The sequence below is a fragment of the Pedobacter sp. KBW06 genome, from assembly GCF_003852525.1.
In the GTDB taxonomy this organism is placed as follows: Bacteria; Bacteroidota; Bacteroidia; order Sphingobacteriales; family Sphingobacteriaceae; genus Pedobacter.
Window position 1 is genome coordinate 1740610 of the sequence record NZ_QAJL01000001.1, and the last position, 461373, is coordinate 2201982.

417 protein-coding genes, 2 tRNA genes, 1 pseudogene and 1 riboswitch (2 of these 421 cut by a window edge) are annotated in these 461373 nt (G+C 42.3%); of the genes and pseudogenes, 172 read left to right on the forward strand and 248 right to left on the reverse strand.

What is annotated here, in order from left to right:
- The 9 genes from DBR43_RS06950 to DBR43_RS06990 form a co-directional block, all read right to left on the reverse strand.
- Positions 1-1989 carry the beginning of a type I polyketide synthase gene (locus DBR43_RS06950; RefSeq protein WP_124579172.1) on the reverse strand. 2307 nt of this gene lie to the left of the window's left edge, so 1989 of the gene's 4296 nt are visible here — the first part of the coding sequence; the start codon lies at positions 1987-1989; its stop codon lies beyond the left edge, outside the window.
- Between the two features lie 2 nt (positions 1990-1991).
- A complete protein-coding gene (locus DBR43_RS06955) occupies positions 1992-9005 on the reverse strand; it encodes a type I polyketide synthase (protein WP_124579174.1) in 7014 nt (2337 codons plus the stop codon).
- A gap of 1011 nt (positions 9006-10016) precedes the next feature.
- Positions 10017-10919, reverse strand: coding sequence for a polysaccharide lyase (locus DBR43_RS06960; protein WP_124579176.1), 903 nt, complete (start codon positions 10917-10919; stop codon positions 10017-10019).
- A gap of 245 nt (positions 10920-11164) precedes the next feature.
- Complete coding sequence (locus DBR43_RS06965; protein WP_124579179.1) at positions 11165-12151, reverse strand: glycoside hydrolase family 43 protein; 987 nt, start codon at positions 12149-12151, stop codon at positions 11165-11167.
- 96 nt (positions 12152-12247) lie between these two features.
- On the reverse strand, positions 12248-14710 hold the full coding sequence (locus DBR43_RS06970) for an outer membrane beta-barrel protein (protein ID WP_158622453.1): 2463 nt from the start codon (positions 14708-14710) through the stop codon (positions 12248-12250).
- Between the two features lie 161 nt (positions 14711-14871).
- Positions 14872-15744: a formylglycine-generating enzyme family protein gene (locus DBR43_RS06975; RefSeq protein ID WP_199756969.1), complete on the reverse strand. Its 873-nt coding sequence runs from the start codon at positions 15742-15744 to the stop codon at positions 14872-14874.
- Positions 15731-16462, reverse strand: coding sequence for a hypothetical protein (locus tag DBR43_RS06980; protein ID WP_124579183.1), 732 nt, complete (start codon positions 16460-16462; stop codon positions 15731-15733). The genes DBR43_RS06975 and DBR43_RS06980 overlap by 14 nt, the downstream gene beginning before the upstream one ends.
- Before the next feature lie 72 nt (positions 16463-16534).
- Positions 16535-17071, reverse strand: a complete 537-nt coding sequence (locus DBR43_RS06985; RefSeq protein WP_124579184.1) for a class I SAM-dependent methyltransferase — start codon at positions 17069-17071, stop codon at positions 16535-16537.
- Positions 17072-17170: 99 nt separating this feature from the next.
- Positions 17171-18823 carry an alkaline phosphatase family protein gene (locus DBR43_RS06990; RefSeq protein ID WP_124579186.1) on the reverse strand — a complete coding sequence of 551 codons (1653 nt, stop codon included), beginning with the start codon at positions 18821-18823 and terminating at the stop codon, positions 17171-17173.
- Between the two features lie 314 nt (positions 18824-19137).
- Between DBR43_RS06990 and DBR43_RS06995 the strand changes: the two genes are divergently transcribed.
- The 5 genes from DBR43_RS06995 to DBR43_RS07015 all read left to right on the forward strand — a co-directional run bounded on the left by DBR43_RS06995 (position 19138) and on the right by DBR43_RS07015 (position 23522).
- The gene (locus DBR43_RS06995) at positions 19138-19626 is read left to right on the forward strand and encodes a DUF6985 domain-containing protein (RefSeq protein WP_124579188.1); all 489 of its coding nucleotides are present in this window, start codon (positions 19138-19140) and stop codon (positions 19624-19626) included.
- Positions 19627-19674: 48 nt separating this feature from the next.
- The gene (dapB, locus tag DBR43_RS07000) at positions 19675-20487 is read left to right on the forward strand and encodes a 4-hydroxy-tetrahydrodipicolinate reductase (protein WP_124579190.1); all 813 of its coding nucleotides are present in this window, start codon (positions 19675-19677) and stop codon (positions 20485-20487) included.
- Between the two features lie 113 nt (positions 20488-20600).
- Positions 20601-21488 carry an oxidoreductase gene (locus DBR43_RS07005; RefSeq protein WP_124579191.1) on the forward strand — a complete coding sequence of 296 codons (888 nt, stop codon included), beginning with the start codon at positions 20601-20603 and terminating at the stop codon, positions 21486-21488.
- A 76-nt stretch (positions 21489-21564) separates the two neighbouring features.
- Positions 21565-22383 carry a helix-turn-helix domain-containing protein gene (locus DBR43_RS07010; RefSeq protein WP_124579193.1) on the forward strand — a complete coding sequence of 273 codons (819 nt, stop codon included), beginning with the start codon at positions 21565-21567 and terminating at the stop codon, positions 22381-22383.
- A gap of 50 nt (positions 22384-22433) precedes the next feature.
- Entirely contained in the window at positions 22434-23522 is a 1089-nt protein-coding gene (locus tag DBR43_RS07015; RefSeq protein ID WP_124579195.1) for a metallophosphoesterase, read from the forward strand.
- A 10-nt stretch (positions 23523-23532) separates the two neighbouring features.
- Here the strand turns inward: DBR43_RS07015 and DBR43_RS07020 are convergent, their stop codons facing one another.
- Positions 23533-24141 carry an alpha-ketoglutarate-dependent dioxygenase AlkB family protein gene (locus DBR43_RS07020; protein WP_124579197.1) on the reverse strand — a complete coding sequence of 203 codons (609 nt, stop codon included), beginning with the start codon at positions 24139-24141 and terminating at the stop codon, positions 23533-23535.
- 161 nt (positions 24142-24302) lie between these two features.
- Between DBR43_RS07020 and DBR43_RS07025 the strand changes: the two genes are divergently transcribed.
- A complete protein-coding gene (locus DBR43_RS07025; protein WP_124579199.1) occupies positions 24303-24710 on the forward strand; it encodes a transcriptional regulator in 408 nt (135 codons plus the stop codon).
- Between the two features lie 38 nt (positions 24711-24748).
- Positions 24749-25315 carry a sugar O-acetyltransferase gene (locus tag DBR43_RS07030; protein WP_124579201.1) on the forward strand — a complete coding sequence of 189 codons (567 nt, stop codon included), beginning with the start codon at positions 24749-24751 and terminating at the stop codon, positions 25313-25315.
- Positions 25316-25370: 55 nt separating this feature from the next.
- Here DBR43_RS07030 and DBR43_RS07035 read toward each other — a convergent pair whose 3' ends face one another.
- The 12 genes from DBR43_RS07035 to DBR43_RS07080 all read right to left on the reverse strand — a co-directional run bounded on the left by DBR43_RS07035 (position 25371) and on the right by DBR43_RS07080 (position 43782).
- Complete coding sequence (locus DBR43_RS07035) at positions 25371-27203, reverse strand: arylsulfatase (RefSeq protein ID WP_124579203.1); 1833 nt, start codon at positions 27201-27203, stop codon at positions 25371-25373.
- Between the two features lie 11 nt (positions 27204-27214).
- A complete protein-coding gene (locus DBR43_RS07040; protein WP_124579205.1) occupies positions 27215-27958 on the reverse strand; it encodes a thioredoxin domain-containing protein in 744 nt (247 codons plus the stop codon).
- A gap of 26 nt (positions 27959-27984) precedes the next feature.
- A complete protein-coding gene (locus DBR43_RS07045; RefSeq protein WP_199756970.1) occupies positions 27985-29586 on the reverse strand; it encodes an arylsulfatase in 1602 nt (533 codons plus the stop codon).
- 21 nt (positions 29587-29607) lie between these two features.
- Positions 29608-31158: a RagB/SusD family nutrient uptake outer membrane protein gene (locus DBR43_RS07050; protein WP_124579207.1), complete on the reverse strand. Its 1551-nt coding sequence runs from the start codon at positions 31156-31158 to the stop codon at positions 29608-29610.
- A gap of 19 nt (positions 31159-31177) precedes the next feature.
- Positions 31178-34348 carry a SusC/RagA family TonB-linked outer membrane protein gene (locus DBR43_RS07055; protein ID WP_124579209.1) on the reverse strand — a complete coding sequence of 1057 codons (3171 nt, stop codon included), beginning with the start codon at positions 34346-34348 and terminating at the stop codon, positions 31178-31180.
- 99 nt (positions 34349-34447) lie between these two features.
- Positions 34448-35413 (reverse strand): sterol desaturase family protein, encoded by a 966-nt coding sequence (locus DBR43_RS07060; RefSeq protein ID WP_124579211.1) that lies wholly within the window; start codon positions 35411-35413, stop codon positions 34448-34450.
- 37 nt (positions 35414-35450) lie between these two features.
- Positions 35451-35615, reverse strand: a complete 165-nt coding sequence (locus DBR43_RS33165) for a hypothetical protein (RefSeq protein ID WP_199756971.1) — start codon at positions 35613-35615, stop codon at positions 35451-35453.
- A 53-nt stretch (positions 35616-35668) separates the two neighbouring features.
- Positions 35669-35827 (reverse strand): hypothetical protein, encoded by a 159-nt coding sequence (locus DBR43_RS33170; protein WP_199756972.1) that lies wholly within the window; start codon positions 35825-35827, stop codon positions 35669-35671.
- A 507-nt stretch (positions 35828-36334) separates the two neighbouring features.
- Complete coding sequence (locus DBR43_RS07065) at positions 36335-37075, reverse strand: SDR family oxidoreductase (RefSeq protein WP_124579213.1); 741 nt, start codon at positions 37073-37075, stop codon at positions 36335-36337.
- Positions 37076-37233: 158 nt separating this feature from the next.
- Positions 37234-38673 (reverse strand): SusD/RagB family nutrient-binding outer membrane lipoprotein, encoded by a 1440-nt coding sequence (locus DBR43_RS07070; RefSeq protein ID WP_124579215.1) that lies wholly within the window; start codon positions 38671-38673, stop codon positions 37234-37236.
- 5 nt (positions 38674-38678) lie between these two features.
- Positions 38679-41867, reverse strand: coding sequence for a SusC/RagA family TonB-linked outer membrane protein (locus tag DBR43_RS07075; RefSeq protein ID WP_124579217.1), 3189 nt, complete (start codon positions 41865-41867; stop codon positions 38679-38681).
- Positions 41868-42114: 247 nt separating this feature from the next.
- A riboswitch (SAM riboswitch) is annotated at positions 42115-42225 on the reverse strand.
- A gap of 537 nt (positions 42226-42762) precedes the next feature.
- On the reverse strand, positions 42763-43782 hold the full coding sequence (locus DBR43_RS07080; RefSeq protein ID WP_124579219.1) for a hypothetical protein: 1020 nt from the start codon (positions 43780-43782) through the stop codon (positions 42763-42765).
- Positions 43783-43915: 133 nt separating this feature from the next.
- Here DBR43_RS07080 and DBR43_RS07085 point away from each other — a divergent pair, with 133 nt between their 5' ends.
- Complete coding sequence (locus tag DBR43_RS07085) at positions 43916-44572, forward strand: HAD family hydrolase (RefSeq protein WP_124579221.1); 657 nt, start codon at positions 43916-43918, stop codon at positions 44570-44572.
- A 55-nt stretch (positions 44573-44627) separates the two neighbouring features.
- On the opposite strand, the gene DBR43_RS07090 is transcribed toward DBR43_RS07085, so the two are convergent.
- From DBR43_RS07090 to DBR43_RS07110, 4 genes and pseudogenes are all read right to left on the reverse strand, one after another.
- A complete protein-coding gene (locus DBR43_RS07090) occupies positions 44628-45074 on the reverse strand; it encodes a DUF4822 domain-containing protein (protein ID WP_124579223.1) in 447 nt (148 codons plus the stop codon).
- 75 nt (positions 45075-45149) lie between these two features.
- Positions 45150-45752: pseudogene (locus DBR43_RS33270) on the reverse strand (GrpB family protein).
- A 2-nt stretch (positions 45753-45754) separates the two neighbouring features.
- Positions 45755-46252, reverse strand: coding sequence for a hypothetical protein (locus DBR43_RS07105; protein WP_124579229.1), 498 nt, complete (start codon positions 46250-46252; stop codon positions 45755-45757).
- Complete coding sequence (locus DBR43_RS07110) at positions 46242-46715, reverse strand: RNA polymerase sigma factor (RefSeq protein ID WP_124579231.1); 474 nt, start codon at positions 46713-46715, stop codon at positions 46242-46244. The genes DBR43_RS07105 and DBR43_RS07110 overlap by 11 nt, the downstream gene beginning before the upstream one ends.
- A 323-nt stretch (positions 46716-47038) precedes the next feature.
- Between DBR43_RS07110 and DBR43_RS07115 the strand changes: the two genes are divergently transcribed.
- Positions 47039-47701: an NAD-dependent epimerase/dehydratase family protein gene (locus tag DBR43_RS07115; RefSeq protein WP_124579233.1), complete on the forward strand. Its 663-nt coding sequence runs from the start codon at positions 47039-47041 to the stop codon at positions 47699-47701.
- A 135-nt stretch (positions 47702-47836) separates the two neighbouring features.
- Here the strand turns inward: DBR43_RS07115 and DBR43_RS07120 are convergent, their stop codons facing one another.
- Both DBR43_RS07120 and DBR43_RS07125 read right to left on the reverse strand, forming a co-directional pair.
- On the reverse strand, positions 47837-48352 hold the full coding sequence (locus DBR43_RS07120; RefSeq protein ID WP_124579235.1) for an FKBP-type peptidyl-prolyl cis-trans isomerase: 516 nt from the start codon (positions 48350-48352) through the stop codon (positions 47837-47839).
- 34 nt (positions 48353-48386) lie between these two features.
- Positions 48387-49370: an NAD-dependent epimerase/dehydratase family protein gene (locus DBR43_RS07125; RefSeq protein WP_124579237.1), complete on the reverse strand. Its 984-nt coding sequence runs from the start codon at positions 49368-49370 to the stop codon at positions 48387-48389.
- A gap of 103 nt (positions 49371-49473) precedes the next feature.
- Between DBR43_RS07125 and DBR43_RS07130 the strand changes: the two genes are divergently transcribed.
- Positions 49474-51498, forward strand: a complete 2025-nt coding sequence (locus tag DBR43_RS07130) for a M3 family metallopeptidase (protein WP_124579239.1) — start codon at positions 49474-49476, stop codon at positions 51496-51498.
- Positions 51499-51626: 128 nt separating this feature from the next.
- Here the strand turns inward: DBR43_RS07130 and DBR43_RS07135 are convergent, their stop codons facing one another.
- From DBR43_RS07135 to DBR43_RS07150, 4 genes are all read right to left on the reverse strand, one after another.
- Entirely contained in the window at positions 51627-53996 is a 2370-nt protein-coding gene (locus tag DBR43_RS07135; protein ID WP_124579240.1) for a mechanosensitive ion channel family protein, read from the reverse strand.
- A 158-nt stretch (positions 53997-54154) separates the two neighbouring features.
- Positions 54155-54538: a VOC family protein gene (locus tag DBR43_RS07140; protein ID WP_124579242.1), complete on the reverse strand. Its 384-nt coding sequence runs from the start codon at positions 54536-54538 to the stop codon at positions 54155-54157.
- A 158-nt stretch (positions 54539-54696) separates the two neighbouring features.
- Positions 54697-55512 carry a helix-turn-helix domain-containing protein gene (locus DBR43_RS07145; RefSeq protein ID WP_124579244.1) on the reverse strand — a complete coding sequence of 272 codons (816 nt, stop codon included), beginning with the start codon at positions 55510-55512 and terminating at the stop codon, positions 54697-54699.
- A gap of 51 nt (positions 55513-55563) precedes the next feature.
- Positions 55564-56802, reverse strand: a complete 1239-nt coding sequence (locus DBR43_RS07150; RefSeq protein ID WP_124579246.1) for an MFS transporter — start codon at positions 56800-56802, stop codon at positions 55564-55566.
- A gap of 363 nt (positions 56803-57165) precedes the next feature.
- Between DBR43_RS07150 and DBR43_RS07155 the strand changes: the two genes are divergently transcribed.
- Both DBR43_RS07155 and DBR43_RS07160 read left to right on the forward strand, forming a co-directional pair.
- Positions 57166-57441 (forward strand): hypothetical protein, encoded by a 276-nt coding sequence (locus DBR43_RS07155; protein ID WP_124579247.1) that lies wholly within the window; start codon positions 57166-57168, stop codon positions 57439-57441.
- 117 nt (positions 57442-57558) lie between these two features.
- Entirely contained in the window at positions 57559-58467 is a 909-nt protein-coding gene (locus DBR43_RS07160; protein ID WP_124579249.1) for a metallophosphoesterase family protein, read from the forward strand.
- Here DBR43_RS07160 and DBR43_RS07165 read toward each other — a convergent pair.
- Positions 58464-59597 carry an MFS transporter gene (locus DBR43_RS07165; protein ID WP_124579251.1) on the reverse strand — a complete coding sequence of 378 codons (1134 nt, stop codon included), beginning with the start codon at positions 59595-59597 and terminating at the stop codon, positions 58464-58466. The genes DBR43_RS07160 and DBR43_RS07165 overlap by 4 nt on opposite strands.
- A gap of 269 nt (positions 59598-59866) precedes the next feature.
- Between DBR43_RS07165 and DBR43_RS07170 the strand changes: the two genes are divergently transcribed.
- On the forward strand, positions 59867-60349 hold the full coding sequence (locus DBR43_RS07170) for a hypothetical protein (protein WP_124579253.1): 483 nt from the start codon (positions 59867-59869) through the stop codon (positions 60347-60349).
- On the opposite strand, the gene DBR43_RS07175 is transcribed toward DBR43_RS07170, so the two are convergent.
- From DBR43_RS07175 to DBR43_RS07195, 5 genes are all read right to left on the reverse strand, one after another.
- Positions 60350-61582: an RNA polymerase sigma factor gene (locus DBR43_RS07175; RefSeq protein WP_124579255.1), complete on the reverse strand. Its 1233-nt coding sequence runs from the start codon at positions 61580-61582 to the stop codon at positions 60350-60352.
- Between the two features lie 7 nt (positions 61583-61589).
- Positions 61590-61943 carry a YciI family protein gene (locus DBR43_RS07180; RefSeq protein WP_124579257.1) on the reverse strand — a complete coding sequence of 118 codons (354 nt, stop codon included), beginning with the start codon at positions 61941-61943 and terminating at the stop codon, positions 61590-61592.
- A gap of 89 nt (positions 61944-62032) precedes the next feature.
- Positions 62033-63910 carry a sensor histidine kinase gene (locus DBR43_RS07185; protein WP_158622454.1) on the reverse strand — a complete coding sequence of 626 codons (1878 nt, stop codon included), beginning with the start codon at positions 63908-63910 and terminating at the stop codon, positions 62033-62035.
- Between the two features lie 107 nt (positions 63911-64017).
- Entirely contained in the window at positions 64018-64596 is a 579-nt protein-coding gene (locus DBR43_RS07190; RefSeq protein WP_124579261.1) for a YdeI/OmpD-associated family protein, read from the reverse strand.
- A 10-nt stretch (positions 64597-64606) separates the two neighbouring features.
- Entirely contained in the window at positions 64607-65026 is a 420-nt protein-coding gene (locus DBR43_RS07195) for a VOC family protein (RefSeq protein ID WP_124579263.1), read from the reverse strand.
- Between the two features lie 191 nt (positions 65027-65217).
- Between DBR43_RS07195 and DBR43_RS07200 the strand changes: the two genes are divergently transcribed.
- Positions 65218-66432, forward strand: a complete 1215-nt coding sequence (locus DBR43_RS07200; protein WP_124579265.1) for a PQQ-binding-like beta-propeller repeat protein — start codon at positions 65218-65220, stop codon at positions 66430-66432.
- A gap of 2 nt (positions 66433-66434) precedes the next feature.
- Here DBR43_RS07200 and DBR43_RS07205 read toward each other — a convergent pair whose 3' ends face one another.
- From DBR43_RS07205 to DBR43_RS07215, 3 genes are all read right to left on the reverse strand, one after another.
- Entirely contained in the window at positions 66435-66833 is a 399-nt protein-coding gene (locus DBR43_RS07205) for a tetratricopeptide repeat protein (RefSeq protein WP_124579267.1), read from the reverse strand.
- 35 nt (positions 66834-66868) lie between these two features.
- Positions 66869-68482, reverse strand: a complete 1614-nt coding sequence (locus tag DBR43_RS07210; protein ID WP_124579269.1) for a Na+/H+ antiporter — start codon at positions 68480-68482, stop codon at positions 66869-66871.
- 332 nt (positions 68483-68814) lie between these two features.
- Positions 68815-69255 carry an SRPBCC family protein gene (locus DBR43_RS07215; protein WP_124579271.1) on the reverse strand — a complete coding sequence of 147 codons (441 nt, stop codon included), beginning with the start codon at positions 69253-69255 and terminating at the stop codon, positions 68815-68817.
- 336 nt (positions 69256-69591) lie between these two features.
- Between DBR43_RS07215 and DBR43_RS07220 the strand changes: the two genes are divergently transcribed.
- From DBR43_RS07220 to DBR43_RS07230, 3 genes are read left to right on the forward strand one after another with little or no spacing between them, the layout of a single operon-like run.
- Positions 69592-70014 carry a hypothetical protein gene (locus DBR43_RS07220; protein ID WP_124579273.1) on the forward strand — a complete coding sequence of 141 codons (423 nt, stop codon included), beginning with the start codon at positions 69592-69594 and terminating at the stop codon, positions 70012-70014.
- A gap of 37 nt (positions 70015-70051) precedes the next feature.
- Positions 70052-70531 (forward strand): hypothetical protein, encoded by a 480-nt coding sequence (locus tag DBR43_RS07225; protein WP_124579275.1) that lies wholly within the window; start codon positions 70052-70054, stop codon positions 70529-70531.
- Between the two features lie 4 nt (positions 70532-70535).
- The gene (locus tag DBR43_RS07230; protein WP_124579277.1) at positions 70536-72170 is read left to right on the forward strand and encodes a tyrosinase family protein; all 1635 of its coding nucleotides are present in this window, start codon (positions 70536-70538) and stop codon (positions 72168-72170) included.
- A 378-nt stretch (positions 72171-72548) separates the two neighbouring features.
- On the opposite strand, the gene DBR43_RS07235 is transcribed toward DBR43_RS07230, so the two are convergent.
- Positions 72549-73649 (reverse strand): helix-turn-helix domain-containing protein, encoded by a 1101-nt coding sequence (locus DBR43_RS07235; protein ID WP_158622455.1) that lies wholly within the window; start codon positions 73647-73649, stop codon positions 72549-72551.
- Between the two features lie 227 nt (positions 73650-73876).
- On the opposite strand from DBR43_RS07235, the gene DBR43_RS07240 reads away from it, so the two are divergent.
- Complete coding sequence (locus DBR43_RS07240; protein WP_124579281.1) at positions 73877-74749, forward strand: LysR family transcriptional regulator; 873 nt, start codon at positions 73877-73879, stop codon at positions 74747-74749.
- Between the two features lie 13 nt (positions 74750-74762).
- On the opposite strand, the gene DBR43_RS07245 is transcribed toward DBR43_RS07240, so the two are convergent.
- On the reverse strand, positions 74763-76103 hold the full coding sequence (locus DBR43_RS07245) for a polymer-forming cytoskeletal protein (protein WP_124579282.1): 1341 nt from the start codon (positions 76101-76103) through the stop codon (positions 74763-74765).
- 153 nt (positions 76104-76256) lie between these two features.
- Between DBR43_RS07245 and DBR43_RS07250 the strand changes: the two genes are divergently transcribed.
- Entirely contained in the window at positions 76257-76718 is a 462-nt protein-coding gene (locus tag DBR43_RS07250; RefSeq protein WP_124579284.1) for an SRPBCC family protein, read from the forward strand.
- A gap of 99 nt (positions 76719-76817) precedes the next feature.
- On the opposite strand, the gene DBR43_RS07255 is transcribed toward DBR43_RS07250, so the two are convergent.
- Positions 76818-78146, reverse strand: a complete 1329-nt coding sequence (locus tag DBR43_RS07255) for an alpha-L-fucosidase (RefSeq protein ID WP_124579286.1) — start codon at positions 78144-78146, stop codon at positions 76818-76820.
- 176 nt (positions 78147-78322) lie between these two features.
- Between DBR43_RS07255 and DBR43_RS07260 the strand changes: the two genes are divergently transcribed.
- The 4 genes from DBR43_RS07260 (at position 78323) to DBR43_RS07275 (ending at position 82004) form a co-directional block, all read left to right on the forward strand.
- A complete protein-coding gene (locus DBR43_RS07260) occupies positions 78323-79018 on the forward strand; it encodes an SDR family NAD(P)-dependent oxidoreductase (protein WP_124579288.1) in 696 nt (231 codons plus the stop codon).
- A gap of 170 nt (positions 79019-79188) precedes the next feature.
- Entirely contained in the window at positions 79189-79983 is a 795-nt protein-coding gene (locus DBR43_RS07265) for a LytTR family DNA-binding domain-containing protein (protein ID WP_124579290.1), read from the forward strand.
- Positions 79984-80077: 94 nt separating this feature from the next.
- On the forward strand, positions 80078-80749 hold the full coding sequence (locus DBR43_RS07270) for an intradiol ring-cleavage dioxygenase (protein WP_124579292.1): 672 nt from the start codon (positions 80078-80080) through the stop codon (positions 80747-80749).
- Positions 80750-80816: 67 nt separating this feature from the next.
- Entirely contained in the window at positions 80817-82004 is a 1188-nt protein-coding gene (locus DBR43_RS07275) for a hypothetical protein (RefSeq protein WP_124579294.1), read from the forward strand.
- Between the two features lie 62 nt (positions 82005-82066).
- Here the strand turns inward: DBR43_RS07275 and DBR43_RS07280 are convergent, their stop codons facing one another.
- Both DBR43_RS07280 and DBR43_RS07285 read right to left on the reverse strand, forming a co-directional pair.
- Entirely contained in the window at positions 82067-84268 is a 2202-nt protein-coding gene (locus tag DBR43_RS07280) for a glycoside hydrolase family 97 protein (RefSeq protein WP_199756974.1), read from the reverse strand.
- 113 nt (positions 84269-84381) lie between these two features.
- Positions 84382-84561 carry a histone H1 gene (locus DBR43_RS07285; protein ID WP_073230680.1) on the reverse strand — a complete coding sequence of 60 codons (180 nt, stop codon included), beginning with the start codon at positions 84559-84561 and terminating at the stop codon, positions 84382-84384.
- Between the two features lie 194 nt (positions 84562-84755).
- Here DBR43_RS07285 and DBR43_RS07290 point away from each other — a divergent pair.
- Positions 84756-84826, forward strand: a tRNA-Met gene (locus DBR43_RS07290).
- A 212-nt stretch (positions 84827-85038) separates the two neighbouring features.
- Complete coding sequence (locus DBR43_RS07295) at positions 85039-86268, forward strand: glycoside hydrolase family 27 protein (protein ID WP_124579296.1); 1230 nt, start codon at positions 85039-85041, stop codon at positions 86266-86268.
- A 79-nt stretch (positions 86269-86347) separates the two neighbouring features.
- Here the strand turns inward: DBR43_RS07295 and DBR43_RS33175 are convergent, their stop codons facing one another.
- Complete coding sequence (locus tag DBR43_RS33175; RefSeq protein WP_199756975.1) at positions 86348-86647, reverse strand: hypothetical protein; 300 nt, start codon at positions 86645-86647, stop codon at positions 86348-86350.
- Positions 86648-87643: 996 nt separating this feature from the next.
- Here DBR43_RS33175 and DBR43_RS07305 point away from each other — a divergent pair.
- Positions 87644-87949, forward strand: coding sequence for a hypothetical protein (locus DBR43_RS07305; RefSeq protein ID WP_124579300.1), 306 nt, complete (start codon positions 87644-87646; stop codon positions 87947-87949).
- Positions 87950-87953: 4 nt separating this feature from the next.
- On the opposite strand, the gene DBR43_RS07310 is transcribed toward DBR43_RS07305, so the two are convergent.
- The 8 genes from DBR43_RS07310 to DBR43_RS07345 form a co-directional block, all read right to left on the reverse strand.
- Complete coding sequence (locus DBR43_RS07310; protein ID WP_124579302.1) at positions 87954-88856, reverse strand: GNAT family N-acetyltransferase; 903 nt, start codon at positions 88854-88856, stop codon at positions 87954-87956.
- Entirely contained in the window at positions 88843-89454 is a 612-nt protein-coding gene (locus DBR43_RS07315) for a GNAT family N-acetyltransferase (RefSeq protein WP_124579304.1), read from the reverse strand. Before DBR43_RS07315 ends, DBR43_RS07310 begins: the two co-directional genes overlap by 14 nt.
- A gap of 21 nt (positions 89455-89475) precedes the next feature.
- Positions 89476-91641, reverse strand: a complete 2166-nt coding sequence (locus tag DBR43_RS07320; RefSeq protein ID WP_233602898.1) for an alpha-N-acetylglucosaminidase — start codon at positions 91639-91641, stop codon at positions 89476-89478.
- A 75-nt stretch (positions 91642-91716) separates the two neighbouring features.
- Complete coding sequence (locus DBR43_RS07325) at positions 91717-93231, reverse strand: RagB/SusD family nutrient uptake outer membrane protein (RefSeq protein WP_233602899.1); 1515 nt, start codon at positions 93229-93231, stop codon at positions 91717-91719.
- Between the two features lie 9 nt (positions 93232-93240).
- Complete coding sequence (locus DBR43_RS07330) at positions 93241-96699, reverse strand: TonB-dependent receptor (protein WP_124579306.1); 3459 nt, start codon at positions 96697-96699, stop codon at positions 93241-93243.
- 245 nt (positions 96700-96944) lie between these two features.
- On the reverse strand, positions 96945-98120 hold the full coding sequence (locus DBR43_RS07335) for a FecR family protein (protein WP_124579308.1): 1176 nt from the start codon (positions 98118-98120) through the stop codon (positions 96945-96947).
- Positions 98121-98188: 68 nt separating this feature from the next.
- Complete coding sequence (locus tag DBR43_RS07340) at positions 98189-98809, reverse strand: RNA polymerase sigma factor (protein WP_124579310.1); 621 nt, start codon at positions 98807-98809, stop codon at positions 98189-98191.
- A gap of 58 nt (positions 98810-98867) precedes the next feature.
- A complete protein-coding gene (locus DBR43_RS07345) occupies positions 98868-100496 on the reverse strand; it encodes an ABC1 kinase family protein (RefSeq protein ID WP_124579312.1) in 1629 nt (542 codons plus the stop codon).
- Positions 100497-100774: 278 nt separating this feature from the next.
- Between DBR43_RS07345 and DBR43_RS07350 the strand changes: the two genes are divergently transcribed.
- Positions 100775-100960 carry a hypothetical protein gene (locus DBR43_RS07350; protein ID WP_124579314.1) on the forward strand — a complete coding sequence of 62 codons (186 nt, stop codon included), beginning with the start codon at positions 100775-100777 and terminating at the stop codon, positions 100958-100960.
- Between the two features lie 48 nt (positions 100961-101008).
- Here DBR43_RS07350 and DBR43_RS07355 read toward each other — a convergent pair whose 3' ends face one another.
- The 3 genes from DBR43_RS07355 to DBR43_RS07365 all read right to left on the reverse strand — a co-directional run bounded on the left by DBR43_RS07355 (position 101009) and on the right by DBR43_RS07365 (position 104109).
- Positions 101009-101827 (reverse strand): energy transducer TonB, encoded by an 819-nt coding sequence (locus DBR43_RS07355; RefSeq protein ID WP_124579316.1) that lies wholly within the window; start codon positions 101825-101827, stop codon positions 101009-101011.
- A 75-nt stretch (positions 101828-101902) separates the two neighbouring features.
- Positions 101903-102757 carry a hypothetical protein gene (locus DBR43_RS07360; RefSeq protein WP_124579318.1) on the reverse strand — a complete coding sequence of 285 codons (855 nt, stop codon included), beginning with the start codon at positions 102755-102757 and terminating at the stop codon, positions 101903-101905.
- Between the two features lie 62 nt (positions 102758-102819).
- On the reverse strand, positions 102820-104109 hold the full coding sequence (locus DBR43_RS07365) for a hypothetical protein (protein WP_124579321.1): 1290 nt from the start codon (positions 104107-104109) through the stop codon (positions 102820-102822).
- A 327-nt stretch (positions 104110-104436) separates the two neighbouring features.
- On the opposite strand from DBR43_RS07365, the gene DBR43_RS07370 reads away from it, so the two are divergent.
- Entirely contained in the window at positions 104437-104946 is a 510-nt protein-coding gene (locus tag DBR43_RS07370) for a GNAT family N-acetyltransferase (RefSeq protein ID WP_124579323.1), read from the forward strand.
- 13 nt (positions 104947-104959) lie between these two features.
- Here the strand turns inward: DBR43_RS07370 and DBR43_RS07375 are convergent, their stop codons facing one another.
- From DBR43_RS07375 to DBR43_RS07390, 4 genes are all read right to left on the reverse strand, one after another.
- Positions 104960-106126: an MFS transporter gene (locus tag DBR43_RS07375; protein WP_124579325.1), complete on the reverse strand. Its 1167-nt coding sequence runs from the start codon at positions 106124-106126 to the stop codon at positions 104960-104962.
- Positions 106127-106189: 63 nt separating this feature from the next.
- Positions 106190-106747 (reverse strand): TetR/AcrR family transcriptional regulator, encoded by a 558-nt coding sequence (locus tag DBR43_RS07380; RefSeq protein ID WP_124579327.1) that lies wholly within the window; start codon positions 106745-106747, stop codon positions 106190-106192.
- Between the two features lie 283 nt (positions 106748-107030).
- Positions 107031-107315 (reverse strand): hypothetical protein, encoded by a 285-nt coding sequence (locus DBR43_RS07385; protein WP_124579329.1) that lies wholly within the window; start codon positions 107313-107315, stop codon positions 107031-107033.
- 62 nt (positions 107316-107377) lie between these two features.
- Positions 107378-107656, reverse strand: a complete 279-nt coding sequence (locus tag DBR43_RS07390) for a hypothetical protein (RefSeq protein ID WP_124579331.1) — start codon at positions 107654-107656, stop codon at positions 107378-107380.
- A 226-nt stretch (positions 107657-107882) separates the two neighbouring features.
- Here DBR43_RS07390 and DBR43_RS07395 point away from each other — a divergent pair, with 226 nt between their 5' ends.
- Both DBR43_RS07395 and DBR43_RS33180 read left to right on the forward strand, forming a co-directional pair.
- Complete coding sequence (locus DBR43_RS07395) at positions 107883-108782, forward strand: helix-turn-helix domain-containing protein (protein ID WP_124579333.1); 900 nt, start codon at positions 107883-107885, stop codon at positions 108780-108782.
- Between the two features lie 45 nt (positions 108783-108827).
- Complete coding sequence (locus DBR43_RS33180) at positions 108828-109661, forward strand: hypothetical protein (RefSeq protein WP_199756976.1); 834 nt, start codon at positions 108828-108830, stop codon at positions 109659-109661.
- Between the two features lie 51 nt (positions 109662-109712).
- On the opposite strand, the gene DBR43_RS07405 is transcribed toward DBR43_RS33180, so the two are convergent.
- Positions 109713-110216, reverse strand: coding sequence for a hypothetical protein (locus DBR43_RS07405; RefSeq protein ID WP_124579335.1), 504 nt, complete (start codon positions 110214-110216; stop codon positions 109713-109715).
- A 142-nt stretch (positions 110217-110358) separates the two neighbouring features.
- On the opposite strand from DBR43_RS07405, the gene DBR43_RS07410 reads away from it, so the two are divergent.
- Entirely contained in the window at positions 110359-110844 is a 486-nt protein-coding gene (locus DBR43_RS07410; RefSeq protein WP_124579337.1) for a nuclear transport factor 2 family protein, read from the forward strand.
- 163 nt (positions 110845-111007) lie between these two features.
- On the forward strand, positions 111008-111475 hold the full coding sequence (locus DBR43_RS07415) for a hypothetical protein (RefSeq protein ID WP_124579339.1): 468 nt from the start codon (positions 111008-111010) through the stop codon (positions 111473-111475).
- Positions 111476-111571: 96 nt separating this feature from the next.
- Here DBR43_RS07415 and DBR43_RS07420 read toward each other — a convergent pair whose 3' ends face one another.
- Complete coding sequence (locus DBR43_RS07420) at positions 111572-111829, reverse strand: hypothetical protein (protein WP_124579340.1); 258 nt, start codon at positions 111827-111829, stop codon at positions 111572-111574.
- Between the two features lie 37 nt (positions 111830-111866).
- On the opposite strand from DBR43_RS07420, the gene DBR43_RS07425 reads away from it, so the two are divergent.
- Complete coding sequence (locus DBR43_RS07425) at positions 111867-112169, forward strand: hypothetical protein (RefSeq protein ID WP_124579342.1); 303 nt, start codon at positions 111867-111869, stop codon at positions 112167-112169.
- A gap of 62 nt (positions 112170-112231) precedes the next feature.
- Positions 112232-112999 (forward strand): DUF2625 domain-containing protein, encoded by a 768-nt coding sequence (locus tag DBR43_RS07430; RefSeq protein WP_199756977.1) that lies wholly within the window; start codon positions 112232-112234, stop codon positions 112997-112999.
- Positions 113000-113011: 12 nt separating this feature from the next.
- On the opposite strand, the gene DBR43_RS07435 is transcribed toward DBR43_RS07430, so the two are convergent.
- The 5 genes from DBR43_RS07435 to DBR43_RS07455 form a co-directional block, all read right to left on the reverse strand.
- Positions 113012-113770, reverse strand: coding sequence for a hypothetical protein (locus DBR43_RS07435; RefSeq protein ID WP_124579344.1), 759 nt, complete (start codon positions 113768-113770; stop codon positions 113012-113014).
- 68 nt (positions 113771-113838) lie between these two features.
- Positions 113839-116220: a TonB-dependent receptor domain-containing protein gene (locus DBR43_RS07440; RefSeq protein ID WP_199756978.1), complete on the reverse strand. Its 2382-nt coding sequence runs from the start codon at positions 116218-116220 to the stop codon at positions 113839-113841.
- Positions 116221-116239: 19 nt separating this feature from the next.
- Entirely contained in the window at positions 116240-117589 is a 1350-nt protein-coding gene (locus DBR43_RS07445) for an HTTM domain-containing protein (protein WP_124579348.1), read from the reverse strand.
- 13 nt (positions 117590-117602) lie between these two features.
- A complete protein-coding gene (locus DBR43_RS07450; RefSeq protein ID WP_124579349.1) occupies positions 117603-118748 on the reverse strand; it encodes an imelysin family protein in 1146 nt (381 codons plus the stop codon).
- 94 nt (positions 118749-118842) lie between these two features.
- Positions 118843-120069, reverse strand: a complete 1227-nt coding sequence (locus tag DBR43_RS07455) for a DUF4856 domain-containing protein (RefSeq protein WP_199756979.1) — start codon at positions 120067-120069, stop codon at positions 118843-118845.
- Positions 120070-120211: 142 nt separating this feature from the next.
- On the opposite strand from DBR43_RS07455, the gene DBR43_RS07460 reads away from it, so the two are divergent.
- From DBR43_RS07460 to DBR43_RS07475, 4 genes are all read left to right on the forward strand, one after another.
- Positions 120212-120886 (forward strand): response regulator transcription factor, encoded by a 675-nt coding sequence (locus DBR43_RS07460; protein WP_124579352.1) that lies wholly within the window; start codon positions 120212-120214, stop codon positions 120884-120886.
- The gene (locus DBR43_RS07465) at positions 120886-122124 is read left to right on the forward strand and encodes a sensor histidine kinase (protein ID WP_124579354.1); all 1239 of its coding nucleotides are present in this window, start codon (positions 120886-120888) and stop codon (positions 122122-122124) included. The genes DBR43_RS07460 and DBR43_RS07465 overlap by 1 nt, the downstream gene beginning before the upstream one ends.
- Before the next feature lie 54 nt (positions 122125-122178).
- Positions 122179-124506: a TonB-dependent receptor gene (locus DBR43_RS33410; RefSeq protein WP_124579356.1), complete on the forward strand. Its 2328-nt coding sequence runs from the start codon at positions 122179-122181 to the stop codon at positions 124504-124506.
- Positions 124507-124622: 116 nt separating this feature from the next.
- Entirely contained in the window at positions 124623-125198 is a 576-nt protein-coding gene (locus DBR43_RS07475) for a hypothetical protein (RefSeq protein ID WP_124579358.1), read from the forward strand.
- Here the strand turns inward: DBR43_RS07475 and DBR43_RS07480 are convergent.
- From DBR43_RS07480 to DBR43_RS07520, 9 genes are all read right to left on the reverse strand, one after another.
- Positions 125195-126091 (reverse strand): DMT family transporter, encoded by an 897-nt coding sequence (locus DBR43_RS07480; protein ID WP_124579360.1) that lies wholly within the window; start codon positions 126089-126091, stop codon positions 125195-125197. The genes DBR43_RS07475 and DBR43_RS07480 overlap by 4 nt on opposite strands.
- A 24-nt stretch (positions 126092-126115) precedes the next feature.
- Positions 126116-126409: a pyrimidine/purine nucleoside phosphorylase gene (locus DBR43_RS07485; RefSeq protein ID WP_199756980.1), complete on the reverse strand. Its 294-nt coding sequence runs from the start codon at positions 126407-126409 to the stop codon at positions 126116-126118.
- Positions 126410-126567: 158 nt separating this feature from the next.
- Positions 126568-127752 (reverse strand): acyltransferase family protein, encoded by a 1185-nt coding sequence (locus tag DBR43_RS07490; RefSeq protein ID WP_124579362.1) that lies wholly within the window; start codon positions 127750-127752, stop codon positions 126568-126570.
- A 106-nt stretch (positions 127753-127858) separates the two neighbouring features.
- Positions 127859-128725 carry a LytR/AlgR family response regulator transcription factor gene (locus DBR43_RS07495; RefSeq protein WP_124579364.1) on the reverse strand — a complete coding sequence of 289 codons (867 nt, stop codon included), beginning with the start codon at positions 128723-128725 and terminating at the stop codon, positions 127859-127861.
- A gap of 257 nt (positions 128726-128982) precedes the next feature.
- Positions 128983-129894 (reverse strand): ClpXP adapter SpxH family protein, encoded by a 912-nt coding sequence (locus DBR43_RS07500; RefSeq protein WP_124579366.1) that lies wholly within the window; start codon positions 129892-129894, stop codon positions 128983-128985.
- 105 nt (positions 129895-129999) lie between these two features.
- Positions 130000-130308 (reverse strand): winged helix-turn-helix transcriptional regulator, encoded by a 309-nt coding sequence (locus tag DBR43_RS07505; protein ID WP_124579368.1) that lies wholly within the window; start codon positions 130306-130308, stop codon positions 130000-130002.
- A gap of 16 nt (positions 130309-130324) precedes the next feature.
- Positions 130325-131020: a DUF1080 domain-containing protein gene (locus DBR43_RS07510; RefSeq protein ID WP_124579370.1), complete on the reverse strand. Its 696-nt coding sequence runs from the start codon at positions 131018-131020 to the stop codon at positions 130325-130327.
- 21 nt (positions 131021-131041) lie between these two features.
- On the reverse strand, positions 131042-132349 hold the full coding sequence (locus tag DBR43_RS07515) for a Gfo/Idh/MocA family protein (RefSeq protein WP_124579372.1): 1308 nt from the start codon (positions 132347-132349) through the stop codon (positions 131042-131044).
- A gap of 151 nt (positions 132350-132500) precedes the next feature.
- Positions 132501-133823, reverse strand: a complete 1323-nt coding sequence (locus DBR43_RS07520; protein ID WP_124579374.1) for an alpha-L-fucosidase — start codon at positions 133821-133823, stop codon at positions 132501-132503.
- A 200-nt stretch (positions 133824-134023) separates the two neighbouring features.
- Here DBR43_RS07520 and DBR43_RS07525 point away from each other — a divergent pair, with 200 nt between their 5' ends.
- The gene (locus DBR43_RS07525) at positions 134024-134920 is read left to right on the forward strand and encodes an AraC family transcriptional regulator (protein WP_124579376.1); all 897 of its coding nucleotides are present in this window, start codon (positions 134024-134026) and stop codon (positions 134918-134920) included.
- A gap of 1 nt (position 134921) precedes the next feature.
- Here DBR43_RS07525 and DBR43_RS07530 read toward each other — a convergent pair whose 3' ends face one another.
- Genes DBR43_RS07530 through DBR43_RS07545 form a run of 4 tightly spaced genes read right to left on the reverse strand, consistent with a single transcriptional unit; the run spans position 134922 to position 139023 of the window.
- Positions 134922-135695 carry an SDR family NAD(P)-dependent oxidoreductase gene (locus DBR43_RS07530; protein WP_124579378.1) on the reverse strand — a complete coding sequence of 258 codons (774 nt, stop codon included), beginning with the start codon at positions 135693-135695 and terminating at the stop codon, positions 134922-134924.
- Between the two features lie 29 nt (positions 135696-135724).
- A complete protein-coding gene (locus DBR43_RS07535; protein ID WP_199756981.1) occupies positions 135725-136141 on the reverse strand; it encodes an L-rhamnose mutarotase in 417 nt (138 codons plus the stop codon).
- 1 nt (position 136142) lies between these two features.
- Positions 136143-137786, reverse strand: coding sequence for a sodium:solute symporter (locus tag DBR43_RS07540; RefSeq protein WP_124579380.1), 1644 nt, complete (start codon positions 137784-137786; stop codon positions 136143-136145).
- Between the two features lie 13 nt (positions 137787-137799).
- On the reverse strand, positions 137800-139023 hold the full coding sequence (locus DBR43_RS07545) for an enolase C-terminal domain-like protein (protein WP_124579382.1): 1224 nt from the start codon (positions 139021-139023) through the stop codon (positions 137800-137802).
- A 120-nt stretch (positions 139024-139143) separates the two neighbouring features.
- On the opposite strand from DBR43_RS07545, the gene DBR43_RS07550 reads away from it, so the two are divergent.
- The 3 genes from DBR43_RS07550 (at position 139144) to DBR43_RS07560 (ending at position 141632) form a co-directional block, all read left to right on the forward strand.
- Positions 139144-139557: a DUF1801 domain-containing protein gene (locus DBR43_RS07550; protein WP_124579384.1), complete on the forward strand. Its 414-nt coding sequence runs from the start codon at positions 139144-139146 to the stop codon at positions 139555-139557.
- A 239-nt stretch (positions 139558-139796) separates the two neighbouring features.
- The gene (locus DBR43_RS07555) at positions 139797-140882 is read left to right on the forward strand and encodes an acyltransferase family protein (RefSeq protein WP_124579386.1); all 1086 of its coding nucleotides are present in this window, start codon (positions 139797-139799) and stop codon (positions 140880-140882) included.
- 78 nt (positions 140883-140960) lie between these two features.
- Positions 140961-141632, forward strand: a complete 672-nt coding sequence (locus DBR43_RS07560; protein ID WP_124579388.1) for a hypothetical protein — start codon at positions 140961-140963, stop codon at positions 141630-141632.
- A 64-nt stretch (positions 141633-141696) separates the two neighbouring features.
- Here the strand turns inward: DBR43_RS07560 and DBR43_RS07565 are convergent, their stop codons facing one another.
- Positions 141697-142644 (reverse strand): helix-turn-helix domain-containing protein, encoded by a 948-nt coding sequence (locus tag DBR43_RS07565; RefSeq protein ID WP_124579390.1) that lies wholly within the window; start codon positions 142642-142644, stop codon positions 141697-141699.
- A gap of 572 nt (positions 142645-143216) precedes the next feature.
- Here DBR43_RS07565 and DBR43_RS07570 point away from each other — a divergent pair.
- From DBR43_RS07570 to DBR43_RS07580, 3 genes are all read left to right on the forward strand, one after another.
- Complete coding sequence (locus DBR43_RS07570; protein WP_124579392.1) at positions 143217-146360, forward strand: SusC/RagA family TonB-linked outer membrane protein; 3144 nt, start codon at positions 143217-143219, stop codon at positions 146358-146360.
- Positions 146361-146394: 34 nt separating this feature from the next.
- On the forward strand, positions 146395-147879 hold the full coding sequence (locus DBR43_RS07575) for a SusD/RagB family nutrient-binding outer membrane lipoprotein (protein ID WP_124579394.1): 1485 nt from the start codon (positions 146395-146397) through the stop codon (positions 147877-147879).
- Between the two features lie 73 nt (positions 147880-147952).
- Complete coding sequence (locus tag DBR43_RS07580; protein ID WP_124579396.1) at positions 147953-150391, forward strand: phosphocholine-specific phospholipase C; 2439 nt, start codon at positions 147953-147955, stop codon at positions 150389-150391.
- Between the two features lie 77 nt (positions 150392-150468).
- Here DBR43_RS07580 and DBR43_RS07585 read toward each other — a convergent pair whose 3' ends face one another.
- The 5 genes from DBR43_RS07585 to DBR43_RS07605 form a co-directional block, all read right to left on the reverse strand.
- Positions 150469-151017 (reverse strand): DinB family protein, encoded by a 549-nt coding sequence (locus DBR43_RS07585; protein ID WP_124579398.1) that lies wholly within the window; start codon positions 151015-151017, stop codon positions 150469-150471.
- Between the two features lie 59 nt (positions 151018-151076).
- Entirely contained in the window at positions 151077-151616 is a 540-nt protein-coding gene (locus DBR43_RS07590) for a Crp/Fnr family transcriptional regulator (RefSeq protein WP_124579399.1), read from the reverse strand.
- Positions 151617-151628: 12 nt separating this feature from the next.
- Positions 151629-152066, reverse strand: coding sequence for an SMI1/KNR4 family protein (locus DBR43_RS07595; RefSeq protein ID WP_158622456.1), 438 nt, complete (start codon positions 152064-152066; stop codon positions 151629-151631).
- A gap of 165 nt (positions 152067-152231) precedes the next feature.
- Entirely contained in the window at positions 152232-152537 is a 306-nt protein-coding gene (locus DBR43_RS07600) for an NIPSNAP family protein (RefSeq protein ID WP_124579403.1), read from the reverse strand.
- A gap of 9 nt (positions 152538-152546) precedes the next feature.
- The gene (locus DBR43_RS07605; RefSeq protein WP_124579405.1) at positions 152547-152924 is read right to left on the reverse strand and encodes a DUF2255 family protein; all 378 of its coding nucleotides are present in this window, start codon (positions 152922-152924) and stop codon (positions 152547-152549) included.
- 614 nt (positions 152925-153538) lie between these two features.
- Between DBR43_RS07605 and DBR43_RS07610 the strand changes: the two genes are divergently transcribed.
- Together DBR43_RS07610 and DBR43_RS07615 are read left to right on the forward strand one after the other, a co-directional pair.
- Entirely contained in the window at positions 153539-154231 is a 693-nt protein-coding gene (locus tag DBR43_RS07610) for a hypothetical protein (RefSeq protein WP_124579407.1), read from the forward strand.
- Between the two features lie 24 nt (positions 154232-154255).
- Positions 154256-155788 carry a hypothetical protein gene (locus tag DBR43_RS07615; RefSeq protein WP_124579409.1) on the forward strand — a complete coding sequence of 511 codons (1533 nt, stop codon included), beginning with the start codon at positions 154256-154258 and terminating at the stop codon, positions 155786-155788.
- Positions 155789-155919: 131 nt separating this feature from the next.
- Here the strand turns inward: DBR43_RS07615 and msrA (DBR43_RS07620) are convergent, their stop codons facing one another.
- Together msrA (DBR43_RS07620) and DBR43_RS07625 are read right to left on the reverse strand one after the other, a co-directional pair.
- Positions 155920-156414 carry a peptide-methionine (S)-S-oxide reductase MsrA gene (gene msrA / locus DBR43_RS07620; protein WP_124579411.1) on the reverse strand — a complete coding sequence of 165 codons (495 nt, stop codon included), beginning with the start codon at positions 156412-156414 and terminating at the stop codon, positions 155920-155922.
- A gap of 812 nt (positions 156415-157226) precedes the next feature.
- Positions 157227-157868, reverse strand: coding sequence for a hypothetical protein (locus DBR43_RS07625; protein WP_124579413.1), 642 nt, complete (start codon positions 157866-157868; stop codon positions 157227-157229).
- Between the two features lie 123 nt (positions 157869-157991).
- Here DBR43_RS07625 and DBR43_RS07630 point away from each other — a divergent pair, with 123 nt between their 5' ends.
- Positions 157992-159296 carry a hypothetical protein gene (locus DBR43_RS07630; protein ID WP_124579415.1) on the forward strand — a complete coding sequence of 435 codons (1305 nt, stop codon included), beginning with the start codon at positions 157992-157994 and terminating at the stop codon, positions 159294-159296.
- Between the two features lie 8 nt (positions 159297-159304).
- On the opposite strand, the gene DBR43_RS07635 is transcribed toward DBR43_RS07630, so the two are convergent.
- The 10 genes from DBR43_RS07635 to DBR43_RS07680 all read right to left on the reverse strand — a co-directional run bounded on the left by DBR43_RS07635 (position 159305) and on the right by DBR43_RS07680 (position 171499).
- Entirely contained in the window at positions 159305-159886 is a 582-nt protein-coding gene (locus DBR43_RS07635; protein WP_124579417.1) for a YdeI/OmpD-associated family protein, read from the reverse strand.
- 10 nt (positions 159887-159896) lie between these two features.
- Positions 159897-160310 (reverse strand): DUF1761 domain-containing protein, encoded by a 414-nt coding sequence (locus DBR43_RS07640; RefSeq protein ID WP_124579419.1) that lies wholly within the window; start codon positions 160308-160310, stop codon positions 159897-159899.
- A gap of 75 nt (positions 160311-160385) precedes the next feature.
- Positions 160386-161078 (reverse strand): helix-turn-helix transcriptional regulator, encoded by a 693-nt coding sequence (locus DBR43_RS07645; protein WP_124579421.1) that lies wholly within the window; start codon positions 161076-161078, stop codon positions 160386-160388.
- 59 nt (positions 161079-161137) lie between these two features.
- Positions 161138-161521: a DUF4180 domain-containing protein gene (locus DBR43_RS07650; RefSeq protein WP_233602902.1), complete on the reverse strand. Its 384-nt coding sequence runs from the start codon at positions 161519-161521 to the stop codon at positions 161138-161140.
- A 148-nt stretch (positions 161522-161669) separates the two neighbouring features.
- Positions 161670-163256 (reverse strand): RagB/SusD family nutrient uptake outer membrane protein, encoded by a 1587-nt coding sequence (locus DBR43_RS07655; RefSeq protein ID WP_124579423.1) that lies wholly within the window; start codon positions 163254-163256, stop codon positions 161670-161672.
- Positions 163257-163278: 22 nt separating this feature from the next.
- Entirely contained in the window at positions 163279-166920 is a 3642-nt protein-coding gene (locus DBR43_RS07660) for a TonB-dependent receptor (protein WP_199756982.1), read from the reverse strand.
- A 233-nt stretch (positions 166921-167153) separates the two neighbouring features.
- Positions 167154-168296: a FecR family protein gene (locus tag DBR43_RS07665; protein WP_124579426.1), complete on the reverse strand. Its 1143-nt coding sequence runs from the start codon at positions 168294-168296 to the stop codon at positions 167154-167156.
- Positions 168297-168367: 71 nt separating this feature from the next.
- Positions 168368-168928 carry an RNA polymerase sigma factor gene (locus DBR43_RS07670; RefSeq protein ID WP_124579428.1) on the reverse strand — a complete coding sequence of 187 codons (561 nt, stop codon included), beginning with the start codon at positions 168926-168928 and terminating at the stop codon, positions 168368-168370.
- A 268-nt stretch (positions 168929-169196) separates the two neighbouring features.
- A complete protein-coding gene (locus tag DBR43_RS07675) occupies positions 169197-170603 on the reverse strand; it encodes an MFS transporter (RefSeq protein WP_124579430.1) in 1407 nt (468 codons plus the stop codon).
- Between the two features lie 101 nt (positions 170604-170704).
- A complete protein-coding gene (locus tag DBR43_RS07680) occupies positions 170705-171499 on the reverse strand; it encodes a hypothetical protein (protein ID WP_124579432.1) in 795 nt (264 codons plus the stop codon).
- Between the two features lie 212 nt (positions 171500-171711).
- Here DBR43_RS07680 and DBR43_RS07685 point away from each other — a divergent pair, with 212 nt between their 5' ends.
- A complete protein-coding gene (locus DBR43_RS07685) occupies positions 171712-172722 on the forward strand; it encodes a sensor histidine kinase (protein WP_124579434.1) in 1011 nt (336 codons plus the stop codon).
- Positions 172722-173456: a LytR/AlgR family response regulator transcription factor gene (locus DBR43_RS07690; protein ID WP_124579436.1), complete on the forward strand. Its 735-nt coding sequence runs from the start codon at positions 172722-172724 to the stop codon at positions 173454-173456. Before DBR43_RS07685 ends, DBR43_RS07690 begins: the two co-directional genes overlap by 1 nt.
- Positions 173457-173549: 93 nt before the next feature.
- Here DBR43_RS07690 and DBR43_RS07695 read toward each other — a convergent pair whose 3' ends face one another.
- A complete protein-coding gene (locus DBR43_RS07695) occupies positions 173550-175184 on the reverse strand; it encodes an ABC-F family ATP-binding cassette domain-containing protein (RefSeq protein WP_124579438.1) in 1635 nt (544 codons plus the stop codon).
- An 804-nt stretch (positions 175185-175988) separates the two neighbouring features.
- Here DBR43_RS07695 and DBR43_RS07700 point away from each other — a divergent pair.
- Together DBR43_RS07700 and DBR43_RS07705 are read left to right on the forward strand one after the other, a co-directional pair.
- Positions 175989-177506 (forward strand): S41 family peptidase, encoded by a 1518-nt coding sequence (locus tag DBR43_RS07700; RefSeq protein WP_124579440.1) that lies wholly within the window; start codon positions 175989-175991, stop codon positions 177504-177506.
- 400 nt (positions 177507-177906) lie between these two features.
- Positions 177907-178857: a hypothetical protein gene (locus DBR43_RS07705; protein ID WP_199756983.1), complete on the forward strand. Its 951-nt coding sequence runs from the start codon at positions 177907-177909 to the stop codon at positions 178855-178857.
- Between the two features lie 630 nt (positions 178858-179487).
- Here DBR43_RS07705 and DBR43_RS07710 read toward each other — a convergent pair.
- Positions 179488-180834 carry a hypothetical protein gene (locus DBR43_RS07710; protein WP_124579444.1) on the reverse strand — a complete coding sequence of 449 codons (1347 nt, stop codon included), beginning with the start codon at positions 180832-180834 and terminating at the stop codon, positions 179488-179490.
- Positions 180835-181491: 657 nt separating this feature from the next.
- Here DBR43_RS07710 and rhuM point away from each other — a divergent pair.
- On the forward strand, positions 181492-182475 hold the full coding sequence (rhuM, locus tag DBR43_RS07715) for a virulence protein RhuM/Fic/DOC family protein (RefSeq protein ID WP_124579446.1): 984 nt from the start codon (positions 181492-181494) through the stop codon (positions 182473-182475).
- A gap of 286 nt (positions 182476-182761) precedes the next feature.
- Here rhuM and DBR43_RS07720 read toward each other — a convergent pair whose 3' ends face one another.
- Positions 182762-183559, reverse strand: coding sequence for a class I SAM-dependent methyltransferase (locus DBR43_RS07720; protein WP_124579449.1), 798 nt, complete (start codon positions 183557-183559; stop codon positions 182762-182764).
- Positions 183560-184281: 722 nt separating this feature from the next.
- The gene (locus tag DBR43_RS07725; RefSeq protein WP_124579451.1) at positions 184282-185448 is read right to left on the reverse strand and encodes a hypothetical protein; all 1167 of its coding nucleotides are present in this window, start codon (positions 185446-185448) and stop codon (positions 184282-184284) included.
- A gap of 194 nt (positions 185449-185642) precedes the next feature.
- On the opposite strand from DBR43_RS07725, the gene DBR43_RS07730 reads away from it, so the two are divergent.
- The gene (locus DBR43_RS07730) at positions 185643-186497 is read left to right on the forward strand and encodes a hypothetical protein (protein ID WP_124579452.1); all 855 of its coding nucleotides are present in this window, start codon (positions 185643-185645) and stop codon (positions 186495-186497) included.
- A 70-nt stretch (positions 186498-186567) separates the two neighbouring features.
- A complete protein-coding gene (locus DBR43_RS07735) occupies positions 186568-187209 on the forward strand; it encodes a hypothetical protein (protein WP_124579453.1) in 642 nt (213 codons plus the stop codon).
- 54 nt (positions 187210-187263) lie between these two features.
- Here DBR43_RS07735 and DBR43_RS07740 read toward each other — a convergent pair whose 3' ends face one another.
- Positions 187264-187551, reverse strand: a complete 288-nt coding sequence (locus DBR43_RS07740; protein WP_124579454.1) for a hypothetical protein — start codon at positions 187549-187551, stop codon at positions 187264-187266.
- A gap of 592 nt (positions 187552-188143) precedes the next feature.
- Between DBR43_RS07740 and DBR43_RS07745 the strand changes: the two genes are divergently transcribed.
- Positions 188144-189250 (forward strand): recombinase family protein, encoded by a 1107-nt coding sequence (locus tag DBR43_RS07745; protein ID WP_124579455.1) that lies wholly within the window; start codon positions 188144-188146, stop codon positions 189248-189250.
- Positions 189251-189389: 139 nt separating this feature from the next.
- Here the strand turns inward: DBR43_RS07745 and DBR43_RS07750 are convergent, their stop codons facing one another.
- The 3 genes from DBR43_RS07750 to DBR43_RS07760 form a co-directional block, all read right to left on the reverse strand.
- The gene (locus DBR43_RS07750; protein WP_233602904.1) at positions 189390-191279 is read right to left on the reverse strand and encodes a PIN-like domain-containing protein; all 1890 of its coding nucleotides are present in this window, start codon (positions 191277-191279) and stop codon (positions 189390-189392) included.
- A 157-nt stretch (positions 191280-191436) separates the two neighbouring features.
- Complete coding sequence (locus DBR43_RS07755; protein ID WP_124579458.1) at positions 191437-192027, reverse strand: Swt1 family HEPN domain-containing protein; 591 nt, start codon at positions 192025-192027, stop codon at positions 191437-191439.
- Positions 192020-192664, reverse strand: coding sequence for a DUF5343 domain-containing protein (locus DBR43_RS07760; RefSeq protein WP_199756984.1), 645 nt, complete (start codon positions 192662-192664; stop codon positions 192020-192022). Before DBR43_RS07760 ends, DBR43_RS07755 begins: the two co-directional genes overlap by 8 nt.
- A 566-nt stretch (positions 192665-193230) precedes the next feature.
- Here DBR43_RS07760 and DBR43_RS33285 point away from each other — a divergent pair.
- Both DBR43_RS33285 and DBR43_RS33290 read left to right on the forward strand, forming a co-directional pair.
- Entirely contained in the window at positions 193231-193518 is a 288-nt protein-coding gene (locus DBR43_RS33285) for a recombinase family protein (RefSeq protein WP_233602933.1), read from the forward strand.
- A complete protein-coding gene (locus tag DBR43_RS33290; RefSeq protein ID WP_233602905.1) occupies positions 193515-193673 on the forward strand; it encodes a hypothetical protein in 159 nt (52 codons plus the stop codon). The genes DBR43_RS33285 and DBR43_RS33290 overlap by 4 nt, the downstream gene beginning before the upstream one ends.
- 826 nt (positions 193674-194499) lie before the next feature.
- Here the strand turns inward: DBR43_RS33290 and DBR43_RS07770 are convergent.
- The 14 genes from DBR43_RS07770 to DBR43_RS07835 all read right to left on the reverse strand — a co-directional run bounded on the left by DBR43_RS07770 (position 194500) and on the right by DBR43_RS07835 (position 208579).
- Positions 194500-194579 (reverse strand) — tRNA-Leu (locus DBR43_RS07770).
- Positions 194580-194640: 61 nt separating this feature from the next.
- Entirely contained in the window at positions 194641-194925 is a 285-nt protein-coding gene (locus DBR43_RS07775; protein ID WP_124579459.1) for a DUF3817 domain-containing protein, read from the reverse strand.
- Between the two features lie 80 nt (positions 194926-195005).
- Positions 195006-195542 (reverse strand): Fe-S protein assembly co-chaperone HscB, encoded by a 537-nt coding sequence (gene hscB / locus DBR43_RS07780; protein WP_124579461.1) that lies wholly within the window; start codon positions 195540-195542, stop codon positions 195006-195008.
- Positions 195543-195547: 5 nt separating this feature from the next.
- Positions 195548-196882, reverse strand: a complete 1335-nt coding sequence (gene rseP, locus DBR43_RS07785) for an RIP metalloprotease RseP (RefSeq protein ID WP_124579463.1) — start codon at positions 196880-196882, stop codon at positions 195548-195550.
- A gap of 38 nt (positions 196883-196920) precedes the next feature.
- On the reverse strand, positions 196921-198072 hold the full coding sequence (locus tag DBR43_RS07790) for a 1-deoxy-D-xylulose-5-phosphate reductoisomerase (RefSeq protein ID WP_124579465.1): 1152 nt from the start codon (positions 198070-198072) through the stop codon (positions 196921-196923).
- Positions 198069-199601 carry a GH3 auxin-responsive promoter family protein gene (locus DBR43_RS07795; protein ID WP_124579467.1) on the reverse strand — a complete coding sequence of 511 codons (1533 nt, stop codon included), beginning with the start codon at positions 199599-199601 and terminating at the stop codon, positions 198069-198071. The genes DBR43_RS07790 and DBR43_RS07795 overlap by 4 nt, the downstream gene beginning before the upstream one ends.
- A 9-nt stretch (positions 199602-199610) precedes the next feature.
- Positions 199611-200399 (reverse strand): hypothetical protein, encoded by a 789-nt coding sequence (locus DBR43_RS07800; protein WP_124579469.1) that lies wholly within the window; start codon positions 200397-200399, stop codon positions 199611-199613.
- A complete protein-coding gene (locus DBR43_RS07805; RefSeq protein WP_124579471.1) occupies positions 200396-201364 on the reverse strand; it encodes a glycosyltransferase in 969 nt (322 codons plus the stop codon). Before DBR43_RS07805 ends, DBR43_RS07800 begins: the two co-directional genes overlap by 4 nt.
- A 3-nt stretch (positions 201365-201367) precedes the next feature.
- Positions 201368-202321, reverse strand: a complete 954-nt coding sequence (locus DBR43_RS07810; protein ID WP_124579473.1) for a glycosyltransferase family 2 protein — start codon at positions 202319-202321, stop codon at positions 201368-201370.
- An 86-nt stretch (positions 202322-202407) separates the two neighbouring features.
- A complete protein-coding gene (locus DBR43_RS07815) occupies positions 202408-202995 on the reverse strand; it encodes a DUF4199 domain-containing protein (RefSeq protein ID WP_124579475.1) in 588 nt (195 codons plus the stop codon).
- A gap of 16 nt (positions 202996-203011) precedes the next feature.
- Positions 203012-203683 (reverse strand): hypothetical protein, encoded by a 672-nt coding sequence (locus DBR43_RS07820; RefSeq protein ID WP_074609579.1) that lies wholly within the window; start codon positions 203681-203683, stop codon positions 203012-203014.
- A complete protein-coding gene (locus DBR43_RS07825; RefSeq protein WP_124579477.1) occupies positions 203676-204938 on the reverse strand; it encodes a dihydroorotase in 1263 nt (420 codons plus the stop codon). Before DBR43_RS07825 ends, DBR43_RS07820 begins: the two co-directional genes overlap by 8 nt.
- Complete coding sequence (locus DBR43_RS07830; RefSeq protein WP_124579479.1) at positions 204935-206980, reverse strand: BatA domain-containing protein; 2046 nt, start codon at positions 206978-206980, stop codon at positions 204935-204937. Before DBR43_RS07830 ends, DBR43_RS07825 begins: the two co-directional genes overlap by 4 nt.
- 21 nt (positions 206981-207001) lie before the next feature.
- Positions 207002-208579, reverse strand: a complete 1578-nt coding sequence (locus DBR43_RS07835; RefSeq protein ID WP_233602908.1) for a L,D-transpeptidase family protein — start codon at positions 208577-208579, stop codon at positions 207002-207004.
- A 290-nt stretch (positions 208580-208869) separates the two neighbouring features.
- Between DBR43_RS07835 and hisG the strand changes: the two genes are divergently transcribed.
- From hisG to DBR43_RS07885, 10 genes are all read left to right on the forward strand, one after another.
- The gene (gene hisG / locus DBR43_RS07840) at positions 208870-209721 is read left to right on the forward strand and encodes an ATP phosphoribosyltransferase (protein ID WP_124579482.1); all 852 of its coding nucleotides are present in this window, start codon (positions 208870-208872) and stop codon (positions 209719-209721) included.
- A 90-nt stretch (positions 209722-209811) separates the two neighbouring features.
- A complete protein-coding gene (hisD, locus tag DBR43_RS07845) occupies positions 209812-211098 on the forward strand; it encodes a histidinol dehydrogenase (RefSeq protein WP_199756985.1) in 1287 nt (428 codons plus the stop codon).
- 1 nt (position 211099) lies between these two features.
- Positions 211100-212146, forward strand: coding sequence for a histidinol-phosphate transaminase (hisC, locus tag DBR43_RS07850; RefSeq protein ID WP_124579484.1), 1047 nt, complete (start codon positions 211100-211102; stop codon positions 212144-212146).
- A 3-nt stretch (positions 212147-212149) separates the two neighbouring features.
- Complete coding sequence (gene hisB / locus DBR43_RS07855) at positions 212150-213283, forward strand: bifunctional histidinol-phosphatase/imidazoleglycerol-phosphate dehydratase HisB (protein ID WP_124579486.1); 1134 nt, start codon at positions 212150-212152, stop codon at positions 213281-213283.
- Complete coding sequence (hisH, locus tag DBR43_RS07860) at positions 213283-213876, forward strand: imidazole glycerol phosphate synthase subunit HisH (RefSeq protein WP_124579488.1); 594 nt, start codon at positions 213283-213285, stop codon at positions 213874-213876. Before hisB ends, hisH begins: the two co-directional genes overlap by 1 nt.
- A 1-nt stretch (position 213877) precedes the next feature.
- Positions 213878-214627 (forward strand): 1-(5-phosphoribosyl)-5-[(5-phosphoribosylamino)methylideneamino]imidazole-4-carboxamide isomerase, encoded by a 750-nt coding sequence (gene hisA / locus DBR43_RS07865; RefSeq protein WP_124579490.1) that lies wholly within the window; start codon positions 213878-213880, stop codon positions 214625-214627.
- Positions 214628-214630: 3 nt separating this feature from the next.
- The gene (gene hisF / locus DBR43_RS07870; protein WP_124579491.1) at positions 214631-215386 is read left to right on the forward strand and encodes an imidazole glycerol phosphate synthase subunit HisF; all 756 of its coding nucleotides are present in this window, start codon (positions 214631-214633) and stop codon (positions 215384-215386) included.
- Positions 215383-215973 (forward strand): bifunctional phosphoribosyl-AMP cyclohydrolase/phosphoribosyl-ATP diphosphatase HisIE, encoded by a 591-nt coding sequence (hisIE, locus tag DBR43_RS07875; protein WP_124579493.1) that lies wholly within the window; start codon positions 215383-215385, stop codon positions 215971-215973. The genes hisF and hisIE overlap by 4 nt, the downstream gene beginning before the upstream one ends.
- A gap of 7 nt (positions 215974-215980) precedes the next feature.
- On the forward strand, positions 215981-216877 hold the full coding sequence (locus tag DBR43_RS07880) for a WD40 repeat domain-containing protein (protein WP_124579495.1): 897 nt from the start codon (positions 215981-215983) through the stop codon (positions 216875-216877).
- Between the two features lie 73 nt (positions 216878-216950).
- Entirely contained in the window at positions 216951-217427 is a 477-nt protein-coding gene (locus tag DBR43_RS07885; protein ID WP_124579497.1) for an OsmC family protein, read from the forward strand.
- A gap of 216 nt (positions 217428-217643) precedes the next feature.
- Here the strand turns inward: DBR43_RS07885 and DBR43_RS07890 are convergent, their stop codons facing one another.
- Entirely contained in the window at positions 217644-218432 is a 789-nt protein-coding gene (locus DBR43_RS07890) for a C40 family peptidase (RefSeq protein WP_124579499.1), read from the reverse strand.
- A 304-nt stretch (positions 218433-218736) separates the two neighbouring features.
- Between DBR43_RS07890 and DBR43_RS07895 the strand changes: the two genes are divergently transcribed.
- Positions 218737-219192 (forward strand): universal stress protein, encoded by a 456-nt coding sequence (locus DBR43_RS07895; RefSeq protein WP_074609550.1) that lies wholly within the window; start codon positions 218737-218739, stop codon positions 219190-219192.
- Between the two features lie 83 nt (positions 219193-219275).
- Here DBR43_RS07895 and DBR43_RS07900 read toward each other — a convergent pair whose 3' ends face one another.
- Positions 219276-219626, reverse strand: a complete 351-nt coding sequence (locus DBR43_RS07900; RefSeq protein WP_124579501.1) for a 4Fe-4S dicluster domain-containing protein — start codon at positions 219624-219626, stop codon at positions 219276-219278.
- Positions 219627-219701: 75 nt separating this feature from the next.
- Between DBR43_RS07900 and DBR43_RS07905 the strand changes: the two genes are divergently transcribed.
- Entirely contained in the window at positions 219702-220721 is a 1020-nt protein-coding gene (locus tag DBR43_RS07905) for an acyl-CoA reductase (RefSeq protein ID WP_124579503.1), read from the forward strand.
- Between the two features lie 195 nt (positions 220722-220916).
- On the opposite strand, the gene DBR43_RS07910 is transcribed toward DBR43_RS07905, so the two are convergent.
- The 5 genes from DBR43_RS07910 to DBR43_RS07930 are packed head-to-tail and all read right to left on the reverse strand — an operon-like array spanning position 220917 to position 227788.
- Positions 220917-221342, reverse strand: a complete 426-nt coding sequence (locus DBR43_RS07910) for a hypothetical protein (protein ID WP_124579505.1) — start codon at positions 221340-221342, stop codon at positions 220917-220919.
- A gap of 34 nt (positions 221343-221376) precedes the next feature.
- Positions 221377-222357, reverse strand: coding sequence for a DUF5007 domain-containing protein (locus tag DBR43_RS07915; protein WP_124579507.1), 981 nt, complete (start codon positions 222355-222357; stop codon positions 221377-221379).
- A gap of 26 nt (positions 222358-222383) precedes the next feature.
- Complete coding sequence (locus tag DBR43_RS07920) at positions 222384-223043, reverse strand: fasciclin domain-containing protein (RefSeq protein WP_124579509.1); 660 nt, start codon at positions 223041-223043, stop codon at positions 222384-222386.
- Between the two features lie 28 nt (positions 223044-223071).
- On the reverse strand, positions 223072-224592 hold the full coding sequence (locus DBR43_RS07925; RefSeq protein ID WP_124579510.1) for a RagB/SusD family nutrient uptake outer membrane protein: 1521 nt from the start codon (positions 224590-224592) through the stop codon (positions 223072-223074).
- Positions 224593-224626: 34 nt separating this feature from the next.
- The gene (locus DBR43_RS07930) at positions 224627-227788 is read right to left on the reverse strand and encodes a SusC/RagA family TonB-linked outer membrane protein (RefSeq protein ID WP_124579513.1); all 3162 of its coding nucleotides are present in this window, start codon (positions 227786-227788) and stop codon (positions 224627-224629) included.
- Positions 227789-228544: 756 nt separating this feature from the next.
- On the opposite strand from DBR43_RS07930, the gene DBR43_RS07935 reads away from it, so the two are divergent.
- From DBR43_RS07935 to DBR43_RS07965, 7 genes are all read left to right on the forward strand, one after another.
- Complete coding sequence (locus DBR43_RS07935; RefSeq protein WP_124579515.1) at positions 228545-228748, forward strand: fructose-6-phosphate aldolase; 204 nt, start codon at positions 228545-228547, stop codon at positions 228746-228748.
- Between the two features lie 2 nt (positions 228749-228750).
- The gene (locus tag DBR43_RS07940) at positions 228751-229434 is read left to right on the forward strand and encodes a cell division ATP-binding protein FtsE (RefSeq protein WP_074609536.1); all 684 of its coding nucleotides are present in this window, start codon (positions 228751-228753) and stop codon (positions 229432-229434) included.
- Between the two features lie 129 nt (positions 229435-229563).
- Positions 229564-230145 (forward strand): nucleotide exchange factor GrpE, encoded by a 582-nt coding sequence (locus DBR43_RS07945; protein WP_124579517.1) that lies wholly within the window; start codon positions 229564-229566, stop codon positions 230143-230145.
- Positions 230146-230151: 6 nt separating this feature from the next.
- A complete protein-coding gene (gene dnaJ, locus DBR43_RS07950; RefSeq protein ID WP_124579519.1) occupies positions 230152-231327 on the forward strand; it encodes a molecular chaperone DnaJ in 1176 nt (391 codons plus the stop codon).
- A gap of 124 nt (positions 231328-231451) precedes the next feature.
- Positions 231452-232366, forward strand: coding sequence for an ABC transporter ATP-binding protein (locus DBR43_RS07955; RefSeq protein ID WP_124579521.1), 915 nt, complete (start codon positions 231452-231454; stop codon positions 232364-232366).
- Complete coding sequence (locus tag DBR43_RS07960; RefSeq protein ID WP_124579523.1) at positions 232363-233697, forward strand: ABC transporter permease; 1335 nt, start codon at positions 232363-232365, stop codon at positions 233695-233697. Before DBR43_RS07955 ends, DBR43_RS07960 begins: the two co-directional genes overlap by 4 nt.
- A 5-nt stretch (positions 233698-233702) precedes the next feature.
- Complete coding sequence (locus DBR43_RS07965) at positions 233703-234608, forward strand: exopolyphosphatase (RefSeq protein ID WP_124579525.1); 906 nt, start codon at positions 233703-233705, stop codon at positions 234606-234608.
- Here DBR43_RS07965 and DBR43_RS07970 read toward each other — a convergent pair.
- The 12 genes from DBR43_RS07970 to ccsA form a co-directional block, all read right to left on the reverse strand.
- Positions 234605-235186, reverse strand: a complete 582-nt coding sequence (locus DBR43_RS07970; RefSeq protein WP_124579527.1) for a Maf family nucleotide pyrophosphatase — start codon at positions 235184-235186, stop codon at positions 234605-234607. The genes DBR43_RS07965 and DBR43_RS07970 overlap by 4 nt on opposite strands.
- Positions 235187-235254: 68 nt before the next feature.
- Positions 235255-235659 (reverse strand): hypothetical protein, encoded by a 405-nt coding sequence (locus DBR43_RS07975; RefSeq protein ID WP_124579529.1) that lies wholly within the window; start codon positions 235657-235659, stop codon positions 235255-235257.
- 110 nt (positions 235660-235769) lie between these two features.
- Positions 235770-236297, reverse strand: coding sequence for a KdsC family phosphatase (locus DBR43_RS07980; protein WP_124579531.1), 528 nt, complete (start codon positions 236295-236297; stop codon positions 235770-235772).
- Between the two features lie 5 nt (positions 236298-236302).
- A complete protein-coding gene (gene iscX / locus DBR43_RS07985) occupies positions 236303-236545 on the reverse strand; it encodes a Fe-S cluster assembly protein IscX (RefSeq protein ID WP_073230390.1) in 243 nt (80 codons plus the stop codon).
- 16 nt (positions 236546-236561) lie between these two features.
- Positions 236562-236894, reverse strand: coding sequence for a 2Fe-2S iron-sulfur cluster-binding protein (locus DBR43_RS07990; RefSeq protein WP_124579533.1), 333 nt, complete (start codon positions 236892-236894; stop codon positions 236562-236564).
- Positions 236895-236937: 43 nt separating this feature from the next.
- Positions 236938-237699 carry a Rossmann-like and DUF2520 domain-containing protein gene (locus DBR43_RS07995; protein WP_124579535.1) on the reverse strand — a complete coding sequence of 254 codons (762 nt, stop codon included), beginning with the start codon at positions 237697-237699 and terminating at the stop codon, positions 236938-236940.
- A gap of 18 nt (positions 237700-237717) precedes the next feature.
- Positions 237718-240186: a heme lyase CcmF/NrfE family subunit gene (locus tag DBR43_RS08000; protein ID WP_124579537.1), complete on the reverse strand. Its 2469-nt coding sequence runs from the start codon at positions 240184-240186 to the stop codon at positions 237718-237720.
- A 5-nt stretch (positions 240187-240191) separates the two neighbouring features.
- On the reverse strand, positions 240192-240602 hold the full coding sequence (locus DBR43_RS08005; protein ID WP_124579539.1) for a cytochrome c maturation protein CcmE: 411 nt from the start codon (positions 240600-240602) through the stop codon (positions 240192-240194).
- A 155-nt stretch (positions 240603-240757) separates the two neighbouring features.
- Complete coding sequence (msrA, locus tag DBR43_RS08010; RefSeq protein ID WP_124579541.1) at positions 240758-241429, reverse strand: peptide-methionine (S)-S-oxide reductase MsrA; 672 nt, start codon at positions 241427-241429, stop codon at positions 240758-240760.
- Positions 241430-241574: 145 nt separating this feature from the next.
- Positions 241575-242996, reverse strand: coding sequence for a Glu/Leu/Phe/Val family dehydrogenase (locus DBR43_RS08015; protein ID WP_124579542.1), 1422 nt, complete (start codon positions 242994-242996; stop codon positions 241575-241577).
- A 152-nt stretch (positions 242997-243148) separates the two neighbouring features.
- The gene (locus DBR43_RS08020) at positions 243149-243367 is read right to left on the reverse strand and encodes a CcmD family protein (protein WP_124579544.1); all 219 of its coding nucleotides are present in this window, start codon (positions 243365-243367) and stop codon (positions 243149-243151) included.
- 153 nt (positions 243368-243520) lie between these two features.
- Positions 243521-244177: a cytochrome c biogenesis protein CcsA gene (ccsA, locus tag DBR43_RS08025; RefSeq protein ID WP_124579546.1), complete on the reverse strand. Its 657-nt coding sequence runs from the start codon at positions 244175-244177 to the stop codon at positions 243521-243523.
- 837 nt (positions 244178-245014) lie between these two features.
- Here ccsA and DBR43_RS08030 point away from each other — a divergent pair.
- The 14 genes from DBR43_RS08030 (at position 245015) to DBR43_RS08095 (ending at position 250926) form a co-directional block, all read left to right on the forward strand.
- Positions 245015-245218 (forward strand): hypothetical protein, encoded by a 204-nt coding sequence (locus DBR43_RS08030; RefSeq protein ID WP_124579548.1) that lies wholly within the window; start codon positions 245015-245017, stop codon positions 245216-245218.
- A 123-nt stretch (positions 245219-245341) separates the two neighbouring features.
- Positions 245342-245554, forward strand: a complete 213-nt coding sequence (locus DBR43_RS08035) for a hypothetical protein (RefSeq protein ID WP_124579550.1) — start codon at positions 245342-245344, stop codon at positions 245552-245554.
- An 862-nt stretch (positions 245555-246416) separates the two neighbouring features.
- On the forward strand, positions 246417-246626 hold the full coding sequence (locus DBR43_RS08040; protein ID WP_124579552.1) for a hypothetical protein: 210 nt from the start codon (positions 246417-246419) through the stop codon (positions 246624-246626).
- Between the two features lie 879 nt (positions 246627-247505).
- Positions 247506-247718 (forward strand): bacteriocin-like protein, encoded by a 213-nt coding sequence (locus DBR43_RS08045; RefSeq protein WP_124579554.1) that lies wholly within the window; start codon positions 247506-247508, stop codon positions 247716-247718.
- 507 nt (positions 247719-248225) lie between these two features.
- Positions 248226-248438: a hypothetical protein gene (locus DBR43_RS08050; RefSeq protein WP_124579556.1), complete on the forward strand. Its 213-nt coding sequence runs from the start codon at positions 248226-248228 to the stop codon at positions 248436-248438.
- A 64-nt stretch (positions 248439-248502) separates the two neighbouring features.
- Positions 248503-248712, forward strand: coding sequence for a hypothetical protein (locus DBR43_RS08055; RefSeq protein ID WP_124579558.1), 210 nt, complete (start codon positions 248503-248505; stop codon positions 248710-248712).
- A gap of 28 nt (positions 248713-248740) precedes the next feature.
- The gene (locus tag DBR43_RS08060) at positions 248741-248941 is read left to right on the forward strand and encodes a hypothetical protein (protein WP_124579560.1); all 201 of its coding nucleotides are present in this window, start codon (positions 248741-248743) and stop codon (positions 248939-248941) included.
- 269 nt (positions 248942-249210) lie between these two features.
- Positions 249211-249390 (forward strand): hypothetical protein, encoded by a 180-nt coding sequence (locus tag DBR43_RS08065; protein ID WP_124579562.1) that lies wholly within the window; start codon positions 249211-249213, stop codon positions 249388-249390.
- A gap of 42 nt (positions 249391-249432) precedes the next feature.
- Positions 249433-249639, forward strand: a complete 207-nt coding sequence (locus DBR43_RS08070) for a hypothetical protein (protein ID WP_124579564.1) — start codon at positions 249433-249435, stop codon at positions 249637-249639.
- Between the two features lie 26 nt (positions 249640-249665).
- Positions 249666-249878, forward strand: a complete 213-nt coding sequence (locus DBR43_RS08075; RefSeq protein WP_124579566.1) for a hypothetical protein — start codon at positions 249666-249668, stop codon at positions 249876-249878.
- Positions 249879-249943: 65 nt separating this feature from the next.
- Complete coding sequence (locus tag DBR43_RS08080) at positions 249944-250156, forward strand: bacteriocin-like protein (RefSeq protein WP_124579568.1); 213 nt, start codon at positions 249944-249946, stop codon at positions 250154-250156.
- Positions 250157-250187: 31 nt separating this feature from the next.
- Positions 250188-250388: a hypothetical protein gene (locus DBR43_RS08085; protein ID WP_124579570.1), complete on the forward strand. Its 201-nt coding sequence runs from the start codon at positions 250188-250190 to the stop codon at positions 250386-250388.
- Between the two features lie 52 nt (positions 250389-250440).
- Positions 250441-250656 (forward strand): hypothetical protein, encoded by a 216-nt coding sequence (locus tag DBR43_RS08090; RefSeq protein WP_124579572.1) that lies wholly within the window; start codon positions 250441-250443, stop codon positions 250654-250656.
- Positions 250657-250710: 54 nt separating this feature from the next.
- Complete coding sequence (locus tag DBR43_RS08095) at positions 250711-250926, forward strand: bacteriocin-like protein (protein ID WP_124579574.1); 216 nt, start codon at positions 250711-250713, stop codon at positions 250924-250926.
- 60 nt (positions 250927-250986) lie between these two features.
- On the opposite strand, the gene DBR43_RS08100 is transcribed toward DBR43_RS08095, so the two are convergent.
- Positions 250987-251598, reverse strand: coding sequence for a hypothetical protein (locus DBR43_RS08100; protein ID WP_124579576.1), 612 nt, complete (start codon positions 251596-251598; stop codon positions 250987-250989).
- A gap of 56 nt (positions 251599-251654) precedes the next feature.
- Entirely contained in the window at positions 251655-252314 is a 660-nt protein-coding gene (locus DBR43_RS08105; RefSeq protein WP_074609487.1) for a heme exporter protein CcmB, read from the reverse strand.
- Positions 252315-252387: 73 nt separating this feature from the next.
- On the opposite strand from DBR43_RS08105, the gene DBR43_RS08110 reads away from it, so the two are divergent.
- Positions 252388-252879: a methylated-DNA--[protein]-cysteine S-methyltransferase gene (locus DBR43_RS08110; RefSeq protein WP_124579578.1), complete on the forward strand. Its 492-nt coding sequence runs from the start codon at positions 252388-252390 to the stop codon at positions 252877-252879.
- Between the two features lie 4 nt (positions 252880-252883).
- A complete protein-coding gene (locus DBR43_RS08115) occupies positions 252884-253399 on the forward strand; it encodes a DUF421 domain-containing protein (RefSeq protein ID WP_124579580.1) in 516 nt (171 codons plus the stop codon).
- Between the two features lie 129 nt (positions 253400-253528).
- Here DBR43_RS08115 and DBR43_RS08120 read toward each other — a convergent pair whose 3' ends face one another.
- The 5 genes from DBR43_RS08120 to DBR43_RS33415 are packed head-to-tail and all read right to left on the reverse strand — an operon-like array spanning position 253529 to position 256078.
- The gene (locus tag DBR43_RS08120; RefSeq protein ID WP_124579582.1) at positions 253529-253951 is read right to left on the reverse strand and encodes a hypothetical protein; all 423 of its coding nucleotides are present in this window, start codon (positions 253949-253951) and stop codon (positions 253529-253531) included.
- Positions 253952-253954: 3 nt separating this feature from the next.
- Positions 253955-254290 carry a gliding motility protein GldC gene (gene gldC, locus DBR43_RS08125; protein WP_124579584.1) on the reverse strand — a complete coding sequence of 112 codons (336 nt, stop codon included), beginning with the start codon at positions 254288-254290 and terminating at the stop codon, positions 253955-253957.
- Positions 254291-254569, reverse strand: a complete 279-nt coding sequence (locus tag DBR43_RS08130) for a hypothetical protein (protein WP_124579586.1) — start codon at positions 254567-254569, stop codon at positions 254291-254293.
- A 12-nt stretch (positions 254570-254581) separates the two neighbouring features.
- Positions 254582-255913, reverse strand: coding sequence for a DEAD/DEAH box helicase (locus DBR43_RS08135; protein WP_124579588.1), 1332 nt, complete (start codon positions 255911-255913; stop codon positions 254582-254584).
- 42 nt (positions 255914-255955) lie between these two features.
- Complete coding sequence (locus DBR43_RS33415; RefSeq protein WP_255420959.1) at positions 255956-256078, reverse strand: hypothetical protein; 123 nt, start codon at positions 256076-256078, stop codon at positions 255956-255958.
- 121 nt (positions 256079-256199) lie between these two features.
- Between DBR43_RS33415 and DBR43_RS08140 the strand changes: the two genes are divergently transcribed.
- Genes DBR43_RS08140 through DBR43_RS08160 form a run of 5 tightly spaced genes read left to right on the forward strand, consistent with a single transcriptional unit; the run spans position 256200 to position 263474 of the window.
- A complete protein-coding gene (locus tag DBR43_RS08140) occupies positions 256200-258122 on the forward strand; it encodes a M1 family metallopeptidase (protein WP_233602910.1) in 1923 nt (640 codons plus the stop codon).
- Positions 258123-258148: 26 nt separating this feature from the next.
- Complete coding sequence (locus tag DBR43_RS08145; protein WP_124579590.1) at positions 258149-259483, forward strand: dihydroorotase; 1335 nt, start codon at positions 258149-258151, stop codon at positions 259481-259483.
- The gene (locus DBR43_RS08150) at positions 259483-260583 is read left to right on the forward strand and encodes a DUF3810 domain-containing protein (protein WP_124579592.1); all 1101 of its coding nucleotides are present in this window, start codon (positions 259483-259485) and stop codon (positions 260581-260583) included. The genes DBR43_RS08145 and DBR43_RS08150 overlap by 1 nt, the downstream gene beginning before the upstream one ends.
- Positions 260584-260622: 39 nt before the next feature.
- Positions 260623-262482: a molecular chaperone DnaK gene (dnaK, locus tag DBR43_RS08155; RefSeq protein ID WP_124579595.1), complete on the forward strand. Its 1860-nt coding sequence runs from the start codon at positions 260623-260625 to the stop codon at positions 262480-262482.
- Between the two features lie 35 nt (positions 262483-262517).
- A complete protein-coding gene (locus tag DBR43_RS08160) occupies positions 262518-263474 on the forward strand; it encodes a zinc dependent phospholipase C family protein (protein WP_124579597.1) in 957 nt (318 codons plus the stop codon).
- Here the strand turns inward: DBR43_RS08160 and DBR43_RS08165 are convergent.
- From DBR43_RS08165 to DBR43_RS08210, 10 genes are all read right to left on the reverse strand, one after another.
- Positions 263471-264130, reverse strand: coding sequence for a VTT domain-containing protein (locus DBR43_RS08165; protein WP_124579599.1), 660 nt, complete (start codon positions 264128-264130; stop codon positions 263471-263473). The genes DBR43_RS08160 and DBR43_RS08165 overlap by 4 nt on opposite strands.
- A 73-nt stretch (positions 264131-264203) precedes the next feature.
- Positions 264204-264893, reverse strand: coding sequence for a DUF4397 domain-containing protein (locus DBR43_RS08170; protein ID WP_124579601.1), 690 nt, complete (start codon positions 264891-264893; stop codon positions 264204-264206).
- A gap of 86 nt (positions 264894-264979) precedes the next feature.
- The gene (gene dnaN, locus DBR43_RS08175; protein WP_074609461.1) at positions 264980-266104 is read right to left on the reverse strand and encodes a DNA polymerase III subunit beta; all 1125 of its coding nucleotides are present in this window, start codon (positions 266102-266104) and stop codon (positions 264980-264982) included.
- A 34-nt stretch (positions 266105-266138) separates the two neighbouring features.
- Positions 266139-267815, reverse strand: a complete 1677-nt coding sequence (gene gldG, locus DBR43_RS08180; protein WP_124579603.1) for a gliding motility-associated ABC transporter substrate-binding protein GldG — start codon at positions 267813-267815, stop codon at positions 266139-266141.
- Positions 267809-268537, reverse strand: a complete 729-nt coding sequence (gene gldF / locus DBR43_RS08185) for a gliding motility-associated ABC transporter permease subunit GldF (RefSeq protein WP_124579605.1) — start codon at positions 268535-268537, stop codon at positions 267809-267811. The genes gldG and gldF overlap by 7 nt, the downstream gene beginning before the upstream one ends.
- Before the next feature lie 220 nt (positions 268538-268757).
- On the reverse strand, positions 268758-270320 hold the full coding sequence (locus tag DBR43_RS08190; RefSeq protein ID WP_124579607.1) for a hypothetical protein: 1563 nt from the start codon (positions 270318-270320) through the stop codon (positions 268758-268760).
- A 150-nt stretch (positions 270321-270470) separates the two neighbouring features.
- Positions 270471-271001, reverse strand: a complete 531-nt coding sequence (locus tag DBR43_RS08195; RefSeq protein ID WP_124579610.1) for an outer membrane beta-barrel protein — start codon at positions 270999-271001, stop codon at positions 270471-270473.
- A gap of 228 nt (positions 271002-271229) precedes the next feature.
- On the reverse strand, positions 271230-271757 hold the full coding sequence (locus DBR43_RS08200; protein WP_124579612.1) for an outer membrane beta-barrel protein: 528 nt from the start codon (positions 271755-271757) through the stop codon (positions 271230-271232).
- Between the two features lie 92 nt (positions 271758-271849).
- The gene (locus DBR43_RS08205) at positions 271850-272557 is read right to left on the reverse strand and encodes an ATP-binding cassette domain-containing protein (RefSeq protein WP_124579613.1); all 708 of its coding nucleotides are present in this window, start codon (positions 272555-272557) and stop codon (positions 271850-271852) included.
- Position 272558: 1 nt separating this feature from the next.
- A complete protein-coding gene (locus DBR43_RS08210; protein WP_199756986.1) occupies positions 272559-273479 on the reverse strand; it encodes a glycerophosphodiester phosphodiesterase family protein in 921 nt (306 codons plus the stop codon).
- Between the two features lie 373 nt (positions 273480-273852).
- Here DBR43_RS08210 and DBR43_RS08215 point away from each other — a divergent pair, with 373 nt between their 5' ends.
- Positions 273853-275334 carry a glycine--tRNA ligase gene (locus DBR43_RS08215; protein WP_073230325.1) on the forward strand — a complete coding sequence of 494 codons (1482 nt, stop codon included), beginning with the start codon at positions 273853-273855 and terminating at the stop codon, positions 275332-275334.
- A 53-nt stretch (positions 275335-275387) separates the two neighbouring features.
- Here the strand turns inward: DBR43_RS08215 and DBR43_RS08220 are convergent, their stop codons facing one another.
- The 5 genes from DBR43_RS08220 to DBR43_RS08240 are packed head-to-tail and all read right to left on the reverse strand — an operon-like array spanning position 275388 to position 281298.
- Complete coding sequence (locus DBR43_RS08220; protein ID WP_124579616.1) at positions 275388-276131, reverse strand: succinate dehydrogenase/fumarate reductase iron-sulfur subunit; 744 nt, start codon at positions 276129-276131, stop codon at positions 275388-275390.
- A gap of 12 nt (positions 276132-276143) precedes the next feature.
- Positions 276144-278060 carry a fumarate reductase/succinate dehydrogenase flavoprotein subunit gene (locus DBR43_RS08225; RefSeq protein WP_124579618.1) on the reverse strand — a complete coding sequence of 639 codons (1917 nt, stop codon included), beginning with the start codon at positions 278058-278060 and terminating at the stop codon, positions 276144-276146.
- The gene (locus DBR43_RS08230) at positions 278051-278728 is read right to left on the reverse strand and encodes a succinate dehydrogenase cytochrome b subunit (RefSeq protein ID WP_124579620.1); all 678 of its coding nucleotides are present in this window, start codon (positions 278726-278728) and stop codon (positions 278051-278053) included. The genes DBR43_RS08225 and DBR43_RS08230 overlap by 10 nt, the downstream gene beginning before the upstream one ends.
- A gap of 10 nt (positions 278729-278738) precedes the next feature.
- Positions 278739-280169 carry an anion permease gene (locus tag DBR43_RS08235; RefSeq protein WP_124579622.1) on the reverse strand — a complete coding sequence of 477 codons (1431 nt, stop codon included), beginning with the start codon at positions 280167-280169 and terminating at the stop codon, positions 278739-278741.
- A gap of 19 nt (positions 280170-280188) precedes the next feature.
- Positions 280189-281298, reverse strand: a complete 1110-nt coding sequence (locus DBR43_RS08240) for a porin (protein ID WP_124579623.1) — start codon at positions 281296-281298, stop codon at positions 280189-280191.
- Between the two features lie 194 nt (positions 281299-281492).
- Here DBR43_RS08240 and DBR43_RS32900 point away from each other — a divergent pair, with 194 nt between their 5' ends.
- From DBR43_RS32900 to DBR43_RS08275, 8 genes are all read left to right on the forward strand, one after another.
- Entirely contained in the window at positions 281493-281657 is a 165-nt protein-coding gene (locus DBR43_RS32900; RefSeq protein ID WP_158622457.1) for a hypothetical protein, read from the forward strand.
- A gap of 298 nt (positions 281658-281955) precedes the next feature.
- The gene (locus tag DBR43_RS08245) at positions 281956-282645 is read left to right on the forward strand and encodes a CAP domain-containing protein (RefSeq protein ID WP_124579625.1); all 690 of its coding nucleotides are present in this window, start codon (positions 281956-281958) and stop codon (positions 282643-282645) included.
- Between the two features lie 327 nt (positions 282646-282972).
- Positions 282973-284496: an FMN-binding glutamate synthase family protein gene (locus DBR43_RS08250; RefSeq protein WP_124579627.1), complete on the forward strand. Its 1524-nt coding sequence runs from the start codon at positions 282973-282975 to the stop codon at positions 284494-284496.
- 146 nt (positions 284497-284642) lie between these two features.
- Positions 284643-286571 (forward strand): LTA synthase family protein, encoded by a 1929-nt coding sequence (locus DBR43_RS08255; protein ID WP_124579628.1) that lies wholly within the window; start codon positions 284643-284645, stop codon positions 286569-286571.
- 2 nt (positions 286572-286573) lie between these two features.
- Complete coding sequence (locus tag DBR43_RS08260) at positions 286574-287059, forward strand: GtrA family protein (RefSeq protein ID WP_124579630.1); 486 nt, start codon at positions 286574-286576, stop codon at positions 287057-287059.
- Positions 287060-287176: 117 nt separating this feature from the next.
- Positions 287177-288955, forward strand: coding sequence for an aromatic amino acid hydroxylase (locus DBR43_RS08265; RefSeq protein WP_124579632.1), 1779 nt, complete (start codon positions 287177-287179; stop codon positions 288953-288955).
- Positions 288956-289657, forward strand: coding sequence for an SDR family NAD(P)-dependent oxidoreductase (locus DBR43_RS08270; protein ID WP_124579634.1), 702 nt, complete (start codon positions 288956-288958; stop codon positions 289655-289657).
- A gap of 61 nt (positions 289658-289718) precedes the next feature.
- On the forward strand, positions 289719-290255 hold the full coding sequence (locus tag DBR43_RS08275; RefSeq protein WP_124579636.1) for a C40 family peptidase: 537 nt from the start codon (positions 289719-289721) through the stop codon (positions 290253-290255).
- Here DBR43_RS08275 and DBR43_RS08280 read toward each other — a convergent pair.
- Positions 290250-291137, reverse strand: coding sequence for a flavin reductase family protein (locus DBR43_RS08280; protein WP_124579638.1), 888 nt, complete (start codon positions 291135-291137; stop codon positions 290250-290252). The two genes, DBR43_RS08275 and DBR43_RS08280, sit on opposite strands and share 6 nt — an antisense overlap.
- A 108-nt stretch (positions 291138-291245) precedes the next feature.
- A complete protein-coding gene (locus tag DBR43_RS08285; protein WP_124579640.1) occupies positions 291246-292244 on the reverse strand; it encodes a fumarylacetoacetate hydrolase family protein in 999 nt (332 codons plus the stop codon).
- Positions 292245-292570: 326 nt separating this feature from the next.
- Here DBR43_RS08285 and DBR43_RS08290 point away from each other — a divergent pair, with 326 nt between their 5' ends.
- The 3 genes from DBR43_RS08290 (at position 292571) to DBR43_RS08300 (ending at position 295948) form a co-directional block, all read left to right on the forward strand.
- On the forward strand, positions 292571-293737 hold the full coding sequence (locus DBR43_RS08290) for a homogentisate 1,2-dioxygenase (protein ID WP_124579642.1): 1167 nt from the start codon (positions 292571-292573) through the stop codon (positions 293735-293737).
- 34 nt (positions 293738-293771) lie between these two features.
- Complete coding sequence (gene hppD, locus DBR43_RS08295) at positions 293772-294902, forward strand: 4-hydroxyphenylpyruvate dioxygenase (protein ID WP_124579644.1); 1131 nt, start codon at positions 293772-293774, stop codon at positions 294900-294902.
- A gap of 125 nt (positions 294903-295027) precedes the next feature.
- Positions 295028-295948, forward strand: a complete 921-nt coding sequence (locus DBR43_RS08300; protein WP_124579646.1) for a YihY/virulence factor BrkB family protein — start codon at positions 295028-295030, stop codon at positions 295946-295948.
- On the opposite strand, the gene DBR43_RS08305 is transcribed toward DBR43_RS08300, so the two are convergent.
- Positions 295945-296226 (reverse strand): hypothetical protein, encoded by a 282-nt coding sequence (locus tag DBR43_RS08305; RefSeq protein WP_124579648.1) that lies wholly within the window; start codon positions 296224-296226, stop codon positions 295945-295947. The genes DBR43_RS08300 and DBR43_RS08305 overlap by 4 nt on opposite strands.
- Before the next feature lie 110 nt (positions 296227-296336).
- Complete coding sequence (locus DBR43_RS08310) at positions 296337-296924, reverse strand: porin family protein (protein WP_124579650.1); 588 nt, start codon at positions 296922-296924, stop codon at positions 296337-296339.
- 157 nt (positions 296925-297081) lie between these two features.
- Between DBR43_RS08310 and DBR43_RS08315 the strand changes: the two genes are divergently transcribed.
- Positions 297082-298857 (forward strand): histidine kinase N-terminal 7TM domain-containing protein, encoded by a 1776-nt coding sequence (locus DBR43_RS08315; RefSeq protein WP_124579652.1) that lies wholly within the window; start codon positions 297082-297084, stop codon positions 298855-298857.
- A 52-nt stretch (positions 298858-298909) separates the two neighbouring features.
- On the opposite strand, the gene DBR43_RS08320 is transcribed toward DBR43_RS08315, so the two are convergent.
- On the reverse strand, positions 298910-299209 hold the full coding sequence (locus DBR43_RS08320; RefSeq protein ID WP_124579654.1) for a hypothetical protein: 300 nt from the start codon (positions 299207-299209) through the stop codon (positions 298910-298912).
- Positions 299210-299596: 387 nt separating this feature from the next.
- Between DBR43_RS08320 and DBR43_RS08325 the strand changes: the two genes are divergently transcribed.
- A complete protein-coding gene (locus tag DBR43_RS08325) occupies positions 299597-300736 on the forward strand; it encodes a tetratricopeptide repeat protein (protein WP_124579656.1) in 1140 nt (379 codons plus the stop codon).
- Here DBR43_RS08325 and DBR43_RS08330 read toward each other — a convergent pair whose 3' ends face one another.
- Genes DBR43_RS08330 through DBR43_RS08340 form a run of 3 tightly spaced genes read right to left on the reverse strand, consistent with a single transcriptional unit; the run spans position 300737 to position 303866 of the window.
- Positions 300737-301324: a riboflavin synthase gene (locus tag DBR43_RS08330; protein ID WP_124579657.1), complete on the reverse strand. Its 588-nt coding sequence runs from the start codon at positions 301322-301324 to the stop codon at positions 300737-300739.
- An 8-nt stretch (positions 301325-301332) separates the two neighbouring features.
- Positions 301333-302820, reverse strand: coding sequence for an acetyl-CoA carboxylase biotin carboxylase subunit (accC, locus tag DBR43_RS08335; RefSeq protein WP_124579659.1), 1488 nt, complete (start codon positions 302818-302820; stop codon positions 301333-301335).
- A gap of 8 nt (positions 302821-302828) precedes the next feature.
- The gene (locus tag DBR43_RS08340) at positions 302829-303866 is read right to left on the reverse strand and encodes a threonine aldolase family protein (protein ID WP_124579661.1); all 1038 of its coding nucleotides are present in this window, start codon (positions 303864-303866) and stop codon (positions 302829-302831) included.
- Between the two features lie 464 nt (positions 303867-304330).
- Between DBR43_RS08340 and DBR43_RS08345 the strand changes: the two genes are divergently transcribed.
- Positions 304331-305188, forward strand: coding sequence for an N-acetylglucosamine kinase (locus DBR43_RS08345; RefSeq protein ID WP_124579663.1), 858 nt, complete (start codon positions 304331-304333; stop codon positions 305186-305188).
- Between the two features lie 152 nt (positions 305189-305340).
- Here the strand turns inward: DBR43_RS08345 and DBR43_RS08350 are convergent, their stop codons facing one another.
- Positions 305341-306030, reverse strand: a complete 690-nt coding sequence (locus tag DBR43_RS08350; protein WP_124579665.1) for an NUDIX hydrolase — start codon at positions 306028-306030, stop codon at positions 305341-305343.
- Between the two features lie 823 nt (positions 306031-306853).
- Here DBR43_RS08350 and pfkA point away from each other — a divergent pair.
- From pfkA to DBR43_RS08370, 4 genes are all read left to right on the forward strand, one after another.
- Positions 306854-307840, forward strand: a complete 987-nt coding sequence (gene pfkA / locus DBR43_RS08355; RefSeq protein WP_124579667.1) for a 6-phosphofructokinase — start codon at positions 306854-306856, stop codon at positions 307838-307840.
- 2 nt (positions 307841-307842) lie between these two features.
- Complete coding sequence (locus tag DBR43_RS08360; protein WP_124579669.1) at positions 307843-308685, forward strand: hypothetical protein; 843 nt, start codon at positions 307843-307845, stop codon at positions 308683-308685.
- A 4-nt stretch (positions 308686-308689) separates the two neighbouring features.
- Complete coding sequence (gene gap, locus DBR43_RS08365; RefSeq protein WP_124579671.1) at positions 308690-309691, forward strand: type I glyceraldehyde-3-phosphate dehydrogenase; 1002 nt, start codon at positions 308690-308692, stop codon at positions 309689-309691.
- 159 nt (positions 309692-309850) lie between these two features.
- Positions 309851-310642, forward strand: a complete 792-nt coding sequence (locus tag DBR43_RS08370; protein ID WP_124579673.1) for a hypothetical protein — start codon at positions 309851-309853, stop codon at positions 310640-310642.
- Between the two features lie 2 nt (positions 310643-310644).
- On the opposite strand, the gene DBR43_RS08375 is transcribed toward DBR43_RS08370, so the two are convergent.
- Positions 310645-310881, reverse strand: a complete 237-nt coding sequence (locus DBR43_RS08375) for a hypothetical protein (protein ID WP_074609372.1) — start codon at positions 310879-310881, stop codon at positions 310645-310647.
- Between the two features lie 213 nt (positions 310882-311094).
- Between DBR43_RS08375 and DBR43_RS08380 the strand changes: the two genes are divergently transcribed.
- From DBR43_RS08380 to DBR43_RS08400, 5 genes are all read left to right on the forward strand, one after another.
- Entirely contained in the window at positions 311095-311478 is a 384-nt protein-coding gene (locus tag DBR43_RS08380; RefSeq protein ID WP_124579675.1) for a hypothetical protein, read from the forward strand.
- A gap of 171 nt (positions 311479-311649) precedes the next feature.
- Positions 311650-314016, forward strand: coding sequence for a TonB-dependent receptor (locus DBR43_RS08385; protein ID WP_124579677.1), 2367 nt, complete (start codon positions 311650-311652; stop codon positions 314014-314016).
- Positions 314013-315116 (forward strand): PepSY-associated TM helix domain-containing protein, encoded by a 1104-nt coding sequence (locus DBR43_RS08390; protein WP_124579680.1) that lies wholly within the window; start codon positions 314013-314015, stop codon positions 315114-315116. Before DBR43_RS08385 ends, DBR43_RS08390 begins: the two co-directional genes overlap by 4 nt.
- A 262-nt stretch (positions 315117-315378) precedes the next feature.
- Positions 315379-316581, forward strand: coding sequence for a DUF763 domain-containing protein (locus tag DBR43_RS08395; protein WP_124579682.1), 1203 nt, complete (start codon positions 315379-315381; stop codon positions 316579-316581).
- 144 nt (positions 316582-316725) lie between these two features.
- Positions 316726-317349: a phosphatase PAP2-related protein gene (locus DBR43_RS08400; protein WP_124579684.1), complete on the forward strand. Its 624-nt coding sequence runs from the start codon at positions 316726-316728 to the stop codon at positions 317347-317349.
- Positions 317350-317443: 94 nt separating this feature from the next.
- On the opposite strand, the gene DBR43_RS08405 is transcribed toward DBR43_RS08400, so the two are convergent.
- Positions 317444-318235 (reverse strand): glycosyl hydrolase family 18 protein, encoded by a 792-nt coding sequence (locus tag DBR43_RS08405; protein ID WP_124579686.1) that lies wholly within the window; start codon positions 318233-318235, stop codon positions 317444-317446.
- A 242-nt stretch (positions 318236-318477) separates the two neighbouring features.
- On the opposite strand from DBR43_RS08405, the gene DBR43_RS08410 reads away from it, so the two are divergent.
- From DBR43_RS08410 to DBR43_RS08425, 4 genes are all read left to right on the forward strand, one after another.
- Positions 318478-318849 carry a hypothetical protein gene (locus tag DBR43_RS08410; protein ID WP_124579688.1) on the forward strand — a complete coding sequence of 124 codons (372 nt, stop codon included), beginning with the start codon at positions 318478-318480 and terminating at the stop codon, positions 318847-318849.
- A 122-nt stretch (positions 318850-318971) separates the two neighbouring features.
- On the forward strand, positions 318972-319508 hold the full coding sequence (locus DBR43_RS08415; RefSeq protein WP_124579690.1) for a hypothetical protein: 537 nt from the start codon (positions 318972-318974) through the stop codon (positions 319506-319508).
- The gene (locus tag DBR43_RS08420; RefSeq protein ID WP_124579692.1) at positions 319487-320275 is read left to right on the forward strand and encodes a sensor histidine kinase; all 789 of its coding nucleotides are present in this window, start codon (positions 319487-319489) and stop codon (positions 320273-320275) included. The genes DBR43_RS08415 and DBR43_RS08420 overlap by 22 nt, the downstream gene beginning before the upstream one ends.
- Before the next feature lie 3 nt (positions 320276-320278).
- Positions 320279-320950 carry a response regulator transcription factor gene (locus tag DBR43_RS08425; protein ID WP_124579694.1) on the forward strand — a complete coding sequence of 224 codons (672 nt, stop codon included), beginning with the start codon at positions 320279-320281 and terminating at the stop codon, positions 320948-320950.
- Here DBR43_RS08425 and DBR43_RS08430 read toward each other — a convergent pair.
- The 3 genes from DBR43_RS08430 to DBR43_RS08440 form a co-directional block, all read right to left on the reverse strand.
- Positions 320931-321467, reverse strand: coding sequence for a DinB family protein (locus DBR43_RS08430; RefSeq protein WP_124579696.1), 537 nt, complete (start codon positions 321465-321467; stop codon positions 320931-320933). The genes DBR43_RS08425 and DBR43_RS08430 overlap by 20 nt on opposite strands.
- A gap of 3 nt (positions 321468-321470) precedes the next feature.
- Entirely contained in the window at positions 321471-321989 is a 519-nt protein-coding gene (locus tag DBR43_RS08435) for a DinB family protein (protein ID WP_124579698.1), read from the reverse strand.
- A gap of 116 nt (positions 321990-322105) precedes the next feature.
- Positions 322106-322774, reverse strand: a complete 669-nt coding sequence (locus DBR43_RS08440) for an HAD family hydrolase (RefSeq protein WP_124579700.1) — start codon at positions 322772-322774, stop codon at positions 322106-322108.
- Between the two features lie 147 nt (positions 322775-322921).
- Between DBR43_RS08440 and DBR43_RS08445 the strand changes: the two genes are divergently transcribed.
- Complete coding sequence (locus DBR43_RS08445) at positions 322922-323401, forward strand: Lrp/AsnC family transcriptional regulator (protein ID WP_124579701.1); 480 nt, start codon at positions 322922-322924, stop codon at positions 323399-323401.
- An 8-nt stretch (positions 323402-323409) separates the two neighbouring features.
- Entirely contained in the window at positions 323410-324384 is a 975-nt protein-coding gene (locus DBR43_RS08450) for an EamA family transporter (RefSeq protein WP_124579703.1), read from the forward strand.
- Positions 324385-324454: 70 nt separating this feature from the next.
- Here the strand turns inward: DBR43_RS08450 and DBR43_RS08455 are convergent, their stop codons facing one another.
- The 4 genes from DBR43_RS08455 to DBR43_RS08470 all read right to left on the reverse strand — a co-directional run bounded on the left by DBR43_RS08455 (position 324455) and on the right by DBR43_RS08470 (position 327711).
- Positions 324455-324856 (reverse strand): GreA/GreB family elongation factor, encoded by a 402-nt coding sequence (locus tag DBR43_RS08455; RefSeq protein ID WP_124579705.1) that lies wholly within the window; start codon positions 324854-324856, stop codon positions 324455-324457.
- Positions 324857-325424: 568 nt separating this feature from the next.
- Positions 325425-326507 carry a winged helix DNA-binding domain-containing protein gene (locus DBR43_RS08460; protein WP_124579707.1) on the reverse strand — a complete coding sequence of 361 codons (1083 nt, stop codon included), beginning with the start codon at positions 326505-326507 and terminating at the stop codon, positions 325425-325427.
- 3 nt (positions 326508-326510) lie between these two features.
- Positions 326511-326978, reverse strand: a complete 468-nt coding sequence (locus DBR43_RS08465; RefSeq protein WP_124579709.1) for a hypothetical protein — start codon at positions 326976-326978, stop codon at positions 326511-326513.
- An 82-nt stretch (positions 326979-327060) separates the two neighbouring features.
- The gene (locus DBR43_RS08470) at positions 327061-327711 is read right to left on the reverse strand and encodes a hypothetical protein (RefSeq protein ID WP_124579711.1); all 651 of its coding nucleotides are present in this window, start codon (positions 327709-327711) and stop codon (positions 327061-327063) included.
- Between the two features lie 136 nt (positions 327712-327847).
- On the opposite strand from DBR43_RS08470, the gene DBR43_RS08475 reads away from it, so the two are divergent.
- Entirely contained in the window at positions 327848-328162 is a 315-nt protein-coding gene (locus DBR43_RS08475; protein ID WP_124579713.1) for a helix-turn-helix domain-containing protein, read from the forward strand.
- Positions 328163-328237: 75 nt separating this feature from the next.
- On the opposite strand, the gene DBR43_RS08480 is transcribed toward DBR43_RS08475, so the two are convergent.
- Positions 328238-329314, reverse strand: a complete 1077-nt coding sequence (locus DBR43_RS08480) for an acyltransferase (RefSeq protein ID WP_158622458.1) — start codon at positions 329312-329314, stop codon at positions 328238-328240.
- A gap of 189 nt (positions 329315-329503) precedes the next feature.
- Here DBR43_RS08480 and DBR43_RS08485 point away from each other — a divergent pair, with 189 nt between their 5' ends.
- Positions 329504-331291: an alpha-L-fucosidase gene (locus DBR43_RS08485; protein ID WP_124579716.1), complete on the forward strand. Its 1788-nt coding sequence runs from the start codon at positions 329504-329506 to the stop codon at positions 331289-331291.
- A gap of 31 nt (positions 331292-331322) precedes the next feature.
- Here the strand turns inward: DBR43_RS08485 and DBR43_RS08490 are convergent, their stop codons facing one another.
- From DBR43_RS08490 to DBR43_RS08520, 7 genes are all read right to left on the reverse strand, one after another.
- Complete coding sequence (locus DBR43_RS08490; RefSeq protein WP_124579718.1) at positions 331323-332564, reverse strand: MFS transporter; 1242 nt, start codon at positions 332562-332564, stop codon at positions 331323-331325.
- Positions 332565-332760: 196 nt separating this feature from the next.
- Positions 332761-334173 (reverse strand): c-type cytochrome domain-containing protein, encoded by a 1413-nt coding sequence (locus DBR43_RS08495; protein WP_124579720.1) that lies wholly within the window; start codon positions 334171-334173, stop codon positions 332761-332763.
- A 12-nt stretch (positions 334174-334185) separates the two neighbouring features.
- On the reverse strand, positions 334186-335118 hold the full coding sequence (locus tag DBR43_RS08500) for a sugar phosphate isomerase/epimerase family protein (protein WP_124579722.1): 933 nt from the start codon (positions 335116-335118) through the stop codon (positions 334186-334188).
- A gap of 31 nt (positions 335119-335149) precedes the next feature.
- Positions 335150-336658: a DUF1501 domain-containing protein gene (locus DBR43_RS08505; RefSeq protein ID WP_124579724.1), complete on the reverse strand. Its 1509-nt coding sequence runs from the start codon at positions 336656-336658 to the stop codon at positions 335150-335152.
- 8 nt (positions 336659-336666) lie between these two features.
- Positions 336667-339405 carry a DUF1553 domain-containing protein gene (locus tag DBR43_RS08510; RefSeq protein ID WP_124579726.1) on the reverse strand — a complete coding sequence of 913 codons (2739 nt, stop codon included), beginning with the start codon at positions 339403-339405 and terminating at the stop codon, positions 336667-336669.
- A gap of 236 nt (positions 339406-339641) precedes the next feature.
- A complete protein-coding gene (locus DBR43_RS08515; protein WP_124579728.1) occupies positions 339642-340568 on the reverse strand; it encodes a TIGR01777 family oxidoreductase in 927 nt (308 codons plus the stop codon).
- A 4-nt stretch (positions 340569-340572) separates the two neighbouring features.
- The gene (locus tag DBR43_RS08520) at positions 340573-341070 is read right to left on the reverse strand and encodes a hypothetical protein (RefSeq protein WP_124579730.1); all 498 of its coding nucleotides are present in this window, start codon (positions 341068-341070) and stop codon (positions 340573-340575) included.
- 467 nt (positions 341071-341537) lie between these two features.
- Between DBR43_RS08520 and DBR43_RS08525 the strand changes: the two genes are divergently transcribed.
- The 3 genes from DBR43_RS08525 to DBR43_RS08535 all read left to right on the forward strand — a co-directional run bounded on the left by DBR43_RS08525 (position 341538) and on the right by DBR43_RS08535 (position 343966).
- Complete coding sequence (locus tag DBR43_RS08525) at positions 341538-342056, forward strand: tetratricopeptide repeat protein (RefSeq protein WP_124579732.1); 519 nt, start codon at positions 341538-341540, stop codon at positions 342054-342056.
- A gap of 402 nt (positions 342057-342458) precedes the next feature.
- The gene (locus DBR43_RS08530) at positions 342459-343301 is read left to right on the forward strand and encodes a DUF6266 family protein (protein WP_124579734.1); all 843 of its coding nucleotides are present in this window, start codon (positions 342459-342461) and stop codon (positions 343299-343301) included.
- 242 nt (positions 343302-343543) lie between these two features.
- On the forward strand, positions 343544-343966 hold the full coding sequence (locus DBR43_RS08535) for a hypothetical protein (protein WP_124579736.1): 423 nt from the start codon (positions 343544-343546) through the stop codon (positions 343964-343966).
- A 103-nt stretch (positions 343967-344069) separates the two neighbouring features.
- Here DBR43_RS08535 and DBR43_RS08540 read toward each other — a convergent pair whose 3' ends face one another.
- Complete coding sequence (locus DBR43_RS08540) at positions 344070-344801, reverse strand: tetratricopeptide repeat protein (RefSeq protein ID WP_124579739.1); 732 nt, start codon at positions 344799-344801, stop codon at positions 344070-344072.
- Positions 344801-345370 carry an RNA polymerase sigma factor gene (locus DBR43_RS08545; RefSeq protein ID WP_124579741.1) on the reverse strand — a complete coding sequence of 190 codons (570 nt, stop codon included), beginning with the start codon at positions 345368-345370 and terminating at the stop codon, positions 344801-344803. The genes DBR43_RS08540 and DBR43_RS08545 overlap by 1 nt, the downstream gene beginning before the upstream one ends.
- Positions 345371-345523: 153 nt before the next feature.
- Here DBR43_RS08545 and DBR43_RS08550 point away from each other — a divergent pair, with 153 nt between their 5' ends.
- From DBR43_RS08550 to DBR43_RS08560, 3 genes are all read left to right on the forward strand, one after another.
- Complete coding sequence (locus DBR43_RS08550) at positions 345524-346510, forward strand: hypothetical protein (protein WP_124579743.1); 987 nt, start codon at positions 345524-345526, stop codon at positions 346508-346510.
- 95 nt (positions 346511-346605) lie between these two features.
- Entirely contained in the window at positions 346606-348606 is a 2001-nt protein-coding gene (locus DBR43_RS08555; RefSeq protein ID WP_124579745.1) for a PKD domain-containing protein, read from the forward strand.
- On the forward strand, positions 348594-351323 hold the full coding sequence (locus DBR43_RS08560) for a CHAT domain-containing protein (protein ID WP_124579747.1): 2730 nt from the start codon (positions 348594-348596) through the stop codon (positions 351321-351323). The genes DBR43_RS08555 and DBR43_RS08560 overlap by 13 nt, the downstream gene beginning before the upstream one ends.
- Here DBR43_RS08560 and glgB read toward each other — a convergent pair whose 3' ends face one another.
- From glgB to DBR43_RS08575, 3 genes are all read right to left on the reverse strand, one after another.
- On the reverse strand, positions 351324-353315 hold the full coding sequence (gene glgB / locus DBR43_RS08565) for a 1,4-alpha-glucan branching protein GlgB (RefSeq protein WP_124579749.1): 1992 nt from the start codon (positions 353313-353315) through the stop codon (positions 351324-351326). It lies immediately after the preceding gene.
- A gap of 24 nt (positions 353316-353339) precedes the next feature.
- Positions 353340-355811 carry a glycoside hydrolase family 31 protein gene (locus tag DBR43_RS08570; RefSeq protein WP_124579751.1) on the reverse strand — a complete coding sequence of 824 codons (2472 nt, stop codon included), beginning with the start codon at positions 355809-355811 and terminating at the stop codon, positions 353340-353342.
- A 181-nt stretch (positions 355812-355992) separates the two neighbouring features.
- Positions 355993-358872, reverse strand: coding sequence for a TonB-dependent receptor (locus DBR43_RS08575; protein ID WP_124579753.1), 2880 nt, complete (start codon positions 358870-358872; stop codon positions 355993-355995).
- 195 nt (positions 358873-359067) lie between these two features.
- On the opposite strand from DBR43_RS08575, the gene DBR43_RS08580 reads away from it, so the two are divergent.
- Genes DBR43_RS08580 through DBR43_RS08590 form a run of 3 tightly spaced genes read left to right on the forward strand, consistent with a single transcriptional unit; the run spans position 359068 to position 362874 of the window.
- Positions 359068-361506: a penicillin acylase family protein gene (locus DBR43_RS08580; RefSeq protein WP_317125990.1), complete on the forward strand. Its 2439-nt coding sequence runs from the start codon at positions 359068-359070 to the stop codon at positions 361504-361506.
- A gap of 4 nt (positions 361507-361510) precedes the next feature.
- Positions 361511-361861: a hypothetical protein gene (locus tag DBR43_RS08585; protein WP_124579755.1), complete on the forward strand. Its 351-nt coding sequence runs from the start codon at positions 361511-361513 to the stop codon at positions 361859-361861.
- Between the two features lie 29 nt (positions 361862-361890).
- On the forward strand, positions 361891-362874 hold the full coding sequence (locus DBR43_RS08590) for an acyl transferase (protein ID WP_124579757.1): 984 nt from the start codon (positions 361891-361893) through the stop codon (positions 362872-362874).
- 73 nt (positions 362875-362947) lie between these two features.
- Here DBR43_RS08590 and tyrS read toward each other — a convergent pair whose 3' ends face one another.
- The gene (gene tyrS / locus DBR43_RS08595) at positions 362948-364234 is read right to left on the reverse strand and encodes a tyrosine--tRNA ligase (RefSeq protein WP_124579759.1); all 1287 of its coding nucleotides are present in this window, start codon (positions 364232-364234) and stop codon (positions 362948-362950) included.
- Between the two features lie 63 nt (positions 364235-364297).
- Here tyrS and DBR43_RS08600 point away from each other — a divergent pair, with 63 nt between their 5' ends.
- The 3 genes from DBR43_RS08600 to dapA are packed head-to-tail and all read left to right on the forward strand — an operon-like array spanning position 364298 to position 367904.
- Positions 364298-364981, forward strand: a complete 684-nt coding sequence (locus tag DBR43_RS08600) for a hypothetical protein (protein WP_124579761.1) — start codon at positions 364298-364300, stop codon at positions 364979-364981.
- A gap of 19 nt (positions 364982-365000) precedes the next feature.
- Complete coding sequence (gene ligA / locus DBR43_RS08605) at positions 365001-367013, forward strand: NAD-dependent DNA ligase LigA (protein WP_124579764.1); 2013 nt, start codon at positions 365001-365003, stop codon at positions 367011-367013.
- 9 nt (positions 367014-367022) lie between these two features.
- Positions 367023-367904: a 4-hydroxy-tetrahydrodipicolinate synthase gene (dapA, locus tag DBR43_RS08610; protein ID WP_124579766.1), complete on the forward strand. Its 882-nt coding sequence runs from the start codon at positions 367023-367025 to the stop codon at positions 367902-367904.
- A gap of 67 nt (positions 367905-367971) precedes the next feature.
- Here dapA and DBR43_RS08615 read toward each other — a convergent pair whose 3' ends face one another.
- The 24 genes from DBR43_RS08615 to DBR43_RS08730 all read right to left on the reverse strand — a co-directional run bounded on the left by DBR43_RS08615 (position 367972) and on the right by DBR43_RS08730 (position 395027).
- Entirely contained in the window at positions 367972-368151 is a 180-nt protein-coding gene (locus DBR43_RS08615; RefSeq protein WP_074609277.1) for a histone H1, read from the reverse strand.
- 237 nt (positions 368152-368388) lie between these two features.
- A complete protein-coding gene (locus tag DBR43_RS08620; RefSeq protein ID WP_124579768.1) occupies positions 368389-369630 on the reverse strand; it encodes an aminotransferase class I/II-fold pyridoxal phosphate-dependent enzyme in 1242 nt (413 codons plus the stop codon).
- 161 nt (positions 369631-369791) lie between these two features.
- Entirely contained in the window at positions 369792-371420 is a 1629-nt protein-coding gene (gene ftsZ / locus DBR43_RS08625; RefSeq protein WP_124579770.1) for a cell division protein FtsZ, read from the reverse strand.
- Positions 371421-371549: 129 nt separating this feature from the next.
- Positions 371550-372911, reverse strand: a complete 1362-nt coding sequence (gene ftsA, locus DBR43_RS08630) for a cell division protein FtsA (protein WP_069379165.1) — start codon at positions 372909-372911, stop codon at positions 371550-371552.
- Between the two features lie 27 nt (positions 372912-372938).
- Positions 372939-374144: a cell division protein FtsQ gene (locus DBR43_RS08635; RefSeq protein WP_233602913.1), complete on the reverse strand. Its 1206-nt coding sequence runs from the start codon at positions 374142-374144 to the stop codon at positions 372939-372941.
- Positions 374137-375492, reverse strand: a complete 1356-nt coding sequence (gene murC, locus DBR43_RS08640) for a UDP-N-acetylmuramate--L-alanine ligase (protein WP_124580524.1) — start codon at positions 375490-375492, stop codon at positions 374137-374139. The genes DBR43_RS08635 and murC overlap by 8 nt, the downstream gene beginning before the upstream one ends.
- Positions 375473-376606 (reverse strand): undecaprenyldiphospho-muramoylpentapeptide beta-N-acetylglucosaminyltransferase, encoded by a 1134-nt coding sequence (gene murG, locus DBR43_RS08645; RefSeq protein ID WP_124579772.1) that lies wholly within the window; start codon positions 376604-376606, stop codon positions 375473-375475. The genes murC and murG overlap by 20 nt, the downstream gene beginning before the upstream one ends.
- Before the next feature lie 7 nt (positions 376607-376613).
- Positions 376614-377780 carry an FtsW/RodA/SpoVE family cell cycle protein gene (locus DBR43_RS08650; RefSeq protein WP_199756987.1) on the reverse strand — a complete coding sequence of 389 codons (1167 nt, stop codon included), beginning with the start codon at positions 377778-377780 and terminating at the stop codon, positions 376614-376616.
- Positions 377781-377783: 3 nt separating this feature from the next.
- Complete coding sequence (gene murD / locus DBR43_RS08655) at positions 377784-379127, reverse strand: UDP-N-acetylmuramoyl-L-alanine--D-glutamate ligase (RefSeq protein WP_124579774.1); 1344 nt, start codon at positions 379125-379127, stop codon at positions 377784-377786.
- Entirely contained in the window at positions 379127-380374 is a 1248-nt protein-coding gene (gene mraY, locus DBR43_RS08660; RefSeq protein ID WP_124579775.1) for a phospho-N-acetylmuramoyl-pentapeptide-transferase, read from the reverse strand. Before mraY ends, murD begins: the two co-directional genes overlap by 1 nt.
- A complete protein-coding gene (locus DBR43_RS08665) occupies positions 380374-381831 on the reverse strand; it encodes a UDP-N-acetylmuramoyl-L-alanyl-D-glutamate--2,6-diaminopimelate ligase (RefSeq protein ID WP_124579777.1) in 1458 nt (485 codons plus the stop codon). Before DBR43_RS08665 ends, mraY begins: the two co-directional genes overlap by 1 nt.
- A gap of 1 nt (position 381832) precedes the next feature.
- Entirely contained in the window at positions 381833-383935 is a 2103-nt protein-coding gene (locus tag DBR43_RS08670; protein WP_124579779.1) for a penicillin-binding protein, read from the reverse strand.
- Positions 383925-384344 (reverse strand): FtsL-like putative cell division protein, encoded by a 420-nt coding sequence (locus tag DBR43_RS08675; protein ID WP_074609260.1) that lies wholly within the window; start codon positions 384342-384344, stop codon positions 383925-383927. Before DBR43_RS08675 ends, DBR43_RS08670 begins: the two co-directional genes overlap by 11 nt.
- Positions 384341-385246: a 16S rRNA (cytosine(1402)-N(4))-methyltransferase RsmH gene (rsmH, locus tag DBR43_RS08680; RefSeq protein WP_124580528.1), complete on the reverse strand. Its 906-nt coding sequence runs from the start codon at positions 385244-385246 to the stop codon at positions 384341-384343. Before rsmH ends, DBR43_RS08675 begins: the two co-directional genes overlap by 4 nt.
- Entirely contained in the window at positions 385236-385709 is a 474-nt protein-coding gene (gene mraZ, locus DBR43_RS08685) for a division/cell wall cluster transcriptional repressor MraZ (protein ID WP_124579781.1), read from the reverse strand. The genes rsmH and mraZ overlap by 11 nt, the downstream gene beginning before the upstream one ends.
- 201 nt (positions 385710-385910) lie before the next feature.
- The gene (locus tag DBR43_RS08690) at positions 385911-387104 is read right to left on the reverse strand and encodes a phosphoglycerate kinase (RefSeq protein ID WP_124579783.1); all 1194 of its coding nucleotides are present in this window, start codon (positions 387102-387104) and stop codon (positions 385911-385913) included.
- Between the two features lie 156 nt (positions 387105-387260).
- Positions 387261-387698: a GNAT family N-acetyltransferase gene (locus tag DBR43_RS08695; protein WP_124579785.1), complete on the reverse strand. Its 438-nt coding sequence runs from the start codon at positions 387696-387698 to the stop codon at positions 387261-387263.
- Positions 387691-388686 carry a type I glyceraldehyde-3-phosphate dehydrogenase gene (gene gap, locus DBR43_RS08700; RefSeq protein WP_124579787.1) on the reverse strand — a complete coding sequence of 332 codons (996 nt, stop codon included), beginning with the start codon at positions 388684-388686 and terminating at the stop codon, positions 387691-387693. Before gap (DBR43_RS08700) ends, DBR43_RS08695 begins: the two co-directional genes overlap by 8 nt.
- 132 nt (positions 388687-388818) lie before the next feature.
- A complete protein-coding gene (locus tag DBR43_RS08705) occupies positions 388819-389883 on the reverse strand; it encodes an MraY family glycosyltransferase (RefSeq protein ID WP_124579789.1) in 1065 nt (354 codons plus the stop codon).
- Positions 389884-389889: 6 nt separating this feature from the next.
- Positions 389890-390633, reverse strand: coding sequence for a glycosyltransferase family 2 protein (locus DBR43_RS08710; RefSeq protein WP_124579791.1), 744 nt, complete (start codon positions 390631-390633; stop codon positions 389890-389892).
- 201 nt (positions 390634-390834) lie between these two features.
- Complete coding sequence (locus DBR43_RS08715) at positions 390835-391698, reverse strand: glycine betaine ABC transporter substrate-binding protein (RefSeq protein ID WP_124579793.1); 864 nt, start codon at positions 391696-391698, stop codon at positions 390835-390837.
- A 67-nt stretch (positions 391699-391765) separates the two neighbouring features.
- Positions 391766-392593 carry an ABC transporter permease gene (locus DBR43_RS08720; protein WP_124579795.1) on the reverse strand — a complete coding sequence of 276 codons (828 nt, stop codon included), beginning with the start codon at positions 392591-392593 and terminating at the stop codon, positions 391766-391768.
- Position 392594: 1 nt separating this feature from the next.
- On the reverse strand, positions 392595-393833 hold the full coding sequence (locus DBR43_RS08725; protein ID WP_124579797.1) for a glycine betaine/L-proline ABC transporter ATP-binding protein: 1239 nt from the start codon (positions 393831-393833) through the stop codon (positions 392595-392597).
- 18 nt (positions 393834-393851) lie between these two features.
- Positions 393852-395027: a hypothetical protein gene (locus tag DBR43_RS08730; protein ID WP_124579799.1), complete on the reverse strand. Its 1176-nt coding sequence runs from the start codon at positions 395025-395027 to the stop codon at positions 393852-393854.
- Positions 395028-395326: 299 nt separating this feature from the next.
- Between DBR43_RS08730 and DBR43_RS08735 the strand changes: the two genes are divergently transcribed.
- A complete protein-coding gene (locus tag DBR43_RS08735) occupies positions 395327-395920 on the forward strand; it encodes an HD domain-containing protein (RefSeq protein ID WP_124579801.1) in 594 nt (197 codons plus the stop codon).
- A 111-nt stretch (positions 395921-396031) separates the two neighbouring features.
- Here DBR43_RS08735 and DBR43_RS33510 read toward each other — a convergent pair whose 3' ends face one another.
- On the reverse strand, positions 396032-396163 hold the full coding sequence (locus DBR43_RS33510; protein WP_124580530.1) for a CPCC family cysteine-rich protein: 132 nt from the start codon (positions 396161-396163) through the stop codon (positions 396032-396034).
- A 178-nt stretch (positions 396164-396341) separates the two neighbouring features.
- On the opposite strand from DBR43_RS33510, the gene DBR43_RS08745 reads away from it, so the two are divergent.
- Complete coding sequence (locus DBR43_RS08745) at positions 396342-396809, forward strand: nucleoside triphosphate pyrophosphohydrolase family protein (RefSeq protein ID WP_124579803.1); 468 nt, start codon at positions 396342-396344, stop codon at positions 396807-396809.
- A 199-nt stretch (positions 396810-397008) separates the two neighbouring features.
- Positions 397009-398274 (forward strand): hypothetical protein, encoded by a 1266-nt coding sequence (locus DBR43_RS08750; protein WP_124579805.1) that lies wholly within the window; start codon positions 397009-397011, stop codon positions 398272-398274.
- Between the two features lie 20 nt (positions 398275-398294).
- Here DBR43_RS08750 and DBR43_RS08755 read toward each other — a convergent pair whose 3' ends face one another.
- Positions 398295-399290, reverse strand: a complete 996-nt coding sequence (locus tag DBR43_RS08755; RefSeq protein ID WP_124579807.1) for a helix-turn-helix transcriptional regulator — start codon at positions 399288-399290, stop codon at positions 398295-398297.
- Positions 399291-399402: 112 nt separating this feature from the next.
- Between DBR43_RS08755 and DBR43_RS08760 the strand changes: the two genes are divergently transcribed.
- From DBR43_RS08760 to DBR43_RS08790, 7 genes are all read left to right on the forward strand, one after another.
- Entirely contained in the window at positions 399403-401748 is a 2346-nt protein-coding gene (locus DBR43_RS08760) for a TonB-dependent receptor (RefSeq protein WP_124579809.1), read from the forward strand.
- 32 nt (positions 401749-401780) lie between these two features.
- Complete coding sequence (locus DBR43_RS08765; RefSeq protein WP_124579811.1) at positions 401781-402668, forward strand: ABC transporter ATP-binding protein; 888 nt, start codon at positions 401781-401783, stop codon at positions 402666-402668.
- Positions 402669-402671: 3 nt separating this feature from the next.
- Entirely contained in the window at positions 402672-405926 is a 3255-nt protein-coding gene (locus tag DBR43_RS08770; RefSeq protein ID WP_124579813.1) for a hypothetical protein, read from the forward strand.
- A 106-nt stretch (positions 405927-406032) separates the two neighbouring features.
- Entirely contained in the window at positions 406033-407394 is a 1362-nt protein-coding gene (locus DBR43_RS08775) for an MATE family efflux transporter (protein ID WP_199756988.1), read from the forward strand.
- A gap of 118 nt (positions 407395-407512) precedes the next feature.
- Complete coding sequence (locus tag DBR43_RS08780; RefSeq protein WP_124579815.1) at positions 407513-409840, forward strand: TonB-dependent receptor; 2328 nt, start codon at positions 407513-407515, stop codon at positions 409838-409840.
- A gap of 5 nt (positions 409841-409845) precedes the next feature.
- Positions 409846-410658 (forward strand): DUF4249 domain-containing protein, encoded by an 813-nt coding sequence (locus tag DBR43_RS08785; protein WP_158622459.1) that lies wholly within the window; start codon positions 409846-409848, stop codon positions 410656-410658.
- A 57-nt stretch (positions 410659-410715) separates the two neighbouring features.
- Positions 410716-411177: a hypothetical protein gene (locus DBR43_RS08790; RefSeq protein ID WP_124579819.1), complete on the forward strand. Its 462-nt coding sequence runs from the start codon at positions 410716-410718 to the stop codon at positions 411175-411177.
- A 13-nt stretch (positions 411178-411190) separates the two neighbouring features.
- Here DBR43_RS08790 and DBR43_RS08795 read toward each other — a convergent pair whose 3' ends face one another.
- Positions 411191-412084: a hypothetical protein gene (locus DBR43_RS08795; RefSeq protein ID WP_124579822.1), complete on the reverse strand. Its 894-nt coding sequence runs from the start codon at positions 412082-412084 to the stop codon at positions 411191-411193.
- 288 nt (positions 412085-412372) lie between these two features.
- Between DBR43_RS08795 and DBR43_RS08800 the strand changes: the two genes are divergently transcribed.
- From DBR43_RS08800 to DBR43_RS08815, 4 genes are all read left to right on the forward strand, one after another.
- Complete coding sequence (locus tag DBR43_RS08800; protein ID WP_124579824.1) at positions 412373-412693, forward strand: ArsR/SmtB family transcription factor; 321 nt, start codon at positions 412373-412375, stop codon at positions 412691-412693.
- An 18-nt stretch (positions 412694-412711) separates the two neighbouring features.
- Complete coding sequence (locus tag DBR43_RS08805; RefSeq protein WP_124579826.1) at positions 412712-413140, forward strand: SRPBCC domain-containing protein; 429 nt, start codon at positions 412712-412714, stop codon at positions 413138-413140.
- Positions 413141-413239: 99 nt separating this feature from the next.
- Positions 413240-413809: a hypothetical protein gene (locus DBR43_RS08810; RefSeq protein ID WP_124579828.1), complete on the forward strand. Its 570-nt coding sequence runs from the start codon at positions 413240-413242 to the stop codon at positions 413807-413809.
- Between the two features lie 230 nt (positions 413810-414039).
- The gene (locus DBR43_RS08815) at positions 414040-415266 is read left to right on the forward strand and encodes a TCR/Tet family MFS transporter (protein ID WP_124579830.1); all 1227 of its coding nucleotides are present in this window, start codon (positions 414040-414042) and stop codon (positions 415264-415266) included.
- On the opposite strand, the gene DBR43_RS08820 is transcribed toward DBR43_RS08815, so the two are convergent.
- From DBR43_RS08820 to DBR43_RS08835, 4 genes are all read right to left on the reverse strand, one after another.
- Complete coding sequence (locus DBR43_RS08820) at positions 415253-415795, reverse strand: GNAT family N-acetyltransferase (RefSeq protein WP_124579832.1); 543 nt, start codon at positions 415793-415795, stop codon at positions 415253-415255. The genes DBR43_RS08815 and DBR43_RS08820 overlap by 14 nt on opposite strands.
- A 74-nt stretch (positions 415796-415869) precedes the next feature.
- Positions 415870-417306 carry a PLP-dependent aminotransferase family protein gene (locus DBR43_RS08825; RefSeq protein ID WP_199756989.1) on the reverse strand — a complete coding sequence of 479 codons (1437 nt, stop codon included), beginning with the start codon at positions 417304-417306 and terminating at the stop codon, positions 415870-415872.
- Positions 417307-417316: 10 nt separating this feature from the next.
- Positions 417317-418045, reverse strand: coding sequence for a LytR/AlgR family response regulator transcription factor (locus DBR43_RS08830; RefSeq protein WP_124579836.1), 729 nt, complete (start codon positions 418043-418045; stop codon positions 417317-417319).
- Positions 418042-419100 carry a sensor histidine kinase gene (locus tag DBR43_RS08835; RefSeq protein ID WP_124579838.1) on the reverse strand — a complete coding sequence of 353 codons (1059 nt, stop codon included), beginning with the start codon at positions 419098-419100 and terminating at the stop codon, positions 418042-418044. Before DBR43_RS08835 ends, DBR43_RS08830 begins: the two co-directional genes overlap by 4 nt.
- A gap of 155 nt (positions 419101-419255) precedes the next feature.
- On the opposite strand from DBR43_RS08835, the gene DBR43_RS08840 reads away from it, so the two are divergent.
- Entirely contained in the window at positions 419256-421679 is a 2424-nt protein-coding gene (locus DBR43_RS08840; protein WP_124579840.1) for a TonB-dependent receptor domain-containing protein, read from the forward strand.
- 88 nt (positions 421680-421767) lie between these two features.
- Here DBR43_RS08840 and DBR43_RS08845 read toward each other — a convergent pair whose 3' ends face one another.
- A complete protein-coding gene (locus tag DBR43_RS08845; RefSeq protein ID WP_124579842.1) occupies positions 421768-423345 on the reverse strand; it encodes a M1 family metallopeptidase in 1578 nt (525 codons plus the stop codon).
- A gap of 293 nt (positions 423346-423638) precedes the next feature.
- Between DBR43_RS08845 and DBR43_RS08850 the strand changes: the two genes are divergently transcribed.
- Positions 423639-424544, forward strand: a complete 906-nt coding sequence (locus DBR43_RS08850; RefSeq protein ID WP_124579844.1) for a class I SAM-dependent methyltransferase — start codon at positions 423639-423641, stop codon at positions 424542-424544.
- 67 nt (positions 424545-424611) lie between these two features.
- Entirely contained in the window at positions 424612-425091 is a 480-nt protein-coding gene (locus DBR43_RS08855; protein WP_124579846.1) for a GNAT family N-acetyltransferase, read from the forward strand.
- Positions 425092-425117: 26 nt separating this feature from the next.
- Here DBR43_RS08855 and obgE read toward each other — a convergent pair whose 3' ends face one another.
- The 3 genes from obgE to DBR43_RS08870 all read right to left on the reverse strand — a co-directional run bounded on the left by obgE (position 425118) and on the right by DBR43_RS08870 (position 427904).
- Positions 425118-426122 carry a GTPase ObgE gene (obgE, locus tag DBR43_RS08860; RefSeq protein ID WP_124579848.1) on the reverse strand — a complete coding sequence of 335 codons (1005 nt, stop codon included), beginning with the start codon at positions 426120-426122 and terminating at the stop codon, positions 425118-425120.
- 87 nt (positions 426123-426209) lie between these two features.
- Positions 426210-426779, reverse strand: a complete 570-nt coding sequence (locus DBR43_RS08865) for an adenylate kinase (protein ID WP_074609206.1) — start codon at positions 426777-426779, stop codon at positions 426210-426212.
- A gap of 627 nt (positions 426780-427406) precedes the next feature.
- Positions 427407-427904 carry a copper resistance protein NlpE gene (locus DBR43_RS08870; protein ID WP_124579850.1) on the reverse strand — a complete coding sequence of 166 codons (498 nt, stop codon included), beginning with the start codon at positions 427902-427904 and terminating at the stop codon, positions 427407-427409.
- Between the two features lie 222 nt (positions 427905-428126).
- Between DBR43_RS08870 and DBR43_RS08875 the strand changes: the two genes are divergently transcribed.
- From DBR43_RS08875 to DBR43_RS08905, 7 genes are all read left to right on the forward strand, one after another.
- Positions 428127-428819, forward strand: a complete 693-nt coding sequence (locus DBR43_RS08875) for an NUDIX hydrolase (RefSeq protein ID WP_124579852.1) — start codon at positions 428127-428129, stop codon at positions 428817-428819.
- A 32-nt stretch (positions 428820-428851) separates the two neighbouring features.
- Positions 428852-429403 (forward strand): NADAR family protein, encoded by a 552-nt coding sequence (locus DBR43_RS08880; RefSeq protein WP_124579854.1) that lies wholly within the window; start codon positions 428852-428854, stop codon positions 429401-429403.
- An 11-nt stretch (positions 429404-429414) separates the two neighbouring features.
- Positions 429415-429921: an O-acetyl-ADP-ribose deacetylase gene (locus tag DBR43_RS08885; RefSeq protein WP_124579855.1), complete on the forward strand. Its 507-nt coding sequence runs from the start codon at positions 429415-429417 to the stop codon at positions 429919-429921.
- Between the two features lie 14 nt (positions 429922-429935).
- On the forward strand, positions 429936-430490 hold the full coding sequence (locus DBR43_RS08890; RefSeq protein ID WP_124579857.1) for a prolyl hydroxylase family protein: 555 nt from the start codon (positions 429936-429938) through the stop codon (positions 430488-430490).
- A 168-nt stretch (positions 430491-430658) separates the two neighbouring features.
- Positions 430659-431075 (forward strand): DoxX family protein, encoded by a 417-nt coding sequence (locus DBR43_RS08895; RefSeq protein WP_124579858.1) that lies wholly within the window; start codon positions 430659-430661, stop codon positions 431073-431075.
- Between the two features lie 41 nt (positions 431076-431116).
- Positions 431117-431902, forward strand: a complete 786-nt coding sequence (locus tag DBR43_RS08900; protein WP_124579860.1) for a helix-turn-helix domain-containing protein — start codon at positions 431117-431119, stop codon at positions 431900-431902.
- Between the two features lie 60 nt (positions 431903-431962).
- A complete protein-coding gene (locus DBR43_RS08905; RefSeq protein WP_124579862.1) occupies positions 431963-432487 on the forward strand; it encodes a hypothetical protein in 525 nt (174 codons plus the stop codon).
- Here DBR43_RS08905 and DBR43_RS08910 read toward each other — a convergent pair.
- The gene (locus DBR43_RS08910; RefSeq protein WP_124579864.1) at positions 432484-433683 is read right to left on the reverse strand and encodes an MFS transporter; all 1200 of its coding nucleotides are present in this window, start codon (positions 433681-433683) and stop codon (positions 432484-432486) included. The genes DBR43_RS08905 and DBR43_RS08910 overlap by 4 nt on opposite strands.
- Positions 433684-433771: 88 nt before the next feature.
- Here DBR43_RS08910 and DBR43_RS08915 point away from each other — a divergent pair, with 88 nt between their 5' ends.
- The 3 genes from DBR43_RS08915 (at position 433772) to DBR43_RS08925 (ending at position 437101) form a co-directional block, all read left to right on the forward strand.
- Complete coding sequence (locus DBR43_RS08915) at positions 433772-434647, forward strand: AraC family transcriptional regulator (protein WP_124579866.1); 876 nt, start codon at positions 433772-433774, stop codon at positions 434645-434647.
- A gap of 18 nt (positions 434648-434665) precedes the next feature.
- Complete coding sequence (locus DBR43_RS08920; protein ID WP_124579868.1) at positions 434666-435994, forward strand: DUF6138 family protein; 1329 nt, start codon at positions 434666-434668, stop codon at positions 435992-435994.
- Positions 435995-436060: 66 nt separating this feature from the next.
- Complete coding sequence (locus DBR43_RS08925) at positions 436061-437101, forward strand: aldo/keto reductase (protein ID WP_124579870.1); 1041 nt, start codon at positions 436061-436063, stop codon at positions 437099-437101.
- Between the two features lie 109 nt (positions 437102-437210).
- On the opposite strand, the gene DBR43_RS08930 is transcribed toward DBR43_RS08925, so the two are convergent.
- From DBR43_RS08930 to DBR43_RS08950, 5 genes are all read right to left on the reverse strand, one after another.
- Positions 437211-437981, reverse strand: a complete 771-nt coding sequence (locus DBR43_RS08930; protein ID WP_158622460.1) for a LuxR C-terminal-related transcriptional regulator — start codon at positions 437979-437981, stop codon at positions 437211-437213.
- A 965-nt stretch (positions 437982-438946) separates the two neighbouring features.
- Complete coding sequence (gene rfbA / locus DBR43_RS08935) at positions 438947-439831, reverse strand: glucose-1-phosphate thymidylyltransferase RfbA (RefSeq protein WP_124579874.1); 885 nt, start codon at positions 439829-439831, stop codon at positions 438947-438949.
- A 1-nt stretch (position 439832) separates the two neighbouring features.
- Complete coding sequence (rfbD, locus tag DBR43_RS08940; RefSeq protein ID WP_124579876.1) at positions 439833-440705, reverse strand: dTDP-4-dehydrorhamnose reductase; 873 nt, start codon at positions 440703-440705, stop codon at positions 439833-439835.
- Entirely contained in the window at positions 440695-441753 is a 1059-nt protein-coding gene (gene rfbB, locus DBR43_RS08945) for a dTDP-glucose 4,6-dehydratase (RefSeq protein WP_124579878.1), read from the reverse strand. Before rfbB ends, rfbD begins: the two co-directional genes overlap by 11 nt.
- A gap of 22 nt (positions 441754-441775) precedes the next feature.
- The gene (locus tag DBR43_RS08950) at positions 441776-443167 is read right to left on the reverse strand and encodes an undecaprenyl-phosphate glucose phosphotransferase (RefSeq protein WP_124579880.1); all 1392 of its coding nucleotides are present in this window, start codon (positions 443165-443167) and stop codon (positions 441776-441778) included.
- Positions 443168-443404: 237 nt separating this feature from the next.
- Between DBR43_RS08950 and DBR43_RS08955 the strand changes: the two genes are divergently transcribed.
- From DBR43_RS08955 to DBR43_RS08965, 3 genes are read left to right on the forward strand one after another with little or no spacing between them, the layout of a single operon-like run.
- Complete coding sequence (locus tag DBR43_RS08955; protein WP_124579882.1) at positions 443405-444739, forward strand: UDP-glucose dehydrogenase family protein; 1335 nt, start codon at positions 443405-443407, stop codon at positions 444737-444739.
- A gap of 4 nt (positions 444740-444743) precedes the next feature.
- Complete coding sequence (locus tag DBR43_RS08960; RefSeq protein WP_124579884.1) at positions 444744-445823, forward strand: mannose-1-phosphate guanylyltransferase; 1080 nt, start codon at positions 444744-444746, stop codon at positions 445821-445823.
- Positions 445824-445844: 21 nt separating this feature from the next.
- Positions 445845-447374 carry a capsule assembly Wzi family protein gene (locus tag DBR43_RS08965; RefSeq protein ID WP_124579886.1) on the forward strand — a complete coding sequence of 510 codons (1530 nt, stop codon included), beginning with the start codon at positions 445845-445847 and terminating at the stop codon, positions 447372-447374.
- 36 nt (positions 447375-447410) lie between these two features.
- Here the strand turns inward: DBR43_RS08965 and DBR43_RS08970 are convergent, their stop codons facing one another.
- The 12 genes from DBR43_RS08970 to DBR43_RS09025 all read right to left on the reverse strand — a co-directional run.
- The gene (locus DBR43_RS08970) at positions 447411-448517 is read right to left on the reverse strand and encodes a DUF1972 domain-containing protein (protein WP_124579888.1); all 1107 of its coding nucleotides are present in this window, start codon (positions 448515-448517) and stop codon (positions 447411-447413) included.
- Between the two features lie 61 nt (positions 448518-448578).
- Positions 448579-449265: an SGNH/GDSL hydrolase family protein gene (locus DBR43_RS08975; RefSeq protein ID WP_124579890.1), complete on the reverse strand. Its 687-nt coding sequence runs from the start codon at positions 449263-449265 to the stop codon at positions 448579-448581.
- Positions 449258-449953 carry an acyltransferase gene (locus DBR43_RS08980; protein ID WP_124579892.1) on the reverse strand — a complete coding sequence of 232 codons (696 nt, stop codon included), beginning with the start codon at positions 449951-449953 and terminating at the stop codon, positions 449258-449260. The genes DBR43_RS08975 and DBR43_RS08980 overlap by 8 nt, the downstream gene beginning before the upstream one ends.
- A gap of 11 nt (positions 449954-449964) precedes the next feature.
- Positions 449965-451047, reverse strand: a complete 1083-nt coding sequence (locus DBR43_RS08985; protein WP_124579894.1) for a glycoside hydrolase family 99-like domain-containing protein — start codon at positions 451045-451047, stop codon at positions 449965-449967.
- Between the two features lie 38 nt (positions 451048-451085).
- On the reverse strand, positions 451086-452192 hold the full coding sequence (locus DBR43_RS08990; RefSeq protein WP_124579896.1) for a glycosyltransferase family 4 protein: 1107 nt from the start codon (positions 452190-452192) through the stop codon (positions 451086-451088).
- Between the two features lie 26 nt (positions 452193-452218).
- Positions 452219-453061, reverse strand: coding sequence for a glycosyltransferase (locus tag DBR43_RS08995; protein ID WP_124579897.1), 843 nt, complete (start codon positions 453059-453061; stop codon positions 452219-452221).
- Positions 453062-453072: 11 nt separating this feature from the next.
- The gene (locus DBR43_RS09000; protein ID WP_124579899.1) at positions 453073-454332 is read right to left on the reverse strand and encodes a glycosyltransferase; all 1260 of its coding nucleotides are present in this window, start codon (positions 454330-454332) and stop codon (positions 453073-453075) included.
- Complete coding sequence (locus DBR43_RS09005) at positions 454329-455666, reverse strand: O-antigen ligase family protein (protein WP_124579901.1); 1338 nt, start codon at positions 455664-455666, stop codon at positions 454329-454331. The genes DBR43_RS09000 and DBR43_RS09005 overlap by 4 nt, the downstream gene beginning before the upstream one ends.
- The gene (locus DBR43_RS09010; RefSeq protein ID WP_124579903.1) at positions 455659-456900 is read right to left on the reverse strand and encodes a polysaccharide pyruvyl transferase family protein; all 1242 of its coding nucleotides are present in this window, start codon (positions 456898-456900) and stop codon (positions 455659-455661) included. The genes DBR43_RS09005 and DBR43_RS09010 overlap by 8 nt, the downstream gene beginning before the upstream one ends.
- Before the next feature lie 27 nt (positions 456901-456927).
- The gene (locus tag DBR43_RS09015; protein ID WP_124579905.1) at positions 456928-457935 is read right to left on the reverse strand and encodes a nitroreductase family protein; all 1008 of its coding nucleotides are present in this window, start codon (positions 457933-457935) and stop codon (positions 456928-456930) included.
- Between the two features lie 12 nt (positions 457936-457947).
- On the reverse strand, positions 457948-459495 hold the full coding sequence (locus tag DBR43_RS09020) for an MATE family efflux transporter (protein WP_124579906.1): 1548 nt from the start codon (positions 459493-459495) through the stop codon (positions 457948-457950).
- 6 nt (positions 459496-459501) lie between these two features.
- Positions 459502-461373, reverse strand: the 3' portion of a protein-coding gene (locus DBR43_RS09025; RefSeq protein WP_124579908.1) for a GumC family protein. It continues 486 nt past the right edge of the window; only the last 1872 of its 2358 coding nucleotides appear in the window; the start codon falls outside the window, past its right edge — the gene reads right to left on this strand; the stop codon is at positions 459502-459504.

Here is a 461373-nt window from a genome sequence, read left to right on the forward strand (position 1 = left end):
TTCAATGCCACATCCTACTGCTATAAACCTGGAATCTTTCAGTTCAAAAGTTTCCGGATTGAGCAAGCCGAGCAATTGCAATACGGAGGATTCTTCTGCCAGTTCTGAAGACCTGGCGGCCAGCCATTCTCCAAGACTATGCCCTGCATTCATTTCCGGCAATACACCCAGTTGCTTAAGTGCCGTATCCAGTACACTGCTTTTATTTAAGATTTTAAGTGCCTCGTTGAGGAGTCCTTCGGCTTTTGTATGCTCGTCCTGAGGGATGTTAAAATATTCGGCTACGCTGTTTACCTCTCCCCCTGCAAGGCCATCGAGTCCGGGAAAGACAAAGGCAATCTTGCCGCCATGGCTTAACAAGGGTTCATTGCTGTACCAGATGTCTTGTTTATTGCGCCATGCTATATTTTTAGTGGCAATCTTAATGGCTTTCTTTAGCCGCTCCGGACCGGGATCAAATACAGCGATCCGATAATTGCCCCTCCCCGGGTTTCGCTCATTGTTCTCCAATGCGCTGATCAGTTCGGCATGACTTTCACGGGCCAGCAGCAACACCTGATCTATCGCTGCCTTTTTTATTTCAGGCATTTTAGTCAGCGCCCCTTGCGGAGGACAATAGCCTTCCAGGACAACATGGGCATTGATGCCTCCAAAACCAAAAGCATTTACTCCGGCCACCTTTGGCAAACCCGAAGCCTCCCAGTCCTGTGCTTCCTGAACTGCCTCAAAACGGCTGTCTTTCAGCAATGCAAGCGGTTCATCACAATGAAGTGTAGGAGGAATGATCCCATGGTACAGGGCGAGTGAAGTTTTGATCAAACCCGCAATTCCGGCGGCAGGCATTGCATGTCCGATATTGGATTTGACCGTCCCTATTCCTGCTTTTGGCAAAGATTGGTCCTTCCCGAAAAATTGAGAGAGTGTTTCTATTTCTGTCTTATCCCCCAATGGGGTTCCTGTTCCATGTGCTTCGATATAGCCGATCTTCCCAATCTCAAGTCCCGAGTTCCCCCAGGCCTGTGCAATCGCTTTCAGCTGTCCTTTTACAGAAGGGCTCATCACACTGGTCCCACTGCCATCACTGCTCAGCCCCACTCCTTTTAATACGGAGTAGATCTTATCCTCGTCGCGAATGGCATCATCAAGGCGTTTAAGCACCACAAAACCGCAGCCTTCCCCAATCAGCAATCCATCAGCATTCGCATCAAAAGGATTGATTTTACCTCGTTTAGATAAGGCACCCAGCTGACTAAAAATACTCCAGAAAGCAGCATTTTGTCCAACATGTACCCCCCCGGCAATGACCAGGTCACAGCGTCCGCTATTGAGTTCCTGCACCGCGTGGTCTATAGCAAGTAAGGAACTTGCACATGCCGCATCCAGGGTATAAGCTGCTCCGCCAAGGTTCAGCCTGTTGGCCACCAGTGAAGCAACGAGGTTAGGAATCAGGCCCATGGCGGTATCGGGACCAAAACGGCCTTTACGCAATTGGTATTCTTTTTTTACTTTTTCAATTTCTTCCCCGGATAAATGGGGCATCAGCTCTTTTAGCAGTTGTACAATCTGTTCCCCCGTCCGCACGATCTCGATGGCCCGGGTAGCACCGGGCCCGGAATAATTTCCTTTGCCAATGATAATTCCGGTCTTTTCAAGAATGGGATCTTTCTCCAAAACTCCCGCATCGCCCAGTGCTTTATGCACCAGGCTCAGCGTCAGTAAGTGATCGGGTTCCGTTCCCTCTACTGCAAGGGGAAGGATTCCAAAATTCGCAGGGTCAAAAACGAATTCCGGAATAAACCCTCCCCTATTGCAATAGAATCGATCTACCCCCGTAGCGTCAGAATCAAAATGCACAGGATCAATTCTATCAGCAGGTACGGTCTGCGTAGAATCTACCTTATTGATGATATTTTGCCAGAACGCCGCTACATCTTCCGCACCAGGGAAAATGCAGGACATTCCAATAATGGCGATGTCGGTCTTTTTCATGGCTACCAGTTGTTTCCGGCCATGATCAGCACCTGACTTTCATTTCCATATTTCATCTCGTTGAGGAAGGTTTCCATGCCTTCATCCAGAGGGATCATGGAAATTCCTCTTCGTTCATATTCTTTCTCTAAAGAAGGCGATACCATTCCGGCACCTTTCCAGGGGCCCCAGTTGATGGACACCACTTTTCCTTTGATCTTTTCTTTTAACGCCCAGGCATACCTGTCCATCACACTGTTCGCGGCAGCATAATCCGTTTGTCCGCGGTTCCCGTAAACAGAAGCGATGCTGGAAAACAGGATGACAAATTGTGTATCGGCCCTAAGCTGTTCTGCAAGCACCCGTAATGGGGTTACTTTGGTTTCAAAAACCCGTTTAAATGAGTCCAGGCTTTTCGCATGAAAGAGCTTATCTTCCAGCAAACCTGCACCATGCACCACTCCGTCAATCCTTCCATGCGCTTCATAAACGCTACCGATCAATGCACTTAAACCTTGTTCGTCACGAAGGTCCAGTGCTTCATAAGATACGGTAGAGCCTGTGATTTCCATGGAACTGATCGTTTGAAGGATTTGGTTGTTCTTATAGATTCTCGAAGTCTCCAGTTCAATTTCAGCCGTTTTTTTGAGGTTCCCAAGTAGAATCAGGTGCGCGCGGATCTCTTCTTTAGTTTTCAGGAAGGAGAATTGCTCCAATCCGTTTGTTCTGGGATCAGAGGAGCGGCCAACCAGGATATAGCGGCAAGGGTAATCCTTGGCAAAGCGCATCATCAGTTCCGAGGTAATCCCCTGAGCACCTCCCAGAACCAGAACCACAGCATCCCGGTCCAACTGGATATGAGAGTCCCCGGGCCCGGTGATCAATTCTGAAGGAATCAGCTCCAGCGTTTGCCGGCCTTCCCGGTTGTAAATCACTTCCGAAGGCTCATCAGGATTTAAGACCTCATTCAGCACGATGTCGGCAACATTCCTGGCCGTTTGTTTTGTGGCCAGACTGATTACCCTGAATTTAGTGTTTTCATATTCCTTATCCAGACTTTTAAATAATCCGGAATAACCTTGAAAACGTCTTAAAAGTGTGGCATCGGCCTTTTCCGACATGTGGCCTTTGGTATCAGAAATGACGTATACCCATTTGATCTCTTCCAGGTTCAGCTGTTTGATCAGGGCGATGTTATCGATAATTTCCGTTTGGTTCGGAGAGGCGAACATATTGAGGATCACCAAACCCTGGTATCCTTTAAGGTCGTCATTTACAGATACAATATCCACCAGGGCGCCTTGTTTTTCAAAAACACGTTTGATGGCTACAGACTGAGGCCCCTCATCGTCCGTTACCGCAAAACGCTGTCCTTTAAGGCCAATAAATTCCGTGTTCAGCAGTTCAGATGGGGTCAGTTCAAAACGAAGCCGTGACAAGCTCTCCCCCGAGTTTTCTGCACTCTCTTCAATGATCTTCTGCGCGGCAGTTACCGTTTCCAGTCCTTCTGTTTCAATTTCGGAAATCCAGTTGACGAGGCCATTTAGTGTTTTGATCGCGGCAAGTTTCTCCATCAGGTCATCTCCGGTATCTTCGCCTTTGCTGAATCCGATTTTAACTTTCAGCTCCCCGATGATCTCCATTCGTTTAATAGAATCGATGCTTAGATCTGCTTCCAGATCCAGGTCCATCCCGAGCATGTCCTGAGGATAGCCTGTTTTTTCACTCACCACCGAAAGGATGGCCGATTTGATGTCTGCTGCAGTAAATTTAACCGAGGTTACTGTTATCGGACTGATGACGGTATGCTCCGGCTCAGCAGTATTTTCTGTTACCGGACTGTTTTCTTTAATCCAGTTGACCAGGCCGTTTAAGGTCTTGATGGCTGCCAGCTGCTCCATAAAGGTATCTTCATTTTTATCTGCCTGACTGAACCCGCCAAGTTCTGTACGTAAGGCACCGATAATTTCCATGCGCTTAATCGAGTCAATGCTCAGATCTGCTTCGAGGTCCATTTCCATCCCCAGCATTTCCTGCGGATATCCGGTCTTATCGCTCACAATCTGCATCAATACCATTTTAACATCGATCTGTATTTTTGCAGGCTTTGCAGCAACTGGCTGAGCTGCTGCCGTTACCACCGCAGGAACCACATGCTGAGCAATCGCTTCTGCACTGTACAAGGGTTCGAACCCCTGCGGCCGCATTTGTGGACTGGCTTGTCCAAGGAAAGTCAACATCACATCACGTTGTGCCTGAATCATCATTTTCATGCTGTTCAGGTATTCCTGCATCATCAGTTCAGCACCATTGGAAGGGCTGCTGATGATTTCCGTTCTTCCTTCTATATTTTTCATTCTAAGCGGTTCTATGATTGGTAATGCACCATAAGCGGGAAGCTTACCTACAGCAGGGACCGCATGTTGTCCGTTAACAGACCATACGGTTGGGCTTTTTTTATACTGTCCGGGTTCATCCAGGTTGAGCAGTTTTCCTTCACGTCCATCAAAAAGTTTTTCCACTTTCAGTGCCCTTCCGGTAGCCATATAGCTGGCAAGGGTACAAAGCAAATGGGTAATTTTATTGTGTCCGTTATCCTCCGCATACAGGAGGAGCTCATCCTTGGCAAGACAGGCTTTTACCAATGAGGTTAATACTTTTCCGGGTCCTACTTCAATAAAGATCCGGGCACCGTCAGCATACATTTGCTGCACTTGTTCCACAAACTGAACCGGTTGTACGAGGTGGTCAGTAAGCCTTTCTTTTACGGCTTCCGCACCTGCAGGATAGGCTTCAGCGGTGGTATTTGACCAGACAGGTAAGCTCAGGTCATTAAAATTCACCTGGCTCAGGACCCTCTGATAATTCTCTTTTGATTTGGCAACGATCGGGCTATGGAAAGCACAGGCCACTTCCAGCGGTCTGAAGGAAACCTTTGCAGCTTTCAATATCTCTGATAGTTTTTTTATCGCAGGAGTTGTTCCGGCAAGGACCTGCTGCGTTGGAGAATTGAAGTTAACGACATAAACGTCGGCAACACCGGTAATCCATTTGGACAAGTCTTCCTGGCGGCCGTTTACGGCGATCATCGCCCCGGTATCTTCTCCCACCACCGCATCCAGAATCGATTGGGCACGTTGTTCACTCAGGAATACGAGCTGATCTTCTTCAAAGGCACCTGCAAAACACAAAGCCGGCAGCTCTCCGTAACTATGTCCGGCAACCATATCCGGTACCATTCCAAGTTCTTTCAGGAAATTCGCCAGGGCAAGGTCAACAATGCCCAGCAGCGGTTGTGCCATACGGGTATCCTTGATCCTGTCTTTCTGGGCCTTTAGCGCAGCCTCCTCAAAAACAGCATTCGGGAAGAGCACTTTTTCGTATTCCGGTTTCCCTTTCAGCAGTTTACGCATGACCGGAAAGATGACAAAAAGGTCTCTTGCCATATTGATCCGCTGACTGCCCTGTCCGGGGAACATGAAAGCGACTTTCCCTTCTTTTTTTCTGGTGATATAGGTGTCTTTACTTTCAATTCCCGATAAGGCGAGGTCAATTTTCATGAGCAGGTCTTCAGGTCTGTCGGCCACAATGCTAAGCTGTACCGGCTGATCATTTTCTACAGCCAGACTATAAGCAATATCTTTAAGGTCGATATTATCGTTGTCGTCCAGCAGATTTTTCACCGTAGCTAACCTCGCTTTTGCCGCTTCATAGGTATTCCCTCTGAAGACAAATAACTCAGATGGCCAGGATTTCATGGCAGGAGCAAGATCAGAAACCTGATGGTCGCTTTCTATCACTGCGTGAAAATTCGTTCCACCAAAACCAAAGGCACTTACCCCTGCATACCTTTTCTCTTCCAGCCATAATGCAGCTTCGGTATGGAAAGCAAAGGGACTTGTGCTTCCGTTGTAATAGCTGTTCGGGGTTTTAAGGTGGATGGTAGGCGGTTTTATTCCGTAATAAGCAGATAGCGTCGCTTTAATCAAACCAGCCAGTCCGGCGGCACATTTGGTATGTCCGATCTGTGTTTTCACAGAACCCAGGTGGGTCTGATTGGCGATGGCTCCCGATTGGTTTAACATATCGGTAAGGGCAGTCAGCTCGGTACGGTCGCCAACAACTGTTCCTGTGCCATGCGCCTCTACCAGTCCCAACAGAGCGGGAGAGATTCCTGCCTGTTCGTAAGCACGTTCCAGTGCTTTTACCTGGCCGGATTTCCTCGGTGCAGTTAAGCCAAGGCTCTTGCCATCGCTTGAACCGCCAATTCCCTGAATCACCGCGTAGACGGTATCACCATCTCTCAATGCGTCCTCATGTCTTTTTAAGACGAGCATTGCCACCCCCTCACCAAGGGCAATGCCATCGGCTTCCGCATCAAAAGTGGCACACCGTCCTTTGCGGGATAAAGCATGTGTACTGGAGAACATTAAATAATCATTTATTCCATTGTGCAGGTCTGCCCCGCCAGCCAGTACCATATCTGATTTCTCCAGAAATAATTCCTGACAAGCCAGGTCGATCGCCGCAAGGGAAGAAGCACAGGCAGCGTCTACGGTAAAGTTACGCCCGCCAAGGTCCAGTCTGTTGGTGATTCGTCCGGAGATCACATTGGCCAGTATTCCGGGAAAAGAATCCTCCGTCATCTTTGGCAATGCAGCATCCAGCTCCTCCGGCATCTCGCCGAAAACCTGTTTAAAGAAGCCCCTGAAGCTATAACTGTTGGCGAGGTCATTTCCACCTTCGGCACCAATGATCACGGATACATTCTCAGCATTGAAACCGCCATTTTTATATCCGGCATGTTCCATCGCCTGTTTGGCGACCATAAGGCTCAGCAGCTGGGTGGGCTCAATTGCGGCGAGCGACTGTGGAGGGATTCCGTATTCCAGAGGATCGAAATCAATTTTTGGAATAAAGCCGCCCCATTTAGAATGGGACATGTCTGCGGCGGTAGATGCAGGGTCATAATACAATGATTTATTCCAGCGTTCATCGGGAACTTCGGTCACCGCATCCGTTCCAAGAATGATGTTCCGCCAATATTCTTCTATATTTTTTGCTCCGGGGAAGATACAAGCCATCCCGACAATAGCCACATTTAATGATTTTTCTTTTGCTTCCGGAGGGCCTGATAAAACAGCTTGCTGAATGTGTTGGAAATTACCATCAGCAACTTCCTTATGGAGGTCAAGAACGGAAACAATCTCATTACACATCGATGCAATTTGCCCGATCATATACATGCCCAGATTCAACTGCTCCTGCTCATTGACCGTTACCAGCTGATCTCCTCTGCGTTCAATGCCCTTCGCTGCAATGCGCAGGCGGCCAATATTGAGTGTTTCCAGCTTTGCCCAGATCTCTTTTTTGTCCATCCCCTCTTTTTGAAGCTTTTCCTTTTCCTGATTAAAGAAGGTGGCAAAGGGCGAGTTCAGACACCTGGTTTCATGTCCCGGAGCTGTTTCCAGTAAGATGGTATCATTCGATAACCTTGCCTGCTCCTGAAACTGATCCTGAATGGCACCAGTACTTACAGCTTCTTTGGTATAGAGGTAAGAGGTTCCCATCAGCACCCCTACTTTTACGCCTTTTGCGGCCAAGGGGGCAGCCATTACCGCGATAAATGCAGCAGATAAGCTGTCATGGATCCCACCGGCAAAAAACACGCTGATCTGCTCGGGATGATCTTCTTTTAACAGGCGTTCGATTTGTTTTTCCCAAAGGACCATGCTCGATAAAGGGCCAACATGCCCCCCACATTCCCTTCCTTCAAACACAAATCTTTTGGCACCTTCCTTCAGGAACATATCTAACAAGGATACCGAAGGAACATGTAAAAAGGTTTTTATGCCTAATTTCTCCAAAGGCCTGGCCTGTGAAGGTCTGCCACCAGCGATAAGTACTACAGGTGGCATTTGTTCTTTAATATATTCGATCTGTTCGTCCCGCAGCTCCTGGGGGGCAAAACCAAGGATTCCAACACCCCAGGTCTTATTTCCTGCCAGTCTTTTCGTTTCAATAATCAGTTTTTTTGCAGTTTCTCCCTTTAACAGCGAAAGGGCGATAAAAGGAAGTCCCCCTGCTTCGGCAACGGCATTGGCAAAAGGGGCTACATCGCTCACCCTGGTCATGGGGCCCTGAGCAATGGGATAGGTAATGTTGAGTTCCTTCGAAAGGGCATTACCTGCACTGATCACATTTAATGATTTGGCCTGATTCAAATGGCCATAAACTGCCTCTTCGATGCCAAAGACCAGTTTAGCCAATTTTCTATAGCGTGCTTCGAGGTCTATAGCCAGGGCAATATCCTGACCCATAGGGAGGAAACTCTTTTCAAGATCAAAATCTCCGAAATATTTTTCCAGGTCTTTGACCCTGGCTTCATCGTCCAATACAGGAGAATTAGGCCTGATCAGCACACGAAAATCACCAACGAGACGGGTTTCATTTCCACTGAGTTTTTCGCAAACCTGCTTAATGGCCTTTGGAACTGTACTTTCGGGAAACAATGCCAGCTGACTGTCGAGCACCACTCCTTTTGCACCAGAGGCGATTAAAGCAGCAGCGGTATGTATGCCTACACCTCCCTGAACATAGAGGTCTGTATCTTTTATTTCTTTAACAATGCGCTGAAAGAGTACATACGAAGACTCGTAGCCTACTTTTCCGGCACCTTCGTTGCCTTTTATGATAATGCCATCGGCACCTTCGGCCTGCGCTTTCCGTGCTTCATGGACATCATGAACCTGGTAAAACAGCTTTACCTGCTTCGACCTTGTCCTTTTCATGCCATAGGGCAAAATCACCATTGTTACCTGATCAGGCAAAATGATGTTGTTCAGCTCTTCCGAAACAAGGCAAACGCCAAATTCCATAGAGGATTGTTTTGTTAACTGTTCAAGTGCTTCGCCAGCCCTGTCCTTATCTCTTCCGAGATGGAGTACAGGAAAAGCTTTCGCATTTGATAAAGAGAGTGCCAGATATACATCGGGCCTTTCAAATGGAGTTATTCCAATAATTAAGGGAGTTTTCATATAGGTTGAGGGGATGATTAGGGATTCAACTTTCGAGCTATTCCATAGGTATTGAAAACAACAGCCTATAGAAACAGGATTTTTAATGAGAAAACACCTTGATTTTTATTCAAAGTAGCTCTATATCAAGAAAATCATTTGTTTTTGGGTATTTTTTCAATAGGGATTCCAAAAACACAATGAAAAGCAATAATCCTACGCTTTTATAGGAACAAAATTACTACTATAATAACGGAGGACGATAAATCTGTCGAAAATGAACAAAAAGAACAAGCTAAAAAAGATAAGGAACAGGGAAAATCGGCAATAATTTAATAAGTAATTAACGTAAAGCTTAAATAGGAGACGAGATTCATTCAAAATGACCAAAAAAATATTCCTATTTGCTCTAAAAAAGTAAAAATCCTGCTGAAAAAAGAAGCATTACCACTCAAAGGCTGAAATCTTTCGGGCTGAAGGAGCCCGAAATTTTCTAGGCCTTTTCCTGGAACGCATCTTTTTTTGAATAAAAACTACCAGAATAAAGTACCAGAGCAGGGATTTTTAGGAAAAATTAGCAGAATTTATACTACTTCCGAAATACATAGTGGTTTTCTGAACAGAATTTAGTGCAAAATTCTTTTTCCTTTTTCCGGCATGATTCCATATGATGATTGTATATAGGATTTTATATCAGATTGTAGGTAGAATTTCATGTGATCATCGCATGCAGGATTTCATATCAGGTTGTAGATAGAATTTCACGTGATCATCGCATGCAGGATTTCATATCAGATTGTAGATAAGAATTTCACGTGATAATTACATGCAGGATTTCAAATGATGATTGCATACAAGATTCCACGCGATAATTACGTGCAGAATTTCAAGTGATGATTGCATGCAGGATTTCAAAAAAACCGTTGTTACTTTGAAGACATTCGAATATTTGCCCTTCAGCAAAGATTCGGGGATGAAAAGAACAACGGTTTTTTAAAATTTCTTCACAGAGAAGAACGTTATTATTGAGTATTAATTGATCTTATTCACGGATAAATTATCATAATAGATATAATCCGTCGTGCTCGTTTTCCAGTAGTCCTGGCTTCCCCCCCTGAAAGTATGAAAGGTAAGGTTATTGATCAGCCTTTTGCTGTCGTTGGTAGTCCAGCGGATATCCGTGTCAAGAATTGTCGTTCCGTTAATGATGATCTGCGCGCGACCGTTTGTGCTGGAACCGGTATTGCTCTTGATGTACATGTGAACATGATACCAGACTCCTTTCTGAAGTGCTCCAGAAGCCGGAAAACGCTGGGTATAGGTATCGCCATATTCTGTGGGCTGATCTTTATGGTACACATAGGGCTGAAAAAACACCCGGTTTGGGTTGCTATCCGGAGAATACCACATTAGCCTTAAACTACCACCATTACCATCCCAGCCAGGGTCTCCTCCTGTATTGCCTTCACCAACGGAAAATCCGAATCCAATTTTCCCTCCTCTGCTAAAGTTAAACTGACTATGAAATTTCACATCGAAATCCAGTTCATAAGCGCTGCCATCAGTGATGTCTACATTGGTAACCATACCACCGGCACCAGAAAGCTGATTAGGGAGCAAGGTAACCCTCAGTCCATTGGTTCCATCTTTGCCATTGGTGATAAAGGCACGGGATTCCTGCCAGCCGGAAACATTCCCAAAGTCGGAAGAGGCTTGTGAAGAAGTATAGGTAGATCCATTGGTCCTGTTTTCCCAGTTCAGGTTAAGAGAAGGCGAAACTGCAGCAGCACTGATTGCTGAACTTTTCTGATTTACACTGACCTGTTCCTGATCTTCTGCTACCGCTTTAGTGTCCTTCTTACAGGAGGCAACAGCCAATACCGCCAGCAGTAAAATACCTGCAGTAAATTGTCTTTGTTTGGTTTGATTTTTCATTGCTTCGTTTTTAGGGTTTATGATTTGGGTGATGAATAAAAACATCTGGTTGAGTAAATTTAACATAGTTTTACGCTAAAAAACAAACACAAACAATTGAAAAACAATAAGTTACAAAACATACGATACGCTTTAACCACGGGACCGTTTTTGTAAAAAACACCCTAAAGCAGTCACCTGGAAAGGGACAGTCCTGATTTAAAAATCAGGGCAATACGGTTACAGGACAAGAAATATTTTTTAATTTATTTTATGGGGTTGGCTTTTACACCTTCAAAGGTGATTTTGACGGGCTTAATGTATCCATTGGCATCAAATTCCATCCGGTCAATACAAGTGACGCGATGATTTCCATCTGTTTCCCCGAGCGGTCTTCTATGGTAAACCATATAATAATCATTTTTCTTAGGGTGTTTGATCACAGAATGATGTCCTGCACCAGTAGCGATTTTAGCATCTTGCTGCAGTACTTTACCGATTCTTTTAAATGGCCCTAATGGGGAATCAGAAATGGCATAGGCAACAGAATAATCTGGCCCCGTCCAGCCTCCTTCAGACCACATAAAATAGTATTTGCCATTTCTCATAAACATGTAAGGACCCTCTACATAATTGTCCGGAGTAATTTCTTTAAAAACCGTTCCATCAGGGAAGGGAATAAATCCGGAGAAATCCGGGTTAAGTTTCGCGATGTTGCAATGCTTCCAGCCCCCGTAAATCAGGTAATGCTGTCCATCTTTATCCTTAAAAACAAACTGGTCAATAGGTTGGGCACCATTATAAAATTTATCAACCAATGGTTTACCCAGGTGATCTTTGAAAGGTCCTTCCGGCCGATCGGCAACGCCTACGCCAATTCCTCCAATTTCCTGATCGCTTTGAATGTCATTTGCCCCAAACAACAGGTAATACTTCTTGTCTTTTTTAATGATCGAAGGTGCCCAAACGGCTTTCTTTGCCCATTTAAACCCGGCAGTATCCAATATTCCAGGATGTTTCTTCCAGCTCAGCAAATCTTTCGAGGAAAAAGCATCCAGAAACACCTGATTTTCATACCGGTCAGAGAAGGTTGGATAAATCCAGTAGGTCCGGTCAAATACCGCGCCCTCAGGATCAGCGTACCAACCTGGAAAAAGCGGATTTCCGGAACTTACTGCCGGTTTTCCGGACTGCTGACTGTAAGCGGAAAAGGTCAAAAAAGACAGAATTGCAAGGATTAAAATTGAACGCATTGGAATGATATTTTGATATCCTAAAATAGCAATTCTTTCTCGAAAACCATTGTGCTAAACCGTTTTTTATCAAAAGAATTCTTTTGATAACCTCATTTACCTTCCGGACTTCACACGTCTTCCTTCTGCTTCAGAACTACTGGAGCGCTGACGGGCAGCTTTAATATCTTTACTTCCAAAACGATAAGTACAGGTTAAGCGGAACACCTGGCTCTCCCACCTTTCGTTAACGACATAGTTTTGTGAAGGGATGGCACTGGTAATCTGGCTTTTCTGTAATTTAAAGATGTCATTAGCGGCAAACTTTATATTCAATTTACTGTCCATAAATGACTTACTTGCACCAAGATCTATCCCATACTGAGGCGCGATCAATAAAGTTCCATAAACCTGTTTCGATTGATAATAACCCGACCATTCAAATTTGGTGGAAGAATTCAAAGTAATCGTCTGACTGGTATTCAGGTTAAATGAAGTTCTTCCGCTTTTATAAGGAAGCCCCAGCAAATTAGGGGTCTGGAATTTATTATAATATACAGTCAGGTTATTATTGCTGCTCCACCATTTGGTAATCTGTACAGGATAACTCATGTTCATGTTATACGAGTCTTGTTTGGCCAGGTTCTGAACAGAAATAAAAATGGTTTTTTTAGCGGTATCTGTTAGCAAGACCTCCGTCATCACATCATTGGTATGGCTATACCCGAAAGTTACATTTAAGCTCTTTTTGAAGGAGTAAGAAAGCTCAAAGGAATTGGTATACTGAGGTTTCAGAAAAGGATTCCCCTGTCTGAAAGAGTACAAATCCACATAGTAGATAAAGGGATTTAAGGACCCGTAATCAGGGCGGTCAATCCTGCGACTGTAAGACAAGCCAACCTCATGATCTTTAGACAACTCCTGGTTGACAAAAATGCTGGGAAACAGGTTAAGGTAATCTCTTTTTACCACTTTCTGATCCGTTACGGAATTGCCCCTGGAATTGGTCTGTTCCAATCTCAGCCCTAATTGCACAGTCGTACTTTTAAACTTTTTATTCAGATTGGCATAGGCGGCATTGATGTTTTCATCGTACAGGAACTGGTTACTTTTGCCGGGATCACTGGCCCACTGGTTGTTGTTAAAGTTCTCAAACAGGAAATTATTGTCTGTACGCACAAAGCTTGTTTTCAGGCCCAGGTCCAATTTCATCTCTTTATTAACCGGTAAAGTATAGTCCACCTTTCCACCCCATATTTTTACGATGGAAGGGGAAGCATTCCTGAAAATATAGTCAGGCTTTAAAGGCTGACCTGAAGCATCTTTATACATGTTATTAAAAACGGTGTTCTGCTTTCCATAATAGCGGGAGTAATCAACATCTGCACTGATTTCCTGACCGAGGGTATCTAATGTTCCCTTGTAATTGAAGTTATAGGTAATCCCGGTATATTTCCGGGTATTGGTATTTGGTGCGATTACAGACGAATCCGTCTTTCCCGGCCGGTCTCCAATCAGGGTCAGAACATCGGCAGCATCGTTCCCATTGGTATAATAGCCATTCAGAAAAAAGCCAAGCGTATGCTTATCATTAATAAAATAATCTATTCCCGCTTTATAATTCCGGTTGGTTCTTTTGCTTTCAGTATGGCTGGTTTGATCAAAATACGTCGGCTTTTTCGTCGTACCATTCACCCTGACAATATCTGTTTCATTAAAACGTCTGTGTAAGCCATAATCTACGTTCCCAAAAACATTGAACTTTTTCTCTCTGTGGTTCATGTTCAAACCACCATTTACTTTATAGTTGGAACCATAACCTGCTCCGGCAGAAGCAGTACCATTTGTTCCATAATTTCTGTTTTTCTTTAGTTTGATATTGATGATTCCGGAATTCCCTGCTGCATCATATTTAGCCGAAGGGTTGGTGATCAACTCGATAGACTGGATCGCATTTCCTTCTGTAGAACGGAGTAAATTGGCCAGCTGGTCTGCTGATAAATAGGTTGGTTTCCCATCCAGCATTACATTTACCCCTTGTTTTCCCCTCAGACTGATTTTGCCATCTTTATCGACTGTTACTCCCGGTGCTTTTTGCAAAATCTCCAGTGCCGAATTTCCGGCAGCCAGGACGCTGTTTTCAATATTCAACACCGTCTTATCAATCTGCCGGTCTATGAGTGGTTTCTGTTTTACGATCTCTACTCCCTTCAACAACTTTGCATCCGTTGCCAGTTGTACCTGGCCAACTTCATATAACCTGCGCTCGGCACCAATGGCATAAGGCCCTTTGAAGGTCTTTTTATAACCTACCACATAAATGGCAACCAAATACTTACCCGCATTCAGGCCTTTAAATTCATAGGCTCCGTTATCTCCTGTAAGCGTACCTTTAACTGCGGTAGAATCCTTTGCATTTAGCAGGCTGATGGTCGCGTAAGGAAAGGCTTTCTGATCTTCATCCAATACTTTACCGGATATTTCTCCTCTGATCTCTGCTGTCTGCGCATTTACCGATGTAAAAAACAGGAAAGCAAAACCTAGAGTGAGGAAGAAAGAAGTGTATATTTTCGTTTTCATATGGACATAATTTTTCCACATACGCTTTTAAGCATATCCTGAGCATATGTGAATGGTTGTTGCTGATTAGGGGTTATCTATACATAAGACAGGCTCCTAAAGCAAAACGTTACACAAAAACTGAAAATATTTTGATTATTTTGTAAAAAAGCTGACAAAAGCTAGTTCAATGTTGTTTTCGCGATCCGGAATCCCTGGTTGCTAAACGATGAATGAGGATTCACCCTTCCAATGTCTACAGAGTTAAAAAATCCGCATGAATTCCTGCTGCACCACCAGGATCCTCCACGGGCATGGACTACTTTCCGCTTTTTCGGATCGCTCTTTAAACTGCCTTCACAGAACTCAAACACATTCCCATACATATCATATAAGCCAAAAGCATTGGCTTTAAAACTGGCCACCGGCGAAGTATACATATATCCATCCGAAACATCTGCGCTCAGGTGATCCCGGGCATTCCAGATATTGGCATACGTTCCGATTTGCTCATGACCTTCTCCCCAGAAATAGGTGCTTTTAGCACCTGCACGGGAAGCAACTTCCCATTCATCCAAACCAGGTAACCTTACTTTTGCCCATTTACAATATGCTTCGGCATCCGCATAGCTGATGCTGGTTACCGGATGATTCATTTTATGCTCAATTCCTCCTCTTCCTGTTCCATTGGGAAAACGCCAAAAAGCAGTGCTGTCCCTAAGCCATTTGAATTCAGCCAGTCCCGGTTCAAAAACCATCGCATTTCCCAATCGCTCTGCATCGGTCCTGTAGGCCGTAGCCCTGACAAATTCCTCAAACTGAAGGTTGGTAACTTCCGTCTTCGCAATGTAGAAAGTAGCGAGGCTGATCTTTCTCAAAGGGTTAAGCTGATGGGTTTGTCCGCCGATAGAATAGGTTCCGGCAGGAATTTTCACTAAAGCACTATCCGGTTGCGCTTTCAGCTTAGAAAATGAAAGCATCACCAGCATACCACTTGCAAACAGAGATAAAAAGGCTCGTGACCGCAGCAGAACAATTGCTTTATTTGAGCCCATTATAAAATGCAGTTGCCCGGTTGATGATCAGCTCTTCATTGGCTTTGTTATAGTCGATAAAGCTAAGGTAAGTGCTTTTTGAACCATATAATTTGACAAATGAAGCGGAGGTCATGAAGGGTTTATATTCTCCCTTTTTCATCAGTAACATCAATACGGTTAAAATATCATAGTCTTTCTGGTCACGCTTATAGGTTTCGATTAAGAAAGGAATGAGTGCTCTTCCATTTACCTGGACGATTGCGGCCTTATAGTTTAAACCAACCCGATTTGTCCGGCTTACAGATGCTTTGATCAATGCGAGGACAGAATCTCTGTTGCTCTGCAGGAAATTCTCCTGTCTTTCGCTCCAGGCAGCTTCATCAAAGGCATCGGGAAGATTTCCGAATATTTTCTTATCCTCTTCGAGAATGGGTGGGCTCACATCACAATTCTGACTGGAAATTTCTGCATGAATCATGTGATAAGTAAACTTCTCCCTAAGCGAAAGTGCCATATAGGCCTTATTGCTCAAGCCAGAGATGCCATTGCTCCCATCATTTTCCAGGTATACGATTCCGTCAATCAGCTTTTTTATTTTCGCCAATCCATAAGGTGGAATTGTGCTTTTTTGCCGGTATTTATGGTAAGCCTGACTGCTTGCACTGGCTTCTTTCCAGGGAAGTTCCTCCTGCGAAAAAGCAAGAGCAGGAATCATTAAGACCGCAACAACGGCCATTAGAGAGATATTTATTATTTTATTAAAGTACAAGCTTGTCATATTGCGTTAAATAGAAGCCTAAAGATATCCTTATTTTTCGGCATAATAAATAAACGCAGGCGGAAGATTTAACAGGGTGAATTCGCAATGCACATGTTCAAACTTCCTTTTGATCAATGCCAGATCTGTTTTACAGTATTGAAACTGGATATAACAACCTCCGGATTTTAACAATTGATAGCAGTCGTTCAGCAACCTGGCTTTTTTGAGCCCTCCCATATTGGCCAGTGGGAGGCCTGAAATGATATAGTCTACGCTTCCTGCTTTAAAATACTGCGTGATGTTCATTACATCATCATGAATGGGAACAAAACGATAGTCCTCTTCTTTTTTCAATTCCTCAAAAAGTACTGCATTCATTTCAAACCCCGACAATTTCGATTGGGGACTCATCCTGTCCAGCAAGTGTCCGGTGATGCTGCCCTTCCCTGCTCCCAGTTCTACCAGCTGAAGTGATTTTTCAAAATCAATAAACTGCATCATTTTCCGCGCAAGATAAGGGGAACTCTCAATGATAGAACCAGTTTGCAGGATATTCCGATACGCTTCTTTTACAAATACAAACATGAATCACAGGTAAAGGTACGGCACCGGCGCAAGTACCATATTTTCAAAAAGCCGGATGATTTCAATTTACAAAATTATCCGGCTTTTTTGAAGTGTTCCTTAGAAGTTAATCAACGATTGTCCATCGTAGTTGGCAGGGATAACAACTCCTAAGAATTTAAGAATCGTTGCCGCAACGGAATATAAATGCGGGGCACCTTTAAGATCTGTCGTTTTTTTAACAAAGACAGGCGCAGCAATATTCCCCCAGGTTGCTGTAAGGCCGTTATTTGTTTTGATCGTCAGCGCAGGGAGGCCAAGGCTTCCTACATAAACAGCCCCTGTACCATCATTCCCTTTCGCATAGATCAGCAAATCATTTTTGTTCGGATGATTTTCATTCAGGTCTGTAAAAGCATAGTTGCTGATGGCTGTTGCCCCAACCGCCGTTTTAAAAACACGGATTCCGGCGATGTTACCTGTAAAATTCGGATTATAAAGTCCTGTTCCATCCTGCCCAATCTTAAAAGCAGTACCACTTTGCAGGTCTCCAACCATGGAGATGTCCCCCTGAGCAACAGCCAATCCACCATCATACATCGTTACTTTTTGTAAAGTCCGGTTGACAACAATAGTTACATGATGCCAGTTCTGATCCCTAAGGTCAACACCGTCCACATCAAGCCTGTTCGTAGTCCCGTCTCCAAAGTTGGCCCTGATGGTTCCTCCATTATTTGAAATGATGATGCCTTTATTTCTTCCACTGGCCCAGTTTTTATTTCCGATGATGACAGGGTCACTGCTTACCGCCGTTGCCCGAACCCTGAATTCCAGGGTAAAGCTCCCGCCTGCACTGAGGTCAAGCCCGGATAATGCAGGCATTTCGGCATAAACATCCTTTTGGAAATTCAGCGTATTTATGGTGTTGGGTTTGGTTTCGATGGTTATTTCTGGTTCTCCGGCAACCAGCTTTGGCGCAATCGCCTTATTGTTCAGGATAATAAAAGCATTTTGCTCCTTATAGCTGCTTCCTCCATGGGAATTATCGCCTCCATGATCTGTGGCAACAACAATCAGCCAATCTTCATTTTTATAGTTAGCCCTTGCTTTAAGTGCTTTGATGATCCTTTCCACACGTTTATCTATCAAGGTAACTGCAGCAACATACTGCGGGGTTTCCGGTTTAAAGTTATAGGCATGACCGGCATGGTCCACATCATCAAAATGGCTGAACAACACATCGGGATTATTCGTACCCAATTCATTGATGAGGCTTGCTTCGGTCTGGTTGTCGTCGGCTCCTTTTATTTTGAAACTGACATCAGCAGTTGCAATAATTTTGTCGTTGATAGGTCCCCATGTAACAATTGATCCTGTTCTAGCTGTTGGAAGCGCCGTTTTTAAGGCATGGAAAAATGAAGGATAGGTTCCAAAATCAGCATTTGCAAAAGAATTTTCATTTGCCTTGTGTTTGGCCACACCTGTTCCGGTTAATAAAGCAGCCCATCCGTTGGCACTCCAGGTTGGGATTTCTGCCAATGCGTTTGTACTCGTCCAGGAGCTATCCATTAAGGCTTTTAAAGTGGGTGCATTTGCTGCAGTAAGTGTTTTCCAGACCAGTCCGTCGATCCCGATGAACAATACTTTCCTTGGTTTAGGACTAACATCCATTCCCGGACTTTCGGTGGTGGTGTCCCGTTTACAACTGGAAATGGCTCCTGAAAAACAAAGGATGAGCAATAGAATAGTTTGAATTTGGTTTACCTTTCTCATAATTTTTTTGTGTTTATTTTGATTAAACAGCTCGTCTTTAATGGGATGATTAAAGAGATCAGTAGGTTAAAGATAAACATTTGTTTAGCAAAACTATACACATGTTTACAAACATTAACCGATTGATGATATTGGCTTCCCGTACTTAATATCCTGTTAACAATGGTAGTCCGGATCTTCTGAAAAAGGGTTTAAATCACGACCATCCTTTGTTAACCACAGCGAAATGTCATATCTCATCCTTTCTTCCAAACCCTTATTTTCTCTTCGGTCGAAATGTTATCTTGTACTTAATATGAAAAACAAGATAACACATGGAAAAACATAAATTTTGGGGAGAAGTAGCGGAAGACTGGGCCGGTTTCTCTGCGGAAGAGACCTTCAGCATTCCACATTTCGAGCAGACAGTAACTGTATTTTTAGGAGAAGAGTTTGATGAGGACGGAGAAGAGATCGATACGCCTCCGACCGCAGAAGAACTGAATGCTTATGAGCTAACCTTTTCCAGCTTTCTGGAACACCTGGATTCCATCATCACTGAGGTCAAAGAACAAGCGTTCAACAGGTACCAGAAACTCTATGCGCATTACTTTGAGGATGAAGCAAAATCCGGAGAACCACCTTTAAACTTAAATACCCCGGGCAAACATTTTCAACATTTAAAAGAGATCAACTATATCCGGGTTCTCGGTGATCATACCCTGCAAATCGCAATCAGGTATGGCGTAGACACAGAACATGGATTGGAAATCAGGTTAGAAAACAACAAAATCGTTGCCATGGCAGGCATCGCTGAAACCTAAGTATCGACCGTTATCAGCAACGAAAAATCAAAATTTAATTTAGAACAGATGGCAAATCAACCAAAGATAAAAGTATGTGTAGCCGGAGCAACCGGATGGGCAGGCTCAGAACTCGCCAAAGCAATTGCAGTTTCGGAAGAACTGGAGCTGGTGGCAGCAATTTCCCGCCAGCATGCCGGAAAAAGTTTAAATGAGGTATTGGATCTCTCAGGTAACAAAATCCCTGTTTTCGCGACGATAGAAGAGGCTTTAACCGTTCCCTGTGATGTTTTGGTGGAATACACCAAAGCCGGCATTGCAAAACATCATATCCTGACGGCCATTGCCAAAGGTGTAAATGTAGTAGTGGGAACCTCCGGCCTGACTGATGAAGATTATGAAGAAATAGGAATCAAAGCTGCAGCGCATCAGCAATCCGTACTTGCAGTCGGCAATTTTGCAATCAGTGTGGTACTGTTAAATAAGTTTGCAGAAATGGCAGCACGATACATGTCGAACTGGGAAATCATCGATTATGCCAGTGCCGGAAAAATTGATGCTCCAAGTGGAAGTGCCAGAGAATTGGCGTACCGCTTATCGCAGGTTAAAAAACAGGAATTACAAGTTCCCGTTGAGCACACACAAGGTGTAAAAGAAACCAGGGGAGCAGACTTAAACGGCACCCGGGTTCATTCCCTGAGGCTTCCCGGATTTGTAATTTCGCTGGAGACCATATTTGGCATGCCTGATGAAAAACTGACTTTGAAACATGAGGCAGGCAACAGCGCTAAACCTTATGTAACAGGTGCTTTTCTGGCCATCAAAAAGGTCAGCTCCTTTACAGGACTGAAAAGAGGCCTGGATAGCGTAATGGATTTATAACAAGAGCTGAGCTTTTCAACAAAATAGATTGAGCTTTTTAACAAAGCGCCGCCCTCCCATCCTGTATACCTTTGCTTTAACAAATTCAGAACCATTAAACAACAATATAACTGATGAAAAAAGTTTGGTTTATTACAGGCAGTTCCAGGGGACTGGGACGGAGCCTTACAGCGGCGGTACTGGCAAATGGCGATTATGTTGCCGCAACAGCCAGGAAACCGGAACAATTAAATGAACTGGTTGAAAAATATCCGGATCAGATTTACCCTATACAGCTTGATGTTACAGAATACGATGAGGTCTATCAATCTGTAGTTGCTGCTGTGGCCCATTTCGGAAGAATTGATGTCCTGGTAAACAATGCCGGATTCGGTATTACCGGGGCCGCAGAAGCCTTTACCGATCAGCAAGTCCGCAGTCAGCTGGAAACCAATTTATATGCGCCTATAGAAATCACCCGTGCAGTATTGCCATACATGCGTCAACAAGGCTCCGGAAGAATCCTTCAAATCAGCTCTGTCGGCGGACGGGTTGGCGGACCAGGCCTGACTATATACCAGGCTGCAAAATTTGGATTGGGAGGTTTTTCAGAAGCATTGGCAAAAGAAGTTTCTCCTCTTGGCATTCATGTTACCTGTATAGAACCTGGCGGATTCCGCACAGACTGGGGAACTGAATCGATGAGCTTTGCCCGCGAAATAGCAGGATATGAACCTACAGTTGGCCGCATGTCGGAATTTCTGAGCAGTGGCAATTATGTTCCAATGGGAGATCCTGATAAAGCAGCAAAAGTGATGATCGACCTTGTGGATCACCCAAAACCACCCATACACCTGATTCTTGGCAGCGAGGCCATCTCTATTGTAAAAGGTGCTGAGGCAGCAAAAAAAGCAGAACTTGAACAATGGGAAAGCATCAGCATTTCTACCGATCACCAGCAAGCCGTAAATTTCCTGGAAAGCCCGGAGGGAAAATTAATATCCGAGCTAAAGAATTACTAAAAGCAAAACCGGGCTATCTGAACTGACATTTTCAGGATAGCCCGATTCTGTTTACTTTTATATAGGATTAATTCAGATGCCCCAGCAAGAAGAAAAAAAGAAATATCCGGATATTATGGTTTCCTGCTATATGCAGAAAAGCAGGTCAGGAGAACAGTTCGTTGCCGAGCATAGCCTTGGCTATAATATCTCCGGAACAATGGAGGTCTTTATCGATGGAAAGACACAAATCTTTAAAGAAGGCGAACTCCGGTTTTTCAGAAGAAACCGTCTGGCCAGATTTTCAAAACAACCTCCTCCGGGAGGTATATTTCAATCGGTTACCATCTTTCTAGACCAGCAAATGTTACGTGGAATCAGTGCAGAGCATCAACTCCAGGCCAAAGGACTGTATTGCGGAGACAATGCATTGCTCTTAAAACCAAATCCTTTGTTCAGGAATTATATGGATTCCCTGACCCCCTACCTGGATGAAGCCAGGCCACTCAATAAAGCTTTGACAAGTTTGAAGGTAAAGGAAGCAGTCATGATTTTACTCGAAACCAATCCGGCACTGCAAGACGTTTTATTTGATTTCAATGAACCTGGAAAAATTGACCTGGAGGCTTATATGACTGAACATTACAAATTTAATGTCGACCTGAACCGCTATGCTTACCTCACAGGAAGAAGCCTCGCTACCTTTAAAAGAGATTTCGAAAAGATCTTTAATACCTCGCCCAACAAATGGCTTCAACAGCAACGTTTACAGGATGCCTACTTTTTAATCAAAGAAAAAGGTGTAAAGGTCTCCGACGTTTACCTGGATGTCGGTTTTAAAGACCTCTCTCATTTTTCCTTTGCTTTTAAGAAAACCTATGGCATTACCCCCTCTAAACTGAGTTTACAGGTTTGATGCCCTGGCCTCCTTAAAACAATAAGCGAAATTTCCTGTTCCCATTATATATGCGCAAATTTCTACAAAGGCTGCTTACCGGGCCGATCATCAGACTGGCCAATAAATACTCCTCCAGACCGGATCAGCAACGGGTGCATGAAGCTTTAACAGCCTTGTTCAATAAGATCCAAAAAGAACCCGGCAAGCGTGGCCAGCTCATTGATTTCGACCAATCTGCCAGGCTCATCATCTTTTCCGATCAGCATAAAGGCAGCAGGAATTACAGTGATGACTTTGCCCTTTCCGAAAAGAACTACCTTGCGGCACTCCAGTATTACAATGAACAAGATTACCTTTTTTGCAGTTTGGGCGACAGCGAAGAGCTTTGGAAAAATACGCTTCTCGGTGTCATCAGGAACAACAAAGCGACCTTTGAACAGGAAAAGTTATTTCTAAAAAGAAATGCTTTCATTAAAATATTTGGCAACCATGACCTGTATTGGGACAATGATCCCCTTGCAGGTTTTACCCTTGAAAAGGTTTATGGGCAAAAGATAAAAATCTATGAGGGTGTCATTTTGCGCATCCCCATTAAAGATCAATTGTTGTCGGTCTTTATGACCCACGGCCATCAGGGAGACCTGCAAAGCGATGGAAACTGGTTTAGCAAATGGTTTGTTTCCAATATCTGGGGTCCGCTCCAGGCCTACCTGCGCATTAATCCAAATACTCCGGCCTTCGACAATCAATTGAAATCTGCACACAATGCCATTATGTACGACTGGACGGCAAAGCAATCGGGACTTGCTCTGATTACCGGGCATACCCATCAGCCGGTATTCAATTCTTTAACTCACCTGGAACGGACTTATATCCGGCTGGAAGCCGCAAAGAAAAAAGGCGATGAGGCAGAAATCCAAAAGATAACCGCAGAACTGGCGGCGGGAAAAATCAGCGGAGACACTTCTCCGAGATTGGATTATTCTAAAAATACCTATTTTAATACGGGTTGCTGCTGTTTTAACGATGGAGACATTACCGGAATAGAACTGGAGGGCGGAAAAATCAAACTCGTCAAATGGAAATTCAACCCCCAATCAGGTCCTGCACGCATTATTCTGGAAGAAACAGAATTAGCGCACTTATTAGATGCCTGATTGCAGCCTCCTAAATCACCACCCTAAAGGTGAGGTTCAGTCTTCCTTTCATTGGCTTGCCGGACTTCGCAATGCGATGGTCCCAGTTGGCCTGTAAATCACCTTTCATGATCAGTAATGAACCATGTTCCAGCCTTATGGAATACTTCAGACGATGGTCTGTCTTGTTACGAATGTCAAAATTACGGACTTGTCCGAAGCTGACTGATGCGATCACCGGATGAGTGCCCAGTGCTTTTTCATTGTCGCTATGCCAGGCCACCGAATCATTCCCATCCCTGTAATAATTCAGAAGTACACTGTTAAAAGAAATTCCGGCAATCAATTCCACTTTTCGCCGAATCATGAGCAGGTCTGCTGTCCAGGGTAAAGGAGCCGATTTCCCCAGTATGGTATAATTGTAGGCTTCCGGATCACCATACCATGCAGTTAATCTCGGCGTAATCACCTCTTTATCATACATTTTTACGATCCGATGTTTCCATTCCGAATCCCTGATCAACCGTTCCATCAGGTTTTCGCCCTCTTCCTCCTGAAATAGCTCCGGACGATAATCCAGTAACGAAACCGGTAATCCAGGTGTTTGTCCCTCTTCCTTAAAAAAGCTCAATTGCTCCATTTTCTCCTTTTTTTGAAATTCAGCTCCGCAATTTACTAAAAATATTAGTAAATAAAAATTACCTCCGGAATTGTCAAAATTCCCCCTCGCATTTGTCGCGTTTACACAGTTCGGTTTTTAGCTCCAATCACTAAGTTTGTATAGACCAACAGCAAGATATCATGGAAAAATATAACTTAGACAAGGACCTTAAAATCTTTTACGTTACCGCATCCTCCTTTCCCCAGGGGATTCCTGCAGCCTACCAGGAGCTGGGAAAACGGGTTCCTTTGAACATAGGACGAACACTTTATGGCGTTTCAAGACCGGAAGGCGGACCCATCATTTACCGGGCTGGAGTAGAAGAATCTTATGAAGGGGAGGCAGAAGAATATGGTTGTGATTCTTTAATTCTGAAAAAAGGCACTTATATCAGTTCTGTCATGAAAGATTACATGAAGGCACCGGAACTCATTGGCTGTGAATTCAAAGCACTACTGGACAGCCCTGGTCTGGACCCGCAGGGCTACTGCGTAGAAGTATACCTGAGCAATGTTGAAGTCCGGTGCATGATCAGAATGGAAGCTTAGCTATTGCTGAGTTCATAAAATCGGCCTATCTTCATCAAATGAGAACAGAGAAAGAGAAAATGATTGCAGGCGAGCCTTATATCGCCGGAGATGAAACATTGACACAGGAACGTTTGCATTGTAAACAGCTATTGTATGAACTCAATATAAAAGAATACATCATGAGCGAAAAAGGAAAAGCCATTTTAGCCCGGCTGATCCCTAATGCGCCAAAAAGTTTGTACATCGAACCTCCTTTCTTTTGTGATTACGGCTACAATATCTTTTGCGGAGAGAACGTGTACTTTAACGTGAACTGTGTGGTATTGGATGGCATGCCCGTTAAGATTGGCAGCAATGTGTTTTTTGCACCTGGTGTACAGCTCTATACCGCTTCTCATCCTTTAGATGCAGAACTGCGAAAAAGTGTGGAGTTTTCCAAACCCATTACCATTGGCGACGATTGCTGGATTGGCGGCGGGGCGATCATTTGTCCGGGTGTAACCATTGGAAACAGGTGTGTGATCGGGGCCGGTTCAGTAGTTACCAAAGACATTCCTGACGATTCCCTCGCTGTGGGAAATCCCGCACAGGTCAAAAGAAAGATCCTTCCTGAAGCTAAATAAAAAAGAGGCTGATCATAAATTTATGATACAGCCTCCGTTCTTAGTTTAGGTAGTTTTAGTAGTTTTTATGAAGCCTGGTATTGTATACGTCGTCCCAGGTGATGTACGGATAGAGGTTAAACTTCTTTGCCTGAACTTCAAACAATGCCTTTAGCTCTTCCAGCTTTGCCGGATTTTTCTTTGCCAGGTCAATGCGTTCATTAAAATCTTCATTCAGGTTATACAGTTCCCAAACATTCTCCACATAATTTTTCGGAAGCCCTTCTTTGTTATTCGATAAATCCAGCAAATCCGGATGATAGGAAAGTGCAGCCTTCCAGCCATCTTTATAAATTGACCTTGCGCCAAAAATATAATAGTGTTGAATGCGGTGTTGTGAAGCTGCTTTTGCATCCTCAAAAGAGTAGACCAGAGAGGTTCCCTGTATGGAATCCTGTTTAATGCCTCTGATGTATTCAGGTGCTTTAATCCCGGTATATTCCAGCGTAGTTGGCAATAAATCGATGACGTGACCATATTGGGTCCGGATGCTGCCCTTATCTTTTATGCCTTTAGGATAATAAACGATCAATGGATTCCTCGTTCCTCCTTCGGAATTTGCGTCTTGTTTCCATTGCTTAAAAGGCGTATTCAAGGCCTGTGCCCATCCCAAAGGATAATTGCCCTGAATCGATCTGGGCGTACCGATCTCACCTGAAGCTTCCAGGTTATGTTTAATAATTTCCTGCTGACTCAGCTTATTGGTGGCCCCTCTTGGTAAATCTATTGTTCCGCTGAAGGTTCCTTCCTTACTCGCTCCATTGTCGCCGATGATCACAAAAACCAGGGTATTCTCCAATTGTTTAGTGGCTTTCAGGTAATTGATCACCCGTCCAACTTCATGATCCGTATAACTCAGATATCCCGCATAGACCTCCATAAAACGGGCATATAGTTTCCGTTCCTCCTCAGGAAGCTTATTCCAGGCTTTGATATTTGAATTGCGGCCGGGCAATACTGCATTGGCCGGAATAATTCCCAGTTGTTTTTGTCTTTTAAATACCTCATCTCTGAAAACATCCCAGCCTTTATCAAATTTACCTTTATAAAGGTCACTCCATTCTGTAGCCACCTGATGTGGGGAATGGGTGGCACCGGGTGCATAATACAGGAAGAAAGGTTTTCCTGAATTGGCTTTTTGCTGTCTTTCAATAAAGTTGATTGCCTTATCGGTGATCTGCTCATTCAGGTGCCTGCCATCCGGTTGAACATGTGCGTTGTCTTCCACCAGATCGGGTTTATACTGATCCGTTGCAGAGCCGAGGAAGCCGAAGAAATGATCAAAACCTTTTCCGGTTGGCCATCGGTCAAAAGGTCCGGCATCTGTAGCATCCTCATCAGGTGTCAATCCATATTTCCCTACTGCAAACGTATTATAGCCGCTTTCGCGCAGGATTTCGGCAACTGTACCTTTATCCGAAGGGATGCGGCCATCATAACCTGGAAATCCGGCCGACATCGCCACATGCGCAAACCCGCCCATATGTACAGAATGACTGTTCCTGCCTGTCAGCAATGCGGACCTTGTAGGCGCACATATGGCTGTGGTATGAAAATTTGTATACGTTAATCCCTGATGTGCCAGGCTATCAAAGGTAGGGGTACTGATCACTCCCCCCAATGTGCTGGTGGCCCCAAAGCCCACATCATCGAGTAAAATCCAGAGTACATTTGGTGCGCCTGCCGGTGCCTTAACCGGCTTTGTCCAGGATTCTCTGGAATCTGCCAGGGTCTTACCGATAACGCCCTGAAAAGCTTGTTGCTGCTGTGTGATATTTTGCGAATAGCCCTCAAGGTAGCTGAACGCAGTGCCCAGGAGAATCCAGGCGGTGATGATTCTTTTTTTCATGGATTAATTTTCTAATTACTTTTTGCCGGTTTTGTTTGATGTTCTGCAACAGCGGCTTCAATTTCCGCTGAGGTCGATTGCCCTGCTCTCTTCCAGATCTCTTTTTTATGGTGATACAGGACCAGTGTGGGAAGCTGATTAATTTTCAATTCTTTGAGGAGCGCCGTCTGATCATAGGCTTCAATCCTTACTATTTTGGCAGAAAATCCTGCTTTCTTTTCCAGCGTGTCCAGCACAGGAACAAGCTTCTTACAGGCGCCACAATATTTGGAACCAAAGTCTACCAACACAAAATCTGAAGATGCATTTAGGGTCTGAAACTGAGCAAGGGATAGCGATACGCCTTTCTTCGCATGGTTTACGATCGGGTATCCTGAACCGATCCAGTTGGCAATTCCACCGGGAAGCACAATCACTTCCCTGAATCCCCTTTCCCGGAGTTTTTTTGCCAATGCCACACTTCGGCCATTGGCAATGGAGTAAACAAAGGTGGGCTTCTCTTTAGACAAAGCCGCGATGTCCTTTTCGTGACTAGCTGAGGCGGGATCAATATTGATCGCTCCTGCCAGGTGATTCTGTGCAAATTCTTCGCTCGTTCTGGCATCCAGAATCTGGGCGTCCGCAGCTTTTGCTTTTGTAGCCAATGCGGCGAGTGAAAGTGATCCTGCCTGAGTAGCGGATGAGGTTTCTTGTGCTTTTAAGCTGCCTGACGATAAGAGCAGCAAACTAAAAAAAACAGATTTTAAAGATTTCATTTTTTGTCGGTTTAGGTGATCAATAATCATTTGATTTTATTCCAGTCCTGAACCCCAACTTTAGCGGCCCATTCCAGGTATTTTTTTTCCAGTTCTTTTACCTTCCCCGGATACTTCCGGGCAAGGTCATTTGTTTCTGTCCGGTCTGACTTCAGATTGTACAATTCCCAGGTTCCATTGAGTTCAGCAACGAGTTTCCAGTCCTGCTCCCGAACAGCCCTGCTTCCTTCATGCTCCCAAAACAACCTGGAATGCAGCGCTTCTTTCTTTCCTTTTAAAACCCTCAGCAGGCTATGTCCCGGCAATGCCGTTAAAGAATTTCCTTTAAAAGAATCCGGGTATTTTGCCCCGGTAAGCTCCAGGATACCGGGTAGGATATCGATGAGGTGTGCGGGCTGTTCATTTAAAGCCCCCGAAGGGATCAAACCAGGATACCAGGCAATAAAAGGACTGGAAATCCCTCCTTCATGGGTGTTTTTCTTGAACATACGAAACGGGGTATTGCTCGCATTCCCCCAGGGGGCTTCATAACTGTCTATGGAATTTACACTTCCTGGAGTTCCGTTTTTTTGACTGACATAGTTCCAGTTTTTCACTTCATCGGCACTGCCTCCATTATCAGAAAGAAAAATCACCAGTGTGTTTTTATCTCTTTTGATCTCTTTCAGTTTATTCAGGATCTCCCCTATTCCTGCATCCATACGGTCAATCATGGCCGCATAAATCGCCATGCGGGTATCCCAGTTGTCTTTTTCTTCCGCAGACAAGGATTTCCAGGCTTTCACATTTTCGAACCTCGGCGATAATCGCCATTCTTTCCTGATCAAACCTGAAGCCCGAAGTTTCTGATAACGCTGCTTCCTCAGTTCATCCCAGCCAGACAGGTACCGGCCTTTATATTTCGCAATGTCTTCCGGCAAAGCCTGAATTGGCCAGTGAGGCGCATTGTAAGCCACATAAAGAAAAAATGGATTGGGTTGATCTTTGATTTCGTCCAGAGATTTGATTGCGAAATTGGTGATGGCTTGTGTGAGATACAACGAAGTATCCTGACGCTGAATTTCCTGTCCGTTCAACTGGAAAGTAACCGTTCTTCCATCGTTATACAGGGGCTTGGAATTAAAATAACTGCTGCCATTGTTTTGCAGCGTGAAAGATTTATCAAATCCACGGTTCAGCGCAAAAGCGGAAGGAACGAGGCCCACATGCCATTTCCCGGAAACTATGGTTTGGTATCCCTGCGGTTTCAGCAATTCAGCAATCGTTGCACTATGCTTACTCAAATACCCCTGGTAAGCTTCCGTTCCTTTGTTCTGAACCATATCACCAACTCCGGCCTGATGCGGATAAAGACCTGTCAGCAAAGAAGCGCGGGAAGGACAGCACCTTCCGGCATTGTAAAACTGGTTTAAGATCATTCCTTCTTTTGCCAGTTGATCTAATACAGGAGTATGGATCTCCGAACCAAATGCACCAATGTCAGAAAAGCCGAGATCATCAGCAAGAATGATCAGTACATTCGGCTTAGCCTTTAATTTTTCTTCCGGTCTTCCTAGTTGCGCAGAAGCCGAACAAATGTTTAATCCAAAAAAGATGGCCGTTAAAAAACTGATTCGTTGATTCATCATGCTTGTTTCTTCATAAAAAGCTTACCATCCAGGATTCTGGATGAGTTTGGTATTCAAATCGATTTCCTGTTGAGGAATTGGAAAGAGCAGATGTTTGGGAACAGAAACATTGACCTTTCCTACTTTCCTTAATGCATCTTCCAGGATAATTTTTCCTGACGCATCTTTCTCCCTGATCAGGTCAAACCAGCGTTGATTTTCCCAGACCAGCTCCAGACGACGGTCGAGGTAGAGCGCTTCCCTGAATTGCGCTTTGTTTAAGCCAGCCAGTAGCGTTAAACCTGCCCTTTCCCGCACCCGGTTATAAGCTGCATACGCTTTTGCAGTAGGCCCGTTAGCTTCATTTTCGGCCTCTGCAAGATTGAGCAATACTTCCGAATATCTGATCACAGGTACATTGGCAGCAGATTCACTGAGGTTCGAAGATTGATTCGGGTCCCAATATTTATTGAGATAAGGGATGGAATCTCCGGGAATAGATTTATCGTTTAAGTCCCCATACCACTTGCCATCAGTGCCCAGAAAGCGGGTCACAAAACTACCGTTCTTCTTTCTCTTATCATTGGCTTCATAGAGCTTATAGATGCTGAAAAACTTATCCGTTCCCTGGGTATAAAACCGAACCTGATCCGTATAAGAACCGACCATTCCCGGAACACCTGAGCGCGCACCTCTTGGTGCCTGATTGTTTCCCTGGCTCAGGGAATTGGATTTAAACTGTGCAGAAAAGATATGTTCTTTCCCGTTTTTATAAGCAGGAAGAAAAACCTGTGCATAGTCTGCAAACAAATCATACCGATACGGACTGGATCCGGATGCATAAGGAAAAGCTCCCGTTACCTCTTCTGCTTTTGCCACTGCTTCAGTCCATTTTCCCTGTGTCAGGTATACCTTAGACAACAATGACTTCGCCGCGCCCGCCGTTGCCCTTCCAATGTCCACCCCGGTATAGCTATCCGGTAATGCCAATGCCGCCTCTGTAAAATCCTTTTCAATCTGTACATATACCTCAGCCACCGTATTCCGGGCGATCTGGAAATCCGAGATGGTCACTCCCGGCTGATCGTGCAGGATCAGCGGTACCCCTCCGAACAAACGAACCAGGTTGAAATAATACAGGGCCCTGAGGAGTTTAGCCTCCCCGATCAGTCTTTTCTTAAGGGCATCGGTCAATGCGGCATCTTCAATTTCCGGAACTTTATCTATGGCAACATTTGCCTTTTTTATTCCTGCATAATGTTGCTGCCATAACTGCAGTACCCTGAGCCCTGTGGAAGAATGATTGAGCACAGCCTGTGAACGCACATCCGCATTGGTCGCTCCGGGTCCCGGATCGATGTCGTCAGACATGAAGTCCATGCCCGTAGCAAACAAAGTATTGTACGGTGTCTGAACCGAAGGTCCTCCTGAGTTTAAAAGAAAATAGGCAGCATTAACCGCATTTACGGCATCTGCTTTTGTCTTATAGTATTCTGCTGCAGTAATAAAAGCGCCGGGATCTTCTTTTAATTTAGCGCAGGAACTCAGCACTGCGAGGGCAATCAGTAATGAAAAATATTTGAGGATATTCATTTTCGTATTTTATATAGGATTAAAAGGAAAGGGACGCACCAGCCATGATGGTCTTGCTATTGGGATAAACTCCGTTGTCTACACCCGAATTGATCGCCGACTGTCCGTTAAAGTTCGCTTCAGGATCGTAACCTGTATAATTGGTCCAGGTCCAGAGGTTCTGTGCAGAAATGTACACCCGCAGGTTTCTCAATCTTGCTTTATTTAAGACCTTTTGAGGTAAAGTATAGCCCAGGGAAAGGTTTTTTAAACGCAGATAAGAAGCATTTTCAATAAAGCGGTCTGCAATGGTTACCGCCGGATCGGTATAGGCACTGTGTACATCTGTATTGGTATTTGATGCAGAATAGCGGTTCAGCAGGCTACGGGGCGCATTGGTATAACCGGTCCCCAGCTCTAAAGTACCCCTGTTCTGGTTGTAAAGCTTATTTCCGTAAGAGGTTTGAAAAAATACAGACAGGTCAAATCCCCGAAAGCTGAAATTATTTGTCAGCCCGCCGGTAAATAAAGGCTGGTTGGAGATGATGAACCTGTCGCCGGCCTGGGTAATGACCCCATCGCCGTTTTTATCTACATATTGTTGTCCGCCCGCAGCTTTATTCGAAGAAGGGGTTAAAGCCTTTCCCGGAGGAGTTCCTGCGGGAATCAATCCGTTTGTTTTATAGACAATAAAAGAACCGATTGGATATCCCACTGCAGCAATAGAAGGTAAGGAGCTGTCCGGAATGATCTGGTTTACCTTATCCAGGCTCAGCACTTTATTCCTGTTGATGGCAAAAATCACATTGGTTCCCCACTTGAAATCCCCGACAAGGTTTTTAGTATTGAGGCCCAGTTCAAAACCTTTATTCTCTACTGCTCCGATATTTTGATAAATCTGACTTTGAAGGGTAGAAAAATCCAGTAATCCACTTGTTGCGGGTACGGTAATGTTGTACAGCAGATCCCTTGTTTTCTTATAATAGACATCTGACACCAGGTTAATACGGCTGTTAAACAAAGACAGATCGATCCCCAGATTATACTGTGCGGTCTTTTCCCAGGTAAGGTTAGGATTGGCATTCGTACCCGGCGCAAAGCCAGAGACATTATTGCCATTGAAATTATAACGGTAAAAAGTTTCTCTTGCAAAAGATTGATAAGCGGGGATTTCCTGATTTCCGGTCAGTCCGGCACTAAAGCGGAGCTTTAGATTCGAAATGGCCTGCTGGTCTTTCAGAAAACTTTCTTCACTTACATTCCAGGCAATGGCAGCCGAAGGAAAGGTTCCCCATTGGTGGCCATCGGAAAAACGGGAAGAGCCATCCGCCCGAAGGGTCAGGGTGAGGAGATATTTATTCCCGTAGCCATAATTTACCCTCGCCAGAAAGGAATTCAGTGCGGTAGCATAGGACGATGAAGAAGGTGTCTGAGAGGTAATCCCCGAAGAAAGGTCATTAAAGCTCGTTCCATCCGAAGCAAAGCCCGCCGCCGCAGCAATCGCCCCTTTGGTTACCGCAGCTTCCTGTGTGAAACCAATTAATGCATTAAGGTTATGGATTTCATTGATCTTCTTCGTATAGCTCAGCGTATTTTCATTGAGCCATCGGGTGGTAAACAAACTTCCTACCTGTCCAAGCCCTGAAACACCTGTACCTTCATATACGGTAGAAGGCAGGTACCTGTTTTGCTTATTGTCCACGATCAAAATACCCGCAGAAACTTTGGCTTGTAAACCTTCGATGATGCGGTAGTCTGCAGAAGCATTTCCCAGGACCAGATTGGTCCTGGTTTCATTCAACTGGTTGTATAAAGTATTGATCGGATTTCCATAAGCCCCTTCAAAAGGACTCTTCAGGAAAAAAGAGCCATCAGGATTATAGAGGGGAACTGCAGGAGACATCAGCAATAAATTAGGCACCACTGCCTGAGGAGCAATCTGTGCTTTGGAACTGCTCCCGGCAATGTAGGAAACGATTTTCAGGCGTTCGTTGTACTGATGCTCTACATTTAGCCGACCTGAATAGCGACTAAAATCTGTATTTTGCAAGACCCCTTCCTGTTTAAAATAATTTCCGGAAAGGGCAAACTTTGTTTTTTCAGAACCGGTTAACACGGAGATATTATGACTCTGAACCGGGGCAGTACGAAAAGCAGCAGCCTGCCAGTCCGTACCCGTCCCCAGGGCATCAATCTGTGCCTGGGTATAATAAGGTGCTTTTCCCGCATTGATCAGCGCATCATTTCTTAGCGCTCCCCATTCAGCGGCGTTGAGTAATGGAAGAGTTTTTACTACTTTCTGCGAGCCATAATAGCTGTCGAAATTAATAGATGATTTCCCTGCAGTCCCCTTTTTTGTATTGATGATGATGACCCCGTTGGCCCCTCTGGAACCATATATAGCTGTAGAGGAAGCATCTTTCAACACATCAATCGACTCAATATCTCCGGGATTTATCGCAGAGAGCAGGTTAATTTTAGGCCCATTGCTCACTCCGGCATCTGCCAGTTTTTCATCGTTATAAAAAGGAAAACCATCGATCACATAGAGCGGCTGCGAACCTGCAGTAAGCGAGGCAGAACCACGGACCTGCACACTTACCCCTCCTCCGGGCTGTCCGGTAGATTGCGTAACCTGAACTCCGGGAATGGACCCTTGCAGCAAACGCTCCGGAGAGCTCACCGGCTGTCCTCTTACTTCTTCCAGTTTCAGGGAAGAGACAGATCCGGTCACATCTTTTCTGCGTTGTGTTCCATAACCAACCACAACTACATCATTCAGGTTATTGCTGATTTCTTTTAGCAAGACCTCGACCGGGCTTCCGGTGACATTCAGTTCGATCCTTTCATAACCGATATAGCTAATGATTAAGGTATATGGGAACTTCTGTCCCGTTTTAAAGTTGAAACGGCCCTTGTCGTCTGTGGCGACCTTATGTGTTGTTCCTTTAATCTGTATCAGCACGCCCGGAAGCACCTCTTTGGTTTTTGCATCGAGCACCTGTCCTACCAGCGTAGAATTAATAATCGGCTGATTCTCCTGCGCTTTTAGCACAAGAGGAAACAAGAAAAGCAACTGCAGGCAAAAGATGATCAGCGCAACAGAGAAAATATATTTTGACTTTTCCGTAAACGAAGTGGTAGTTGTCCAGACTCCCGGACGGGTTAAAGACAGGGCATAACGCTCCCTCTCCTTAGCAAGGTATTGCATATTTGTAAGGTTTAAAATGACTTGATCTGAACAGGTCCAACGCCAATTGATTTCCTGTTCTTTATATTATTAATCGTTAGGGATGCGGAGTCTTTTTCTTTATCCCGCCGCGGCCGATACTTCTTTTAAGGCCAGTTCCCGTTCTCCATTGTTTTGATGAACTGCTCTGATCGTTAACAAATCTCTTTCTTCAATTGGAATGTCCTGCTTAACAATAGGTCCATCTGCTGCCAGCTCACTTCCCGCCACGTTGGATTTAAAGATCGGCCATAACAATTGTGCATACCATGGATCTCCTTCATAATGAGAAATTCCATAAGCAGAAGGATACTGCCTGGAGATATGTGCTGTTCCAAAAATAACATCCCAGAGAAAAAACATGTTTCCGAAGTTGCCCTTATAATAACCTACGCCATCATCTGTGGTTGCTGCATGGTGTGCATGATGCGTTGCAGGGGTAGAAATCAAACGCTCCAGAACCCAGGCAATCGGATGCAGCACTTTATATTTATAAAAAGGTTTGTCCCATGGAATGCTGGAATGCGCCAGTGTGGTAATGGTACTTTTTATCGCTCCAACGATAATTCTTGGTGCGCCCAGTCCTAGATAAACGAGAATCGTCGTCACGTAAGTTTGAGAAAAGAACAGGGTATACAATGCGTTCTGGCGACTGGCCATTGCCATCCCCATATAGGAAGCGGAGTGGTGGGTCCGGTGAAAGCGCCATAACCAGGGAATTTCATGGTGCAGACGGTGGTACCAATATTGGGTCAGGTCGTCGGCAATGGCGATAATGAGCAATCCCCAACCGAAAGAAACCCAGTCGAACTCGTTCCTTAGTGCAGGAATCACTGCGGGTAAAAATTTCAGCCCGAAGAAAGCGATGGCCGGTCTGATGACCAGTTTTGGTAAAACAAAGCAGGCAATGTCTACAAATTTTTCATTTTTGTTCCAGCGCTTTTTATACAAGCCGAAAGAGAATTCCAGGACCCCTAAAATGAGGACCAGTACACTGAGTCCATAGCCATTCAGGTTATCGATAATTTGTTGGATAATTTTAATCATGTTATTGGTTTTTTGGGTAGTTTATTTGGTGGATTGTTTAGGGTTTAATCACTTGGCCGATTTTGGTGGTTTTCTTTAACCAGGGTCGCTGCCCGGTAAAATAAAAGGTAAAAAACATCAGCAGTATGGGCAGTGCATAGATAAACAGGCTCAGGAAGATGTTCCTGATGATTCTTTTCTTTACTGATTCTTCAATTTTCATAAGCATGTTTTTTTGTGGTTTTAATGGATACGATCAGGAGGATATCCCCGATCTTATTTAAGGTTTAGGGTGCGGGTTGGGGAAGAAGGTGGATCCGTTAAGATTTTCTGGATCAGCCAAAGGCCTCCTAAAAGAATGACCAGCGGAACGGTAGCTACTACGATTCCCACTGCAATCTTCTTTCCGATCAGTTGTACGTCTGAAATGGTCATATATTGATTTTATGGTGTGACAGGAAACAGTAAGCCATGGCAATAGCCTTCAACATGAGATTTCATGGTGTTTTTTGAACTCCTGCTCTTTTACTAAAAATTACGTGCTTATTTGGCTGTCGAAAGGATACAGCAGATTAACAGCAACAACAGCATCCTGCCTTAGAAAGGGAGGACATCAAATATTCATTTGCAATAATGAACTTTAAATCGGGATGTAGGTTTGAACTTAACATCGTTATACTGTGTGAGTTATATTGTTAATACAAATATAGAATTTGAATCCAACAATACAAATTAATTCTACTAAATAAGTAGAATTAATTAAGAAATCATGAGGAATTCAGTCATGATCATTTACAAAAATGAATTAATTAACTTTGATCAGGTTTAAATGACAAGATTGAATCAGGTCCAACGCCAAAATGAACACCCGGTTTAGTTATTAATCCTTAGGGGAATACTTTGTATTCCCCTTTATGATAGTTAGCAAATCGTTGTTTTTCGTTAAGCCATACCGCCATTCGCCCCGATATTCTGTGCGGTGATCCAGCTGGCTTCATCACTGGCCAGAAACAGCACCACTTTGGCGATATCTTCAGGCTCGGCAATTCTGTTAAAAGCAGACAAGGCGGCCAAACGGTCGATCACTTCCTGAGGTTTGCCATTGGTAAACAATTCGGTATTTGTTGGCCCCGGAGAAACAGAGTTGACATTGATTCCCCTTGCTCCTACTTCTTTGGAGAATACCCGGCTAAGCTGTTCTACTGCAGCTTTCGTTGCTACATAGGTACTGTATCCGGGAAGCATGATGCGGTTTACAGAAGTAGAGAAATTGATGATGCTGCCATTGTCGGCCAGTCTGTCCGCAGCTTCACGCATGGTATTAAAGGTCCCTTTCACATTGATATCAAATTGTCTGCTGAAATCTTCATCAGTCGTATCTTTTAACAGTTTGGTGATCATGATTCCGGCATTATTTACCAGTACATCGATCTTTCCGTAATGAGCAATCGCCTCATCAAACAATCTTTTTACCTCAGCCGTTTTGCTGACATCTGCCTGTAGGGCAATCGCATCAGCACCGCTCTGTTTCAGTTCATTTACCGTTTGCTCTGCTGCAGCCCTGCTTCCTGCATAGTTGACAATAATTTTCGCTCCTGCTCCGGCCAGTTTATGCGCAATTGCTGCGCCTATACCTCTGGAAGCCCCGGTGATTAAAACGACTTTATCTTTTAATATTTTCATAATTCTTTCTTTTAATGACGTTACAAAGTTGGCACATTTGACAAGGCAAAAAGTACTGATATTAAAGCATTACATGCAAATTTCCAAGATAAAAAAGAGCGGCCGTATCATCACAAATGATACGGCCGCTCCGGTATTGAAAAGATCCCCCGATCGGTTTATTTAATATCGAACCAAAGGCGGGTCGTGAGTAAATCTGCACCTTGTCTGGCCACTGCCTGCTGGTAATTTTTTCCATTCAGGGATTGCTCCTGCCCCGGATAGATAAACCTGAGCGGCAGCTTTCCACCCAGCACACCTGCTACTGCAGGAACAAGCTCCGGATAATCCAGCCTGCGCCATTCGGCAAAGGCTTCTAATCCCTGTCCGAATAAAGCGATCCACTTTTGATTGCCGATAGATTTCCTGAAATTAGCAGGCTCATACTGCACAGCGGCAGATTGAGTATAGCTTGCAATGGCGGCCGTTCCAATTCCATATTGTAACAGCGACGCTTCTATTGCTTGCTTGTACAATACTGCGGCATCCTCACTACTCCAGCCTCTTGCAGCTACCTCTGCCCGGTCGAACAATACTTCCGCATAACTGATGATCACTGCCGGAGCGGTTGGGGCCAGGAAATAAGTCCCGGGTTTGGAAGTTTTACTCAGCCCATAATTACTGGCATCACCTGTAAGCAAACCATTTGGAATGCCGATATAGGTTTCTGTCGTTACATCTTTTGTCGGGCTCGCAAAGACCGGAAGCCTTGGATCATTCAATGACCTCAACTTATCGACAATAGTTTTACTCATTCTGTAATCATCACGCGTATCAAATAAATTGCTTACCGGATTTTGATTGGGAGAGGTGGAATAGCTGAGTTGTGCATTTTCCAGATTGGACGTAATCAGGCCCCCTCCTTCAGCCGTCAGCTCTGCCAGTACGGACTTTGATTTTTCCGGTTCCTTATCGGCGATACGCAGAGCGATGCGCAAACGCAGTGCATTGGCAAACTTTTTCCAAAGCTCAATTTTACCGTTGTAAATGATGTCTCCCAGGATTGGCTTTCCTGCAACATTCAAATCCGTCTGTGCAGATTTCAAATCGGCAAGCAATCCGTAATACACATCTTTCTGTGTATCATAAACGGGATTCACATAGGCATTAATCTGTACAGATTGCGAATAAGGAATATCGCCGTAAGCATCCGTCAGCAATAAAAACACCCATGATCTCAATACCTTGGCAACTCCTTTGTAATTGGTATTTCCCTGCTCATCGGCCAGGCTCAGCAGCTTATTCAGATTGGTTACTCCTTTGGTATAACCCGATACCCATAATTCCTGAAGGTCATTATTGGTAAAGATATACCTGTCCGGATCTGTATACTGGATTTTAGACCAGTGTTGAATAAACAACAAACTGGAATTCATGTTATTGGTTACGCCCCAATACGTATCAGCCGTACTTTTAATCGCTCCGGTGAGCAGGTAATCCGGTTGTGGTATTTCAGCAGAATTTGGATTCTTATTCAGGTCTGCCAGCTGGTCCTTGCAGGAGCTGAAAGATAGGACAAGGAGGGTCGAAAATAGAATTGGAATATAGTTGAATTTCATGATGTTTAGAATTTAAGGTTAAGGTTGAAACCGAATGATCTCGCTGTTGGAAGGCTCAGGTCTTCCAGTCCTTGTGCATTTCCGGTATTAAATGCAGTTTCCGGATCGATATTTGGCACATTTTTATGAATGATCCACAGGTTTCGTCCTACCAGTGAAAAGACTGCATTCTGAAAGCCTATTTTTTTAGTCCATTGTCCCGGCAAGCTATAGCTAAGTTTCACCTCTCTCAGTTTGATATAAGAAGCATCATAGATAAACTGCTCATCCACATTGGTAATGCCTTTATAATATTGCTGAGCAGGAACAATCCGGCTATTTTTTGTCCCATCGGCCAATACTCCGTCAAAGACCATCCCATCAGTATATACCACTTCTCCTCCCGGAGCCTGTGCGCCATTTGAAAGGCCAACCGCTGTTCCGGAATTCACATTGCCCGGGAAATAATAGCTCAGGCCACCGTTTTCTGTATTTCTTCCCTTCAAAGTACTTGCAAGAACACCGGTATAGGTTCCGGTACGGTTTGAATTCGAGTATACTTTACCACCGATTCTGGCATCCACCAGGAAGTTCAGGTTGATATTTTTATAAGTAAAGCTGTTGCTGATTCCACCAAGCCAGTTGGGTGTAAACTTCCCCAGGTATTGTTTTGCCGGATTGATCACTGGTGTCCCTCCCGCGCTGATGAGAATCTGACCGGCAGCATTTCGCTGATAAGCAGTTCCGAAAAAGGTACCATAAGGCTTTCCAATTGTTGCCAACACATCAACCGTTCTGTTGCTCCCGATCGTATAACTGCTGATCAGTCCTTCTTTATCCAATTCCGTCACCTTACTGCGGTTCAGCGCATAGTTCAGGTTGATGTCCCAGCTAAAGTCCTGCGATTTCACCGGGCTTAAGCCCAGTTGAACTTCCAATCCTTTATTATTGATGCTTCCGCCATTGATTAATTTCTGATTGTAACCTGTCGAAGAACTTACATTCACTTTTAAAATCTGGTTGATACTATTGGTATTGTAAACACTCAGGTCCAGCTTTACGCGGTTGTCAAACAAACCAACTTCAATCCCCGCCTCGGCAGATTTGGTGATCTCGGGCAGCAGGTTTGGATTTAACTCCACCAAACTTGCTGCCTGCTGTGGATTTCCATTAAAGGGTGCGGTAAAACTATAGGTATTTACCAGCTGATAAGGTTCTGTCGCCTTACCTACTTTTGACCAGCCTCCTCTGATTTTGGCAAAACTCAGCACTTCGTTTTTCAGGTCAAAGGCTTCGGTAAGGATCAAACTTCCATTTACTGAAGGATAGAAATAAGAGAGGTTTGGCCTTGGCAAACTGGAGTCCCAATCGTTCCTCGAGGTTAAATTCAGGAAGGCATAATCTCTATAACCAAGCTGTGCCGAACCAAAGGTACTATAGGTTCTTAGTTTGCTGTAAAAGTTCGACGATACCAGTGGATCCCTGGAATTGTTTAAGGTATATAAACCATTTACCGCTAATTTAGTCGCCATCTGGTCATTCTGTTCCAGCGTATTGGTCCTTACATTCACACCTGCCAAAATGTTAAGGGAGAAATCGTTGTTTAGTTTTTTATTAAACTCTAACCTGCCCTCTGTATTGTTTTCATTTACGGTGTAGGCATCTTCCTGATAGGATCCGAAAGGAGTTCCGTTTGTACCGTAGGCAATTTTTATTTTTCTGCGATCGGTATAATAATCATTCCCCGTTCTGAAATTTGCAGACAATGCATCCGTAATTTTATAGTTCAACTCTGCACTTCCAATGATGCGGTCGCGTTTCTGACTTACTGTATTTTCATAAGCAATGAAATAAGGATTGCTGTAATAGCTGTTGTTCCAGTTGAAGTTATTTCCGTTCCCGTCCTTATATTGCTTAAGCTGGCTCACATCAACCTGTCGTCCGAACCAGGTAAACTGAAGCATCGGTCCGGTAGCCCGTTTACCACCTGATGCAGGCAGGTTTGCAGCACTGCTTTTGACATAATTGACACTGGCATTCAGGGTCAGCTTTGGCGTAATACGGTAGCTGGTATTCAGAAGTAAAGAATTCTTATTTTGCGAAGAATTGGGTAATATCCCGCCCTGTGTCAGGTTGTTATAAGAAAAACGAACATCTTGTTTTTCTCCAGATCCGGCGATGGCAACGCCGTTGCTCAGGGCATAACCCGTTTCGAAAAAGTCTCTTACATTATTTGGATGTGCAATAAAAGGTTCCGGTTTGCCATTGGTATTGAACTGAGGAATCAAACGGCCATCCAGTGCAGGACCCCAGCTTTCATCTACTCCATCATTCAGGCCTCCTCCTTTACCATCTACATAACTAAACTTACCATTTGAACCCTGGCCAAAAGCATTCTGATACTTTGGAAGCGTCAGCAAATTAGAGATCGTGGTGTTCGAGTTGATACTAATGCCCAATCCCTGCTGTCCTCTTCCTGTTTTTGTTTTAATCAGAATCACCCCGGCGGCAGCCCTGGAGCCATATAAAGCGGCTGCATTCGGCCCTTTCAGTACGCTGATGGATTCTATATCTTCAGAATTGATGTCGGATATCGTATTGGCAAAATCCCTGGAACCACCACTCCCAAGGAATTGAGAATTGTCTACCGGAACACCATCTACCACAAATAAGGGTTGATTCTGACTGGAAATAGAGGTTTCTCCACGGATGATGATCCTTGAAGAGCCCATGTCTCCCTGACTGTTGGTGGTTTGTACACCCGCAATCTTTCCTGCCAGTGAATTGATGAGGTTGGTTTCTTTAGCCGTAGAGATGTCTTTGGATTTCAGCTCCTGTGTGGCATAACCCAACGATTTCTTGGCCTTGGTGATCCCTAATGCGGTTACCACTACTTCATTCAAATCATTTAAAGATGGCTCGAGGCTAATCTTCAAATGACCGGTTCCTGCGGTAATCCTGATTTCTTTATTGGCATATCCGAGATAACTAATGCGAATCACATCGTTCAGGTTTGCCTGGAGAGAGAAGCTGCCATTTGCATCTGTAACCGCAGCATTGTCTTTTCCTTTGATCGTTACCGAAGCTCCGGGAATCGCCTGTCCGTCGGCACTGTCGCTCACCACACCGGTCACTTTAACAGACTGTGCCTGGGCCGTCAGCAGGAAAAAAAAGGACAAAGCAATCCCTATAAAAATTTTGTATATTTTTAACATATTGGTTTTTAAATAAGTGTAAGAAATTTAGAATTTGGCAGGGCTAGATGCCGCAACAACACATGGGTATGGCCTTGCACATGTATTTTCCGGATACAGGAAGGTAAAAAGATTTAGCGCAATTGGTTTTGTCAGGAAGTAATTGTAGGTTCATATGCTCACATTTTAAGTTTAAGATGCGCCTGCATTTCCTTCTTTTTCCTGATGAGGTATGGCTTGATGAGCAGCAGCTTTATAGCTGTGAAACTGCTTATCTTATTCGCTGTTTGCGAATTGGAATTAGCACCTTTTACCGGGTCAACAGGTAGAGGTTGCTAAGACATCACAGGGCCATTCCCTCAGTCTTTCTGGATAAGTCGGAAGATTAAAGAAGCATCTTCGGCAGCAAATATACAAATAATCTACTAATCCTATAGGAATTAATAATAATTAATTATTTCTTTAAATCAATAACGCCAAATAAGGATAAAATCAGCCCTTAAACCAGGTTTGAGCTTTCTTCTGAGGCCTTCCCGCTTAGCATAAAATGTCAATCGCTGAGGAAACTATTGATATATTGTTTTCAATTATCCTGATTGTATAACGATTTTCAGTGGAGGTTGCCAGGGCCTTAACCGACCTGTAGCCTATTCAAAGCCTTACAGTATAAGCTTTAGAGTATCTATCTGGGAAACATAAATGGAACCGTAAAAAGTGTCGAAGAACAAGCAGCTCAGGAAAGATACATCATCTTAAAAACCAGGTTTGATAAGATTGAACCCAATTATCTAAGCCAGCAAAGAGACATTCATATGGCCCGGAAGGAAGAAGACAAAGCTTTTCGGAATCTGAAAGCAGAATACCTCTCTCTGAAGGAGCAATTAGCACATCTTCCCGGAGGTCCTGGTTAAAGATCTTAGGGCTGATCCTGCATATACTTTGTAAAAACGGGCTGAAAAGCAGCTAAAGTCTTTGGTTCTTTCTTGCTCAGCTTACCTTTATTATAGATCTCATAATAAGGGCTGGAACCTGCTGTCCAGTTAATTCCGGAAATGACCTTTCCCTGGGCATCGGTTTGCAAATAAGTTAAGACCTCCGCTGTTTCTTTAACGGCCCCGCTTTTATAAATCGCAAGGAGCGCCTCTTCTTTAGAAAAGAAATCCCCGAGATATTGAAAGACCAGATTCAGATCGGTTGTTTTTGGCAGGAATAAACTAAAAAAAAGCTTAGTGTTGATTTTATGTACATGTAAGGGCTCTACGGTCAGTTCTATGTTTTTACTTGCATTATAATAAGTAACACCGTCTTTTTTCATCCCCATAATCCTGCTGTTTGCCGGAAGCTTGTTCAAGTCAAAGGCGATCTGCTGATTGTAAAACAATGGTTTTCCCGAGGCCGACATTTCAGAGGTCAGGCGTTGGTCTTTATCATAGATTTTTATGTTGGATAGCGTATCTTCCAGATTGCGGATCAGAATCGTATCTGCCTTTTTTTCCAGGACAATCCGGTTGTAGTAATTCACCGCAAAAAGATCTACTGTAAAATGCTCCATTTTTCCCTGTTTCCAGTCTTTTACGGTTAATCCGCCTTCCAATTGAAAATATTCCGGCCCTTCCACGATTTTCCCGTCTTTATAAACTGACCTGGTATCCAGGAAATTCTTACCACCACCAATTCCTTCTTCCAGGCCGGATTTTGAATACTGATACCTGGCCTGGCCATTTTCATATTCATCCACGAGGTAAAGGTTTAATCCGGAGAGTACTGTTTTAAAAAAACCATTGAAAGGTTTCCCATCTTTATAAGTCCCGGAATACACTGCCGCCGGCTTACTGGTAATCACGAAGGAACTATCGGTTTCAGTTCTGTTTTCCTGATTTTGTGCATAAAGGAAGGAAGTCATCAGGCTTAGGATTAAGGTGAACGTTATTCTCATTTTCTACAATTGGTTAATCAATATTACCAATTAATTTAAACGTCCCTACCGGCTTATTGTTTGCCTGCGGCTCATTTATATTTACTCCCCTGTTTTATGATTCGCAAACCACCGACTTTGTTAACTTTGCCGGATGAATAAAGAAATTGCTGTGATTTTCGACATGGATGGCGTGATTGTCCATACCAATCCATTCCACTCCCTTGCTTTTCGTGATTTTTTCGCAATAAGGAATCTTGCCCCTACTGAAGCTGAATTTGCTCAGCACATGTTCGGAAAAAGCAACAGTTATATTTTCAGTCACTTTTTTAAGCGCCCGGTTCAGGGAGAAGAATTCCTGGAAATGGAACGGGAAAAAGAAGGTTTATTCCGAAAAATTTATGAGCCGCATGTTGAGCCAATTTCCGGTTTTCTTAAATTCATCTCGGACCTGGAAGCGCATCAGGTCAAACTTGGGGTCGCCACTTCTGCTCCTTCTGCGAATCTGGACCTGATCCTGAGCAAAATCGACCTTCGCGAAAAATTAGGCTCAATTCTGGCCAGTGAAGATGTGAAAAAACATAAGCCAGATCCGGAAGTTTACCTGAGTTCTGCACGCAACCTTGGTCTTTCGCCAGATCAATGCCTTGTTTTTGAAGATTCTTTTTCCGGAATATCTGCTGCCTTAAATGCAGGAATGCGCGTAGTAGGTGTACTGAGTTCCCATACCATTGAAGAACTTCCCAAATGCGATTTATACATAGACAATTACAACGAACTCAGTTACGATAAAATCATTGCATTATTTTAAAAGAAGGGAATAATCCCTTCTTTTTTATCTGTGTGGACTGGTGTTTTTGCTGTCTCTAGTTTGGAACATGTTCCACGTCTACCAGCTCCCCCTGAGGGTTGGTAATGCGGTAGGTAAAAAGACTTTTATTGAGCACCAGAACATCTACCACTCTTGAAAAAGAAGCTCCTGCGGCGGTCGTACCGATCAGCATTCTCTTTTTACCATCGGCAGTCAATGCCCATTGGCCTGAGCTTCTCAAGGCTCCGTCAAATCCTTTAATTTCAAAATCACCATTCACATTGTACTTTGCAATGCCCACATATCCGGCGTTCGCAGCCGTCACATCTTTCCCTGTCTGGTCCTTAACCGTAGTAGATTTCCAGGTCACCGAAGCTAAAATTTCTGAAGGGCTTGCCGCAGGTTGTTCGGGAGTTTTGTTCTCCTCTTTTTTACAGGAAGTGATGCCAAGCAAAAGCATGCAGCATACCATAAGTACCGGTTTTTTCATCATTAGGTTCATAATTTGTTTTTTAGTACCACAAAACTATGTTCCAAAGAGATGATGCAGATAGGACTGGTTACTGCATTAACAGCGCTAATTATCCGGTTGCTCTATTTTATTTTGTCCGGAGATGTCATTCAAATGGGTTTTATTAAATCCTGTCTTTTCGAGAACAGCAATTATAAAATCGGTTTTTCCATCTATATAACGATCGATATCATAAGGATATATTTCAGCAAGCGTAATCTTTAACCGGCCATATGCTGCTGCGCTTTCCGGATTTGCCCTCAGATAATCCCGGAATATTAAATGATTTTTTAAACCTATACTATCCTGCAGACAAACATACAGGTGATGCGCCGGCCAGACACTATTTTCAGCATCCAAAGGGGTGTATTCAGACGATCGTTTGAAGGCTTCTCTTCCGGGAATCCCCATTTCACCGACCTACAGGTATCCTCTTTTTTCGAGTATAGCTTTAATCTCTTCAAACCTGCTTTTATCCTGAATGATCAGATCCAGGTCAATTATCGGCTTTGCAGGAAGTCCGGGAACAGCAGTACTTCCAACATGCTCAATACCAATAATCAGATCTTCCAAATCCATTTTAAACAAACGGGCTAAGGCTTCGAAAGTTTGTGCCCAATTTTCTGTAAAGGGAACTACCTCAATCCGTTTTGGTTTAAAGTCAGTCATTTTTATTTGGTCCTTTTATTCTCCAGCTCTGTTTTCAGTTTTTCTATTTCTTCCTGGGTATGACGGTTTTCCAGATAATAGTAAATGGCAAAGGCAAGGAATATCTTTCCAAGCACAAAAACCGCAAGAAATACCCACCTCCATATTTTACGGATGCGCATATGTCCTGATTCGGCCTCTACTTCTATGAACTGTGCACTTTTCCCTGATTTGGAACCCCGGCTGTTTTCTTTAGGTTCATCACCTATCAAATATTCAAACTGAGGTGTTTTAACCAGTTCATTGATTCCGCCTTCAATTTTAGCCCAGGTATTTGGAGGTGGCGCAATGGCCATATGTTCTGCTATACGTTCCAGATCTGACTCCAGTTTAAAGATTGCGTCTTCAATCTGTGGATGTTGCGTTTTTAGGTACAGCAGCTCGTTCGCTTCCGCTTCAGAAGCAGAGCCTAATACATACGCTTCCAATATTCCGCTTTCTATGTATTCGTTAATTTTCACTACCTTTTCTCATTATAGCGAAAGCCTCTTTTAAAGCCTTCCGGGTTAAATCTTCTGTTTTATTTAGCGTTCTTGAAATGTCTGCAATTGTTCTTCCCTTATAATAAATATCGCAAAATACCTGTCTCTGCTCCTCAGTTAACTGTCTCAGTGCGCTATTTGGGGAATCAGATATTTTTAATCCGGTATTCAGGTTTGTATATCCGGGGCTGCCCGGGAAAGACAGGAGCTTTTGCCTTGCAAATTTCTGCAGTTGAGGCCAGCCGCTGATTCCGGTCCGGTTAACATCGTTAAAGCGAACGGACAGGTCACAAAAAACTTTAACCAGGTATTCTTCGGCTAGTTTACGGTCTTTTACAACCTCAAAAATATAGCCCAGCAACATGCCTGCATGTCTGTCATACAGACTCCGTATGCTTTCCGGCTGATGTTCTGTTAAGGTGTGAGGCGTAGTTTCGAGCATAGTATTACATCTTCTTCAAATGCGCCATTTGTTTTCAACAGATCCTTCGGGAAGGAAGGCGCTTTTTATAAAAATAAACAAAGTTCACAACATTCAGGAATAAATTTTCACAAAAAGCAGACGAACATTCCAATTGCGATTGAATTTTGCAATAAGGTCCCTGTGAGATGTCCGGCCCGGCTCAGCTTTATTCCGCTCAGTATTAATACGGTAATACAAAGGATCCGGAAAACTTTTTCCATATTTATCTGGTTATCATAAAACCCGTGGTCAGCTAAATTAGCCAATAAATAAAACACGCATCAAATCTAACATTACTCAACATGAAGACAGTAAAAGCCATTATTACAGGAACCACAGGAATGGTAGGCGAAGGCGTATTACACGAATGTTTAATCAATGATGCAGTCGAAGCCGTGTTGGTCATCAACAGGAAAGCCTGTGGCGTTCAGCATACCAAATTAAAAGAAATCATTCATGCAGATTTCTTCGATTTATCAGCTATTGAGGATCAGCTGGGCGGTTACAATGCTTGCTTTTTCTGCCTTGGTGTCTCCTCTGTAGGAATTAATGCGGAAGATTATTACCGCCTTACTTATACTTTAACGATGCATGTTGCAGAAACACTGTCCCGGTTAAATCCGGAGATGACTTTTAACTACATTTCAGGTGCAGGAACGGATAGTACAGAAAAGGGGCGCTCCAACTGGGCCAGAGTGAAAGGGAAAACAGAAAATGACCTGATGAAACTTCCTTTCGGAAAGGTTTTCGCCTTTCGTCCGGGGTTTATCAAACCTACAAAGGGCTTAAAGTACATACAACCTTACTATAAATATATCGGCTGGCTTTACCCGATAGGACGCAGCCTGTATCCAAACGGTTTTTGCACTCTCAGAGAAATAGGACTGGCCATGATCCATACGGTAACAAAGGGATCGGCTAAAAAGATCCTCGAGGGAAAAGACATCATTCAGCTTGCCCGCTAAGGCGAAGCCTCTCCTCCTGCAATCCGGCCTCCAGGTTCAGGGCCCGGAAAAACTGATATTTATAAAAAAACCTGCAATAAATTCAACAATTGAATTCATTGCAGGTTCCGCTATATTAAGATTCGATGCGTCTCTTTAGTTTACATTGGTCAGGCTGATGGTAAAATCAAGATTTGCATTCGCAGGAACTGGCCCTACTGCTGCTGTTCCGTAGCAAAAAACAGAAGGAATCAAAAGTCTGATTTTTCCTCCTTTTTGAATTTTAGGAACACCAACCATCCAGCCCGGAATTAAGTCACCCAGCCGAAAGGTTCTTACCCCTCCTTTTGTGCTGTCGAAAATCGTACCGTCCAACAATTTACCTTCGTAATCGATGGTAATGTTTGAACATAAGGTAAAATGATACGTACCGGTACCGGGTGCTAAAATCTGATAAAACACACCATTTTCATCCTTTTTCACATTAGGAATGTTGTTGTCAACTACAAATTTACGAATTGCAGTAGTGTCCAGCTGAAACTGGGCCATTGCACTCGCAGACAGTGGGAATTTTGGTATTTCACCAGAACATTCAACCGCTTTGTCTTTCGAACAGGCTGCAAAGCATCCGGCTATGCAAACCAATAATAAAAGGTGTTTTAATTTAGTCATGTTCACAAATATATCATATATATTGTTTTTTTCATCAATCTACCGGATAAGGCCCTTCAGAAAATGATTGCGCATGATATCCTTTTGACCCGACCAACTTCGCCAGCGGACTTTGCAAGTCATTTCCCTGCTTCAGCAGCTCCAGAAGATGGCTGAAATCATATTTTGGTTCCCAGCCCAAGGCTGCCCTCGCTTTTTCGTTCACATATACCCGATCAATTTCGGCCAGCATTTCCCAGTTTTGGCCTTCATATACTTTCTGAAAATCAGGAAAATATTTGCTGACCACCTGCCTTGCATTCGTTCTTAGCGCGGCTAAATCTTCCGGTAAAAACGGAGAAGTGGCAGAGATGATGTATTTACCAAAGCCCAGATCCTGTGCCTTTTCCGCTGCAAGAAGCTGTGCCTGAACCACATCCTCCAGTTCCACCCGGCGAAAGAGAAATTCATTTGTTTTGAGGTTTTCCCCGGAAAAAGCAGTTCTCTTTCCTTTTTCATCATCGTCTTCCGGAAAAAACCGGGATGTCCGCAGCACGATACAAGGCAAAGCATACTTTCTGTAAAACAACTGACACAGCTCTTCTGCTGCCAGTTTTGTAATGCCATAGATGTTTTTAGGGACCGGGACCAATGCTTCCGTTACCCAGACGGCCGGACTCCCTGCAGGAGCAGACATGGCCTCCCCAAATACGCTGGTGGTACTGGTAAAAATAAAACGCTTTACCCCTGCGGCCAGCGATTCCTGAAGCAGGTTTAAAGTTCCGCTGATATTGGTGTCAATAAATTGCTGCAGGTCGTGGGTAGCCACATGTGGTTTATGTAAGGTAGCGGTATGAAAAACAGTCTCTACCCCTTCCATGCAATCCTTCACAAAAGAGCGGTCGGTGATCGAGCCAACATGACTGGTAAAAGGAGATTTGGTCAGGTCTAAACCAATTACCTCATGGTTCAATTCTTTTAATCTCCTCGCCATTGCTTCCCCAAGATGTCCGGAACTTCCGGTTACTAAAACTTTCATATCATTCTGTTTAAAATATCTCCTGAACTACTACAAATTTACAACCTTCCGCTCAGGTAAAATTTCCTACTTTTATAAAAGACTTAACACTTATTCATAAAAAATGAAACGAATATCTTACTTACCAATAATGGCTTTACTTGCAATAACCAGTGCCTGTAACCAGCCGAAATCCTCCTCCGGGGGAACAGAGGAAAGCATCTCTCCTTCCAATCCATTTTTAAACGCCAGTAAACTTCCATTCCAGGCACCGGCTTTTGACCAGATCAAAGACAGTGATTTTAAACCTGCTATTGAAGAAGGAATGAAACAGCAACAGGCTGAAATATCGAAAATTACGGATCAGACGGAGCCTGCCACCTTCGAAAACACCATATTGGCGATTGAAAAGAGCGGGCAATTACTGGGCCGTGTAAACCGCGTCTTTGGTTTGCTTACCGGTGCCAATACCAATCCGGACCTCCAGAAAGTACAGGAAGAAGAAGCACCGAAACTGACGGCAAACAATGATGCCATTTACCTGAACACCAAACTCTTCAAACGGGTAGAAAGCGTTTATCAGGAGCGTGCTAAATTAAAATTAGATCCGGAATCGCTCCGTTTGGTAGAATATTATTATCAGAAATTTGAATTGGCGGGCGCCAAGTTATCCGAAGGCGATAAGGAAAAACTGAAAGAACTGAATAAGGAAGAATCTTCGCTTTCCACCAAATTCAGCACTCAGTTACTGGCGGCAGGTAAGGACCTGGTCAATACGACACAGCAGCCTGCCCTTCAGGGTATGGAAAACCGCCCTGCCCGCCAGGAGCTTTTTCATGCTTCCTGGAACCGTGCAGAAAAAGGTGATGCCAATGATACCCGAAAGGTGATTTCCAGAATTGCACAAATCCGTGCAGCGCAGGCGCAACTGTTAGGATTTAAGAACTATGCCGCCTGGAAACTTCAGGATCAGATGGCTAAAACTCCGGAAGCTGTTGAAGCTTTCTTCCAGCAACTTGTGCCGGCAGCAACGGCGAAAGCAAGAGCCGAAGCCAAGGACATTCAAGCCCTGATCGACGAGCGAAGCGGAGGATTTAAACTAATGCCGTGGGACTGGACCTTTTATGCAGAGCAGGTTAGAAAAGCAAAATACGACCTCGATGAGAATCAGGTAAAACCTTATTTTGAGCTCAATAAAGTATTGGAAAACGGGGTATTCTATGCAGCTACGCAATTGTATGGCATTACTTTCAAAGAGCGGAAAGATCTTCCGGTCTATCAGAAAGATGTACGCGTATTTGATGTGATGGACAAGGATGGCAGTCAGATTGGATTGTTCTATGGTGATTATTTCAAAAGAGACAACAAAAATGGTGGCGCATGGATGGACAATATGGTTCCTCAATCCAAGCTGATGGGTACAAAACCGGTCATTTATAATGTATGTAACTTTACCAAGCCTGCTGCCGGACAACCTGCACTGATCAGTTTTGATGATGTGATTACCATGTTTCATGAATTCGGACATGGCCTGCATGGCCTCTTTGCCAATCAGCAATATGTAAGCCTTTCGGGCACCAATGTTGCACGCGATTATGTGGAATTCCCTTCTCAGTTCAATGAACACTGGGCTTCAGATCCTAAGATCCTGAAGAACTACGCAGTCCATTATAAAACAGGGGAAGCGATGCCACTGTCACTCTTAGATAAAATCAAGAAAGCAAGTTCATTTAACCAGGGCTATGAATTTACAGAAGCCCTTGCGGCCGCAGCTCTGGATATGCAATGGCATACCCTTCCCGCAAGCGCGCCCTTACAGGACGTAGATAAATTTGAAACGGATGCCTTAAGGAAAACCCACCTGAACCTATCGGAAGTTCCTCCGCGTTACCGCTCCAGCTATTTTTTACACATCTGGAGTAACGGATATGCTGCTGGTTATTATGCTTACAGCTGGACCTCTATGCTGGAAAACGATGCTTTCTCCTGGTTTCAGGAAAACGGTGGGTTATCAAGGGTCAACGGACAACGTTTCCGCGATATGATCTTATCCAAAGGAAACACAGAAGACCTTGGAAAGATGTTTTTTAATTTCCGCGGTCATCAACCGGATATTAAGCCAATGCTGGTTAAACGTGGATTGCTTTAATCCATTTTTCCGGGAATAAAACAGGATCTCCCGGCCAAGAAAATACAATGCCCCAAAATTCAAACAATTTTGGGGCATTTTTGTGAATAGAAAACATAGTATGAAATTAAAAAAACAGCAACACAGGCTTAACTCAAAGGCCTGATCTGCAATTGAATTCCGGCCGCTGCCAATGCCTTTTTAACATCAATCATTGCCGCAGAGCGAACCCCACCTCCAACTGCCAGGTCTCCAACCCATAACAGGATCCTTACGCTGATCGCATATTCTCCAAAATCCTGCACAATCACCACAGGTTCGGGAGCAGGCAGGACGTTCTCATTTTTTTTCAGTGTCTCTTTGATCAGCAGGATGACCGAATCCAGGTCACTGCTATAAGGCACTCCAATGATAAATTCTACCCTTTTACTTCTGTCCTGCATGGTCCAGTTGATCAGGTGTTGTGAAAGCAAATCTCCATTGGGAACGATAATATCTGCCCCTTCTGCATTGTGGATCTTGCTGGAACGGACACCAATCTCTTTAACCACACCGGATTTATTTCCAATTTCGATCTGATCCCCAATTTGTATAGGGCGTTCAAAAGCCAGGATAATCCCCGAAACCAGGTTGTTCACGATATTCTGCAAGCCAAAACCGATCCCCACACCAAGGGCACCAAGCATGATGGAAAGCCGGTCTATCGGGATTCCTGCGGCAGCTACCGCGATGAGAAAACCAACCGTCCATATGGCCAGGCGGATGAGCAGCATCATTGAATTTAAGCCGCTTCTTTTACCTCCTGCTGTTGCCTTTTCGTGTCCAAAGAAGAAACTGATAAAACTGGAAATGAGTGAAGAGAACCAGATGATACAAAAGAAAATTCCTATACTGGCAAAAGTAAACTGGTAACGCCCAATGCTTCTGGACTCCTGAAGGAAATCTGCCGAAAGGCGGAGCATCAGGTCGTAAAGCGTTAGGTTTCTGATCAGTCCGATCGTCCAGATGATGCTGGCCAGAATCCACAGGGTTCGCTGAAAGCGATGCTGTAACTCCCTGAAATTGATAAAATCTGAAAAACGACTGGACTGGTAAGCCTCGGTTTGAAGGTAAATTGCTTCCAGCACCATGGTACAAAAGACTTTTAAGGAAATCCCAAGCATCAGGCATTGGATCGCACTCACTCCGAAAATTTTAGCAAGAGACAATCGCCCCGACAAGTTAAACAAGATCGAAAGCGCGACCTGAGCCAGCGTAAAAATGATCAGCGCTTTGGTAACCGGAGATTCTTCAATTTTCACAAAGAAAGCGGTTCTCCTCCGAATCATATCCACGCAGAGCAGGAACAGCAGAACCCCGGCAATAAACAGTCCCCAGCGCTCACCAAAAGAGCTGTCCAGGAGGATGTCGTCGATCGCATAGAAGAACCAGATCAGCACCAGGCCAATCCATAGATATTTGGATGATCCGTTTAAAAAAGGAAACAGTAAAAAGCAGATGGCAATGATCCGAAAGGCCTCAATGGCATGTAATAAGGACATTGTTGGATTGCCAAATAGTAAAGGAGCATAAGTGAGCAAACCCATTACCGAACCGATGATCACACTCCGTTTCAGAAAGTTAACCTGCAGCAACACACTTTCTACTTCCTCCTGCTTTTTGATTCTTCGCATATTGGACATCAGCCAGGCAGTGATAAAAATAAAGATCAGCAAGGCAAGGGTGGTCAGGTGACCTTTGCCGGCAAGGTAAATGGAAATGATCTTTCCGGAACGCTCAAAGGCATTCAGAATCGTCTCTCCAAAAGACTGTTTGTACTTTTCGGCTTTGAGCTTAAATAAGGGGGCCTCCTCTCTGGAGAACATACTTATCTTTTTAGAGATCGACAAATAGTTCATATTTGAGGAAAGGTCGTTCAGCTGCAACAGATTAATTGACAACCTGTTTCTTAATAAATTAACACGGGACAGCATCCTCCGCTGCAAGGTATCCAGGCTCCTCCCGTCTTTGACCATACTGTTCAGCTGCTCATTCAGAACAGAATCAGGAATAATTACATTCAGATCCGGATCCGCAAGTATTTTCCTGACTTCAATATTGCTCTTACTGAGCTGGTCTCCATAAGAAACGAGTATTTTTTTATAGTTCAGTAAATTGTCGGATTGCTCTTTCAAAAGAATCACCGCGCTGTTTAAGCTCCGCAGGTTCATCTTCTGTCCCTGGGTTTCAAACCTCTTTTTAAAGGTTTTCAATTTCGTTTCTATTTCTGCCAGCGGCGTTTCGATCACACTGAAATCAAAGCCGATCCTGATGATGAAATTATTCTTATCAATAGCCAGGGTATAGGTCTCCACTTTATTGACCAGCAAAGGAATTTCAGATTCCGTAACCACATGTTTTGGCTTTTTCTGCGCAGTTTGTTGTTTATTCTGGGCAAAAGAAAACTGAAAACCAGCCAATAAACAAAGGAATATCAAAAATATCCGGAAATTCTTGCCGTAAGAACGCGTTAAAACCATATGATTCAATCAATTTAGATCAGAGAAAATACCTTTAGCAGTATTTATGCCAAGTATTAAGTACAGGATCAGCTCAGGTCATTTCCTGCTTCAGGATTTCAGATACAAGATATGATTTGGATTCGAATGCGCTGTAGAAATTTTAAACATAGCACAGATCAGGGTTTTTCAGGACCGGTATATTTTACGATATCAATGGCGATTCCATTTGGATCTGTAATCGCAAAATGGCGGTCGCCCCAGGGTTCATTCCGGATCTCGACCTTGATCTCCACTTTTTTCTTTTTCAGCTCCTCATAGATCAGGTCCACATCTTCCACTTCAATCGTGAGGTACATCCCCTGCCCCTGAAAAACCGGCTGGAATAATGGCTGCTGAGAGGCATGTCCGGGAAGTAAAAAACTCAGCTCCGCTTGTTTCCCCGGCGTATGAAGAAGGAGGTAAAAATCATTCTCAAAGCTGACTCCAAATCCGAGAATGTCGGTGTAAAATGTTTTTGTTTCGGCGAGTTTACTGGTAACAATTCCTGCGTTTAATTTCATTTTCTGTTGTTTTTTAAGCTGTTGTGCACTAGATAATCCTGGCTGAAAGCAGCAACACAGGAGCATAACAAATGGGATCAATACTCTTTTCATAATGGCTGATATTGACCACAAATCTAATCCCCTGAAGAAAACAAAAATTGTAAAAAACCGACAACTTAACCCGAAAACGCCTTAAAAGGAGTAGTTCCATAAAGCTTTTTAAACTCCTTAATAAAATGGGCCTGATCATAATATCCCACATCGAGATAGTGCGGCTCCGGACTTCCGGATTTGCTCTGCTTTCGGATGTAATTCTGAAAACGGACGATTTTACTAAAGGTCTTCACCGTATCTCCGGTATAGTATTCAAAAAGCCGGCTCAGCTGCCTCGGACTGAGGCCTACATCCAAATCCTTTTCTACATTCAAAACGCCGGCACGCTGCAGGATAATTTCCATCGCATGCGCAATCCGGCTATCATCTTTCAGACTGGAATGTTGTAAAAGATTCAAAAAATAGCCGTCCAGCAATTTAACAATTTCGCCTGCGCCCATTTCTGCGGAAAAGTGATCCCTGATAAAGAAAGAAGTTTCAGGGAGCACCTGATCCATGGGTTCGCAAAGATCCGTAAGCGCGGCGGCACTGATTCCATAGAGCTGGGTAAATTTTGTCGGAAGAAACCGGACCCCAATGTAATTAAAGCTATCGTTCAGCTGAAATTCAGTATAACAACTGCTCAGGCCCATCAGGTAATTTTCAGCAGGATTATCCAGTTCAAAGAAGAGGTCAATACAACCATCCGCCACTACCCGGTAAGGGTAAGGATCGGCGAGATGCAGCGTTGACTTCAGTTGCCAATAGCAGTAAATAAAATCCTGCAGCCCGATATCCGGCAAAAACTCCCGGTAGCTCAGCGGTCCGGTCCCAATTCCCGCTGTGGGTTGAACCGGATGAAACAAATTCCTGATCTTATAGATATTACTCAAAGCCATAACTGGGGATAGTCTATACTAAGATAGGCTTTTCCTGAGTTTATTGCTTTCCTATGCGGCAGCTTCTGCTGCCCCTGCATTGTCTTTTTTGTTCATTTTAAAGATCATAAACATCACGATGATCGACAATAAGATCAGGATCAGATAGCTATAGCTCAGGTTTCTCTCATCTTTAGCAGGAACGATATTGACGATGCCATAGCTTAAAAAAGAAACAATGACATAGGTGATTCCTCCGGTAAGTCCACCTGCAATACCTGCATTTTTTGGGAATTTACCCAAACAGAAAGTAAAGTAATTATTGAAGGTATAACCCGCACCAATATGAATGATGAAAGCAAAAAAGATCAGGGAATATAAATTGGTGATAAATTGAAGGCTGAAGATCATTAAAGCAACAAACACGAGCTGCATGCCCACGTTTACGACCAGCCTTCTGAAAAAGGGTTTATTGATGGTTGCCTTTCCGATAAAGCCACCCACCATCCAGGCAAATCCCAGAACCAGGGAGCTGTATCCCGCAATAACGGGCGAAAGTTCCAAATGATGCTCAATGATAAAGGGGCCGGTCATGTTATACACCATGACCATACAATAAGCCAGTCCTAACATCACAATACCAAGTGTAAAGCTGGCCGTCTTGATCATGTTGATATAGATATCTACAATCTTACGGAAACGGAACTCCGTAAAATGAACCAATGTCTCCCCGCTATAGATCAATTCCAAAATGGCAAATACCAATGCAAATCCTGCTAAAAAGTAAAAGTTAGACTCCCAGCCAAAGACCGTTTGCAGATATCCCCCAACAAATGGAGCAACAATGGGTCCTGTAGACCATATGATCGAAAACAAACTTAAATAATGTTTCAGCTTATCTCCGCTAAACAAATCTACAAAGTACGCACGCTTGGCCACCACAATGGCACCTACAGTAAGGCCATGGATGACACGCATGACATAAATAAGGTAGATATTATGCGTCACCGCAATCACCATGCTGGCAGCGGCAAAGATCAGCAGAGAAACCAGGCATACTTTATACCGCCCAAAGCTGTCCAGCACACTTCCTATAAATAACTGGGAAACGCCATAGCTGATCAGAAAAATACTCAGGGTAAGCTGGACCTGGATACTGCTCACCTGCATCTCTCCCGCCATCGTAGGTAAAGAGGGAATATAAATATCGGTAGCAAAGCCGGATAAAGGCAGCAATGCGAAAGCCAAAAGCGTGGCAATAGCCTGGTGGCCTTCTTTTATTTCTTTTGTTTTGGATGTAATCGTAATCATAGACGCCACAAAATTAACAATTTCCCATGAGCCCAAATTATGATATTCAAACATATACTTACGAAAATCAATGAAAACACATTCCTGCAACCGACACAAAAGAACGAATATCACTTAAAACAACTCAAAACAGCTTTTTAAGGGTTTTATAAAATTACACAATTCAAACAATCCAATTTGAAAAGCCTCATGCCCGAAGAAGCGGCTTTTCCCGAAAATTCCTGCGGCTGGAAAAAATATAAAAATAACGGAGAAAGCATTTCAATGACCGTTAAAAAATAAAAACATACCGTTTACGAAATTAAAAAACAAATTTAACGGAGATTACAGTAGCTTAATGAAACTAACTTAACCATCCCAAACATGAAACAACTAATGATCATTGGTATGCTCAGCCTTGGCTTTGCAGCAACCGCAACACCCGGAACCGCTCCTGTAAAACCAGCCACTACGCTTGCCTGTACCATGACTGCTTATGTAGCTTACAATGCAGGAAACACCATTTATTTCTCCACTGCTGCTTTAAGAAACTGGTACCTGACTGCACACCCCGGCTCATTAAATGGCGGCATAGCCTATAATGTTCCCTGTAACAAAGTGCTCCAGCCGGCAAACCCGGGTCTCGAAACCAATTTCTAGTCATCCGGCAAAAGCCCCGGTCAGGGGCTTTTGCTCTATTCAAACCTAAAAATCTTAATGTATTCATAATACAGCCGCTGCTAAAAGGGAAAAAGAACTGTCTTATTTTTGCCCTTCATGAACAGAAGATCAGCACTCAAAAATTTAGGCATTGGCGGGATCCTCCTCTCTCCTTTCAGCGGCTTTAGCAAAAGCCCTGCAGCAGGCACCCCCGTTTTAAGAATCGCACACCTCACTGATGTGCATTTAAAAAATGACTTCGATGCCCCTGCAAAATATGCGAAATGCCTGCATCATGTTCAGCAGCAATCCCCAAAGGTGGAGCTCATTCTGAATGGCGGAGACATCGTCTTTGACATGAATAAAGAACAGATCAATGCCATCGATGCACAATGGAAATTAACCCATGACCTCTTGAAAGAAGAATGCAGCATCCCCGTTCAATACTGTCTTGGAAACCATGACATCTGGTGGGCTGAAGACAATAAAGGGCAGAGCATCTATGGCAAAAAGTATGCGATGGACCAGCTGCAGCTTTCCAAACCCTATTACAGCTTTATGAAAAGCGGCTGGAAATTTATTGTGCTCGACAGTGTTCACCTGGATATCGATCAGACCTGGTACATTGGCAAGCTTGGGGAAGAACAGTTTCACTGGCTTGAAAATGAGCTCCGGGAAACCAAAGCAAATACCCCGGTACTGGTCATGTCGCACATTCCAATCCTCACTGCGACCTTAATGATTGAAGACGATATAGTCAATAAATGGGAAATGCTCGGCGGGGATATGCATACCGATACCGCAAAAATAATCAGCTTGTTTCATCAGCATCCAAACGTTAAACTATGCCTGAGCGGACACATCCACCTCAGAGATAAGGTAACCTACAACGAGGTCACGTATATCTGCAACGGCGCAGTAAGCGGTGCCTGGTGGAAAGGCAACAAAAGAGAGACCGCTCCCGGCTATGGTCTGATTGATTTATACGCAGATGGTAAATTTGAAGAGCGTTATGTAAACTATTAGAGTTTCGCCCTGGTAGACAAAAGCACCACACTGGCGCCCATCAATGCAATAAACATAAAGGAGACTTTTAAACTGAAGGCCCCTGCAAGGAAACCAATTACTGGTGGCCCGATCAGGAAGCCCACAAAACTGATGGTGGAAACTGCGGCAATTGCTGCTCCCGGCGACATAGTTGTTGATTTCCCCGCGGCACTATATACCATCGGCACCACCGAAGATACCCCTGCACCAACAAGCATAAATCCGATAATTGCCGTTGTCAGTGTGGGAAAGATCACGGCAATCAGCAAACCGATCGTGGTCAGTATTCCGCTGACCTGTAAGGTCCTTTTCAATCCAAAACGCGCCGCAAAGCGATCTGCTACAAAACGTCCCATCGCCATCGTACACATAAAAGCGGTATATCCTGCGGCCATCCAGGCCTTTTCTGCAAGCACGATCTTCTTAAAATAAATGACGCTCCAATCAAACATTGCCCCCTCGCAAACCATGGAACAGAAAGCAATCAGGCCCAATGTGAGCAGCGCTTTATCCGGAATGGCAAAGGCAGCGCCCGTTTTTACCGGATTCTTATCATTGTGGAGGTAAGACCAGCAAAATATAACGGAAAGGATCGTAATCGCAGCGATGAGCATAAAATGTGGCATCGGGTTGATGTTCTGGCCGATCATAAATGTTCCGATCCCCGCTCCGATAAAGCCCGCCATGCTCCATAATCCATGAAAGGAAGCCATAATGGGTTTCTTATACAAAGCTTCTGTAGCAACAGCCTGCGTATTCACAGAAATATTCGTGGCATTGCTTGCCAAGCCAAAAAGAACCAGACAAATCACGAGCTGGTAAACTTCCGTAGCTGCTCCAAGTGTAATCAGCATCAGGCCATAAGTGATCAGGGCTGCTGCAAGTAACCGGCGGCTCCCGATTTTAGTCACTGCCCAACCCGATAATGGCAGGGACAACATCAGACCAACGGGCAACGCAAACAATACACCGCCCAATTCTGCATCTGACAGCGAAAGCTTTTGTTGTATCGTCGCAATACGCGATGCCCAGCTGGAAAAGCAGAGGCCAGTCATAAAAAACATAGCAGCCACTGCTGCACGTATCACTTTTGTAGAATGTTGTTTCATTGAAATATTTTGGACCTGATCAATCAGGATTATCTGATGCAAATATATGCAATAAAAAACCAAACAAATTGCAATATTTTGCAATTTAATGAGTCGGTTTGCAAAAAACAACACCTAATGAGCTGATAACCAGAAAACCGATCTTTTTAAGATTCCTTATTTTAAAACATTATTGACCCAAAAGCTAAAATCAACGAAAACCTTTCGTATTTTCAACCTGTCCCCTTTTCTGTAATGAAGAGGCAGCGCTCTGTTTTAAGAAAAAAATCATGACAAATACGATTAAACACATAGAGAAGCTTGCCGGAAGGGTAGATTCCGGGGAACTCGCCAAACTGGAAGCCGGAGCGAGGTTATATTTACGGCATTCCAATATTTCTTTCCAGGTACTTTCTTCAGATGCCAATGGAATAATGATCAGGACCAAACAGGACAAACACCTTTCCGGAAATTATGCGGATGAAATCAAGCTGATCGAGCTGACCAGAAATCTGTTTGGTGTATTGCCGGGAAAACCGGTCATCGCTGTCCAGCCATTGATTTATACCCCGGTTTTAGTAGATGTGGTAGACGCGAAATGGATTCAGGAAAGAATGGAAAAACACCGCATCCAGATTGAAGACATCGTGGCAGATACAGGTATAGAAAAAGGCAGTCTTTCTGCCTGGATTAAAGGAACGAGGCTCATGACCCAGCCGGTAAAGGCCATGTTCTATTTTCTCTTTACAGATCATGAAAGCAGGAGGAAATAACTATTTCCCAAGCTGATCAATTCTCTGCTGAATGGTCTGCCGGTCTGCATTTGTTTTGGCCAGTGAATGGGCTTTCAAAAAATTATCCAGTGCTTTTTCCCTGTCAATATCCGAATACAATACCCCCAGCAATAGGTAATAGAAATGATTATCTGCTAATTTCAGCGCTTCGGCTGCTGTAATTGCATGGGCATTGCCTTTTACTTTTGCAAGCGCATAAGTTCTGTTGAGCGCTGCAACCGGAGTATATTCGACCCGCAGCAATTGATTGTATAATTGTAAAATCTGCGTCCATTTTTCTATCGTATCGGCTTTACTGGTATGCCACCAGGCGATACTTGCTTCTATATGGTATCTGGAAATCCGGTCCCCTTTCGTGGCCTCATGAAGGTACCATGCCCCTTTAGCGATCAGTTCCTCATCCCAAAGGGCTTCATTCTGGTCCTGATATAAAATGACTGCTCCGTTCGCACTTTTTCTTGCCTCAAAACGGGAAGCATGAAAACACATCAGGGACAACAAGGCATTTACCGAAGGTAAATTGGTGGGCTCATAAGCAAGGAGCATATGGACCAGCCTCATCGCTTCCAGACAGAGCTCCTGACGGAGGATTCCATCTTTGCTTTCGGAATAGTACCCTTCGTTAAACAAGAGGTATAAGGTAATTAAAACTGCATCCAGCCGGCTGCCGATCTCCTTTCCGGAAGGAAATTCAATTTTTACTTTCTCTTCCCGCAGTTTTTCCTTTGCCCTGAAAAGCCGTTTATTGATCGTTTCTTTATTCGTTAAGAAAGCATTTGCAATTTCATCGATCCCAAAACCACATAAAATACGAAGCGAGAGTCCGATCTGAGCTTCCAGGGGTATAGAAGGCTGACAAATCGCGAATAACATTTGCAGCTGACTGTCGGCAATATTCTTTTCTGAAAGGTCTATTTCTACTTCCTCCGAAGCCGCCGGGGAAGATTGAAGCTTCAGGGAAATTTTCTCAGCGAAAAGATGATCCCTGTGAATTTGGTTTCTGGCTTTATTCTTTGCCACGGAATAAAGCCAGGCAACCGGATTTTCAGGAATCCCTTTAAAAGTCCAGGTTTCCAGTGCCAGCAGAAACGTTTCGCTGGTAATATCTTCTGCAACTTCCAGATGAGCAATACCCAATAATTTACCCAGCACGGTCGTGATCTTACTAAACTCCGTCCTGAACAAATGCGGTATGAGTTCCTGTCTTTCCATCGGAGGTTTAATGAATGCCGTCTCCTTTAGCAATTTTACGAACCTCTACGCTATTTCCTTCGCCCTGCAACACCGGACATCCTTTTGCAAACTCCACCGCCTCTTCTACCGATGCGGCTTTAACAATCACATATCCGCCAATTGTTTCTTTGATCTCGCCAAAAGGACCATTCGTCACCACATGGTTAGCCCTGACTACCCTGGCATCGTCAAAAGGTAAACCATTGCCTCCACTGAATTGGTTCCGGGCAGCTATTCCGCCGATCCAATCCATGGTTTCTTTCATCCAAACCTGAATCTGCTCAGGAGAAGCGACTTTATTGCCGTCTTCGTGCCTGAAAATTAACATGAACTCTTCCATTTTTTTAAATTTTAATTTGTTAAGCTATTTACCTCTATAACAAATGACATTTTTGAAATTGGACAAACCCTGCTGCTCAAGCTGCCTTTTTACAGGCCGTTTTTCAATGAAATGTAAAAGGTAGTCCCTTGTTCCGGCTGGCTGGTCAGGGAGATCTTTGCATTCATAATCATCGCCATTTCATAGGAGATGCTCAAGGCAAGCCCTGCGCCATTATTTTCATTTTGTTCCTGATCTCCTGATCCGGCACTAAAAAGCTGATCGATCTGTTTCTGGTTCATTCCAGGCCCCTGATCCTGAATTGCAATGAGTAAATTTCCGTTATCTACGCTGGAATCTATGGCAATGGTTCCATCCATGGGCGAAAATTTGGTGGCATTATTCAGGATATTCCGCAGGATGAAAAGCAGCATCTGTTTATGTGCCAGCACAGTGGTCTGCTCCGAGATATTCCCGGTCAGCTTTATATTTTTCTTTTCCTGGGCAATCTTAAAGAAAGTATTCGCCTCAATGATCAGTTCTTTGATCTGCAGTTTTTCCGGCTGGTATTCAAAACCCGTTTTCTTGGATTTGATCCATTCCAGCAGTCCATCCATAAAAGAAAGACTTTTTTGAGAGGTCTCGGCCAGCTCTTTCATGATCCCCAGTTTCTCTTCTTCTGTGAGCAGGTCTACATCATCATTAAAAACACTGGAGAGCATCACAATGGTACTGAAGGGTTGCCTTACATCATGTGCAATCACTGAGATCAGCATGGTATTGAAATGATTCGTTTTCTGTAACACTGCATTTTGCTGCAGGGTGACTTCATTTAGCCGCTGCTGGGTTTTCACATGTTCTCTTTTGCTTCTCAATGACCGGTATACAAAGAACAGCAGGGCGACACTAAATGCAAACAAACAACTCAAGAGCGCGATGGTTTTTCTTCTGGAATCTGCATTCTCTTTAAGTTCCCTGTTTTCATTTTCACGCAGGGCATAATTCAGGTAATTGTATCCGGATTTGTCTGCCGCGGCTGCAATCCTGTTTTGTTTGGCGAGCAGAAGAGAAATGTAATAATAAGCTTTCTGAGGTTGATTATGCCCGCTGTAATGCCGGTATAATTTTTCCGCAAAGCCGATGTAGTGTTCTGCATAACCAAATTTCTCGGCCTCTTCAATCCCTTTTTTCAGGTAATCCATACCTTCGTCATGCCTGCCCTGATCCAGCAGCATGTCACTGATAGGGCCGTACAACCAGACTTTCACATTTTCAAATCCCAGCCGATCTGCTTTGTCCAGGGATTGCAGCAACATGGCCATGCCTTTCTCCTTCGCACCATCCTGATAAACCTGCTGCGCTTCACTGGCTTCGTAATAAAGGACCATCCGGTGATCCTTATGTTTTTCAGCAATGCGCTTACCTTCTTTAAACAAGGCATGAAAGCGCGCTTCGTTCATTCCGGTATCAATGTCCAGCAGGTTACTGATCACAATGGACCGGATGGAATCATTCTTTAGCGATTTACTCTTCTCAAAAGCCTGATTCAGGTAATCCAGTCCTCGGTCTTCATTTTTACTTACAGAGATCAGGACCCCGATATTCATCAGTACCTGACAAACATTTTCCTCATCATTCAAGGATTTATAAAGCTGCAGTGCATCATTAAAATATTTCGCAGACAGGTAATTGTTGAGTGAGACATGGTAAATGGCCTCGCAATTCTTGGCATCGGCAATGCCTTTGCTGTAATTGAGCCTGATGGAGATCTGCTTCGCTTTCTGCGCATAATAAAGACAGGAATCCCGGTATCGGAGATGAGAGAGCATCGCGATCCGGTTCAGCGCATTTACATACCTGATGCTGTCCTTAATCAAAGGAAGATTGGCCTCCAGCTTACTGAGTTCGGCAATCTGGGAAAATCCCCTGCCTGCATCCAGAAGGAAGACCGCTGTGAACAGCAAGAAGAGCATAACACGTTTAAACATAGAACAATTGGATGGATCATGTGAAATTACTATTAATTGCATTCATTTGGTAAAAAAACACAAGGTTCAGTTACATGATCACGAAATTAGCGCAAATACCTGAGGCGCTAATGGTTTGCTTTTATGTTTTTAGCAGCCAGTTCTACGGTTAACACAATTCTTTTTTCCCTTGTTTCCTCTTTTTTAGCTTTGGTAATCCATTCCAGAATCATCCGCCTGGAAGAAGGAGAAAAGCGTTGAAAATTCTCGAATGCAAGGGCATTCTTGTCGAACATTTTTTGCAGGTCCCATGGAATGATGGCATTCTGTGCATCTGCAAGGATTTCCCAGCTGCCATTGGCTTTTGCCAGATCGATCATCGCCTGTCCGGCTGGCCTCATTAATCCCTGCACGGTCATTCTCTCCACCCTTTCCTTGTTTACATTACTCCAGTTGCTCTTTGATTTCCTTGGGGTAAATTGCAAATAACTGCTTTCTTCGTCCCGTTTATTTGCTTTACTGTCGATCCATCCGAAACACAGGGCCTGTTCAATAGACTCCTTGTAATCAATACAGGGAGTTTTGCTTTTCTTATGGTAAAGAATCAGGCAAACCGCCTTCTCCCTGGCTCCGTTTTCTTCCAGCCAGTTGCGCCATTCTTCGTTTGTACTGGCGTAAAAAGCAGGGATTCCATTGTTCGTTTCCATAGTGTTCAATTTAGGCAGGGATATTTTTGGCTTTCAGCACCTCCAGGTAGTGCACATTATACATGATGCCCAGCGTATTTCCGAAAGGATCAATTACCGAAGCCGTAACAAAGCCGGGACCACGTTCTGTAACCGGCTCATGCAATTTCGCACCCAGAGAGAGCAGCTTTTCCAGGCTTTCGCCGATCTCATCTACATGCCAGTAGGTGATGGCAGAGGGAGCTCCCGGTTTCCATCCTTCAGGTGCATAGCGGCCGTCAATCAATCCCAGTTCATGCTGATAATCCCCGATCCTGAATTCCGCATATCCCGGACGTTCAAAATATGGGGGAACACCGAGTAAATCACTGTACCATTTCTTTGCAGCCTCATGATCGGTTGCATAATAACAAATTGTAGATAGTCCTCTTAATGTTTGTGAATGAGCCATTTTTATGTCTTTTTAATTGAAATTTGATTTCTTTTTATAAAAGTAAGCAGGGCTTGTGACAGCCCTGTGTCAAGGGTCAAATTTTCTGTAGCTGATCCTGCTTTCCGATCGAACTTTCTTAAAAATAAGCAATAATATTCCTAATAAAATATTTATGTATCTTCAAATATATTTGTTGTTAAACGACCATTATGAAAAGAAAAAACGCTCCTCTCCATCCCTCAGTATTCCTGCTGATCCTGATCTGTGCCTGCTGTGGCACTTTAAGTACAATTGCCCAAACACAGGCTAAAATGGCCTGGAAATTCGCTACCGGTGCTGCTATCCATTCCTCGCCCTTAAGCAATGGTAAAATGGTCTATTTTGGCAGTGGCGATCATCATTTATATGCCTTAGACAAGCAGTCGGGGAAAATGAAATGGAAATTTAAAGCCAATGGCGAGGTTCATTCTTCGCCGGTGATCAATGCGCAGCGGCTGATCTTTTCAAGTGGCGACGGATCTGTTTATGCGCTCGATAAAATCAGCGGTGAGCTGATCTGGAAATTCAAAACCAATGGAGAGAAAAAGTACGATACCTGGGACTATTACCTTTCCTCTCCTCTAGTGGATGAACAATTTGTTTACATCGGCAGCGGCGACAGCAGCGTTTATGCCCTGGATATTAGTTCCGGAAAAAAGCAATGGGCTTATAAAACCGGTGGCAGTGTCCATGCAGATCCTGTAGTTAAAGATAAAACAGTATTCATCGGCAGCTATGATGGTTTCTTTTATGCACTGGATTCGAGATCAGGCAGGCTGAAATGGAAATTTAAAACGGTTGGTGATCAGTATTTTCCGAAAGGAGAAGTACAAAAAGCCGCAACCATTCAGGACAGCACCGTCTTTTTCGGGAGCCGGGATTTCAATATCTACGCACTCGACCTGAAAACAGGGACCGGAAAATGGAACTTCAAGGAAATTGGAAGCTGGATCACTGCCAGTCCGCTTTTCCATAAGGGCAATATCTATGTCGGAACCTCCGATACCCATCGCTTTTATGCCATGAACGCAAATTCCGGCACGATAAAGTGGACCTTACCGCTCAACATGCGTGTCTATGGAACGGCCATCATGATGGGCAATGAACTCGTGTTTGGCTGCTTTAATGGCAAAGTTTATTTTGTTGATCCGGAAACCGGAAAAGTCAATTCCACTTTTCAGACGGAGGAGAGTAAAAGCAGATATGCCACCATCTATGATGAGACAGATCATTTCAGGAAGGACATTTCCCTGTATGGCGACAATTATTTAGAAGTAGAAAAAAAGATCCTGGCTTTGGGATCCATATTATCGACTCCCCTTGCAGATGAAGGGATGCTTTATTTTGGAGACTCCAATGGCTTCTTCTATGCTTTATACAAGTAGTCTTAATGGCCCTGGGGATCAAACCAGGCAGTGATGCTGAGTGCATTTGTCCTCAGCCGGGCTGCCTTTTCAAAATACTTCAGGGCCTCCGCTTTCTTTCCAGCAGGTTTGTTCATCAATACAATTCCGATGTTTTCAAATAGATGACGGTCCCCGCTGCCCAGCTTCTCTGCGCTTTTCAAATGATGTAAAGCTTCATCATACAGGCCGCGATCGCATAAAACTGCCCCAAGGCTCGTCAGGACGATGGTATTGTCCGGATCAGCCAGCAATAGGGTTTGCAGGATCTCTTCTGCCTTGTTCATATTTTCTTCTGCCCGGTCGGGATATCCCCATAAACCCTGATTCAGCAGGATCACCTCCTCCAGCTTTTCCAGGGTGCTGTTGTCAATTGCTTCCATTGTCAGTAAAACTAATCTTTTTTGAACTGCAATGGTCAAAACAGGTTTCCGTTACTGCTCAGTTCTTCTAAATCCAGTCGTTTTTCTTCCTCCCTCAGGATATCATCGTCGTAATTCCGGTCCTTTTTCAGGAGGTGTAATTCATGCCGTTGAATGTGAATCAAGTCGACCATCATTTCCTTATATACTTTGAGTTCCTCAAGGTCAACCTTTCCTTCCCGCATGGCCTGTACTGCATTTTTCTTGTCGACCAGCGATCTTTCCAGCTCGGCTTTGAAATTAACCACCAGTTCATTGTGGATACATTGAGACTGATAATTTTGCTGCATTCTTTCCAGAGAACGGTCAATGAGCCTAAGCCGGATCTGAGAACTTTGCTCCTCTTCCGACAGCTTATAGGTGTTTTCCGGTATTTTCAATAACCGGATGATATAAGGCAGGGAAAGGCCCTGAAACACGAGGGTAACCAGGATCACCACAAAGGTGATGAACAAGATCAGGTTCCTTAAAGGAAAGGCCGTCTGATCTGTGAGCAGCAGGGGAACAGACAATGCGGCAGCGAGTGAAACCACACCACGCATGCCTGCCCAGACAATGACTACGGAAGAATGCCAGGTCATGCCCTGATAGCGAACCCTGGTCTTCTTATTGACCAGCCGGGTTAACCTGCTCGTGGTAAACAGCCAGACAAACCGAACCACCAGGGTCAGCAAGCTGATGCCAATGCCATAGCCTATCGCCGTTTTCAACGGATAATCTGAACCCAGGCCAGCCACAATATCCGGCAATGCCAGTCCGATCAGGATAAAAACAACGCCATTCATCATAAATGTGATTGCAGACCATACCGCATTTACTTTAACCCTGGAATTGGGTGTTAAAATGACGTGCGACTGGCTACAGAGAAAAAGCCCGCCGGAAACCACAGCCATCACTCCGGAGACCTTAAAGTACTCTGCAACGATGTACATAAAATAAGGTGTCAAGAGGGTTAAAGCCGTATCTATATTTTCATTGGTAGGTAACCAGCGGTGGATCGCATAAAATATACCTCCGATTCCAAGACCTGTTAAGATCCCGAAACCTGCTACAACAACAAAATCCAGGGCCGCGTCCTGGAACACAAAATTCCCTGTAATCACCGCCGCAAGCGCAAACTTAAATACGATTAAACTGGAGGCATCATTGATCAGGCTCTCTCCTTCCAGTAAAGAATTGATGGTTTTAGGAATCTTTACCCCTTTTAACACCGTTGAGGCGGCAATCGCATCCGGTGGAGAAACAATCCCCCCCAGCAAAAAACCAAGCGCTAAAGTAAAACCAGGAATAAATGCAACAGCTGCATAGGCTACCGCGACAGAGGTGATTAAAACCAGTCCCACAGCCATTAAAAAGATGGCACCTTTGTATTCCCAGAAGTCTTTCCAGGACGTGGTCCAGGCAGCTTCATAAAGTAAAGGAGGTAGAAAAAGCAGGAATATGATGTCCGGGTCTACAAAAATATGCGGAATACCTGGAACGAAGCCGATGATCAGCCCCGATAGGACTAAAAATATCGGATAGGAAACTTTCAGTTTATGCCCAATCATCACGAGAATGGTAACACCTAAAAGCAGGACAAGAATGAGGATAAGGTTGTCGTGAAGCATTATTAAAAGGATAAGGTTGAATGTTTCTGCTGATTTACAACCAATATCGTTAAAAAAACGATCTGTTTTAGCTGCCGGCCAGCGCGTTGCAAAACCTGTACCAAAACCCGGAAACCGGCTTTCCGGAGAAACCTCAGTAAAAAACCTCCCCTCGCTATGGGCACTACGCTCCTAAGCCCCTTATAAGAAACCCAGCTGTGTAAACGACATTTCCGGGAACCAGGCTCCCGGAAATTAAATCTAGGGAGCCAGGCACTGGGCAATTGTCCCTGCAGCTCAGGAAACCAGCTCCATATACAACAGAGCGCAGCTGAAGCAGATCTGCATCAAAATCAAGGCTGTTCCGCCAGCTCTTTTCCTTTCTGCAGCGCCAATGGCCAGGTTTTATTCATGTAATCCTCATACGCTTCGGCAGTATCCATTTCTACCTTCCATTCTGTTTTACCCCCAACATCACTGAGCCGGTATTCTTCCATTGCGCCTGCCCACTTTTTGGTCTCCTCACTATCCAGATCTTCCACACCATTCATGATGGTTCCCAAATGCCGGATGGATAGAAACTCATTGGGAATATTTTCTGCAATTTCAGCAACCATACCGTTACCATCTCCGGCCGAAAATACCGCCCGGCTTCCTTTCTTCCAATCTGTTTCCACAGAAGAGCCTTCTGCAAAGGGGGCAGTCCATTGAGGGTAAGTATCCTTTCCAATGATCACATCCCATACTTTTTCACGTGGGGCATCGATCAAAATTTTAAATTCCTGCTTTTTCATAAGTATATATTTTAAACAACAACATTAACCTTTTATTCATCAGGGCTATCCCGGACAGGTTAAAGTTAAGACAACACACTGATTTACAAGGAGGCAGATCACGACATTTTTAGGGGCTATTTGAGACATCCGGATAAAAAAACGCTTTAAACTTCATCTCAGGGAATCAAAAAGAGAAAACCTGATTAATAAAAACACACAAAATGAACAAAAATTATTCATTACACACTTAAATTCATTCATTATTTATTCAGTATATTTACTTAAAAATAAATGCTTATCTTCATTAAACAAACACAATTTTATGTAATTTATTAATCATCTCAAACCAACATCATGACTAACGCAATCTCAAAAACAAGCATCTGGACTTACAGAAGCTTAAAAAACACGCTCGACATCGCAACAGATTTCCATGCCCTTGAAGAAGGCAGGGCGGTCCTGCAAATCAACATCGCCGACGACAACAGCATTTCAGGAACAATAGGCGGCAGCACCTGGAGCCTGGATTTGAAAGGGTCTATCCAGTATGGAAACCCGGCCACCTTGTGGTTCCAGGGTTTTGGTAAAGTAGGCGATGATCCATGGATTTATAGCTATCTGTGCTATCAGGTCCCGGTGATTCCCAATGGAATTGACCAGTTACCCGTGCTGGTGGGCAGTGTCACCAGGGTAATCCCGCATCCCGGCGACAATAATACAACAAGTCCGGCCGGAGCAGTCTATTCCTTTTATGCGATACTGCAAACGCAGGCTTAAAGCCCCTTTCTTCTAACCCTCTCAAAACCTATTTCTAATGAGCAACTCTAAAGAAATGAGTTCCTGCAATTGTCATCACAATTCGCAGGACGAAAGCATGGGCGAATCATTTTCCGGCGTCAAAAAAACAGGACGTGTGCTGCCTTCCGTATTGATGAGCATTCTGATCGCTTTTTTCCCAAAATGTCCCTTCTGCTGGGCGATCTACATGAGCATGTTCGGAAGCATCGGACTTGCAAGGCTGCCTTATATGCCCTGGCTGTTTCCTGTCTTAATGGCTTTCCTGGCTTTTCACCTGGTGATGCTGGGGAGAAAAATCCCTCAAAAAGGATACCTCCCTTTCCTGATCAGTCTGGCAGGAGCTGCGGTCATTTTATCGGGCAAAGTATTTTTCCCGCTGGAACAATGGCTTTCTGTAGCAGGTATGATCCTGATCATCTCAGGTTCACTGCTCAACAACTTTTCCAATATCAGAATACCCCTAACTAATTTTAAACGAGTACAACTTAAAGATTAACGCTATGACAACTCAAAAATTAAAAATCAGACGTTCTTTAATAGACCTTCAAATTGATTACACAAACGGGAATACAGAACCTCTGGAAACCTTAATGAGAGCCTGGAAAGGCATCAAAGACCTCGACTATAACGATGACAATTCCTTTTTTAAGATCGGAGGATATCATGGAGAGCCATTCAGAGGTGGTGGATGGGGCAATGCCAATTACTGGGGTGGCTACTGTAACCACGGAAATATACTCTTTCCAACCTGGCACCGCGTTTACCTGTACAGACTGGAGCAGGCTTTACAAAGTATCCCGGGCTGTCAGGATGTGGTTTTACCATACTGGGATGAAACCGACGAAAGCAGCATTCTCTATGGAATTCCATCTTGCCTGACCGATGAATATTTCGTTCTTGACGGCAACAAGATCGATAATCCATTACGTTCCTATGTCTTTCCAAGGAACATTACCGACAACATCAGTCCGGATCCCCAGGCAGATTATTCCAAACCTAAAAACTACGAAACCAAACGTTATCCGCTATCTGGTCTGATGGGACCGCAGGATATTGCAGCCACGCTTGCACACAATGCGAAGTTCCCAAATTATGACGACAATGTTAAAACACTCAATAACAACATCAAAGACTGGCTGAATTCTCATATCGTAGTGAACAACGTGACCATTCCGACCAATCTGGTTCAGAAGTTCAAAGATTGCCTGGATGCACCCAACTACACCGTCTTCTCAAATACCAGCTCTGCTGCCGAATGGAATGAGGAACGCCAGACGATAGATCCGCTCACCGGCAAACCAATCGCTAACGATCCCAACTTTAAGCCTGTTGTTCCTCTGGAATCACCACATAACAGCATCCATCTCGCTGTTGGAGGCTGTGACATCCCGGTGTATAACCAGTCGCCCATTCAGGGGGCTAACGGGGATATGGGCGAAAACGATACCGCCGCTCTTGATCCGATCTTTTATTTTCACCATTGCAATATTGACCGCGTGTTCTGGCTATGGCAGAAAAAACACGGCGCTACAGATGCGCTGGAGATCATCCCGGAATATCCCGGAACAAACACCATTGACAATCAGGGGCCTACACCAGGGTTTGCACCAAATACCTGGTTAACACTGGACAGTCCGCTGGAGCCTTTTAAAAAGAACCCAACAGATTACTACAACTCAAATGATTGCGTCAATATTGAAACACAATTAGGCTATACCTATAGTCAGGGTTCCATGGATGACCATGCAAACCTCTTTATGGCAGAAAAGAAAGACGACTTCCCGAGCAAAGTCATCAAAGTCAGCAAAATCAATAAAGCACCGATCAGGGGCTCCTTTACCGTATCAGCATTCATGAATGTGAACGGAGAAAAGCTTCACCTGGGAACAGAGGCCATACTAAGCCGCTGGAATTCACAGTTCTGTGCCAATTGTCAGACACACCTGGAAGTAAAAGCATTCTTTAAACTTCCGGTAATAGAAAACAAACTGTTTTCCGCACTGAACGAGAACCCTTACGAACATGTGGAAATTGAAATACATGGAAGAGATGGATTCATCAACGGCACCAATAAAAACAAGCTGTTAAATACCATGGAAAAACCAGTTACCGGATTCAATCTGGAAATTATTTAATCCGGATTTAGCCCGCAGTGCCGGCTACAGAATTCATGGAAGGCAGCATTATTGCTGCCTTCTTCATTTGGCTTCTGCTGAAGCCTGGTGAAAGTGTTGATATTTCAAAAGCGACAAGAAATGAGCCCAACAAAAAAAGCAGCCGAAGGAACTCCGGCTGCGACGTTGAGCGCGTCATATATGTAAGATTTGATAACTACCGTTTTCGATGTCCAGACAAAAAGCTCCCCCCAGCGCTTTTGCCTTTGACGACACTAAATACCGCAAAATAAAATGAAGCCGCAACCGGTTATGGTTTCAAAAACCGAATATGAAACAAGATAGAAACTGGAAATACTCCAAAAAAGAGTGAGAAAAAATTAAATAAAAATATGACTATCAGACTGTTAAATACCTTTTCAGATATTCACTCGGACTCACCCCCTCTTTCTTCTTAAACACATTGAAAAATGTTATCCTTGAGTTAAATCCCGCCATATTTGCCAGGCCTTCTATGGAATAACGTTCCAGAATATTCTTCTCCAGAAGGTCTTTTGCATAGTCAACACGGTAATTATTGATCAACTCATTAAAATTCGTTTCGAACTTCCGGTTGATCAGCGTAGACAAGAGCTTGGGAGAAACATCGATCTTTTTCGCAAAATCAACAATGGTAATTCCCTTATTCAAAAAGACCTGCTCTTCATGTAAAGCATACCTGATTTTTTCCAGTAAAAGACCGGTGTCTTTGATTTCAGCCATTACCGGATTTTCCACTGAACTTGTTTTAACGACAGGTTCTTCTTCAGCAACTTTTTTGTCTGCCTCCTTATTGAAGTATCCATAAACCCGTTCAGGATTGAAATTAATGTACAGGTTAAGGCAGAGGATGCCCAGTGTACCAATACTGGAAAAAATAAGCTTGGCACCAGACAGGTGGCTCTGATTCTCACCAAAATAACAGGCAATCATGTAAAAGAAGTTACTGATGGCCACCGCTCCCATTAAAACCAAAGAAATAAACAGCCAGTTCCCCAGCTTTTCTTTACTGATCAGGGTCATCAGCTGAGGACGGAGTTTTCTCACCAAATAGACGCAATAGGAAAAATAAACCAGTTGTAATACGAGCCTGAAGAGGTAATGAAAAGAGATCGGAATCAGTCCTGAGCCTACATAATACAGTAAATTCTTATTCAGGAAGATCGTTTTGGCAATCTCCTGTTTTTCCTCAAAAGACAGGAGATAAAAAGGAATTAAATCCAGCAGATGAACCGCTGCCGGAATAAAATGCAGGTAATCCGCATTTTTAAGCCCGTTTATATTCATCAGGGAATTCCTGATATAAAAGTAAAAAAATGGTGCATTTAAATACATCATCGGACTCATGCTGCGAAGCGAATGCGGATGGTCAACAATATACCCGTTCTCAAACCATAAAAAGTACACCAACAGGGAAATGTTATAGCAAAAGAGTGAGATCCCGAGCATCTTATTTTTCAAATATGGATTCTCAGGTTTAAAGATTAATGTAAGACTATTGATAGTAGAAAGTGAGAGTAAAATAATGCACAGTAGGTTCATTACAGCAAGAGATCAGAGGGACTGCAATGTTATCAAAAAACTAACGCTTCCACAACAGCTACTTTCATGATAATTCAAATATTAATTCCTACATTAATCTCAAAAAATGATTCAGAACACCTATATAAATCAGGATTAGTAATTACATGAACACCAATGATTTCAAAATATTTGAGGCGGTAGCTGCACATGGCAGTTTCACAAAAGCTGCAGAGGCCACTTTCACCGTACAATCCAATGTAACCGCGAGGATCAAAAGCCTGGAAGAAGAGTTCGGCGTTTCCCTGTTTACCCGAACCAGAAAGGTACAGCTCACCGCTGCCGGCGAAACGCTTATGCATTATTGTAAACAGATCAGTCAGCTGATTGAAACTGCGAAAAGAGAACTATCCGGCAATGATCAGCTCATTGGCCATTTAAAAATAGGTTGCATTGAAACCACCATGGCCTTAAAAGTTCCGGGGCTGATTCAACGTTTTAACACGACATACCCGGACATTGAACTGGAATTTAAGGCAGCCATGTCTCCAGCCTTAATCCATGAAGTAATGAACTATAAACTGGATGCCGCCTTTATCACCGCACCAATTACACTTCCTGATCTGGAACAGCAACTGATCAAAGAAGAACAGCTCGTGATTGTCAGTTCCGGTAAATACGAAACACTGAATGAGATCCTGCAGGACCCACAGGTTAGGATCATCGTCTTTGAACAGGGCTGTGTTTACCGGGCAAGACTGGAATCCTGGCTAAGTTATCAGGGGATCATCAATTATAAAAGCACCATCGTGAACTCCCTGGAAGGCATCATCAATTTTGTAGAAGCAGGCCTGGCCATTACCATTCTGCCCCTGGAGCTGATCGAACAATATTATCCAAACAGAAAGCTGAGGACCTTTTCCATCGGTAAGGAACTGGGCAGCACAACGACCATGCTCATTTACAGAAAGAACAGAAATCAGGATCCGCTTTTACAGGCCTTTGTAGGCATGTACTCCTCAGATCCTGACATTTTATAGGTTTTCATTCCGATTACACCAACAGTCCTATTCTTGCCAGTTTATTCCTGTAGGTGTTCATGTATTTATCCCATTCGGCCTGATGTGCCGGTTTGTGATACAATAACTGCGCATAGTCAAACGCTTCCCGGCTGCAATGATTGGCGAAGATGGTATCCAGATGGCTGATGCCCGCATCTATCACCTTTTTGATCACTGCAGTTTTGCTGAGGTTATTTTCGGTACAGGCCTTATCCAGCCATAAACCTTTCCCGAGCATGACATATTGTACCAGTAAATCTTCTGTGATCAATGCTGCAGGCACATCATTGATATCCGGTTGTGTACGGCTGTTGCTGAAGACCGTGACAATGAGTTCTTCGGTAAGAAATTGGGCCGGAATAAACTGCAGCATCGTTCCTTTTAATGCTGCTGCCATACAAAGCTCCGGACTGATCAGTCTTTCCGGTATTTCCCTTATCGCAAAACCATCTTTTAGCACCAACTCCTGGCACAATGCTGCTGTAATGTATTTTTCAGGAACAAAAGGCAAGGCATAAAAGCTCTTTTGTAAAACCTGAAGGCACAATTCTTCCGTTTTATATTCCAGAGGAACACGCTTCAAGTTGCGGTAGTTTTCTGCCGTCTTTTTTCTCCAGTATGCCGCGTCTTTAAGTGTTCCTGTCTGCCCCTTTAATACAAATTCTCCGTTCTCCAGATCCATCCGCAACTCCTCGAAAGTTTGGGTTAAAGGGTTGTCTAAATGCCTGGCCAGTTCTTTTGAAAAAAAATATTCTTCAGTCGCTTCATCTTCGTAACCCTCGTTTTCTTCAGGATGGTCGGCTGCCCTGTCGTGATAATAAAACAGCTCATTTACATGTTCTTTGAGATAGGTATTGTGATCATTTGCGATAAATACAGGGGCATAAATGGCTCCCTCACATGCAAAATGCCCATGATTGTAATCTGTCATGACCACTTCGGCACCGTTTACATCTCCATTGACAATCACATAAGCTCCGCCAAGTAACATACTCTGACAGCTTACATTTCCGCCCACATATACAAATGGACCATAATCCCCTTCTTTGTTGATCAGGCAGCCCTCACAGCTGAGGTTTCCGTTGATCAGCAGGCCTTCTATCCTGGCATCCGCATTTAGCTTTCCGGCTATCAATGTCTGAGCAAGCCATTTTTTCACCTCATCCTCAAACACATCCAGGTAAAAATGTCCGGAGACATGCACATCGCCCGTTGCCAATAAAAAATAATCATCTTCATTCCAGTCCTCATACAAATTAAAGCCTTCATACTGTTTTAAAAACGGATATCTGCTGATGACCTCTCCAATCGGAACTAAGCTAAAAAAATACATTGCTCTTATTTTAAATCACGAAAGTATTGAAAAAATGTAAAGACCGGCACCTTATATTTTTATAAGCAGGCATCCTCTCTTTTTATAAATAAAGAAAACGAAAATCCCCGTCATTTGTTTAATTTGTCATTCATACCATCGAAAACAAATCCTATGGAAACCAGGAAAACACCCCATGTAGAAGCGCAAATGCTCATCAGAAAGCCTGCAGCAATCGTTTTTAATGCATTTATTGATCCGGAGCTCACTAAAAATTTTTGGTTTACCAAAGGGAGCGGCAAACTTGAAACCGGAAAAAGCATCACCTGGGAGTGGGAAATGTATGGTGTTTCCAGCACCGTGTTTGTCAGGGAAATCATTACAGACAGAAAGATCTCGGTAGATTGGGACCAGTATTCCACCATTGTCGACTTTGAGTTTGAGCCAATGGGCGATGAAGCCACCTATGTAAAAATCACACAATATGGTTTCCGGACTACCGGAGATGAATTACTGGCAGAGATCAGTGGGGCAAGCGGAGGTTTCACAACTGTAGTAGATGGACTTAAAGCCTATCTGGAGCATGGCATCAACCTGAACCTCATTGCCGACAAATTCCCTAAAGGAGTGAAATAAAAGCCCGGAGCATTACAATCATCACCTCCATCCGCGGCAGCTTTACCAGGCAAAAAAAATCCTGCCCCGGATAGGAGCAGGATATTTTCAGTTAAAAGATCAGGTCATTTTAATTGTCCATGCGTATTTGCAGGGAAGCTGGGCAGGTAGTTTGATCACTACATCATTTCCTTTTTTGCTCCAGACCAATGGTTCTTTAACACCAAGCATATAAATTTTTGATCCTTCTTTTGGCTGAACCGTTTTGAGCAGCAGCTCATTGTTGTCGGCCTTATTGAAGATCGCATACGTAAATTTGCCATTATTACTTTGGGTAAACTTAATGTGTTCCCCTTCTTTATAGTTTTTCCCTCCTTTGGTGGCATAAATGGCTTCTTTGTTTACTTTGAGCCAGTCGCCCATTTCTGTCAGCCTTTCCACACTCGGGCCGGGAATTAGTCCTTCAGCAGAGGGGCCTACATTTAACAGGTAGTTTCCTCCTTTGGAGGTAATGTCTACCAGGTTGTCAATTAAGGTCTGCGCAGACTTCCAGTTATGATCCGCCTTTACATATCCCCAGTTGTTATTGATCGTCATACAGCTTTCCCAATAATCCTGTCCTGCTCCGGCCAGAATCTCCTGCTCCGGAGTATCATAATCGCCTGCAGCATCTTTATATTTCTTAACGCCCTGCATGCCGTCGCGGCCTTTTCCTACCCTGTTGTTGATGATCAGGGAAGGTTTAATATTGCGCAGGTAATTGTAAAGGTCTTTGCCTTGTGCCTCTGTCCATTCCGGAATCCATTCTCCGTCGAACCACAGGATTGCAGGATCATATTTTCTGATCAGCTCTGCCAGCTGTGGCTTTAAATACTCTTCCCGGTATTTAGCGAAATCAGGGTTAACTGTATGCTGATGGATGGAGCCTTTTGACATTGCATCCGGCTGATGCCAGTCCATAATAGAATGATACAAAGCAAACTTAATCCCCGCAGCTTTACAGGCATCAGACAGTTCTTTTAAGATGTCTCTTTTAAAAGGAGAAGCATCCATAATGTCGTATTTGGTCACATTACTGTCCCACATGCTGAAACCATCATGGTGTTTTGAAGTGATCACAATGTATTTTACCCCTGCATTTTTCGCGATGTTGACCCATTGTTTCGCATCAAACTGCTGAGGGTTAAACTGAGCGGCATATTTCTCATATTCCGCAGTTGGAATTTTATGGGTTTCCATAATCCACTCTGCTCCTCCACCTTTACCATTGTATTCCCCGGCAGGAACCGAATAAATGCCCCAATGGATAAACATGCCAAAAGTGGCATCGTCCCACCATTGCATACGCTTGGTCTTGACTTCTTTTGATTCTTCGAGGTAGTTCTTCTGGGCAAAGACCGCAGAGGAAAGAAAGATCATTAAACTGATCATCAGGATGTTTTTTTTCATACTTGTTTAATTGGCTATAGTAAAGATAGTTGCAATATGATTTACTAATTCTGAAATCCTGTCAAATGATTAAGCGAAATTGGCAATAACCAGGAGGATTTGTTTTTCTGATGACAGTCAAATATGGTTAAACATTTAGTTTTACATTTTCTTCTGAATAACAAAATTTATATCAAATGAGATCGACACAGAAAACTTTTTTAATCTATGGTGTGAGTAAAGGCTTAGGGAAAGCCATATTTAATCAACTGCCTGCCGCGGAAGATCAGGTATTTGGTGTATCCAGAACAAAGCCCGATTTTTTGGATGCGGAAAACAGCAGGAAGATCTGGGTCAAGGCTGACCTTTCAGCTCCAAAAAGCGCCGGAGAGGCCATTAAACATAGGATTGGTGCAGCAAAGATTGATTACCTGATTTACAATGTAGGCATCTGGGAAGAAACCGCCTTCACTGAAAATTACAATTTCGAAGCATTGGCCATCACTGAAATAGAGGCCATCATTCATACCAATATTACCTCCCTCCTTTTATCTGTACAATCCTTCTTACCCAACCTGAGAAAGTCTGAAAATGCAAAGATCATCTTTATCGGTTCCACCCTTGGTTTGCCAAACCACAATAAACAGGCAGTCGTCTTTTCTGCGGCAAAGTTTGCATTACGCGGTGTGGTTCATTCTTTAAGGACACACCTCAGAAAGGACAGCATTGGCATCACCACACTTAACCTGGGCGATCTGGCCACTGATCAGGAGAGCCCAACGATGATCCCGCTTTCCGATGTCATCAGTGCGTTGAGATTTGTTATCAATACCAGTCCTAAAACCTGCATTAAAGAAATTGATATGCCGGCCATGCAGGATGCAGACCTTTAAATTTCGAGGTAAAATCAACTGCCGGAAACTAAAGACCAGCTCATCAAACTAAAGACGAGCTCATAAAGTTAATCCGGCAGGATGTTTTAAAATTGTACAAATCGGAACCATTTCATTTGCGTATATTTATATAGACCATCTTTTATTTATACAGACCATCTTTAACCGATATGCAGCTGTTAAAAATCCAGATCAACGCACAGGATGACCATTCAGGGGCCCGACCCCTGCCCATTCTTTTATCGCTCATTTTAGGGATTACAGGATTCACGGTTTTCCAGGATTTCCTGCATTCAAGCTATAATAACTATGCTTTTCACTTTTCTGAATCGCTCTTATTCAAAAGCTTCTGGCTGTTGTTTTTACCCTTCTCATTTTTGCAGTTCCGGCTGTTAAAAAGATCAGCTGCTTTTGTGCCCGCCCTCCTGCTCCCTATCGCCCTGCATATTTTAGCTTTTGCATGCACCGTCTGGCTATTGTCTGCTTTATTGTTTACCCACACCTACGCATTCAGGGATTTAATCGGCTACACCCTTTCCGAAGACAGTTACAAGTATGTATTGATTTATGGAGCAACCGCATTATTGTATATCCGGCGACAGGCAGTTGTTCAAAAACCGGAAGCATTTCCCGCAGCCCCGGTTAAAAAAATCACCATTGGCGCGGCCAGAAACTTCAGCAGCATCGCTGTTGACGAGATTCTATACATCAGCAGCTGCACTCCTTATATTTCGATCAGAACCCGCCAGAAAAGCCATCTGTATACTGAATCTTTAAAATCGATCATGAGCAGGCTGGACCAGCAACAGTTTGTCAGGGTCCATAAATCTACCATCGTCAACATCCATCAGGTTCGTTCTTACCGGTCCAGATTGAATGGCGACTATGATATTCTGTTGAAAAATGAGGAAGAGGTCCGGCTGAGCAGAAATTACGCGCAAAGGTTTAAAGAACTGATGGGCTAAAGGTCCACAGCTCAATACAGTATTTCCTCAGGATAGCCTGTTTTATTTTGCAGATCAGGTGCTAAGACAGATTTTTGAGTAAAAGCAAATCTGTATGAAACGACTCATCAAAACCAATTATCTGGCCCTATTATTAACCGTACTGGTCTTCAGTTCCTGTCAGGGTCAAACAAAAAGAAACCATTCTACCTCTGCCAGGGCTGCACTTATTGGCGGGGGTTGTGATGGCTGCGAACTGATGTATATCGGTATGCCCAAACAAATCAAGGCCATAGATACCAGTGCCGGATGGACAGAAAAAGGGCAAAAGCTATTGATCAGCGGAACAGTATTTAAATCTGACGGAAAGACTCCTGCTCCGGAGGTGATCATTTATTACTGGCAGACCGACAGTCAGGGATATTATTCAACCCGAAAAGGTATGGATAAAAGAACCCTGCGCCATGGCCATATCCGCGGCTGGGTAAAAACTGACCATCAGGGCCGCTATGCCATATACACCATCCGCCCTGCCACCTACCCCGACCATTCAGAGCCCGCACATATTCATACTTCTATAAAGGAGCCGAACCTGGATACCGAATACTACATCGATGAATTTATATTTGATGATGATCCTTTACTGAATGCTAAAAAAAGAAAAAGTCTGGAAAACCGTGGCGGAAGCGGCATTTTAAAAACCTCCCTTTCAGGCAATTTACAAATTGCAAAACATGACCTTATACTTGGGCTTCACATTCCCAATTACCCGGTACTTCCGCATTGAAAAAAAACCGGTAAAGCTGTCGTAACATTTAAAATGGTTGCTGGTCTTATCAAAAGACAAACTAAACATGAAAAAAACAACTACTTTATTGATTACGTTTTCAGGCCTTTTTCTTGGTTTGAATACTTTTGCCCAGGATAGCCTGATCACCACACTGGCTGCAAAGAACATTTCTACTTTTGTCAGGGAGGGCCGGAGCTTTTCCGGAGCCGGCTGGGATAAGATCCTGACACAGGCCAAGGCCAGTCCTGATGTCCTGATTGGAGAAGACCATTTTACGAACGAGATCCCCTATTTTACTGCTGCCATCGTTTCTGAAATCAGGTTCGACAACTTTTTTTGTGAGATAGATCCCTTCACTGCCCGCATCTTGCAGGATAAAATTAAGGGTTTATCCCCTGCTGCCCTGCAAAAGTTTGTGAACGAATTTGGTGACACCTTTTCCTTTTATGCCTTGAATCCGGAGTTTGAACTGCTCAAAGAATTAACCAAAGCAAATACAAAAATACAGGGTACAGATCAGATCCTGCTGATTGCAGACCGCCTGATTTGCAATCAACTCAAAAAGTCAACAAAGAGTACAAGAGCCAAAGCACTGTATGAAAGCATTGAAAATAATTCAAAATTATACTTTGAAAACTTCCTGAAAGACCAGACTAAGCCTTTTTACCTGCTTACCGATGATTTTGATAAAAAACTAACTGAATTATCCGGGCTCAAACTGAGTAAGGAAGAGCAGGAAATCATTGCTGCGTTCCGGTTGACTGCAAAAATATACAAGTCCCGCAGCCATCACCTGCGGATTCAACTCATGAAAAATCAACTGATGAGTAAGCTCGGCGAATGGCAGAACAAAAAGAACCTCTTCAAATACGGTGCTAATCATATGCCAAAAGGAGAAAGTCTGATGGAGATCTACGATACCGGAAGTCTGGTTAACAACATTGCGGACAGCGAATTTTCCAGTTCCATGCACCTGATGATTTTAGGCACAAAAGGAACACAGGCTTCTCCTTTTAAGGGCTATCCTGAAGGAAAAATAAACGAACAAAGCAGCATGTTAAAATCATTAAAACCACTGTTGAGCCCTGTTGAAGGCGAGCAATGGCATTGTCTGGACCTTGTGGCCATCAGAAAAGGCATACAGGAAGGAAAAATCAATGTAAAAGATGTGACCCTGTCAAGAATCATCAAAGGTTATGACCTGCTGGTAGTTGTTCCAACTGTCAGCGCTCCTAAATTTATCACCCCCTAACCAGTCCACATAGAAAACCCGCACTGCTTATCGCAGTGCGGGTTTTCTGTCTTTTTCAGCTTTTACAAAAGCTTCAGCCCTTTGGTTTGAGATTTGTCAGCTTCGATGATGCTGATCGCATATCCTCCTCCGGGAGCAGCAAACTGGGTTAGTTTTGATTTGCTGTTGAGCAATACTTTTCGAATCTGATAAGCCTGTGGATTTGTTTTATAATGTGCATCTTTCGCGTCACTATAAATCGTAGCCACATAGGTTTTACCCGGTTGTAAAAAGTTAAACGAGATTTTAGAGGTATACCCATTCTCTCCTGCCACACAGCCTACAAACCAGTTGTTCGTTCCTTTGGCTTTACGCGCTACAGAAACATATTCGCCCGGCTCTGCTTCCAGGTATTTACTGTCGTCCCAATCCATGGCGACATCCTTGATAAACTGAAAAGCATCCAGGAACCTGTTGTAATTTTCAGGCAGGTCCGCAGCCATCTGTAAAGGACTGGCCATAGTAACGTATAATGCCAGCTGATTGGCCAGCGTTGCGTTCAGATGAGAATGGTTATCCGGATTCAGCTTTGAGATGTCCATTTCAAAAATACCAGGTGTATAATCCATTGGACCACCAATCAGACGGGTAAAGGGCAAAATGGTCACATGATTTGCTTTACTGCCACCAAAGGCCTGATATTCCGTACCACGGGCAGATTCATTGCCTATAAGGTTAGGATAAGTACGGTTAATGCCCGTTGGGCGAACTGCTTCGTGCGCATTGACCATGATTTTGTATTTCGCTGCTTTCTCCAGTGCATACTGATAATGGTTTACCAGCCATTGTCCGTAGTGGTATTCCCCGCGCGGGATCATGTTCCCGACGTAGCCACTTTTTACCGCATCATAGCCATTGTCTTTCATAAACTGATAAGCCTGATCCAGGTGACGTTCGTAATTTCGTACCGAACCGGAAGTTTCATGATGCATGATCATTTTCACGTTTTTACTTTTTGCGTAGTCCCTGATTTCCGCGACATTAAAGTCCGGATAAGGCGTTACAAAATCAAAGACGTAGTCTTTAGAATTGCCGAACCAGTCCTCCCAGCCTACATTCCATCCTTCTACCAGTACGCCATCAAAACCATGTTTGGCGGCAAAATCAATATATTCTTTTACATGAGCTGTATTTGCAGCATGTTTACCATTGGGCTTTACTTTGGTATAATCCGTTACGCCCAATTGTATACTTGGCAAATCATCGGTATACGCCCAGGAGCTTTTTCCGGTGATCATTTCCCACCATACCCCAATATATTTACTCGTTTTAATCCAGGAGGTATCTTCTATTTTGGAAGGTTCATTTAGATTCAAGGTCATTTTGGAGGCCAGAATATCACGTGCATCATCGCTCACGATCACCGTTCTCCAGGGAGAGGTTGCGGGAGATTGCATGTATCCTTTGTCTCCTTTTGCATCCGGTGTTAACCAGGACTCGAAAATCATGTGCTGATCATCCAGGTTCAGGTTCATCGTTGAATAATTGATTAGCGCAGCTTCATGGATGCTGATGTAAAGTCCGTCGTTGGTCTTCAGCATTAAAGGTGCCTGAACGCCTGTTTCAGAATATTGGGTCTGAGAGGAGTTATCGGTTACCGCTGTATGAAATAAACCCCTGATCTCAGAAAGTTTAGAAGTTGTATAATCATATTCCTGGGTATCGTAATCACCTGGAATCCAATACGCTTTCATGTCTCCCGACATTGCGAATTGTGTTTTTTCTTCCTTGATGACAAAATAATTCAGGTTTTTCTGCTGAGGGAATTCATAACGGAAACCCAGGCCATCGTTAAATAGACGAAAGCGAATCAGGATCTTCCGGTCTGTTCCCTGTTGGTGCAGGGTCACCGCCAGTTCGTTGTAATGGTTTCTGATGTTTTTAAGCTCTCCCCATACCGGTTGCCAGGTTTCATCAAAAGAAGTGGTTTTGGAATCAGTCAGGGTAAACTGATCATATAAAGAAGTCTTTGGGTTGGCCGGTCCGGATTTCATGCCCATCTCTGTACCAAACTTTGCGGGGCTTACCTGATCTTTCAACTCCAATCCCAGTTTTCCGGGTTTAAGTACCACTTTACCTTTATAGCGCAGTTGATAAGTAGGGACCCCTCCGTTCTGAACGCTGAAGTTCATCAGCAGTTTGCCATCGGGCGATTTTAGGTCTTGTGCCTGTGCCAGCTCCGTAGAGAGGCATAAAGACAACAGGGCGATCAATATCCTTTTCACATTTATAATAATTAGGTGTGAAAGCAAAGATATAAATTTAACGGGAACGTTCCCGAAGCAGGATAAAAAAAGTGTAATCAGATCATTACCATCTGATTACACCATAAAGCTACTTATTTTGCAGCGTTTTTCTTTTCAGTGATCTCTGTACGGATTTCCTGAGCAAGGCCTTTGATCTCCTGTAAAGCTTTACGCACTCTGGTTCCCGCAGCACTGTTGCCACCGTTATAAAATTTTTCTACGTCTGCTTCTGTCGCAGCTACTACTTCTTTTAGTTTTGCAAATTTACTCATGGTTCTTTTTAATTAATTGGTTTTTTCTTAGTTATCTGTGTCAAGCTTTAATTCAAAAAGCATCTTTATGCCCTTCTGAATGCGCTTAATAGTGTAAACATAAGGATTAAAAATAAAATTACAAATAAATACTACTAATTCAGTAGACATTATATATATTTGTTTCATCATCAGCAGGAAAGCTGATCCGGTATAGTCATGTGGCCGAGTGGCAAGGCAGGGGTTTCATACACCCGGAATGGCGGTTCGATTCCGCTCATGACGTCTAAGTGGTAGCGATAACCTAAAGGTTGAGCTTAAACTTTTCCATGTTTTGACAGCTTGTTTACTCATTGCAAGCTGCTTTTTTAAGGTTTCATGCTGCGAAGCACAAACATTTAAGTACTCGTTTAATTTACACTTTGGTTATTAAAGGCTATCTCTCATCAGGTAGCCTTTTTTTATTTTTATTCGGATACTTGTCATTAACTTTAGTGCATGATTCACAAAACTACCTTTTACCGCCTGATTCTGATCTTAATCCTTAGCCCCTGCTTCCTTTACGCACAAGAGCCATCCAGCCATCCAAAAACACCAATGATGGGCTGGTCAAGCTGGAACAATTTCCGTGTAGACATCAATGAGCAGGTGATGAAGGCACAGGCCGATGCAATGGTCCTTACCGGACTTAAAAAAGCCGGTTATAATTTTATAAATATGGATGATGGATTTTTTGGCGGGAGAAATGAAAAAGGAGAACTCCTGGTACATAGCAAACGTTTTCCTTCAGGAATGAAGGCCCTTGCAGATTATATCCATGGTAAAGGACTTAAAGCGGGAATCTATTCAGACGCGGGCATCAATACCTGTGCATCAATATGGGATAAAGACACCATTGGAGTGGGCTCCGGACTTTATGGCCATGATGAACAGGATTTAAACCTGATGCTTAAAACCTGGGGCTATGATTTCATTAAAGTCGACTGGTGTGGCGGCGAGAAACTGGGATTAGATGAACAGATGCGTTATACCCAAATCGCAAATCATATTAAAAAGATAAAAAAAGAGGCTTTATTCAACATCTGCCGATGGCAATTCCCCGGAAAATGGGCAATTGAAATTGCAGATTCCTGGCGGATCTCCGGCGATATCAACAATAAATTTGAATCTATTTTAAACATTATAGATAAGAATGCAGATCTATGGAAATATAGTTCTCCCGGTCATGTGAATGATATGGATATGCTGCAGGTTGGCCGTGGCATGAGCTATGAAGAAGATAAGTCACATTTCAGCATGTGGGCCATGATGAACTCTCCGCTATTACTTGGTAACGACCTGAGGACAATTTCCAAAGAAACACTGAGCCTGGTCACCAATGCAGAGGTCATTGCCCTGAATCAGGACAAACTCGGCTATCAGGCCCGCAGGTTAAAGAAATCAGGAGAACTGGAAATCTGGGCAAAACCATTGGTTTCTACCATGAGTGGTCTGGTTGCAGTAACCTTATTGAACAGGTCGGACAAAAGCGCTTCGATTGATCTTGATCTGAAAAGTTTAGGCTTTGACCTCAGCCACAATTATACGATCAGGGACTTATGGAAACATAAGGATTATCAGGCAAGCAAAGCCGTTTCCGAAAGTTTTGAGCTTCCTGCACATGGTGTAGTCACTTTAAAAATCAAAGGAAAATTAATTCCTTTTAACATCTTTCAATCCGAAAAGTAAGGCTGTTTTTGGCGGGAAGCTTAGTAAAACAGAGATCTTAATAAAAGGAAGTTTTAGACTTCCTTTTATTTTTAATTCATTACACTTTTTGATATTTCATATTTTCCATCATTGGAAGAAAGTACCCTTTGATACAATTGGGATTTCTGATACAGATCTGAATGTGGTCTTTTTCTTTAAAACCCGCATTTTCATACAGTTCTTCACCTTCTGAAAATACCCCCTGGATGGAATCAAATGGCGGAGTGGCGGCCTGATGTCTAAAAGAATGTAAACTCTCAATTACAGCACAATCCAGTTCGCGTAACAACAAATCATTACTACCCCCGATTCTTAAAGGTTTATTTACCGGCATGTCCTTTCTTAATTTCTTATTCAAAGTGTTTAACGAATTATGCGCCTCCTTTATAAAAGAAAGATTCTGATAGTCCAATAAATCGAGGCAAAAACCCAGATTTAGTACAGCCCCAATTACTGCCGGATTTTTTATCGGCCTTATCGACTTGCCGGGATTCGATTTTAAAAACTCGGCAAATTCTAATGCTCTTGCCGGGCTATTGTCCCACATATAGACACCATGTCCTAGCCAGTCGTACTTGTTAGTACTCTTACGAAGCGCTGTTTTTCCAGTCAGGACTTCTGATACCAGGCTTTCGTAACAACCATGAAACCCTAAAATCAGCCCAGGTCTCGTAGTATACGTAGATTCCGATATGGTTTGCGTAAATTTCCTTTTGGCATCAGAATACCAACTTTAACCAGGTAATCTTTCGATGCCTCCTTACTTTTACAAAGCTCTTTTGTATACGCCCTCATCGCTTTTGTAAATTCTTTTCTCTCTTTATCTGATATCATACCGTTCTCTTATTTTGATACTTGCCCCAAATCCCGTAGTATACATAGATTTCGATATGGTTTGCGTAAATTACCTTTTGGAGTCAGAATACCGGCTCCAACCAGAAAAGCTTTACATGCCTCCTTACTTTTACAAAGCTCTTTTGTATACGCCCTCATCGCTTTTATACATTCTTTTCTCTCTCTATCTGATATCATACTTTCATTTTTCAATACTTAGCCTATTGTTAGCTATGACTAAACTATATATTTAAAAAGAATTTATATTAACAAATAAGAAAATAAATACACAAAAATTTACAAACCAGCTGTTTACCCATAGCTGAGCCGCTGTTCACAAGCTCCTGAGCATGTATGCACCGGGTATAGACCCTGGATCAACCGAATATGAAGCTTGTTGACCAGGGATCTCTTAACTGCAAGATACGGAATAGACTTCTGGATAAGGTTATGCTATTTTGCATGGATACCCACCAAAATGAGCACCAGCGGCTATCATATTATTAACTACATTCGCTTTATGAAAACGGAAAAACAGCCTGGTGTACACTTAGAAGTTGACCCTAATAAATTAGATTCCAAGATTAAAAGCTTTGAATACAATGGCAACCATTACCTATACGTGTGTCATATCGACAAGTATTCTGATATTGCCGGAGGCCATAAAGATGACCATCCGGACCGTGTAAAAATATTGGTAAAGAGTTTTTATGGCAAGTATCTGAATCTGGATATCAGCTTAGAGGAATTCAATGCCGATGCTTTTCAGCCCAGGTTATTAAAGGAAATTGACGAAAACCTCATTTCTACCGAACCCAGCTATTGATCCGCTAGGTATGGGAAAGCAGGGGAAAAATCAATTGATGGTCTTCAAACAGCCTGCGGCAATCAGCCGGTACAAAAAGGGTGAGGTCTTCTTCTTTATAAGGTCTGATTTCATAATCCCCGCTATTTTCCGGTATGAACCCCAATAAAACCTCCCTGGTATTTTCCAGGGCCAGCGTATGAATGACGGTTTTGATGTCTACGTTTTCCTCTGCCAGGATATCGTGCAAGATTAAGGTTTCGCCTTCATATTCCGCAACCACCACTGCTTTTAATCCGGCAATGTAGTAAAGGAAATCCCTGATGCTGAACCTGTCGAAATAATGGGCATAAAACATCACCAGTCCGGCATTGTCTCTCATTGAAACCTTAAATAATGGAACGGCTTTTTGTGCAGTATGAAAAAGCAAATCCCTGTCATTGGTATCGTCCATATCCATCGATCTGAATGTAAGTCCCTTTTGCAGTTCTTTCAGCTGATAAACTGCCTGATATTCATTTACGGGTACAAAGCCGAACTTAGGGTAGAAATCCAGGACCTCATCATTGGCAAACAGGTAAATCATATCGCATTGACCCTCCCAGTCTAACATTACTTTTTCCATCAATGCGCGGCTTAACCCCTGCTTTCTGTAATCAGGGTCTGTCATTACCGTACCGATCTGCACAAACTTTTTCTCTACACCCAATACGGTAAAACGGATCACATTCACTGTGATGTTCGATACCACTTTATCTCCCTCCGCGAGGCTGTACAAAATACAGTTCCCGTCCCAATACCCGCTTTGGTACCACTTTTCGAAATCAAAGCGGTAAGTTTTTTGTGTGAGTGAATTGAAGCTTTCCCTCAATCCCCCCTCATGCTGATACTGAATCAGAAAGGTATAGTCCTTGTTATTTATCTTCATTTATTTTGCTTTTGAGCAAGTCTTTCTTAGACTCCAGCCATTCATTTTTCAGGATACTCAGCACGGAGGAGTTTCTCCTCGTACCATCAATTCTATATCCGTTATTTCTCAGGACCCCTTCAAAAGTACAACCCAGGCTTTTGATAGCCCTCATACTTCTTTCATTCTCGCTATCGAGCCTGAATTCTACCCGTTCAAATTCCAGTTGTTCAAATATAAATTCAAAAAGCAGGTATTTACAATGCTTGTTGAGGCCTGTTCCCTGGAAATTCTTTCCATACCAGGTATATCCCAGCGACAAATTCTTACCGGCCACATCAATATCATATAGCCTCGTAGAACCGGCATACTCATTTTTAGTTTTATCGAATACGATGAAGGGATAGCTCGTTCCTTTATCCCTTCTTTCCAATGCAGTTTCCAGATATCCACGCATTCCTTCTTCGCTACCTGCATTCTGTAAAGTGAATTTCCACAATTCGGGCTCATTGATTCCGAAAGCTTTTAGATGTTCAAAATCAGCAGCAGCCAGTGGTCTTAGCAAGGCATAGTTATCTTCCAGTACATAGTCTTTTTTCGCATCGAATATCTCGTTCATCTCTATAAATCTCTTTTGGTTTTATACTTTCAAATTCAGGATCCTGCCGATCAAATCGTTCAATTGCTTTTCGGAAATTGATTTGGGTACATATAATTCCGGACTTTCAGTCCAGCGCTTCTCCATCCCGAAATAATCAGGTTCCTGCACCGCAGGATCCTTCATCTTAGCAAGTTCTGAGGCACTGAACTTCTTCCAGCGTTCCAAATATAGGGAACTAAGCAGTCCTCCCCATTCTTTATGAGCATATTCATGCAAATCTGTTTTCGGATTTGTGTCTGGCCCCCAATAAGTGATCTGAACCTTTGCATTTTTTAAAGCATTGGCCTTATCGGCAACCGTAGTACCAAAATCCAGTGCCTGCTGTAACCACCTGTTTAGGGTAAAATGGCGGTTGCTGCTCAGGAGCGAATCCTGTAAAACGATCATCTCTTCAAACTGTACCGCAGCTGATTTAAAAGCTTCCTGATCTTTTGCTTTGATTGCGTTGATCATCTTCTGATAAACCAGGTCCCCTTTATTTGCCAGCACTTGTCTGACAAAGTCGATCCGGTCTGTGCGGTAAGTTTCCACACCTTTAAACTCCGCAGCGGCGGAAGTAAAAATCTTCACCGCTTCTTCAAACTTCGCCACCTCGTAATTTCGCTTTCTCGTTCCCCAGGAAGAAACGGTTTCGATAGCAGTGGACGGCCTGGCACAAAAAATAGATTCAGAAGGACCTTCCTGATAAATCTCAGGACTGCTATAAGCCGTTTGCAACAACATTTCCCATCCTTTTTCTACAGCAGGGCTGGTTTTACCATAACGGTATTCCTGGTATTTTTTTATCCACTTTGCAACTTCAACATGATCTTTATGCCATCCCAGTTCCAGCATCAGGTCAAAGGCGACCGGATTGTTATAAATCCCTTCGGGTATGATGCCTACCCCATTTAAAAATGATCCATACTCACTATTTTTAGCGCGGTATACCTCATCCGAGAAACGTTGAAGTTTGCCATAGATTCCATTCTTTTCTCCAAAATTACTGACGTTACTCCAAACAAAGGGGGTTCCGTCATAACCTTTTCGTTTCTCCCAGTTGTTGGTATTTTCGCCGAACAGCTCTATTACCAGCGTTTTCTTTTTATCCAGTCCCTGCAACAGTTGCGTTGCCGGATTGGATTGCCAGCCCTGAAGCACCCAGGTGCTCTCCGGAAAGTGCTGTTGCATTACCTTCTGGATGGACCTTGCCGAACCTGCAAGATCTGCTCCTTTTGAGCTTCCTCCCTCATGAAAGGGATCTCCACCGAAATAATGTAGATCAGGACCATACAGCTTTTTCATTTCGGCATAATAGATCCCTGCAATTTTATCAAAAGAAGGGTCTGAAGTCATCAGAAAATCCGGACGTGTAAATCCACCGGCCCATTTCCCCTGATCAATGACCCTGATCTCCATTTTATTTTTCAATGTCGTCGGAATCATTCCATAAAAACCCTGCATCACCGGTGATACGGCCAGGTCTTTCATCCGTTTAATGATCTTTTTCTGCAATATTGCCTGCTGATCGATCAACCCCTGACTCACCGGGCCACCCCAGCCTTCCAGGTTTCCCATCAGCCACCAGGCACCAAAGGCAGGGCCTGCAATAAAGTCCAGCGTTTCTTTATCCGAATAACCCAGTTTCTTTAATGTATTTTGCCATACCGCTTCTACACCCACCGGGGCCAGGATCAGATTGACCCCGTTCAATGCCATCCAGTCGAGTTCCCGCTCCCAGTCTTCCCAGCGATAAAAGCTCATCGAGTAGCTGATCGTGCAATAATTCAAAGCATAACGGTAAGGATATGGGGAAGCGATTCTCAGTTTCTTAGGAATCAGCGGCAATTTTGATACTGTGGAAAGCTGATCGCCAAAATGCGACATGCTCCGTTTACAATAATATTTCAGATACCAGCCCAGGCCTTCCGCAGCAGCATTTGCATCGGATGCCGCAATTTCAATTTTATTGTTCCGGCTAGACAATTCGAAAACAGCTTTCCCTTCTGCAGCGGGGATGGTTTTAAAGACCAGGGAAGAAGCCAGCCATGGCGCCCGTCGCTTTGCCAGGTCTTTTACAGATGGGTAGGTTTGTGCCGTTGCTGTCATCCCTATCAAAAGCAATAACAGTGTATTTTTAACGATTGGATAAAATATTTTCATCATGTATTTTTATGATTTGGCTAAAAACAGGAATGAAGGTACCTTAAAAAGCACCTTCATTCCAAAGTTCAGGATTTTTTAGTATCCTGCATTTTGTTGAACAATTCCCTTACTTTCATTTATTACTTTACGAGGTAAAGGGTAAAGCTCAAAATCAGATTTTGCGAATACAGAGCCATTGTCTTTAGCACGCTGGATATAAGTTCCCCATCTGATCATGTCCTCTCTTCTGCTGCCCTCTCCCCATAATTCAAAAAGCCGTTCGTCCATTAACTTCTTTTTAAACTCTGCCTGGTTAAATTGTCCCAATGAATACAGCGGAACTACAGCCCTGCTTCTTACCATGTTGAGGAGATCATAAGCTTCTTTTACCGGGCCTTGTGTTTCATTGATCGCCTCAGCAAGCAGTAATAAGACATCAGCATAACGCCACACTACGATATTTGTTCCCTGCTCCTCACTGATGGCACTGGGATCCGGACCATATTTCATCGGAATTGCACCAATATAATTGTTGGCTCTTGCATCAAAGATCTTTCCGCCATCCGTAGGCCATTTCGATAACAAGACACTTAAACGCTGATCTGTCTGATCAAACTTGTCATAAGTTTTCCATGGCATTTTGTATCCTCCCCACTGGGTAATTGCCGAACCTCCCGGGTCTACATAATTGCCAGGCATGCTGCAAGCCAGCCAGAGATTGGTATTGGTGGCATCTGTACGGCAGGGAATCGCGAGAATTACTTCTGTGCTGTTCCCTTTATTTTTATAAGCAAATACCTCCTTATAACTTGGCTGAAGAGAATGTCCTAACTGTTGGATTTCGCGGCCAGTTGTAATCGCATCAGTCCACCTTTTTTCATGCATGTATAATTTCATCAGCCCCATCAGACAAGCATCTTTAGTAAACCTGCCAAAATCGGCTGCCGGTAATTCTTTCGCAGTAGGTAAAACAGCCAGGGCCTCTTTGTAGTCCTTTTCAATTTGAGCGACCATCCAGTCTTTCGTAGGTCTTGCAATTGGCTGTGTCTTAGGATCAGAAGCCTCAGTGGCATTCAAACGAATAGGGACCGGGCCATACAGATTATACAAAATCCAGGAATAATGGCCACGCAAGGCTTTAAGTTCTGCCAGGTACTGCGATTTTATTTTATCATCCATCTGAATTCCCTGAATCTTTTCCAGGTCAATTGTTGTTTCTGATATCGTTGGCATCAAAGCATTGTAGTGGTTCAGTAGCTGAGTAAAGTCTTCGGAAAAATTCAGTTCATTAAATTTGGTCCAGCCATCCCATCCCCATGAACAGATCAATTCGTCGGTAGTAAATGAAGACTGTACCAGCCACCCTTCATTAGTTGCCCCCCATCCGCCACCATAAATCCCTACTCCCAGCATTCCCGCATACATAGCCGTTACCGCAGACTTCGCGTCTTCCGCATTTTTAAAAAAGCTATCTGAAGCATACTTGTCGAATGTTTTTTCCTCAAGAGGTTTCTCACAGGAAATCACTAATGTACTTATTGCGATCAGCAGCAGGTAAAAAATGCCGCTATAGATAGTTGATTTCATATTTCTTTTCATTGTCGTTTTCATTTCAGTTGATTAAAATCCTGCAGTTACTCCCATCGTGAAAGAACGTGTCATTGGATAAGCCAGATAGTTTTGCAATTCGGGATCCATCCCTTTATACTTCGTAATAACGAAAGGGTTCTGAACATTTAGCGATAACCTCAGGTTTTTCAGCACGTTTTGTTTGTCCAGTAACTTGTTGCTAAACCTGTAGCCCAGGGTAATGTCCCGGCAACGTATAAAATTGGCGTTTTCCAGCCAATAGTCAGATTCGCCTACTGCGGTGGCATAGGGATCAGGAAGTCCGCCAGGAAATGTTGCAGCGGTATTTGTTGGTGTCCATCTTTCTTTGGCTATGGCCAGCACATTCCATCCGAAAGTACCCAGTTGTGCATAAGTTCGAAATGCTTCCGCGTAATCTTTATTGATTTTCTTATGGATAAAACCATACATGTAAACGGAGAGGTCAAAATTGCGGTAAGTAAAGGTATTGTTAAAGCCAAAGCTATAACGCGGGCCATTATTTCCTACCAGTGTCTTATCTGCCGACGTAATTTTCCCGTCCGGCATTCCGGTCAGGTTTCCGTTTGCATCATAACCGTTGAGGTCTTTGATGATGACCCCACCAGGTAAAATACCCGGCATCCATGCAGGTGCAGGCCCATCGCCCCTGTAAATTCCATCAGAAACATAATTGTATAAGCCACTGTAAGGGCCCTGAATTTCCATATATTTTGCCAGTGTTTTCAAGACTTCCGGATTTCGTTCTACCCATGAATCGTAATAATGGGACAGGTTAAAAGCCGTATTCCAGGTCAGGCCATTTCCGGAGCCGCTGACTAAATTTTTGGTTTGAATGCTCAGGTCCCAGCCCCGGCTTCTCGTTTTTCCGGAGTTAAAAAACAGCTTTTCCACAGGAAAATCCGTTGCCAATGGGATTTCAGAGATGAGATTGCTCACCGTTCTGTTGAAATAATCAAATGAGCCACTGACCCGGTTATTAAAGAGGCCAAAATCTATTCCGGCATTCACGTCGGTTTGGGTTTCCCAGGTCAAATCATCATTACTCAACTGACTTAATACCACTCCCGGGTATTTTGAATCCCCAAATACATAAGAGGCATCTGGTCCGTAATAAGTAAAGGCGCTTCCTTTCAACTCACTATTTCCTGTGGTTCCATAACCTACCCGTAATTTGAGCAGGTTAAGGGAGGGAACAGATTTTTTAAGAAATGATTCTTCTGATACGATCCATGCGGCAGACACACCTGGAAAAGTACCGTATTTCTTGTTTTTTGCAAAGTTCGAAGCACCATCCCTCCTGATACTTGCAGTCAGGATATAGCGGTCGTCCAATTCATAAATTGCCCTGGCAAAAAAGGATTTCCAGATCTTTGTCGGACTCCGGGAGGAGCTCACCTGAGGTCTTTGTGCGGTTCCAAACCCAAGGTTATTAAACAGGAAATTATCTGTAGCAAAATGATCGTTCGAAGCGCTGAGGTCTTCAAAATCGGTCAATTGATAGGAATGACCGGCTACCGCAGTCAGCTTGCTCCGCTCTCCAAAATTACGGGTATAGTTCAATAAGGTTTCCATCAGCTTTGAGGTAGAAGTACTCTCTGCAATGGAAGCCTGACCACCTGCTCTTGCGCCATATAAAAAGGACTTTGGCAAATAGGTATATCTTTTAGCTCCCGACTGGTCATAGCTAAAGTTGGTTCTAACAGATAAGCCATTCAGAATGTTCCATTCGGCATATCCGTTGGTCAGCACCCGGTTACTTTTTGTAAAATCGGTGACTTCAAGAAAAGACGCGGGGTTAGGAGAATTCTGGTAATCCGGATTTATAGGATAAGTTCCATCAGCATTCCGTAAAGGCATATTAGCCGGATAATAAAATGCGGAGAGCACCATGCCGGAAGCTTCATTTGCGCCGTCTCCTATATTTGCATTGTTGGCTTTAGAACCTGAAACAATAATATTGACCCCAATCTTTACCTGATCGCTCAATGCCTGATCCAGGTTTAACCTGCCATTATATCTTTTAAAATCCGAATGTTTAAGTACGCCCTGCTGATTGAGGAAATTCCCGGAAGTAAAGTAGCGTGTCTTCCCTCCGTTTGGTGCTCCCGAGATGGAAAGGTTGTGCTGCTGGGTTAAACCATTCCGGGTGATCGCGTCAATGGCACTGGGCATTTCCTGCTGGGCATCGATTTGTTGTGCGGTATATTTAGGAACAAAAGCATTTACAGTAGATGGATCAACCGAACCATAGGGCGCTATTTTATTATCCAGCATCCATTTTTCCTTCAAAATATCATTCCGTACGGTCATATAGTCCTTTGTCCCCAGGACATCGTAAAACCTGATGTACTTCTGATAAGACTGACTGCCATTGTACTCTACTGCAGGTTTCTCTCCTTTTCCTCTTTTTGTGGTAATCAGTACCACACCACCACCTGCTCTTGCCCCATAGATCGCAGTAGCACTGGCATCTTTTAGAAAATCGATGGATTCAATATCATTGGGATTGATAAAGTTCAGCGGGGAACGGTCTATTCCTGATCCGCCATACCTCGTTTGCGACTTTGGCTCTCCCGCATTGTCGTTGACCACTACCCCATCCACCACATATAATGCTCCCGCAGAGGCAATTGGAGAAGGATTACTGCGGATCTTCACACTCACACCAGCTCCTGGCTGACCGCTCACCTGCAAAGCCGTGATTCCAGCTGCTCTGCCTGCCAATGCCTGTCCGATATTGGTGGCGGTAGCGGTATTCAATTCGGCGGTTTTCACCGAAGAAATCGCTCCCGTTACATTCTTACGTTTGACGGTACCATAGCCGATAACCACCAGTTCTGTCATCTCATTGCTCACCGGAATCAGGGAGATGTCTATCGTTTTCTGATCCGTATACTCCAGTTCTTTCGCGGCATATCCGATATAACTAAATACCAGAACATCTCCTTTACTCACACTCAGCTGGAATTTACCATTGTTATCTGTAATTGTACCATTATTGCTGCCTTTGATCTTCACACTGACGCCAGGCAAGGGCAATTTCTTTTCATCAAGAACGCTTCCGCTAATCTTTACAAACATGGAAGCGAAAGGAATTAGCGGCTGTTTTTCACGTTTAATCACAATAACATCATCAACAATGCTAAAGGCCAAAGATTTTCCCGCCAGCACTTGTTGCAATGCCTGTTCCAGCGTCACCCCTTTCAGGTCTACCGTCACTTTGCCTGCCGATCGTAATAATTTGGCATCATAAAAAGACTGGTACCCACTTTGGCTTTCAATACTTTTCAACAGGGAGGTTAAAGAGGCGTTCTTTTCTATAAGTGTAATCCGCTGTGAAAATACTTTTGCAGATACAGAAATACAGGTCACTGTTAATAAAATCAAGGTTAATTTCATCATCAGAAGGATTTGATAGGAGAAATACCTGCCGATAGGCAGGGCTTTCCCACATAAGTTTATTTGCATACTTTTGTACGGTTTTGGTTAGAAGATTAATCTGTTACAAGTTTTTGAGGTTAACCAGAATCTGCCTGTATCCAACGCTATTGGATGCAGCATCGCCAGGTCCTGACGCTATCAGGATCTGGTTTTTTATCTTATTACCATTGCGGTAAAAGTTAACCCGGACGGAGTTGGGTATTTATTCTTTCATACTTAAAATGGTTTGGCTGGTTAGGTGATATGTTTAGGTTAATTGATCATTTTGAGGATCAGGGTTTCAGCGTTAATGTCCTCCCTTCCAGCTTAAAATTGAGTCCGCCGTTTTCCATTACTTTCAAAACTTTGCTCAGGCTGGAACTTCTCTTAATCCTGCCTACGAACTCATGGTCTGCAATTCCCCCTTCGTAAACGATGGTCAGGTCATACCATCGGGCGATTTGCCGCATCAATTCCGGGAGATTCGCTTTGTCAAATACGAAATAGCCTTCTTTCCATGCAGTAACGGCAGTAACATCTACTGAAGCGATCTGAAAAGCATTATTTTTTTCTGAAAGCAGCCCCTGCTCACCCGGCTTCAGCAATGCAGTAAGCCCTTTACTATTCAGCTGCACTGCTCCTTCCAGTAAGGTTGTCTTTACATTTTTCTCCTCACTATAGGCCATTATATTGAAATGCGTTCCCAATACACGCACAGTCGTTCCTCCGGCTTCCACTATAAAAGGCATTTTTCTGTTTTTGGCCACTTCAAAATACCCTTCGCCCTGAAGTTCAACCCTTCGTTCTTTGCTTTTGAATACCGCCGGAAACCTCAGCGAAGAAGATGCGTTTAACCATGCTTTACTACCATCCGGCAGAATCAGCTGATATTGTCCGCCTTTAGGGGTAGAAATGACATTATAACTTACGGAGGTACTTTTTGAGCTTATTTCCTTGATCGCATAGATAATTTGTCCATCCGCAGTTTTGGTGATTTTTATCCCATCCTGCTCAGCGAGGAAGCCATCAGCAGCCGCATCAATATCAATGGTTTTTCCATTGCCAAGCGTTAGTTTAGCTTTATTACTTCCAGGCTTGATCTCCGTGTGCTTCACGATAGGTGAAGGCGATGGTTCCCTGGAAACAGGGCCTTTATAAAGTATCCAGACCAATCCGGAAATGAATAGAAGAGCGGCAGCAGCAGAAATCCAACGGCGTCGGAAGGGAAAGCGTACCACCCGGTTGCTCCGGATATTCCGGTTTAAAAAGAGGCGGTTGTCTTCGAGAGCGGCCTTAATTTCATCTGAATCCTCGCCCATCATTGAAGTATCCTTAATTTCTGCGGCTATTAAATCAGACAAAGGGCTATTCTCTCCATGCAAATAGAAGTGTTCCATCAGTTGCTGTACCTCCTCAGGTGTACATTGTCGCATTAGAAATTTTCGGTAAAGCTCCTCCAGATCGTTCATAGTTTTCGGCCCTTTTACTTTACTATACGATGGTAAAAGAAAAACTCTATGCCCGGTATTGATTTTTTTTAAAAACGAAAAGTTGATTTGGAGAAGACAGACAAGAGATGAACAAAGCCTAATAAGAGCAGGTCTGATTTTGAGCCCGCCATCTCTGTTTTGAGAAAACTCATCGCCTTAGCCATATGGTCTTTTATTGTACCTACGGAAACACCAAAATGCGCCGCAGCATTTTCATAGCTTTGGTGTTCCAGTTTGATGAACCGGAATACCAGCTGGCGCTGAGGGGGCAGTTTGTTGATGGCATTTTCCAGGATCTTGTGATTGTCTTTCAGCTCCATCAGGACCGTTATCGGATCATAAATCTCGGTCATAGAACGAACAAGCTGATCCTGCAGTTTCTTATCTCTGGCTGCTTTACGGTAAAAGTCTATCGCTGTATTTTTAGCAACACTGACCAGAAAAGCCTCAAAAGGAAGATCTGCATCCAGCTGATCCCGACGGTTCCAAATTTTCAAAAACACATCCTGATGAAGTTCTGCCGTGACCTCCGGAGAGTGAACCAGTCTTTTAAGTCCATAGTAAACTTTTCTCTGGTATTGACTGTAAAGCTCATTAAATGCAATCTGGTCTCCTAACTTCAGCCTTAACAGGATCTCTTTTTCTTTGTTGGCTGATGGCTCATGCATTGTATATCTCAGAAAGTTATTAGGTTATAGAAATCAAATATAGCTAATCCGAAAGTAATTATTTCCTTTTGGAGAACAGCGAAATTAAGATACATAAGCCTAAAATCATGCCGCTGAGGAAACCCAACAAAGCAAGAACAGGCATTCCGCCAAATTTAGGAGGTTTATCTGCTAAAATCAGGATTGCCGAACTGATCAGCAGACCGCCCATCATAATGGCCATCACCATTCTGTTCATTCCCCGCTGCATGGTTCTTTTAAAGCTTGGTAAACCCTGCACTTCCTGTTGGATTTTTAACTCCCCGTTATTCAGTTTACTCACTACAGACTGTACCTCGTCGGGCATGGTCTTTAAAGCTTCCGTCAGCGTTCTCAACAGTTTCAATCCGCTTTTCTTTAACTCTTCCGGGCTCAGTTTACGAAAGGCAATTTTTAGGATATACGGGCGCAGGCTCTCAATGATATTCAGATCGGGAACAAGGGCACGGCCAATTCCTTCGATAAGGACAATGCCACGAACCAGCAGATACAGGTGATCTGGCATCAATATCTCGTTGTTATTCAGGATCCCTGAGAACTTGCCCAGCACTTCTTTGATGTCCATTTCTTCCAGTGAGGCTCCGTCCAGCAGGTCGAAGAAGCCATGGATATCTTTTTCCAGCCGCGCTTCATCGGTCACATTGAAGCGGATCGCCATCTTTTTCATGATTGCAATTAAGCGCTTTGCATCCTGGGCCATGAAATAGGAGACAAAATCTTCCAGCATTTCTTTTTCGATCGGTGTGAGGCTGCCCATAGAACCGAAATCAATAAAGGCAATCTGTCCGTTTTTGAGCACCAGCAGGTTTCCCGGGTGCGGATCTGCATGGAAAAAGCCATGTTCCAGTACCTGGACCAGGTAAAGGTCCAGTCCTTTTCTGGCAATTGCAGCAGGCTCCAGTCCCATAGCAAGAAGTGCTTCCTTGTCGCTTATTTTAACCCCATCCAAAAACTCCATGCACAGAATGTTGTCATTGGAGAGCTCCGGATAAACCCGGGGCAGGTAAATAGAAGTATTGCCCTTAAAATTCCCTGAAAAGCGGTTGATATTGGCCAGTTCATTCAGAAAAGACAACTCCTGAACAATCGATTTTTCGAATGCCGCCAGGACTTCCACAAGATTGATCCTCCGGAATGCTTCGCTGTAACTGACCAGCAGCTTCGCGATATCCTTCATGATGAGCATATCTGAGGCCACCACCTCCCTGATTCCGGGACGTTTGATCTTTAAGATGACCTTCTGGCCATTTTTCAGCGTCGCCTGATACACCTGAGCAATGGAGGCAGAGGCAAAAGGTTCCGGTTCAATCTCTGCAAAGAACTCTTCAGGATCGATATCCAGGTCTGATTTCAGTAAAGCCGGGATATCCATTATTTTCACCTCTACATTGTCCTGCAACTTCCGGAGTTCCAGGATCATTTCCATAGGCAAAAGATCTTCTCTGCTGCTGAATGCCTGTCCGAATTTCACATAGGTAGGGCCCAGTTCTTCCAGTGCCATTCTGATGCGTTCGTAAACGCTGAGGGAAGAAATCTCTCCTTCCACCTGATTATTGGTATAATTGAGCAACTCTCCAAACCCGTATTTGGCCAGGATCCTGACCAGTGACACTGTTCTTTTGAGTTTTTTCTTTTGGTTTTCCATCATAGGTTTTGCCGCCTTTAGGTTTTCGTTTTGTCCATATCTACCATCTCCGGAGAGATGAAGATACTAAAACTCCCGACTGCTAAGCTTTCCGGATGAAATTCGTTATCCTGATCCTGCTTATTGCCGTTCCAAAATCAACGAACATGCATTCCTATAAATTGTGAGAACAGGAAGATATTTACGATCGTGTCTAACTCGTGTCTAATAAGCAGCAATTTCTGCGATCCGCATCAGCTCCCCATCATCACATTTAAGAACTAAATTCCTAATTTTGCCGCATGACGGAAAATGAATTTTTAGATTATTGTAAAAGTCAGGTTAATGGCCCATTGAAAGATGAGGACATCATTTTAATGTTAACTGCCTGGGGTGGGATCAAGCATTCTTTAGGCTACAATAAAGCATTGGACGATCATGGGATCAATGCAAATGAAGGTAGTCAGGACGAGGAACACCAAAAATAAAAAAGGGGCAGCATGTAAAATGCTGCCCCTTTTTCTTCTATAAAGTTCTTATTGAGCCAATGAGAAACTAATTGGAATATTATATCTTACACGAACGGCCCTTCCATTCTGAATCCCTGGGAGCCATTTCGGACTGCCCTTTAATACCCTCAATGCTTCCTCATCTGTACCGGCACCCAGTTTCCGTTCTACTTTAAGATCGGTCAGTACGCCATTTGTTTCAATAATAAAAGAAACAAATACCTTTCCCTGTACCCCGGTTTCCTGAGCAAGCGCCGGATATCTGATGGCTTTAGACAGGTAGTTATAAAATTTATCCATTCCTCCCGGAAAAACAGGCTGAACTTCCAGGTTTATAAAATCATGCACTGTATTATCTTCCGTAATTGCCTTTTGTTTTGGTCCCTCTCCAGGTGTAACTTTAATCACAAGCTCTCCTTCAGGATCACCATCTATCTTCTTTTGCCCTGGATTCGCTGTTACAAGATCCTTGATCATTACCGGATCAACATCAATGGGTTTGTCTACGACTATCGGAGGTGGAAACTTAACCTGGGCCTCCCTTGCTTTAGGCGGTTCAATTTTTGTTGGAATGGGGATTTCAGGATTTACAGCTGGTGGGGGTTGAATCGCCACGGTAACTTGTCTTTCCACAGGATCATCTATGGTATCTTTCCCGTTAATCAGACTAATGATTTTAGGAGATAAGAAAAACAGGATAAAAAGTGTTCCTGCCATAAGGAGTGCTTTAGCCGTATTTGAATTGCTTTGTCTGCGAAGCTGATAGGCCCCATAAGTTTTGTTTTTCTGATCAAATACTACATCAAGCCAGTCATTGCCAAATAAATCGATTTTCGAACCTAACATTGCTTTAAAATTTAGAAGTTAACACCATACTATAAAATCGCTTCCCGCTCATTTATAATATGGATGCCAGCTTCATCAGCTTTCCATAAGGTCAACGAATATTTCTTTATATTTTTTAAAATTCACTTTATTTACGCCTCTCCAGCCCGCCAGTGGCAGGATCACATCCGAGCGCGAGGAGCCTTTCATCTTCTTGCTGATCTCCCAAAGTTCTTTTTGAGTACTGAATTTATCGAAGGCAGGTTCGAAGTATTCATTCGGCAAAATACCGCATTCTGCCAGGGTTTGTAAAATACCGTACCGCTGGTACTTATCTGTTTTGGGCAATATTTTATTTTTAGCGATTCTTTTCTCCAACTGACCCGGTGTTTCCCCCTCTTCAGCCCCGTCAATAAAACTGAGCAGATCGGCTAATTTCTGATGATCACTTTCGGTGATTTCCGGTTGATCAAATTTCAGGGCTTCTTCTAACTCGACCAGGAAATGAAGCGGTAATTCATTCCAGGAATGCCCGGAATAATAACTGTACAGCTCTTCTGTTTTGTCCAGCGTTTCCTTTTTAGGCAGACCACAGATTTCACAGCTTTCATTTCCCTGGAATTTGTGCTCCGGCAAATGTTTCAGGTAAATAAAACTCATCAGTGTTTGCCTGCCCCTTACATTTTCACCGGTAATTCCTTTAAGGAACAATGCATTCACAAAAGGCAGATTTAACTTTTTATGATTTTTAAGGTTCATCAATCTTTGAAGGGCAGTATCGTGTTCAAAAACCTCAAACTGATTGGGGAGTAAATCGAGTATCTTCAAACCTTCCAATTCAGAATCAGTCAGCGTTTTCGGAATTTTATGCTCCCATCTATCTAACTTTTTCTTATAATCTGCATCCTGATCATATATCTTTTTAAGGATTTTAGCAATATTTTCTTTCATCTCTTTATTTTTTCAGGATCAGCATCCCTGACCATTAGCGTCTTTATGTCCTGGCATTTCCCTCATTTCATGAGGTCCTCAATTTCAAATTCCATAGCCTTTGGCATGCCCTTTAACCAGACCTCTCCCCTTACTGACGAACTTGATTTTATTTTAATCTGCTTGCGGGTCAGGCTAATCTTCTGCAACCACATCCGGAGCTGATCTTTCTCTGCCCTGCCGATTTCCGTCCGTTTTGTTTGCTGAGTAGTTTTATCTGTCAGGTTAAAAAACACAGGACATCCTTCTTCCATACTTCGCGACAAATAAGTAATCCTCAAAAGATGGCTATTGTTTTCAATTTCTTCAAATAGCAATTCCGTGTCCAGGCCCTTTTCCTCTATTTTACGGATTACGTTCTCTATCCCTGTTTTGTCCAGTTGATCAAGGTCTGCAATATCTTTTAATCCTGCTACGATCAGATCAAAAACACAACGCTCTTTTTGCTTCTCCGGAAGCTGCTGATAATGATCAAAGTCAATTACGGCAAGTCCGTAGACATACCAGTCTTCAATCGCAAAAGAGGCTTTTAATGCATCATCCATTGTCTTAGCGACCTGGATATATAAATGATGGTACTTCGGACATCTCAGTTCATTCCTTGTCAGCAGGTTCAGAAAAATTTCCGAATACTGGTAATCGTAAGGATAAAATGCTTTGTTGGGCAAGGCATTATAATACACCCGCAGGTCCCGGATGAGCTTATCTTTAGGGAGCTCCTGATGTTTTCTTTTTTCTCTTAATTCAAGGGCTTTTTTGATAAGGTCTTCCTGAATCTGTCCCTGCTGTTCGGCATTTATCGAATTCAGGAAACCGGAATTGATTTCTTCCCGGATTCCGTTTAAAACATCTTTAAAAACCTGATGGTCAAAAACATCATCTTTCTTGACTTTGGCAGCAATCATTCCTCCTGCGATCAGGAACTTATCGATCAGTATTCTTCCAATATCAGTTTCACTGATGTTTTTATATTGATGCTCAATGTCAAATTTATGCTTATAATTCTTCTGTTTGTCTTTATCAAAATATTCTGAGAACTCAGGGGCCTGCAGGGTAATGTCGACATTTTTATTCCTTCTGTCCAGCCGGGAAATTGGAAATTTGTCGTAGTAAGTTTTAAAAGTCTTTTCTATACCCAGCACCCCCGGAAGCACATACATTGGCGGATAAGCAAGTGTCAGCCGAAGTGCATCAAAGGAAGACTTAAAACCAGCCGTTTTTAATCTGCCTTCAATAAGCCGGTTCAGGTGATAAAGATTGCGTTCCAGTCCTCCGTACCTTCCGGCTGTATTTTGCGATAAATAGATCTTCATTGTTTTTTATCTTTCAAATAAAGGGATACTGGTTAAATATAGCTGAAAGTTCAGTCAATTAAAATGAGCAAGTTTCGGATTTCATCCTGCATTTAAATTCCTCACCTTTATGATCTGGTTGCCCCTTCGATGAAATAAACCGGATTTTTGAGCAGATGAAGATGATAAAAAACAATGATATACCGATGAAACCATCATGATCTTACAGATCACACAACGAAATGAACCTTGCTTGCGAGCTCATGAATACAATAAAAGCAATAGATCTTAATGAATAATAACAAGATCATGATCGCTTCATAACCGATAAAAAACAAATATATACTGATGAAAATAGAGAATTGCAACACCGCCGATATCCCTGAAATATTCAGACTTTACCGCATCGCCTCCGCTTATCAGCGTTCAAAAGAAACGGTTGTGGTATGGCCGGAATTTGAGCAGGAGCTTGTGGAAACTGAAATAGCTGAAAACAGGCAATGGAAACTGATTATTGAGGATCAGATAGCCTGTATCTGGGCAACCACCTTTAGTGACGAACAAATCTGGGGGAAGCGAAACAGCGATGCCGCTGTTTACATTCATAGAATTGCCACCAATCCTGATTTCAGGGGAAAGAACTTTATTGAAATTATTGTGGCTTGGGCTAAAGCTTATGCCAAAGAAAACGATAAAGATTTTGTCCGGCTGGATACCCTGGGGAACAACTCAAAACTCATTGCCCATTACTGCAATTCCGGTTTTAACTTCCTTGGCATGTTTGATCTGGAAGACACTCAGGGCCTTCCTGACCATTACCACAATACCCCTGCCTGTCTGTTTGAGATTAAACTATAACCTCATTCTTCGTTTAGCGGGCAGCGACATTTGCAGCTTTGTGTTCCAGCATTGTCTTGACCAGCATCATCAGCAATGCGCCTCCCGCAAAAATCAGCATCACCAGCGGCGTACTTTGTACGCCTTTGGTGGCGATGGACAGGCCGCCGATCATCGTCCCCACGGAGATGCCCAGATTGCCAAAAGAGATGGAAATGCTATTGGCAAATTCCGGTGCTTCAGTTGCGGTTTCTATCATATAGGCCTGGGAAGTTAAAAAACATGGTGTTTGCAGGAAACCCCATACGGCAATGATGAGTACCGTTAAAATGGACATTGGACCGGAGAAATAAAGGCAAACTGCGATCGCCATAAGACCAGACAGAAAAATCAGGGTAGTCCGGCTGATGTTATTTGTCAGCATCTTTCCTGCAATGAAATTCCCTGCAATTCCGGTTAAGCCGAATAGGAGCAGCATAAGGCTGATTGTTTTTTCATCCATCCCGTTTACCTTGCTCAGGTAATCGGCAAAATAGCTATATGTACTAAAAATAGCACCGATCATCAGAAATGAGCATAAAGCACTGGCAAGAAAGACCGGCTTTTTCAGGATCATGAGTTGTGAGCAGTAGGATTTCTTTTCCGCCACAGGCAGGGATGGCAGGAGCAGCAGGATTAAAATCAACACCATCAGACTAATTCCGGCCTGTAAGACAAAAGAAGCCTGCCAGTTGTTGAAAGCGCCGGCGAGATAGGTCGCAAAAGGAACTGTGGTAATCGTGGCAATCCCTATTCCACCAATTACTATAGCCATCATTTGATGCGCTTCCTTTTGACCGGCATTGCTGGTTGCCGCAGCTACCGCGGTAGAAACCAATACCGGATGCAGAAAAGCCGGCAGCACCCTGACCGTCATCAGCAACCAAAAAGGAGGTGCCATTGCAGAAACGATGCCTGTAAGGAGAAAGATGGCCATGGTTGTTGCCATTAAGGTCTTCCGGTTAAAACCGGAAGCAAACATCGTCATAAAAGGTCCGGCCAGGGCCACCACCATTGCATAAGCACTCAGCAGCATTCCTGCCTGATCAATGCTGATCTGGTAATGAGCGGCGATTTGCGGGAGTATTCCTATCACCCCAAATTCTGTGGTGATCATTCCGATCAGGCTGAGACAGCCCAGGTAAGCAATTTTATTTTTCATAGCAATCCATGCCAAACCACCTAAGTGGAATGATTATTCCGTTTTTACGTTAAAAATTTAGTGTTAGCTTCTTATGGCATCCCAGGCGGCCTGAATGTAGTTATCGATGCTTTCCTCCTGCAGGCAGATGTAATTACTATGGTGTAATTTAACAAGCGAAACCAGGGAACCGCTTGTAAATCCGATCCATTCTTTCACATTTCCATCCTTTATGATCTGCTGCTTCTGACCATCCAAATACACGGAGTCAAGCACGCTGACGTACAAACTTCCTTCGTGCTTTGCTTTTGGATCTATTGCCGGAGAATAATAGAACTGCTCCAGGAACATAAAATCCATAGGCTCAGCTATAAAATAACCGATCATCTTTTTCCACAACCAGATAAAACGCTGTTTGACGGGTAAAGAAGGGTCATAACCTTCCGTGATGATCGCAGATTCCCTGTCCTTTAAATAAAAATACAATTCACTGATCAGCGTTTCTTTATTCGGAAAGTGGTTATAGATGGCCCCCATACCCGTATCAGCGGCTTTCGCAATTTCAGACATCGGTGTAGACTCAATTCCCTTTTCAACAATTAATTTCAATGTTGCTTTTAAGATCTGTTCCTTTTTATTCATCCTGTGATGCTTTATTCTTCTTTAGGCTACAAACCTACAGAAATGGAATAAACATTCCAAACGAATAAAGAGATATACAGTTGCAACTATTCCGGTTGCGGGCTCAGCATAAAAAAGAAACATAAAGAAAGGGGAAAGAAAGAAATAGCAACGGGCAAGCAATAATCAGTTGCTCACCCGTATACTTAAATTAACTAAACTTAATTCATCCCTGATTAAATTCAGAACTAAATTTACAACATCGTTTCAAGAAAAAGTGTTAAATAGTGTTAAAAAAGATGAATTATTTATTCATGACCCTCAAAAAGAACAATCCACCAATGAAATACAGGCCAATATCGATGGGATCTCCGGTATAGCGATCCATAAAAAAGGGGAAGATCATTTCAAACGAACAGCTAAACAAAAGCACCATAGAAAGCACCTGCATGGGGCTTAGAACAAAGTTTCTCTGATTTAAGACCCAACGCATAAACCACAATCCCAGGGTCCCGGCAATAGGAATGGCCAGTAGGTCACTTAAGTAAAACTGAATCAGGTCTGGAAAAATATGTCCTGATTTATTCATGGAATAAATAAACAGCCAAATGATCAAAAAGGACAGGAACCACTTAAAAGGACTCATTTTGATCAGGCAGCAAACAGGACAACAACAGCAATCACACTGAGTATAAAACCGATAAAGATCAGTGAAACATAACCGGACAACTTTCTGAGGAAGGGATTTTGTTGGTCCAATAGCGCCTGCGCTGCTTCGGCCTCGATTCTACGCTGCGTTTCCAAAGCCTGCAGGCGGTTAATTTCTTCTTTTTCCAGCAATTCATTACAATGGAGGCAACAATCATACAAACCGCCTTGCCATTCCGTCCATTGTTTACAGTGCGGACATTTCGTTTCCCGTTTTGCCATCAGCATTTTCTTTTTATTTTTCAGAAGCGAGCTTCGATACTGCACAAAAGTAGACAGGTATCTTTAGGAATAGAAGAGCGATATATCGGACAATCTGGTCGAAAACACGGATTATTCTTCAGATAACATTAGCAATTGATAATCTGAGCTTACATACTGATATTTGTCTGGTAGTTTTATCGCATTTAACGACAGAGTCCTTCAATCTTAATCAAGCCGGGAAGTATTGAAAATAAAACAAGCCATTAGAGAATTTAGCCTCACAGAGGCAGTAAAATTAGTATCGGATGAACATCAGACGGTAACTGATTATTACATTGCCTCCTTCCTCCCTCCGATGCAGATGAACGCCTTTCCGCACCGTGCAACCTATTTCGGACTTGGGCTTTGCCGGCGAGGGACCGTTCAGCTCACTGCAGACCTGGACAATTATCAGGTTTCCTCAGATCAGCTGATCGTCATGGGCCCGGAAGTCATTAGAAAATGGGAAGGACAGTCTGCAGACTATACAGAAGAAACTTTGTGTTTTACCGCTTCTTTCTTCCTGGAAACCGGGGCAAACCTGGCCTCATTTAAGGGGATCCGCTTTTTTCAAAATAAAGCTTCGAAGGTCATTCCACTGGACGCAGAAGATGCAGCACTGATATGGAAGCTTTTGCAGGACATCAAACAGCTGAATGAGAGCAGCAGTGGACGTAAAGAGGTAATGGTTAGGAGTTATATCAATATTCTCCTGAATCAAACAGCAGATTTATACGACAAATATGAACCCCAGCAGCTCCTCTGCTCAGGTTCACAGCCGGTTATCCTGATTGAGTTTAAAAAGCTCCTGATAGAAAATTACCTGCAGCTGCGCAGCGTTAAAGGTTATGCCGATTTGCTCAACGTAACTGCCAAGCATTTGAGTGAAACCATAAAAGAAAATACCGGAAAAACTGCCGGAGCATGGATTCATGACATTGTGATTCTGGAAGCCAAAGTGAGGCTGAAACAAACCACGCTTACGATAGCGCAAATCTCCGACTCATTAAATTTCAGCGACCCTTCGCTATTTGGCAAATATTTCAGACGCTATTCCGGGTATGCTCCGGCAACTTATCGGAAGCATGTATCTACAGGACTATAAAAGATGGGATTTATCAGCAGCTCATACAACATACGATTACTCAAAATGACATTCAAAAACAATCTGTTCACCCTGGTAATTTCAGGCTTATTTATCCTGTCTTTTTCTTCTTGTGTTTCCAGGCTCGCAAGACCTGAAATTCGTGGGATCATCATGGATTACCATCGCAATCCGGTAGCCGACTGTAAGGTCGGAGAAACGATTACGGCAAAAGACGGGTCCTTTTCCCTGCCAGAACGGCGATACCGCAAATTCCTGCTTTCAGAAATGTTCATGATGGAAGCGCCTCCTTTAATGGTCATGGAAAGAATTGAAAAAGAAGGTTTTGAACCTGATGACATCTATCTGTTCAACCGCTATGGCGGAGGAATTTCCAGGGGTGCAAAACACCATATCGATACACTTTTCCTCAAAAGGGCAGATCAGCAGTTTGACATCGCTGCTTTGCTAAAAGATAAAACATGGAATGCAGGGCTTACTAAAAATGCGGATACGCTTTACCTGATCAGGACTGATTTTAATACCCATTGCAAGACCAGGAAATGCCAGATATTTTACGACAAATACAACGAACTAACCGACAGCTATTCCCTCAGCACAAGCGCCCGTAACCTTCCGGAAACGATAACGCGCAGATCCGTTAACCTGACCTTTAAATCCGATCAGACTTTCGACTATAAACAGGTACAGAACTATAGAGATGGTCATAAATCCCCGCTAAATAACAAAGGAATTGACAGCCTTCAGGCCAGCGGAAAATGGAAAGTTAACGACAACAAGATCCTGCAGCTGGAGCTGCAAAAGCCGGCAATAGCAAGTCAGTACAGACTGGCCGAAATTGAGGATTACAAACTCATGCTGATCAAGTCAGGCATTTGATGTTGCTTAAACAGTTGTCAATACGGTACCAGGGGTTTTCCTCTGGTCCAGTTAATGTTTCGGGCTAATTTTTTCACCGATCTCTTCTATAGAATACTCAAAGTAGCCTCCGTTTTTATCTTTCTGCCTGTTGAAAAAAGCGTAAGTATAATGCTTAAAATTTAAAGCCAGCAGCCGGTGGTAATAATCTTCCAAATAATATTTAAACTGCTCTTTAAATTCTTCCGATGTACTTGTTTCAAAAGTTTTCAACCTTCTGATGATTTCCAGTAATTCCTCTTTTGAGAACTGATCCGATTTCAGTGGATCGGGCAAGCTAATCCGGAATGCTAAAACCTCTGCTCCTTCCTCTTCCCAATATTCCGAAAGGTTAAACTTCGTGCAGTCTTTACCGGTCAGTAAATCCAGTTTGTGGACAAGTTTTTTATATTCATCCCCCTCTTCATCGCCGTTTTCGTCCACAAAATCTGTGTATTCCAGAATTAAGTTCAATATTTCGGGATAGCGCTTTTCCGCGATTTCAAGCTGAGGTTCGAGTTCTGTTCTGAGTTCCATGGTTCGGCTGATTAGAAGCCACTGCTAAAATAGTTTTCCTATTCCGGAACAGGAAAGAGAATGTAGTTAAAAAACGGGTAAAAATTCGTATCTCTGAACTGGCATATCAATCGCCTGAAATTCTTTAAATCAACCCATACAAATGAAGTCCTTCAAAATCTTTATTCCCCTTTTTTTTCTTCTTCTTTCTTTCACTACTGGTTTCGCGCAGGAAAGCAAACCATCAAAAACAACTTTATTTAAAGAGATTGCTCAGGCCGACAGCCTGATGTTCAATGCGGTGAACAACTGTGACACGCTAACCTATAAAAAGTTTCTAAGCCCCGATATGGAGTTTTATCATGATCTCGGTGGGCTTACGATTGGCGCAGACAATGAAGTAAAATCAATTGTGGAGACCTGTGCCAGGGGGAACCATATTCGCCGTGAATTGGTACCGGGCAGCCTTGAAGTCTACCCGATAAAAGGATATGGCGCAATTGAAACCGGTGCTCATCGCTTTTATTACACAAATAAAGGCGAGCAGGAAAAACTGAGCGGTACTTTTAAATTTGTCCATGTCTGGCAACATAAAGATGGGCAATGGAGGCTACACCGCGTGATTAGCTATGGTCATGTGAAGCACTAAACCAGCCTCTTCATCTATAACGCCCGATCATGATCATATGTATAGAAATTTAATCATTAGAAAAAGACATTCGGATGATAAAGTGGGTACACGGCCTGCAGAATAAGATATCACAAATTGGTCTAATCTTTGTTTAGAGCTGATCGTACTAAAAATTTATCTTATGAATACAAAAAGACTATTAATTGTTGGACTGATTGGAATTATGACCGTGTGCCTGAGCACAAAATCGCAAGCACAATCAGCAAAAATCACCCTTTCTCCGGAATTGCTTATTCCTTTCAGTAAAGCCTACAATGTAGGTATTGGTGGAATTTTAGAAGCAGAATGGGCAGTAGAGAAAAAGTTGGGACTAACCCTTGCAACAGGAGTAGAAACCTTATTTCCTAAATATGATTTCTATAGCAATTATACTTTTTTACCCTTAAAAGGTGGAGTGAAGTACTTTGTAGACCCTAAAGTGTTTATTAACTTTAATTTAGGTGCTGCCATTGGATTCAATGATGCCGGAACAAATTTCCTTGTAGGTGGTGGAGTTGGTTATAAATTCAATAACCGTATCGACGCCGGAATCAGGGTTGAAGATGCAGGGACTTCTTACGCCGCTTTAAGAGTAGGATTCAGGTTATAGACCTCTGTAAAATAAAAAAGAGATACGCTTTTGATAAGTGTATCTCTTTTTTTACCGGCTGTTTTTATCGACTGTCCAAAGACAGTTGAAATGGACTTAGCCCTTAAGATCAACATTGCTGGTTGTGATGTCCAACCAGCTGGCAGTATCACAACTTTTGCAACACCAATGACCTCCCTGAGAAACACTGGCCGCCGCTGCCGCAGGATTTCCGCTTTCCTGATTGAAAAGAGACAATTTTCCACCAGAGGTTAAGGAATAACAAAATAAGATGTCCTTGCCGCCCAATATGGCCTTCTGTTCAGATCTGCTCAGGACTTTTGCATTTAGTTTAGGATTCAATAGATTTTTCATAATAAGGTTTGATTTTTAGGGTGTAAAATTATTCTGCTTGATTAAATTTAAACAATCCCGAACGCCGCAAACCGATCAGCTATTAAACGCTGAACACCAACAAGTAAACGCATTGATTCTCAAATTATCCGTTGTAAATCAATGTGATGAACCAACCTTATTCCAGAATTCATTGTCGATTTCCCCGGCATCTACTAAAACCATGAAACCGGCATACACCAGTATTTTAATCACCGAAGAACAATTGAACTATCCGAACAATGCGCTCAGGTTCCGTATAGAAAACTACGCCATAGACGACGCAAAGACCAGGGTCAGGCAGTTTGTTTCCAACCGATAAAACAGGAGTTTTGAAAATAAACGAATTTTCATTCTATCTTTGAAAAGATAAGTTCTGTTGCTATGAAAAGTATCCTTAAAAATCTCCTGATACCAGGTATCGTCTTTCTATCCTTCACTGCTGCTGCACAAAATAAGATGCGGAGTCTGGAGGAGCTGATCAATACTACCGATCCGGCCTGGCCATTGATCCAAAAGTGGGCAGACTCTGCAAAGAACAAAGTTGAGATCCTGGAACTTGATTCTGCCAGTGCAAAAACCACCTTATTTAATACTCAGGTGACGACATTTTCTACCCTGGGTGCTGTCGTTTACAATAGTGGCGGGATCATGGTTGACAATGGCTGGTTAAGAATTTTAGGCTCAGGAAGCCCCAGATTGAACCGCTCTGTTTCAGAATGGAACAAAGGAAAATCAATCAAAGAATTTGGGGAAGTCCCTCCTTATTTCCTTGTCGCTGATGATGCGGTGGGTGGTTTCTTCGCCATCAATTACGGTGCATTTGGTGAAGACCTGAAAACCATCTATTACCTCGCCCCCAACAGCCTGCAATGGGAATCTCTTGGACTTGGTTATACAGAATTTCTTCGCTTTTGTTTTGACAGTGACCTCTCTGCCTTTTACAAAGGCTTAAGATGGTCTAGCTGGGATAAATTTATTGCGAAACTGGACGGCAGTAAATCCTATAGTTTTTCTCCTTATCTCTGGACAAAAGAAGGCATGGATATAGAAAAATGTAAAAGAAAACTCGTTCCTACTGAAGAATTGTATCAGTTTGTGATGAGCAACCAAAGAGAAATCAACCAGAAAGCACCTGTAGAGCCTCAATAAACAAAGGCGGATTTAATTCTTTATGGTTGTCGCATCCTGAGATAAGATCTCTTTATTTGCTTTATAAATGGTTAAGATAGCCGGAGGAGTATCCTTTCCTCCCATCTCCATCACCCAACAACTGTACAGAAAATTACCACTCTTGAAATCAAATCTATGGTTTCCACCACTTCCTTCAGGGACCCATTCGCCTTTCTTTAAAATCAGGTCAGGCTGATCACTCATTTTACTTTTTAAGGGCCAGGAAGCATAGCGGTAATTGTGATTTCCTAAATCGTCAATTCTGATTCTAAACTTTGCCGTTTCGAACACCAGAACAGGATCTTTGAATACTTTAATCGATTCGTGCAGGCCGCTCTTTTCTCTTGCAATTAACACGGCCCTGTTTTTTCTTTCTACTGCCGACTGGTGGTTGACTGACCTCAGCGTACCATCATCGTCCAGCCATAAATCGCCCTGAAAAAGCATGATCCCCCTCCAGCCTACCTGAGACCAATCCTTTGCAGGTTTGGAATTGACGATCATCTTGATCAATTGATCATCAAAAACCTCCTTATAGCGTTTTATAAATTCCTGTTTATTTTTTATCGCGGGTAATGGGTATTCTCTTTCCAAGGGGTAGGCCACCCTATCTGCCAGTTTATTTACATTTTTGCTTTTTACTGCATTAATAAAACCAGAAACCGCCGGTTGATACCTGGCTTCCAGTGTCTGTCCGAAGACAACAAAAAAACTCAATATCAGTAATAAGGTAGTCGTCAACTTTTTCATGCAGGGATCTTAAATAATAGCCGGCTCAAATGTAGCATTAAAAGCCGACTGTCATTTTTGGTCTGTTGTTAAATTTTGACTTGTAATGTTAAATAAAAAGTGCGGTTGTCTGAGGGCAAAATCCCCGGCCCCGGATATCCCGTAGCCCTTCGGGTAAAGTAATAAGTGTTCGCAAGATTGTTCACTGTTCCTTCAATTTTGTATCTTTTATATTGATAAGAGAGTCCCAGATCCATCACGGTATATGCAGGGATCAAACCTACCACTCCGGAAAAACCTCCATCAATTGCATTGGAGGCATCTGAATACTGGTCCGACAAATGCGTGTACTGAAAGGAGGCTTTCAGGTTCTTATAACCCAGTCTCAAACCACTCTTCAGGTTCAGGTCCGGAACAAACTCCACCTGATTTCCCTGGATTCCGGGAATTCTGCTTCTTCGGTATTTCGATTTGATGAAGGCTGTGTTTGCAAAAACAACTCCTGACCAGTCATTGTCCGGAGAAGTTAACAAGCGCAACAAGTCTGCCTCTCCATAAGATTCAACACCTATGATCACAGCCTGACCGATATTTTCCCTTATTCTCCCGGTAATACCTCCGCCAGGTGAAAAATCACGCTCTCCAATTCTATTATTATAGTTTAATAAAAAGACGCTGACATCATAATTATATAAACCCGAATTCCCGCTCCTTACCCCCAAATCAAAGGAATAACCTTTTTCATCTTTCAAATTTGGATCGATATAGGCTGAAGGATTTGAAATCCGCATGTCGCTAAAAGTGATCGAGCGGTAGTTCTGAGATAAATTGGCGTAAATATTTACATTTTGCTGTGGCTTATAACTCAGTCCTAAGCCGAACAAAGGGAAATTACGGCTGTCCGTTCTCGTTTCCGGATACCGCACATTAGAAATGACATTCCCCGCCAGGTCATAAGCAATATTCGCATAATAACCATCCGATCGGGTATGGATGTATTCGTAGCGCATTCCCGGAATGATGGAAAACTTGTCGGAGAGGTTAAAAATATTCTCTGCAAAAAATGCAACATTCTGGTTGGGAAAGGTATAATCATTGAGTGTAAAGTTTCCCGGATCAACCAGGTTAAAATCGGCATTCTTACCGGTACTTCCCATTCCCTGGATGCTGTGGTTATGCCCCTTATAATAACGCATCCCCACCAGCAATACAGATTTCTTATCAAAAACCGTATAACGGTTCAAATACCTGGCCTCGGCACCCCAGTTGTCAAAATCACCTTTGATCAGATCTCTGGGTTCTGTTCCATAGTCGATCGTTGCCACACGGTTGGGTCTGAATCCAACGGTATACCTGTTTGCAGACAATCCAAATACCCTTAAATTAAACTCAGATGAAGCATTGAATTTATGGTCGAAATTCATAGCGTATAAGTTCCAGTTTACTTTAAACCAGTTTCTCTCGCGGTTACTTTGAGTTGGGTCTTTATCAAACATATCATCAGATAAACCTCCCGGCTGATGCGCCAGATAATTCATATGGGTGAAGTCGAAACCAATTTTCGTATCCTTATTGAATTGATAGTTTAGGTTCCCGTAGCCCGTATAAGCGTTAAAGTCTGAATTCCCTCTGAAACCATCTCCTTTTTTATACTGGAAAAAGGTATAATAACTTACTTTTCCAACGGTACCGCTTGCGCTCGTAAAGGAATTGTAAAAGTTATAGGAACCGATGCTTTGACGAACGGTCAATTCAAAAGGTTTGTCTTTTACCGGTTTTTTCATGATGAAGTTGAGCAAACCGCCAAACTGCGTTCCGTATTGCAAAGATGCCGCGCCCCTTACAATCTGGATTTGCTCCAATGCTTCATTAGGTGTGGTATAATAGCTTTCCGGATAACCGAGTGCATCCGCACTGATGTCATACCCGTTCTGACGGACATTGAAATTTGAGGTCCTGTTTGGGTCCAGCCCACGTCCGCCAATGCTCAGTTGTAAACCTGCGCCATCATTTTCCCAGATGTTCAAACCTGCAATTCTGGAATAGACTTGTCTGGCATTATTGGTAGCCAGATTGGCCACCAGCTGATCCGGGAAAATCACTTCAGATTTTTTCCCCTCATATATTCCCAGATTTTCTACTGCCCTGAGGTGTGAGAAACCTAAATTGGTCCGGCGATCTTCGATCACCACTTCATTCAGCTGGTTTACTGTTTGCGGATGCAGCACGATATTCAGGTTTACATCTTTATTGTTCACCTGCACCGTTGTGCTGTTTAATTCCGTACCTGCCTTTACCACGATGGTATAAGTACCATTTGGGATATTTCTAAAAGTGAAGATCCCCTTATTGTTCGTCAGGGTTTCGCTTTTATCATCATTCAGGTAGACCCCTGCATTTTTAACGATCAGGCTATCCCTCCCTTTAACAAGGCCTGTGATCTTATATTGGGAAAAAACCGCTGTCGACATCAGGCAACAGCATAGCAAACTAAAAACCTTTAATTTCATCATTCATGGGTAAAATCCAGGATTTAGGCTTAAAAGAATCGTTTTCTTTGGCCAGATCCGTATGTGGATTGATAAAAACTTTTCCGCTGCGGCCATTTAAGGTCACATAAGAATCTACGTAAACTTCCGGCGACTTAAATCCCAACCGGGCATAATGGTCGCGTAGGACATGTGCGTATTGCAAGATCATGTCGGGCTGTGTGCTCATCATTTTCTCCTGCAATACGGTTAAAAATTCATTGTTATTGGCCACTGCAAATTTGCCTGTGGCATCTTTAATTGTAAACTGTGCATAGCCTGCTTTTTCGATCAGCATGACACGCCAGGAAAAGCGATAGCCCTGTTCTGTCCAGAACAACTCTCCCGGGTAAAGCAGGTATCGGAATGGAATGAGGAGCTGTAAAAAAAAGAACAATCCAAAAAGGCTGAGCAGTATATTTTGACTAAGTGGAGGATAGTTCAACTTCTGTTCAGGATGAATAAACCGGGCCGGGAGCTTAAAAAGCTTATTGAAAAACCGGATGATCCGTAAATGAAACTCTGCTGAGAAGAAGATCAGTGCCGCCACGATCATCACGTAAGGAAACATCCCAATGGGAAACAAAACTGCAGTCAGTACATGGAAAACAACGACTGTCAGGTAAGCGAAAGGGCGGGTTTTCTTATTCCAGAGTAAAAAGGCGATGCTCAGGTCGTACAAACAGCCAAACCAGCTGAACAGAAATGCCGTTGCCGGGTAGTCGAACAACCAGCCAATCAGGGGCAGATCATTTCTGGACGGCAGCCAGATTTTTAAAGGTAAAGCGCTCAGGAGCCAGTCGCTGTTAATTTTGGCCAGACCTGCATAAAAATAGAGGATCACCATCATTAACTTCAGCACATCGATATTCCATTTTGGAACCTGGTCTGCCAGCAATGCAGGTTTCCGATAGGCATCCACAGAAAAATAGCGCCCTGCAGGCAGAAACATCAGCATGAACAACACCAGACTCATGAAATAATAATGATTGAGATAGGTGCTCCTGTCCATCAGTTCTATGTAGGTAAAGCTAAAAAACAGTAGAATGCTTGCAAGCCGGTAAAACAAGCCGAGCGCAACCATCAGGGCCGCCACTGCACAAACAAAAAACAGCAAATAGGTATAGTTTCCCAATGGCCTGATGAACTCAAGACCATAAAAAGAAAAGAAATGGAGGGGCTTGATGTACAGGTCGGCAATCCAACCCTTTGTCCAGAACCGGATGATACTGATAAACAGCATAAGGCCTATAGCTATTCTGTAGATGGCTATAGGCGCTGCATGCGTAGATTTCCGGAAATAATTATTCATTTATAATGGAAAATTAATCTCCGTCATTGTCAGTATAAGTAATCGTGATGCTCATTGCGGAAGTCATGTCTACTTTAAGCATTTTTACTGATTTTTGCATTTCTGTATACACATCAATCATTTTCTGATTGTTGGTTTTCACTTCGTTGTTTAAGTTTTCAGAAAGCAGGGCCAGCTTTGTATTTGTGGATGCAAACTGGTTTAAAATTGCCTGAGAAAGCTGCAATCCAGTCTGACTGTCCTTCACGCCCAATGCATTCAGGTAAGTTTTAAAGGAGGGTCCTTCTGCAAATGTTTTCAGGCTTTTGCCATTGAAGAAATCTACAGAAGCCTGATGCGCCGCCTTAGCGAGCGTTAAGGAGATGTCTTTTTTATAAAGCGCTTCTACTTTATCCGCAGCCACTACACCGTTCATCATTGCTCCTGATGGAATTCCAAACTTCCCGGAACGGATATAACGTTCGTAATTCAACACATAGCCATTTACCAGTACTGCCAGGGAAGAGCTGACATCCACACCGGATTTGTTGATGAACTCATCGCGATAGCCACCGGAAACCCAGGGCGTATATACTTTGGTAAAGATGGTGTTCATCTGCGCCGTAATTTTTTTCAGGTAAGCAATGCGTTTTGCCGCATCGGCAGCAGTCGTATACAAAGCGACGATGTCCGCATCTGTAGCTGCACTCCCATTGATCAGGTAATCCAGGGCAGGGAAACCTTGTTGTGCATAGGTACCTGGCAGATCAAAATTTGCCGTACCGGCTGCAATACCGGCATTGATGTTCGTCACATTCGTTGGATAAATATTAAAGAACGAACGGATCGTTTGTGCCTGAGCCGGTCCAACTTCAATAAATTCAATCTTTTGCCATTCTACATAAGCGTTCACCCATGCCGTTCTGAAATCGGTTAAAGAAGCGGTGCCCGGGGCCGCTGCGAAAGCGTCACTTTTAGTGACCATCAGGTCGAACTTTGTTTTAAAATTCACATAAGAAGGAATGATGATGTCGTCTGCAAGATAGGTCAGCAATGCCTTTCTGTCTATTCCTGGTTTCGGTTCCGGATCAGGTTCTGTACCTTTCTTTTTTGAGCAAGCATAAATGCTTAAGGCCATTAGGCAAAGTACCGCTGCCTGTTTGAATTTTGAAACTTTCATGTATTTGTATGAAAAATGTTTATAACGATAAAATTGGGTTGCTCTTTCTTTTTTAAGAAACAGCAACCCAATCCTGAATTAGTTCTATCGGTGATTACAATCCGAATTTGAGTCTGATTGCTGCATCCGCAGCGTTGATTTTATCATTGGTTAGATCCCAGTATCCACCTGATGAACCTACTAAAGCAGTAAGAATTCCATCAGAAAATGCTGCTGTTCCACCATTAATCGAAGCAAAGCGCAAAGAATAGATAAAGCCTAAGCCCTCTCCGATTGCATGTGCTCTGGTACCTTCATCCGTTCCTGTTTTCCATTTTCCCAAATAACCTAATGCTGCACCGGCAATTGCTTTTTCCATGGTATTTCTAATGATATCAGCTTGTTTTTTCAACTCCACTTTATCATTATTTACGATTGCTGCACGACCTCTTAGAAATGCGCCATAAACTTTGGTGTAGTTATAGTTCGCATTACCTGTTGGCTTACCATATTCCCAGATGTATGAACCAATAAATGACTCCGCTGTACCTCTTACCGCATCTGTAGAACCCGCAAGGTAAATTGGGTTAAGTGTTAATGAACCATAAGCCTCATCCCAGTTTTGCTCCAGTTTAGTGTAATTTTTGCCAGATACCAAAGTAGAATTATCAGCATCCAGACCTTTGTTTAACAAAACATTACCGATGTAATCAAGATCAAAAGCGCCGATTAATCCTTTTTGAATCAACTGGCCAGTTTCAAAACCTTTGGCATCCACAAGATACTTTGTAGGAGTTGCAGCAGCATTCAATACATAACCTGCAGTTCCTTTAGCGGCAGCAACATTTGCGGAAGCACTGATGGTAGCTAGTGAAGCAAAATCAGCTTCTACTTTAGCACGAACAACAGCAGCATCTGCATCTGCCCATGAAGAAGCAGTCACGTTACGCAACTGAACACCTGAGGCATTCAAAGCTGCAAAATCTGCAGGAGCAGGATTGGAAACTGCTGTAAATGGATTACCGGTATTGGCATACATGTTTTTCAAAACATTCCCGTCAACCAATTGAGTTTTCCATAAACCGGCGTAAGTATTGATGCCCTGGAATACCCTGTAACGAAAGTTACCTGTAGTCAAATCTATGGTTGATTTACCTGAAGCATCCACAAAAATCGTATTGGTTGCATCATATTTAGTACCGTCTACCAGTTTCGCATAGTCAATTGCCGGACGTAATGCTGGTTTTTCTGTTTCCACCACCACTTTATCTTTTTTACATGAGGCCAGGCCCATTATTGCCAGAGCAATAAAAGCTGAATTCTTAAAGTATTTGTTTTTCATATTGAATAAGTATTAGAAATTTATTGCTATATTGTTTGTATTAAGTCTAAATAGTACTAAACTTGCTGCAAATATTAAAGGCAATTCTAAAGAATTTCTAAAGACCCTTAAAAAACCGAATTTATATGTTAGTACCCAGCCTATGAAGGTCCTGTTTGTAGAAGATGAGCCCGTCTTATTAGAAGAAATGGAAACTTATTTCAGCTCTCTGGATTGTATCTGTGAACAAGCCTGTACTTTCAGACAGGCAGAGCAGAAACTAAGAGATTACATGTATGATGTTGTGGTACTGGACATCACCCTCCCGGATGGATCAGGCATTGATTTGATTACTGACATCAGAAAAAGCCATATAGAGACAGGCATATTGATTCTTTCCGCGAAAGATTCCTTACAGGATAAACTTAAAGGATTAAATCTCGGTGCCGATGATTACCTGACCAAACCTTTTTATCTCGAAGAGCTGAATGCAAGGGTGAATGCCATTTACCGGAGAAAGACTTTAAAAGGAGAAGAACAGATCACCTTTGATCAATTCACCATGGAACCTTTGTCAAAATCTCTTTTTTTCGACAGCAAGGAAGTTTGTCTTACCCGAAAGGAATACGACATGCTGATTTATTTCGTGTTGAATAAAAACCGGGTCGTGAGCAAAGCCTCCATCGTAGAGCATCTTTGGGGTGATCATTTTGACCAGAATGACAATTTCGACACGGTATATGTTCACCTCATGAATTTAAGAAAAAAGCTGAGCAGCACTTCGGGCAAGGACTATATCAAAACAGTTTACGGCATGGGCTATAAGTTTACTTTCTAATGCGTTTACTCTCTAAACTCAGTTACTATTATTTTTGGCTCAGCGTATTTGTACTGGGAATCACCGGTGTCATGCTTTTTCTTTTTCTCCGGCATGAAGTTTCAAAAGAGATTGAAGAACAGCTGGAATTGCAGACCGATATGGTTGCCGAAGAAATCAGAATGGGCAGGAATGTAAACTTCCCCCTGGTTCAAATCACGGCCGGAGATGTACAGCTGATGAAATTACCCAAAGTATTCAAAGACACGCTTCTGTACGACCGCCTCCAAAAGGAGTCTGAGGGTTACTATTATTTTGCGGAAAGCAAAAAGATCAACAGTGGGTACTACCGGATCAAAGTGATGACCACTTATATCGGCTGGAATAATTACTCAAGAACCATCATTTACATTTTCATCTGCATTGCGGTGATGCTGATCATACTGGGCACGCTGGTCAACTATTTCATCAGCAGCAGAATCTGGAAACCTTTTCTCATCAACTTAAAACGCATGAAAGGCTATTCGGTGAGCTCAAGAGAAGAATTAGAGCTCGCGCGTACGGATGTGAAAGAATTCCAGGAAATGAATTTTGTACTCGCCGATCTGGCCGCCCGGGGCAGAAGAGAATACAATGCACTGAAAGAATTTACCGAAAATGCCTCTCATGAAATCCAGACACCACTCAGCATTTTAAGAACGAGACTGGAAAGTATCAGTCAGCTTCCTGTAAATGATGACCTCGCCAGGTTGCTCAACGATGCCAAACAAGCGGTACTCCGTCTGAATAAGGTCAATAAAGGTCTGTTATTGCTGGCCAAACTCGAAAATGATGCTTTCACAGATAAGCAGTCGATCTTGATGGATGAAGTGTTGAGACGAAATTTCGAACTGATGGAAGACCTCTTTCAAACAAAAGCCTTAAAGGTCACACAGGCCATTCAGCAAAAGGAAGTTTTTGTCAGCTCCTCGCTGATGGAGATCCTCATTTCCAATTTATTGTCAAATGCCCTTTCCTACTGCCCCGCGCAGGGTACTGTATCCATCAGCCTGAATCCCGAATCACTGGAGATCGGAAATGACGGGCCGCCCCTAACCTTCGAAGAATCTAAATTGTTCACCCGTTTTGGAAAAGGTGCTCCCGGCCTCAGTGGAAACGGGCTTGGACTTTCCATTGTCAAACAGATCTGTATCTCCTACCAGTGGACTATTGCCTATCGCTATGCGGAAAACCGGCATTTTTTCAAAATCTCATTTTAGGTTACCTAATTCCAGCCTAATTTGTAAGTTTGCAATTTAAAATAATTCTAAATAATGAAGATACTTTTACTTTCTCTGGCCGCTTTTGTGGTCAGTTTACCTGCCCTTGCCCAAAAAACAGTGCTCGTTGGAAAAATCAAGGATGAACAGAACCAGGCCATTCCATTTTCAACCCTCAGCATTCCAGCTTTGAAAAAAGGCCTGACGAGCAATCAGAGTGGAACCTACTCCATCCTTCTTCCTACAGGAACTTATGCCATTAAAGCTTCAGCAGTGGGCTACAAATCAAAACTGCAAAACATTAGCCTTTCTGCTGCGGATACCGTTCATCTGGATTTCATTCTGGACCAGGATGCGAAATTGCAGGAAGTGATCATTTCTGCCAGCAGAAAACAGGAAACCCTGGACGAAGTTCCCTCTTCTATCAATATTATCGGCACTAAAGACCTTGCCATTCAAAAGACCATCAATAATAACCTCAGTGAAATACTTGCCAATACAGTCCCGGGGCTTGGATTTAATACCAACCGGACCAGCAATCTTGGTCAGACCATGCGTGGGCGGGGCATCCTCATCATGATCGATGGTGTTCCCCAGTCGACCCCTTTACGCAACGGGGCCCGCGACATCCGTACCATAGATCCCGCAGCAATTGAAAGAGTAGAAGTCATCAAAGGAGCCACTGCAATTTATGGTAACGGAGCAGACGGCGGTCTGATCAATTACATCACAAAAAAGCCGGCATCAGATAAAACCATCAGCGGACAAACATCTATCGGAAGCAGCAATTTTCTGGTTGCTCCAAAACATACTTTTGGCGGTCAGGCAGGTCAGTTGCTGAGCGGAACAGTCAATAACCTGGATTATGTGGTTTCCGGACGTTATGAGCAAACCGGGCTCTCCAGAGATGCCAATGGCGATGTCCTTTCTCCAGAGTACGGATTAAACGATCTGCGGATGTGGAATGCCTTCGCCAAAGTTGGATACAACATCAACACAAACAACCGCATAGAACTGATGTACAACTACTTCAGCAGTAAACAAAACACAAATTATATTGCCAAAGCAGGGAAGTATGGCAATCCGGATTCCGCAACGACAGGAATTTTGGGCAGTCGTCCCGGTGAAGCTGAAGGCACGCCATACAATCACAATGTGAACCTTCATTACAGCAGTCAGCGGATCATTGGCGGCACCGATCTCGATGTGAATTTATATTTACAGGACTTCTATACCTTGCTTTCTTCCAGCAACTTTTTTGAAGGCAACGGACAACCGGGAAACCTGAGCAAAAAGAAAGGTTTACGCATCAATTTAAACAGTCCGTTTTTAATTTCCGACAACTGGAACGGCAATTTTGTCTACGGTCTGGATGTACTTTCCGACAAGACCTCTACGGTCCTTACCGATGGCCGGGTTTCTGTTCCGGAGATGAACATGAGGAACCTCGCGCCTTATCTTCAGCTAAAGTCTGTTTTCCTGCAAAATCTGATTTTCAAGGCAGGTGCACGTTTTGAGAACATCAATATCGATGTGCCTACCTACAGTACTCTGGCTACCAGAAATTACAATACAGGAGGTTATTCCGGTGGAGGAATCGTGGTCAAAGGAGGTGCACTCAATTACAATGCTTTTGTATTTAATGCTGGCCTAAGGTATAATAAACTCTCTTATTTCAAACCTTTCATCAGCTTTTCACAAAGTTTCAGCATCGGTGACCTGGGGCTCGTTCTACGCTCAGCTACAGAAAACACCCTGGCAGACATTACGACTAAAGCAGTTACTGCAAACAATTATGAAGCAGGTTTCAGCAGCACCTTTGGCAAGCTGAATATTGAAGGAGCGGCATATATCAGTACTTCCAAACTCGGTGCTTCTTATGTATTTGTAAATGGTAAAGCACAGATTGCAAGGTCTCCGGAAAGGATTTATGGTCTTGAACTGGCAGCAGATTATGCCTTACTGGACGAGCTGACTATTGGCGCTTCTTATTCCTATACTGAAGGAAAAAGAAAGATCAATGATAAAGAGGTTTACCTGGGTGGTGACCGTATCGGCCCTCCCAAAACTACCGCTTATGTTTCCTACAGCCCTTTATCCAATTGGCTGCTCCGCGTACAAATGCTGACTGCAGGGAACCGCAAACGCTTTGATCCCGTAAATGGCAAATACAGCTATGGTACCGGACCGATGAATACCTTTACGACCTTTAGCTTTTTCAGTAATTACAGCTTCGATAAAAGCAGCAGCATTCAGCTCGGTGTAGAGAATATTTTGAATAAGGATTACTTCACGATTCCATCGCAATGGATGTCCGACAGCCTGAGTTATGTAAAAGGCAATGGTGCCAGGCTGACCTTAAACTACCTTTATAAATTTTAACCAGCTCCTCAAACAGCGTTGTATTTTATAATTACAACGCTGTTTGATTGCTAAAATCGCCATACCTCAGGTGTAAATCGTAGATTGCCGGACCATATACCGGAAAAAGAAATCCTATGATCATCACCTTAATGCGCATCGTTTTATTCTGCCTGATCCCTGCCGGCATCTTCCTGCTGATCAAAACCATCCGCATGCTGAAAAAGACCTTCAATGGCAAAGTGATGGCAGAAATCCCCTTTACGCAGAAAGAAACTACTTTTCACCTGCCTGAAAAAGGCATCTATGCCATCTGGCAAAAAGGTCAGCTGTTCCGAAAAACACCTGTTGACAAGTTTGAAATACAGCTTAGCCGGGAAAGCGACGGAGAAGGGGTTGTACTGAATACTTCTCTTTTACGGCCCAATATGAATGGGTTTGAAACCGGCAGAATGGAAATGAAAAGATTTTACGCGGAGCGCGGGGATTACAAACTCCTCTTCAGGGAAAGTTCAGAAAGTTCATCATTTGAACAGGTCTTCTCCGAGCTGTTTCCCGGAAAAATGGTAGACTACGACAAATATTTTATCCAGGTCAGGGAAAGTGGTCCTGCCTACCAGATGTTTCTGGCCATCCCCATGTTCCTCCTTTCCGGATTTCTGATCATCGGAGGTTTTGTCTGCGGGTTATTACTTCCGCAAATGATGGCTTAATTCCGGAGCTTTAGCCTTTTATAGAAATACTCAGAAAGTACAATTAATGACACCGCAATCAGGATCAGCAAAATCCCCAGGATCAGGCTTCCGGTGATCACCTCCTTAAAAGCAAGGACACCTACTGCTACCGCAACTACAGGCTCTAATGCACCTAGTATCGCCGTTGCTGTAGAACCCACATATTGTACCGCAAAAACCATTGCCACACAGGACAACGCAGTTGCCAGCAGGGAGAGCAAAGTTAAGTCAATGACTGCTGTAGTGTCCGGTAATGGTGCCAGTCCTCCGGTAACCTGTGCTTTAAGCAGGAAATAAACCGAGCTTAATCCCATCACATAAAAGGTCAGCTTATAGCCCGACATCTGTTGGACTTTTGATTTATTCACCACCACAATGTAAACGGCATAACTTAGTGCCGATAGCAAAATGGTGCCAATCCCCAATGGGTTCAGACTGATTCCGTTATTGCCTTTATATAAAAGTGAAATCCCTGAAAAAGCAATCAGAATGGCAGCCATAGTTACCATACTGATCTTTTCTTTGAAAAAGACCGCCATGAGCAGGGCAACAAAGACCGGATAGAGAAACAGGATCGTGGAGGCTGTGCCCACCCCTAAGTAATCATAACTGATGAATAAATACTGTGCCGACAGGGCATACAATACACCAAGAACAGTCAGCAGGATCAGTTCTTTTTTCGCGACTGCAAATGATTCTTTTTTAAAAATCATCCAAAGCGCCAGAAATAAGGATGCGCAGGCAAATCGATAGCATAAAACCGAATCATGTGAGAGCCCCTTTTGTGCCAGTGGTAAAGCAAATAAAGGGATGAGGCCAAATGTGGCAGAGGAAATACATGCCCAGAAATAGCCTTTTATTTTAGTGTTCATTCAGAAAATGATTAACGTATTGAATTATTCGTAATAGCAGATATAAGCAACATCTGCATCGCAGGTAACGTCAAAGGAAACACCAGCTGCCACATCGAATGCCTCTTGTGCAGCATATCTGACCCAATCCTGATTTGGCAACCTCACATCCAGGGTCCCTGAAATGACGATCATTTTTTCTGCTGAGGAGGTAGAAAAGGTATAGGTACCGCTTTTCATTACGCCGACAGTTGCCTTTCCTTTTTCTGTTGCCAGTCCGAGGCTTTGTACTTTTCCTTCAAAATAAACATTGTGTGTTACCAGGTTGTTATTGTCCATGATTTTGTATTTATTGATGCTGATCGTTGCGGTTAAAATCCGGACGAAAATACCTCAAAAAAACGTATTCCTTCTTACAAATTGTGCAGGTTTTTAAATAAGACCACAGCTTCATAATGCCATACCTCAGAACCACGCAAAAAACCTGATCGAAAGGCTTAGAGGAATTTAGCGATGGTCTTATTTTTCCTGATGAGGTGAGTTATGCCCCAGCTCAGTCCTGCTGATGCCACAAAAGTGACCGCGAATTTAATGACCACAGGAAGACCGGTCTCCAATAAAAGAAACTGGCACCAGATCACAAAAATATAATGGATCAGGTAAATGCCATATGCATTTTCTGAAAGGCCTTGCCAGAAGCGGTTGGCATGAGGAAAAAGCTTTTTAAACAGGCTGATCAGCGCGATGCTGCTCAGGGTACAGGACAAAGTCCAGATGGAACGGTAAATCACGGTGGCCAATAAAGGATTCCATCCTTTTTGCCCATACATTTCTTTAAGCGGCGCTTCGCTCAGCTTCAGGAGCAGATAAGTTAGGACAGCAGCCAGCACCCATAAAGACCATCTTTTCATCATCAGGCTATGGCTTCCGAAGATTCCCCGGCTGATACCTGCACTGCCAATCACCACGCCCATTAAGAAATAACCAAAATACAGCAGCACCCGGCTCAACTGAAAATCGAAAGGGCCAAAGCCCGTCCAGGTTCCTGCGCCTACCCAAAGCATCAGGGGCATATACGTGATCCAGGTTAACAAATACCAGATGAATAAGACCCTCCGCGGAGCGTTTGCACAATTGGCCAGTCTTTCTCCAAGCTTATTGATCAAAGGTCTTACAGAGCGGTATAGAACGGCAAAAACAACATTAAAGACGAACAAGACCCAAATGAACCATGGCGGTCCTACAGGCCATGCTTCTACGGTAAAGAAATCAATTACATAGTCTTTGAGGTTAAAGTTTCCATGGGCGAGGTAATAAGCCGGATAATGGGCCATCAGCATCAGCAGGCTAACCCCAATAAAGAAGGGAACCAACAAGCGGTAAAACCGATCGGTAATGAATAATCCCGTTCCCTTTTTCTGCAGGCTGCCCATCACAAAAATTCCGGCAATGAGAAACATTAAAGACATAAAGAAAATGTCATTGAAATCTTCAAAATAATCCATGCCTATCCAGCGCATGGTATCAACAACCGGGTGGGTAGAGGAAATATAAGCCGCTTTATTAAAACTGGCAAAGGTTGTATAGGCTAAAGAGGCATGATGTGCGACGACTAAAATGGTCACAAAACCACGTAAATAATCGATCCAGGCTGTGCGTGAGGGTGTGCTTATTTTTTCCATCTGTGTATTCATTATTCAAACGTAGACAATCTGAAACGGCACTTTAAAAACTTGTGACTGGCAACTACTTTTTGTGATGACGAACAACAGCGACAGCAAAAACCTGCTAATTTGCAGACAGCAGCTGTTGATATCGCCGGTCAAACTGTTCCAGATTTGCTCTTGAAACCGGAACTTCTTCTGCAACGTCATCAAATGAAAGCAGGTACCCCTGTGAGTTTCCGGAGCAATCAGCTACTTGCTGAATGTTGACCAGATAGGCACGGTGACACCTCAGGAACCCCTCATATCCGGCAAGCTGCAATTCCAGTTGCTTCAATGAAATCCGCCTGAGTTCTTTTTGTAAACCATTCGCTCTTCGCATCGTGATTTCGACATAATTTCCTTCTGCCCTTGCAAAGAGAAAATCCGCAGGGTGGAAATTGAAATCGTCGATTTTAACATGGGCCTTTACGAAGATCTTTTCCCGATTTTCGGGAAGGATGATGTCACTTGCAGGTACTGCTGCCAGCAATTGTGTGTTCCGCTGCAGAAAATAAGATCTGGCAAAAAGAAAATAGGAAAAGAAAAGCGTCCCCGCTAAATAAGCATTTCTTATTTCTTCCCACAGGTAACGTAAAGACCAGTTATTGGGATTGGTATAGATCAGGTCACGCAACAGAAAACTGGCCAGTCCGATCAGGAATAGCATACAGGCAATGGAACTGACCCATTTGAAAACAGGCCGCTCATCCCTGTCCGGATTGTGCTTTTGAAAATAAGTCAGGACGGTAAAATAGCTGAACATGATCAGCGCCGGAGATAAGGCATGTAAAAAACAGGTGAAAAGATAAGAATATTTAAGCTCCGATTCGGTTACCGTAAATGGCCTGAATAGCAGGAGGAACAGAAAAGAAACCAAAAACAGCAGCCCTGTCATTTGTTTCAGTTTTCCGGGATCATACCAATTGGAAAAATACGGCTCCGTTATCATTTAGTCCAGGTTCTTTTTTAGCTCATTTTCAAGACTAAGATACGGCTGTGCAGGCAAAATAAAAAGTCTGTAGCGCCCATCCGGACCCCTACAGAACTTTTCAATTCGATAAGAAGATACCCCTATCTAATTAACTAACCTATCATATTACTTTATGATAAAAATCTGATGTCCCTATATGACATTCATAACCTCAAATAAAGCAGAATTATAGATAAAAAGATTGAGTGCTTTTGTCAAAACATTCAGTACAATTGTCAGTTTTTTATTTTCCAGATCTTCCCGTTCTTTGTGAGGCTGAGCTGCAGCTTGTTTTCCGCCACAAGATTTTCCAATACACTTTCTGCCGCTTCTGAAGAAAGTCCGGCAATCACAGACAATTCTTTTCTTGTGATCGTTGGATAAACAGACAGCAAGGACTCCCAACGGAGATCCGGCGCTGCCTTTTTAACTTCAGCACCTGGTAAAAGGGATGATATCGCCGCTTCATAAACCGGATAGGGTTTTACCCCATAGACCTTCTCCTGATTGCCATTGGCATCTGTAAAAAACAAAGTTGGAAAACCCCTGATATTCCAGTCGGCCGCCAGTTGCAGGTCTTCCTGAAAATATTGCTTTGCCCTGCCCTTAACATCCAGATCTAGTTTTACCGGATCGAGCCCTGTTTCTACCGCTGCTGCCGACAAGTGTTCCCATTTACCAATGTTCTTCTTCTCCAGAAAAACCATTTCTTTTATTCTTCTCAAAAAAAGTAAGGCTTTGTTTGGGTTCTGCATCTGGGCAGCTTTAAATGCAATGGAAGGCGGATAGGAAGAATCCAGAGGATCTTCTAACCAGACATCTCCATCGATGGGCATGTCGTAATACAGACTTACCTCATCCCAATGCGCAGCCACATCAGCGGGTTTACTAATCCCTCCGCTGTTGTAAGACCAGTCGGGCAAAAGTCCACCCATATGATATTCAATTTCGAGCAGTGCTCCATATTCCATTTTCAGCTTTCTTAGCTGAGGCTCTATTCCCCAGCAGGAAGAGCAAATGGGATCGGTAAAATAAATGGCCCGTAAAGGTTTGTCTACTGCTTTCGGTAGGCTTGTCTCATTTTCTTCAGAAAGGCCGGGTATTTCACAGCTTCCGGTTTCAGGGTCGCACATCAAAGGATTGTTCATGTTCTTCTGCTTAAATCTTAAATTCAGCGACAAAGCTACCCTGATTGGACAGCCCCTGCAATAAGTCAGAAAAAGATGACTACCCCCAGGCCCTGAACATCAGCACTATAATCCTTCCAGTTGTTGAAAAACACTGATCATCGATGCCCCTCTTTCAGAGAGCACATATTCTACATGGAGTGGTTTGAGCCGGATAACTTTTCTTTCGAACAGGCCTTCTTCTTCCAGCTCTTTGAGTGCCACAGCTATAGCCTGTTTGTTTGATCCTTCCAGCTGCCGGATCAGGCTATTGAAGCGCAGAGGACCATCTAATGCTAATCTGAAGATCTGGGCCTTCCATTTCCCCGACAACATTTTCAATAATTTTGAAGCGGGGCAGGGATTGCCATTGCAGTCGTTATTCTCTGTGGTCATATCTTCTTTTTATTGCTCAAAGCTCCGTCACCTTTAAGTTCCGGAAATGAATCTCTGCGCCTTCGGATTCCAGGCAAAGGTAACCTTTCTTTACAGTCGACTTACTGACACCGTTTACAAATTTACCATTTACCGAGAGTTTGATCGTTCCATCTACACAAACTACTTTATAGGTATTCCATTCCCCTTTTCCCTTACACCTGTTTTCTATAGATTTACTGCGTTCTCCTCTAGGGTTATCCGGAACGGTTTCCACACCACCTACCCCGAACAGTTCTCCGTGGACATAGGCGATTGGAGCCGTTGTGCCATTCTGCAGATTCCGATTCACCCAATCCAGCTCCAGCATTTGCACCTCCACCCCACCTGGCAACCGGTTCTGTTCGCCAGGTTTTGCATCACTCCATACAAACACCCCGGAATTCCCTCCGGCTTCCATGTGTTTCCACTCTATCTCCAATATAAAATTCTCATATAGCTTTTCCGAACGCATCACTCCGATAGGCTTCCCTGAGCAGATCAGCAGGTCTTTTTCTTTTCTCCAGGTTTGTGGCTCGGTGTTTACATTGATCCAGCTGATCGCTTTCTTTTTGCCATGTTCCAGGCTGCGCTCTTCCCCGAACGATATCGGTTTGCTTTGCGCAGACGAGGTTAAAGGCTTCGCCAACAGGCCTAAAAAGGTCATACCGATCCCTATTAATATTTTTTTCATGATATGCGTTAAGTTGACCGGCTAGATGACTTTTGTGACGCCGGGTAAAGCCACCGGCTGATTTTCCCATTTAAGGTCCCAGTTGTATTCTTCGATTTTTGGCCCGAGCACAACATCTGAATTCAAAGCCTGTTCGAAGCTAATCGTCTGACCACTATAAGCAGCCATTCGACCCCAGATTGCCAGCAAGGTACTATGGGTCATATATTCTCCGTTATTGATCGGCTTTCCGCTCCGGATTGCAGCAAAAAGCTCATCATGCTGTACCTGATACATGTTCTTTTTCGGACCATCATACTTCCAGTTGTTTTTGCCTGTGATCTCGTACTTCATACCGACATTTACAAATGCGCTGCCATCGGTTCCCAGTACGTCCACTGTATTTCGATGTGAAGTTCCTTCCTGCTGTCTGCAGAAATGAAAACCTTTTGCGCCATTTGCATACTCAAACTCCACGGCAAAATGGTCATAAATATTTCCATAGATTTCATTTACCCGGACTTGTCTGCCACCGGTTCCGGTAGCGGTTAGCGGCATTTGATCTCCCATCACCCAGGACATCATGTCCAGGCTATGAACGGCCTGTTCTACAATAAAATCACCGGAAAGCCAGTTCTGGTAATGCCAGTTGCGCAATTTATAAGTCAGGTCATTCCAATCGGGCTGACGGGGATTAGACCAGTTTCCCGATCCGTTCCTAAAAGTAGAAACCGTCCTGACCTCCCCCAGATCACCATTTAACACACGGCTAAATACCGCTCTGGTTGGTAAATCATACCTGAAACAGAAACCAGACACCAATGATAAGTTCTTTTCCTGCGCTTTCTTTGCCGCAGCAAGGACTTTACGGATTCCGGGAGCATCAACTGCTACCGGTTTTTCGCAAAACACATGTTTTCCGGCTTCAATTGCTGCTGTCAGCTGGTCAGGTCTGAAGGCGGGCGGAGTGGTGAGTAAGACCACATCCACACCGGAGTCAATGACTTTTTGATAGGCGTCGAAACCGATAAACTTTCTTTTTTTATCCACTTTTACCCGCTTGGCATCAATGGTGGTCAAGGCGGTATAAGCGCCCTCCAGTCTGTCTTCAAAAATATCGCCCATGGCCGTAATCACCACATCAGGATCTGCCGCGAGTGCCTGTGCCGCAGCACCTGTACCCCGTCCGCCACATCCGATTAAGCCGACTTTAATTGTTGACTTTGCGGTACTGAATAATGGATTGGAAAAACCAGTCTGATAAGCAAGGGTACTGCCTAACATTACGATACCCGATTTCTTCAAAAAGGATCTGCGATCAGTTGAGTTTAAATCATTAGTTTTTTTCATCTTATTTAGGTTTCATTTGGTCAGTCAACCGGACTTGTGCGATTCCGGAAGATATTTTCTAAAATAAGAAATTTATTTTTCTTAATTAAAAAGATGAGCCCCAAATTGCTGGAGGAATAAAAACGATAACATTAAGAATGGACTTAGCTCATCATTTAAAACTCATTACCGGAACAGATTCTACATTTTTACTCATCTCCAGTACAACCACCGTATCATTGCCATCGGGTAATTCTGCAGGTAAGGAAATGGCAATCTTATCTGCTTTTGATTTAAAAATTAAGCTGGTGGCACCATCAAGGAAATAAGCTTTTTTCAGTTTGACTCCAGGTATGGCCACAATTGAAATTTCGGCCCCCTGACTCTTAAATAAGTGCAGGTAAATCTTGTTTCCTTTTCTTGTTGCTGCCATAAGGCTATCGGGCTTGTAAGGTCCTCCCTTTGTGCCGTAGATCGATTCTCCGTTTTTATTTAACCAATCACCCATTTCTTTTAAGCGATTGACTTGTCTTTCCTCTATTCTGCCATCCAGCATTGGTCCCACATTGAACAATAGATTTCCATTTCCACCTGCTGTACTTGCCAGTGTCTGGATACATTCTTTTAGCGCTTTCATTTTGTCATTTGGTTTCCATGCCCACTGCTGGCAAATGGTAATGCAGCTTTCCCATGGATAATCCATATTCATCGCACCCACCTCTTGTTCCGGAGTAGCGAAATCTGCCAATGTGGTAGGCAACATCACTTTATGTGATCCTCCGCTGGCATCCTTGGTATCAAGTCTGTTATTGATGATCACATTTGGATCCAGCCTTTTGATCTCATTATACACATCCGAAGAGTATTCCCTGGTCCATTCCTTATCCCAGTTCGCGTCGAACCAAAGCATATAAGGCTTATAATTCTGGATCAGTTCTTTCAGTTCGTTTTTCATCCTCGATACAAACCTGCCCATGTTTGCCGATTTATTTGGCGTTGTAGCTGGGTAAAGTACAGCCCAATCAGGATCATGCCAATCGGCAACAGTAAAGTAAATACAAAATTTCAGGTCGTACTTTTTACAGGCTTTTGCCAGCTCTCCTACAATATCTTTTTTATAGGGAGAATTCATGATGTTATAATCCGAATATGCCGTAGGCCATAAACAGAATCCATCATGATGTTTGGAAGTGATGGTTAGGTATTTCATTCCTGCATCCTTAGCCGTCTTCGCCCATTTATCGGCATCAAATAACACCGGGTTAAATTCCTTATACAAATTATCATACTCATCTGCGGCTACAGAGGTTGCTCTTGACCAGCCGATTTCTGTTCCCCTCAGACTAACCGGGCCCCAATGGATAAACATTCCGAAGCGCTGATCCATAAAACCTTCCACTACTTTCTTATCAGTGCGGATGATGGGTGTCTGCGCAAAAACCAGGCAGGACATCCCCATAAAAATAAGTGCTAAAACTGTGGTGTGTTTTTTCATTTGTTTATATTTTGGTTCATTCGTGTCCGACTAAATTAGCGCTAAGACACTGGATAAAGAATAGAGGATCTCATGAATATACTGGACTATACCATGAAAAAAAAAGATCCCTGAGATTTCAGATTTTGATTTAAAAAAACAACGGCAGCACAACTGTTTTTCAATAAAAACAGTATGTTTATGCGCCAAATAAACCGAGTATGAAGATCAATAAGAAAAAACGTGATGGTTTTAGCGGGGAAAAACTGATCAGTCTGCCCGAATTTCTATTTGAACGTAAACCTAAAGATGATTTTTTTCTAAATTCCCTGTATATAAGTCATATTGGTTATTTTCCAAAAGCTGCCGGACATTACCGGAACAGGCCTAAAGGCTGTACTGATAACATCCTTATTTACTGTACAGATGGCAAAGGCTGGTTCAGTATAGATGCTGAAAAACATGAAGTTTCTGCCAATCAATTTTTCATTATCCCCGCAACAGATAAACCTTTACGTTATGCTTCTGATGCGGGTGATCCATGGACAATATACTGGATTCATTTTACCGGAAGCAAATTATCCAGTCTGAATGAGTCCTTATCCATTAGCAGCCTGATCAGTCCGAAAACCATTCCATTTGACGAGCATCGGATCAAACTTTGGGAGATGATTTACAACTGTCTGGAAAAGGGATACAGTGAGGAAAACCTAAGTTATGCCAATTTGAGTCTTTATTACTTAATCGCCAACTTTCTGTATCCTCAAAAAAACATTGAGCTCACTCAGAAGCCCAGCGAAGATATTTCAGATAAAGTGATTGAATACATGAAGAACAACATTTCTTCCCGGCTTACTGTTCCCGAGATTGCCGCAGAATTTGCTTACTCCGCTTCTCATTTTCAAACCTTGTTCAGAACAAAAACGGGAATCTCGCCAATTGATTATTTCATTCATCTAAAGATCCAACGTGCCTGTCAGCTGCTCGCCTTATCCGATTTGCGGATAAAGGAAGTTGCCGCAGCAGTCGGATATGCAGATGCTTTTTACTTCTCCCGTTTGTTTCACAAAATTATGGGCAGTTCACCGGTAGATTACAAGAGCAAAAACAGAATATAGGTTACGATCTCAAAACTCTGTATCCCAATTCCGCACCACCACTCACAGGCAGGATTGTCCCGGTAATGAACCTTGCTTTCTCCGACAACAGAAACACACAGGCATCGGCAATCACATCTCCTTCCGGGCAATAACCCAATGCATGTATATCATCCAGGTATTTCTCGATAGAAGCCGGATCCGGCTGTTCTTTACTCCATTCCCGAAGCATTGGCGTCCATACCCCTGCCGGCAATACCGCATTGACCCTGATCTTATAAGCCGCATAATCCAGTGCCATGGATTTGGTCAGCGTATTCATCGCCCCTTTTGTGGCCGTATAAGCGGCATGGTTTTCCTGTCCGATTTCCCCGACAAGGCTGCTCGTATTCAAAATACAACCCTCAGATTCCTTTAGTGCTTCAAATCCATACCTGGTCGTGTACAGGACACTTTTCAGGTTTACACTCATCAGCTGATCCCATTCCTCGTCGCTCGTTTCGTGTAAAGGTTTGGAAGGCGAAGCAATTCCTGCGTTGTTATGTATTGCATCCAGCTTTCCATACTTCTCCATGGTTAATGCCAGAGCTGCTTCCACATCGGATGCTTTAGATACATCGCATAAAACACCCAAATGTTCGGGCCCCAAACCCTCAGCAGCGGATTTAACGCCTGCTGCATCAATTGCTGCAATCACCACTTTTGCCCCGGCCTCAGCATAAGCCTTTGCGCAAGCCAAACCAATTCCTGCTGAACCTCCTGTGAGGAAAATAACTTTACCGGATAATAACTTCATCTTTTCTTTTTTGATCATTTAATAGCACCTTAATCGGTGTGGAAGACCTGTTCCATATTGGTCCAGATCTGTTTTTTCGCCGCAGTTTCCGGGAGTGGCTGCTGACAAGGGTCTGTCTCTTTCCACCAGCGTTGCGTCTCCGGATCATCGGCCATCTTTTTCATGTCCGCATCAAAATTGGCCCCTGTATATTCAAAATAGCTGAACAGGTAATAGGCCTCTCCTATTTTCTGGAGGTAGATCGAATAGTTTCTGATGTTGCATTCTTTAATTTTTTTCAAAACAGAAGGCCAGGCATGCGCATGTAAGCGTTTATAATGCTCCAGCTTTTCGGGCTTCAATCCTGTTACTGAACCAAAGCGTTTCAGCTCAGCTGGCTGAACTTTCTCTTTACAACCTGCCAGTAAGAAACCGGCAAGAAATACCATTAGAATATGTTTTTTCATCCTATCTGAATATATAGTATAACACCCCTGTAACGATTAAAAGTAGTGCAGATAACACCTTATAATTCCCTATTCCCTTCCAGGCCTTACCCTGCAAGGGTTCCCAGGGTGATTTCCAGTAAAGCGTTGCACTTATTGCCGTATGCTGAACCGGATAGATATAAGAAAAAGCCACCTGAATTATCACGCAGGTACAAAACAGGTAAAATGCCATCATCATAAAAGGAATATGACCGATTACTGTCTCCGGGTAGATCTTATTAATGGCGAAGACCACTCCCCCTAAAACAGAGCCAATCCAGAGTGTTAATTTTGCAGATTCTGCAGAAGCACCTTTCCAGAATACCCCCAATAAAAACACACAGGTGATGGGCGGTGCGATATGAGCGATGATGTCGTTGATGCCACTAAAAATGCTTTCATACTGATCCAGCAAAGGCAATAATCCCAATGAAAACACCAGTGCAATCCCTGCTGAGATCTTACCAATCCAGATCAGTTGTTTGTCCGATGCTTCAGGACGGTAACGCTGGTACATGTCATAGCTCACCATCGTCGAAATGGAATTCAAAGCTCCCGAAACCTGGCTCATTAAGCCAGACAACAGGGCAGCCACCAAAACACCAACCAATCCGGAAGGTAAAAGCTGTGTAATCATCAGCGTATAAATTCCTTTAGAATTGACATGACCTTTAGCATCAAGTCCCAGACTGCTCACATCTAAATGGCCTGACTGCACTAAAGTATAAGCAAACAAGCCCGGCAATACGAAAATAAATACCGGTAAAATCTTAATAAATCCGCAGAACAAAGGACCTACCCTGGCGTGATTTTCATCTTTAGCGCCAAGTACGCGCTGTACAATTGTCTGATCGGCACACCAATACCAGATGCCCAAAATAGGGTACCCCAGAAACACGGTATACCAGGGCATTCCGCTTGCATCACCATGAGGGCGCAACATCGAAAGCTTATCCATCTCCCCTTTGCTTTTGAGCACCTCGGTCATGGGTTCCCATCCTCCCATTTTATGGTAGGCTGCATAGCTGATGATGAAAGCTCCGGTTAACAGCACCACCGTTTGGATGGATTCTGTCACCACTACGGCTTTTAATCCGCCTATAATCGTATAAATGGCCGTGATCAGGCAAATGACAATCACACTGACATACATGTTTAATCCGAATAAGGTTTTCAATACGATTCCTCCGGCCAGCATAGAAAATGCGATATGGATAATAATTGCAGAAACCACAGAGATTACCGCCAGCCAGTCCCTGCTGGACCGGTCATAACGTTTTTCCAGAAAATCCGGCAGGGTCGTTACACCGGACTTGATGTAAAAAGGAACAAAAAACAGGGACAGCAGAATGAGGGTAAAAGCGGCCATCCATTCAAAATTCCCGTTCAACAGGCCAGTGTCAAAGCCACTTTGTGCCAGGCTGACCAAATGAACAGTCGAGATATTGGTTGCAAAAAGTGCCAGTCCGATAGCCGGCCATTTCAATGTTTTTCCGGCAAGGAAATATTCGCCCGCAGCATTCGCTTTACTTTTACGGCGATGACGGATTCCTGCCCACAATCCAACGGCTAAAATGCCAAGGATATAGAGAATGCTGATGCTGAGGTCTAGTGATTTTAACATTTCTTCTCCTTATTTATTTTTTCAAATCACAACTGCTGCCCGGCTCCATTGGTGTTCTGTAAACACCGGATTCCACGATAACAGGATGTACAAAATGTTTTTGCAAATGGGGAATATGCTCCAGGAACAAGGCTTCATGCCCCATACTGATGTGATTGAACAAGACCAGATGCTGATGGAGCTGTCCCATATCTCCCACATGGGGAACCACCGGAATCCCATACTTTCGACAAAGCAAACTGACCGTAATGAACTCACTTACCCCACCTATCCTTACCGCATCGGCCTGTATAAATCCGGCAGATCCTGTTTGCAGGTAATTTTTAAAGATGATGCGGTTGGGGACATGCTCGCCCAATGCCAGCTTTACCGGAGCAATCGCATCTGCCAGCGTCTTATGTGCCAGGATATCATCCGGATGGGTAGGTTCCTCGATCCAATAAGGATTCATGCTTTGCAGCTCTCTGCATATTTTCAGTGCTTGTGGCAATGTCCATTGCTGATTGGCATCCAGCATCACTTTTACCTGATCTCCCGCTTCTTCCCGTACGATGTGGGCACGACGAATGTCCCTTTGGGGATCTTTACTTCCTACTTTTAACTTCATGGCAGTAAAACCTTCGGCGACGGCCTTTTTGCAGTTTTCCCGAACCTTGTCGTCACTGTAGTTAAACCAGCCGATCGAGGTGTCATATCCGGGATATCCCGCACTGGTAATCTGAAGACGCTCAGCTTTACCTGCCTGGTTGTCTGTTAACAATTGCAAGGCCTGCTCCGCAGTAAGCTCATCTTCGAGGTACGACAGGTCAAGGGTATTTACCAGCTCCTGCGGAGATAAATCGATGAGTAATTTCCAAAGTGGAACGCCTCTTTTTTTTGCCCATAAATCATAACAGGCATTGGTTACAGAAGCCAATGCTAGATGGACTATTCCTTTATGAGGCCCAAGCCAACGGAACTGTTGTTCATTGCTCAACTGATTAAAGACATTTCCGAAATCAGACATGAGTTCTTCAATATACCTTCCTTTAAGTTGTGCCGCATAAAATTGTGCGGCTTTACAGACCAGGTCATTGCCTTCCCCTAAGGTAAAAGCAAAGCCGGTTCCAACGAGTCCGCTGTCGTCAATCAGGTTTGTTATGGCATAAGAATATATCGGGTCACGGTGAATCGCATCACTTCCTGCACCTTTGTCCAGCGGGAATCTGGCGTCATTCACCTGAATGTTTTTAATCATATTATTATTGGTTCTACTTGGTGAATGCAATTTAGCGATGTATCAGAGCCAAAACCAATAGACTAAAATTCTATTTAACTGGATTATACGATGTATCAAAAACAATCGCTAAATTCAAATATGGCAAAGAACAAAACCACAGAGACCGCAGAAAATATTGACGATTTTCTGGGCAAAGTGACCGATCCGGTAAAACGAAAAGACAGCTATACGCTCATCGAAATGATGGAAAAAGCGAGTGGGTTTCCTGCGAAGATGTGGGGGCCATCCATTATTGGTTTTGGCAGCTACCATTACAAATATAAAAGCGGACATGAAGGAGATGCCCCCTTGCTTGCCTTCTCTCCCCGCAACAGTGCTTTTAGCCTTTACCTCTCCTGCGATTCAAAAATGAAAGAGGAATTGATCCAGCAACTCGGAAAATATAAAATGGCGAAATCCTGTATTTACATTAAAAAACTGGAGGATATAGACCTCAGTGTTTTAGCAAAAATGATTGATTATTCACTTAAGTTCCAGGAAGAAACAAAATAATCAGTTCAGAAAGAGATCATCAGCCAAAGGGTTTCAGCTGCCTGTATCATAGCAAATTTGATAATTTCTGTTGTCCGGAAATGAACAATACATATGCGTTTATGAACGTCAGTTTGGTAAAAATAATGATAGGATTTCTCTAAAGTCCTTCTTTTCCAGGATATCTGATCAGGAGATTTGCTGAAATCCCTATATTTTGGTAACCTTGGAAACACAACTGAAACCAAACAAATTTATAAATGTCTACAAAAGAACTAAGTCCTGACTTATTAAAAACAAAACAACATTTCGAAATCCTTGATGGATTAAGGGGAATAGCTGCCATCGCTATTGTAATTTTTCATTTTATGGAAATGGCCTATCCACCGGAACAAAACTTTATTGCACATGGATTTCTGGCAGTAGATTTCTTCTTCTGTCTATCCGGATTTGTAATTGGATATGCTTATGATGACCGGATAGGTAAGATGGGCCTTGGCCAGTTTTTCAAATCCAGGCTGATCAGGCTGCAGCCATTGGTGATTTTAGGCTCGGTATTGGGTTTGCTGGCTTTTCTTTTTGATCCGTTCGGAGGTCATCCGGAAGTGTATAGCGCGGGTAAAATTGTACTGATATTCCTTGCTTCTGTCTTTATGATTCCTTTTCCGGTGATTGAAGAACGTTCTTTCAATTTGTTCGGAATTAACGCCCCTGCATGGTCATTATTCTGGGAATATGTAGCCAATATCGTTTATGCTTTGGTATTATGCAGACTTGATCGCCGTTATCTGCTTGTATTAACAGTGATTGCTGCCGGGGTACTTTGTTATGTGAGCCATCGTGCCGGAGGATCTCTTTTAGGCGGATGGGGAGGACCAAATGCCTGGGATGGCGGTGCACGTATTTTTTATTCCTTTTTAGCCGGATTACTGATCTTCCGTTTCAACCTGATCATTAAAAACAAACTGGGTTTTATCGGACTTTCCATCTTGTTGGTACTGGCCTTCCTGATGCCCTACAACAAATTGAACTGGATCACAGAACCAATGGTTGTGCTTCTTTATTTTCCTTTATTGATTGCCCTTGGTGCAGGAGCCAACTTAACCCAGGGATTTAAAAACCTATGTGTATTTTCAGGAAAGATCTCCTATCCCCTGTACATGACGCATTATGCGGTCATCTGGATGTTTTTAAATTATTATACCAGTCATAAACCAGGGACAAGTCAGCTTACTTTAATCATCATTACAGGAACGATTCTATTGGTTTGCATTGCCTATTTTGTGATGGTTGCTTTTGACATTCCGGTACGTAAATACCTAAGCAGCAAAAGGAAGCAGAATTAGAGCACTATTTTTTTTCGGGATTCCCTGTAGCGAATCCGGCCGGATCTACGTTTCCTTATCAGAACCACTAAATTGATCATGAAAAAAATCATCATTTTAATCATTCCGATACTATTGTTGTTTTCCTGCAAAAAGGAAAGCAACTCTCCTCGTGTGGAAACCATTTCCAGGGGCGATAAATGGGGCATTAAAATTGGAAGCTCCTATTCAGATGTTTACACTCAGCTCCAGCAATTGAGCAAAGAGAAAAATTTCAATGATGTTGACATCGTTAAACAGCAATCTTACTCCAATCCGGAGGAGATAAAAAACCGTGTTGCTTTTTATAACATCATCAGCCTGGAAACAAATATCAACAAGCTGGAACGGGTGATTATCCAATTTGACGGAGATAAAATAAGTTCCATAGATGCCGGTAGCGCGTTGCCTAAGGAATCATCAAAATGGCCATTGGACGTGCCGGACGAAATAGCGATTTATAAAAATGATCCCGTAAGTGTGTTTTACAACAAGTTAAAGGCGATCTATGAGATCCCGGCCTATAAAAACTACAAAATCATTCTGGCCAGCAAACCGCTGGGAAAACCATTTGATCCGGCTATGGCAAATTATGAGGAATGGGCTTTTAGCTTCTTCATGGATGTGAAACCTGGAAAGACCGGGCGTTCATCTGTCCGGCTATATTTCAAAAATGGTAAACTCAGCAAAATCAAACATGAATATGAAGAGTTTGATGTCTATAATTCTTAATCATTTCCTGACAGCTCATAAAAAAAGACAAGCATTTTTCTTGTCTTTTTTTATGAGCATAATTTCAGGATAACTTATGTTGCTGAAGATAGCTATATGGTGTTTGCCCCATCCTCTTTTTAAATTCAGTGAAGAAAGTAGTTTTGGAAGAAAATCCCGCCTGACGGCCCAATCCATCAATACTATATTGTTGCAGGTTATCATGAATGGAGAACTGATCAAGGATATAATTTATCCTGAGCCTGTTGATGAAGCTGTTAAAATTCTCATTAAAATGCACATTTAAAAGGTAGGACAGCTGATGAGGGTTGATATTCAACCGGTCGGCGAGTTCCCTGAGCGTGAGCTTTTTCTGGAGATAGTGCTTGAACTTCTCCATATTTCCCAGAATATCTTCTTTGGACAATTGTTGGTTCAACGTTTTTCCAGCGTTCATCTTGCTGATCATTTTCACAAGTGTAGCCGTCTTAAGATTCATGAAGGAAGCCGCGACTTCCAGCGGTATGCGCTCGGCATGTTCCGGAAATGTTCTCAGGAAATAGATATACTTGTCTTCCACACTCCCCATTCTTATAAAAATAGAACGGTAATGGGCATCACCGTAATACATTTCCAGGACCTTCCGAAAGATAACATTCATTTCCGGAAACCGGTCGTACAGGCTATGGAAATAGGATGAAGACATCGCAACCAGGTAGGAATCCTCCTCGGCTTTCACATCTTCTACACAGGGTTTATCCCCATACATTCCCTCAATGGCAGACAAAAATTCTCCATCGACCGTAATAAAAGTGGTAATTGTTTTTTCCTTACTGGTAATCTGTCCGCTAATGATTCCCTTTAACACGAAGTAAACATGAGTACTCCGCTCTCCCTTCCTCATCAGGTACTCGTTCTTTTTAAAAAAAACCTCTGAAGAATTCTCCACAAATTCCTGACTTAATTCAGCACTTAGGGGGTGAAAAGAAGAAAGCTGCTGAAGAACCAGCTGGACAGGGTCAGGGCTAGACATATTGAGTAAAGATAAGTTTATTTCCAAATTATTGATAATGCTAATTGATAATTAAGGGCAAACCATCGACCTTTTTCTTTCCCCCTATTGATTCGGAATTATAATCCCGAACCGCATGACACTCCTAAAACTGTTTTTTTCATAAAAATGTAAATAGATTTGAGCTGAGATCATCCAAAAAAGACAACTTAAGGCCCGAAAAGATATTTTTTCTCCCCCCTCTCAGGAGACTCATCCATAAGGTACCCGCTTAGGCGGGTATCGTTGGTACAGCATCAGTACCCCCGGAAATCAATCTCATAACAAAATGCTAATACCTGGTTAATAAATCACCTGCCACTGTGGTCGGAACTGTGATCAATTCACGCGTCCTGAACTGCACTATTTTTTAAAAAAAGCTGAAAAATGAGGCAATAAAACCGTTTTAGCCACTTTTTGAAGCATCCTAAAGGCGATAAAATTTCATAACTCTAAAGAACGGCCTCTATAGCAGAAAAACATAACCATAATGTCATTTTCATATTCGTTTTACAACCTGAATTTAGATTTGCAGGTAAAAATCAAACACAAATATGAAAAGAAAATTACTACTATTCAGCCTGCTCTGCCTGCTTCTTACCCAGGTAGTGATGGCGCAAAATATCATTAAGGGAGTCGTCAAAGACGTCAAAGGTCTTGGCATTCCGGGAGTGACGGTCAAAGTCTCCAATACGGCTAAAGCTACGATTACCGACTTTGATGGTAAATATACCATTTCGGCCCCCACAGATGCCACCCTGTCCTTTAGCTCTCTGGGTTACATTTCACAGAATATCACAGTTAACGGAAAAACTCAGGCAGACATCGTCCTGCAGGAAGATTCAAAGACCCTTGGTGAAGTCGTAGTTACTGCAATCGGGATTAAACAACAAAAGAAAAAGCTGGGATATGCCACACAAGAGGTAAAAATGGATGTCTTGTCGGAATCGAAAACAATGAATATCGGAAATGCCTTGTCCGGACAGGTTGCAGGACTAACCGTGAGCAATCCTACCGGTATGTTTCAGCCACCGTCTTTCTCTTTAAGAGGTAAAACCCCGCTAATTGTAATTGACGGGATTCCTGTAGAAACGGATTTCTTTGACGTTTCAGGAGACAATATCGCCAATATCAACGTATTAAAAGGAACATCAGCCTCTGCTTTATATGGCTCAAGAGGTAAGAATGGTGCGATCCTGATCACCACAAAAAATGCTGAAAAAGACGGACTGGAAATCAACATCAATACCAACAATATGGTGACTGCCGGTTTTACCGTTTTTCCAAAAACCCAAACGGAATACGGAAATGGTTCCAATGGGAAATATGAATTCTGGGATGGTGAAGATGGTGGTATTTCGGATGGTGACATGATCTGGGGCCCGAAATTTCAGCCGGGGGTTAAAATTGCACAATGGAACAGTCCCATCAGAAACAAGCAAACCGGAGAGACCATCGCCTGGTGGGGAAATGTGAAAGGAACCATTTATGACGATAAATCCAAGTATGAAAGAGTCCCTACCGACTGGGTAAGACATGACAACCTGAATGATTTTCTCAGACCTGGCATCGTCACCAACAATGACTTTTCTGTTGCTTACAAGACTGCAAAAGCCCGCTTTTATGTAAGCGGAAAATATGGCTTCCAAAGAGGTCAGGTACCCAATACCTCACTCACTACAGGTGGAGCAAACTTTAACTCTTCCTTCAACCTGAGCAAAGACCTTCAGCTGGATGCTACATTGTCTTATAACAAAGTAAGTTCACCCAACTATCCCCGCTACGGATACGGCCCTAAAAACCACATGTACACCATTCTGATCTGGATGGGTGATGATGTGAACGGAAAAGACCTGAGAGACCATATGTATGTTCCCGGTATGGACGGCTACAGACAAGCCAATTATAACTATGCATGGTACAACAACCCCTACTTCGCTTCTCAGGAACTGACGCAGGCCCAGAACAGGAATGTTGTGAATGCACAGGCAAAATTAAGGTGGCAGGTGATGCCCGGCCTGAGCTTGCAGGCAAGAGCTTCCGGAAGAGAAAACAAATCTTTTGAAAGCATGAAAAGCCCTAAATCTTATATGAACTATGGCGATTCCAGAAATGGTGATTATAAGATGTGGAACAATTCTCAAATGAATGTGGACCTGGATTTCCTGGCCTCTTATAACAAAGAAATATCCAAAGACCTGAGCTTTACTTTAAACGCCGGTGCCTCGACACTGAACAGAGACGTGCAACAGGAATATGCTTCCAGTGATGGCTTGATTGTACCCCGTGTATATAGCTTAAACAATACGCAAGGCCCGGTACAGGCCACAAATAAACTGCAGCAAAAATCCATCCGCAGTGTTTATGCCTCAGCAACCTTCGATTTATTCAATGCCGTCTATCTAAATGTATCGGGTAGAAATGACTGGTCTTCTGCACTGATCAAAGACAACAGGTCTTACTTTTACCCTTCAGCATCACTAAGCACCATGGTTTCTGATTATATCCGCCTGCCAAAAGCAGTGGATTATCTGAAGATTTACACTTCATGGGCCAAAGTATCAAGTGACCTTGATCCATACAGCGTAAATTCTACGTATGACAAAGACATTACTTATGGTTCAACGCCATCAGTTACTTATCCAAAAGGATTGATCAACCCTAATATTAAACCGGAGCAGTCGAGGTCATTTGAACTTGGTTTATCTACATCAGTAGCCAAAAGAGTTGGCCTTGAGTTTACGTTTTATAATGTTATTGATGAGAATCAGATCATTGATTTAAAAACGTCAGAGGCCTCTGGTTTCGTTACACGTAAGGTAAATGGCAACAAGTACAGAACCCAGGGTCTGGAGATTATGGGTAATTTCAGTGCGATAAAAAACAAAGATTTCAGCTGGAACATTGCTGCAAACTGGAGTACCTCGGTCAGGAAAATCACAGAATTGTACAACAATCAGGATAGATTCGGGGACCTGAAATTGAATGACAGGGCAGATAGCTTTTATGAAACGGTATGGCAAAAAAGTGCAACAGGAGAACTGATCCTGGATGCAAATACCGGCTTGCCTACAAAAGACAATTTCAAGGCAAACCTTGGACATAAAGATCCAACCTGGCGTCTGGGCCTGCAAAACAAATTCATGATCAAAGGATTTGATGTCAATATTGATATTGATGGTGCATGGGGTGGTGTAATGCGCTCAGTAACCATCGAGAAAATGTGGTGGGGTGGAAAACATCCAAACTCTGTTGAGTACAGAGATGCTGAGTATGCTGCAGGAAAATCAATCTATGTACCCAACGGTGTAGTGATTACCGGTGGCGAACTGAAAAGGGATGTAAACGGAAATGTATTGTCAGACACCAGGACCTATAAGCAAAACACAACTGCAGTAAACTGGCAAACCTGGAGCCAGACCTATCCTTATCAGGCAAGGGTGACCGAAGGTGAAAACAAGAAGTTTGCCAATGTCTTTGACCGCTCCTTCTTTAAACTAAGAAGAATCTCGGTTGGATATGACCTTGCAAAAATTGTTAAAGTAGGTAGTTTAAAGTCAATCCATCTGTCTGCCTATAGCTACAACCCGCTGATGTGGAAAAAAATGCCACTCCTGGATCCTGATTACGGTGATGACGACAACCTGCAGGATCCTTCTGCAAGATTTATCGGCTTCTCGCTAGGCATCAAACTTTAAGAACAAATACCTGATCACAATTAAAAAAATAACGATGAAGAAATTAATATATAGTTTATTGGCCGGAGTACTCCTGATCTCCTCATGTAAAGACCAGGATTTCATGAACATAGACCCGAATAAACCTACACAGGCCCATCCTCAGCTGCTCCTGACAAAAGTAGAATGGAATGCTTTCCGTGCTTTCGGTGGTACCTCGCCTTTATATGCAAACCGTATGCTCGTACAAACCGACGGAGAGAGCGAAGGCCAGTACTTTAAATGGGGAAGAGGAGATTTTTCTCCTTATGCGAACCTCAGAGATGTGACCAAAATGGTTGAAGAGGCAAAGAGAATTAATGACAACTCCTATGTTGCACTGGCCAAATTTTTCAGGGCTTATTATTTTTACAATTTAACGCTCACTTTTGGAGATATTCCTTATTCTCAGGCCCTGATGGGAGAAAGTGGACAAGACTATGCCCCGGTTTATGATACCCAAAAAATGGTATTTGCAGGGATCCTTAGAGAACTGGATGAAGCGAATACCATGCTTAAGGGTGTTAACGGATCCATTGCCGGCGATATCATTTACAAAGGAGATGCAGCAAAATGGCGCAGATTAATCAATGCTTTCCGCTTAAAAGTCCTGATCACGCTTTCAAAAAAAGAAAACGATACCGACTTAAAAGTGAAAGAAGCATTTACACAAGTGATGCAAAACGAACTTCTTCTGGGAACAGAAGCTGGTGGCGATGGTCAGCTGGTATTTTTAGATCAGGAAGGAAACCGCTATCCTGAGTTCAACTCCAGCGGATTCGGCTCAGGTATGTTTATGAGTGCCACTTTTATCGAACAGCTGCAGGCCAGAAAAGACCCGCGCTTATTCCTTTACTGTACACAAACAAAAATTGCAAAGGAAGCAGGCAAAGCCATAGACGATTTTAGCTCTTATGAAGGTGGAGATCCTGCCGCTCCTTATGCTGAAACGAGTATCAAAGCTGCAGCAGGTAAAGTATCGAAAGTGAACGACCGCTTTCCAAGTGACCCTGTAAATGAGCCCCTGGTATTAATGGGATATGCAGAGCAGGAACTCATCATCGCAGAAGCAATAGTAAGAAACTGGATTTCAGGCGATGCCAACCTGCATTATAAAAATGGAGTAAAAGCTTCTTTCAAATTCTATCAGAATTATGTGAAAGGATATACCGCATTTTTTACGGAAGAGAAAGCCAACGAATATTTAGCACTGCCGATAAACGACCTGGCACTTAGCGCAACTACTGAACAAAAAATTGAACAAATCGTTAATCAGAAATATTTGAGGACATTTTTTCAATCCGGATGGAGTGCTTTCTACGACCAGCTCAGAACGGGTTATCCTGAGTTTCGCAGACCACAGGGAGTGGCGGTTCCTTTCCGCTGGATTTATCCTCAAACGGAATATGATAACAACAGGGCCAATGTTTCCAAAGCAATCGAAAATCAATTCGGTGCAGGTAACGACAAGATCAACCAGCAGGTTTGGTGGGTAAAATAAGCAACGACAAATAATAATTTTTAAAAGGATTGATTAGTTTAGTCTGATCAATCCTTTTTTACAATACAATTCAATGGAAAGCAGAAGAGATTTCATTAAGAAAGCCACATTATTAACCGGCGCCCTTGGCGTTGCGGGGATGTTGCCAGCCTCAATACAAAGAGCAATGGCCATCGATCCTAAAGTAGGAAGTACCTTTTTAGATGCAGAACATGTTGTGTTTCTGATGCAGGAAAACAGGTCTTTTGACCATGCATTTGGTACACTTAAAGGGGTCAGAGGATTTAACAACCCCAGAGCCATCACCTTACCTAACCAGTATCCAGTATGGCTGCAAAGCAACAAAAAGGGAGAAACCTATGCGCCATTCCGGTTAAACATTAAAGATACCAAAGCAACCTGGATGAGCTCCCTCCCCCATTCCTGGGAAAATCAGGTGGATGCCCGGAACAACGGTCGTTATGATGGATGGCTGGAAGCGAAAAAATCCGGCAATAAAGAATATGCAGAGATGCCCCTGACGATGGGTTATTACAACAGGGAAGACATTCCTTTTTACTATTCTTTAGCGGATGCTTTTACCGTGTGTGACCATAATTTTTGTTCTGTGCTAACAGGAACAAGCCCTAACCGCTGTTTCTTCTGGACAGGTAAGATCAGGGAAAAACAAGAGGAAAGTTCCATGGCCCATCACTCCAATGGATTTATTGATGGTTCGGAACGCTTAAACTGGAGTACTTTTCCGGAACGTTTATCGAAACATGATGTAGACTGGAAAATCTACCAGAATGAGCTGAGTGTGGGCGTAGGTTTTGAGGATGAAGAGGACGACTGGCTTTCCAATTTCACCGACAATGACATGGAGTTTTTCAAACAGTATCATGTTAAAAGACATCCCGAGCACCTGACCTATCTGCGTAAGGCCAAGGCCGAACTCGAGAACAAACTAAAAGAAAAGACGGATGCCAGGCTTCAGGAAAAGCTTAATTTTGTAAATAAAGAAATTGCCTTCCTGGAAGTAAACACCCTGGATAAACTGAGTCCGGAAGAGCTGGACCTGCATAAAAGGGCTTTTGTCACCAACAGAAATGATCCGGATTTCCATGAGCTGGAAACCCTGACCTATGATGATAAAGGGACTCAAAGGACCGCTAAAATCCCTAAAGGGGATGTATTACATCAATTCCGTGCGGATGTTGATGCCGGCAAACTACCTACTGTTTCCTGGCTGGTTGCCCCTTCCAACTTCTCTGATCATCCCGGAGCTCCATGGTATGGTGCCTGGTATTTATCAGAGGCTATAGATATTTTAACAAAGAATCCGGAAGTATGGAAGAAAACGATCTTTATCCTTACCTACGATGAGAACGATGGATACTTTGATCATTTACCGCCTTTTGTGGCACCAAATCCGAAAGACGCAACTGCTGGAAAAGTATCAAAATCATTAGACAGCAGCCCCGAATATATTTATAAAGGTGAGCATAGCAAGAGAGAAAGCCCGGTAGGCTTAGGCTTCAGGGTACCGATGGTGGTGGTTTCCCCATGGTCCAGAGGCGGCTATGTCAATTCGCAAACCTTTGACCATACTTCTTCGATTCAGTTTCTGGAGCATTTCCTAACGCATAAAACGGGCAAAAAGATCTATGAAGACAACATCAGCTCCTGGAGAAGAAGTTTATGTGGTGATTTAACGTCAGTTTTCAGACCCTATAACGGAGAACACATTCCCCTGCCAAAAGCAGTAGAAAGAATGCCGTTTTTGGAAGGCATTCACAAGGCTAAATTTGCAAAGTTACCCAACAATTTTAAAAACCTGGATAAGGCCGCTATTGCAGAAATACTTAAAAACCCGAAGAACAATCCCAATTTACCTCAACAGGAACCAGGCATTAAACCCGCAAATGCCATCCCTTACGAACTGTATGCAGATGCAGCATTTGACCCGGCAAACAAGCAGTTTAAGATCAATTTCACAGCAGGAAAAACCTTTTTTGGAGATCGCTCCAAAGGTGCGGGATTTATCGTTTACAGCGGGGACAAAAATTGGAACTTCACTGTTGATGCCGGTGATACCATAGATTATAACTGGCCATTGGCTGATTTTAATACCGGAACTTATGATTTAAAAGTATACAGCTCAAATGGTTTTTACCGCAGGTATATCGGTAATGCCAATGATCCTGAAATTGCGGTCTCTTTAAAGTATCAAAGTGAGAAGGACGGCAGACGGGTAAACGGCAATGTGTTGCTTCACATCAGACGTTTAGCAAAAGGCAACCCGATTAAATTTACGATACGGGACAACAGTTACAAAAAACCAACGCTGAAAGCGGTGTTGAACAAAAATCAGGAAGAGATTTTTATTCCAATTGATATCAAAGCAAGTCATAGCTGGTATGATTTTACGGTAACAACAGAGAACAACGAAGTGTATAGTCAGCAATTTGCAGGACATGCCGAACATTCAAAAGAGAGTTTTACCGATCCTTTAATGGGTAAACAATATTAGTAGTACAGGCTCATCGTTCTCCCCGGACGCCCCGGGAAGAAACGATGAGCCTGTTTTCATTATTACCAAACTACACCTCAATTGGCTAAACGTTTCGCCTGCAGCACATGTCTTTCGATATGATATACCAGGAACCGTAAAGTATCGCCTAATCTTAACTTTATAAAGCTGGTTATCGAGATTGGTGTTTTGGCTTTAACAAGATCAATAGCTTTGGCCCGTACAAGCAATGATTCCAATTGCTCCTGCTGCTTTAAAAACCGGTCAATAATGGAAACGGTTAAATCGCAATTTAAGGGGTTCATTTCTTTCTGTGCGGACATCTTTTTAACTGTGCCGGGCTTAACCCGAATTAAGTTAACGAAATAGTTTCCAATTATACCGCTACGGAATACTCCGGGAATTTTAGGAGAGGTATTACAAAGAATGGCCTGTTCTATGACCGGAAGATAAAAATCACCATATAGGGTTAAATGTGCGATACATTCTAAAATACTCCATGTCTCCGGATTGCTTTTATGCTTCAATTGGGCAGTAGGTAAAGTACTGATTTCTTTTACTGAAATCGTGGACTCCCGGCTGATTTCCAAAAGCGCCGATACCAGCGCTTCATTTTCTATTTTCATTTCCGCTTGATTAGTTCAGCAAAAATGAAAAAAATGTATTTTGCGCAGCTTGATTGAAATCAAGAATTTCGGATGCGGCTCAGCGTTTCGGGAGTCATCCGCAAATAAGCAGCGATATATTTTAAAGGAATGTGTTGAAAAAGGTCAGGACTCCGCTCGAGAACCCTTTGCAGGCGTTCTGTTGGAGAAACCGTCAGCAAGTCAATCTCCCGCTCCATTTGTTGTGCAATTACCGTTTCCAATAAGCATTTGTACCCGTTTAAACTTTCAATGTCCTTATTTACAATTTCAAAAAGTTCTGCTTTGGAAATTACTTTTACGCTTGTCTTCCTAATGGCTTCCATATAAAATGCAGATGGGCTATCCTTAAGAAAAGAGGATAAAGAATTGATAATTGACCCCTGGTAGCCCAAACGAATGGTTTGCTCCTCTTGCGCCGACAATAAGAAAACACGTACTGCACCAGATTCAATATAATACAGATTCTTTTCGATTTCTCCTTCTTTAAGCAGCAATTCCCCTCTGGAACAGATCCTTTTCTTTCCCAAAGTTTTCAATGAATTGATCAGACTTAATGTAAAAGCATGTTCTTCTCCCATCACAATTACCTTCTATTTTAATCTTATTTCTTCATGCCAATAGTACAATCCTTCGGGTTCAAAAATATCTCCTTTCAGGTATCTTTCCAGAAATTCTTTTAAAGATGAGGTCAATATGATCTCGACATCTGCGACATTAAAGATTTCGTAACGGTTTTCAAACACCCTTAACGACCAAAAATCAGAGCTGACCAGGTAATCAGAAAAATGAAACCAATTGCTTCCATAATCTACCTGAAAATCTGTGATCTCTTCCAGTTTCTTCACGTTAAACATGTGCTCCTCGCATTCAAAACCATTGCAAACCGAGTAGAATTCAATAAAATCTTCCGGCAACCTAAAACCAATCTTTCTTTCAAAAGCTTCAATACTTTGAATGGAAGCAGCTGGGTTTATCGTTATTCCTTCCTTTAGGTGTTTTAACTGAATCTCAGATATAAGCCTGTACATCGTCATAGATCTAAGGTACTTCTATCAGAAAACATTTGCCAATTTCACCTTAAAATAAAATTGGTTCACCAGAGGAAACTTTAGTAGCTTAGTATAAACCAAGCCGTTATTCTGATCACCATTTTTAAGGAGTGTCCTTAACGATTTCCCCTTAGCAAATACCAGCTATTCAAATACCGGTCTTAAAAATGTACGCTCATAACTGATGATACACCTGTTTTCCTGGGCTATTCTGAACGTCTCCAGACATTCCGGATCCGTTTGCATCCGGTTTCTGTAAATTTCATAATCAGCCAGACTTGGAAATGAAAATAGTGCAAATGCGATATTGCTGGCTCCTTCGCTTGGCATAAAATAGCCATGATGTTGTCCGCCAAGACGGTTTACCAATTCTATCCATTTCTTACCATAGGCTTCAAAAGCAGCCAGTTGATAAGGATCAATAATATATTTTAAATGACAAGTAACCATAATCTTAATTTATAAGGTAAAAAATTCCATTGTGAAATCGTTGTATTTCAATTCTGTGATTTCATTTACATAAGGTATATTTTCTTCCTGGGTGTATTTTGCTTTATAAGCCAGGCTAACCAATCCGTTCATTTTCTCATCCCTCAGCGGCAGTCCTTTCACATCAATTATTTGCGTTCCAAACTTTAACTGCCCTACTCCCTGACCAACAAATTCAGTAAACCAGCTTCTATTGCTCATTCCCCAGCTTCTTGCGAAGATTCTTGAACCCACAGAAACCATCCAGATATCCAGAAATGCTGGTCTGCTTGTTCCCCCTTTTATTCCTATCAGATTATTGGTACTAAGGTATTTTATCAGCGCTGCAGAAGTTAAGTCTTTATCCATATTTTCTTTCCAGGAATCAAATATTTCCCGGATGCCCTAAATTAGTCAAGTTTATTTCATTTTTCTATTAATTTTACGCGTTCATCATCCATCGCTGCATTCCGGGATCTGATTGTTCTTCCAGCATCAGGAACAGCTGCTCAAGCCTTAAAATTCTAATTTTCAAGCCAATAACAGACCGGTTAACGTAAAAGAAATCAGTACTGCCATAAAAGTTATTCCGTCATAAAAACCGCAACTTAATTACACGCTAATATTTAGAATCGTGCATTGCTTTTTTAAAATAATTAAACATTGTGATTGTCAATATATTGACTTAGCTTTAGCTTGATATTATTGCCATGATGAGGTGTTAAAATTTTTAGTTTTTTATTCCTGAATCATTTTTAACATCAAATTAAACAGGTTGATTTTAACCCTTTAGTTAAAATCAATCAGATGTATGATTAGCTGCTCTCAAACCAGCAAACTTCTTGCCTCAACTCAATAAACTATATATCACGGTATATGGCTTATTGACCATAAGTAGATCGTTGATCAGCTATCAATCTTTTTCAAAGGCGGATACCGAAAAGCCTGAATAGAGTAGGTACCACTAATATTTAGACAAAAATATGTCAACTGCAGTTAACCCTCTCACCTTTATCAGTGCACCAGAACAACAGCACATGCTGTTCCTTTTTTTACCCATAACCAAAGGCACCTGGAAAACAGCTTTAGCCGGTGTTCATGAACTTCAAAAACAAGCATTACAGGTTTCTGATCCGGGTCCCGATTTACGCGCTTCTACAGGAGTACACTTTTTTCTTTTCTATGCATTGCCGGCAAACACGAGGCCTGCACTTAATGTAACCAGTTTTCAAACTGAACAGGATAAAGACCTGCTTGTGGTACAAGCCATATATGACGCTGATTTTGCACCCTATATTGGTTCATTCGTTCAGCAACCTACAATTGCCGCCGGTCTGGATCTGATTGTTGAACTTTTAGACGAAAGCAATATCCCGGGGATAGATCCAAATGGACCTAACTCTGCGAACTTTATCAAAGACAAAGGAGGAGTAGCGTCTAACCCTGATGCGTTCAATTGCCTGCTCATGAATTATAACTTCGCAAACCCCGTAGTTCCGGGAGCAGCTTATATTGATCCAAAGACGATTAAAAATCCAATTTTTGGCGCAACTTTCCCCGGGCTTACGGTCGGAAAAATCCTTCAATATTATCCCAATGCAAATCAGTTATGGCCTTTTCCTCCGGCAAAAAATGTAGTTTTCGGAAAATCCATACAGCCTCAATGTAATTCATAGCGGATCCATCTAATTCAAGTCGATATGACAGGTACTCCTTCAAATACTGCCCTTGATGATATCCAGGGGTTGATACTCCGTGGCTATAATTTTCAGCACATACGGTACATCATTTTAAAAATACAAAACCCATTGGGAGCACAAAAATTTTGTGCAGCATTGTTGCCGGAAAGCGAGTCGCCGCTTAGTATCACTACTGCAACGCCATGGTCCGGAGGAATAAAACCTGCGTATTGTTTAAACCTGGGTGTCTCCTATTCTGGTTTGATCCAGCTAATAGGAAAAGACAATTGTTCTTCCGTGGCTAAAGCCAGCCCGAAACTTTTCAATATCTATCCGCAAGGCGCCACGGATCTGAACAATACAGAACTGATAGGTGATACAGATGAAAGTGCTCCGGCCAATTGGTGGAGCAGATCGGGAGGATGGCTGCTGCCGGAGCCACCAACGGCAACCGGTAATGAATTACACCTACAGCTGACCCTATATGTGAATGTGCCCGAAGACAGAGATAAATATTATGATCTTTTACTAGGTATGATTCCTGTTATCGCCGGCCAACCTGCATTGGTACCTGCGTTTTTTAAAGATTCCGATCCTATTAAAGTAGGTGAAGACCTGGACTACATCCATTTTGGTTATAAGGATAGCTTATCTCAACCCCGCGTTGGTGAAGTGCCATGGAACAAAACTGCCAATCGGTTAAAAAATGGAATCAGTACCATAGATGACCGTCCAATTGTGCCAGCTTATCATTTTGCGATTAGCCTTGACAAAAATGTACCCTACAGAGCTCATCCATTGCTGCTAAACGGTAGCTTCGCGGCTTTCCGTTTGTTATATCAGGATGTTGAAGCTTTCAATGCCTTTATCAATAAAAGCTCAAACCCCGAATTGGTTGCCGCTAAAATGTGTGGCCGCTGGTTTGACGGAACTCCTTTGGAAGTATCACCGGATGGGGAGGATAAAACCCTTAAGGATTTTGACTATACCAACTTTAATTACATTACTGCAACTCCCAACCAAAAAGGCCCCAGGACTGAAGATAACCTTGGCCAGCTTTGTCCGTATGCATCTCATATCCGCAGGGCTAATCCCAGGGATGACGCTTATGTTAAAGGGAATGAACCTGTAAACGGTAAGCCGCAGTACGCGGGCCAGCATCGGGTAATGCGCCGTGCTTCACCATACGGACCTGTTTATCAGCCAGGAGAGGCATCGGGTATACAAAGAGGTTTGGTAGGCTTATTTATTGGAGCCGATCTTTTCAATCAATTCCAATTCATTATGAGCCAATGGATCTCGGCGGGTTCATTCCGGAATCCTGATACACCGAACAACAGTGGCATAGATCCGCTATTCGGGCCCCAGCCAGATGATCCGGACCCAAATCATCAAAATCTGGAATACTATGTAGGACAGAATGGAAATAATCCGCCGTATGAAGATTTAACCGGCCTTACCCGCTTTATTCGCACCGATGGCAGTCTCTATGTGTTCCTGCCGGGAATAAACGCACTAAGGTACCTATCAGAAGGAAAAATACCGACGATATAAATCATTCTATAGCTCAACAAAAGCTAACTGTAAAAAAGAGCTCATTTAAACAAAAGGACGGCCTTAAAAAGCTTAGAATTCTTTGCTGGGGAGGTACCAGATTACCAGCAAAGAATTTGTCCTTTTTCAGCTCAGGATGATAATTTCCAATCGGGTCTTTCAAAATGACAGGTATACCCGTAAGGCTGCTTTTGCAAATAATCCTGATGTTCCTCTTCAGCATTCCAGAAATCAGTTGCAGGAACAACTTCTGTTACAATTGGTCCGGGCCAGATTCCGGAGGCTTCCATATCGGCAATTAATGTATTTGCAGTATCACGCTGTGTTTCATCCATAAAGAAGATAGCAGAACGATAAGAAGTGCCGATATCATTTCCCTGCCTGTTTCGTGTTGTTGGGTTATGAATCTGAAAGAAATATTCAAGAAGTGCACGATAGGATAAAAGTTCGGGATCAAATACGATTTCTATGGCTTCCGCATGTGTCCCATGGTTTCTATAAGTTGCATTGGGAACATCTCCTCCTGTGTATCCGACTACCGTCGAAATCACACCAGGATATTGCCTGATTAGTTCTTCTACTCCCCAAAAACAGCCGCCGGCCAGAATTGCTTTTTCAGTATCCATATCCTTTTCTTTTTTTATAGAATAAAGATACACTGCCGGTGCCTAAATGACAAAGAAATTGAAAATGATGATTTCCCGTTTACATACCTCCCAAAAACATCCTGCTTTATCAATGTCTGAGTGATACCCGAGCTATGCCATTATTTCTATTTAAAAAGTACAGCCAGTGAAACATAAAACACAGAGCAGACAGCAGTTAAAGTCGTTCCATAAATTCCAATGCTTTTTCAATAAGCGATTACTCCTGCAGGATCAAATTAAACTGGTAAAATTTCACAAAACCATGTTGGAACCGGAAAAGAAAACAGGGCAAACATCATCGCAATGCATGAAAATCAGATAACAATTAAACAAATAGATATTCACAAGATATAATTACACTTAATTATTTAGTTACAATTAATCAATTGTCTATTATAATTCACATATTTAATTTAAGCCTACATTGATTCGTAGCCGAATTTAAAAACTTAAAAAAATATTATGAGAAATTTAAAAGAGGTTCAAAAGTTATCAAGAAAAGATTTAAAACACGTAATGGGCGGAGGCCCGATTGACCCTGTTGGTTGTAATTGTTTCTGTTACACCGGTCATGTAAAATCGAGACATTCCTGCAGAACATTGTGCGCAGATGGTTCTATACCTGGTGTAGACTCTTTCCCAGAAGGAGGTTCAGCATCAGATTGCGGTTACCCTCCTCAATTGCATTAGCCTAACCCGGGTTAAAAAAAGATGGCCTTAAAATGTGGTGAAGGCCATCTTTTACATTCATTTCAGGATTGCTGATAAGCTTTAAATTTCCGTGATGAAGATTATTTAGCGTTGATCTTTAAATTTTTCCAACTTCCGGCGGAGCCTGTTCCTACCCAATACCCAAGCATTTTTCCACCGGTATCCACTAATGACTCCAATTCAAGAGCCGCGGTGTTATTTCCGTTCACATAGACACTTATCCTCGCTTCCGATACGACTATTTTTACATGGAACCATTGATTGGGATCAGGCTCAGGTACAACCGGCTTTTCATATTTATTAGGAAAATCAGTCCGAAGTTTTGGCCAGTCGTATTTTGGACTTGTAATGTATTGTACGGCATGAGCCTTTCTGACCGGGTCTGTTGAGCGGAAATTAAAAGGCCGGAAATACACCGCTTCATAGGTAGTATCATTCAGTCCGTGAAAAGCGATGCCCACAAAGCTTCCCTGAAATTCGTCCTTTCCTTTGACATCAAACTCAATTACCCCTTTGACGAATGTCTTTCCTTTAATCCATGCGATCCCAACGCCCTTTGCCTGATTCAAGTGGATGGTTCCGTACTTCTTATCCGAACTGACAGTGCGGTTAACTGTTCTGTACTTTTCTTTTAAATCCTGTGCCCGGGCGGTTTTAGCAGCACTTACAATGATCAGCAATGAGACAACCATTGTTGAAAGACCAATTACTTTTTTTGTCATAAATTGTTATACTTTTAAATGATTTAGATCCGGCAAATGTGAATAATAATTAAAGCAGCGCCTGTTCAATCCTGCGTCAAATGTGTGCAAATACAGGTAAGTTTATAAATTGATAGACATTGAATGAATAACAGTTTAGAAATAAAACATATTAAAAAGTGTCTGGAATTAATAGAAAACAGGCTAAACTGGGGTCCAGGCAGCGACTGGAAAGGTTATGATTTTGAAAAGCTGAGTATAGAGATCCAGGAGGCCACTGCTGTAGTCTTGAGTGTGACGACGCTGAAGAGACTCTGGGGAAAACTGAAATATACCAATGTCCCCACTGCCACCACATTGAATACACTGGCAAAATTTGCAGGCTATCAGGATTGGAGAACGTTTAAGCACAAGGAACCATTGGAATACCCAGAAAGCGCGGTACCGGAAGGGGCAATGACGGAGGTCGCAGTAAAGGAAAAGAAGATCAGGAAGACCTCTGAAAAATGGAAATACTGGTCGCTGGGATTCTTTTCGGTACTCGTTATGATAACCGGCTTATTACTTTTATCGAACATGAATACCGCAATACCCATCATTGATGCCTCAGCATATAAATTCAGCAGTAATAAAATCAAAACAGCAGGAGTTCCCAACTCGGTCATTTTTAATTACGATGCAACAGCTGCCCGTACAGATGCTGTCTTTATTAGCCAATCCTGGGATGTGAGCCGAAAAGTAGCGGTATCACGACAGAAGAACATATACTCCGCCATCTATTATAATCCCGGTTATTACCGGGCAAAGCTGATCATTGAAAATCAAATCGTAAAAGAGCATGACCTCATGATTTCATCTGACGGATGGATGGCCATGATCTATAAGGATGGAAACGTTCCGCTTTACTTTAAAAAAGAGGAGGTACTGAAAGACCATCGGGTAGAAGTCAATGAAGAACTATTGTCCAGCTATCATCTTCCTTTACAACCGTCTTTGCCTGCCTTGCGCTTTTATAACGTACAGGATATGGGAGGCATTAAGAATGATCATTTTATTTTTGAAACCAGCCTGAAAAGTGATTTTAGTAGAGGTACTGCTGCCTGCCAGCGCGTGGAAGTGCTGATCATGTGCAAAAATGACGTCATTATCATACCACTTTCTTCTAAAGGCTGTGTAGGTGACCTGTCACTATATGCAGCGGGGACAGAGGTACAAAGTAAGGATGCAGACCTCTCGAAATTTGGTTGTGACCTGGATCAATGGGTAGCGCTCAGGGTCGAAAGTAAAAACCGACACCTGCGTTTTTTCATCAATGGTGAACAGGCCTACTCAGTTACCTTTCCAAATGAACCCTCTGATATAATCGGATTACAATATCGTTTCAGCGGTACCGGTGCAGTAAAAAACACCAGGCTTATCAAAGACCGGCAAGTGATTAACCTGGAATAGTTCGTCTTTTATCCGAACTGTTTCGGTTTCATTTTTTTGGCGGCAAGTTCCACTATTTCGGTCATTCTCTTTTGTCGTGTTTCTGAACGTTTGGCAAGAACAAGCCATTGCAGAATACCTTTTCTGACAGACTTGCTCAAACTTAGAAAAAATTCTTTTGCTCCTGATTTGTTATCCAGCGCTTTTTCCAGGTCTTCCGGTATGGTCAATTCTTCTACATTATCTAAAATTTTCCAGGAACCATTTTGTTTTGCAGTTTCAATGCGCTCAAGACCCGCCTTAGTCATCATTCCATTATTAATTAGTCGTTCTACCTTTCCCTTGTTAACTTTTGACCAGACACTATTCGGTTTCCGTTTACAGAAAAACTGCATAAATGTATCCTCGTCAAGGGATTTTTTAGTACTGTCTATCCAGCCAAAACAAAGGGCTTCGTCAACAGCATCACTGTAGTTTATGGTAGGAACATTACATTTCTTTTTATAGTAAACAAGCCAAACAGATGGTTTGGAACTGTGATTCTTCGTCAACCATTCTCTCCAATCTTGCTGGCTTGCCGGACAAAAAGTTTCTATCGCTTCTTTTTCCATAAGGGTTTCCCTATTTCATTGCAATTAAAATTACGCATACCATAATAATTCCCACTAGATGATAGGTCCCGCTTATAATTCCATAGAGGATTGGCCGGGGTATGTTTGGATTGATGGCGATGTTGACCGTATTTGCAAACAAATACCCAATACCAACCATTGCAGAAAGCTCCAGCACGGCTCCAAAGGACTGAATATTTAAGGCATAAATCAAAACTGCAGTCACAATTGTAATCACCAGCGTACACAATGCGGGTCCTGCAACAAAAATGATTTTGTTGGGCAGCGTCTCCTGATCACGACCCAAAGAAATTTTGTACTGCTTACTAAAAAGCAGGGTGAACCATAGGGCTCCGAGGAAAAAATAGGCAACAAATGCCACTAAAACGCTAATCCAATTTAAGTTTGCTAACTGACTAATCATAAGGTTGTTTTTTTTTAATGATGTCGCAAATCTAAACCGGCCGAATGACAGCCCTATGTCAAGGGTCGTAAAAAGTTAATAATGTTTGTCAAAATACTCCTGCAAGGTCATTTTGTGAGGGTTAAACTTTTCGGAAAGGATTTCCAGCTTTTTAATCCGGTCCAAACGAAAATACCGAAACTCATCGCGTAAACGGCACCATGCAACCAAGAGCCAATTTTCTTGTGTGCTTAATATTGCAAAGGGCTCAACCAACCGCTCTGAGCTTTTATCTGCCTCATTCGTGTATTCGATTCTTATCAGGTAAAAATTTGTAAGGGCAAACTGTAAATCAGATAAATTATTGCTATTTCTTTCGCTGTTCACATTTTGACTAAACCGGGTTCTTTCAGTAAGCAGCTCAGCTTTGTTTTTTACATTATTCCCTAAAACGGCTTTAATTTTATTGATGGCTTCCAGGTAGTCTTCAACAAAAGAGGCATCTTTATTCTTTAACACCAATTGTTCTGCAAGGATTAAGGCATTGGCCTGCTTTTCGGTGAACATCACAGGGGGAATTCTGTATCCTTCCATTAAGGTATAACCTTTTCCTTCTTCTGTCAAAACCGGGACCCCTGCCTGTTCCAATGCTTTGATGTCTCTGTAAATTGTCCTGGTACTTACCGAAAACCTGTTTGCCAACTCTGCGGCTGTCAAAAGTCTTTTCGTTTGCAACTGTGTTAAAATGGCAGTCAGTCTTGAAAGTCGTGTGGTATCATTCTCATTCATAGCTTACAATTTCATTGAGGCCTTCAAATATGCCTTTGGATGATCTTTATTCTTACCCCTTAATGGAAGAGCTTGTCTCTTGCGGCTGCAATTGTTGGCAGAAAGTTAACGATTTTACCTTTATTACTTTCATAGATGAAGTCCCTGATGCTTTTTCCAGGATATTTACTGAATTCGCCTATGATGACCAATTGCAGTCTGTAATTAGAAAACTTCTGTAGAATCTCTCCTGCCAGACGTGTTTTCAGGTCAAAAAAATCAGGTGTGATGTTTGTTTCATAAAGAATAATCTTGTCATAACCCTGATAGTACAGATCCCCCATTAACTGCAATCCATCTTCTACATTACCGATCAAAATCTGATCAGAAATAACCTCAGCGACTTTAGTCTCACCCTGTTCGTGTGTTACAATATTCATAATGTCGTTAATATACTCATTCATAAGTAAATACGCTCCGTCTTTCTGCGTAAGACTACAGCGGCTTTAAATACCCTAAAATTATCGTGGAACAGGAAAATAAACGAAGTTAAAAAGAGAATATAAAAAAAGCTGCCCGGTTATCTGTAAACCGGGCAGCTTTTTTTTGTTACTATTGACCTGAAAAAGGATTCTGATCACCCGGCTTAAGCGCCTCATTATTGGTCATTTCCAATTGTGGGATCTGACAGATAAAGCGGTAATCATTAGACAGCAGCGTACCTGTAGGCTGGGCCGCAGAAGCGACATAACCGTTCAGTTGATTCACACCCCAGGTATAATGTCCTTCGCGGTAAGTAGCCGTTTCCTGATAACGGAGCAATGGCTTTTGCAGACGCAACAGGTCGTAAAATCCGGTCACACCTTCACAAAGCAACTCCTTGCGTCTTTCTACATAAATGGCCTCCAGCAGTTCTGGTCCGGCAGCTGCAGTAGTCACCGCAGTTACTCCTCTCGCCCTTTGTAAGCGGTTCAGGTAAGTAAGCGCATCCCCACCGGAATGGGCAGCAGCTTCAGCCATGATGAGCAACATCTCCGAGCCACGCATGAGCGAAACTTCAGGACGGGTATTTCCCTGTACTGCACCATTGGCATCACCATAATGTTTGTACTTGTCGTACGCCCATTTTGTAGACCACTCCTGAGAAGCATTCTTTGTACGTTTCCAGAACTGATACCTGTCTTCTGTTTTTTCAAACAGTTGCTCATACTTTCCATCGGCAAAGAAACTCAGGAAGGCATAAATAGGTCCATCGGTAAATCCTTCACCATATTTCTCATCCTGATTGTACCAGAAATTAAACTGGGTACTTCCACCGATATTGTCTGTTTCGGTATATTTCATGGCCCACATGATTTCCGGGTAGGCGTTCGTGATCACCTTGTCAAAACCACTACGGTATTGTTGGCGGGTCATCAGCTGGCTGTAAGCAGTGTAAGCAGTGGTGGCTTCAGCAAGTGCATTTGGCCAGTCGTTCATCACCAGATATACCCTTGCCAGTTGTCCTGAGATGACATTTTTATCAATTGTCCATTTGTTTGGACGTTGAAAATCCACCAATAAAGCTTTTGCATCCTTAAGGTCAGCCACAATCTGCTGATAGCAGGCTTCTACAGTAGCACGTGGCATACTCACCGGGTCATTAGACGATAACCTCAATATTACGCCTGGTTTATTTTTAGCCAGTACATACGTTTGCTGATAGTTTTGGATCAGGTGAAAATAGCAGACCGCACGGATGGCTTTGGCCTGTCCCATGATCTTTGCTTTCTCATCGGCACCCCCATCTGCATTTGGCAGCGCAGTAATAATCGCGTTTACCTGGTTGATTGTTTTGTACATCATTGACCATATCGCATCCGAATTTCCGGTAATCTGTGTCCTGGTAGGCTCAAAAGTATAGGAAGTTACCTGATTACCGCCCATATTGGTATGGCTAAGGATATCCGCACCACCAAGGTCTACATACATTTGTAAACCGGCCAGACCTGAATAAGCGCGGTCTGCCCCTCCATTGTTGAAATAAAGCTTTTTATAAGCAGAGTTCAGCACCATATTCAGCTGAGTAACATTCTTCAGCACTGCACCATCCGAGGTAGCGGTAGACGATTTGGTATCCAGAATTTTTTTACAACCGGCGAAACCTGTCATTAAAACAGGTAGGGCCAGAAATAAGACGGTTTTATATATTATTTTCATCGTTATCGTATCTTTTATGTTATTAAAATGAGACCTGGATACCGCCCATATAGATTCTTCTTGAACCCTGAACACCATTATCCGTATCGGCATTACCATTGTAATTATTTCCTAAAACTCCTGTTTCCGGATCTGAATAACGGTTTTTAGCCGCTCCAAATGTCAACAGGTTATTTCCGGCCAGGTAAATTCTGGCAGAAGACATGCCTAGTTTTTTACTGATCTCTTTAGGCAAAGTAAAGCCCAGTGTCAGGTTTCTAAGACGAAGGAAACTGTTATTGAATACATAAAAATCTGAACCTCTGCGCGTATCCGCATAGTTATCGTTAGACCATTTTGGGAACAACGCCTGATCGCCGGGATTTTTCCACCTGTCCTGTACCAGATCAGGAATCACACCAACCCCACCGCGCAATGCAGTACGCTCAATGTATCCGTAGTCAAACATCTTTCCTCCCAGAGAGTAATAAAACATAAATGAAAGGTCAAATCCTTTCCAGTCAAAACTGTTGGTTACTGCACCATATGCTTTAGGCAATGCTGAACCTCCATATTGATAATCCTTTGTCGTTACTTCTGCATAGTTCTCGGTAGTTTTCCATCCTCCGGAACCATCCTGAACCCAGTAGCGCATATTTCCGTTATCCGGATTAACACCTGCATTTTTCACCATAAAGAAATCATAGATAGAATGTCCTTCTTCCAGTTTATAGGTTGCTGCACGGTTAGAGAACGTAAATGCACCGGCAGGAAGGTAGGTCACCTCATTTTTCAAGGTAGAGATGTTTGCATCAATCTTCCAGCTGAAATCCTTGGTGCGAATCAGCTCTGCACCCAATGAAACCTCAATACCACTATTGCGGATATTGCCTAAATTGGTATTTATGCCTACCACAGAACCAGCCTGTGCTGATAACGGCAATGGTTTTTGAAACAGTAATCCGGACGAATTACGTGTATAATATTCTACCGATCCTGTAATTCCTTTAAAAATGGTGAAATCAAGGGCTACATTCAGTTGTTTGTTGCTCTCCCATTTCAGATTTGGTGTTGCAAGTGCAGAAGGACGTAATCCCGGATTTCCATACATAGGATCATCCTCGTATACTCCTTCATAAGCGTATAATATTTCTCCTCCCGGACTGCCATCTGCATTTCTCGTAGTCAGTTTATCATTTCCGTTGGTACCATAACTTCCACGAAGAGACAGGTTATTGATCCAGTCTACGTCCTTGATAAAGTTCTCATTTGAAATTCTCCATGAAGCTCCTGCTGAAAAGAAACTACCCCAGCGGTTATTGGGATGAAAACGGGAAGAACCGTCAGCTCTGAATGAACCTGACAGGTAATATTTGTCCTGAAAGTTGTAATCCACCTTACCTAAATAGGAGAATAAAGCAAAGCGATCTCTATACGATCCGTTGCTCCAGTTTTTAGTGGTAGAATTCAATTCAAATTGGCCGATCTGCATGATTCCTTCACCATAAGCATTGTTGTACAAAAAGTTGTTATTGTACAATTCCTGTCCGGCCAAAGCGCTGAAACTATGGTCACCGAACTTCTTGTTCCAGGTTAACAAATTGTTCCAGGTAAGCGAAGTAATATCTGTATTGTTGCGGGTAGCATTACCTCCTGAAGTCAATACAGTAAGTCCGTATGGTGCCATCTGACCCGATCCATGAACAGCAGAACCGTATAAAAATTGTTTGGTACTGTTATTATCGATCCCTAAACTGGACCTGAAGTTCAGGTCAAAAGGCAATTTAACATTGGCAAAAAACCGCGTAGAAATCATGTTACGCTGGTTGTTATTGAAATCTTCGTCGTTTGGATTATTCCAGTAATCACCACCATTGTTCAATGCATGGATACCAAAGAAATTGTTGACATAAGAACCATAGTCAAACATTCTTTTACCCGTTTTTTCTGAATAAACCCAGTCTGTATTGTCTACATTTCTTAACCATGGCGATGACATCGTTGTGGTAAAGATTTGTGCACGCATAGAACCGGAACTATTTTGTCTTGAACCACTATAGGCGATATTTCCACCCAACTGCAACCAGTCGGTCGCCTGTGTAGTCACATTTGTCCTGAAGGTATAACGTTTAAAATACTGGTTGCTGGCAAAACCTTTATCATCAAGGTAAGAACCTGAGAACAGGTAATTGGTCTTCCCATCGCTGCTCGCTCCGCTGACATCCAGGCCATAATCCTGACGCAGCTTACGTGAATATACGGCGCCATTCACGTCATAGTCTGAAGGATCCCATACCATTTGCAGGTTAGGATTCAGGTAAGGGTTACCATTACCATCATGCAATACATAATTTTCATTGATGTGTTTAAAAGGAGATACATAACTCGGCTGACCTGCAGAATTGTTCACTGCTTTTAATATTTTGCCCAGCACATTGCTTGAAGCCCAGTCTCCTGCCTTGGCTTTGGTCATTCCGTATTTGTAAAACTGATCATTATACATCCCTTCCCAGGTATACAGCAATTGCTCCGCAGGACTCGCCTTAACCGGATTTCCAACGGCATTGTCTGATGTTCCCCAGGCAGAACGGAAATTGATCTGAGGCTTGGATGATTTCCCTTTTTTTGTCGTGATCATCACCACACCGTTTGCTGCACGTGAACCATAAAGTGAAGATGCAGCCGCATCTTTCAATACAGAGATAGACTCGATGTCACTTGGCGAAATCGAATTCAATTGTCCGTCGTAAGGCATTCCATCTACCACATATAATGGTTTGGAAGCGCCACTCATGGAGGCGATCCCCCGGATCTGAATGCGGGTATCGCCACCCGGATTACCTTCATTGTTGGTTACATTGACTCCGCTTCCCATTCCCTGCAATGCTTCCGCAAAACCTGAACCGGCAATTTTTGACAATTTATCGGCACCCACCACGGCAACAGAGCCGGTAAAGGTTGACTTCTTAGCGGTACCATAAGCCACCACGATGACATCGTCCAGCCCCTGAACGGTACTTACCAGTTTCACATTCAGTGGTCCTGCTCCGTTCCAGGCAATTTCCTGCGGAACAAACCCCACATAAGTGATCACGATAAGATCGCCCTTCTGTGCTCCGTCCAATACAAATTTACCTTCTGCATCCGTGATGACGTGTTTCGAACTGCCTTTGATGGCAATCGATGCTCCCGGTAAAGGAAGTCCGTCCGTATCTTTTACAGTACCGGTAAGTCTGGCGTAAATCAGCTGGTCCATCCTCAGAAAGGAAACCGCCCTCTTTTCTATGGTCACCATTTTGTGGTCAATCGTAAAAGTAACCGGCTGGTCTTTAAAACATTCCTCCAATGCCGCTTCAAGGCTCACATTGGCCACATTAATGCTGACTGGTCTTGCTGCAGCAATAATCTTATCACTAAATACAAAATCAACGCCAGTCTGTTTTCTAATCTCATTCAATACCGTAGCTAACTTCACCCTATCGTGCTTAAGGGTTACATTCTGACCATAACTGGCAGCACTTACCTGCAGAATGGCGGAAGTTAGCAATACTACAATCAGTTTAATTCGCATGATCCATTTGTTTTTATTTACCTCACTGAGCCTGCTGAAAACAGGGTTGGTCATCAGTGAAATCTTGGCAATAGCAGCCAATGGCCTACATAGGCTTTTGGTGTAAAATATCATATATTTACATCGTGTTTAATCAGTTAGTTGCCTGCACCTCAAAAGTTTCAGGGCAACCTACATCAGTTCATTAATCAATTGTTATGAATTACCCGGGATTTCCCGGACTAGTGGATAAGCTGAAACACGGGCCGGAAGTGGTGGTACACTTTCGGCCATCATTTCACTTATTTTCAGGGGGCTTAAGGATCTTTTTTGTATGGTTTTTTCATTAGTTTAGGTTTTGGTTAAAGTTATGTTGATTGATTTTTTACAATGATTTTATTGCCGATAACCTCAAATTTTAATCCGGCCGACTGTAATGCTTTCAGCAATACCGAAACAGGTTTGCTTCTCGATACCTTTCCGGTAAATGTGCCTTCTTTATCTACGCCATTTGCATAAATAACGGATACGTTATACCATCTGGAAACGCGTCTCATCAAAGAAGTTAAAGGCTCTGACTGGAAGACAAAATCTCCGTTTTTCCAGTCGATCGCCTGTTCCACATCTACTGTCGAAACAGAAAGCCGTGTTCCGGTTAAACTGGCCTGTTCGCCAGGTTTTAAAATGCGGTTTTGAGATCCCCCCTCTAAGCTTAACTTTATCGTTCCTTCGAGTAAGGTGGTCTTGATCTCCGGCTCATCCGGATAGGCATTCACGTTAAATTCTGTCCCTAAAACACGGATCTGCTGCTGGATGGTGGTGACCAGAAAAGGACGCTTTTTGTCTTTGGCGACTTCAAAATAAGCCTCTCCGGCAAGTTTCACTTCACGCAGTGCTGTATTTGAAAAAGATACAGGATAAGTAATAGAAGAGGCTGCATTCAGCCAAACCATGGTTCCATCAGGTAAACGAAGCTGGTAAGACTCTCCTTTCGTGGTAGAAAGCTGATTTACAGCTTTCGGATCCGGGTTTTGCTGATCCTTTATCTCATAGATCAGTTGTCCGTCCGCAGTTTTGGTAATGCTTACCCCGGATTCGGTGGCCAGCTCTCCTTTTACATCACTTGTAAGTACAATTTTTTTGCCATTTGCCAAAGTAAGTGTCGCGGAATTTTTCCCGGGAGCAATGTCATGATGCACTTGCTGCTCGTTTGAAATAGCCGGTTTATTGTGCACCCATAAATAGCCCGTAGCCATGATGACGATCACTGCTGCAGCTGCTGAGATCACTTTGAAAATAGTTAAGCTACGGCCTTTTTTTCCGGCAGGAAGCCTGCTCCAAATTTCTGCTCCAACCTGTTCGGTATCTTCCCTGTCGGGAAGCTCTTCTGCTGATGCTGATGCTGATGCCAGATTATACAAGTAACGGACTGCAAAAGCCTCTTCGGGGCTACAGGTACCTTGCTGGTATTTTCTGAGCAGTTCTTCTTGTTTCTCGTCTAATTTATCCATCGGTCATCAATAGCTTTCCAGGGTTGTTCATGTGTATAACAACTCAGCAGGGCTTAGGATGCAGATGAAAATTAAAAAAGTGTAAAAAAAATATGAAGTTTATCCTTTAGTATACTCAATGCGTTACTAACCTGCCGTTTAACAGTCAAAGAAGAGATCTTCAGTTCTTCAGAAATCTCCTGATGTGTTTTAAATTCTTTCCTGCTCAGCTCAAATATCCGCCGCATTTTTGGTGGAAGACTTTGAATACCTGCCTCAATCAGCCTTGCAAAATCGCGTTCAATCACCTGCTGATCCGGCAAGACCATTCCCGGATTTTCCAGAACCGCCTTGCGCTGTTCGGCATACTTTGCTTCAATTTTCAGGTGTTTTAGCCGGTTCAGGATTCTGTTTCTGCATGCGGTATACAAAAAAGCTGCAAGAGGGGGCCTGATTTCAGTTTTTTTCATCCACAAAGTGGTAAATACCTCCTGTACGACATCTTTTGCTTCTTCGTCGTTTCTCATCATGTTACAGGAATGGCGGTACAACAGCTGCCAGTAACGGTCGTATATCTGCTTATAAGCTTTCTGATCCCCTGACTGAAATGCCTTCAGAAGTTCATCATCGCCCATGCCTGACAATTGCCCCATACCTACCTGTTTTTTGTAACAATAATAGCGTAATTTCCTCAGATGTAAGATAAAGGCAAACCAAAATCATTGATGATCTTCCCCTGAACAATATCCCGGGTTCGGGGAAAATGATAAAAAACAACCGGCTAAAGTTCCGCTATGACCGCATTAAAAATGCCTGGTACACTTTAATTCGTCAATATTTTATGGTTTAACTTTAAATTTGACGGTAAATTCTTAAATATTTTGGCAACAGGTCATTTCAGCTGAATAATGTAAAATATTTTTAACATTTATGCCTGCTCCGGCTATAGATTGCGATGGCCAAAGCAAATATGATCAGAGTTCCCCCAACGGCGAAGGTAATGCGCGTACCGGTCAGAATCGCCCCAGGCTGGGCAGACATCATTTCAGTTGTACCGGAAGCAAGGGAAAATATGGCTCCCATAACAGATGCACCGGTGATGAGTCCAAGATTACGGGATAAATTAAGTAAACCAGACATTAGTCCCTGCTGTCCCGGAAGGACATCTGTCATTACTGAAGTCCCATTTGCAGCCTGGAACAACTGATAACCAGGAGTTAAAATGGCGATGGCAATAACGTATCCGGAGATCCCTGAAAAAATGACGAGCACAACTGAACCAACAGCCATGAGCATCAGCCCAATGCTTACCGACAATGAAGCACCAAAATGGTCAGCCAAACGACCAGCCGGGACACCGCTCAATATGGAGATCAGCGGACCAACCGACATCACTACGCCAACAAGGGCCTGATTGAGTCCGAGCGCACGGGATAGGTAGAAAGGCCCGATCACCAGTGTTGCCATCATTACTGTCGAAACCAATACGTTCATAGTCAGCGCAGCGCTCAGTACCGGATTGCGGAATAGCGACAGCTGAATTAAGGGAGCGGCAACTTTTCTTTCCGTCAATACAAATAATACGAGTCCTAAAATGGCTGTCAGCAGCAGTCCTGCATTAAATTTACCATAATGACCACGCCCAATAGTCATGGCAAGTGCATAAGCTGCAAGTGTTAACGCGAGCAACAAGGTACCTCTATAATCGAAGTCCAGCCCTTTGGTTTTCTTTCCTGGCTGATCATCGGGCAGATGGCGGAGGACCAGCAGAAAGGTAAGCAAACCCAAGGGCAGGTTAATCAAAAAGATAGCCCTCCAGCTCATTCCCGCAATCAGGAAGCCCCCAAGGGATGGACCAAGAGCAGTACCGATTGCCGACATCGTTCCTAACAACCCCATCGTTTGGCCAAATTTCTCTTTGGGTACCATTTCACTAACAAACGCAAGTGAAAGTGCCATCATTGTTGCAGCACCGAGCCCCTGCATTGCACGGAAGACTATCAGCAGGGAAAGCGAAGACATTGCGGCGCATAAAACCGAACCCAATGTGAACAAAAAAAGTCCGGACAACAGTAAACGTTTTCGTCCGATCAGGTCCCCAAGCTTCCCAACACTCACAATCATTGTCGTAATGGCAAGAAGATAGGCCAGCACAACCCACTGAACCTCCTGGAAGGAGGCACTAAATTCCTGTACAAGCCTGGGCAGAGCAACATTGGCTATACTGGTACTCAAAGAGGAAAGCAATATGGAAAGAGAAAGACAGGCAAGCATCCACCAGGTAGTGGAACCGCTTCCTGCTTTTTTTGCTATAACTTCATCATACATACAGATTACTTTTAGGTGTTTTTTTACCTCACAAAAGTAATTTGAATGGCAAGCGGGATGTTAGGACAAGAATGAAGTTGAATAGGACTTATCTGAATTTCCTACTTAAATCTTGGTCCCATGTTTGGAGAATAGCCAGGCATCTTCACCTTATACCGGAACATTCCATTGAAAGTATCCTCCTCCATCAAAAATTCATGTCCTTCTTTGCTGATCCAGAAAGTCTGTGTATAATGCATTTGTCCATTGGTTCCCTCGGAAAACAATTTCCAGCAATCGACCTTTCTGTTATCCATCGTGGTTAATACTTCCTCCCCGGAAACGTCATAATGTACATCCTTCGGCTCCGCCAAACCCGCATCGTAAAACCGAAGTACAAACTTCTTCCCCGCAGCCAGGGGCAGCATTTCAAAGGTTTCAATATCAAGATTCCAGTTAAAGCAAGGCTGACTCAGTTGAAGGGCAAATGATTTCTGCTTGTTATCCGGTATGCTGTCTGCCCCATTGATGTGATCTGCATACCAATTAAATGCTTTGGTATGTTTACCGATGGTCTCTGAATGATAAACCGGAGAAAAATCCTCCACACTGTTCAGCGAATAAACAGAACGGTAACTGGCAGTATCGTTGCTGTACCACTTTTGCGAAATGCTAAAGCATTTCAGTCCGTTTTTAGCAGCGAGCTGCACTTCTCTTGTCCAGATAGACAAATTCAACTTCTTATTTTGCGCAGGATGCTGAAAATAGACAAGATACTGTTTAAGGCCTGTTTTCAATTGTTTGGTCCGTAGTTTATTGCTTTTAAAGTTGATCGTATCTCTTTGTATCATGCCGTTTACCCCGGATACCTGGAATAAAATCAGTACGGCAAAAGTAAAGCCCATTAATCTTTTCATATTTTTTGATTGTTTAGTTGATACAAATATGAGCGGAACCGGAAAGTCCGGAAACTATATTCAACCGATATGGCGATATTCTATGACCAATTAAGCGATTGGATAAATGAATCAAACCGTTGAACAAATCCAACAAAGCATTGAAAAACGATAATTAAATGATTCCGGCTTATTATCTTGCAATCACTATCCGCACTAAACGATAAATTTTGATGAATACCTCCATAGAAAAGTTAACGGTCACACAATTACAATGGCTGATCTGGCTTTCGGTAAGCATGATCATCTTTGTCTCCCTGCTACCTATGGATGGTCCGGCGCAATCTGCGATCAACACACTGATCAATACGGCTTTTTATGCTACTGTGATTTATGGAAACATTTATCTTTTATATCCCAGACTTTATCAGCAAGGCCATCGTTTACTATATGTCTTTTCCGTTATCCTTCTTCTCGCTTTCGCCGGCTTAGGCAGAGGATACCTCTCCTGGTATGTGTATTATGAATATTTTAGTCCGCAGTTTAAGCCTTTCAAGGTCAGCATGGTACTTAATTTACTGATCGGGGGAACCATCACCTATATTCTTAGCTTTATTTTCCGCATTGCGATTGCCTATTTTGAGCTTAAAAAAGAGACCGAGAATATTGTTCTGCAAAAAAGCAAAGCAGAGCTAAATCTTCTCAAATCACAGGTTCAACCACATTTTTTGTTTAATACACTAAATAACATCTATTACCAGGCATATGTTGAAGCACCTAAAACGGCAGTATTGATTGAGCGTTTAGCGGAAATCATGCGTTATATCGTTGACGACAGTATCAAAGATAAAGTCAGTATTGACAAAGAAGTCCAGTTTCTTGAAAACTATATCGGACTTGAGCAAATTCGTTTATTACATAAAGCAAAGCTTGATTTTGTCCGCCAATACGATTCTGCCCTCCAAATCCCCCCGATGCTGCTGATTACTTTTGTAGAGAATGTCTTTAAACACGGCATCGACAAATCGAGCAAGGAAACCATCATAGAATTGAAATTAATTCAGGAAGCAGATTTTCTGCATTTCAGGGTGTTTAACAATGCAATAGTCAAAAAATCAGGAGCTGGATCAGGGCTGAAAAATTTACGTCAACGGCTAAATTTATTGTATGGACAATCCTTTAAAATGACTGTTGAGCCAGCCGAAAACAGCTTTACCGCTTACTTTAAAATCCCATTAAGCTAATGTTGAGATGTATCATTGTTGACGATGAGCCCAATGCCATCAATCTGCTTGACCTGCTGATCACTGAGGCTACAGACTGGCAGGTCGTGGCCAGATGTTATAATGGCCTGGAGGCTTTGCAGGCCTCAAAAACACAGAAAGCTGACCTTATCTTTTTAGACATCAATATGCCACTTCTAAACGGGATGGAACTTGCAACACTGCTGCCGCCGGAGATTAAAATCGTCTTTACTACCGCATACTCTGAGTATGCAGCGGAAAGCTATTTGCTGGATGCACTGGACTATATTCTGAAGCCCGTTACCCTGAAAAGATTTCTGGCTACACAACAAAAAATAGAAAGCTGGTTTTCGAATACAGGAAAACAGATCCACCATAAAACAGGATTACCGGAAACAGGCCCCATCCCGCCGGAAACTTCTGCCTATCTATTTGTAAAAACAGGTAAAAGCCTGCAAAAAGTCCTGCTCGAAAACATTTTATACATTGAAGGAGAGAAAGAGTACATCAGGCTGGTTACTATTCAGGAAGAATTATTAGTTTACCGGCGACTAAAAGAAGTGGAAGAGCAATTAAATTACCCTTTTATCCGGGTCCATAATTCTTATATCGTGAACCTGGAAAAGATGGATAAATTCCTTGACAATCACATCCTGATTGGCAGCCGGCGGATTCCGGTGAGTAATAAGTACAGAATTCCTTTCATCGCACATTTGAATAACAAACTTTTTTAAGCAATTGCAAAAAGCCTCCGATTTTCATCGAAGGCTTTTCAATTTACCCATCTACGGGAATATTTTGAACACTTATCAGGATAAACCTCCTTTTTAGCTTTGTTCAATTTCTTTTAAGCTATCCATTTTCTTGTAAGCCAGGAACCCTTTGATGTCTTCAAAGTGCTCGCGGACACGCTTATTTCCAAATTCAAATACTTTTTCTGCCAGCCCATCCAGGAAGTCCCGATCGTGGGATACCAGAATTAAAGTACCGTCAAAATCCTTAAGGGCATCCTTGATAATGTCCTTGGTTTTCATGTCCAGGTGGTTGGTAGGCTCATCCAGTATTAACAAATTCACCGGTTCCAACAGGAGCTTAATCATGGCCAAACGGGTTTTCTCCCCACCCGAAAGTACCTTAACTTTCTTAGTGGTATCGTCTCCGCTGAACATAAAGGCACCCAAAAGATCTTTCACTTTTATCGTACCATCGCTTAAAGGAATCTGGTTAATGGTTTCAAATACGGTTAAGTTCTCGTCAAGCAATGCAGCCTGGTTTTGTGCAAAGTACCCAATCTTAGCATTGTGACCTACTTTTAAACTTCCTTCAAAATCAATCTCGTTCATGATCGCTTTGATCATTGTCGACTTACCTTCACCATTCTTACCAACAAAGGCCACCTTTTCCCCCTGTTTGATCACCATAGATGCTTTTTGAAACACCACATGATCGCCATAAGTTTTAGTGAGCTCTTCCACAATTACCGGATATTGACCCGAGCGTGGCGACGGTGGAAATTTCAATCGTAATGCAGATGTATCCACTTCATCGATCTCAATCACTTCGAGCTTTTCCAGCATCTTCACACGCGATTGTACCTGCAAAGTTTTGGAGTAAGTTCCCCTGAACCTGTCTATAAACTCCTGATTATCGGCAATAAAACGTTGTTGTTCCTCATAAGCTTTCAGCTGGTGTACACGACGGTCGGCACGCAACTGAAGATAATGGGTGTATTTAGCTTTGTAATCGTATATCCTGCCCATCGTCACCTCAATCGTGCGATTGGTAATGTTATCTACAAAAGCACGGTCGTGCGAGATCACCATAACTGCTTTGGCCGAATTGATCAGGAAATCTTCCAGCCATTGGATACTTTCGATATCCATGTGGTTGGTAGGCTCATCCAGTAAGATCAGATCTGGCTTTTTTAACAGAATTTTAGCCAACTCGATACGCATTCTCCATCCACCGGAAAACTCAGATGTCTGGCGGGTAAAATCCTTGCGCTCAAAGCCCAGTCCTTTTAGTACCTTTTCTACCTCTGCATCATAATTGACCTCTTCGATCGAATAAAATTTCTCACTCAGCTCCGATACGCGTTCGATCAGCTTCATGTAGTCATCACTTTCGTAATCGGTACGAATCGTCAGCTGCTCGTTCAACTCATCAAGCTCCTTTTGCATCTGGTTTACCTCCTGAAAGGCTTTCATCGTTTCTTCAAAGACAGTCACCTTATCCTCAGTGAGGAAATGCTGTGGCAAATAGGCGATTACCGCATCCTTTGGACCGGTTACGTTACCGGAAGTAGGCTTAGCCGCATCGGCAATGATTTTTAGGATGGTCGACTTACCCGCGCCATTTTTACCCATCAGGGCGATCTTATCGTTCTCGTTTATTGAAAAGGTTACATCGCTAAAAAGCGTGGTTCCGCCAAATGAAACGGAGATGTTATTTACATTAATCACAGTATGGAAATATTGAGTTATTGGCAAAGATAAGGGAAAGACGCCGGATTATCGAGAGAGAAATAAAAGGCTTGCTGAGGCAGCTTTGCTGTAAAAACAAAATCCTTACTGCTTTCGTAAATAGCTATACCGAAATACAATAACATAGCATATGCGATATTTTACCTGTGGAAGAAAATGATAACCCACTGTTCTCTATAACTACTATGCCCCCAACCCGGCCGGCCGACTATTATTTATGCTACCTTGATGGCTGCGTCTTTATTGATTTTAATAAAAATCAGACGCAGCAAATACAACTAATAAGGATTTCGTTTGATGGGTATGGTTGCTGCAATCTGGAAAACGCTATACCAATGGAGCCAGATGATGCAAAGGCTTTTAAAGCCATGATGAAAACACAAATACTCGATCAATCATTGCTGATGACAATCGTAAAGAAAACCATAGCCGCTAATAAAGTCTTAATTTGGAAAGATGCTTTAACCAGGTACGGTCTGTCTTAAAACCAAAAATCCGGCGCTACTTTCGTAAAGAGGAATCTGAATCCATGAGCGCGAATACATTGAACATCTTGATTAATTTCTAAACCTTCCTGAGCCCACTACTGGAGATTTGACAACAAAGCGTTTTAGAGTAACTATTTTTGTACGATTAATAATCCCATTACTTTTTTAACCTATCCCCCTTTAACGGATTGCTTAAGGTTATAAAATTACTTCTCCTTTGCTGCAACATTTCTAAAAAATGTTTGTCTTTTTTTGTAGTCTCCATTAGCTTAATTCGTCAACCAATTAAACGAACATGAAAAAATTCGGCCTTATCATTATTTTTCTTATTGCAGGGTTAACTGTAACCGGACAACGATTAAAATCTAAAATATCAGCCGATCAACGCAGACAGGAAATTACCCTTCTTCAAAAGTCACTGATCAGCCTGCACCCGGGATTATACCGTTATAATACCCCTGAACAAATTGACAACTATTTTAGGGAACTGCTACAAAAAGTATCCGGAGAGGTAACAGACGAAGCATATTTTATTTTGTTGTCTCAGTTTGTGACGAAAATAAAATGTGGACACACTTACCTGAATCCTTGGAATCAAAAAAAAGAAGTAGCTAACAATTATTTTTCTAAATCGTATATCCCCTTTTTATTTCGGGCAGTCGGCAGGAAATTCATCATCACCCATAACCTGTCAGAGCACCCTGAAATCCGCAAAGGGGATGAAATTATTAGTATCAATGGAATTCCAGTACATACCATTCTTGATAGTCTCTGGACCGTAAGCCGTTCCGATGGCAATAACGGGCAGGGAAAGAAGTCAGACAATATGAATATTGTCCCTATAGATATTGACACGGGCAATTATTCGATGTTCGACATCTTCTTCCCCCTCTTTTTCCCTGAGAATTTTAATATAGCCTCTTATCATTTTGAGATAAAGCCCTTCAAAGGTAAGTCCAGTTCAATAACGGCCAGGTCACTGTCAAAGAAAGACCGGCAGCAAGTTTACGTTTCAAGATTTGGAAAAATCCCGATGCACGAGGAAAACTGGGAGTTCAGATTCCTTAATCCTGAAACAGCCTATTTCAGGATAGGGGATTTTGAAATATGGGACTGGAAAACTGATTACAAAAAGAATCTTGACAGTGTATTTAAGGCAGTTGGGAGGGTCCATTCCCCAAATCTGATCATAGATATCAGGGGCAATGAAGGTGGCGACGATGAAGCGCGGGACGAACTGCTATCCTATATAATAGATAAGCCATTTGGCTGCGAAAACCCGACCAGAAGGCTCTACAGATTTCTGAGGATCCCGGATACCTTAATGCCTTACTTAACAACATGGGAAAAAGAGGCTAAGCAGCCTAAAAATGAAAACGACTATACCAGGACAGCAGCAGGCTTTTATGAGCGGAATGAAGCCATACGGCAACCTTGCATACCGATTAGCCCCAAACCAAATGTTTTTAAAGGGAATGTGTTTTTGATAACCAATTCGAACAACAGCTCCACAACTTTTACACTCGCAGATATTTTTCAGGTAATGCACAGGGGGAACATTATCGGAGATAAGACGGGTGGAACAAAGCAGGGGCTAAACGGAGGGAAATTTCTATTTTTAAATCTTCCTTATTCGAAAATTGAAATTGATATCCCCATCATCTGGCAGGCGCCAACAACAGCAAGGCAGGATGAAGGTATAGTTCCGGATTACATTGTACCTGAAACACAAAAAGACATCGCCCGGCACCATGATGCACAGCTTTCTTTTATCCTGAATTTAATCTCGAAGCAAAAGACGAAGCTGCGATAATTTTAGACCTTCTGCATCATACGGCAAAAACCTACAATATTAAAAAAGGCAAGGGAAATGAAATGTTATGGAGCGGCCTGATACTAATGGGTTAATGGAAATCTGACAGCGCATGCCGTTTATTCCTGAGGTCGTCGTCGCGGAAAGGAATACCTGGATATTTGAATCATCAGAGCGATAAATCCAATTTATTGTATCTTTCAAAAAAAAAGAAATGAAGAAAACCAAACTACTAATTCTAACGCTGTTTATTGCCAATTTCAGTTACGCACAAACCACTCTAATGGATAGTTTAATTCAAAAAAACTACTCCACATTTAAAAAAAACAATAACAACACTTTCGAGGGAAAAGGATGGATTACCCTACAGAATGAGATCAACAAAAACAATTCTGTGCTATTGGGCGAGCTGCATTTCACCAGTGAAATCCCTTACTTCACCAATGCGGTTATTAATAATATTAAGTTCGACAACTATATTCTGGAAATTGATCCATATACCATCAACACAATATCAACAAAAATCAAATCTTTATCCCCTGCTGAACTGGACAAATTCCGTAATGAATCAGGTTCAGCTTTATCTTTTTTACAAGGTGAAGCTGAATTTGATTTATTCAAAAACATACATCAGCAGAATATCAAACTATATGGAGCTGATCAAATTAGTTTATTTTCAGACCGGTTGCTGTTTACGGAATTGACTAAACAATCCAAAAATGCCAAAGCAAAAGAAATTTATAAGCAGATAATCGCTAATTCCGCTGCTTATGACACAAAAAATAACACCACATTCTATTTGTTCTCTGACGATTGTATGGCAAAAATGAACGCATTGAGCGCTCTGAATTTATCAGCCAGCGAGAAAGAGCAGATTGAAGCACTAAAATTAAGCAGGGAACTATATTTAAGTCGAATTCATCCTTTAAGAGTTCAATACATGAAGCATCTGGTTCTTGAAAAACTACCTGAATGGAAAGACAAGAAGAATCTTTTCAAATTTGGTGCTAATCACATGCCTAAAGGAGAGAGTTTAATGGAAGTATTCGATATTGGTAACCTGGTTTCCAATATTGAAGAGGCAAATTACCGGAAGTCATTACACATTATGCTCATCGGAAAGGGAGAAGGTGAAACATTGGCTGATTTAGATCAATATAAATCTTTCTTAACCGTCGTAAAAGACGACAATTGGTATGCCTATGACTTAAGACCCTTGAAACAGGCAATCTCTAAAAAGAAGCTTAAAGTAGAGGATTTGGAGCTGGAAAGAATTATAAAAGGTTACGACTATTTGGTTTTCATTCCAAACCTAACTAAAACTCCAAAAAGAGGCAAAAAAGACCATTAAATCTGATCAGGAGCCGGCTGTTTTATAGCACTGAAAAAGATGCTATTTTTGAACAAAACTTATTTGAAAAGATTCATTAACCTCTTGGTGAGGAAATATCTCGAAGAAAACATCTCGACAAATGTATTGAATTGACGAATAAAAGCTCTGAACTAACTGAATAGCTTTCTTACAAAAGAATTTTGCGATCTGATTCAAAGAAAGCCTGCTCATAACACCCTAAGAAAATGAGGTTCAGCAGAAATACCTTGAACATAGTTTGAAGAATATTTAGGCCTTAGAAAGACATAAAAAACCGGAATCGAAGTGTTCGATTCCGGTATGTACCTCCCTGCCGTATTAAGGTCGAAACAATTTAAGGATGACCTGGTTGGGATTGCCAAAACACCTGTTCGAAAAGAGGTTTACGATAAGATTTTTGCTAAAAAATAACATCCAAATTTTAATTAGATTTATAAATGAAAACACAAGAATACCAGAGCGACATACAATCCAGCACTGGTATTTTAAAAATGTGCCAATTTCGGGTAACTTTTGAACCGAAAATTTTGAAGTTTACTAAAGCGTATTTTTTCGCTTTACCAGACACCAACCATCTGGGATAAAGCGAACAAATAAATGTTTTTTGAACTAATTCCTCATAGTCAGAAGTATCCAATTGATACAATCTTCCGGTTCAATTAATGACCATGAATGAGGGTGCCTGGTTCCATCTAACCGATACCCTTTCCCCAGGGCAGATATAAACTCAGCCTGTTTATTGCCATTAAGATTTAAGTAATTAATCATCGCTGATAAATTAGCTGCATTTATATCGTAAAAGTCTCGATTTCTTTCTTTTAAAGCCCATACGATATCCGGGTCGCAATAAATCCTAACAGGTAAATTGGTTAAATACTTTGCATTACCTCCGTCTTTTTCTGAACGGGAGTACATGGAACACCGAATATATTGTTCAGGATGCTGATCTGGTGATCCGCCATAAATTTTATCATATGAATCAACAATCCACTTTGCCTCTCTCAACCCGTTCATTTTTCCGGAGCTTAAGCCCACCCGATCGGCATTCATTATTAAATCACGTTTCGACGAGTTGTAGAGTCCTGCTAAATCGACGGGAGGATCAACACCAAAAACAGCTATTGGACTCAGGTATGTCCTACCACTTTTGTCTCTTGACATTTCCGTATATCTTAATGCAATCATACCACCAGCAGAAAATCCACCAATAACAAACTTATTATTTGAAACCCTATATTTTTCAACCACTTCTTTCAAAATAGTATTAAAGAAATCTAAAGCTAACTTATCATCGTCCAATCCCCGATCATTATTAATTGAAGGGATAACTGTTAAAATTCCTTGTTCTGATGCAGATTGTATCAATTTCTTATTACAGCTAATTACGCTTTCAACATTTTCACCTGAAGATGGAAGTAATACCAAAGCTCCTTTTAAATTACCTGTTGGCATATACGTATAATAAAAAAGTGATGTCGAATTGCCATCATTTACGTAGATATCTGTACTATCTGAAAAAGAGGTTTTATGCTTTTTAAGGTGCTTTAGAGAAATTTCATCCAAATTGATAAACTCATCATCGATATAACTCCCTTCTAATTTAACGCCTGTTGCAAAGGTTATTTTCCCTTTCCCCTGCAATACGCCCTCAACAAAAGTACCTTCTCTTTCACCATTTCTCAAATAAGTATATTTCCCTTGACCATCAGGCTTTCCCTTTAGCATTGCTCCATTATAACGTGCAACTTCTTTTCTATTGTTATACCAGATTAAGGTTCCATAGCCATCAGCATAGCCTTTTCTACATTTGCCTGCCCAAGTAATACTGTCCTGGTTAGAATAGTCTTCAGCCCATACTTTACATCCACTTGCATCCTTAACATATGCTCCAGTTGTTTTTTGGCCGAAGCTGATTAGAGAATAAAAACAGATGATTAGGGTAAAAACGCTTTTCATAAAGATTAAATTGATGTTAATTTACCTCGATATTTCACTACCAAGGATAAAACGAATGTAATATTTTCTAGTTATAACCGATGGGTATTTAATTCGCAGGTACCTTTTTCATTCTTAAAAGGTCTTTTGATATTCCCTTTCGAAACTAATAAGATATTTCTAGAATTCCGTGTATCGGTTTATTTATTTCGTCAATACTTCTGATATCTGGGTATTTCGCCAAAAGTGGCCGTTCGTTCCGCATTTAAACTGTGTCTGGCATTGCAGAATTGTATAAAGAGGTGATCATGGATGCTATCTTCGACGATAAACAGAATTTTGATCAAGAAAGAAAGAGGATTATTTATGAGATTTCCGACCAGAATAATATACTTACTAAAATGAGGGCCATGCTTTTATCAGAAGATGTTGATTTGCAGGATTACAAAATAATGAAATCAGCTTATCTGTCAGATTAGCAAAACCTGAGGACATAAAAAAACCGGAATCGAAGTGTTCGATTCCGGTATGTACCCAGCGCCGTACTAAGGTCGAAACAATTTAAAGATGATTTAATTAGAATCGCTGGCATACCACTCTACCTGCAAAAAAATAATATCAATATTTGTGTTTTATTGACCATTTATAAATACGTTAGCATATATCATATTTTAAGTTATGACTGAAGAGCAAATTATTATTTATCAATCCTCAAATGGCGAAACTTCAATAGATGTCAAACTACATGACGAAACAGTTTGGCTAACACAAGGTCAAATGCAGCTATTGTTCGATCAGACCAAGCAAAATGTGAGTCTCCATATAAATAATATATTTAAAGAAGGCGAATTGATAGTTGATTCAGTTGTCAAGGATTCCTTGACAACTGCTAAAGACGGTAAGAAATATAAAGTCAGGTATTATTCTTTAGATGTAATCATATCCGTTGGTTATCGCGTTAAATCGAAAAAAGGCACACAGTTTCGTATGTGGGCTAACAGCGTGTTGAAAGAATATTTAGTAAAAGGTTATTCGATCAACGAAAAACGACTCAAAGAACAGGAAAAGCAATTAAATGAACTTAAAAGCACAGTAAACCTATTAAGCAATGTACTGACAACTAAAGAACTAAATTCCGACGAGGCCACAGGTCTGTTAAAAGTAGTCACCGACTATGCTTATGCGCTGGATATTCTCGATAAGTATGATCATCAACAATTAAAAATTGAAGGGACAACACAAAAAGAATTATTTATAATAGACTATACCGAAGCAAAAAAAGCTATATATGATCTTAAAGATAAATTCGGAGGTAGTTCATTATTTGGGAACGAAAAAGATGAATCCTTTAAGGGGTCTATTTCAGCAATATATCAAACATTTGATGGTGTTGATCTTTACCCCAGCGTTGAAGAAAAAGCCGCTCACCTCCTATACTTTGTTGTTAAAAACCATTCCTTTTCCGATGGCAATAAAAGGATCGCAGCTTACCTATTTGTTTGGTTTCTGGATAAGAACAATATTCTTTACAAACCAGATGGATCGAAACGTATTGCAGACAATGCGCTGGTTGCGCTAACATTAATGATAGCCGAAAGCAAATCTGATGAAATGGAAATAATGGTGAAGGTAATTGTCAACCTTATAAATATCAAAAACTAAAAAAGCCTCCGATTTTCATCGAAGGCTTTAGTCCGTACCCATGAGCGGGAATACTTTGAACACCTAGATCGTTTCTTAAGCCTTATTAAACCCATTATCGCAGATTTAACAACAAAAGGTTTTATAAAATAACTGTTTTTCTATAGCTCTTTTTTTTAATTAGTTTTCTTTCAAGACAACCTGTAGCGGACCACTTTTGAACCAAAAATTTGGATATCATGATTATCGTATTTTCAATTACAAGGTTGCGCATTTTTTTTGCAATCTAAGTAACCTTATATTTATGTTATTGCTTAATTGCTTTAGTAGCTAAAAATGTAGGCATATATTTATCTATTAAGAATCTTGGATTGGGTTGATTATCTTCCAGAAAATCCGAAATGACAAATCCTGCTGCAAGTTGTCCCCCTATTAAATCTTTAAGTGAATGCCCAAAAACAAATGCTTCATTGTTTTCTCTTTTCTTTTCAAGAAGAGTTTCTTCAAGATCTATCAAATCTGAATAGGGAATCTTATAGCGCGGATAAATTATACCCTTATCCATGTAAGCAGGATCCCTATCACCAATGAAAATTGCAGGATTAAAAAAACTTGATAATAGCGCACCACCAGATTTCAAAACACGGTAACATTCTTTCCACACAGGCCGTACATCCGGAACATAATGGTTGGATATAGGATGAAAGATTAGATCAAAAGAGTTATCTTCAAATTCACTTAAGTCACGCATATCGCCTTCAATCGTAATGAGTTCCAGCTGATCGCGTTCGGCAACCATACGATCATGGAAAAGCTGCTCTTTAGAAAGATCTAAAACAATTACCTCAGCACCCAGCGCAGCTAAAAGTGGAGCTTGCTGACCACCAGCGGAAGCAAGACATAGTATTTTTTTCCCTTTTACCTCACCAAGCCATCCTTTAGGAAGGGGACTTGGAGTAAGATATATTTCCCATTGTCCATTTTTTGCATCTTGAATGAGCTCACTGCTAACAGGTAGTGACCAGGGACTTTGCGTTTTTGCTTGTCTATCCCAGGAGGATTTATTGTGAGCCAAAAAGGCACTATCTTGAATATCTTTTCTCATTATAGTATTATGTTGTTTATTAATGTACTGCCCATTGTTAGGACGATAATCCCTACAATGTTAAATATTTAATTTTGTTGTTGTTGTTGTTGTTGTTGTTGATTGATTGAGAATATGTCAATTAAGAAATTTGAGTAGCTTACAGTGGCTTATTTAAGATTGGAATGGATTTAAATCACGCCTATGTTTTATCCACTCTACTTACCAGACTTGGTTTAAAAAATTTAAAGAGGATAAGGCAATTTTGGAGTCATCAATTAATGGATATCATAAAACTAGGATTGAGAACCTGACATGGAATGAGGGGCTTTTAGAACCGCATTTAACAACCCAGCATTCCATAATAACCTACTGATAATCAAAAAAAGGACTACTTTTTGAGAAGCAGTCCTTAATCAATTTGGGCTTTAGCCCAGTTAGTACTCCCCGCCGTATTAAGGTCGAAACAGTTTAAGGACGATTTGCTAAGAATTGGCAAAATGGCTGTTAGTAAAGCGCTTTTTGAGCGAGTTTTACTCAAACATACATTATCGGCCATTTCATAATAGCAACTAAAGTTTCTAGACAGGGTTAAGATATGATTTAACCTATTTTTTTTCGCATATACCGTAGCATATCAATTAGGGTGGCTCTGAATGTAGTTCCCTAATTGATTTTCTATTAAAGGTGTCTACCCTGATAATTAAGGCACAGGCAGTTTAAATTTAGGCGAAAAAATGTATTTAAGACTTTAAATCAACCTGCCCAGTCACCGCATTTATACCCTTCGGTTTTTGCTTATTATCTTTTCCAAATACTTTTATTAATGTAGGCAATGCTATAGATAGAGCCTCTTTTGATGTTTTTGGTTTGAACAGATCAAAAATATTGTAGTATATACTCGATCTATTTAGCGCTATAATACTGAAATTTGTGCTATTCCAATAAATCTCATAATCATCGCCTCCATAATTTACTTTACCACTATAAACTAAATATTTGGGAATCTTAATTTTAGGAAGCCCGAAAAAATCGGTGAGATTTTTTACCTTAATATTGTTCTCCAGTATTTCATAACGTCGATAATAGTAAACACTGTCAAATTCTTTTAGGCTAATCTTGGCAGTATATGACCCATTGCTCCATTCTACGTTAGCCACATAATGATAAAGATTTCCATTGTTAGGTATTGTAGTCTCATAAACTGTTTTCAATTTATTTCGATCTAAGTTCGCAACATCAACCTTTTCAATGTCTTTAGAGGATTGGTTGATGTCCAAAAGCAGAACATTAGAATCATAATGGTACATTATGTTTTCGTTTTCCCCAATTGCCTGAATATCGCCAAATTCATTCGATTTTTGGATCTTATTGAACTTTTTATAAATGTCCCTAACTACAAATTGAACATTTTTTAAGTTGCTTTTTCCTGAATTTTTAAGCCCAAAATTTATATAATTTCTTTTATCAGTTTTCCCCATTTCCAATCCATAAGAAATTGAGTAACCACAAAGTAGAATTGGTCTATTATTTCCACCATTGATCTCCAACAAGGTTGAGTTCTGTAAGTCAATTATCGTACTATTTGCTTTATCTAACTTTATGTAGCCTTGTAGTGTTTTTCCAGCTGAATCTATAATTTGCTGCGACAACTTTAATGCTGTTGCTTGCGATCTCTCAAACTTACCCCGATAAGCTTCTAACTTCTCTTCACTTACACCTTGCTGGTATTCCTGCCAAAAGCCTGTTCCAACGGCCAATAAGCTACCTAAAATCGAAAAAAACAAAATCCAATTATTACTCCGTCTTGTATTCAAGCTTCGAGCGTATCTTTCTTTCCTCCACTGAACAACTGCGAGTGAAATCGTTGTTATGCTTGCTAAAAAAAAGAGTATTAATGTGGCTGACATCTATTTTAATTGGCAGATTATATAAATGCGAGTTTAACAAAAAAATATGGTAAGTAGATTAAAATACCAAAGTATCGAAGCAGATTACAGTAAAAACATAGAATGTCAATAATTTGAAAAAATCAGCAATACCTGAGAAGCTTTTTAATTATCCTTTTAATTTATATCTTGAGATTAAATAGATTAAAATTAATATGCTCCATTGGGTTAAAATTACCGAACAACTGCCAGAAGAACAAAAACCTGTCTTTCTTATTAAAGAAGAGTCACAAAATATAAAACATGCTGACATTGGTTGTCTGGTTACTAGTGACGATGGAAAATTACAAGGTTTTCATATAGACAATGATACTAAGGTTGTTAAACTCGAAGCACGATTTGCCTGGATGTATTTAGAGGAAAAAAGTTTCTTTGTACCGGATTTGCCCGATGCAGAACTTGAGCCAACTGTTTTGGATTTCCTTGAAAGATTGGCTTTTTTTGATAAAAAGCTTACTAGATTATCTGCTTGGATGGTTCAATCCGGTCAAGGCTTATATCATTTAGATTTCTATATCACTGGAATTGTCAGCAGATCGCTTTCATTGATAAATGGTTTTGAGACATTGGTAAAATCAAGAAACTACTTATCTGCTTTGCACTTAGTTAGACCACACTTAGATAATTTCATGCGTTTACACGCAGCTTGGCTATGTAATGATCCGCATGATTTCGCTTTTAGGGTTTGGAAAGGCGAACAGGTTCAAAAAATCAGGGATAAAGATAACAAGCCCTTGAAAGACTGGTATTTAAAGGAAAAAGTTTCAGAGCTTTACCCTTGGATAGCAAACGTTTATAATGAAACCTCTGGATTCATTCATTTTAGCAACAAACATATCGCTGGAGCTGTCAATACAAAAGACGAAAATCTTACAGCCTACATTAGCAAAAACGACAATAATATTCCAAATAAGGATAAACTCGAAACAATTATGTGTATGATTGAAATTACAAACTGCATAGCGAATCATATCTTTGGGTGGATCGACACTAAACGCATTAAAGGATAATCAATTTTAATGTTGACTAACCGAAGTAGGGCTTGACCACCAACAATCAAAATATGACCTAACAGATTCTATGAATTTATTACATCCTACGGAATTTCCCCAACAGCCTATAATTTTAATTATTTCGCCACATTTTCCCTATACGGATAATTTGCTTCAAGTTTCTGTAACAGTAAGTATGCACTTCGGGTTCTTTTTTGATTTAAAAGCTGGTGAAGAGGCAACAATGAATGTCCCTGACTTTAGACCTAAAATTAATAGTCGATACCAAAACTATAATCTGTTTCGCAGTTTCCTAAATGTCTGTTCTAGCACTGGAGAGGCAGTTGATGATAGTCTTTTGCAATTACTAGAGAGAATGATTCCAGAAAAACGATCAGAATTAGCTAGGATGGATTTTTCGAAACGACGTGACGAGTTCAGCGAATTAATCAAAAAAAACGAAGCAATTAAGAAGTTGCCAGAATTAGATTCATCCACTAAACGGAAAGCCATCACCACAACATTTGCACAATTTGTTAAGCTACGAAATTATTACACGCATGGGAAGTTAATACTCAACTATGAGAAAGAGGAGTATTATATCCAAATAATAAACAAATCAACTGGCATCAAAATGACTTACGGGATCGATAGAAACATCCTAAAGTCCTTTCTAGATGTTGGAACTGATTTAATACAATTGTTTTCAATAATTTCGCACGGCACCTGAATCCGACGAGAAGCAGGTCGTTTTTTTAAAGCCAGAATGGAATAAGAGAATTGGTTATTTAAACTTATGATAGATAGTCTTTATGCCGTCTTTTGAGGACTCCGTAATAATCTTTTTTTCAATATCAAACACTAAAATCCGTACAGTTCCGGTCATGGGTTCCGTAATTCTTAATGTGTTATCACTTTTCTGAAGTGTGGCAACCTCAATTTCACCCATTCCGTAATTATTCCAAACACCCGCTTTTTTGTTTTTATTAGGGAGTTGTGGGTCATCTTTTTTAGCAGCAGACCAATTGGATAATTGTTGAATATCAAATTTTCCGTCATCTGTTAATCTCACTGTACATTTCGGCGAATGTAGTTCTTCCCCACTTTTGGTGGCGGAATAAAACGTCAACTTGCATAAGGCTCTAAAATATGCTTTTCGAGTTTAATAAAGATCTTTCTCGGAGGAAGGGGAAATAGGAAAATCGACTTGACGACCAAAAGTGGAGAAGAACCCGAATGTGACCCCATTGTTTCGGGAAAAAGTGGCCGCAAATTAGGCTGCCGAGTGAGTCCATAAAGTTCCCTTCTCCTTAACGAATATAGCCAACACCCTGGATTTTTCATCCTTTGCAAAAAAAAAGCTAACCTTATTCTACTTCTGATTGTATTTTCGGATCAAAACATGCCCCTAAATCACCTCCAACTGATCCATTCCAGCTCCACCTCAAAATAAAGCGATTTAAGGCGAGCTGACACCTTGGATGACAAACATCCCATGACAAGGAATCTGGCGTGAGCAAGCGGCCTCAAACAGGCTTATTTTTCAAAAAGAATTTACAATGCAGGGAGTAAAACAATGCTCTAAACCTAAAAAACGGCCACTTTGACCCGTAATACATGGTCAGTTTAGAGCGGAATTGCGTGTCAGTTTAAATGCGGAACGAATGGCCACTTTTGGCGAAATACCCACCCATCTAACATGGGCGTTTGAAACTATTGCTGAAGGAGTATTTGCAACAGACGTGGTTTGGAGAATGGCAAAAGAGCGTGGCTTAAAATGCCAACGAAATACTTTTTGGGATTTGATTAGAAATCCTATTTATTGTGGTAAAATAGTTGTTCCACGAGATGAACATACCGAAATGTATTTAGCAGACGGCAAACATAAACCAATTATCAGTGAGAGCTTATTTTGGGATGTTCAAGACGTTTTAAACGCTCGAAAAAAAGCGCAACAGGTCAAAATTGAAACACCCGAAAATTTGCCTTTGAGAGGTTTTTTATATTGTCCAGAGTGTTTGAAAACACTGACTGGTAGCCCATCGAAAGGCAGAACTGGACATTACTATTATTACCATTGTAAATCACCTTGCAAATCAAGATTTAGCGCTCTTAAAATCAATAAAGATTTTGAAGATGGATTAATGGCATTTCTACCTAAACCTGGAATGGCAGAACTATTTAAAGAGGTCATTATGGATGCTACTTCTAATGATACATTGAATTTTGAGCAAGAGCGCAAAAGATTGGTATCGGAAGTATCAGAACAAAACAACATGCTCACAAAGTTGAGAACAATGCTACTATCTGATGACATTGATTTGCAGGATTACAAAATCATGAAAACAAAGTGTGATGAAAAGATCACAAACCTTGAAAGTAAATTGAAAGAGCTTAAGGAAAATGCCTCTGAGATTTCGGATATGGGGCAAATTATTGATGAAGCATTAGAAAAGCTTCAAATCCTGCATGATTTATACATTGAGGGCGATATTAGTGATAAACGGCATGTAACTGGTTCGATCTATGACGAAAAATGGACTATTTTTGAAAATAAAGGTCGAACCGGAAAGATTAACCTCGCTGTCCAGCTCATATATCAAATAAATACAGCTTTTGGACATAAAAAAGCCAGAGTTAGAACTAACTCTGGCTTAGTACCCTTGGCCGTATTAAGGTCGAAACGGTTCAAATATGATTTAATAAGAATTTCAAAGATTCTGGTGCGTAAAGAGCTTTTAGAGCAAATCTTACAAAAAACAGAATGGTAGCAATTTCTTATTAGCTTAAAGCCTAATTTTGATAAGGGCAAAGATACATTCTTTTCCATAATTTTTTCATTCTGTAATAACTTAGACTGATCTTGGTTAGCAAGATCAGTCTAAGTTTTGGCAAGTATTAGCATAAATACTATAAACCAATAACTTTATCTACGGTAATTGAAAAAATTGGTTTTTTCTCTTCTGATAATAGTTTAATTGGTACCAATTCCATTTGGGAAACTGGTATTGCCAGTCTTTCCGATATTTTTTTAAGTAATAAATCAATTCTCAGTTCATAAACATCTTGAGTAAAGCCGAATTCATCAGTGAAAGAATCCCCAGTCAATTCCTGGGTAAGTAAAACCGAACGCTGATTAATTAATATATTAGTAATCATATATTCTTGAACTGAAGTACGTTCTGTGCCAGGCTCTATTAAAATTTCCACCTTCGCTTTTTCCGCAACAGAATTTGGTTGAATAATAAGCCATTTTTTGAATGGCGCTAATGCCGATGTAATAAATTTAATACTTGGTTGAAATTGATTTATAGTTTGTGTGGCAAACACAGACCCTATCAAATCAGCTTTAAACTTATTCCTACGAAATTCATTAGCATTATTAAAATAGATTTCGTAAAAAATACCATTTAAAATATGTTCAGAGACAAAAATTGGTTTTAACAACAATTGATTTGATAGTTCATCCAAAAAATTTATTGCCTCAAATGCATTACCACAACCTGCTTGATAGATATTACGTCCAATTACAAAAAGTAGATCTTTATCTTTTATCTCAAGCAGAGGAAATTTTCTAAACAAGTTTATCCCCTCATTTTGGCTGTACCAATTATTAGCTTTTAATAGCTGATATATTTGTGCTCCATTATCGGTGTTTGTATTTTCATACCCACCGTCAGCTAAAGCAAACTTTCCATAACCACCCACAGAAATATTGGATGGAATGTCTAAATCATCATTGATAATAGGTGTCACTTCCTTTTCTAAGTCATCTTTAATAACGACAGGCTCAATGATATTATTTGAATCACTTTCTAGTGTATTTTGATCCTCTAAAGGTATGCTTTCTAGCTCTGAGGTATTAAATTCAGCGACTAAATCATTTTCCTTTGTAAAATCAAAAGGATCGGTAGGGGCGGTAGAATCTATGGCGTTATTTTTTACCACCTTAGCAATTTGAATAGAACCAGAAAGCTCTCTAAAAGAAGCTGGGTCTTTATCAGAAAGAAAATTAATTAAAGAAGAAAAAGAAATAATACTTAAATTGTCTGATCCTGTGTAAGCGTGAAACTCAGCTACAAGACGGGGATCAGGTAACCTAACATCTTTCATTTCATCAAGCTTACCATTTCCTCGTTTAACAAACGGATAATATACAATATCTTTTTTCCCATCATTAGAAACGAAAATTAAACTTTTCGTGTTATTTTCTTTAGCATAATTGAGTATTTCTTTCCATATAATGAGATCGCCATATTTATTATCTGTCTTAGTAACGTCAAAAAAACCAGGAGGAATATTGTTTAATGCACGGAATTCAGCTTCATGCTTGATAGTGCTTATCATCTCAAAGATATTAGAGACAACAACATTGTCCTGAAAGTGCTTACTGAACTCTTCATTTAACGTATGAATGGAGAGAGTATCATATTTTGTAGCGCCTTTTATTTTATTAAACGTTTTTTTTACAAGTTCTACATCTGCCATAAAAGCTTCCTTGTCTGGATAAGAACCCTTATTCACTTCTTGATTATAATACATATTAAGAAATGAACTCATATTTTCCAATAATTTTTGGATTGTACCGAGTTTATCTACACCATCCAAATATCCCTTTAATTGTCCCGTTGAAGCACGTTCATTGTATTCCTGCATCGACCAACTCGTGATCTTAACTCTTGGCTTTTGATCAGGGCTATTAAACCAAGAATAAAACTCCTTCCGGGCATCAGTATGTAATTTAAACATTTGAGAAAAAAGACCAGTATCAAAAAAGATAACAGTATCTAGGTCTTTCAATTGTGCAAGAATATGATCTTGATATTCTTCTCGGGTAGTAGAGAGCTTCGGGAAATGCATTAATTTTTAATTTAGTTTAGCAAAATAGATATTAGTATACGAAAATGTAATATAAGTTAGATAGAGGCATGACGCAAAACCTTTGTTAGTGGCAGTTTTATTCCATTATTCTAAACCAGTCTTTTACTGTTAATTCCAGCCTAACAATTTCGTCCTCTGCTAATGGGCAACAATGCGCTATTGGCCCTCTTAATTGATTTAAGTTTGTCATTATTTTCTGAAAAGACCTCTGTCCTCTTTTGAAAAGGGTTTCAAATGCTTCCCAATTTCCAGTTACAATTTGGCTTAATTCTCCAAAAGTTGTATAGTCTATTTTTTCTTCTGAGCGAATTGTGAAACCTGACTCTTCCTCACGCTTAATATTCAAATCAACACCTTTTCTAATTTCTTCTTTTACTTTATCCCACCAATTTTCTCCGTATTTCTCAAACATTAATTCAACAACTAAACTTCTAATTGATTTTTCTAAACAATAGAAAACCTCATAATGTTGAGCCATCATTCTCGCTTCCTTTCTGTAATCAGAATTGAATTGCAAATAATAACTTTTTGCTTGGACTTCTTGTTTTTCAATTCGGCCTAAATTTAAATCAAGTTTAGTCTCGATTTTATCAAGTTCATTTTCAGCTAAAGAATTTGCAAGAGCAAAAAGTTTTATTTTCGACAATTGATCTTGTTTATTATTCATTTAATAAATTTTCTTTTAGGGATTTGAAAATCGCGTTATATATAGCTGGATCATCTGTTTTTGGAAGAACTAAATTAATCGTATAATTAATTCCTAAATCAATCTGTTTTTTGGTATTGTTTTTATGAATTACATCACTTACTTTCTCATTTGAATGTGATTCCGTTCTATTCTCGATTTGGATACTTTTTTCCTCTTTACTCAAAGTACTTTCAAAATCCGCAAACTCTTTAGCATTAAAAAATGAGGCAACTATTGCTTTTACAACTGAATTATCGTGAGCAAGTCCAGTAGTATCAGTAACCAATTTCAAAAAGTCAGGTCTGCTTAAATCGTGAGCATATTCATTTCTAACATATAATTCCTCGTAACCTTTTTTTAGTGCAGAAGCCATAGAAATACCTCTATATGTTGGATTTCTAAAATCTTTATATAATTGTGTTGGAGTCCCATCTTCTCCAAGGAGCTTACACTTTTTTGCCCAAGGAATAAAGGCTTTTTGATTTCCTCCAGGAAAACCAAGTTTAGTTCCTAAAAAATCACCATTAAAATTTTCAGGAATAGAAGCATCACATATCTTATTCAGAATTTTCGTAAGGGTTCCAGACGAAACCATATAAGGTAAATTTATTGCCATTTTTTTTTATTTTATGTTTGATTCTTCTGTTGGGGGTCTGCGGTAAAATTGCCACTAACACTTGGTTTTGCCAGATAAACATAAGAAAAGTTTCGCATAACCATCTTTATATGTACATTTTGTTTCACAAACTTATTTTATTGATAATAATATTGACTTATATTTAGTTAGTAACATTTAGTAGATAAGTAGCGAAACTATATTAAAAGCTTTTCAAAAAATATTGCCTGTGTAATAAAGAAGCCTCTTTTCATAAAGTCTTTGCAAATTAGAAAGCTCGGCTCAATTTGGAGAAATTAATGGAAAAGAGAAACAGCAGATATAATCAACTTATCCGTAGAAAAGTATGAACCAAGTTTAGTCTTTTGTTTCAGAAACATAATTCCCTAAATTACAATAAGCTAAGTAATTCAAACATACTCCCATTCCCAAAATTATGAAAATCGCCGATTTATATATTAGAGTAAGTACTGACGAGCAAGCTGACAAAGGTTATTCTCAACGCAGTCAACAAAATGTATTATTGAAGTACTGTGAAATAAAATGCTATCACGGTTAGAAACATCATAACAGAGGACTATTCGGCAAAAACCTTTGAACGACCACAATGGAAAAAATTACTTCTAGATTTAAAAAAGACTAGAGGCAAAGCAAACCTAATTTTGTTCACGAAATGGGATCGTTTCAGCAGAAACACGAGTGACGCTTATTTAATGATTAAAATACTTAATCAACTTGGGGTAGAGCCACAAGCAATAGAACAACCTCTCGAAATCAGCATCCCAGAAAATAAGGTCATGTTAGCTTTATATCTTACTACGCCTGAAATTGAAAATGACAAGCATCTCACATGAAATGGGCATTTGAGCAAATCTCACAAGGCACCTATTCTGTCGCTGAAATCTGGAAAATGGCAAAACAACGTGGATTAACAAATGGCGTTACAAGTTTTAGAGATGCATTAAAAAACATAGGCTATTGTGGAAAAATAAAGGTTCCTTCAAATTAATATGAAACCGCACATCTCGTGGATGGTCAACATCAACCTTTAATCTCTGAAACATTATTTTATAAAGTGCAAGATGTACTATCGGCTAGAAAAAGAAAATCTAAAGTTTCAGTAATAAAAAAAGTATCAAAAGAGCATCTTCCTTTAAGAGGCTTCTTAAGCTGCCCCACATGTATGCGTATGCTCACAGGCAGCGCATCCAAAGGCTCTAAAAATTATTTCCATTACTATCACTGTAAATCCGCTTGTAGATGCAGATACCCAGCTAATAAAGTGAATAACGCTTTTATAAAAAAACTACAAGAGTTTATTCCTAAACCCGAAACCATAAATATCTATAGAGAATTAGTAGCTAATGCTACCAAAGATCATAATGAATTCCAAAAAAGTGGATCTAAAAAAATTTTAAATCAGATATCCGAAAACAATAATAAAGTCACGAAAGCAAGGGAGCTTCTCTTAGTTGATAGTATTAGTCCTCATGACTACAAATTAGTTAAAAGCGAATCAGAAGATAAAATTCTAAGACTTGAAGCAGAGTTAGCTGAATTAATGTTGAGTAAATCTAATCCGACAGATCTTATTGAACTTTTAAACACAGCACTTGAAAGAATAGAGAATATTGATATTTTATACTTAGAAGCGGACATAGAGCTTAAAAGATTAATTATTAGTTCGATTTTCCCTGAAAAATGGATATTTGACGGAGCCGAACATCGAACTAATCAAACAAACTTAATAATCTCGCATATAGTACAGATTAACAAGGAATTAGAGCATAAAAAAACCGAAGTAGCAACAGATTATCGTTACTACTTCGGTCTAGTACCCAGCGCCGGAGTCGAACCGGCACGGTTTCCCACAGGTGTTTGAGACCAGCGCGTCTACCAATTCCGCCAGCTGGGCATTTGCTTTGTTAGCGGGTTGCAAATGTATAAAACACAATCCTAATTAGCAACAATTATTTTTAATTTTCTTCTTTTAGCTTTTTATCCACGATAAACGGCGCAAATGGAAGCAGGGAAGCGGCTCCAATCATTGCGGTCTTGCTGAACTTCCATTTATATTCCTGCCATGCCATGATCAGGATCACGATATACATCACAAATAATAAACCATGTGCCCAACCGGTATATTTCACAGCGAGTGGCATTCCTGCCCAATACTTCAATGGCATTGCGACAAACAACAGCAAGAGATAAGAGATCCCTTCAGCAACAGCAACTTTTCTAAAAATGGATAATGTAGTCATATAAGTGATTTGCTGGCAAAAGTAGCGCAAACAAGCATTGTAAAAAAGCCGAAATCAGCTTTTTTACAATGCTTTAACACCTAAGCGGCCGATTCGGCCTTATTGATACTTTCCCGGATCCGGTATAAGTACTTATTTCGGTAATATAAATCCTTTATGGCGATCAGCAGCGCAGTCTGGCCTTCTGCATCGGCTGATTCAAATGAAGCCGTCAGCGCAGCGATTTTATCGCCTAAACCCTTCTCTATTTCATCCACCTCAACCTTCAGACCTGCTAAACGTGCTGCATCCGGATCAAACTGTAAATCCATAAGTGCTTCATTCACCTCCATCATCTCCATCAGGAAATCCTGTGGAAGCTTATAGTTCTCCCCTTCTGTCAGCTGACCTTTCAGCTCCAGGATATAGTGTAATCTTTTCTGCGGATCAGTCAATACCTGGTAGGCTTTGTTGTTCACCGTACTCAGCTCCAATACTTCTTCCTGTTTCTCTTCAGATTCATTGATGTAGAAATCAGGATGATACTTTTTGCTCAGCTCATAGAACTTCTTTTTCACCAAACCTGCATCTGGATTAAAGCTTACCGGCAATCCGTAAAATTCAAAATAATCCAACATATCCTTTAAGGTTTGAAGAAGACCTTGAAGAGGTCATTCCCCAATACAAAGACCATCAATGCCAGCAACATTACAAAACCTACGATTTGCGCACGCTCCAGGAATTTATCACTAAGTGGCTTTCCTTTCACCATTTCCACTAAGAGGAAGATCACATGACCACCATCTAAAGCAGGGATAGGCAACAGGTTCATAAATGCCAGTGCGATTGAAATAAAGCCGGTAGAAGCCCAGAATCTTGCCCAGATCCACTCACCGCCATAAACTTTACGCGCGATCTCCACAGGGCCTGAAAATGCCTTATTCGCTTTGATCTTTCCGGTTAATACCTTCCAGATTCCTTTACCATTGTCGCTGAATGTTTTCCATGCCTGGTCAATACCGATAGGTAAAGCCGCAAAGAAGCCGTATTTAATGGTTTCCTGTTTAATCTCATTGATATTAAAAGCAAATCCGATGGTACCTGCAGTATCCACAGGAATCTTATAATCCATTGTTTTTCCGGCACGGTTTACCGTAAAATCTGCTGTTTTTCCTTTGTATTTTTCAACCTGTTCCCTAAGGTCCACATTTGATTTAACCGGAACACTGTTAACGGCCAGAATCTGATCTCCTTTTAGCAGTCCGGCTTTAGCAGCGGCCTTTCCTGCAATAATGCTATCTACCGTAGTGCTCAATAACGGAGCCCTGCTGATAAATTCTTCAATTCCAAGATCAGAAACCTTGTTCAGGATGTTATCAGGAACTTTAACGTCTAATGTTTTGTTGCCACGAACCACCGTCAGGGTCGTATTCCCCAACAATACTTTAGAGCTGATCAGTTCTTCAAAGCGGATTACTTTCTTACCGTTTACGGCAATCACCCTATCTCCTCTTTGTAAACCTATTTCTTTACCGATCACTCCCGGATTAATTCCGTTAAGAACAGAGCTGTTTGGAATATACGTTTCCCCATACTTGAAAGTCATCATCCAGAAGATGAAAATACCCACTACAATGTTTACAATTACCCCGCCCAACATTACGATTAAACGTTGCCATGCTGGTTTAGACCTGAATTCCCAGGGTTGTGCCGGTTGTTTCATCGCCTCGGTATCCATCGATTCATCGATCATCCCTGCAATTTTCACATAGCCACCAAGCGGTAACCATCCGATTCCATATTCACAATCACCACGTTTGAAACTAAACAATTTGACACCCCATGCATCAAAAAATAAATAAAACTTCTCTACTTTAATCCCAAAGGCACGTGCCGCCAGAAAATGTCCTAATTCGTGTAAAATTACCAGTATCGATAACCCCAGAAGTAACTGGGCAGCCATAATCAATCCGCTCATATCTTATATTAAATGTTTTTATTTTGATTGTTAAAATTCTATTTTGTTACTAATTGGTTGGCAAATATACGTGTATGATGATCCGTTTCTAAATAATTATTCAGGCCGGGTTCATCAATAAATGCAATTTCTTCCATGCACTGTTCAATCACATCACTCATCTGTAAAAAGCCGATCTGATCCTGTAAAAAGGCATTGACCACCACCTCGTTTGCTGCATTAATGATGCAAGGCATGTTTCCACCTTTGCGTAACGCAACGTAGGCCAGGTCAAGATTTCTAAAAGTATCGTTATCCGCTTTATAAAAGCTAAGCTCAGGATAGTCCAGAAAGTTAAAACGCTTAAAGTCGGTGCTTATTCTATGAGGATAGGCTAAAGCATAATGAATCGGCAACCTCATATCCGGAACGCCCATTTGAGCTTTCATCGATCCGTCTTTAAACTGCGCGATGGAATGGATGATCGACTGGGGATGTACGATCACATCAATCTGATCTGCTTCCAGGTCAAACAGCCATTTGGCTTCGATCACTTCAAGTCCTTTGTTCATTAAAGAAGCAGAATCAATGGTGATTTTAGCACCCATTACCCAGTTGGGATGTTTCAGGGCCTGAATCTTGGTCACGTTGGCCAGAAACTCCCGGTCCTTCCCTCTGAAAGGGCCACCAGATGCAGTCAGGTAAATCTTTTCTATCGACTCATTCCCCTCGCCTACCAGACACTGGAAAATCGCAGAATGTTCAGAATCCACCGGAATGATGCTTACTCCATGTTTTTTTGCCAGCCGGGTAATCAGGTCCCCCGCTACGACAAGGGTTTCCTTGTTCGCAAGGGCGATGTCTTTTCCTGCTTCTATGGCAGCTATGGTTGGTCGTAAACCTACAGAACCCACAATTGCAGTCAGCACCATGTCTGTCTGGGCTAAGGATGCAGCTTCACATAAAGCTTCTTCCCCTGCCAGCACACGGATTGCAGTCCCTGCCAGCGCAGATTTTACCGCCTGATATTGATTTTCATCACCGATCACTACCAAATCCGGCAGGAACGTTAATGCCTGACTGATTAACAATGTGGCATTCGATTGAGCGGTCAGTGCTGAAACCTTGTATAATCCCGGATTTGCCTGGATTACAGCTAAGGCCTGAGTTCCTACAGAACCCGTAGCACCTAGTATAGCTATATTTTTCAATTAGATTCTTCTTGTTGTTCGTCCCTGTGACGAATTGTAAAACTACTTAAATCATCTGCAATCTTCCTGTCATTTGATAAACGGGGAACTTTATTTTGTCCGCCAAGTTTACCTTGTCCCCTCATATAGCTTACAAATGCATCTTTTTGAAGAGAACGAATGATTAAAGGTTGCAGTATTTTTCCTTCAATGAGGTCAAAATAGTAAATATTCTTCTTTTGCAAAGCCTTATCTACCTTTTTACTAAATGCCAAAAGGTCTTTCGGGGCAGCCGAGAATTCCACAAACCACTCATGGTAAGGCAATTCTCCCTGTGGGGTACTCACTTGTGGGGCAACCGTAAATTCGGTGATACCTACCCCCTCTTCATTGGCTACGGATAAAAGCGCATGCTCCACTTCTTCCCCGATCACATGTTCTCCAAAAGCGGAGATGAAATGTTTAATTCTGCCAGTTACCATAATCTTATAAGGATCTTTGGAAACAAACTTCACCGTATCGCCAATGCTGTAGCCCCATAATCCGGCATTCGTATTCAGAATCAAAGCATAGTTCTGCTCCAGTTCTACTTCCGCCAGACTTAAACGCGTTGGATTTTCATTATAATATTCATCCGCAGGAATAAACTCATAAAACATCCCTGCTTTTGCCAGAAGCAACAAGCTTTTGTCCTGCTGACTGTCCTGATAAGCAATAAATCCTTCAGAGGCAGGGTAAGTTTCGATCGCATCAATCTTCCTTCCAATACTTTCTTCAATCTTTGCACGATAAGGCTCATAATTGACCCCGCCATAAACAAAAAGACTAAATTCAGGAAAGATGTCTTTGATCTTCTTTCCTCCCGATTTCTCGGCAAGCTTATCAAAATACATTTGTACCCAGGGTGGAATCCCCGAGATCAAGGTCATGTTCTGATGAATAGTTTCTGAAACAATCGCATCTACCTTTTCCTCCCAATCTTCGATGCAATTGGTTTCATAAGAAGGCAAACGGTTCTTCTGTAAATACTTAGGAACAAGATGGGCAACGATGCCGGACAAACGACCTACATTGATGCCGTTCTTTTTATGCATTACCGGGCTTCCCTGTAAAAAGATCATCTTACCGTTGATGAACTTCACCTTGCCTGTTTCATGGACGTAAGTTAATAAGGCATTTCTGGCCGCTTTGATATGTTCCGGCATAGACTCCCTGGAAATAGGAATGTATTTCACGCCGGAAGTTGTGCCTGAAGTCTTGGCAAAGTATGCTGGTTTACCTTTCCACATTACATCTGTTTCGCCTTCAACCACCCTGTCGATATACGACCTCAATCCTTCGTAATCCCTGATGGGAACGTTTTTCTTAAAGTCTTCATAATTCCGGATATTTCCGAAATCATGGTCTTTACCAAAAGCAGTATCCTTTGCGGAGTTGATGAGCTGTGCCAGAATGGTCTGCTGAGCACTTACTGCATTTTTTTTCCATTTATTGATGCCCTTAACAACAAGAGCAGCAAACGGTTTACTTAATGCCGCTTTTAATCCCATAAACGCGTATTAAACTATATTGTGTAAAATGTCTGGTTCTCCTTCGCCTTTGTATTCACTTACCATTTTGCGATAAGCAATGGTCAGGGCAACACTGGATAAAGGAACGATAATGAAGGAACTCAAAATATTTAAAAGAAAAGCAATAATTGGCCATTTAATGTAACCAAAGAACATGCACAGCAGGTAAAAACTACCCAATATCAGTAACAACAATAAGATTTTAGTGAAGTTTCCCCTGGTCGTAGCCAGACTATATTTAATTGATGCAAAAGGTGCAAGGTTCTTATCAAGGATAAAGAATGGATAAAAGGAAATCCTTACCCAGGTAATAAACATGGCAATAATTCCAATCGAAATGGCAATATTGGTAATGATCTCCATCCTGATTCCGGTATAAATGAAAGGAAAAGCAAGCAGGATCACCACGGTATACACCCCCGCAATGCAAAGGACGAAATAAAACATTCCGATCAGGAATTTAATGATTTGCCGCTTGGTAGGAATGGTACTCACAATACTCACATCACGCTCCTCATCGTCCAGTAAATGGAAAATATAGCGAAAAAGAGAAAGATTGATCGTGAAATAGAACATGATAAAAACCAGTGCCATTAGCGCACTCAGTCCTTTATTCACATCTTTCAGGAAAAAGGCCATCAGACCCGAGGCATTAGAGGTGATGAACATCAAAAAGCATAATGTAGCGATGGAGAAGTAATTTCTTCTGGTAACTGCCCATGCCTTGACAATTACCTCATTCACTGTAAATGTACTCTCCTTTAAAAAATTTATCATTGTTGTTTAAATACTACGCGCTTAAAAAAATCTTGCATAAACCCTAACCCATAAGCGGTTAGTTGAATAAACGATGCAATTATACTAAAAAATGCAACCTTAACTGACTTATTGACTTGCCAGGAATGAAAAAAGATCATCACAAAGTATACCAATAATATAAAATCACAGATATAAGCCAAAGTTGGCCACAGGATGTTCATTAATGCACTAAATAAGACAAAACAAGTAAATGCTGCCGGAAAAAAATGTACTAATTTCAACTCGGAAGGAAAATGTTTATAAATATTAATCCTTGCTCTTCCGAAAAAGTGCAGTTGCTTATAAAACTGACTAAAACTCGTCCTTCTTTTATGAAAAACTTTAGCTGCAGGAATTAAACCGATCTTAAATCCATTCTCGTGAATCCTGATGCTATATTCAATATCTTCTCCTAAACGGGTGAGGATAAATCCACCCACCTTTTCGTACACTTCACGGGAAACGCCCATATTAAAGCTCCGGGGGTGGAATTGTCCAATGTGTTTTTTATTACCTCTGATTCCTCCGGTCGTAAATGGGGAGGTCATGGCATAACTGATGGCCTTTTGTACAGGCGTAAAAGTCTCGTGTGCTGCATCCGGGCCGCCGTAAGCATCCAGGTGATGCTCAAACAGGTAGTTCTTTACAATCTCGAGATAGTCTTCCGGAATCAGGCAATCGGAATCAAAGATGACGAAATAGTCCCCTTTGGCTCTCTCAAAGCCATAGTTCCTGGCAAAACCCTGTCCTGCATTGGGCTTAAAAAAATATTTTACATCCAGCAACTGTTCATATTTCTGTACGATTGCTTTTGCATCATTGGCAGAACCATCTTCTATCACCAGCACTTCAAACTGTGTATAGGTCTGATGGGTCAATGTTTTCAGTAACTCATCAATTTCCTGAGGGCGGTTATAAAGTGGTATAATTATAGAGAAAAACATGAATTAAGAGATCTCCTTTTCTATCAGATAAGCATTTCTTTCGGGTGCATTACGTGTAACCAGTTCCGCAACAAATCCCGTGAGGAAGAGCTGCGAACCCAGTAAAATGGCCACTAATGAAATATAAAACAATGGCTGCTCAGTCACATCTCTTTTGTAAGGGATCAGCATGGCAATATGGTAGAGTTTCTCTCCGATCAGCCATAAAGCCATAAAAGTTCCAAGCAGGAAACTGAATACACCCAATGAACCAAAGAAGTGCATGGGTCTTTTACCAAACTTGCCTACAAAAAAGATAGACAGCAAATCCAGGAAGCCATTGATAAAACGGCTCAACCCAAATTTAGTCACCCCATATTTTCTTGCCCTGTGTTCTACCACCTGCTCACCGATTTTTTTAAAACCGGCCCATTTGGCAATTACAGGAATATAACGGTGCATTTCTCCGTATACTTCTATGGTTTTCACCACATCATGACGGTATGCTTTTAGTCCACAGTTGAAATCGTTCAGTTGAATTCCCGACATCTTTCTGGTCGCTGCATTGAACAACTTGGTAGGAATGGTCTTGGTGATCGGGTCGTAGCGTTTCTTTTTCCATCCGGAGATGATGTCCAGCTTCTCCTCTTTGATCCTGCGGAACAACTCAGGAATTTCATCCGGACTGTCCTGTAAATCTGCATCCATGGTAATCACCACATCACCCTGTGCTGCTTCAAAAGCAACATTCAAGGCCGCTGATTTACCATAGTTCCTTCTGAATTTGATGCCTTTTACTGCATCAAACTGAGTTTTCAAGTCCTCAATTACAGACCAGGAATTGTCTGTACTTCCATCGTCAACAAACAGGATTTCATAAGAAAAGTTATTTTCTGCCATTACCTTGGCAATCCAGGATGTTAATTCGGGAAGAGACTCGTCTTCATTATATAAAGGAACTACAATAGAAATATCCATGTCTTAATAACGTACTAAAAAAAAGCAACGTGCAAATTTCATCAAATAAAATGATAAAACTGCACGTTGCCTGATAATGTATATAATTATTCCTCTTTGTCTTCTGTAAAGAATAATGGAGGTGATTTTTTAAATATGGCACCAAAAAGTAAAGCCACGACAAAAATAATGATCACTGCCATCAAATGTCCCTGAATGTTATGTTTGATCGTTCCCGATTCTTTTTGAGCAAATTGGCTTGCCAGTTCTTCCTCTTTCTTTTCAATCGCGGCCTCATCCACGCCCTGATTTCTCATCATGGAAGTAGTTGCATTGGTTACGGCGCTTTGAATTTGTGCAGGCATCGTTGGTTCTATCAGTTTGGTAAACACAAAGTTTCCTCCCGTAGAAATAATATACGAAGCCAGGAACATGATAAATACACCTGAAGTTGCCTGACGAAAGTTCCAGTAACCACCAATCTTTTTTCTCAGATCAATAGAAAGGAATACAGCAAGAATCACCGGAATGAGAAAACCAAGTCCAATAGGAATAAGGAAAATTGCCCACATGGAAGTCGCTTTCACTAAAACATAAGCGGAGATGATACTCAGCACTAAAGAGACCAGACCCAAAATCAATCCGTTTTTCGCTGCTTCTGGTTTTAAATTATCTAATGTTTGTTCGGTTTCCATATCTGTCAGCGTTTGGCTAGTTTTTATTAAAATTAGCAATTAACGTATAAACTGCAACATCAAACTCTTTGTTAGGGCTATACTCCTGCAAATCTTTGATCACCTGCTCGCTCTCTTTTGGCTGATGGAAAAAGGCCATAAAAGGAATAAATAAATCTTCCATTTCTTCTCCTATTTCGATCATTCCAACATGACTGCAGATGTCTTCTATGCTGCTCTCAACCAGGTTCTGGTTGCTGATCAGGTCTTCATAGATATGGAATTCATCCTGGAACTCGTCTTCTTCTACCAATAAGAATTCCTTTAGGAAGTCGCCCAGCTCTGGCTTAATGCGCTCATCATGACATTCATTGATGTACAACAACAGGTTTAAAAGCTCTGTACCTCTTTCGATCGTCTCTTCTTCAATATCTGCCCATTCATCCGATTCCAGGTAATCTTCTTCCAGCTTCTTCACGTCATTGGCGAAGAAATTGATCATCAGCAAGTCAAAGAAAACTTCTCTTAACTCCTCAAAAGCCGGGTAGTCGTTAAACACTTCATCGAACTCCTCTACTTTTTCAAGGAAGCCAAGGTCCTTACTGAATACTTCGATCAGCCCTTCTTCTAATTTGATGGAATCTTTTCCAGATACCGCAGCAAATTTATCTAACGACGCAATTAGCGCTGTTCTTACATGATTATCCATATGCTTGTAATTGTTTGTTGTTATATACCAGTTGAACTTTACCGGTTAATTTTTTATTCAAAAGCGGCGAGTTTGCCGATTTCGATTGATTGTTAGTGCTGTTGTATTCCCATTCTTTTGCAGGATGATAAACCGTAAAATTGGCGGTTTCATTTTCTGCGATCACCGGTACAGGAAGCTTCAATAATTTACGGGGATTGATGGAAAGCTTCTCTGCAATCTGAGTCGCGTCCAGTCCGGCTTTGATCAGTAAAGGTAAAACAGTTTGCAGGGCGATGATGCCATAAGAAGCAATTTCAAATTCTACTGCTTTAAACTCGATCTCCTGCGGACGGTGCTGTGAACATACTGCATCAATGGTCCCGTCTTTTAAGCCATTTAATAATGCTTTGATATCAGACTTGCCACGCAAAGGAGGTTTCACTTTATAATTGCTGTCAAAATCGTTTAACAATTCTTCTGTAAATACCAGGTAATGTGCAGCCACATCACAGCTGATCTTTAGCCCGTCCTTTTTTGCTCTTTTTATCAGCGCTACCGATCCGGCAGTAGTAATGTTGCTGATGTGTAAGGGCGCATCATGGTAAGCAGCCAGGAAAATATCCCTGCTGATGTGCATTTCTTCTGCCAACGCAGGAACACCTTTCATACCCAGCAGGACACTGGTCTTGCTTTCATTGATTTGCGACTTTCCGGCTATGGATTTGTTTTCCGGATGCACCATCATCAGCCCGTTGAAACCTTTTACATATTGCAAGGCACGGCTCATGAAACCATCGTCTGTAATCGGCTTACTGCCATCAGAGAAAGCCACCGCTCCCGACTGCTGCATATCATACATCTCTGCCAGTTCTTTACCTTCCAGATCATGACTTACCGCGCCTACAGGCAATACATCTACCAGATTTCCTTTTGCCTTATTGATGATATAAGCCACCTCTCCTTTGGAATGAACCACCGGTTTGGTATGCGGTAAAACGGCCAGACCGGTAAAGCCACCAGACATAGCAGCCCTGGTTGCCGTTTCTATATCTTCCTTGGTTTCAAAACCCGGATCTCCAATAGAGCAGTTCAGGTCAAAGAATCCCGGAGATAAAATCGCACCGGTTCCATCAAACACTTCTTCCTTGTTTGCAGGCTTCAGGTTACTCCCAATAGCAGTAATCTTGCCCTGTTCTACACGTACATCACAAGTTTTTTGATTGAACTGGCTGTTTGGATCGGCAATAGTTACGCCGGTGATGAGAAGATTCATGGTGTTTGTATGTTTTTTGTTTTATTAAAAAATCGGATCAATAGTATTTCAATGGCTAAAAAAACAACAGCCAAAATTAGGCAAAGTTTCCATAACTCTATGCTGTTATTTTTGGCCTGAATATTTAAGGACAAAGCATCTTTCTGAGAATTGTAAAGGGCGATCTTTTGCTTGCCGAATAAATCGGTCAGGCTTTGATCTGTCGCATAATGCATATCAGATTCCTTCCTGTTGTCGTTGAAAGCGATTACCGCCAGTACAGAATCTGCTTTCTTTAAATCGTAAAAACCAGGTTTCCGGATCTGATCGGCAACGTACAACAGCGTTTTCCCAGGCACTTGTCTGACTTCAGGGATGACTTCTATTCCATCAGACTTTAAGGTTAAGGATTGATTGGCCCCTAAAGAAATTTTCTGATGTTCCAACAGGTCGCTCTGTCCCGAAGTATAATATAAGGGCTGCTCTTTAACGCTTGAGAAAGCAATTTTGAACATCATCGGTACAAATACCGGATGTCTGGACAAGCTCCCGTCTTTAGGGTCCAATGAGCTGGCCGACAAATACATGGAACCCGCTCCGGAAGCGTACCTTGCGAAAAGAAACTGGCCCAAAGGCAATTGCAAAATGCCTTGTTTCCCTCCTGCATTTCTTTCCAGATAACTGAAATAACGGGTCACCACGGGAAGGTCCATGTTGGAAGGCACCTGATCAAACACATCTTTAAAAACAGGATCTTTCAATTCGATACTGCTCGTGATGGCTGGCCCGGAGTTGAGCTGCTTTACCGCAGGTAAAGATAAAGCGGTTAGAAATGGGGTATAAATGGCTCCGTTCGCATCGAGATCCGGAAAGATGACCACCGATCCACCATTTTTCACATAGTTTTTCAATTGCTGAGCCAGTCCGGAAGAAGGTTGTTTTAATCCGCTGAGCACAATCAGGCTGTAATCAGAAAAGCTGGAATACTTGATATTCGCTTCCGGCATTTCGCTGAGCTTGAAATAAGGATCAGCAGCAAACAGCGATTTAATGAATTTTTGTGAAGGATCTCCACTGATGTTCAATACTTTCATTTCCGTATTCACCTGGAAACTAAAATTCAGCGCATCATCAAACGTGAGTGGAAAATCCTTAATCGTCAGCATCCCTTTTTGCCATCCCTTTTGTAAACCGCTAAAGGATAAAGTGTCTTTTACCGATTTACCGGCAGGAACTTTCGTATTACTGATGGCCTTTTGCTGCCGGTTGATCGTTAATTTTATAGGGATATCTGCGGCATCCTCTTCCCCGTAATTGTGAAGCTGAACCACGAGTTGCTCTGCCTGGTTTGGCTGATGTACCGGCGACAAGCTCCATACACTATCTACAGAAATATTGGGAAGGCTGTTGGCGTTCAATTTAATCAGGGAATAACGAATGTCTTTATCCGACTGAATTGGCTGAATGCCCACAAAGCTCTTCTGGAAATCGGACAACAAATAGGCGATCTGGTTTTTGTTTGCTCCGCTTTCGCGTTGCAGCCTGTTGACCACCTGCTGCAGGCTTCTGCTTGCAGGCGAAATCTTCAACCCATCCAACATCTGTATAAATTCCTCTTTATTGACTGCCCGTTGATGTTTTCCTTCGAAGTCGTTGGTCAGGAGCTGGAACTGATCGTTCAGCTGATAGGCAGCCGCAATTTCTTTGGCCTTTCTTTTCGCTTCATCCAGTAAATTCCCCTCCTTATTAACGGTCTCCATACTGTAGGAGTTGTCAATATAAATACTGATCAGGTTTCTTCTGCCCGGCTCCCCTGTGGAAGATAATGGAATAAAGGGCCTCGCAAAAGCAAAGACCAAAAAGATGACCGCAAGAATTCTGCTGATCAGGACCAGTAAATGTTTCAGCTTTTCCCTGGAGGAGTTCTGTTCTTTGGCTTCCTTTAAGAATTGTACATTACTAAAATATACCTTCTTGAATTTCCTGAAATTAAATAAATGAATTGCAATAGGAATGGCTATTGCCAGCAGTGCAAAAAGAAAACCTGGGTATAGGAAATTCATTAAAAACCAAAGGTAGAACTTTTACATGAATTTCCTCATAGCCAGCCATAAAGTTTCATCTAAACCATATACATCTGGCCTGAACTGGATGCTTCCATTTTGAGACCAGGCCGTAATGTAGTTGATAATCAAGGGCACAGGCTTTTTTGTCCCAAACCAGGTAGGCTTCAATTTAAATAAATTTACCGTATCTGCTTTTTTAGCGAGTTTCTTTCTATAGGCATTCATCCGGTTCGTATCCAGTGGAGGAAGGTTCACTTCCATCCTCAGCTGATCGTACTGATATTTGTCGCGAACCAGGTTCTGCGCAAATTCCAAAGGCTTTTCTACACGTACACAACCATGACTAATGGCGCGGTTAGCCTTGTTAAATCCGTTTTTGTTATTCGTATCGTGCAGGTAAATACTCGATCCATTGTCAAAGATGAATTTGAATTTCCCCAATGCATTTCCATCTCCGGATCCTTGTTTAAACTGGTATGGCAACTTCTCCCTCGAGTAATTGCTCCATTGAATCGTATCAGGTTCGCCAATGAGCTTTCCATTCCTGTACACATTGATATTGCTGTTGGAAAGGTAATAAGGGTCTTTACGTGCCATCCAATAGATTTCATTCCTCGCAATGCTGACAGGAATATTCCATACCGGGTTTACCTGAATGGAGTTCAGCTTGCTGTAAAGAATTGGTGTTTCATGGTTTTTAGGCTTGTCGTCGAGATTTCCGGTCTTCGCATACCTGGCAATCTTCTCCGCATATCCCTCTTCTCTTTTTCCGCCAACACATACTTTCATATGGCTAACCGTATCTTCCTGATTAAACCAGGTGAGTGAAAAATCAGGAATATTGACTTCCACGTATTCTTTTCCCATCTCGGGCAACTTCCACCTCAAACGTTCCATGTTGACCATGATGGTCTTTGCCTGATCACTTTTACCACGTCCGCCGGCCTTCAGAATGTTCAGCCTGTGCTGAAGTGCAAGGTATTGTTTGGACGAAGGCTGGATCTCTTTCAGCAGTTTTCCCAGGTCTTTAGTCGCCAATGCACCAGACATACTGGCACTGTCCGGACGCTTTACCGGGACATAATATCTGGAAAAGAGCTTACGCGGGTTTACAACCCCATAGTTCATGTAATTATCATATTTAACCAGTGCTTCGGCTGCATTCAGCTCCAGATCGGCAATTACCGGATATACTTCTTCAATCTTTTTAAATTTATCACCGGAAAGCGTTTTTAGCGCCGCATCCAACTGCTTCTGGCGGAAGTTATCCGGATTAAAGCCATGATCTTCACTTTTCCCGATGTATGCTTCCAGTGTATCCAGGGCACCAATAGGAAAATACTGAGTCACCAGACGGGGCTCGTAATTATGGTTTAAATAAAACTCTTTAATGGTGTTGGGATTGGATAATTTCCCTTTTAAGGAGTCATAGTGTTTCCTAAACACTACATTATAGGCTGCAGTATCAAAGTCTTTATATAATTTTCTGTCAAAATGTTCTGAGAGAACTAAACCTACCTGGGGAGTATCTTTAAACCAGGAACAGGCATTTAACAGCAAACAAAAGGGAATCAATAAGAGTAACGCTTTTTTCAAGATGGTATTTTTTTGCAAAACTAGATGTTAATTATATTTATTGAAGCGATATAATCAAATAAAATGCCATATATATTTTGATTTGTAAATTGTATCTATATATTTGCAGCTCCTCAACATGCTAGTCATTGTTGATTAAGGACTTAAATAGAATTATGAATCAAATTTTGAACCATCACTTACATTTGCACCATCGCCTGTCGGCGATGTATATGTAATGTTTTGTACTTCAAAACTTGTTTCGGAACTATCTTCTTGTCCAATAATCAATAAATTTCAACACAGCATAATTGAAAACACTTAAAATTGCTATCCAGAAATCTGGCAGGCTAAACGAAAAATCAGTAGAGATTCTTAAAAATTGTGGTCTATCATTTGAAAACTACAAAAGCTCCCTTATATCCACCGTTACCAATTTCCCTTTAGAAATCCTTTTTTTAAGAGATGATGATATTCCGGAATACGTTCAGGATGGTATTGCCGACCTGGGTATTGTTGGTGAAAATGTCATTGTAGAAGCCGGCGCCGAAGTAACCTATCTTCAGAAACTGGGCTTCGGAAAATGCACACTGAAGATTGCGATTCCCAATGAAAGCAGGATCACTGAAATCGCTCAGCTGGAAGGCAAAGCCATCGCCACCTCCTATCCGGTCATCCTGGAAAAATACCTCAAAGAAAATCATGTCAATGCAGACATCAGAACGATCTCCGGCTCTGTAGAAATTGGCCCGGGACTGGGATTAAGCGATGCCATTTGCGATATCGTTTCTACCGGTGGAACCTTAAAAAGCAATGGATTGAAACCTTTCTCGGAAGTGATGAAATCTGAAGCGATACTGATCGGAAGTAAAGGTTCAGAATTGTTACCTGAAGTTCAGGAGCTCCTGCAAAGAATCCTTTCTGTTTTACGCGCCAAAGAAACCAAATATGTGGTGCTGAATGTGGCCAAAACAAATCTTAAAAAAGTAGTAGACCTCTTGCCTGGCGTGAAAAGCCCGACCGTGGTGCCATTGTTTGACGAAGAATGGGTTGCCGTTCATTCTGTCATTGCAGAGCACGACTTCTGGGAAAAGATCAACAGCCTGAAAGCTGCCGGTGCACAGGGAATTGTAGTGATGCCAATCGAAAAAATAATCGCCTAAACCGAATGAAACCATCATAAGCATACCGCTTACAAACAGCAATGAAATGCTTATGATAGCTTCATGACCGAAAAAAACAAGTATATACTGATGAAAACCTACAGTTATAAAGACTTATCTAAACAGCAAATTGAAGAAATCTGTTTAAGACAGCTCGAAGACGATAGTAGCATCCAGGACCGTGTAAAGAACATCGTAGAACGGGTAAAAACGGAAGGTGACATCGCCCTGCGCGATTATGCACAACAGTTTGACCAGGTCTCCTTAACACAACTCTACCTCGGAAAAGCAGAAATCGAAAGCATTGCCGCAGGTATTCCTTCCGCAGAGAAAGAGGCCATTGACACCGCATATTCCAATATTAAAACTTTCCACGCCGCACAAGCCAACTCAGAAAACAAAATCGAGACCATGCCAGGCGTGACCTGCTGGCGCGAATCAAGGGCAATAGAACGTGTTGGCCTCTATATTCCGGGTGGAACAGCAGTCCTGCCCAGTACCTTTCTCATGCTCGGCATTCCTGCAGTTTTAGCAGGATGTAAAGAAATAGTGGTTTGCTCCCCTCCTCAAAAGGATGGAAAAACCAATTGTTATCTTGCCTACTGCGCTTTAAAGTTAGGCATAGACCGGATCTATCTGGTGGGTGGTGCACAAGCGGTTGCCGCTATGGCCTATGGGACAGAAAGCGTTCCAAAGGTGTACAAAATCTTTGGTCCTGGAAACCGTTACGTGACCCAGGCAAAACAACTGATTCAATCAGGCACCATGACGGCAATCGATATGCCCGCAGGTCCTTCAGAAGTGTTGGTCCTTGCAGATGAGACCGCCAATCCGGCCTATATCGCCTCAGATCTTCTGGCACAGGCAGAACATGGAACAGATAGTCAGACGATCCTGGTGGCCACCTCCCAGGCAATCATAGACCAGACCTTAAAACAGATTGAACTGCAAATTCAGGACCTTCCAAGGAAAGACATCGCAGCAAAAGCGATTGAAAACTCCTATGCCGTGCTGGTGGAAGATCTGGAACAGGGAATGGACTTCAGCAATGCTTACGCTCCGGAACACCTGATCTTATCAACTACAGGTTTTGAGGCCCTTATTCCCCTGATTTACAATGCAGGATCGGTATTTCTGGGCAACCTGACTCCGGAAAGTGCCGGAGATTATGCTTCAGGAACCAACCACACCCTCCCTACCAGTGGTTTTGCTAAAGCTTATTCGGGGGTATCTCTGGATTCTTTCCTTAAAAAGATCACTTTCCAGCACATCACCGAACAGGGTTTAACCAATATAGGACGTACTGTAGAGGTCCTGGCACAAGCCGAAGGCCTGCAGGCACACAAAAATGCAATCACTATTCGTTTAAAATCATAAGATGGATATCAATAACTTACAACGGGAAAATATCAAAAATCTCCGCCCTTACTCTACCGCGAGAGATGAATATAAAGGACAGGCAAGTGTTTTCTTAGATGCAAACGAGAACGGATACGGTTCTCCGCTGGATCAGAATTTCAACAGATACCCTGATCCCCTGCAGCTGGATCTTAAAGATGCACTGAGCAAAATCAAAGGCGTACCGATAGAAAACACCTTCCTTGGAAATGGAAGTGATGAAGCAATTGACCTGCTGTTCCGCGCCTTCTGCGAGCCGGGAAAAGACAATGTGATCATTCTTCCGCCAACTTATGGCATGTACGAAGTTTCGGCCAATATCAACAATGTGGAAGTCCGCAAAGTAAACCTGCTGCCAAGCTTCCAGCTGGATCTGGAAAAGATAGCGGAAGCGATAGACGAAAACACAAAACTGATTTTCATCTGCTCGCCTAATAACCCGACCGGAAACTCCATTATCCGGACCGATATAGAAACAGTTTTAGCGAATTTCAACGGCCTGGTCATCATTGACGAAGCTTATATCAATTACGCAAAACAAAGGACCTTTATTCCGGAACTAACGGAGTATCCCAACCTGGTTATCCTGCAAACATTTTCTAAAGCCTGGGGCCTTGCCGCACTCCGTTTGGGAATGGCATTTGCCGCCCGTCCGGTAATTGACATCCTGAACAAGGTAAAACCACCTTACAACATCAATCAGGCAACACAAGACCTGGCATTAAAAGCCCTGCAAAACATCGGACAGGTAAACGAATGGATCAAGGTAACGGTCTCAGAAAGAGAAAACCTGAGCCAGGAATTAGCCCAGCTCCCACTCGTGAAAAAAGTTTATCCTTCGGATGCCAATTTCATACTAATTGAAGTCATTGATGCGTTGAAAACTTACGATGCATTGGTAGAACAAGGCATCATTGTCAGAGACCGTTCTAAAGTAACGCTTTGTGAAGGATGTCTCCGAATCACAATAGGAACCACACAGGAAAACGAAATTCTCATCGCAGCCTTAAAATCGCTTAACTACTAATCCATGAAGAAAGTATTATTTATTGACAGAGACGGCACCCTCATTACTGAACCCGCTGATGAGCAAATCGACTCTTTTGAAAAGCTGGAATTCTACCCACGCTCACTTTATTACCTCTCAAAAATAGCAAAGGAGCTGGATTTCGACCTGGTTATGGTCACCAACCAGGACGGACTGGGAACGGATTCACATCCGGAACAAAATTTCTGGCCGGTACATAACTTCGTAATGAAAACCTTTGCCAATGAAGGCGTCGTATTCAGTGAAGTCATCATCGACAAAACTTTTGCCCATCAGAATGCGCCAACACGCAAACCCAATACAGGGCTGTTGCAGCATTTCCTGGGAGAGGGATACGATATGAAAAACTCTTTTGTCATCGGCGACAGGATCAATGATGTCGTTCTGGCCAAAAACCTGGGCGCAAAAGCAATCTGGTTGTCGAATAACCTGGCCCTTGGTGCAAACGAGAACCTGGATAAAATAGAAACACTTTCGCACGTCATTGCCCTGAGAACCCAAAACTGGGAAGACATCTATACGATGTTAAAGGCAGGAACGAGAACAGTACACCATGAAAGAAATACCAATGAGACTAAAATCAGTATTGATATTGATCTCGACGGGACGGGAAAAGCAGAAATTGATACCGGTTTAAACTTCTTTAACCATATGCTCGATCAGATCGCGCGTCATGGCAGTATCGACCTGAAAATTAAAACGAATGGCGACCTCCACATCGACGAACACCATACGATCGAAGATACTGGAATCGCCCTTGGCGAGGCTTTTGCCAAAGCAATCGGCAATAAACTAGGCCTGGAACGTTATGGCTTCTGCCTACCAATGGACGATTGTCTGGCACAGGCAGCCATTGACTTCGGCGGAAGAAACTGGATCGTCTGGGAGGCAGATTTCAAACGTGAAATGGTGGGCGATATGCCTACAGAAATGTTCTACCACTTCTTTAAATCTTTTAGTGATGCTTCAAAATCTAACCTGAACATCAAAGCAGAAGGAGAAAATGAACACCATAAAATTGAATCTATCTTCAAAGCTTTTGCAAAAGCGATCAAGATGGCGATTAAACGTGATGCAGAGAAATTAGTCTTACCAAGTACTAAAGGCGTATTGTAATGATTGGAATTGTAAACTATGGTGCAGGTAACATCTTCTCCCTGACTTCGGCCCTGGAGAGACAACACCTTCCGTTTGGAATGGTCAATACCGAAGCCGATCTGGATAAATATACCCACATCATCATTCCGGGAGTAGGCCATGCCGGGGCAGCCATGAAAAAACTGCAGGATACCGGATTGGTGGAACCAATTAAGGCACTAAAGAAACCAGTGCTTGGCATCTGTGTAGGGATGCAACTCCTGACTGCCCATTCCGAAGAAGGAGATGCCACAATGATGAACATTTTCCCTTTACAAACGAGGTTATTCAATAAGGATCAGGGGATTAAAATTCCGCACATGGGATGGAATAACATTGATCACAAAAACAATTCCCTGTTTGAAGGTGTTGAAAACCTGACACAATTTTACTTTGTCCATTCGTACTTTATTGAATATAACCCTACTTTTGATATTGCGACTGCAAATTATGGGATGCCATTTTCTGCAGCAATACATAAAGATAATTTCTATGGCGTGCAGTTCCACCCGGAGAAATCCGGTATCGCCGGAGAGCATTTATTAAAGAATTTTTCAAACTTAAAACAGTAAGATGTACATTATCCCCGCAATTGATATTTTAGATGGAAAAGTAGTTCGCCTGAGAGAAGGTGACTATAACCAGAAAACTGAATATGATGTTTCCATCGCCGAAATGATTGAAACCTACCGCTCTAATGGTACAGAATTTATACATATCATCGACTTAAATGGTGCAAAAGGTGACTTTAGCAATCAAAAAGCACTCTTTGAAATCATCAGTAAAACAGATATGCGCGTTCAGTACGGCGGCGGTATCCGGACAATTGAACAGGTAACGAACTTATTGGATGCCGGAATTCACCGCGTCATCGTAGGTACCCAGGCCATCACGAACCCTGATTTCCTTGCCGAACTGAGCAAAGAGGTAGGTAAAAAATATGATTATGCCAACAGGATCGTAATTGCGATTGATGTTTTGGATGAAGTGATCAAATATTCGGGCTGGATGGAAAGCTCCCCAATTAAACTGATGGACTATGTTGACAAATGTTTACAGCTGGGCTTTTTCAGGTTCCTGTGTACTGACATCAACAAAGACGGCAAACTGGGTGGAGCAGCAGTAGATTTATATAAAAAACTATTGGAGCACTCCCCTTTCATTAAACTGATCGCTTCTGGTGGAATCAGCTCAATGGAAGACATCGAAGAACTGGCCAAATTAGACATCCGCTCTGTGGTAGTAGGCAAAGCGATATATGAAAACAGGGTCACCATTGATGAGATTAAAGACTGGAATCTAAAGCAAATGACCTCCCTTTAAGCAATGCTGAGCAAACGTATCATTCCATGTCTGGATGTTAAAGATGGCAGAACGGTTAAAGGAGTTAATTTTATTGATCTTAAAGATGCAGGTGACCCGGTAGAACTGGCCTGGCAATATGCACAGCAGGGAGCAGATGAGCTGGTGTTTCTCGACATTACGGCCACGCATGAGCGCCGGAAAACGATGATAGAAATGGTGAAATCGGTTGCCCGTCAGCTGAACATCCCTTTTACCATCGGAGGCGGAATCACGACTGTGCAGGATGCAGATGCCTTGCTGAATGCAGGTGCAGATAAAATCAGCATCAACTCCGCAGCGGTAAAAAACCCGGAACTGATTGAAGAGCTGGCCAGAAATTTTGGGGTGCAGTTCGTCGTGGTCGCGGTAGATACGAAGCTCGTAGAAGGCCGTAATATGGTTCACCTCAACGGAGGAAGGCTCATTACGGAACTGGAAACCGAAAACTGGATCCGCAAAGCAGAAAGCCTGGGTGCAGGAGAAATTCTGCTGACTTCTATGGACCATGATGGCACCAAACAAGGTTTTGACTGTGGCTTACTGAATACCATCACCCAAATGATCAATATTCCTGTCATTGCCTCCGGTGGTGCAGGAAAAGTAGAACATTTCATAGAAGTCTTCGAAAAAACAGGCGTCGATGCAGCCCTTGCGGCCTCGGTATTCCACTTCGGTGAAATCCCCATCCCCGACCTGAAACAAAAATTAAAATACCACAATATACCTGTAAGGTTATGAATATAGATTTTGAAAAAACGGATGGGCTGGTCCCTGTAATTATACAGGATGAACAAACCCTGGAAGTTTTAATGCTGGGCTACATGAACCAGGAAGCATGGACGAAAACTCAGGAAGAAGGCAAAGTGACCTTTTTCTCGAGGTCTAAAAACCGCCTGTGGACCAAGGGTGAAGAAAGTGGGAACTTCCTCTTTGTAAAAGAAACACATATCGATTGTGACCGGGATACGATTTTAATTAAAGCAAGTCCGGTTGGCCCAACCTGTCATACCGGCAGCAGAAGCTGTTTTAAAACAGATTACAACCAAAACTTCCTTTTCGAACTGGAAAGCATTATTTCAGACCGGTATGAAAACCCTTCTGAGGAATCTTATGTCAATAAACTCCGTCAGAAAGGCTTAAATAAAATTGCGCAGAAAGTAGGTGAAGAAGGTGTAGAAACCGTAATCGCCGCACTGAATGAAACCGATGAAGATTTTGTAAATGAAAGCTCAGACCTTATTTTCCACCTGTTGGTGCTCTTGAAAGAAAAGGGAAAAAGCCTGACTGAAATCGCACAAAACCTGGAAAAAAGACACCGCAAATAAACCTTACATGCTACAACACTTACAAACCCTTAACGGACACCAAAACCCCATTTACGCCCTTGCCAATTCTCCTAAAAAAGACACCTTCTTTAGTGCAGGAAATGATAAAGGTGTGGTAGAATGGTCGTTGGAAACCATGAGTTTTGTAAAAGTTCTTGTTCCGGTGCAAAGCTCTGTATATGCTTTGCACCGCTACGAAAACCTGTTATTCATCGCCCAGCGGAGTGGCCTGATCCTGGTCTTTAACCTCGATGAAGAAAAAATAACCGCTACGTTAAGCTTTCACCAGAAAGGGGTCTTTGATTTAAAGACCATTACTTACAAAAATGAACTGATCAGTACCGGTGAAGATGGGATGCTTGCCGTCTGGTCTTTAACAGACTTCTCTTTATTGTATCATTTCCCAATCATTCCACAAACGGTGCGTTCCATTGCATTGAGTAATGATGAAAAGGAAATTGCACTGGGTGGTAAGGATGGGATCATCCGGATTTACCATTCCGAAGATTATCGCCTGATCCGGGAACTGAAAGCCCATTCTCTGCCCATTACGGCCTTGCAATATGCTCCTAAGGGAGATTACCTGATCTCTGGCAGCAGAGATGCCCAGTTGAAAGTATGGAGCCTGCCTCAATACGAGCTGGTCAATAGCATTGCGGCACACATGTTCAGCATTTATGCGATCGCTTTTCATCCTGAAAAACCATATTTCGCTACCTGCAGTCAGGATAAAGGCATTAAACTCTGGGGAGCTGAGGATTTCAAACTCTACAAGATTCTGAGCCTGGAAAAGAATACCGAGGGACATTTTCATTCGATCAACAAATTAATCTGGAGCACAGATGGCCGCTACTTAATTTCCACAGGCGACGACAGACAAGTAATGGTCTGGGAATCAAAATAATGCCATTTACTTTCAAAAAAACTAAGAAAAGGAAAAGAAGATTGTTTAAATTGGTGTAAACAACGCGCAGATCATGGCTAAAGAACATCAATACAAAACCGCACTTACCTGGACAGGGAATAAAGGATCCGGAACAATGGATTACCGCTCTTATGATCGGAACTATGTGATTTCAATTGAAAACAAAGCCGACCTTTCCGGTTCATCCGATTCTGCATTCTTAGGAGACAAAACGAAACACAATCCGGAGGACCTGCTGGTTTCTTCCCTTTCTTCCTGTCACATGCTTTGGTACCTTCATTTATGCTCACAGAACGACATCATCGTTATGGATTATAAAGACAATGCAGTGGGCATCATGATCGAAGAGCCTAACGGAAGCGGTCGCTTTACTGAAGTAACGCTGAATCCGGTCGTCACCATCACCAACAAAGCAGATATCGAAAAAGCCAATTCATTACACGAACAGGCCCATAAAATGTGTTTCATCGCCAATTCATGTAATTTTCCGGTAAAACACCAGCCACAATGCCTGGTAGATGCGATTTAGGTTACGAAATGCTATTCACATCCTCTTCAAATGCCTTAACCTAAAATCAGTGGTCAATTGAGCGCACAAACATTGTTAAAAGGCCTGGAAGACCAATCAAGGACCTATCAACCCCCTATTAATGATCAAAGGACGGTCAATTGGAGGCGAGCGCAAAGCGCAGGGAAATGAAGAGCATATTCCAGGGATTTTTCCAGAAAAAGCACCCGGCAGTTATCAGATTGAGATAAAGCGTTTAATGATCCTCAGGTGATGTGTATACTTCCCCAGTTCGACATTATAAATGCCCTGATCATCTATCGGGTCTATCCTGACCTTTCCTGAAGCATGAATGATTTCATTCGCATTCAACATGATCCCTACATGGGTGATCCTGCCTTCGTCATTGTCGAAGAAAGCAACATCTCCGGCTTTCGCCTGTGGCAGAAAATTAACATCAACGCCTTGTTCTGCCTGTTGCCATGCATCCCTTTTCAGCTGAATGCCATTTAGCTTATAAACGATTTGTACAAATCCGGAACAATCCAGTCCGAAGAGGTTTCTTCCGCCCCATAAGTATGGCACATTCTGAAAAAATAAAGCATTGGATACCACATCTTCAGCGGTATGAAAGGCGGTGTTTTTTTTGGGTGTAAACATCACCATAAATTTCTCCGAGCCAAGGGAACAAAAGCCCTCTTCCAGCAGTGGGAGATTGCTTCCCGGAGATAAAAAATACTTGCTGCCTGCCTCATCGATCACAATACTTGCCAGCTCGGCAGGGACTACATGATCACAATCGTGATTTTTAACGTACTGTTCAAGGGACAGTTCAGCGAGCTGTCTGAAGTCCATCCAGCCCTCATACCCATCATAGGCATTATAGATCAGCCACCACTTCTCTTTTTTTTCAAGCACCTCAACATGATCTCCAAAAAGCAACTGGGAACTGATTTCGGCCTTGTCTGAGGCCTCAGTTCGTAGGGGAGCTACTGCTACCCGGCAAATTCCATATTCTTGTCCCATATGATAAGTTAGTCTTGCGCGATAAAAATAAGCATAACTGTGTGATTAATGCAATTACTGTTCCCCGATTTTTTCCAAAAAAAATGCAGTAGAATTTAACCATCTCATCAGTCCCCGTTCATTACCAATTTTTTAAATCAACAAATTCTGTACAGATTTAAGCCGGCTCACCGGATTTTTCAAAAAAATCGTATTTTTATAAGGGCCTTATTCTTTGGACGAAAGGCCATATTGACAGGCTTTAACAAAACAATTAACTGCTATCAGATGTATCTATAGCATCACACCTTTAATTTGTAAGATCATGAACCTTAAAAAGATTTTAATTGCGGTCGACAATAGTACCTGTTCTGAAAAGGCGGCCAAAACAGGTTATGAGATCGCAAAGACATTTGGTGCCGAGGTGGCGCTGGTCAATATTATAGAACCGATACCCGCCAATATCAATCCGGATCTGACTTTAGCTCCCGTCTTTTTAGAAACCTACGACAATAGTGAGGAGAACAGTCATATGCTCCTGAAAGAAATAGAATCAAAATATAGCCTGGGAATCCCGACTACCTATCTGAGCGTAATTGACAGTGCAGCACATGGCATCATTCAGCAGTCAGATGAATGGGGTTCTAACCTGATTGTCATCGGAACTTATGGACGCACGGGTCTCTATCACTTCCTAATGGGAAGTGTGGCAGAACATGTGGCCAGAAAATCAGCATGCCCTGTACTCATCGTACCCAACAAATTCGAGGATAAAGATTAGTCCTTTAAAAAGAGATTAATCCTTAAAAATAAAAAGAGGATGCCTGTTCGACATCCTCTTTTCTTTTATCTTTAGTTTAAAGACTAATTTTCCTGATGTAACCAGGCCTTTTTCGCCAATAACTCATCTTCAGTTTCGCGGATATCTTCATCATCAACACAACAATCCACCGGACAAACCGCCGCGCATTGAGGTTCATCATGAAACCCTTTACATTCTGTACACTTATCGGAAACGATATAATAAACTTCATCAGATACTGCTTCCATAGCAGATTCTGAATCAACTTCTTTACCTCCGAAATCGATAATACCATTTAAACTGGTACCATCGGAGAATCTCCAGGCCGTGCCTGCGTCATAAATCGCATTATTGGGGCATTCAGGCTCACATGCTCCACAGTTAATACATTCGTCTGTTATTTTAATAGCCATGTCTTCGTCTATATCTAATGCTAAGTTTACCTTTGCAATGCAAATATAACACATAAACTTTAAAATATTTGGAATATGCCAATGCTTACTGCTGAAAAACTAATTATTGCATTCAAAAAACTTAGTGACTTTATAGCCAATCCGGATCCTGAGTTTAAAAATTTAATTTTATCAGCTCCAAACAGCAATGCCTGGTTCACGGTTGAAGAGGTGGAAAAGGCATTAAATGCCCTACATAGGATGTTGAATGAAGCCGATCTTGAAACCTGGTTTAAAGACATTACGGTAAGTAATACCCCGAAAAAAGTAGGATTAATCCTGGCCGGAAATATTCCGGTAGTTGGTTTTCATGATGTAATCTCCGTACTTGCTACCGGAAATACTGCATTGATCAAGCTTTCTTCTTCTGATGACAAACTACTTCCCGCCCTGCTGAAACAACTGGTCAGCATAGAGCCGCTTTTGGCAGAACGTCTTGTTTATGTAGAACGTCTCAAAGATTTTGATGCTGTAATCGCGACAGGAAGCAATAACACCTCCCGGTATTTTGAGTTTTACTTCAGTAAAGTGCCCAATATCATCCGAAAAAACAGAAATAGTGTTGCAGTACTGACCGGAAAAGAAACCGCGGCAGAAATTGCCATGCTGGGTCATGATATCTTTGATTACTTTGGTTTAGGCTGCAGAAATGTATCGAAACTTTACATTCCTGAAGATTACGACATCAAACACTTTTATGAGCCTCTGGAGCCCTTTCAGCCCATCGTTAACCATTTCAAGTACAATAACAATTACGATTATAACAAGTCTATTTACCTGGTCAATGCAGCTACGCATTATGACAATGGTTTTCTATTGCTAAAAGAAGATTCCAATATGGCTTCGCCACTTGCGGTGTTATATTATGAGCGTTATCAGAACCTGAATGAGGTTCAGGAAAGATTAAATCAGGAGGCTGAAAATATTCAGTGCGTGGTTTCAAATGCAGATTTGGAGCTGAGTACAGCGGTATTGGCACCGGGCCAGAGTCAGCATCCAAGACTATGGGATTATGCAGATAATGTAAACACCATCGCTTTCCTTAACGGGATTTAAGCTATACTCCACATACGGTTGATGATTTCTTCTGTATGTGGAATAATTTAGGTGATTAATAACGAAACAACCCTGGCCTTCCTGCGGTGAACATAAACATCGAACAGGCTGGCTTAAAACGACCACAAGCGGAACTGAGAACAGCACCGCTTGTGGTTTAATTAAACATGTTAATAAATTGAAAGCTATTCTGGCTTAGATCACAATGGACTCAACAGTAAAAGACTGTATCCTCCATTGTCCTCCAACAACTCCGGATACCTTAACTTCGATATTGTACTCATAGCCTCCCGCCGAATCTACTACATGCGTTTGGAAAGTATCAACATTGATCGTTCCTCCCTGATGATTCACCAAAGCAAGGCTAAGGTTCGTCAGGCTTGTTCCATTAATGGAAGCCTTGATCTGGTATGGAGGTGATCCTGGCAGACCATAGGTTAATGTAGCCGTAGCCGTCTGGGAAGTCCAGGGAATATTGATCGTCTCGGTTACGGTAACAGGAGGAACTACCCTCACGTTAGCCTGAGGAACTGCATTAAGTTCCTTTGTACCGGTAAAACCACTGGCAAATATTACAACTGCCAATGCACTGCTAATTCGGAAAAGGGATAACATTTTCATAATTATTGAGTTTTATTATTGGTTTAACATTTACTTATTTATGCGTCACACCATTTAGCTTCACGGTAATCAGGTAGGTACCTTCCTGTTTGATCTGAAATCCAAACCTTGGGTTGATGCTAAAGGTAGAACCAGGTGCTTGTCCAGCCGGGAAATTATCCAGTTTAGCATACGTACTTGGGATGCGATAATACATCAGGAAGTCACCGTAACCACTGATCCGTTTCATTGGGAAGGGCGTGATCTCATAATTACAGGTCATTGTTTCGTCCCCGATTACTACCGGATTAAATTTAGCATAGGATTCGAAAGTAGGACGGTCTCCTCTTTTGATGATCTCCCCTTTTTTTGGATTGAATGGCACTCCGTTTTTATCCACAATTTTCACGATTGCATTTGTACCTTCGTTACTTACTTTCGTGATAATCATCTCCGGATTAACATCCACAGCCCCACTAAGTCCTGTCTGATCAGAGAACCAGCTGTTGGCAATGGCATAAGATTTAAACAATTCCGCATCAAGCAGTTGGATTTCTCCAATGTTCTTGTACACACGGGCGCCACTTTCATTACTGACTTCGATATCGAACTCATATTGAGATCTTGAAGGAAGGAAGGAAGTGCCTGCATTGAAAAGAAACTGCCCGCTTGGTAAAAACTCAAACGGAGGAAGCATTTTCTTTTCCCGTTTGGCATTGACCATTGCAATGGTCGTGTCTACGGCCGGATCAATGGGCTGCTTATAAACATAAACTTCATGTTCTGCATAAAATTCCTCAGCACGCTGATTCGTTCCTTTTTTCCTTACTTCTAACAATTTCACCAATACCGGAAGTGTAGAACCATCCAGGTTGAGTGAGCTTGTTACCTGTTTAATGTTTCCTTGTTCAATTTTAAAGGGGCTATCCTTATAATACATTGACTCACCAATAAAACCTACCGGAATTTTCTTACAGCCTAGCCAGGCTACACTTATTAATGCGATCAGCACTAAAACAGATCTTATTATTTTCATTTCTTTTGATTTAATGTGATTAAATATTACCAGTAAAACTTGTGCCTGTTGTTCAGCACATGCAGGATTCCATTAGTCGTGATAATTCCCGATGTTTGGGTAAGCTCCTGAATATCTTTATCCTTATCCGGGTAATCATCAGGCAATGGTTTTGGGTCCAGCCCGTTCCTTAATCTCACCAGGTACAGATACTGTGGCTTTGTGGTCACTGTACCTGTATATGCTGTCGTTTCAATGAGCAAAATGGAATAGTCCTCATTGGATTTACTTTTAAACAACTTGTTTTCCAAAGATAAATTTTCGCGGTTGATGGATCCCTCAAAAAGATGGGAACGCAGGGAATCCCTTAATTCCGGAACAGGAAGACTATCCAGCGTATACTTGATATTTTCATTATTGTATTTCAGCTGAATGATCTTAGTTCGTCTTGCCAACAACTCGGCGATGGAATAATCGGTAGGCGCAAAAAAAGTGGTATTTCCGTTGATCTCCTCTTTCATTCCTGCTTTATCGATAAGTCTGGTTAGCGTATCGAACAGCGGTTTACTTTTGAGGAAATCGTAGGTAGTCATATTTACCCTCGGATCATGAACGTCCCCACCAATGAGGTAGTCATTCTTCTTACAGGCAGTTACGACAAGGCAAAGGCCAAAGAAGGTTAAAATGTATGCTAGTTTATTTTTCATGAGAATCTTTTTTAAATTAAACACTGATTTACCTTAATCTGCCAATCCAGTATTTGTTTTGGGCCAGGTCTTTATTCGTAACAAACAGCGCTCTTGCTATCGGCCATTTCCAACCTTCTTCGTCAAATCTGGACTGAGGAAAACGATCGAGATATTCTACGAGTCTTTTATTTCTCACCATGTCATACCAGGAATGTCCTTCACAGAACAATTCGCGGAATGTCTCTTCAAAAATCTCCGTTTTAAGGTCAGCACCTGTATAATTCGTCAGATTAGATCTCCGTTTCACATCATTCAGATCCGTTAAAGCGTCTGAACTGCGGCCCAGCAATTCATTACATTCTGCTCTTAAAAGCTTCATTTCTGCAAGGCGGAAAATACTGATGTTACAATTAACCAGTCCACCTCTGCTATTTCCCGGATCCAGGAAAAACCGGTTCTGGTTGTTCTTTCCAATATATTTAGTCAGGATAAGGTCTTCTTCTTTAGTGCGGTCAAAGTAATAGTCGTAACGGGCATCGTCAGGATCGTTAAAGAATCCACCTACTACTTCGCTGTTAAAAATCGTTGATTTTGATTTTTCCGGAATATAAGGTTGCCCTAATGTATACAGATAGAAGCCTCCATTTGGTTGATATTCCAACTGATCAGCACTGGTATTGATTTCAAAAATCCCTTCCTGTGATCTTCCCTTAAAGAGACGGTCAAAATTAGCAGCAGGCACCAGACTATAGATCCCTGAAGCAGTAATGGAATCAATTGCGGCAATGGATTTGGTCAGTAAAGTTTTATCAGATTCTTTGGTCACAAAGTATTTCCACCTGTTTACATGGGCAAGCAAAGCAAATGCAGAGCCTTTATCAGCCCTTACAGCATGGTCTCCTCCGGTATTCCAGCCCATTAATAACCTGGCTCTGTTCATATCAGATGCACAGGAATCCAAAACCACAGCTTCATTGGTTCGCTGAACATTTTTAGACTTTACCGGATCCGGGTCATATTGAAGTATCAATGGTACATCTCCCCAAATCCTGACCATATAAAAATAGGTGAAAGCGCGGATAAATAAAGCCTCACCAATGATTTTGCGTTTTGTAGCCAGATTTTTAAAGGCATTATCAGGCATTTTACCTACTTTCTCTATCACCGTATTGGCCTGAGTTATCGTCTTGAAATAAGGCGTCCAGTTTTGAAAGTCTTCGATATAATCTCCCCTAAAATCATCCACACTAGTTCCTGTTCCATAGTATTCATCTCCTTTTACCAGGAAATTCAGTGCATAATCTCCGCCTTCTTTAAATACTCCTGTGGTAAAATCCGCATACACAAAGTTTGACATACCCTGTCCGCCCAGCGTCAGCGACTTACGAAGTAAAGAGTACGCCCCCATCAATCCGGAAGTAGCATCCGTTTCGGTTTTCCAAAATACCGCTTCGTATACGGAATCTTCAGGCTTAAGATCTAATAGTTTTTTACAGGAAAGTAAACCTCCGCAAAGCATTCCTCCTAAAAGGAGCATACTTATTATTCTATATTTTGATAAATTCATGATCGTCGTTCTAATTAATACTTATTTGTCGTCCTTAAAAGCTCGCCTGTATACCAAAAGTGAATTTTCTTGGTACCGGATAGCTATCACCGGAGTAAACTCCCAGCTCATTTACTGCTTCCACATCAGGCAAGCTTGATTTTTGGAAAGAATACACGTTATCTATAATCGTGTACACCTGTAAACGTTTCATCTTGAATTTCTCCAACATCTTAGCCGGGAAATTATAGGCAAGATTGATGTATTTGATCTTCAGATAATTTCCGTTTTCCATGTAAGCGGAAGAGAAATTATTGAACTGATAATAATATGGCCCATACGGGTTCAAATCTGCGTATTTGGCATTGTCACCAGGCTGGCGCCATACCGGCAATTTATTCAGGTCCAGTAATCCTGTTCCCGGAAAACTACCTAATTGTTTGTATTTGTCTAACAGGCTGGAGATATAGGTATTGTAAACCTCCCTTCCCAGAACAAAAGTGGTATAAACCTCAAGAGAGAAGTTTTTATAAGTAAAGCTGTTACTGAAACCACCAGTTACCCTTGGGTTAGGGTTTCCTACCCTCACTTTATCAAAGTGATCCCATACGTCATAATCGTAATTCTGATCTATCCAGCGGTACGAACCTGGTTGTGCAACTCTGGAACCGTTCCAGTAAGTAATCAAATCACCTGTTCTCGGATCAAATGGAATCTGATCTTTTGTAGAGTATACCCCTTCTGATTTAACCAGGAAGAACTCATAAACCGGACGTCCTTTAGTGAGGATGAATGTAGTTCCGGTATTGGGATCAGTCACCATAATATCTCTGTTGCCATCCGGAAGGGAAACAATCTGGCTTTTATTAAAGGACATAATTAACCGCGGATTCCACTGAAATTTACTATCCGGATTAAATACCCTTCCAGACAGGTTTAAATCAATACCTAAGTTTCTAATGTCTACCGCATTTGTTTTCACTTTATCATAACCGCTCGTTGCCGGCAGGTTTAAATCAAAGAAGATATCTGAAGTTCCACGGTTATAAGCATCTATGCTTACCATTGCCCGGCCTTTAAAGAATTCGGCATCCATACCAATATTTCCCTGGATTGAACGCTCCCAGGTCAGGTTATCCTGAGTAATCGACTGAGGATTAATGGTAACCGCATTGACCCCATTATAAGTGCTGGACTGACCGGAACCCTGATAACCGCCCTGACCAGTCAGATAAGAGTTAAAAGGTGCATAATAATCACCTGGCAGGTTTCCTGATACGCCATAACTACCTCTGAATTTTAAGGAAGACAACCAGTTTTCGGTTGATTTCATGAAAGGTTCGTCAGACACGACCCATCCGGCTGAAACTGCAGGGAAATAAGCCCATCTGTAGTTCTTTCCAAAACGGGAAGATGCATCGGCACGATAACTAACAGTGAACAAATACCTGTCTTTAAAATCATATGATGCACGACCAAAGAAAGACAACAGGCCAGCGGCAGCGTTCTTTGATCCGGTAATCATGTTTCCATAAGGATCTTCCATCACATAGTTCCTTGGCTCCAGCCCCTTAACAGTGGTGATGACATTGTTACCGAGTCCCGTACCGCCAACACCAGTATACTCGTTGGTTGTATAATTAATTGTGTTACCGCCCAAAAGCGTCAGGTTATGATCTTTACCAGGTTTAACGGAATAAGTCAGGAGATTATCCACATTGAAGTTATCATAGTTTGCTCTGGAGGATTGCGCGTAAAACACATTATTCGCATCCAGTATACTAGGTCTGAAAATATCTCTGCCCCCCTTGCTTGACTGCAATGCTCCCTGAGTACGGAAATGAAGATTTTTTACAATGTCGTAGTCCAGACTTATACTTGCAGTAACATCGTCATTGATGTTTTTATCTTTCGCATTGTCAAGCTCTCCAATGAAATTCGCCCGGTCGGAAGGACTGATGTACAATAATGAAGTTGGAAAAGTACCTGCGCTGATAGGCAGAGGATTCTCCCAGGGTGCCTGACCACGGCCGCGGGAGCGGTCGCCCCGTGACAACCTGAACATCGCATCCATCTTCAGTTTGTCTGTCAGTTTTACCCCCATTGTACCCGACATGGAATACCTTTTGAACCCGGTTCCTTTGATGATCCCCTGTTCGTTATAATAGTTTCCACTAAAGCGGTAATTGATATTTTCTACGCCGCCTGAAGCAGAAACATCATAATTCTGAATGATTCCTGTCTTGAAAAACAGACCCTGCCAGTCATTGGCATTATTAAATGCCGGGTTAAGACTATCTGTCAATATTTGCGGAAAAAGCCCCTGATCCGCATGGTTCGCATATTTGGTCAGGTAATCCATTTTAAATCTGCGTTCCTGAGCGCCAATGATATATTCTGCCATTTCCCCATGTTTGGAAACTCCGGCATAGACATTCACATTGACTGCCGGCTTCCCGGTTTGTCCGCGTTTTGTTTTAACCACGATTACTCCATTTGCTCCCCTGGAACCGTATATGGAGGCTGCAGCTGCATCCTTTAAAACATCAATCGATTCGATATCATTGGGGTTAAGTCCGGCGATAACATTAGTTCCGGTCAGGTCTCCAAAGGACGAAATATCCTCATTGGCCATTGGAATACCATCAATCACAAATAAGGGACTGCTCAATGCCCTTGCTGCACTCACCGCTCTTCCGATGGAAGAATTTCCCCTCACCACAAAAGTCGGCCTGCCTCCCGGTTCTCCGGAAAAGCTTTGTACGTTCAAACCTGCTACTCTACCTTGTAATAGTTTATCAAATGTAGGAGAAGGCAGGTTTTCTATATCCTTTGCCTTAACGGTAGATACCGCAGCGGTAGATTTCTTCCTCGATACTTCCTGGAAACCGATCACGACCACATCTTTTAATGCATTTGCAGATGGGCTGAGTTTTACGATAATTTCCGATTTTCCTCCAATGGAAATTTCTTTGGCATCGTAACCTATATAAGAGAAGCGTAATGTACCATCTGCAGGGGCATCAATACTAAATTTACCCTGATTATCTGTACTTGCACCTTTAGCACTTCCTTTTAAAATAACCGATACTCCTGGAAGAGGGAGTCCGTCGTCAGCACCGGTAACGGTTCCTGTAACTTTCTTTTGCGCAAAAGCAAATGCGGAAAAAAACAGCAATAGGCTGACCATAAAGAGTTTTTTGTAAAACTTATTCATAAATTTTTGTTTAATTAAAAATTAAGCTGTGTTCGATAACAATAGGAAGATTTGTCTGAGACGTAGGAATAGATTGATTAAGCTATCCTGTCCAAACAAACGGATACTAGATGAGTCTAAATCTGATCATACGGGGCGTGGTTTAGGTTAAGTTGAATTGGTTAATTTGTTAAGAACCCCCCTCTAAAACTATTTGGTCGAATAGCTGGTCATATTTTAGTGCCGGGTTCAAAATCTAATGTATTGTTAATCGAACGTCATTTAACAAGTTTTAACAACACAAACGTTTGCATTATCCCATTATTAACACTATAGGCACAGTAAAGAGAGGAGTTTCAATAAATCAAAAAGAAAAACATCAATCAAAAATCGTAAAAAAAAATCCTACAGAAATAACGCCTGCATGCTGTAAATGCCATTCAAAAAAAATAATACATGAATATTACACAAACGATTGTTTTCCACAAAAAACGGCCTTCAACTTCATAAATCGATGAAAATCAATTTCTCAGGACCGAAACACCATTCCCTGCAAAAATAGGTTCATCTAAATGCTGATGACCACTAAAACGCGGCAAAAGGCCGAAAAATCAGTTCAAACCCAGTCACACCGGGAATCCCCATTATTTCATTTCTTTATAAGCAAGAGATGAACAGCAAAGTGGAAAATCCAATGCCCCACTCCAACCGCGTAGAAATTAGATAAATACGGGAAAGCCCTTCATTTCTCAGTTTGAAATACTATTTTTGAACAAAATGTATGTAATCAAAGTAAAAGGCATCGCCAAAATCCCTGACTATGTGCAGTTGAGGGATGATAAGTTCACTTTACTAGCCTATTTCAGGGTCGACAGACCTGACAAATCCCTGGATAAATTAGGTTTAGGTGATAAATTGCCCTATATAATGAGTTTTGTTAATGATTTGCCTTTCGGACAAATTGCTAAATTAGATATTTAAACATGGCAGAAAACGCAGTTATAAATTTAAAGAAAGTAGATGTATTCCAGCAAAAGCACCTGGTTTTATCTAATGTAAATCTGAATGTAGATAAGGGAGAGTTTGTTTTTCTGATCGGTCAGACGGGATCTGGTAAAAGTAGTTTGCTTAAGATCATTTACGGAGACCTGCATATTGGAAATGGCGACGGACAGATTGCAGGCTTTGATTTAAAAAACCTGGCGATAAAAGATGTTCCTTATCTGCGAAGAAAACTGGGCATCGTTTTTCAGGATTTTCAATTGCTATCCGATAGAACCGTAGAGAAAAATCTGGAGTTTGTATTGAAAGCTACAGGATGGAAAGATGCGGCTTTAATTCAGGAGCGCATTAAAGATGTATTGGAGAAAGTTGGCCTGAGGTCAAAAATCAGAAAAATGCCTCATGAGCTTTCCGGTGGAGAGCAGCAGCGTGTGGTCATTGCCCGTGCTTTACTGAACAATCCGGAGATCATCCTTGCGGATGAGCCTACAGGCAACCTGGACCCGGATACTTCCGAAGAAATTGTAATGTTGTTAAAACAAATCAGTCAGAGTGGCACAGCCGTGTTAATGGCCACCCACGACTACCATATTATCCGTACTTTCCCATCCAGAATCATCAAGTGTGAGGGTGGTATTGTGCACGAAGATGCACAAATCGTGTAATCGGCTATCCTGACAAAAATATTCTTAATCAGCCATTCTGGTCAGTCTTTTCTATTTAAAGCTGACAGCATGGCTGATATTTTTTATTGGCAAACCTTTTGAGTTTAGATCCAAAAATTCTACTATACCATGTTTAGCAAGAAGAAAAAAAACGACATCGAAGATCCTATTGTGGAAAATACTGCTGATGAGCAGGTAACCAGCGAGCAAGCCGAAGAAAGTGCAGATGCCGCTTCAACTGAAGAAGTTCAACCTGAAATCTCTGTTGAGGAAAAATTACAACAAGAAGTTGCAGCTTTAAATGATAAATACCTGCGCCTGTTTGCAGAGTTTGACAACTATAAACGTCGTACTCAAAAAGAACGCGTAGAGCTTTTACAAACTGCAGGTAAAGACGTGATCATTTCTATGCTTCCTGTATTAGATGATTTTGACCGTGCCAATAAGGCAATGGACGGAGCAACGGATATCAATCCAATCCGCGAAGGTATTGCTTTGGTTCACCATAAATTAAAAAGCGTATTAGGACAGAAAGGCCTGAAAGAAATGGAAAGCATCAGCACTCCTTTTGATACAGACCTTCATGAAGCGATAACAAAAATCCCTGCTCCAAATGAAGAGTTGAAAGGAAAAGTTATAGACGAATTAGAAAAAGGATACACTTTAAACGACAAGGTAATACGCTTTGCCAAAGTCGTAGTAGGTAGTTAATATTTTATGAGCAAAAGAGATTATTATGATGTGCTTGGTGTATCCAAGAGTTCATCCGCCGAAGAGATAAAAAAGGCTTATCGCAAACTGGCCATCAAGTTTCACCCGGATAAAAATCCGAATGACAAGACGGCTGAGGATAAGTTTAAGGAAGCAGCCGAGGCTTACGAGATTTTAAGTAATCCGGAGAAAAAACAACGTTATGACCATTATGGCCATGCCGGTGTTGGTGGTGCTTCAGGTAACGGCGGCGGATATGGCGGCGGCGGCATGAACATGGAAGATATCTTCAGCCAGTTTGGCGATATCTTTGGTGGCGGTGGCGGCAGTCCATTTGATAGCTTCTTTGGCGGCGGCGGACAGCAATCTCGTGGTGGTGGCAGACGTGTGGCAAAAGGCACTAACCTGCGCATCAAGGTAAAACTTACCCTGGAAGAGATTGCCAACGGCACAGAAAAGAAAATTAAAGTAAATAAACAGATTACCTGTAAAACCTGCGATGGATCAGGTGCCAAAGACCGCAATTCGGTAAGCACCTGTCAGACTTGCGGGGGAAGCGGAGCGGTACGCAGGGTCACCAATACGATATTGGGCCAGATGCAAACCACTGCAACCTGCCCTACCTGTAATGGTAGCGGTTCACAGATTACCTCTAAATGTAATTCCTGCCATGGTGAAGGCATCGTTCGCGGTGAAGAAACCATTACTATCAACATCCCTGCAGGTGTAAGTGATGGCATGCAGCTGAGCATGAGCGGAAAAGGTAATGCTGCCCCTAACGGCGGTATTCCGGGAGACCTGATCATTCTGATTGAAGAAGTAGCCCACGAAACCCTGAAACGCGAAGGAAACAATGTGGTTTATGACCTGCATGTATCTATCATTGATGCAGCATTGGGTTATAGCGCAGAAGTTCCTACCATTGACGGTAAAGCGAAAATCAAAATCGAACCAGGTACCCAAAGCGGCAAATTATTGCGTTTGAAAGGCAAAGGCCTTCCTGAAATCAACTCTTATCACCGTGGTGATCAGATCATCCACATCAACATCTGGACACCTAAAGCATTGAGTTCGGAAGAAAGAAGCATGCTGGAGAAATTGAGGGAATCACCGAACTTCAAACCTCAGCCAGGAAAGAATGACAAAAGCTTCTTCGAGAAGATGAAAGAATATTTCGAGTAAAATTTACTCCTGAATAGGTATTAAAGCGGGATCATTTAAAAAATGATCCCGCTTTTTTTATTGGTCTTTTTTGTAACATTTTGTCACAAAGCGCTACTAATTACATGACTAATAAAACTAATACATGCTCATAATCAAGAATATTGTTAAACAATACGCGAACCACCGCGCATTGGATGATGTCAGCCTGCAGGTAGAAAAAGGCAAAATCTTCGGTCTTCTGGGGCCTAATGGTGCCGGAAAAACTTCCCTGATCAGGATCATCACTCAAATTACTGCTCCCGATAGTGGTGAGGTTTTGTTCAATGGAGAAAGGCTCAATGTAGACCACATCTCTCAAATTGGCTATTTGCCCGAAGAACGAGGCCTGTACAAAAAAATGGAAATCGGCGAGCAGGTCCTGTACCTCGCCAAACTGAAAGGGCTAAGCACCGCCGAGGCCACCAAAAGAATCCGGTTTTGGTTTGAAAAACTGGAAATGGCCGACTGGTGGAAGAAAAAAGTCGAAGACCTCAGTAAAGGAATGCAGCAAAAAGTCCAGTTTGTGGCTACCGTATTGCATCAGCCTGAACTCATCATACTCGATGAACCCTTCTCAGGTTTCGATCCGGTAAATGCAGACATTATAAAGAATGAAATCCTGGAATTAAACAAGGCAGGCGCTACCTTTATCTTCTCCACCCATAGAATGGAATCTGTTGAAGAACTCTGTGACAACATTGCCCTCATCCACCGCTCGAAGAAAATTCTGGACGGCCCCGTGAAGGAGATCAGAGAACAATACCGCAACAATACCTTTTGGCTGGAATATGAAGGTGATTATAACGTTGAAAACTCAAATCAGCTTTTTGAAGTATTGCAGGCAGAAACTGTAAACGGGAAAACCCAGCTGAAGATCAAGATCCGGGAACAGCAAAATGCCAACCAGGTCTTATCGGCATTACTTCCACATGTATCCATTAACCGCCTGGATGAAGTAATCCCAACCATGAACGACATTTTCATTCAAAAAGTAACACAAACAGACCAAAAGCCATGAACAAAATCTTACTCATCATACAAAGAGAATACTTATCCAGGGTAAAAAAGAAGTCGTTCATCATCATGACTTTACTTACACCACTGATCGTTGCAGGCTTTTATGGACTGATCATTTACTTTTCCATTCAGGGCGTAAAGGGAACCTTTAATAAAGTTGCCGTAGTCAACAACAACAAATCTTTAACGGAGAAACTCCAGCCGACTAAAAATATAGGCTACACCTATGTCAATGAATCGCTGGAAGCAATGAAATCATCTCTAAAGACCACCAAATACGATTATATTCTCTACCTGCCGGAATTCGACATCAGCTCTCCCAAGGGAATCCAGCTGATCGGTACCAAGCAAGCCGGGCTTTCCCTCAGTAACCGCGTGTCGGGAGATATTGAAGAACTGATCCGTACACAGAAATTAAAAGCATCAGGTATTTCCCAGACAGACCTGGATGGCTTAAAAACTGATGTGAATATTGATACTAAAAAGATCGGTGAAGCCGGAAAAGAAGAAGATTCCAGTGCGGGTGCGAGTACCATTATCGGAACAGCAGCCGGGATATTCATGTTTATGTTCATCCTTTTGTACGGAATACAGGTGATGCGTGGGGTCATTGAAGAGAAAACCAGCCGAATTATCGAAGTGATGATCTCTTCAGTAAAACCTTTCCAGCTGATGATGGGTAAAATCATCGGCATCGCCCTGGTAGGACTGACACAATTTGTACTCTGGATTGTGCTTACTGCATCCATCTCTACCCTTGCTGTCAGTGCTTTTGTGGGCAAGGATGCCATCGCACAGAATACTTCAGTGGCCATAAAAGCTAAAGACGGAACCAGCATCTCTCCCGCAGTGAATAGTCCTGTAGACAGTCCGGTACTGGCCATGCAGAAAAGTCTGGCCAGTTTAGACCTGACGAAAATCATTCTGGTATTTATATTTTTCTTTATCGGCGGATATTTATTTTACAGTGCCCTCTATGCAGCTATTGGTTCTGCCGTAGATTCGGAAACCGAGACCCAGCAGTTTATGATGCCGGTGATGATGCCTTTACTGGTCGGTTATGCCCTTTCTTTAAGTGTAGTAATCAATGATCCATATGGTCCGATCGCTTTCTGGTTATCCATGATTCCATTTACCTCTCCTATTGCGATGGTAGTCCGCTTGCCTTATGGCGTTCCAGACTGGCAATTGGCATTATCTATGCTGATCCTCGTGGTTGGATTTGTTGGCACGGTTTGGCTGGCCTCAAGAATATATAGAGTTGGTATCCTCATGTACGGTAAAAAGACAAGTCTGAAAGAAATGATTAAATGGTTTACCTATAAAAATTAACCCGAATGAAGGTTGCTGTTATTGACCTTGGAACGAATACCTTCCACCTGATCATTGCTGAACTTACAGCAGATGATGCCAGGATTTGCTATAAAACAAACCTTCCCGTGCGACTTGGGGAAGGAAAGATCAATGACAATTTCATCATCCAGGAGGCCTTTGAAAGAGGCCTCCTGGCATTGGAAAAGTTTAGCCTGCTCATTAAGGAGCATGACGTTGAGCTCGTCAAAGCCACCGCTACCTCTGCCATCCGAAGTGCAGAAAACGGAGTCAGCTTTGTTAAAGCCGCCAAAAATTATGCAGGAATCGACATTGAAGTGATCAGTGGCGATGAGGAAGCAGAATACATTTTTAAAGGAGTCAGGGCTACGGGAGTCATTGACCAGAGCTCCCTCATTATGGATATCGGAGGCGGCAGTACCGAGTTTATCATTTGCAATAAAGAAGCACTGCTCTGGAAGAAAAGCTACAATATTGGCGCTGCACGCTTAATGCAGGCCTTCTTTCATTCTGACCCCATTACCACAGCCGATCAAAATGCGATTACACGTCATTTAGATGCAGAATTAGGTGATTTAAAGGAAGTACTGAACTTATACCAGCCTAAACATTTAATTGGCTCAGCAGGCGCCTTTGAGACTTTTACAGGGATGCTATATCCGGAATTAAGCCTGAAAGAGACGAAATACCATCCTATCGACATTCCGGCCTACAAAGCATTATCAGCTACCTTCGTTGCTTCCAGTCATGAAGAACGGGAAAAGATGCCCGGACTCATCCGCTTAAGGGTAGACATGATCGTGATGGCTTCCATACTGACAGACTATATCCTGTCGGCAGGAAATATTGAAAAGCTGAGTTTATCTACCTACGACCTTAAAATGGGTGTATTGTCCGACCTGCAAAATTAAACCGCCCAGCTCTGATCCGCTAAAACCTTATATAGCTTTTCTGTAGGCAGTCCCATGACATTGGTATAAGAACCAATTATTTTTTTCACGGCAACCATACCAATCCAGTCCTGAATTCCATAAGCCCCTGCTTTATCCATTGGCTTATAGTTTTTGATATAATAGCTGATCTGTTCAGGGCTTAGGTCATTGAAAAAAACCTCCGTTGTATCATAGAAAGAGCGCATCTCCCCATTGCATATTAAACTTACTCCGGTATATACCTGATGATTGGTGCCGGATAGTTTGGTCAGCATTTCAGTAGCATGGTGCGCGTCTTCCGGTTTACCCAGAATCTCTCCGTTATACGCCACAATGGTATCAGCGGTAATAATGATACTTCCCTGGCTGTCTTCATCAAATGCTTTGGCTTTCTTTTCAGCAATGTACACCGCAATTTCAGCCGGAAGAAGCTCCTCAGGGTAACTTTCATCAACGTCCTTTAGCACGACTTTAAAATCGAGGTTCATGGCGCTTAACAATTCTTGTCTGCGTGGAGATTTGGAGGCCAGGATAATGGGAAGTCTTTGCTGATACATATTACATTTTTGTGCAAAAATAACAAAAGCGGCCAAAGGCCGCTTCTGTTATTTGTATTAATTGATCTTTATTGGTTTCCCCCAGGTTTCTGGCCATCGCCTCTCCCGCCTCTTTTCATTTTATCTTTACGTTCTGCTCTCCAGGTTTCGTAAGTTTTTTTCTGATCTTCAGTTAGCAATGCACTGATTTTGGCATCAGTTTCATCATTTAATTTCTGCATTTCAGCCCTTCTCGCGTCTTTATCACCTGAACCTGCTTCACGCGCTTTATCTACCGCATTGGCCTGGTCCAGAAAGATCGCCGTAACTTTCGTTTTCTGATCATCATTCAGTCCTAATTTTTTGCTTAGCCCTTCTGCATTCCTTTGTGCTCTTTCTTCAGGAGTTCTCATTTTGCGACCACCATCTTGCTGAGCGTGTGCGAATGTAATTACACTGAATAACAGTCCGCAAATCATCAATAATTTTTTCATAGGATTCTAATATTTAACCGGTTCTATTGTTTTTTAAAGATTAGAGGAGCCGGAAGGAATTTAGTTTAATCCCTACAAAGTAACATACGTGTTACAAAAGAAAAGTAATATTATTTACCTGAATCTGCGGCAGAAGGATGTTCATCAAACCATTGCTCCTGTACGCGAAGTACTTTTTCGATAATGTCCCTTACTGCAGTTTTACCACCGGTATAAGGGGATATATATTGAGAAATGGCTTTAATTTCCGGAACAGCATCTGCCGGACAGGTAGGGAGCCCTACCAGTTTCATGACTTTGAGATCAGGGATGTCATCTCCCATATACAGGACCTGACTGGCCTCAGTCTGGTTTTTTTTCAGGTATTGATGGAAAACCTGTACTTTATCAGAAACGCCCAGAAAGATGGCCTTAATGCCTAAACCTTCGAAGCGTTTTTGCATGGCCTGACCTTTTCCGCCGGAGATGATGCAAACCTGAAATCCACGTTTCACCGCCAGCTGAAGGGCATAACCATCTTTAATATTAAATGTCCGCAAAAACTCCCCCGAATCAGAGGCCAAGATATCACCATTGGTTAATACTCCATCTACATCGAATATAAATGTCGTGATCTCTTTAAGTTTTTGCAGAAACATCAGGTCTAGTCTTGGTTATCTCTCCATTCGTAAACCCAGGCAGACTGGATTTGCTCCAGGTGGCCTTCTGTACTTTCTTCCTTGGTTCCTTTAAAATTAGGCAGGCTTAAAACCCATTCTAATAATTCAGTAAATCTGATACGGTATATTTTGGCTTCATTGAATTCGTCCCCAAATTTCTCATATAACTCCTGAGCGATATCCTCGTGGTCGTTCCAATAAATTGGTAAAGCAAATTTATCTTGCATATTGTTTGTTTGTTAATTAATGACCTAAAAACTCGGATTGATCAGGGATGGTTACTTCAATATCCCCACTGATCACCACACACTGGCAACCCAGTCTGGAGGTAATTCTCGGGCGAACTGCGCGGTCAATAAAGTCTTCTTCCTTATCGGAAATTTCCTGTATATCGTCCATTCCTTTAGTCACATATACATGACAGGTACTACAACCGCATACTCCCCCGCAGTTGTGCTGTAATTCTATTCCGTGATCATGGCATACATCAAGAACCGATTCCCCTCCAGCTATTGGAAGTTCTACTGATTCTTTGCCCTGCTCTTCAAAATTTATCTTTAATTTATAAATACTCATAATTAGGTCTCAAAAATAAGCACCAAAAACCGCAATTACACGATTAATGTGTTTTTTTAATGCTTTTACTCAAAGTTTCATAGATATCCTTCAATTCGGGCATATCTTTCAACAATTCTTTATGTTTTATAATCGTCTGTTCGTCGTTACGAATGGCGGGTCCGGTCTGTACTTCTGCCGGAAAAGCATCCTGAACCTTTACTGCCGTTTCCATAATCAGTGGCCTTAAAATCTCAAAATCCAGGTCGTTCTTTTGCAGGATCTCATGACTTAAAGTATAGAGGTGATTTACAAAGTTACAGGCAAACACCGCCGAGAGGTGTAAAATCCTTCTCTTTTCAGAGTTTACCTCATATACCAGCGGACTCAGCATCCGGGCAATAGATTTTAGGGCATCCAGTGTTTCCTGATCTTTAGCTTCGATGCAAAGCGGAACATGTTTAAAATCCAGGGCTTTTTGTTTAGAGAAAGTTTGCAAAGGATACAAAATGCCGAAGTTCATCCCGCTTTCCGGAAATACCCCGATATCTGTCGCCCCGGACGTATGAACCACCATACCATTCACACCGGCTAAAGCTTTCACCACCTCAGGAATAGCATCATCTTTTACCGCGATGAGGTATAAATCAGCCTCAGGATCGATTTCTTTTAGATCAGAGATCGGTTCTGCTCCGGTTGCCAGCGCCAGTTCGGCAGCATGGTCCTGATTTTTACTCCAGATTTGAAGCAGCTCTGCAGCACCTGCTTTAAAAGCATTTGCAAAATGTGTAGCTACATTTCCCGAACCGATACAAACAATTTTCATCTCTTAGGCAATGGTAAATTAAACGGTTTTAACTTCTTTTTGTCTCCTAAAGATCGATAGCAAAAATCCGATCACCATGACTATTGTTCCTGCCCAGTATAAATTGATATAAGGGAATTCAATGGCTTTAAATACCACCCAGTCTTTTGCCTGCTGAGGTTTTTCAAACACCTGTAATTCCACTTTTTGCTGATCAGGAAGTACTTTGGTGAACCTGAATCTCAATCCCAGTTCATCAATGTTACGTGCAAAATCAAATGTATTGTTTCCTTTTACCAGGAAGATCGGTTCTGTTTTATAGGTCTTTCCGTTAACCACCACTTCTAAAGGCAAACCTACGGCAAGATCACCAGGCGCCAATGCCAGGCTTTTCGCCTTCGGCTGATTGTTCAGTCCTTTTACCGTAATGATTCCGCTGCTGGTATGCAGGGTATCTCCTGTGCTTACCTTTACAATCCTTGGTGCTTTATAGTTTTCTTCCGGATTCGTTTCTTCATGATCCCCGCGGGTTTGTTTTTTATCCGGTGCACTCGTGATGTGTGTATAAACATCATAAGTAAGGTAATGTTTGGTATCCGGAGAAGCAATTAAGCCCATTTTCTCATTCGCCTGAACGTGAGGGTTCAATTCAAAATCTTCTTTCAGCTTACCTGTTTCCTCATCATAAACCTTAAAGTTTAAGGTAAAGATTGTATTTGGGGCTACGGTTGTATCTCTGGTATAGGTAACGGTATACCTGCCCATTTTCTTAGGCTCGTTTTTGTAGAGTACGATGTTTTCACCAGGTTTCTCTGCTTTTTCAAAATCCTTCACCGGGATGAAGTTCGTTGCATTCAGGGAGATGGGCTTATTTGTTGCTGCTGCAACCAATGCGCCAACCAATAGTAAGGCAAATCCCATATGCGCTACTGCTGCACCTACCAGTTTACGTTTCCCGCCAAAAGCTTGTCCCAGGATCCTTGCATTGGCGAGGATGGCGAACACACAGCTAAAGGTCAGCAGGATGTACATTAGATTGGTGTAGATATTCGTCAGGTAAACAAAACCTGCGGTAATGACCACTGCAAACAGAATAGAAGCAATCAGACTGCTGTAAAATTTACGCGTATCTGTTCTCTTGTATTTCATGAACTGAGAGAAACCCGAAATAAACGTCACCAGGATGGCAAAAGGTGCCTGCCATTGGTTGTAATATTTGATCGCATCAATCGGAGGGGCAAATTTAGTTCCGAATGCCGCATTGAATACCGGTACTGAAGTAGAGAAGATCACCTGAATACAGGCTACCGTAACCACCAATGCACCGATAAACATCCAGAATTCTCTGGAATAAGTTTCTTCGTCTTTATTCGTGATCGGCAATTCTTTCCATCTCGAGATCAACAGGTACACTGGTAAGGCCAGGAATACCACATTGTATAAGATCAGGTGACCAAACATCCCAAGATCCGTGAAAGAGTGAACCGAAGTTTCTCCAAGAATTCCACTTCTAGTAAGGAAGGATGCGTACAATACCAGTACAAAGCTGATGATCACCAAAATGATGGCCGTAAAGAAGGAATGTCCTGTATTTTTGAAAGCGATCATCACATGAACACCTGCAATCAGGGTAAGCCATGGAATGATAGATGCATTTTCTACCGGGTCCCATGCCCAGAAACCACCGAAATTCAGGGCTTCATAAGCCCAGAAAGAGCCCATAATGATTCCTGTTCCCAATATCATCACCGCGAATAGTGCCCATGGCATCGCTGGTTTAACCCATTCTTTATATTTCCTTTGCCATAAACCCGTTACTGCATACGCGAAGGGAACAATCATACTGGCAAATCCAAGGAATAAGGTTGGCGGATGGATCACCATCCAATAGTTTTGCAATAAAGGGTTCAAACCACGTCCGTCAGTAATGAACTTCAGGTAGTTTTTATAGTTTTCCGCATCGGCAAATACTACCGGTGCCATGTCTTTAAGGTTTACGGCTTCCCTCAACAGGATAAAAGGAGAACTTCCGATTCTTTCACCGAAGATTTGTACCCCAAGGAGCATGGAAGTCAGGAATACCTGTGAGAAAGCAACGATAGTCATTACCCCGTTTTCCCAGGTTTTGGCTTTCCAGATTAAAACCGCACCGAGCAAAGCTTGCCAGAATGCCCATAACCAGAAACTTCCCTCCTGTCCTTCCCAAAAAGCAGAAACGATATAATATACCGGAAGCGCTTTGGAAGAGTGAGAATAAACGTAGTAATATTCGTTATTGTGATTTAGGATGAGGTAAAATAAGGTGATGCCGATCCCCAGGATACTTACCCAGTTTATTAAGAATGAAATCCGTCCTAAGCGGGTCCATGATTGATCTCCAAGGTCTTTATTCTTTGCAGCGAAAAAATAAGAAATCGCTGAGAGTAAAGAAGCGGCAAACGCTAAAACAATAAAGAATTGGCCGATTTTACCGGGCAGGAGGTTCTCTCCAATAAATTGTATATCCATTAAGATTAGTTGTATTTTATTACCTGACCGTCCTCTTTCACTTCCACAAGATCATTGTTGTATTTAGAAGGACATTTCATTAATATTTTTGAAGCATAAAAGGTATTATCTTTCATTTTACCGATTAAAACTAATTTTTCTGAACGTTCGAAATCCTGAGGTTTTGTTCCATTGTAAACCACTTTGTTTACAAGACCTTTTTCATCTTTCATGTAGAAAGCAAAATGATTGGCATCTTTCTGTGCATCATAGTACATCCCTTTCGTTTTTTCCCAATATCCCATGACATGGAATTCACGCGGGTCTTTTGCAGCTTCGGAGAAAGTAGAATAGCTGCTGGTGTCGGCATTCAGACTAATTAAGAACCCTACACATATTGCTATTGTAATTAAACCAATAATTGCACTTTTTCTCATGATGCTAATAAAAATTTAGAATGATACAAAGATAAAAAATATAAGTACCTAAAGTCTTTTAGGGCCGTGCAAATCACTTTGATGACGATTTATTGATAGTTCTCTGACAAAAACACTAAGATTGAAGCAGTTCCTTCCTGAAAAACAAAATATTTCTAGGGTTTCAGGTACGCTGTTTTGATGAATTCCGGCATTTCCCTACGGAGTTTCAGCACTTTTGGCATGGAGATTTTCCGGATATAGCTATCCCATAAATTACGTTTATAGTAATCCTGGTGTTCCATTTCTGCCGGATAAATGATTTTGAAAGGAATTAACTCGGTCGCCACCGGAATATTTCGATAAATCGAGGCCTCCAGCCGGTCAATTACCCGACGAATGGTCCTGTATTCTTCCGGCGAGCGAAAAAAAGCGATTGAACGATATTCCGTTCCCAGATCGGGGCCCTGTCCATCCACCTGTGTAGGGTCATGCGCATGAAAGAAAGCCTCGCAGAGTTGTTCAAAGGAGATTACTTTCGGATCGTAGTAAACCTGAACCGCTTCTGCATGCCCCGAAGTTTTTGACATCACCTTTGGGTAATCCGGGTTTGCAGTTGTTCCTCCGGAATACCCACTAATCACTTTGTGTACTCCTTTTAACTCTATCATACCCTCTTGTAATGCCCAAAAACAACCACCTGCAAAAGTAGCCAGCTGCTCACCGGGCTTTGGCGGCCCAATCAGCGCAAAGCCATTCTTACTCTCCAGTTGCTGTGCGGCCGGCCCTGAACTGCAGGACAGGAAAAACATCAGCAATAAAACAAAGATTACTTTCGGTATTCGCATCGTTGAAAATTCTCCAGATTGATCTCTACAAGATACGCGAATCTACAACGTGAAGATTTGCGGATGAAACAGTATGAAAAAAATATGACACAAAAAAAGAGGGCTGATAAACAGCCCTCCTTTTCGAATAATAAGTTGACATTCCTTATGGCCAGATACCAAGGTTCATATAAGAAATGGCAATTTTGTCGATTGAACCAACAAAAGCAGCAGTTCTTAAAGTCTCAATACCAGGTTTGGTCATTAAAGTTTCTCTGATCTCATGGTAAGAATGGATCATGGTATCTTCCAGTCCGGAGTTTACCAATTCCAGTTCCGAAGCTCCTTTAACAATCATTAAGCGGTGTTCAGCAGGAATGCTTTTACCGGTAAGACTTTCCAGGGTATTGATCAGGTTTCTGTTAGAGTTCTCTGCATAACGGTTTTCCATACGGCCAAACGCTACGTGAGAAAGATTTTTCAACCACTCAAAGTAAGATACGGTTACACCACCTGCATTACAGTACATATCAGGAATGATGATACCACCCATTTCAGTGAAGATTTCTTCTGCTTCCGGAGTACATGGTCCGTTGGCACCTTCCGCGATGATCTTCGCTTTGATGCTTCTGATGTTATCTGAAGTAATCTGATTCTCCAAAGCAGCAGGAACAAGGATATCACATGGTTGCTCCAGACCTTCCATAGAATTTTTGAATTCTGTAGCACCCGGGAAACCTAAGATAGATCCTGTTAATTTACGGTGTGCAAATACCTCATCGATAGTTAAACCGTCTGCATTGTAGATCGCACCTTCAAACTCACAAAGACCAACGATTGTTGCACCGAATTCTGCTAAGAATTTTGCAGAGTGGTAACCTACGTTACCTAATCCTTGTACGATCACTCTTTTATCGCCTAAACCAGCTGTAAGACCAATTTTAGCCATATCTTCGCCTACACTAACGCATTCTCTGATGGCATAAGCCACACCACGTCCGGTTGCTTCCTTACGTCCACGGATTCCGTGTAAAGCAATTGGTTTTCCGGTCACACAACCCAAAGCATCTAACTGACCCGGGTTCATGGTCATATATGTATCAGCGATCCAGCTCATTTCACGTTCACCTGATCCATAATCAGGAGCAGGAACGTCAATACCAGGACCGATAAAGTTCTTTTTAATTAATTCTGTCGTATAACGACGGGTGATGTTTTCCAACTCGCCAACCGTATAATTTTTGGTAGTAATTTTAATACCACCTTTAGCGCCACCGAAAGGAACGTTGACAATAGCACACTTGTACGTCATTAAAGCCGCCAAGGCCATTACTTCATCTTCATTAACCATTTCGCTATAGCGAATACCACCTTTGGTAGGACTCATGTGATGAGAGTGCTCTACACGCCATGCATCAATAACCTCGAAACCATTTCCTCTACGGATAGGGAACTGGAAACGATAGACACTGTTACAAGCTTTGATTTGGGTTAACAGACCCTCTGGATGGGAAGTAAATTGGGCGGCATTGTCAAAATTCTTGCAGACATCTGCGAAAAAATTTGTGTCGTTTGCTGTATTAGCCATTATTTGTTATTTATGAATTGAATATAAGTTCGTATCCTAATTAGGTGCAAAATTGCATTAAAAAAAACCATTAATGCAAATCCGGAATCACTTAGTGTAACGGAAACACCACATCATAAAACAAGCAAAAACAGGGCCTAAACGATTTAAAATTAGATTTTAGCCGAAGTTTTCTTTTCTATTTTTTTTAATCTTTTTTCTATCGTAAATAGAAACAAAAGCAAGCCCAGTAAGATTACCAGTACACATGCCACCACAACGTATATTTTACCAGATGCATATAGGCTATCGGTAATTGCTGAACCTTGTCCCTGAGCAAACAATTGCATGGTGATCATGAACATTAAAAAGGTTGCTGTAATTTTTTTCATCAGTATCTATTTTTTTCAGTGGATTGAAGCGATCACCTGCCTTTCGTTGTTTTTCACAAACACTATGCTAATGATGGTTTCATTTGGTATATATTATGTTCAATGGTGATGAATCCCGGAAGAGATTTTAGGGTGTTCATCAGGAATATCTTTTTAGCGATGGTCTTTTTCAAGGGTCCGAACCCGATAAAGGATCGTGTAAATCCAACATCCGATCAGGATCCAGCCCAGACATGCAGGATAGAATACCATTCTCATCCGGCTATCCAGGTCATACGCATTGAAACCCGGGTTCCCTCCATCACCTGGGTGCAGGGAATCAGCCATCCTTGGGAGTACAAAAAGCAGCACCACCATGATTGGAAAAGCAAATATGTTATAGATAGCAGAGATCTTAGCCCTTTTTTGCTCTTCATCAATCGCATTGCGAAGCACGAGGTATGCAAAATAAAGCAGAATCGCGATGGCCGCAAAGTTCTGTTTAACATCAAAGCTCCATGCCTGTCCCCAGGCAAACCTTGCCCAGATCATTCCGGTAGAAAGCCCCAGAATGCCAAAGATCACTCCGGCATTTACGCTTTCCACAGCCTTAATATCATCATGTGGATTACTATTGCTCAGGTATTTAACACTATGGAATACGGAGGTACTAAATAATACGATCATACTAAACCACATGGGAACATGGAAGTAAAGGTTTCTTATGCTTTCACGGATGATCGGTAAATCAGGTGTTTTAATCAAAAAACCTGCAATTGTTGAATAAATCACCAACACTGCGCCTAAAATTTTCCACCAGCTCTTATACATTGATCTAAAATTTAATCTTATCTATTTTATTAATCGCCAAATGTAAAGAGAAATTCGGCTAATTCTGTTATAATTAAGCCAATAAACAGACCTGATCAAATCCATCCGGATTATATTTTTTCCACCCACGAAAAGTATCAGCCCAAAAACGAATAAACGTCACAAAAAAGTTGCACACCCAAATACCATCGATTTAACTATTTATAAGCTAAAAACATACTAATCATGAAAATAGTCGCAGTAAAATCACATAAAATATTTTAAAACTATATAGTTAATAATTATATTAAACTATTAATTACAAAGAACGCTCCTTTAAAAATTAACAACCACCAATATCCTTTAAAGATCTTTAAAGCCCGATCCCTGGTTTATATTTTCCGACACAGCACATTTCAGGATATTTAGATTAATGCAATAAGCCTTTTCAACAGTTTATTCCGCATTTCGATAATAAGAAACTACAGATCCGGCTGTAATCCGGAACAACAAAACAATACATTAACTAACCAAATTTAATCTTATGTTAAAACTCAAAAACGCTCAATCCCTGAGCAGAACCGACATGAAAAATTTAATGGGTGGAACGAATGAGGATGCCTCCAGAGCCCTTTGTCCAGATTTCTGTTTCGTAGATGAAAATACAGGAGAACGCTCCTGCGGCGGCACAATGCAATGTGTAACCTACTTTTGTACCCGCAATTCGGTTGGCTACAAATGTGTTTAACAAAGCTATTGCCTTAAATCCTGTCCTTTATCGTTGACAAAAAAAAGGCCCTGTTCATCAACAGGGCCAACATGAAAAAACTTAAGAAACATCACTAAATCTCAGAACTCATGTTAAATCTTAGAAATGCAAAACCACTAAGCAGGAGCGATATGAAAGCGGCCATTGGTGGAATTCAAACCAGCAGCTTTGCCTGTATCCACTATTGTTTCGAGAACCCGGGAGGACCAACAGGTTGCGGACCCGGACAAGATTGTGTCATCTACTATTGTGGCCCGGACCATAATGAAAATTACGGATATGAATGCAGATAAAATGAACTTTCTAATCAAAGCCTACCATAGGAAGAATGTACCTCTTACACCCGCACTGAGCGTATCAGTATAGGACACAGCTGTCAACCTTTATAAAAATTCATTCATCTAAAATCAATCGTCATGTTAAAAAACAATTTAGAAAAACAAGGAAAAAAATTAGGCAGAAATGAACTAAAAGCAGTAACAGGAGGAAGCATATTCAATCCGAATTGTCCTCAGGAATGCACTTATCAGGACGACCATACCCCACTGATGCTAGGCTGCCCCAGCAATATGGACTGCGTACCATTCAGCTGTGGCGGACCAGACGAATATGGAGTTCATTGTGTATAAAACAATCTTTAAATAGCTCATTTAGCTTTTCGAGAGTACACCAACACAAGCCGGCTGCATTCCGGACAACAAAACAATACATTAACTAACCAAATTTAATCTTATGTTAAAACTGAAAAACGCTCAATCCCTGAGCAGGACCGACATGAAAAAACTAATGGGCGGTACGAATGAAGATACCGACAGAGCCTTTTGCCTCGACTCTTGCTTTCTGGACGAACAAACCGGCGAACGCTCCTGTTTTGGCGGCGAACCTTGTGAGCGATATCGCTGTAACCCTACACGGCCAACTTATGGCTACAGATGTCCGTAGACCATGTTAGCCATAAAAAATCCAATCCTCCTCAGCAGAGCTGATATGAAAAAGCTCCTGGGAGGTACAAATCACAATTCATCAAGGATGAATTGCGACGATCAGTGTGATTACGATCCTGATGCAGATACACGTGTCTGCAATGACGGCAAACACTGCGTTCCATACAGTTGCCCGGGACAGCCCGAGATCAGCAGTTATAAATGTGTGTAACCTAAAACGGATTAAATGCCGGAACTAACGGAACAGGAATACAAATCAACCATCCCCTAAATCTAAATTTATGCTAAAATTCAAAAACGCTCAGCCCCTGAGCAGAACCGAAATGAAAAACCTTCTAGGCGGCACAGCTAATGCATTAAAACCACTATGCGCTGTCCTTTGCCGGGTTGATGGAGACTGTGCCATAGGCCAATTCTGCGAGTCTTACCCATGTGTGTTTCTTGGAGAACCGACCCGCAGCTTTAAATGCGTTTTTCCGGCTTAATCAACGTCATACCATCCCTGCACTTAAATCAACCTTAGTATAAATAACTAAACTTAAACGTTATGCTTAACCTTAAAAACGCTCAGACACTGAGCAGAACTGAACTGAAAAAATTCTCAGGAGGCTTTAACGACGATAGCGCAAGAAGACCTTGCTTATCCGAATGCATCAATGATCCGGGTGGCTGGAACTATTGTCTAAATGGCGGAGAGTGCAGAATTTATTACTGCGGACCAAATACAGAAAGAGATTTCGGTTATAAGTGCCAGTAACAACTGATCAGTTCAAATACAGCCGGAATTTTAAAGTTCCGGCTGTAAATGTCAAGGTCCAGGGTTAGCTCTACACTAAAACCCAGGCCATCAAACTCAATCTTATCTTAAAAAACAACGTTAAACAAATGGAAAATAGAAAACTAAGCAGAAATGAGCTAAAAAAAATCACTGGTGGAACGAGACCAGCAAACTGCCCATACGTATGTACTCATCGCGTCAAAGGTCAGACACGCATTGGCTGCCCTCCCTACGAGGAATGTGTAACCTATAGCTGCGATCCCAACTACACCGGGGAGAGCTGCAGGCCGCTTTAAAAACCAATTTCCATCTCTAAGTCCATTTTTATGTTAAAGATGAACCTGTCAGTAAGAAATTAAATTTCAACCTTATGTTAAAAAACAATTCAAACAGCCCGGATCTCAAAAGATTAAGCCGAAATGAACTCAAAAAGGTAAAAGGTGGCCTAAGGCCACCAGGCTGCAACCTCGGATGCAGCTACCGCATCAACAATGGCCCCTTACGAAAAGGCTGCCCTCCTGCCGAACAATGTGTTCCTTATACCTGCAGTGACGGCATCAGTATCGGCCACAGTTGTCAGCCTCTATAAAAATCTATTCATTTAAATCTTAAAATCATGCTAGAAAACAATTTAAACAAACAAGGAAAAAAACTAAACAGAAATGAACTCAAAGGAGTAACAGGCGGAATCAAATTCGATCCGTATTGTCCTCAGTCATGCACTTACCAGGAACCAGGAGGCATGCTGATGTTCGGCTGCCCTGAACGCCTGGATTGCGTACCATACAGTTGCGGAGGACCAAATGAATACGCATATCACTGCGCATAAAACCGATTCTAGAATAAAAACTAAAAATTATGAAATCCCTGAAATTAAACAACAACACCAAATTGAGCAGAAATGAATTAAAGTCCATTACAGGCGGAACCCTGGAAGCTCAACCACTCGCCTGCCCTCTAAAATGTGTATATGAGTCATTCGGAGGTGGTCCTGGCTGCAGGCCAGACCAGGAATGCCAACTGGTGAGATGCTCACCGGAACAGTATGGCACCAGATGTGTCGCTGCATAAAAACCGAAAACGGGATGCCTGAAAGCCTCCCGTTTTTTTTGTTCACCAACCGAAGTCATATTGACAACTCCCAACCAAAAACTACAACCATCATACAGAACCTTCTGAGCAACTGCACGCAATCCCTGCCTGACCAAACCAACGTCACAAAAAAGTTGCAATACCAAAACCATCAATTTAACTCATTGTAAGCCAAAAACATACTAAAAATGAAAATAGTCATGTTAAAATCGAATTAAATATTTTAAAACTATATAATTAATAACTAGATTAAACTATTAATTACAAATAACGTACTGATAAAAAATAAACAGCATTGAATATCTTTTAAAGATTTTTAAAACTCAGATCCCTGTTTCCATTTTCTGCCGCAGAATACTTTCAGATGCCAAAATTAATGTAATAAGTCTTTTCAATAGTTCATTCTGCTTTTCGATAATAAAAACCACAGGCCTGGCTGCAACCCGGGACAACAAAGCAATACATTAACTAACCAAATTCATTCTTATGTTAAAACTGAAAAATGCTCAATCCCTGAGCAGGACCGACATGAAAAATTTCCTGGGCGGTACGAACGACAATGCCGCAAGACCTTATTGCACCAACGCCTGCATGACAGATATGCACACCGGCGAAAACTACTGCCCCGGAGACATGTACTGTCAAATCTATGTTTGTTATCCCGGAGAACCGACTACCTATAGCTACAGATGTGTTTAACCAAAAAAACACCCATCAGTACTAAAAAATTCCGTATCAACTCATCATACGATAATCTGATATTATGCTAAAATTCAAAAATGCTCAGCCACTGAGCAGAAGCGAGATGAAAAATCTCATTGGAGGCAACGGGAGCAGCGGAAAAATCCGCTGCATGGTAGAATGCCTGGTAGACCCGGACACCAATCAGGGCTTCTGTTTCGACGGAAGGCCATGCAACATCTATTACTGCGGCCCTAATCCTGAAAAGGACTTTGGCTATAAATGTCAATAACTAACCATTCTATTTAAAACCAAACCTTATGTTAACACTTAAAAATGCGCAGACACTGGGCAGAACCGAAATGAAAAACCTCTTGGGAGGACAGGAAACCACAAGCGCCAGATACATTTGTGAAACCTCCTGCATTCCCGATGGAATTTGCGACGATGGCTCATCCTGTGTCGTTTATTTCTGTGGCCCTCATCCAATCAGAGACAGAGGCTACAGGTGTGAAAATTAAAAATTCATCTTAAAATCAATCCTAATGTTAAAATTTAAAAACGCTCAGACACTGAGCAGAACCGAAATGAAAAAACTCATGGGAGGACATGACGAAAATGCAGCCAGATTCATTTGTCAAAACTGGTGCACTAGTCAATCCGACTGCGAGACAGGCAGCTGCCGTATTTATAGTTGTGGCCCTAAGCCAAAGGACACTGGCTACAAATGTCAGTAATCAGACTTCAATTACCTGAATTAAATGCTATGTTAAAACTAAAAAATGCCCGAATGCTTGGTAGAACCGACATGAAAAAATTTGTCGGGGGAACCAATACCGGCAAGGGAAGACCATGCCCGGGCGATTGTATTATCGGCGAAGATGAAAGGTATTGCCGCAATGGAAGAACATGTCAGATGGTCGAATGTGAACCCGGCCAGGATAAGTTTTATGCCTATCGCTGCCTGTAAGTAAAAAAATAATCAACTGTAATTCACCTTAAACTAAATGAGATGTTAAACAACAATTCCAATCCGAAAGGACATCAGAAACTGGACAGAAATGCCCTTAAAAAAGTTACCGGGGGAGGGCGTATTGACAGCTGTCCGGGAAATTGCACCCACCGTGTAGGAAGCGTGCTCGTTCCCGGATGTCTTCCTGATCAGCAATGTCTTGGCTACCAGTGCAGCAATGGCTGGTGGGCTTCAGTATGTGGCTAAATATGAACTCCATTAAACCTAAACACATGTTAAAAAACACGTTAAAACTACAGGGAAATCAAAAGCTAAACAGAAATGAGCTTAAAAAGGTAACAGGCGGAGCTGGAAACCCTTCCAGAAATTGTCCTGAAAATTGCTTTATTGATGCCAATCTGCCCAATGGGGATAGTTGTGATGCACCGCTAAAATGCCTTCCTTCCATGTGTCATGGAGGATGGGACGGAAACACCTGTCAATAAAATAGCCGGTGCCGGTAAAACCGGTATCGGTTAACTCTGATAAAAACCAAATTAAATCAAACCTTATGTTAAAGATCAATTTAAACACCTTAAAAAAGTTAAACAGGAATGACCTCAAAAAAGTAACAGGAGGTTTAAGACCACCGGATTGCACTTTCGTATGCAGTTACCGCATTAACAACGGCCCAAGACGGGTAGGCTGTCCTGACTATGAAGAATGTGTGCCTTACACTTGCGACGACAACGTGAGTACCGGACACAGATGCGAACCATTGTAAAGATTAATTTTCTCAACCAAACCCAAATCCGATGTTACCACTAAAAGAAGCCAAAAGACTAAACAGAAACGAACTGAAAGGAATAACAGGTGGCGTTAAAAATTTCAACTGCCCGATGTTTTGCAGCCACTATGTAGAAGGAGCTGAGACCATAGGCTGTCCTGATGGCCAGCTTTGCGACCGATATCCTTGTGGCATCAATGATGTCGGATACCGATGCGGAGCCGCATAAAATCAACTGACACCAAAGAATAAACTAAGCGATCATCCTAAAACTTAAATTTATGTTATCTCAAAAATTAAAAAGCAATATAAAACTAAACAGAACCGAATTAAAAAACATCACTGGCGGAAATGACCAGAACCAGGCATCGACTCCTTTTTGTCCTAAAAGATGCAGTTTTGACGACAATGGAGGCTCTATTGGTTGCCCCGAACACTTGCATTGCGAAGAATTCCAATGCTGGCATGGCATATACACCACCAGGTGTGTTGCCTAAACAATGAATCCAGGAGCAGCTATTTAAACTAACTTTTCAATAAACCCAAATTTTATGCGATCTCAAAAATTAAAAAACACCAAAAAACTGAGCAGAAACGAGTTAAAAAACGTTGTTGGCGGAAATGGCCGGGGGCCTGTACGTCCGGAGCTCTGCGAATTGGCATGCGGGTTTAACGAAGACCTGAGTGTCTTTGGCTGCGCTGAAAATCAAAGATGTGAAACCTACCTCTGCAAGACAAATATCTATGCAACAAGGTGTGTTTTATAATTAATTGAAAATGGGGGCATCTTAAAACGATGCCTCTATTTTGAAATTGATTGCCCTCCGCTAATAAAACTGCTTAACGCTCTCTATCGCCCCGTTATCTTCATTCACAAACAGATAAACGAAGCCATTGTCCTTAAACAGCTGACAATCTTTAATCTCAAACTGCCCTAAAAAGAATAAGGGCCGGTCCTCTTTTATGATCCATTGAGGACTCTGAATCCATTTCGGTGCTTTTTTATGATAACGGAATAATTCATTAAAGCGCCCTTTAATTGCCTGTTTAATTTCTGATTTAACCTTCAGCCCTTCTGCCGCAGGCAAGATGTATTTTTCAACAAACACCGTGTCCGCATCTATGTATCCGGGCTGGGTTTCCAGGATTAAGGAATAACGTTCCTCATACCCTTTATACACAGAAAAAGAGATTTCCTTTTTTGTCAGAAACAACTGAATAAGGCCCTGCGCATCATAACAACCTACGATTGTTTTAAGGTTAAGCGCTGCCAGATACAGGAAAGGGCCGCTAGCTGAGACATAGGTTCCGGTCCAATTCAGCGAATCATCAGACAACAACATTTCAAGTCCGGAATTTTCAGAAAGTGTAGCCTCCAGCTCAGGTCCGCTGACTTTCCCTTCCACGAATTCTTTTAAAAAATCAAGTGCTTCCTGCATTACTAAAATTTATGATTAAACGCCTGGCGCTAAAATACGATTCCTTTCAGACTTCGTTAATCTCTCCAGAGGTATGGAAAAAGGATCAGTGAAACTGCCATCACCAGCGCATTTATGATCAGCAGGATTCCAATTTCATCCATGCTCACACTCCTGTCCAGCCCGTCTATCGCGTTTTTTGTCAGCTTGATCAGTACGATCAGGACAGGTATAATCACCGGAAAACTCAGAATTGCCATGAGCATCCCGCCATTCCCCGCTTTGGAAGCAATTGCGGATACCATCGTGAATATCGTAGAAAAGCTTAAACTTCCCAGCAAAGTAGCCACAATGTATAAACCCAGATCCTCGGGTACATAATTGAACACCAGGGTATAAAAGCCCAGTGCAATAACCGTCAGCAGCATCATCAGCAAGACATTGTAAATGGTCTTTGAAATGATCAGTGCCAGCGGACTCGCTATGGTATAAATATACAGCTGCCTGCCTTTGCTTTCCTGGAGAAAGCTTTTTGAAACTGCATTGATCGAAGCAAATAACATGATGATCCAGAATAAAGCATTCCAGGTGATCTTCTCTACACTGACAAAAGACAAATAGCAGACAAAAACAGTGGACACCACATAGAGAAGAACGCCATTTAAAGCATATTTAGAACGCCATTCCAGCAGCAACTCTTTCTTGATTAAAAACTTTACCTGATCTATTAAATTCATGCAGCCGCAAAGATAATTCTTAATCCCCTATCTTTTATCTTTGTAAATTAAATATCCATAATATTGTATTCCTATGAATATTCAGTATTGCAGTATTTTACAAAGTCCGCTTGGCCCCATCAGCATCATTGCTGATGAACAGTTTGTACAGCAGATCACCTTCAAAGAAAACCTTTTCACAGAGCCGCAGGAAAACGAGGTCACTCAACTTGCCGCGTCTCAATTAACAGCTTATTTCGAAGGGAACCTAAAGACTTTTACCTTACCCATTAAACAAGCCGGAACAGCGTTCCAGCAAGAGGTCTGGTCTGCCTTACTTACCATAGATTACGGGGTAACGAGATCTTACCTGCAAATGGCGAAGCAGATGAACAATGTACTGGCCATAAGGGCGATGGCAGCAGCGAATGGAAAGAATAACCTCGCTATTGTTGTACCTTGCCACAGGGTGATCGGGAGCGATGGCACTTTGGTAGGCTATGCCGGATCACTCTGGCGCAAAAAATGGTTGCTGGACCATGAACGGGAAGTTAGTCAGCAGGGACAAATGACCTTAAAATTCTAAACACATGAACCAATACCTCGACATCATACTAAGAAGCCTTGCCGTTTATGCATTTATGCTGATCGCCATTCGTTTAACCGGAAAAAAGGAACTCTCTCAGCTAAACACCACCGATGTGGTGCTGATCCTGCTCATCAGTAATGCGGTTCAGAATGCAATGGTAGGCAACAATACCAGTCTGTTGGGTGGCCTCGTTGCCGCAGCGGTCCTGTTTGCCCTGAATTACGCCTTAAAAAAGCTGATGTTTAAGAGTAAAAAATTCAGGGAGCTGCTGTCGGAAAAACCGGAAATCCTGATCCACGATGGAAACCTCGATTTCGCAACGCTCAGCAAGCTGGACATCAGCAATGAAGAACTCCGGGAAGCCATGAGAGAACATGGCGTAGAGCGATACAAAGATGTAAAACTGGCCATGTTTGAAACAGATGGCAACATCAGCATCATCACCGGTTCAGGAGACCTGAAGCAAACCCAATACAAACGCAAAAAGAAACACAAATCGCTGGGCTCACTGAACTAAAAACATCATTTCTTATAGAGAGATCATCTCCTGCCTAAAAAGCAACGCAAAAAAATTCCGGAACCGGTTAAACCCAGGCGATCCGAAGAAAGCGAAGGAACAACCAGTTCCGGAAAAATATTTATGCAATTATACTGTAGCTCCACCAGGCACTGCAGTATTCACTACAACGACCTTAGGCCTTCTTACTGTAATTAAAATAAACGCACCTGCCAGGATCACGTACCAGCCCCATTTATATTTCACCATTCCTGACGCCAGGTTTACCAGCTTTTTGAACTGAAGAAAACCAAACGAACCATGCACTTTGAAATAAATGCCGACCAAACTGATCGCCACCAATACAATTCCTGCCCATCCGGCAAATTTGATCAGTCCGGCTTTCTGGGTAAAGGCACCCAATAACCCGATCGCTACCACCACATAAAACGTGATCGCTAAAGTCTGATCCAGATCAAAATAATTCCAGTTGCCAATAATCGGAATGCGCAGCAAAGGACAAATTCCGCCAATTGCCATAATCACCGCACCTATAATTCCCTGAGCCCTCATCACTTATTGTTGTGTATTGATGCCCATTTTATCGGCAAAATGCGCGCAGTAATCACGCAGATCTTCGACGATTAATTTCTCTCCGGTAGCTTTAAGAAAGCTATCTCCCATGGTCTGCAAGGTTTCATAAAAGAACCTTTTCATTTCATCAACAGGCATGTCTTTAGTCCATAAGTCAATGCGCATAGAGTTTTTATAATTATGGTCCCAAAGGGCCAACATCATTGACTTTACAGGCACCTGCTCCTGACTTTTCGAGTCTGTAGATTCCCAAAGGATATTGTCAGGTACATTGTTATCATCTAACTGCACCGTAATTTTAATTTCTGCTTGTTTCATTTAATATATACTGACTTTTATAATAAAAACTAAGATGATGGTGAAAACAATAAAGGCACATTCTATCGCCCATATCTTTCTCAACTCCGGAATAAACTTTCTGAAAATCTGATCGGAGACGAAAGAAACCAGGACAATTAAAAAACTAAACCACATTAATATCCTCGACAGGTCGATTGTCTTTTCCGATGGCGCAGGTGATTTTTCTAACATCATCAGCACAGCAATCACCAGAAAGATCGCGGAAACAATATTAAGCGGGGTCAGTTTTACTTTCAATTCCTCAGTTTTTTACTTCCTTTTTTTGAATTTCTTAGACTTCCAGGCAGGAGTTTTGTTTTTGTTCTTCTCCCTTTCTGCAGCAGCAATCGATGCCGCATGTTTTTTCTCGTGGAAAGCTCCTTTAAAATCAGGATCATCCTTACGTTTCTGGTCGTCAATTGCCCTGGCAATGGCCTGACGTTCTTCATAAGGAGTCTCTTCCACAAAAACTTCTGCCGGCAAAGGTACTACAGGAATCTCCTGTCTGATTAACTTTTGTATTTTCTCAATGTAATATTTTTCCGCAGGTGTGAAAAAAGTGAGGGCATCACCTTTCGCATAAGCACGGCCGGTACGTCCGATTCTATGTACATAATCTTCGATAATGATCGGTACATCAAAATTGATCACATGACTCACTTCAGAAACATCAATTCCACGGGAAGCCACATCTGTAGCCACCAATACCCTGACATTTCCTTCTTTAAAACTATTGATGGAATTGATCCTGGTATTCTGACCTTTATTCGCATGGATTACCCTTACCGCTTCTGCACCGAATTTGCGTTCGATAAAGCTAAAGATGTTGTCCGCTACTGTTTTCGTTTTACAGAAAATGATCAGTCTTTTAAATTCCTCATCATTTTTCAGCAGGTGCTGTAAAAGGTTGATTTTGGTCTTTAAATTGGGCACCTCATACAGTGTTTGCGTAACGGTCTGAGCCGGTGTAGCCTGTAAGCCCACTTCTATAATGGTGGGGTGCTTGAGGAAATCTCCGGCAATCTTTTGTACCAGATCACTCATCGTTGCAGAAAACAACAGGTTCTGACGTCTGCGGGGAACCACTTCCAAAATGCGGTGAATAGAGCCGATAAAGCCCATGTCCATCATTTTATCCGCTTCATCTAAAACCAGGAATTTCAAATACTGGGTATTGATGTGTCCTGCAAGATAAATATCCAGGAATCTTCCCGGAGTGGCAACAATAATATCGACACCCGCTTTGATCTGTTCAATTTGTGTTTTCGGACCAAGACCACCATAAACCACTACGGTACGGAGGTCTGTATATTTAGAGAAAATCTTGATATGTTCAGTAATCTGCATCGCCAGCTCTCTTGTTGGAGCCAGGATTAAAGCACGGGCGGCATCTCCCTGTGCATATTTCAATTGCATTAAGATCGGCAAAACATAGGCTGCAGTCTTTCCTGTTCCGGTTTCAGCAATGCCGAAGATGTCCTGTCCTGATAAAACAGGCGCAATTGCTTTTTCTTGTATTGGGGTGGCATGAGTAAACCCGGCATCAGCTACAGCATTTAAAATCTGGCGATTAAGGTTAAACTCTTCAAATGTTTTGGGCATTTTGCAAATATACTATTATTTACAGGATCAGTAATTACATTTTTACAGAACCTTATTTAAAGCCATGATCATGTGCTCTGCATCAGTAACCTCCCTGACAACCATTTCTTTTTTATTGATGATGAGGTGTGTTGGATAAATGCTGATCCCCAGCGGCCCGCTCATGTAACTGTTCTGGTCAGGACGTTATGTTTCTTCTCATTTTTGATTCTTATCTTTCAGTTTAAATTTAGCTACAACAAGCTATATATAAAACCACTACTTTTATACAACGATAACATTGTTTATGTATAGATATATAATGATGAAAAAGAATATCTTCAGGCTGCTAACCATTGGTCTTCCCCTTACCCTTGCTCTAATTATCACTACGGATACCGCTTTACGCGCTCAGGAGCTCTACCTGCCAAGAAACATTAAAGCTGCTTACGATAAAGGGACCCGTTCCAAAGACGGCAAACCAGGTAAGCAATACTGGCAAAATAAGGGGAAATACGACCTGCGGATCCAGGTAAACCCCGGCACCAAACTGGTCGAAGGAACTGAAACCATAAAATATACCAATAACAGTCCGGACACCCTCCGACAGGTAGCCATCCGCTTTGTGAACAACCTTCATAAGCCAGAGGCACCAAGGTCAGGATATGTCAGCAAAGATTTCCTGACCTCAGGACTCGACATCAGCGCATTTGAAGTCGACGGTCAAAGCTATTCACTCAACACCAAAAATTGGGGTACTGTAGAAGATGTCCCCTTAAAAAGCCCGCTCAATCCCGGGCAAACGGCTGTTTTTAACATCAGCTGGGCCTACCCCCTCTCCAAAGAAAGCGGAAGAGAAGGACAGCTGGACAGCACGACTTTCTTCGTTGCCTATGCTTTCCCAAGGATCTCTGTATATGACGACTATAACGGCTGGGACCAAATCCCACATACCGACCGTGCAGAATTTTACAATGACTTTAACGATTACCAGCTGACCGTTAAAGCGCCAAAGAACTATGTGGTATGGGCTACCGGCGATCTTCAGAATCCGGACGAAGTGCTGCAGCCTGCGTATGCCGCAAGGTTAAAAAAATCCTACAATAGCGAGGAAATCATTGCCATCGCCAATGCGGAAGAAATGTCCAAAGGACAGGTGACCCAGCAGAACGAATGGAACAGCTGGAAATTTACCGCCAATCACATCACCGATATGACCTTCTCGCTGAGTAACCATTACCTCTGGGATGCAGGCAGTGTAATTGTAGATCCAAAAACAAACAGAAGGGCGAGCGTACAATCGGCTTACGATGCCAAAGCAAAAGACTTTGCGCAGGCAACCGCCTGGTCTAAACAGGCCCTGCACTGGTTCTCGAACAACTGGCCGGGAATTCCTTATCCTTTCTCAAAGATGACCGCCGTTCAGGGATTTGCCGACATGGAATACCCGATGATGGTAAACGATTCCAGTACGCCCGACTTCGAATTCTCCCAGTTTGTACTGAACCACGAAATCGCACATACCTATTTCCCTTTTTATATGGGCACCAATGAAACCCGTTATGCACATATGGATGAAGGCTGGGCAACCACGCTGGAATACCTCATTGGCATAGAGCAACTGGGAAAAGAGAAAGCGGACGACAATTACAAAAAATTCCGGGTGAACAGGTGGATCTTTGACCCTTCGACAGAAGAAGACCAGCCCATCATTTCTTTGTCTACCCAGGTTTCCGGAGTTGGCTATGGCAATAACGCCTATGTGAAACCTTCCCTGGCTTATCTCGCATTAAAAGACATGCTTGGCGATGTCGCTTTCAAAAAATACCTGCATGCTTATATGGACCGCTGGAATGGGAAACATCCGATTCCATGGGATTTTTTCTATACCCTGAATGATGTTTCCGGACAAAACCTGAACTGGTACTGGAACAACTGGTTTTTCAGCAACAATTACATCGACCTGAGCATCAATAAAGTAACGAACAAAGGCCTGGCGTATCAGCTTGCCCTCCGCAATACCGGTGGTTTTGCTGTTCCTTTTGACGTGAAACTCACCTATAAGGACGGATCCACCGAACTTTTCCACCAGACACCTGCCTTATGGAAAGCCAACCAGAAAGCAGCAGTGGTTTCCCTGAATGCGAAGAAGGCGGTATCGAAAATCGATATAAACGGAGGATTATTTGTAGATGCAAATCCCGGAGATAATACCTGGAAAAGCAAATAACAATTTTTTTATTTAAGTTTGAGGTCATGAACACCATTCTGATAAAAGCGGCCTCAGTGGTTAACGAAGGCCAAATCTTTGTTGCTGACGTACTAATTAAAGACGGATTTATTGAAAAAATCGCCCCCAATATTCAGGCGGAAGGCGCAAAAGAAATTAATGCAGAGGGCTTGCACCTCTTTCCGGGTATGATTGACGACCAGGTTCATTTCAGGGAACCCGGCTTAACGGACAAGGCAGATATCTTTACTGAAAGCATGGCTGCAGTGGCCGGAGGGATTACCTCCTGGATGGAAATGCCAAATACCGTACCCAATACCCTGACACAGGAATTGCTGGCCGACAAATACCGGATCGCTTCGGAAGTTTCACTGGCCAATTATTCCTTTTTCATGGGAGCTTCCAATGACAACCTGGGCGAGGTTTTAAAAACAGACCCTAAAAATGTTTGCGGAATTAAAGTCTTTATGGGCTCTTCTACCGGAAACATGCTGGTTGATAATGAGAAAGTATTGGAAAACATTTTCAAAGATGCCCCGATGCTCGTTGCCACCCATTGCGAAGATGAAAAAACCATCCGTGAGAACATGGCTGCTTACAAAGAAAAATATGGAGACAACATCACCATAGACATGCACCCGCTCATCAGGAGTGCAGAAGCTTGTTACCTCTCTTCGTCGATGGCTGTTGAACTCGCTAAAAAATACGATACCCGTTTACATATCCTTCACATCTCTACCGCGAGGGAAGTTGCTCTCTTTGATGCGGTTACCCCATTAAAAGACAAGAGAATTACAGCAGAAGCCTGTATCCATCACCTTTGGTTTGATGATCAGGATTATGCAGCCAAAGGCAACTGGATCAAATGGAACCCGGCGGTAAAAACAGCACAGGATAAGGATGCGATACTAAAAGGTGTATTAGATGGTCATATTGACATTATTGCAACCGATCATGCCCCACATACCATCGCAGAAAAAGAGCAACCTTACCTGAAAGCCCCTTCCGGAGGCCCGCTGGTACAACATGCCTTATCTGCTTTACTGGAGATGTATCATCAAAAGAAAATTACACTGGAACAGATTGCTGAAAAAACAGCGCACAATGTGGCCACCTGCTTCAACGTCGACAAAAGAGGATTTATCAGAGAAGGCTATTGGGCAGATCTGGTATTGGTTCACCTGAATGACCCCGTGAAAGTAACCAGGGCAAACCTATGGTACAAATGCGGATGGTCTCCTTTTGAAGGACAAACCTTCCAGGCAGAAATCACCCATACCTTTGTGTCCGGAAACCTGGCTTATCAGAAAGGAAAATTCATGACCAATGCCATTGGTAAAAGACTAAATTTCAACAGATAATGACATTAAAGGACAAACCATGGATTAAACAGTTTGTCCTGCTGTTCCTCCTGTCGGGATTGGTATTTCTCGCCGGGATGAACAGCTCATTTGTAGAAAAGTTTTATTCAGATGGTCTCTATCCGCTAATCTCCGTTGTTCAGCGTTTCCTCAGTTCCTTCTTTCCTTTTGCCCTTGGGGATTTCCTGTACCTCCTGTTGGTATTGTACATGCTTCGATGCATCTATAATTTTTTCAAAAAGCTTTCTCAAAAGAAGTTAAAATCTGAAGACCGGATCAGGATCCCTTTGCAGCTGCTGAATTTCTCTTTGATCTTATACCTCGTTTTTAAAATCCTCTGGGGACTGAATTATTCACGCCCCTCTATTTCCAAACGACTGGGGATCCCGGACGAAAAATACAATACCACAGAATTGGTTTTACTCGGGGAGTATTTCATCGACAAGCTGAATACCTTTCAGCACCTGAAAAAAGAAAATTACAACATTGATCAGCTGGAAAGTAAGGCAAAAGAAGCCTACGATGTGATGAAAAAAACAAATGCTTTTTTTCAATATCGCAGCCCATCAGTGAAAGCGGTCCTGAACAGCTGGATCGTGACCAAAATCGGCATAGAAGGTTATTATAACCCATTGTCGGGGGAAGCCAATGTCAATATGAGAATCCCTGCAGTATCATTGCCTTTTATAACCTGTCATGAAATTGCGCACCAGCTGGGCATAGGACGGGAAGATGAAGCCAATCTGATCGGCTACTTAACAGCCATTCATAGTACAGACGAAAACTTCCGGTATTCTGCAGCCTACAATATGCTGAGGAGTATTTTATTTGAGATCAGAATTAAATCCCCTGAAGATTATCAACGGCTGTATGCCAGCATCAATCCGGAAACCATTAAAGATTTCAAAACGGAAAGGGCTTTCTGGCAGAAATACAACAGCGATATGTATGGCTATATGGGCGTCGCACTGGATGGTTTTCTAAAACTCAACAACCAGGCTAAGGGTGCCGACAGCTATCAGGATATTGTGATCTGGTTGTATAATATCCACAAAAAAGAGCTGATTCAAAGGCAGAAGCTCAAAACATTACAACCTTAACACAAAAAAACCTTAAAACATTCCTAAATTTGCCAAACTATGGCAAAGATATCCATTAACCTGGCAACAGGCTCCCTGCAACAAGAAGAGATCATCGTCGGCATTGACCTTGGCACCACCAATAGCCTTGTGGCCTTTATTAACCCGGACAAAAACCCACAGGTGATCAATGATACCGGAAAGGGTTTACTGGTTCCTTCGGTGGTACATTTTAATGCTAAAGGAGATGCGCTGGTAGGAAATGAAGCCAAAGAATTTTTAATTACAGATCCTGCAAATACCATCTTTTCTGTAAAAAGATTGCTGGGCAGGTCTTATAAGGATGTTGCCAGTCACCAGGATACCTTTTCTTATAAAATCATTGATGATGAAAATGATTCACTGGTAAAAATTAAAGCCGGCGACAAGTTCTACACCCCTATTGAGCTTTCTGCGGAGATCCTTAAAGAACTGAAGGCAAGGGCTGAGCATGCTTTAAAAACACCGGTAAACCGTGCCGTGATCACTGTTCCTGCTTATTTTAATGATAGCCAGCGACAAGCAACACGGGATGCAGGCAGGTTGGCAGGTCTGGATGTCCTGAGGATCGTAAACGAGCCTACTGCGGCCAGTCTGGCCTATGGCCTGGGCCTTGATCCCAATCAACAGAAAACCATTGCCGTATATGACCTTGGTGGCGGAACCTTTGATGTATCGGTCTTATCCATACAAAACGGCATTTTTGAAGTGTTGTCCACCAATGGAAATACCTTTTTAGGAGGAGATGATTTTGACCGTTCCATCGTTCATTACTGGATAGAAAAAAATAAACTCGATGCAGCTGCCCTGGCTCAGGATTCCGGATTAATGCAATCATTGAGGTTAAAAGCTGAAGAAGCAAAAAAAGCACTGAGCAGCCAGAACCTGTTCAATGAGCAGATCGGCGACATCTGGTGTACTTTAGATAAACAAACTTTTGAAGCGCTGATTGCACCGAAAGTAGCAGAAACACTGAATTCCTGTAAACAGGCTTTAACGGATTCCAAACTTACTGTTGCGGAGATTGACGAAGTAGTGCTGGTTGGAGGTTCTACCCGGACGCCTTATGTAAAAGCACAGGTTGCTGAGTTTTTTGGCCGTACTCCTCATGATCAGATCAACCCGGATGAAGTGGTGGCCCTTGGTGCAGCCATTCAGGCTGATATCCTTGCCGGAAACCGCTCCGACATTCTTTTGCTGGATGTTACCCCGCTTTCCCTGGGTATTGAAACCATGGGCGGACTGATGGATGTGATCATCCCGAGAAATGCAAAAGTACCTACAAAAGCAGGACGACAATATACGACCTCTATCGACGGACAGGTAAACATGAAAATCTCTGTTTTTCAGGGAGAGCGCGACCTGGTACAGGAGAATAGAAAATTAGCAGAATTTGACCTGAAAGGCATTCCTGCCATGCCTGCCGGATTGCCAAAGGTAGACATCAACTTTATGCTCAACGCCGATGGAATTCTAACCGTTCAGGCGATAGAACTAAGGTCTGGAGTAAAACAGGAGATTGACATTACACCAAGTTACGGCCTCAGCGATGATACCGTAGAGAAAATGCTGATCGACAGCATTACCCATGCAAAAAGCGACGTTGCACAACGCATGCTGATTGAAGCCAGAAGCGAAGGGGAACAATTGGCCTATACTGCGGAGCGCTTTATCGAAAAGCATGGCAGCTTCCTGACCGCAGAAGAAATTGCGGACACAAAAACTCATATTGAGGCCCTTAAACAGGCTTTAGCGAAAGCAGAAAAGGACGAGATCCTTAAAAAAGCCGATGAACTGAATGAATTTACCCGTCCATTTGCCGAGCGCGTGATGGATGTGGCGGTATCCTCCGCCATGAAAGGAAAAAGCATAGATAAATAACCACTCAATAGGTTCCTTTATATAGTTTTACAGAGATGAAGTATTTGCTGATCTCTGTAATGCTATGTGCCGGAACCTTTCTTTTTTGCTCCTGGGGTTTCTATGCCCATAAACGGATCAATCATCTTGCTGTTTTTACGCTCCACAACGGCATCAATACATTTTACAAGGCAAACATCAAATACCTCAGCGATCATTCTGTAGATGCTGATAAACGACGTTATGCAGACTCTGCCGAAGCACCAAGACATTACCTTGATGTGGAAGTCTATGAATCAAATATTGACAGCATTCCCAGGACATATAATGAAGCGCTAAAAAAATACGGGGCGGAGAAATTAAGCAGCAACGGAACGCTGCCCTGGCAGATCCAAAAGTCCTACTACAAGCTCGTCAATGCCTTTAAAAACAGGGATTCGATAATGATCCTGGTCTATTCTGCCTACCTAGGGCACTATGTTGCCGATGCACATGTTCCCCTTCATACCACACAAAACCATAACGGGCAACTGAGCAATCAACATGGCATCCATGCTTTCTGGGAGAGCCGTTTACCGGAACTGTTTGCCGAAAAGTACAATTACAGGGTTGGCAAGGCTGCATATATAGAAGACCCGCTCGGGAAGGCCTGGAAAATCATCAGCCATAGTCATGCGCTGCTGGATAGTGTACTGACACTGGAAGCCAGGCTTAACGCCAGCTTTCCTGCCTATAGAAAGTACAGCTTTTCGAAAAGAAACCAACAGGTGATGAGACAATACTCTCTGGCTTATTCCAGGGCTTACCATGAACAGATGAACCATATGGTGGAAAGACAGATGCGTGCCGCGATTTTAGCCACAGGCTCCTATTGGTATTCTGCCTGGATTGATGCCGGACAGCCGGAATTGCGGAATCTGATTCAAAAAAAAATGTCTTCATCAGACCTGAAAAAGGCTGAGGAAGACAAAAGAAGTTATGATAAAGGACAGCTGATTGGCCGGGAGCCTTAGCTTTCGATGATATCTTTAGGTTTAATCCTGCTTTTAATTGCGGCGTAGATCACCGGAGCGAAAGTCACGACTGCAATGGTGATGATCACAATAGAGAAGTTATCTCTGATCACCGGAATTTGTCCCAATAAGAAACCTGCAAACAACAAACTACCGATCCAGCCAAGACCACCTACCACATTGTAATAGGTAAACCTGCCAAAAGGCATCTTTGCTACTCCGGCAACAAAAGGCGCTATCGTTCTGAAGATCGGAAGAAAACGGCTAAACATAATTGCTTTTCCACCATGCTTCTCAAAGAATTCATGCGATTTATTGTAATATTCAAGTTTTAGAATCTTATTTCCTTCTTTAAAGACTTTTACGCCAAAGAAACTGCCGAGCCTGTAATTCAAACTGTTTCCAAGGATGGCGGCGGCACTTAACAGCAGGAACATGACCCAGATGTCCAGACCTGTGCCTCCTTTTGCAATGAGTGCACCTACTGCAAACAGCATTGAGTCGCCGGGTAAAAATGGAGTAACCACAAAACCGGTTTCAGCAAAAATAATTAAGAAAAGAATAAGATAAGTCCATGTTTTATAATCACTTACCAGCTGTACTAAAGCCTTATCGGTGTGTAATATAAAATCTACCAGTTGTGAGAAAAGTTCCAAGTTGTATAAATTAAGCCCAAAATTAAGAATATCATGGCAATAACCATGCTATTTTTGATTTAGTAATGTAAATTTAATTAGCTGTGAATGAATAAGCTTTCAATTCCGTTGATGCACTTCCGCTAAGCCAGATCGTATAAATCTTACCCGCCAGGATTCCCAGGTCTATTTCCGGATTGTTGGTTACGCCCGTTCCCGAAGCAATGAACTTCGTTCCCGGATCTACCTGAAAGTAGTTGGTGCTGCTGGTAAAAGGGATGGCAGTGACCAGGTCTGTACCCGTACTTGTCTTTATGGAAATGGAATTATTCAGAAAACCATTCAGGTGAATAAACCTGACTTTAGCTTTTCCGGCGTTCGGGGCAGTAAGGTTATCCCCTATTCCCAGAAGTTCGGCTTTGCCCTCTAAATTTTTAAACAGAAAGATCGAATAGCTGCCGTCAATGGCAAGCGATCCGTTGATGCCCGCTGTAGGTTGGGAGGTTGCTTCATCGGCAAAGGCCAGGGATTGTGTTCCTGAGACCACGGGAAATAAAGCAGAAGCCTGTCCGTAATTGACAAGTCCTTCTCCAAACCGTTTACCATTGACATAAAAAGACTGTGCGCTGGAACCATATGCGGCATTCACATACCTCAATTTCGCTTCTCCTACAGGAACAGGTTTAGGGTCCTTAAGGCAGGAGCTCAATAGCGTTACCAGGCCAATGCAAATGACAGTCAGGGCTAAATTAACACTTTTTGGGTAAGAGAACTTTTTTTCCATGACAACAACAATTTAATTTACAAAGTATTTTACAAAAAGAAGGCTTGGTCAAAAACCAAGCCATTCCAATATATTTAATTTTAAATTTAGTTATAGTTATTCAGCATTACCGGCATCACCAACATCAATACGTCTTCGTTTTCGTCGTTTGTTTGTGGGATCAGTAATCCTGCGCGGTTAGGTGTAGAAAGTTCCAATGTTACTTCTTCTCCGCTCAGGTTGCTCAACATCTCGATTAAGAAACGGGCATTGAAACCAATTTCCAGATCTTCACCTTCATACTGACAGCTCAGACGCTCATGTGCCTCATTCGCGAAATCTAAATCCTCAGAAGAGATGTTCAGTTCACTGCCATTGATTTTTAAACGCACCTGATGTGTGGTTTTATTAGCGAAAATAACCACCCTACGCAGGGTATTTAAGAACAATGCACGGTCAATGATCAGTTTATTCGGGTTATTCGCAGGAATTACTGCTTCATAATCAGGATAACGCTCATCGATTAAACGACAAACCAGGTTGATGTTTTCAAATTTAAAGAAAGCACTTGTAGCATTGTAATCCACAGAAACATTCGCATCAGTAGAAGGAAGTGCTGCTTTCAATAAGGTCAATGCTTTTTTAGGAAGGATGAAAGAAGAAGCTTTATCTCCTTTGCTGTCCATTCTTCTATATCTTACCAGTTTGTGTGCATCGGTAGCCACAAAAGTAATGTGTTGTTCAGAAAGCTGGCAGTATACGCCTGTCATTGCCGGACGTAACTCATCACTGCTCACTGCAAAAATAGTTTTGGTAATCGCTTCTGTTAATACTGAAGCTGGTAAATTTACAGAAGAAGCATTTTCTACCGTTGGTATTTTAGGAAAATCATCTCCATTTTCTCCACTTAATTTATACTTACCATCACCGGCACTGATTTCAATAGAAAAGGTATTGTCATCTATATTGAAAGAGATCGGCTGATCAGGTAGTGTTTTTAAAGTGTCTAAAAGTATTTTTGCCGGCACAGCTACTTTTCCGCCTTCTTTAGACTCCACCGGTAAGGAGGTTGTCATGCTGGTTTGTAAATCAGTGGCAGATATGGTTAAACTTCCGTCTTTAATCTCAAAGAGGAAATTTTCCAGTATTGGCAATACAGTACTACTGCTTGACGCACCGTTTACTGTTTGCAAATGTTTTAATAACGTTGATGTGGATACAATAAATCTCATAGTATGATCTAGTCAGTTCTCAAAAATATAAAAATTACCTTGCATACTTATGCTTACGGTAATAATGTTGAAAAATTGCGAACGATATTAACAATAATAAAGGCAAAGCCATATTGATCAATTGCCATTGCAGCTTTTCTGTACGCAGACCTGCCTTATCCAATAACCTGATCTTAACCTCCTTATTGCGCAAAGTAATTAAATTATCATCATTTGAGAGGTAATCTGCAATATTTAACAACAATGCTTTATTTCCGTAGCTTTTTTGGGTGTATCTGTCGAAACCTAAGGGAAATGCAGAACCATCCTTGCTGCTCAGCTGATTTTTGAAGACATCGCCATCACCAATGACAATCATTTTGTTCGGCTTACTTTGGGCAGGAACCGCATAATTTCCGGTAATGCCCGCCGGAACCGCGCGGTTCAGGAATATGGAAGGGAAAGTCCCTTCAATTAATACCCCAAGATTTTGCGGCACACTGGCATAATCCCGCGGATCGGGTTGTTCAGCCACCATTTGCAGAGAAAGCAATTTTGGCGCGTTGAAAACCTTATTAAACGGAGAAGAATGCAGGATTACCGTCTTCTTCAATCCTTTTACCCCGATCGTGTCTACGGTACTGCTAAATTCCCCTCTCACCGCATCGATGTTTTTGACAAGGTTATGCGCCGTATCCGGCATCAGCAATGGGTAATACACCCATGGCGCCAGTTCTATTTGTCCCTGCTGTCCCATGCTTAGCGGAATCTCTACACAATTCGCGTCTGCGATCAGGTTGTAATTTACACGGGCACCATACATAAACAACATGTCGTCTATGTTTAGCTTTTTATTGAAGGCCAGCTGCTCGCCCGATCCCTTCAGGCTATCCAGGTCGGCACTCACCTGGTCTATCGTCCAGACTACCCTGCCCCCTTTCATGACAAAATAATTGATCTTGTATTTTTCGGCCTCCGTAAATTCCTGCTGTGGTTTTGCAATGATCAGCACCTTCAATTTATCCAGTCCCGCAGCATCAATGGTATTCAGGTTTACCCGTCCTACTTCATAACTTTCTGAAAGGCTGTTGATGGCATCATTTAAAGACAGGTCCGGCAACTCTCCGTTACCTTCTGTAAAGCCGATTCGGGGATGCTCATTACTCAGCACTTTCTGAATCGCGCCGGTAAACAGGTATTCCAGGTTCTGAATAGAATTGTTGATGTTTTCCTCGTAACTTCCCGTAGCATTCAGATTTTGCAATAACCGGAGCGGCAACTGATGATCCCCGGCCTCGAGCATCGCCATCGGAAAAACCATCTTTTGCGCAAAACCTGCGTCATTTTTAATGTTTACGGTGGTAGGTTCGATCCCCAACTGGTATAAATTATTGATCAAGGTATCCTGTTCTGGTATCGAAAGCCCTGAAATCGGGTCTTTGAAAATCACTTTTATTTCTTTTCCTGAATACGCTTTATAATCAGCAAGCAGATCTCTGGTGGCATTTCTCAGCCGTTTAAAAGGAGCAGGCAGGTCACCATCTAAAAATACAGTAATCGTAATTGGCTGACTGATCTTCCCGAGAATGTTTTTTGATTTCGGTGTCAGGCTGAACCGCTTTTCTTTGGTGAAGTCAATTCTGGTATACAGGTATTGCGCAAGAACATTGATCAGGATTAGGCCCGTCACAAAAACAAAAATGCTGAGTAGTTTTTTTCTGTTGCCTACCATTTCCGACCTCCGATCACAAGTTTAGTCAGTCCCAGAAATACAGCAATGAAACTGAGAAAATAAATCAGATCACGGGTATCCAATACCCCCCTGCTGATGGATTGGTAATGTTCATTTACACTCAGGCTCAGTAATATATTTTCAATGGCACGGAAACCGAAAATCTGGCTCATGGCATCAAATCCGCTATAGGCGATGAAACAAAGAAATACGGCAATGGCAAAGGCCACAACCTGGTTTTTTGTAATCGAAGAAGCAAAAATTCCGACAGAGAGAAAGGAGGCCCCCAATAACAACAAGCCGATATAAGAACCAATGGTTGCCCCGGTATCGATATTTCCCTTTGGCAAAGCCAGCTGAGATACAGAATAAAAATAGATCAGCGTAGGGATTAATGCAAAAAGCACCAAAACAAAGCAAGCGAGGTATTTGGCCAGTATGATCTGCCAGTCGGTGACTGGTCTTGTAGCAAGTAAAATATAGGTCCCTTCCCGCCTTTCCTCTGCAAAAGAACGCATGGTAATGGCAGGAATAAGAAAGAGGAATAAAAAAGGAGCGAGGTTGAAAAAACTGCTCAGCTCAGCATAGCCATATTCCAGAATGGAAGTATCCGGAAAAAACCACAACAATAAGCCAGAAGCCAGAAGGAAAACCCCAATGGTGATATAAGCCATTAAGGAGTTCAACAAACTAAATAATTCCCTTTTAAAGACAGCGTACATGCATTTTAATTAACGATGCCGAAGTTAGAAAATATCAAACAAATGAACTCATTATTGGTTGGCTATTTATTATTTTAAATATTAAAACGCCTCAGACACGACGATTCTCTAAAATATAGAACTGTCTTTCGCATTTAACCTGATGTCTTCTATACACAAATTGTTACCCACAGCAGTAATATAATCCGTTTTACTACTGTGGATAACAGATCACACCATTTTAGTTAAAAATGTTTTTCGGCTCTATACTTATACTGTATATATTTCCTGATGGTATTTCAAAAGTTTTATATTTCATTGCGCCAGATGGATCAAGGAAAGTACCAGTAATTATTGGCTGATCGAAAGTTACCACTGCTTCTCCCAAGAAATCAGAGGTAAGCGTTGTCGCTACACTATGGGTAATTTTATTTCTTGTAGTAGCACTAGCTCCAAATTTAAAACCTAATTTGGCTGTTGCCCCAAATTCAACTCCGAAGTTAGCTGCATATGTTGTCTCATTTTCATAAGTTTTTGTTTCGGTCTGAGCGTTATCTTTCTCATAAACGATGAATTTCCAAGCAGTTCCATAGCTTTCTAGATCCCATGGAACCAATCGAATGTTGGGATTAAATTCTTTTGGGGTAATACCAGTTATTTCGTAAAATTTAATATCTATCTTAGGAAATCCCAGCTTAATCTGATCAACCATTTTATATTGAACATCAAATAAATCATTGGGACCAGCACTCATAACGTAAACATTCTGTGATCCGATACCATTTCTTGCATTAATTAAAACAGTTATCCAAAATTCAAAATTACCTTCTGTCCACATGGGAATACTGACATCCTTATTACCCCTGTATCCAGTCATAAACTTATAATTAGGTCTTGGATCTTCGTCCTGATCAGCGATGATACCTAAAGCGTTAGGCGTTAGAAACTTAAATGAAGTGATATACTCAGAATAATTACGTTTCAATTGTCCTTTTTGATTACTAGCAGTTAATCCATAGTACACATAATCTCTTTGCCACTCATTTCCTGAATTATAAGCTTCAATGTTAACGGGATCTATGTCAGTTGAGTTAACAACCCTTTCCGTCATTACTTTCTTATTAACACCATTAAACGCCTCGTTTGCGAAAGCGAAGGATAGGTTACCTTTACGAAAAGCAATATTATGACTAGCACTTTCTGTTTGCACCGCTATGCTCGTCCTTGATGAAACATCGCCATTTACGACCAGTCTTTCATTCTGTTTAATAACCAGGACAGGTCCGCCCGGGATTTGGTTAGGTTTAAGAACCACTTTATCACCCGAACCACTATAAAGGGATATATTATTTTCTCCAATATTAGCTGCCGCCACCAATGGAATTTCTGTTACTGGGTTCCATTTTTCTGGTGAAAACTCTGGTAAAGTCGGAACAAATATCGTCAATAAAGGCAATTCAGCTTCAATTGAATCTAACTGCTTAGCAGAACCTCCATAATGAATAAGTTTTTCTCTAACTGTGGCTATCCCATCTACTTTTTCATCTCTAATCATTTGATATAAGACATCATAGTCTTTATCAAATTGCTTTACACTTTCTTGTTTTAAAAAGGATCGTAGCCCCTGATCTTGGCTTACTGCTTTGGCCAAGATAACAGCAAATTTAGTCTGTGCATTATTACTCTTCAAATCCACACTAGATAAAATGTCTTTTCCATTCTCTTTACTCACATCTTTTTTACAAGATTGTGAAACAACAGAAAGAAAAACACAAGAACAAAGGATGATTAATTTCTTTTTCATGTTTTATTTTTTCTTAAATTGATTTACAAACTCAAATATACAGCTGAAAATCTAAAAAAGAAATTAAAACAACTTAAATAGAAATTTAAAAATAAAAAAATCTAATTAATAGAAAAAAACACAATAAAACACGCGACAACATTCAACCCACTAAAAATTATAGCCCGCCCTAATGCCAATAAAAGAACGGGTACTGCTGCTTCTCGTCCAGCTTTCGTAACGGATACCCAGATCTACAACTCCATTATCCGAAACAGGGAATGCTACCCCAACAGCAGGCACGTAAATAAACGAAGTCCCTGAGCCGTTGCCACTGGCAGTAGAAATGGAGACACCCAGTTCAGCACCACCATAAATGTTTTCCGCAAGGAAATACCTTGCTCCTGCCTTTACCGGAATAAAGCCTTCACTGTATTTGAGATTAAGTATGGTCTTCTTTCCTTTTAATTCGAGATACCCCACATTTCCGGTAATACTCAGATTTTTGGAAACAGGATGCTGATATAACAGAGAGCCCCCTACTCCATAATTTGTCTGATCTTTAAAACTGCCCATAGGAAAGGCAAAGTCGGCACCAATCCCGAATTTCGGGCCTTCCATAGCAGGATCTCCGGTTTGGGCTTTTGTAGCGGTGATTGTGGCAAATGTGAAGAAAGCGGAGAGCAACAATAATCTTTTCATGAGATCTAATTAATAAAATACAGTCTGAAGCTAAATTTAGACACATAGATACAAAAAAAATAAATGACCGGTATCCTGAAGATTGACGTTTAACTCTTTTGAAGAGCTCAGGAATCCATTTATCAACTCTAACCTGATCCAAAATAGAATAAAACAACAAAGCCTTCCTGTACACAGGAAGGCTTTGTAAGATTCTTTAAAAGAATCTATAAGCTTAAGAGGTAAGTTTTACAAACCGAAGTTAAAAGCAGCTCTTACACCAATGAAAGACGGAGTAACTAAAGCATCTCCTTTAGACCATCCCTCGTAACGTACACCTAGATCAATTGCAGCTTTATCTGCTACAGGAAATTCAACACCAAGACCTGGTGAATAAGCGAATCTTGTTCCCACACCGCTTTTGGTTCCAAATGAAGCACCAACCTCTGCGTTAGCATAGAAGTTTTCTGTAATAAAATATCTTGCACCAACTTTAACCGGAACAAAGCCCGTTGTGTTTCCACCAATAATATCCTTATCCTTGATGCTCAAATAACCTGCACTTGCAGTTAAGTTCAAATTTGGAGCAACTGGATGTTGGTACAATAACGAACCTCCTACACCAAATTTAGCAAGATCTCCAAAGTCTCCCATTGGAAACGCGAATTCAGCACCTATACCTAACTTAGGGCCGTTCATAGCAGCATCTTTCTGTGCACTAGCATTAGTGAATGCAAAAATACCTGCGATTGCTGTTAGTAAAAATAACTTTTTCATGTGTTTAAGTTTAAATTTATATTACTGATTTAAAATCAACCCTTAGATACAAAAACTTGGCCAAATGTTACAAACACATGAAAAAAATTTAATTAAGAGGTCAGTTTTCGGAAAATATCCTCTAAAGAAGCCATTTTGTGTTCATTTTTAAGTTCAGTAATTGTAGCATTCGCTACAATTTTGCCTTTATTAATGATGATGACTTCATCACAGAGTGCTTCTACCTCCTGCATGATATGGGTAGAAAGGATCACTGTCTTGTCTTTACCAAGGTTTCTGATCAGCTCCCTGATGTCTGTCAGCTGGTTTGGGTCGAGCCCTGAAGTTGGTTCATCCAGGATCAATACTTTCGGGTGATGAATGATGGCCTGAGCCAGGCCTACCCTTTGCCGGTATCCTTTAGACAGCATAGAAATCTTCTTATGCTGTTCCGGAACCAGGCCCACCTTTTCTATCGTTTCTTTTACACGTAATGCCGCATCTTTCAATTGATAAGTATTTGCTACAAACAGCAAAAACTCCTGGACGTACATATCTGTATACAATGGTGTATTTTCAGGCAGATAGCCCATAATGCGCCTCACTTCCAGGCTGTCCGCCTGGGTATCAAAGCCACAAAGCTTAGCGGTACCCGATGTAGGTTTTAAATAGCCGGTCAGCATTTTCATCGTGGTTGACTTCCCGGCACCATTAGGGCCTAAAAAACCCAGAATTTTTCCTGGTTTAGCTTCAAAGCTAATCTCGTCTACTGCTTTCTGCTGGCCATAATGTTTCGCCAGTGCGCTTACCTGAATACTCAATTTACTTTATTTTTTTAATGTGTACAGACGTTATCTTCTTATCTTTCCGATATTGATCCAGTTCTTTTCCTGCCATCACCAGGTTATCTGTAGAGATCATATCTGCACCACTATCGGCGTACATATAATAATACTTAATATTTTTCCTGATCATTGCACGTTTATCTAAGTTACCCATTGTCCCCATGATACAGGAAATTCCTTTTTGATGTAAGGCCCAAAAAGCTTTCTGATCAAATCCACCCGTTCCCACAAAGGCAACCATTCTATTATAAGGAAGGCCCTTGGATTTTAAGCGTTCCAAATCATTACTGTATTTAGCCGAAACAGAAATCATCAGGTCCGGGGCCAGCTGATGTACTTCTACCGCCTGATTGTCATTATAAGTAATGATGATCGAATTCGATTCAGATTTAGTCTTGCGCACTTCCTCAATGATTTTAGCAAAAGGAACGCCCCTTTTCACATCAATGGTAAACAATACTTTCCCCTTGCCCCAGCTGAGCACCTCTTTTAAAGTAGGAATTTTATAGGCCGTTAAGGTTCCAAAATTGTCTTTCAATTGCAGTTTCTGCAGTTCGGCATAGGTATGCGCTCTGATCAATCCGGTCCCGTTACTGGTCCTGTCCAGCTGATCATCATGCATTACCACCAACACCGAATCTTTGCTCAATGCCACATCAAACTCAATCACTACAGGCTGATAAGTTGTTGCATTTTCGAAAGTAGCGATACAATTTTCAGGAAAACCCTTCATAGGGCCTCCTCTATGTGCACTGATCAGCGGGTATCCGGGTGTCTTTCTGTTTAAAAAATCTCTTAGTTCCTGAGCATTCCCAAAGGAAATGTAATTTTTTGTCTGGGAGGTACAGGATACGGCAAGCAAAAGAAAGCCCGCCAGAAGCAGATTAAATTGTTTCATGTTCAAAAGTAGGAAAATTAGGCATAAAAGCACCAGAAGAAAAAGCCCTGAAGCGGATTTACCCGGGCTGGCGACAGGCAAAAGACCGCTTACACAACGGCTCCTTATATACTCGATTTATATCCCTTGCTTACCCGCCTCTAACACGCTTTCAAGCGGGCTTGCACCGGGTATAGACCGAGGTCAGACCCAGCTCAGATAAAAGCTGTTCCGGGACAGTTCCGAACCGCTTATTCCGGATATAGGTTTACAAAAAAAACGTCCTGATTTTGTGCTATTCCTGTCTGGCCTTTACACCCCCCGGATTGTATTTTCGGAATCATCCAACTTAGTTGAGCCAATTTATTTGTTAATCTTCTATATTTGCATCACTATGGCAAAGAATACTAACGACGAACAATTTAAAAATGTAATATCACACGCCAAGGAATACGGTTTTGTATTTCAAAGCAGCGAGATTTATGATGGACTAAGTGCTGTATATGACTACGGACAACTAGGTGCTGAATTAAAGAACAACATCAAAACTTATTGGTGGAAATCCATGGTTCAGATGCATGAGAACATTGTAGGAATAGATTCTGCAATCTTTATGCACCCGAAAGTATGGAAAGCCAGCGGACACGTAGATGGATTTAACGATCCTATGATCGACAACAAAGATTCTAAAAAACGTTACCGCGCCGATCAGTTGTTAGAAGATAAAATTGCCCGCTACGAAAAAGACGGAAAAACAGAAAAGGCTGCAAAATTGCAGGCTGATATGGATGAGGCTTTACAGGCAGAAGACCTTCCACGTTTAAAATTATTAATCGAGGAGCATGAGATCGCCTGCCCGGTAAGCGGAACCAAAAACTGGACTGAAGTACGCCAGTTCAACCTGATGTTCAGCACTCAGTTTGGTGCAATGGCAGAAGGATCTGACGAAGTATATCTACGTCCGGAAACGGCACAAGGTATTTTTGTAAACTTCTTAAACGTACAGAAATCAGGAAGAATGAAAATTCCTTTCGGAATTGCACAAATTGGAAAGGCTTTCAGAAATGAAGTGATTGCCCGTCAGTTCATCATGAGAATGCGCGAATTTGAACAAATGGAAATGCAATTCTTTGTTCGTCCGGGTGAAGATGCCAAATGGTTTGCTTACTGGAAAGAAGCGCGTTTAAAATGGCACCAGGCATTGGGTACTCCTGCAGAGAAATACCGTTACCATGACCATGTGAAACTGGCGCATTACGCCAATGCTGCGACAGATATCGAGTTTGAATTCCCTTTTGGATTTAAAGAAGTAGAAGGGATCCACAGCCGTACAGATTTCGACCTTACACAACACCAGAAGTTCTCTAACAAGAAAATGCAATATTTTGATGCAGAACTGAATGAAGAAGGAAAACCTTATGGAAACTATATTCCTTATGTGATCGAAACTTCTATCGGTTTAGACCGTATGTTCCTTTTAACAATGATCAATGCTTTTGAAGAGCAGGACCTGAGCGATGGAGAAAAACAAGACAGCAGAACATTACTACGTTTACACCCTTGTTTAGCACCAGTAAAAGTTGCCATCTTCCCATTAACTAAAAAAGACGGTTTACCGGAAAAAGCAAGAGAAATCATGAACAGTTTAAAACTTGATTTCAATTGTATATACGAAGAAAAAGATGCCATCGGAAAGCGTTACCGCAGACAGGATGCCATTGGTACTCCTTTCTGTCTGACGATAGATCACCAGACCCTGGAAGACGATACCGTAACCATCCGTCATCGCGATACCATGGAACAACAGCGCATCGACATTAAAGACCTGGAGTCTTTAATCTCAAGCAAAGTGAGCTGGAGAAACTTATTGCAATAAGTTCCGAAACGATACTTCTGAAAAAACCGGTGTTAAAAATAACACCGGTTTTTTTATTTTAAAACTTTACTCAGGGTATATTCCCAATTCATACGCGCAATATTCAGCACAGAAATATCCTGAGGACATTCCACTTCACAGGCTTCGGTATTGGTACAATGTCCAAAAGCTTCGATATCCATCTGTTCTACCATAGAAAGCACCCTTTTCCTGGACTCTATCTTTCCCTGTGGCAGTTTGGCCAGGTGGGCAATTTTTGCAGAAGTAAATAAGGCAGCACTCGAGTTTTTACAAGTGGCCACGCAGGCACCGCAGCCGATACAGGCTGCCGAGTCAAAGGCCGATTCTGCATGTTCATGGCTCACAGGAATTCCGTTTGCTTCCGGTGCCTGTCCTGTGTTTACCGAGATGAAACCTCCCGCCATAATGATCCTGTCGAATGCCGACCGGTCTACCCGCAAATCTCTTTTTACCGGAAAGCCTTTACCCCGGAAAGGTTCTACATAAATCGTATCTCCGTCTTTAAATTCCCGCATGTGCAGCTGACAGGTCGTGAGGTGCGGGATTGGCCCGTGTGCACGCCCGTTGATCATCATTCCGCATTGGCCACAGATGCCTTCCCTGCAATCGTGATCGAACTCCACCGGCCGGTCCCCGCTAAGAATCAGCTGCTCGTTCAGCGTATCCATCATTTCCAGGAAGGACATATGAGGAATGACATGATCCAGCTCATAATCTACTAGTCTGCCGGGGCTTCCGGCATCAGTTTGCCTCCATATTTTCAAATTGATCTTCATGTTCCGGTTTGATTATTTGTAACTTCTTACGGTTAATTCCACGTTTTCAAAATGCAGCGGTTCAGGAACCAGCCTTTCCTCCTTGTCCTCCCCCTGCCACTGCCAGGCGGATACAAAACAAAATGCTTCATCATTCCTCAAAGCTTCCCCTTCCGGGGTTTGGTATTCTTCCCTGAAATGGGCCCCGCAAGACTCTTCTCTTGTTAAAGCATCCTGGCACATCAGTTCTGCCACTTCCAGATAGTCACTGATCCGTCCTGCCTTTTCCAGTTCTCCATTCATTTCTTCTTCCGTTCCCGGAACTTTGAGCTGCTCATAGAAATCTTCACGCAGTTTTTTGATTTCATCGATGGCATACAACAACCCATCCTTACTTCTGGACAGGCCACAATAATCATACAGCAGTTTACCGAGTGTTTTATGGTAATGATCCGCTGTTTTAGTTCCGTTTATCGCGAGTAATTTCCCTAAATGTGCCCTCACTCCAATCTCTGCATCTATGAACTCCTGTGCCTCCGCATCCGGTTTTTCCGCATGAATCTCTCCTGCGAGGTAATTAGATACCGTATAAGGCGCAACGAAATAACCATCCACACAAGCCTGCAACAGCGAGTTCGCCCCAAGACGGTTGGCACCATGGTCTGCAAAATTTGCTTCACCAAGGGCGAATAATCCAGGAATGGTGGTCATCAGTTCGTAATCTACCCATAGTCCGCCCATAGAGAAATGCGCTGCCGGGGAGATCATCATCGGCTCTGAATAGGCATCTGTATCCGTAATCTTCCGGTACATGGCAAACAGGTTTCCATATTTTTCTTTAATCTTTTCTTTTCCCTGTTCTTTGATCGCTTTAGAGAAGTCCAGGTAGACTGCATTTAACTGCGGTCCTACCCCAAATCCGGCATCGATCCGTTCTTTGGCTGCTCTGGAAGAAATATCCCTTGGGGCCAGGTTTCCAAAAGCAGGATACCGGCGTTCCAGGTAATAGTCCCGTTCATCTTCAGGAATATCATTTGGTTTTCTTTTCTCCTCCGGCTTTAAAGGCACCCAAATCCGGCCATCATTGCGGAGCGATTCAGACATCAGGGTCAGTTTGCTTTGGTAATCCCCGGATTGCGGAAGCGAAGTTGGGTGAACCTGGGTCCAGCTTGGACAGGCCATGAATGCCCCTTTCTTATGTGCACGCCAAATGGCAGAAGCATTACAGCCCATCGCGAGGGTGGATAAATAATAGATCTTTCCAAATCCTCCGGTAGCCAGAATCACCGTATTTGCCGTATGGCGTTCAATCTCTCCTGTATCCAGATTTCTGACGATGATCCCCCTGGCTTTTCCATCTACCAGGACCAGATCCAGCATTTCATGACGGGTATAAAGCGTCACGGTTTTTGCCGCAGCCTGTCTCATCAATGCCTGATAAGCACCCAGCAGCAATTGTTGTCCGGTTTGTCCCCTGGCATAAAAAGTCCGGCTTACCTGAACACCCCCAAAGGAACGGTTGTTTAGGTAGCCGCCATATTCTCTTCCAAAAGGCACCCCTTGTGCTACTGCCTGGTCTATCAGCTGTGCGGAACACTCTGCCAGACGGTAAACATTGGCTTCCCGGGAGCGGAAATCCCCTCCCTTAATCGTATCGTAAAACATACGGTACACACTATCCCCATCATTTTTATAATTCTTGGCGGCATTTACCCCGCCCTGTGCCGCTACAGAATGGGCTCTTCTTGCAGAATCCTGGAAACAAAAAGATTTGACCTTATACCCCATTTCCGCGAGCGATGCCGCCGCAGCACTTCCGGCAAGTCCGGTTCCAACCACAATCACTTCCAGCTTCTTTCTGTTGGCCGGATTAACCAGTTTTGCATGGTCTTTATAAAAACTCCATTTATCTTTTAAGGGGCCGGGAGGTATTTTTGCATTTAGTTCCATGATACATGCTGAGTTAAATAAATGTAAATCGGGATAATCGCAAATCCTGCCGTGATGGCATAGCTATAGCCCCTGCCGAAGATTCTGATCCAGGAAACGTATTTTGGATGGTAAACACCCAGGGAACGTGCCGCGCTAAAAAAACCGTGTAAAAGGTGATACCCTAAGGCAAACATGGAGAGCACATAAAAAAGTACGTACCACCAGTCCTGATAAGCAGCGATCACGATGGTGTATAAATCTTTATGACCATACTCATCCGTTGGTAATGCACCAAATTTATACTGATACCAGAAGTCTTTGAAATGAAAAACCAGAAAGATCAGGATCAGTGTACCAAGGATTCCCATATTCCGGGAATACCATTTACTCGATGCCCCTCTTTGATCAACGGCATATTTACCCGCTGTTTTCCGGTTTTTAAGTGTGATCACCAGCGCGTCCAGGCAATGAACGATCAGGGAAGTATATAAAACATAGGAAATGATCTTAATGAAAATATTTCCGGAGAGCAGCTGAGAATAGCCGTTAAAGCTTTCCTTTGCCTGTACGGCCGGCAACAGCAGCTGCAGGTTGCCCAGCAGGTGGATCACCAGAAAAAAGCAAAGAAATAATCCCGTTAAGGCCATCAGCGTTTTTCGCATCAGAGTAGAGAAAGTACTTTTCATTCTATTTCATTTAATATAAACCAATTGCTTTCCACCAGAGGCCTCCGATGCCCATCCAGATGATCAGGAAGAAAATACTTAATATGAATCCACGCGACCACCAGTCCTTGACTTCGACATAGGTACTGCCAAAAAATACCGGTGCCGGGCCATGCCCATAATGGGTTAATGTTCCAAATATCCCACCACAAAAACCAAGGGATAAAGCCAGCAGCATCGGTGGAATTCCAATACTTATTCCTACCCCCAGCAATGCCGCATACATGGAAGCCACGTGTGCCGTAGCGCTGGCAAAAAGATAATGACTGTAGAAATAAACCAGGATAATGATCGGAAAGGCCATTGTCCAGCTCATTCCGCCGATTTTGGCTTTCACCAGGTTACTGAACCAGGGGATCAGGCCCAGTTGGTTCAGGGCACTGCCCATCATCACCAATGCCGAAAACCAGACGATCGTGTCCCATGCACCCTTTTCACTTTTCACATCCTCCCAGGTCAGTACCCTGGAAAGCAATAAGAAGACCAGGCCGATAAAAGCCGTAGTTGTCGCATCAATTTTAAAGAAATCTCCGGTAATCCATAAAAACAGCAGGACCACGAAAGCAGTCAGCATGAGCCATTCATTGGTGGTCACCGCGCCCATTTCTTTCAGTTTCTCTGCCGCCATTTGTGTCGCACCACTTGTTTTTTTAAGCTCGGGAGGATATATTTTGTACAGGATATAAGGCACAGCGATCAGCGAGATGATCCCGGGCACAATGGCTGCCCACATCCAGGACATCCAGGTGATGTGGATGCCAAGGTCGGCTGCAAATTTCTGACACATCGGGTTACTCGCCGTTCCGGTAAGAAACATGGCAGAAGTGACCAGGTTGATGTTGTAACAATTCAAACTCAGGTAAGCCCCCAGTTTCCGGTGTGTTTCGGGTTGTTCGGGGACAGAGCCGAAGTTCAGGGCCATCGCCTTCATGATGGGATAGATAATCCCACCTCCACGGGCCGTATTGCTGGGAATGGCTGGCGCAAGCACCAGGTCTGCCAGTCCGAGCCCATAACCTAAGCCCAAAGAACTGCGACCGAAAACCCGGACAAAAAGATAGGCAATCCTGCTGCCCAATCCGGTTTTAATAAAGCCACGGGCGATAAAAAAGGAAATCCCTATCAGCCAGATCACTTTATCTCCAAAACTACTCAAAGCCAAAGTGATGGATTTTCCCGGATTTCCCGGTGCAAGAACCCCCGACAAGGCCACGGTAGCAATCGCGATCATCGACATCGTTCCCATTGAAGCCGCTTTCAGGATGATGCCCAGAATCGTTCCAAGAAAAATTGCGAGCAGGTGCCATGCTTCCGGCTTAACACCGTCCGGGATGGGCAAAAACCAAATGATCGCCCCAAAGGCCAGGGTAACCAGCATCATTTTGTAGTTAATTTCTTGCATAGTGTATTGTTTTAGATCTTTAAAAACGTGCCTGCACCTGGCAGATCACCCTGTTGGTATTGTATTCTGTGGTGTTTGGTATGTTTCTCTGATACCTGTCCATCATCAGTCCAAGCTGAACACGGATGGCGTAGGCCTCTGCAAAAGAAGCGCTGAGCATAGGGATGTAAGTTTGTCTGGCGTTCCCGGATTGCTTAAAATCAGCATCCAGATATTCGTAACGAAAGGCGAATTCCAGGTCTTTTAACCTGGTATTTTTAAAGCTGTAACTTACATTGGGCAAGACATAGATTCCGCGCATCGCGTACCTGCTTACCGGAATAACTGGTGTGGTCTGGCTAAAGAATTCCAGACTATTGATTCCCTGTTTGAATTCGGAGGTGAATTTTACCCCCCATTTTTCATTGAGTTGTTTTTTATAGTCAAGGTCCAGTCCATAGGCCCAGATCTTCTGCCCCATGTTTTTACCTGCTCCCCCGCTGATGCCCAAATGCGTGTCTTTACTCAGCCCGAATACCAGTCTCGCGGGGAAGATCTTTCCGTCGTCATTGTCTACGGTATTGCGGTTATTGCCATTAAAGACCCCGATCGAATATTCTATAGGAACGGCAATATCTTTGATCTTTCCGGAGAAACTGGCACCAATCTGGAAACTCTGCCAGCTGTTGCCCCCAAACAGGTAATACTGATTGGAATAATCTATAGACTGCACAAAATCTACCGGATAGTTGTCTTCCTGTCCGAACTGCGGACGAAACTGACCAAACTGGAAGTTTACATAGTCATTTACGCTGTATTTGATAAATGCATTTTCGAGTACTTTATTTTGGGGGTTTCCGGTAAAGTCGCCGAAGTTTACCAGGATCACCGCATTGATGCGGTCGCTGATCGTGGCATTGAGTTGCAGACGGGCTCTTTTTACAGAAAATGAGTTATGAGAAACCTGTTCATCACCTGAATGGTGCAACCCTTTAATGTCAACGTCATCATCCAGGGAATAGTTGAACTGACTCTGCAGCATTCCGGAAAAGTTGAGCTTAGTTTTCGATGTGACCGGAATATCAATCCCCTGGGCATTTAATAGAAAAGGTAAAAAAAGGAGGAAAAGGAGCGTTAAATTGGGCTTCATTATATTTAAGTTAAGGGATAAAAAACTCAAACGGTAGCTGGTACCTATTGAAAGTTAACATTTTTTTCAGATTTTTTTCAATTCATCTAAAAAAAAGCTGACAGAAAGCATGGAATCGAATGAAAATCATTAACAAAAGAATTCCGGGGAATCACATTTTTATCAAGAAGAAGAAGGATTGATTTATCAAAAAGATGGGGTGGTTTATCAAAAAGAAGGATGTCCTGATTAAAGAGCTGGTATCATGGCCTTCGGTGGACCGGGCATTCCTGACAGGCAGGCCGGAAATCCTGTTAAAGGAAAACGGGGAAGCCTCGTCCGAAGCTCCCCCGTTTAAATTAACGCTCTCACATATATAGACGCTCATAAATTCAGATTATTATATCTCAGTAAAAATATTTTTATAATTATTTTCATAATCTGCCTTGTTGTCTTTTAATTGGCATTACGCACCAATAATTGTCATTATTAGAATAAGAAAATACACTTAGCTCCTGCCCTTCGCTGATGATGCACCAGAGCATCCCAGCCTGTTACCAGAGCATCCCAGCCTGCTAAAGAGGGAAATTATTATTTCTTTGCCCCACTCGCCTGAACCTCATTGAAGAATAAAAGGCGAAAGATACTAGATGGCCGGTTTTTTGCGTTAAAGCGCATATGAAAATGATCACCATTGCCCTTTGTTTCTTGTTTCCCCTCCTGTCAGCCGGTACTTCCGAAAAATCAGACCCCGACGACAGCTGGACAAAAGAGGAATTAAGAATGGCCAATACCGCCGGCAATGCCGATTACCTCACCGCCGAGGAAAAAGATATGGTCATTTACATGAACCTTGCAAGAATGGATGGAGCCAAATTTTTCGACACCTATTTTCAGGAATTTGTTGACGCCCATAACCTGCAAATGCAGCAATACGGTAATTACAATGAAGTAAGGGTAAACAGGAACGACAATTATTATAAAAGTCTCCGCAGAGACCTGGAGAAGGTGAAGGATTTCCCTGTATTCTGGCCGGATGAAGCGCTCAGCAACGTGGCTAAATTACACGCAAAAGACCTGAACAGAAATAATTTTGCAGGACATACTTCTAAAGACGGACGTACCGTCCAACAACGTATTGGAAGGATATATCCCAATAAATCAAACGGAGAATGCCTGGCTTTTGGATTTACATCCGGCTTATCCAACGTCTGTATGTTGCTGCTCGACAAGGGGGTTGCAGACCTTGGCCATCGAAAGCTCATCCTGAATACCTCTTCAAAACTAAATACTGTAGGCTTGAGCATTCAGCCTCACAGGCGCTACCGTTATTGTGCAGTAATAGACTTCGTATCCCTTCCGGATTAATTATTTACAATTAAATAACTTAGAATTGCTTTGAATTGATGAAAAAGGTGCCGAGCTTTGCCCGGATGAAAGCAAGTGAGGGTAAATATATAACTGTGTATAGGCGTTTCCGCCGATATGTTAGAGACAATTACGCCTTTGGCTTTGCCTTTCAGAGTACCTGTAGAGATTTTATTCTCTTTGCCCCGAATCTTCCAACATAAGATTTCTTTGATTCAGGGGCCTGTTCATTTATCAAAATCACCATTTAAATCATGCTGAAGGCATACGATTCTTAAATCATGTTCCTGTCAGTCTGACCATTTTCCTTTTATTTATCCTCAATTTATGAAACAAAAAGAATTTCGTTCTATACTTGGAACAGTATTTCTTTGGATCGCCTTACTGGGCATTGTCGCTTTAATCGTGAACGCATTTTATCAAAAATCTGCATTCCACCTGTTGATCGCCTTACCGGTTATTTTAGTTACCGCATTGGCCTACGACCGTTTTCAGTCGAAACATGCCGTATTGCGCAATTACCCGGTAATTGGCCGTTTACGTTATTTCTTTGAATCCATCAGGCCTGAAATGCGCCAGTATTTCTTCGAATCGGAACTGGATGGAAAACCTTTTAACCGCCGCCAGCGCTCTATTGTTTATCAAAGGGCAAAAAATGAAAGAGAAACCGTTGCTTTTGGAATGCAGGTAGACCCTTATCAGGAAGGATACGAATGGGTATCACACAGCATTTACCCTAAGAAATTAAACAATATGGACCTCCGCGTAAAAGTAGGTGGACAGGCCTGTTTACAACCTTACAACCTGAGCATCCTGAACATTGGTGCTATGAGTTTTGGTGCCCTGAGCAAAACAGCCATCCAATCCTTAAGCAATGGAGCCAGCCTCAATGGCTTTGCCCACAATACCGGCGAAGGAGGAATCAGTCCTTACCACGTTAAAGGTGGTGGCGACCTGATCTGGCAGGTAGGGACGGGATATTTCGGATGCAGGGATGCGGAAGGAAAATTTGATCCGGCCCTATTCCAGAAAAACTCCAAAAGAGAGTATGTGAGAATGATTGAGCTGAAATTATCTCAGGGTGCAAAACCGGGACATGGCGGGATTTTACCGGCGGCGAAAAATACCCCTGAAATTGCAGAGATCAGAAACGTAGTGGCAGGAACAACGATCCTTTCTCCTCCGGCACACAGCACTTTCTCCAATGCCACAGGATTGATGCGTTTCATACAGCAGCTGCGTGAGCTTTCAGGAGGAAAACCAGTAGGTTTTAAATTGTGTATCGGAAGCAAACAGGAATTTATAGACATCTGTGAAGCCATGTCACTGACCAGAATCTCTCCGGATTTCATCACTATTGACGGTGCAGAAGGCGGAACCGGAGCAGCTCCGCTTGAATATACAGATTACGTGGGGATGCCACTATTGGACGCCCTTTCATTCGTGAACATCACCTTAAAGAAATACGGACTTAGAGACGACATTAAAATTCTGGCTTCGGGAAAGATCATCACCGGATTTGACATCATGAGGGTGGTTGCCCTTGGTGCCGACGCCTGCTACAGTGCCAGAGGAATGATGATGGCCCTGGGTTGTATTCAGGCCCTGAAATGCGACAGCGGTAAATGTCCGGTAGGAATCGCTACCCAGGACAAGAGTTTGTTCAAAGGGATCGATGTGACCGACAAAAAACACCGCGTAGCAAATTTCCATAAAAACACTGTCCACGCAACAGTAGAACTGATGGAAGCCTGCGGATTTGATACCCTTTCGGAGATTAAACCGGAACGTTTCAACAGAAGAATTGATACCACGAAAACCCTGAATTTCAAGGAGATCTATTTCTCTTAGTGATACATCGGGAATATCAAATGGACAAAAGGGCTGTCTTCTGTAAAAGGAGACAGCCCTTTTTAATTTTATATATATTATGCCTGTTAATTAAACATCAATAAATCATTATCAATACTTAAATTTGCAGGGTTAAAATCAAGACTTTGAAAATAAAAGACACTACAGGGCTCAACCTCTATCTGGTATTGGCCTATCGCTTCCTGATATTGCTGTTCCTATATACCCTCTGCAGAATTGGATTTTACCTTTTTAATCAGGGACTTTTTCAGAACATTACCTTTCCGAAATACCTGTACATGCTTTGGGGCGGACTTAAATTTGATGTTTCTGCTTTAATCTACATCAATGCGATTTACATCCTGCTTCATCTGATTCCCTTCCCCTTCCGTTACCGTGAAGGTTTTCAAAAGTTTTGCAAATGGCTGTTCCTCATTACCAACAGTCTTGGCATCATCGCCAACCTGATTGATTTTGTATATTATAAATTTACCTTAAAAAGAACGACCGCTACAGTTTTCGGTCAGTTCAGCAATGAACAGAATAAATTTAAGCTGTTTGTCGACTTTTTAAAGGATTACTGGTACCTCTTGCTGCTGCTTGCGGTTTTCATCTGGGCTTTCCACAAACTTTATCAATTGGTAAAGGTTAAAAATACCGTCAAATTTACCTGGCCGGTCTACCTTTTACATACGGTATTGTTATTTGCCATCACCTTAATGTGTATCACAGGTGTGCGTGGCGGATGGGGTTTCGGCACCAGACCGATTACCCTGAGCAATGCCGGTGAATTTGTAGACACTCCGGATCAAATGAGCCTGGTGCTCAATACCCCTTTTGCCATCATCAGGACACTCAGGGTTTCCAAATTAAAGCCGGTAAATTATTACGATGAAAAAACGTTGAACAGCATCTATAACCCGATCCATCAGCCAGCAGATACCGCTGCTTTTAAAAAGCTGAATGTGGTCTTTCTGATTATCGAAAGCCTGGGCAAAGAGCATGTAGGCAGCCTCAATAAAGACTTACTGGGAGGCAAGTATAAGGGCTATACCCCTTTCCTGGATTCGCTGGTGGGCGAAAGTTATACTTTTACCCATACCTATGCCAACGGACGTAAATCCATAGATGCCCTGCCTTCTGTCATTACCGGAATCCCTTCCATTAATGAACCTTTCGTACTTTCCATCTATTCCGGCAATAAAACCACGAGTATTGCCCAGTTGCTGGGAGAAAAAGGATATGAGACTGCCTTTTTTCATGGCGCACCAAACGGCTCCATGGGCTTCTCTTCTTATACCCACCTTGCAGGGATTAAAAAATATTTCGGACAAAATGAGTACCAGAAGAAAGGTGATTCTGATGGTACCTGGGGAATCTGGGATGATCCCTACATGCAGTATATGGCAGATGAGATCAATACGCTGAAACAACCTTTCTTTGCGAGTTTCTTCTCTTTGTCTTCCCACCATCCTTTCCGCCTTCCGGACGAATACGTGGGCAAATTCCCTAAAGGACCACTTCCGGTACAGGAACCTCTGGGTTATACGGATATGGCCCTGCGCAATTTCTTTAGGAAAGCGGCTAAAATGCCATGGTATAAAAATACGCTGTTTGTACTTTGTGCAGACCATGCAACGGTATCTTATCTGCCTGAATACCAAAACTCGCCGGGTTATTTCTCCATCCCGATTCTGTTTTATCGCCCGGGAGGAGAACTGAAAGGAAAAGAGGATAAACTGGTACAACAGATAGACATTATGCCTACGGTATTGAACTACCTGCATTACGACAAACCTTATTTCTCTTTCGGTTTTGATGCTTTTGATAAAAAAACGGATAACTTTGTCCTGAACAACAATGATGGTTCTTTCAATTTTTACATGGGCGATTATTACCTGGTAAATGATGGGAAGGACAACCAGGCCTTGTATAATTTAAAAACAGACCGCCTGGTTCAACATAATATTTTGAAACAGGAACCACTGATCGCAGAAAAACTGGAAAAGAGTTTAAAGGCCTTCAGACAGCAATATAACAACAGGATGATAGAGAATAAATTAACCTTCAAATAAGCATGCGTAAAGCGTTATTAAGATTAATAGATTTCTTTTACCCTCCTTTTTCCCGCTGGTTATCCCTCCATACTTTCCGGTACCTTGTGTCGGGAAGTACCACCGCCGCATCGGGAATTGTGGTGTATTATATTGCCTATAACTGGATTTTACATCAAAAGGATGTACAGCTTTCCATTCCTTTTCTTCCCAAATTGATTACGGCCCCGGTAGCAGCCCTGGCGATTGAATCTCTGATCACCTTTTGCATCGGTTTTATCCTCAATAAATACCTCATCTTTACCAAGTCAAACCTCAAGGGAAGGATCCAGCTTTTCCGCTATGGTTCTGTATTTGTGACGAACATTCTGCTGAACCTTGCCATGCTCAAAGTGCTGGTAGAAGCCTTCGGTTTTTATCCGACAATTTCAAAGATTATCATTACTGTAGTCCTTACCGTATTCAGTTATTTTTCTCAGAAGTACTTTACATTTAAGGTCAGAAAATAAGTACAACAACTGTACAACTTGTCTGTTTCGAGTTATTTTTCTGAAATCTATCCCCATTTTTTTAAGGGGAAGGCATAGATTTTCTTATATTGGGCCCAACACTAACCAACACACGTAATGAGTGATTTTAATGACTTTAACAATCCCCAAGTAGCTAAGCTTCCGAAGCATTTAAGGCAATTTATTGTAGAGCAGCATTACGAAAAATATACGCCAATCGATCAGGCAGTTTGGCGCTATGTAATGCGCCAGAACTATAGCTACCTGAAACAGGTGGCCTATTACCCTTATATTAAAGGCTTAAGACGCGCAGGTCTGAGCATCGAGTATATCCCCAATTTACAAACCATGAACGATAACCTTGGCAAAATAGGCTGGGGAGCAGTTACCGTAGATGGGTTTATTCCTCCTGCAGCTTTCATGGAATACCAGGCTTACCAGGTATTGGTGATTGCCGCAGACATTCGTCAGATCAACCATATTGAATATACACCCGCTCCGGATATCATCCATGAGTCGGCAGGACATGCGCCAATTATTGCAGACGCAGATTACAACAGTTACCTGAGCTATTTTGGCTCTATCGGGGCTAAAGCAATGTTTTCATCAAAGGATTTTGAACTTTATGAGGCCATCCGTAACCTTTCCATTTTAAAGGAATCTGCAGATGCCCCGGAGCAGGAAATCGCAAAAGCAGAAAAACATTTACAGGTGGTGGCCGAGAATATGGGCGAACCCTCTGAAATGGCACTCCTGGGCCGCCTGCATTGGTGGACCGTGGAATACGGACTGATCGGGACACTGGAAGAGCCTAAGATTTATGGCGCAGGTTTGCTGTCTTCTATCGGAGAAAGCTCGAGCTGCATGAAAGATGATGTGGAGAAGAAGTGGTATACCATAGATGCCATCAATGCACAATATGACATCACCAAGCCGCAGCCGCAATTATTTGTGACCGCCACTTTTCAAAACCTGATCGACGTTTTAGAGCAGTATGCAGATACAATGGCTTTCAGACGCGGTGGTGCAGAAAGTCTGAGCAAAGCAATCGAGTGTAAAAATCCGGCAACGGCAGTTTACAGTTCGGGTTTACAGGTGACAGGTGTCTTTACAGACATGGGCATCGATGCAGCAGATGAACTTACTTTTATAAAAACAACAGGTCCATCGGCATTGGCCGTAGACTATAAACAACTGGAAGGACATGGTAAATTTTACCATAAAGATGGATTCTCCTCTCCTGTTGGCCGCTTAAATGGCCTTGTACTGGAAAACCTCAGCCTTGCTGAGCTTCAGGACCTGGGCATTGCAGCAGGACAAACTGCGAACCTGACTTTCGACAGCGGGATTCAGCTGAAAGGCACAGTAAAAGAAATCATCAAGCATGCCGAAAAAACGGTCCTGATCGCATTTGAAGATTGTACGGTAAAAGAAAGCAATGGCAATGTGCTGTTCCAACCGGAATGGGGAACTTATGATATGGCCGTAGGGGAGAAAATCGTCTCGGTATTTAACGGGGCAGCAGATAAAGATGCTTACGAAGAGATCACCCATATCAGTGATAAACAGACACATAAAGTGAGTTACGATGAGAAAACTCAAAAGCTGCACGACATCTATAAAGCAATCCGAACGATCAGACAGGAGAAAAGAGATTATGAAAAATGCATTTCCCTATTTGAAGAATTAAAGACAGAACACCGTTCCGACTGGTTGGCTACTTTAGAAATTCTCGAGATTATTTATCATAAAAAGCTCGATTCAGCGTTCGAGAAGGAGTTGCGGGACTACCTGGAACTAAAGGCTGCGAATGAAGCAGATTACCGTAAATTAATCACAGATGGTTTACATGTGATTGAAAACCCGGTGAGTCAATTGATTACTGAAGAAGATTAGATGAATATAGTATTAACAGGTGCAAGTAGCGGAATAGGCTTTGAAGCTGCCCTGGAATTTGCACTGAATAAAGACAACAAGATCGTATGTATTGCCCGCTCTGCGGACAAGCTGCGTAAACTACTGGAAATTGCAAAGGGAATAAATCCTGACTGTGTATTGCTTCCGGTAGAATTTGACATTGTAAATGATGATTATGCGGCACTCCTTCCTTTTTTAAAGGAAAGGTTAGGCAGGGTAGATATTCTGATCAACAATGCAGGTGCCCTGATCAATAAACCTTTTCTGGAAACGAACAGAGAAGATTTATACCAGATGTTCGAGAGCAATGTCATGGGACATTTTAACATGATCCAGAACCTGCTTCCTTTAATGACTTCAGGCAGTCATATTGTGAATATCGGCAGTATGGGCGGCTTCCAGGGAAGCGTTAAATTTCCGGGACTTGCGGCTTATTCGTCGAGCAAAGCTGCCTTGCATACCTTAACAGAATGCCTGGCTTTTGAACTGGCAGATACGGGAATAAAAATCAATTGTCTGGCGCTGGGTTCAGCACAAACAGAGATGCTGGAACAGGCATTCCCGGGGTATCAATCTCCGGTAATGGCTTTCGAAATGGGCAAGTATGTGGCCGACTTTGCAAGGACAGGACATAAGTTTTTCAACGGAAAAGTGCTTCCTGTAGCCGTAACCACCCCTTAATCATCAAGTTATCAACATTATAAACGGGCTAAAGATATTTTAATACCTTTAGCCCATCCTTATGAAGAAAAGCATCATCATTTCCCTCTTTCTTTCATTTAGTATGTTTGCAGCAAGATCGCAAAACACGACTCCCGTTCAATACAAAGAACTGGTATCCAAACTGATGGAAATTACGCCGGCAATGCCTGCCAGTAAACCGCAGTCTACCAACCGGCTGTTAGAATTTGCCAAATCCATGATCGGAATTCCGTACCGTTATGCTTCCAGTAACCCAAAGAGAGGTTTTGACTGCTCCGGATTTGTCAGTTATGTATTTCAGAACTTCGGTTTTAAAGTACCGCGTTCTTCCAGAGAGTTTGCCTCCAGAGGTGAAGCTAAAAACCTGGAAGATGCACAGATAGGCGATGTGATCTTATTTACCGGAACGAACAGCAGGGTCCGCAGGATTGGCCATGTCGGCATCGTCTATTCGATAGACGGGGATGAGATCAAATTCATTCACTCCTCTTCCGGCAGCAAAAAAGGAGTGACGATTACGAGTTTAAATGAGGGTTTTTATAAAAAACGCTTCATGAAAATAGTCAGTATTTTATAACAGAACTACTTTTAGCGCTTCATTTACTTTTCCTTCGCTTAACCATTGTTTTGCCAGTTCGTGGAGCTCACGTTCGCGGTTAGTGGCATCACCGATGGTGGCATCCATCACTTCTTTAACAAGCGATGTATTCCTGATCGCATCGATTTCATCCGCAGAAGGCAAATGCTCTACATTTCCAAGCATTCCAAGGTCATTCCCGCTCAGCACATGTGAATTTCTTACGGCAGAAGGCAAAGCGTCTACGCCAATGCCCAGTGTGGTTAAAGGTTTCGCTACTTTGAAAAGGTTTTCGGGGGTCACGCGGCAATACCAGTCGCCACCCAGACGGGCTACAAGGTCTATTTTTGCCTGGTCAATCTTTCCATCGGTATCCAGGATCTCTTCCTTGATATGGATGAGTTTTACCTCCGCCAGGATCAGGTTTCCTGCACCCGGGTTCTCTCCAAGATGGATCACTTCCCTGATGATGCATTCCATCTGTACCGGAGCTTCGGCTACCCTTGGTGGTTTAACCAGTTGTGAAGGCAGCATCGTAAAGCCTGATTTTTCAAACTCATTGATTCCCTTTGCATATTCTGTACTCGCCAGGCTCATTTGCTGAACCATCGGATAGTTTACAATATTGATCACACATTCTTTCACTTCCAATACATTTTCCAGGGTATGTTTAGTGGTATTGTCCCGCACCCTTCTCGCAGGAGAAAAGATACATAAAGGAGGATTGGTACTGAACATGTTGAAAAAGCTGAAAGGGCTCAGGTTGATGTTTCCATCTTTATCAATGGTAGTGGCAAAGCAGATTGGCCTTGGAGCAATGGCATATTGCATGTAATTCTGCAGCTGGGCAGGGGAAAGTTCGGCGACGTCGATAGTCAGCATATTCTTCTGTTTAAAAGCCCCGAAAACATCGCTCTTCAGTTCGGGAAGGACGATATTTTCAGGGCATATGAAATCTCCTAAACCGGGTTGCGCTTTAGGGGAATGGTTTTATTTTTTCTTCAAAGCAAGGATAGAGAAATCTGAATCCACTTTTTTAATGATATTACTTAGATGTCCAAGTCCGGTAACTTCCATTTCCACGACATCACCGTCCTGTAACCATTGCGGTTTGAAATCAGGATTGTTCAGTAATCCGGTCCCGTTCAGTTCCAGGAAGCATCCTGTACCTACGGTTCCTGAACCAATCACATCACCTGGCAGAATATCTACACCATACGCACAACGTTCCACGATCTCTGCAAAAGTCCAGTCCATATCGGCCATATTGCCGGCAGATACTTCTACTCCGTTTACTGTACAAGTCATTTTCAGGTTGTACGCATTTCCGGTATGACCAGGTTTAGCCGCTACTTTATATTGCTCCAGTTCATCCGGAGTAACCAGCCAGGGGCCGATTACGGTAGAGAAATCTTTTCCTTTTGCCGGGCCTAAATTCAAGAGCATCTCCTCCATTTGAAGGGTTCTCGCGCTCATATCGTTCATCACCATATAACCTGCGATATAATCATCCGCTTCTGCAGCCGTAATGTTTCTTCCTTTTTTACCGATTACGATGGCAACCTCCAGCTCAAAATCAAGCTTTTGGAAATGATCGGGCATACATTCGATCTCTCCGGGGCCCTGAATGGCATTGTGGTTGGTGAAATAAAAGATAGGATACTGATCAAATTCAGCGATCATATCTACTTTACGGTTCCTTCTTGCCGCAGCTACATGCTGACGGAAGGCGTATCCGTCCCTGCAGGAGGTTGGATGCGGTACCGGAGCGATCAGTTCATAGAAGGCTTCTTCTTTAGGTTCAATCTCACCTGATTTAATTTGTGCATCAATCTTTTTTGCACGGTCCATCAATTCCTCTCCGCCCGCTAAAAAAGCATTCATCTCATTCGGCAATTGCTTGTCGCATGAATTCAGATTATAAATATGTCCGTTTACAAAAACACCCAGGTGTTCTCTGTCTTCTGTTTTATAGGATACCAGCTTCATATGCTCAGTTTTTTATGTAGTTGTTCAAAGCTATATAAAATTACAGCAACGATGGCTATAAAAAAATTATCTCCATTAAATCTCTTTTATTGTTTGTTGATTACTGGATTTATTCCTTAATTTAGCTGACGCAAACAAAATGATACAGCACCTCACATATCAAAATCAAGTAGCCAGACAAGCGTTGGCCGCGTTTCGGTATGCGATGCTTTCCAAGATCATTTTTGCCCAATACTCCATTTAGCTTTTCCCGCTACTTTTATAAAACGTTTTCCGCGTTTTATCGTTATTAATATATATTACTCTAACCAAAATAACCTACTGCTATGCCTATTTATCATACCTTAGGAACCATTCCTGCGAAACGCCATACCGTTTTTAGAAAACCAGATGGCAATTTATACGCAGAAGAACTAGTTTCTACTGAAGGGTTTTCAAGCTTATATTCACTGGTTTACCATTGTCACCCGCCAACCATCGTAAAATCCCTTGGGGAACCGTATTCTGTAGAGCCTAAAATCGCCCGTGAGAAACACCTGCGCCATACCAGCCTGATCGGATTTAACGTGAAACCGGAAGACGATTACCTGGAAAGCAGGAAACCGGTATTGGTGAACAGTGACCTGCACATCTCGCTTGCGGCACCAAGAAAGTCGATGACCGATTATTTTTATAAGAATAGTCAGGCAGATGAGGTGATCTTCATTCATGAAGGAAGCGGAACCTTAAAAACAGGCTTCGGAAAAATCCGTTTTGAGTACGGAGATTACCTGGTGATCCCAAGAGGAACCATTTATCAGATGGAATTTGATAATGAGACCAACAGACTCTTTATCACAGAAAGTTTCAGCCCGATCCGCTCTCCAAAACGTTACAGGAATGAATACGGACAGTTAATGGAACATTCACCATATTGTGAGCGCGACATTAAACGCCCTACAGACCTGGAGACCATTGATGAAGTCGGTGATTTCAAAGTGCTGATCAAGAAACAAGGCCTGATGTACCCTTATACTTATGGGACCCATCCTTTTGACTTTGTAGGCTGGGACGGCTTCCATTATCCATGGGCTTTTTCTATCCATGATTTCGAACCGATTACCGGTCGTCTGCACCAGCCACCTCCCGTACACCAGACTTTTGAAGGGCATAACTTTGTGATCTGCTCCTTCGTTCCACGTAAATACGATTACCACCCGCTTTCCATTCCTGCACCCTACAACCACAGCAATGTGGACAGTGATGAGGTTTTGTATTACGTAGACGGTGATTTTATGAGCAGGAAAAGCGTGGTAAAAGGACAAATCACCTTACATCCGGGTGGAATTCCTCATGGACCGCACCCTGGAACGGTAGAAAAATCAATCGGTAAGGAAAGCACCCAGGAGCTGGCCGTAATGATTGACCCTTTCCGTCCTTTAATGCTAACCGAAGATGCCATAAAGATCGAGGACGAAAGCTATCACAAAAGCTGGCAGCATAACGTAGAATAATCAGACAAACAGCGTTTAAAAAAAATATCTAATCATGAGTACACAAACATTTGCAGAAAAGATTGCTAAAGCACCGGATTTTCTTCCGATCAATGGAACGGATTACATAGAGTTCTATGTAGGAAACGCAAAGCAGGCTGCACATTACTATAAAACAGCATTTGGCTTTCAATCCTTAGCTTATGCAGGACCGGAGACAGGCGTTCGCGATCGCGCTTCTTATGTCTTACAACAAGGAAAAATCAGGCTGGTACTGACTACCGCCATGAAATCCGACAGCCCGATTGCGGAGCATGTAAAAAAACATGGTGACGGGGTAAAAGTTCTTGCCCTTTGGGTAGATGACGCCTACAGCGCATTTGAGGAAACCACCAAACGTGGTGCAAAACCTTATCTGGAGCCGGTAACAAAAACCGATGAACATGGAGAAGTGAAGATGTCTGGTATTTATACTTATGGCGAAACCATCCACATGTTCATTGAACGTAAAAATTATACGGGTACTTTCATGCCCGGATTTCAGGATTTGAAAAGCGATTACGCACCGAAAGAAACAGGCCTTTTGTACATTGACCACTGCGTAGGAAACGTGGGCTGGAACAGAATGAACGAAACTGTGAAATGGTATGAGGAAGTGATGGGCTTTGTCAATATTCTTTCTTTTGATGACAAGCAGATCAATACCGAATATTCTGCCCTGATGAGCAAGGTGATGAGCAATGGTAACGGATTTTCAAAGTTTCCAATCAATGAGCCTGCTGAAGGAAAGAAAAAATCGCAGATCGAAGAATATTTAGAGTTTTATGAAGGCGAAGGGGTGCAGCACATTGCGGTAGCGACAAAAGATATTTTGTCTACTGTAAGGGACTTAAAATCTCGAGGGGTTGAGTTTTTAAGTGCACCCCCTGAAGCCTATTACAACATGATGCCAACGCGTGTAGGAGAAATCGACGAGGAGATCGCACAGTTGAAAGAACTGGGCATCCTGGTAGATTGTGATGAAGAGGGCTATCTGTTGCAGATCTTCACCAAACCGGTAGAAGACCGCCCTACATTATTCTTTGAGATCATCCAGAGAAAAGGTGCACAATCCTTTGGTGCAGGTAATTTCAAAGCCTTATTTGAATCATTGGAACGTGAGCAGGAACTGAGAGGAAACTTATAAAAACTGACCATTATTATTCATAAAACGAAGCCAGTCTGTGATACAGTACTGGCTTTTTTATGTTACATTCCCTTCAGATTTGAAAAATTTAGCTATTTTCGGGCCTCTAGGCAATCTGAGGGGGAATGGAAATTAACAGCATCAACAAAATCTCATTATTTTGCAGGCGTTTCGGTACTGCGTTTAAATTGTTCAAAAAGAACGATCCTTTACGCCTTGCAGGAGCAACTGCTTTTTTTGCCAATTTCGCCATCCCTCCCATCCTGATCATCCTGATTCGGTTATTTGGTTTTTTTATGGACCGGAAAACCCTGGTGAACCGGTTGTTTGAACGTTTGGGCAGTGTGCTCGACGACAGCAGTACCCATCAGATCCGGCAGACCTTAAGAAATATCAGGGGTGTTGATCATGAATGGTATGCCACCATATTGAGCTTTATCTTTTTCATCTTCGTGGCCACCACACTCTTTGCGGTGATCAAAAATTCCATGGACCAGATCTGGTCTATCGGCATCAAGGCAAAGGCAGGTTTTTATTTTAAGATGCAGCTCCGGGCCCGTTCTTTCGTCATTATTTTACTGGCGGGACTCCTGTTTTTTGTCGGCCTGCTGACCGATAGTATTCAGGCTGTGATCGGGGTTTACATTAACAATGCGGCACCTACATTTGCAAAATTATTTCTCTCGATATTAAATCAGGCTTTATTTATGGTCATCGTGACGGTCTGGTTTACGGTACTGTTCCGCTTTCTGACCAATGGCCGTCCGACCTGGAAATCGGCCATCCATGGCGGCATCCTGACGGGCCTCTTATTTACAATCGGAAAGTATATTCTAAGGATTATGTTACCCCTGAGCGGGATAGGCAATATTTATGGGACATCAGGCTCTATCGTCCTGATTATGTTGTTTGTATTCTATTCTTCTTTCATTTTCTATTTCGGCGCCTGCTATGTGAAAGTGCTGAGTGACGACAAAAAGACTCCCATACGCCCCATTAAAGGCACATTTAATTATGAAATCAAAGAGGTGATCAAGGATACCTAACAAACCTGAGGAGAAGTAATCTTCTCAAATCCCTGCATCTCAAATACAGCCAGCTTGCTCAACAAGTTATAATGAAGGGTTCCGAAAAAGTTCACGATTCCTTCTTTATTTTTTCCTTCAATACAAATGCTCTCCCTTACCACTTCCTGGTGTTTCAAAATCTGGTCAGACAGGATGACATCTTCGTCCTGAATTTTAACATCATCTGCTTCGATGGAGAACTGTTTTAAGAGCTCTGAGAAGCTCTTTCCGTTTAATAATAACTCTTTGATATTCATAGTCGTATTATTTAAGTTAGGGAGAATGATACTGTCAATTTTAAAGCCAAAAAAAGGGGTAAGCAATTGATGCTCACCCCTTTTCAACAAAATGTTGAAAACTTTTGTTTTTAGAATAACCGGTAAGCCAATCCTAAAGTAAACAGGCCTAGTTTTTTAGCATTATAGTCGTCTTTTCCAATTTTAGAAAGACCTTGTTCGTATCTCAGGTCGATGCCTAATTTGCTGATGTCTAATCCAGCTCCAAACTGCCATGCAAAGTTCTGATCTTTAAAGTTTCCTTTAAGTGCCGAGCTCGTTGCGTCACCGATAGACTGATCTTTATTCAGGATAAAAGAAACCACAGGTCCTGTATTTAAACGGATACCAACACCAGCAGCACCAATTTTAGTACCTACCAAAACGGGGATATCTAAACTGGTAAAGTTGACTTTGTTCTCTACACCGGCACCATCTTTTAAAGTTGTATTTTTTCCTGAGATGTAAAGCTCCGGTTGTAAGTGAATGCCTGCAGCACCGATACGCGCCCAGACACCACCATAATATCCTGCTCTGTTTTCGCTGTTAAAAGTACCTTTGGTGCTAAATTTTGTAAGGTTGGCACCACCTTTTAGTCCGAATTGGAAACTAGGTAACACCTGACTAAAAGCCATCATGCTGGAACAGATGAATAATGCAGATAAGATTATTTTTTTCATAATGTATAATGTAATGATAAGTTGATATAGATAACTGTTATGTAAAACTAAGAATATTTTTAATTCATAACTAAATTACGTAGTTTTATATTAGCAATCATTAAGTATGGGGTATATTTGAGGCATCTTATAAATTGCATTCTCATCTACTGTTTAAATGGATTTTACATTTAATGTCTACTCCTTATTTTTAATATTCTCCGGGGGCATCATGCTTTTTTTCTCCTGGTATGCTTATAAAAAAAAGCATGGCGCGGTGCAGGTATTTGGCTTAATGATGCTTTCCAATGCGATCTGGTCATTGGCATATGGGCTTGAACTGGCCAGTTCTGTATTGGATCAGGCAAAGTTTTTCATCAACATCGAGTATATAGGGATTACCACCCTCCCCCTCTGCTGGGTTTTATTCTGCTTGAAAATAGCCGGTAAAGAAAAGTGGTACCGGCATCCTTTGAGTATTTTCATTTTAATTGGGGTCACGGTAACGGTTACGCTCCTGGTCTGGACAAACAGCTTCCACCATCTGCATTACAAAAACTATTACATGGATAAAACGGGAGAATTTCCAATGGTATACATTGTACCGGGAATCTCTTATAAATTATTCACCGGGTACTTCTATGTTTTACTCGGTTTTGGCAGCTATTTGTTAATTGCCACCTTTCGCAAAGCCGATCCGATCTATAAAAGTCAGAATTACAGTGTCGTCATTGCCGCAATTATTCCATGGATAACGAATATTGCTTATGTCCTGGGTTTCCGCCCGGTTGGGAATCTGGACCTTACTCCTTTTTCTTTCGCGGCAACGATTTTCTTCATCGCCATTGCGATCTACAGGTTCAAGCTCTTTGATGTATTGCCGATTGCCAGAGAAAAGGTGCTCGATTTAATCCAGGATGGCTTTCTGGTGATCGATAAAAAGAACCGGGTGATTGATTATAACAACGCTTTCAGAAAATACCTGACGGACCCAAACAGTAAAAAGATCATTGGGACACAAATTGAGACATTCTTTCCGGAGCAGAAGGCCTTTTTTGAATTTCTGGAAACACACCGGTCGGGAAAGATAGAGCTGCACATCGCGAGTCAGTCCGGCCCTGTTGATTTGGAAGCCGATATCCTATACCTTGATGAGAACCGGCTGAATAACGATGCGACCATCATTAAATTACAGGACCTCACCCATTTTAAACAGGAAGCCCTGAAATCGCAGCAGCAAACTGAAGAGCTCAAAAAGCTGAACCAATTAAAAGACAGGATCTTTTCAATCATTGCCCATGACTTGCGGGGACCATTGGTAAACCTCTCCGAAGTACTCAAAATGATTTCGAACAACCTGATCACGATTGAGGAGTTTAAAGAACTCTCTCCGATATTAAATAAAGACATCCTGTATACCACAGATTTACTGGAGAACATCCTGCATTGGTCCAGAAGTCAGCTGAAAGGTTATGGCATCAGTAAAGAGTATTTTGACCTGAAAAGCATGATCGTGAATGAAGTAAATTACCATTTGCCTTCCGCTGCATCAAAAAATGTAAAAATTATACAGGACGTATTTCCGGGAAATATCGTTTACGCAGATATGCTGATGATCCAGATTGTGGTACGAAACCTGTTGAGCAATGCGATAAAGTTCTGTTATGAAGGCTGTGAGATCGACATTACCGCCGTTTATCACAAGGGACAGATGTTGCTTTCCATTGCTGACAATGGAACAGGGATTAAAAAAGATGCCTTAAAAAAACTGTTTGGCGGCGACAATATCTCCACCAGGGGAACAATGAACGAAAAAGGCACCGGCCTTGGACTCATGGTATGTAAGGAGTTTATGGAAAGAAATGAAGGCAGGATTACTGTGGAAAGCGAATTCGGAAAAGGCACCACCTTCCACCTGTTTATCCCTATAGAACCCACATCAGGGATGGGTTAGTCATAAAAAAAGGCCAGCACAATCGTGCTGGCCTTTTTTATAATTTGCCTGGCTAATTACCAGTGGCATCATTAATTGCCTGTCTTTCTTTTAACGCGTCTACGTTGTTTTTATCTCCGAAGTTTTGAGTTTTATCCGCAAAATACTGAAGGATTCCTACAATGGTATCCAGGTTATCCGAAACCCTTTGGTGCATATCCGGTAAGTCTTTATCCAGTCTTTTATCGCCCAGCTCAATATTGTCCACTTCGATCTTTCCTATCTTCTGGATAATCGCCTGTTGCGAGTGTTGTAAATCTTCCAACTCTCTGACAATCTTCTCCATTAATTCAAACTTTTTTAAAGTATCCATATGCTTTTATATTAATATTAACATTTGATGTATACCTTAACCAACCGTTTAACAGGTCAATATGTTTTCTTTTTTTCGATAAAAAGCAGATAATGACATTCAGATTTGGATTATTAATGAATAACTAATAACTTAGTTTATCAAATACAGGTTTTGAAAATCCGGTTATAATTTGATTAAACCATCATCAGCATTCTGCTTAAAAATTGCAACAAAACGAGCTTTAGCGCTGTTGATGACCCATTATAAACCATGCTTATGATCGCTTCATAACCGATAAAAAATAAATATATACTGATGAAACCATCATGATCTTACAGATCACACAACGAAATGAACAACAGGATCATGATCGATTCATAACCGATAAAAAACAAATATATACCGATGAAAAAGCTTCTTTCCCTTCTTTTGATTTTTGTAACTGTTCAGGCCGTACAGGCACAGGCGGTAGACAAAGAGAAATTACTTGACTATTTCCAGACACAACGTTATGCAGAGGCCGCACAGTACCTGCAAAACATCTATAAGGAAGATACTAAAGACCCGAAGGAGCTCTCTCAGCTGGCCTATGCTTATCTGATGGCCGGAAAACTACCGGAAGCAGAAAAGAATTACCTGAAGCTGTATGCAGAAAAGCCGGCTGACATTTCAGGATTGTTTAACCTTGCCAATATCAATATCAGGAGGGGGAACAATGTCAAAGCAAAAGAATATTTCAACCAGGTCCTGAAACTGGACAGCAACAGCTTCAATGCCTATAAGCAACTTGCCAGGATCGAGAAAGAACAGGCAGAAATTGGCCCGATGATCGCCAACCTGCAAAAAGCAAATAAAATAAATCCAACAGATGCAGATGTTGTTTTTGACCTTTGTGAGGTTTATTTTAAAAGTAATTTATTTCAAAAAGCAGAAGACATTCTGGAACCGGCACTCAAAGCAGACAGCGGCAATTTTCAGTTGCTCAAAATGAAAATGCCGGTGAGCATGGGCTCAAAAAAATATAAGATAGCCATAGAAACCGGTGAAAAGCTGCTCAGCTATGGAGATAGCTCTACTTTTGTGCTCAACAACCTTGGCAAAAGTCATTTTCTGCTCCTGGAATATCAAAAAGCTTTGGGTTATTTTCTAAAGATCAAAAACACTTCCGCCGACAATGAAGGTTTACTCTACAATATTGCATTGAGCTACCGCGGGATTAAAGACTATAAAAATGCAGTCCCTTATCTGGAAAAAACGATCAAGGCGGCCATTTCTCCGGGAGTGGCAAGTTATTATGGTCTCCTGGGAGATTCCTTTGAGAACATCGATAAGAATGAGCAGGCAAATACGGCTTATAAACGGGGACTGCTCTTTGAAAATAACGGCAGTCTATACTACAATATCGCCCTTGTCTACGAGAATAAGTTCAATGATAAAAAGAATGCGATCAGCTATTACAATCAATACCTGAAGACGATTAATCCCCAGGAACAACCCAAGCTGATCACATTTATCAAAAATAAAGTAGAAGAATTGAAAAGGTAATTACGAACGGCCAACCAGACGGGCCACGTATTTACCAATGATATCAAATTCAATATTTACAACATCACCCACATTGACCTCATGAAGGTTGGTATGGTCAAAGGTATAAGGGATGATGAATACAGAAAATTCGTCATCCGCCGAACCGACTACTGTTAAACTGATTCCGTTTACGCAAACAGAACCTTTTTCTACAGTCACATTTCCATTTTTGGAATCGTATTTAAAACGGTATTCCCAACTGCCATCCAGCTCCTCTCTCTTTACACAAACTGCAGTTTGATCCACGTGGCCCTGCACGATATGTCCGTCCAGACGTCCGTTCATCTGCATGCAACGCTCGAGGTTCACCTTACTTCCTACCTTTAAATCAGCAAGGTTAGCTTTTTCCAGGGTTTCCTGGATCGCAGTTACGGTATGCGTATTTTCGGTCAATGCCACAACAGTTAAGCAAACCCCGTTATGGGACACACTCTGATCGATCTTTAGTTCATTACTCAATTCAGACTGAACTACGAAATGAAGGTTGGTTCCTTCCTCTCTGATGCTTTCTATTTCTCCTAATGTTTCAATTATTCCTGTAAACATCTGCGTATTTAATTATAATTTGTTCTGTTTCTTTTCCAATTACTGACCTGTTCTGCCTGATGCGTTTCATTTACCTGAGCCGTCGTCTTTTTATAGAACATCGCTCCTGCCAATGCGGCAATCAGCGCCTCATCCGGATCCTCTTCTTTTAAGCGTTCGGGGTTAAAATATTTGCTGACAAAATGCGTATTGAAGTTTCCAGACCTGAAGGCCTCATGCTGCATCACAAATTTACCAAAGGCCAGCGTAGTTTTTATCCCGGTAATGTGGTATTCATCGATCGCACGAATCATGCGGTCCATGGCTTCCTCCCTCGTCTTGCCGTAGGTAATCAGTTTAGCGATCATAGGGTCATAATAAATCGGAATTTCCATCCCCTGCTCAAAACCATCGTCTACCCGGACCCCATTCCCTTTCGGTGTCTTATAAGTTTCCAGGACACCTATATCAGGCAGGAAATTATTTTCAGGATCTTCCGCATAAACCCTCAATTCCATGGCATGGCCATTGATATGAAGGTCTTCCTGGCGATAGGAAAGCTTTTCACCCCTGGCAATTTTGATTTGCTCTTTTACCAGATCCAGTCCGGTGATCATTTCCGTTACCGGATGCTCTACCTGCAACCGTGTATTCATCTCCAGAAAGAAGAAGTCCAGATTTTCGTCCAGAATAAACTCTACTGTTCCGGCACCTACATAATTTACAGAACGGGCCACATCAACCGCACATTTTCCCATTTTTGCGCGGATCTCTTCCGTAAGCACGCTGGAGGGAGCCTCTTCAACCACCTTCTGGTGCCTGCGCTGAACAGAACAGTCCCTTTCGAAAAGATGCACAATATTGCCATGGGTATCTCCCAGGACCTGTATTTCTATATGTCGCGGGGAGGATACGTAACGTTCGATAAAGACAGAACCATCACCAAAGGCAGAAGTTGCTTCACTTACCGCCAATTGCATTTGTTCTTCAAAATCAGAAACCTGCTCCACCACCCTCATTCCTTTACCACCACCACCGGCAGCAGCTTTGATCAGGATTGGAAAGCCAACTTCAACTGCTCTTAATTTTGCCTCATTGACATCTGTGATGGCCTCTTCCGTTCCGGGAACCATTGGGATCTGATATTTTAAAGCCGCGGCTTTTGCAGATAACTTATTTCCCATGATTTCCATCGCTTCGGGTGTAGGACCGATCAGGATCAGTCCCGAAGCCTCCACCAATCTCGCAAAAGCAGCATTCTCCGACAGGAAGCCGTATCCGGGATGGATAGCCTCAGCACCGGTAATTTTACAGGCCTCGACGATTTTTTCTCCTAACAAATAACTTTGACTGGAAGCCGCAGGGCCAATACAAATGGCTTCATCTGCATAGCGCACATGAAGTGCTTCGCGGTCTGCTTCAGAATATACGGCTACGGTTTTTATGCCCATCTCACGTGCAGAGCGCATGATGCGCAATGCAATTTCGCCTCTGTTGGCTATAAGAATTTTCTTCATTTAATAGGTTATTTATGCCCCGATGGGTGCAAATGTATGATGTTTTCTATCGCCATATCAATCATTTCCGAAGAAATGTCAAGATGTGTCACGATTCTGATATTGGTCCCCATCATGTTGCAGGCAATGCCCTTTTCGGCCAGCAGGTGGATGATGTTTTCTGCTTTAAATCCTGCAGCTACCTCAAAAATTACAATATTGGTCTCCACAGGCATGACCGAAGCCACATAATTTAAAGGACTTAAGGCTGCTGCCAGGGCTTTGGCATGCTGATGATCAATGGCCATCCGGTCTACATGATGATCAAGTGCATAAATTCCTGCTGCCGCAAGGAAGCCTGATTGGCGCATTCCGCCGCCAAATGCTTTTCTGATCTTATTTGCTTTCCTGATGGTTTCTTTAGATGCAAGTAACACCGATCCTACCGGAGCGCCCAGTCCTTTGGAAAGGCAGATGGAAATGCCATCGAAATACTGTCCATAATTTCTTGCATGATCACCGGTGGCGACCAATGCATTGAAAATACGGGCACCATCCAGGTGGAGCTTTAAACCTTTAATGTTACATAAGGTATGGATCGGCTCAATCTGCCTGAGATTATAGCAGGCCCCTCCGCCTTTGTTCACTGTGTTTTCCAAAACCACCAGACTGGAATTCGGATAGTGAATGTTTTCTTCGTTAATTTCCGGCTCAATCAATTCCGGGGTCAAGATGCCGCGATCGCCATTCAGCAATCTGACTGAAGCCATAGAATGATAGGCAATCCCTCCCCCTTCGTACCTGTAGACATGAGAGGTCTGGTCGCAGATCACTTCATCCATAGGCTGGGTAAAACATTTGATGGCAATCTGGTTGGTCATGGTTCCTGACGGACAAAAAAGTCCGGCTTCCATGTTAAACATCGTTGAAAGTTTCGTTTCCAGTTTATGAACCGTCTCATCTTCTCCAAACACATCATCCCCCACCTTTGCGCTCATCATTGCAGCGAGCATACCTTCCGTTGGCCTGGTTACGGTATCGCTTCTAAAATCAATTTTTATTGCCATAGTCATTTACGAATGAATACAAATATTCAAAAAATCCGGCGATCTATCTTCTATTTACAAACTAAACCTTTGTGTAAAACAATTGTTAAGTTTCTTTCCCGAATTTTTAAATTTTATACCTTTTTATAAAAATTGGCTATAAATGGGTACTAAATCGTTTAATAATTGTCCAATTGAGGTTTTTTTCTACGTCAAAAGCGCAGTTTGACCCAATAAAAAAACCCTTTCTTGTAAATGCTTGATTTTAAATTTGGATTTCAAAATAACAAGCGTATTTTAGCTTAGTGTTTTTTTAACAATATGGTAACCTTAAATCAATAAATAAAATTACAAAAAACCGCGTTTTTAACCATTTAAAGGCGGATAATTATTTAAAAACTTAAACTAAAGAATTACATTTATGAAAAAAAACCATACAAAAGTGTTAGGATTATTTACTTTTATCCCGAAAAAAACAAATTAAGATGATAGTTATTGCAGATGGTGGTTCAACCAAAACCAATTGGTGTTTAATTAATGAAGCAGGTAGGAAAATTCATTTTAATACAGAAGGATATAACCCATACTTCTCAGATACAGAATATATTGTTGGTTCGTTAAGAAAATCTCTTCCGGATCATTTAGAAACAGAGAAACTTACCCAGGTTAACTATTATGGTGCAGGTTGCTCCACTGATGCCAAGCGCAAAATTGTAGCAGATGCCATGCAGCAGGTTTTCCCGAATGCGGAGATCAACATAGGCCATGATTTATTGGCTTCCTGCAGAGCATTACTTGGCGATGAGCCTGGTTTTGCCGCCATCCTTGGAACAGGAACAAACTCCTGCCTGTATGATGGTAAAGACATCTCGCTGAACATTGATTCTCTGGGTTACTTCCTTGGAGATGAAGGTAGCGGATGTTTCATCGGTAAAAGAATCCTGAGCGACTATATGAAAGGTTATATGCCTAAAGGCCTTAGAGAAAGTTTCTATGATAACTTCGCTTTAACCAATGAGGATATTTTTGACCACATCTATAACAAACCACTTCCAAACCGCTTTTGCGCTGGTTTCAGTAAGTTCTTATACGACTTCAAAGACAATTATGAAGACTATACGTTCTCTACAGTAGACTATGCATTTACCGCATTCTTTGAGAACCTGGTGATTCACTACCCGAATTATAAAGAGTACTCTCTAAACTGTGTAGGATCGGTAGGTTACAGCTTCAGAGACATCCTGAGCATTGTGGCAGACAGGTATGAAATGGGTGTAGGCAAGGTGATCCGCTCTCCTATAGATGACCTGGTAGATTACCACATTACCGCAGTAAATAAATAAGATATTCAAAGCAGCTTCCTTAAAAGAGCTGCTTTTTTTAAATGACAAAAGCCCAAACGGATTCGTTTTGGGCTTTTATCATTTTAGACGGTCTGACCGGAATGCCGGTCAGCATGTTTGCTCGGCTGTTTCAGGACGGGCTCTTTCCTGTGTCAGAAAGAGATCTCTTTTCCAAACAACTTCGCATATTTGCGTTTATCAAATTTATATAGCGTTGCTGCGCGAAAGGACACTCCTTTTTGTTTTTCATCCAGGTCTTTCAGCACACCAAAACTCAGCATCTTTTTCCTGAAGTTTCTTTTGTCCAGTTTTTTGTTCAAAATGATTTCATAGACATTTTGCAACTGGGTCAGCGTAAACTTTTCCGGCAACAGCTCAAAAGCGATGGGCTGGTGTTTGATCCTTCTCTTAATTTTCTCCAGACCTTTATCAAAAATCTGCTGGTGATCAAATGCCAGTTTAGGCAGGTCTTTTACATTGATCCAGTGCGCCTGTTTGGCATAATTGCTCAGTGGTTTTAACGCTTTATCACCTCCGAGTCTCAAAAGTGCATAATAGGCGATACTGACTACCCTACCCTGAGGATGTCGGTTCACATCGCCGAAAGTATAATACTGCTCCATGTAAACGTCGCCGAGGCCGGTTAGCTCATGCAAAATCCTGGACGCACTCTGGTCCAAACTTTCATCCTCGGCAACTATATTCCCCGGCAGGGCCCACCAGTCCTTAAATGGTTCTTCATTCCTCTCGATCAAAAGAATTTTCAATTCTCCTTCATCAAATCCGAACAACACACAATCAATCGAGAAAGTGGAATTAAATTTTGGTAAGACTTCTTTCAAAATATTAAATTTTATTTTACAAACTTATTTCTTAAATCGGCCTTTAAATCTCTTTTAGGCACCTCATTTTTCTTAGATTATTGATCTTCTCTATCTTTTTTCCCTTTTTTCCTCCGTTGTTATTGGAGCTAATCTTTTAAAGTTCTTAAATAATATCCTGTTTTAACAAGATTAACAGGATTTAAGTTAAAAACAAAATGAAAAAGAGATTTATAGAAAAAATGTTGCAAATACTCTCCCGGTGGTTTTTCTATATTAGCAATAATTGAACGTTGCTGAAAGGAAGAAAAGGAAAATTTCCTGATGGATCTCTTTCCGGCCAATTGTTCCAAATGACCAGCATCCGATTCAAAATTTAGAGGTACCTATGGAAAATTATGCCGATACGCCCGGCTATGAAAAATACATGGCCATCAAGAGATACTTCTGTAACCCTAAAAACAGAGCAGGAACTCCTTCGGCTATTACACCAAATTTAATTCTGAATTTTTCCATACTCTTTTATATATTGCAGCTGCTTATCATCTGGATTAAGGTTTTCATCTCATTTTTAGAAATGCATGAATCAGCTTTTGCCAGAGTATTGTCAGAATCTGGAACAAGGGATTCCGGACTAAGATGAGGTAAGAGCCCGTAGGATTAATCCTGTTTTTCTCTTTTATTCCAAATAATAGCTTAAAAACAGGTTTAAAACGCATGTAATAAACTTATTGTTCTTTTTGAAACGTAAACAAACCGGGACGCAGTTTTTGTATTCCGGCAGGAAATTTAAAAATAAATTACTTAGTGTAAAAAATACACGCTATATTCGTAATCATAAATCATGAAACCAAATATTAAAAATATCGCCGTATTAACATCAGGAGGAGATGCTCCCGGAATGAATGCCTGCATCAGAGCAGTAGTACGGACCGGAATATACAATGGTATCAACATGTTTGGGGTTTTGCAGGGATATCAGGGATTGATCAGTAACAACATCATTCCTATGGATGCAAGATCCGTTAGTAACATCATTCACCTTGGTGGTACCATACTAAAGACCGCACGTTGCCTTGAGTTTAAAACTGAAGAAGGAATGGAGCTGGCTTTTCAAAACTTAAAGGCCCGTGACATTGATGGATTGGTGGTAATCGGAGGAGACGGAACCTTTACAGGGGCACAACGCTTCGGTAAAAAATTCGGAATCCGCGTAATCGGAATTCCTGGAACAATTGACAATGATTTATACGGTTCTGATTTTACACTTGGATACGATACGGCTATAAACACCGTTATTGAAGCAATAGATAAAATCAGAGATACTGCAGATTCTCATGACCGCCTGTTTTTTATTGAAGTGATGGGCAGGGATTCGGGATGTATCGCATTGAGAAGTGCCATCGCCAGCGGTGCTGAAGCGGTGTTGTTACCGGAAAAGGAAACAAGCCTTGATGAGCTGATTTCTCAGTTGGAAGTAGGTGCTTCTACAAAAAAATCTTCCAGCATCGTTATCGTATCTGAAGGCCATAAAGATGGTGGTGCTTACGATGTTGCGAAAAAAGTTAAAGAGAGATTTAACCACTATGACACGAAAGTAACTATATTAGGACATCTCCAACGTGGCGGTAGTCCAAGTAGTTTCGACCGGATTTTAGGAAGTCGTTTAGGCTTTGCAGCCATCAACGAACTCCTGAAAGGAAGTACCATGCAAATGGTTGGCTTACGTGGTAATGATATAAAGACGACAAGTATAGACGAAGCGTTAACGAGACATACTTTCAAACTGGAAAGCGATTTGTTGGAGATGACTAAAGTTTTATCAATATAATTATGATAGCAGTAGTTTATAGCGGATCAAAAACAGCCTTCTGGAAAATTGCCAGAGATGGGAAAACCATTGCAGAATGTAGTATGCCGGGAATTAACCCTTGTTTTAATGATCAGAAATCTATACTTCAATTTTTAAATAAAAAATCCATCCTGGTGAACCATGCGGAAAGCATTAAGAAAATCTATGTTTTCGCTGCCGGTGCTTCATCAGAAGAAAGGAGAAATGAGCTTGCTGAAACTTTAGGCCAATTCTTCAGATATAGCAAAATATCTGTTAAAGACGACCTTTATGGTGCAGCATTAGCCTCCTGCTACAACAACAGCGGGATTGTCGGACTCTTGGGCAGCGGTGCAAACTGTGCTTATTTCGATGGCAAAAATCCGGAGAAAAACAATTTTGGATTAGGCTATATCCTTGGTGATGAAGGTTCAGCAAATTACCTGGGAAAAACACTTCTGAAGAATTTTGTACAGGAAAAGTTACCTGCAAACCTACAGAAGAAGTTCGAGGTTAAATATAACCTTGACCGCCCACAGATTTTAGAACGCGTTTATAAGCGTCCGATGGCGCAGCAGTTTTTAAGTTCTTTCTTTGATTTTTTCCTGGAAAACAGAACGGAAAAGTTCCTTCTGGACATCATAGAAAAAGGTTTTGAAAGTTATTTTAATACTTATCTGCTGCCAACAATGAAATTACACCCCGGAAAAGAAATACATTTTGTAGGCCTTGTTGCGGGAAACTTTCAGGAAGAACTGCGGGCAACTGCAAAAAGACACCAACTGGAAATTACATCGATTACTAAAGAACCGATATATAATTTACTAAACTACTATTCAAATTAACAAAATGAGCAAAATTGGAATAAACGGCTTTGGCCGTATCGGCAGACTGGTTTTTAGAGCTGCTTTAAAAAGAGGATTAGATATTGTTGCGATCAATGATTTAGTGGAGCCGGATTACATGGCTTATATGTTAAAGTACGACTCTACTCACGGCCGTTTTGATGGTACAATTGAAGTAGTAAACGGACACCTTGTAGTAAACGGAAAAACCATCCGCATCACCGCAGAAAGAGATCCTGCGAACTTGAAATGGAATGAAGTAGGTGTAGAAACTGTAATTGAATCAACTGGTTTATTCTTAACTCAGGCTGATGCAGAGAAACACATTCAGGCAGGTGCTAAAAGAGTTGTTCTTTCTGCTCCGGCTAAAGATGATTCGATCCCTACTTATGTAATGGGTGTAAATCACGAACAGTTAACAGCTGATCAGACTGTGGTTTCCAATGCTTCTTGTACAACCAACTGTTTAGCACCAATCGCTAAAGTATTAAACGATAAATTCGGTATCGTTGAAGGTTTAATGAGCACAGTACACGCGGTTACTGCAACACAAAAAACAGTAGATGGTCCTTCGGCGAAAGACTGGAGAGGTGGACGTGGAGGTTTCTCTAACATTATCCCTTCTGCAACCGGAGCTGCTAAAGCGGTTACAAAAGTAATCCCTGCTTTAAAAGGAAAATTAACAGGTATGGCTTTCCGTGTACCGGTAGCTGACGTATCTGTAGTTGATTTAACTGTACGCTTAGAAAAAGCGGCAACTTACGAAGAAATTAAAACTGCCATGAAAGAAGCCTCTGAAGGTTACTTGAAAGGTGTATTAGGATATACAGAAGATGAAGTTGTTTCTTCTGACTTTATAGGAGATGATCATGCGTCAATTTTCGATGCAAATGCAGGTATTGCATTAAATGACAACTTCGTAAAAGTGGTTTCCTGGTATGATAACGAATGGGGCTATTCAAGTGCATTAGCTAAATTCGTAGAGTACTACGGAAATTTAAAGTAAAACCCGTTCATACAGGTTTATATTTGGTTAGAAAAGGGATGTGCGTGGATGCGACATCCCTTTCTTGTTTTTATAGATCAATAATTTTATTTCCTAAGGAATCATCCGATTCTTTTTTATCTTTGCGGAAAATTATTTTTCCTGTCTTATTTACTGGTTATGAAGCTATTCTTATATGCCCTTACTTTAATCACTCTTTCTGTTGGCTGCAATAAAAAAGAGGAACAAACGAAAACCTATCTTCCAAGAATACTAACCAAAAATGAAGGTTTTAACCGTTATCCGGAACAAAAATCAGATTCCCTTACCATTTATAACGTAGTTAATAGCAGCCCGCAACAATTTAGTGTAAAGTTTAGAGATACTACGGTCAGCATTCAAACTGATCCTTCCGACAAGAATAAATCCAGTGATAAATTTACTTCTGCTCAGTTCATCAATACACAAAAAACATGTTTACTCGTTCAGCTGGCCGACAGCACCGGACTGGTTGCTCCATCTTACCTGATCAGTCTTAAGGGAAAAGGACTGGAAGTGGTGAGTTTATACCGTGCTTCCAATGGGAGTCAGGATCAAAAATTTACGACAGGAATCAATAGAGTTGGTGCAGCAGGATATCTGGTAGACAATGATTTCTTTATTACGAATGTAAATGCCAAGGCTTACCTTATCAAAAGACAAAATGCCTCAGAAAGAATTCAGGGGCAGTTTTTATTGATGTCTCCGGACAGACAAACGGCAGTCTTCCTGGTTCAAAAATCTTTATATCAGGTTCACTATCCTTCAGCTGAAGTATCAACAGAAGTATTAAAGGGAGATGTTCCTCAGGATATCCCGGGGGTATATGCCTGGATTCAAAACAACTATAGTTTTCAGAAAAACAAAAAAAGCATTTCATTTCTGAAATACAATGACGACGACAGGATCGTGGACATTAAAGAATTCAAGTAACGTTAAACCTTGAATTCGTCTAAGGAATAAGGAAGTTCCTCGCAAAGGAAGCCATTGTCCATTAGAATCTGTCTGACTGCCGCAACACAGGGAACCGAACTCACCACCCTCAGGATTTTATCGACATCCTCAAAGGCAAAAGACCAGTTCTTTTCCCCAAACAGGGTGTTCATAATTGGCTTTATAGAAATCAGGTCGCTTTTTTCCTGAACTGAAGTTTTAAAAATAACAATATTCATTGCCGTAAGATTTAATATTTCTAAATGTGATGGTTTGCAATTGTGAACCCCAATGCCCCTCATCTGATATTTAATTTAAAGATGCAGCTTCTGTTGAAATAACTAAAGGACCTCATGGCTAAAGCGGACAAAAACACCGCCGAACGGCAGAAATTTACCGGTAAATGAATTTCCCGATTTTATGATAACTTTGTACCCGTTAAAAGCCATTAATTGAGAAGACTCGTCTGCATTTTATTACTCCTGATCATCGCCCTGCAATCCTTTAATAAGGCCGGGATTATGCTGGCGTTTAAAATGAACCAGAATTACATTGCCAGTACCCTTTGCGAAAATAAAGACAGACCCCAAATGCATTGTAACGGCAGATGTGTTTTAGCAAAAAAGCTAAAACAGGCCGAGCAAAATGAAGAAAAACAAAGAGTGCAAACTCAGGAGAAAGCAAATGTTCTCTTTTTCTGCAGAATGAACCGGATTAAAATAGCAGAATGCCTGCTCTCCCTTCAAAGCAGAGATTTCAATCCCTTTTATCTTCATTTCAAACCCTCCTCATTTTCCAACGACATCTTTAAACCACCCCAGTTCAGGACTGCTTAATCCTTTTATTTTTTGAAAATTCTATTTCCGCATGGAACATCGCTTCATTTCACGAAGCCTGTCTTTTGCTGAAGAATTTTTTGTAAAAAAATAAGTCTGTCATTTCCCGGATACAGGCCCTGCTTTTCAGCCTGGTCTCTTTTATTATTTAAAAAAATCAATTACAAGAAAATGAAAATCAAGGTTTTCTCTATCATATTTTTATTCCTCCTCAGCAGTAAACTATTTGCACAATCAGGCACAGGATCGTTAAAAGGCAATATCGTGTCCTTTCAGGAAGAGCCTATTTCAGGTGCCTCCATTCAGTTCCAGAACACTGACATCCGCACAAAAACGGATTTAGACGGAAATTTCATTTTAAATGCGATCCCTGCCGGAACTTACGTTCTGATCGTTTCTAATGTCGGATACACGGCCAGTAAGCATGACCTGATCATCAAGCCGGGAAAAACGGTTACCCTCAACCTGCAACTGTCCAAAAGCAAACAGGAGCTAAAAGAAGTGGTCATCAGTGGCATCAAAAATCCATACCAGGTTCAGCATTCCAGCAGTTCTACCCGAATGGATGTACCATTATTAAGTACGCCGCAATCGGTACAAATCATCTCTTCCCAGGCGATAAAAGACCGTCAGGCTTTCAGCTTAAACGAAATCGCAGGTACGTTTACCGGGATGAAAGCGAACAATGGAAACGGCTCTTTCAATATGCGCGGATTCACCGCTTATTCGCCAACAGATGCCAGTTTTCTATTGTATAACGGGATCCGCGGAAACCTCTTTTTATGGAGTCAGCAGCCTTTATTGTACAATGTAGAATCGGTAGAGCTTTTACGTGGCCCTTCGGGCGCTTTATTTAGCGAAGGTGCACCTGGTGGAGTGGTCAATTTCATCACCAAAAAACCAATGGCACAAAACAGCTATGGCCTGGAATTATCTCTGGGCAGCTGGAATTTCCGCAGGGCATCCCTTGACCTGACAGGAGCATTGTCCGGAAACAAAAAGCTACTTTACCGCGCCATTATTGGGTATGATAAATCGAAAAGCTTCCGTGACGGTCAAAATAAAGAAAACATCTTCCTTGCACCTTCCCTGACTTACCTCTTTTCCGGCAAAACGGATTTGAATCTGGAAATCAATTATGCTTATCAAAAGACCGTACAACAATACGACAACGGGACCTTTATCCGTACCAGACCAGATGGTACTTTTGATTTCAATTATTATCCCGATCACTTAACGGTTCAAAGTCCTACAGATTACGGAAAAACCCATAATACTTCAGCTACGCTAACCTTCAATCATCGTTTCAATGACCGTTTGAAACTGACAGCCGTTCAGCGCGTAGTGAATAACATCCTGGATTATACCGACCATATTCCGGTAGGGAAAATTAAAAATGATTCTATCAGCAGAGGTTATCAGGACTGGGAAACCAATCGGTTCAGTCTTCAGACCACCGCTTATTTAACTTACGAAACAAAGACAGGTCCCTTAAAACATCAGTTGACCGGAGGTGCAGATTACAACAGATATGGATGGACTAAAAACGATTATCAATACAAAGCGGCCTCCAGGATTTCGATATTCAACCCCGATTATAGTAATGATCCACCGGCAGCCTCAGTTCCGGCAGAAGAGTCTGATGACAACAAACGCATCACAAATCTGACAGGCATATACCTGCAGGACCAGATCAGTTTCGGCAAACAGTTAAAAGCATTACTATCCCTGAGATACGATTCGTACGATGCCAAAGAAACACCACTTTCGATCAGGGACAATAAACAGGGTGATGCGCTACAGGCTTCCGGACTGATCCCGCGAATAGGACTGGTATATCTCCCGGCTGAAAACATGTCTATTTACGGGACCTATCTTAAGTCATTTAACCCTCAGACCTCGAACAATGTACTTTCCGGAGGCCCCTTCCCTACCCGAAAAGCAACGCAATATGAGATTGGATATAAAGGTGATTTCCTGAACCGGCAATTGTCGGCCAATGTATCACTTTACCAGATCAATTATGCCAATATTCTGGCCCCTGCACCAACGGAAGAAAATTCCCACCGTCAGGCTGCAATCGATGGAACGCGAAGCAGGGGAATCGAATTTACCGTTATGGGAACGATACAAAACTTTAACGTGATAGCGGGATATGCTTATAATGAGCACGTCATATTAAGTACAAGCGCTTTCGGAAAAAAAGGAGACCGCTTTAACAATGCACCCAAACATATGGCCAATGTCTGGTTAAAATACAATGTCAGCAGCGGCCTGGTTAAGGGACTTGGAATTGCCGGAGGCCTGAGGTATGTGAGCAACCAGGTTGGCCTCATTAGTAACCAGAATTTTCTATTTCCGGAATACACGGTAATTGATGCTGCTCTGAACTATCGCAGGGGTCGTTACAACCTCCAGTTTAATGCGTATAACCTAACGGATAAACATTATTTCACCGGCAGCAGGTCCAGTACTGTAACCGGAGGTCTGGGAGACCCTTTTAATTACAGAATTGGCTTAAGTTACCAGATCAAATGAGAAAAATAAATTTCACACGTGTGCTGGTTTTTTCCGTACACAGCTGGCTGGGCCTGATCAGTGGGATCTTCCTTTTGCTGCTTGGACTCAGTGGTTCTGCACTTGTCTTTCTAAAAGAAATTGATCAAATGATCAATGCAGACTTACTCCATGTAAGCCCTAAAGGACAGGTATTGCCACTGGATACGATTTACAGGAAGATCGGTAAGCAACACCCAAATTTAACAGGTATTGCCTGGTTAAATCCCGATGCAGGAACTGAGGAAGCGTATGAGTTCCGTTTGTACCGGAATGATGGAAAAATCAGCACCTATGATTTAGGGATGATGAGTATCAATCCCTATTCAGGCGCCATTCTGAGGGATGGAAATCTAAAGGATTTTAACCCGAGTTTTATGCATTGGATCTTACAGTTCCACTGGAGTTTCCAGCTGGGGCTCCCCGGATTATTCCTGGCTACAGTGTTTGGCATCACGATGCTGCTTTCCACAGCAACCGGATTGATCATCTATCGGAAATACATCTGGAAAGTATTTACATTTCAGGTAAAGATGAAATGGAAAAACTGGAGAACGATCTCTTCAGACCTTCACAGAATCGTTGGGGTATGGGCTTTATTCTTTAATGTGATCATCTTCTTTACCGGATTCTGGATGAACAAATTTGCTTTTGATCCGGGTTACTGGAAAAAGCAGACTGTCTCTGCTCCCGTAAATGTACTGTCTGCTCAGTCTGCAGATCAGCTGCTCCGGACTGCCCGCAATGCAATGCCTGATTTGGTTCCCCGGAATATTTATCTGCCGACACAGGCGGAGAAGTTGTTCCGGATTAGCGGAACCTTGAAAAATCAATCGCCCTTCTTTTACAATGGAAATTCGGTTGCCATTGATCCGGGTACAGGCCTGGTAACCTCCATGGATCGTCTATCGGAAAAAGGATTATGGGAAAAGACAGAGGCCAGCTTCTTTCCGTTACATGCAGGCACTTTTGGTGGTACTCCGGTCAAAGCCCTTTATGTTATTATTGGTTTGCTACCCGGTTTACTTTCCATTACCGGAGCCTTACTTTGGTGGAGAAAAGTAAAAAAACGATACAGTTAAACTATTTATATATTTTGGCATAATTCATGTATATATAGCAGAAATTAAGACAACGATATTTAAGAAAAAACCGTTTCATACAGGTTTATATTTGGTTAGAAAAGGGATGTGCGTGGATGCGACATCCCTTTCTTGTTTTATTCAATCTTATCAGTTGAGTTGTCAACTAAGCCTCAATTCAAGCGCTGTCTTTTTGTAAAAAATGATCAGACATGCTGATACATGGTTAAAATACCCGGTATTTTTACTAAATTTGTTAGTAATGAAATCCTCCGGAACTGCTGATCTGCCACTACATTATGGCTATGTCCCCAAATGGCTTGCAGAACGCATGGCTCGTTTAGGGCTTGCCATCACAGAAGCGATCATTACAGAATATGGCACAGCCGAAGTCTTACGCCGTTTAAGTGATCCATTCTGGTTTCAGAGCCTGGGAGCGGTGATGGGTATGGACTGGCATTCCTCAGGGATCACCACCTCCGTAATGGGCGCTTTAAAAGGAGCCATCAATCCCCGAAGCAAAGAACTGGGCATTTATATTTGCGGAGGGAAAGGTTTAAAATCCAGACAGACTCCTGCTGAATTGCTAAACATCGCACAGCATACCGGCCTTGACGGACATGAATTGGTGAGGTGCAGTAAGTTAAGCGCCAAAGTAGACAATACTGCTATTCAGGATGGCTTCCAGCTATACACCCACAATTTTATAGTCAATTCTGAGGGACTGTGGACTGTCGTCCAGCAGGGAATGCGAAATGATAGTGCCACTGCCAGAAGATACCACTGGCATTCTTCCTCGCTGGCTTCCTTTGTAGAAGAACCTCATACCGGAATTTGTGGCATCAATCAGGGGCAAATCTTAAATCTTGTTGCAAAAGAAGCCGGGACTTCCCGCAATACCATGTTGTCCATGACGACCGAAAATCCAGAACGGATCCTCAGGGAAGTCAGGAAACTGATCATGCCCAACCGCCATGAAGTAAAAGCAAAAGATATAGACCTGAAACGCCTGGGTGCCATGTTATGGCTCACACAGGAAAAACGTCCGGCAGATTTTGAAGAACTGCTGTTACTGGAAGGCCTTGGACCAAGAACCTTACAATCGCTGGCATTGGTTAGTGAAGTCATTTATGGGACAGCTTCCCGTTTTACAGACCCGGCACGGTTTTCCTTCGCCCATGGCGGAAAAGACGGGCATCCTTTCCCTGTCCCTGTAAAAGTATATGATGAGACGATCCAGGTACTGGGCAAAGCCATCCGGCAGGCCAAAATCGGGCAGTCGGATCAGCAACAGGCGATCTTTAAATTAGGCGAGCTTGCCCGAAAGGCAGAAAAAAACTTCCTCCCAAATGACAATTTTGAAGAGCTGATTCAAAAAGAAAGGAACGATTCCTGGAAATATGGAGGGAAGACGGTACTTGGTGAGGCCAAACCTCCCTCAAAAAATCAACTCAGCCTGTTTTAATAGTTGTAAGCCCCAAATTACCTGTTTAAACATCTTATTTTTTTCGGAGAATAATTAATATTTCTTAGTCAGGTTATTCTTTTATAGAGGATTAATTGCGTTATTTGTTGAATTTACATTTAGAAATACCAACAAAACCTTTTAATGCAGTTTAAACAATTCTCCTGGCAAATTGCCTGGGATTACCCGCCATTCAGACTTAAATTTATCCTGGGAATCTTTATTCTTGCATTGATCCTGATTTTTATCCCTCATTTCTTCGCTTATGTAGAAAACAGGGAGAAAGGGTATACGCTCAATGACTGGCTGCTGGCCCAGATCCCTGCTATTGACGTTTCTCTGTATATATTTATTTTACTTTACGGGATGTCTATCTTCTTCCTGATACGCATGTCCAGGAATACTTCGATTTGTCTGACCGCATTATGGGCCTATATATTTCTTTGTGCAGCAAGGATCATTACCATTTCTATCGTTCCGCTTCATCCGCCAAAAGAAATCATAGAACTGATAGATCCCTGTTCTGTCGTTTTTTATGGATCAAATGTGATCACAAAAGACCTTTTCTTTTCCGGACATACTGCTACGATCTTTCTGGGCGCACTCTGCCTGGAGAAAAAGCGGGAGAAAACAATTGCCTTTATTGCTTCTGGAATTATCGGCGTATTGCTATTGATCCAGCATGTACACTATACGGCAGATGTAATTGCAGCACCTTTCTTTAGCTGGATCTGCTGGTATTTCGGAAAATCAATAGAGAAATTATAAGCTTTTTTCAGAAAGAATAGTAAACGGCGGTAAATCCTGGGATCTACCCCGTTCACGTGCCTGAGAGCAATATAATTTTGTATGGGGCCTCCACTTATGAAGTCAGCTCCCTTGATTTAAGCATTTTAATCAATCCGTTTGTATAGTGAAAATCTTTATCAATATTAATGTTAAAGAGCATCATCCCCCCCTTTAATCCGTTATCAGGCTGCCATTTGGTCAATTGGATCGCCTCGCCCAGTGAAGTGGCCTGATGATGGCCTGGTTGTACGCCAAACAATAATTTCTTACTGCTCACCAAACCTGCATACAATTCAAACTGATTGATCATGGTTTCCATATCCCAGAAATAGCCCATCAATGCCACATAGTCAAACAAGGCATTACATTGTTTCAATAATTGTTCATCCGCATAATATTGATAGGTGACATAACTCATGGTCTTCCCCGTTTTAGACCGGGGTCCAAAATATTTAGACAGCTGCCAGACCACTTCAATAAATGTCTCATTAGGAATATCACCCCCCATTTCGGGGTCAATATCAATGCCATCCAACCTCCAGGTATTGACCACCAAATCATAGACATCTGCTGCAAAAGCCGCAGGATCAGAGATGGTATTCCAGGATATTTGTGGATTGGGTGAACTGATAATGGAAGCCAAAACTTTAACCCCTCTGTTCTGCTGTATCCTTACCCCTGCCAGAATACTGGCCCAGGTCATTCCATTACTGGTCAGGTACAGGTGTTGCAATGTCTTTTGAGGATCCAGATTGATCAGGAACAGATTGATGACATCAATTCCATTCGGAAGCTCTTCAATGATCATTTTTTGATTTGCATAGCCTAGCCAGTAAGTGACAAAAAGAGGATCAGGAGCTTTCATAAATCAATCAGGGGGTTAGAAACAATGCTTAAAGTTCATCAATTGATGACAGCCAGTTATGCGCTGGATTACCCGAAATCAAAAACAGGTATTTATACCTGTATAAATAACACGAGCGTAACAAATATAAATACAGCGCAAATAATCAATCCACTCAACAAAAAATGTTTATTTTAGATTAACCAATTAAAAAAATGCCATTCGATTTACAAATCAAATAATAACTTAAAATCACAACAAACATGGAACATCATTCGTCTAAACACGACAAAAGTATCTTTGAGATCCCATTATCGGAAGCTCAGGAAATCACCCGGGCCTGGGCTGCGCAAGGCCATTTTATCAAATCTTATTTAATTGATGCACAGGAATTAAAAGATATGGTAGAAGAAAAAGGCGCAAGTTATGTACGTGTTTATTTTGGCTGGGACACAGAAATGGAAAAAGGTAGAGAGCAAAGATTAATTATGGTTCCGGCAGATATATATGGCCATGATATGATCAATACTGAAGTTTCTCTGGCTGAAAACATGAAAGAAGACAGCAATATATTTGACTTCACAATGCCTTGTCCACCAACCTGTCCACCACCAGACAGTCCATTAGGAGAATAAATATGTTTTCTAAAATACTAAAAGTAGAATACCTTACTTTAATTTTATCAATGGGCTTCATTTTTTGCCCATTGATACTTTCATTAAAGCATTTCCGATCTTATCCAAAAGAGTTAAAAGTGATGAGTATTCACTTGATACTAATTGCAATTTTAGCCATTTACAGTGCTTCATTATGGATATCCAGCAAAAATAATCTTCCGGTCCTTCACATCTACACCATGATTGAATTCTCTACAATCATGTTATTTTACCAGATCGTTTTTAAAAATGCCATTAATAAGGTCTGGTTCATCGCACTCATTTCCGCGTTTCTTGTCTTTTGTGTGGTCAATGCATTCTTTATTCAAAAATGGCATATATTTAACACTTACCCACGTACGCTTGAAAGCATCATTATTATCAGTACCTCTCTGTTTTACTATTATAAAATAACCAAACAAACCTTGTACATACAAATTGAGAAAAGTGCTACATTCTGGATCAATACCGGTTTTTTCATTTATTTCTCGGGGAGTTTTCTCTTATTTATGCTTAGTAATTACATTTTGCCATTGAGTCTGAAGTTCAATATGATTGTCTGGCAATTACATGCCTTTCTCTCCTGTGTACTCTACTGTTTAATCTTTATAGGTTTATGGCAACGCAGGAAGGCTTAGACGTTTATTTTTTCATGTTTACTGGTATGCTCGTCATGTTCCTGCTGAGTGCTGCCGTTGTGGTGCTCTTTTTTGTATATCAGAAGAAATTCTATAACCAGCAGGTACAATTAAAAGAAACCGAAGCAGATTACCAGCGGAAATTAACCCGAAACAATATTGAAAAGATAGAAGAAGAAAGACGCAGGGTCGCAAAAGACCTTCATGATGAGGTAGGGAGTATTTTCTCTACACTTGGAATGAAGATCATACAATTTGAAAAAAAACACAATACTTCTTCCGGGAGTATTGAGCTCATTAAAGAAAGTAAACTTCTGGTCGACAAAGGGATTATGAGCGTCAGAAGAATTTCTCATAACATGATCCCCAATGAACTGGAAATGTTCGGGATTGCAGCTGCAATAGAAGAATTATGTTTCCAGTTTGAAAGCAAGGATGGTTTAGAGGTAGATTTTGAGAGTCAGGGCCTGGATAAATGCGGCAATCAGGAAATAGAACTGGCCCTCTACCGCATTACTCAGGAACTGATCAGCAATACGGTAAAACATGCGGAAGCAAAACGTGTGGAGATTATGCTGGTTTGCAATAATGGTGAAGTGAGCTATGATTATCAGGATGATGGCATAGGCTTTGATCATGAGCAGGTACGCAGGGGGCTGGGAATACACAATATTACAAACCGGGTGGAAATGAATGGGGGCACTCTGAGCTATCATACCGCTCAAAAAGGATTTGGAGTTTCCATTTACTTTCCTGTTAAAATTTAAAATATGAACAGATTGATAAGAATAGCAGTTACCGATGATCAGCTAATGTTTAGGGAATGCCTCGTGAATAACATCAAAAGCTTCGGTAATATGGAAGTGATGTTCGAGGCAGGAAACGGTATAGAGTTATTAAATGCGATGAACGACTGTGGCGAACTGAAGCCGGATATCGTGTTGATGGACCTGAACATGCCGGAAATGAACGGAATGGAAGCCACGAGGAAGTTGAAGACATCCTTTCCTGATGTGAGGGTAATTGTCTTGTCGGTTCATGGGGAAGAGAAACACATCACCAGGATGATTCAGCAGGGGGTAAACGGTTATATCGCGAAAAACTCTGAACTAAGTGAGCTTAAAAATGCGATAGAAACCACCTTTCACAATGGTTTCTATTTTAATGAAATGGTCTTAAAAACGCTGCAATCCGGTAAGTTGCTCAACAAAGCGAATGTCAGGGGCTTCGACGCCAGTTCCTCACTAACTCAACGGGAAAAAGAAATCCTCAACCTGATTTGTCAGGAATTTACGACGGCTGAAATTGCAGATCAACTTTCTATCAGCTTACGAACAGTTGATGGTCACCGAAATAACCTGCTGGTAAAAACCGGGGCCAAAAACGTAGCAGGCCTTGTGGTTTTCGCTTTTAAAAATAAAATTATTGACGCAGATCTATAGTCCCTGCTGTATCCTTCAGCTTTTGGGAAATATTTCTCAATTGATGTGAATGTCGCTGGCTATGATAAATGACAAAGTAAATGGCCTCCCATCTGGTAAAATAACCATATCCAGGTAACTCGAATGCCATACAGATTTTGCTCAGGTCTAACGTATTAATCACAACTGCAAACCTGGCTTTTAGATCTTCAATGACATTGAGCAAAACAGCTTTATTGTAAACTCCTGCTTTAGGCAGGATAAAGTCCGGCGACTGCATTTTGGTTGTAAAATCCAGAAAATCAGCTTTAACCTGCTCCACCTTCTGGTCCACAGGACGGTCAGCTTCTTTATCCGGCCCGTGGATTATTTCTAAAAACCCTGAGTTTGACAGGTTCAGATGTCTAACCACCTGTGCAGCTGTCCAGCTCCCTTCAAAAGGAATACAGTTGATGTCATCCTGACTAAAAGAGGAAACCAATCCCGATAAAACAGTCATCGTTTCCTCCATCTCTTTAACGATCTTTTCCTTGTCCATCTGTTATTTTTTTTCAGGTTCCATTGGATATCTCATCGCGTCGTAACCAAGCAACCTGCGCCAAAGACCGATTTGTCCGATGCAATAAGACTCTCTGTGAATGATGAAGAAAACCCAATCGAAGAAAGTCATTTCTCCACCTGGCATTGGAATGATGCTGTCCAGTTTCTCCTGGCTTACCGCTAATAATGCGGTTCGTAATTTCGGAGAAATTTCGAGCCAATCTTGTTTAAAACTGGCCAGCGAAGGATAAGTCAGCTGATCCTGGACTCCTTTATGCCCTTCAAACAAAGCGGCAGCTTTTTGCTGCTCCTCAATGTTCAAAGCATTGGCCAGGTCAAACCTTTCCTGCACGAGGCTTCCGGTAAGCCAGGCCACATGATTTGCTTTTGTATTCAACCGGTTATGTGCGTCCTTCTCCGAAATGTTTTCTATTACATTAGAAAACAATGTGGTATGCAGGTCATACAGTAAAATAAACCCTTCGATGAATGCTTTTTTATCTGTTTTTAGTGCTTCCATTTGGTTAGATTTTGAGATTCAAAAATTATTTGATTAACAATACCTAAGTTAACGTTAAATCAGAAGCTCAAGGGGTGTCGTAAATGTCAATCTTAGGGGGCATTCGAGACAAACAATTAAGAAACAAACTGCCCGCTAAGCAAATGGTCTTTAGCTTCCATTAAATCCCCAAACAAGCGGTCGGCGATCTGAAGTGACTCCTGCGTATCTGTATTGCTTTGGATCGCAAAACACCTGATCCCGGCGGCCTTTGCGGCTTTAACCCCATTGATCGTATCTTCAAATACCAAACAGTCTTCTTTTGACAGTCCCAGCGCTTCACAACACTTATTATAGCTCTCCGGAGCGGGTTTGTTATGCTGTACCTCAGATCTTGTGATCATCAGGCTGAAATAAGATCTTAAACCATTTCTGTCGAAAATGGCCTCCACATCTTCACGGGGACTGGAAGTCACAATAGCAAGCACCAAACCCTGCTCGTGAAAAAATTTAATGACCTCTAATGCGAAAGGCATCAGGTTGACATCTTTGGTCTTCAACCTTTCCAGCGTAAGGGCCTCCCTTCTTTTTATGACTTCAGGTAAGGAAGCGCTGATCGCATACTTTTCCAGTAAATTACCGGCATTAACAGGTAAAGGGATCCCTGCATAATTCTTCAGCCAATCGGGATAGGTTAACTGAACCCCATACTCCTCCAGAATTTCATTCCAGCATTCATAATGGAAATATTCAGAATCGATGAGTGTCCCATCCAAATCAAATAAAATTGCCTTTATATTCTTCATGTTTTTTTTATATCCGCTAATATATTTCTTTTATACTTAGTTGCCAGCACCATCAAAAACTGTCCGACAAAACACACACCAAAGAATTAAAATCATATTTTTAAATATAATTTTGAATATTATTCTGATTTTGTATAAATTTATAGAATGATAATCGAAAACAACATCAGTTTAGATAAGATTGACCTGGCGATTTTAAGGTTAATGCAGGAAAATTCAAGGATCTCCAATGTTCATATGGCGAAAGAACTGGAAATGGCACCCTCTGCGGTTTTGGAGCGGGTAAAAAAACTGGAACAGAAAAATGTAATTACCCAGTATACGGCAAGGATCAATCCTGTTGCTGTCGACCTGAAATTACTTGCCTTCATCTCCCTGAAAGCATCTCACAGCATTGGTTGTATGGATACGGCAAATGAACTTTCGAAACTCAAAGAGGTTCAGGAAGTCCACATTATTGCCGGCGACGACTGCTATCTGGTAAAGGTCAGGACTACAGATTCGGCTTCGCTCATGGCTTTAATGCGCAATTCATTTAGCAAAATCCCGAACATACTTTCCATCCGAACCACGATTGTACTGGAAACAGTAAAAGAAGAACAACAATTGGTCATCCCTGAAAAATAACCCATCCTATGACACACCTGAATAAAACCGCCTCTCCCCTCCTGGTCTACCTGGCTTTTGCCACTGTTTATATCGTATGGGGCTCTACTTATTTTTTCATTCAGAAAGCACTTGCAGGCTTTCCTCCGTTTATCCTGGGTACTTTTCGTTTCCTCGTTGCCGGAGCATTACTGATGATGTGGTGCCGTTTCAAAGGAGAGCAGATCTTTGACAAGAAAAATATAAAATATGCAGCAATAAGCGGTTTTTTAATGCTTGGTGTTGGAAATGGCATTGTCATTTGGGTAGAACAGTTTATTCCAAGTGGCTTGGTTGCGATCATGGTGGCCTCCGCTGCCATCTGGTTTGTGATTCTGGATAAACCAAAATGGAAAGAAAACCTGAGCAGCAGATCTACCATAGCAGGCCTGATCATTGGCTTTATTGGCGTGATTCTATTGTTTGGCGAACAGATCATCCATTCGCTGAATACCAGCCAAAGCAATATGCAGATTTTAGGAATGGCTTTATTGATGATCGGCCCAATTGCATGGGCTGGCGGGTCTTTGTTCTCCAAATATAAATCTGATCCAAAGAGTTCCGTTGCCGTGAACACGGCATGGCAAATGATTGCTGCAGGAATTGCTTTCATCCCGGGCAGCTTTTTGAGTTCAGAATTCAAGGGTTTTCATTGGGAGAGCATTCCTATGGATGCCTGGCTATCGATCGGTTACCTGATCATCTTTGGCTCAATTGCAGCTTTTAGTGCTTATGTATGGCTATTAACTGTTCGCCCTGCAACACAGGTGAGTACCTATGCCTATGTAAATCCGGTAGTTGCGGTATTGCTCAGTGTTTGTTTTACAAACGAAAAAGTAACGCTGATCCAGATTTTAGGGCTGGTTGTAATTCTGGCAAGCGTGCTCCTGATTAACCTGGTTAAATATAGAGCCGGTGCGAAGTCCATTCCTGCCAATCCGGAATTGCAGGTTTCCAAATCATGAGTACGAAATCGCATATAACATCATAAAAACCCTGTTCAGGACCTGATCCTGAACAGGGTTAAATACCTGGCTATCCCAGTTTTGTCACCTCTTCTATCTGGTAAGCTTTAATTCCATCAGCCATTTCCCATTGCAGCTTAGACCCTTTAACGTAGCCTAACATTGCAACACCGATTGGCGATAAGATCGAAAGGGTCTTATGCTTATCCCTTGCTTTTCCGGGAGCCACCAGGGTATAAGTAAATTCATGTCCCGACTCCAGCTCCTTTACCCGGACACGGGTATCTACAGTCACCACGTCTTCCGGTAATTCTTTTCTTAATACCTGTCTCGCATAGCGAAGTTCCAGCTTTAATTTTTCTTCATTGAATTTGCTTAACTTTCTTCTCCTGATGTGGTCTTTTAACAAGTCAAAAATTCCTGTTGATAATATAATGGGGGTATTGTCTATTTTTAATGAGGTCGTATTCATGTATGTATGGATAAACGGGTTAAATAATCTGATTAATCTTGCTGCCCCAGTCTGAAACTCAACTGGGGCCAAATCATCAAAATCCCGGCTCCTCCTGATTAATTTTTCCATCTTTTCTAAGGATTTATCTTCCATTTCAGCAATAGCAATTGTATTTCCGTCAGCGGTACGAAAAGGGCAATAGAAAAGCCAGGCCATATTGGTTTTAGCAATAGGGTTGCAAGCAATAAAACGCATAGGTTTAGTAAAGAAACCAGCATAAGAACAATCCCAAAAAGGGATGCCATGTCCAATTTTTCCATGATAGAAAAACAAAAAGATAAAAGAAAAAGGAATTAAGGTAATCATCCCCAAACCTTTAGAAAGGCCGGGGCTTAATTAATAAAGTCCTTACTGCTTTTAAGAAAAGAATCCCCCAAACGATATTGCAGGGAGAGAAAACGGCAGAACATAGCGGTTGCTGTCCGCAATTGCGTAGCAAACTGATCGTTGTATGTTTTGTTTAACTGCCTTTTAGAATTCATTAAGACAAAGATAGCCCAAATGCCCCGATATAAAAAATGTTGCCTCAGGCTGGTTTAATGTATTCGATCTCTTTATCGAGAAATGCAGCGAATTTTAAGGCCGTTTTTTTTGTTAGATCCAGGACCTCTGCCGATACCGCTTGAAAAAACTGCGCCTCAAAAGAAACCTTATTTTTCTTTATTGTCCGCTTCCAGATCCCTTTCACCTGTCCTCCGACTACAATGACCGGATGAAAAATCCCATTATTGGTAAATGCTTTAGCGTGATGCGTTAGGGGAAATGCCGCAGTTCTATCTTTATAACTGATCAGAAACTCATCAAAAGCAGGCAACAGATGTACAGAAGAGCTTGCAGGGGCTGATCTGGAAAAATTTTCAGGGAACCAGAATTCCTGACCGGCAATCGTTTCAGAAATGAAACCAGGTTTTATCATCTCCAGCGCTCTTTTTGCTGCAGTTATGGGTAAGCCCGACCACCAGATAAAGTCGTTGAGGCTCGCCGGACAATGGCTTGAAAAATACCTGAACGCCAATTTTGCCAATGCCTCATCCCTGCCAATTGAAACCGGTCTCGGCACCCGATCGCCAAGAATCGCATAGGTCTGATTTTTATCTCTTTTTATTCCGCTGCATAGAATCCCCTCCAGCTCTGCCAGAAAAATAAGGTGAGACCAGCGGTCTTTATCGCCGCCCACCTTATTTTGCTCCATTTCGAAATACAATTCCTCCCTGGTTAAGTATTGTTGCTTTGCAAAAGCAGATTCGATAACATGATTGCTTTTCAGGCAAACCCCGGCATCTATGCCCAGTTCCTTAAGCCTCGATCCGGACTTTATCCTGACCTGTGCTGCTGTGAGTTCCAGCATCCACCAGATATCATCTGCAGAGACCAGGTGCCAGGTTGGCCGCAGCAGGTGTGTTCTCAGGATGGCTCCGCTATCAATCTCTTCCTGAATCAATTTTTCCCTGGCCTCCGGGAGCCTCAATCCAATTCCCCAGGTTGCCATTGCATAATCCTGAGCCTGCATTGCCCCCATCCAGGATACCAGGTCCTTTGCCTGTTTAAAGGAACCTGATTCGATCTGCTGGTTTACTAACCTGATATTGGAAACATCCTCCAGGTTCATCACTTATTCTTTTGATTTTACATATTTCTCAATGATCTCTCTGTCTACCCCAATTTTTTCATCTTTTTCCATTCCACGCTGGATCAGGGTATCTTTTTTTAAGGTCACCGTAAATGTGAAAGTCTTATTTTCCCATTCTCTGTAATTACAATATTCCAGGTGTTCGGTATATTGATTTCCTTTTAAGGTATACTTCCCTCCTCCGGCTACAAAGACAGGAGTCCCCTCTTTGCCCATTTTCAGGTCGTGGTTCAGGAAAGCAAAATGAGTATCATTGATGATCTTTATTTGCCTCTGGCCTTTCCTGTAATCTGTAAAGGTCGTATCACCTTTCTGAATGGTAACACCTGAGACCAGTTCCCAGGTTCCTTTAATGGGAACATCTTTAATGGTATGGTTTGAATTATTCCCATATTTTAAGACCGGAACCAGTGCTGTTGTTAATAAAAGAGCGCCAATTTTTAAATTCATCTTCGTTGATTTATTGGTTTTAAACAATTTAATGTTTCACTAAAATATTAAAAATACCTTTTAAGTATAACATTAATTTTCATTACAACCCCAGATATACGAATCCCCTGTCTTTATGTTTATATTTTTTCAGTACCAGCGGCCCGGATCCCAATGAGTAATCATTCAGTACCTGGGCAACAAAGTCTGCCTTAATGAGCAAGCCGGCACGTTTACGGCATTCCCTAAAAATGTCAAACGGGGACCTCTCCACTCCTTCGAAGTAACGCTCACCAAGCAATGCCGCAATCTCTATCCGGGAAAGCTCCAGCAAAACCGACCGTTCCCGTTCCGTATACTTTTTTACAGGGTCCTCTTCATTAATCATGTATAACAATTCAATGGAATCATCTTCACGTAACCCAAATACTTCATATTGAATGTAATCACCTTTAATCATTTGTCTGGACAACAACCGGATTTCATTCGCTTTCCCCTTTACACTTCTAAAGAACTCTGCAGGCCTGCAATCAAATATTTTAGACATCACCGACACGTCTCCCAGCCACAATTCCTTATTGGATTTAAAAGCCTCCCTTTCTTCTATAAAACTGCTCCCCCTGCCAATTAAAAAGGAAAGTTCCTCCTGGGAGAGGCCGGAAGCAATTCTTTTCATCTGAATGAAGTAAATCAGGTCAAAGGTGGTAAAACTAATTTTTAGCCCTTTTTCTTTTCTTTTAGCAATAATTGTCATATTTTTCGTTTTAATTAACCAAAAGTAGAAGATACACCTTAAATAATTTAATTTAACGCCGTTGTAATTAACAATCCAGGAGGTTGTATTATACAATTAGCTATTAAAACCATATAAAAACTTAAAAATTAGTACTATGACTGAGAAACCTCATTTGGGAAGAAATGTAAGCCGCATTCGTACAGCCCGTGAAATGAAACAAGAAACATTGGCTAAGGCACTGGGAATAAGCCAGCAGGCGGTATCAAGAATGGAGCAGAGGGCCATGATTAAAGAAGACTCCCTGGCCAGGATTGCTAAAATTCTCGATGTGCCATTGGCCACTATAAAAGCCTGCGATCAGAAATTCATCATCTCCAATATCATTACCGATCATAAACGCCGGTACAATTTCCTAAGGGTGGTTATCCGATCGATCAAAAAGTTATTAGGACTACGTAACAACAGGTAACAGTAGTTCCTTCGATTAGTACGCCAGCTGTGACCAACAGCTTTCTCAGTCGAAGGAGCTCAAAATAAAACAGGTTTACATGACCAATTTGCGCGTCAGCCTGAACTTAGCGAGGATCCATACCGTGGCAAAAGCAATCAGGAGGGTAAGTGTACAGGACAACAATACGTTTAATCCGGGATGAAGTTCAAAACGGGCAGCCATAAATTTAAAAATAACGCCAATAAAGAAATAATGAACCAGGAAAATCCCAAAAGAATAATGCGCAATGGTTTGGATTACCTTGAGGAACGGCCCTTCTTTAAATTCCATTCCTTCAACCAGTAAGAAGATCCCAACCGCTTCCAAAAGGACATTTGGAGAACAATAATACCATACCATTTCAATATTTGGAATTGAGAAAGGAACACTGACCGTCAGGTAATAGGTAATTCCATATCCGGTTAAAAATAGAAATGCACCCGTCCAGCGCTTTACTTTAATGCTCCATCCTGGCAAATAGGTGTACAGGTAATAGCCCATTAACAGATATCCTATAAAACCAGACAGGTAATAAAAGGAATGAAACTCGTTCCAATCGCAAACCCCGAAACCCAATCCGGTCAGGAACTTCAGGTAAGGAATAAAAGTAGAGAAGATAAAAATTGCCAGGACCAATTCCAATTCTCTTTTGGTGGCTTTGACCAGCCATGGAGACACGATTGGAATGATCAGGTATAATCCCGCCAACATATATAAGTACCAAAGATGTGGAGCCGAATCGCTGAAGCTTAGCGGAAGTTTAGCGATCTCCATCAGGATCTTGTCCCAGGATTTATGGTTCAGGATTAATCCGTCAAACAAAACATAAGCCAGACCCCAGAAAAGCAAGGCAGGAATAATCCGCCAAAGGCGCTTTTTATAGAACTCCACCGTGCCCAGTTTAGCAGGCAGCAACAAAACTCCGGAGATCAGTACAAATAAAGGAACAGCAAAACGGTATAAAGAACCAATATAGGTTCCCCATTCAAAATTAAAATTTCCGTCCTGATTTAGAATGATGCAATCATTGGCATGCGCCACAATCACCATAAATACAGCAATTACTTTTAATAAATCAAGCCAGTTAATGTTTACCTTATTCGTCATTCTATCGATTTCCATTTTCACCATACCTCCCATTTCTATCCTTTCTACACATTTGGGAGGATAAACCTAAGCCATTTAACGGAAACTACCAAGGATTGCCCCAAAATGTGAATATCTTGCCAAAAATGCTTAATGATTAGCTATAAAGAGAGAACAATGAAAAAACAGGCTCCTTAACTTAGTAACCAACTAACCAGCAAGCATTAATACCACATGAAACTCCTCCAAAAAATCATAATCTGCAGTCTTTTATACTTTTTAACTCCAGGGCTTTCATTCGCACAGGATATTGACCGCTGGGACAAAGAAGCTAATGGAAAAGAAAATCCAAATACCCTTTGGTTTAAGAATGCGAAATTTGGAATGTTTATTCATTGGGGGCTATATTCAAAGCTCGCCGGTGTCTGGAAAGACAAAGATTACTATGGCAGTGGAGAATGGCTCATGAACCAGGCAAAGATTCCTGCATCTGAATATGCAAAAGTAGCCTCCAGCTTTAATCCCGTTAAATTCAATGCTCAGGAATGGGCGGATCTGGCCAAAGATGCCGGCATCCGGTACATGGTGATCACTGCAAAACATCATGAAGGCTTTGCCATGTATGACTCCAGGGTCAGTGATTTTAACATTGTCAAGGCTTCTCCTTATGGGAAAGACCCAATGAAAGCACTGGCAGATGCCACCAGAAAAAGAGGCATTCAATTCGGTTTCTATTATTCTCAGTTTTTAGACTGGCATGAACCGAACGGAGGAGGCAACAAATGGGATTTCAAGGAGGCAGATAAAGATTATTTAAAATATTACAAAGAGAAATCCATCCCGCAGCTGAAAGAACTGTTAACCAATTACGGTAATCTTGGTATTGTTTGGTTTGACATGCCTGGTGGATTAAATAAGCAACAGACTCAGGATCTCGTGGATGAAATGCATGCACTTCAACCGAAAAGTCTGTTCAGCAGCCGGGTTGGGCAAGGGCTTGGCGACTATCGGACCTTTGGAGATTCTGAAGTACCTGCCACGCCAATTAAAGGAGCCTGGGAATCCATATACACCCATAATGATTCCTGGGGATACATCAGTCATGATATGAATTTCAAATCGCCTGAGGAGATCATTCAGCTGCTCGCAAATGTAGCTTCCAAAGGTGGTAATCTCATGCTCAATGTAGGTCCGGATGGAGAAGGGAAGATCCCTTATTACTCAGAAAAATTCCTCAGGGCAACTGGCCTCTGGTTAAAAGCAAACGGAGAAAGCATTTATGAAAGCACCTACGGACTCATTCCCTCGCAACCCTGGGGTGTGACAACCTCTAAGCCGGGAAAGCTCTTTCTCCATGTCCTGAATCCACCTAAAGATGGAAAAATAATCGTACCAGGCCTAAACAGCAACATCACTAAAGTTTACCGCTTAACCGATAAAACGTCGTTAAAACACTCCCTTAAAGATCAGACCCTGACCGTAGAGATGCCGCTTTCCCCCGATCCGCACAACACTGTCATTGTCGTCAATTACACAGGTACACTAAACGACGGTTATCTAAACAATATCCCTACTGTATCTCCGCAATACGATGCCAATATATTGGAAGTCGTTAATGCTAAAACCAGTGCCGCGGCAAAACTGGAAACGCTGACTTACAGTCATTATTTCGGAGATTGGAAACATACCCCCTGCATTCTGAACATGATGAAGCCCGATGATCAGGTCGAATTTAAATTCAACGTAACAGCGCCTGGCGATTATAAAGTACTGTTAGAATATGCATGTCCTGAAGAAAGTGCAAAACAGGAAGGCATTATGGAATTTGAACACAAAGACTACAAATTTCAAACCCTCAGGACTTCAGAATTCAATTCGGGAAAACCATTGTTATTCATCAAACACCCCGTAGCGATCATCTCTATTGCAAAAGCAGGTGTGTATACCATAAAACTAAGACCGGAAGCAAATACAAAAGAACTCTTCAAATTGAAATCAGTTATCCTGCACCCGGTGTTATAGCCGAAGCCTTCATAAGAAAGCAGGGAAAGCATTAATCCTCTACAAAATCCAGGTCCTTATGATGGGTTTCAGGAATGGTTTTAATGCAATAAAATCCAATGGCAAAACAGATCAGTCCGACAATACCTGCAGCATACAACTCCATCACCTGTGGTTTCAAAAAGGTATAAAATGTGGTCATTAAAACCACTGTACCTCTTACCATATTTGGAATGGTGGTTGCCGCAGTAGCACGTACATTGGTACCAAACTGCTCCGCACCAATCGTAACAAACATTGCCCAATACCCGATTCCAAAACCAGTCCACAGACACATCAGGTACAATCCCCTTGACGTTTCTATGCCTCCGAACAGAAAGATTACTGTTCCGATAGCGGCAAATAACATCAAAAAGGCAACGGCTTTACGGCGCGATTCCAGCCAGTAACTCAACAGGCCGCTGACTAAATCGCCGGCTGCAAGGCCTACATAACACCACATCACTGCTAATCCCGGTTTTATCGGCTCAGAAATGTGCAAAGCCTTTCCAATCTCATTGCTGAATGTGGCCAGAATTCCAATTACAAACCATGTAGGCAGGCCAACGCCAATACATTTGAGGTATAAAATCAGTCTGCTCTTCTTCGTAAAAAAGGAAAGAAAATTTCCTTTGCTCAGCTGCTCTTTCGCTTTCATCGCATGGAACATGCCCGATTCAAATACACCAATTCTTAAAAACAGCAACAGGATTCCCATTCCTCCACCAATGAAATAGGCATTTCTCCAGCTAAATAGTTCAACTGTAAAATAGCCTACTACTGCGCCCAGTACACCTACCCCTGCCACCAGGGAAGTACCCAAGGCCCTTAATCGTTTTGGAAGGCTCTCAGAAACCAGTGTGATTCCTGCACCCAGTTCTCCTGCAAGGCCTACCCCGGCCACAAAGCGCAAAATTTTATAGATAAAAACATCGTGTACAAAACCGCAGGCAAAGTTGGCAACGGAATAGGTAATGATCGAACCAAAAAGTACAGAGAGCCGGCCTTTTTTATCACCCAGCACTCCCCATAATACGCCACCAAGCAGCAAACCGGTCATCTGCCAGTTGAGAATGCTTGCCCCTTCAATGGAACGGGCCGCCTCATCGAGGCCCAATTCTGTCAGACTGGGAATCCGGACAATTCCAAACAAAAGGAGATCATAGATGTCGACAAAATAGCCCAGGGAAGCTACAATCACAGGTGCACTCAGCAAATATGCCAATGTACTTTTTTCTTTGGTTAGCGTGGTCATTTATAAAATGGGTTTAGGAATGGTATTCCATTTCTAAAATAGTGATTCCATTTTTATATGCTGCTAATCCCCCCTCTTTTTGTCAGTTTATTTTAACACAGTTTAGCCTGTACCAAAATCTGGTCAGGTCCTCTATCTGAGGTCAGCCTGATCAGCATTTACAGAATTACGACAGGTTAACAAATCAGGACAACCATCAGGAAGCAGCAGCTGGCTTTACTTCAGTAGTATCCTTTGCTGTTGTCGGAACCTGATATCCCCCAAAATCAAGAATAGCTTTTGGGAATTCTTTCTTTAACCTCTGCTCATCCTGCTTATTTACCGCCGACTGATACAAGTAAATCTGTTGAATTTCCTTTAAGCCTTTCAAAGCAAGTAAGCCTTTGCCTGTTATTTTTGTTCCCGTCAGATTTAAATATTGTAAGGTATTTATACTTTTCAATTGTACCAGACCCTGATCTGTAATCTGTGTTTGCGTCAAATTGATCCGGACCAGATTTTTAAATCCTGCAATAATTTCCATTCCCTTATCGCCAAGATCTGTATTTGCAAGGTTCAGCCAGATCAACTGCTCATTTAAAGATTTCAAAAGCGTTAATGAACTGAGCGAGGGCCTGGCCGTCACGAAGCTCACCGATAAATAATTACTGTTACCCGTTACAGGAATCACCACCACGCCTGCCGCTTTCAAATCTGCAATCACTTTAGCATCCGCTTTACCTACCTCTTTTACGGGTATTTCCAAAACCTTACCGGCCTCCTTTTTTGCACCAGTCTGAAAGCTCAGCAATACCGGTTTAATTTTTTCCGTCTGTTTCAAGTCCTGCACCTTTTTATTCAGATCAGCACCTTCCTTAATCCACCACTCCAGCAAAGCGAGTTCCTGTGCAGAAAGTTGGGGTTTCTCTTTTGGAGGCATGTGGTCTTCATTGCTGATGGGCAACAGTAACCTTTTTATCAGCGCGCTTTCTTCGGGACTCCCCGGAATCAGGGCTTTTCCCTCTTCCCCGCCTTTCAGCATAAACTCCCTGCTGTCCAGGCGAAGTTTACCCTTCTGTTTTTCAGCACCATGACAACTGTAACAACGATTCTTCAATAATGGCTGTACCATATGGGTATACACCATTGCCTGCTGGACATTTACAACCGGGGGAATTGCTGAAGCTCCTTTCTCAGGAGCATCCCCCAATGCGGCAGTAAGGTAATCAGAGCCATGTGTTAAAGATCCGCCATAATGCCCTGTTAAGGTGATTAACATCAGCAATACTGCAGCAGTCACATTTAAGAACATCTCCCGAACGGCTTTCTGAATCATCAGATAGGAAAACAGGGAAAAGGCAGCGGTACCGATCCCCAGCCACTGGTGAACATCAACAAGACCAGCATCATAGTCACCGCTCTGAGACAAGAGATAACCACTTATGCAGGAACATACTGCTCCAAGGAAACCAAGCAGATATGTCAATGGAATGGCAGGCTTTAATCCTGAAAATTTAGGGTACCTGCTGATCAGCTGAAACAAGCAGCCCAGCAGTAAAATTCCTATCGGAAGGTGTACCAATATCGGGTGAAACCTTCCGATAAGGTCTGATATAGATAAAAGTATCATTCTGGCCTCAAATTATTGATAACGTTTACGCAACAGGTTCATCATATGCACATTTATAGCCCACTGATCGGCTACAGGCTGATGGGTAAAAGGTAAAGTAGGCATGTAATCAGGTGGGCCGAATTCTGTTAAGATCGTCATTCGCTCTCCGTTTTTCTTTTTACGAGCGATCACTTTATCCCACCAGCCCAGATGTGCTTTTAATGCATTTTCCCATTCCGGTGCCCTTGGATCATTTACCTGAGGCCCCTGCGGATGCCCGACTCTGGAATGAATATGAGCAACCCGTTCCAGTACGAGGTCAATTGTCTCCTGCTGATCCGCCAACAAGCTTTCATGCACATTACACCAATGAGAAATATCGAGGGTAAGGCGCAATTCCGGATTTCTCTCAATAAACTGACGGGCCACAGGTGCGGAATACAGCATCCGCCCGCGGTGGGTTTCATGATAAACCGGAATTCCGCTTTCTCTGGATCTTTTAGTCGTATAATCAATCAAAGCTTTATTTTCCTCGTAAGTAAAGTAGTCTTTTCCGGAATGGCAGTTGATGTATACCGGCTTTTGAACACTGTTTAATGCCGCATCCAGATTTTTCATGAAGGTTTCCAGGTGAGGCTTTGCTTTGGGCTGACCAGCGCCACAAAGAAAGCCAACCTGCAGCTGATGCTTTTTCAAAGCATCGTATAATGATTGCTGAGCCGCAGGATTATCTACTGCCCACCACAACTCAATTCCTTCATATCCTTCCTTTTTTGCAGCTGCGCAAAATTCATCTATCGTACCGCTAAAACCCCAATCGGTCGCCATAAAGAGCAATTCATAGCCGGCAGCAGCTTTAACGCCAATTGTTTCCTGTGCTGCCAATCCGGCTAATGGCGCAAATAATCCCGCAGCAGTAGCGGTGGCAGTAGTTTTAATAAAATTCCTTCGGTTTTGGTGCATTCGTTTCGGTGGTTGTTTGGTTAATTTTAAATTAGGCTACAATATCCTGAATCACCTTTCCTGAGACATCCGTTAAACGGAAAGGCCTGCCCTGGAAAGGATAAGTAAATTGCTCATGATTAAACCCAAGCTGATTAAGTATGGTGGCCTGGATATCAAAAGGATCAACTTTTCCACTCAGGGCACTATATCCTATTTCGTCGGTCTCGCCATGCGTAAAACCTTTCTTGATGCCTCCGCCAGCCATCCACATCGTGAATGCTTCGGTATGGTGATCCCTTCCGTTATATGGGTTCTGAATTCCGTTTCGATTCTCCATCATTGGTGTCCGGCCAAATTCACCGCCCCAAACCACCAGCGTTTCGTCCAGTAACCCCCTTTGTTTCAGGTCAAGTAATAACGCGGTGATGGGTTTATCTGTGCTTCTGCATTTATTCTTCAGGCCGATATTCAGCGAATTATTCGGGCCATCTCCATGTGCATCCCATCCCCAGTCAAAAAGCTGAACAAACCGCACCCCTTTTTCCACCAGTTTCCTGGCCAGCAATACATTGTTGGCAAAAGAAGATTTTCCCGGTTGTGTCCCATACATTTCATGGATATAAGCAGGCTCATCATTGATGTTCATCACTTCCGGCGCGGAGATCTGCATCCGGTAAGCCATTTCATATTGTGAGATCCTGGAAAGAATTTCCGGATCATTATAATTTGCATATTCCAGTTCATTGGAGGCATTGATGGCATCAATTGAAGCTTTACGCAAATCACGGCTCATGCCATGAGGATCTTTGATAAACAATACCGGGTCTCCTTCGCTTCTGCATTGTACCCCCTGGTAAACGGAAGGCAAAAATCCACTCCCCCAGATACTTTTTCCTGCATCAGGAAAACTTCCTCCACTGGTCAGCACCACATAGCCCGGCAGGTTTTGGTTTTCGGTTCCCAATCCATAGGTTGCCCAGCTCCCGATACTTGGCCTGCCCAAACGGGCACTTCCCGTATGGATCAGCAGTTGTGCAGGCGCATGGTTGAACTGATCTGTGCTCACTGCTTTCAGAAAACTAACTTCATCCACCATCGTTGAGAAATGAGGCATATTGTCGCTCACCCAGGCACGACTCTGTCCGTGTTGTGCAAATTGCGCCTGTGCACCCAGCATTTTAGGCACTCCGGTGATGAACGCAAATTTTTTCCCGGCAAGAAGGGAAGGCGGACAGTCTTGTCCGTCCATTTTCATCAGTTCCGGCTTATAGTCAAAGAGCTCCAGCTGAGATGGGGCCCCTGCCATATGTAAGTAGATCACACTTTTGGCTTTTCCAAAGTACGGCGGTGATTTCGGCAATAATGGATGTGCAGGATCGTATAAAACCGGATTATTGGTTTTGGCACCGAAATTACAGCTTCCCAATAAGGAACCCATTGCGATGGCGCCAAGCCCCATCGCACTTTCTTTTAGAAAATGCCGGCGGGTAAAAGACCTCAATTCTGTTTCCTTTGCTTCTTTTACGAGGCGGTGTGCATTTAATTCATCTCTTGTCATGACGTTGATTAATTTTTGGTCACTACTTCATCCAGGTTCAGCATGGCATTGGCAACAATCACCAATGCGGCTTTCTCCGGATTTTTATCTTTATCTTCCGCGCCTAGGATCTCGCCCATCTTTGCCGGATTCTTTTTATAATCATTGAAGGCCTGCAAATACAGTTTATCCAGAATCCGGAGTTTGGGTGCAGCAATAGGCTTGTACATCACCCATTGGTAACCTTTACTGATCTTCTGCCCGATGTCTTTACCGCCTTCCAGCTCCATCCGCTTTGCAAAATGGCGTGCCATTTCTATATAAGCCTCATCGTTTAGCGTCACCAATGCCTGTAATGGTGTATTGGTACGGATTCTTCGCGGACTGCAAACCACTCTTTGTGCCCCATCAAATGCGATCATCGAAGGGTAAGGCGCAGATCTTTTCCAGTAGGTATAAATTGCCCTTCGGTACTGGTCTTCGCCTTTGGAATTTTCCCATTTCGCGCCATTATAAGGCGAATTCCAGATTCCCTCCGGCTGCCATGGCATCACCCCATGTCCATACATTTTGGTGCTTAAAACCCCGCTTGCCATTAAATGCTGGTCTCTCAACTGTTCGGCACTTAACCGGGTTCTTGGACCTCTGGCGTAGTAATGGTTAAATAAATCTTTCTCTTTGACCGCTTCCGATAACCTGGAATCCTGTCTGTAAGCAGCACTCATCACCATCTCCTTCAGCAAGGTCTTCACGCTCCATTTGTACTGATGCATGAACTGCCAGGACAAATGATCCAGCAGTTCTTTATGTGTTGGCGACATTCCCTGGGTTCCCATGTCCTCCAGTGTTTCTACAATTCCGGTTCCGAACAACTGTTCCCAAAGCCGGTTTACCATAGTCCGGGAAAGCAGGGGATTTCTGGAATCAGTTAACCACATCGCCAGGCCCATTCTGTTTTTAGGCGCATTTTTTGGCATGGCATAGGCCAGTGTTTTCGGTACACCTACCTGCACTTCTTTTCCTTTTGAGATCCAGGCTCCCCTTTCAAACACATAACTTTTCCGTTGACGGTTGGCCGGATTTTCTACCATAACCGGAATTGAAGAAGGATTGGAATTCAGCAAAGTCCAGAAAGCCGCTTTGTTTTCCGCATACCCCGGTTTAGCCTTGCCAGGAAAAGAATCAGAGAAATAAAACCAGTCGAAGTATACGGTAAACTGGTCTTTGTTTTTTATTCCAGGATTCTGGTAAACTAGATAAACATCATGAATTCCTGTCTGAGGTTTGATCTCTACCTCTAAATTTTGATACTTATCTCCCGAAGGTACTTTCCAGGAAGCAATCAGCGGTCCGTTAGGATTGTCCATCCGCAACTGCATATTTCCACCCGGCACATTTGAAGAATAACGGTAAATCATTTGTTTTACCCCTTTTAAATCCACAGCGGGGATCCTGGCCTGTGCGTTGTTCTTAAAAAACAAAGCAATGTTGTTATTTCCGATAACGGCATTCTTCAGGCTGTCTGTCGTCGTTGAATTGATACTTGGCTGCCCTGTTTTGAGAAATTTATAAACTTCAGCTGCTTTTTCCTGTCCGGCATTTTGCTTTAACCAGGAAGTCAGGCCACTCAGTTTTCTTTGCAGAGAATCATCATATTGCCTCAGTAACGGATATTCAGATTGCAGGTCCTCATCCCGCGTATTGTTAAAATAAGCCATAAACTTATAGAACTCATCATGTTTAAAAGGATCATAAGGATGGCTATGGCATTGCACACAGGCAAAGGTGGTACTCAACAGGCCCTCCCAGGTCGTGTTTACGCGGTCCAATACTGCAGAAACGCGAAATTCTTCGTTGTTCGTTCCCCCTTCGTCATTGGTCATCGTGTTTCTGTGGAACGCAGTGGCGATGTATTGCTCGTCTGTAGGGTTCACATAGAAATCTCCCGCGATCTGATCAGTGATAAACTGATTATAAGGCTTATCGTCATTGAATGCTTTGATGACCCAGTCCCGGTACTTCCAAACCTCTCTGCCACCGTCAGATTCATAGCCCTTAGTATCTGCATACCTGGCTACGTCCAGCCACATGGAAGCCCACTTCTCGCCAAAACGAGGGGAAGCCATCAGCGAGTCGACGAGTGTTTCATAAGCTTTATCATTGTCTTTGCTATTGAGGTAACGGCGCATCACCTGATCTGAAGGAGCCAATCCAATAAGGTCAAGGCTCAGCCTCCTCAATAAGGTCGCTTTATCTGCTTCTGCCGAAGGTTTCATTTTTTTCTCTTCCAGCTTTGCATAAATAAACTTATCGATATCGTTCTTTACCCAGTCGTCCGATACATCCGGAATTTCCACTTCTTTTACAGGAAGGTAGGCCCAGTGGTCTCCCCATTTGGCCCCTTGCTTAATCCAGCGTTTGAAAAGATCTATTTCCTCTTCATTTAAAGATTCATGTTTGTAGGGCATTCTGAGTTCCGGATCTTTACTGAGCAAGCGTTTGATCATTTCACTCCCATCGGGATCCCCGGGAATAATGGCAGGTTTACCACTTTTAGTTGCGGCCAATGCCTCTTCATGAAACAAAACGCTAAAGCCTCCCTGTTTTTTCACTCCTCCGTGGCAGGAGATGCATTTTTTATTAAGAATAGGTTTGATCTGTGTATTGAAATCCACTTTATCTGAAGAAGGCATCAGGAAAGCACCCATTACCACAACTCCTAAAATAACAAGGATCACAATCAGCTTTTTGCTACGGAATATTTTCATACCGGGAATCATACATTTGGTTAGTTCAGGTAATTTACAAATAGTTAGGGATTTCTTTATTTACAAAAATGCCGACAACTACTATAAATAATTAAAAACTAAAGGTAGCCGAAGCTACCTCACAAACCTTTACTTAGATTCTCCAATACTGACACTATATTGTCCACACAAAATGTACTATAGGCAAATACAGCGTAATATTATTGACACATCAGGGAAATGACTCCTGATCGGTACTACACCCGGATGCTTAAAATGTCATGTACAGCAGGTTGAATTTCTGCAAACTGAAAAGTAAAGCCATTCTCCAGCAGACGCTTAGGGGAAACCCACCGGCTTTTTAAGACCAATTCAGTTTCCGTACCGATCAATCGCACGCCAATTTCCAATAACCATTGTGGGCAAGGTAAACCGAAAGGAATGCCATATGCTTTCCTCAGTACTTTCATTAGTTCCCTATTTTTAACCGCTGCCGGCGCTGTACAATTGATGATTCCTTCCATTTTTCCCTCATCGGTTAACCATTCGGTAGAACGGGCAACATCATGTTCATGAATCCAGGAAACGTATTGTTGTCCATCTCCCTGCTGTCCCCCAAGCCCAAATCTGACCAGGTTCAATAACCTTGGAAAGACACTGTCATTTCTGCCAAGAACAATTCCCATCCTCAAAGCGATCTTTCTGGTTTTTGGTATTTCAGATTCAAAAAATGCCGTTTCCCATTGCTTACAAACCTCTATTGAGAATCCATATCCCAACTCTCCACTGATTTCATCCTGAGCATGATCTTCTGCATGACGATAAATAGTAGCAGAGGTCACATTGATCCAAAGTCCTGGAGGTTGAACCAACTTCGCGATCACTTTTCCAAGTAACCTTGTCGGAATTGTTCTGGAACTGATGATTTCCGCCTGATTTTTAGGTGTATACCGGCAATTCACATTCTTACCGCAAAGGTTAACCAACAAATCCGCTCCTTCCAGTGATTTTACCCAATCTCCTTCCTCTTTACCATCCCATACTTCCGTTCTAATGTTACCCTTAGCAGCCCTGGGTTTACGGCTTAAAATCAAGACCTCTTCTGCAAGTTCTTTATAATAGTCTGCGAGCACATTGCCGAGATAACCGTTACCTCCAACAAGTATTACTTTATGGTATTTCATATGATTAAGCTAAAAAAATGATTAAAAGGACCATGATTCGATAGGCTACCCAGGTAATGGTCAATGTATTTCCAAGTTTCAAAAGTCTGGTTCTCCGGATGTGCTCCAGAAACATTAACCCCGCAACGCCCATAAAATAAAGCGCATAAAAAAGAGCGGGAAGCAGGAGGTATTGCGCCAGTAGTAAACCCGGTAACAGTAACAATGCACCGGCGAAAGAAATGGTCATCATGTTTCCAAGATAGGTCCACCGCTGCGCCGGAAAAAGGAAACTGATAATGATTCCCTGAAAAATGATTTGTCCGCCACAAATCAGGTATTCCCGGTAAGCGTGACCAACTGGCATCAATTCCTTCAATAATTCTACATAGGCTGTCAATATAAATCCGGTAACGAACCAGGTAAAAAGAAGAAAGGCAACGCGATAAATCCATTTTAAAGATTGCTGAATCCCGAAGTAATTCTCATCATAAAGCATCAGATATTTTTTTAGCGTTTCCATATTCATAAAATTTATACCATTTAAATATTTTCACAATTGAGTCCTTAAACCAGCTCCCCCGGCTTTTCTTACCGATTCCATATACAAATATAACAAAAGTATTAAACTTTCAATAATTACTGAAAGTTTAATACGACATATATTTATCTGGAATATTTTTCAGCAGTTCCAGCAGCACAGCATCAAAAAATCGCTGCCCCTTATTAGTCAATATTTTGTACAAAATCCAAACGTTTTGATATTTAGATACATATCCTTACATTTGTAAAAAAAGAACATGCTTAAGTACCAACATATCCAAATGAACAGCAGCAACCCAGTGGTTTGCCTGCACCGGATAAGCATGGATCTTCCCTTTCTATCCGGGATCTAACGCCTCTCCAGGATATTCAGCATTACCAATAATCAAAGATTTAATAGCCCTCCGGAAGTTTTAACAGCCGGAACAAAAAAAGAAAAGGATCCTTATGGACATTTTATATACCATCGAAGAGAAATATCTTGAAGCCATCGACGAGTTAGAACACGGCGAGCCTCAGAAAGCACTTCACCTAATGAACGAAATTATTCAGATTGACCCGGAATATGCCAGGGCATATTATCATTTGGGAAATATCTACCAGGATAGATTCAAAAACTATCAGACTGCCGGATACTATTATAAAAAGTGTATCGGACTGGAACCGGAATTTCCGGATGTTTACCTTCCCTATCTCCGTTTGCTAACCACTTTGGAAATGTCAAAATTAGCAGAGCAGATTTTCAGCCAGGCGCTCCTTGTAAAAGGCGTATGCAAGTGCTGTATCTACGAGCAAATGGGGAACTATGCAGAGCAGGATAAACGTTGGGAAGCCGCAAATGAGCTTTATAAGCAAGCGCTGCTAAGCAGTACCGGTATCGAGGATAAGAGTGCCTTACATGACAATCTTCAACGGCTGAGAGATAAGAAACAGTTGACGCAGCATGTCATTTATAATTTTGAATAAAAAAAGAGCTTGTATGAGCTGCTTATGGCCGGAAGATCATTCTTCCGGCTTTTTTTACGACCTTTAATTTTTTATTTGATTCATTCCTGTTCTACATTATTCAGGGTTCAGTAGTTAAATACTTATCCTGTAACTGTAATTCCAAAATAGTTTACAAACGCTCTTCCCTTATGTGGATTTTATAGCGGTCTTGGCTGGAGGTTGCTAGGGCCTCGACCGACCTGCGGCCCATTCAAGGGATGTTCTAATCATGCTTAGATTTATTTTAATTTCCACAAAATGGAATAGACTATATAAAAGCTATATACAGTTTCCGTATTTTCCGTTAAAACAAATATTTAAGGATTATTGTTGTAACTAAAAATTAAACGTATATTTAATTACACAATTAATTTATAAATTATGGCAATCTTATCAAAAAGCGCTTTTGGTTGTCCCAATGGGAAAATCGGAGGCATGGTCTACTACATGCTTAAAGGACAGCCAGTCTGCAGGCTAATCGGTGAACAAGGTGAACCAAGCATTAAGCAACGGGCCAATTATCAGGCGATGGAGGTCACAATGAGGCTCGTCAAGCCGATGAAAGAATTCATTAGAAATAGTTTCGAACTGGAAGCCAGGGGAACGGTAAAAAATGCACACAACCTTGCAGTCTCTTACAACAAAAAACAGGCATTGAAGGGAGAATACCCCAATATCAGCGTAGATTACAGCAAGGTGGTGCTGAGTTATGGCGAGCTTCCCGGAGCAAGGGATTTCAGCATCAGCAAAACAGAAACGGGACTGATCGTAAGCTGGAATCCGGAAAGTTATAATGGAGGGTATGATGGTGATGATATCCTCATGATTCAGCTCTGCTTTCCCTTGATAAAAATGGGACGCTGCTTGCTGAATGCGTCAAGAAGAGATGCTGGCAGTGTATTTATAACTTTAGACGAGCAACGGCAAATAGACGGGCCAATAGAGGCCTATGCCTGCTTCAAATCAGCCGATGGAAGGCAGATCTCAAACAGCATCTATCTGGGAAACATAAATGGAACCGTAAAAAGTGCCGAAGAACAAGCCGCTCAGGAAAGATACATCATCTTAAAAACCAGGTTTGATAAGATTGAACCCGATTATCTAAGCCAGCAAAGAGACATTCATATGGCCCGGAAGGAAGAAGACAAAGCTTTTCGGAATCTGAAGGCAGAATACCTCTCTCTGAAGGAGCAATTAGCACACCTTCCCGGAGGTCCTGGCTAAAGGTTAGCGATCAGCGTCCAACCTATTTTTGATAAATGCCACCTTTACTATGGTAAGGGCTGGAACTTGCTATGCGCTGAATTTCGGAATGAACCATTCCCTGATTTACAATCCGGCCAGGATATTAGCATTAGCTTTTTTCAGGCCTTTATTTATCCGGCAGTACCAATTTAACGGCCTTCCTTAATTTCAGCTGTAGCGTTTTTCCGGATTGTTTCGTTTATCAATAAAACCGATAAATTATGAAAAAACTGATAATTGCACTATTAATGGGAAGCGCATTACTGTCCTGCAAAAAAAAGACAACAGGGGATTCAGATTGTGAAAATAAGATCTGCACTGAGGAATTCCGCTCTGTAACTATACAATTTGTTGACAACAAAGGGAAGGTTACAGAAGTCAAAGACTTTAGCGTAATTAACCAAAGGACCGGAGAAAAGGTATATGCAAATTCAGCGATAACAGCAAACCTTAGCACCGGTGCGTATATAGTCGTAGATGATGGAAATACAAAAAGTTTTTCTGAAGAAGGTGATGATTTAAAAATTACAGGTACATCTGAGAAAACCGGGCAGAAAAAATCAGCCATCATCAAAGTAACAGGCGGCAAATGTGCCTGCCACATCAACAAAATCTCCGGACCAGAGCAAATTGCTTTCGATTAAAACAGGCTAAGCTCAGCACCAGAAATATCCATTATTAAAAAAGCGCCTGAATCATGATTTATGATTCAGGCGCTTTCTATATCAGCTCCTTTTCTTAGAGCTGTTATTTTAATTTTTCAATCAGTTCCTTTGCCTGCGCATAGTTGTTGTCATCTGCCGGAATCTTAGCCAGCCATACCAGCGCCTCTTTATTGTTCTTTTCTTTCACATAGCTGAGTCCAATATTGTACAGCGCATCATATTTAAAAACGGAAGATCCTTCATACAGTTTTAGCAGCACCTTACGGGCCTCCTGCTCCTGATTATTCTCTATTAAACTAATCCCGTAATAATAAGCAACCATTGCCCTTTCCGGATTGGACTGATAAACAGGAGCCAGTATTTTTGCTGCTCCTGAGAAGTCGCCGGTATTATAAAGTGCCGCCGCATCTTCTATTTTTTGCTCGGCGCCAGTTCCACGTTCGGCTACAGACATCTCCCTTCCTGTGGCATATTTCTCATATAATCCACCGGACCATGGCGCCCAGACCAGCAGTCCGATCACCAATACTGCGGCAACGCTGATCCATTTCAAATAACCGTTCAAAGCCATCGTTTTTCCTTCCTTCCTGAAATATTTTCCATTCAGTTCGTTCAAAGTGTTTTCCAGCGCTTTATCACGGGCATCAGGGGCGATTTTCATCTTTAAGCTCTGATGGATCTCCTTATATTCGGTCAACAAAGCCTGTAATTCCGAATCCTCCCTGAGCAGTACTTCAAAAGCCTGTAGTTCCCCTGCTTCCATATCCCCTTCCACATACCGTGCAACATTGGTTAATTTATCCTCGTTAGCCATTATTCTTCCGTTTTAATTGATTGAACCATTTTTATCAGCGAAGCCATACACTCAGATTTCTTTTTGCGCAGGTAACCATAAGTTACACCAAGTGCTTCCGCAACTTTTTCCTGTGCTTCTCCTTTCATGCTCCAGGAAATGATTTCCTGACAGCGTGCCCCGAGTTTTTCAAATGCGCTGTAAAACAAGTCCGATTGTCTGGCCTGATCTTCCAGCTCATCTGCCTGAGCAAAAGTATCTTCTCCGATATGTAATAAATCCTCCTCCGAATTTGTTACCGGCAGAATTGATCTTTTTTTGATCTGGTTCAACCATTTACGTTTACAAACCAATAACAGGTAAGGTTCAAAAGGGCAGGTCAGTTCCAGAGATTTGTATTTCCCCTGCCGGTATATGTCCATTAAGGCTTCCTGAAAGATATCTGCCGCATCATCCTCGCTACCATTGTTAAAAGTGATCCATGATTTTATTTTATGGGCGCAACGTTTATAGATATCGTTGATAATGACCGCATCATTATTTACCAGGCCGACAATAAAACGTTGATCGGTATGTATGTTTTTAGCCATATAACGGATTAAGTAGAAATGACATCCCTGCTAATTTAAAGTTTCTTTTGACAAGCTGTAAAAAAAAATCACCAAAGGGGGGTAACAATATTTCATGCTTCTTGATATCTATTCGAATCACACAATTAATTAAAATATTTAAACTCTACAGACATGAAAAAGTTCAACCTAATCTCTACGCTATTTATTGCAATCGTTTGTTTAACCATTGCATGTAAAAAAGACAAAGGCACCAACGAAGGTATGGTACAAAGTGCAAAAGATTTCACCGCGAAATTTGGTGCCCAGTTACAGACTTTACAAATCAATGCTTCTGCATTACCTCAGACTGTTACCCTTGCAGGAGGAACAAAAATTAATTTTCCTGCAGGCTCACTTACTAAAGGTGGCGTAGCAGTAACCGGTACGGTTACCGTTGAAGCCTATGAAGTTTTGAAAAGAAGTACGGTGCTGTTCACCGGCGCAAATACCAATCATGCTTCAGGAGCACCGCTTGCCTCCGACGGATTTATCTTTGTCGACGTAAAATCCAATGGCAGCAGTGTAGACCAAAACCTGGCTGTACCCGTAAAAATAGCTATTCCGGCTAAAAGAGAGGGTGCCACCCAACTTTGGGTAGGTGTAGACCAAAACGACAAGCCACTGGTTGCTGCAGGCAATAACCAAATGGCATGGCAAGCACCAAGGCCACAAGCCAATGGCGTGGGCCAGAAAGAAGTTAACGCAACCAATTCAACCTTCACCTTTGATTTTGGAACACTGGGCTGGATCAACTGCGATGTATTCTACAGCTATGCCAATCCTAAAACAACCATTACTGTTGAAGTAAACAACAATCCCGGAACTTTTGCCAGTTTCCATGCTTTCAGCGGAGAAACTTATGTTTTCTTCTGTGCCAAAGGAAGTAATGTTGCTGCTCAGTTGTATACTCCCGGCGGAACGAATAAAGTAAAAAGTTACGACAACATGATGCCGATCGGAGTTCAGGGACGTATGCTTTCCTTCTCTATCAAAGATGGCAGGTTCTACTATGCCTCACAGGAGGTGACCATCAGCGCCGGACAAAACGTAGTCCTCACTTTAGCAGAAACTACAGAAGCTGCGGTTCAGGCAGCCATCAACAGTCTCGATAGTTATTAAAAAAACAAGCGCTCCAATACCATCAGATAAGGCCCTTAACAGGGCTTTATCTTTTCTGGTTTTTAAGGATTTTATTGTTAAATTTATTAGCTAAGATGAAAAGACTAGTCTGTATACTCGCTCTACTCTCCTTTGGAACGGCATTTGCCCAAACGCAAACCCTTCCGGCGGATACCGTTCCCGCCATCATCCATGACAAACCGGAATCCGGTGGAATAAAATTCAGCTCTACCTTAAGGCCACTAAGGCAAATTGCCGGAGCTCCGGAACCATTTTACACTTATTTCTGGGAATTTGGCGATGGAGGTTTTTCATTCGAGAAAGAGCCAATACACTTTTTTCCGGAGGATAAACTTTATCAGGTGAGGCTTTTTGCAACCAATAGCTATGATGATGGTAAACGCCCGCCAACCCGGCCAAAGCCATTAAAACCGGGAACCAGCAGACCTGTCCTTGCATCAAATCAAGGCCCCTCACTCTTTAAGTCCGGTGGCGCTATTGAAATGAAAACCAATTGCATGCCCAAACCCGGCGATGACATGATGCTGGTGCTGGGATACAGAAATAAACCGGAGAACGGCATTGCCAATTTAAGCGGAACCATTGCCTTTTTATACAACGACAAAGAATTCAATAAAGACAACTTCGAACTTGCTGAAGTCCGGAGTTACTACAACGAGAAAAAGTCTACAATGGACAAATATGGCAGCTTTGCAGCTTTAAAGCAGCAGACAATGAACCCCTATACTGCTTCGCTAAAAGGGCCTGCGGCGCCGGAAACTACAATTCCGGTATTTGATCCGGAGGGTACCGCTCTGATCAAAGAAAAAATGAGCGCTTTTAGAAAAGCGGAAAGCTGGAAATTCCAAAACCTGAAATCCGGACAGGAGAACTTTCTCTTTCTTCATTTAAAAACAACGCCCGAGATGATTAAAGATACCAACGCGGTCGTCAAACTAACGGGCATGTTTATTCCTGATGATGCCCTGGCAGCTACAGAATTTTTCACGATGGAGCTGCAAATTGTAGCTTCTCATGACCCGAATAAAATGATGCTTAAAAACAGCAGGATGAATTATCGCTTTACCGGAAAAAACAGAAAACTGACCTATAAAGTTAAATTCCAGAACACGGGTAAAGGACCTGCAAAAAAAGTAGATGTTGGCGTAGCTGTTCCTCCAAACCTGGATATCGCCTCTATTGAGATCCTGGATTCAAAACCTAAAATTGCAAGCTGTGATGCGGCCTATGTCAATCAAAGTTGTATGGATACCATCAGAACTGCAGACAGCGTTCGTTTCGTTTTCAAAAACATCTATCTCCCAGGTTTGCAACAGAAAGGGGTAAACGATGCAGATTCTACCATGGGCTATGTGGAATATAAGATCGGATTTCTGGAAAAGCCTAAAAAGCTGCCCTTTAGAAGTGGTGCGGCAATTGTCTTTGACAAAAATGAGCCAATCTATACCAACAGGGCTACCGGCAAGTATAAAACAGGGTTATCCCCGGGAATTATTGCCGGCTATGGCTTTCCGTTTGAAAGTGGGAACAGCCCTTTTTCCGGACAAAAGAACATTACTTTCGGACTGAGTATTGCCCCTTACGCCCCGCACCGTTACTTTTTACAGGCGGAGCTGTACATGAACTCCTTTTCAGAAAAAGAATTCCTGATCAAAAGGACACCCGGAAACGGAAGGTTTATCTCTGTTCCAAACAGAAAAGAAGAAAAGATCGATTATATCGATAGCACCGCAAAGATCAGGGTCGTAACGATCAACCTGGTTCCCTTACAGATCAGGCGTAATTTCAACAAGTATTTTGGTGCAGGTATTGGTACACTGGTTTCTTTTAACCTCGATAAACAGGCCACACCGCTACGGACCATTGTACTCGAAGCAACAGCGGCAGGAAGCAGTCCTCCAATCAGCCAAAGCTTTAAAAAGATCAGCAGTAGTTTCAATGATTTTCAAAACACTTTCTTTGCTGACATACAACTGGGGAAAGTTCATGTGGGGCCGGCAATTGGTTTCCGTTATCTATATACTTTGCAACATAGCAACAACAGGTTCATCACTTATTTAACGTGGAAGTTCTAATCAGAAAAGTGATCAGGGGCAGTCTTTTTGCCTTGCTCTTGTTTTTTTCAACATTCCTCGCTGCACAAACAGCCGAAGTACTGACTGCGTCGTTAAAAAGATCGCTGGATTCACTCAAAAGAAGCAACAACCTGAGTGATTGGATCTATACCAGAATTGACTATACCCAGGCACATCCCAGGGAAACCCTCTCTTTCCTGATGAACAGCACTGCCGATGCCTGGCGTGGCCCAAAATCTTCTGCAGAAATGCAGGCCTGGCTATTGTTACTCAGTCACCAGGGCTATAATCAAATGTATGCCGGAAATATCCTCAATTCCATCAATTGTTATGAACAAGCCTACAACTACTGGCTGGAGCACAATGTCAATATGGACATCTCTGATTTTGTGCTGAAACCCTGGGCTAATAATTATACCAGGCTCGGAGATTACGAAAAGGCGATTTTTATCCAGCAAAAAACACTGGCCTTTGCCTTGAAAGAGCGCAACGCAGAACTCGCTGCCTCTACTTACAATAACCTCGGCATTTCTTATCGTTCCATCGGAGATTTCAAAAAAGCCCTGGAATGTATTCAACTGGGGAAACAAAAGGTCAGATCAACCGCTCCTATATCTATTCTCTTAGACAATACCCTTGCTGATATTTACTATGATAAAAATGAATTAAAGGAAGCAGAAGCTGTTATTTCCAGCAACATTGCCCGACAAAAAAACACCATAAAAGATCAGGAAACGGCCTACTGGTTGTTGAGCAGTTACATTACCGCCGGCAATGTTCAGCTGGCCCTGAAAAACCTACCGCTTTCCACGCGTTATTACCAATTGGCATTAAAAACCAACGACCAGTATTATAGAGGAAACAGGTTGAGGGAAAAGGCCCAGATCATCACTCAGCTGGGAAAAATAAAACTGAGAGAACAACAAGGCAAAGCAGCTTTAACCTTTTTCAATCAAACCTTGAATACCCTTGGACTGTTAAATTCCGCAGGGCAGGTCAATCCAGGCAAAATTTTTGGTGACAACCGTTTACAGGATGTATTTTATCAGCGTTCTTTGGTATACTCCCTTTTAGGAGAAGAAAAAGAAGCGCTTCAAAACATCAGATGGTCTCTTTTAGCGGGTGATAAAATACGTTTTGAGCTCGCTGATGTAAAAACAAAACAACGTTTTCAATCGGAAACCAAACAAATGGCAGAAAAAGCCATTGACATCGCCTTTGGCTTGCTGGAAAAAACCAAAGATCAGCATTATGCAGCAGTCATTCTGGACCTGATGGAACAAACCAAAGCAAGAACCTTACTGGACGACATCAGGCGCAATCAGCAGCAACTGACCCTTCAAACCAGAGATCCCCTTTTTATTCAGAAACAAAATCTGGAAAGTGCCATCGCTTATCAGGAAAAAATAGCGTTGCAAGATGCCAGGGATATTCGTCATTCAGCAAAAAATAGTGCGGACCTGAAATTTAAGCTGGAATACGTCAATAAAAAAATAAGGGAACGTTATCCTGCAATGGCCTGGAATGTAGATACGGAACTGAACACCCAGGCTCTTCTGAAAAGATTGCCTGCCAAAGCACATTTCATCGAATTCTTTTCCGGAAGCAACCGTATTTATGCGATTGAAATCAACAACAGACAACTGAAACAGGTCACCAGAATCAACCATGCCGCAGCAGTAAAACAAAGGATCAATAATTTTGTAGAGACCTATTACAGCCATGGCCCGGAAGCCATGATAAACGACCCTAAAGCTTTCTTCGACGCGTCTTACCATTGTTATCAAACCTTAATGGGCGATTTCAGCTTCCCAAAAAAGGAACACCTGATTATCGTTCCGGATGAAGCTTTGGGGAAACTTTCTTTTGAAGGATTGATTACCGGTCAATCCTATCAGCCTGTTATTTCCAAATGGCCATTTTTTTTGAAAAAGCAGAACGTCGCTTATGCTTTTTCCATCCAAACCTGGATCAACCAAAGCAAGAGAAAGCACAGCAGCTTATCCGAAAAAGAAAACCCTGGAACTGAAAAATTTGCAGGCCTGTTCATCACCCACCAGGGGAACAACAAACAGGCCATTCCTGCAGTTGCCCTGGAGGCGGCTTCCTTAAAAAAATTGGTTTCCGGCGAATTCTTAATCGACAAAGATGCAGGCACAAAAGATTTCCTGCGGGCCTTTGAACAGGCAGATGTGCTGCACATCAGTACCCATTCTTACCTTTCAGGTGTACGTAAAGAACCGACCCTGGCTTTTCAGGACAATCAGGTATTTTTATTTGAGCTATCGGCCCTGCAAAATGCACCTGGCCTGGTGGTGCTCAGCGCCTGCAGAACTGCAGACGGGATGATGGCTGATGGAGAAGGCATCATCAGCCTGAGCAGGGGCTTTGCTGCCATTGGAACACAAGGCACCATTGCCACACTCTGGAATGTAAATGACGACGCTGCAGCAAAAATAACCGCAGAGACCTACAAAAATCTACTGGAGGGAAAAGAGATCAGCAGCTCCTTACATGAGGCCAAGTTGAACTGGTTAAACAGTCCTCAGCAAAGTGCAAATCAATACCTTCCCTATTATTGGGATGCACTCATCTTTATGGGTTACGACCAAAGCATCAACCTCCCCAAAGCGGGCTGGCCCTTACGCTACTATGGTATCCCGTTTATCCTGATCGGCCTTACCGCAGCATTTGCTTTTTACCGGCTAAAAAAATGATTATTTACCTTGTTTTAAAATGACAGCTCCCAGTGGCGGGATCTGTAATACCAGGGAATTTTCACGACCATGGCAATCTGCCTGTTCAGAAACCATCAGTTTTTCATTGTGCCTGCCACTTCCGAAAAATTCTGCAGCATCTGTATTGAAGATCTCTTTCCATTTGCCTTTAAATGGCAATCCAATCCGGTAATTTTCCCTGTACACCGGTGTCATATTCAGAATCACAATCAAGGTATCTTTTGCTTTAGTTCCCTTTCTAAGGTAGATATAGACCGAATGTGCGGCATCATCAGCATTGATCCATTCAAATCCCTCATAAGAAAAACTGTGTTCATACAAGGCAGGCTCAGAGCGGTATAAATTGTTAATTGCCCTTACGGTTTTCTGCATGCCCAAATGCGGTGCATGCTGGAGTAAATGCCAGTCGAGCGAGCTTTTAAAATCCCATTCATGGGTCTGCGCAAATTCATTCCCCATAAATAACAGCTTTGTTCCCGGCTGGGTAAACATATAAGCATATAAAAGACGGAGGTTTGCAAACTTTTGCCATTCATCACCCGGCATTTTATAAATCATAGAAGACTTTCCATGCACCACTTCATCATGAGAAAAAGGCAGCATAAAGTTTTCACTGAAAGCGTAGGTAATGCTAAAAGTAAGCTGATGGTGATGAAACTTCCTGTTGATGGGATCATTTTTAAAATACTTCAGCGTATCGTTCATCCAGCCCATCATCCATTTCATCCCGAAGCCTAAACCACCGGCATGTACAGGATGTGTGACGCCCGGATAAGTACTGCTCTCCTCCGCGATCGTATGGACCCCTTCGAAATTACCATATACTGCTTCGTTCAGGTCTTTCAGAAACTGAATGGCCCCCAGATTTTCGCTGCCTCCAAATTCATTGGTTGCCGCATCTTCTTCTTTTCTCGAAAAATTAAAATACAACATAGAGGCGACTGCATCCACCCGGAGTCCGTCTGCATGAAACTGGTCCAGCCAATACAATGCATTACTGATCAGGAAGGAACGGACCTCATTTCTGTCGTAATTAAAGATATAAGACTTCCAGTCCGGATGAAAACCTTTACGCATATCGGCATGTTCGTAAAGGTGCGTTCCATCGAAGTGATAAAGTCCGTGTGCATCCCCTGGAAAATGTGAAGGGACCCAATCCAGGATTACGGCAATGTTATTTTTATGCAGTTCATCGATCAGGTACATCAGTTCTTCCGGTGTTCCATGCCTGGAGCTCGCCGCAAAATATCCGGTAATCTGATATCCCCAGGAAGGGAAATATGGATATTCCATGATGGGCATCAGCTCCACATGGGTAAAACCCATGTCCAGAATATAAGGAACCAGGCTTTTTGCAATTTCTTTATAGGTCAGGACCCTTTTAGGTTCTGCCGGATCTCTTTGCCAGGATCCCAAATGTAACTCATAAACAGACATTGGCTGGTTTAAGGCATTCAGCTTTGGACGCTTTTTTAACCAGGTTTTGTCTTTCCATTTATAATCGGTATCCCAGATTACAGAAGCCGTTCGTGGCGGATGTTCCCAGCGTGTGGCAAAAGGATCTCCTTTCTGGATGTCTATGCCATCAAAACCTTTGATGGCATATTTATAGACTTCCCCTTTTTTCAAATCCGGGATAAAGCCTTCCCAGATACCGGAGGCATCCCAGCGCTTATTTAAAGGGTGTGCGGTCTGATCCCATTTGTTAAAGTTACCCACCACGCTCAGCTGTTGCGCATTGGGTGCCCAAACGGCAAAATAAGCACCATCCGTTTGATCGATGTTCAGGAGATGTGCTCCCATTTTCTCATACAAACGGAAGTGCTTACCTGAAATGAATAATGAAATGTCAAAATCAGTAAACAAGCTATGTGGCCAAACGCTTTTGCTGCGTTCATCTAAAACAGGAGTTGTCTCGATCTTTTTACCGGTTACTTTCTTACTGGAACTGCTTTTACCTGATGTGCTCATTAAAATGATTTTAACTAGTTTACATTACTCACCGTATACCTTAATTGTCATAAAATTCTTATTGGATTTGAAGCGCAGACAATTGCGTTCATCCGTATGGAAATCCGTTACATCTTTTTCGTCTACGGTGATCTTTTTCACTTTAAACGGAACTCCGATGACGTTATAATTGTACAGTTCATAATTAGGCGTGTAAAGTCCGTCCATGCTCTGTTCAATCTTTAATTTCTTTTGATCTCCCTTAACGCTGAATTTCTTCTCCGAATAAATGTCCTGCTCGTAAGCGAAGGTATCTCCATGGTCTTCATAAAGAAAGGAATTCACTTCGTAGTCTGCGTAATAGATATTTAACAATACCTCATCTACATTTTTTTCGCCTACATATTGCATCACCGGATACTCCGGAATCACCGATCCTGCCCGTACGAACAGCGGCATATGATCCAGCGCAGCCTCAATGTTATGCTCGCTTTCCCCGTTCAGCACCTCATGTGTCCAGAAGTTATACCATTTCCCCTTAGGCAAATAGACCAGGCGGGAAGTAGCCCCCTGTTCCAAAACCGGACAAACCAGGATTTTATCCCCGAAGGTAAACTCATCCTGACGGAAATGATTGCTTACATTTTCCTGTTCCAGCATGACCAATGGCCTCAGGATCGGGAATCCGTAACGGTGATGTTCCCAGAAAACCGAGTATAAGTAAGGCATCAAACGGTACCTTAATTCAATATACGTCCTGTTAATGCTCGTATAAGGCTCGCCAAAGCTCCATGGTTCCCTTTCTGCAGTATCACCGGCAGAGTGGGCACGCATAAATGGAGAAAAGGTTCCCAGCTGAATCCAGCGGGTAAACAATTCTGCATCAGGCTCTCCGCTAAAACCTCCGATATCAGTTCCACAGAAAGGAACGCCCGAAACAGACATCCGCTGACACTGGATATTTCCTATTTTCAGGTGCTCCCAGGTTGCAACGTTATCCCCCGTCCAGACACAACCATAGCGTTGCATTCCGGAATAACCCGCACGCGTAATGGTAAAAGGGCGTTTGTTCCGCATCAGTTTTTTCAAACCATCATAGGTCGAACGTACCATTTGCATCCCATAAACATTATGTGCTTTACGGTGTGATCCCCGGTAACCATCAAAATTATGTCTTACATCGTTTGGAAATGTTCCCGCACCAAATACGGCAGGCTCATTCATATCGTTCCAGACACCAGCTACACCAATGTCTACCAGCTCTTTATACAAATTACCCCACCATTCCCTTACCGTTGGGTTGGTAAAGTCCGGAAACTGACATCTGCCAGGCCATACATGACCCTCCATAAAGTAATCATCACTCCTTCTGCAGAAGTAATTGTTTTCCTTACCCTCTTTAAATACCCAGTAATTATCGTCCACTTTAATTCCCGGGTCAATCATCACGACAGTTTTAAAGCCATCATCAGCCAGTTCCTTGATCATCCGTTTAGGGTCAGGGAAATAGTTTTTGTTCCAGGTAAAGCAGCGGTAACCATCCATATAATCGATATCCAGATAAATGGCATCGCAAGGGATATTTCTGGACCTGAAGCCATCGGCAATTTCTTTCACCTTTTTCTCAGGATAATAACTCCAGCGGCATTGATGGTACCCTAAAGCCCATTTAGGCGGCATAGGGTGTGTACCGGTCAGGGTTTGGTATCTTTTTACCACGTCCATCATATGTGGGCCATGGATATAATAATATTGCAGTTCTCCACCATCAGCCCAGAAGCTGGTCTTTTGGTTGTCTTCCTTTCCGAAATCAAAATAAGAGCGGAAAGTGTTGTCAAAGAAGATCCCGTATGCCGCCTGCTGATGTACCCCCAGGTAAAAGGGAATCGTCCGGTACAAAGGATCCTGATCCCATCCAAAGGAGTAGGCATCCGTATTCCAGTTCTGGAAATGACGTCCCCGAAGGTTCATATTTCCGGATTTATCTCCTAAACCAAAGAAGTTCTCCTCGGGCAGGCATTTTTTAGTGGCGTATACATAATAACCACCAAATTCTATATTTTCTTCCCAGTGCATTGGCGATTCATCTTCGCTCATCACCAGCTGGCTCAGCTTTTCCGTAAAAGAGATGTGGAAATCTTCTTTTCTGATCTTGCAGGTAATGGTATTGGTAGAAATGGCATAATGGTCTTCCAGTTCTTCCATTTTAAAGGTAGTTACCTTCTGGTCTACTACCGGAACAGCGTAAGAGAAATCATCCAGAAAAACACCATGTGGTGCCAGTCTGACCCTGATGATCTCATCGCTCACTACCCTGATCTCTACCCTTGCATCGCCATCAGAGAAATAAAACTTATTCCCATCTTTTTTAACCTTTTGTACTGCTGAGAGGTATTTCTTAACAATAGGCTTCAGGTCGGTAACAGGATTGTTCAAATGTTGTATTGCCTCTTCAACAATTTCCTGAATTATGCCATCATCCTTTATTTCTTTCCCGTGTTCGTTTTGTTCTTCCATGAAAATCGTTTAAGTAAAAATAGCAGATCAATAGATCGTGTAATCTGTACAACTAAGGTGTTAAAATTTATATGAAAACCAAAGGATTATTTTGCAGCTTTTCCTTTGTAAGCGATAGTGTTAACCAACAAAAAGCCCCGGCTGAGGGCCAGGGCTTTTTATGGTAGAAATAGAGAGATCCCTAAGGATTGAACGTATAAGACACATAATATAGCGCCCCAACAGAAGGGTTACCATAAGAAGTGAAGTAATATTTATTCAGCACATTCGAACCTCCGATTTTAATCATAGAGTTTACCGAAGGTACTTTCAAATTGATCTGTGCATCCAATGTACTGTAGGCAGGCACATCTCCTGAAGCAAAAGAAGAGTTCCAGTAGAATTTATCCTGCCAGCGCCAGGCCACATTAAAACCTACATTTTTAAAGATTTCTTTATTGCCGAATCCCAGGTTGTAACGGTATTTAGGCGTGTTGAAATCATTGATATAACCTGCAGGAAGGTCGCCGATCTCATTATAAGAAACGTTACCGCTCACATTGAATTTACCCAATAAATAGTCAATTCCCAAAGCAGCACCATAAGCTTTCACCTCTCCTGTAGCATTTACAGGAACACCGAACTTAGTGAATGAACCATTGTTATTCTGGTAAACATCTACCGCAGTAATGAAGTTTTTATACATATTATAATAGGCGTAGGCATCGATCAGGAACTTAGGTCCTAATAAACCTTTGTAACCCACCTCATAAGCCTGAACACTTTCCGGAACTACTCCTTTAGGATCAAAATTATATTGCTGTAATAAAGTCGGGTTTGGTGCACCTGCAGAAGCTGAGGCCAGGAAGGCGCGGTAACTTACATCAGTAAATGGTTTATTGGTGTAAAGGCTGTAATTGTTCAGGCTTTCAGGTAATCCGCCAATTAACCTTTGTGAACCACCGCCAACGGATAAATCTATGTACTGATTCTGAGTTGTCGGGTTTCTATATCCTGTCTGATAAGACAAACGGATATTGTTATTAGGCGCAACAGTAAATACACCTGTTACCCTTGGCGTAAAGCGGCCTTCAAAATTTGTGCTTTTATCGTAACGTCCGGATACGGTAAGTTTCACCTTATCGTTAAAGAATTTTTTACCCAATTGTCCGAAAGCACCATATTCATTGATGTCGATTTTTTGGTTAAGGTCATTAAAGATCGTACCACCAGATCTCAACTGATAGATGCGGTATGAGGCACCAAGCTGAAGCTCTACTACGTTGTTCAGTGCATTGGTTAAATTGTACATCCCTTCATAATGATACAAATTGGTTTTATCGTTGAATTTAGCACCGTAAATACCTTTGCTAAAATCTGTACTGGCAATCGTCGTATTCATAATCTGCTCTTTGGCAGCTTCATACTGTGCAGATCCGGGTTCAAATCTTCCCTGATTGGCAGCAGCTCTGGCAGCAGCGTGGGCAGCTGCATCATTTGCACCTAAAGCACGTGCACCTACGTAATTCCCTACATACTGAGGGAACCAGTCTGTCGATCTTTTTGATTTCTCATTGATATAACTACCCAGAATGGAAGAAATATAAGAATCACCGGAACGTTCCTGAGTAGTGTATCCTTTCAGGAAGAAATCCTGTCCTTTTAATTCCAGTTTATATTGTCCGATGCTGAAGTTACGTAAAGAGTAACGGTCCGATCCTGTATAAACCGAAGTTCCTGTACCCCAGTTTGCCTGAGCAATTGCTTCTATCGTAGGTGTAAACCTGTAATGTAAAGCACCTGAGGTTTTCAAAGACTGAGTTTTATAGTCTACCAGGTTTGCTTCTTCATATCCGGTTCTGGAAACATTCTGATCCGGAAGCAGGCCTGGTGTATTTAATCCAACAGTAAATGGCCTGAAACGGGGATCTGTAAGTAAAAAATTTGCCAGTACAGGAGCACCCGGACCAGCTTTGAAAGCGGCAATTTGTGCAGCCGTAGGATCAGTTGACAAGCCTAATGCAGTCTTTACGAAACCGGAAGTTCCGGCGTTAAGTGCTGCCTGTGCCACATTTCTCATGTTTTGGCTCACCTCATCACCATAGCTGTTGATGCCATCATAGTTGGGATCAGAATTCCTGTCGCCAGGTTTAAACTGACGCGCTGCACGGTCAAAGTTGCTGAAATTGTTTGCATGCCAGTCTTCCGCCTGTATAAAAGAGAAAGTCCCTTTAAATGCAAACCTGTTATTCCAGGCTTTTGCTACGCGAACGTCCAGCTGGTTAACCGGCTGTCTGCTTGTAGCATCATCATTCACATGGTTGATCCCTTTTTTAAATTGAAAACTTGCACCCTGATAATCAAATGGGTTTTTAGAAGTCACCAGCATCGTTCCGCTGATACCTCCCGCACCGTATAAAGCAGACGATGCACCAGGCAAGAGCTCAACATTGTCAACATCCAGGTCATTTACCCCCACGATGTTACCAACAGAGAAGTTCAAACCGGGAGCCTGATTGTCCATTCCGTCTACATATTGGTTGAACCTGGTATTTCCATTCGAGTTAAATCCTCTGGTATTGATAGATTTGAAGGTTAAACTCTGGGTACTGATTTCGACCCCTTTCATATTGTTCAGCGCATCATAAAAAGAAGGCGCAGCGATTTCTTTAATTGCGGCGGCTCCTATCCGTTCAACAGATACCGGAGATTCCAGGATCCTTTCCGGAGTTCTGGAAGCAGAAATTACCACTTCCTGTCCTAAGAGCGCAGTTTGTTCCAGCTCTACATCCAGATTGGAGGTATTGCCGGAAATTTGTTTTTCAACAGAAATATATCCCAAATAAGAAATCACTAGCGTAAAAGGTGCTTTCTGCGAGGTACTGAAATTGTATTTTCCAGCGTTATCAGTAGCGGTTCCTGAAGTGGTGCCTTTGACTGTAATCCCAACACCTGGTATTGGTTCTTTAGTGAGTTTGTCGGTCACCGTCCCACTAATGACGACGTTTTGTGCCTGTGCTGCTGAGATTGCAACGAAGAACAGTAAAAACGTGAAGATTGCCTTTGTAAAAGTTTTGCTCATACGTAAGAATTTTATATTTGGTTAATTTTATCTTAAATTTAATACAATTTTTTAATTATCCAAACTGTATTTCGTAGACTATTTAATAGACAAAATCTAATTTTCATTTTAAACGAATTAAGTTTTGTGTTAAATTGCAGAAACCAGAAACTGAGCGCTTTAATTGATAAGATAAAGTGTACCTTTAATTCAATTATGATGAATAAAATAAAAGCCCTGATTTGCATTGTAATCCCGATACTGTTAGCTTATGCATTGAATACAAAATTCGGAGACACTCCCCCCATACTGAAATTCCTCAACCCTTTTACCGGATTCTGGCAGAACGCAGAGAACAGCTCTGTGAAGGCACGTAAAAGCCTCGTTTTAAAAGAAACGATTGCAAACGTAGATATTGCTTTTGACGATCGTATGATTCCCCACATCTTCGCGCAGAATGACCATGATGTCTATTATGCCCAGGGTTATGTTACGGCGAAGCACCGGTTATGGCAAATGGATTTTCAAACGCGTTATGCTGCAGGGCGTTTATCTGAGGTGGTAGGAAAAAAAGCCATAGAAGTTGACAGATACCAACGGAGAATGGGAATGGTCTACGGTGCAGAGAAATCTTTAGAAGGTATGATGGCTGATCCCCAGTCGAAAGAGATGATTCTTGCCTATACCGCCGGGATCAATGCTTATATCCACTCTTTATCCGCTGCAAAATTACCCATTGAATATAAAATATTAGACTTTAAACCGGAAGACTGGACGCCCATCAAATGCGCCTTGCTGCTAAAACAAATGTCGGCTGTCCTGGCCATGGGTTCGGATGAGTTTTACATGACCAATATCAGAAAGAAATTTGGCACTGAAGTCGTTAAAGACCTGTTTCCGGATTATCCTTTCAAAGAAGACCCGATCATTCCGGTAGGCACAAAATGGGATTTCAAACCTTTACCGATCCCTGCTCCGCCCGCTTCCTTCACGGAAATGATGACCGGATCCGTAAAGACCAAACAAAAAGAAGAAGGAATCGGAAGCAATAACTGGGCATTATCCGGATCAAAAACCCTTTCAGGCTCACCGATTCTATCCAATGATCCACATCTTGACCTGACGCTACCTTCCATCTGGTACCAGATTCAACTGCATGCACCGGGACTTAATTCTTACGGCGTATCTCTTCCCGGAGCTCCCGGCATCGTTATCGGTTTCAACCAGAACATTGCCTGGGGAGTAACGAATGTAGCTGCAGACGTGCTGGATTTCTACCAGATCAAGTTTAAAGACAATACCCACAAAAGCTATTGGTACAATAACCAATGGAAAAACACCAGTACCCGCCTGGAGAAAATTGAGATCAGGGGAGGCAAAGCAGAAACGGATACCGTTTTTTATACCCATCATGGCCCGGTAGTGTACCTGCAAAAACCGACAGGTTATGCCAAAGCAGGAAATGTTCCGGTAGGCAATGCACTCCGCTGGATTGCACATGAAAAGTCGAACGAACTCAAAACCTTTTACCTTTTAAACCGCGGAAAAAACTATGATGATTATCGTAAAGCCTTAACTTACTATACCGCTCCTGCCCAAAACTTTATATTCGCATCGGCGGATAACGATATCGCCATCACTGCCAATGGTAAGTTTCCGCTAAAATGGAAAGATCAGGGCAAATTTATCCTGGATGGAACAGATCCTAAAAGTGACTGGCAAGGCTGGATTCCTGCAGCACACAATCCTACAGTAAAGAACCCGCCAAGAGGTTTTGTCAGCTCTGCCAACCAATCCTCCACAGACCCCAGTTATCCTTACTACATCAACTGGGAATTTAGTCCTTATGAGCGTGGTAAAAGAATCAATGACCGCTTAACCGTCATGACTAAGGCTACTGCCGATAGCATCCGGACCATGCAGACTGATACCTACAGCATTTTTGCACAAAATATCTTACCTACCATTTTAAGCCTGGTAGACAACAGCAAACTGAATGCAACTCAAAAAGAAGCACTCCGCATCACCTCTGAATGGAACAAATATTATGAAGCCAAATCGCTGGCGGCAAGCATTTTTGACCTCTGGACAAAAAGACTGCAATCCAATATCTGGAGTGATGAATTTATCGTTGATTCCATCCCTATGCGCTTTCCCTCCCGCGACCGTTCTTTACAACTGGTTTTAAAGGAACCTAACTCCAAGTGGGTGGACAACATCAATACCCCGGAGAAAGAAACGCTAAGCGATTTAGTGAACGAAGCTTTTAAATATTCCTGCGACAGTCTGGAAAGAAAGTACGGGGCAATCGGCAAGAAATGGGAATGGGCCAATGTAAAACACACCAATGTACCACACCTGGCAAAAATCCCTGGTTTCGGATCAAAAACGCTGATGATTGGCGGAGGAAAAATGACCATCGATGCCCTTAGCGAAAGTAATGGCCCTTCCTGGAGAATGGTCATTGAACTGGGTAAAAACCCTAAAGGACATGGGGTATTTCCGGGTGGGCAATCAGGAAATCCGGGAAGCCGTTTCTATGATGACATGATCGATACCTGGGCAAGCGGAAAATTGTATGACCTTTACTTTATGAAGTCCCCGAATGATCCTGCTGCCAAAATAATTTCTCAATTAAAAATAACCAAAAAATAATACAATGGTTTTTATAGTCATACTTATCGCTTCCTTTCTCCTGCAAATGGTATTACCCTGGTGGATAATCGTTGTAATTTCCTTTGCAACCTGCGGGCTAATAGGCAAAACAGCGAAAATTTCCCTTTGGTCTCCTTTCTTTGCCATCCTTTTACTTTGGCTGGGAATGGCCTTGTTTAAAAGCATTCCTAACCAGCATCTCCTGGCTTCAAGGGTAGCGGAAATGCTGGGTGTAAAGGTTTGGTGGATGGTACTCATAGTCAGTACCCTCTTAGGCGCCTTCGTTGCTGCAATCAGCGGAATTTGCGGATATCACTTCAGAAAAGCAGTGTTATCTAAAAATACCAATGCCTAAACTCAAACATTCTTGCGTATTTTTGCCGGGTGAAGGATTTAATCAAACAAATATTTTCGATCAGCAATCACGCTCAGTTTGAAGAAAGCTGCCTGAATGTATTCAGACATCAGGCAGAAAACTGTACCATTTACAAGGAATACATTTCTCATCTAAGGGTTAAACCAGAAGAGATCAAAGCTTCGGCAGAGATTCCTTACCTGCCGATCAGCTTTTTCAAAACACATGAAATATTAAGCAGCAAAGATGCTGCTGAAATCACATTCAGCAGTTCCGGTACCACGGGAATGATTCAAAGCAGACACCTCGTTACGGACCTTTCTGTTTATGATCAGAGTTTTACCCTGGCCTTTGACCAGTTTTACGGAAAAATTGAAAACACCTGTTTTCTGGCGCTGCTTCCATCCTACCTGGAGCGCGACGGATCCTCTTTAATTTATATGGTTGATGCCCTGATCAGGGACAGCAAACATCCCGACAGCGGATATTTCCTGCACAACCACGGGGAGTTACATCAAAAATTAAATCAGCTGAAAGCTGCGGGTCAGAAAACCATTTTGATTGGTGTGACCTATGCCCTGCTTGATTTTATTGAGAAATACCAAATTGATTTCCCCGGGCTGGTGGTGATGGAAACCGGCGGAATGAAGGGCAAAAGAAAAGAGATGGTCAGAGAAGAATTACATCAGCTCCTGCAGGATGGCTTTGGTGTAAGCGACATCCATAGCGAGTATGGGATGACGGAACTCTTATCGCAGGCCTATTCTAAAGGATCAGGTATTTTCGAATGCCCGCCATGGATGAAAATCCAGCTCAGAGATCCCAATGACCCTCTGACCTTACTGAGCAACAACCGCAGTGGTGGGATCAATGTCATTGACCTCGCAAATGTCAATTCCTGCTCTTTTATTGCCACTCAGGATCTGGGACGCTTATTCCCCGACGGTTCTTTTGAAGTATTGGGCCGCTTTGACAATGCCGATATCAGAGGCTGTAACCTGTTGGTTCAATAAGTATCCCTCCCAAAAAAACATAAAAAAATCCCGGTCTATTCTATAGCCGGGATTTTCATTTTAATGTTTATGATTATTTAACGATCAGCAGGAAGTAGTTTTTCTTTCCTTTCTGAACGATAATGAACTGCTCATTTAACAGATGACCTGCAGAGATGATTTCTGCAGCATCTTTTAATTTCTCTTTATTTACCGAGACACCACCACCCTGAATTAATTTCTTCGCTTCTCCTTTTGAAGGGAATACCGAAGATTTCTCTGCCAGTAATGTCGCGGCATCAATACCTGCATTCAATTCTTCTTTTGAAACAGAAAACTGAGGAATTCCTTCGAAAATCTCGAGAACCTGTGCCGCTGTTAAAGTATTGAAAAATTCTAAGGAACCGTTTCCGAATAAAAACTCTGAAGTCTTGATCGCAGTCTCCAATGCTTCCAAAGAATGTGTCCTTACGGTAATGTCTTCTGCCAATGCTTTTTGCAATACGCGCAAATGAGGAGCTGCATCATGCTCCGTTTCCAGCGCTTCAATTTCTTCCCTCGTTTTTAACGTAAAGATCCTGATCCACTTCTTGGTATCATCATCAGAAGCATTTAACCAAAACTGATAGAACTTATAAGGCGAAGTTTTCTCAGGATCTAACCAAACGGCGCCACTTTCAGTCTTGCCAAATTTAGTTCCGTCTGCTTTTTTAATCAATTGGGTCGTAATCGCAAAGGCAGTTCCTGCATCTTTACGTCTGATCAGTTCTGTACCGGTAACAATGTTACCCCACTGATCAGAACCACCCATTTGAATGAGGCAATTATGGTGTTTCCATAAATAATAAAAATCAAAGCCCTGAATCAACTGATAGCAAAATTCAGTAAAAGAAAGGCCGGAATCACCATCCAAACGTCTTTTAACACTGTCCTTAGCCATCATATAGTTGACTGTAATGTGTTTTCCAACATCCCTGATAAACGTAAACAGGTTCATGTCTTTAAACCAGTCATTGTTATTCACCATGACTGCTCCATTACCGGCATCCTCAAATTTGAGGAATTTAGAAAGTTGTTTCTTCATTCCTGCAAGGTTATGTTCTACCATAGCCTCTGTCTGAAGGTTCCTTTCATCGGATTTCCCCGAAGGATCTCCAACCATTCCTGTTGCACCACCTACGAGAGCATAAGGCTTATGTCCTGCACGTTGAAAATGAATAAGCGTCATGATCTGGGTCAGGTGGCCCACATGCAGTGAATCTGCAGTTGGATCAAAACCAATATACCCGGACGTCATTCCCTCATTTAATTTTTCTTCAGTACCAGGCATGATGTCCTGTAACATGCCTCTCCAGCGTAATTCTTCAACAAAATTGGTCATTATTATATCCTTTTGCCGCAAATATAGGAAAAGCACTGAACAAAAATAGCTACTTTTAAAGCGATGAACTTTCTATCCCATTTCTATTTCGAACGAAACAACCATGATGAAAACATGGTTATTGGCGTTATTTTGCCCGATTTAATCAAGAATGCACAGAAAGACAGTAACCTCTACCCGCTAAAAGAAAAACATCTTTTTGAAGCGGATGAACACCAGTTGTCCATGCTCAAAGGCTGGGAAAGGCACCTGGAAGTAGACCGGATTTTCCATTCTTCGGAATTCTTCAAAACAGAAACCAATGCTTTGAAACAACTCATTTTACCGGTCTTTGAAAATAGCCCTGTAAAACCTTTTTTTCTGGCACATATCGGACTCGAGCTGGTCCTGGACCATTTACTTACCGTAAAAGGAAAAGTGAGCATTCCCACATTTTATGAACAACTGAGCCAGTCGGATAAACCTGCACTGGATGCCTTTTTAAAAAATTGCGGGCTGACAGATCCCACTGTCTTCTTTAATTTCCTGGACCGTTTCATTTCCAGCAGGTATATTTTCAGTTATCAAAAAATGGAAAACATCTCCTATGCCCTGAACAGGATCTGCATGCGCTTATGGGAAAACCCATTTACGGAGGCCCAGCTGGCCATGCTCACAGAAAGGCTGGAGCAATATAAAGCAACTCTTGAACCCGGTTACATGGGGATTTTTGATCGCATAGAAGGTATGCTTCCTCCTTTATTCTGATTTATTCTATCTTTGTCTTATGCCACTTATGGAGATAAAAGACAAAATGGAATCCTTGGTTAAGGAGCTTAACCAACACAGTTACAATTATTATGTTCTGGCAATGCCTACCATTGCAGATTACGAGTTTGATCAAAAGTTAGCAGCCCTGGATAAACTGGAAAAAGAGCATCCTGAATTTGCTGATCCTAACTCTCCTACGTTAAAAGTTGGGGGCGATATCACTAAAAATTTCACGACCGTTCCGCACCGCTGGCCCATGCTTTCTTTAGGCAATACCTATAATGAACAGGACCTCCGCGATTTCGACGACCGTGTCAGAAAAACCATTGGCGACCAGTTTCAATATGTTTGTGAACTCAAGTTTGATGGCCTCTCCATTAGTCTCACTTATGAAGATTCCAGGCTGGTCAGGGCCGTTACCCGTGGTGATGGCAGCAAGGGCGATGATGTCACGACCAATATCAAAACCATCCGTAATGTTCCTCATCAGCTAAAAAATGAAGCAGTCCCTCCTCTTTTTGAAATCAGAGGGGAAATTTTTATGCACCGTGCAGCCTTTGACCGCCTCAACAAGGAACGCGAAGAGCTGGGTGAGGTCCAATATGCCAATCCAAGAAATTTTGCAGCAGGGACCGTTAAAATGCAGGATTCTAAAGAAGTAGCCAAACGTCCGCTGGATTGTTTCCTTTATTCTCTGAATACGGATAAAAATTATTTCAAAACGCATTGGGAAAGCCTGGAAAACCTCAAAGAATGGGGATTCAATGTTTGTGAGCATACCAAACTCAGCAGCAATATGGATGAGGTCCTGGCCTTTGTTCAATACTGGGAAGAAGCCCGTTTTAAATTATCCTACGAGATCGACGGAATCGTGATCAAAGTAAACAGTTACGCGCAGCAGCAGGAATTGGGCTTCACCGCCAAATCCCCACGCTGGGCCATTTCTTATAAATACAAAGCACAGGAAGTAGAAACCATTCTGGAGAAAGTCACCTACCAGGTTGGACGTACCGGTGCTGTTACCCCTGTAGCCAACCTTAAACCGGTTCAACTGGCAGGAACAACGGTTAAAAGGGCCACCTTACACAATGCGAATGAAATTGAAAGACTGGACCTTCATGAAGGCGACAGCGTATTCGTAGAAAAAGGAGGAGAAATCATTCCCAAGATCATCAATGTCAACCTGGAGAAGCGTAAAGAAGGAGCAGTAAAGGTCAATTACCCGACCCTTTGCCCGGAATGTAATACCAGCCTGATCAGAAAAGAAGGAGAAGTAGCGTTCTACTGTCCTAATGACGAGGCTTGTCCGCCGCAGATTGTTGGAAAAATGCAGCATTTCATCGGCCGCAAGGCGATGAACATCGACGGACTGGGAGATGAAACGATAGAAACCTTTTATCAGCGTGGTTTGGTCGCTCATATCAGCGACCTCTATACCTTGCATGAAAAATCTGATCAGTTGAAAACCCTGGACCGTTTTGGAGAGCGTTCCATTGAAAACATGCTGAAGGGAATAGAACAATCCAAGCAAATGCCTTTCGAAAAAGTTCTTTTTGGATTGGGAATAAGGTATGTCGGTGAAACTGTTGCCCGGAAACTGGCGGCAGGAACAAAGAATATCGACAAATTAACCAGTGCAAGCCTGGAAGAGTTGGTTGCAATTGATGAAATTGGCCAGAGAATCGCAGAAAGCATCATAGAATACTTCGGAAAACCAGAACATTTGCAACAAATTGACTTGTTAAAAGGCTACGGACTGCAATTCGAAGTGATAGAAAAAGAAATTACACTGGAAAGTGACAAATTAACTGGAAAAACATTTGTAATTTCGGGAGTTTTTGAGAATTACAGTAGAGAAGAGCTCAAAGATATGATAGAAAACAACGGGGGCAAGATCTTAAGTGGCATTTCTGCAAAGCTGAATTACCTTGTAGCAGGCGACAATATGGGTCCTTCCAAATTAGAGAAGGCAAATAAGCTGAATGTCCCCCTGATTTCTGTAGACGACCTATTAGAGTTATTGAAGTAAACATAAAAGATGAATAAATTTCACGGAACAGGTGTAGCAGTGGTTACACCATTTAATGCAGACGGAACAGTAGATTATGCAGGACTAAAAAACCTCATCAATTACTTAGTCGAAGGAAAGGTAGAATACCTGGTATCCTTAGGTACCACAGGAGAAGCGTCAACCCTGAATAAGAGTGAGAAGAAGAAGATCTGGGAATTTACTGCTGAAATCAATAATGGCCGTTTACCGCTTGTTGCAGGGATCGGAGCAAACGATACTGCAGAAGTTGCAGAAAGCATAAAAGATTTTGAAGCGAATGGTTATGATGCGATCTTATCAGCCAGTCCATATTATAATAAGCCAACTCAGGAAGGCATTTACCAACACTATAAAGCAGTGGCTGAAGCCAGTGCATTACCTGTTTTATTGTACAATGTACCGGGACGTACGGCAAGTAATGTGAGTCCGGAAACCACCTGTCGTCTGGCCAGTGATTTTAAAAACATCATCGGAACAAAAGAAGCTTCGGGGAATTTCGACCAGTTTAACCAGATCATGAGGGATAAACCAGCTGATTTTATGCTGATCTCCGGCGACGATCCTGTGGCTTTGCCAATGATCTCACTGGGCGCAGTAGGTGTCATCTCTGTGATTGGAAATGCTTTGCCAAAACAATTGTCTGATATGATCAGACTGGCCTTAAAAGGTGATTTCAGCGCTGCAGCCCCATTGCACCTGAACCTGATTGAATTTACCAGACAGATGTTTGCAGAAGGAAATCCTGCCGGCGTAAAAGCAGCCCTGAAACAACTGGGTGTTTGTGATGATCATGTGCGTTTACCTTTGGTAAAAGTATCAGATGAGTTGCGTCAGGCCATCATTGCAGAAACGAAAAGAATTACTGCTTAAAAAGCAGATTGCATAAAAAAAGCGTCCCGGTTTCCTGGACGCTTTTTTTTTGAACCAAAAAGCTCAGTTAGCTGGCTTTGTTTTTAGTCTCCTGAACTTCCAAACGAATAGCCTGAGCTAGGTTTTTAAGGTCTTGCATACCTTTACGTACGCGGGTTCCTGCAGCACTGTTGGCTTTGTTGTAGAATTTGTCTGCATCAGCTTCTAAAGCGGCAACAAGTTCTTTTGCTTCATTAAATTTTTTCATCGTTAATTTACTCCTTTTAGTTTTTAATGGTTTGATTGATACTCTATTACTAAAGTAAGATGTTTATTTTAATAAAAAAAGAGTTTGAGACAATAAATAGGCGCAAATGAGAACTATTTTCAGCCTTTTCTGACCGGTCTGCCGCCTTTCTTTCCAAATCGAAACAGATTTATCTTTTAAATAAAAAAGAGACTGCCTAATCAAAAGCAGTCTCTTTTTGCAATGTGCTATATCAGATTAAGCCATAGAGAACTGATTCTCTTTGTAATAACCGCTTTTAAGTTTTTCAGATACTTCACTAAAAGCATCTAAGGTGCGCTGTACATCTTCCAAAGTATGGGCCGCCGTAGGAATCAACCTCAGCTCGATTAGTCCCTTAGGGATTACCGGATACACCACAATCGAACAGAAGATTCCGTAGTTCTCACGAAGGTCCATCGTTAATGCCGTAGCTTCCAGCAACTCCCCTTTTAAGAAGACCGGTGTCACCATTGTATTCGTTACGCCCAAATCGAATCCACGCTCCCTTAAACCTTTCTGAAGGGTAGTTGCGATATTCCATAAGCGTTCTCTCAGCTCAGGACTGTTTTTAAGCAATTCCAAACGTTTCAGCAATCCGATTACCATTGGCATCGGCAAAGCCTTTGCAAAGGTCTGGGAACGCATGTTGTAACGGAAGAAATTGGTCAGCTCCTCAGTAGAAGCAACAAAAGCACCAATTCCGGCCATCGACTTGGCAAAAGTACCAAAGTAAACATCTACGCCATCAATACAATCCTGTGCCTCATGAGTTCCTGCACCTGTTGGTCCCATTGTACCAAAACCATGCGCATCATCAATCAGTAAACGGAAATCGAAATCTTTCTTTAATTCAATCAGTTCTTTCAATTTACCCTGTGCTCCGGACATTCCGAAAACACCTTCAGTAATTAAAAGGATGCCACCACCGGTTTGTTCTACCAGTTTGGTAGCACGCTCCAGTTGCTTACGGGCACTGTCAATATCATTATGCTGATACACAAAACGTTTCCCCATGTGCAGGCGTAAACCATCTATAATACAGGCATGAGATTCTGCATCATAAACAATCACGTCATTTCTGTCTACCAGACAGTCGATGATCGAAACCATTCCCTGGTAACCATAGTTTAACAAAAACGCATCAGGTTTTCCAACAAAAGCTGCCAGTTCCTGCTCCATTTGCTCGTGGTATTTAGAGTTCCCCGACATCATCCTTGCGCCCATAGGATAGGCCATACCGAAATCCGTTGCGCCCTGCTTATCTGCTTCTCTTACCTCAGGATGGTTTGCTAACCCTAAATAATTGTTTAAACTCCAAACTAAATGTTCTTTGCCACGAAAATTCATGTGAGGCGCGATATCTCCTTCTAATTTAGGAAAAGAGAAATATCCATGTGACCATTTTTGGTGCTGACCAATCGGGCCCATGCGCTTTGCTACTTTATCAAAAATATCCAATGTGTATCTATTTAAATTATATGTCTTATTTTTTGCAAATTTAAGGTTATTATGCTTTAATAGCAATTATCCCCCTTTACAGGCATACGGGTGCGATTATTATGCCAAAAAAGCCTCAGCGAAGAAATCGCTAAGGCTTTTTAAATATTCAGATGATTTTATTAATCAACATTATCATGTAAGAAGGAATTGTTAGGTCTGATCTCTGTAGATCCGTCCTCGTCATTGCTCAATGTAAATCTGGAAACCTGAGATTCTGAAGAGTGCTGAACCTGTTGCAACTGCATCTGTTTGCGTTTGTAAGCCGGTTCATTTTCCAGTTCCTGTAAACCATTGCTGGTTCTCAGTTTCATGCTCAGGTCTTTTAATCTCAAAATCCTTTCTTTGGATTTTTTCAACTGATCTTCGATAGACTCATCGCTTTTATCATCATCAGCACCTGTTTCAGGTACTTCCTGTTTTTGAGGTTCAACATCATTGTTAAACACAGACTCTGGTTTTTCAAATACAAAATCAGTTTCTGCCACTTTGATCTCAAACTCAAAAGAAGGTTCCTGGCTTTCCGCAGCCGAAGCTTCTTCTTCTACCAGGGTATGTCTTACGATCCCGTTTTCAGGATCTTCCATTTTTCTTTTATTGTTTCCGTAAAGGTCACCGAAAAGATCAGACTGTTTAATTTCATCTTTTGCTTTCATCACCGGCTCATTGGAAACCGATTCAGGCTTAGGCGCAATAAAGGAATTTACTGCTTCTATAGGTTTTACCAAAGGAGCCTCCTCAGGCGTAAGCAAAGAAATCTTTTTTACATTCTTTTTTTCTTCATCACGTTGTTCTGTGGTCTGGAATCCTGTTGCGATGATCGTCACCGACAATTTATCTTCCAGGTTTTCATCGATACAGTTACCCCAGATCAGGTCTGCAGAAAGGCCTGCTTTATCCTGAATATAATCTGTGATGATCGTCACCTCGTCCATTGTTACTTCACGTAAACCTGAACTGATATTTAACAAAATATATCTGGCACCTTCAATCTCATTGTCTTTCAATAATGGAGAAGCCAGGGCTCCTTCCACCGCATTTAAAGCACGGTTCTCACCGTCACAGGCAAAACTACCCATGATGGATACCCCGCTGTCTTTCATCACGGTGCGCACATCTTTAAAATCCACGTTGATATATCCTGGTACGGTAATGATCTCTGCGATTCCTTTTGCGGCGGTAGTTAAGATATCATCGGCCTGCGCGAAAGCAGAACCCAGGGTCAGGTTACCAAAGATTTCACGTAACCGGTCGTTCGAAATTACCAGGTACGAATCCACATATTTCTTCAGCTCATCCAAACCATCATTGGCCTGCATCTTACGTCTCTTTCCTTCAAAGGCAAAAGGCGTAGTCACGATGGCTACGGTTAATATGTCTAATTCTTTAGCTGCTTTGGCAATGATCGGGCTTGCACCTGTTCCGGTACCACCACCCATTCCGGCTGTAATAAACAACATCTTTGTGGTGCTTCCCAGCATTTGTTTGATGTCATCTATATTTTCAATAGCAGAGTTTTTTCCAACCTCAGGAATTGAGCCTGCACCCATTCCTTCTGTAAGGCTTGCACCCAATTGTACTTTATTAGGGATTGGACTAAACTCCAATGCTTGCGCATCTGTATTACAAATAATAAAGTCTACTCCTGTAATTCCCTGACGGTACATATGGTTTACCGCATTACCACCACCGCCACCAACACCAATTACCTTGATGATTGATGACTTATCTTTTAACATTTCGAACTGCATATCTTTATGAATCAGTTATTTAAAAATTCGTTTTTCCTGTTCATCTACCTATGTAATAATACACACTTTTTAACAGGCGTTTCCCACAAGTGTTTAAAATGTGGAAAAATCGTTTATTGTGGATAAATATTATGATTTAATATAATCTTCGTCACTTACGTTCATATCGTCCTTCACAAAATCCTTGGCTTTCGCTAACAGCTTGTCGAACAAGCCACCACCGGAATTCTTGGTTTTGTCTTTACCATCCTTAGGTTTTTCCACATAAACTCCCGGTTGTTTCATCTCTTCAATCAACTCTTCGGCTTTTTGAATCCCCTTGATCAGCAAGCCAACGCTCGTCGCGTACATCGGGCTTTTCAGGTCATCATAGATCGTCTTTGGCATGTCTTCATACTTCGACAAATGCTCATTCGGATAACCCACGCGGCAATCCAAACCAGTCACATATTCTACCAGTTGAGAAAGGTGTTTCAACAAAGCACCACCACCGGTAATCACAACACCACCGATTAGTTTTTTCTCATATCCTGAAGACTTGATCTCATAGTAAACATGCTCAATGATTTCTTCCATACGGGCCTGGATCACATAAGCTAAGTTTTTAACGGAAATCTCTTTCGGTTCTCTTCCTCTCAGTCCGGGAACACAAATGATTTCATTTTCTTTATTTTCTTCAGCCAGGGCAGAACCGAAACGGGTCTTCAACAGTTCAGCCTGGTTTCTCATTACAGAACAACCTTCACGAATATCTTCCGTTACGCTATTGCCACCAAATGGGATAACAGCAGTATGGCGGATGATGCCTTCATGAAAAATAGCAATATCAGTAGTACCACCACCAATATCCACTAAAGCGATTCCTGCTTCCTTCTCTTCCTCGCTCAACACCGATTCAGAAGAAGCAAGAGGCTCCAAAATTAATTCCTGAGTTTGTAACCCGGCATTGGTTACGCACCTCATGATATTCTTGACAGCAGTAACCTGTCCTGAAATGATATGGAAGTTCGCCTCCAGGCGCACTCCGGCCATTCCGATAGGGTCTTTTACTCCGGGCTCATTATCGATGGTAAATTCCTGAGGCAAAACATGAATGATTTCTTCTCCCGGGGGCATCACCAGTTTGAACATATCATCAATTAATTTGTCTATATCTTTTTTACCGATTTCATTGTTCAGCTCTCTTCTCGTCAGGATTCCACGGTGTTGCAAACTCTTGATATGCTGACCGGCAATACCAACGTTTACCACGCGGATTTCCACATTCGATTGCCCACTGGCCACTTCCACGGCCTGTGCGATTCCCTGCACCGTTTTTTGGATGTTGGAAACCACGCCACGGGTAACCCCGGCAGACTCCGCTTTCCCTATGCCCAGTACTTCGATTTTTGAGTGCTGCGTGCGCCGGCCTACGATCACGCAGATCTTTGTAGTACCAATATCCAATCCTACTACGATTGGAGACTGCACGATAGATTTTTCTTTGCCCATAACTATATCGATTTGTTGAGTTTTATACTATTTGTTCTTCTTGGTATCTGTTTTACTATTCTCTTTTGCTGCCCCCGGCTTCTTTGCAGCAGTTTTTACCGGTTTTTTTACTACCGGCTTGGCGGGTTTTGTTGTTGCCGGTTTAGCCGGCGGCTTTACTGTGGTTTTCTTTACAGGACTGGCTACCTTTTTATTTACCGTTTTAGCAACTGCAGGCTTTGTTGTCTTTGCCGCTGCTGGTTTTGTGGTTTTCGCGATCGCTGGTTTTGTACTCAACACCGGCTTAACCGTTTTTGGCGGGGGAACCACTGCACCATCAGGCTGGTCAGGGTCATCTCCGTCATTTTTCATTTCCATGGCGATCTGCTGCAACACCAGCTTATCAACCACCGCTTTATTTGACTTCAGTGTATCGACAATCTTAGGCCGCTTCACGCCATTGACAATTACAGAATCCGGTTTATTTTTCACGCAAACCACCTGGTTCGTATACTTTACATTGATGGTTTTATACGTATCCCATCCCACTTTCGGCATGGCTTGTTTATAAAAGGCCAGCAGGTTTCTCATCTTTACATCTAAAGAATCTGCAGAACCCAGAATAATGCGTTGATTGCCTACTCTCGGGATCAGCTCGATATCTGCCTTATCATTTACAAAAAGCTGTTCGATCTGCGCATCCCACAAAGTATCCTTCTTGATAAACAATGCAGTCTCATACAAATCCCTGGCCAGTTTGGTGATCAGCGTATCCACCCTTCCGGTAAAATGTTCCATTACATTTCCATTCGCCACCAGCACATCTGCGGTGAAGTTTGGAGATACCGGCATTTTCAATCCGTTCCGGTCAATATAATAGTCCTGACCATTGGCATTGATCACCCTTAAAATCGGCTGACGCTGTTTAATTTCAATATGGATCACCCCATCCATATCCGCATAGACCGTTGCCATTGCGATATACGGATTCGATTTAATCTTTTTCTCTATGTCCTGAAGGTTCACCTGCTCCAGCTTACGCCCGATCAGAGAACCCTGACTCTGCTTCAAAACCGCATCAATCTCTTCTCTTTCAATAAAGTTATCCGCACCCGGAATTAATATTTTGACATTGGTAATCTCCACCGTACTTTTCTTGCTGCTTACAAAACTCATAAGCACCACCAGGCCGCTCAGACAAAATATCCAGGCAAACTTGTTAAATACCGATTTCCAATTGATGTCTTTAAACATTAGTGAAATTAGCTTTAAGTGGTTGTATTAACGTATCTATGTCCCCTGCGCCCACTGTCAGCAGCAACTCAGGGTTTTTATTTTTAATGTACTCCGGCACCAGGCCTTTGGCAACAATCTCTTTATTTTTAAGGCTGATTTTATTCAGCAAAAAGTTCGAATCAATTCCTTCCAGTGGTAATTCTCTCGCGGGATAAATTTCCAGCAATACCAGCTCGTCTACCGTACCCAATACTTTTGCAAAATCATCTGCAAAGTCACGTGTCCGCGTAAACAGGTGCGGCTGAAAAATCACCGTCAGCTTTTTCTCCGGATACAACTGTCTGACTGCGTCAAAGCAAGCCCTTAATTCCTCCGGATGATGGGCATAATCGTCAATATAAATATGACCATCCCCATTAACTATATATTCAAACCTTCTTTTTACTCCTTTAAAATTCGCAATAGCGACCTTTATTTTATCCGCATCAATGCCCAGCTTTAAGGCCACTGCAATCGCTGCAACCGCATTTTCTACGTTATGTTTTCCAGGCAGCATCAGCTGAAAATCTGAGATCAGCGTATCTCCATCTGCATAATCAAATACAAACTTCGAACCTTCCACACGGATGTTCTGTCCTTTGATTTCAGAAGACGAACCTGCACTGTAAGTAATTCCATCTTTCAAAGGCAATCCTGCTTTCACAAACAAGGTCCCTTCCGGCTTCAATTGTCCGGCAAACAGGCGGAAGGATTCCTCCAGCTGCCCTGCATCACCATAAATATCCAGGTGATCTGCATCCATAGAAGTAATCACAGAAAGATCAGGATGCAAGGTTAAAAATGACCGGTCATACTCATCAGCCTCTACCACCACCACATGATTGTCTCCCAGCAAAAAATTGCTGTTATAATTGGTCGCTATTCCACCTAAAAAGGCAGTACAACCAAAGCCAGTATCTGTCAGCACATGGGCAATGATCGAAGAAGTCGTGGTCTTTCCGTGTGTTCCCGCAACTGCGATACAAAACTGACCTTTACTAATGATCCCCAGGACTTCAGAACGTTTTTTCAGAACAAAACCGCCTTCCCTGAAATGGTTCAGCAAAGCACTGTTTTTTGGAATGGCCGGCGTATAAACAACCAGCGTGTCCACATCATGTGTCCCGAAATCAGCAGGCAATGAAGCTACCTCGTCTGCATAAGAAACCGGAATTCCTTCGTTTTCCAATGCGATGGTCAGGTTCGTTCTGGTCTTGTCATAACCACATACCACACAACCCCTGTTTTTGAAATAACGCGCAAGGGCACTCATGCCGATCCCACCAATCCCTACAAAATAAATCCGTTTAATCGTTTCTAACTCCATCATGACCTCCCTTCCTTGCTAAAATCATTACCTCTTCTGCAATTATATTATCGGAATCCGGCAAAGCCATCTTTCCTATATTTTCGGAAAACATTTTACTGCGTTCCTTATCTTCTAATAAACTCAAAGCTTCCCGTACCAGTGTATCTTCTGCAGAACGATCGGCAATTAACAATGCTGCATTTTGTTTGACCAGCGCCATCGCATTTTTAGTCTGGTGATCTTCCGCCACATTCGGCGAAGGCACCAGGATCACCGGTTTTTTAATCAAACAAAGCTCTGCAATCGTACCTGCGCCTGCCCTGGAAATAATCAAATCCGCAGCAGCATAAGCCATGTCCATTTTATTCAGGAATTCCAGAATTCTGATATTGGGATGAAAATCCAGTCCTACCCGCTCTACAATTCCTTTATAATAAAACTTACCCGTTTGCCAGATCACCTGAACATCCACATCAATCAATTCCTGAAGGTGCTTTTCAATGCTTTTATTTAATGTTCCTGCCCCAAGACTGCCACCTGTTACCAGGATCGTTTTCTTCAAAGGATCCAGTTTCAGCAATTCTGCACCTGCATGGTGTTTTTGTACGATATCTACCACATCTTTCCTTACCGGATTTCCTGTTTTAAGGATATTCCCTGTTGGGAAGAACTGGTCCATATCATCAAAAGCCACGCAAATTTTAGCTGCTTTCTTACCCAGCCATTTGTTCGTGATCCCGGCATAAGAATTCTGTTCCTGAATCAGGTAAGGAACATTCTTCAATGATGCAGCAAACAAGATTGGTCCGGAAGCATAACCACCAACACCAACCACAACATCCGGTTTAAAATCAGCAATTAACTGCAAGGCCTTACGCATGCTTCCAAGCAATTTAAATGGCAAACTTAAATTTTTCGCAATAGAGCCTCTTTGTATACCGCTGATGTTTAAACCAATAATTTTATATCCGGCAGCAGGAACTTTTTCCATTTCCATTCTGCCCGTAGCGCCGACAAATAAAATCTCACAGCCCGGCTCCATGCGTTTTAAGGCATTCGCTATTGATATCGCCGGAAAAATATGTCCGCCGGTACCACCACCTGAAATAATTATTCTCGTTGCTCTCTTCATCTTTATATTATGCCATTGCAGGTATTTCACCTACAACTACTTTTTTACTCCCTTTTTCTTCTACATCTCTACTTACGCTCAGGATAATTCCGAATGCGATACTCGTAAAGATCATTGATGTTCCCCCCATACTTACCAATGGTAACGGAACCCCTGTTACCGGACCTAATCCTACCGCTACGGCCATGTTAGCAAAAGCCTGGATCGTCAGACTAAAACTAAGGCCCGCAGCCAGCAAAGCCCCAAAGGCCTTAGGACTTTGGGTTACAATCCGGACGCACCGGTAGAGCAGGACGAGATACAATACAATCACCGTCATTGCCCCCAGCAAACCATATTCCTCCACAATAATGGCGAAGATAAAATCCGAATACGGATGGGGTAAGAAATTCCGTTGTGTACTATTTCCCGGTCCCTTTCCAAAAACACCACCCGTTGCCAGGGCTATTTTAGATTGATCCGCCTGATAGGTCTTGTCTGAATTTTGTTTCTCCGGATGTAAAAACGCATTTACCCTCGACTTGTATGTTCCGGCCCTTGGCCCTAAAAACACAATCAGCAACAGCAGCACCGCGCCACCTGCACATACGATAGAGATCTGCTTGATGCTGATCCTTCCGATGATGAGCAAGAGTATGCTTACCCCAAAAAGCATGATTGCCGTAGACAAGTTCGCCCATGCAATCAAAGCAAATACCACACATACCGATCCCATAATGGGAATAAAGGCTTCTTTTACATCCTTAATATTTTCCTGTTTCTTCGTCAGCATTCTCGCGAGAAAGGTAATCAGCGCCAGTTTTGCCAAATCGGAAGTTTGAAAAGTCAGTCCGATTACCGGAATTTTCACCCAACGGGAAGCCTCATTGATGCTCGCCCCGAAAACTGCCGTATAAAACAGCAATGGGATCGTGATGATCATCAGGATTTTTGAAATTCCGGCGTAATATTTATAATCCAATAAATGCGCAACATAGATCATTCCTATCCCCATAATTACGAAGATCAAATGCTTGGTCAATAAGACCTTTTCCACCGTTTTACCAACTTTATAAGCATAGGTTCCCGTAGCACTATACACCGTAAGTATAGAGATCAGAGACAAAAGGATAATGATCAGCCATATCCAGCGATCTCCTTTTGTTTTGTCTAAAATCTTATTTATTGCGATCATAATCTATAATTCTTTCACAGCCATCTTAAATTGATTGCCACGGTCCTCATAATTCTTAAACAAATCGAAGCTTGCACAGGCAGGCGACAACAATACCGTATTTCCTTTTTTAGCCAGGTGATAAGCCATCTTAACTGCTTCATTTGCAGAAAAAGTATTGACAATCACTTCCACATCATCTTCAAAAGCTTCGTGAATTCTTTTATTGTCTTTTCCTAAGCATACGATTGCCCTTACCTTCTGGCGAACCAGGTCCTTCAGCATGTCGTAATCGTTTCCTTTATCTACACCCCCCATGATTAAAATCACATCGGTATTTACGCTTTCCAATGCATACCAGGTAGAATTCACATTCGTTGCCTTGGAGTCATTGATATATTCCACACCAGAGATCTTAGCCACATGTTCCAGTCTGTGTTCAATATTCCTGAAGTCCCCCATGCTTTCACGAATGGTAGCATTTCTGATCTCTAATACTTTTGCCACTATGCCCGAAGCCATAGAGTTATAAATATTATGCTTGCCTTGTAACGCTAGTTCTATGATGGACATGGTTAATGGGTCTTTATGGTTAATATTGATATGCATGTTGTTACTTTCCAGGTATGCGCCTTCTTCGATTTGTTTTCGAATAGAAAAGGGGTACATTTTTGAATTAAACCTGATGTGTTTCATTGCCTTTATCGTCTCTTCATCATCGGCACAATAGATGAAAGTGTCATTACTACCCTGATTTTGAGCGATACGCATTTTTGATGCCGCATAGTTCCCCAACTTGTAGTCATACCTGTCCAGATGATCTGGTGTGATGTTTAATAAAACAGCGATATCTGCTCTAAAATCATACATATCATCCAGCATAAAACTCGAGATCTCCAGGACATACCAGTCAAATTCAGCTGTAGCTACCAAAGCAGCAAAGCTATTTCCGATATTTCCTGCCAATCCAACATTCAAACCTGCTTTCTTCAAAATATGGTAAGTCAGCATGCTTGTCGTTGTTTTACCATTAGATCCTGTAATACAGATCGTTTTGGCATCGGTATATCTTTTCGCGAACTCAATCTCAGAGATCACCGGAATCTGTTTCTTTTTCAAGGCAACAACGATCGGCGCTTTCTCCGGAATTCCCGGACTCTTGATCACTTCAGCTGCATTCAGGATCTGTTCTGTCGTATGTTGTTTTTCTTCAAACGCGATGTTCAACTCCTGCAGGCGTTCTTTATACTGAGAAGCGATGGCACCAAAGTCAGATACAAAAACATCAAAACCTTCTTTTTGCGCCAGCATTGCTGCACCTACACCGCTTTCACCGGCACCTAAAACGACTATCCTTTTATTTTCCATTATCGTAGTTTTAAAGTGATGATGGTAATAATGGCCAAAAGAATTCCAATGATCCAGAAACGGGTAACGATCTTCGCTTCATGGTATCCTTTTTTCTGATAATGATGGTGTAAAGGCGACATCAGGAAAATCCTTCGTCCTTCACCAAAACGTTTCTTGGTATATTTAAAATAGCTCACCTGGATGATTACCGACAGGTTCTCTATCAGGAATACTCCACATAAAACCGGGATTAACAATTCTTTACGGATCATGATGGCAAAGGCCGCAATGATTCCTCCGATGGCCAGACTTCCGGTATCTCCCATAAACACCTGTGCAGGGTAGGAATTGTACCATAAGAAGCCCACACAAGCACCCACAAAGGCACCCGCAAAAATCATCAGCTCTCCTGAATTGGGGATATACATGATGTTCAGGTAATCTGCGATCACGGTATTACCGGATACATAAGCCAATAAGCCTAAGGTAAGTCCGATGATGGCCGAAGTACCTGTCGCCAGTCCATCAATCCCATCCGTAATGTTTGCCCCGTTGGATACTGCGGTTACGATAATCACCACAAACAACAGGAACACGAAAACCGCATATTTCTCATACCCATCGCCCAAAAACTTAAGGACTTTGGCATAATCAAACTCATTGTTTTTATAAAAAGGCACATTGGTCAGGGTAGATTTCACATCCTGAGTATAGTAAAAGCTTTCTCCTTTTTGTCTCAACACCATTGGTGCCGTAGTTTTCGAGATTCCCGATTCATCAACCGTTTGTCTCACCACGATATTGGGATTGAAATACATCGTCCAGCCAATGATTAAAGCCAGACCAACCTGTCCTACAATCTTAAACCTTCCCGCTAAACCTTCTTTATTTTTCTTGAAGACCTTGATATAATCATCTACAAAACCGATGATACCCATCCACACGGTGGTGATGATCATCAGCAATACGTAAATATTCGAAAGGTTGGCCAGCAATAATGTAGGCACCAGAATCCCTAACAGGATCATGATCCCGCCCATTGTTGGCGTTCCCTGCTTTTGCATTTGTCCTTCCAGACCCAAATTTCTAACCGTCTCACCCACCTGCATTTTTTGCAGATAATCAATAATTCTACGGCCATAAACCGTAGTGATGATCAGGGAAATAATCACTGCCAATGAAGTCCGGAAAGTGATGTATTGAAACAACCTCAATCCCGGGAAATCGTAATGCTGATTTAGATATTCAAACAGATAGTACAACATTAGCTGATTAAGTTTAATTGTTCCATTAATATTTCCTTATCATCAAAATGATACCTCACTCCATTGATCTCCTGATACTTTTCGTGCCCTTTTCCGGCAAGCAGGATGATATCACCTGGCCTTGCTAAATGGCAAGCCGTTTTTATCGCCTCTCTTCTATCCACTATACTCAACGTCTTACGTTTATTTGTTGGCGACACGCCCTTTTCCATTTCCTCTACAATTGTTTGTGGGTTCTCCGACCTTGGATTATCCGAAGTCAGGATCACCTTATCACTCCAGTCGCAGGCCACCTGTGCCATGACCGGACGTTTTGTTTTATCTCTGTCACCACCACAACCGATGATGGTGATCACTTGTTCTGTACCTTTTCTGATGTCATGAATCGTGCTCAACACGTTCTGAACCGCATCCGGAGTATGTGCATAATCCACTATTCCGATGATGTTCTGACTGGAAGTGATGTAATCAAATCTTCCTTCCGCACCGGTCAGGTTACTCAAAGCTGTCAATACCGTCAGTTTATCCTGACCAAGTAGTACTGCCGTTCCATAAACTGCCAATAGGTTGTATGCATTGAAAGAACCTACCAGTTTAAAGAATACATCTGCATGGTCAATATCCAGGTGCAAACCATTAAAGCTGTTCTCTACTACCTTCGCTTTAAAGTCGGCCAGTTGTTTCAGTGCATAAGTTTGTTTTGTTGCCCTGGTATTCTGCAGCATCACCATTCCATTCCTGTCGTCCAGATTGGTCAATGCAAAAGCATTCGCCGGAAGTCCGTCAAAAAATGCTTTCTTCGCTTTAATGTAATTGTCAAAGGTCTTGTGAAAATCCAGGTGGTCATGTGTAATGTTCGAAAACACCCCGCCTGCAAAGCTCAATCCCTCAGTTCTGTGCTGAACAACCGCATGAGAGCTCACTTCCATAAAGCAGTATTCACAACCTTCATCCACCATGTTCTGCAACAGCTCGTTTAAAGCAATTGGGTTAGGTGTGGTATGTGTTGCAGGAATCACTGCATCATTGATGTGGTTCTGTACCGTAGAGATCAGGCCTACACTATAGCCCAGTTCACGGAACAATTTAAATAATATCGTTGCGATGGTCGTTTTACCATTTGTACCGGTAATGCCAATCAGTTTTAATTTTGAAGAAGGATTATGGTAGAAGTTAGCCGCCATTGCACCTAAGGCAACCGAAGTATTTTCTACCTGAATATAAGTCACCTCTGCATGTTTGTTTTCAGGAATCTGTTCACAAACGATTACTGAAGCACCTGCATTAATGGTATCCGCTATATATTTATGTCCATCGGACAAAGTTCCTTTGATTGCAAAAAATACAGTATCCTTAATGATCTGACGGGAATCAAAAGCAAGCGCAGTCACCTCCCTGTTGGTTACGCCAACCAGGTTTGTTATTGCTATTCCATATAAAACATCTTGTAACTGCATACTATCTCAATTCTAATTCTACTGCCAATCCTTTACCTATTTTACTTCCTGAAGGGATAGACTGACTAAACACCTTTCCACTTCCGATCACCTTTGTTTTCAATCCTACATTCCCTAAAAGGTACAATGCGTCTTTTAAGCCCATTCCATTTACATTCGGCATAATTCCTTTGATAGAATTATACTCTTCATACACCACACCATTATTGGTATCGATGCTGTTGAAATAGGTAGACTTAGCCGCATAAAGCGATTTAATTCCTAAAGCAGTATATACTTTCTTCACTGCTTTACTCTGACCTGCTTTCGCTTCCGGGTTTTTCGTATTCCCTACTAAGTGGTCTTTTACATTGTTATACATCTGCATATCACTTGCGTAAATGCGGTCTGCAATTTCTTTAAATACCGGACCAGCTACTGTTGCACCATAATATCCGTTCTTAGGACCGTTAATGGCCACAATGATCGAATACTTTGGTTTATCCGCAGGGAAATAACCACAGAAAGAAGCCTGATAGCTTCTCTTTGCCTTATACCCGTTTCGGCCATCTGCCACCTGTGCAGTTCCTGTTTTTCCTGCAACCCTGTAAAACGGAGAGCCCATCAGCTTACCTGTTCCTTTGGTCACTACAGATTCCAGCATGGCCTGCAATTTCTTAATCGTTTTCTCAGAACAAATCCGCTCGCTGATCACCCTGGCTTTAAACTGCTCAATTGGGTTTCCCAGTCTTCTGATCTCTTTCACAAAGATAGGAGCGATGTATTTTCCATCATTTGCCACTGCGTTGTAAAAGGTCAGCATCTGAAGTGGTGTAATCTGCATCTCATAACCATAAGCCATTTGTGGCAGGGTCATGTTCTTGTTCCAGCTTCTGTTAGAAGGATTTTTGATCACTGGTTTCGCTTCTCCAGGGATCTGCAGCCCCATTTTCTCGTTCATGTGGATGTCATACAAATGATCCGTGAACTGAGAAGGGTTATCCTTATAATGGTTGTTTACCAATTTTGCAATTGCTGTATTTGCAGATTGTTCAAAAGCTTTCATCACCGTTACCACACCAATCCCACCATGTGAATCTTTAATTGTATGTCCCGGAATTCTGTAAAAACCATCACCGGTATCCACCAAAGTATTTGTATCTACCTTTTTATCTTCCAGTAATGCCATGTAAGAAGCCAGTTTAAACGTAGATCCGGGATCCTGACTACCACCAATGGCATAATTAAACTGCTCTTCATAAACACCTTCAGATACCCTGGTATAGTTTGCTACCGCACGTACTTCACCGGTATTTACTTCCATCAAAATTACCGTACCATGGTCTGCATCACTTAATTTCAACTGTCTTTCCAGGGCAGTTTGCGCAAGATCCTGCATATTGATATCGATGGTTGATATAATGTCAGCTCCTTCTTTAGGCGCTACTTCTGCTTCGTCATTTACCGGCATCCAGACACCACCAGCAATCCTTTGCACCAATCTTTTACCGCTTTCTCCATTGATGTAATTTCCATAAGCGCCTTCCAGACCTACCCCATTGGCAACGTTCTCGTTTTTATAGCCAATTGTTCTCGACGCCAGAAATTTGAAAGGTTTAATTCTTTTGTTCTGTTGTACTGCAATTAACCCACCTGAATACTTCCCGATGTTATATAACGGAAACGTTCTGATCGTTTTCAGTTCCTGATAACCTATTTTACGTTTGATCAGCAGGTAACGGGCACTGTCCTGTCTCGCCGAACGCAGGTAACGTGAATATTCTTTAGGCGTTTTATCTTTAAAAAACTGGGATAATTTCAGGGCTAAGGAGTCAACTTTCCCATAGAACACTTTATCATCATCGATTCCACCGGCAAACAAATCCATCCTCAGTTCATACTCAGGAATAGAGGTCGCAAGCAGGCTTCCGTCTGATGAATAGATATTTCCACGAGCAGCTTCCACATTGATATACTTAGTAGAGAGGCTATCGGCCATGGCACGCCATTTATGCCCCTCTACAAACTGTACATCACATAGTCTGACCAATACTGCCACGGCAAGCAGTACAATCAGTCCGAAAGACAGATAAACACGTAATAATATGTTTGCTCTAATGTTCATTAGTGTTGATTACAATTTTTTTAGGAGGTTCGGTTAATTCCTTAATTCCCAATGTATCTACCTTTTTTGCAACTTCAGTCAATTTGCTTTTGAACATTAAGTCTGCTTTTAGCGACTTATATTCCCAGCTCAACTCTTTTACTTCTTTATTTAATTTGTCAATATTTCTAATGTTCTTTACTGCCATATGGCTGTTTGCAATGTATAGCATACACAAAACAGACAAAAACAGTAAAAACGGTAACATATCTGTTGCCGCTTCCTTAGTCACTACACCCTCGGTAAATAACTTTTTAAAGAACGCTTTTTCACCTTCAGGCTCCCTTACTTTCCTCCGTGGTTTCTTCAACTGAATTTCTTCAGGTTCCAAATCCTCCTCTTCTATGTGGTGCCTGAACTCGTTATTCATAGCTTTTCTCCAATTCTGAGTTTGGCACTCCTTGCCCGGCTGTTGCGTTCCAGCTCTTCAGCATCCGCAACCACCGCTTTTCTGGTGATGATTTTAAGGGGTTTTTGTTCGTTCCCATAAAAATCTTTTTCCACCTCACCTTTAAATTTCCCCTTTGCTATAAAATTCTTAACCGGTCTGTCTTCCAAAGAATGGTAGGACATCACCACCAAACGGCCACCTGTTTTTAAGACATCGGCTGTTTGCATTAAAAAATTCTCCAGCACTTCAATTTCTGCATTGACCTCGATACGCAAAGCCTGGAACACCTGAGCCATATATTTATACTCTTTTCCTTTCGGAATGTGTGCACCTGCTGCTCTTTTAAAATCCGCAAGCGTCTTAATCGGTTGTTCCACACGGCCGGTTACTACTGCACGGGCCAGTGATTTTGCATTCTTCACCTCGCCATAAATTCCGAAAATTTTATGAAGCTGATCTTCTGTATAGGTATTCAAAACATCAGCAGCCGTTAAAGCGCCTTGTTTGTCCATACGCATGTCCAGGTCAGACTCGAACCTGGTAGAAAAGCCTCTTTCCGGCACATCGAACTGGTGGGAAGAAACGCCAAGGTCGGCCAGGATCCCGTCTACCGCTCTATAACCCAATAAGCGCAGGTTATTTTTGATAAAGGCAAAATTCTGGTCTACAAAAATAAAACGTGGGTCATCAATCTTATTCCTTTGTGCATCAGGGTCCTGATCGAAGGCGATCAACACTCCGTCTTTACCTAAATGCTTCAGGATTTCTCTTGAATGTCCGCCACCACCAAAGGTCACGTCCACATATACACCATCAGGTTTGATATTCAAACCATCGATACATTCTTTCAACATTACGGGGATGTGGTAATTATTCTCCATCATTCCTCCTGTTCTTATTGCCCATTACTTCTTCTGCAAGCATTGCAAAATCTTCAGGCTCTTTATCAAACAAAGCATCATACGATTTTTTAGACCAGACTTCAATCTTGTCAAACTGACAGGCCAGAACCAGTTCTGCACTGATTTCTATGCCTACAGATTCCAATAAAGACTTAGGTAAATTCACCCTTCCGGTCGCATCTAGGGTCAATTCCGTCGCGCCACGGGTAAAATATCGAATAAATTCTCTGTTTTTTTGTTCGTACGGATTCAACTTACTTAACTCTTCCACGATTCCCTCCCATACTTTTTTAGGATAGATCACCAGGTGCTTTTCAAAACCCCTGTTAATCACAAGTCCCTCTTGCTCAACGTTGGGCAATTGTTTTTTCAGAGACGAAGGAACCATCAAGCGGCCTTTCGCATCCAATTTACAATCAAATTCTCCTAACAATTGAACCATTTTAATATGTGCACTTTTTATGTAGGGTAAAAATAGATATTTCTACCACTTTTTACCACATTCTACCACAAAAAATTATCAACATATTTCGTACCAAGATTTTTGCCACTTTAAAGTGCTAAAAAGGCCTAAATCAAGGTGGTAAAAAAAACAGGCGTTTCGTTTTAAACGAAACGCCTGTCCTAAATTTAGTCTAAAATATTAGGCATTGATCGCCTTTACTCCCGGCAATTCTTTACCTTCCATATATTCCAGTAATGCACCACCACCGGTAGATACATAACTCACTTTATCTTCTAAATTAAATTTGGCAATTGCTGCAGCAGAATCTCCGCCACCAATCAATGAAAAAGCGCCATTCTCCTGAGTAGCAGCCACAACCGCATTTGCAATTGCACGGGTACCATGCTCAAAATTAGCCATTTCAAAAACACCCATCGGACCATTCCAAAGCAAAGTTTTTGAATTTTTGATCACCTCAGAAAACAGGTCGATACTTTTCGGGCCGATGTCCAACCCCATCCAGTCTGCAGGAATATGACCAGTGTCTACATCCTTTTTCTCTGCATCATTTGCAAATTTATCAGCGATGGTGGTATCAAGTGGGAGGTATAACTTCACCCCTTTTGCTTTCGCTTTTTCCAACAGTTCCAGGCAAAGTGCCATTCTGTCTTCTTCCAACAGGGAGGTACCGATCTCACCGCCTTGTGCTTTCGCAAAAGTATAAGCCATTCCACCACCAATGATCAGGTTATCAACTTTATCCAATAAGCTTTCGATCAGTAAAATTTTATCAGACACTTTCGCACCGCCCATAATTGCGGTGAAAGGTTTCACTGCACCATGATTTACTTTTTCTGCATTTTTCAATTCTTCTGCCATCAGATAGCCGAAGTATTTATCGTTAGGGAAAAATTCTGCGATGATCGATGTAGAGGCATGTGCACGGTGTGCAGTACCAAAAGCATCGTTTACATAGACATTTCCAAGTTTAGACAACTTTTCCGCGAAATCTCTGTCGCCTTTTTCTTCTTCTTTATAGAAACGAAGATTCTCCAATAACAACACTTGTCCCGGCTCCAGATTTTTGGCTTTATCTACCGCAGATGCACCAATACAATCGTCTGCAAATTTCACTTCCAAATCCAGCATTCTGGAAAGGTCACCTAAAATGTGTTTCAAAGAGTATTTATCTTCCGGACCGCCTTTTGGACGTCCCAGGTGAGACATCAGGATTACAGAACCACCGTCATTCAATATTTTAGTAATGGTAGGCAATGCTGCACGCATCCTTTTATCATCAGTAATGTTAAATTCCGCGTCCAAAGGAACATTAAAATCCACTCTGATTAAGGCTTTCTTATCTTTGAAATTACACTGGTCTATTGTTTTCATCCGTATATAGTTTTTTTTTAAAGGTTATGAAGCGATCATCAGCATGTTTATTGTGGTTTCTATTGGTATGCTGATAATGGTTTCATTATTGTTATTGTTTAGAATTATTGGTTTTGATGGTCCTGCAGCTTAAAAAAGAGACAGGTTTGACTAAGGTTATTTTACAGCCAGCAACCGGATCATATTGAAATGCGGGCCTATCCCCGGTATTTCAAACTCTTCGGAAATCATCGTAAAGCCAAGCTTCGTATAAAAAGCAGCGGCAGAACTACGGGCATTGCACCAAATATAAGCAGCATTAGCGGATGTCAGTTCATCAATTGCAAAATTTATGAGCTTTGCGCCATACCCCTTTCCTGCAAAGGCCGGATCAGAAGCCATTCCACGCAAACGGAAGCCACGAGGGCCATGTTCAGGATGGTCTTCAGGGAAGATGGTCGCCACAGAAACCAATTGATCTCCGGCGAAGCAACCCAGATGCAAGCCTCCCCCGATGTGATCCTGAGGAAACACACATTGCGCTTCCGGAAGCCCATTTCTGAGCACCTGGCTGCGTAAGGGCAGCGTTTGTTCGGCTGATATATATTTAACCATTTATTTTTTCAATTTTTTGAACCAGGTCTACCAATCTTGCGGAATATCCGGATTCATTGTCGTACCATCCCACCACTTTCACCATATCCCCCACGATGGAAGTCAGCTGTGCATCAAAGATGCAGGAATGTGGATTGTCTAATATATCAACGGAAACAATCGGGTCTTCGGTATATTCCACCAAAGCTTTCAACTCCTGCTCCGAAGCCTTTTTAAAAGCTGCATTAATTTCTTCGATCGTTGTCGGAGACTTCAACAGACAGGTAAAATCGGTTAAAGAACCATTCAGAACCGGAACCCTGATCCCGGCACCACCTAACTTACCTTCCAGATGAGGAAAAATATTGGTAATTGCTTTTGCTGCACCGGTACTTGTCGGAATGATGGAAGCCGAAGCTGCCCTTGCCCTTCTTAAATCCTTGTGCGGACCATCATGAAGGTTCTGATCGCCGGTCATGGAGTGAACCGTAGTGATGTAGCCTTCTAACACTCCCCAGTTATCGTCTAATATTTTCACCATTGGCGCCACATTATTCGTTGTACAGGAAGCATTGGAAAGAATCGTACTTTTCAAATCTATCGCCTCGTCATTTACACCAAGTACCACCATAGGAATGTCTTTATCCGCAGCCGGTGCAGAAATCAGCACCTGTTTAGCCCCTGCCAGCAAATGTTTGCCAGCTCCTGCCCTGCTGATGAATTTACCCGTAGATTCCAGCACCAGGTCAATCTCCAGTGCTGCCCATGGAAGCTCCTCAGGATTGGATGTTGAATACAGCTGAATCTTCTTCCCGTTAATGATTAAGGCATCTGATTCAAAAGAGACCTTCCCTTTAAACCCTCTGTGTACCGTATCATACTTAAACAGGTGCGCCAGCGTTGCCGCATCACCTAAATCATTGATGGCCACAACATTGATGTTTTTCTCAATTGCCCCGCGTAAAAACATACGGCCAATTCTACCAAAACCATTAATTGCTATATTCATTTCTATCTGTTGTTTTGTTGGTGTAGCAATCCAAAATGCCTCCCGGCTTTTGTAAATTACGGCGCAAAAGTACCTATATTCTTTATAGGAGCGGTACTATTTCCGGATAGAATATTAAAAATTACGCAGCGATTAATTTCGGCCGATATTTAAAGTATCCCTGAGCAGAACGTCTCTTAAACGGTAATTTTTATCCGCTGTTTTTCGGATCGCAAAAGTAAGCAGGCCATTCCACAGCATACAGATAAAAAACTGCAGCATGATCAGGGTAAAATTGCCGAGATGCTGCAGCAAAAGCGTCATTCCTACCATACTGATGTTAAAAACAAGCAAACGAAAAACCACCGTCCCATCTGTATAGCCCAATTGTTTCAGGCGGTGGTGGACGTGATTTCTATCCCCGGAGAATGGGGATTTGTGCTGCAGGAGCCGAATTAAAAATACCCTCAGACAATCAAATACAGGAACGATCAACACTGCCAAAGCAAGGGCTATGGCCGAGTCTGAAGTTAGGAAACTGAGCCCGCCTCTATCTTCGAGGGAAACAAACCTCAGCGCCATTACCCCGGAAATCAGTCCAGTCAGCATCGCCATGGCATCTCCCATGAATATTTTTGCCGGAGCATAATTAAACAGGAGAAAGCCGGCAAGTGATCCCGACAGGATCACTGCAATCCCCCCGTAACTGTGATCCTGCCCGAGACCGAGGAGAATGCCAAAGAAAAGGTTAACAAAAAGCCCCAAAGTTCCTGCCAGTCCATCCAGCCCATCGATCAGGTTAAAGGCATTGCTCAGCAGCACAAACAGAAAAACCATTAGCAAACCAATCCAGCCGGGTTCCTCCTGCCAACCTGCAAAGACCAGAATCATGGCCGATACCGATTGCACAAAAATCTTTAAAACCGGACCTGTTCCGCAAACATCGTCGTTCAGCCCCAGGATAAACAAAAGTATAAATGAGGACAGTACGAAGAGCAGATTTATATCTGCCCTCAAATCGATGAACAGTAAAATACCGGCCATTAACCCGGCAAATATGGCAAGCCCACCGAGCCTCGAAATGTTCCTGCCGTGATTTTTGCGCCTTCCGTCTGCCTCATCATATACTCCTAAAAGAAAGGAGAAGCGAACGACTACCGGAATCAACAATGCAACCAGCAAGAAACTAAAGGCAAACAAAACAATCCCTTTCATCATAAACGTCTAAAAAAACTGTCTTATTTTCCTTAGCTTTTTTAACAGCAGTACTAAAGAAGGATAGGGGATTTCATGAGCGATCAATGCCTTATAATCAGAAACTGCAGCCCTGCTCCGTTTCCTGAGAGAACCATTGCTTACACCACCCAACCTCATATTTACCAGCACCCTGTCTAAAAAAACCGCATCGATCCTGTTGCGATAGAAATACCTCAGGATCAATTCATAATCCGCAGAGGTTCCGAAATTCAGCAGGTAGCCACCCCGGGAAAGAAACAGTTCTTTTTTTAAGAATAAGGTAGGGTGAGCAGGCATCCAGCCATACTGCAGGTCCTTCCTGCTGTAGACTTTAGAAAACCATTTCCGATGCGCCTCAGCAGGAAAATGCCGTTTTATAAAATTCAAATTGCCATATACGGCTTCACATTCATTCCGCTGAAAGCATTCGGCTACTGCGCTGAGCACTCTCCGGTCGGCAAAACAATCGTCTGCATGCAATATCCCCAGCACTTCACCTGTAGCGACCGCAATCCCCTTATTTAATGCATCATATAAACCCCGGTCTTTTTCCGAACAGAAATAAGAAATCTGCTTCAGGTACCTGTTGATGACCTCAATGGTGCCATCTGTTGAGCCTCCATCGATTACGATGTATTCTACAGTCAAATGATCCTGGCCAACCACAGACAAAATGCAATCCTCAATAAATTCCACACTATTAAAAACAACTGTAACGACACTTATTTTCATAATTAACACATTTGATTGACATCAAATATATTAAAAATACTTAATAGTTAATTAAAATGCTATCGTAAAAATAAAAAAGCCCATACTTTCTCTATCAAATCAGGGGCATTCGCACTAAAGTCCCTGCAAGACAAGTTCAGGCGCATAAAAAAAACGGCTTAAAGGATTTCCTTCAAGCCGTTTTTTTAATACAGATAAAGCTTAGTTTGTTTCTGTCTTCAGGAAAGACCTCATTTGCGCTTCAAGTTCCGCATGTTCAGTCAGCCATTTCTCCACTGCCACCTTCTCATTGTCATTGCTTTCCATCGCCGCCATTAAGGAACCCAGCTCCTGATCATCCAGCTGAAAATTTCTAAAGAAAGTTGTCACCTGTGGGTTTGCCAGCACAAAATTCTTGTTCGCCACGGTCTGTATGGATTCCACAGCTCCAAACACTCCTTTAGGATCGTTCAGGAACTTCAGTTTATAATTGCTGAAAATATAATGGGGAGACCAGCCTGTAATGACTACAGGTTGCTTTGCATCTATACTTTTTTTCAGAATGGCCAGCATTGCTGCTTCACTGGCAGATTGCAATTCGAGTTTCAAACCATAATCTTTAACCGCAGCTTCTGCTTTATTCATAATTCCGGCTCCGGCATCAATGCCCACAATTTTGCCGTCAAACATCGCTGCATTGGCGTTCAGTTCTTCAATGCTATTGATCTTTACATAGTCGGGCACCACCAAACCGATCCTTGCATTTTTAAAATTGGTGCCCAGCATTTCCAGCTTAGCCCCAAATTTATCGATATATTCTTTATGCGTTACCGGCATCCAGGTATCCAGAAATACATCCGCATCCCCTCCTGCTACTGCTGCAAATACCGGTGCCACATCTGCATTTTTCAAATCCACGGTATAACCTTCTCTTTCCAGCAGGACTTTAGACAAATGAGTCATCGCAACCCCTTCTGCCCAGTTCACATAAGCTATCGTTACCTTTTTATCATTTGTTGTATTTCCGCAGGAGTAAACCATTCCGATGGTTAATGCAATTAATATTCCGCTGATGAATCTTTTCATAGTATGTTTTTTTCTGTTCACTGATCAATTTATACGCTGATCAACATATGCGTTTATCTTTTTCTTCTTATGCGTTTATCTTTTTCTTTGGTCCGAACGACTGTGTAATGCGGTCAAGAATCACTGCGAGGATGACCACTGCAATTCCGCCTTCAAAGCCTAACCCGATTTTCAACTGCGTAATTCCTTTAAGCACAACTTCACCTAATCCACCTGCTGCAATCATTGCAGAGATCACGACCATAGAAAGCGCCATCATAATTGTTTGGTTTACCCCTGCCAGGATCGTCGGCAATGCCAATGGCAATTCTACTTTAAAAAGTAACTGACGTGGTGTTGCTCCGAAAGAGCGTGTTGCTTCTACAATGTCCTTTGGTACCTGACTGATTCCAAGCGTCGTTAAGCGTACCGCAGGGGGCATGGCAAAGATCACCGTAGCAAATGCTCCGGGAACCTTCCCAAGTCCAAAAAACAAGACTGCAGGGATCAGGTAGACAAAAGCAGGCATTGTTTGCATTAAATCCAGCACCGGCCTGATCAGCTTCCCCGCCAAAGGCGTTTTTGCGGCCCAGATTCCCAAAGGAATGCCCATCAATAAGGCGATGAAAGCCGCAGATAAGATCAATGCCAATGTTGCCATAGTTTGCGCCCAATAGCCCATTCCCCAAATCAGGCCCAGGCCCAGAATGGCAAATATCATCAGTCCCCAGCCCGTCCTTTTCCAGGCCAGAAAAGCAATTAATGCAATGATAACATAGAATGGAGGGAACATCAGGATCCACTCTACGGAGTTCACAATAGACTCCACCACCACTTTGATCACATGAAATAATGTGGCAAAATGAAGGGTAAGCCAGTTTATAAATTGTTCTATATAAGTTCCTATATGTATCATACTATATGATTTCTTTTTGAAGGTTATCAATTGTGTTTCCTGTAACATTTTCCCAGTTTGCGCCGGTTGTTTCGATTAGTAAAGAAGTTTGGGCAACAATACCGATCAGTTTATTTGTCTCGATATCTACAATCGGAACCGCTCTTCCATTTTCTGCAATGAAAGGCAGCATCTGCTCTACGGTAGTTTCCGGATAAGCGACAGGGATATCTTTAATGATTGCTTTTTCGATCGTATGTTCACCTTTTGCTTTCAGCTCCAGAATGTCTTTCAGGTAAACAAAACCAAGAAAATGCTTATCTACAGAAACGGCAGGCAGTGAGGTCAGTCCGGAAGAACGCATTTTGCGCAGGCTTCCTTCTACCCCATCTTTTCTCAAAATCGCCACTGTTGGTTTTTCAAACATCAGGCTGGCTGCTGTAATGATCGACTTACGGTCTACTTTTTCCACAAATGAGGATACATAATCCGTTGCCGGGTTTGTCAATATATCTTCAGGGGTTCCTATTTGTATTACTTCTCCATCTTTCATGATTGCAATGCGATCTCCCAGGCGAATGGCCTCATCGAGATCATGTGTAATAAAAACAATAGTCCGGTGCATTTTCTCCTGCAATTCAATCAGCTCATCCTGCATTTGTGTCCGGATCAGGGGATCTAATGCAGAAAAGGCCTCATCCATCAATAAAATCTCAGGATCGTTGGCCAAAGCCCTGGCCAGTCCCACGCGCTGTTGCATCCCTCCTGAAAGTTCGCCCGTATGTTGGTTTTCATAGCCATTCAGGCTTACCAGATCGATCACTGTTTTTGCTTTTTCCTCACGTTCTTTTTGCGGGATATCCTGCAACTCCAGTCCGAAAGCAACATTTTCAAGAACGGTACGGTGCGGCAGCAGTCCGAAATTCTGGAAAACCATGGCCATTTCTTTACGGCGAACGGCTTGCAATTCTTTTTCTCCCAGGCTGGTAATGTCACGCTGGTTTAAAATCACCTTTCCTGAAGTTGGCTCGATTAAACGGTTCAGGCAGCGTAATAAACTTGATTTACCACTTCCCGACAATCCCATGATGACAAAGAATTCACCCTGCTCAATGTTAAAACTGGCATTCTTTACCGCTACGGTACAACCTGTTTCTTTAAGAATCTCCGCCTTGGTTTTCCCTTGCTTCAATAATGAAAGTGCCTCCTCTTTTTCTTTTCCGAATATGAGTGTGAGGTCTTCTATCTTAAGTTTAGACATGTCTTTATGTGTTATATGTTAGAAATAATAGCCGATATTGATGTTAAACCGGCTGTGCCATTTTGATTCCGGATTCCCTGAAGACAAGCCATTTTGCCATTCCGGGCCCAGCCAAGGTTGGTTCTTTCCTGCCGCCCAGTCTACATAAGTGACCAGGTTCCCGGCGCTGATCATCCCTCCCAATACGTTCATTTGGGAATCTGTATATCCGGCCTGTGGCTTATTCATGTAGGAATAATTTTCATAAAAGGTAACCGCCGTTACCGGTCCCAGCTTTAGGGGTACCGTGTAGGCAAAAGATGCCGTATGCAAATAGGCTTTAGTGGCGATATCATAAGCCGAACCATAAGCAGCAAGGCTGAGTACCTCTTTATATTGTGCGGAATCGGCCAAATGATACTGGTAATACATCGACTGAAGTTTCACATTCAGTTTCCCAAAGCTCAGGTCTGTATGTATTGCTGCAGCCCATCTTGAGCCCATTTGACCGGTAGGAATGTTATAGACTCCTCCAAGCATCCCGGAGATGCCAATTCGTTTATTGTCCGACAACAGGTATTCTGTTTTCAGGTTTCCCTGATTTACTTCTTTATTTCTGCCGGCCACATCATAGGAATATCTCGAAGGATCAATTTCCGTCTGATCGCCAAAATTCAGCTCCATCGCATTCTTGAAGAAGGCAAGATCATAAGACCAGCGTTTGTTGTGTTGGTGAAACCTGATTCCCATAGAAGCTTTATCTTCAAAGCCTAGGTAATAAGGCAGGTTAAAAAACCAGTTGTGAGAGTTATAAGTGGTGTTACCGAAAGGATTCTGCACCAGTCCGACAGCAAGATTGGTACTGTCGTTGAAATGATAGGTCAGGTAACCATCTTTTAAAAAGCTTCCTCCGAAGGATTTGGCATAAAACCGGTATTCGGCATGAAAATCCAGTTTTTTATAGGAGGCATCTGCATTGACCCGGAACATATCGAGCCCGAAATCTCCACCTCTTTTGACTTGTTCTTTCTTCCAGGAAGAAAGGTTATAATTGAACCGCAATGCGCCTCCGATCCTGAGGCTGGGCTGAGCTGACCGTATGCGTGACGATGTCGTGTCGGCTTTTGTTCTTATTGTATCCTGGGCTAAAGTTGTGGCTAATGGGACAACTATAAATAGCACTAAACAGCCTATAAGCTGTGTGAATTTTACCATAATAAAGTTTAATACAGGCCCGCTTTATTGCTGCTTGTAAAAAAATGCTTTAAATAAAACATTATAATGAATTTCAGGGCGTCATACCCTTAGGCATTTAAACAGATATTGTGCTGTTTCCTTTTAAGAAAATAACGCGCAGATGGCGTAACGACAGCGAAGGTTTAAATTAAAAACACCGCAAAGGTAAGAAAAAATAAGCAATAAATCAAGTTTAGCTCAGAAATGGCGCTTCAGACGTCCTCTTCTTAACAGATAAAATGCTACTTTTGCAATGCTTAAACATCAAATGTAATCACATGAATTTAGAGCACCTGTCCAGGCAACTGGCCTTCATCCACGAAATCGACAAACTCAAGTACATCCAGCGAAAAACCCGTCTATTTAACAGTGAGCGGAATGAAAACGATGCAGAACACAGCTGGCATCTCGCCATGATGGCCATGGTTCTGGCCGAACATGCCAATGAAAAAGTAGACGTTCAAAAAGTAGTAAAAATGCTGCTGATCCATGACATCGTAGAAATCGATTCAGGAGATATTTTTTTATACGATACGACCGCAAATCATACCAATACAGAGGAAGAAAGGAAAGCGGCAGAAAGAATTTTCGGCCTTTTGCCAACGCAACAGAAAGAAGAATTTATTTCCATCTGGGAAGAATTTGAAGAAGGGCAGACTGCGGAAGCCAAGTTTGCAAAATCACTGGACAGGTTAGAACCGGTTTTACAAAATGTCTCCAACCAGGGAGGAACCTGGATGGAGTTTGATGTAAAATACGATACTGTGTTGAAGAAAACCAATGCGATGCAGCATGGGTCCCAAACGCTTTGGGAGCATACACAAATGCTTTTCGAGGAAAGTATTGAAAAAGGGATATTAAAGAAAAATTAGTCCGAAAAGTAGAGAATGGCTTCAGTTATTAAAGCGATAGCAGAAGCCATTCCAAAAAACTATGCCTTATCGAACTCCTTTAAAAGTTCCAATTCTAGTTTTCATACTCAATTACCTACTCGTTACTTCTTTATACGGGGGTCTTACCTGATCTATAAACATCTCTTCAACTGCTCCAAATTTTATAAAGTTTTCTCTGGCTGTTCTTAAAGAAACTAAATTGGGCCCTCCACTATCATCGATGTTTTCTTCCTGAAATCATTTTTTAAGAGAAAATCCACAAATTCTTTTTCTATTGTTATTGGATAATGGTATAAAGACCAGCTCCCCCGCCACACCTTACCATTCCAATGCCCTTTATATTCGCCAAAATATATTAATTTTGATGGAAACACAGCGTAAAATATTAAATCAACAACACATGCAAGAGACAAATTCACTAAATCAGGTAGCAGAATTTCATAAAACATTTAAACATCCGATTCAAGAAACACCAGGTATTCCTGCAAGGGAAAGGTGTAACCTGAGGGTTTCTCTTCTTGCTGAAGAACTGAACGAACTAAAACAGGCGGTAGAAGAAAACAACCTGGTAGAAATAGCAGATGCTTTATGTGACCTTCAATATGTGTTGTCAGGAGCAATTTTGGAATTCGGATTAGCAGACAAGTTTAAACAACTTTTTGATGAAGTTCACCGTTCAAATATGAGCAAAGCCTGTAAATCTGAAGAAGAGGCGAATGAGACCATTCAGCATTACAGAACCAACCATCAATGTAACGCTTACCATAAAGAAGAAGATTCTTTATTTCTGGTATACAGATCAAATGACGATAAGACCTTAAAATCTATCAATTATTCTCCTGCAGATCTGAAAAGTATCATTTACTAAGGATTTCAAAAAATTCTTTATCACATTATAGACAGGAACCTAATTAAACAGGTTCCTGTTTTTTTATTCCTTTTACCATTCCAGGCGAATAATCACCCGGGCCCTGCAAATATCCTTTGATTCCCGGCGAACTTCAGGCCCCTGACACCGGTTTAATAATAAATGGTAATTTAACCCCCGAAACCAAAATCCAGACCAGATGTTAAGAACGCTTTTGTACGGCTTATTATTCAGCTTCTTTTATACTCCTTCTTTTTCTCAGAAAATGTTCCTCAGAGAAATGCCGTTAAAAGAAAAAGCGGCCATTAGCTTTACTGAGCCTGACAAGAGCATCATATTTTTCGGATCAGATGACCGCAGCCTTCCATATCAGAAACATAAAAAAAACAGCAGAGCAGTAAATGCCTATTTTGGTGCGGTTTATTCCAGCTTTCCAATATTCGACATCAGCACAAAAAACGTCGTGGAATACAACAATACATCGGGCAGGTTTTTCTTTTACCGTCCGAATGCCCGGAAACCTTATGGAATGTTAATTTCCAACGGCATTGACCAACCCATACTCGTCACTAATCCTGATCAATATTTAAAAACCATAAAAACTTACCTGAACATTAGCTCAGCGGATGATCTTGTTCCAAAAATGCTGGATCAGAAAAACACCATAGCGCTTCAGGAAGAAATGAAGCAGATCATGGAATCGAAATTTGTTCCGGATCAGCACTATGCTGCTCAACTGATAAAAAATGCCAATACCATTCATTATTTAAGTCGGTCCAAAAGTTATGTAGACTGCAATTGCCCGGAAAGAACTGCCGAAATGTTCAAGGATAGCCTCATGCAGGAAAAAATGCCCAATCACAGTACCTACCTGTATAATGATAAAAATCAGGTATTGGAAATGAACAATTTCAATGAGGGCAAACTGAGCTACAGCCTAAAATACACCATAGATCAATCAGGATTGATCAGGAAATTGATATCTGACAATAGCACGACCCGTTTTGTCTATGAGAAAGACAGATACCATACCATAAACATTGAAAAAGGCGTTCCCAGGAGTTTTGAGACTTTTTATCTCAACGACCAAAAACAATGTGTGAGGAGATTTTCCAGGGGACCTGATGCCGGTTCTGGCAGCAACACCTATTATATATATGATAAACACGGCAGGATCATCAGGGAAAGCAATAAGAACTCGGAAACCATTTACAATTATAAAAACGAGAGCGATGACCTCTACTCGAGATCTGCTTTTTACAGCTTAAACCCGAAAACACTGAATTCGCAAAACGAACTGATCTGGGAGAATCCCTACAAACAAATCATGCTCGGCAAAGACAACAAGCTGCAGCAATTATTTAAACAGGTAACAGTGATTGGGCAGGACTGTAGTCTCAAATCTTATTTTTACGATAAAGACAACAAACTAACAATGGTCAGCATCATTGGCTGCAAACCATAATCAGCTATGATTTCCTGTTGTTACAGGCAGAGTTCCACTTTATATTTCCCTGGCGTGATCCCATATTTCTTCTTAAATGCAGAAGTAAAATGTGTGGAATTCTTATACCCGGCATATTCGCTGATCTCCGAAATGCTTTTCTCTCCCTCAGACAATAACCGTTTTGCTTCTTCCATCTTCAAATCGCTCAACATTCCAAATACCGTAGTTCCAAAGACTTCTTTAAACCCTTTTTTGAGCGTAAACTCATTGGTGCCGATTTCCAAAGCCAGCCGGCGCAAAGAATGCACTTCATTTGCCCTGGTAAAGATAATATCCCGGGCATGGTGCATTTTCTCCATGTCTGCGGGTTTCAGGGAACAAAAGGAATTACAATCATGAAAGGCAAACTGTTCCAGCTGAAGCAACAACAATTCGACTACTTTAGCCTCCAGGTACATCCGCTTGTACATTCCCACTTTCCTGCAATCTAAAATCGACCGGATCAATGATACCATTGCGGGAGTAATCGGCATATTGTGTTTGCCGAGCATTGCCGGGTCCTGCTGATTGATGTGCCGGATAAAATCAGTAAAGATCTCCGTATCAGCAATGAACTTTTTAAACAGGGGAATGGACAGGTTAATCTCCAGCACCTGGGTGCTCATCGTATTAAAATGAAGATTTCCTTTTATACCCGGAACATAAATGATGTTATGGTGATTGCTGTTGAACTCATAATGCATGCTGTTGGTTCCGGAAATATTGGTCAGCGTATTTCCGGAAAGGTCAAAATGCATCTCTACCGTTTCAAAATCACTCTCAAAATTAAGTACCGTCTGATGCTTTAGCCGGAGGTCCCCAAAAGCAATGTGGACCCCTTCAAAAAAGATCTCCCGATAGGTACCTGTTCCACCAAAGCATTCCAGAGCAGTTGTTCGTTCTACAATCGGTTCCCCGATATGGTGGTAATTATCCGGAAAGGCATGCTCCATTGTCATGTCCTGGAGGTCGGAAAAGTTCAATGTGATCTTCATAAAGATATTCCTTTTAGCGTCATTTTTATTCCTGAATTGGTAATCCCCAACAAAGACAGGAACCTAGATTTGCGCCATAAAACTACAGTTATTTAGAATCAATCTAAAACATATGATTAAAAAAGTACTCTTATTTAGCTTATTTATCTTTTGCTTATCCCGGGCCAATGCCCAAAAGGGGGGAGAAATCAGTGGATACATCCATACCGAAGACAATCAGGCAGTTGCCGGAGCAATTATACAAATTAAAGAATTAAAACTGGAACGCAGCAGCGACAGGAACGGTCGTTTCCTTTTTAAAAACATCAGTCCCGGAAGCTATACCCTATTTGCCATCCACCTGGGTTACCGTACTGAAAGCTATACCATTTCCGTTAAAGCAGGAGAAACCGCAGTGTTGGACATCAACTGTAAACATCAGCCGATCCAATTAGATGCAGTCACGGTGACTGCCGAAAAACGCGAAAACCTATTACAGAAGGTGCCAATGGCGGTTTCTTCTTTGAGCGGAAAACAGATCCAGGAAAGAAACATTAAAGAAATGGGCGATCTCGTATTGTCTGTCCCTAATCTGATGTCCATGAATGCTGGCTCTCCATCACTCAATGTCATGTCTATCCGGGGGGTACTTACCTTTTCCACAGATCCGGTGGTCGGGGTTTACATCGACGGGGTTCCTATGTTTGATGGTTATTCTGCCAGTGTTCAAATGCAGGATATCGAACGTGTAGAAGTACTCAGAGGCCCGCAAAGCACGCTTTATGGAAGAAACGGTCTTGGAGGGGTCATCAACCTCATTACCCGTAAACCCGACAATAATTTCCATGGTTTTGCAGAAGCCGGACTTGGCAATTACAATTCACAACGGTATAACATTGGCTTTTCCGGACCATTGATTAAAGATAAACTCTTCGCAGGAATCTCCGGTTTATATGATACCCGCAAAGGCTATTTCCGCAACCAGTATGATGGCAGAAAGTTCGACAGACCGGAAACCTATAACGGCAATTTCTACCTGAAATACCTGGCCAGCGACAAGCTTTCGTTCACCTTTAACGCCAAGGCCGAATCGAACTATATGCCCGGTGCCTTTCCTTATGTTCAAGGCGCAGAAAAAGCGTTGCAAAATCCTTACGTCATCAACCAAAACGGAACGAACATCGAAAAAAGAAAACTGTTCAGCTCTTCTTTGCAGGCCTTATACCGTATTAACGGAACGGAATTATCCTCGGTAACCGGATACACCTATATGAGTGATACCTATAAAGATTACGATGTCGATTACAGCCCTTATGACATCATGACTTTTGAGGTTCCGCGGGCACCTCAAAACACCCTCACACAGGAATTTAAAATGGTAACCGACAACAGTAAAAAATTAAAATTTACAGGAGGATTGTTCGGTTTTATCGACAGAAAAGAAGCGAATACCATTTACCTTACCGGAGCGCAGATGCCTCCTTCAAAGGACCCCAGCCAACCGGTTCCTCCCTATAATTCTGCGACCGATACTGACCGGAAAATTTATGGAGTGGCAGCCTATGCCAACCTCTCCTATGCCCTCAGCAACCAGTGGGAGCTGACTGCCGGCCTGAGGTATGATTATGAGAAAAGGAATATGAGCTATGTTCAGGGATTTTTTAAAGCACCAAATCCCTGGATGTACCAGCCCGAAACAAAAATAAAAGGCAGTAACGGGGCCTTCTCTCCCAAGCTGAGTATTTCTTATAATCCGCAAACAGAGCTGTTGCTGTATGCCACCTATTCCCGTGGCTACCGTTCCGGAGGATTCAACCCCTACACGCTTGATGCCAGCAGGTTAAACTATAAACCTGAATTCACCAATAACTACGAAATCGGCTTTAAGTCAGAATGGTTTAACAAACGCCTGAGGGCCAATGCGGCACTCTTCTACACCCGCTGGAAAGACCAGCAGCAGACCCTCACCTTGCCTGAAAACCTCACTGATAACATCGGCGAGCTGGTTAACAAAGGTGGAGAACTGGAATTGACGGCACTTCCTTTAAAAGGACTGGAAGTCAGCTATAATATTGGAGTGGTAGATACCAGATATGAAAAGTTGTTGCTTCCTGTACTGACAGAAAACAAGGACTTTGCCGGGAACAAACAGATTTTCACCCCTGGATTCACTTCTTCCTTATCTGCGACCTACCGTTACCACTTCAGCGACCAGACCAGTTTCTATGTGATCCCCGAATGGAAATATTTTGGAAAACAATACATGACCTATTACAACGACCTGAGCCAGAAAGCATTTAGCTTACTGAACCTCTCTATGGGGCTCAGGTATAGAAAATTCGAGCTGGGCTTATGGGCAAAAAATATAGGAGCAACAAAATACCTGTCCTTTGCTTATGCCACTCAGACCGCAGCAACCAGCCCGGTACTGATCGGGACCCCGAGAACATACGGAACCTCCCTGAAATTAAGGTTCTAAGTACCGGCAGATCAATTTTAAAAAGAAACCACATGCAACTTAAAATAGAAAACCTTACAAAGACCTATTCCAACGGCAAACAAGCGTTAAAACAAGTCTCGCTTACTATCGGGACCGGCATGTTTGGCCTGCTTGGTCAGAATGGTGCAGGTAAATCAACCCTCATGCGGACCATTGCCACCTTACAGGATGCAGATTCAGGAAGTATCCACCTGGATGATATTGATGTATTAAAAGATCCTGCGTCGATGCGCAAAATTCTGGGTTACCTGCCTCAGGATTTTGGCGTCTATCCCAATGTATCAGCTGTAGAAATGCTCAACCATATCGCAGAGATGAAAGGGTTAAGCAATGCGACGGAAAGAATGGAATCGGTAAATGATTTACTCCACAGGGTAAATCTTTATGAGGTCCGGAAGAAAAAACTCAGCACTTATTCCGGAGGGATGAAACAGCGCTTTGGCATTGCCCAGGCCTTGCTTGGCCAGCCAAAAATCATCATTGTTGATGAACCTACTGCCGGACTGGATCCGCTGGAACGCAACCGTTTTTACAACCTGCTCAGCGAGATCGGCGAAAACACCATCGTGATCCTTTCTACGCATATCGTAGAAGATGTATCGACCCTTTGCAATGATATGGCCATCATTGGAAATGGCGAAGTGATTAAATCCGGTAAACCTTCCGACATAGAAAATGAGCTCAATGGCCGCCTTTGGGAAAAGCAAATTGAAAAGCAGGAACTGCCATTCTATCAGAAAGCGGCGAACATCATTTCCAACCGCTTCCATTCGGGAAAACTCATTATCACCGTATTGGCAGAAGAGCTGCCTGATCCGGGCTTTGAGCCTAAAAAGCCCTCTCTGGAAGACAATTATTTTCAATTGATCGCTAATGATTTAACCCCGCAAAACGCATAAACTATGTTCTCTACTATTTTCAGTTTCGAGCTGAAGCAACATTTCAAAAAGCCGTTCACCTGGATCTTTTTACTGTTGATGATTGCCCAGGGCCTTTATTATATGAGGCATACCGGAGAGTTCTTTGGTGCAGATAAAACCTATGCAAATGCCCCGGCCATTCTCTATACGGTATTGGCGGGAATTGGTTATATCGGATTTATAGTCACCGCTATTCTGGGTGGAACAGCACTCGCCAAAGACCTTGACTACCGCACATCTTCCCTGCTGTACACCACCAGGGCCAGTCAGCAGTCTTTCTTTTGGGGAAGATATCTTGGCTCCATCAGCATACTGCTGTTATTAAATGCGGGTTATTTGCTGGGCATCATTTTATACAGCTGCCTTCCTGTTCCTAACCTCGGACCGCTCTCCTGGGAGGCCATACTCAAGGCAGTATTGTTTGTTTTCCTTCCAAACATCTTTGTCATCTACAGCCTTTGTTTCTCTGTTTCTGTATTTACACGCAGCGCGAAAACTGCTTATGGCATTTCCCTTTCGGCGATGCTGCTCATGATTTTTGCAGAAACATCTTTTAACAACAATGCCAGTGTGGTATTGGCTGACCCCACCGCCTTTTCAGTTTTACATGCCCAGTTAGAGCACTTCTCACCTGCGCAAAAGAACAGTTACTCCCCGGGCTTCTCCGGTTATCTGTTTTACAACAGGTTGATCTGGGTAAGCATTGCGATGCTTTCTCTTTTGATTGCTGCCAGAAAATATTCTTTCAGCAAGTTCGGTGCAAAGAATGAGGGTAAACGTAAAAAACAGGCCCAGGATGCTCCCCCGCTCCTTACCAAACCTGTTTTAGCGGTCAGCACTCTTCATAAGGTGAGTCAGCATTTCTCTCTTTCTTCAGACATCAGGAAAACATGCTCACTTTCCTGGCTGGAATTCAAAAGTGTCATCAGGCCTTTAGGATTTAAGATCTTTCTGGGCATGTTGCTGATTATTTATGTGTGTTATATTGCCGTCTGGCAGCAACAGTATTATTCGGCAGCCCCCACCTTACCGGTCACCATTGAAATTACCGGAGTGACGCTCCCGCTCTCTTTTTATTTTCTGATGTTTATCATTATTAACACCACGGAATTGCTGTTTAAAAACCAGAGCACAGGCTTCTGGCAAATCGGCGATGCGCTTCCTTTACCGACATGGGTTACTGTGCTCTCAAAAATCATGGCCATGCTCGGGGTAGCATTATTGGTAACTACCTGTTTAATGTTGTTCGGAATGCTCGTCCAGACATTAAAAGGCTATCATCATTTTGAGCTTGAGGTCTACTTCAATGACCTTTTTATCCGCTGGATCCCTAAGTACCTCAGTTATATTTTCCTCTGTGTCTGTATCGCCGGAATTACCGCGAACCGATACGCCACGCACTGGCTCAGCATTCTGGTCCTGATCATCAGCGTGATCTTACATGAAATAGAAGTAATTGAACAAAACAGGTTGAATTTTATGTTCTCCCCCGGATCTGCGATGAATACAGACATGAACGGCAATGGCATCTTTTCGCTTTCTCATGCCTGGTTCATGACCTATTGGACTGCCTTCGGTCTCGCCATTTTCTCTATTGGCCTTTGGCTCTGGCAACGCGGCACCCCTTCAAGTCTGGGAAAAAGAATGATGAAAAGAGGAAAATTCAGTCCTGTTCTTCTATTGCTTTTGATTATCGGTACCACAGCTTTCGTTTATTGTCACCAGGTCATTTACCAAACGGTAAACATAGAAAACAAGTTTCAGGCGAAGGCCGATGAACGCAACGAACAGGCCCTTTATGAAACGACCTATCAGCGCTATCAGCATTCTCCCCAACCAAAGATCCTCAACCTCGGGCTTCAGCTGGACCTCTATCCTGAAAAAAGAAGTTTGGTGTACAACAGCCGTTTACAATTACAGAATCCTACAAACCGGCCAATAGATACCCTACATATCGAGTGGATGGATTTCTCGGCCATTGAACAGCTCAGCATTCCGGGTTATACACTTCAGCTCCTCAAAGAAGATCAGGAGCTAAGACATAACAGCTATCTTTTGGATCATTCCCTTCTTCCGGGCGATCAAATGACCTTAATTGTTAAAGGAAGCCTGCAGCACCAGGGTTTTACAAATGATGACCCACAAAAAGAACTGACTTTTAACGGCTCTTTTCTTTCTCAGGACCTGATCCCTTATTTCGGTTATGATGACCGCAGGGCATTAAAGCTCAATAAGTACCGGGTTGAAAATCACCTGAAAAAGATCGGCTCCCGTTTACCGGAAATCAACGATTCCCTTGCCGCTACGCAGTCTTTCGCATCCACGCAGGCCAACCGCATGAATTATACCTTAAACATCAGCACAACTGCCGGTCAGGACATCATCGCCCCGGGGATCTTGAAAAAAGAATGGAAAAAGAACGGACGCCATCATTATCAGTTTGTTTCTGAAAAACCTGATGTCTTCAGTTTTCATATCCTATCCGCTAAATATGCGCATAAAAAAGCGGCAATAACGATAGGCGGAAAAGCCCTGAATATAGAAATATCCTACCATCCTGCACATGCCTATAATGTAAATCACCTCATGCAATCTGCGAAGGAAGCCCTTCAGTTTTTAAACAAAACGCTGGGGCCCTATCCTTATCAAACCCTTCGCATCGCCGAGCGCCCACGATATGACCAGGATCTTTTTTCCAGCGGGAACCTGATTGTTCTGCCCGAAAATCACGGTTGGATTGCAGATATCCGCCGGCAGGAAGACCTGGATTACCTTCGTTACATCAGCGCCAGGCTCATTGCACAACAATATATGCAACAGGCAAATATCAGCAGAACACAAGGTTATCCGCTGATTACCCAATCGATTCCAGGTTACCTGGCTTATCAGCAATTGCAGCATTTCTATGGCGCAGCTTCTCTGGAAAAGCACCTGGAGAAAAGCCATGACCTCTACCTCAAAGGAAGGGCAAAAGAGCAAAATACAGAGCCCAGTCTGATCAAAGCGGATGAAGATGCAGGCTATGTATCCAATCAAAAAGGCAGTGATGCACTCTACAAACTCAGTAAGCTGAGCGGAGAAAAAGTCCTGAACCAGGCCATCAGCACTTTTCTGAAAGAGAGCCAAAAAGCAGAAAAACCAGTAAATGCCTGGCTATTTTATGATTTACTGAAGACCGCCATCCCGAATAAAGACAAACCGATGCTGGTCAAAGCTTTTGAAAGCACTGCGGAATAATCCGCTTTGCTTTCATTTTCAACAAAAGAGTGTTCCATTTCAACAAAAAAGCAACCAGTTTCAATCAACGAGCAACAAATTCCAATCAAAGAACGACCGATAAGTTATGCAGCAAGAAAAAGAAAAACATTTTATCCTGAATGGAGACTTAAAGACAATTATGTGGAGGCTCTCCTGGCCTTCTGTTCTGGCCATGGTATTGTATGGCCTCAATAGTTTTCTGGATGGTGTTTTTGTGGGTCGGCTAATGAACAAAGAAGCCCTGGCTGGTGTCGGAATTGCCTATCCCCTGGCTCAGGTTACCTTAGGCCTGGGAAGTTTAATCGGCACAGGTGCGGGAACCGCCTTGAGCATCTGGCTGGGTGCAAACGAAAAAGAAAAACTACAAAGATTAATCGGCACGGTGAATGGATTGAGTATCCTTCTTTCTCTCCTGGTTTGTCTGCCACTATACTTTCTTGCAGAACCTTTGGTCCGGCTCATGGGTGGCGCCGATGAGGTACTGGCCTATGGAACGGATTATTTCAGGGTAACCACCATTGGCGCATTGTTCTGGATTCATGGCCTTGCCCTGAATATGGTGATCCGCGGAGAAGGCAAAATGAAAACCGCAGCATGGATGATTGCCCTCGGCTTGATACTGGATGTTGTCCTGAAGCCCCTTTTCATTAAAAACTTCGGCTGGGGAGTTTCAGGTGCAGCATGGGCTACCAATACCGGAATGTTGCTTTATTCCATCATTGGCCTGTGGTATTTTGCCAAAGGGAATGCTTCTTTTATCAGCAAATGGAACAGCCTCAGGATAGATGGCCCCATTGCAAAAGAGATCTTAAAACTCGGTTTGCCCGGAATGATCTTAACCATCATGACCGTGATACAAAGTGCGGTTGTATTAAACGCAGTGACGAAATATGGAACAGCTGCCGATTTGCCTTTTTATACCGTATGCAACAGAATCCTCTTGTTTATGATGATGCCCATCATTGGGCTCATGCGTGCCCTGCAACCAGTAACAGGAATGAATTATGGTGCAGGAAAATACGACCGGGTGATCCGTTCCTATTGGTTATTTGTCTTTTATGGCTTTGGGATCATCGCCCCTTTTTGGCTGTTCATGAGCTTTTTCCCGACAACTGTGATCCAGAGCATGCTGCCAAACCTGGTCATCAGTCCGCAGCAACTGATTGACTTCAGGGTGTATTTGGTGGTTTTGCCTTTTCTACCTATCGTATTTATGTGCCTGGTAACACTTCCATCCATCGAACGCGCAAAAGAAACCTCGCTGATTGCCATGCTCAGACAGGTATTACTCTATTTTCCTTTGATGATCTTTTTACCCAAATATTTTGGAATAAGTGCGATTTACTGGGGCAGTACCGCAATTGATATTGCGATGATTATTCTTGCACTGGTGATTTTGAAGTGTTGTTTTAAACGGTTAGGCTTAGCTGTTCATTCCATAAACTGATCCTACAGGTCATCCTGATTTTTTAACGACTGAGCTGATATTCTGTACAGCTCATCGCTATTTTCAAGGTCGTTCTATGCCGTTTAGATATTTTCGTCTCATTAAACATCTAAATGACATGAAAATAACATTCATTTTTCTCTTCACGCTGCTCAGTTCGGTCCCCTTTATTTTATCTGCACAGCAACGGATTAGCATAAGCGGAACAGTAAAAGACGGCGCGACAGGAGAAACGTTGATCGGGGCGACGGTTAAACTGCAAAGTTCCGGTCAAAATACTGGCCTGGCAACGAATGCTTATGGCTTCTATTCGATTACTGCCCCCACAGGAGAATACAACCTGATCGTTAGTTACAGCGGTTATCAAATTTCAACTCAGAAAGTCTTAGTCAACAAAGCGTTGACGATTAACATCGCGCTTGCACCGGCTTCTACCCTACAGGAGGTCCAGATCAGTGCCGGAGAGCTGAAGAATGAAAATGTAAAAAACCCGCAAATGGGCCTGAACAAAATCAACATGAAAGACCTGGACAATGTGCCTGTCTTATTGGGTGAAAAGGACGTATTAAAAGCCATACAGTTTCTTCCCGGGGTGAAATCCGGAGGAGAAGGCAATACCGGATTTTTTGTCCGCGGCGGTGCTGCAGATCAAAACCTGATCTTACTGGATGAGGCTACGGTTTACAATTCCGCCCATTTACTGGGTTTCTTCTCCACTTTTAATGCCGATGCCATTAAGGATGTCAGCCTGTATAAAGGAGGTATGCCGGCACAATACGGTGGCCGGTTGTCTTCTGTACTCGATGTTAAAATGCAGGACGGTAACGACAAGAAGTTTGGCGTAGAGGGCGGCCTTGGCCTCATTGCTTCACGCATCAAGGCAGAGGGCCCACTGGTTCAAAATAAAAGCTCATTTATGATCAGTGCAAGGAGAACCTATATCGACCTCCTGCTGAAAGCTTTTGGCGACTCTGCTTTGAAAAAGAATACCCTTAATTTCTATGACATCAATGCAAAGGTCAACTATAAATTTGATGATAAAAATACCCTCTACCTTTCCGGTTACTTTGGTCAGGACAATATTGGCATTAAAGATTTATTTGCCAACGACTGGGGCAATACCACTGCGACTATGCGTTTTAACCACATTTTCAACAACAGGTTGTTTTCAAATACTTCTTTGGTGTATAACCGATACAGCTATGCCATTGAGCTGATTGACGGGCAAAACAATGCCAAAGTGAAATCGCTCATCAGGGACTTAAACTTTAAACAGGATTTTCAGTATTTCAGCAATAACCACATGCTCAGGTTTGGTCTGCAGGGAACACGCCATCAGATTAGCCCTTCCGACATTACTGCCTCCGGGAACTCCAGTATCAATCCGCTTTCCATAGAAAAGCGTTATGGCCTGGAGTTTGGTCTTTATGTATCTGACGAATGGAAACTGTCTGAAAAATTCAATTTACTGATGGGTCTGCGGTTGAGCCAGTTCTCCCTGCTTGGTCCCGGAAAGATCAATACATACGACAACACAGCAGCCTTCGTTTCCTCGAAAACATATAAGAGCGGGGAATTTGTGAAAAACTATTTCAACCTGGAACCCCGTTTTTCAGCAAGCTATACGCTGAACGACAAAAACTCCATCAAAGCTTCATACAACCGAAATACACAAAATATCCACATCCTGAATAACTCGGGCACAAGTGCGCCAACAGATCAGTATGTCATGAGCAGCAACAACATCAAACCTGAGATCGGTGACCAGATCGCCCTTGGATACTTTAAAAACACCGAAGACAATGGTTATGAGTTTTCAGCGGAAGTCTATTACAAATGGTTACAAAACCAGATCGATTATAAAGATGGTGCAGATTTAACGGCAAACGCGGAAGTTGAATCGCTCCTGTTATACGGAAAGGGCCGCGCCTATGGCCTGGAGCTTTATGGCAAAAAGACCAAAGGGAGGCTCACAGGATGGATCAGCTATACCCTTTCAAAAACAGAGCGTCAGTTTGATGGCATCAACCAGGGCAGCTATTTTCCTGCCCGCCAAGACCGGACGCATGATTTATCCTTAGTGGCCATGTACAACCTGAGCAAGCGCTGGTCCGTTTCTGCCAATTATATTTTCAATACCGGAAATTCAGTGACTTATCCGGCAGGCAAATATGACATAGGTGGCCTAACGACTTATTACTATACGGATAGAAATGCCAACCGCATGCCCAATACTTCAAGACTGGACATTGGGGCTACCCTAAAAGCAAAGGAAACCCGCAGGTTCCAGAGCAGCTGGACATTCAGCGTCTACAATGTCCTCAACACTAAAAACCCTTATGCCATCCGCTTCAGAGACAAGGAAAATGACCCAAGTCGCACAGAAGCCGTGCAAACCAGCCTTTTTGGCATCATCCCTTCAGTAACCTATAACTTTAAATTCTAATGATCATGTTAAATCAAATCAAATATATCTCACTGCTTCTTGCCGGTTCCTTTACATTTGCCTCTTGTGAAAAAGTGATTGAGGTGAAGCTGGACAATGCCGAAAGTCAAGTCGTAATCGAAGGAAACATCACCGATCAGGCCGGACAACAGCTGGTTAAAATTACTAAATCGGTTCCTTATACCGCAACCAATACCTACCCTCCGGTAAGTGGGGCAGTTGTCACGGTCACAGACGACAATGGTCATTCCTGGACCTTTTCTGAAACTACAGCAGGAAGGTATACCTTTCCTGCAATGAAGGGAGAAACCGGGCGGATTTATACCCTTAAGGCCAGGATAAATAACGTGGTTTATACTGCAAGCTCCGTTATGCCTGCTCCGGTAGGAATAGATTTTCTGGACGTAAAGGTCTTTAATTTTGGAGGTGATGATCAGAAACAGGCACAGGTGCATTATAAGGATCCTGCGGGGATTGCCAATCAGTACCGTTTTGTCATGAAAGTGAACGGAATTCAATCGAAACAGGTCTACGCAGAAAATGACCGGCTGACTGATGGGAACGAGGTGCCCAGCGTATTATTTTTTACCGGAAACAACAATGACCAGGACCAGTTGAAAACAGGAGATGTAGTGGATATCGAAATGCAGTCCATTGATAAAAATGTATTCCTTTATTGGTATACGTTGAGTCAGCAGTCGTCAAATGGTCCCGCTGGCGGAGCAACTCCGGGAAATCCTCCTTCAAATATCGACAATAAGGCATTGGGTTATTTTAGCGCACATACGGTAAGTCAAAAACAAATGACCGTGAAGTAATTGGCTGATTACCGCAAATTGCCCCTGTGAATTAAAAATCATAACTTGCCCTTACATATGGCACCATCCTTAACGCATAACCCCAAAATAAAAGAACTATATCTATATATCGCAAACCACAGAGGATGGGATAGTGAGTATTGGTATGGTGGGATTAGTGCTGTCACTGGCTTTTTATTCCGCTTTGATGACAATGATTTAGAACAGCTTGTTGCCGGATTCAGAGATTGGGAAAGAGATTTTCTCGAGAATTTTGCTGAAGCCTTAACAGCCGATGGGGATCATGTAGGTTCTCTTGCCAACAGGGCTTACTTGTATGGACATCTATTTTTAGTGTTTGATCCGCCATGTTATAATATGCTGGATAACAATGATTTTTTAGCCCACAGCGATCATAAGATTAAGCCGATTCTCCATAAAATAAGGTACAGGCTCCAGGAATTGAACTTTGTGGGCTATTGTCCTAATTCCCTCCGGAACTTTAAAGAACTCGTGGAAAAACTAATACAGACGCTTTAAATTCAGGACTCCTTTATTTCAATGTCATTACTTTTTCCAGTAACCTTGGCAATCCGTTTCTGTTCACATTATCCGTATTCCAAAAGCTCATCACACAACTCACAAAACTATTCTTTGCCGGGCAGGCTACCGCATAAACAGTTAGGGTCTTCGCTCCGTCCATTTTAATCAACAAGGAATTTACTCCCTTAAAACCATAAATCATCTTCTTAGCGGTCGTTTCTTTTCCTTCAAAAATAACATTGACCGTCGTGTCTGATAAGGCTTTGCCCCCCTTCTGTTCCTGAATTGTTTTCCAATGGGCATTTACCGTCTGAACTGCATCTTCCTGAGTTTTATGAACGCTCCAGCTCATCTGCCCGTTGGAGGGACATTGGACATTGTTTACCCCCATATATCTGCAACCTTCCCCCACCGCTATCTTTCTGCCTGCCAGATTAAGGCTGTCAAGATCCAGGGAATTGAAAACACTATTGGGAATTGCATTGTTCTTAATTAAGTTAACAAAACTCCTTTCAAAATCCCGGTCCGATTTATTCATGGCAGAGAAACTAATGCCGGTCAGTTTTTTATCCGTGTTTTCTATGAAGTAATACGAAGAATTTATTAAAACTCCTTTAACCTCTTCGCTTGCTTTTGTTACGTACCAATTGTTAAACTTCAACGAGGAATCCGAAGTATTCAGATCCGCTTCTTTGATGCCGTATTTTTTAAAATTTTTCAAAACATTTTTTTTAGAAAAGTCCAGATCGAACTTCTGACTGGAAATTTCAAAACCATCTACATTGTAAAATTCAGTTTTGTTGCTAAAAAGCCCTTGCAAACGTGAAAACAAAGCCTCGTCCGGCTGTCCGAAAACCGAGCTGCTCATCAATAAACAAAAAAGGGAAACCAGGGTTACTTTCATTTTACTTCTTTATGAACTTATTTCCATTGAAGATACTCAATAAAAATGAATACCCATGAAGCCAGAAGAGATGCCGGACAATACTTCTATCTCCTATCAGATATCATACTTAATGAGCCGATAGAGGGTCATATCTATTTAATATTTTTCAGATCGGTTAAGCTGCTAGTTAACAAGCGCAGGCTGCATGTTATTGCTTTCCCTAAAAATATTTTGCGGAATATTTGCGAAACCAAACGGTTACACTTAAATTAGTAACCGAATGGTTTCACATAAAACAAAAATAAATTGAGAAGAGATGTTTTTCAGGCCATAGCCGATCCTACCAGAAGAGAGATTATCCATTTAATTTCTCAGCAATCTTTAAACCTGAATGCAGTAGCAGACCATTTTGACATGAGCCGGCCGGCAGTATCAAAACACATCAAAATATTAATGGAATGCGGTTTATTAGTGATCAGGCAGGATGGCAGGGAACGTTATTGTGAACCACAACTCCAAAAAATTAAGGAAGTAGCCGCATGGGCAGAAAAATACCAGCGCTTCTGGTCGCAAAAACTGGATGCACTGGAAGCTTTTCTTGATTCAGAAAATCAGCTCAAATTATAAATTAAAACCTACCGCAAAATGAAAGCAGAACCACTTGTACTTGAAAGAGTCCTGAATGCACCGGTTGCCCGGGTATGGGATGCATTAACCAACAATGCAAAAATGAAAAAATGGTATTTTGACATTGCAGACTTTAAGCCTGAAATAGGTTTTGAATTCCAGTTCTATGGCTCAAAGGACGATACCAGGTACCTCCATCTTTGCAAAATCACAGAACTTATTCCGGAGCAGAAATTAACCTATACCTGGAAATACGAAAACTATCCCGGTGAATCTGCTGTCAGCTTTGAATTGTTTGAAGAAGCCGGAAAAACCAGGTTAAAGCTAACGCATACCGGTTTGGAAACCTTTATTACGGATAACCCTGATTTTGCTCCTTCCTCGTTTCATGCCGGATGGACGTTTATTATCGGAACCTCATTAAAAGATTTTGTTGAAGGTCAATAATTAAAAAGGAACCGAAATCATTACAATTATTTAATATTTGATTTTTCTTTTCCTCTAAATATAAAAGGATCTTAGTATAGACCTCTTAATCATACAAATATGAAATCAAACGTAGCTGCAGTCCTGATTTCCGGGCTACTAACTTTGGCCGGCTGTACAAAAGAATCTTTTACAAATGCAACTTCAGAAAGTCCTGTTCCTGTTTCACAAAAGAGCAGTACATCGGTAATGGCAGTACCTGAAACACAAACCATACCGGGAAATCAAAGCATTCCCCCGGGTTGGATTGCAACATGGAAGTCCGCAGACAACAAGTATAAAACCATCACTAAATACGATGGGCTTCCTACTGGCTATACTTTGGTCATCTTAAGTGGTCAAACTGCACCGATTGGCTGGGCTGTAACCACCTCTACCAGTCCGGGTTACTTAACCATCACTAAAATTGAAGGAATGAGTCCGGGATCAAACATAGTAATTTCAAGTGGCTGGGGTGTACCCCTTGGATGGATCGTTACGAACTCCTCCTCTTCCGGTTACCTGACCATTACCCGCTATGATGGTCTACCTTCGGGTACGCAACTGACCATACCAAATGGCTGGGGCGTCCCAATTGGCTGGAAGATCTACTCTCAGCTTCCCAGGGGAAAGATTATTGAAAAACTTTAGCAATACATTCTGTCGGATGTTCCTTAAATATTACCCGGAACAGGTGGATTAAGGTGACGTAAACCTCACCTTAATGTCCACCTTTAATGTTCCTTCATCCCCCCGGATTAGTTTCTTTAAGAAACGCGTTCTATTCCTGCAAAAATAAAAAACCAAGATGAAAATAAAATAGGAAGCAACCTAATAGATTAAAAAAATATAACTTGCGGGTTCAAACCCACAACAAATTTATGGCTTCTACCCGAAAGGCAGCGTTAAGCTTCATTTTCATCACCATGTTATTGGATGTCATTGGCATTGGACTGATTATCCCTGTATTTCCTCAATTGATCGAACAATTGATCCATGGAAATATCAGTCAGGCTTCCCAATGGAGCGGATTGCTCATGTTTGCCTATGCGATCATGCAGTTTGTTTGCGCGCCAATTATAGGAAATCTGAGTGATCAGTATGGAAGAAGGCCCGTTTTATTGTTATCTCTTCTTGGTTTCGGGATCGATTATATTTTTCTTGCTTTGGCGCCCAGCATCTGGTGGCTATTTATCGGCCGGATCATTGCCGGAGTTTTTGGTGCCAGTATGACTACCGCTACCGCTTACATTGCAGACATCAGTACCAAAGAAAACAGGGCTCAGAATTTTGGAATGATCGGTGCTGCTTTTGGCCTGGGCTTTGTAATTGGTCCTGCATTGGGCGGCCTCCTGGGCCAGCTTGGCCCGAGGATTCCTTTCGTTGCTGCAGCAATCCTGACCCTGATCAATGTCATTTACGGTTATTTTGTCTTGCCGGAATCCTTGTCTAAAGAACACAGACGACCTTTTGAATGGTCCAGGGCAAATCCAATGGGTTCTTTACTCTGCCTGAGGAAATACAAAGGAGTAGGAGGATTAATTGTTGCCCTGATCTTTATCTATATCGCCGGCCATGCCCTGCAAAGCACCTGGACCTTCATCAATATTGAACGTTTCCACTGGAACACCTTTCTAATCGGCATCTCTTTGGCCACTGCAGGTATTTTAGTGGCCTTGGTACAGGGCGGTTTGATCCGTTATACCAGTCCGCGGCTGGGCAATGAAAAAAGCATTTATATTGGTCTGGGGTTTTCGGCCTTTGGAATGGTACTCTTTGCTTTTGCCAACCAAAGCTGGATGATGTTTGCCTTTCTTATTCCGTATTGCCTGGGGGGCATAGCCGGGCCAGCACTACAGGCTACGATTTCCGGGAATGTTCCTCAGAACGAACAGGGAGAATTACAAGGAGCACTAACCAGTCTGATGAGTGCCACCACGATTGTAGGCCCACTGTTAATGACCAATCTTTTCGCCTGGTTTACCAGACCAAATGCCCCTTTAAAATTCTCCGGCGCACCCTTTTTAGCCGCCGCGGTCTTAATGTTAATCAGTGTATGGATCTGTACAAGAACCATGAAAAAGGAATCTTTTATCAACCGGAAATAGTCCGGTTGTTTTCCCGGATCAGTATCAGGGAAGGGACAGACACACCAGCGACAACTGACAGCTGTGATGTGCGCTGATGAAAACCATGTTTCTCATAAAAAGCGATCATCTCTGTCTCTGCTTCCTGCTCGATGAGCTGTATGGCATCATAAGATTTGCAAATCACCATACATTTTTCCATCAAGGCCTCCATAACTTCGCTTTCTCTGAAGGCATTCAGTATTTCGAAAGCGCCAATATGAAAAACACGCCGGGCAGAAAAGGGCTCTGAAACTGCTCCCTTTCCAGTCAGGTAAGCAAATCCGGCAGGTTTTTCCTCCTTATAAACGACAATCAGTTGGTTAGAAAAAGTGTTTAAATTGCTGATGATGGTATCCCGGTTATAGTGATCAAACAAGTAATCGGCGAGTTGTTTTTCATCAAGTAATGTCCCATATTTTTCATATCCCCGGGTTTCTCCAAGATATTGTAACACCGCGATTCCTTCTTCAGAAGCAACGGTAAATTTTGTTTTAATGCGATTGTCCATATTTAGATAACTTGTAATAACGGCATCAAAATTAGCCGCTTTAAAACAAGGAGACAGGTGCAGAATATGAAAATCTAAAGGGTACAGTCCGAGGCGATTTTACCAGCAAGCTTTAACATTTCTTCCCTTTGCGGGGTATATTTACTGGCAAAGACAATTCTGAAATGCTGTTCAAAAACGTTGCTGAAGGAAAAGGCAGATCCCGGCGTAAAGCGGATGCCGTTCTGCTCACAATGTTTATAAAACAATTTCATATTGACTTTCTTTTCCATCTTCAACCAGATGCTATACCCTCCTTTCGGCTGACTAATCCGGGTACTTCCGGGGAAAAATTCAGAGATCAGGTTGATCGTGTGGTAAGCCTGTGCTGCCAGCTGCATCCGGAATTTTCTGACATGCCTGTCGTAACTACTGGAGGCCAGCAACTTTGCAATGCTTTCCTGATAAATTGGAGAAACCGTACTTCCCAGGGAGAACTTGAGTTGCTCTGCCTGCTTAAAGAACCTGCCCGGAGAGAGCCAGCCCAGCCTGATTCCGGGGGCAAGGGTTTTGGAGAAAGAAGAGAAGGTCATGACCAGGCCGCTATTGTCCATAGACTGGATGTTCAAAGGGCGGGTCCCGGAGAAATTGAGGTCACCAAAAACATCATTCTCGATGATCGGGATGCCCCTGGACTGCGCAATCGTTAACAACTCTTTTTTATCCGCATCAGCAAGCAGTGCTCCTGTAGGATTGTGAAAGTTTGGCGTTAACACAATTGCCTTTAACATTGCCTGTTCTGCTGCCCGCTTCAGAAATGCCACGTCAAATCCCGAACCTTCATGAACCGGAATTTCAATCACTTTCAGTCTCAGGTTTTTGACCACTTCCAGCATTGAAAATATACAAGGGCTTTCAATTGCAATTACATCTCCCGGAGCGGTTACCGAGGCCAGTGCGATGTAAAAAGCCTGAATCGCCCCATCGGTAATGATCAGTTCCTCTGCCCTAAACCTACTGTGGTACGTTGTTGCGCGTCTGGCAAGGTGCTCTTTTAGAAATTCCGAACCATTGGAAGGATAATACCTGAGCAATCCGGCTCCTTTTTCCCTGATCACCTGCTGCATGGTCCTCAGGAGTAATTTTTGGGGAATAAAAAATTCGCCCGGAGCGGCCACATTAAACTCGGTGATGCTATGTTTTTTCTGCGGATCAGCATGAGCAGTGATGACCGATAAATTGTTTTTAAAAATGGCATCGTGCACTACAATCCTTGCAGGTCCTTTCAAGGATTTTTGCCCTTCCCTATCCTCCCGCTTAGGTCCGGACACATAATATCCGGACTTTGGGATGCTTGCAACCAATCCCTTTATCATCAGGTATTCGTAAGCATTCTGAACGGTGCTCAGACCAATGTTATATTTCAGCTTCAGGGCCCTGACAGAAGGGAGTTTATGTCCAGGTTTTAGTCGCCCTTCCAGGATATTGGCTTCCATCTCTGCTGCAATTTCTTCATATCGGTATTTCTGCATATTCAAGCTCCTATCCTTCTTTATAATTCAGCCTTTTCATTAAAGTTTCTTTATACGTTTGTCCGATAGGGATATCCGTATCTCCTATTTTGACAAAGTTTCCCTCCAGAAAATTGATTCGCTGTAAAGATATCATATAAGACCTGTGCACCCTTAAAAAGAGCAGCTCGGGAAGTAATTCTTCTAATTTATGGAGTGTGGTATAACAAACCTCCATTCCCTTATCAGTGAAGACCTTGACATAGTCGCCCAAACTTTCCATATATTGAATTTCCTGTAATTCGATCCTCAGCAGCCGACGGTTTACCTTTAAAAAGATGGCCTCCGGGCCAGTTGGAGCAGGAGGAGCAGACAGCGCTGTGCCGGCCGTTGCAGATTTACCCGAGGCCCGCTGTACGGCTTTAAAGAAACGTTCAAAAGTAATGGGCTTAACCAGGTAATCCAGAGCTTCCAGTTCGAATGCTTCGACCGCATGGTCGGTATAGGCAGTGGTAAAAATCACCTTTGGTGGCTCTTTTAATGACTTCAGAAAACTTAGCCCTGTAATTCCCGGCATTTGAATATCCAGAAACATAAGGTCAATAGCCGAACCATCATGTAACACCTGAAAAGCATCCAGCGCACTCTTGCAGGAGGCTACCACCTCTATATTTCCCATCTGCCGACAATGGGATTCGATCAGCTGACGGGCAAGGGGCTCGTCGTCAATAATCATACATCTCAATCTGTTCACGCTCATATCTGCAGGCTAATGGTGGCGATAAAATGACCTGATTCCAATTCCAGGTTCAGCTGCTGGCGCTCGCCATACAGCAATTTCAGGCGTTTCTTAATGTTGCTGAGCCCAATCCCCCCGTAAACCGGGGCTTTTTCCTGTTCAAGGATTTTATTACTCGTTTGAAAAACCAGCTCATGGTCATCTATGGCCAGTACAATCTTTACCGGATTTCCGGAAACATCCCTTTGCAGGGCATGTTTAAAGCAGTTCTCTATCAAAGGTAAAAACAACAAAGGTTCGATTTGTTTTCCATCAGGGTTTCCCTGAACAATAAATTCGATCTGATCGGGGTCTGTATGACGGATTCGTTCCAGTTCAAAATAGTTGTGCATGAATTGGATCTCCCGGTTCAGGCTCACTTTTTCTTCCTTGCTTTCGTACAGGACATAGCGCATGATGGCAGATAAACTGGCAATCATTTTCGGTGCTTTATCAGACTGCTGGATGCTCAGTGTATATAAATTATTGAGCGTATTGAAAAAGAAATGAGGTTGTAACTGAGATTTAAGGTGGTCCAGTTCCAGCTTCAGTTTGTCATACTGCAACTCATGTACCTCCTCCTGTTTTGCCAGTAAGCGTTTGGTCATGACGAGGGCAAAACCGGTCAGAAATACCAGACAGGTATAACCCACATTCTGAGTCAGTTCGCTAAGGCTCCCCGGATTTCCCAGTTTCAATTTATCAATATAGGTTTGCGGCATTAAAGGCACATTGATAAAAAAGAAATAGGAAAGTCTGCAATTGATTTCGTAGGCCAGAATGAAAAGCGGAAAGCTCAGGATGGAAACCAAAGGTTTTCCTTTGAACAGAATTTTCTCCAGGTAAACCCGGTAAAAAAAAATGATGGCCGGCAGCTGGCTGATGTTTAAAACAATATAACTGATGCCATGAGAAAATTTATCGAAGATCTGAGGGCCCATACACAGCGGTACCACCACTGCAATTACGAAAAGATAGGCCAGTTCCAGGTACCTGATCTTTTGTTTATAGTCCAATCCTTCAAGAGATAGATTCATTCTTCAAATGAACATAAATTAAAAGATTTTAGGGCAAAATTTCGATGAAACCTTGTTTTTGCCCGCCAGAAATAAAAATCTGCGGTTCAGCGAGCAGATGCCTCAGTTGATCTAACAGATTTTCAGTCCGCTTTCTTTCTTCACAGTTTTGGAATATGAAAACAGGCAAATTTATGCTGACACTTTGCATCTTCATGATGTTTCAGCTTCCCTTTCTCCTTTTTGCGCAAATTAACTGCAGGATCAGCGGAAAAGTCAGTGACAAAAATGGAAAACCTTTAGAATATGTTCTATTAACACTCTATCGTTATCAACAAAAAGACAGCGTAAAGAAAATGGCGACGTTTACCGACCTGAAAGGCAATTATAGCTTTATCGTCATTGATACAGGAAATTACGCGATTAAGGCAAGCCAGATGGGCTACACAGCACAATTGAGCCCCAGACAGCACTGCTCTATTTCCAAAACGGTGCTGCAATCGAATCTCCTCATGTCAGAAAATTCCACTCAGCTCAGCGAAGTGGCGATAAAAGGCAAAAAACCGCTGATTGAACGCAAGGCCGACCGCCTGATCTTTAACGTAGAAGGAAGTGCTGTTGCCGCCGGAAACCCGCTGTTGGAAGTAATGAGAATGGTTCCCGGACTGGCGGTCGTTAATGATAAGCTAAATATCAGGGGCAAGGAAGGCCTGATTGTCATGATTGACAACCGGAGAAGCTACATGTCGGGGGATGAATTGCTCAGTTATCTGAAAAACACCCCTGCAGAATCTATTGCCCAGCTGGAAATCATCAGCAACCCCTCCGCTAAATATGATGCTGAAGGAAATGTAGGAATCGTTCACATCAGGACTAAAAAAAATACGGCAACAGGAACTACCGGAACATTAAGCCAGACCATTGGCATTGGCAAATACCTAAAATCCACGACTGGAGGGCAACTCAGTTATGTGACAGAAAAGCTGATTCTTTTTGGAAATTCCTACCTCTCCTACAACAAAAGTTATGACAATTATGGTACGACAAGTTACATTGACAACGGCGATCAGATCAACAGCAATAACCACAACATTCAACTCAGTAAAAACAATTATTCCTACCAGGCAGGTTTTGACTACCGCTTGCATAAAAACAGCAATTTCGGAGCGGTGCTGGAAGGGAGTCTTAGGCCCGGTTACCAAAGCCTTGGCACCAGCAAAGTAGAAAAAACAGGAACTCAGCCACAATTCATTCAAAGCCTTAATCCATCGGCCACAGACAACAGGAACATTTCTGCCAATCTTCATTACTCCTTGAATAATGACAATAACACAGCCCTGTTTAGTGCAGATGCAAATTATGTAAGCTACAGCTATGACCTTCAATCCAGGCTGACAGATGAGTATTATGCCAATGCGCAGTATGAACAAGGTAACCTTCCCCGTCAGGAACAACTGAGAAACCGAAGCTTACGAGCGGTGGATGTATGGGCAGGGAAAGCAGATTACAATCATAAATGGTCAGAAAAACACAGCCTGGAATCCGGATTAAAATGGAGTCAGGTGCAAACCAATTCTGATCTGGCTTATGAATCATTACAGAACACGATCTGGGAAAATGATCCGGGCAGGACCAATCAATACCTGTTTAAAGAGCAGATTTATGCCGCCTACCTGAATTACAACGGACAATTTGGAAAGTACAGCATCCAGACCGGACTACGGGCAGAGCAGACCAGCAATAAAGGATTTTCAAAAACGCTAAACAGCGAGGTAAAAAGAAACTATTTGAAACTTTTTCCCTCTATTTTCATCAGCAGTAATTTCGGGAAAGACCATTCCTGGAGTGCGGCTTACAGTTACCGCATCGACCGTCCTACCTATAGCCACCTGAATCCATTTACCTTTATTAACAATCCTTACAGCTATTTCCGTGGGAACCCTTATCTGAAGCCTCAATACACGCACAATCTGGAAGCAAATTATGATTTCAGGAAAAAACTATTTCTTTCCCTGAGTTATCAACATACGGTAGACATGATTTCTGAAGTCGCGGAACAGGGTGTTTCGGCAGGTATCATTGGGGGAACAAGGGCAAACCTCAATGGCATGGACAGCTATTCCTTCAGCGTCAATGCCCCATTTCAGCTGACAGAGAACTGGGAGGCCAATATCTATCTTGGTGTTTTTAACAACAGGATCAGGGATATCAAAGGTTTTTCTAACCAGCAAACCACATTTACCACCTCATTCACAACTTCATTTAACCTACCCGCAGCTGTTGTGCTCGACCTGAACGGAAACTACCAGTCGGCCATGAGTTACGGCACCATGCTTCTCGATCCGATATATGGATTCAATGCAGGCCTGAAAAAATCTTTCATGGATAAAAAAATTAGCCTTCGCCTGAATGTTTCGGATGTTTTCAAAGTGCAAAAGCTGGTCTACCATTCCGCCTATGCGGGAATCAGCACCTTTGGCCTGAATACTTCGGAGAGCAGGGTATTCCGGCTCACGGCAACTTATAAATTCGGAAAAGTAAAAGCTGCTGCACAAAGGAAAACAGGTGTGGAAGAAGAACAGAAAAGGGCCAGGAACTAAGAGATGTTTTGCGTTCAAAACTTAGGTAAAAACAAAACGACCATCGCTGCCGACGGTCGTTTTGTTTTATATTTTGTGGGAATCCTCCTTATTTAAAGCTTCCCTCTGTATTTAAGAGTTTAAAATAAGCATCGAGATTAGTGCCTAAGGATTCCTCAAATGCCGCTTTCAGATCTTCCGGTTGCGGGTGTTTATTTTTCCATAAGCTGAAATAGTGTTGAAAAGCTTTGTCCATCTTTTCCCTGCCCACTTCGTTTTCCAGAATGTGCAACCACAAGGCTGTTTTCACATAAGAGATCAGTCCGTATTCATCAGAGCTGGAGAATTTATCTGCAGGGGTTTCAATAGCCGATTTCATTGGAATAGAGCCCATCACCTGATAAATTCTGGAAGAAAATTCCGGTTCCGGTAATTGTTTAATCTGTGCAGGAATCCCCTCTCCAAACAAGGAATTTGACCTGTATTTCTCTGCTTCATACCTGAACTGAAAATAGCTGTTCAGCCCTTCATCAAGCCAGGTATGTTTTCTTTCATTGCTTCCCAGCATGCTCATAAACCAGTTGTGACCAACTTCATGGGCAATTACGGCATCCAATGTTTCTTTTTTGGCATCCGGGCTGGTAATTAAAGTGATCGTTGGATACTCCATCCCACCGCTTGAATTGTTTGCCGGGCCTTCTACCACCTGAACCACCGGATATTCGTATTCTCCAATCCATTTGCTGTAATGCTTTACTGCATCTTTTGCATAGTCGATACTATTGCTCCACAATGTTTCTTTCTTATTGTGGTAATACGTAAAGGCGTCCACCGTTTTTCCTGAAGCCAGCTTTAGGGTATCGTATTGGATGACAAAGTTTTTAGCTGCAAACCAGGCAAAATCAGGGACATTGCTGATTTCATAAGTCAATTTTTTCAGGCCTTTATCTTTCGGTTGATACAGCGCAGGTGTTCCCGTTCTGTTGGCTGTGTTTTTTGCGCCGATCGTTTTATAGGCATTCAGCTCATCTGCATTCTGCAATACACCTGTAGCACCTACCACATAATCAGAAGGAAGGGTAATGTTCACTTTAAAGGAAGCATACTCGCTATAAAACTCCCCCATATCCAGGTAAGGGAATTCATGCCAGCCATCTTTATCAAATACTGCCGGTTTCGGATACCATTGACATACCATAAACTCTCCATCGGCAAAACCTGATCTCGAGAAGTAAGAAGGAAGTTTAACATTGAAGTCTGTAGAGATGTTCACAGATTCGCCGGGTTTTAAGGGCGTGGCCAGCTTTACTTTAATGATGTCAATGTACTGAGGATTGGGATGCGCCTCTGTAAGGGCAGTCTTTCCGTTTACTTTAAAATTTAAGCCATCAATACTGCCATAGCTGTATTTTTCCATTTTCTTTACCCTGCTGGTATCGTTTTTTAATTGCTGAAATAGAGCTGTGGATTCCTGTTTATAAGCATTCGGCCAGATGTGAAACCAGATAAAGTCAAGCGTAGCGGGCGAGTTGTTTTTGTAGACAATCTGTTCCGAGCCTTTAAGCGTCTTTGCCTGATCATTCAAGGCTACATCAATTGTATAGCTGACTTCTTGCTGCCAATATTTTTCCTGTGCGAAACCGATGCTGCTCAAGCATACGAAAAGGATTACCAAACATTTTTTCATTAGATTGTATTTGTTTTTTATTGGCGATAAAGCCATCTATTTTTATTATTTTTATTGTACTCCAGTTCTTTAAATTGCTGAGTCTTGAAAGATAATATTTTACCTGCCAATTTCATCTGTCGTCAATAAAATTTTGTTGTTAAGGCAAATATCGCGCCCCGATCCTCAACCATACTTAATTAAACGGTTTTAGTAAAATAAGCCACAGAATATTAACACAATTTAACATTTACTTCTTTTCAGTCAGAAAACTTTTAACTTAAATTTGATATAGATTAATTCATAAAAGCATAATGTTTCATAAAGAAAGCTATGAGCTTCATGAAAAATGGTATAACGAAAAGTTTCCTACGCCGGAAGCTAAATCCGACTATTTTAAGAAAAGCAGATACGAAGATTCCGGCAGCATAGGCTTCTGGCTGCAAAGTCTGTTTTTCGATTGTCTGAATCCGTTATTAAAGAATAAAGACCAGCAATGGCTTACTGTTGGTGATGCCTATGGCTTTGATGCGAGGTATATTCTTAGAAATGGAAATAAAGCTACGGCGAGCGACCTCAATATCGATTTCCTCAGTATTGCACATCAGGAAGGTATTGTAAATGATTTTCGCTCGGAAAATGCGGAAAAGTTATCCTTTACAGATGATACATACGATTTTGTGCTTTGCAAGGAATCCTATCATCATTTCCCACGCCCCTATTCGGCATTATATGAAATGATCAGGGTCTCCAAAAAAGGGATTGTTGTGATTGAGCCTCAGGACCCCATTTCAAAAATGCCCTTGCTCCTGTTTGTGGTGAACAGCCTTAATGCAATCAAAAGTAACCTGGGCTCTTCCATCTGGAAAAACAGGTTTTCCTATGAGCCTGTGGGAAACTTTGTCTATAAAGTATCGGAACGTGAGTTTGAAAAGTTCGCTGCAGGCTTAAACCTTCCGATGGTTGCTTTTAAAAAGATCAACCCCAATTTCTATTTTAGCGGGGCTGAGGCATTGGAAGCAAATATGAAAAATAAAAAATTCAGGTCCATTTATCTCAAAAAGTCATTTCTCGACGTTCTTTTAAAATTGAAGATCATTCCGGGGCAGGTACTATCGGCAATTGTCTTTAAAGAGATTCCCGATGAAAAACAATTAACAGACCTTAAAAATGACGGCTATAAAATCGTAAATATCCCTAAAAACCCATATATTAACTAATCCAGAACATCCTCATCCCTTAGTATAGATTTATTCAACAGACATTCATTTAGTAAATAAATAGATTATGAATAGGAGCATACACATTAGCAGGACAAATCCGGAACACCTGGACTTCAGAAAATTAATCGCTCTTTTAGACGAGGATCTCAGTGCCAAAAATGGAGAAGATCAGGCCTTTTTTACGCAATTCAATAAAACCGACACGATAAAACACGCCATTGTAGCCTATATAGACGGGAATGCAGTAGGCTGTGGTGCCATAAAGGAATTCGGGGAAGAGACGATGGAAGTCAAAAGGATGTTTGTTCATCCTGAGTTTCGCAGGCAGGGAATTGCAAAAAAGATCCTGGAGCAGCTGGAGCTCTGGGCAAATGAGCTTAAATATGAAACCTGTATTCTGGAGACCGGGAACAAGCAGAAGGAAGCCTTGAGCCTTTATCAGCACCTGGGTTACGAGGTGATTCCGAACTATGGTCAGTATGAGAAGGTGGAGAGTAGTATCTGTATGCAGAAAAAATTAAAAGACCTTTCCTCTGCTGTATAGGTATAGAGGAAAGGTCTTTTAATTGATTAGGCTTCGCTGTTAATCGATGCCCAAAGCATGTCTTTCAATTCTGTTAATCCCTTTTGGGCTACAGAAGAAATAAAGATGGCTGGAATATTTTTTGGCAATTCTTTCTTCATTTCAGCAACCAGCTCTTCATCCAGCATATCGGATTTAGTGATGGCCAGCAGATGAGGTTTTTGCATCAGTTCCGGATTGTAATCCTGAAGCTCTGCTTTAAGGATGGCATATTCTTCCGTAATTGTCCGGTGTGTATCTGCAGGAACCATAAACAGCAGAACTGAATTCCTTTCGATGTGACGTAAAAAGCGGTATCCCAAACCTTTACCTTTAGAAGCTCCTTCAATGATTCCGGGAATATCGGCCATCACGAATGACTTGCCGCCACGGTAAGATACGATCCCCAGGTTGGGCACTAAAGTGGTAAAAGGATAATCTGCGATTTCCGGTTTTGCAGCCGAAAGGACAGAGAGTAAAGTCGATTTACCTGCATTTGGAAAGCCTACCAGACCCACATCTGCAAGTACTTTCAGCTCCAGTACCATCCACTCTTCTTTACCGGCTTCTCCGGGTTGAGCAAAGCGGGGTGTTTGCAGGGTTGGCGTTTTAAAGTGCCAGTTTCCAAGTCCCCCGCGACCACCTGCAGTCAGGATCTTTGTTTCTCCATCTTCCGTGATTTCGAAAAGCACCTCACCTGTTTCCGCATCTTTAGCGATGGTTCCCAGGGGTACATCCAGGATTTCATCTTTACCAAACTTACCGGAGGAAGTTCCACTGGAACCCGGCTGGCCATCCTGAGCGATGATGTGTTTACGGTATTTCAGGTGGAGTAAAGTCCAGAACTGCGAGTTGCCTTTCAGGATGATGTGTCCGCCACGTCCGCCATCACCTCCATCCGGTCCGCCCGTAGAAGTGCGTATATCACGATGCAAGTGTGCAGAACCTGCCCCTCCCTTGCCGGAGCGACAGCATATTTTAACATAATCTACAAAATTTGAACCTTGCGACATAACCTTCTTTTTTTAAAATAAAAAAGCCGACTTAAAAGCCGGGCTTTTGTTATCCTGATGAGATCAGGATCTAATCCTATTATAAAACTAATACTTATCTACTACTTCACACAGCTCTGCAAAGATGGCATCGATCTTACCGATTCCATTCACTTTACTTAGTTTGTTTTGTGCTTCGTAGTAAGGCAAAACATGAATTGTTTTGCTAAAGTACTCGTCAATTCTTTTTTGCAATTTATCAGCCTGATCATCCACACGACCGGTTTCCAACTGACGCTGGGCGATTCGTTTGGTCAATTCATCCTGATCAACATCCAAAGCAATTACCCCTGCAATGGAACTACCTTTACTCTCCAGAAACTCATCTAAAGCAGCCGCCTGAGGAACAGTACGTGGGAAACCGTCAAAAATAAAGCCTTTGGCTCCTGGGTTTTTATCCACTTCTTCTTCCAGCATAGCGATGGTAATTTCATCCGGAACTAATTGTCCATCTGCGATTAGCTCACTTACTCTCTGGCCTAATGGTGATTGATTTTTAATGTGAGCCCTAAAAAGGTCACCTGTTGAAATGTGAATCAATTGATACTGATCGATCAATTTCTGAGATTGAGTGCCTTTGCCTGCACCCGGTGGGCCAAAGAGAACAAAATTTAGCATTTGGGTTGTCTTTAAAATTAGAAAGCCTCCTACATTGGCAGTAAGGCTTTGGTTTTTTGTTTAGTCTAATTAATCAGATGACTTCAGCCCTTAAATTATGATCCGGTAAATCCACCGGATAACCAAAAAAGGTATGAAACCATAAAATCTTTGCAGTCTTCAAAACCAGCCTTTTGTTTTGTTGACTATTTTCTAGAGGATTTGGCTTTAAATCAACCTGATTTCAGAGCTTATCTGAGGACTGATTTTGATCCAATTACCTGTAATAAAGTTCAAAACAGGTAAAATCCTTTTGAGGTTGCAAATATATAATTATTAATTTAGTATACTTAATTTTTGACAAAAAACTACGACCGTAACCAGAGCTCCGCTCAACAAAAACCAGGTTAAACCACTCATTATCAATAACATTATTCTCATTGAGCCGACATTTAACGGAAGATAATTTATTGAGGGCAGATGGTGTAAATCTAACACTATGTGAATTGAGAAAGGAAGCATGCTACCAATCAGCCTTTTAGAACAATTAAACCCTGCCTGCAAAAAATGATAAAACAGATCAGATGATTGTTTGAATTTTACAGAAAAGTGCCGCTCAACCGGAAATTTCAACTGTGCTCTGAGCGGCTATTTTACTTTTTTAAGCAAATAAAGATTTTTCATTTTGCCTTCAATTACTTCTCCTTCTACCGTTAACTGCCGCAGCTGCTTTTCTTCGGTTTTAAACTTTTTATAGGGTTCAATATTATTTTCGGTCAGGCTGATCACATCCGCATGATCGCTTTCCCCAGTCCAGTGTCCGGTAACATCAAGCGGCCTTGCCTCTGCCCTGCTGAAGAGTTCAGTTAGCTTAAATGTCCCATCGGCATTCAACACCAGAGTGGTCTTGGCCCTTCCATCAGCATTGGGAATCTCGCCATGGTATTCGCCTGCATATTGCTTTGCAAGTTTAGCCTCAACCGCAAGCGGCTGTTTACCGGCATGACCATGGGCCTCAATTATAGGTGCGGGGCCGGCGTCAACTTCTTTAGGATCTTTTCCTTTTGACGGGCTGGTCAAAGATGATGATGGTGTACATGCCGCAAGAGCCATTAAAAAACCTGCTGCTAAAAATACTTTCCTCATAGATGGGTCTTGATGATTAAATATTTTTCATTGTTAAATACACAATGAATTTCAGACTATAACGCGGGATTCTTCTAATTATGCGCTTTAGCCGAGTCTTATTTAAAACAAGTCAGAGGCTGGAAACCCCAAAACTAAGGCCTCTTTTTCAGGAGATTAAAGATTTATTTGGAAGTTACCGAAATTTCAGCGTTACTTTGTGTCATAATAACGCAAAGAAGAATGAACCCGGAATTTCATACCTATAAAAACCCCTCTCTTGCAGTCGACCTTGTGGTATTCGGCTACCATCGTCAGTCTTTGTCGGTCTTACTGCTGAACAGAAAAGATGCGCCATTTATAGACGGCTGGACTTTACCCGGAGGTTTCCTGCAAATGGAAGAAACGCTTCAACAGGTATGCAACAGGATTATGCGGACTAAAATTGGCATCGACAATCTCTATCTGGAACAGCTATATGCTTTCGATGCCCCTCAGCGCGATCCAAGGGGAAGGGTAATTTCCATTGCACATTACGCCTTAATTAATCCGGAGCGCTTTGAAATTGTAGCCGGAAAAATGGCCAATGATGTTAAATGGTTCCCCCTGAACCAGGTTCCGGAACTGGGTTTTGACCATACAGAAATTTTCCATCAGGCATTGCAGCGCTTAAAGTCTAAAATTCTTTCCCATCCTGTAGGTTTTGAACTGCTGGATGAAACATTTACTATGACAGAGCTGCAGGCACTTTACGAATGCATTCTTGACATCAGCATTGACCGCAGAAACTTCCGGAGAAAAATCCTTGATTCAGCATACATCTTACTGACCGGCAGCAAACGGGAAGGCCTGAAAAACCGTCATCCGGACTTATACAAATTCAACAAAGACCTGAAAGAAAACCGTTTTCAATTGAACATTTCAGCACAGCAATAGCACTATTTTCCATACAACTTAACTTCAAAGCCATGAATAACTCCCCTAAAAAAGCTTTAATTGAAAAATACCGGAAAAAAGAAAAGATCAAATTTCTATTCTTCTGGGGCCATCAGCCAAACAAGGATGGCAGTGCTTCGGCAAGCTGTTTTAGTCAGTGGTGGCCTGCTCCTTTTGAACATGAGGGAAAGGTTTACCCAAGTGCAGAACACTGGATGATGGCAAAGAAGGCAGAGCTGTTTGGCGATGTTGCAATCGCAGAAAGGATTTTAAACGCCAAATCGCCTGCGGAAGCAAAAAAACTAGGCCGTTTGGTAGAGCGTTTTGAGCCGGCAGTCTGGGATGCGCAGAAGTTCGATCTTGTCGTGACCGGCAATTATCTAAAGTTCAGTCAGCATCAAGAATTGAAAGACTTTCTGCTGCAGACCAATAAACGGGTCCTTGTAGAGGCCAGTCCCGTAGATCCAATCTGGGGTATAGGTTTAGCCGCAGATGATTCCAGGGCGGAAAACCCTTTGCTCTGGGAAGGTGAGAACCTGCTTGGCTTTGCCTTAATGGAAGTGAGAGAAAAATTAAATTCTTAATTGTATTGCACATGAAAATCGAACTGGTCAAAGGAGACATTACTAACGTAAACGCAGATGCCATAGTTAATGCAGCGAACACTTCCCTGCTAGGAGGAGGAGGTGTCGATGGTGCCATTCACAGAAAGGGAGGAAAAACTATTCTCGAAGAATGTATTGAGATTCGTAACAGGCAAGGCGGCTGTGCGACGGGACAGGCAGTGATCACTACTGCTGGTCTTCTTCCTTCAAAATTTGTGATTCATACCGTTGGTCCGGTCTGGAATGGTGGACATAAAAATGAACCCGAATTACTACGCAATTGTTATTTAAATAGCCTGAAACTGGCATTTGACCATCAATTGAAAACAATTGCATTTCCTGGAATAAGTACTGGAATTTATCACTTTCCCAAAGAAAAAGCTGCAGAAATAGCATTAAAAGCAGTACAGGATTTTGAAAACGCTGCGGCATTCGACAAGATCATCTTCGTCTGCTTTGACGAAGAAAGCTATGAGATTTATCAAAAATTATCATGATTACCCCCTCTGCTATGAACAACATTAATGAATACACCGAAATTTTCACCATTGACGGTTTTCTCAGTGATGAAGAATGCGATCAGTTAATTGCAAAAGCTGAAGAACTTGGATTCGAAGAAGCAAAAGTAAATATTGATGGCAAGCAAGAGATGATGAAGATGATCCGGGATAATGAAAGGGTTTTATATACAGATCCTGATTATGCCGATGAACTTTGGAAGAGATTGAAGCCCTATATAAAACCTGTTATCGGGAACAGTGAGTCCCTTGGACTAAATGAGTTGTTCAGGTTTTATAAATACAGTCCGGGGCAACGTTTCAAGATGCACAGGGATGGGAGTTTTGTACGTAACGAAACCGAATTTAGCTATTATACCTTCATGATTTATTTGAATGACGATTATGAAGGCGGACAGACGAAGTTTAAATCCGGGGAGATCATCAGTCCGATGAAAGGTACTGCTTTGATCTTTGAGCATAGTCAGCGACACGAGGGCGACCGTCTTACGACCGGGATTAAATATGTATTGAGAACAGATGTGATGTATAAGATGAAGAATCACTAGCTCTTTAATTGTAATCTGAATGTCATAGATTGATATTTCTTGCTTTCTTTGTTTAGAAAGATTCTAAATAGATTACATTTGTCATGCTATTTGGTTAGAAAACAAAGTCCTGTTTACCTGTGCACATTTGAAGCACAGGTAAGTCAGGCACAATCAACACCCCATTTCATGAAGCGATTATTTACTACGGGCAACAGTCCTTTTCAGTTCAACCTTGCCACTTTATTATTGAGAATCGGATTTGGTGCATTAATGATTCCAAGTCATGGCTACGCCAAGCTGATCCATTTTTCGGAAAAGAAAGATACTTTCATGAACTTTATGGGTCTGGGAAGTACGTTTTCATTGAGCTTGACCATATTTGCGGAATTATTTTGTTCCATCCTGATCATTCTGGGTTTATTCACAAGGCTGGCAACCATCCCATTAATCATCACCGTTCTTGTCATTCTGGGAATCCATGACTGGGAAATCTTTGGAGAACATGAACTTGTTCCTGCTTTTCTGGCAGGCTATCTTGCCATCCTTCTTCTTGGCCCCGGTAAATATAGTCTTGATGCTTTGATTGGCTCGAAATACAAGTAAAAAGATTATCTTATCCTGGCTATAATTACAGCCAGGCTTACATGATTTACAAAGAGTTTCTGCCCGCTTCTGTGCTCCGGGATAAGATTGAGTGTTATTGGAAATTTGTTATTCCTCCTTCAACATCCGGGAACAACCAGCCCATTCCTCATATCGTTTTACCTCATGGCTGTGCAGAACTTGTCTTCATAAAAAACCCCGTCCTACAGCAAAATTTCATCGTTTTTAAGGGGGTTTCGACTTCAAAGTTCAGCATTGCTGTTTTTCCCGGCACTTTCTATGCGGGCATCAGGTTAAAACCCGGGCAATCGAAATGGCTTTCCAATATTGACATTGGGACCAGTCTTAACCAACATCAGCCATATCCGGAAAGCCAATGGCATCCCTGGCAACAGCAACTCATGCAGCAGCTGGCCCCGGAAATAAATATCGAAGAATGCTTTAATGATTGCTTAGTCCACTGGGAAGGTGAAAGCGGATATTTACCTGACCAGAGAATTACAAGAGTGGCCGACCGTATCATTTCGGACCATGGAACAACTGATTCAGCAACACTTGCTGACCTTGCCTTCCTAAGTCTGAGACAACTGCAAAGGATCTTCAAAAAAGAAACCGGAATGAGCATTAAGCAATTCTCACAGATCAGGAAACTACGACATGCGATTCTTCAGCTTTACCTCAAACAACAGCATCAGCAGGAGATTATTGTCGATTATGATTATACTGATAGCGCTCATTTTTACAAGTCGTTCCGGAACATTACTCAACATAAATTAGAGGACTTCTTCAAACACCTGGATCAGATTGATCATCAGCAAATTGTATAATGTCGTTTTTTTACACTGTTTTGGCCTTTCTACTTGTTTACCTTTATTAAAAAAAACAACATGATCAAAACCCTATTCTTCAGCCTTATTACCATCTGTACACTTTCGGCTTCCGGACAATCACCTGCCGCCCTTCAACAGGAAAAAATGAAAGGATTACAATTTTTTACCGGCTCCTGGAAAGGAGAAGGCTGGATGATGATGCAGGACGGCAAGAAGCATCATTTCGATCAGACAGAGGTGGTACAACCGAAATTTAATGGAGGAGTATTAATGATTGAAGGCTTTGGAACAGATAAAGAAACAAAAAAACCGATCCATGATGCTTTGGCTTATTTAACTTACGACGTCTTAAAACAGCAATACCGGTTTACAGCAATGACAGGTATGGGCTATATGACCGATACCGCACCAGAGGTAAAAGATAATGTCGGGTATACCTGGAGCATGGATAACCCCAGGTATATGGTTAAATTCAGCCTGAGTTTAGATCAGGGAGATTGGTTTGAGATCGGAGAGATATCTACAGACAAGGGAGTCAGCTGGATTAAGAATTTCGAGATGAGGCTTAAAAAAGTAAATTAAGCGTCTGTCCGCAGAACTGCCACCGGTTTGGAGCGTGCAGAAATCATGACAATCAGCATGGCCAGGCTGCTCCAGATGAGCATCTGCCATGTTGCACCGTTCCAGCCTCCAAACTTCCAGGCCAGCAGTCCGCCATAAGTCCCTACCGCAGCCCCGATAAAGTATGTCGTCATATAAATGGTATTCAATCTGCTATGGGCATGTTCATGCAGGCTATAGATCCTGGTAAAATTGGTAATCTGTGTAGCCTGGACGCCAATATCAAGAAAGAATACACTAATGATCAGCGCTGCCACAGAAAAAGGGAACACCTTCAGCAGCAGGATGCTGCCAATGATCATTGAAACGGTCATCAGTAAGGATTTATAAACACTTCCTTTGTCTGCCAGCTTACCAAAATAAGGGGCAACCAGCGCTCCTCCAATGGCAATTAAACCAAACAAACCGATCGTTCCGGCATGGTAATGAAAAGGAGCAGCACTCAAATGAAAAGTTAAGGTTGTCCAGAAAGAACAGAATACGCCGAAGGTAAAGGACCCCAATAATGCAGCCTGCCTTAAAACCTTATATTCTTTAATTAAGGATAAGGTAGATTTCAAAAGATTCACATAATTCCCTTTAAATTTAGAAGGAGCTTCAGGCAGGTAGATCTTCAATAAAATGCCCATGACCATCACCATGAAAGCTGATATGGCAAATACAGACCTCCAGCCCAGCCATTCGGTAAGCAGTCCGGCAGTCACCCTCGCTCCCAGGATTCCGACCAGGATCCCACTAAAAACCTTGCCCACAGTTGCGCCCCGGTTTACTTTATCCAGCGTTGCTGCCATTGGTAAAATAATTTGCGCCGGCACAGAAAAAAGCCCGACAAAAAAGCTCAGGATACAAATCTGCAACAAGCTCGAGGAAAAAGCAATCATCACCAATGTGATGGTAAGCAAAGCAGATAAGCCGATGATCAGATTTTTCCGGTTTACCTTATCACCAAGGGGGAGCAGAAAAAACATGCCCAGTCCATAACCGAGCTGGGCGATCATGGAAATCTTGCCAACCTCCGCTTCCCCTGCATTTACAGAAAGTCCTATTTCCTTTAATATCGGTTGGTTATAATATACGTTTGCTACTATAATACCTGCAGAAATTGCCATTAGAGGGATCACTACGGGCCGTATTTTTGTACTTTGCTCAGCTAACATGATTTGTTGTTTTAGGAATGTCGCAAATCTATGACCGGCTTGATTTTAATAATTGTACTTATTAATCCTATACTTGTAAAAATTCAATTTGAAGCGATTTATTCAACATGAAGCCCTTTTTATCCGCCATTTTAGTACGCTAAAATGGCCTTTCCCATTGCATAACCACGATCATTTTGAACTCGTATTTATCCATTCCGGCAAAGGCAGGCATTACCACAATCAAATCGAGCAGTTTTACGAGGGCAGAAGCCTCTTTCTGCTCGCCCCGGAAGACGCGCATATTTTCGACATACAGGAAGAAACCAGTTTTAGTGTATTGAAATTCAATAACATTTACCTGGAAGGTTTTTCAAATGAAAAGACAACGAAGGATTGGGGCAGACTGATCGATCAGTTGCTTGCCATCAGTGCCACCTATGATTCCAGGTTGGTAAAATCTGAAGATGACCTTGAAAAGATTGATCAGCTTATGCTGTTGATTGTAAGGGAATGGCAAAGTAGTTTGAGTGCGGCCAATGAAGTGATCTTTCACCTCATCCGTGCGGTGTTCTCGATTCTGAAAAAGAATGCCATCAATGACATGATTCCTGAGCAATCCTCCAATGGCCATATATTGGTTTCAGTCGTTGCCTTTATTCACGCCCATATCCAACAACCGGAATTGTTAAAGATGAGTAACCTATCTGCTCATTTTAATTTCTCTCCCAATTATTTAAGCAGCCTGTTTAAGCGACAAATGAACGTTTCCATCAAACAATACATCGATGATTATAAATTTAAGGTCATCGAGAGCTTACTCAATCCCGGCAATGCAACAAAAAAAGAGATCAGTTATAAATTCGGTTTCAGCGACCTCAGTCATTTCAATAAGTTTCTGAAAAAATATAGCCAGCGAAAAGACGTGCTTCCGGCAGGCAATGACAATGGGGCAATTTATATTGCTCATTTACAAAAGAAATAATCATCCAACCGCATTAAAATGAATAGAAACTATAACGTAACAATTGAAGGAAATGAAGCATTACTCGAACGTTTTATTGAAGCCATCCTGACAGATGCGATTAAGGAATCAGCAGACTATCCTCATCCCCTCCAATTGCCTACAGGCGAGCTTTTTCTTGTCGACAGCATCATTAAATATTTCCTGAACAAAAAACCTTTTATCGCAGAAAATGCCATTCAATTCTGTGATAAAATCAGGAAGAACTCACCCGAAGGCTTCCAGAATTACAGTCTGGAAAAATGGATTAAAGAAAATATCCAGCAAGCATATTTTGACAAGGTAGCCATCCGGGATGCCGATGAGGCCCCGCTGAAATCAGGTACTGACCTTTCGGATGTCAACCCGGAGCATTTAAGTTTTGTAGTTTATGTGGCCATCTGTCTGATGAAGTATGGTGCAAGCTTTGAAATCGTTACCGTAAACAGGTATTTCCGGATGGTAAAGGAACTGGGTTCTAATGAAGTAGAGGAATTGAAAAAATATGGCTCTAAGAAGCTACCGGAGCACTTAACAAATTACAAAGACGAAAATGTAAGTTGTGTGGCCAACGATGTTTTTGCCACCATTAAAATCAAGGTAAGTAAAGAATCTGAAGCGGCTTATCAGGCCATCTTTCAATTTATCAATGAACTGCTTAAAGCTGATTTCCCGAAAAGTTATACCATAGAATTTTCTGCACCAACAAAAAATGTCCTGCCTGTAAAGGGGCTGATCAAGACCGGTGTACACCACCTTTTTGCCAATGGGGTTCAATATCCAAACCTTCATCCGCTGATAGAATCCTATGCCCTTCTGGCCATGAAGAAATGGGAATGGTACCATAACCTGCAGGATGAAAATTGTGCCATGCCATCTACCTTCGCGGTTTTTGCATTGGGTCTGGAAAATGAGAAATACTTTGACCTCGTCAAAAAATACATGCAGGAAGCAGACGCAGAGCATCAGTCCATTCAGGAGAAATTTACGCCGGCTTTTGTGGAAAAGTTTGGCATCAGCAAAGCCTCTTTACCCGTTTTCATCAGCTGCATCCTCTCCATGCAAGAGCATAAACCTTTTAAAGTATTTGCTGAGGCTTTCCATAACGTTCAGAACTTACAACTGCTTCTGGACTGCAAAAGAAACTTTGCCGACTTCATCAGCAAAAGCAGCAAGGAAGACTGGTCAGAAGAAGATGCCCGGGAAATGCCGGCTTACCTTTGGACATATGTGCTTTACAGCATCTGGGGGCCCGATAGCAAATACCCGGCATTGATCAAAAAGTCGCCTCCTGAAATGAAAGCATTTTACGAAGAACTCTTGCAATAAAATGACCGGAAAATACTTTAATCTGAATACCTTTTACCTCAGCTATAATCAGCATTATAAAAGCATATGGAATATAGACAATTAGGAGCATCCGGACTTTTTGTCCCGGCACTCACCTTTGGAACGGCTACTTTTGGTGGCGAAGGCGACTTTTTCAAAGCCTGGGGCAGTACGCAGGTTGAAGAAGCAACACGTATGGTTAACCTGTGTATGGATGCCGGTGTCAATCTTTTCGATACGGCGGATATTTACTCCGATGGCTTATCAGAAGAGATTCTTGGAAAAGCACTTAAAGGAATCAGAGATAAAGCATTGGTCTCTACCAAGGCCACCTTTACTTTCGGGCAAGGTCCCAACAACCAGGGTTCTTCCCGTTTCCACCTTCTAAGACAGCTGGAAGGTAGTCTTAAGCGATTGAACACCGATTATATTGACATCTATCACATGCATGGTTTTGACGGAAATACCCCGGTTGAAGAAACCTTAAGAACCCTGGATGACATGATTCAAAGCGGAAAAGTACGGTATATTGCCTGTTCTAATTTTTCCGGATGGCACCTGATGAAATCTTTGGGAATATCAGAGAAATACGGCTGGAACAAATACATCGCACACCAGGTATATTACTCCCTGCTCAATAGGGAATACGAATGGGAACTGATGTCTTTAGGCCTGGATCAGGGCGTAGGCAGTATGATCTGGAGTCCGCTTGCTGCCGGCCGTCTGGGAGGCAAATACGGGCGCAATAAACCCATTCCTGCCGATAGCCGGATCGCCCAGGGAGGAAGCCCGGTTCCGGAGGCTGTTTTTAATGAGGCCGTCTTTTACAACATTATGGACGCCCTGGATGAGGTTGCCGGAGAAACGGGAAAAACAGTAGCACAGGTTTCCATCAACTGGTTACTGCAGCGTCCTACCGTTTCGAGCATTATTATAGGCGCCAGAAACGAGCAGCAGCTGAAAGAAAATCTGGCTGCCGTGGATGACTGGAATCTGACAACAGCACAAATTAAGAAACTGGATACCGCCAGCGATGTTCCAACAATTTATCCTTACTGGCATCAGCGTCAGAATACCAGTTTATGCCCCTTACCTGATTTTTACTAAAAAAGAGTAAACAAGGATAATTTTCCTGAGCAGGTAAAGTTTCCTGTTAAATAAGAAAGGCGAACCAATGGTCCGCCTTTCTTATTTTCCCTGAGTTGCAAAAAACGGACTAAATCAGTCCTTCTTTCACACATAAACTGATCAGCTCTGAGCTGGTTTTAACGCCAGACTTCCGGATGATATTTTTACGGTGTGATTGTACCGTATGTAGTGAAATAAATAGTGATTCTGCAATTTCTTCACTTTTATAGCCGAGGGCAATCAAATTGATGATCTCCATTTCCCGCTTGCTGAAATGTAAATTCAGGGCGCTACTTTCCGGTTCTTTATTGAGATTTACCGGCCATACACTTTCCTTCAACCCCATTAAAGAGGGGGTATAATCATTAGATGCCGTAAGGTGATTGATATTCGTATGAATATGAAGCACTTGTGAGATCCTTCCGGTTTCCTCGTCAGAAAGGAAAACAGATTCGTTATGGAATAATTCGTAATTACCGCCAACAACTTTGAATCTAAAACAATAGGTGGTTTTGTAATAGCTTTTGAGGCTATCTTTTCCAACCTGGTTTAACATAAATCTAAGACTTGCGGATTCTGTCTGGGTTACATAATTGATATCTTCGGGATGGATACAGCTTAGGATGCTGTCCACTGTTGCCGATTCGGGATCAAGGCCTAAAATATCTGCGATACTTGGATCGATATACCTGAGCTGCTGGCCGTAGAAATCAACTAAGTAGTAGTAAAACTGTCCCGGACTAAGAAATGAGGGCAGAAACTGGTCTAAAATTACTTTAGGTAAAGCCATATTCGAACGTGTGTAGAAGTCGCTGCACCTGTCCCAGGGAGCATTCATGACGTTATTATTAAATTCCATAAATTCCATAAGGTTAATTAAACAGATTAAAAAATAAAAAACGGTTCATCAGAATATTCGTGACGAGTTATGAGAACGTTTTTAGTTTTTCTTCATCTTTTTCTAAAAAAATATAAAGCAAGTTTTGGAGGATTAGAAGACGTGTTCTACCTCAGAAGCTTACCAGATACAATTATTCATTAACAAATTGGCATTAAAGAGCTGGTGACCATCGCAATGGTTTGTTACGCCGACGACTCGCGGGATAACAGGGATAAGTAATGATTTTAACATGGTGAAATAGGGGTTAGATTAAAAAAATTATAAATTGATTAGATTCATATTTAGTGCGCACTGGTAACATTTCCGATCTGATCGTTCACAATTCAAAACGGCAAAGTACTGTCTTATAGTCTACAAAGACCGACAGTAATATTTTCTTCTAAAAGATTAATAACACGATAAGAAAAAAAAGAAATTAAATTGAACATCATTACTCCTGAAAGGAGCAAAATGACTTGGATTATGTACAAATAATAGTTCAGCATCGGAATTTAAACAAATTAGGAGTAAAAATTAATCTTTAAGTAATTGAAGCTAAAAAGCGCTCATTTTCAAAAAAAATGAAGTTTTAGATTCAACTTATCAAGATCAATTAACAACAAAAACTAATCCAATTAAAGGAATAAGGCATCCCTATAAGTGGGGATTTTATCACAAAAACCATTAGTAAATCGATTTTAAGCAATTAGGAAGGTATTTCGTTTATTCAATTACACAAATTCAGGAGAGACTGGGGGAGGAAAGATAAATCAAACGCAGGTAAAGAAACTTTATTTCAGTCGGACTGTTGTTTTTAGCTACAAAATCGGGTACTATTCCTCATTTTTGTTCAAAAAACCAGAAGAAAGCAAAATCTAAAAAAATTATACCCGATTTTTAGCTGAAACATATTAAATAATAAAGAAAACAAAAGTCAAGTTAAATTAACTCAGCAGGACAGGCCCTGTCTGTTTAATCATTTTCAAAAGATAGGCTCCGTAACCGCTTTTTACCAAAGGTGTAGCGATCGCAGTCAGTTGTTCATCATTTATAAAGTTCATCCGGTAGGCTACTTCTTCAATGCAGCCTATTTTCAGTCCCTGGCGCTCTTCGATAACCTGTACAAACTGGCCAGCCTGCATCAATGAAGCAAAGGTTCCTGTATCCAGCCAGGCAGTTCCCCTGCTCAATACGCCGACTTTAAGTTTACCTTGTTCCAGGTATACTTTATTGACATCAGTAATTTCATACTCGCCTCTTGGGGAAGGTTGAATATTCTTTGCAATTTCCACCACACTGTTGTCGTAAAAATACAGCCCCGGTACTGCGTAGTCTGACTTTGGAAAAACAGGTTTTTCCTCAATAGAGATGGCCTTTTTATTTTCATCAAATTCCACCACGCCATAACGCTCAGGATCAGATACCGGATAGGCAAAGACCACGCCCCCCTCAGGGTCTGAACTTCCCTGAAGGAGTTTGGCCATCCCATCCCCATAAAAAATATTATCACCGAGGACCAATGCCACTTTATCCGTTCCGATAAAATCTGCACCGATCACAAATGCCTGAGCCAGACCATTGGGCTCTGCCTGGACTGCGTAAGAGAATTTACAGCCAAGTTTGCTTCCATCTCCAAGCAGCTTTTCAAAATTAGGCAGGTCATGAGGAGTAGAAATGATCAGAATCTCATTGATGCCTGCAAGCATTAAGGTAGACAAGGGGTAATAGATCATTGGCTTATCATAAACCGGCATCATTTGTTTACTCATCACCAGCGTCAAAGGATGTAAGCGTGTTCCGCTACCTCCTGCAAGTATAATTCCTTTCATTTTATGTTGTCTTTTTTATAGCGTTAATACACCTGATCAGGCTATCTCTCCAATAGGGGATTGCGATGCCAAATGTTTGTTTAATTTTTGTTTTGTCCATTACGGAAAAGGCGGGGCGGATTGCTTTGGTTGGATAAGCAGATCCCGGGATCGGATAAAGCTTCACCTCTGTTCCACTAAGGTCGAAAATTGCTTTTGCGAAATCGTACCAGGAAGTGACCCCTTCATTACTGTAATGATAAGTTCCATATGTTTTATTGTCAGACGCAATGATATCCAATATCACTGAAGCCAGGTCTATGGCATAGGTAGGCGTTCCGACCTGATCGGCAATAACGCTCAGCTCTTCTCTTTCAGCGCCCAGTTTCAGCATTGTTTTCACAAAATTGGCAGCAAATTCCGAATACAGCCAGCTGGTACGCAGGATGTAATGCTCCTTTAACAGGCTCATGATTTCCAGTTCTCCCGCCAGCTTGGTTTTACCATACACATTGATGGGTTCGGCAGGATCTTCTTCTTTCAAAAGCTTAGGAACGTTCCCCTGAAAAACAAAATCTGTAGAAATATGAATCAGGGTTGCTTTAAACTGATCACAGCAGCGGGCCAGATTCGCAGCACCGTCTTTATTGATCTTTTCGCTTAGGCCGGGTTCATCTTCGGCTTTATCAACGGCAGTATAAGCGGCACAATTGATCACGAAATCGGGTGATTGCTCCTGAAACAATTTCTCCAAAATTGCCGGGTTTAAGATATTCCCTTCAAACTCATCCAGAAAAAGAACGGAAGATATCCCTCTTTGCTTACAGATTTCAGCAATGCACTGCCCCAACTGACCAAGGCCTCCAAAAACAAGTATCTTTTTTTTACTGCTCATTATATTCATATTGTTGCTTATAATAATCCTGATAATGACCGGAAGTCACGTTTTCCAGCCAATCCTGATTTTCCAGATACCAATCTACAGTTTTTTTCAGACCTTCTTCGAATTGCAGGGAAGGCACCCAGTTCAGGTCATTTTGCAGTTTAGAAGAATCAATCGCATAGCGAAGGTCATGTCCTGCCCTATCTGTTACATAAGTGATCAGCGCTGCCGATTCACCTGGGGTTCTTCCCAGCTTTTCGTCCATAATCCGGCACAACAATTGGATCAGGTCGATATTTTTCCATTCATTATGTCCACCAATATTGTATGTATCCCCGGCTTTGGCCTGATGAAAAATGGTGTCGATTGCGCGGGCATGATCTTCTACCCATAACCAGTCGCGAACATTCTCGCCCTTGCCATACACCGGTACCGGTTTATTATTTTTAATGTTATTGATCGCCAGGGGAATCAGTTTTTCAGGAAAATGATGAGATCCGTAGTTATTGGAACAATTAGAAATCACCACATCCAAACCATACGTATCATGATAAGCACTAACAAAATGATCCGAGCTTGCCTTTGAGGCAGAGTAAGGGCTATGGGGATCGTAAGCCGTTGTTTCTGTAAACATTCCTGTTTCGCCCAGGGCGCCATACACTTCATCTGTACTGACATGATAAAAACGATGATGGTCGTAATTTCCTTTCCAGCATTCTTTTGCCGCATTCAGCAAGCTGACCGTTCCGATCACATTGGTCATCACAAATTCCATCGGATTGCTGATAGATCGGTCTACATGGGATTCTGCTGCCAGATGAATCACCGCATCAGGCTGTTCCAGCTGAAAAAGCTCATTAATAAAGACCGTATCCGTGATGTCTCCTTTGATAAACCTGTAATTCGCAGCCTGCTCGATATCGGTCAGGTTCAACAGGTTACCGGCATAAGTTAATTTATCAAGGTTGATAATTTCATAGTCAGGGTATTTTTGAACAAACAATCTGACCACATGAGAGCCAATGAAACCAGCCCCACCGGTAATTAATATCTTTTTCATATTTAGTATGTTTTTTAAGCTTTTAATAGGCATTCTCTTCTCCTTTGATCATATTGATGACCGTCATGAAGACAATTTTAACTTCCAGCATTGCCGTCCAGTTTTCCAGATACCAGATGTCGTGCTGTACTCTTTTTTGCATCGCACCATCTTCTTTCGTCTCTCCTCTAAAGCCGTTTACCTGGGCCCAACCGGTGATTCCCGGTTTCAGGAAATGCCGCACCATAAACTGGTTAATGATCGCCCTGTATTCTTCAGTATGGCTTAGCATATGTGGTCTTGGTCCTACTACACTCATGTTTCCCAACAGTACATTGAAGAACTGAGGCAATTCATCAAGGCTGGACTTTCTAAGGAATTTTCCAATTGGCGTGATCCGGTTATCGTCTTTAGTAGCCTGTTTCTTATCACTGTCGTTGTTTACCCTCATGCTTCTGAATTTATAACACCAGAAAGGCTCATCATTTCTGCCGCTTCGCTGCTGCTTAAATAAAACCGGGCCTTTACTTTGCAGTTTAATCAGAATTGCGATCAAAGGATACAACCAGCTCATCAGGAAAATAATGACGCCAAGGCTAAAGATGATGTCAAAAGCGCGTTTTTTAAAGCGGTTACCCACACTTTCCAGAGGCTCCTTTCTCAGCGAGATCACCGGAAATTCATCTCCCACATAACTGATCGTATAAGGTGTAGCCAGGGTGGTCGCCATATCAGGAATAAACTTCACCCTCAGACAATGTTTGTCGGCCACTTCCAGAAAGGTTTTCACCTCCGACATTCGGTGCGGCTCCAGGGAAACATAAATGTCTTTAACCCCACTTAATGCTGCTGTAACCATTTTGGAGATGAACCTTGTCGGCAGGTTTCCATTTTCATCCGCATAGATCCTGCTGCCATCGTCCAGGTAACCATAAAAATCGATATTGTACTGACTGTCCAGGTAATGGGCCAGGCGGCGTCCTGTAGGGTTCACACCAATCAGTGCCACCTTTTTATTGACGTTAAAACGCTGAACCAGGAGGAACTGAAAAGCAGTGCCCAAAAAGCGGTTCAATATAAATGCGCCAAGCAGCAAGGCATAGAATACCACCAGGAAGGTTCTGGAAAATTCCACATCCCTGGAGAAAAGCAGGTACAATGCGAAGCCAATTCCATGAAGCGCAATGCTGCGCCAGGTTCCCCGGTAAATCCGCTCCAGTCGTCTGGAACCATAATCGGTATACAAACCAAAAATTACAGAATTGAACATCCACATCAGGTTACAGACCACCATATAATGCTGCCAAAGCTCATAAGAGACTGTCTTACCCAGATATTCGGTAAGATAATAGGACAAAACATAAATCAAATTGAGCATTACGATATCCGTAATGGGCAAGATGTATTTGAGCAAGTACAAATAACGTGTTTGCATCTGAAATTGGATAAATAGGGTTGAGTTGTTAAGATGCCGTTAATAAATTGTGAGCAAAAAGCCTTCATCTATAAAAACAACCTGAAATATTCAGGTCATTATAACAAACCACTTAACATTTACCAAAACTAGCTTGAATACAGATTCAAAATGTCCCCACAAATAGGTATTTTAAGAAAAACAGCAACATCTTCAGCTCACGATAGGTAGTTTTACAATAAAAAAAAGAAACTACTTATGAAAATTGCGGTAATAGGAACAGGATATGTAGGTTTAGTAACCGGTACATGTCTGGCAGAGACAGGAAACAATGTAATCTGTGTAGACATTGATAAAGTAAAGGTGGAAAAGATGCAAAATGGGATCATTCCCATCTATGAACCTGGCCTTGACACTTTATTTCTAAGAAACATTTCACAAAGGAGACTGAGTTTTACCACCGATCTGTCCCTCGCTGTCGCGGAAGCTCAAATCATTTTTATGGCTTTACCCACCCCTCCGGGTGGAGATGGCAATGCTGATCTTTCCTATATTCTAGGGGCGGCGGCCGATATTTCAAAACTCGTTACCGAATACAAGGTGATTGTCAATAAATCAACCGTTCCGGTAGGTACCGCCGACAAAGTACAGGCTGTTTTTGCGGCAAATACCAATGTAGAAATTGATGTGGTTTCTAACCCTGAGTTTTTACGTGAGGGGGTTGCAGTAGAAGATTTTATGAAACCAGACCGGGTAGTCATTGGCACCAAAAGTGAACGCGCCATTAAACTCATGACCGAGCTCTACGGACCTTATGTAAGACAGGGAAATCCGATCTTATTTATGGATGAAAAGTCTTCGGAGCTCACTAAATATGCGGCAAATTCTTTCCTTGCCACGAAGATCACCTTTATGAACGAGATCGCCAATCTCTGCGAACTCGTTGGTGCTGATGTAGATGCGGTGCGCCGTGGCATTGGTTCTGATGAAAGAATCGGGAAACGTTTTCTTTTCCCGGGTTTGGGTTATGGAGGAAGCTGTTTTCCTAAAGATGTACAGGCACTTTCCAAATCTGCAGAAGAAAACACCTATGATTTTCAGATTCTGAAAGCCGTAATGTCTGTGAACGAAAAACAGAAAACCGTCCTTGTCGATAAAATATTGAAATATTACAACCAGGACATCCGGGGAAAACATTTTGCGCTCTGGGGACTTTCCTTTAAGCCTGAGACCGACGACATCCGTGAGGCACCAGCCCTGTACATCATCGACCTGCTGGTAAAAAATGGCGCCACAGTTACAGCTTTTGATCCTGAAGGAATGGAAAATGTAAAGACCCTGCTTGGCAACAAAATCACCTATGCGGCAAACCAATACAACGCACTGAGAGGTGCTGATGCTTTACTCATCGCCACGGAATGGTCCTTATTTAGAAACCCTGATTTTGACCTGATGGAAGAAAGCCTCGTAAACAAGGTCATCTTCGATGGCCGGAACCTATATGACCTTCAAAAAATGACCGAGCTGGGTTACTACTACAACAGCATTGGCAGAACCCTTATTGAAAACGAAGTGCTTATTGACAACCAATAGATTCATGGATCAAAACAATTATGTACTCATTATGGCCGGCGGCATAGGAAGCCGCTTCTGGCCAAAGAGCCGTGACCATTTTCCGAAACAATTTCTGGACATTTTAGGAACTGGAAAGTCGCTCCTTCAAATCACTTATGCCCGCTTTTTAAAAATATGTCCAGCCGAACATATTTTTATTGTCACCAACAGCCAGTATCAGGAGATTATCCTGGAACAACTAGAAGGGATTTCTGCAGAACAGCTGATTTGTGAGCCGAGCAGAAACAATACCGCGCCCTGCATTGCCTATGCTGCGTTCAAGCTGGCGGAACTTAATCCGGATGCCAATCTGATTGTCGCCCCCTCCGATCATTTTATCTTGTTCGAAGATATCTTTGTAGAACGGCTCAATTTTGCCCTGGCCTACACCCGCAAACATGAAGCTTTAGTGACCCTCGGCATCAGCCCGATCAGGCCAGACACTGGGTATGGATACATACAATACGGAGAAGAAACTGAAAATGGCATTTTTAAAGTCGCGCAGTTTAAAGAAAAACCTACACTCCAAAAGGCACAGGAATACCTGTCGGATGGAAACTACCTCTGGAATGCGGGAATATTTATCTGGAAAGCCAGCACGATCATCACTGCACTAAAAAAATATACGCCGGTTATTCATAATTTATTTGAAAGCGGAAAGGCTTTTTATAACACCGCCGCTGAGCGTGCCTTCATTGATGAAAATTATCCGACTGCTCCGAATATTTCCATAGACTATGCGATTATGGAACAGGCAGACAACATCTACACCATTCCTGCAAACTTTGGCTGGTCTGATCTGGGAACCTGGGCTTCGCTCCATGAAGCCGCAGATAAGGATGCTGAAAATAACGTCATTGCCGCAAAGCAGTTCAACCTGAAAGATACTCAGAACAGCATCATTCACATCAATTCCGACAAGCTCGCCGTGATCCGTGGCCTGGACAATTTTATTGTAGTCGACGATGGCAATGCATTGCTCATCTACCCTAAAGACCAGGAACAGGAGATCAAAGAGGTGGTCAGACAGGTGACGGTAGAATTCGGAGATAGTTTTATTTAAATCCAATCAAAAACAACTACTATGGGTAACAAACGCATACAACCAGTAAAACACGCGCTCTCCGCTCTTGTTTTTCTTTTGACGTTCTCCAGTCAGGTTGATGCGCAAACACCGCAGATCAGATACGAAATAGAAGGCCAAGCAATTGGAACCACAAAAAATGTGGTTCCCTTTTGGATGCGGTCAAATCAGTTTGGCTCCATTCCCCTATCCGGCGTATCAGCATCCTTCATTGGAAGAGCTTACAAAGATTATGAACAATCTAAGCTGGTAGACTGGGCTTTTGGTATCGAAGGAAGGGCCAATGCAGGCAAAGGCTCCAACCTGCAGCTCATTGACGCTTATGCAAAAGTAAAGCTTGGCGTATTTCAGTTCAAAGCAGGCCGGACAAAAGATGTGATAGGGCTCAACGGCGATACGGTATTAAGTTCCGGCAACTTTTCCCTTTCCGGCAATGCTGCCGGCATTCCAAAACTGGAACTGTCCATTCCCGAATATTACCGGGTTCCTGTTTTCGGCGGCCTGTTTTCTTTTAAGGGGAACTTTGTACACGGCTGGCTGGGCAGAACCCAGATCCTGGACAGCATTTCTCCTACCTCCAAAATCACCTATTACATTAATGACCGGAGGCCTAAAAGTTATTTCCACCAGAAATCATTGTACGTCAGGTTGGGTAAGGCAGACTGGAAGCTGGAATTATACGGAGGTTTCAACCATCAGGTATTCTGGGGAAACGAACAGGCGGCCTACGGACCTAATTTCAAGTTATCGCCCGCCGAAACCTTTTTCTATGTAGTCACCGGAAAAGGATATGGTACCAAAGGCGTCCCTACTTCAAAAATCGGAAACCAGCTGGGCTCCATAGACCTGGGCATCGCTTACCATTTCAATGCAGTTAAGGTCATGCTTTATCGTCAGAGTTTTTACGATGTGGGTGCTTTATCCAGGCTTGGAAACATCAATGATGGTCTGAACGGCATTAGCTTTGAAAACAAAAGATATAGGGACAAAACCACTGGCTTTGCCTGGAAGAAAGTTTTATTTGAACTCTTTTATTCCAAGGACCAGGCAGGTTACCCCTGGTCTACCTTCACAAAATCAGGAGATGAAGATTATTACAACAACTTCTATTATGTGAAGGGATGGTCCTACAACGGGCTGGGTTTAGGGAATCCTTTAATTACTCCAAGGCATGATGCCAGGGCCGGACAAGCCATAAAAAAGGCAGATTATTTCATCAACAACAGGGTCGTTGCCTTTCATACCGGACTGAGCGGCAATCTGTACGGCTGGGATTTTATGACCAAGCTGAGCTATTCCCGGAATTACGGGACCTTCGGTACCAGCATTTATGGGAGCTCCACAGGTCATATCAGAAACCCTCAAACGAAGAATATCTTCAAGCCTGTGGAACAATTTTCTTTCTACCTGGAAAGCACAAAAAAGCTGAAGAACGGCTACAGCACAGGATTTGCAGCCGCTCTTGATCAGGGAAAACTCTTAAACAATTCCTTGGGGCTGATCCTTAAACTGAAAAAAGAATTTCGATAAAAACTAACCAAACACTCAATAAAAACCAACCAAATATTACCTGTTTAAAACACCTTTCACTTCTGAAAGGTGTTTTTCGTATTGGTCTACGATCAACTCCCAATCATAAATATTTGTGATTTTAGTGCTGTTTGCCTGAAGCATCGACTGGTATCTGTCTGCTTCATATTTCACCAGGTTTAGCTGATCAGCAACATCCTTAGCATCCTTAAAATAAATGGCATCATTCCCCAGAATATACTTGTTGAATGGATTGTCATTGGCACAAATCAAGCTGTTTGAAGCCATTGCTTCCAATAGGGATGGATTTGTACCACCTACAGTATGCCCGTGAAAATAGATGTTAGAATAGTAACGTAAGCTATTCAGGATATCGATGTTATAAATTCCTCCCGTAAAGCGGATTTGAGGATGGCCGGCATATTTTGTTTTTAAATAATTGCCAAAGTCGGTTTCATGTTTGCCGACGACTAAAAATGGCCTGTCTACCCCTGCCTTTACCACACCATCCAAAATGATTTCAATGCTGTTTTCGGGCTCAAGTCTGGCAATGAGCATGTCGTACTGATAGGCAGAGAGCTGGTAATTTTCAAGTGCCTGCAGTACAGGTTCTGTAAATAATGTTGCCCCATAGGCGATAAAAGTAGAATCCGCATGATACTTTTCCTTCAGGTAATCCTGGATACCAATGGAATCTGAAATGAGGTGATCGCTATACTTTACGCCCAGGCTTTCTGCCCATTGGAGGAACTTTCTTACTTTATTCGAATATTTAGTCCGCTTCCATTCCAGTCCGTCCATATTGGTGGTCACCACGACTTTCTTTGGCAACAACCAGCCCCAGACAGAACCACTGGTATAACCAAGCTGCAGGATCACATCGCATTTGCGCTTTCTGACATCAAGAATACAGTTTAAATCATAAATGAATTGTCCGGCTGTCCCCAGTTTATATTCCGGATCATAGCAATGTTTTAAATCCACCCCCTTCCATTGGTCTTTCTGATAAGGATGGTTGTGGGAATTGTACACCAGCACCTCATGTCCTCTTTTCACTAAACCCAGCGCTAAATATTCTGCACATTGTTCAAATCCCCCATAATGGTTTGGAATGCCCCGGGTTCCAATAATTGCTATTTTCATTGGTATATCTTGTTTTTTTATTCCTGATTGATTTTTTGTATTGTTGTTCTCATTCCTGACCCTAAAATAAATCCTGTATGCCATTCCAGATTCTGTTTGCGATCCCTTCCATTCCAAGATCAGAAGGATGCATTCCCACTCCTTTATCCGTGTATTGCTGAATCGCTGTATTCTTATTTCTTTCCTGATAAAGTCCCTGAAGGTCTACGTATATCCAATTGTTCCGGCTGGCTGTGGTTTTCATGATCTGATCGATATGCTGGTTTGGCCAAAAGCTTCCCACCAGACAGACCTTCAGATTTCTCTCTGCAGAGAGTTCCCGGACCAGTTGTTCCAGGTGATGGTCCAGACCGTTTTTAACGGCCAGTGCATCGTCGATATTTTCGCCAAGCACCAGGATGATCAGGTCTGCATTGAAGTCGCTGAAATCCTTAAAATCACTGACATTGTATTTCCAGAATTGCCTTTCAAAAGTAGCGGCAATATTCCCCGTCTTAAAGCTGGTATTGGGATAAGTACGTTTTATCCTTGATTTCAGGAGGTGCACATAATCTTTCTCTGCACTGCTTGCCGCCATCCCCCAATTGCCGGTCCAGCCAACCGATGCTTTGGCCCCATGCCAGGTGATGCTGTTTCCCAGGATCAATACCTTTGATGGGATAGAATCCCGCCCCTGAATGGCATGAACGGGTAAGCTGGCCCATAACATCAGGCCGCTTAAAACGGTCAAAAAAGTCTTTCTAATCATAGATCCCTTTAATAACACGGGCAGGAACACCCGCAATGATTGAATTTGGCGGCATACTTTTATTCACCACTGCCCCGGCAGCTATGATGGAGTTGTCGCCGATAGCAACTCCTGCAAGGATGGTCACTTTAGCACCGATCCAGCAATTGTCGCCAATGCTGATTTTGGAACGGGTAGTCCCTTGATTTTTGATCAGTTGATTTGGATCGCTATAATTATGATTTTCAGGATGACAGCTAAAATATTGTCCGATGATGGTATTGTTCCCGATGGAAACACCACCAGAGCCACCAATACTGGCAAACTGACCAATCCCAACATGATGTCCGATATGAATGTGTTCTCCCAGGTTGTTAAATGAAGTAGATATGATCAATTGAGAATAAGCCCCAATCCCGGATGAATCGCCGATAATCAGCTTTCCTTTACCAAGGCCACTCAGGTATACCCCATAATCAATCTTCACCCATTTCCCAAAGCGGATATTCTGGCTATTGAAACACCTTACCGCCCCTCCTACAAAGATAAGCCCGGGCTTTTTCAAATGAAACAAGAGAAAAAACACACCCCTCAAAAGATCGAAACTCTTATTCCGGGCCAGGTTAAACAAGGTCCGGTTGCTGAGGTTTTCGTCAAATTGAAAGGAAGGGTTTCTCTTCTTAATGATCGTTTGCAATAGTCTTTTCATCAATATATTTTTTATTTCAGCGCGTCCTTAACGGCATTTAAAAATTTGTTTTGGTACTGTACAGATGGCGTAAGCCAGGCACCTTCCCCATATTCATTCCAGGCATAGATCATGGCGATGTGTTCTGCCGGACCGGCAGGGTCATTTTCCAGTGTCCATTTCTTCAATCCTTTTATAGATTGGTAGACTGAAGCCGGCGAATAACCATCAAAATGAGGAGAAGCTTTTTTCACTTTATTTGTGTCGTCCCATGGACGCGGGTCCCAGTTGAGTGTACTGACCGGCATATAAGGCATTCCCAGTTTTAGAAAACTCCCCCAAACCGATTGTTCTCTCGGGCTTAGCGCAGTGATCGGACTCACAGACTGCCCTGCGATTAAAGTTTGATCATGATAATTGTAACCCGTTAAAAGGTCAAAACCACAAGCTTTGGCCAGGTCTGCATCTGCCTGTTTCGGAGCAACACAAACTGCGATACTCACGCCTCCCAAACCATTGGCTTTTGCATCTGCCCTCAACTGATCCAGGGCAATTTTAATCTTTTCTGCAGTACCAAATTTACTGATCAACATTCTCAGGCTCAGAAAAGTAATCAGAGGTTTCTCCTGAAATTTCAAATAGGCCTCATTTTTAAATAATGTAATCCATATTTTCGAAACCCGCGCCCAATCCTCAGGACCAATCAAATAACCAAAATGATTGGCCACAAGCAGGTTAAACCTCATTCCTTGTCTATCCTTCGCATTGATAAATAAGTTCAGCGCATTGTTCCGGGGATCGGCCACATTCTTTTTAGAAAGCGCGGAATCATACCAGCAAAAACTAAAAAAATCTATGTTTGCTTCCGCAGCAGCAGCCACCTGTTTCCGGATGATTTCCGGCTTACTGGTTACCCAGCCCCATATCGGCTCTCTTCCTTTAAAATCCTCCGTTAATGACCGCGTGATGTGATTGGTTTTCCCTGTCCAGCCGTCAAAATAATAAGCGCCCACCAACAGTTCTTTAGAAGATTTATCCTGAGCATATGCTTCAGCATCCAACATTCCTGTCAGCCCTGTTAAAAGTAAAAATCCGATACCTAGTTTACTGTTCATTGTTTCCGGGTTTATTTGTTAAACGATATCATTCCTGTTTAAACGACTTCATCTTTAAAAACGGAATCCAGCTTTTTATAGAAACCATTTAAGGAAAACTTTTCATCATATGATCTTTTGGCGTTTCTTCCATGTCGCTCCAATAATGTCCTGTCGTCTGCATACTTGCTTAAAGCATTAACAAACGAAATGGTATTATTGGGTTCAAATAAATATCCATTCACCTCATCTTCGATAATTTCAGGCAATCCACCATGATTTGCAGCGATCACAGGTTTGTATAAGCTCATTGCTTCAATGGCAATTCTCCCAAAAGGTTCCGGTTTGGTACTTGGCACAATCACCACATCAGACCAGGCATAGATTTCGGCAGTATCTGTCACAAAATCCAGAAACTCAACCTGTGTGCTCAGGCCCAGATTTTCAACTTTTTTCTTGAGTTGCAGCACCAGATCTTCATTTCCTGCAGAAGTACTGCCCACAATTCTCAGCAGAACCGGAGATGATTTCATTTTCACCAATGATTCAATGGCAAAATCCTGTCCTTTCCAGCCATTGATTCTTCCAATCAGCAAAATGCGGAGCGGATGAACAGGAGTTCTGCTGACCGCAGTGCTGTTTTCCTGCTCAAAACCCTCAAATGCATTATGAATCACCACACTATTGTCCAACTTTTGAAAACTTTTCAAAGTGGAATGAGAATTGAAAATAATTTTTGACCTGGCTTGTTTCAGAAACACCGACAATACCTTTCCCAGCAGCTTACCCGGAATTTCCCTGATGTGGATGATTTTCATTTGATGAAGAAAAGGTGCCAGCAGGTAAAAATCCAGAATTACTGAAGTATTGGCATACACCACATCATACTCATTGAACAATTTCTTTTTGGCCTGAAACTGGAATAAAGGAAAAATGATTTTTCCCCATTGCAGTTTCATCAGATAAGTTTTGCTCAATAAAGAAAGCGTCAGGTATTTGATGTCAACATTTAATTTTTCCAGTTCAGCAACCAATGGTCCGGTACGTGGAAGGACAACGGTTATTTTTTGATAATCGCCAGACTGGTCCAGGTATTTGATGACCTGTAAAAAGCTTCTGTCTGAACCATACATATCCGCACTCTGGTGTACACAAATAATTTTCATTGGTATATATTTTAACAGTGATCCATTTATTTCAGAAACCTCAGGTCCTGATATTTCAGCGCCAGTTTTAAGGAAACCGCCTTACTATAAAAATAAGCCAGAACAAGCGCTACAGGCCGGTCAGACAAAATCTTGGGCCAGGTTCCTTTTAAATTCCTAAACCGGCTCAACATGACATCAGCTGAGGGATTAGACCACAACACGGTATCATGATCAAACCTGACCCTCAGGACATACAATTGCTTTTCGAATTTTGAGAACCTCAACATGAAACTCGTATCAATTCCATACAGGTTCAGGCGTTCATCAAATTTCATGTGATGGGCCAGGAATACTTTGACAGAGATGACCATGCCACTGGTAATCGCCAGTACATTTTTTGCCGGGATGACTCCGGTCTGTATTTTTTTCCAGTGTTTCCCTTTGAAATAAACAAAGGAACCCGGGCTCACCACTTTTCTATTGTTGATCACAATCGGAAGAAAAAGAGAAATGTCTGGGAAGCCCAGGATCGCAGCATTTAATTTATCAAAATAATACTCAGGAAATTCAGAATCCTGATCCAGCAATAAGGCATAATCATAAGTGTTCGAGCGCAGGACCTGGTTGTATAATTTCGACAACCAGACATTTTCGGGAGTGGAGATGTATTGAAACTGACCAAAGGACGCAGACAGCCCTGCAAGCTCCTGCTCCGAAGCAGGTTCCGGACTGTTGTCCCAAACCACCAGTTCCAGATCAAACAGTGTTCTATTTTGCAATAACAAATGACTAATCGTCGGAGATGCTGAAATTGTCTTTTTATAAAGCACCACTAAAACAATTAATTTCGGTTTGAGGGATTCCCCTTTGTTCATCGTAGCTTTCATCTCTTTTCCGCTTAGTTGTACATGGCCAGTCTCCGGTCAATCAGTTTCTCATAAGAATTCTCCACACTTAACGTGTTTCGGGCATTCGTCATCAACCGGTGTCCTAAATCTTTACTTTCTAAAATTTTCGCAATAGAAGAACAGAATTCCTGAGGCGTATTGCCAATCAGACAATCGTGTCCGTTTTTAAAACAGAGTCCTTCTACCCCAACTTCTGTAGATACGAATGGAACGCCCGCATTTACAGCTTCAATAATTTTCATTCTGATGCCGCTTCCAATACGGATAGGGACGATAAATATGCTGTCCGTCAATTCTTCATACAAGTCTTCCACATATCCCGGGAAACTCACCGCATCCAACAATCCCGCATAGCGGTCAATCGTCGCCTGATGCCATTTACCGATCACCGTCAATTTTAAATCCGGATATTCCGACTTTAAAGGCATCCAGCAATTCATCAAAAACCAGTCTACTCCTTCCTTATTGGGAAAATGATCTTCCCCACCCAGGAATACCAGTTTACTTGCCGATGAAAAATCGTTTGCGGATTTACCCGCTTTTATCGGCACAGGAGAAGAAACCAGAAGTGGCTTTTTAATGTCTTTTTCCAGGATCAGCTTATCTACTTCTGAAAGCGTACAAACCATATCGTATTTCTCCAGGGCAGACAATTCAAACTTCTTATTTCTCCGGTATACCCATTTTAAAAAGCCGGATTTGAAACTAAAGAGTTCGAGCTCTCTTTTTTCCCTGACGAAGCGAAGCTCATGATGAACAAAGATCCGGTAGGAGCTCCGGGGAATATATCTGGCAAAAGAAATCAGCTGGTGAAATTCAACCTGAACATATTCAAAACTATCTTCCAGCAAGACATCCCTGAAATGGTCGATAAATCCTCTTGGAAATCCGAAGCTTTTCGACCTGAAAAGCGTGGTATTTTGTTGCAGCAATTTATCCAGAACGGTTTTACAACCCAGGAAAAAAACGCCCTTACCAATTAAGCGGTTAACAAACTCAGAAAAACGAAATAAGACGGAACCTAATCGATCAGAAATGGTTTTCTTAGTGATCAGGTAAGGTTTAAAATTTACATTTTTCCACATTTTTTTGAGCTCCTCCAGATCTTTCTGATCCTCGGGCTTCATGGTAAAAACAAGGGTCACCTTAAATTGATGACGCAATTCATTATTGAATTCAAATTGAGCTATTCTTCCACCAGAATTTAGAGGGAATGGCATATAGGGGGTAACAATCAGTATATTCCTCATTGGTCTCTGTATTTAATTGAAAAAAAAGTGATAAAAAGAAATATTGGCAAAATGGCTGTTGAAAAGGGAGCCCAACCTGTTAGACCGTAAATGATGTAGGCGACAAAAAGGCCGACTAAAGTAAGCGAGAGGACTTCATTATGCCCCTCCTTAATTTCTTTCTTTGCTTTAATGATGTTACCAAATAAAAAATAGACCCATAAAAGGATTCCGACAATCCCGATTTCACTCAGGATGATCAAATGAATATTATGTATGGGATTGACCGAAAAGAAGTCGTCCATCGTGATCTGATTTACGATCCCCAAATGTTGTGAAATGTAGGAAAGGTGGGCATTCAGCCCTACGCCAATAATTGGCGAAGTTTCAAAAATATGGAATGCCATTAACCAGTGCACCATCCTGTTGTCGTACTGATCCGAAGAGTCGCTTTGAAGGAACAGTTCACTCAGTGGAGAGTAGGCGATCAGGTAAACCAGCGCCAATACGGTTGGCACTACAAATTTTAAAATATTGCCAATGGAAAAGATATTTTTATGGGCGTTCTTGTCTATGTAATAGCAGGAGAACAGCGTAATGATTAAAGCCAGATAAGAAGTTCTGGAATAGGTAAGGAATAAAGTAAGCACACAAATTCCCAGACAGATGGCACTTGCCTTTCTTCTGAAATTATACAAATAGGTCGCCAGAAAAAAAGAAGAAGCAACCACCATAAAAAGGGCCAGTCTTCCCGGATGGTTAAAGAAACCAACAGCCCCGCTCCTGGTATCCAACCGGGTTGCCCAGATTTCTGCAGATTCATGAAAGAGCTTCGTCACCGCTGATATTCCCAGAACAGGGAAACAGATGGCCAGGAAAAACTGGCTATAAGCCAGCCATTTTAAGCCATCAAAAAGGCCGTTAACCACATCAGATTCACTCAGAAAACTACTCAGCAATTTGAATAAAAGAATATTTGATAAAAAAAAGATGGCCAATACCCAGGTTCCGGTATAAAAGGAATTGTAAGGATTGAGAAAAGAGATGATCAAGAGCACACAAAAGCCATTGACCCAATGGTTGAGTTTAAAGGAATAATTTATAAACCTCCGTTTCGCATAAGGCAGTACGGCTATTATTAAACCGATACACAAAGAGATGATATAGATCGGCTGTACGGTGCCAGCAATATCATTCAGCTTTGGCGTATTCAGGGCTTTTCCAAATTCAAAGGGGATGCAGAATATAAAAAAACTGACCCATAAAAATTTAGTATCCTTTTTTTTAGTCTTAAGGATAACCGTTCTGAAAAGATAAATGGAGATTATAATAAATAATAGAATCCCTTTACCCATGGGTATAGTTGTTACTTGTTTCTAGTTTAACCTTCTGTATGTTCTTTTTAACGCTGTTTTCTATCGCTGCAAAGTTTTTAGTGAAGAGTCTGATCTTCTCTTTTGATTCGCTCAGCTTATCATAATCAATCAGGCAGCTGTTCGGATCCACATCGAACAACTTCACCATTCCCTCGAATTTATTCGCATAGGACACACCAAACATTGGTTTGGAAAACGTCAGCCCTGAGATGCCTAAATGCATTCTGCCGGTGATGGTAAAATCAACCAGGGAAACATAGCCCTTCAGTTCTACTCCATTTCTGATTTGGTCTGTATAGAAGCAATCCACAGATTTAGCCCCAAAGTATTCGTTCAGAATACTGCTAAAGGTGCTATCGCTCGCCTCATCACAAATCGGTCTGATGTCGTGGTAAAGAAAGACAAAAGCATAATCCCCAACCGCTAAAAAGCCTTCCAGCAATTGCTTAAAGCCCGACAGATAGTTCTCAAATCCGATTTTCTTCGCCTGAATTGCATTCGGGCAAACGCCGATGATGGACTTTCCTTTTGCCTTGGCTGCGGCAACCCATGTTTTGTAGTCCTCATAGGTTTTACTTTGATAACTTGCCGGAACATCGGGGCAGATAAAAGCGATGTCATTGGTTAAGATCAGCTGTTCTGCGGGAATAAAATCTTTCATTCTCACATAAGACTCCACATCTCTGATTTTTAACCTCACGTTTTTAGCTACCTTAATGAATTTAGCTTTAACCACCGGAAGGATATTTTTACTCACACTGAATCCGGAAATCTGTGCCTTAACCCCGATGCGGTTTGCCAGCTCAATGACCCTCAGCCTGTTGATCGAATTATGAACACGATAGGTTCCGTCCATGATGTCGGCCCCAATCACGTAAACCAGGGAACAGTTTTTAATCAGGAACAGGAGTTTTAAAAAATTAACCCGATCGTCAAAGCCATCGATAAATTCTATATTCTTATTGATCGTCTTATAATCTTCCCGGATGATCTTGTATCCGTTTAAAATGCAGACCGGTGTACCATTTGCGAAATTGTTCATGAAACTGGTAATCATGATATCCTCGCCAAAACCACCATTCAGGTTCGCAGCAGGCAGCACCAAAATTTTGTTTGGGTCCTTTCCGGCCTTTATAAAAAGGGAACAGAAAGAGGCCACAGACCAGAAAAACTCAACATATAACCCCTTAAATTGCTGCTTCAAATTGCTCATCGCTTAAAAATTAATATATATATCCTATTACCTTACTTCAACTATATCCGCCAGAGGCTTGCGCTCAGAAATGGCCACTTTGAAATCATCTTTCAGATTTCCTACCGCCAGAAACATGATTGGAACACAGTCGCTGTCCATCTGCATGGATGCTTTAAAAGCTTCATACTGTTTCACCGCATAACTTGTATTCAGACAGCAGACTCCCAGTCCTTCTGCATGAAGCGCCAATACGATCGACATCGCCATCATTCCTCCATCGATAAAAACCTGGTTCCGCTCATAGGCAAAAAACGAAGACAGCTTGCCAGTGATGACGATCAATGAACTGATGTGTTCGCCAAAGCCCCGGTTTCCGTTCTGCACATTCAGTAGTCTTTTCTTCAGCTCCGCATTAGAATGTTCAATCACATAAACCTTCCATGCCTGACGGTTACACACCGATGGTGTATATCTCGCGGTATCAATTGCATTTAAAATCAGCTGTGTATCCACCGGCTCTTCTGAAAAATCCCGAACGCTATGTCTGGATTTAAAGAAACTGCTGTAATCAAAATTCAGTGTTTCGGTGATTTCAGTTTTAGGGATAATTTTGGTTCCTCCGGTTTTTCCGGCAGATGATTCATCACACCTAACCAACAGGTTTTCCAGCTTCCTGGATAAGTCGGCCGGAATCTGACGATACGGTGCATCATAATTCAGGTACTCCCTCAGGGTAAAGGCCGTGATAGACGTAACCGAATCTATCCCATAGCCATTAATGTATTCTTCCACCACATCGGCCAGCGCAGAAATCCGCGCCGCACCAAAACCCGGGCGCGGTTCCAGCAATGCCAGCCCTTTTTCTATGGCGTGATATTCTTTGATGATATAGGCCTGCATCATCTCTTTACTCCTCAATTTAAACGAAGCAGATTCCCTGTTAAATTTCCGGTAATCATAGACGAAATCTTTGATAATCGACAACTGGGTTTGCTTCGACCGATAGAACCTTTTGGCAGATTTCGGAACGATCTTTTTTAGGATACTTTTCATACTTGGTACAGACTACACGTGATTAAATTGTTTCTTTGGGTTCAGTTTATGGATCAACTGATTCGTTATTTTATGAATGATTTCTTTCTCATCATCACATAAGCCAAAAAGGTAAATGCTGGTCACGAAGACAAAAACACCGCTCACACCTGTAAAGACAAACCTCCATCCGAAATGAACATAGGTCACACTTAAATAACAGGTCAGGATCAGCAAAGAAAGTGGAATGACCACTTTATAAATCACATTGGAAAAGTATAGCGGAATGGACAACCCGGCTATATTTTTCAAAAAAAACAGGCGCAATGTACAGGCAATCACTTCTATCAGACAATAACCAATAAATACGGTATAAACGGGATATCCCAATTTCAAGAGCAGGTAAGCAAGCGGCAATGCCAGCAATAAAACAGAGCCCACCACTGCCTGGTAAACTTTAACCTTTCCGGTGGCCTGTACTGCCGACTGCAAACCGATCGTCAGCTGATTGATTAAAGTTGCACACAACATTAAGGAGCAAAAAGACGCCGTATATTCAGGTACATTATTCAACCACAAATGAAGGATGGCTTTCATTTCAAAAATGCAGGGAACCGCAGCAAAAGCAAGCAGGAAGAACCCGAACTTACTTCCAATCATGGAAAGACGGAGCATTTTCTCCCGGTTTTCCGCACCTTCACTTTTCATGATTTGGGGATTGATGGCCCGTAACAGAGTTAAGGAAAAGAAATTCAACTGGGCTGCTACCTGATTCGCAATGGCATAAGCCGCATTGACCACTGTTCCAAAAAAAACATTTAGTAAAATGGCCAGCCCCTGTGCCCTTCCCAGCGAACATAAAGAACCAAACAGGTTCCATCCCGCAAAGGAAGTCAGCTCTTTCATCATTTTTTTATCCACCGAAAAAAGCCCTTCCAGCGTACAGTCTTCATATTTACCAAAACAATACACCGCATACAGCAAAAAGCTCGCAATGCTTATTCCGGCCGTCAGTAAACCATAGACCGACAATTTATCCTGAGCCACCACATACAATACATAGGCTATCGCCAGTTTCAATAGTGTCTCCACCACATTCACCACTGCCACCCAAAGCATATTTTCATGCGCCACCAGGGAGCCTGTAAAAGGGACCGCCACGATAGTAAAAAATACCGTAACCGACATAAAATGATAGATCAGCCTCGCTACCGCTATCCGATCTGCAGGAATGTTCAGAAAGCCATTAAAGAGAAAGAACCCGGAAACTTCCAGTACCAGCACCATCAGTAAACCGATCCCGATGTGCAGGAGCAGGCTATTGGTAAAAACCCGTTTTTGCATGTTCAGGTCATTTTTCCCCTGGAAGAAAGAGAGAAACCTTTGCGTAGAAGTAGCCATTGCCGTATTCAAAAAAGACAACATGGCAATTACCCCGGCAACGAGGTTAAACACCCCATAATCAACCGAACCCAAAGCGTTCAAGACCAGCCTGGTGGAATACAAGGAAATCCCCATTGTTATTAACATCCTGGCATACAATATGCCCGTGTTGACCACCACCTTATTTGCTGATTTCATTTGAAATTATTTTTTTATTTTAAACAGTTTGCTAAAAAAACCTAACTCTTTACCATCCACATCATAGTTGCCATAGCTGTATCCGTAACCATAACCTTTGGTGGCTTTGATGTCGTTGACCACAATGCTCAACCCTTTCATTTTCTGACTTGCCGACAGGTCGTCCACAATATTCAATTGTTGTTTCAGCGTATAGTTTTGTCGCACCAGGTACAGGCAGACATCTGAATAGGAAGCCAGCAACTGGGCATCAGTCACAATCCCTACCGGCGGCGCATCGATGATGATGTAATCAAACTGCTGCTTCAATTCCTGCATCAGCGTTTTTGTTCTTTCGCTCAGCAGCAATTCCGCAGGATTGGGTGGAATCGGCCCTGAGCTCACCACAAACAGATTTTCCTGAAGTTTCAATGGCTTCACAATATCATTGCCCGTCATTTCCGGATTGGTCACATAATTGGTAAAACCGATCGGGTTGGAGATCTCCAGCTTGGCAGAAAGACCAGGCTTACGTAAATCCAGTTCCATCAGCAGCACTTTCTTATTCGTCAGCGCCAGAATCTGCCCCAGGTTAATGGCCACAAATGATTTTCCTTCCCCGGACATGCTGCTCGTTAACAGAATTACTTTCTCATCGCTATTCTTAAAGAAGAAAGAAAGATTGGTCCGCAATGCCCTGAACTGCTCTGATATGGCAGATCTGGAACTGTTGGCCACCACCATATTGTCGTTTCCTTCGTCATGACTGATCTCTCCGATGATCGGCACCTGGGTAATCCTGATGATGTCTTCTTTGGTTTGAATTTTATCATTCAACAAATCTTTCACATACATCAGTCCCAGAGGAATCACCATACCGGCCACCAATCCAAATAAATAGACCACCATTCTTTTCGGACTAAAAGGCTTCACTTCAGACTTGGGGGGGTCTATGGTTTTGGAGTTCGCAATATTAGACGTCTTAGAAATGGCGGTCTCTTCACTTTTCTGCATCAGAAAAATATAAAGCTCTTGTTTGATCTGCTGTTGTCTGGCCAGGTTTAAATAGTTTCTTTCCACTTTTGGAACATTGCGGACCTGTCCTTCCGCTTTTTTCATTTGACCATTGATCCGGTTCCTGGTGATGAGAAATCCATTCAGTGTCGTGGAAATATTAGATTCAATATCCGCTCTGGCATTGGCAATTTCTTTATCCATCAACTGGATTCCAGGATTGGCTTCGGTTACCCCGATCAGGCGCCTTGCCCGCTCCAGGGTTAAGGAATTGTATTTCTCTACCGCTCCGTTAAAAACCAGATCTGCAGGAATGAGTGAACTTGGCAATACCCTTTTATTCTTACCCTCATCTTTCAGGTATTCCTGCAGACTTTTAAGGATGCTGATCTGGGTTTCTATTTTACTGAGGTCATTTACATATTGCCCGGTAGTTTGTACCAGCAATTTAGACTGCTCGGTCATATCCGCCAGGTTGTTTTCCTGCTTAAAATTCTGAATATTTCCTTCCAGTCCCCCCAGTTCCCCGCCGATATAAGCCAGGCGGTTTTGGATGAATTTCACGGTACTGTCGGCCACCTCATTTTTATCCGTCAGGTTGGCCTGCACATATTTTTCGATGAGTTTACTCAGGATGTCTTCTCCCTTTTTAGGAATCGCATGTGTTAAACTCAGGTCGATGATCGTCACCTGTTTATTTTTAACTTCCACGGTAATTGCATCCATCAGCGCAATCACTTTAGAATCCACAGACATGATGTTAAATGCATATTTTTCTTCCAGAGCAGGAACTGCAGTTCCTTTAATGATCTGTACAACCCCCACAAAAGGAATGGTAAAAGAACGGTCCAAAGCCACCAGGGTATCTATACCGTCGGCACTTAC

Excerpts from the sequence above, each read along its gene's own strand:
- DBR43_RS06955 (WP_124579174.1), bottom strand. The coding sequence starts at position 9,005 with ATGAAAACTCCCTTAATTATTGGAATAACTCCATTTGAAAGGCCCGAT.
- DBR43_RS06960 (WP_124579176.1), bottom strand. The coding sequence starts at position 10,919 with ATGAAAAATCAAACCAAACAAAGACAATTTACTGCAGGTATTTTACTG.
- DBR43_RS06965 (WP_124579179.1), bottom strand. The coding sequence starts at position 12,151 with ATGCGTTCAATTTTAATCCTTGCAATTCTGTCTTTTTTGACCTTTTCC.
- DBR43_RS06970 (WP_158622453.1), bottom strand. The coding sequence starts at position 14,710 with ATGAAAACGAAAATATACACTTCTTTCTTCCTCACTCTAGGTTTTGCT.
- DBR43_RS06975 (WP_199756969.1), bottom strand. The coding sequence starts at position 15,744 with ATGGGCTCAAATAAAGCAATTGTTCTGCTGCGGTCACGAGCCTTTTTA.
- DBR43_RS06980 (WP_124579183.1), bottom strand. The coding sequence starts at position 16,462 with ATGGCCGTTGTTGCGGTCTTAATGATTCCTGCTCTTGCTTTTTCGCAG.
- DBR43_RS06985 (WP_124579184.1), bottom strand. The coding sequence starts at position 17,071 with ATGTTTGTATTTGTAAAAGAAGCGTATCGGAATATCCTGCAAACTGGT.
- DBR43_RS06990 (WP_124579186.1), bottom strand. The coding sequence starts at position 18,823 with ATGAGAAAGGTAAACCAAATTCAAACTATTCTATTGCTCATCCTTTGT.
- DBR43_RS06995 (WP_124579188.1), top strand. The coding sequence starts at position 19,138 with ATGGAAAAACATAAATTTTGGGGAGAAGTAGCGGAAGACTGGGCCGGT.
- dapB (WP_124579190.1), top strand. The coding sequence starts at position 19,675 with ATGGCAAATCAACCAAAGATAAAAGTATGTGTAGCCGGAGCAACCGGA.
- DBR43_RS07005 (WP_124579191.1), top strand. The coding sequence starts at position 20,601 with ATGAAAAAAGTTTGGTTTATTACAGGCAGTTCCAGGGGACTGGGACGG.
- DBR43_RS07010 (WP_124579193.1), top strand. The coding sequence starts at position 21,565 with ATGCCCCAGCAAGAAGAAAAAAAGAAATATCCGGATATTATGGTTTCC.
- DBR43_RS07015 (WP_124579195.1), top strand. The coding sequence starts at position 22,434 with ATGCGCAAATTTCTACAAAGGCTGCTTACCGGGCCGATCATCAGACTG.
- DBR43_RS07020 (WP_124579197.1), bottom strand. The coding sequence starts at position 24,141 with ATGGAGCAATTGAGCTTTTTTAAGGAAGAGGGACAAACACCTGGATTA.
- DBR43_RS07025 (WP_124579199.1), top strand. The coding sequence starts at position 24,303 with ATGGAAAAATATAACTTAGACAAGGACCTTAAAATCTTTTACGTTACC.
- DBR43_RS07030 (WP_124579201.1), top strand. The coding sequence starts at position 24,749 with ATGAGAACAGAGAAAGAGAAAATGATTGCAGGCGAGCCTTATATCGCC.
- DBR43_RS07035 (WP_124579203.1), bottom strand. The coding sequence starts at position 27,203 with ATGAAAAAAAGAATCATCACCGCCTGGATTCTCCTGGGCACTGCGTTC.
- DBR43_RS07040 (WP_124579205.1), bottom strand. The coding sequence starts at position 27,958 with ATGAAATCTTTAAAATCTGTTTTTTTTAGTTTGCTGCTCTTATCGTCA.
- DBR43_RS07045 (WP_199756970.1), bottom strand. The coding sequence starts at position 29,586 with ATGATGAATCAACGAATCAGTTTTTTAACGGCCATCTTTTTTGGATTA.
- DBR43_RS07050 (WP_124579207.1), bottom strand. The coding sequence starts at position 31,158 with ATGAATATCCTCAAATATTTTTCATTACTGATTGCCCTCGCAGTGCTG.
- DBR43_RS07055 (WP_124579209.1), bottom strand. The coding sequence starts at position 34,348 with ATGCAATACCTTGCTAAGGAGAGGGAGCGTTATGCCCTGTCTTTAACC.
- DBR43_RS07060 (WP_124579211.1), bottom strand. The coding sequence starts at position 35,413 with ATGATTAAAATTATCCAACAAATTATCGATAACCTGAATGGCTATGGA.
- DBR43_RS33165 (WP_199756971.1), bottom strand. The coding sequence starts at position 35,615 with ATGAAAATTGAAGAATCAGTAAAGAAAAGAATCATCAGGAACATCTTC.
- DBR43_RS33170 (WP_199756972.1), bottom strand. The coding sequence starts at position 35,827 with ATGACCATTTCAGACGTACAACTGATCGGAAAGAAGATTGCAGTGGGA.
- DBR43_RS07065 (WP_124579213.1), bottom strand. The coding sequence starts at position 37,075 with ATGAAAATATTAAAAGATAAAGTCGTTTTAATCACCGGGGCTTCCAGA.
- DBR43_RS07070 (WP_124579215.1), bottom strand. The coding sequence starts at position 38,673 with ATGAAATTCAACTATATTCCAATTCTATTTTCGACCCTCCTTGTCCTA.
- DBR43_RS07075 (WP_124579217.1), bottom strand. The coding sequence starts at position 41,867 with ATGTTAAAAATATACAAAATTTTTATAGGGATTGCTTTGTCCTTTTTT.
- DBR43_RS07080 (WP_124579219.1), bottom strand. The coding sequence starts at position 43,782 with ATGAGAATAACGTTCACCTTAATCCTAAGCCTGATGACTTCCTTCCTT.
- DBR43_RS07085 (WP_124579221.1), top strand. The coding sequence starts at position 43,916 with ATGAATAAAGAAATTGCTGTGATTTTCGACATGGATGGCGTGATTGTC.
- DBR43_RS07090 (WP_124579223.1), bottom strand. The coding sequence starts at position 45,074 with ATGAACCTAATGATGAAAAAACCGGTACTTATGGTATGCTGCATGCTT.
- DBR43_RS07110 (WP_124579231.1), bottom strand. The coding sequence starts at position 46,715 with ATGCTCGAAACTACGCCTCACACCTTAACAGAACATCAGCCGGAAAGC.
- DBR43_RS07115 (WP_124579233.1), top strand. The coding sequence starts at position 47,039 with ATGAAGACAGTAAAAGCCATTATTACAGGAACCACAGGAATGGTAGGC.
- DBR43_RS07120 (WP_124579235.1), bottom strand. The coding sequence starts at position 48,352 with ATGACTAAATTAAAACACCTTTTATTATTGGTTTGCATAGCCGGATGC.
- DBR43_RS07125 (WP_124579237.1), bottom strand. The coding sequence starts at position 49,370 with ATGAAAGTTTTAGTAACCGGAAGTTCCGGACATCTTGGGGAAGCAATG.
- DBR43_RS07130 (WP_124579239.1), top strand. The coding sequence starts at position 49,474 with ATGAAACGAATATCTTACTTACCAATAATGGCTTTACTTGCAATAACC.
- DBR43_RS07135 (WP_124579240.1), bottom strand. The coding sequence starts at position 53,996 with ATGGTTTTAACGCGTTCTTACGGCAAGAATTTCCGGATATTTTTGATA.
- DBR43_RS07140 (WP_124579242.1), bottom strand. The coding sequence starts at position 54,538 with ATGAAATTAAACGCAGGAATTGTTACCAGTAAACTCGCCGAAACAAAA.
- DBR43_RS07145 (WP_124579244.1), bottom strand. The coding sequence starts at position 55,512 with ATGGCTTTGAGTAATATCTATAAGATCAGGAATTTGTTTCATCCGGTT.
- DBR43_RS07150 (WP_124579246.1), bottom strand. The coding sequence starts at position 56,802 with ATGATTACGATTACATCCAAAACAAAAGAAATAAAAGAAGGCCACCAG.
- DBR43_RS07155 (WP_124579247.1), top strand. The coding sequence starts at position 57,166 with ATGAAACAACTAATGATCATTGGTATGCTCAGCCTTGGCTTTGCAGCA.
- DBR43_RS07160 (WP_124579249.1), top strand. The coding sequence starts at position 57,559 with ATGAACAGAAGATCAGCACTCAAAAATTTAGGCATTGGCGGGATCCTC.
- DBR43_RS07165 (WP_124579251.1), bottom strand. The coding sequence starts at position 59,597 with ATGAAACAACATTCTACAAAAGTGATACGTGCAGCAGTGGCTGCTATG.
- DBR43_RS07170 (WP_124579253.1), top strand. The coding sequence starts at position 59,867 with ATGACAAATACGATTAAACACATAGAGAAGCTTGCCGGAAGGGTAGAT.
- DBR43_RS07175 (WP_124579255.1), bottom strand. The coding sequence starts at position 61,582 with ATGGAAAGACAGGAACTCATACCGCATTTGTTCAGGACGGAGTTTAGT.
- DBR43_RS07180 (WP_124579257.1), bottom strand. The coding sequence starts at position 61,943 with ATGGAAGAGTTCATGTTAATTTTCAGGCACGAAGACGGCAATAAAGTC.
- DBR43_RS07185 (WP_158622454.1), bottom strand. The coding sequence starts at position 63,910 with ATGTTTAAACGTGTTATGCTCTTCTTGCTGTTCACAGCGGTCTTCCTT.
- DBR43_RS07190 (WP_124579261.1), bottom strand. The coding sequence starts at position 64,596 with ATGGAAACGAACAATGGAATCCCTGCTTTTTACGCCAGTACAAACGAA.
- DBR43_RS07195 (WP_124579263.1), bottom strand. The coding sequence starts at position 65,026 with ATGGCTCATTCACAAACATTAAGAGGACTATCTACAATTTGTTATTAT.
- DBR43_RS07200 (WP_124579265.1), top strand. The coding sequence starts at position 65,218 with ATGAAAAGAAAAAACGCTCCTCTCCATCCCTCAGTATTCCTGCTGATC.
- DBR43_RS07205 (WP_124579267.1), bottom strand. The coding sequence starts at position 66,833 with ATGGAAGCAATTGACAACAGCACCCTGGAAAAGCTGGAGGAGGTGATC.
- DBR43_RS07210 (WP_124579269.1), bottom strand. The coding sequence starts at position 68,482 with ATGCTTCACGACAACCTTATCCTCATTCTTGTCCTGCTTTTAGGTGTT.
- DBR43_RS07215 (WP_124579271.1), bottom strand. The coding sequence starts at position 69,255 with ATGAAAAAGCAGGAATTTAAAATTTTGATCGATGCCCCACGTGAAAAA.
- DBR43_RS07220 (WP_124579273.1), top strand. The coding sequence starts at position 69,592 with ATGACTAACGCAATCTCAAAAACAAGCATCTGGACTTACAGAAGCTTA.
- DBR43_RS07225 (WP_124579275.1), top strand. The coding sequence starts at position 70,052 with ATGAGCAACTCTAAAGAAATGAGTTCCTGCAATTGTCATCACAATTCG.
- DBR43_RS07230 (WP_124579277.1), top strand. The coding sequence starts at position 70,536 with ATGACAACTCAAAAATTAAAAATCAGACGTTCTTTAATAGACCTTCAA.
- DBR43_RS07240 (WP_124579281.1), top strand. The coding sequence starts at position 73,877 with ATGAACACCAATGATTTCAAAATATTTGAGGCGGTAGCTGCACATGGC.
- DBR43_RS07245 (WP_124579282.1), bottom strand. The coding sequence starts at position 76,103 with ATGTATTTTTTTAGCTTAGTTCCGATTGGAGAGGTCATCAGCAGATAT.
- DBR43_RS07250 (WP_124579284.1), top strand. The coding sequence starts at position 76,257 with ATGGAAACCAGGAAAACACCCCATGTAGAAGCGCAAATGCTCATCAGA.
- DBR43_RS07255 (WP_124579286.1), bottom strand. The coding sequence starts at position 78,146 with ATGAAAAAAAACATCCTGATGATCAGTTTAATGATCTTTCTTTCCTCT.
- DBR43_RS07260 (WP_124579288.1), top strand. The coding sequence starts at position 78,323 with ATGAGATCGACACAGAAAACTTTTTTAATCTATGGTGTGAGTAAAGGC.
- DBR43_RS07265 (WP_124579290.1), top strand. The coding sequence starts at position 79,189 with ATGCAGCTGTTAAAAATCCAGATCAACGCACAGGATGACCATTCAGGG.
- DBR43_RS07270 (WP_124579292.1), top strand. The coding sequence starts at position 80,078 with ATGAAACGACTCATCAAAACCAATTATCTGGCCCTATTATTAACCGTA.
- DBR43_RS07275 (WP_124579294.1), top strand. The coding sequence starts at position 80,817 with ATGAAAAAAACAACTACTTTATTGATTACGTTTTCAGGCCTTTTTCTT.
- DBR43_RS07285 (WP_073230680.1), bottom strand. The coding sequence starts at position 84,561 with ATGAGTAAATTTGCAAAACTAAAAGAAGTAGTAGCTGCGACAGAAGCA.
- DBR43_RS07295 (WP_124579296.1), top strand. The coding sequence starts at position 85,039 with ATGATTCACAAAACTACCTTTTACCGCCTGATTCTGATCTTAATCCTT.
- DBR43_RS07305 (WP_124579300.1), top strand. The coding sequence starts at position 87,644 with ATGAAAACGGAAAAACAGCCTGGTGTACACTTAGAAGTTGACCCTAAT.
- DBR43_RS07310 (WP_124579302.1), bottom strand. The coding sequence starts at position 88,856 with ATGAAGATAAATAACAAGGACTATACCTTTCTGATTCAGTATCAGCAT.
- DBR43_RS07315 (WP_124579304.1), bottom strand. The coding sequence starts at position 89,454 with ATGAACGAGATATTCGATGCGAAAAAAGACTATGTACTGGAAGATAAC.
- DBR43_RS07320 (WP_233602898.1), bottom strand. The coding sequence starts at position 91,641 with ATGATGAAAATATTTTATCCAATCGTTAAAAATACACTGTTATTGCTT.
- DBR43_RS07325 (WP_233602899.1), bottom strand. The coding sequence starts at position 93,231 with ATGAAAACGACAATGAAAAGAAATATGAAATCAACTATCTATAGCGGC.
- DBR43_RS07330 (WP_124579306.1), bottom strand. The coding sequence starts at position 96,699 with ATGCAAATAAACTTATGTGGGAAAGCCCTGCCTATCGGCAGGTATTTC.
- DBR43_RS07335 (WP_124579308.1), bottom strand. The coding sequence starts at position 98,120 with ATGAACGATCTGGAGGAGCTTTACCGAAAATTTCTAATGCGACAATGT.
- DBR43_RS07340 (WP_124579310.1), bottom strand. The coding sequence starts at position 98,809 with ATGCATGAGCCATCAGCCAACAAAGAAAAAGAGATCCTGTTAAGGCTG.
- DBR43_RS07345 (WP_124579312.1), bottom strand. The coding sequence starts at position 100,496 with ATGATGGAAAACCAAAAGAAAAAACTCAAAAGAACAGTGTCACTGGTC.
- DBR43_RS07350 (WP_124579314.1), top strand. The coding sequence starts at position 100,775 with ATGACGGAAAATGAATTTTTAGATTATTGTAAAAGTCAGGTTAATGGC.
- DBR43_RS07355 (WP_124579316.1), bottom strand. The coding sequence starts at position 101,827 with ATGTTAGGTTCGAAAATCGATTTATTTGGCAATGACTGGCTTGATGTA.
- DBR43_RS07360 (WP_124579318.1), bottom strand. The coding sequence starts at position 102,757 with ATGAAAGAAAATATTGCTAAAATCCTTAAAAAGATATATGATCAGGAT.
- DBR43_RS07365 (WP_124579321.1), bottom strand. The coding sequence starts at position 104,109 with ATGAAGATCTATTTATCGCAAAATACAGCCGGAAGGTACGGAGGACTG.
- DBR43_RS07370 (WP_124579323.1), top strand. The coding sequence starts at position 104,437 with ATGAAAATAGAGAATTGCAACACCGCCGATATCCCTGAAATATTCAGA.
- DBR43_RS07375 (WP_124579325.1), bottom strand. The coding sequence starts at position 106,126 with ATGAAAAATAAAATTGCTTACCTGGGCTGTCTCAGCCTGATCGGAATG.
- DBR43_RS07380 (WP_124579327.1), bottom strand. The coding sequence starts at position 106,747 with ATGAATAAAAAGGAACAGATCTTAAAAGCAACATTGAAATTAATTGTT.
- DBR43_RS07385 (WP_124579329.1), bottom strand. The coding sequence starts at position 107,315 with ATGAATAAATCAGGACATATTTTTCCAGACCTGATTCAGTTTTACTTA.
- DBR43_RS07390 (WP_124579331.1), bottom strand. The coding sequence starts at position 107,656 with ATGGCAAAACGGGAAACGAAATGTCCGCACTGTAAACAATGGACGGAA.
- DBR43_RS33180 (WP_199756976.1), top strand. The coding sequence starts at position 108,828 with ATGACATTCAAAAACAATCTGTTCACCCTGGTAATTTCAGGCTTATTT.
- DBR43_RS07405 (WP_124579335.1), bottom strand. The coding sequence starts at position 110,216 with ATGGAACTCAGAACAGAACTCGAACCTCAGCTTGAAATCGCGGAAAAG.
- DBR43_RS07410 (WP_124579337.1), top strand. The coding sequence starts at position 110,359 with ATGAAGTCCTTCAAAATCTTTATTCCCCTTTTTTTTCTTCTTCTTTCT.
- DBR43_RS07415 (WP_124579339.1), top strand. The coding sequence starts at position 111,008 with ATGAATACAAAAAGACTATTAATTGTTGGACTGATTGGAATTATGACC.
- DBR43_RS07420 (WP_124579340.1), bottom strand. The coding sequence starts at position 111,829 with ATGAAAAATCTATTGAATCCTAAACTAAATGCAAAAGTCCTGAGCAGA.
- DBR43_RS07430 (WP_199756977.1), top strand. The coding sequence starts at position 112,232 with ATGAAAAGTATCCTTAAAAATCTCCTGATACCAGGTATCGTCTTTCTA.
- DBR43_RS07435 (WP_124579344.1), bottom strand. The coding sequence starts at position 113,770 with ATGAAAAAGTTGACGACTACCTTATTACTGATATTGAGTTTTTTTGTT.
- DBR43_RS07440 (WP_199756978.1), bottom strand. The coding sequence starts at position 116,220 with ATGTCGACAGCGGTTTTTTCCCAATATAAGATCACAGGCCTTGTTAAA.
- DBR43_RS07445 (WP_124579348.1), bottom strand. The coding sequence starts at position 117,589 with ATGAATAATTATTTCCGGAAATCTACGCATGCAGCGCCTATAGCCATC.
- DBR43_RS07450 (WP_124579349.1), bottom strand. The coding sequence starts at position 118,748 with ATGAAAGTTTCAAAATTCAAACAGGCAGCGGTACTTTGCCTAATGGCC.
- DBR43_RS07455 (WP_199756979.1), bottom strand. The coding sequence starts at position 120,069 with ATGAAAAACAAATACTTTAAGAATTCAGCTTTTATTGCTCTGGCAATA.
- DBR43_RS07460 (WP_124579352.1), top strand. The coding sequence starts at position 120,212 with ATGAAGGTCCTGTTTGTAGAAGATGAGCCCGTCTTATTAGAAGAAATG.
- DBR43_RS07465 (WP_124579354.1), top strand. The coding sequence starts at position 120,886 with ATGCGTTTACTCTCTAAACTCAGTTACTATTATTTTTGGCTCAGCGTA.
- DBR43_RS33410 (WP_124579356.1), top strand. The coding sequence starts at position 122,179 with ATGAAGATACTTTTACTTTCTCTGGCCGCTTTTGTGGTCAGTTTACCT.
- DBR43_RS07475 (WP_124579358.1), top strand. The coding sequence starts at position 124,623 with ATGATCATCACCTTAATGCGCATCGTTTTATTCTGCCTGATCCCTGCC.
- DBR43_RS07480 (WP_124579360.1), bottom strand. The coding sequence starts at position 126,091 with ATGAACACTAAAATAAAAGGCTATTTCTGGGCATGTATTTCCTCTGCC.
- DBR43_RS07485 (WP_199756980.1), bottom strand. The coding sequence starts at position 126,409 with ATGGACAATAACAACCTGGTAACACACAATGTTTATTTTGAAGGAAAA.
- DBR43_RS07490 (WP_124579362.1), bottom strand. The coding sequence starts at position 127,752 with ATGGAAAAAATAAGCACACCCTCACGCACAGCCTGGATCGATTATTTA.
- DBR43_RS07495 (WP_124579364.1), bottom strand. The coding sequence starts at position 128,725 with ATGATAACGGAGCCGTATTTTTCCAATTGGTATGATCCCGGAAAACTG.
- DBR43_RS07500 (WP_124579366.1), bottom strand. The coding sequence starts at position 129,894 with ATGAACAATCCTTTGATGTGCGACCCTGAAACCGGAAGCTGTGAAATA.
- DBR43_RS07505 (WP_124579368.1), bottom strand. The coding sequence starts at position 130,308 with ATGACCACAGAGAATAACGACTGCAATGGCAATCCCTGCCCCGCTTCA.
- DBR43_RS07510 (WP_124579370.1), bottom strand. The coding sequence starts at position 131,020 with ATGAAAAAAATATTAATAGGGATCGGTATGACCTTTTTAGGCCTGTTG.
- DBR43_RS07515 (WP_124579372.1), bottom strand. The coding sequence starts at position 132,349 with ATGAAAAAAACTAATGATTTAAACTCAACTGATCGCAGATCCTTTTTG.
- DBR43_RS07520 (WP_124579374.1), bottom strand. The coding sequence starts at position 133,823 with ATGAAAAAACACACCACAGTTTTAGCACTTATTTTTATGGGGATGTCC.
- DBR43_RS07525 (WP_124579376.1), top strand. The coding sequence starts at position 134,024 with ATGAAGATCAATAAGAAAAAACGTGATGGTTTTAGCGGGGAAAAACTG.
- DBR43_RS07530 (WP_124579378.1), bottom strand. The coding sequence starts at position 135,695 with ATGAAGTTATTATCCGGTAAAGTTATTTTCCTCACAGGAGGTTCAGCA.
- DBR43_RS07535 (WP_199756981.1), bottom strand. The coding sequence starts at position 136,141 with ATGAAAAAACATATTCTAATGGTATTTCTTGCCGGTTTCTTACTGGCA.
- DBR43_RS07540 (WP_124579380.1), bottom strand. The coding sequence starts at position 137,786 with ATGTTAAAATCACTAGACCTCAGCATCAGCATTCTCTATATCCTTGGC.
- DBR43_RS07545 (WP_124579382.1), bottom strand. The coding sequence starts at position 139,023 with ATGATTAAAAACATTCAGGTGAATGACGCCAGATTCCCGCTGGACAAA.
- DBR43_RS07550 (WP_124579384.1), top strand. The coding sequence starts at position 139,144 with ATGGCAAAGAACAAAACCACAGAGACCGCAGAAAATATTGACGATTTT.
- DBR43_RS07555 (WP_124579386.1), top strand. The coding sequence starts at position 139,797 with ATGTCTACAAAAGAACTAAGTCCTGACTTATTAAAAACAAAACAACAT.
- DBR43_RS07560 (WP_124579388.1), top strand. The coding sequence starts at position 140,961 with ATGAAAAAAATCATCATTTTAATCATTCCGATACTATTGTTGTTTTCC.
- DBR43_RS07565 (WP_124579390.1), bottom strand. The coding sequence starts at position 142,644 with ATGTCTAGCCCTGACCCTGTCCAGCTGGTTCTTCAGCAGCTTTCTTCT.
- DBR43_RS07570 (WP_124579392.1), top strand. The coding sequence starts at position 143,217 with ATGAAAAGAAAATTACTACTATTCAGCCTGCTCTGCCTGCTTCTTACC.
- DBR43_RS07575 (WP_124579394.1), top strand. The coding sequence starts at position 146,395 with ATGAAGAAATTAATATATAGTTTATTGGCCGGAGTACTCCTGATCTCC.
- DBR43_RS07580 (WP_124579396.1), top strand. The coding sequence starts at position 147,953 with ATGGAAAGCAGAAGAGATTTCATTAAGAAAGCCACATTATTAACCGGC.
- DBR43_RS07585 (WP_124579398.1), bottom strand. The coding sequence starts at position 151,017 with ATGAAAATAGAAAATGAAGCGCTGGTATCGGCGCTTTTGGAAATCAGC.
- DBR43_RS07590 (WP_124579399.1), bottom strand. The coding sequence starts at position 151,616 with ATGGGAGAAGAACATGCTTTTACATTAAGTCTGATCAATTCATTGAAA.
- DBR43_RS07595 (WP_158622456.1), bottom strand. The coding sequence starts at position 152,066 with ATGTACAGGCTTATATCTGAGATTCAGTTAAAACACCTAAAGGAAGGA.
- DBR43_RS07600 (WP_124579403.1), bottom strand. The coding sequence starts at position 152,537 with ATGGTTACTTGTCATTTAAAATATATTATTGATCCTTATCAACTGGCT.
- DBR43_RS07605 (WP_124579405.1), bottom strand. The coding sequence starts at position 152,924 with ATGGATAAAGACTTAACTTCTGCAGCGCTGATAAAATACCTTAGTACC.
- DBR43_RS07610 (WP_124579407.1), top strand. The coding sequence starts at position 153,539 with ATGTCAACTGCAGTTAACCCTCTCACCTTTATCAGTGCACCAGAACAA.
- DBR43_RS07615 (WP_124579409.1), top strand. The coding sequence starts at position 154,256 with ATGACAGGTACTCCTTCAAATACTGCCCTTGATGATATCCAGGGGTTG.
- msrA (WP_124579411.1), bottom strand. The coding sequence starts at position 156,414 with ATGGATACTGAAAAAGCAATTCTGGCCGGCGGCTGTTTTTGGGGAGTA.
- DBR43_RS07625 (WP_124579413.1), bottom strand. The coding sequence starts at position 157,868 with ATGACAAAAAAAGTAATTGGTCTTTCAACAATGGTTGTCTCATTGCTG.
- DBR43_RS07630 (WP_124579415.1), top strand. The coding sequence starts at position 157,992 with ATGAATAACAGTTTAGAAATAAAACATATTAAAAAGTGTCTGGAATTA.
- DBR43_RS07635 (WP_124579417.1), bottom strand. The coding sequence starts at position 159,886 with ATGGAAAAAGAAGCGATAGAAACTTTTTGTCCGGCAAGCCAGCAAGAT.
- DBR43_RS07640 (WP_124579419.1), bottom strand. The coding sequence starts at position 160,310 with ATGATTAGTCAGTTAGCAAACTTAAATTGGATTAGCGTTTTAGTGGCA.
- DBR43_RS07645 (WP_124579421.1), bottom strand. The coding sequence starts at position 161,078 with ATGAATGAGAATGATACCACACGACTTTCAAGACTGACTGCCATTTTA.
- DBR43_RS07650 (WP_233602902.1), bottom strand. The coding sequence starts at position 161,521 with ATGAATGAGTATATTAACGACATTATGAATATTGTAACACACGAACAG.
- DBR43_RS07655 (WP_124579423.1), bottom strand. The coding sequence starts at position 163,256 with ATGAAAATAATATATAAAACCGTCTTATTTCTGGCCCTACCTGTTTTA.
- DBR43_RS07660 (WP_199756982.1), bottom strand. The coding sequence starts at position 166,920 with ATGATATTTTACACCAAAAGCCTATGTAGGCCATTGGCTGCTATTGCC.
- DBR43_RS07665 (WP_124579426.1), bottom strand. The coding sequence starts at position 168,296 with ATGGATAAATTAGACGAGAAACAAGAAGAACTGCTCAGAAAATACCAG.
- DBR43_RS07670 (WP_124579428.1), bottom strand. The coding sequence starts at position 168,928 with ATGGGGCAATTGTCAGGCATGGGCGATGATGAACTTCTGAAGGCATTT.
- DBR43_RS07675 (WP_124579430.1), bottom strand. The coding sequence starts at position 170,603 with ATGTATGATGAAGTTATAGCAAAAAAAGCAGGAAGCGGTTCCACTACC.
- DBR43_RS07680 (WP_124579432.1), bottom strand. The coding sequence starts at position 171,499 with ATGAAAAGATTAATGGGCTTTACTTTTGCCGTACTGATTTTATTCCAG.
- DBR43_RS07685 (WP_124579434.1), top strand. The coding sequence starts at position 171,712 with ATGAATACCTCCATAGAAAAGTTAACGGTCACACAATTACAATGGCTG.
- DBR43_RS07690 (WP_124579436.1), top strand. The coding sequence starts at position 172,722 with ATGTTGAGATGTATCATTGTTGACGATGAGCCCAATGCCATCAATCTG.
- DBR43_RS07700 (WP_124579440.1), top strand. The coding sequence starts at position 175,989 with ATGAAAAAATTCGGCCTTATCATTATTTTTCTTATTGCAGGGTTAACT.
- DBR43_RS07710 (WP_124579444.1), bottom strand. The coding sequence starts at position 180,834 with ATGAAAAGCGTTTTTACCCTAATCATCTGTTTTTATTCTCTAATCAGC.
- rhuM (WP_124579446.1), top strand. The coding sequence starts at position 181,492 with ATGACTGAAGAGCAAATTATTATTTATCAATCCTCAAATGGCGAAACT.
- DBR43_RS07720 (WP_124579449.1), bottom strand. The coding sequence starts at position 183,559 with ATGAGAAAAGATATTCAAGATAGTGCCTTTTTGGCTCACAATAAATCC.
- DBR43_RS07725 (WP_124579451.1), bottom strand. The coding sequence starts at position 185,448 with ATGTCAGCCACATTAATACTCTTTTTTTTAGCAAGCATAACAACGATT.
- DBR43_RS07730 (WP_124579452.1), top strand. The coding sequence starts at position 185,643 with ATGCTCCATTGGGTTAAAATTACCGAACAACTGCCAGAAGAACAAAAA.
- DBR43_RS07735 (WP_124579453.1), top strand. The coding sequence starts at position 186,568 with ATGAATTTATTACATCCTACGGAATTTCCCCAACAGCCTATAATTTTA.
- DBR43_RS07745 (WP_124579455.1), top strand. The coding sequence starts at position 188,144 with ATGGCCACTTTTGGCGAAATACCCACCCATCTAACATGGGCGTTTGAA.
- DBR43_RS07755 (WP_124579458.1), bottom strand. The coding sequence starts at position 192,027 with ATGAATAATAAACAAGATCAATTGTCGAAAATAAAACTTTTTGCTCTT.
- DBR43_RS07760 (WP_199756984.1), bottom strand. The coding sequence starts at position 192,664 with ATGGCAATAAATTTACCTTATATGGTTTCGTCTGGAACCCTTACGAAA.
- DBR43_RS33290 (WP_233602905.1), top strand. The coding sequence starts at position 193,515 with ATGAAATGGGCATTTGAGCAAATCTCACAAGGCACCTATTCTGTCGCT.
- DBR43_RS07775 (WP_124579459.1), bottom strand. The coding sequence starts at position 194,925 with ATGACTACATTATCCATTTTTAGAAAAGTTGCTGTTGCTGAAGGGATC.
- hscB (WP_124579461.1), bottom strand. The coding sequence starts at position 195,542 with ATGTTGGATTATTTTGAATTTTACGGATTGCCGGTAAGCTTTAATCCA.
- rseP (WP_124579463.1), bottom strand. The coding sequence starts at position 196,882 with ATGAGCGGATTGATTATGGCTGCCCAGTTACTTCTGGGGTTATCGATA.
- DBR43_RS07795 (WP_124579467.1), bottom strand. The coding sequence starts at position 199,601 with ATGGGATTAAAAGCGGCATTAAGTAAACCGTTTGCTGCTCTTGTTGTT.
- DBR43_RS07800 (WP_124579469.1), bottom strand. The coding sequence starts at position 200,399 with ATGATAAATTTTTTAAAGGAGAGTACATTTACAGTGAATGAGGTAATT.
- DBR43_RS07805 (WP_124579471.1), bottom strand. The coding sequence starts at position 201,364 with ATGTTTTTCTCTATAATTATACCACTTTATAACCGCCCTCAGGAAATT.
- DBR43_RS07810 (WP_124579473.1), bottom strand. The coding sequence starts at position 202,321 with ATGGATATTTCTATTGTAGTTCCTTTATATAATGAAGACGAGTCTCTT.
- DBR43_RS07815 (WP_124579475.1), bottom strand. The coding sequence starts at position 202,995 with ATGGAAACCGAACAAACATTAGATAATTTAAAACCAGAAGCAGCGAAA.
- DBR43_RS07820 (WP_074609579.1), bottom strand. The coding sequence starts at position 203,683 with ATGGATAATCATGTAAGAACAGCGCTAATTGCGTCGTTAGATAAATTT.
- DBR43_RS07825 (WP_124579477.1), bottom strand. The coding sequence starts at position 204,938 with ATGAATCTTCTCATCACCGGCGTAACTATTGCCGATCCAAACAGCCAG.
- DBR43_RS07830 (WP_124579479.1), bottom strand. The coding sequence starts at position 206,980 with ATGAATTTCCTATACCCAGGTTTTCTTTTTGCACTGCTGGCAATAGCC.
- hisD (WP_199756985.1), top strand. The coding sequence starts at position 209,812 with ATGAAAACCTACAGTTATAAAGACTTATCTAAACAGCAAATTGAAGAA.
- hisC (WP_124579484.1), top strand. The coding sequence starts at position 211,100 with ATGGATATCAATAACTTACAACGGGAAAATATCAAAAATCTCCGCCCT.
- hisB (WP_124579486.1), top strand. The coding sequence starts at position 212,150 with ATGAAGAAAGTATTATTTATTGACAGAGACGGCACCCTCATTACTGAA.
- hisH (WP_124579488.1), top strand. The coding sequence starts at position 213,283 with ATGATTGGAATTGTAAACTATGGTGCAGGTAACATCTTCTCCCTGACT.
- hisA (WP_124579490.1), top strand. The coding sequence starts at position 213,878 with ATGTACATTATCCCCGCAATTGATATTTTAGATGGAAAAGTAGTTCGC.
- hisF (WP_124579491.1), top strand. The coding sequence starts at position 214,631 with ATGCTGAGCAAACGTATCATTCCATGTCTGGATGTTAAAGATGGCAGA.
- hisIE (WP_124579493.1), top strand. The coding sequence starts at position 215,383 with ATGAATATAGATTTTGAAAAAACGGATGGGCTGGTCCCTGTAATTATA.
- DBR43_RS07880 (WP_124579495.1), top strand. The coding sequence starts at position 215,981 with ATGCTACAACACTTACAAACCCTTAACGGACACCAAAACCCCATTTAC.
- DBR43_RS07885 (WP_124579497.1), top strand. The coding sequence starts at position 216,951 with ATGGCTAAAGAACATCAATACAAAACCGCACTTACCTGGACAGGGAAT.
- DBR43_RS07890 (WP_124579499.1), bottom strand. The coding sequence starts at position 218,432 with ATGGGACAAGAATATGGAATTTGCCGGGTAGCAGTAGCTCCCCTACGA.
- DBR43_RS07895 (WP_074609550.1), top strand. The coding sequence starts at position 218,737 with ATGAACCTTAAAAAGATTTTAATTGCGGTCGACAATAGTACCTGTTCT.
- DBR43_RS07900 (WP_124579501.1), bottom strand. The coding sequence starts at position 219,626 with ATGGCTATTAAAATAACAGACGAATGTATTAACTGTGGAGCATGTGAG.
- DBR43_RS07905 (WP_124579503.1), top strand. The coding sequence starts at position 219,702 with ATGCCAATGCTTACTGCTGAAAAACTAATTATTGCATTCAAAAAACTT.
- DBR43_RS07910 (WP_124579505.1), bottom strand. The coding sequence starts at position 221,342 with ATGAAAATGTTATCCCTTTTCCGAATTAGCAGTGCATTGGCAGTTGTA.
- DBR43_RS07915 (WP_124579507.1), bottom strand. The coding sequence starts at position 222,357 with ATGAAAATAATAAGATCTGTTTTAGTGCTGATCGCATTAATAAGTGTA.
- DBR43_RS07920 (WP_124579509.1), bottom strand. The coding sequence starts at position 223,043 with ATGAAAAATAAACTAGCATACATTTTAACCTTCTTTGGCCTTTGCCTT.
- DBR43_RS07925 (WP_124579510.1), bottom strand. The coding sequence starts at position 224,592 with ATGAATTTATCAAAATATAGAATAATAAGTATGCTCCTTTTAGGAGGA.
- DBR43_RS07930 (WP_124579513.1), bottom strand. The coding sequence starts at position 227,788 with ATGAATAAGTTTTACAAAAAACTCTTTATGGTCAGCCTATTGCTGTTT.
- DBR43_RS07935 (WP_124579515.1), top strand. The coding sequence starts at position 228,545 with ATGTATGTAATCAAAGTAAAAGGCATCGCCAAAATCCCTGACTATGTG.
- DBR43_RS07940 (WP_074609536.1), top strand. The coding sequence starts at position 228,751 with ATGGCAGAAAACGCAGTTATAAATTTAAAGAAAGTAGATGTATTCCAG.
- DBR43_RS07945 (WP_124579517.1), top strand. The coding sequence starts at position 229,564 with ATGTTTAGCAAGAAGAAAAAAAACGACATCGAAGATCCTATTGTGGAA.
- dnaJ (WP_124579519.1), top strand. The coding sequence starts at position 230,152 with ATGAGCAAAAGAGATTATTATGATGTGCTTGGTGTATCCAAGAGTTCA.
- DBR43_RS07955 (WP_124579521.1), top strand. The coding sequence starts at position 231,452 with ATGCTCATAATCAAGAATATTGTTAAACAATACGCGAACCACCGCGCA.
- DBR43_RS07960 (WP_124579523.1), top strand. The coding sequence starts at position 232,363 with ATGAACAAAATCTTACTCATCATACAAAGAGAATACTTATCCAGGGTA.
- DBR43_RS07965 (WP_124579525.1), top strand. The coding sequence starts at position 233,703 with ATGAAGGTTGCTGTTATTGACCTTGGAACGAATACCTTCCACCTGATC.
- DBR43_RS07970 (WP_124579527.1), bottom strand. The coding sequence starts at position 235,186 with ATGTATCAGCAAAGACTTCCCATTATCCTGGCCTCCAAATCTCCACGC.
- DBR43_RS07975 (WP_124579529.1), bottom strand. The coding sequence starts at position 235,659 with ATGAAAAAATTATTGATGATTTGCGGACTGTTATTCAGTGTAATTACA.
- DBR43_RS07980 (WP_124579531.1), bottom strand. The coding sequence starts at position 236,297 with ATGTTTCTGCAAAAACTTAAAGAGATCACGACATTTATATTCGATGTA.
- iscX (WP_073230390.1), bottom strand. The coding sequence starts at position 236,545 with ATGCAAGATAAATTTGCTTTACCAATTTATTGGAACGACCACGAGGAT.
- DBR43_RS07990 (WP_124579533.1), bottom strand. The coding sequence starts at position 236,894 with ATGAGTATTTATAAATTAAAGATAAATTTTGAAGAGCAGGGCAAAGAA.
- DBR43_RS07995 (WP_124579535.1), bottom strand. The coding sequence starts at position 237,699 with ATGAAAATTGTTTGTATCGGTTCGGGAAATGTAGCTACACATTTTGCA.
- DBR43_RS08000 (WP_124579537.1), bottom strand. The coding sequence starts at position 240,186 with ATGGATATACAATTTATTGGAGAGAACCTCCTGCCCGGTAAAATCGGC.
- DBR43_RS08005 (WP_124579539.1), bottom strand. The coding sequence starts at position 240,602 with ATGAGAAAAAGTGCAATTATTGGTTTAATTACAATAGCAATATGTGTA.
- msrA (WP_124579541.1), bottom strand. The coding sequence starts at position 241,429 with ATGCGAATACCGAAAGTAATCTTTGTTTTATTGCTGATGTTTTTCCTG.
- DBR43_RS08015 (WP_124579542.1), bottom strand. The coding sequence starts at position 242,996 with ATGGCTAATACAGCAAACGACACAAATTTTTTCGCAGATGTCTGCAAG.
- DBR43_RS08020 (WP_124579544.1), bottom strand. The coding sequence starts at position 243,367 with ATGAAAAAAATTACAGCAACCTTTTTAATGTTCATGATCACCATGCAA.
- ccsA (WP_124579546.1), bottom strand. The coding sequence starts at position 244,177 with ATGTATAAGAGCTGGTGGAAAATTTTAGGCGCAGTGTTGGTGATTTAT.
- DBR43_RS08030 (WP_124579548.1), top strand. The coding sequence starts at position 245,015 with ATGTTAAATCTTAGAAATGCAAAACCACTAAGCAGGAGCGATATGAAA.
- DBR43_RS08035 (WP_124579550.1), top strand. The coding sequence starts at position 245,342 with ATGTTAAAAAACAATTTAGAAAAACAAGGAAAAAAATTAGGCAGAAAT.
- DBR43_RS08040 (WP_124579552.1), top strand. The coding sequence starts at position 246,417 with ATGCTTAACCTTAAAAACGCTCAGACACTGAGCAGAACTGAACTGAAA.
- DBR43_RS08045 (WP_124579554.1), top strand. The coding sequence starts at position 247,506 with ATGAAATCCCTGAAATTAAACAACAACACCAAATTGAGCAGAAATGAA.
- DBR43_RS08050 (WP_124579556.1), top strand. The coding sequence starts at position 248,226 with ATGTTAAAACTGAAAAATGCTCAATCCCTGAGCAGGACCGACATGAAA.
- DBR43_RS08055 (WP_124579558.1), top strand. The coding sequence starts at position 248,503 with ATGCTAAAATTCAAAAATGCTCAGCCACTGAGCAGAAGCGAGATGAAA.
- DBR43_RS08060 (WP_124579560.1), top strand. The coding sequence starts at position 248,741 with ATGTTAACACTTAAAAATGCGCAGACACTGGGCAGAACCGAAATGAAA.
- DBR43_RS08065 (WP_124579562.1), top strand. The coding sequence starts at position 249,211 with ATGCTTGGTAGAACCGACATGAAAAAATTTGTCGGGGGAACCAATACC.
- DBR43_RS08070 (WP_124579564.1), top strand. The coding sequence starts at position 249,433 with ATGTTAAACAACAATTCCAATCCGAAAGGACATCAGAAACTGGACAGA.
- DBR43_RS08075 (WP_124579566.1), top strand. The coding sequence starts at position 249,666 with ATGTTAAAAAACACGTTAAAACTACAGGGAAATCAAAAGCTAAACAGA.
- DBR43_RS08080 (WP_124579568.1), top strand. The coding sequence starts at position 249,944 with ATGTTAAAGATCAATTTAAACACCTTAAAAAAGTTAAACAGGAATGAC.
- DBR43_RS08085 (WP_124579570.1), top strand. The coding sequence starts at position 250,188 with ATGTTACCACTAAAAGAAGCCAAAAGACTAAACAGAAACGAACTGAAA.
- DBR43_RS08090 (WP_124579572.1), top strand. The coding sequence starts at position 250,441 with ATGTTATCTCAAAAATTAAAAAGCAATATAAAACTAAACAGAACCGAA.
- DBR43_RS08095 (WP_124579574.1), top strand. The coding sequence starts at position 250,711 with ATGCGATCTCAAAAATTAAAAAACACCAAAAAACTGAGCAGAAACGAG.
- DBR43_RS08100 (WP_124579576.1), bottom strand. The coding sequence starts at position 251,598 with ATGCAGGAAGCACTTGATTTTTTAAAAGAATTCGTGGAAGGGAAAGTC.
- DBR43_RS08105 (WP_074609487.1), bottom strand. The coding sequence starts at position 252,314 with ATGAATTTAATAGATCAGGTAAAGTTTTTAATCAAGAAAGAGTTGCTG.
- DBR43_RS08110 (WP_124579578.1), top strand. The coding sequence starts at position 252,388 with ATGAATATTCAGTATTGCAGTATTTTACAAAGTCCGCTTGGCCCCATC.
- DBR43_RS08115 (WP_124579580.1), top strand. The coding sequence starts at position 252,884 with ATGAACCAATACCTCGACATCATACTAAGAAGCCTTGCCGTTTATGCA.
- DBR43_RS08120 (WP_124579582.1), bottom strand. The coding sequence starts at position 253,951 with ATGAGGGCTCAGGGAATTATAGGTGCGGTGATTATGGCAATTGGCGGA.
- gldC (WP_124579584.1), bottom strand. The coding sequence starts at position 254,290 with ATGAAACAAGCAGAAATTAAAATTACGGTGCAGTTAGATGATAACAAT.
- DBR43_RS08135 (WP_124579588.1), bottom strand. The coding sequence starts at position 255,913 with ATGCCCAAAACATTTGAAGAGTTTAACCTTAATCGCCAGATTTTAAAT.
- DBR43_RS33415 (WP_255420959.1), bottom strand. The coding sequence starts at position 256,078 with ATGAGCGGGCCGCTGGGGATCAGCATTTATCCAACACACCTCATCATC.
- DBR43_RS08140 (WP_233602910.1), top strand. The coding sequence starts at position 256,200 with ATGTATAGATATATAATGATGAAAAAGAATATCTTCAGGCTGCTAACC.
- DBR43_RS08145 (WP_124579590.1), top strand. The coding sequence starts at position 258,149 with ATGAACACCATTCTGATAAAAGCGGCCTCAGTGGTTAACGAAGGCCAA.
- DBR43_RS08150 (WP_124579592.1), top strand. The coding sequence starts at position 259,483 with ATGACATTAAAGGACAAACCATGGATTAAACAGTTTGTCCTGCTGTTC.
- dnaK (WP_124579595.1), top strand. The coding sequence starts at position 260,623 with ATGGCAAAGATATCCATTAACCTGGCAACAGGCTCCCTGCAACAAGAA.
- DBR43_RS08160 (WP_124579597.1), top strand. The coding sequence starts at position 262,518 with ATGAAGTATTTGCTGATCTCTGTAATGCTATGTGCCGGAACCTTTCTT.
- DBR43_RS08170 (WP_124579601.1), bottom strand. The coding sequence starts at position 264,893 with ATGGAAAAAAAGTTCTCTTACCCAAAAAGTGTTAATTTAGCCCTGACT.
- dnaN (WP_074609461.1), bottom strand. The coding sequence starts at position 266,104 with ATGAGATTTATTGTATCCACATCAACGTTATTAAAACATTTGCAAACA.
- gldG (WP_124579603.1), bottom strand. The coding sequence starts at position 267,815 with ATGGTAGGCAACAGAAAAAAACTACTCAGCATTTTTGTTTTTGTGACG.
- gldF (WP_124579605.1), bottom strand. The coding sequence starts at position 268,537 with ATGTACGCTGTCTTTAAAAGGGAATTATTTAGTTTGTTGAACTCCTTA.
- DBR43_RS08190 (WP_124579607.1), bottom strand. The coding sequence starts at position 270,320 with ATGAAAAAGAAATTAATCATCCTTTGTTCTTGTGTTTTTCTTTCTGTT.
- DBR43_RS08195 (WP_124579610.1), bottom strand. The coding sequence starts at position 271,001 with ATGAAAAGATTATTGTTGCTCTCCGCTTTCTTCACATTTGCCACAATC.
- DBR43_RS08200 (WP_124579612.1), bottom strand. The coding sequence starts at position 271,757 with ATGAAAAAGTTATTTTTACTAACAGCAATCGCAGGTATTTTTGCATTC.
- DBR43_RS08210 (WP_199756986.1), bottom strand. The coding sequence starts at position 273,479 with ATGAAACAATTTAATCTGCTTCTGGCGGGCTTTCTTTTGCTTGCCGTA.
- DBR43_RS08215 (WP_073230325.1), top strand. The coding sequence starts at position 273,853 with ATGGCAAAGAATACTAACGACGAACAATTTAAAAATGTAATATCACAC.
- DBR43_RS08220 (WP_124579616.1), bottom strand. The coding sequence starts at position 276,131 with ATGAAGATCAATTTGAAAATATGGAGGCAAACTGATGCCGGAAGCCCC.
- DBR43_RS08225 (WP_124579618.1), bottom strand. The coding sequence starts at position 278,060 with ATGGAACTAAATGCAAAAATACCTCCCGGCCCCTTAAAAGATAAATGG.
- DBR43_RS08230 (WP_124579620.1), bottom strand. The coding sequence starts at position 278,728 with ATGAAAAGTACTTTCTCTACTCTGATGCGAAAAACGCTGATGGCCTTA.
- DBR43_RS08235 (WP_124579622.1), bottom strand. The coding sequence starts at position 280,169 with ATGCAAGAAATTAACTACAAAATGATGCTGGTTACCCTGGCCTTTGGG.
- DBR43_RS08240 (WP_124579623.1), bottom strand. The coding sequence starts at position 281,298 with ATGAAGCCCAATTTAACGCTCCTTTTCCTCCTTTTTTTACCTTTTCTA.
- DBR43_RS32900 (WP_158622457.1), top strand. The coding sequence starts at position 281,493 with ATGGGGTGGTTTATCAAAAAGAAGGATGTCCTGATTAAAGAGCTGGTA.
- DBR43_RS08245 (WP_124579625.1), top strand. The coding sequence starts at position 281,956 with ATGAAAATGATCACCATTGCCCTTTGTTTCTTGTTTCCCCTCCTGTCA.
- DBR43_RS08250 (WP_124579627.1), top strand. The coding sequence starts at position 282,973 with ATGAAACAAAAAGAATTTCGTTCTATACTTGGAACAGTATTTCTTTGG.
- DBR43_RS08260 (WP_124579630.1), top strand. The coding sequence starts at position 286,574 with ATGCGTAAAGCGTTATTAAGATTAATAGATTTCTTTTACCCTCCTTTT.
- DBR43_RS08265 (WP_124579632.1), top strand. The coding sequence starts at position 287,177 with ATGAGTGATTTTAATGACTTTAACAATCCCCAAGTAGCTAAGCTTCCG.
- DBR43_RS08270 (WP_124579634.1), top strand. The coding sequence starts at position 288,956 with ATGAATATAGTATTAACAGGTGCAAGTAGCGGAATAGGCTTTGAAGCT.
- DBR43_RS08275 (WP_124579636.1), top strand. The coding sequence starts at position 289,719 with ATGAAGAAAAGCATCATCATTTCCCTCTTTCTTTCATTTAGTATGTTT.
- DBR43_RS08280 (WP_124579638.1), bottom strand. The coding sequence starts at position 291,137 with ATGCTGACTATCGACGTCGCCGAACTTTCCCCTGCCCAGCTGCAGAAT.
- DBR43_RS08285 (WP_124579640.1), bottom strand. The coding sequence starts at position 292,244 with ATGAAGCTGGTATCCTATAAAACAGAAGACAGAGAACACCTGGGTGTT.
- DBR43_RS08290 (WP_124579642.1), top strand. The coding sequence starts at position 292,571 with ATGCCTATTTATCATACCTTAGGAACCATTCCTGCGAAACGCCATACC.
- hppD (WP_124579644.1), top strand. The coding sequence starts at position 293,772 with ATGAGTACACAAACATTTGCAGAAAAGATTGCTAAAGCACCGGATTTT.
- DBR43_RS08300 (WP_124579646.1), top strand. The coding sequence starts at position 295,028 with ATGGAAATTAACAGCATCAACAAAATCTCATTATTTTGCAGGCGTTTC.
- DBR43_RS08305 (WP_124579648.1), bottom strand. The coding sequence starts at position 296,226 with ATGAATATCAAAGAGTTATTATTAAACGGAAAGAGCTTCTCAGAGCTC.
- DBR43_RS08310 (WP_124579650.1), bottom strand. The coding sequence starts at position 296,924 with ATGAAAAAAATAATCTTATCTGCATTATTCATCTGTTCCAGCATGATG.
- DBR43_RS08315 (WP_124579652.1), top strand. The coding sequence starts at position 297,082 with ATGGATTTTACATTTAATGTCTACTCCTTATTTTTAATATTCTCCGGG.
- DBR43_RS08320 (WP_124579654.1), bottom strand. The coding sequence starts at position 299,209 with ATGGATACTTTAAAAAAGTTTGAATTAATGGAGAAGATTGTCAGAGAG.
- DBR43_RS08325 (WP_124579656.1), top strand. The coding sequence starts at position 299,597 with ATGAAAAAGCTTCTTTCCCTTCTTTTGATTTTTGTAACTGTTCAGGCC.
- DBR43_RS08330 (WP_124579657.1), bottom strand. The coding sequence starts at position 301,324 with ATGTTTACAGGAATAATTGAAACATTAGGAGAAATAGAAAGCATCAGA.
- accC (WP_124579659.1), bottom strand. The coding sequence starts at position 302,820 with ATGAAGAAAATTCTTATAGCCAACAGAGGCGAAATTGCATTGCGCATC.
- DBR43_RS08340 (WP_124579661.1), bottom strand. The coding sequence starts at position 303,866 with ATGGCAATAAAAATTGATTTTAGAAGCGATACCGTAACCAGGCCAACG.
- DBR43_RS08345 (WP_124579663.1), top strand. The coding sequence starts at position 304,331 with ATGATAGTTATTGCAGATGGTGGTTCAACCAAAACCAATTGGTGTTTA.
- pfkA (WP_124579667.1), top strand. The coding sequence starts at position 306,854 with ATGAAACCAAATATTAAAAATATCGCCGTATTAACATCAGGAGGAGAT.
- DBR43_RS08360 (WP_124579669.1), top strand. The coding sequence starts at position 307,843 with ATGATAGCAGTAGTTTATAGCGGATCAAAAACAGCCTTCTGGAAAATT.
- gap (WP_124579671.1), top strand. The coding sequence starts at position 308,690 with ATGAGCAAAATTGGAATAAACGGCTTTGGCCGTATCGGCAGACTGGTT.
- DBR43_RS08370 (WP_124579673.1), top strand. The coding sequence starts at position 309,851 with ATGAAGCTATTCTTATATGCCCTTACTTTAATCACTCTTTCTGTTGGC.
- DBR43_RS08375 (WP_074609372.1), bottom strand. The coding sequence starts at position 310,881 with ATGAATATTGTTATTTTTAAAACTTCAGTTCAGGAAAAAAGCGACCTG.
- DBR43_RS08385 (WP_124579677.1), top strand. The coding sequence starts at position 311,650 with ATGAAAATCAAGGTTTTCTCTATCATATTTTTATTCCTCCTCAGCAGT.
- DBR43_RS08390 (WP_124579680.1), top strand. The coding sequence starts at position 314,013 with ATGAGAAAAATAAATTTCACACGTGTGCTGGTTTTTTCCGTACACAGC.
- DBR43_RS08395 (WP_124579682.1), top strand. The coding sequence starts at position 315,379 with ATGAAATCCTCCGGAACTGCTGATCTGCCACTACATTATGGCTATGTC.
- DBR43_RS08400 (WP_124579684.1), top strand. The coding sequence starts at position 316,726 with ATGCAGTTTAAACAATTCTCCTGGCAAATTGCCTGGGATTACCCGCCA.
- DBR43_RS08405 (WP_124579686.1), bottom strand. The coding sequence starts at position 318,235 with ATGAAAGCTCCTGATCCTCTTTTTGTCACTTACTGGCTAGGCTATGCA.
- DBR43_RS08410 (WP_124579688.1), top strand. The coding sequence starts at position 318,478 with ATGGAACATCATTCGTCTAAACACGACAAAAGTATCTTTGAGATCCCA.
- DBR43_RS08415 (WP_124579690.1), top strand. The coding sequence starts at position 318,972 with ATGAGTATTCACTTGATACTAATTGCAATTTTAGCCATTTACAGTGCT.
- DBR43_RS08420 (WP_124579692.1), top strand. The coding sequence starts at position 319,487 with ATGGCAACGCAGGAAGGCTTAGACGTTTATTTTTTCATGTTTACTGGT.
- DBR43_RS08425 (WP_124579694.1), top strand. The coding sequence starts at position 320,279 with ATGAACAGATTGATAAGAATAGCAGTTACCGATGATCAGCTAATGTTT.
- DBR43_RS08430 (WP_124579696.1), bottom strand. The coding sequence starts at position 321,467 with ATGGACAAGGAAAAGATCGTTAAAGAGATGGAGGAAACGATGACTGTT.
- DBR43_RS08435 (WP_124579698.1), bottom strand. The coding sequence starts at position 321,989 with ATGGAAGCACTAAAAACAGATAAAAAAGCATTCATCGAAGGGTTTATT.
- DBR43_RS08440 (WP_124579700.1), bottom strand. The coding sequence starts at position 322,774 with ATGAAGAATATAAAGGCAATTTTATTTGATTTGGATGGGACACTCATC.
- DBR43_RS08445 (WP_124579701.1), top strand. The coding sequence starts at position 322,922 with ATGATAATCGAAAACAACATCAGTTTAGATAAGATTGACCTGGCGATT.
- DBR43_RS08450 (WP_124579703.1), top strand. The coding sequence starts at position 323,410 with ATGACACACCTGAATAAAACCGCCTCTCCCCTCCTGGTCTACCTGGCT.
- DBR43_RS08455 (WP_124579705.1), bottom strand. The coding sequence starts at position 324,856 with ATGAATACGACCTCATTAAAAATAGACAATACCCCCATTATATTATCA.
- DBR43_RS08460 (WP_124579707.1), bottom strand. The coding sequence starts at position 326,507 with ATGAACCTGGAGGATGTTTCCAATATCAGGTTAGTAAACCAGCAGATC.
- DBR43_RS08465 (WP_124579709.1), bottom strand. The coding sequence starts at position 326,978 with ATGAATTTAAAAATTGGCGCTCTTTTATTAACAACAGCACTGGTTCCG.
- DBR43_RS08470 (WP_124579711.1), bottom strand. The coding sequence starts at position 327,711 with ATGACAATTATTGCTAAAAGAAAAGAAAAAGGGCTAAAAATTAGTTTT.
- DBR43_RS08475 (WP_124579713.1), top strand. The coding sequence starts at position 327,848 with ATGACTGAGAAACCTCATTTGGGAAGAAATGTAAGCCGCATTCGTACA.
- DBR43_RS08480 (WP_158622458.1), bottom strand. The coding sequence starts at position 329,314 with ATGGTGAAAATGGAAATCGATAGAATGACGAATAAGGTAAACATTAAC.
- DBR43_RS08485 (WP_124579716.1), top strand. The coding sequence starts at position 329,504 with ATGAAACTCCTCCAAAAAATCATAATCTGCAGTCTTTTATACTTTTTA.
- DBR43_RS08490 (WP_124579718.1), bottom strand. The coding sequence starts at position 332,564 with ATGACCACGCTAACCAAAGAAAAAAGTACATTGGCATATTTGCTGAGT.
- DBR43_RS08495 (WP_124579720.1), bottom strand. The coding sequence starts at position 334,173 with ATGATACTTTTATCTATATCAGACCTTATCGGAAGGTTTCACCCGATA.
- DBR43_RS08500 (WP_124579722.1), bottom strand. The coding sequence starts at position 335,118 with ATGCACCAAAACCGAAGGAATTTTATTAAAACTACTGCCACCGCTACT.
- DBR43_RS08505 (WP_124579724.1), bottom strand. The coding sequence starts at position 336,658 with ATGACAAGAGATGAATTAAATGCACACCGCCTCGTAAAAGAAGCAAAG.
- DBR43_RS08510 (WP_124579726.1), bottom strand. The coding sequence starts at position 339,405 with ATGAAAATATTCCGTAGCAAAAAGCTGATTGTGATCCTTGTTATTTTA.
- DBR43_RS08515 (WP_124579728.1), bottom strand. The coding sequence starts at position 340,568 with ATGAAATACCATAAAGTAATACTTGTTGGAGGTAACGGTTATCTCGGC.
- DBR43_RS08520 (WP_124579730.1), bottom strand. The coding sequence starts at position 341,070 with ATGGAAACGCTAAAAAAATATCTGATGCTTTATGATGAGAATTACTTC.
- DBR43_RS08525 (WP_124579732.1), top strand. The coding sequence starts at position 341,538 with ATGGACATTTTATATACCATCGAAGAGAAATATCTTGAAGCCATCGAC.
- DBR43_RS08530 (WP_124579734.1), top strand. The coding sequence starts at position 342,459 with ATGGCAATCTTATCAAAAAGCGCTTTTGGTTGTCCCAATGGGAAAATC.
- DBR43_RS08535 (WP_124579736.1), top strand. The coding sequence starts at position 343,544 with ATGAAAAAACTGATAATTGCACTATTAATGGGAAGCGCATTACTGTCC.
- DBR43_RS08540 (WP_124579739.1), bottom strand. The coding sequence starts at position 344,801 with ATGGCTAACGAGGATAAATTAACCAATGTTGCACGGTATGTGGAAGGG.
- DBR43_RS08545 (WP_124579741.1), bottom strand. The coding sequence starts at position 345,370 with ATGGCTAAAAACATACATACCGATCAACGTTTTATTGTCGGCCTGGTA.
- DBR43_RS08550 (WP_124579743.1), top strand. The coding sequence starts at position 345,524 with ATGAAAAAGTTCAACCTAATCTCTACGCTATTTATTGCAATCGTTTGT.
- DBR43_RS08555 (WP_124579745.1), top strand. The coding sequence starts at position 346,606 with ATGAAAAGACTAGTCTGTATACTCGCTCTACTCTCCTTTGGAACGGCA.
- glgB (WP_124579749.1), bottom strand. The coding sequence starts at position 353,315 with ATGAGCACATCAGGTAAAAGCAGTTCCAGTAAGAAAGTAACCGGTAAA.
- DBR43_RS08570 (WP_124579751.1), bottom strand. The coding sequence starts at position 355,811 with ATGGAAGAACAAAACGAACACGGGAAAGAAATAAAGGATGATGGCATA.
- DBR43_RS08575 (WP_124579753.1), bottom strand. The coding sequence starts at position 358,872 with ATGAGCAAAACTTTTACAAAGGCAATCTTCACGTTTTTACTGTTCTTC.
- DBR43_RS08580 (WP_317125990.1), top strand. The coding sequence starts at position 359,068 with ATGATGAATAAAATAAAAGCCCTGATTTGCATTGTAATCCCGATACTG.
- DBR43_RS08585 (WP_124579755.1), top strand. The coding sequence starts at position 361,511 with ATGGTTTTTATAGTCATACTTATCGCTTCCTTTCTCCTGCAAATGGTA.
- tyrS (WP_124579759.1), bottom strand. The coding sequence starts at position 364,234 with ATGACCAATTTTGTTGAAGAATTACGCTGGAGAGGCATGTTACAGGAC.
- DBR43_RS08600 (WP_124579761.1), top strand. The coding sequence starts at position 364,298 with ATGAACTTTCTATCCCATTTCTATTTCGAACGAAACAACCATGATGAA.
- ligA (WP_124579764.1), top strand. The coding sequence starts at position 365,001 with ATGCCACTTATGGAGATAAAAGACAAAATGGAATCCTTGGTTAAGGAG.
- dapA (WP_124579766.1), top strand. The coding sequence starts at position 367,023 with ATGAATAAATTTCACGGAACAGGTGTAGCAGTGGTTACACCATTTAAT.
- DBR43_RS08615 (WP_074609277.1), bottom strand. The coding sequence starts at position 368,151 with ATGAAAAAATTTAATGAAGCAAAAGAACTTGTTGCCGCTTTAGAAGCT.
- ftsZ (WP_124579770.1), bottom strand. The coding sequence starts at position 371,420 with ATGCAGTTCGAAATGTTAAAAGATAAGTCATCAATCATCAAGGTAATT.
- ftsA (WP_069379165.1), bottom strand. The coding sequence starts at position 372,911 with ATGGGCAAAGAAAAATCTATCGTGCAGTCTCCAATCGTAGTAGGATTG.
- DBR43_RS08635 (WP_233602913.1), bottom strand. The coding sequence starts at position 374,144 with ATGTTTAAAGACATCAATTGGAAATCGGTATTTAACAAGTTTGCCTGG.
- murC (WP_124580524.1), bottom strand. The coding sequence starts at position 375,492 with ATGGAGTTAGAAACGATTAAACGGATTTATTTTGTAGGGATTGGTGGG.
- murG (WP_124579772.1), bottom strand. The coding sequence starts at position 376,606 with ATGAAGAGAGCAACGAGAATAATTATTTCAGGTGGTGGTACCGGCGGA.
- DBR43_RS08650 (WP_199756987.1), bottom strand. The coding sequence starts at position 377,780 with ATGATCGCAATAAATAAGATTTTAGACAAAACAAAAGGAGATCGCTGG.
- murD (WP_124579774.1), bottom strand. The coding sequence starts at position 379,127 with ATGGAAAATAAAAGGATAGTCGTTTTAGGTGCCGGTGAAAGCGGTGTA.
- mraY (WP_124579775.1), bottom strand. The coding sequence starts at position 380,374 with ATGTTGTACTATCTGTTTGAATATCTAAATCAGCATTACGATTTCCCG.
- DBR43_RS08665 (WP_124579777.1), bottom strand. The coding sequence starts at position 381,831 with ATGCAGTTACAAGATGTTTTATATGGAATAGCAATAACAAACCTGGTT.
- DBR43_RS08670 (WP_124579779.1), bottom strand. The coding sequence starts at position 383,935 with ATGAACATTAGAGCAAACATATTATTACGTGTTTATCTGTCTTTCGGA.
- DBR43_RS08675 (WP_074609260.1), bottom strand. The coding sequence starts at position 384,344 with ATGAATAACGAGTTCAGGCACCACATAGAAGAGGAGGATTTGGAACCT.
- rsmH (WP_124580528.1), bottom strand. The coding sequence starts at position 385,246 with ATGGAGAATAATTACCACATCCCCGTAATGTTGAAAGAATGTATCGAT.
- mraZ (WP_124579781.1), bottom strand. The coding sequence starts at position 385,709 with ATGGTTCAATTGTTAGGAGAATTTGATTGTAAATTGGATGCGAAAGGC.
- DBR43_RS08690 (WP_124579783.1), bottom strand. The coding sequence starts at position 387,104 with ATGAAAACAATAGACCAGTGTAATTTCAAAGATAAGAAAGCCTTAATC.
- DBR43_RS08695 (WP_124579785.1), bottom strand. The coding sequence starts at position 387,698 with ATGGTTAAATATATATCAGCCGAACAAACGCTGCCCTTACGCAGCCAG.
- gap (WP_124579787.1), bottom strand. The coding sequence starts at position 388,686 with ATGAATATAGCAATTAATGGTTTTGGTAGAATTGGCCGTATGTTTTTA.
- DBR43_RS08705 (WP_124579789.1), bottom strand. The coding sequence starts at position 389,883 with ATGATGAAAGGGATTGTTTTGTTTGCCTTTAGTTTCTTGCTGGTTGCA.
- DBR43_RS08710 (WP_124579791.1), bottom strand. The coding sequence starts at position 390,633 with ATGAAAATAAGTGTCGTTACAGTTGTTTTTAATAGTGTGGAATTTATT.
- DBR43_RS08715 (WP_124579793.1), bottom strand. The coding sequence starts at position 391,698 with ATGAAAAGATTCATCAGCGGAATATTAATTGCATTAACCATCGGAATG.
- DBR43_RS08720 (WP_124579795.1), bottom strand. The coding sequence starts at position 392,593 with ATGATACATATAGGAACTTATATAGAACAATTTATAAACTGGCTTACC.
- DBR43_RS08725 (WP_124579797.1), bottom strand. The coding sequence starts at position 393,833 with ATGTCTAAACTTAAGATAGAAGACCTCACACTCATATTCGGAAAAGAA.
- DBR43_RS08730 (WP_124579799.1), bottom strand. The coding sequence starts at position 395,027 with ATGGTAAAATTCACACAGCTTATAGGCTGTTTAGTGCTATTTATAGTT.
- DBR43_RS08735 (WP_124579801.1), top strand. The coding sequence starts at position 395,327 with ATGAATTTAGAGCACCTGTCCAGGCAACTGGCCTTCATCCACGAAATC.
- DBR43_RS08745 (WP_124579803.1), top strand. The coding sequence starts at position 396,342 with ATGCAAGAGACAAATTCACTAAATCAGGTAGCAGAATTTCATAAAACA.
- DBR43_RS08750 (WP_124579805.1), top strand. The coding sequence starts at position 397,009 with ATGTTAAGAACGCTTTTGTACGGCTTATTATTCAGCTTCTTTTATACT.
- DBR43_RS08755 (WP_124579807.1), bottom strand. The coding sequence starts at position 399,290 with ATGAAGATCACATTGAACTTTTCCGACCTCCAGGACATGACAATGGAG.
- DBR43_RS08760 (WP_124579809.1), top strand. The coding sequence starts at position 399,403 with ATGATTAAAAAAGTACTCTTATTTAGCTTATTTATCTTTTGCTTATCC.
- DBR43_RS08765 (WP_124579811.1), top strand. The coding sequence starts at position 401,781 with ATGCAACTTAAAATAGAAAACCTTACAAAGACCTATTCCAACGGCAAA.
- DBR43_RS08770 (WP_124579813.1), top strand. The coding sequence starts at position 402,672 with ATGTTCTCTACTATTTTCAGTTTCGAGCTGAAGCAACATTTCAAAAAG.
- DBR43_RS08775 (WP_199756988.1), top strand. The coding sequence starts at position 406,033 with ATGCAGCAAGAAAAAGAAAAACATTTTATCCTGAATGGAGACTTAAAG.
- DBR43_RS08780 (WP_124579815.1), top strand. The coding sequence starts at position 407,513 with ATGAAAATAACATTCATTTTTCTCTTCACGCTGCTCAGTTCGGTCCCC.
- DBR43_RS08785 (WP_158622459.1), top strand. The coding sequence starts at position 409,846 with ATGTTAAATCAAATCAAATATATCTCACTGCTTCTTGCCGGTTCCTTT.
- DBR43_RS08790 (WP_124579819.1), top strand. The coding sequence starts at position 410,716 with ATGGCACCATCCTTAACGCATAACCCCAAAATAAAAGAACTATATCTA.
- DBR43_RS08795 (WP_124579822.1), bottom strand. The coding sequence starts at position 412,084 with ATGAAAGTAACCCTGGTTTCCCTTTTTTGTTTATTGATGAGCAGCTCG.
- DBR43_RS08805 (WP_124579826.1), top strand. The coding sequence starts at position 412,712 with ATGAAAGCAGAACCACTTGTACTTGAAAGAGTCCTGAATGCACCGGTT.
- DBR43_RS08810 (WP_124579828.1), top strand. The coding sequence starts at position 413,240 with ATGAAATCAAACGTAGCTGCAGTCCTGATTTCCGGGCTACTAACTTTG.
- DBR43_RS08815 (WP_124579830.1), top strand. The coding sequence starts at position 414,040 with ATGGCTTCTACCCGAAAGGCAGCGTTAAGCTTCATTTTCATCACCATG.
- DBR43_RS08820 (WP_124579832.1), bottom strand. The coding sequence starts at position 415,795 with ATGGACAATCGCATTAAAACAAAATTTACCGTTGCTTCTGAAGAAGGA.
- DBR43_RS08825 (WP_199756989.1), bottom strand. The coding sequence starts at position 417,306 with ATGCAGAAATACCGATATGAAGAAATTGCAGCAGAGATGGAAGCCAAT.
- DBR43_RS08830 (WP_124579836.1), bottom strand. The coding sequence starts at position 418,045 with ATGAGCGTGAACAGATTGAGATGTATGATTATTGACGACGAGCCCCTT.
- DBR43_RS08835 (WP_124579838.1), bottom strand. The coding sequence starts at position 419,100 with ATGAATCTATCTCTTGAAGGATTGGACTATAAACAAAAGATCAGGTAC.
- DBR43_RS08840 (WP_124579840.1), top strand. The coding sequence starts at position 419,256 with ATGAAAACAGGCAAATTTATGCTGACACTTTGCATCTTCATGATGTTT.
- DBR43_RS08845 (WP_124579842.1), bottom strand. The coding sequence starts at position 423,345 with ATGAAAAAATGTTTGGTAATCCTTTTCGTATGCTTGAGCAGCATCGGT.
- DBR43_RS08850 (WP_124579844.1), top strand. The coding sequence starts at position 423,639 with ATGTTTCATAAAGAAAGCTATGAGCTTCATGAAAAATGGTATAACGAA.
- DBR43_RS08855 (WP_124579846.1), top strand. The coding sequence starts at position 424,612 with ATGAATAGGAGCATACACATTAGCAGGACAAATCCGGAACACCTGGAC.
- obgE (WP_124579848.1), bottom strand. The coding sequence starts at position 426,122 with ATGTCGCAAGGTTCAAATTTTGTAGATTATGTTAAAATATGCTGTCGC.
- DBR43_RS08865 (WP_074609206.1), bottom strand. The coding sequence starts at position 426,779 with ATGCTAAATTTTGTTCTCTTTGGCCCACCGGGTGCAGGCAAAGGCACT.
- DBR43_RS08870 (WP_124579850.1), bottom strand. The coding sequence starts at position 427,904 with ATGAGGAAAGTATTTTTAGCAGCAGGTTTTTTAATGGCTCTTGCGGCA.
- DBR43_RS08875 (WP_124579852.1), top strand. The coding sequence starts at position 428,127 with ATGAACCCGGAATTTCATACCTATAAAAACCCCTCTCTTGCAGTCGAC.
- DBR43_RS08880 (WP_124579854.1), top strand. The coding sequence starts at position 428,852 with ATGAATAACTCCCCTAAAAAAGCTTTAATTGAAAAATACCGGAAAAAA.
- DBR43_RS08885 (WP_124579855.1), top strand. The coding sequence starts at position 429,415 with ATGAAAATCGAACTGGTCAAAGGAGACATTACTAACGTAAACGCAGAT.
- DBR43_RS08890 (WP_124579857.1), top strand. The coding sequence starts at position 429,936 with ATGAACAACATTAATGAATACACCGAAATTTTCACCATTGACGGTTTT.
- DBR43_RS08895 (WP_124579858.1), top strand. The coding sequence starts at position 430,659 with ATGAAGCGATTATTTACTACGGGCAACAGTCCTTTTCAGTTCAACCTT.
- DBR43_RS08900 (WP_124579860.1), top strand. The coding sequence starts at position 431,117 with ATGATTTACAAAGAGTTTCTGCCCGCTTCTGTGCTCCGGGATAAGATT.
- DBR43_RS08905 (WP_124579862.1), top strand. The coding sequence starts at position 431,963 with ATGATCAAAACCCTATTCTTCAGCCTTATTACCATCTGTACACTTTCG.
- DBR43_RS08910 (WP_124579864.1), bottom strand. The coding sequence starts at position 433,683 with ATGTTAGCTGAGCAAAGTACAAAAATACGGCCCGTAGTGATCCCTCTA.
- DBR43_RS08920 (WP_124579868.1), top strand. The coding sequence starts at position 434,666 with ATGAATAGAAACTATAACGTAACAATTGAAGGAAATGAAGCATTACTC.
- DBR43_RS08925 (WP_124579870.1), top strand. The coding sequence starts at position 436,061 with ATGGAATATAGACAATTAGGAGCATCCGGACTTTTTGTCCCGGCACTC.
- DBR43_RS08930 (WP_158622460.1), bottom strand. The coding sequence starts at position 437,981 with ATGGAATTTAATAATAACGTCATGAATGCTCCCTGGGACAGGTGCAGC.
- rfbA (WP_124579874.1), bottom strand. The coding sequence starts at position 439,831 with ATGAAAGGAATTATACTTGCAGGAGGTAGCGGAACACGCTTACATCCT.
- rfbD (WP_124579876.1), bottom strand. The coding sequence starts at position 440,705 with ATGAGCAGTAAAAAAAAGATACTTGTTTTTGGAGGCCTTGGTCAGTTG.
- rfbB (WP_124579878.1), bottom strand. The coding sequence starts at position 441,753 with ATGAAAAAGATATTAATTACCGGTGGGGCTGGTTTCATTGGCTCTCAT.
- DBR43_RS08950 (WP_124579880.1), bottom strand. The coding sequence starts at position 443,167 with ATGCAAACACGTTATTTGTACTTGCTCAAATACATCTTGCCCATTACG.
- DBR43_RS08955 (WP_124579882.1), top strand. The coding sequence starts at position 443,405 with ATGAAAATTGCGGTAATAGGAACAGGATATGTAGGTTTAGTAACCGGT.
- DBR43_RS08960 (WP_124579884.1), top strand. The coding sequence starts at position 444,744 with ATGGATCAAAACAATTATGTACTCATTATGGCCGGCGGCATAGGAAGC.
- DBR43_RS08965 (WP_124579886.1), top strand. The coding sequence starts at position 445,845 with ATGGGTAACAAACGCATACAACCAGTAAAACACGCGCTCTCCGCTCTT.
- DBR43_RS08970 (WP_124579888.1), bottom strand. The coding sequence starts at position 448,517 with ATGAAAATAGCAATTATTGGAACCCGGGGCATTCCAAACCATTATGGG.
- DBR43_RS08975 (WP_124579890.1), bottom strand. The coding sequence starts at position 449,265 with ATGATTAGAAAGACTTTTTTGACCGTTTTAAGCGGCCTGATGTTATGG.
- DBR43_RS08980 (WP_124579892.1), bottom strand. The coding sequence starts at position 449,953 with ATGAAAAGACTATTGCAAACGATCATTAAGAAGAGAAACCCTTCCTTT.
- DBR43_RS08985 (WP_124579894.1), bottom strand. The coding sequence starts at position 451,047 with ATGAACAGTAAACTAGGTATCGGATTTTTACTTTTAACAGGGCTGACA.
- DBR43_RS08990 (WP_124579896.1), bottom strand. The coding sequence starts at position 452,192 with ATGAAAATTATTTGTGTACACCAGAGTGCGGATATGTATGGTTCAGAC.
- DBR43_RS08995 (WP_124579897.1), bottom strand. The coding sequence starts at position 453,061 with ATGAAAGCTACGATGAACAAAGGGGAATCCCTCAAACCGAAATTAATT.
- DBR43_RS09000 (WP_124579899.1), bottom strand. The coding sequence starts at position 454,332 with ATGAGGAATATACTGATTGTTACCCCCTATATGCCATTCCCTCTAAAT.
- DBR43_RS09005 (WP_124579901.1), bottom strand. The coding sequence starts at position 455,666 with ATGGGTAAAGGGATTCTATTATTTATTATAATCTCCATTTATCTTTTC.
- DBR43_RS09010 (WP_124579903.1), bottom strand. The coding sequence starts at position 456,900 with ATGAGCAATTTGAAGCAGCAATTTAAGGGGTTATATGTTGAGTTTTTC.
- DBR43_RS09015 (WP_124579905.1), bottom strand. The coding sequence starts at position 457,935 with ATGAAAAGTATCCTAAAAAAGATCGTTCCGAAATCTGCCAAAAGGTTC.
- DBR43_RS09020 (WP_124579906.1), bottom strand. The coding sequence starts at position 459,495 with ATGAAATCAGCAAATAAGGTGGTGGTCAACACGGGCATATTGTATGCC.